Consider the following 421,840-nt stretch of genomic DNA (forward strand, 5'->3'; position numbering starts at 1 on the left):
TGCGAAGCCTTTTTGGGGTCCGGCATGTCACAAGCTCTTATTTCTAAACGAAAACGACCAGCAGGTTAGCTGCTGGTCGATAGATCGTCAACATTTACCTATAGTGGCTTGCCAAAAGGCGTCCTTTCTTTATCCGGGCTTACCCAGTGATCACCCCGCCTTGGCAAGGTTCCTCAGCACGTATTGCAGCACGCCGCCATTTTCGATGTATTCGATCTCAGGCGCGGTATCGATCCGGCATTTCAGATTGATGGTTTTCTCGGTGCCGTCGCCGTAGACGATTGTGCAGGGCACCTCTTGCAGGGGTTCGACCGCGTCCAATCCTTCAATCGAAACCGTCTCGTCCCCCTTCAGGCCCAGCGTTTTGCGGGAGTCACCGCCGGTGAATTCGAACGGGATCACGCCCATTCCGACAAGGTTTGAACGGTGAATGCGCTCAAAGCTTTCGGCAATCACTGCTTTGACGCCCAGCAATGCCGTCCCTTTGGCGGCCCAATCCCGCGAAGAGCCCGCGCCGTATTGTTCACCGCCAAAGACGACCAGAGGGGTGCCTTGTTCCTGATAAGCCATCGACGCCTCGTAGACCGAGGTTTGCTGCCCATCGGGACCTTTGGTGTAGCCGCCTTCAACACCATCCAACATCTCGTTCTTGACGCGGATGTTGGCGAAGGTTCCGCGCATCATGATCTCGTGGTTACCGCGGCGCGACCCGTAAGAATTGAACTCGCGCGGCTGAACCTGACGGTCGATCAGATACTTTCCGGCTGGCGTCGTCGTCGCAAACGACCCAGCAGGTGAGATATGGTCGGTGGTGATCATGTCACCCAGGATCAGCAGAACCTTGGCCCCTTCGATATTCGAGATGGTGCCCGGTTCAGCCCCCATGCCTTGGAAATAGGGTGGGTTCTGAATGTAGGTCGACGCGGGTGGCCAGTCATAGGTTTCCTGCTGGGGAACCTCAACGCTTTGCCACTTTTCGTCACCCTTGAAGACGTCGGCATATTTCGACTGGAACGCTTCGCGCGTCACCGTCTGTTCAACCAGTTCGGCAATCTCCTGGGTCGAAGGCCAGATATCCTTCATGAAGACATCATTGCCATCCTTATCCTGACCAATCGGTTCCGACGTCAGATCAATGTCCAGTGTCCCAGCCAGCGCATAGACCACAACAAGCGGGGGCGACGCGAGGTAGTTGGCACGCACATCGGGTGAAATACGGCCCTCGAAGTTGCGGTTGCCCGACAGAACCGAAGTGGCGACCAGATCGCCCTCGGCAATGGCTTCCGAGATCTCTTTCTGGATCGGACCCGAGTTACCGATACAGGTGGTACAGCCGTAACCAACAAGGTTGAACCCGATCTTGTCCAGATCTTCCTGAAGACCTGCGGCCTCCAGATAGGCGGACACGACCTGCGACCCCGGCGCCAGTGAGGTTTTAACCCATGGCTTGCGGTCCAATCCCAAGGCCGCCGCCTTGCGTGCCACAAGCCCTGCGCCGATCATCACATAGGGGTTTGAGGTGTTGGTACAGGAGGTGATCGAAGCGATCACCACCTTGCCCGATTCCATGCCATAGTTTTCACCTTTGACCTCGACCTGTTTGCCCATCGGACGTTTGAAAGTCTCGGCCATCTCTTTGGTGAACGCGGCCTTCGCATCCGTCAACGCCACATAGTCCTGAGGGCGTTTCGGACCCGAGATCGCGGGGACAATGGTGCCCATATCCAGCGAGAGTGTGTCGGTATAGATCGGTGCGTAATCCGCGCCGCGCCAGAACCCGTTTTCCTTGGCATAGGCTTCGACCAGCGCAATGCGATCCTCGTCGCGACCGGTATTACGCATGTAGCGCAGCGTTTCGCCGTCGATTGGGAAAAAGCCGCAGGTTGCGCCATATTCCGGGGCCATGTTCGCAATGGTCGCTCGGTCGGCCAGTGGCAGACGATCCAGACCCTCGCCGTAGAACTCGACGAATTTGCCTACCACGCCTTTCTCGCGCAGCATTTCGACCACTTTCAGCACCAGATCAGTGCCGGTTGTACCTTCGACCATCTCACCGGTCAGTTCAAAACCCACAACCTCGGGGATCAGCATCGAGATCGGCTGACCCAGCATCGCAGCCTCGGCCTCGATCCCGCCGACGCCCCAACCCAGAACGGCCATGCCGTTGACCATGGTGGTGTGGCTGTCGGTGCCAACCAGTGTGTCAGGGTAGGCGATTTCGCTGCCGTCCTGATCGGTGTCGGTCCAGACGGTCTGGGCCAGATATTCCAGGTTCACCTGATGGCAGATGCCGGTTCCGGGGGGCACAACGCGGAAGTTGTTAAAGGCGTTCTGGCCCCATTTCAGGAACTGGTACCGCTCCATGTTGCGCTCATACTCGCGGTCCACGTTCATCTGGAACGCGCGCGGGTTGCCGAACTCGTCAATCATGACCGAGTGGTCGATGACCAGATCAACCGGGTTCAGCGGGTTGATCTTTTGCGCGTCACCGCCCAGCCCCTTGATGCCATCGCGCATCGCGGCCAGATCAACCACCGCCGGAACGCCGGTGAAATCCTGCATCAGCACGCGGGCCGGGCGATAGGCGATCTCACGCGGGTTCTGACCGCCATTCGCGCCCCATTCGGCAAAGGCCTTGATGTCGTCGACGGATACGGAAAACCCGTCATCCTCGAACCGCAGCATATTCTCAAGAACCACTTTCAGCGCGGCTGGCAATTTGGAAAAGTCACCCAGGCCGGCATCCTGTGCCGCGGGGATGGAATAATAGGAGATGGACTTGCCATTCACGTTCAGGCTGCGACGTGTCTTGGCGGTATCCTGTCCGACTTTGATGGGCATAATTTTGGCCTCCCTCTCAAATGACTTGGATTTTGGGACTCGCTGATGGTTATCTGCATCACCGCAGCGTGTGGTTCAAGGTTCAAGGTGCTCAATACACTGCTTTTTGTATACCATTGCACACATTTTTCTGCGCACTTGTGTCCAAACTCTCAAGAAACCTTGATTGGAGGTTGAGCGGCGATCCGTTTAAACCGATTGGGCATCGTACAAAACCTTGAGATCCACATGTCCAGACTCGCTCATTTAACTGCGTTCGTTTCCCTGCTTTTGGCGTCTTCAGCCGCCGCCGAAAGTGATCCGGTCGTGGTAGAGTTGTTTACGTCTCAGGGGTGTTCGTCCTGTCCGCCTGCGGATCGGATCATGCATGACTTGGCTAAGCGAGACGATGTTATCGGCCTTGCCTTGCACGTGGACTACTGGGATTACATCGGTTGGAAAGACGAATATGCCAACCCTGGCCATACGACGCGGCAGCGCGCCTATGCTCGTGGTGGCGGTCGGACGATGATCTATACGCCGCAGATGGTGGTCAATGGTCAGCAGGACGTTGTTGGCGCGCAATCTCTTGAATTGGACAGATTGATCGAGGCGCATTTGAAGGCACCACCCGAGGCATCTGTTACGGCAAAATATGCAGGGGATCAGGTGACAATCGACGTGACCCCGGTTGATGTGCCAGAAGACGCGCTGTTTGACGTGCGGGTCGTCCAATATTCGCCGATGCGTCACGCGTCGATACGGCGCGGTGAGTTGGCAGGGCATGAGCTGGACTATGCAAACGTGGTTGAAAGCTGGCAGATCGCCGGGCAGTGGAACGGCGACGCCCCGCAGGAGTTTTCCGTCTCATTGGGGTCCGACCTGCCAGCCGTTGTTCTTGTTCAGAAGGTAGGGCACGGCCCCATCATTGCCGCTGCACGGGTCGAATGATCAGGGCATGTCCTGCGGTTGAACCCCAAGCCCGTTCCATGGCTTCCAGCGACGGTGAATCCAGAACCACTGTCCCATGTGCTGTCTGACCACCGATTCCAAATCGTCATTTGTGTATTGAGTCATCGTCTTGGCATCGGAGTGTGGCACCGGATCGTGCAGCACGATTTCAAAATCCAATCCGTTCTCTTGCCGCACGGCGTAACACGGGATCATGACCGCCTTGTACTTCATCGCAAGTTCCGCGTTCAGAACCGACGTGACTGCGGGTTTGCCAAAGAACATCAGCTCTTCACCGCCATGAGCATGCAGATCGGAAACGATCGCGATGATCTCACCCTTCTTCAGCGAGCGCACCATTTCGACCATGCCGCGGCGCCCTTGTTCGAACATCGGAGCGCCGGTCTTGTAGAAGGCATCCACATACATGTCGTTGAAATAGGGGTTCGCCATACGGCGATACAGGCAACCGATCGACTTTCCGCTGCGTGCCTGCAGCGCGACGCGGGCCGCCAGATAGTGCCCGAAATGCGCCGTGATCATCATGATCGGCTTTCCCTCGTCAATGGCTGCATCAAATGCCTTGACCCCGGGGCCCGAGATTTTTGCAGTGCGCTGACGCTCAGTAAATCCTTCGGGCGAAAAGTGTTCCATGATTGCCCGGCCCGCATTGTCGGGAACTGCACTGCAAATACGCGCGACTTCAGCCTCGGAAAGCTCGGGGCAGGTCAGGTTCAGGTTGTTGCGCACCCGCTTGGAAAAACCCACAACCGGAGCAAGGCCGCGCACGATGGCTCCCATCGTGGCAATGCGCCGTTCATAAGGCAAAAGCCGCATCGCTCCCACGACGCCCTTGAGAAACAGGCCGGTCAGGTAGTATTTGCCAAGCTCAAAGCGGCTGAGTTCAGACTTTTCAACGGGCATCAGGGGATCTCGGCGACTATTTGAAATTGCCGGGTCAGACATACAAGCCGGAACCCGTAACCACAAGCATTCTGCGCAGAGCCCGTGGTTAGCGTAGCGACGTCGACCTATTCCTCATTCTCCTCCTCGATCAACGTGATGGCGCCGTCATCCACCAGAGCCCGAATGGAGCCGACTATCTGGGTCATGGCTTCTTCGGCCTCGGCCTGTTTGACGTTGCCCCGTTCGCCCATTTCTTCCCTCAGGTTTTCAGCCATGCGCGACGACATGTTGGACAACAAGAAATCGACAGCAGTCCTGTCCCCGTCGGTTTCCGCGCCTGCAAGAGCTGTGACCAATATGGGCTGATCCACACCTCTTAAGACAGCGGGTACGTCACGCGGTATCAGGCGGGCGGGGATATGCGCGAAGGTAAAGATCGACTGTCTTACGATACTGGCAAAGTCCGAATCCTCTTCGTCCAGTGCGACAAGCAAACCGTCTCGCATTGCGGCGGCAGATTGGTTCAGGATGGCCCCGACGCGTTCCCCCGGTCCGTCAGAGAAGGCCGTGGCGGGGCGCTGATCTAGCTGTGCCGCAAGGGACCAGCCGATCTGTTCAACGGCCTCGGGGGTGACATTGGCGGTTTTCGAAACGGCGTAGGTAATGCGGCGTGCGACGGGGCCGGGAAGATGCCCCAGAAGCTGCGCGGCCCTTGCGGTTTCAAGTTTTGACAGCATGACTGCAGCGATTTCGGTGCTTTCGGCTTGCATCATCTCGGCCAACTCCTCGGGCGGGATCTGGCGCATACGTTCCCATGGATCGCCAACCTGACGCACACCCGCGACCTTGCGCAGGCGCGCTGCCGTTGTCGGTGCAATTTTCCCGTTCACCGCGTCCAGCGCCCCCGCAAGCCCATGCGGAAAAGACAGGCCAACGCTCTCCAATGCCTCGGCAAACTCCTGTGCGACGGCATCAAGCGTCACGCGATCCACCAGACCCATCTGGCCAAGTTGGTGAGTCAGCGTCTCCTGCAACTCATCCGGAAGTTCCTCAAGCGGAATATCGGCGCCCTCGTTCAGCAAAAGGCGCACGACGACCGCGGCCTTTTGCCTGTTGCTGAGCCTGCGTGGAACCACACGTGGCGCTTCATTATCTTGTTCGGACAACGGGGTGCTTGAGCCCGATGCCACCTGTACCAAAGTATTTGCGTCCTGCATCTGCCTGCGGTGCCATTCTTCTGTTCCGCAGGCAGGTTAGCGAGAGTCGGGTAAAGAAAGACTAAAGCTCAGTAGCTATATGTCAGACCCGTGCGGATCGCTTCGCGCAGCGACGCCTCGGCCCAGGTTCCTTCGCCACCGCGCGCCTTGATTTCACGCCACTGCTCGATCGCGAGGTCGGTTTTACCTTCCGAAACAAAGCCCTGCGCCATGTAGGAACGGGCCAGCAGGTTGTCGGGGTTCGCCTGAATCGCGTTGGTGTAGAACACGTTTGCAAGCTCCAACTCGCCCATTTTGCGGTAGGTGAAGCCCCAGTATGTCATGACGCGATCATCGTCCTGATCCATGACCTGCAGGATGCTTTGCGCATTTTCCAACTGCCCGTCATATGCCAGTTCGCGGACGGCTTCATAAAGCTCGTCCTGAGTGAAGTTTGTTTTATCCGGCTTGACGCAGCGACCGCGTTCTTTGTCGTAGACACGTCCGAACAGGCATTTCTTGGTGGTGTTCGTCGGTTTGGGCGGGCTTGCGCTATCCCCGCCTGCGGCATGCAGTGCCGGCGCGAATGCAAATGCCTGAAGGACAATAGCTGAAGCGAATACGATGCGCATTTTCCTACTCCGTTATCTGGGCTGCTCTGACCAAGCTAGCGCGTTCTCACGAAAAGCTAACAGCCGATCGCTCGCTTTTATTCACAAGTCGTTTTGAATGACGGAAATGTTACAAATCCGGGGCCTTAGTTTCATGGGCCTCAGGTAGTCGGGTAGGCTGGATGACTCTCGCCTTCTTTTTGCACCGCGCTATTGCTTTCGGCTTGGATCCTGTGTTGACGAAGCTGGTTAGGTTTCATTGGGGATGGGCGCAAGCGGTTGAATTGGCGAGGTTGGGTTCTGTAAACTGCGTTCCAATCATGGGAACCTCCCGCTCCAATAGAAGCACTAGGAATTCCTGCAAAAACAGCATACTAGCTACAATCGTTGTTTACTGATAATGGGGTGTGAGCCCAGAACGTGAGGGTGTTTTCAATTGGTGTTGTCGAGATCTCGTGCACTCAGGAACTTTCCCGCCTGCCAAATTTAACTACGGGCTAAAAAAGTAGCTTGAGATTTTCAACCATTAAGCCCTTGTAACTGATGAATTGACAACTTTTGAAGTTTCCACAAGCATCAGTCTTTGAACCCGCGGAAGTCGCTATGAACACAAAAAAGAATATGCCCGGTTTTGATCAGGAGCCGGCCAGTTCACTGCTCGATCCGGGGCGTGACTCGGGGTTGTCGTTGCTTCGACCAGCGCCAATATTTTGGCAGAAAGTGCCAGGCGGCAAGATTGATGCGCTCAGCATATCTGACCATCCTGAGATAAAATCTCGTTGGGAAAAAGAGCTGAGGTTCATCAAAAACAGGCATTTGTTTCATGACAGAGTGGAATTTGCGTCGGCTCCAGCGATGGTCGAGAATCTGCTCGTAAAGGGAAATTGCTTGCAGGTTTCTGGAAAATGGTTCCTAGGCGGCCCATCTGCGGAGCGCCTCATTATCAAGTACAGGCGTGCATGGCAGCGAAAAAACACTGCAGATAATTCACCCGGTCGCAACCAATGGTCGAAGCAGATGACCAGATTCATCAATGAATGCAGGGCCGGCGCTGCGCCGATACCCCACCATGACGTCGGTACTGCAGGATTGGACTTTGTGGTTGAAGCAAAGAACTTGCAAAATTACTTCCATTTCACAAAGGAAGTTCTGAACACATTAACAATGATTGAAGAAATACCAGACTTCGACGGGCGAATAGTTATCGTTTTTGAGAAAAACGAACCCGCTCCGTTCGTTATGGGTTTCATTGAGGCACTCTTTCCGGAATTATCTGACCGCGTGGTTTTCAGAAAGGCTCCTTTTCGTGCCGACCGTGCATTGATAACCTGGTATGGAGACTATGCATTTCTTCAACGGCATGAGGATGCTGAAGAAATGTGGGGAAGCTCTCATATATTCACAAAAAAGTATGATGCATCTGTATATAAGGTACTTCGACGAAACGGTTATTCTCGGGCTTTGCGAAAGCTGAGAGAAAGGGCCTATTCAAAGATACAGTCCCATGGGTCTGATCATCTGCCCAAAAGGGTCTGGATTAGCCGCAGAGCGGGAAAGAGCCACGATCGGACCGTTGCTGCAGAGCCTGAAATAGTAAACGCCTTGCGTGCCAGAGAATTTGAAGTCGTGTATTTTGAAGACTTGAATCCAATCAATCAAATTCGCTTAATATCGCATGCCGAAATTGTTGTAGGGTTTCACGGTGCAGGCCTTACCAATATGCTTTATGCCAAACCCGGTGCACATATTATTGAAATAGGGACACTTCAAAGTGTTTTACAACGTCAAAGCGATTTCGTCGCTTTTTCACATTGTTCGCAAGCTAACTACACGACGCTTGTGGCTGACTTCGATCATGCCGGGCAAGAGTTAATCCCACCATTGAGGGGCAACGGCTTGTACCCGGTACGTATTTCCAAATCTGGAATTTCGAAATTCCTGGGGCATATCGATACCCTGATCGCTAAGTAGAAGCCCACAAATTGAGCCAAAAAATCAGCAGATAGAACATGAAATGCTGATTGAGTTGACTTGTGAACTGGCGCGAAAAATCAAGTGTTTTCTAATTTTCTACGCGCGTCCTCAATTGATGCCGTATAACCGAGACGAGCCTCAAGTTCGACATCAATGTTTGTCAAAATGAAATTCATGTCATTGGGGCCAATATCTTCCAATCGTACTCTATTTTTTTTGGTTCCAGTTGGGCCAACCTTTCCGGGTATTATCAATTCATCTGAAACCGGAACCCGAAAAACCTCCGAAATAGCTTTTATTGTTTCAAGCGGGTTGTCTTTGACCGCTTCATAGTTGACAACCAGCGCATTACAATCTCGTTCTAGAAAACCCAAGAAAGCGGTGTTCTTTAGCGCCCTGAGTTCTAAAGGATTCTTAATTGGTTTGCCGCTTATCGGGTGCCGCTCTGCTTGATTGGTGCCTCCTGGCTCTTTTGGCATACCGCCATAGCCCCATTTTCGATGACCGAACCATTTCGGTGTGTATTTCCCCTTCCATTCACTTCTTAAGAAATCAGAAAAGCTCAGGTGTTTGTGTGAATCCACAAATGGGCGATTGTGAAGACTTTCAAGCCAGGAAAACGGTTCCCGAACAACGACGATAATAAGGGCAGATTCAAGAATGCATGGCATCGAAGGAAACCCATGCTTCCACCCATAGTTTGTGACAGGGCTTATTTGAAAGTTGTCTGCAAAAAGGCGATCTACAAAATTGGTGCCGCTGCGACGTTCACCAAAAACTTGAAAATGATCTATTGGTTTTCGGCCGGGTTTTTTCCAATCCAGGATTGGGGGTTTGAAAGAAGTAGAGGTCAAAAATACTTGTTCCATTCGATGTTCGTCTCAACAGAGTGTCCCCGTTTCGGTTCAGGCCCAATCGAGTATTTTCTTGCCGGATTCGTTTGGCTGGTGAGCCAACAGTAACTTCGTAACGCTCGGCTATTTGGAAAATCACTTTCCAACCAGCACAAGACAATGTTTACTTCTGGACCAACAGGTGAACGATCTATCTCACTGCATCTGCCTTAGCTCAACTTGGGTCCCAATCCCAGAGACTTCTTCAGCAATCGAATAATGGCTGTGAGCAAGGGGCCTAGTCTTGGTGCTCGGTAAGCTGACTACGGCAGCGAACGAAACGCGGGAACACATATTTGATGTCGGCTTAGGCCCCTCAGAATTGGTAGGATCAAGGTTAAATCAAGTGAGATTTCTGCCTCACATTTTTAGGTTGAGGTTCCGTTCCAGCAAATCTTGGTGATTTGTTGCCTATGAGAATTGTATCCTGGGAATTCGCCGAGGTTTTGCGACGCAAGTCACATTCAACATGTCGGAAGGACAAAGCCCCAGAACCCTCATGGGGACAGTGCTCGCGTCGCTCACAAGTAGGAAAGTTTTTCTTAGCTGTTCACAATTTTTACGCAGCTTTGGCTTTCGGTGTCCCAATAGGTTCCGGGCGCGCAGGATTGGGTTTGCTTTGAGTGGCCGCTGCAGGCCAGGGCAACCGAAGCTGTGCAGGAAAGTGCAAGTGCGCAAAGAAGGGTGCGGATCATCTTTGGGTCTCCTGTTCGGAAATACCCAAGCATCATACCCGAAAATGCCAGTTCTGGCAAAAAACGGCCCGGAGCTCGCCTTGAGGTCCGGGCCGTGTGAAATGTTGAAAAGGGTCTATTTATTCCCCAAAGACACGGGCGAAGATCGTGTCGACATGCTTGGTGTGATAGCCGAGGTCGAATTTCTCTTCGATCTCATCGGTGCTTAGCGCGGCGGTTACGTCAGCATCCCCAAGAAGTTCGGTTTTGAAATCCTTGCCTTCTTCCCAGACTTTCATCGCGTTGCGCTGCACCAAGCGATACGCGTCTTCGCGGCTGACTCCGGCTTGGGTCAGGGCAAGCAGCACGCGCTGGCTCATGACCAGTCCGCGGAACTTGTTCATGTTGGCCAGCATGTTTTCCGGGTAAACGACCAGTTTGTCGACCACGCTGGTCAGGCGTGACAGGGCGAAGTCCAGCGTTACGGTGGCATCAGGACCGATGTTGCGCTCGACCGAGCTGTGCGAGATATCGCGCTCGTGCCAGAGGGCCACGTTCTCCATCGCAGGGACAACGGCCATACGCACCAGACGGGCCAGACCGGTCAGGTTCTCGGTCAGGACCGGATTGCGCTTGTGCGGCATGGCGGACGAGCCCTTTTGACCTTTCGAGAAAAACTCTTCGGCCTCCAGCACCTCGGTCCGTTGCATGTGGCGGACTTCGATGGCGATGTTTTCAATGCTGCTGGCGATGACACCCAGCGTTGCAAAGAAGGCCGCGTGGCGGTCGCGGGGGATGACCTGCGTGCTGATCGGTTCAGGAACCAGCCCCAGTTGATCGCAGACATGTTCTTCGACGCTCGGGTCAATATTGGCGAATGTGCCAACCGCACCGCTGATCGCGCCGGTGGCGATTTCGGCACGCGCGTCGCGCATGCGGGACAGGTTGCGGTCCATCTCGGCATAGAAACGTGCAAAGGTCAGGCCCATGGTGGTGGGTTCGGCGTGGATGCCGTGGCTGCGGCCGATGCGAACGGTTTCCTTGTGTTCGTAGGCGCGGCGCTTGAGGGCGGCCAGCAGACCTTCGAGATCGGCGATCAGAATATCTGCCGCGCGGGTGAGCTGTACGTTGAAGCAGGTGTCCAGCACATCCGAAGACGTCATGCCCTGGTGCACGAAACGGGCTTCTTCGCTGCCAACATGCTCGGCCAGATGGGTCAGGAAGGCGATGACGTCGTGTTTGGTGACGGCCTCGATCTCGTCAATGCGGGCCACGTCGAATTCCACGTCTTTGGCCTTCCACACGGCGTCGGCGTTTTCGCGCGGGATCACGCCCAGATCGGCCATGGCTTCGCAAGCATGGGCTTCGATCTCGTACCAGATGCGGAACTTGGTCTCGGGCGACCAGATGGAGACCATCTCGGGGCGGGAATAACGTGGAATCATTGGCAGCGGCACCTTTTTGTGATTTGGCAGAGGGGCGATGCGGCGCGGTTTAAACCCACCCGCGCAAGGGAACAAGGCACGAGTGCTGGTATGAGACGGTTTGCCCTGATTTTGGCCCTTTGGCCCTGTGTTTTGGCGGCGGAAGAGTTCCGTGCGCTGACCGGGGATGAGATTCTGGACGCTTTGACCGGCCAAAAGCTGGGTTATGGAAACGGCATCTGGCAGACTTTCGACGCATCTGGGGTGACAAACTACTTTTCAGGCGGCCCAAGCGCGGGGCGCTGGGCTGTGCGGGGGGACCAGTACTGCTCGGTCTGGCCCCCGTCAGAGCTTTGGGCCTGTTACGATGTGCATCGGTCAGGGCAGATCATCCGGTTTGTCGACAGCAATGGCGGCCGAACAGATGGAACGTACGCGGAATGACCATGCCGCAAAGCCTGTCGGATTTTGAGGGCCGCTGGAGCCTGACCCGCGTCATACGCGATGCAAGGGCAGGGCAGGTCGTGCACGCCGACGGAACAGTGATCCTGAGCCGGTCAAACGAGGGGCTGATCTATGACGAAGACGTTACATTACGCCTTCCGGGACAGCCCGAGATGAAGGGAACACGTCGCTATCTTTGGCGGGATGGCGGGGACGGGATTGCGGTGCATTTCGACGACGGCCGCTATTTTCATGGGCTGAAGTTGGGTAAGGCGTTGGCGTCGGATCACCATGACTGTCCGCCTGACAGCTATGATGCCAAATACGATTTTTCGAACTGGCCTAACTGGAAGGTGCGGTGGATCGTGTCCGGACCCCGGAAATCCTATGAAATGGACACAGAATATATGCTGCGGTAGCGTAATCATCTTGCAGAAACGACTATGACAGGGCATTGCTGTCGCAGAATATCGGTCCGAATTGGGAGAAGTGAAGATGAATGCAAATGTTCTGGCCAACGCGATTGGTCCGCGCGAGGGGACAGCGCTGCGTGTCAAGCAGGTTGTTCTGGTTGCGCTGGGCATCGTTGCCCTGGCTGTCGCCGCGAAAATCAAAGTACCGATGTGGCCCGTGCCGATCACGATGGGTACTTTTGCTGTTCTGACAATCGGCACCGCCTATGGCGCCCGTCTGGGTCTGGTGACGATGCTGGGTTACCTGCTGGTCGGTGCACTGGGCTTTGACGTTTTCGCCGGGTCTTCGGCTGAAAAATTCGGCCTGACCTACATGATGGGCGGCACCGGGGGCTATCTGGTGGGTTACCTGATGGCGACTGTCCTGCTGGGCGCTCTGGCTGCGCGCGGCTGGGACCGTTCGGTTGGCAAGCTGGCGCTGGCGCTGGTTCTGGCCAACGTCCTGATCTATGTCCCCGGCCTGCTGTGGCTGGGTCAGCTTTACGGCTGGGACAAGCCGATCCTCGAGTGGGGTCTGACACCGTTCCTGGTGGGTGACGCGATCAAGCTGGCTCTGGCCGCCCTGTTGATCCCCGGCCTGTGGAAACTGGTGGGCGACGCCCGCGCCTGATCTAGGGCAAATTCACATTGTATGAACCCGCGCCGGGACGAACCCGGCGCGGGTTTTTTGTTGCATTCCGAGACTGGACAAGATGTACCGCCACGGTTCAGGGTGAACTATCTGAAACAAAAGGTTTTCGAGACATGAATTTTCGATTTGCTGCCGTATTACCCATGTGCGCGGCATTGCTGTTGAGTGGTGCTCCGGCTGTGGCGGATACTCCGATCACTTATACGGATCAGGGGCGTGCCCTGTTCAGCTTTGCGGTGCCTGATTTCTGGGCCGTCCGCACCGGTGGACCGCGAGAGATTGAGGACACCGAACTGGGCGATCCGCGCGCCGTTGCGCGTGTGATTGGCGTGCGTCCGGTGACGGATGACGGCGCGTGGATGGGGTTTGTCTCGCCTGCGGGTGTCGCTTCGATTGACGGGGGGCTGCGCTATCTGCAGGACGTCGACAAGTTTCTTGTGAAAGACCCTGAGGTTTCCGACTCCGTTTCTACGCGGATCGGTGGTTTGCCTGCCCGTGTGATCCGGGGAACAGGCACGCGCGAAGGGCGCGGCGTGAACTTTACGGCCACCGTGATTGACCTGCCGCGCGACCGCGTCGCGGTGGTCATCGCGGTGCTGCGTGATGGTGCAGACCCAGCCTATGTCGACGATCTGAACGCCGTTTTCGCGTCGTTCCGGTCCGCACAGTAGGGAGGCTCAGATGAACCGCAAATTGTTGAAACGGTCAATTCTGGCGCTGGGTCTTGGCGCTGCAAGCTTTACACTGTCGGCCTGCGATGGCGTGACGGTCGGGGTTGGGTATGGGTACGACCCGTTCTACGACTCGATGCTGTGGAACGATTATTACCATGACGTGGATGTCGACATTGATGTGGACCGACCGAACCGGCCGCGTCCGCCCGAAGGGAAACCGCCAACGCGACCCAAACCGCCGGTCGGGAAACCGCCCGCGCGCCCCAGGCCGCCTGTCGCCAAACCACCGGCGCGTCCACGCCCACCGGTTGCGCGGCCACCCGCAGCACGACCGCCAATTCACCGCCCGGCACCAAGGCGTTGAGGTTGTCAGGCCAGCAGTTCGGTCGTGATCTGAGCTGATCCTTCAAGTGTCCTGTGTACAGGGCACTTGTCGGCGATCTCTAACAGGCGTGCGCGCTGGGTTTGATCGAGCGGGCCTTCCAGACGGATTTTCCGTCGGAACAGGTCGACTTTGCCGTCACTGACCAACCCCGCGTCCTGCGCGTGAACTTTGTCGTGGCAGACATCGACGGTGATGCCCGTCAATGGCCAGCCCTTGCGCCGTGCATACATGCGGATCGTCATCGAGGTACAGGCACCCAGCCCCGACGACACAAAACCATAAGGCGACATGCCCTGATCAGTGCCCCCGTACGAGGCGGGTTCATCCGCTATGGCGTGATGCCGGGGGCCGGACTGGATGTCCTGCAGGAACCCTGCGGAATCGGCCTCGGTCACGCGCACGACGCCTTCGGGCGCACCCGGCGGAGGGGCAGGAGGACACAGTGGAACATAGCGTGTAACCCACGCCGCGATAACGTCGGCGGCGTACTCGGCATCCGACGCGCGCGTGATCAGATGATCCGCATCATCCAGCGTTACAAAGCTTTTGGGATGTTTGGCTGCCAAAAAAATCGTGCTGGCGTTGTCCACACTGACCGTTTCATCCAACGGGGCGTGCAAAACCAAAAGCGCGGCTTTCAGATTGGCAATGGCAGGTGTCAAAGCGGATTCCGAGATGTCGTCCACGAAGGCTTTGCCGATGCGGAAAGGGCGCCCGCCCAGCGTGACCTCGGCAGAGCCTTGCTGCTGAATCTCGGGCAAGGCATTTTCGAAGTGGTGTGATACGTGCCCCGGATCAGCCGGAGCGCCCAAGGTCGCGATGGCTTTGACGGTGGGAATACCCGCACGTGCGCGCAATACGGCTGCGCCCCCCAGCGAATGACCAATTAGCAAAGAGGGAGCCATGTTGCGCCCGGCCAGATACTGAGCCGCGGCGATCAGGTCCTCGACATTCGACGTGAAGGTGGTGTTTGCGAACTCGCCTTCAGAATGGCCCAGGCCGGTAAAGTCAAAACGCAGGACGGCAATACCCATCCCCGCCAAACGCGCGGCAATCCGGCGTGCGGCAGGAATATCCTTGGAGCAGGTAAAGCAATGCGCGAACAGGGCTGTCGCCAGAACGGGTCCGTCAGGCAGGTCAAGGCGCGCCGCCAGCTGATTGCCGCCGTGACCGGCGAATGAGATGCGTTCCGTAGGCATGGCGGCTCCTTACACTTCTTGATGCCGCCAATACTGTGATCATCAACAGGGCTGCTCAACCCCTATGTGGGAGGCGTCACGTGAAGGTGAGCCGAGAATAGCGGTTCAGGGAAGGCAGATGCAGAGCAGTAAATCTTATCATCAATAAATGTGATGCTATCGCTAATAAATATTCGTTTTTAAAATTCATCCCGCGCCCTCATCTTTGGGATGTCATCAATTCGCAGCCAAGGAGGTTCTCATGGCGCATATCATCACAGCACCCCGCGGATTCGCCCCGCGCCCTGACATTCTGATCGCGATTGTCCTGACTGGGATTATCAGTTTTGCCGCCGGACAGTATACGTCGCACCCTTCGGCAGTCCCGTCAGTCGGCGCGGAAATCGAAGACTGGCACGGCAATGTGCGACGTTCAAATTGGCCGGACTAAGAGGTCAGCTTTGACCCATCAGCATCGGATCGAACGGGTAGGTGGTGAGGTTTTCGTACCCATCCTCGGTAATCAGAACCTGATCTTCGAGTTTGATTGAAAAGTCACCACCGACCTCTCCGACCGCGGCTTCGACGCAAAGCACCATGCCGGGTTCCAGTGGGTAATCATAGGCACCTGCCACCGCCTTGTCTGGGTAAGCGACCAGCGGCCATTCATCACACAGTCCGACCCCGTGCATCAGACAGCCATATTTTTGCGCCTGAAACTTGTCATCCAGTCTGTGGCAATTGGCGGTCAGGTCGGGGATCATCACGCCGGGTTTCAGCATCTCCATATTGTTCATGATGTGCTCATGTGCGTGCTGCATGGCATAGACCATATCGGCCCGAGGTTTCTTGTCCCCGACCCACCATGTCCGCGAGATGTCGATGCAGATACCGTAAGATCCGATCAGGTCGGTATCAAAGGCGATGATCTCATTTTTCTGCGTGATCCGAGGTCCGCATTCCTGAAACCACGGGTTGGTGCGTTGCCCCGAGGCCAGCAGGCGGGTTTCAATCCATTCACCGCCACGTCGGATGTTTTCCGCGTGCAGAACGGCCCAGATGTCATCTTCGGACGTCTTTCCATCGCCCACATTGGCGCGGGCGAATTTCTCCATCTCGGCGACAGCGGTTTCGCAGGCGTGGCTGGCACAGCGCATGGCCAGTATTTCATCCGGGCCTTTGACCGCGCGGGTTTTCTCGGTGACCTCTTCGCCTTCCATGATCTCGAACCCTTGCGCCTCAAGCGCGCGCAGGCCATGCAGCATGATTTTGTCGACTGCCAGCCGCTTGTTGCCGCCGCCATGCTCCTCGATCAAAACCCGCACTTCGTTTGAAAATACGTCGGCCGCGATATCAACCTTGTCACCCCGGTCGAAGTAAAACAGATCGGCACCGGATCGTTGTTCGCGCACCAGCGGGTTGAACGTCGAAAGGAACGGGGAATTCTTGTAGTCCCAGATCACCATGTAGCCATCGGCGCACAGCAGAACCGCGCGGAACGGGTTATGGGTGTTCCAAAGCTGCATGTTCGTGCTGTCGGTTGCGTAACGTATGTTGAGCGGGTCAAACATCAGCACCCCGCCATACCCCCGGTCCACGATTGCCTGGGTCAGTCGTTTCCACCGAAACTCTCGCATCCGGCTCAGGTTGGGCAGGCTCAGGCCCGCAGCCTCCCATTCGGCGAAGGCCAGTTGCGTGGGCCCGATCTCGATCCGATCCAGTTCGTTCGGGGTGCCGTCCCCAAGGGTGGCCCCCTTGGTCGGGTCGATCTTGCGGTTGTCCCGGTAGTGTTCGTTCATGGTGGGCCTCCCTGCCTGTTCGTAGACCGTGGAGAATCAATTCGGTCTCGTCTGGAAAAAATGCGACGACCGGTTCGTCGCTTTTTGACCGACAAGGAAAACTTCTGGTGATAGGTGAATCGCATGACGATCATACTGCAAAACTCGATCCCCTATGACCCACTGACCCCGCGCCCTTTGCCGGGTATCCAGCCAACGTCGCTGGACAATTGGTTGCACCGGGATGACGCCTTTGCTGCGCAGATGCAGCACCGTGATGCTCTGCTACGGGAAAGACGCGCGGATATTCTGGCGCTGGATACATCCGCCGAACCCGCCGCGCAGGAGGTTTTGGACCTCGTGCTGCAACATGCCTATCCGGGGTGTTTCGATCTCGTCATCCGCCCGGACGGACAGAAGGTGTCGGTCGACCGTGAAAATCCGATGGATACTTTGTGTCGACTGGTTCAAGAGGACATCTGCATCCTGCAAAAGCACGGGGACGAGCATGTCCTGACCGGCGCAGTTTTGTGTTTTCCCGCCAGTTGGAGCTTGTCCGAGAAGTTCATGCGCCCGCTGATCGACATCCACGTGCCGGTGGCGAGCTACGACGAGAACATAGCGCGCCGTGTCCAGCGTTTGTTCGATGGGATTCAGCCTGACCGCCCGCTCTGGCGGTTCAATGCCTTGTGGTATGAGGATGCCGAACTGCACCAACCCCGGAGTGAGAACGCGCGGCGTGAAATCAAAAAGCCCGGCAACGCCCGGTATTTGCGCAGCGAACGGCAGACCTTGTTGCGGCTACCAAAGACCCGGGCGGTGGTGTTTTCCATCCATACCTACGTTCTGGAAGCAAGCAGCCTGCCGAAAATGGAAAACCCCGCCTGATGGCGGGGCCTCCTAGGAGGGTCTTTGGAGTGTGAACTACATGCCCAAGGCGCTGGCAACGCCAGCAAACGCACCGCTTGTGCTGAGAGCGGATATTGCGACCGTATAGGCAAGTACCTGCGTATTCAGGCGAAAGTCTTCGCCCTTGATCAGGTTCACAGCGGCCATGGAAGCCGCAATCGGGACCGACACGCTTGCCACGGCACCCGTAAGCCCCCAGCTGGTAAGCCGGAGGATATCACTGGGTTGGTCGTGGTCGAGGGGGGGCGTGTCGTCCCGATCTGATGACTGCTCGGTGGTTTCTGTCCGAAAAGCGATGCTGAGCAACTGCTCATCCGACAGCTGGATCGGCCGGGCTGCTGGTTTCAGCGCCGTTTTTTGTGGCTCGTCCAGGTCTTCTTCATTAGTTTTCAGCCCCGCAAACGGGCCGGAAACTGCCTCGAAAATCTGTTTTCTATTCCGCTTTTTCGCGGGTGGCAGAGTGTCAAAGGCACTCAGGAACTGTTCGATTGTCAGCACGGTATTGGGCGTGAGCCATTCAACGCGCTGTGTCGCGCAAATGTCGACCATGCGGTACAGGATCACAACCAGCATAAGCTCGGAGATTTCACTGTCGTCCAACAGGGCGGATACCGGGCTGATCGTGATTGTAAGCCGGTTTTCAGGCAGCGTTACAACGGGCCGTTCAATGGTTTTCAGACCTGCTGCACGATCCATGCGTTCAAAACGGTCTTCTGTCTGAACGACCTGCGTGTCCAGGGTCAGGCGCACGAGGTATTGGCTGGAGACGATGCTGGCCTCGGTTGTATCGCGAACTGTCTTGCGTTCGACCAGATGACCGTAGTCTTCCAGCGTGGCTGCGACGATTGCTGCGAACCGCTCGATCGCGCCGTCGGTCTTACCGTTGAATTGCAGACCGCCATGGTAGCTGTGCTTCGGTGTCACTGCTTTTTCCTTTGTCGCATCCCGTCGTGCAAACAAATTTACCAAGCGATATTGGGCAGATTTGGGCGAAAATGGAAAAAAATCAGAAAACGCAAAGATTGATTACGCTCTGGAAACCTAGGCATTTTAGGGGCCGTTTAATGTATGTGGCGGCAATGTGGCAGAATTGAGGAGGTCTGGCCCGAAATTGTGACGCGCTCAGCCGTCGATTCGGGCGGCCATGATTGCAATTGATTGCTGGTACACAGTGGCCGCGTTCCACTGCTGAATGACGGCAAAATTCGGCTGTCCGGGCTGATAGCCCCGACCAGGTTTCCAACCCTTTTTGCGCAAAAAATTGGCGGTGGAAGCCAATGCATCAGTCATATTGTAGAAATCGACCTTGCCATCGCCTGTGGCGTCGACCCCATATGTCAGGGCGTTACCGGGTAGGAACTGTGTGTGCCCCAATTCGCCATGTTTCGCCCCCTGGGTCGCTGTCGTAATGCTGCCTTGATCGACCAGTTTAAGCGCACCGATGGCATGAGGGACAAAGAATTCGGATCGGCGACAATCATAGGCAAGCGTCGTTATTGCTGACACAACCTGACTATCCCCCATAAAGTTCCCAAAGCCGGTTTCCATGCCGTGAATGGCGATCAGGACCCCCGCAGGTACCCCGTACTGGCGCTCAAGGGCTGCATAGAACTGCGGGTTGCGGGCCTTGCGTTTGCGCCCTTGTGCGACGATTGTATTTGCGCCGCGCACCTGCATGAATTTGTCCAACGAGTATTTGAAACTTTTCTGGTTGCGGTCGGCGGCAATGGTGCGCGTCGCGTAAGTTGTCTGGGATAGGGCTTGCAGACCCCGCTTTTTCACCCCGGCGCGCTTGGCTTGTCGGGCAAAGTCGGATTTCCATGCCTCAAACCCTGCGCTGGTATTCCCGCAGGGCGCGGCCGCGCCAATCGTTGGTAGTGACAAGGCAAGGATGAAGGCTAATCGAAGCACGGTCAAAATCCGGTCGGCTGAAATGCTGTGTCCAAGCCTAAGCCGTATTCCCAGATGCGCAAAGTGGTTTAATACAGGTCCAGTTCGCCTGTTCCTTTCAGGCTTTCAAACCACTCTTCCGGCGTTTTGTTGATTTTCGCGTGTTTGACCATCATCGCGTTCATGTTTGGCAGGCCAGACGAGTCAGGCCATGAATCCGGCTGCCAGATGCCTGACCGGATGACGCATTTTGGACAGTGGGCAAAAACGGTTTGAACCTGAACCAGCAGGGCGAGTTTGGGCGGGTGATCTTGCATCGCCATTGTCTGTAGCAGCTCAGGGTCCGCGCATATGCGGGCCGTACCGCGAACGCGCAGAGTTTCCATCTTGCCGGGAACAAAGAAGATCAGGCTGACGCGGGGGTCTTTCAGGATGTTGTGAAAGGTATCCACGCGTTTGTTGCCAGGCCGGTCGGGTATTGCGATCAAGCTGTCCGAAAGCACGTGAACAAAGCCCGCGGGATCACCACGTGGCGAGACATCCAGATATCCGTCGGGATTGGCAGAAGCGATCACACAGAAGGAAGACATGGCGATAAAGTCACGACACATCTGATCCAGCGCGGGCAGCTCTTTGGCGATGATCTGAGGCAGGGGAGCGCCGGTTATCCGCTCCAACTCTTCGGTAGTGGTCACGAAGTCCGAAAATTCAGTGTCCATGTGATCTCCTCCTGTTTTGTCAGTCTGGAAGATCGCCCCAAATGAAACAAGGGCGCCCGAATGGACGCCCTTGCAGATGTAAACCCAGAACCGGATTAGCAGCTATAGTACATGCCGTATTCAACCGGGTGGGGTGTGTGCTCGTAGGTTTCGACCTCTTCCATCTTCAGTGCGATGTAGCCGTCGATCTGGTCTTTGGTGAACACGTCGCCCTGCAGCAGGAAGTCGTGATCCGATGCCAGCGCTTCCAGAGCTTCACGCAGTGAGCCGCAAACGGTCGGGATATCGGCCAGTTCTTCGGCAGGCAGGTCGTAGAGGTTCTTGTCCATGGCTTCGCCAGGGTCGATCTTGTTCTTGATGCCGTCCAGACCAGCCATCAGCAGAGCGGCAAACGCCAGGTAAGGGTTCGCGGCCGGATCGGGGAAGCGAGCCTCGACGCGCTTGGCTTTCGGGCTTTCGGTCCACGGAATACGGACACAACCCGAACGGTTACGAGCCGAATAAGCGCGCAGAACGGGGGCTTCAAAGCCCGGGATCAGACGCTTGTAGCTGTTGGTCGACGGGTTGGTGAAGGCGTTCAGGGTCTTGGCGTGCTTCAGAACGCCGCCGATGAAGTACAGGGCTTCGTCGGACAGGTCAGCGTATTTGTCGCCAGCGAACAGCGGCTTGCCGTCTTTCCAGATCGACATGTTCACGTGCATGCCGGTGCCGTTGTCACCTGCGATGGGCTTCGGCATGAAGGTGGCCGATTTGCCGTAGGCGTGTGCCACGTTGTGGATGACGTATTTGTACTTCTGCAGTTCGTCGGCCTGCTTGGTCAGGCTGTCAAAGATCAGGCCCAGCTCGTGCTGACAGGACGCAACCTCGTGGTGGTGCTTGTCCACTTTCATGCCCAGACGCTTCATGGTCGACAGCATTTCCGAACGCAGGTCCTGCGCTTCGTCGATCGGGTTGACCGGGAAGTAGCCGCCCTTGACGCCCGGACGATGGCCCATGTTGCCCATCTCGTACTCGGTGTCGGTGTTCCACGATGCGTCGGTTGCATCAACTTCGTAGGATACCTTGTTGATGCTGTTCGAGAAACGGACGTCGTCGAACAGGAAGAATTCAGCTTCGGGGCCCATGTAGGCCACATCGCCGATACCCGATGCTTTCAGGTAGGCTTCGGCTTTCTGTGCGGTGCCGCGCGGGTCACGTTCATAGGCTTCGCCGGTGTCGGGCTCGACAACCGAGCAGTGCACGCAGATGGTCTTTTCCGCGTAGAACGGATCGACATAGGCGCTTTCGGTGTCGACGACCAGCTTCATGTCGGATGCTTCGATCGACTTCCAGCCCGCGATGGACGAACCGTCGAACATGAAACCTTCTTCCAGGAAGTCTTCGTCAACCTGATCGGCCATCAGGGTCACGTGCTGCAGCTTGCCGCGCGGGTCGGTAAAGCGAACATCGACGTATTCGGCGCCTTCGTCTTTGATCAGCTGAAGAACTGCGTCCTTGCTCATACTCTCTATTCCTCTGATTTGAGTGCGTTCGATTACAGTGCTTCCGAGCCGGTCTCACCGGTCCGGATGCGAATGGCTTGTTCAACGGGCGAGACAAAGATCTTGCCGTCGCCGATCTTGTCGGTCTTAGCGGCCGAGACGATGGCGTCGATGGCAGCATCGACCTGATCGTCATCCAAAACGACTTCGACCTTCACTTTGGGCAGAAAGTCGACCACGTATTCCGCACCGCGATACAGTTCGGTGTGGCCTTTCTGACGACCAAACCCTTTCACCTCGATCACGCTGAGGCCCTGGACGCCGACGTCCTGCAATGCCTCTTTCACCTCATCGAGTTTGAACGGTTTGATGATCGCTTCGATCTTCTTCATCCCGAGCTCCCTTTAACTCTTGTCAGGATGGCACTGACCACGTCTAAGATCGGTCGGCAATCCGATTGCGTAAATGCCCGTCATCGGGTGAAGAGAAAATAGAGGGCCGGTTAAATTTTGGTCGACTTGCACAAAAAATAATCAAAAGTGAATCGACAGAGGGATTGAGATGACGGAATTGCTGACCGCCGCGCAAATGCGAGCCATCGAACAGGCGGCGATCGGGTCTGGTGAGGTGACCGGGCTGGAGTTGATGGAACGGGCCGGGCAGGGTGTCGTTGATGCGATTTTCGAAGAGTGGCCGGAGTTGCGCAAGCGAGGGGCCAGCCCCTCGCGCTCCCCGGGATATTTGGGGCCAGATGAAGGGGATCCGCTACGCGCTGTTGTGTTGTGTGGGCCAGGGAATAACGGCGGCGACGGGTTCGTCGTGGCGCGGCTGTTGCATGGGTTAGGGTGGCAGGTTGAGGTGTTCCTGTATGGGGATGTCGAGAAGCTGCCGCCGGATGCACGGGTGAATTATGAGCGGTGGGTGGAGATCGGGACCGTCAATGTTCGAAAGATTGATCCACCGCCCTTGGTGGATGAGTATCTGCCTTTCCCGGATCATTTGGACCTGATTGTCGATAGTTTGTTTGGAACCGGATTGACCCGTCCTTTTGGGGGTGCGTTCAGCCTTTTGGCTCAAGAGGCGGTGAAAACTCTGCTAATGGAGAAAGGTGTTCGGGTTGTGTCCGTAGATACACCTAGTGGGTTGTGCGCAGACAGCGGTCGGGCGATAGGCTCCGCAATTTCGGCTGATTTGACCGTTTCATTTCATTCCAGAAAGATTGGCCATCTAATCGCGGATGGTCCCCGATATTGTGGAAAGACTGTTGTGGCTGGCATTGGGCTGCCGTCACTGGAAGAGTCTGATTCAGCGGTCGGCAGTGCTTTGGTTAAGCTCCATGATCAGGAAAAACTGGTTCGGGTGCTGTGTACGGAAGCAGATCAAAGCAACTTGCCCCAGTATCTCTCCAAAAAGCTATGCGATCACAAATACACCCACGGCCACGCACTTATCCTCTCAGGCGGTGCGGCGAAAACCGGCGCGGCGCGGCTCGCGGCGCGGGGGGCTTTGCGGATTGGGGCGGGGTTGGTGACACTGGGTGTTCCTTCGGCCGCGCAGATGGAAGTGGCGGCGCAGGTGACGGCCATCATGCTACGGCGTGTCGAAGGGGGCGAGGGGCTTGCCGATGTGTTGTCGGATAACCGGCTGAATGCGCTGTGCTTAGGTCCCGGGTTGGGAGTGGAACGGGCGCAAGAGCTTGTCCCGGCTGCTCTGAGCGCCAATCGCGCGACTGTGCTGGACGCGGATGCACTGACGGCGTTTGCAGATGATCCTTCTGCTTTGTTTAGCCGCCTGCATGAAAATTGCGTTTTGACCCCGCATGGGGGCGAGTTCGCGCGTTTGTTCCCCGATATTTCCGAGAAACTGGAGGCTACCCCGACCACGGGCCCGGCTTATTCCAAGGTGGACGCCACCCGTGAGGCCGCTGAGAGAGCTGGATGTGTCGTCTTGTTCAAAGGGCCGGATACAGTCATCGCTGCTCCGAATGGGCGATGCTCGATCAATGCGGCATTCTATGAACGTGCGGCACCCTGGCTGGCGACAGCAGGGTCAGGGGACGTTCTGGCGGGGTTCATAACCGGGCTTTTGGCGCGAGGATTTGACCCGATGCAGGCGGCGGAATCTGCCGCCTGGCTGCATGTTGAATGCGCAGTGTCCTTTGGTCCTGGGCTGATTGCAGAGGATTTGCCAGAACAATTGCCTTGTGTTTTTAAAGAAATGAATATGTGATTGTATCGGCGGTAATTGGCCGAGCGTGATCTGTCTCGGCGGCTATTGGCCCATCAAAGTCGTGCGGACCAGCAGCGAATGTTTGCAACACGTGTGGCTGGGCTGCACTCTTGATGCATTGGAGAGGAGTAAATGAAACACCTTTTGAAAATTTGAACAGTATAAATATTACAGGCATTTAGTTGTTGTGGTTGCGCTTGGCATACGCGACTTGATCTGGATGGCTGGATGCTTGTGAAAAAATGGGGATTGGTGCGCGATTGGGCAGTGCCGGAAACCGGAATTTTTTCATGGTGAGTGAAATGACCCAGAGAATTGTGCTTAGTTCAGTGGCAACTGTTTTGGCAGCGGCGGCAGCAGCGCCTGCTGCAGCAGAGCTAAAATATGAAAACAACAGTGGTGGATATGTCGAGTTATACGGGCAATTCCATCCGGTGATTGTCTCCGTTGACGATGGCGAGGAAACCGAAACGCGCCTGCTTGACAACGATCTGTCAAACAGCCGCGTCGGGCTGCGTCTGATGCAACCCTATGGCAGCAACGAGTTTACGTTCTGGTTCGAAACTGGCCTCGGCCTGCCCAGCACAGGGTCGGCCAACCAGAATGGAACCAACAACGATGGTTGGTCACGGGAAGATCTGCGTCATGTGGATTTTGCACTGCGGGGAAGCTATGGAAAATTCTCGGCCGGGCAAGGTAGCATGGCGTCGGACGGGGCTGCTGAAGTTGACCTGTCTTATGTCGGTACGGCGCTCTATTCGTTCACAAACGATGAAAACGGAGCGTTTTTCTACAGACAGCCTGACGGTTTGCTGAGTGCGATCACGGTTGGCGATTCCGCCAGCAACTTTGACGGTGGTCGCAGGGGAAGAATTCGCTATGACACCCCGGATTTCAATGGGTTCTCGGCCGCGATTGCCTATGGCCAGAATATCCTGTCCGACAGCGACGATGATGACTATTACGATATCGCGGTTTCATACGGGAACACGTTTGCCAACGGGGTGGAGTTCGCCGCCAGCATCGCTTATGCGGTGCGTGATTTCGATGACAGTTCGGGGGAGCGGAAGGACACGATCGGGTCGGCCTCTGTTCTTTTGCCGAGCGGGTTCAGTTTTACGGCAGCGCTGGGTACGCGTGATGACACGGCCGCAGGTGCCAGTGACCCTGATTACTGGTATGCCAAGGTTGCCTATGAGGACGACTGGGTTTCGTGGGGGCAGACAGGGATCGGCATCGACTATTTCGATGGCTCTGATTTTAGCAACGAAGGGTCCAGCACCAAATCCTGGGGGATCGCGGTCGTTCAGCGGATCGACAGCATCAACACCGATGCCTACCTGAAATACCGCAGCCACGATTTCGATGGCACAGTGGATTTTGACAAGAACGAAGCCTGGGCCCTGGGTGCGCGTTGGCGCTTCTGATCTGCTGCGAAACGGCTTGAAACGTCCCGACGGATTTCGGGGCGTTTTTTTGTCCGTTTCGGTGGCAAAACAAGGCTGATCCGGGCTTTGCCTCTTGCACGCGGGCCACAGGACAAATAGAAGGCGTCAAATTTGCCCGGCGCGCCGTTTTGCGCGCCCCGAATCCTATGGGGACTACCATAATGCAGGTTACCGAGACGCTGAACGAAGGTCTGAAACGCGGCTATAACATCGTCGTTTCCGCAGCTGAGCTGGATGAAAAGGTCAACGAAAAGCTGACCGAAGCGCAGCCGGAAGTCGAAATGAAAGGCTTCCGTAAAGGCAAGGTGCCGATGGCGCTGCTGAAAAAGCAGTTCGGTCAGCGTCTGCTGGGTGAAGCGATGCAGGAAAGCATCGACGGTGCGATGAACAAGCACTTTGAAGACAGCGGTGAGCGTCCCGCGCTGCAGCCCGAGGTCAAGATGACCAATGAGGACTGGAAAGAAGGCGACGACGTCCATGTCGAGATGTCCTATGAAGCGCTGCCCGCGATCCCCGAAGTTGACCTGAAATCGGTTGAACTGGAAAAGCTGGTCGTCAAAGCCGACGACGCGGCCATCGAAGAGGCACTGAACAACCTGGCTGAAACCGCGCAGGATTTCAAAGCGCGCCGCAAAGGGTCGAAAGCCAAAGATGGCGATCAGGTTGTGATCGACTTTGTCGGCAAAGTGGACGGCGAAGAATTCGAAGGTGGCTCGGCCGAAGATTACCCGCTGGTTCTGGGCTCGAACAGCTTCATCCCCGGCTTTGAAGAGCAGCTGGTTGGTGTGAAGGCCGAGGAAGAAAAAGACGTCAACGTCACCTTCCCCGAAGAATACGGCGCCGAGCATCTGGCAGGCAAAGAGGCTGTCTTCACCTGCACTGTAAAAGAAGTGAAAGAACCGGTCGCAGCCGAAGTGAACGACGAGCTTGCCACCAAGTTCGGTGCCGAAGATCTGGAGGCCTTGAAGGGTCAAATCGCCGAGCGTCTGGAAGCTGAATATGCCGGTGCATCGCGCGCGGTGATGAAGCGCGCGCTGCTGGATGTGCTGGACGAGAAGGTTTCGTTTGACCTGCCGCCGTCGCTGGTGGAAGCCGAAGCCAAACAGATCGCGCATCAACTGTGGCACGAAGAAAACCCAGAAGTTGAAGGCCACGATCACGGCGAGATCGAGCCCACCGACGAGCACAACAAACTGGCCGAGCGCCGCGTGCGTCTGGGTCTGCTGCTGGCAGAACTGGGTCAGAAGGCCGAGGTTGAGGTCACCGACGCAGAAATGACTCAGGCGATCATGAACCAGGCACGTCAGTACCCGGGTCAGGAACGTCAGTTCTTTGAATTCGTGCAGCAGAACGCTCAGATGCAGCAGCAACTGCGCGCGCCGATCTTTGAAGACAAAGTCATCGACTATATCGTCGAACTGGCTCAGGTGGCTGACAAAGAAGTCAGCAAAGACGACCTGCAAAAAGCCGTGGAAGCACTGGAAGAGGAATAATCCTCTTCCGCCCGATATTGCATTGGGCAAAAAAATCGGAGCCGCCTGCAAAAAGACGGCTCCGACAGTGTGGCTTTAGTGGAATGAGGTAAGGGGGTTAGGCCTCATAAGCTAAAGCACGGGGGGTATTCAGCAGAGCGATCTTCTGCTCTGGCGTGAAACTATCCGACAGCGCCTCGATCAATTGCAGAACAGATTCGACTTCTGCCTTGGTCGTGGCCGCATTCATTTGTTCCACAAAGTATTTCTCTAATTGACTCAGCGGTTTGTGGTCGTAGTTCGCCGGCTTTTTCGGTTTGATTTTGGTTCCGGCGAACAGGTCGAGCGCGGCTTCGTCGCTTAGAAAGACATCATGATTGATGCCTGCATATTCCCGAATTCCTGAAATTCGCTCTTCGGAACAATCCATCAGTGCCGCCATAGCGACCACCTTGCCCATCGGTTTGGCGGTGCCGACATAGTCGTATGGTGCATTGCCGGACCGTTGCAGAACCCGGTTCATGACCGGGTCAATCACCGCGATGGAATCCAGAACCCCGGCCGCCATCGCGTACTCGAATGAGCCGATCATGACCTCGCTGGTGACATATGAAACGGTGTTCTTGCCGCGGCCCTGCGAGAGCCGTCTGGTGTCGACACAAAACCGCGTAGCCTCCCAGACCCGCGCGCTGCGGATCGGAGGTTCGCCATCCAAAATCGAATGAAACACATCGGACAGCATGTGCGGCCCGGTGGTCTGCAACAGCCGCATGCAGCCAACGACGTCCCCATCGTCGTTGATGCTGACAACATGTGCAGGGTGCAAATCGTCGAACTGATCGCGCTCGCGCCCGTTTGTGATATTTACATCCCAGCCCAATCGCTCGCCGAAGACACGCGCGCGCAATTGGTACATTTCATCAAGGACATCTCTAAATTTGTGTTGGTTGATACCATCAATTACGATGATCATATCCATCCCCCTACAGTCTGGTTACCGTAGAGGTAAAGTTAACCATGTTCGAAGCTTACGCTATTGGGGGTATCCCGTAGGGTTTTAAGTTTCTTGTTAACCGGGAGCTATCAGGCCGAGACCAATTGCGCGCCCAATTGCCTGCGGAGTCGTCAAAGCCCCCAGCTTTTCCCGACCAGACCGCATATGGACTTCGACGGTGCGGTGCGAGATTGACAGAATGTCGCCTATGTCCTGCTGGGATTTACCTTCCGCGACCCATTGCAGGATCTCTTTTTCCCGCGTCGACAGGGCGGGCAGGTACAGGGCTTTGGCCAACAGTCCGGATTGCATGACCGTGTCATGGGCTTGTACCGCTGCCAGTTGCAGGTCGCCCATGACGTGTCTTTTCAGCTTTTCCCATTCTTCGTCCGAGCAGTCGCGCGTGACGTTCAAGAGCCCACATTCGCCGTAAGGCCCCCGCACGGGCACGGTTAACCCACGGGACGTAATCCCGAAATCATGGGCGTCGCGAAATACGGCGTGGAATTTTTCGTCGTGGTTAAACCGGCCCCAATCCACGGGCGCGATGCTAAGGACGGACTGGTACAGAGTGGGGTCGAAATGGTGAAAGCCCTGGGTTCCGTAGTGGATCTTCCATTCGTCAGGATAGTTCGCGTAGCCCTGCACATCCCCTTTGACGGGATTGAATGTGGCATAGGACGCGTAGTCAAAGCCAAGTTCCTGGCAGACGGCAGTTATTATGTCGGCGGCCGACTTCTCCTCGTGGTCGATCGCGGCCAAGTCTATTAGTTTCACTTGTCCAACCTTTGTGGCGGCAATTCTTTCCCCAAAGAATAGCCATATCTGTCCATACTAAATCATACGTTGTGTTACCAATGCCATGAAGGGCAAGTAATTTGTGAAGTTCAAGCAGGTGTATTGCAGGGAAACAGCCACAGAGATAGGCCAAAACCCGCATATTGTCGGCGGTTTTTCGCTTTTTTGTCTTTGTTTGGTGCGATGCGGCTATTCTGGCCTCAGGCCGGTTTCGACAAGCATTCCGCGTGCTTTCGCCTCAGGGTAATATCCTTTGGCATACAAAAAGATTGCGCGCTGCTGGTCGCCGTCAGACAAAAGCCAGGCACCTCTCAGGTATTTTCCCGCAAATTCCAGATTGGTATCCGCGTCGAGTAAGCCCTTGGGATTGCCGGTATAGCCCATTGATCTTGCAGTCGCAGGCAGGATTTGGAGCAAACCATAATAAGGTCGATTTACCGCCCATGGGCGGTGAGTGCTTTCCCGGATCGCCAGTTTGTGGACAAGCTCGCGCGGCAGTTCATAGTGATCGGCCCACTTGTTGATCGACGCACGAAGCTCAGGGGTTTCGTTGGGATAGAGCGGGGGATCGAACTGGGCGCGGGTTGGCGTTTCGGGGGCACCGCAAGCAGCAAGGGGAGCGGCAAGCAGCATGGCCAGAACACCGCGGCGTAGGAGGGGTGTCATATAATGTCTCCGGTCATTCTGGGCGCGATGATAGGAATCAATCGTCGGACTGCAAGCATAGGTGAAGAATCTGGCCGAATTTTGCCCGTAGGACGTGCAGACAAAAAAGGCCGCACATTCCGTGCGGCCTTTTTATGGGTTAGACCACCAAATCAGGCTTTGGTTTCGTCTTCTTCCTCAGCCGGAGCTTCTTCGGTCACCAGCTCGTCGTCTTCGGACGCGGCGGACCCGATATCGTCGAACAGCTCGGCGATTTCGAACTCTGCAGCGGCTTCTTCTTCAGCGGCCAGCTCTTGGATCGACTTGCCCGACGCCTGCAACTCGGCTTCTTCTTCCGAACGGGCGACGTTCATCTTGATCTCAACTTCGACCTCGGGGTGCAGTTTGATTGCAACCGCGTGAAGACCCAGTTCCTTGATCGGAGCGACCAGGGCGACCTGTTTCTTGTCGACGGTGAAGCCAGCTTCGGTCGCGGCGTCTGCGGCGTCACGCGGGGTGACCGAGCCGTACAGAGCGCCAGCATCCGATGCCGAGCGAATCACGATGAACTGCTGACCGTCCAGCTTTTCAGCCAGTGCTTCAGCTTCTTTCTTGGTTTCCAGGTTGCGTGCCTCAAGCTGTGCTTTCTGGGCTTCGAACGACGCGATGTTGGCGTCCGATGCGCTCAGCGCTTTGCCTTGGGGCAGCAGGAAGTTGCGGGCAAAGCCGGGCTTGACGTCAACGACGTCGCCCATCTGACCCAGTTTCGCAACGCGTTCCAGCAGGATAACTTGCATGTCAGTCTCTCCTTACTTCACGGCGTAGGGCAGCAGGGCGAGGAAGCGGGCGCGCTTGATAGCACGAGCCAGTTCACGCTGCTTTTTTGCCGAAACAGCAGTAATGCGCGAAGGAACGATCTTGCCGCGCTCAGAGATGTAGCGCTGCAGCAGACGGGTGTCTTTGTAGTCGATCTTCGGCGCGTTCTCACCCGAGAACGGGCAGACCTTGCGGCGGCGGAAAAATGGTTTTGCGGCCATGGTTTATGTCCTTTCGTCAGGCGTTAGATCAGCGGCGCTCGCGGCGGCCTTCGCGCTCGTCGCGCTTCTGCATCTGGACCGAGGGGCCCTCGGCATGCTCGTCGACCTTGATGGTCAGAACGCGCATGACATCGTCGTGCAGCTGCATCAGGCGCTCCATCTCGTCTTTCGCAGCCACGGGCGCGTCAGTCTTGAGGAAGGCGTAATGGCCCTTGCGGTTTTTGTTGATCTTGTAAGCCATCGTCTTGACGCCCCAGTACTCGCTGTCGACGACGCTGCCGCCGTTGTCAGCCAGAACGGTGCCGAAATGTTCGACAAGGCTTTCTGCCTGCGCGTTGGACAGATCCTGACGCGCGATCACTACATGCTCATACAGTGGCATGTGCACTCCTGTTTATATCAAGGCGCACTTCAAAGGCGGGGCCATTCAACCCTCCGCGACCCTGCCACGAGAGGCTGCGCGATTCATACGATTAGCGAAGGATGGCCCCGTATACACGTTTATGGCCGGGGGGCAAGTCCCGTCACATATGCCATGGTGAAGTCCTGCTATTTCCTTTGGGTTGCCCAATTCCTGACGCTTTTCAAATCGAAATTGAATGTCATACCGGGACAAAAACCGGACACACCGGACCCAAGTCGGCAACCTGAGAACAGGGTGAGAAAAATGACCGCGATTAATACGAATACGTTTGAACAGTCCGCGAATACCGCGACTTTTGAAAAATCAGTTCCAGTCCTGATCACTTTCGCCCCCAACTGGAAGGTGCGGATGGTCTTGGCCCGCGTTGTTGGCGCCTTTCTGATTGTGATGTCCTTCTCGATGTGGCTGGCGCCGGGATCGGTGATGGCTGCCGAAGTATGGCCCATCAAGCTGGCTGCTTCACTGGCGTTCTTGATCGTAGGTGTTAGCCTGCTGACTATTCAGGTTCTGGATGCACGCCCCGATGCTTATTTCGACCCGATCCGCCGCGAGGTTCGGGTGCTGCAAAAGAATGAAAACGGTCGCCCACAGACCGTACTGCGCCGCAGCTATGACACGCTGGGTGGTGCCAAATTTTCAGACGATCAGGTTGAGTTGTTCGACGTCGATGGCAGCCTGCTGATGAAGTTGCCGCTGCAGTCGGCGGATGTCAGCCGAGCGCTCAAGGGTCAACTGAGCGGAAGTGTAACAATTTTCGCCTGATTTCTATTCTGTTCAAATAGGAACAGATGTTGTGAGAGAATAGGACTTGTGTGCCGCCCTTGGGCGGCACATTTTCGTTATCGAGCAACCCAACAGGTTTGCATCCACAACATTTCGGAGATTGTCATGAAATCCACACTTCTTGCTGCTGCTCTGGCCGTATCAGCGACTTCGGCGTTTGCAAGCGCCGAAAAATACGTTCTGGACCCCAGCCACAGCCAGGTCATCTTCAGCTACAACCACCTTGGTTTTTCGACCACCTACGGAATGTTCTCGGGTTTCGAGGGCGAGATCATGTTTGATCAGGAAAATCCGGCAGCTTCGACCGTTTCGGTTTCGATGCCCGTGATCGAGATGTTTACCGGCTGGAAGCCGCGCGAAGATCACTTCATGACCGAGGATTTCTTTGGCGCAGCCGAAGGTGATCTGGTGACATTCACCTCAACCGGCATCGAGGTCACAGGTGAAAATACCGCGAACATCACGGGTGACCTGACCATGAATGGCGTGACCAAGTCGGTTGTTCTGGACGCCAAACTCAATCAGGTTGGCGAACACCCGATGGCTGGCAAGCCTTGGGCGGGTTTCGATGCGACAACGACGCTTGTGCGCAGCGAATTCGACCTCGGTCAGTTTGCCCCCTTCGTTGGTGATGAGGTTGAGGTCCGCATTTCAGTCGAGGCTCAGAAAGCCGACTAAGGCAACTTCAGGTATCAAGTGCGAAACCGCCGGAGCTTATGGCTCCGGCGGTTTTTTTATTCGCCGCGCGTTGCAGTCAGGTCTACCGAAACAACAACCGCAAAACCCAAGGAGTCTTCGGTGGGTTGAGATGTGCCGACGCCGAAATCCATGCGGTTCAGTTCTAATTGCCCGGAGACGGTCACGGTCGCGCTATCCTCCTGAAGGTTCAGCGTGAACGGTAGAACGACATCCAGTGATTTGTCGCGGATCGTCAGGGGCCCTCGTGCCTCATACCCGGTTTCGGTTTTGTACAGGTCCGCTTTGAAGCTGGCCGTTGGAAATTGTGCGCTGTCGAAGAAATCCGCGCCCATGGCCTGACCGCTGACGGTGCCAAGGCTGAGTGAAGGGATGGCAATGGTTACCTCGGCTGACCCGGCCAGCCCGGGTTGCGCCGGGTCATTAAATGCGATGGCTGCGGTCCATTCCTCAAATTGACCGGTCACGGGGCTGCCCAATTGAGTGATCGTAATGGCCAGAGTACCCTCTTGAACTTGCCAGTCGGATTGCACTTCGGCCAGTTCGGTAGTGTCCGCGCCGGCGTCGGAATGATGGTCGAATGCACCGATGCTCCATCCACCGATCAGAACTGCGCCCCAGACCGCAAGTGCCGCAATAGCCGGAACTGACGAGTGATGTTGCGCAGGTGGTTCAGGTGCCTGTGCGTTGCCCGGCAGCATTCGCCGAAGGGTGCTGTCCTTGTCGACGACATGGTGCTTGAGCGCCCCGGCAATGTGCAGAACCAGAGATCCGGCAAGGGTCCAGACAAACAACCAGTGCAGGCTGGCTGTGAACTCTGCCAGATGCGCGGACTTTGGAACAAACGGCAGGTTTTGTCCGAATGGCCACAGGATCGGCGCAAAACCTTCAGCCGCTGCGTGATGCACCCAACCGGTCAAAGGAACAAGAACCAAAGACCCGTAGAGCAGCCAGTGAACGGTTTCAGCAGCGAAGGCTTCGGGTTTGTTATCGGCGTTCAAGAGGCCGGGCTTGGTTTGTGAGACAGCCCAAAGGATACGGGCCAGCGCGACGAAGAAAACGGTGATGCCCACAGTCTTGTGCAGTGAAAACAAACGAGCGGCTCGCGCGATGTCATCCTCGGTGGTTGGTATCGTCGGATCATAAATAGCGTGGGCTATGTCGTTTGCGATCCAGCCCAACGGCAGAGCGGTCAAAATCAACAGGGCGGTCAGCCAATGAAAGGTCTTGGTTACGCTGCCATAGCTGGAGAAGGTATTCGTCGCGGACATCTGGTGCTCCGGAGATAGGATCGCTGCGATCAACCTATCGCCATACAGTCAGGACACAATAGCGGGCCGCGCACAGCTATGGTGCCAAGGCGCAGACCCAAGGCAGTGCTTGTGCCGCGCGGTCACACGGTTTACACCCCGCCGCAACCTAACGTCATCCAAGAGGTTGCAATGACACGCGCATTTGTTTTCCCCGGGCAGGGCGCCCAGACCATCGGAATGGGCAAGGCTCTGGCCGAGGCGTATCCCACCGCGCAGGCGGTATTCGACGAGGTCGATGAAGCATTGGGCGAAAAGCTGAGCAGCCTGATCTGGGAAGGCGATATCGCTGAACTGACACTGACCCAGAACGCGCAGCCCGCATTGATGGCGACGTCGATGGCAGCGATGCGCGCGTTGGAGGCTGAGGGCGTTTCCGTCACGGATGCTGCATTTGTGGCAGGCCATTCGTTGGGTGAGTATTCAGCATTGGCTGCGTCTGGCGCGTTGTCAGTTTCGGATACAGCGCGCCTGTTGCGCACCCGGGGGCAAGCGATGCAAAGCGCTGTTCCAGTGGGCGAGGGCGCAATGGCCGCGATCCTTGGGCTGGATTTGGATGCGGTACGCGCTGTGGCGGACGAAGCCGCGCAGGGTGAGGTTTGTCAGGCCGCAAACGACAACGATCCGACTCAGGTTGTGGTTTCGGGCGCGAAAGCCGCTGTTGAACGCGCGGCCGAGATTGCCAAGGAAAAGGGCGCCAAGCGCGCAGTCATGCTGCCTGTCAGCGCGCCTTTCCACTGTGCGCTGATGCAGCCTGCGGCGGATGTGATGGATGAAGCTCTGGCCGGTGTTGAAATCAAGGCACCTGCCGTGCCGTTGATCGCGAATGTGCGCGCCGAGGCCATTAGCGACCCGGATCTGATCCGGCAGTTGCTGGTGGAACAGGTCACGGGATCAGTTCGTTGGCGCGAAAGCGTTCAGTACATGGCCGCGCAGGGCGTGACCGAAACGTGGGAAATCGGGGCAGGCAAAGCCTTGTCTGGGATGATCCGCAAAATCGACCGCGCGATCGCGGGTAAAGCTGTTGGCACGCCGGATGACGTGCAGAATGTGACGCAGGCCGAATCGTAAGACACAGCGCATCGGTGGATGCGTATGAAAAGGATAATCGAATGTTTGATTTGACAGGTAAGAACGCACTGATCACCGGTGCCTCGGGCGGGATCGGCGGTGAGATCGCGCGCGTTTTGCATGCTGCAGGCGCGACAGTTGCGTTGTCGGGTACGCGGGTTGAGCCGCTGGAAGCCCTTGCTGGTGAACTGGGCGAGCGCGCCCATGTGCTGCCCTGCAATCTAAGCGACCCCGAGGCTGTCGCAGCCCTGCCGAAGCAAGCGGCTGAGGCAATGGGGTCGGTCGATATTCTGGTCAACAACGCCGGTATTACCCGCGACAACCTGTTCATGCGTATGTCGGACGAGGAATGGCAGAGCGTCATCGACGTCAACATGACCTCGACCGCGAAGCTGTGCAAAGGCGTGTTGCGTGGCATGATGAAGGCGCGTTGGGGCCGGATCATCAACATCTCGTCGGTTGTTGGTGCCACGGGCAACCCCGGTCAGGCGAACTATGCCGCATCCAAGGCGGGGATGGTTGGTATGACCAAATCACTGGCCTATGAGGTCGCCAGCCGGGGGATTACAGCGAATGCTGTGGCGCCAGGATTCATCACGACCGCGATGACCGACAAGCTGACGGATGACCAGAAGGCGGGAATTCTTGGACAGGTTCCCGCAGGTCGCATGGGGGATGCCTCGGAAATTGCGGCGGCGGTTCTGTATCTTGCCAGCCCCGAAGCTGGATATGTTACCGGAACCACCTTGCATGTTAACGGCGGTATGGCCATGTTGTGAGCGCGGATCGGGGCAGGTGCGAAAGCGTTTGCCTCGGGCGTTGTCTGTGCTATAGGCGGCGCATAAATGCAGGGGTCGGCCAAACGGTCGGCCTTCTACTTTCCCGGTAATCGGGGACCTTAACCGCCCGGATCGGGCAAATCAAAGCCAGCCTGAGCGGGCAAGGGCAGAACCGGGCACTACGCCCTGAAACGGAATGAGGAATAGACATGAGCGACGTCGCAGATCGCGTTAAAAAGATCGTTGTTGAGCACCTGGGTGTCGAAGAAGACAAAGTAGCGGAAAACGCTTCTTTCATCGACGATCTGGGCGCAGACAGCCTGGACACTGTTGAACTGGTCATGGCCTTCGAAGAAGAGTTCGGCATCGAAATCCCCGATGACGCAGCCGAGACCATCCAGACCTTTGGCGACGCCGTCAAGTTCATCTCTGAAGCGTCCTAAGACCTTCGAATTCAGTCAAAAGCGGCGCTTCCGGGCAACGGAGGCGCCGTTTTTTTGTGCCCGAGCGGAATTCTTGCTTGCCAGCCGCGACGTTCCTCCGCCACCATTTGAGTGAGGCAAAAATATCTGAGCGGGCAGGGCATGATACGATCCACCCCGATGATCAACACGGCACGCCTGACGCTCTGCGGCATGCGGCCCGAGGATTTTAATCGGTTCGCCGAGATTTGGCGGAACCCGTGTGTCGTGCGGCATATCGGTGGTACACCCCGATCGCGCGGCGAAGCGTGGGATTCGTTTCTCAGAAACGCGGGTCACTGGCAAATGGCCGGATTTGGTCAGTGGGCGGTCATCCAGCAATCGAATCGTCAGATGATTGGGCAAGCGGGCTTTTTCTATGGAAATCGCGCGTTGGGCGAAGACTTTGACAGTTTTCCCGAGGCTGGGTGGGTTCTGGCACCCGAAGCGCAGGGTCGGGGTCTGGGCTTGGAGGCGGCGCAGGCCGCACATGATTGGTTCGACCGAATTATGCCGGGGCCATTGGTTGCATTGGTGAATTCATCAAATTCGGCTTCTCAGAAACTGGCGGAAAAGCTGGGATACGTGTTGATGAGAGAAGGTGAGTTCCAAGGTTCACCTGTCCATCTGTTGCGCCGAAACGGACCTCCTACGCGCCACTGAATCGCAAAGGTCGATGCCGCAAACTGTCTGTAGTTTGCCGAAACTGGTAGAACCCGACCGCAATTCTCTGTTTATGATATTCTGGACTTCCAGAATGATTGGGCGGAGGAGTAAGCTCATGAGGATTTACCCCACGATGGAACTGCAGGACGGCCGGTGTGTCACGCTGGACAAAGGCCGTTTGGACGAGGCCATGATTTGGCACGTGAATCCCGCAGAAACGGCGCATAGCTGGGCCTCTGCCGGCGCAGAATGGATGCACCTGACGGATTTCGACGCAATTGAAGGGCGCGACACGAACTCGGAACTGGTCGAGGAAATTATCCGTTCGGCAGAGATTCCCGTGCAACTGGCAGGTGGCATGCGGACCCGCGAGCAAGTTGAATACTGGATCGACAAAGGCGCCGGGCGGATCGTGATCGGTACCTTGGCCGCCTGGGATCCTAACCTGGTCAAAGAACTTGCCAAGCTGCATCCGGACCAGATCGTTTTGGCCGTGGATGTCTGGCAGGGTCAGGTTATGACGGAAGGCTGGCGCAGCCAAAGTGCCTTTACCCCTGACGCATTTATTGAGGCTTTCGCCGACACGCCTTTCGCCGCCATTCTCGTGACCGATATCGACAGCGATATGGAAGACGTTGAGGCGCAGCTGGGTTTGATCTCGGGTCTGGCCGAAAAGTCTCGTACGCCTATCATCGCAAGCGGCGTTGTGCGCACGGCGGATGATATTTCACGTTTGGCCTATATCCCGAATATCTCGGGTGCGCTGGTCGGTCGGGCGTTGTTCCGCAAGACAATTGATTTGTCAGAAGCCCTGAGTGTCGCAAGCGCGGCTCACGAGCCAGTGGCTGAGTTTCAGTAAGACAAGTCCGAACGCTCTGTCCGCCTCCTCATCTATTTTGAGGGGGCGGATTTTATTTTAGGCTTGGGGGTCCACTTTCGGCATGTCTTTGCCTTTCGCAGCGTCAGGTGTTCAACGCAGAATTTGCTGTTGCTCTTGCCCCCGCACCCCGGCACGGGGTATGAGCGTTTCTTAAACACGAAGCAGGCAAGAGGCACTTCATGCGCAGAGTCGTTGTAACCGGTCTGGGATTGGTCACTCCGTTGGCCAGTGGGGTCGAGGAAACCTGGTCGCGGCTGTTGGATGGAGAATCCGGCGCGGGACCAATCACGCTGTTCGATGCCGAGGCAAGCGGGGTCACCACGACCTACGCCTGCGAAGTCCCCCGTGGGGATGGATCGGACGGGACGTTCAACCCCGATGAATGGATGTCGCCGAAAGAGCAACGCAAGGTTGAGGATTTCATCCTGTATTCGATCGCGGCTGCTGAAATGGCTTGCAAGGACGCGGGTTGGCTTCCCGAGGATGAAGAGGCGCGCTTGCGCACCGGTGTCCTGATCGGTTCGGGAATTGGTGGTCTGGGGTCCATTGCGGAAACGGCGAACCTGATCCGCGACAAGGGACCGCGCAGGGTATCCCCATTCTTTATTCCCGGGGCGTTGATCAACCTGGCGTCTGGGCAGGTTTCCATCCGCCACGGCTTCAAAGGGCCGAACCACTCGGTCGTTACCGCGTGTTCGACAGGGGCCCACGCCATCGGTGACGCAAGCCGGATTATCCGTGCAGGAGACGCCGATGTCATGGTCGCAGGTGGCGGTGAAGGCTGCATTTGCGAGATCGGCATCGCGGGGTTCAACGCCTGTAAAGCGCTGTCCACCAAATATGCGGACAACCCCAAGGCTGCCAGCCGTCCTTATGATGTTGATCGGGATGGTTTTGTTATGGGTGAAGGGTCCGGTATTGTCATTCTTGAAGAGTATGAACACGCCAAGGCACGCGGTGCCAAAATCTATGCCGAGGTGCTGGGATACGGCATGTCCGGCGACGCCTACCATATCACCGCACCGAGCGAGGATGGTGACGGGGCTGAACGCTCGATGAAAGCCGCGCTGCGCAGCGCGGGGCTGGAGCCGAAGGACCTGGATTATATCAATGCGCATGGCACATCGACCATGGCGGATACAATCGAGCTGGGCGCGGTTGAGCGGTTGCTGGGTGAACACGCCGCAAATGCGACCATGTCCTCGACCAAATCCGCTACGGGCCACCTGCTTGGCGCTGCTGGCGCGATCGAGGCGATCTTTTCTATCCTGGCAATTCGGGATCAGGTGGCTCCGCCGACGATCAATCTGGACAATCCAGCCGTGGAAACGCCCATTGACTTGGCTCCGAACGCCAAGCGTGAGCGTGAGATCAATGTGGCGCTGTCCAACTCGTTTGGGTTTGGTGGCACGAATGCCAGCGTGATCTTCGGAAAGGTCAGCTAAATGTGGCGCGCACTGGCGTCTAATATGCTGACCATTCTGGTGGTCGGCTTGTTCTTGTCGGGCGGCCTCATCCTGTGGGGGCAATCGCGTTACAAAAACGAAGGTCCACTGGAAACCGCGATCTGCCTACAGGTGGAGCGCGGGTCCAACATGACCGAAGTCAGCCAGAAACTGGAGGATCAGGGCGCGATCAGCAGCGCGATGATCTTCCGGATGGCGGCAGATTACACGGACAAAGCTCCGCAGTTGAAAGCAGGCAGTTTCCTGGTGCGCGAAGGCGCGTCGATGGAGCAGATCATCGACGAAATCACGCGCAGCGGCGCGAGCACTTGCGGATCCGAGATTGAATACCGCATTGGTGTGACGCGCATCCAAACTCGGGTGCGTGAGTTGAATCCTGCAACGCTCGACTTTGATGAGATTGCATCGTTCGATGTCACCGAAGAGGAAGCGCCCGCTGCCTATACCGAGAAACGCAACGACGCTGATACGCGCTATCGCGTTTCGGTGGCCGAAGGCGTTACCGCGTGGCAGGTCGTCGAAGGGCTGAAACAGATTGATGCCCTGACCGGCGAAGTGACTGAAATTCCTGCCGAGGGGATGTTGGCACCCGACAGTTATGACGTGGTACGTGGCGCTGACAGGAACGCCATTCTTCAGGGGATGCAGGACAGGCAGCAGTTGCGCGTCAATGCGGTTTGGGAAAACCGGCAGGATGATCTGCCGATCAGCAGCCCGGAAGAAATGCTCATCCTTGCCTCGATCATCGAAAAGGAAACGGGCGTTCCGCATGAGCGCGGACAGGTGGCCAGTGTTTTCGTGAACCGGCTTGAGCGCGGTATGAAGCTGCAGACTGACCCGACCGTCATCTATGGCGTAACGAAAGGTCAGGGAACTTTGGGACGCGGCCTGCGTCGGAGTGAGCTTCGTCGTGCAACACCTTGGAACACTTATGTTATTGATGGGTTGCCACCGACCCCGATCGCGAATCCAGGTCTTGCCAGCCTAGAGGCTGCGGTCGCCCCGGAAGACACGAATTATGTGTTCTTTGTTGCGGACGGAACAGGCGGGCATGCGTTTGCGGAGACGCTGGACGAGCATAACCGCAATGTCGCCAAATGGCGTGAGATAGAAGCCGAGCGCCAAAGCTCAGGAAACTAAAAAAGGTGCCGCGTGTTGCGGCACCTTTTTTCATTCATGCGGCTGGTTTTCTTTTCTGCCGCCGACGCTGGTTTGATCCAGGCTTGGCGGAAGCGTTAGCTGCCTGAGGTTTTGGTCCACGACGACGGAACCCGCCACGCTTGCGCGGCTTTTTGGGCTCTGCAAATTCCGGCATTGTGCCGCTGGCGACAGGGATTTCGATCTTCATTACCTTTTGAATCTGCTTTAGCTGATCCAACTCATCCGGTGCGCAGAATGCGATTGCTTCACCCTCGCGACCTGCGCGGGCAGTGCGGCCGATCCGGTGCACATAGTTGTCGGGCACCTCAGGAAGGTCGTAATTGATTACGTATGCCACGCCGGGAATGTCGATACCGCGCGCGGCGACATCGGTTGCCACAAGCACGTTGATTTCACCCGCGCGAAACGCCTTGATTGCGCGGTCACGCTGACCCTGACTTTTGTTGCCGTGAATGGAGGCCGCGTTAAAGCCGTCAGCGACGAGGTCTTTCATCAATCGTTCTGCGCCGTGCTTTGTGCGCGCAAAAACCAGTGTCAGCGCGTCGGCATCTTCGGACAGAAGTTCGCGCAGCTTGGCGGGCTTTTCTGCCCGGCTCAGGAAGTGGATCGACTGCGTGATCTTGTCAGCGGCCTTCCCGGGAGGGGAGACCTGAATGCGCTGCGGGTTCGTCAGATAGGTCTGGCTGATTTCTTCCATCTGCTTGGGCATAGTGGCGGAAAACAGCATGGTTTGACGCGGCGTGCCAAGCTCGGGCGCAATGCGGCGCAGCGCGTGAATGAACCCCATGTCCAGCATCTGGTCCGCTTCGTCCAGCACCAGATGACGGACCGAGCTGAGATCAACCGCGCCGCGCTCCATCAGGTCGATCAGACGACCGGGGGTCGCGACGAGGATATCGGTTCCGCGTGCAAGGAAAGAAATCTGCTTGCCGATGGACTGACCGCCCACAACGGTTGCGACGCGGATTTTAGTTTTCTTCGTCAGATTTCGCAGGCTTTCGGCGATCTGATTGACCAGTTCGCGCGTCGGCGCAAGGATCAGCGCCTTGGCGGTCTTGGGGGCAGGTTTACCGGGTTGAGCCAACAGGTGGTCGATAAGAGGAAGCCCAAAGGCCAGAGTTTTGCCGGTGCCGGTTTGCGCCAGCCCCATAATATCCTGACCCTGCAGCGCCATCGGAATAGCCTGGTTCTGGATCGGAGTGGGTTGGGTAAAGTTTGCGCGCTTCAGCGCGTCATTCAGAGCCGGAGCAAGGCCCAGCATGTCAAAGTCGAACAAGTAATCATCCTTTTCAATCCGCGACCTCATATCGGCCACGAACAAGTACATCGACACGTGCGGAATGCACGAGCCTACAGGGTTTCGCGAAGCCTCGGGACGCACAGGCGAGCCCTGTGCCGTCCGGCCATCGCAACAAGAACCCTGCGTGAAGGGGAACTGGAGAGGGTTGGGCGCTGTGAGGTCGAATATGACCATCCATGCTCACGCGGCAGCGCTGTGTTTTGGGGCACATGCGTGTTTGGCGAGGGAATGTCAAGTTTTCCGCTGTGTAATTGGTAAGTTTCCCAAACGGTGTGTTTGATATTGAAGATATGGAAAGTTGCGATCCAGAGGTGGAAGGTCTTGAGAAATAGTTGATCTACAGGTCGGTCCCTGTTGCGTTGGTGTTGCGTAAGTATTTGACTTTGCGAGCTTATTATCCTAGTCTCTGTGTCATGCTAGAAGAGGTGGGTAACGGCCCTGGGGAAGCCCGGTGGCCGTTTTTCGCTTCTCTCGTGCGGAGAAAACTCACGCATGAGGTCACAGGCACACATGACTTTGATTACCCCGGAAGAGCGGATTTCCCAGACGGCTGACTTGTTGCAGTCGCTTGAGCGATCCATTCGCGAACTGCGCCAAGCAGCGGAAGAACTGCGCAGGCAGATCGGTGCCGGGGAGGATGCAGACTTTGCCGGAGCAGGCAAGCAACTGGGTCAGTTAGAGGGGCTGATCCGAAGTTGCCAGAAAGTGGAGATAAGCTTTGTCGAACAACATCACAGACAAGCCGGAATTGCCCAAGGGGGATACGCGCTCGACCTTGAGCGCGCTCGATTTGAGGTTGGGTGCAGGCTGGCTCGCCTCCGCCGATGCTGCGGTGAGGGACAGATTTCTGAGTGAGATCGGGGAGGGGGGGCTGTGCGCCCTCCCTTTCCTGTTTGAGTTCTGGGCGCTACCGCATCAACTGCCGCCCGAGGGCGATTGGCGGTCTTGGGTGATTATGGGCGGGCGCGGTGCGGGTAAAACGCGCGCCGGGTCCGAATGGGTGCGGTCGATGGTTGAGGGGTCTAAACCGCTGGACAAGGGCGAAGCCAGCCGGGTGGCGCTGGTGGGTGAGACTTTTGATCAGGTACGCGACGTGATGATCTTTGGCGACAGCGGCATATTGCAATGCTCGCCCCCGGATCGTCGGCCGGTCTGGAAGGCGTCGGAACGCAAGCTGATCTGGCCCAACGGAGCCGAGGCGCAGGCGTTTTCAGCGCATGATCCCGAGGGGCTGCGTGGCCCGCAATTCGATGCGGCCTGGGTGGATGAACTGGCCAAGTGGAAAAAGGCGGCTGAGACCTGGGATATGTTGCAATTTGCGTTGCGTTTGGGGGAACGTCCGCGCGTTTGCGTGACGACCACGCCGCGCAATGTGAAGGTTTTGAAGGATCTGCTGGCCTCGCCGTCCACCGTCCAGACTCACGCGCCGACCGAGGCGAACCGGGCTAATCTGGCGGACTCGTTTTTGGCCGAGGTCCGTGCGCGCTATGCAGGTACGCGGCTGGGACGGCAGGAGTTGGACGGGGTGCTGCTGTCGGATGCCGAGGGCGCGCTGTGGACCGGTTCGATGCTGGAGGCGGCGCACTGTGCGCAAGTTCCCGCGTTGGATCGGATCGTGGTGGCGTTGGACCCGGCGGTGACGGCTGGTTCCAGCGCGGATGCTTGCGGGATCGTGGTTGTGGGCGCGCAGGTGCAGGGGCCGCCCGAGGAGTGGCGCGCCTATGTGCTGGCCGACCGCACGGTACAGGGCGTTGGTCCGGCGGGTTGGGCGCAGGCGGCGATCGACGCGATGGACGAGTTTGGAGCGGAACGACTGGTGGCTGAAGTCAATCAGGGCGGGCAACTGGTGGAGGAGGTCGTGCGGCAGGTGGACGCTCTGGCCCCGTTCCGCGCGGTGAGAGCGTCGCGCGGCAAGGTCGCGCGGGCCGAGCCTGTGGCGGCGTTGTACGAACAGGGGCGGGTGAGCCATGTGGCCGGGCTGGACACGCTGGAGGAGCAGATGTGCCAGATGACCGCGCGCGGGTTCGAAGGGCAGGGCTCGCCCGACCGGGTCGACGCGTTGGTCTGGGCGCTGCATGAGTTGGTTGTGGGGCCTGCGGGGGGGTATCGGCGGCCTAGGGTGCGGAGTTTATAATTTTCTGAAGAATAGGTTCTTGACAGTTTTTTTCGTTATGTCTCAGATATTGTGGAATAAATTTTTTAGTAGGTGAGAATTGTGACTGACAAGTATTCTGATCTTTCTTTGGCAGGACTACCAATCGGGACCGAAGTTGTTGGTGATGAAGCGTTAATTGAGCTTTTCAAAAAAGAAAGAGATCCAGATTTATGGCATCTTTGTTTGACCCAAATGAACCCCGATACCAATGTGACAATTTCACCGGCAATGTGGATGATTTCACAGCCGGAACTTGATAGAGCAACAGCGATGGTAATGCTGGATGTATTTGGTTGGAATACCGAGCGCGACGGGGAACGAGTGTATCCAGTCTATTCCGGCGATGGCAAATACAGATACGCCTCCTGGTCTGACGGGCCGGAAAGAGAGCATGAGGCATTCAACAAGGTAATTGACCGCCTCAGGAAAGATGACTTTTCGCGCGCGGAATTACTTGCTCCAAAGTATTTTGTCAGAGATGAAGCCGACGCAAGAGATTTTGAGCCCAAAATACTTTTGGCGGGGCAACCAGGGAGAGAACTCAAAACCCCGTGGAAACTCTTAGATGAAACTGGAGTGGTGTTTGATCCTCATGACACCGTCATAACGCCATATTGGATGTAAAAATGGGAATAAATGAGCATAAATATGTAAAGCGTTGAAATAAATAAATTTATTGACTTTTTTCTGCCTGCGATCGTGCGTCGTTTCTATGCTTTGTGAAGTGTCTCGTTGCCCCGCGGGAGACTAGGAGTGACGAAATTGCTTTCGTGCGCTTTTTGATATTTCCTTGGGGTATGCCCAAAAGTATTGAGGTGTTGATTTATTTCAAATTATTGGCACGATGCGTCGGAAGATAATGGCTTCGCGTCACCTCCCAAACTCGTTTGAATACAGTGTTTTTAGTAAGTAAACTGCCAAAAATAGTAGTGTTAGCTGCAATAGCGTTGATCATGCCGGCATTCATGATTTTCGTTGGAGTCCCTTACGGGCACAGCGTGATCTATAATTTCGCGTGGTTCACCCAATATTCTCAACAGTTTGACCAAGGAACTTGGTTGCCCAGGTACCTACCTGAAATGTGGGGTGGGCTTGGAGGGTACGACTTCTTTTTTTACGCGCCACTACCATTTTGGCCCATCTCTGTCGCCACTTCTGTGATTTGTTCAGAGTGCGCTTTGGACACCCAAATTGCGGTTGGTATGGCGTTCATACTAGTTTTGAGTTCGCTCACCTTTTTTGTTTTTGCGAGATATTTTTTCGGAAAATGGCCTTCGGCTGTAGGAGCGGTGGCCTACTCGCTATTGCCCTATCACCTGTTGGGAGACTGGTTCATTAGGCAAGCTGTTGGAGAATTCACGGCCTTTTTGTTTATCCCAATAGTTGCACTTGGCGTAGAGAAACTCAGACGAAATGAGGGATATGGTTGGGTTCTGGCCCTAGGTGTAGCCGGAACCTCGCTTAGCCATTTACCGACCGCTGTGTTGGCCGTTCCTGTCTTTGGAGCAATTGTTCTACTGATATCTTTCTCGAGAGCCGCAACAGTAACCTCAACGAGAAAATTTCTGACGAAAGTAATTTTTTGGTCAGCATTGGGACTGTTCCTTTCGTGCTTCTATTGGCTGCCATCGATAGTGCTGTTGGATTCGGTTTCATCTGAGATTTTATTCAAACCGTATTTCAGCCCCGAAAATTGGCTTTTTGGCTGGGGAAGAGACACCCCAAGTGAGCAAGACACCAAATACGTTGTTTTCGTATTTTTCTTTTATTTGCCCTTGGTCCTTGCTTCACATGCCATAACGCGGGGCGTTCTGCGAATCTGGACCTTTGCGCCTGTCATATTGGTTTTGGCACTCAATATGTCGCTGGCCGAAGTGTTTTGGCAGATTGAATTATTTTCGAAAGTTCAGTTCCCATGGCGTTTGCTCGTGTTTTCGGACCTCGCGGTTGCTCTGAGCGTTTCTGCCATTGCTGCTCACTTTTCTCAAAACACAAAGGCACATCTTGGTGCTTTGATAGCCATGGTTGCGTTGAACTTGGTTCTTTTGTTGGCACTAAAGAACGCAAATAATCAAAACTCGATAGGTCTGGATACTGAGGCGGAACTGGTTTCTTGGAGCGGAGCCCGAGAATATTTAAGCCCTGAGCTGCGTTCGGCGTTTGAAAGACGGTTGGAAGTAGACGGTCTGGAGTTGATAGACTTTGACGTTTTTGCTCAAGAAGTAGCGGTCTTTGCGCAAGAGGTGGAAGCCGTAGAGAACGGGCCACTGGAAATTGTCGGGTCTTCGAGACATCTGCGCGTTAGGCCGAGGCAGAATGATGACAGAGTAGTATTGCCTATCCAATACTGGAGTTTTTGGAGGGCCGTGACTGACAACGGCATTGCTCTTGAAATTGAGCCTAATCCGGAATTTGGAACGCTGGACATTTTGGCAGCGGAAAATGGTTTCGATGATGGAGAGATATTTGTCTATCTTCCTCTCCATATCAGTGAAAAGGTCGGATATTGCGTTTCGGCTATTTCGTTCATCTTTCTGTTAGTTATAAGCTTTTATGGTCGTGCGCGGCGGTTTAATAAGATCAACCAATCGGGCTAACTGATACAAGTTCTTCAACCAAGTTAACTTTTGCACTGTTGCCCAACCCCCGTACGCCCCATTCCCGAGGCTTAAACTTCTTTCCGTCATAACTCCTTTCAACAAGCCGGACATAGCGGCGAAAGAAAGGAGCACAGATGGTATTCGATTTCTTGCGTCGTGGAGCGTCCGGGGAGGCGCCCGAGACAAAGGCGAGCGCGGCGGGGCCTGTGGTGGCGTGGCAGACGGGCGGGCGCGTGGCGTGGAGCCCTCGGGACGCAGTGTCTCTGACCCGCACAGGGTTTTCGGGGAACCCGGTCGGGTTTCGCTCGGTCAAGCTGATTGCTGAGGCGGCGGCGGCGTTGCCTTTGGTGTTACAGGATCAGGCGCAGCGGTTTGATACCCATCCGATCCTGTCGCTGATGCGCCGTCCGAATGCAGCACAGGGGCGGGCGGAGTTGATGGAGGCTCTGTTCGGGCAGTTGTTGCTGTCGGGCAATGCCTATGTCGAGGCCGTGCAGGCAGAAGAAGGCTTGCCGCTTGAGCTGCACGTCCTGCGCTCGGACCGGATGAGCGTGGTGCCGGGCGCAGATGGCTGGCCCAAGGCTTATGATTACACAGCGGGCGGCAAGACACACCGGTTCCAGGCGGATGTGATCTGCCATATCAAGTCTTTCCACCCGCAGGACGACCACTATGGATTCTCGCCCATGCAGGCGGCGGCGATGGCAATTGATGTGCATAACAGCGCGTCTCGCTGGTCAAAATCGCTGCTCGACAACGCGGCGCGGCCCTCGGGGGCGCTGGTTTGGAAGGGGGATGGTCACGGCGTCATGGCCGAGGATCAGTTTCGGCGACTGTCCGACGAGATCGAGCAGAACTATCGCGGGGCGCGCAATGCAGGCCGTCCGATGGTTCTGGAAGGGGGGCTGGATTGGAAGCCGATGGGGTTCTCTCCATCCGATATGGAGTTTCAAAAGACCAAGGAAGCCGCCGCCCGCGAGATCGCGCTGGCCTTTGGGGTCCCGCCGATGTTGCTGGGGATCCAGGGCGACGCGACTTATTCGAACTACCAGGAGGCTAACAGAGCGTTTTATCGCCTGACCGTGCTGCCTCTGGTGACGCGGGTGGCGGCGGCGGTGTCGGAATGGTTGGTGGGCTATTCCGGCGAGGATCTGGTGTTGAAGCCCGATCTGGATCAGGTGCCTGCACTCTCGGCAGAGCGCGACGCGCAATGGGCGCGGGTCAACGGGGCCGATTTCCTGACGGATGCCGAAAAGCGCGCCTTGCTGGGGCTGCCGGAGCGTGCGGATGGCTGAGCGGTATCCTCCGTTCGAGTGCGCGCCGGGCCTGCGCCTGGCCGCGCATGAGAGGGTGGCCGAGATCCAGCACGCGCATCTGTGCCGCAGGCTGGATCAGATCGAAGAGATGATGGAACGGCTGGAGAAACGGTTGTGGCTGACGGTCTATGGCGTCGCGGCAGTGATCCTGGCGCAGGTGTTTCAGTCCTTCCTTGCGGCAACGCCGTGAAATCAGAAGCTTACGAGGAGGTGTCCATGAATTTGGAACACAAATTCGCACGGTTCGGAGACGGGCTTTCGGTAACGGATGATGCGGTGATCGAGGGTTATGCCAGCCTGTTCGGTCAGGTGGATCAGGGCAGTGACGTGGTGCAACGCGGGGCGTATCGTGGCTCGCTTGCAGGGCTGGCGAAAGCGGGTCAGCGGGTCAAGATGTTGTGGCAGCATGATCTGGCGCAGCCTATCGGCGTCTGGGATGAGGTGCGCGAGGATGACCGGGGCCTGTGGGTCAAAGGACGTCTGCTGGAAGCTACGCAAAAGGGCCGTGAGGCGGCCGAGCTGATCCGGGCCGGGGCGATGGATGGCCTGTCGATTGGCTATCGCACCAAGCGGGCCGTGAAGAATGACAAGGGCCAGCGGGTCCTGACCGAACTGGAGCTGTGGGAGGTGTCTTTGGTGACATTCCCGATGCTGCCCAGTGCGCGGGTGGCGGCAAAGGGCGTGGACCCTGAGGCCGAGAACACCTGGCGCAGTATTGCCGAGGTGTTCCGTGACGCCCGGCAGGAGCTGGCGCGGACCTAGCGCGCCTCAACCCCCAATAAGGAAGTGCTGATGAGCAAGACCGAAACCCCGGCCTTGACCGGAGAGGGTGCGCCCCTGGTTCAGGAGGTGAAGCAGGCGATGGCTGGCTTCGTCAATGAATTCAAGGGCCTCAAGGCCGAAGTGAAAACCCAACTGCAACAGACAGAAGAGCGACTGACCATGCTGGATCGTAAATCAACCATCGCGGCGCGCCCGCACCTTGCGGCCTCGATTGAGGACGGCGCACCGCATCAAAAGGCGTTCGACGCTTATGTGCGTTCGGGCGAGGATGACGGCCTGCGCGGGCTTGAGATGGAATCGAAATCCTTGTCCAGCGCCGTGAACAGCGATGGTGGCTATCTGGTTGATCCGCAGACCGCCGAGATCATCAAGTCGGTGCTGAAATCTACTGCCTCGATCCGCTCGATTGCGTCGGTGGTGAATGTCGAGGCGAACTCGTTCGACGTGCTGATCGACCATACCGATGTGGGCGCGGGTTGGGCCGATGAGAATGCCGCTGCGAGTGAGACGGCGACTCCGTCGATCGACCGCATCTCGATCCCGCTGCACGAGTTGAGCGCGCTCCCCAAAGCCTCGCAACGTCTGCTGGATGACAGCGCCTTTGACGTCGAGGGCTGGCTGGCAGGCCGTATCGCCGACAAGTTCGCCCGCGCAGAGGCCTCGGCCTTTATCAACGGGGATGGGGCGGACAAGCCAAAGGGTATCCTGAACCACGCAAAGGTCGACAATGATGTCTGGGACTGGGGTAATCTGGGGTATGTACCCACCGGTATTGACGGTGGTGTCGACGCGGACTCGATCGTGGACGTGGTTTATGCGCTGGGCGCGCAGTACCGGGTCAACGGCACCTTCGTGATGAATTCGAAAACTGCAGGTCTGATCCGCAAGCTGAAGGACAGCGATGGCCGATTCCTGTGGTCGGACGGTCTGGCCGCGGGTGAGCCCGCGCGTCTGATGGGTTATCCGGTGCTGATCGCCGAGGACATGCCGGATGCGGGCACCGACAGTTTCTCGATCGCTTTTGGTGATTTTCAGGCGGGTTACACCATTGCCGAGCGTCCTGACCTGCGCGTGTTGCGCGACCCGTTCAGCGCCAAGCCGCATGTCCTGTTCTATGCGACCAAACGCGTCGGCGGCGACGTGAGCGATTTTGCCGCGATCAAGCTGGTGAAATTCGGCACCGCTTAAGGCGGGCTGAATCCTCGGTGGGCCATTGGTCCTCCGGGGCGGCGGGCGCGGGCCGGGGTGAGATCCTCTGCGTTGTCTAGCTGCTCCCCTCCGTCCGAGCAACGTGGGGCGGCGCGTGCCCGTTAATTCCTGAAGTTACGGCCCCGGAGGGGTCCGAGATTGCGGAGTGAATGGATGATGTTGATCGAAGAAACCGCCATCGCGGATGCGGCGCTGCCGGTGGATCAGTTCAAGGCTCATCTGCGGCTGGGAACGGGTTTCACCGAAGACAGCGTGCAGGATGACGTGTTGAAAGGTTTTCTGCGTGCGGCGATTGCGGCGATTGAGGCGCGCACTGGCAAGGTGCTGATCGCGCGCGGCTTTTCGTGGGAGTTGAGCGGCTGGCGCGATGCGGCGGGCGAGGTGTTGCCGGTGGCCCCGGTCACGGCGATCAGTGCGGTGACCGTGACTGACGCGGCTGGCACCGACAGCGTTGTGGACAGTGGCCGGTATCGTCTGGCCCAAGACAGCCAGCGTCCGCGTCTGCGCTCGGCGGGTGCAACCCTGCCGACCATTCCCGCGGGCGGGTCGGTTAAGATTGCCTTTACCGCTGGGATGGTTGCGGATTGGGGCGCGTTGCCCGCTGATCTGGGGCAGGCGGTGCTGCTGCTGGCCGCGCATTACTACGAATACCGCGATGAGACGGCGCTGGGCGCGGGTTGTATGCCCTTTGGCGTCACCAGCCTGATCCAACGCTACCGGGTCGTGAGGTTTGGTGCCGGGGTAGCGCAATGAAGACGCCCCGATTGAACAGAAAACTGGTGCTTGAAGCACCGGTGCGCAGCGCGGATGGAGCCGGTGGTTATGCCGAGACCTGGGCCGCCGTGGGAACGGTTTGGGCCGAAGTAACTGCGCGCAGCGGGACCGAGCGGTCTGTCGCAGGCGTCCCGGTTTCGCGCGTTGGCTATCGCATCGTGGTGCGCGGCGCGCCCAAAGGCTCGTCGATGCGTCCAAGCCCGGATCAGCGGTTCGTGGAAGGCACGCGCCGGTTTGTGATCCGCGCGGTGGCCGAGCGCGACCCGCGTGGCCAGTACCTGACCTGTTTTGCGGATGAAGAGGTGGCGGCATGAGTTACGGCGTTTCAGCCGCGTTGCAGGCGGCGGTGTTTCAACAACTGTCGGGCGATGCGCAGGTCAGCACGCTGTCAGGCGGCGCGATTTATGACGCGGTTCCGGCGGGCGCGGTGCCTCAGACCTATGTCACGCTGGGTCCGGAAGAGGTGCGTGATGCCTCTGACCGTTCGGGCGCCGGGGCTTTGCATCGGTTCACCGTGTCGGTGGTGTCCGAGGCCGCGGGTTTTGGCGCGGCCAAGACGCTGGCGGGTGCAGTGTGTGATGCGTTGGAAGGTGCTGCACCAACCTTGGATCGGGGCCGCCTTGTAGGGTTGTGGTTCGAACGCGCCAGCGCCCGACGCACCGGAACCGGCGGCGCGATCCGCCAGATCGACCTGAGATTCCGCGCCCGCGTGGAAGACGACTAAGCAATCAACGGAGAGAGCATATGGCTGCCCAGAACGGAAAAGACCTGTTGGTCAAAGTGGATATGAACGGCTCGGGCCAGTTCGAGACCATCGCGGGCCTGCGCGCCACGCGGGTCAGTTTCAACGCCGAAAGTGTGGATGTCACCAGCCTTGAAAGCCAGGGCGGGTGGCGCGAGCTGCTGTCGGGGGCGGGGGTTAAATCGGCCTCGATCTCGGGCTCGGGCGTGTTCAAGGACGCGGGCACTGATGAGCGCGCGCGTCAGTTGTTCTTTGACGGCGAGACGCCGAGTTTCCAGGTAATCATCCCCGATTTTGGCATTGTTGAAGGCGCGTTTCAGGTGACGGGCATCGAATATGCGGGCTCGCACAACGGTGAGGCCACCTATGAGATGAGCCTGGCCAGTGCCGGTGCCCTGACCTTTACAGCGCTGTAATCCAATGGCCAATCCGTGGACGGGTGAGGTGGCTTTGACCATCGACGGGCAGCCTCGGGCGCTCAAGCTGACGCTGGGCGCTTTGGCGGAACTGGAACAGGAGCTTGGCACCGGAACATTGGTGGAACTGGTTCAGCGGTTCGAAGGCGGGGCCTATTCCAGCGGCGATGTGCTGGCGCTGATCGTGGCCGGGCTGCGCGGCGGCGGGGCAGATGTGACGCGGGCCGACATGCTGCGCGCTGAGATCGAGGGCGGCCCCATGGCGGGCGCGCGTGCAGCGGCTGAACTGTTGGCCCGCGCCTTCATGGTACCAGATCGGTGAGCGGGTTCGACTGGCCCACCCTGATGCGGGCTGGGATGACCGGCCTGCGTCTGACGCCGGACCAGTTCTGGCGTCTGACCCCGGCCGAGCTGCGGCTGATGCTGGGGCAGGGCGTGGGAATGCCCGCGATGAACCGGGCGGGGCTGGACGCGTTGCTGGCGGCCTACCCGGACAAGGAACAAGGAGAGCGTGATGACGACGGATCGTGACGGGTTGGACGACCTGCAGGAACGGGGCGAGGCGCTGGGCGATGCGCTAGGGGATGCTGCGTCAATGGCGGCGGCGTTTGACGGTCAGATGAAACGCATCAGCGCCGCGTTTGAAGAGACCGGCAAGGACGTCGCGACGTTGGAGCGTGGCATGTCCAGTGGTCTGCGCAAGGCATTTGACGGCGTCGTTCTGGACGGGATGAACCTGTCGGATGCGCTGGATGTGCTGAAAAACTCGATGATCCGCACGGCGTATTCGGCGGCGATCAAGCCGGTGACGGATCACTTTGGCGGTCTCATTGCAGGTGGGATCGGGAGCTTTGTGCAAGGTATCCTGCCCTTCGCTGACGGCGGCAGTTTCAGTCAGGGCCGCGTGATGCCTTTCGCCAATGGCGGGGTGATCAGCGGGCCGACCACGTTTCCTATGCGTGGCGCTACAGGGCTGATGGGTGAGGCTGGCCCCGAAGCGATCATGCCATTGGCACGTGGTCCGGATGGAAAGCTGGGCGTTCGCTCATCCGGCGGCGCGCGCGCCGTCAATGTGGTGATGAACATCACGACGCCGGATGTGCAGGGGTTCCGCCGCAGTCAAAGCCAGATCGCCGCACAGATGAGCCGCGCTTTGGGACGCGGCAATCGCAACAGATAAAGGGAGCAGGTCATGAATTTCCACGAGGTGAGATTTCCCGCCAGCCTGAGTTTCGGCTCGGTCGGTGGCCCCGAACGACGCACGGATATCGTGACGCTGGCGAACGGGTTCGAGGAGCGCAACACCCCTTGGGCGCATTCGCGCCGCAGATACGATGCCGGATTGGGTATGCGATCGCTGGACGATATCGAGACGCTGATTTCATTTTTCGAGGCGCGGCAGGGGCAGATGTTCGGGTTCCGGTGGAAAGATTGGTCCGACTTCAAATCGGGGGCTGCGACCGCCGAAGTGGACAAGGGCGATCAGATCATCGCGCGAGGCGATGGCCTTCAGACCGAGTTTCAGTTGGTGAAAACTTACGTTTCAGGCGGCTTTCAATACGCACGGCCTATCGTGAAGCCAGTTTTGGGAACGGTGAAGCTGGGCTTGGAACAGGATGAGGTTCGCGAAGGTGTGGACTTTGAGGTCGATCTGGTTCGGGGTAAGGTTATGTTTGCGGATCCTCCACCTGAAGGTGTTGAAATTACGGCAGGTTTTGAGTTCGACGTCCCGGTTCGGTTCGATACAGACAAAATCCAAACAAGCGTTGCAAGTTTTCAGGCAGGTGACGTCCCTAATGTGCCCGTTGTCGAGGTGCGCGTCTGATGGCCGGGAATAAGGATGCGCTACAGGCTCACTTAAAGACTGGATTGACAACCACTTGCCGTTGCTGGGCGATCAAACGCCTTGACGGACAGGAGTTTGGTTTCACCGATCACGACATGGAGCTGAGCTTTGACGGCCTGACGTTCAAGGCCAGTACGGGCTTGACCGCAACTGCGATTGAACAGGCGACCGGGCTTTCTATAGACAACTCCGAAGCGATGGGGGCCTTGTCGGATACGTCCGTCACCGAAGCAGATATCGAGGCGGGTCGGTTTGACGGGGCCGAGGTGCGCGCCTGGCTTGTAAACTGGGCGGACCCTGAACAAAGGGTCCTCCAGTTTCGCGGCTCGGTTGGGGAACTGCGTAGGGCTGGCGGTGCATTCCATGCCGAATTGCGCGGATTGACTGACTTGCTAAATCGACCCTTGGGGCGGGTTTACCAGAAGCCCTGCACGGCAGTGTTGGGAGACAAGTCCTGCAAATTCAATACCGCTACCTCTGGGTTTTCCGCAGAAACCACGGTCACCGAATTGACGGCTGGCAGCATCATGAGGCTGCAAGGGGCGACATCACCGGACAGTGGCTAGTTCGAGCGTGGACGGATGGATGTGATCACGGGGTCAGCCTCGGGTCTGTGGGCGTCCATCAAACAAGATGACCTTATCGTAGGCGGGCGCACCATTACGTTGTGGTCCGGACTGAGCGGTGGGTTGGAAGTTGGGGATCGGGTCCGTCTGACGGCTGGCTGTGACAAGCGGATGGAAACCTGTCGAAAGAAATTCAACAACCTTCTGAACTTTCAGGGGTTTCCCGATTTGCCGAAGGAAGATTGGGTGTTGGCGGTTCCCAAGAAAGGACATCCAAACACCGGGGGAAGCAGGCGATGAGTGGGTCCAAGCAGGATATCGTAAAGGAAACCCGAGCCTGGCTGGGTACACCCTATAGGCACCAGGCATCGGTAAAGGGTGTGGGCGCAGATTGCCTTGGCCTGCTACGGGGGGTCTGGCGCGCGCTTTTGGGCGAGGAACCTGAAAGCGTACCGTCCTACAGTATGGATTGGTCAGAACCTCAGGGTGAAGAGCGCTTATGGGCGGCTGCTCGTCGGCATCTTGTGCCTAAAGGCACTTGCGAGATGGAGGCGGGCGACATCCTTCTGTTTCGTATGCGGGAAGGTCGGGTCGCGAAACACATCGGAATTGTCAGCACGGTTGGAAGCGCACCGCGTTTTATTCATGCGTATTCCGGACACGGCGTTGTTGAGAACACTCTGAGCGCCCCGTGGCGCCGCCGAGTGGTCGCTTGTTTCAGCATTCCCTTGGAGGATCTTTGAATGGCTACGATTGTTCTTTCCGCAGCGGGTGCGGCCATTGGTGGTGCGATCGGTGGAACGGTCGCGGGTCTATCGACTGCAATTGTCGGGCGCGCGATCGGTGCGACGTTGGGGAACGTCATTGACCAACGCCTGATGAGTCAATCCGTGATGGGCAGCGGCAGTGAGGTTGTCGAAACAGGCCGGCTCGACCGGTTTCGCCTGACCGAAACGGGTGAAGGTGCTCCGGTTGCGACCATCTTCGGTCGCATGCGGGTTGGTGGGCAGGTCATATGGGCCTCGGACTTTCTGGAAACCCGCAGCACCAGCACGCAAACGCAATCCGGTGGCGGTGGTAAGGGCGCACCTAGAACGCCTGATGTCACGACGACGACCCATAGCTACAGCTATTCAGTTTCTCTTGCGATTGCGGTGGGCGCGGGTCTGATCGCTGATGTCCCACGCATTTGGGCCGACGGAGAGGAGGTTGAGCGCGCAGGGCTCAACATGCGTATCTACCACGGTTCGGACGACCAGCTTCCTGACCCACTTATCGAAGCCATCGAGGGCGCGGGTTCGGTTCCAGCGTATCGAGGCACGGCATATGTGGTGATCGAAGATCTGCAGTTGGCTCCATTCGGAAACCGTGTTCCACAGTTTTCCTTCGAAGTCGTCCGACCGGATCAACCAGACTTGCCGGAAACCCAAAACGCCTTGTCCACTATTGTCCGCGGCGTTGCGATGATGCCGGGGACCGGCGAATATGCATTGGCCAGCACACAGGTGAATTACACCAAGGGTCGGGGGCAAAGCTGGGCTGCGAATGTGAACTCGGCCTCGGGTGAGCCCGATCTTGTGACGTCAATCAAGGCGTTGAATGCAGAGTTGCCCGCTTGCGATGCGGCGTCTTTAGTCGTGTCTTGGTTCGGAAATGACCTGCGCTGCGGTCAGTGTCAGATTCAGCCCAAGGTTCTGCACAAGGATATCGAGGGTAAGAACATGGCCTGGCGCGTGGCAGGGATGACACGTCAGACCGCGCAGGTTGTGAAACACGATCAGGAGCGTCCGGTTTATGGTGCAACCCCGGCCGATGACTCCGTCCTTCAGGCGATCCGACACCTGAAAATCACCGGCAAACGGGTGATGTTCTATCCCTTTATTCTTATGGATCAATTGGCCGGGAACGGTCTGCCTGATCCCTGGTCCGATGCCCCTGATCAGCCTCACTTGCCTTGGCGCGGGCGAATTACCTTGAGTTCCGCACCGGGCCGCCAAGGTTCCCCGGATGGCTCTGTAGCCGCAGATATGGAAGTGGCAGAGTTTTTTGGGGAAGCTCGCGCCGATGATTTTGCCATAGGTGATGCGGGCGTCGAATATACCGGTCCGCAGGAGTGGGGCCTGTTCCGGTTCATCCTGCATTACGCGGCCCTGTGCAAAGCTGCGGGGGGCGTGGATTCTTTCTGTATCGCGTCGGAAATGAGGTCGCTCACGCAGATCAGAGGGTCCGCCGGGTTCCCTGCTGTGGATCAGATGCGTGTATTGGCTAGCGAAGTCCGCAAGATACTCGGGGCTGAGACCAAGATCGGCTATGCTGCGGATTGGAGTGAGTATTTCGGATACCAGCCTGCCGATGGCAGCGGAGACCGGTACTTTCATCTGGATCCGCTTTGGGCCGACGACAACATAGATTTTGTTGGCATCGACAATTACATGCCGCTGTCCGATTGGCGGGATGGTGAGAGCCATGTTGATGCTCAAAACGGGGCATCAGCGATCTATGACATCGACTATCTGCGCGGCAATATTGAAGGCGGGGAAGGGTATGACTGGTACTATGCCTCGCCAGAGGAAGCCGAGGCACAGATACGTGCTCCGATTGAGGACGCGGAACACAATGAGCCGTGGGTCTGGCGCTATAAAGACCTGCGCAATTGGTGGGCGCAACCGCATCACGAACGAATTGGGGGCGTGCGACAGCCGGATCGAACTGCATGGGTTCCGGGGTCGAAACCCATCTGGTTCACGGAACTTGGGTGTGCTGCTGTCGACAAGGGGACAAATCAGCCGAACAAGTTCTTGGATCCCAAATCTTCTGAATCCAGTTTGCCGAAATACTCCAACGGCTTGCGGGACGACTTTATACAGGTTCGGTATCTGGAGGCGGTTTTGGGCTATTGGTCTGACCCGCAGATCAACCCTGTTTCAGACATTTACGGCGGTCGGATGATTGATATGTCCAACGCTTATGTCTGGGCATGGGATGCCCGGCCGTTCCCAGCCTTCCCCAACCTGCGCAGTCAGTGGAGTGACGGCGAGAATTACTCTCGCGGTCACTGGCTGAACGGGCGGTCGGGCGCGCGGACGTTGGCGTCAGTTGTAACCGAAATCTGCCACGGGGCTGGAGTGACTGACATAGATACGTCTGGCCTTTACGGGATCGTTCGAGGGTATGTGATCGAGCAGGTCTCGGACGCGCGGTCGGCGTTGCAACCTCTGATGCTGCGGTACGGGTTCGACACGGTTGAGCGTGATGGCATTCTTCTGTTCCAATTGCGTGACGGCCGGTCACCGATCCATATTGATCCGGAAAAGCTTGCGATCAGTTCGGATATCGAAGGTTCAATCGAATATCGACGTGAAGCAGAAGCCGAGATGACAGGCCGCGTCCGCCTGCGTTTTGTCCAGTCAGACGCGGACCACGACATCGTCGCCGAGGAAGCCGTACCTCCAGACGCGCGCACTCACGCCGTGTCGATAAACGAGATGCCCTTGTCAATGACGCGCGCCGAAGGTCGCCAGACGGCCGAGCGGTGGCTGAGCGAGGCAAGAATATCCCGAGAAACGACGCGCTTCGCCCTCCCTCCGTCGATGTCTCATGTCGGGGCGGGGGATGTCGTCAGCTTGAAGGGAAGCGACGAGGGCGCGCGATACCGCATCGACCGGTTGGAGCAGGCCGAGTTGCAAATCGCTGATGCCGTCCGGGTTGAGCCCGGTATATATACGACCACGGACTTGCCGGACGACGCAATCGCCGAGAACCCTTTTGTGGCTCCGGTTCCTGTGTATACTGTGTTCCTTGATCTGCCATTGATGAGCGGGTCCGAGGCACCGCATGCGCCATATTTGGCAGTGACAGCAAACCCGTGGCCCGGAGGCGCCGCCGTCTATTCCGCGCCATCGGACGAAGATTATGTGCTGGAACAAGTCGTATCTGGTCAGGCAGTGATTGGCCTGACAGAAAGCCCGCTGATGCGGTCAAGCGCCGGAGTTTGGGACGAAGGCGCCCCGCTAAATGTTCAACTCATTGATGGCGTTTTGGAATCCCGCCCACGCTTGGCGCTGCTGAGTGGCGCCAACCTTGCGGCGATCGGGGACGGAACGCCCGACAATTGGGAATTGTTCCAGTTTGCCGACGCAGGCCTTCAAAGCCAGGGAGCCTACGCGTTGTCCGGGCGGCTTCGTGGCCAGTTCGGGACTGACGCGCACATGCCAGAGGTGTGGCCTGAGGGTTCGGTGTTTGTGTTACTGGACTCACGTGTCGTTCAAACCGGATTGCTTCGGTCAGAGCGCAGGCTTGCGAAACACTATAGAATTGGTCCGGCAACGCGTGGGTATGATGACCCGTCGTTTGTTCACCAAGTCGAGGCATTCAATGGCAATGGTTTGCGCCCCTACGCCCCGGTGCATCTGCGTGTGCGTAAATCGGCAGCAGGCGACACGCTTTCGTGGGTGCGTCGAACGCGAATTGACGGAGACGACTGGACCGGAATCGAAGTCCCGTTGGGTGAAGAGGCTGAATCCTATCTGATACAGATTCGGGCCGGAGGGTCCTTGGTACGTGAGGAGTTCGTTCAAAACCCCAAATGGACATATACGTCGGCTGCGAAGCTTGCGGACGGTGTGGCCGAACCTTACGCGGTTCAGGTGGCCCAGCTATCGGCCAGCTATGGCCCCGGTCTGTCGGCTTCTATCGCGGTAGGTTAGATGGCAGAGTAAGGCTGACCCTCCAAAGAGATGTTTCCACTGCGGCGCATGTTTTGTGACATGCGCTGCCCGATGAATGAGATAACCACCGCGCCTAAATGGTACATGATGCAAAGATCACCAGAGGGTTGGTCGTCAGAACTGGCGAAACCACCCCTGATATGGAAGAGCTGGGTCGAATTCCTCAATGCCTTCGTGGTTGAAGGCGGCGGAGAAACCTTAAAGGATGTATATTATTTCTAATTATTACAATGCATTATAGGAGATTCGATCAGATGCAGTGTCACCCAGATGCGCAACTAACGCATTTGGTGGCTGCATAATCCAAGTTCAGTCGACCAACAGGAATCTCTTCACCGCAGTCCTCGCAGAAACCGTATTCTCCTTCGTCGATCCTGACCAAAGCCGCGCTTAACCTGTTCATTTCGATGTCCCGATTGGCTTGCTGTGCCTTTGCCATTGCCTGGTTTTGCAACGCGTCCATCCTGCTAAGGCGTCCCACCGCCTGCTGGTCCAATTCTACGATCGCCTGTGCCTTCTTTCCTGTCTCCGAGGCATCGGTAAGTTCGGCTATACGGCTGCGTATTCTCGCCTCGAATTCCGCCATCAAAGATGCATTCATTTTTGTTATCCTGCTGATCACGGGTTTGCGTTTGGCGTTTTTGCCACTAAATGGCATTCTAGGCGCAGCAAAGGATCAAAAGCCATGTTGGAAACGCGCAGTCACGTGACCCCCGTCGACCCTGTTTGGGATCGCATCACGACCGAAGCTCAATTAGCCGTTGAGAATGAGCCGTTGATGGGCGGGTTGGTGCACGCCTGTATTCTGCACCACCGCAGTCTCGACAGGGCATTGTCCTACCGGGTTTCGGCCAAGCTGTGCTCGAACGAAATGTCCATGATGGTCCTGCGCGAGATCGTGGACGAAGCCTATGCGGATGACCACTCGCTGATCGAGGCAGCCCGTGCCGACTTGATGGCGGTTTACGAGCGTGATCCGGCCTGTCATCGCCTGCTGCAACCGATCCTTTACTTCAAGGGCTATCAGGCAATGCAAGCCTATCGTGTGGCGCATTGGCTCTGGCAAAAGAAACGCTACGATCTGGCATATTTCTTCCAGATGCGTTCATCCGAGATTTTCGGGATTGATATCCATCCGGCCGCAAAAATCGGCAAAGGGATCATGATCGACCATGCGCATTCCATCGTAATCGGTGAAACCGCTATTGTGGGGGACAATGTGTCGATGTTGCATTCCGTCACGCTTGGCGGGACCGGCAAAGAAGAAGAACAGCGCCATCCGAAAATTGGTGACGGCGTTCTGATCGGCGCGGGTGCCAAGGTGCTCGGCAATATCGAAGTCGGCCACTGCAGCCGGATCGCTGCCGGTTCGGTTGTCTTGCAGGCTGTGCCCGCGTGCAAAACCGTTGCGGGCATTCCAGCAAAGATTGTCGGCGAAGCGGGTTGCGATCAGCCAGCGATCTCGATGGATCACATGCTGGGCAAGGATCAGTAAGGCACCCTCAGTTCGAGCGGTTGTTCTTTTCGTTCAACCGCTTGAGCCGCTTTTCTTCCCGGCGTTTCTTTCGCTCTTCAATCCGCTTGTTGCGCTCGGCTTCCCATTTGGCAACCGCGCTTGTTGAGTTGAATTTCGAGTTTTCACCGGGATAGCTGTTGGGCTTGGCATAGGCATCGGCAGGTGCGATCGCAGCCAGCATCAATAAAACCAAGCCAGTCCGAGTAATTCGCGTGAAGGTCATGGGGCACCTTTGACTCCGTGTCCGATCTGCAATCAACTTGATGCCCCGCGCGGTTCCAAACAACGGTTGACCGGATCACGTTCGCTCACTTCCCGTCTAGACATGAAAAAGCCGCGCCGGAAGGTCCAGACGCGGCTGTTTCGGATTTTTGGGTGTCAGGCCAGCATGACCATGGGGTTCTCGAGGTTCTCGACAATGGCTTGCAGCAGTTCCGCGCCGAGTGCCCCGTCGATCACGCGGTGATCTACGGACATGGTGACGGACATCACTGTTGCGACGGTCAGCTCTCCGTCATCGCCAACAACTGGTTTTTTGACGCCAGTCCCCACGGCCAGAATACCGGCGTGCGGTGGGTTCACGATGGCGTCGAAATTGTCGATGCCAAACATGCCCAGATTCGAGATTGCAAATGTCCCGCCCTGATATTCATGCGGGGCCAGTTTTCGTTCACGCGCGCGACCTGCAAGGTCTTTCATCTCGGTCGACAGCGCAGACAGCGACTTGGTGTCGGCATCTTGCAGAACCGGGGTGAACAGGCCGCCCTCGATGGCGACCGCGACGGCCACGTCCGACGGCTTAAGTTGCAGAACCCGGTCGCCCGCCCAAACCGCGTTACAGGCGGGAACTTGTTGCAGCGCATTGGCGACGGCCTTGATGATGAAATCATTGACGCTGAGTTTGACGCCGCGCCCTTCCAGTTGCTTGTTCAACTGGCTACGGAACTTGAGCAGCGCATCCAGTTTGATATCGCGACGCAGATAGAAATGCGGGATTGTCTGCTTGGCCTCGGACAGACGCGCGGCAATGGTTTTGCGCATCCCGTCGAGCTTGATTTCCTCATACGCGCGGCCCTCGTACATTTTGGCCACGGCATCTGCCGATGGGCCAGCCGGAGCCGTCGCCGCCGCTGCGGGAGCTGCCGCTGCAGGCGTCGGAGCGGGCGCGGCGGCGGTGGCACCCTCGACATCCGCCTTGACGATGCGTCCATGGGGGCCGGAACCGGTGATCTGCGCTAGATCGAGACCTTTCTGCGCTGCGATGCGCCGGGCCAAAGGCGAAGCAAAGATACGTCCGCCATCGGATTTGACCGGAGCAGCCGGAGCCGGGGCAGGCGCCTCGGATGCCGCTGGCGCGGCAGCCTCGTTACCTGCGGCGGCCGGGGCCGCCTCGGGCGCTTTGGCAGGCGCAGACGCGATATCATCCGCGCTTTCGCCTTCTTCCAACAGAACCGCAATGGCGGTGTTGACCTTGACCCCCTCAGAGCCTTCCGGGATCAGGATCTTGCCGATGGTGCCTTCGTCAACGGCCTCGAACTCCATCGTGGCCTTGTCGGTTTCAATTTCTGCCAGCAGGTCGCCGGAGGAGACGGTGTCGCCCTCTTTGACCAGCCATTTGGCAAGGGTGCCTTCCTCCATGGTCGGCGACAGGGCGGGCATCAGAATTTCTGTAGGCATCTGTGTCGCTCCTTACCGGTAGGTCACTTGTTTGACGGCGGCGATCACCTCATCCGTGGTGATCAAGGCCAGCTTTTCGAGGTTGGCGGCGTAAGGCATCGGAACATCCTTGCCGGTGCAGTTGATGACCGGCGCGTCGAGGTAATCGAACGCCTCTTGCATCACGACCGAACTGATATAGCTGCCGACCGAGCCTTGCGGCCAACCTTCTTCGACAGTCACCAGACGGTTGGTCTTCATCACCGAGTTGATGATCGCGCCGGTGTCCATCGGGCGGATGGTGCGCAGGTCGATGACCTCGGCGCTGATGCCGTCCTCGGCCAGCTTGTCAGCGGCTTCCAGTGCGTATTGCATCCCGATGCCAAAGCTGACGATGGTCACGTCCGAGCCTTCGCGCCAGATGCGGGCCTTGCCCAGCGGGATGGTCAGGTCATCCACCTGCGGTACGTCGAAGGACCGGCCGTAGAGGATCTCGTTTTCAAGGAAGACCACCGGGTTGGGATCACGGATCGCCGATTTCAGCAGACCTTTGGCGTCGGCTGCCGAATAGGGCATCACAACCTTCAGGCCGGGGATCTGCATGTACCACGCGGCATAGTCCTGCGAGTGCTGCGCGGCGACGCGGGCAGCAGCACCGTTGGGACCACGGAACACAATCGGACAGCCCATCTGACCGCCGGACATATAGAGCGTCTTGGCGGCGGAGTTGATGATCTGGTCAATCGCCTGCATCGCGAAGTTGAAGGTCATGAATTCGACGATGGGTTTCAGACCACCGAAGGCAGAGCCCACGGCGATACCGGCAAAACCATGCTCGGTGATGGGCGTATCAATGACGCGCTTGGAACCGAATTCGTCCAGCAGACCTTGGCTGATCTTATAGGCCCCCTGATATTCGGCGACCTCCTCACCCATCAGATAGACGTCTTCGTCACCGCGCATTTCCTCGGCCATTGCATCGCGCAGGGCTTCGCGGACCGTTTCGGATTTCATCTGAGCGTCGGCAGGCCAGTCCGGTGACAGATCAACCACAGGCGCGGCAGGGGCCGGAGCGGGGACCTCAACCACTGCAGGGGCGGCCTCGGACACCGCTGCGGCTGCAGGCGCAGCCGCGGGCAGGGCGGAGGCGTCTTCGCCCTCTTCGACAAGGATCGCGATAGGGGTGTTCACCTTGACGCCTTCGGTGCCCTCGGCAATCAGGATCTTGCCAACGATGCCTTCATCGACAGCCTCAAATTCCATCGTCGCCTTGTCGGTTTCAATCTCGGCCATGATATCGCCCGAGGATACGGTGTCGCCTTCCTTGACCAGCCACTTGGCCAGCGTGCCCTCTTCCATCGTGGGCGAAAGGGCGGGCATGAGAATTTCGGTTGCCATGTCTCAGTTTCCTTCCGGGGCCGGGGTGATCATCCCGACGATGTTACCTTGTCCATCTTCCACATAGGCGCAGCGGCCTATGCCGGGATAATCAGTTGGAGGTAGCGCTTCGGCACCACCATTATCCAATGCCCACGCATAGCGTTCGTCGCAATCGCTGACCTCAAAGGTCATGGTGCCGCCGCGCACGGGGCTACCGGCCGCAGGCGCTTCACCATGGCGCAGCATCAGGCCACCGGTCAGCCCCGGGCTGTCGCCGATCTGGTCGCCACTGATCAGGTGATAGCCAACGTCTTCGCCGCCGGGCATTGGTGTAAACGCCCAGTCAAATAGTCCCGCATAGAACGCTTTGGCCTGCTCTACGTTGGTGGCGTGAATTTCGAAATGCGGCATCTGTTAGGCCTCGGCGTAGATATCTGTCCAGAGCTCTTCCACGGAAGGCTCGGGGCTTTCTTTCGAGAATTCGGCGGCCTGATTGACGATCTCTTTGATCTCTTTGTCGATCGCCTTCAGGTCATCCTCGGTCGCGTGTTTGCCGGTCAGCAGCAGTTCACGGACATGTTCGATCGGGTCGCTTTGTTCGCGAACCTTCTGAACCTCTTCGCGGGTGCGGTACTTGGCCGGGTCCGACATCGAGTGGCCGCGATAGCGGTAGGTTTTGATCTCGAGGATGTATGGCCCCTTACCAGCGCGACAGTGGGCGACGGCTTTTTCACCGGCCTCTTTGACGGCCAGCACGTCCATGCCGTTGACGATTTCTCCGGGGATGCCGAAAGCCTCGCCCCGGTGATAGATATCCTTGGTCGAGGTCGAGCGCGCCTGGGCGGTCCCCATGGCGTATTGGTTGTTTTCGATTACGAACACCACCGGCAAACTCCACAGCGCGGCCATGTTGAACGTCTCATAGACCTGACCCTGGTTGGCCGCACCATCCCCGAAATACGTGAAGGTGACGCGACCGTTCTCTTTGTACTTGTCGGCAAAGGCCAGACCCGCGCCCAACGGAACCTGCGCGCCTACGATGCCGTGTCCACCATAGAAGTGCTTCTCTTTCGAGAACATGTGCATCGAACCGCCTTTGCCCTTGGACAGGCCGCCGATACGTCCGGTCAGTTCGGCCATCACGCCGCCCGGGTCCATACCGCAGGCCAGCATGTGGCCGTGATCGCGATACGAAGTAATCCGCTTGTCACCGTCCTCGGCTGCGGCCTCAAGGCCCACAACAACAGCTTCCTGTCCAATATACAGGTGACAGAACCCACCGATGAGGCCCATGCCATAAAGCTGTCCGGCCTTTTCCTCGAATCGGCGGATCAGCAGCATCTCTCGGTAATAGGTGGTCAGTTCTTCCGACGAAACATTTGGTTTCTTTGTGGTTTTTCGCGCAGCCATAGTGGCGATCTCCCCCTCTCGGCAAGATAGTTTAGCGTTAAACTATCTCATAAAGCATTTGCTGCTTTCTGGCGAGGGTAAATGTGACGCAGAGTAATTTATCGGCTGATCGCAGGCTTGAACGAAGATTTTCAGTCGCCGGTCAGCGCATATAGTTCTCAAAATTCTGGATATAGTCGTCCAAGTTTTCCGACAGCATTTTGCGATATTCAGTTACAAAATACTCAATCGTTTCTTCCTTCAAGTCCTTCATGTCGGCCCCGTTTTCGAAACCGCAGGCGCTGACCCAAGAGTTGTACCGTGCCGTTGCATAAAGAAGCGAGGCGCTGATTTTTCCGCGTGTTGTCTGATCCAGAAACGTGTTGGCCAGGTTAATAACTGCGTCAGCTCTGTCGAAAAACTGATCGTCGAGGGTATTGCTCATATTCAAATTCCTTTTGGGTTCGATCTGAAAAGCCGCATGAGAATGGAAGGCTTCGAACTATGAACTAGGTAGATGCCCGCGCCGCTTGCTCAACGGATGACAATCTCATCCGAGCGGATCATTCCAAGGACAGAGCGCGCTTGCTGATCCAGTAAATCCAGATCCAGATACGTATCTGACAGGCGGCGGGTCAGATTCTCCATCTCGGCGATTTCAGCCTCGAGCTTATCGAGGTCGCGCGACAGAGCGTCCCGCTCCGCTGCAATCTCGACCCGCCGGAACAGGCCATAGTCACCCTGCACGGCGGCAAAGGTGAAATATACACCCAGCATAAACGCCACCATAAAGAATGCGACTGCGCCCAAACCGGGCCGATTGGAACGGGACACTCTGTTTACCGCCGTATGAAGTCTGCCTCAATAACGGGTCCTTTTTGGACCTCTGAAAGCACTATGTCACAGGTGATTCGGGTTGTGAATCCCCTGATTCGACAAAATCGCGTGGGCGGGTGGTTTTATTGCTCGAGCGCGGCAACGCCGGGCAGGGTTTTGCCTTCCATCCACTCGAGGAACGCGCCGCCTGCGGTCGAGATGTACGAGAAATCCTTGGCCGCACCCGACGCATTCAAAGCCGCGACCGTGTCACCCCCACCTGCGACCGAAACCAACTGCCCGGACCGTGTCAGTGCCGCCGCTTTCAGCGCAGCCGCGTTGGTTGCGGTGTCGAAGGGTTCGATCTCGAACGCGCCCAGAGGTCCGTTCCAGATCAGGGTCTGGCTTTGTCCGAAGATGTCTGAAATCGCCGCCACGCTGTCGGGGCCTGCGTCAAGGATCATGCCATCGTTGGTGCATTGATCAGCGGGCAGGACCTGATGGGCGGCGCCTGCTTCGAACTTTTCGGCTACGACGATGTCGGTGGGCAGCACGATGGTGCAGCCCGAGGTTTCGGCCTTGGCCATGATCTCGGCCGCGGTATCCTTCATCGCTGTTTCCGCCAGCGACTTACCCACGTTCAGGCACTTGGCGACCAGAAACGTGTTGGCCATGCCGCCACCGATAACCAGATAATCCACCTTGTCGATCAGATTGCCCAACAGCTCCAGCTTGGTCGAGACCTTGGCCCCGCCCACAACGGCCGTTACAGGGCGTTTAGGCGCGCCCAGAGCGCCCTCCAGCGCCTCAAGCTCGGCCTGCATCAGGCGGCCCGCACAGGCAGGCAGCAGACGGGCGATGGCCTCGGTCGAGCTATGGGCGCGGTGTGCAGCCGAGAATGCGTCGTTGCAATAGACTTCGCCCAGCTTGGCCATGCCTGCGGCCAGGTCGGGGTCGTTCTTGGTCTCGGCTGCGTGGAAACGGGTGTTTTCAAGCAGTAGCACTTGTCCGGGCTGCAACTGTTCGGCGGCAAGTTCCGCCTCGGTGCCCACACAATCGGCTGCGAACAGAACGGTTGCGTCAAAAGCGGCTTCGAGCGTCGGGATCAATTGTTTCAGCGACAGGTTCTCGCGCCGCTCACCACCCGGCCTGCCGAAATGCGCCAGCAGGATCGGTTTGCCGCCAGCGGCCAGAATATCGCGCACGGTGGGCACGATGCGCTGAATACGGGTGGCATCGGTCACAACGCCGTCAACAACAGGCACGTTGATATCCACGCGCACCAGCACGCGCTTGCCGTTCAGCTCCATATCGTCCAGCGTTTTCCAGCCCATCGTTCCATCCTTGCCGTTAAATACGATTTAGGCGGTTCTTTTCCTGCATTTTGCCCTCAGGTCAATGCGTCACTTGGCATTCATGCGCCCGCGTCATAGGTATTTGCGCAAGACAAACGACAGGAGGGCCTCATGGCCGAGATCAAGGATCCCGAAAACACCATCATCATCGAACTCAAAGGCGGCAATGTCGTTATCGAGTTGTTGCCCGACGTGGCCCCCCAGCACTCGGCCCGGATGAAAGAACTGGCCCGTGGTGGCGAATATGACAACGTGGCTTTCCACCGTGTGATCGACGGTTTCATGGCGCAGACCGGCGACGTGCAGCACGGCGACATGGAAGACGGGTTCAACATCCGCATGGCGGGCACAGGTGGCTCGTCGCTGCCGAATGTTCCGGCAGAATTCTCGAAACTGCCGCACGACCGGGGTACCTTGGGTGCCGCACGCTCGCAGAACCCGGACTCGGCCAACTCGCAGTTCTTCATTAACTTCAAAGACAACCACTTCCTGAACGGCCAATACACCGTCTACGGTCGTGTCATCGACGGGATGGAACATGTGGACGCCATCGTCCGGGGTGAGCCGCCCATGAACCCGGACCGTATGATCAGCGTCAAGGTGGCCGCCGATGTATAAGCTGGCAGCCGCATTTGCTTTGCTGGCCAGCCCCGCGTTGGCCACGGGCTTGCAGATCGAGATCGAGGGAGAAGGGGCCAATGGCACCGTGACCGTTGATCTGTTTGACGATCTGGCCCCGAAACATGTCGAACAGATCAGCACCCTTGCCGCCGAAGGCAAGTATGACGGTGTGGTCTTTCACCGCGTGATCGACGGCTTCATGGCACAGACCGGAGATGTGGAGCACGGGCGTCTGGGCAGCGATCTGCGTCGTGCGGGCACCGGTGGGTCGGATCGGCCTGACCTGCCTGCCGAATTCTCGGACTTTAACTATGACCGCGGTGTCGTAGGCATGGCGCGGGCGCAAGACCCCAACAGCGCCAATTCGCAGTTCTTTATCATGTTCGCGCCCGGCCCGTTTCTTAACGGTCAGTATACCGTTGTTGGTCAGGTGACAGACGGGATGGACGTTGTCGACGCGATCAAACGCGGCGATGGCCCCAACGGGGCCGTCATCGGACAGCCCGATGTAATGAAAAAGGTTACCGTAACCGAGTAACAAGAAAGGCCCCGGCGCAGATCGCACCGGGGCCTTTTGATTGACAGGGCTCAGTCGTCGCCCATGGCTTTCCAAATCACGGCCCCAATCGCGCCGCCGATCAGCGGGGCGACCCAAAACAGCCAGAGTTGTGACAGGGCTGGACCGTCGGCAAACAGCGCAACACCGGTTGAGCGTGCCGGGTTTACGGATGTATTCGTCACCGGGATCGAAATCAGATGGATCAGCGTCAGGCCCAACCCGATTGCGATCGGGCCGAAACCTGCCGGAGCACCTTCGGATGTGGCGCCCAGAATGATTACAATGAAAAACGCCGTCAGTACGATCTCGATGATCAGGGCGGACATCATCGAATACCCTTCGGGGGATGCCTCGCCATAGCCGTTGCTGGCAAAGCTGCCGACCCCAGTGAATTCAGGTGCACCGCTTACGATCAGGTACAGGACGACCGCTGCCGCAATTGCACCGATCACCTGGGCGATCCAATAGGGAATAAGGTCTTTTGCGGGGAACCTTCCACCGATCATCAGGCCAAGGCTGACGGCTGGATTGAAATGCCCGCCCGATATATGGCCGACTGCGTATGCCATTGTCAGAACGGTTAAGCCAAAAGCGAAGGATACACCCAGCCAGCCGATGCCGACATCGGCGACGCCTGCCGCTAAGACGGCGCTGCCGCAGCCGCCCAGTACCAGCCAGAACGTGCCAAAGAATTCGGCCATGAGTTTTGATGACATGAAAAGCCCTCCCAAAAACAATGGGTTCAGTGTAATTCAAAAAACCAATTTTGTGAAATTCTTGTGGAGCCCGGTTCCGCGGGTGCAAGCTAGTCCCAGGTTGCGGGGTCCAGCCGGAACAGCTTGGCCAACTGCTCATAGATGCCGGGGGCCTCGGATTTCAAGGCACGGGGCCGCTCGAAAAAGACCTCGACCGATACCGCAAAGAACTCTTCGTGCCCGACGGCACCATAAGGATCAATGACCGTGTGCTGACCCTTTTCCACGGACCGAACATGGGCGTCGTAAGCCGTCAGAAACGCGCGCTCCCACTCGGCGAAGGTCTGCCCTTCGCTGAGGATCGGCACACCGTTGGTTCCACCTGACAGATCGTCGATCTGATGCGCGAATTCATGCAGGACCACGTTTTGCCCATCGTGATCGTCCAGCGCGCCTTGCCTGCTGTGAGTCCACGAGAGAATGACCGGCCCACGGTCCCAGCTTTCCCCGGTGCGGATGATTTCCTTCTCGCTGATCACGTAACCGTCCTGCCTGCGTTGCCGGGACTTGAAGGCGCTGGGGTAGATCAGGATCGTGGTGAGGTGATCGTACCAGAGCGCGCTGTTGATGATGAGAAGACATGCCTGCGCTGCGATGGCCAGGCGCATTTCCTCCGTGACCTCAAGACCATCACAGCCAAAGAACCGGACCTGATCCAGAAACAGGTTCACCTTACCGTCGAGACCCGCGCGCAGGTCAGGGGGCAAGCGCCGCACCAGGGGAACCTGAGCTTCGATTATGGCGCGCTGTTCCGGGGTGAGAGGGGTGGACAACAGCGCCTTACGTGCCTGTGATCTGGCCCAATGGCGATAGGTGAAAAAGCCCACGACAATAAGAACTAAGGCAAAGAAAATCCACATTTCGCAAGCTTATACAGGCGGGTTGCGTCATGGAACCGGAAAGTTAAACAGGGCCAAAGCCAAAAAGAAACGCCGCAGGTTTCCCTGCGGCGGTGAATCGTCATTCCGGGTAAGGGCAGGTGTTACTGCTTGACCTCTGCCGCCGGGTTTGCGCCGCCCTTGGCACTGCGGCCGGGGTTCAGGGGGTCGTCCTGACGCTGGACCGAACCTTCGAAATGCGCGCCGCTTTCGATCGCGATGGTCTTGTGGATGATGTCGCCTTCGACACGTGCGGTCGAGGTCAGGCGTACTTTCAGACCACGCACACGGCCCACAATGCGGCCGTTGATCACCACGTCATCTGCGGTGACTTCGCCCTTGATGGTCGCGGTTTCACCGATCGTCAGCAGATGCGCGCGGATGTCGCCTTCGACAGTTCCTTCCACCTGGATATCGCCCGAGGTTTTCAGGTTGCCGGTGATGTGCAGATCCGAAGACAGAACCGACGCCGGAGGCTTGGGCTTGGGCGCGGTGCTCGCCTTGTTTTCCGACGGTGCAGGGGCAGCCGGTGTTGCTGGTGCGGCGGGTTTTGCCGCTTCTGGTGCATTCGAACCGGGCTCGTTGATTTTGCTCTTAGAAAACATTTCTCGCAGCCTTGATGTAAGTCATTGGGTTAACAGGTTTTCCGTTCACACGTACCTCATAGTGCAGATGCGTGCCGGTCGACCGTCCGGTGCTACCCATATCAGCAATATGATCCCCGCGCGAGACCCTTTGACCAACCTTTACCCTGATCTTGGTATTATGGGCGTAAAGTGTCTCAATTCCGAAGGCGTGCTTGATTTTTACCAGCCGTCCAAATCCGGATTGCCAGCCTGCATGGGTGACCACTCCGTCGGCGGTCGCAAAAATATCCGTTCCGTGCGCACCTGCAAAATCGGCACCATTATGCATGCGGCGACCGCCGGTCTTGGGGTCTCGGCGTGTCCCGTAGCCACTGGTAAAGCGGACAACCGCGTTCACCGGGCTTGCAAACGGCGCTTTTTCGGCAGCGATGCGATAGAGGTTCAGCTGATCCATCTGCTGCAGCAGGGTATTCGCGCGGATTTCGTCGGGGGTCAGTTCCTCACCGCGCGTGCTGAAGGATATGGGGGTAAGGGGGCCACCCATGCCACTGTACCCGCGCCGTACTTCTTCGATGATACGGTCGGTGGGCATACCTGCCTTGCGGAACATCTTGTCGAGCGGTTCGACAGAGATGACCATAGCCTCTTCCAGCTGACGGAAAATTTCGTCGCTGCGTTCTTGCATCAGCTGGATTTCCAGTTCCAGCTCGTCGCGCTGGTCCAGCGCATCCTTGGCATCGGCAGCGATCTGATCACGCTCCATCGCGGTCCTGACCAATGCCTCGGTCATGAAGTTCATCTGGGCGGGGCTGGTGGCGTATGCCATCTGCACCTCGCCCGAACCGGCCTCTTGGTTCAGTTTGGCCAGTTCTGTGCGGGCGTCTTCGCGCTGCTTCATTGTCGCGCGCAGGGTGGTCTGAATGACCTCAATGCCCGTTTCCAATTCGCGGCGGCGGTTTTCCGATGCCAGCAGCTCGGACTGCATGGCGGAAATCTGTTCAAGCGCTGCGTTGAACCGGTCCTGAGCCATCAATGCTTCTTGCGCGCGTATATCGCGTTCGGCCGACAGAACATTCAGCCGTTCCTGATAGGTGGCCTGATCTCGCTTCGCCTGTTCGCGGAAATTGCCCGATCCGATGCTGTCCATCAGCAGGATCGCAGTCGCAACAGCGGTCCAGCCAACGATCACCGCAACGCCTGCAACGGCGGCGACCTGCGTTTCCGAGCTGAGCCGGATGAACCGTGTGTCATTGTCGGATTTCAGAAAAACCCTGCGTTCCGGAAAATGCCGTTCGAGCAGTGAGTGTAGTTTTATTGCCAGACGTGTTCGCACGCGTCTTCCCTCTTCATCCCCAAGATCGGGATCGGTCGTGAGTGATAGCCGTCCCTTGGGCGAAGTGCATAGAGGGCGCTCAGGTTTTGGGCAAGTTTGTTAACCAGTTTACCCAACAAAGTAGGTTTTTCCCGCCAATTCTCGGCGGGAAATTGCCGATAACGTCAACTTGAGCACGTTTAATGGTCGTGTCCGGGCTGAGGCAGGTCTTCGGTCAAAGGCCAGTAGAAATCCGGCGGCAGTCCTGCTTCGGCGCGTTTTTCCTCGTTGAAAGGCGGTTTCAGGACGCCGTGGAAATACCGCCGGACCAATTCGTGGAACACATCCTTTGGGTCGGCATTCTCACGCCCACACAGGAAATGGAACCACTTTGAGCCATAGGCCACGTGCCCGACTTCCTCGGCATAGATCACCTCGAGAGCGGCGATGGCCTTCTCAGCCTTGGCCTTGCGGAAGATGTCAATCATACCGGGGGTTACGTCCAGCCCGCGTGCCTCCAGCACCATCGGAACCACAGCCAGCCGCCCCATCAGATCCTCGGCCGTATCTTCGGCGGCGCGCCACATTCCCGCATGGGCGGGTAGGGCGCCGTAATAGCTGCCCATCTCCTCAAGGCAGTCGCACACCATCTCGAAATGGCGCGATTCTTCTTCTGCGCATTTCACCCAATCGTCGTAGAAACCGATTGGCATAGGCACGTGGCCGAACCGGGCGATGATGTCCCAGTGCAGGTCGACCGCGTTCAATTCGATATGCGCAACGGCGTGCAACAGAGCGATCCGCCCGGCCTCGGTCCCTGGTCGGCGTTTGGGAACGTCGCGGGGCGACAGCAATTCAGGCTTATCAGGCCGTGACGGGTAGAGCGGTGGGGTCGCTGCCCCGACCTTAATCTCAGGCGCATCACCCGCACGCGACGCAAACCACTCGGCGGCATAGCGCTTGGAAAGGGCGGTTTTCGCGCGCCCTTCCGCAGTGGTCAGAACTTCGGTCGCCATCTGGGTCAGCGTTTTCGACACAGGGTTTCTCCGCTTTTGCGTTCGCGCGGGTCTTAGACTGGATGGCGGTCGCAGGAAAGAGGGTCAGAGCGCGCGCGCAGCCTCAAGTACCTCATCCACGTGACCGGGAACTTTGACCTTGCGCCAGACGCGGGCGATCTTGCCGTCGGCGTCGATCAGAAAGGTCGAGCGTTCGATCCCCATCGACTTGCGCCCATACATGTTCTTTTCCACCCAGACGCCGTAGTCCTCGCAAACGGTTGACCCCTCGTCGGACAGCAAGGGGGTGGTCAGGTTGTGTTTGGCCACAAACTTGTCGTGCTTGGCAATGGTGTCCCGCGAAATGCCGAAAACTTGAGCGCCCGCCTCGGCAAAGGCTTGAAGTTGTTCCGAGAAACCGATGGATTCCTTGGTGCAGCCCGGCGTATCATCGCGGGGATAGAAGAAAAGAACGACGGCACCGCCTCGCAGGTTTGACAACGTGACCTCGCCACCGCCGTCGCGGGGTAACGTGAAATCAGGGGCGATGTCTGTAACGTCGGGCATTGGAAACTCCGTTAAAGGTTTTTAAGTGCTGCCCGTCATCATAGGGCGGCACGAGCGGGTTGAAAGGCGTGGATAGAAAATTGGTGCAGCACGAAGACAAAAGTGCAGACCCGCCGGGCAAGCCCCGGCGCGGTCGGTCGCGTCGTCGTACTGCCCTTCGCTGGACGTTGTGGTTCGCACTTTCCCTTGCGGCGATGGCTTTTGCGGGGTGGTTCTTTCTGATCGGTCAGCAACTGCACGCCCCGAATTGGATGCGGGTTCAGGCTGAAAAGCGGCTTGATCAAACGCTGGGCGGGCTGAAAATCCGCTTCGGCGATGCCACCTTTTTTGTGAATGAGCAGTGGCGCCCCCGGCTTCGCCTGACGGATGTGACCATTAGTGACGCCGCCGGACAGCAGATCGCCCAAGTGTCGGACTTGCGCACGCGTCTGTCGATGCGGGGGCTGTTGCGGGGGCAAATCCGGCCTAGACGCATAATCCTGCAAGATGCACAGATCGCGCTGACGCGCGGCGAGGATGGTGCGCTGTCGCTGACGGTCGGTACGGGTAGCTCGCCCGTGCAACAGGCACCTACATTGGCCGAACTGATCGAAGAATCCGACGATGTGTTCCTTTCTCCGATCCTGTCGGGCCTCAGATCGGTCGAGTTGCAATCCCTGACGCTGGACTACCAGGATTTGCGGATGGGTCGGGCCTGGGTGTTCGACGGTGGGCATATCTCGATCACGCGCAGCGGGGACGAAATGCGCCTTGCCACCGGGTTTTCGGTTTTGACCGGCCGGGACTATGCCAGCTCGATCGAGGCCAATTATTCCAGCGTTTTAGGTACGCCCGAGGCCAGTTTCGGCATTTCCATCACCGATCTGCCTGCCGAGGATATCGCGGGGCAAAGCCTTGCGCTGGCGTGGTTGCAAGAACTGGACGCCCCGATTTCCGGTGCCCTTCGCGGCAGCGTTGATGGTCAGGCTGCGTTGGGTCCTTTGTTTGCCACACTGAATATTGCCGCAGGTGTCATCCAACCGACACCTGAAACACGCCCCATTCGATTTGATTCTGCGCGCACCTACTTCACTTATGATCCCAGCGCTCAGGTGCTGGATTTCAACGAAGCGTCGATCGTTTCCGATCTGGGGGCGGTTCAGGCCAGCGGTAAGGCGTATCTGGAAGGGATAGAGAACGGGACGCTGGAAAGCCTGACGGCACAGCTGGACCTGAACAATATTGATATCTATCCCGGCGGCCTTTTCCCCGAGTCACTTGAATCCGCACGGGCAAATCTTGATTTCCAATTGAAACTAGCCCCGTTCGAGGTGCGATTGGGGCAACTGACACTTGTGGACGCGGACCATATTCTGCGCGCTTCGGGTAATCTGATCGGCCGCCCGGAGGGATGGGTGGCGGCTCTGGATGCGCATCTGAACACCATGACCGCCGACCGATTGCTGAACTATTGGCCCGAAATTTTGGCCCCAAAGCCAAGGCTCTGGGTCTCTGAAAACCTGTTTGAAGGCCAATTTCAGGACGTCGAGTTTGCGTTGCGGCTGCAACCGCAAAGCAAGCCGGACATTTACTTGGGGTTCGGGTTCGAAAACGCCAAAATCCGGTACGCAAAGACGTTACCCCCCATTCAGGACGCTCAGGGTCGGGTCAGTCTGCTTGATGACCGGTTTACCGCTTCGGCGGAAAGCGGGGTAGTGATTGCCGATGCTGGCGGGGCGGTTGATGCGTCGGGGACGTCGTTCATCATTCCCGACACAACGATCAAGGGTCAGTCACCGGCCATTGCCCGGATAGAGGCGCGTGGTTCCGCGACGGCAGCCCTGTCGCTGCTTGACCGCGAACCGCTTGAGTTGCTGACAAAAGCCAACCTGCCTGTCGATTTGGCTCAGGGCGAGGTCATCTTGTCAGGCACGCTGGCCCTGCCGATGAAGAAGGGTCTGAAATTCGATGACACCGAGTTCCACTTCACCGGTGAAATCGACAACGTGGCAAGCGAGCGGTTGGTGCCGGGTTTCTCGGTCAGTTCAGACCGCCTGAATGTGAAGGGCGATCAGAATTCGGTTGAAATCGGCGGGTATGGTCTGTTTGGCGATGTTCCTATTGACGCAACATGGCGCCAGCCAATCGGTGGTTCAGGCCCACAGCGCAGTGAGCTGACCGGTGAGATCGAACTGTCGCCCCGTCTGATGACCGAGCTGAAAGCCGGATTGCCGCGGGGTATGCTGACAGGTCAGGGAACCGCAGAGGTTTCCGTCGGCATCGGGGCAGGTGACCCAATAAAGCTGACCGCGACCTCTGATCTGGTCGGTGTCACCCTTGCGATCCCCGAACTTGGCTGGCGCAAGGGCAGCCAGACTGCCGGAACATTGAACGTCGACGCCACGCTGGGCGATCAGTTGCGTGTGGACGAGCTTAAGCTGGATGCGGCGGGTTTGCGCACAACGGCTTCGATCTCGTTTCGTGAAGGGGGTGACTTTGACAAGGTTCAGTTCAGCTCTTTCGATATGGGCAATTGGCTGGCCGTCCCTGCCGAGCTGGTGAACCGTGGATCGTCCGTGCCGGATATCCGCGTGCTGGGCGGGGTCATGAATTTGGGCGGTGCCACTTTCGGCGAAGGCAGCAGCGGTGGCGGAGGTGGCGGGCGCGGGCCTGCGCTGGACGTTGTGCTGGATCGCTTGCAGGTCACGGAATCGGTGGCGCTGACGGGGTTCAGTGGATCATTCCAGACGTCGGGCGGCATCACCGGGGCGTTCACTGCCGGCGTGAACGGAGGCGCGTCGGTTCGCGGGCAGGTCACCCCGCGCGGCGGGCGCAGCGCCGTGGAACTGAAGTCATCCGACGCCGGTGAAGTGCTGCGTTCGGCAGGGGTCATCACTCAGGCACGTGGCGGCTCGCTCGACATGAGCCTCGAGCCCGTCGGCGCACCGGGAAACTATGACGTTAACCTCAAGATCGTGAATACGCGGATCACGGATGCCCCTGCGATGGCTGCCTTGCTGAACGCGATCAGCCTTGTTGGTCTGCTGGATGAAATGGCGGGGCAGGGCATCTTTTTCTCGACCATCGAAAGCCGGATGCGCATTACACCGACCGAGGTCAAAGTCCTCAGCGGCAGTGCGGTTGGCCCGTCCATGGGGCTGTCTTTCGACGGGACGATAGATACCGTCGCGGGGATGCTGAATTTGCGAGGTGCGATTTCGCCGATCTATCTTGTCAATGCGATCGGCAGCGTTTTCACCAAAAAGGGTGAGGGTGTGATTGGCTTCAACTATAATCTGACAGGCCCCCTGACCTCACCCAAAGTGTCCGTGAACCCCTTGTCGGGTCTTGCGCCGTTGTTCTTGCGGAACCTCTTGCGTGCCCCGGCGCCCACAGTGACCGACGGCCCGAATTCCCTGCCTGTAAAGCCTGATGAGCCCAAAAAGACCTTTGGCTCCCCTCCGAAGGATCATTGATCTGGGCTGTTGCTGAATCCGGTCGGGCCTTGTATGGCGCGCGCATGAAACTCAGCGACTTTGATTTCCACCTGCCCGAGGACCTGATTGCCACGCGCCCAGTAACGCCGCGGTCGTCGGCGCGGTTGCTTGTGGCCGATGGCGACGCGATCTCGGACGCGCATGTGTTTGATTTGCCCGATTGGTTGCAGCCCGGAGATCGCCTTGTTCTCAACGATACGCGTGTCATCCCGGCGCGCCTGAACGGTCGGCGGCACCGCGACAGCGCGCAGGGACCCGTTTCAGCGGCGATCGAGGCAACCCTGCTGGACCCGCAAGCGGACGGAACCTGGGCCGCGCTGATCAAACCGCTGAAGAAGGTAAAACTGCGCGAAGAGATCGGGTTCTCGGACCAACTCAGCGCCACGCTGGAGCGGGTAGAAGACGGGCAAGCGTTCCTGCGGTTCAACCTGACCGGTGAGGACTTTGACGCCGCGCTGGAACATGCCGGTGCGATGCCCTTGCCGCCCTATATCGCGGCCAAGCGTCCAGCGGACGATCAGGACAAGACAGATTACCAGACGATCTGGGCCCGCAACTCGGGTGCGGTGGCTGCACCAACCGCGTCGCTGCATTTCGACGAGGCGCTTATGCGCGCGTTGCACGAGCGCGGTGTGCAAATCACACACGTCACGCTGCATGTTGGCGCCGGGACCTTTCTGCCGGTGAAGGTCGAAGACGTGACGACGCATAAAATGCACGCCGAATGGGGCAGGGTCAGCGCGCACGCTGCCAGCGAAATCCAAGAGACCAAGGCCGCTGGCGGACGGGTCATACCAGTTGGAACCACAGCACTGCGCCTGATCGAAAGCGCCGCGCGCTCGGGCCGGATCGAACCGTGGGAGGGTGAGACAGACATATTCATCTATCCCGGCTTCCAGTTCCACGTCACCGACGCGCTGATGACCAACTTTCACCTGCCGAAATCCACGCTTCTTATGTTGGTATCAGCCTTGATGGGACAAGGACGCATGAGCGATGTCTATGCTCATGCAATTGAACAGAAATATCGGTTCTTTTCATACGGGGATGCGTCGCTTTTGATGCCCTGACCGCCGTCTTGTCGGGATCGCGATACGGTTATGTCGTAGACAAGCATGCCCCGAGCCGTTTTTCATACCAAAACGAATCCATAATTCAGACCGATTATTCGTGGAGGTCCCAATGATCCAGGTCCTGTCCAGCGCATGGGCGCTTCTTCTTGGCGTGGGCCTGCTTATGGTCGGCAACGGTTTGCAAGGCACGATCCTTGGTGTTCGCGGCGAGATCGAGGGGTTCTCGACCCTTGAGATGTCGTTTGTGATGTCGGCGTATTTCGTGGGTTTCCTCGGCGGATCGCGTCTGGCGCCCGAGATGATCCGACGTGTGGGTCATGTGCGCGTGTTTGCGGCGCTGGCCTCGTTCATTTCGGCCGTGATGATCATGTACCCGATGCTGACAGCACCTGTGGCGTGGATTCTGGGCCGTGTTGTGATCGGGTTTTGCTTTTCCGGCGTGTACGTGACGGCCGAAAGCTGGCTGAACAATGCCGCCAGCAACGAAAACAGGGGGCAGGCGCTGTCGCTGTATATGATCGTCCAGATGACTGGGATCATTACGGCACAGGGCTTGATGCTGGTCGGAGACCCCGAAGGGTACGAGACCTTCGTGATCGCGTCTATTCTGGTTTCTATTTCCTTTGCGCCGATCTTGCTGTCAATTTCACCTACACCGGCCTTTGACACGACCAAGCCGATGACCCTACGCGAATTGATGGGCAAGTCACCGCTTGGCTGTGTCGGCATGTTCCTGTTGGGCGGCGTTTTCTCGGCTCAGTTCGGCATGGCGTCGGTATATGGTGCGCGGGCCGGGCTGACGCTGGTCGAAATCTCGACCTTCATCGCCGCGTTTTATGTCGGGGCCGTGGTCTTGCAGTACCCACTCGGCTGGTTTTCCGACCGCATGGATCGCCGGTTTCTGATCATGCTCGTGGCCATCGCCGGGGCCGGAGGGTCGATTTCCGGCATGCTTTTCGGAACGGCGTTCCCAATTTTGCTGATCTCAGCTTTCGTGATCGGCGGGATGTCAAACCCGCTCTATTCCTTGCTGATTGCACATGCCAATGACTTTCTCGAACACGAGGACATGGCCGCCGCATCCGGCGGGCTTGTCTTTATCAACGGGTTGGGGGCGATTGCCGGTCCGTTGATCACCGGTTGGCTGATGGGCGACGCGGTGTTTGGCCCGCAAGGGTTTTTCCTGTTCATCGCGATGTTGCTGGTCGTGACCGCAGGGTATGCCATGTACCGCATGACACAACGCGCGGCGGTCCCGGTCGACGAAACAGGAACGATGTCGCCGCTGTATCCCACAGCGTCACCCGTTGCGTTCGAAGTTGCACAGGAAGTGGCCATCGAAGCGGCCGAGGCCGAGCAAGATACGCAAGATGTTGCCTAGGACACGGATTTATGTCGCAAGTGTTGCAATATGTTACTGTAACAGATCTGTAAAACAGCCTTTAATGACGTTACGTCCCTGGGGGAGGCGAACAGACGGAGTTTAGGGCAATGGCAGGGCCTGAAGACGTACTGAGTTATTGGTTGGATGAAGTCGGTCCCAAGGGTTGGTATTTGCAGGACGAGGCGCTGGACGCCGAGATCCGCGAAAAATTCCTACCCATGTGGGAGGCAGCAAATGAGGGCAGGTTTTCCCTTTGGCTGACCTATCCCAGTGGTGCACTTGCGTACATCATTCTGATGGATCAATTTCCACGCAACATGTTCAGAGGCAGCGGTAAGGCCTTTGCGTCTGACCGTGCTGCTTTGTCAGCAGCCAAATGCGCTGTGGACAAGGGGTGGGACCTGAAGATCGACGAACCCGCAAGGCAGTTCTTCTACCTTCCGCTGATGCACTCGGAAAACCTGTGCGATCAGGAGCGGTGTGTGCGGCTGATGTGTCAGAATATCAGCGAGGATTCGAGTAATCTTTTGCATGCGCGTGCGCATCGTGAGGTTATTCGGCAATTCGGGCGGTTCCCGTACCGCAACGAAGCGCTTTCGCGCCCAATGACCGAGCCTGAAGCTGCGTATGTCGATATGGGCGGCTACGGAACGACGGTCCGAGAGTTGCAGGCCGCCGGTTAAGACGCAGGCACACATCCGCGAATGGCAATGATCCGGTCGGCGATTGCGTCGGCCGAGGTCTGTATGGCCGTATTGATCAATTCGTCAGGCGATTCAGTTAAGTCCGAAATGCGGGCTTGTTTCGCCTGCAGCCCTTTTTCCAGATTGTCGAGATTTGCCAAAGCGGTTGAGATTTTCTGCGCCGTCGCGCTATCCGCAACTGTTTGCCCAAGTTGAATCGAGGACAGGTCGCTGCGCAAGGCCGTTAACTCACCCCGAACCCCTTGGAGCTCCTGTTTCAGAGGCGCAACAATCTGGATGTTCTCAGCGAAGGTTGTGGTGATGCCCTCGACCGTCGAGGCCAGCTTCCACCCCAGAAACAGACACAACGCGAACAGGATAAGTGTGGCGTTCAGCAATGCAAGCAACAGATCTTTAAGGGTTCTGGCCATGACAAGCCTCTTGAATTTCTTGGGTTAAACAAGTGCCATCAACAGTTGGCCCCTATCTTCTAGCCATAGAAGGCCATGGGGTATAGGCTCAAAACAGCGCATTTGGTGCCACTTGACCCTGCGTCGCTTTTGTCGCGGGAGCGATGTGTTGATGCGCTAAAAAAATTAGTTTAATGGTAAACTAATTTCTGAATCGACCTGCGCCGAGAGGGAAACATGGCTGCACAATCTTTTGATCTGATCGTAATTGGCGCCGGTCCCGGCGGGTATGTCGCTGCCATTCGCGCGGCCCAGTTGGGTTTGAAAACCGCTGTGGTCGAACGTGAACATCTTGGGGGCATCTGTTTGAACTGGGGGTGCATCCCGACCAAGGCGCTGCTGCGGTCGTCAGAGGTTTTTCACCTGATGGAACGGGCCAAGGAGTTCGGCCTGAAGGCGGACAAGATCGGCTATGATTTGGACGCTGTTGTCAAACGCTCTCGCGGGGTTGCGGCGCAGTTGTCTGGCGGCATTGGCCATCTTCTGAAGAAAAACAAGGTGACCGTGGTGATGGGCGAGGCGACCATCCCCGCCAAGGGTAAGGTGTCGGTCAAGACCGATAAGGGAACCGAGGAGTTGACGGCCAAGAATATCGTTCTCGCTACAGGCGCGCGTGCCCGTGAATTGCCGGGGCTTGAGGCGGATGGTGATCTGGTCTGGACCTACAAGCACGCATTGCAGCCGCCGCGCATGCCCAAGAAGCTGCTTGTGATCGGGTCAGGTGCAATCGGTATCGAATTCGCCAGCTTCTACAATACGTTGGGTGCCGACACGACGGTAGTCGAGGTGATGGACCGCGTTTTGCCCGTTGAAGATGCCGAAATCAGTGCCTTTGCCAAAAAAGCCTTTACCAAGCAAGGCATGACCATCATGGAAAAGGCAATGGTCAAGCAACTGGACCGCGCCAAGGGAAGGGTGACCGCGCATATCGAGGTCAAGGGAAAGGTGGAAAAGCATGACTTTGACACCGTAATCTCTGCGGTCGGGATCGTCGGAAACGTCGAGGGGCTGGGCCTCGAAACCTTAGGCGTCAAGATCGACCGGACGCACGTGGTGACGGATGAATATTGCCGGACCGGGGTCGAAGGTCTTTACGCAATTGGGGATATCGCGGGTGCGCCTTGGCTGGCGCACAAAGCCAGCCACGAAGGGGTCATGGTTGCCGACCTGATCGCGGGCAAGCATGCGCATCCGGTCAAACCGGAAAGCATCGCAGGCTGCACCTACTGCCAGCCGCAGGTTGCGTCGGTGGGGTATTCCGAAGCGAAAGCAAAAGAGCTTGGGTATGACATCAAAGTTGGCCGCTTCCCCTTCATCGGCAACGGCAAGGCGATTGCACTCGGCGAACCCGAAGGGCTGATCAAGACTGTCTTTGACGCCAAGACCGGAGAGCTTTTGGGCGCGCATATGATCGGTGCCGAAGTGACGGAATTGATCCAAGGATACGTTGTCGGGCGACAGTTGGAGACAACCGAAGAAGACCTGATGAACACCGTTTTCCCACATCCGACACTGTCGGAAATGATGCATGAAAGCGTACTGGACGCTTACGGCAGGGTTATCCACATGTGATGTTCGGCGTATGGGGGCTCTGCCCCCGCCGCCCGTGCCGGGCGACTCCCCTGGGATATTTTTAGCCAGATGAAGCGGGGGATCCGTACTTCATCTGGCCCCAAATATCCCGGAGCGCGAGGCAGAGCCTCGCAAAAAGTCTATTTTGTCAGAGCGTCTAGAATGCGCGCCCACGAGCGGATGCCCTTGTGGAAGCTTTTAACGTCGTATTTCTCATTGGGGGAATGGATCGCGTCGTCGTCGTTGGCAAATCCAACCAGCATCGAGTCCAGCCCGAGTTCGGTGTTGAAATAGCCGACGACCGGGATTGAGCCTCCCATCCCTGTGAAGACGGCCTCGCGGCCCCATTCATCGGACAAGGCGCCCCGCGCGGCTTCGAATTCGGGGCGGTCGAGGTTCATGACAGAAGCGGGCGAGCCTTCCAGGTCGTTATCCCATTCGATCTTTGCATCTGTCGACAGGCGCTGCTCGACATGTTTCCGGATTTTGTCGCGCAAGTCATCCGGATCCATGTCGCCGACTAGACGGCAGGTGATCTTGCAGTGGGCCTGCGATGGGATGACCGTTTTTGATCCGGCCCCATTGTAGCCACCCCAAAGCCCGTTTACTTCAAGCGTTGGGCGGGCCCATTGTTGTTCAAGCGCAGAATATCCGTTTTCGCCATGTGGCTGCGTGTATCCAACTGAGTTGAGGTATTCGGCCTCGTCAAATCCGCAGCCTTTCCATTGGCGCAGCTGTTCGGCTGGAACGTCGTGGACGCCTTCGTAAAAACCGTCAACGGCCACGCGGCCGGTTTCGTCATCATAAAAGGACGCAACAATTTTTGACAATTCGCGAAGCGGGTTCAGGCCGGGGCCACCATAGTGACCCGAATGCAGGTCAATCCGGGGTCCGGTGATTGTGAATTCATCTTTGAGCATTCCGCGCAGTTGAGATGCGATGGAGGGGACGCCCCGCGACACCATTGACGTGTCGCAGACCAAGGCCAGATCCGCTTTTAGCTCGGCCGCATTTTCGCGCAGGAACGGGACCAGCGAGGGCGAGCCGGATTCTTCTTCGCCCTCAAAAAAGAAAGTGATGCGGCAGGGCAGGGTGCCGTGAACGGCTTTCCAGGCGCGGCAGGCTTCGACGAAGGTCATCAATTGGCCTTTGTCATCGGAGGAGCCGCGGCCCCGGATAACCGGGCCATTCTCGGTCTCTTCAATCGCCGGATCGAACGGGTCTCGAGTCCACAGGTTCAGGGGGTCGACGGGCTGCACGTCATAGTGACCGTAGAACAGAACATGCGGTGCGCCGTTGTCCTCACCGATATGCCCTACGACCATGGGGTGTCCGGTGGTCTCTCGCTTTTCTGCTGAAATTCCGATGGACTGCAGGTCCGCGACCAGCCAGTCGGCCGCTTGGCTGACTTGTGCATCATAGGCCGGATCGGTTGAAATCGAAGGAATGCGGAGCAATTCCATCAGGCGGTCGATTGAGATTTGAAGATCGGCGTCGATACGGTTCAGAACGGCGTCCAGCGACATGGGGGGCTCCTGCCATGATGAATTTGGCGGAACCCTATCAGTGCGGTCAGCGCCGTCCAGTGTGCTTTTCGGGATCATAGAGCAGGATTGCGACAAAAGTAGGTGGTTTTTCTGTGTGACCTGCGTCGTTTCCTCGCGTCTGTTTGCCGTAACTTTACTTGTGGAGTGGCATGCAAAAAGATATTTGATGCAAATCAAATAAGCATTCTCTTAGCGCGTTATATGTTTTGGGCTAAAATGAGTGCATTGGTGCAATTTCGGTTTCATCCGAAAACGGTGCCATAAAGGACGTTCGGCCAGTGTGAACAAGGTCGGGCAAGTAAGGAGAAACCGGTGGACTATACTGCTCAGCTCGATTCTGCGATCGCAAGGCTACATGACGAAGGACGCTACCGGACCTTCATTGATATTGAGCGACGCAACGGTCACTTCCCCCATGCTGTTCGGACGCGCCCAGACGGGTCACAGCAGGACATCACCGTATGGTGTGGCAATGACTATCTTGGCATGGGGCAGCACCCGGTCGTTCTGAACGCGATGCACGAAGCTGTTGACGCCGCCGGTGCCGGTTCGGGCGGTACGCGCAATATCTCGGGGACAACCGTTTATCACAAGCAGCTTGAGGCCGAGCTTGCCGATCTGCACGGCAAAGAAGCGGCGCTTCTGTTCACCAGCGCCTACATTGCCAATGACGCGACGCTGAGCACGCTGCCGAAACTGTTTCCGGGGCTGATCATTTATTCTGACGCATTGAACCACGCCTCGATGATCGAAGGTGTGCGTCGTAATGGGGGCGCCAAGCGCATTTTCCGCCACAACGACGTTGCTCACCTGCGCGAACTGCTTGAGGCGGACGATCCCAAGGCCCCCAAGTTGATCGCGTTTGAATCCGTCTATTCGATGGATGGGGATTTTGGTCCGATCGAAGAAATCTGCGACTTGGCCGATGAATTCGGCGCGTTGACCTATATTGATGAAGTCCACGCTGTCGGTATGTACGGCCCGCGTGGGGGCGGCGTGACCGAGCGTGATCGTTTGGCGCATCGTATCGACATCATCAACGGCACATTGGCCAAGGCTTATGGCGTCATGGGTGGCTATATCGCCGCGAGCGAAAAGATGTGTGACGCCGTGCGCTCTTATGCGCCGGGCTTCATTTTCACGACTTCTTTGCCGCCTGCCGTCGCAGCAGGCGCGGCAGCGTCGGTCGCGTTTCTGAAGCGCGCGCCAGAGTTGCGCGAACAGCATCAGACGCAGGCAAAGATCCTCAAGTTGCGGCTCAAGGGAATGGGGCTGCCTTTGATCGACCACGGCAGTCACATCGTGCCTGTGATCGTTGGCAACCCGGTCCACACCAAAATTCTGAGTGACCGGTTGCTGGATGACCACGGAATTTACGTTCAGCCAATCAACTTTCCGACGGTTCCGCGCGGAACCGAGCGTTTGCGATTCACCCCATCTCCGGTGCATGGACCCGACGAAATGAACCGTTTGGTGCATGCGATGGACGAACTTTGGTCACATTGTGCGCTAAATCGCGCCGAACTTGCCGGTTAACCTCACGCCAAAGTGTGCAACTTGTTTGTCGCGTGTTAAGCTTAAGATAACAAAATCAGTGTTCGAATCATTTAGGCGATGATTCGGCGCTAGCGCAAAACACGCGTAGGCAGAATGGGGCAGCAGGGATGATTGGGCGCAGATCTCAGCGCGAATCCGACGACGACATTGACGTCCGGCCAAAAGGCTATGACGACTATGAGGTGCGACTTGGTGATATGATGCGCGGCGAACGCGCCACCATGGGCAAATCTCTTCTGGATGTTCAGCGGGAATTGCGGATCAAAGCCAATTACATCGCTGCCATAGAAGACTCTGATCCAGATGCCTTCGACACACCCGGCTTCATCGCCGGGTATGTGCGTTCTTATGCCCGGTATCTGGGCATGAACCCTGATGAGACTTTCGCGGCCTTCTGCAAGGAAAGCGGGTTTGAGGTCGCTCATGGCATGTCCGCCGAGGCGTCGGTTGTCCGTAAGCCCGTGGGCGGTTTGCCATCTCGGGGTCCGATGGGCCGTGACCCGTTCATTTCACCGAATACGCCGTATATTCCCGGCAAGGAATCCCTGGTCAGCCAAATTGAGCCCCGCGCGATTGGCTCGTCCGCGGTACTGTTGGCTTTGATCTGCGGCATTGGTTATGGCGGCTGGGCTGTTCTGAACAAAATTCAGCAGGTGCAGGTCAGCCCGGTTGAACAGGCCCCTGTTGTTCTATCTGATCTTGATCCGCTTGATGTTGCCCGCGCTGACAGGGCAGAGGAAGAGGTCGCGACCATTCAAACCCCCAGCGCCGAGGCATTGGATCGTTTGTACCGGCCTCAGGCGCTGGATGTTCCGGTTCTTGTTGCGCGGGACGCGCCGATTTCCACGCTTGATCCGCGGTCGGTTGGAACATTCCTTCCGCCAGAGCCGCCAAAGATCGAAGTGGCCGAAGTGCACACTGTCGAACGCCCGGTATTGCCGCAAGTGGTTGAGCAACTGGACACAACACTCAAAATCGTAGCCGTCGACCCGGCGTGGATGCGGGTGACAGCCGCGGATGGCAGTATCATTTTCGAAGGTACGCTTGGCACGGTCGAGCAGGGCAGTACATTCGAAGTTCCGCTGACCGAAGAACCGCCGTTGTTGCGCGCGGGGGCGTCCGGCTCGGTCTACTTCTCGATGAACGGCGAACATTTTGGCCCGGTTGGAAATCCCGGAACGGTCGCTAAAGGCGTGGTTCTTTCCAAGGATGCCGTGGCCGAGCGCTATGATGTTGCCGATCTTGAGGCCGAACAGAACAGCGCGCTCAAACAGCTCGTTGCTGAATTACAGGCGCAAGAGTCGCAAGAACCGGCTGAGTGATCTTGCCATTGCGGTGCCCCGACAGGCGGACTATCTAAAGACGCAACTCAGGCTGCCTTGGACCCGACCCCATGTCCCTCAATCACGTTCGCCCGTGGCGAAACATCTATCGCCGCAAGTCACGCCAGATCATGGTTGGCAATGTTCCGGTTGGGGGCGACGCGCCCATCGCCGTACAGACGATGACGAACACCTTGACGACGGATGTTGCGGCGACCGTGGCGCAGGTTCAGGTGGCAGCCGAGGCGGGGGCGGATATCGTGCGGGTCTCTGTTCCCGACGAGGCCTCGTCCAAAGCCCTGAAGGAAATCGTGCGCGAAAGCCCGGTTCCGATCGTGGCCGATATCCATTTCCACTATAAACGCGGCATCGAGGCGGCTGAGGCCGGTGCCGCCTGCCTGCGGATCAATCCTGGCAATATTGGTGATGAGAAACGCGTGCAGGAGGTCATCAAGGCCGCCCGAGACCACAATTGCTCGATCCGTATCGGGGTCAACGCAGGGTCGCTAGAGAAGCACCTGCTTGAGAAATATGGTGAGCCGTGCCCTGAGGCGATGGTCGAAAGCGGGCTCGAACATATCCGCATTCTGGAAGACAACGACTTTCACAACTTCAAGATCAGCGTAAAGGCCAGCGACGTGTTCCTGTCGGCTGCGGCCTATCAGGGTATTGCCGAGGCCACAGATGCCCCCATCCATCTGGGCATCACCGAGGCGGGAGGGCTGGTCAGCGGCACCATCAAATCCGCCATTGGGCTGGGGAACCTGCTGTGGATGGGGATTGGCGATACAATCCGTGTCAGCCTGTCCGCCGACCCGGTCGAAGAGGTGAAGGTGGGCTATGAGATCCTGAAATCTCTGGGCCTGCGCCATCGCGGTGTGAACATCATCTCATGCCCGTCCTGTGCGCGTCAGGGGTTCGACGTGATCAAGACGGTTGAAGCGCTGGAGCAGCGGTTGGAACACATCAAGACGCCCATGAGCCTGTCGATCATCGGCTGCGTCGTGAACGGCCCCGGTGAGGCGCTGATGACCGACGTTGGTTTTACCGGCGGCGGTGCGGGGTCCGGCATGGTCTATCTTGCGGGCAAGGCCAGCCACAAGATGTCCAACGATCAGATGATCGACCACATCGTCGAGCAGGTCGAGAAGAAAGCGGCTGAGCTGGACGCAGCAGCAGAGGCGGCGGAATAGCGCAAGCACACGGCTCTGGGCAGGGATGGGTTCTCGACAGGGTGAAGAGGTCTGTGTTGACAGGCCGCGCTGTTCTGGGGCCAAGTCGGGCCTATGAAGGCTTTACTCGTCCTTGTTTTACTGATGTGGACCGCCCCCTTTGGCGCGGCGCGCGCGTGTGAATTGGCCTTGGCCTTTGCGTTGGATGTGTCGGGCAGCGTCGATGAGAGCGAACATCAGTTGCAACGCGATGGCGTCGCCGCCGCCTTGCTTGACCCTGACGTTGTGGCGGCGATTTCTGCCCAACCCGGTGGTGTGGCCTTGATGGTGTATGAGTGGTCAGACTCGCGCCAACAGACGCAGATTTCGGCCTGGCGTCTGGTCCGAGGGCTAAACGAATTGAAAGCGATCGCCGCCGAGGTGCTGGCGGCCCCTCGAAGTGCAACGGGTGGAACCGGCATCGGTCCGGCGGTGGCGTTCGGGGCGTTGATGTTTGACTATGGGCCGGATTGCCGTCGGCGGGTCATTGATGTGTCGGGGGACGGCAAACACAATAACGGCTATCGTCCCCATGTCGCGCGCGAGATGCAGGTGATGCAGGGTGTCACCGTGAACGCGCTGGTGATCGAGGGGGCCGAGCCCGAAGTGCTGGCCTATTACGTCGACCACGTCATTTCAGGGCAGGGCCCATTTGTGGAAATTGCCGCGGGTTACGAGGATTATGCCGCAGCCCTTCGGCGCAAATTGCTGCGTGAAATTCCGATGGCTGTAGCAGATCGATAAGGCATAGGGCGGCGCACAGATGCGCACCGCCACGGTTCAAATTCAGCCCTGTTCGGCCCGCACTGCGTCTGCGATTTGCAGCATCTGGTCAGCCGTCAGGTATCCGCGCAGCATCTCGGTTCCCAGAACAAAAGAAGGCGTGCCGGAAATCTGCATGCGTCGCGCCAATTCGCGCGTTTGGTTGATCTCAGCAGTCACCTGTTCGCTGTTCATTGCTTCGATGATTGCGTCGCTGTCCAGTCCCAACCCGTCCGAGACTCGGCGCAGGGTCAGTTCGGACGGTTCGCCGCCAAACTCCAGAAGCGCGTCGTGAACCTGTTTATAGGCGTCGTCGCCAGCCACATGTTTGGTGGCAACTGCAAAACGCGAAGACAAGACCGAGGCATCGCCCAGAATTGGAAATTCTTTGATAACCAAGCGGATATTGCCGTCTTCTGACAACAGTTCGGCCACTTCGGGAACGGCCCGACGACAATAGCCACAGCGATAGTCCATGAACTCGACCAGCGTGATATCTCCGTCCGGGTTGCCGCCAACCCAGCTATATCCATCATTGAACAACTCGTCGGCGTTGGCGCTCACCAATTCCTTGTCGGCTTGGGCTTCGGCCAGGGCATTGCGTTGTTCAAGGATATTGATGGCCTCGATGATCACTTCCGGGTTTTCCAGAAGATACTCGCGAACCTGTTCTCCGAACCTTTGCTTTTCAGCCTCGGTCATAGCGTTCAGGTCCAAAGCCTGAGCGGGGCCTGTGATCAACGAAAGCCCCAGCAGGGCCGGCGCAGCGTGTCTGAGGATCATTTTCGTTTCCTTTTTGTTTTCTTAGCTTGTTCCGAGGCAATCAGCACATCCTGTGCACGTTGCCAACCAGGAGAGCCCTCGGGCAATTGCCCGACAGCCCGTCTTGCGTGAATACCTGCATCTGCCAGCCGACCTTGCAAGGCATATCTTTCGGCGGTCACGGCCGAGGCCATGCCATTGTTGCCGACTTTGGCATAGGCAACACCCAAATCCTGCATGAGCCGGACGTTCCGGTAGTCGCGGTTTCTTGCCTTTTCAAGGGTTTGTAAGGCGTTCTTTGTTTGGCCTTGTGCCAGGAGCGCCCGACCATAACCAGCAAGGATCAACGCGTTATTGGGGGCCAGATCCACGGCCTTGCCATATGCCGTAACGGCGTCCTGTACCTTGCGGTTTTCCAACAATATTTGGCCTTTGAGTTCGTAGTAGAACGGATCGTCGGGCCGAATATCCAGCGCTTGGTTGATTGCAGCTCTGGCGTTCGCCAGATCGCGGTTCTGGTGATAGGCCGCTGCCTCTCGCATCAGGCGGATGTCCCGCGCGCTTTCCTCTTTTGCCCGCCGCATGGTCCAGGTCGGAGAGCGGAGAAAGGCCGACAGTTTACCCTTTGTGCGCGCAAACCAGTAGTCAGCGCTTTGGTTGGGTTGCGCTTTATCTCCAAATTCTTCCATGAAAGCTTCGGCGGCTCGTAGGCGCTCACGGCTGGTGGGGTGCGAGCGCATGTAAGGGTCTTGGTTGATCGTACTCAGCAGTTCCTGTCCCGCAAATTTCTGGTGCAGCGCCACCATGCCGCCGGGCGAGATCCCCGCCCATCTAAGGTAGCTGGCCGCACTGCGATCAGCCGAGGATTCTTCGGCACGGGTATGTGCCAGAAAACTACGCAGGGCCGAGCCTGACGTGCCCGCCGCGATGCCTGCAGCAGCCTCACCACCACCGGCAGCGGCCACAACAAGGGCAAGTGCAGTTCCCAACTGAGCGTTTCTTTGCGCGGCCTTCAGATTCTCCACTCGCCGTGCCAGATGGCCATTGGCGATATGCGCAGCTTCGTGCGCGATCACTGCCTGCAGCATTTCCGGGCTTTCGACCGTCAGGATCAGGCCGTAATTTAAATAGATCGCGTTATAGTCGATGACGAAGGCGTTGAATGTGCTGTCATTCACCACCAGAATCTGCACGCGATTGGTGTTCAGCCCCGCGGCGCGCAGGACCGGAAATGCCAGTTCGCGCAGCCCGTATTCGATATCGGGGTCACGGATCAGGCTTTGCGCAGCAGACTGAACGGCGCTTGCGAGCCATGTCACTGCGATCAGCAACAGGGCCGGGATTGACGCCAGCCTGGATACGCGTTCAAAAGCCATGGCTGCAACATGGGAGATGGGCATGAGAAACTCAACCCGGTCCGGGGTCGATCCCTTTATCGTGATGGACGTTATGGAGGCCGCGCGCCGCGCTGAAGAGGCCGGACGCACCATCATTCACATGGAGGTTGGCCAACCCGGAACCGGTGCACCTCAAGGGGCGACGGACGCTCTGGCAAAGGCCATGAAAGAAGGGCCATTGGGGTATACGGTTGCTCTGGGCCTTCCGGCTTTGCGGCAGCGGATCGCGCGGATGTATGGCGAGTGGTACGGTGTCGACCTGAACCCCGAGCGCGTGGTGATCACTCCGGGGTCGTCTGGCGGGTTCTTGCTGGCGTTCACGGCGCTTTTCGACAGCGGGGATCGGGTCGGGATCGGTGCGCCCGGCTATCCGTCCTACCGGCAGATTCTGAAAGCGCTGGGGCTGGTGCCGGTTGATCTGCCGACCGCACTGGAAAACCGGCTTCAGCCTGTGCCGTCGGATTTCTTGGGGCTTGATCTGCAGGGGCTTATGGTTGCGTCTCCGGCCAATCCAACGGGGACAATGCTGGATCATGCGGCGATGCAGGCATTGATCGGGGCCGCGCACGAGCAGGGCGCTTCGTTTATCAGTGACGAGATTTACCATGGGCTGGAATATGAGGCCAAAGCCGTCACCGCGCTTGAGCTGACGGATGAGTGTTATGTAATCAATTCCTTCTCGAAATATTTTTCGATGACGGGTTGGCGCGTGGGCTGGATGGTTGTGCCCGAAGATCAGGTGCGCGTTGTCGAGAGGATTGCCCAGAACATGTTCATCTGCGCGCCGCATGCCAGTCAGGTTGCGGCCTTGGCCGCGATGGAGTGCGAGGATGAGTTGCAGGCAAACCTTGATGTCTACCGGGCCAACCGTGCGCTGATGCTGGAGGGGTTGCCCAAGGCAGGGTTTACCAACATCGCGCCGCCGGATGGTGCCTTTTATGTCTATGCTGACGTGTCCGACCTGACGGATGACAGCCGCAGCTTTGCGGCGGAAATCCTTGAAAAGGCGGGTGTTGCAGTCACTCCGGGCCTCGATTTCGATCCCGTGCGGGGCCATACGACATTGCGGTTTTCTTACGCCAGATCAACGGCGGACATAGAAGAAGGCCTGTTGCGCCTGCAGCGCTTTATGTCTGAGCGCTCCGTTTCGACGGGCTGAGCGCGGGGCGTTCACAAACGGGCGTTGTTCGGCTAAGCTGGGCGTCAAACGATCTCGGGAAAACTTGAGGCCATGAGCAGGATTCTATTCGCCATTGCGCTGATCTGGGCGCTGAACGGTGCTGCAGTCGCGCACGAGTTCAGTGCGCTTGCGCGTGTGCTGCCCGATGACAGCCACGTCACTGATGATGGCCGCGCCGGAGTGCGGGTGCAGCTTGGTCTCAGTCAGGGTGTGCCATACCGGGTTTTTACCCTGCGCGATCCTTATCGAATGGTTCTGGATTTCCAAGAGGTGGACTGGACCGGTCTGGATCGCGACAGCTTTTTGCAGACCGACCGCGTCAGTGGGGTTCAGTATGGGGCCTATGTCCCCGGATGGTCGCGTATGGTTTTGGAGCTTGGCGCGCCTTTGGCTGTCGATACCTCGGATCTGCGTGTTGATCCGGTAACGGGTAAGGCGAAGTTGAGCTTGGCTTTGAAAGGGACTGATTTTGAATCATTTTCTGCCAGTGCAGGTGCGCCGCGTCAGCCGGGGTGGGACCTGCCGGAAGCATCGGTAACCCCTCCGGCGCGGGATGAGGATGGAACCCGTCTGCTGCGCGTGATGCTGGATCCGGGGCATGGCGGGATCGACCCCGGAGCCGAGGTTGATGGTCTGAACGAAAAGACCCTTATGCTGACCTTTGCGCGTGAGCTGCGCGAAATGCTGTTGCGTGCTGGGGGATATGATGTGGTCTTGACCCGCGTGGACGACCAGTTCGTGTCGCTGGAACGTCGTATCACGCTGGCGCATCGGGCCGGTGCTGACGTCTTTATCTCGTTGCACGCTGATATTCTGTCCGAGGGGCGGGCGCACGGTGCCGCTGTCTATACATTGTCCGAGGACGCGTCGGATGTGGCCAGTCTCAGACTGGCTGAACGTCATGATCGGGGTGATCTGATTTCGGGAATTGATCTGAGCGGTTCCGACGATCAGGTGGCGGACGTTTTGTTGGACATGGCGCGCCGGGAAACCAAGCCGCGCACCGACGCGCTTGCGCATGCTCTGGCTGATGGGATGACACAACAGGGTGGGCCGATGAACAACCGCCCGATCCGAACAGCCTCGTTTTCTGTGCTTAAGGCCGCAGACATCCCGTCCGTTCTGATCGAGCTTGGGTTTCTGTCCAGCCCCAGAGACCTTGAGAACATACGAAACCCTGAATGGCGTACCGGTATGGCGCGCGGCATTCGCGACGGGCTGGAACGCTGGCGTCGGGATGATCTGGTCAGACGGTCGCTTATTGGGCAGTGACCCTGCGGCGCAAAACGGCTAATATTGGCCATCGTGTTTTGACCCCGGGCAGGGGCATCACTATATAGGCGGCACCGCGAGCAAAAGGCAGTAACGTGATCCGTTTCATTCTATCCATTTTCGGGGCGATCTTCAGCCTCGTGACCTTGGGCATTTTCATGGCCGCGCTGGTGATTGGTGCGGTCTTCTGGATGTATGGGCGCGATCTGCCCAGCCATGAATCGCTGGCGCAATACAAGCCGCCGACGATCAGCCGGATTTATTCCGGCGAGGGTCAGTTGATCGACGAGTTCGCGCAGGAACGCCGCCTGTTCACGCCGTCCGAGGAAATCCCTGATCTGGTGAAGCAGGCGTTTATCTCGGCCGAGGACAAAAACTTCTACACCCATCAGGGCTATGACCCGCGCGGTATCATTGCGGCGGGTGTCGAAGCGGTCAAATCCAAGGGCGAGAATGTGCGCGGGGCCTCCACGATCACCCAGCAGGTGATGAAGAACTTCTTGTTGTCCGGCGACCGCCGCGCCGAGCGCAAGATCAAGGAAATCATCCTCGCCACGCGGCTTGAGGATACGCTGGACAAAGAACAGATCCTTGAGCTCTATATGAATGAAATCTTTCTGGGGCAGAACTCATACGGCGTGACCGCGGCGGCCCAGACCTATTTCAACAAGACGTTGCAGGAGCTTGCCCCGCATGAGGCGGCAACCCTTGCCGCCATGCCCAAGGCGCCGTCCGATTTCCACCCGGTGCGCGAGAAAGACCGCCTGTTGGCCCGCCGCAACTATGTTCTGCGTGAGATGAATCAGAACGGGTATATTGATCAGGCGACCTATGAGGCAGAAACCAACATGCCCCTGCGCTCGGTCCAGAACGGGGATTTCGAAAGCTTCCGCACCGCTCTGCCACCGCGCGACTATTTCACCGACGAAATCCGCCGCCAACTGAGCGAAGATTTCGGCGAGGGAGAGTTCTTCACCGGGGGCTTTACCGTCCGCGCCTCGGTCGACGAAGAGATGCAGGTCGAGGCGGCCCGAGCTTTACGCGTCGCCTTGCAGAAATACGACCGTTCCCGCGGCAAGTGGCGGGGCACGGGTGAGGTAATTCCCGAAGAAAAACTGGCTGACGAGAGCCAGTGGCGCGAGGCGCTGGCCATTATGGAAATCCCGCGTGACGTGGTTCTGCCAACGCAATGGTATCCCGCCGTCGTTTTGAATGTCGCCGATCAGTCGCTGACTGTGGGTGTCGAGGACGGTCCGGCAGACGGCACCGTCCCACGCTCGGACATTCAATGGATGCAGGGCAACTTTCAGGACAATTTCAAGCGCGGTGATGTCATTCTGGTCATGGCCGGGGAAGAGGGCCAATGGTCCGCCCGACAGGTGCCCGAAGTACAGGGCGGTTTCGTCGCGATGGACGTAAACTCGGGCCGTGTTCTGGCAATGCAGGGCGGGTTCTCGTATCAGGACTCGGTCTTCAACCGCGCGACGCAGGCGCAACGTCAGCCGGGGTCAAGCTTCAAGCCCTTCGTCTACGCAGCAGCGCTCGACAGCGGCTACAGCCCGGCAACGATCGTTGTGGATGCCCCGATTGAGGTGAACACGCCGCAAGGTTTGTGGCGGCCCAAGAACTCGTCAAACAAGTTCTATGGCCCAACGCCGTTGCGCACCGGGATTGAACAGTCGCGGAACCTGATGACCATTCGTCTGGCGCAAGAGGTCACGATGCCGGTGGTCGCAGGTTATGCCGAACGCTTTGGCGTTTATGACCGGATGGGTGCGTTCCTTGCCAACTCGCTGGGGTCCGAGGAAACGACGCTTTACAAGATGGTCGCAGCCTATGCGATGTTCGCCAACGGAGGTGAACGGGTTGAGCCGACGCTGGTTGACCGGATTCAGGACCGCTTCGGCAAGACGATCTACCGCCATGACGACCGGCAATGTCTGGATTGCAACTCGAGTTGGCTGGAACCGGACGAATCGCCCACGATTGAGACCAACCGCAGCCAGGTCATGGACGCGATAACGGCCTATCAGTTGACCTCGATGATGAAGGGCGTTGTCGATCGTGGTACTGCGTCGAGCCATGTCAACCTTCCGGTGCCGACGGCTGGCAAGACCGGCACGACAAATGAATCCAAGGACGCATGGTTCATTGGCTTCACATCAAACATCGTCGCTGGTTGTTACATTGGATATGACCGTCCGCGCCCGATGGGGCGTGGGGCGTATGGTGGCACGATGTGCGGCCCGGTGTTCCAGAGCTTTATGGAAAAAGCCGTTGAAAAATATGGTGGAGGTCCGTTCGAGGTGCCTCCGGGCGGCCATTTCATCAAGATCGACCGCTTCAGTGGTGCGCGCCTGCCTGCGGATGCAACCGGTGAATACGTGGTGGCCGAGTATTTCCGCGACGGCGTAGATGGCTTTATCGACCGCGTTTATGACGGCGGCTTTGCGATGGGCTCTGACCTACCGTTGTTTGAAGAGGTCCACAGCTCGGGCCGTCAGGTGACCACGTCGACGGGCAACACGGTCACGGTCGGGCCAAATGCCAGCCAGGGCGAGTTGCAAGGCGGCGGGCTTTATTGACGACGCGCAGTATTCGGGTCTGCGCCGTCTTGTGGTGGCGCGGACCTGTTGATATCACGCAAACCTGATTGAGTAAGTTGGGACGTAACCATGCGCGCGGAAACCCAGAATATCGTGGCGGAAATCGAAAAGTCTCTGGAGCTGCTGGCGCAGCGCATGGACTATGAAACCGCGCCGCACCGGTTGGAGGAATTCAACGCGCGCGTTGAGGATCCCAACCTCTGGGACAGCCCGGAAAACGCGCAGAAACTGATGCGCGAGCGTCAGATGCTTGTTGATGCGATCGAGACATATGAGTCGATCAAGACGGATTTGAGCGACAATATCGAACTGATCGAATTGGGCGAGATGGAAGACGACAACGAAGTTGTTCAGGACGCCGAGTCCGCGATCAAGTCCTTGCAGGCCAAAGCCGCCAAGAAAGAGCTTGAGGCGCTGTTGGATGGCGAGGCGGATAGCAACGATACCTTCCTCGAGATCAACTCAGGCGCGGGCGGCACCGAAAGCTGCGACTGGGCGTCGATGCTGGCGCGGATGTATGTGCGTTGGGCCGAGAAGAAAGGGTACACGGTCGAGTTGCAGTCCGAGACCGCCGGAGAAGAGGCAGGGATCAAATCCGCCGCTTACAAGATTTCCGGCCACAATGCTTACGGCTGGCTGAAGTCGGAAAGCGGCGTGCATCGGTTGGTGCGGATTTCGCCCTATGACTCGGCGGCCAAGCGGCATACCTCGTTCAGTTCGGTCTGGGTTTACCCGGTGGTCGATGACAATATCGAGATCGAGGTGAATCCGTCGGATATTCGGATTGATACCTATCGGTCCTCGGGCGCAGGTGGTCAGCACGTGAACACTACGGATTCCGCTGTGCGGATTACGCACATCCCGACCGGCATCGTCGTGACCAGTTCCGAAAAATCGCAGCACCAGAACCGCGATATTGCGATGAAAGCCTTGAAGTCGCGCTTGTACCAGCAAGAACTGGACCGGCGGAATGCCGATATCAACGCGGCGCATGAGGCCAAGGGTGACGCAGGTTGGGGCAATCAGATCCGGTCTTACGTGCTGCAGCCCTATCAGATGGTCAAGGATCTGCGAACCAACCACGAAACGTCGGACACCAAAGGTGTGTTGGACGGGGATCTGGACGGGTTCATGGCGGCGACGCTGGCGTTGAACGTGGCGGGCAAAAGCCGGTCCGAAGCGCAGGGCGACTAAGCTGGGAAGGGGGCTCCGCCCCCGCCGCGGCAAGCCGCGACTCCCCCGGGATATTTTGGGCCAGATGAAGAGGATCCCCAAATTGCGGGTGGCCGGGAAAGATACATCTAAACAGTGGGTTTTATTGACGGGGCACCGTCGTTAGGCTGATCACCACAGAGTGATGAGAATGCCAAAGAGCCCCGAATGGACTTAAGACAAATCAGCGCCTCTGCATTGTTGGCAGAGATATCCGGTCGGCGAGTCTCAGCGGCCGCTGTCATGCGCGCAACCCTGGACAGGATTGCAGAGGTTAACGGAGCTTTGAATGCAATCGTTGCCCTGCGCGACGAAGATGATCTAATGGCTGAGGCGCAAGCCTTGGATGACGGGCCGATCAAAGGGCCGCTGCATGGGCTGCCCGTTGCCGTCAAAGACCTTGTGAATGTGGCGGGTATGCCGTCGTCGCAGGGGTCGCCCTTGTTCAAGGATCATGTGCCGGACGAGGATGATCTGATTGCAGCACGGATGCGGAATGCCGGGGCGATATTGATCGGTAAGACCAACACGCCGGAATTTGGGCTTGGGTCGCATACGTTTAACCCCGTCTACGGAGCCACACGGAACCCCTATGACCTAGAGCGGTCCTGCGGTGGGTCGTCTGGTGGCGCTGCCGTTGCGTTGGCCACCGGGATGGTCGCGTTGGCGGATGGGTCGGACATGATGGGCAGCCTGCGCAACCCTGCTGCGTGGAACAATGTCTATGGATTTCGTCCGTCGTGGGGGCGTGTCCCGTCGCAGCCCGTTGGGGATGGATTTCTGCATCAACTGTCGACATTGGGGCCAATGGCCCGAAGCCCCGAGGATCTTGGGCTTTTTCTGGATGTGATTTCTGGCCCCGACGCGCGGCAGCCTCTGAGTGCGCCGTTCCAAGCCGTATCGCCTGTTACACCGGCCGACCTGAATGGGGTGCGCATCGGCTGGCTGGGGGATTGGGGCGGCGCATTTCCTTTTGAGGAGGGAATTTTCGATCTCTGTGAGGATGCGCTGAAGGTTTTCTCGGGCTTGGGTGCCACCGTCGAAGCCGTTGATGCGCCATTTGAGGCCGAGAGGATGTGGGACAGTTGGGCAACCCTGAGATCATGGAGTGTGGCGGCAAGCCTCGCCCCGCTGACCGAGCACAGGTCGATGCTGAAGGATACCGCCCAGTGGGAGCTTGATCGCGGGTTGGCTTTGACTGCGATGCAGGTACATCGGGCCAGCCTTGCCCGGTCGGAGTGGTTCCGTCGCGCGGTTGAAGTGTTTGACAGTTTTGATGTTCTGGCCCTGCCATCAGCGCAGGTTTGGCCTTTTGATCTGGATACGCCGTACCCGACGGAAATAGCAGGGAAAAGGATGGATACGTACCATCGGTGGATGCAAGTTGTTGTGCCTGTCAGCCTGATCGGGCTTCCCTGTCTGTCCGTTCCGGCAGGGTTTGGACCCGAGGGGGTCCCGATGGGTATGCAGCTTTTTGGGCCTCGCGGTGCGGATGCTCGCGTTTTGTCGATCGGGGCTGCGTATCACGATGCTACGAAATGGCCGCAGAAGCGGCCAGCCTGACGCATTCAGGCAAAGGGAGGAGAGACTGAGGATGGAGAAGCCTTTTGGCGTTCCGAAGATGGGGCACGTCACGGCGGATATGCTGCGCGAGGCCATGCGCCGGGCTTGGGCGGATTTTCGTCGCGCGCCGATGTTCGGCTTGCTGTTTGCCGGGTTTTACGTCGTAGCGGGTTGGGCAATGGCTTGGGTCACGATCCAGACACAGACATCGTACTGGCTTGTGCTGGCTGCGATCGGGTTTCCTTTGCTCGGGCCCTTCGCCGCCGTTGGATTGTATGAGGTGTCGCACCGGCTGGAGCAGGGTGAGCCGCTGGAGTTCGGTGCCATTATCGGTGTTGTCGTCCAACAAGGGCGGCGTCAACTGCCCTCCATCTGTGCGATCATCGTGGTGATGTTTCTGTTTTGGTTCTTTTTGGGACATATGATCTTTGCCCTGTTCATGGGATTATCCACCATGACGAACGTCTCAACTTCGCTTGAAGTGTTTCTGACCCCCAACGGACTGACGATGTTGGCAGTGGGAACGGTGGTCGGGGCGGTTTTCGCGACCGTGCTGTACATGATCACTGTGCTGTCGATTCCGATGCTTTTGGATCGGGAACTGGACTTCGTGACAGCGATGATCGCCAGTTACAGCTATGTCAGCGCCAACTTGCCGGTCATGCTGGGGTGGGGCGTGTTCGTGGCTGTTCTGACGTTTGTGGCAATGATCCCGTGGTTTTTGGGTCTGCTTGTGGTGTTGCCACTGCTCGGTCACGCCAGTTGGCACCTCTATCGCCTTATTACTCAGGCAGAAACGGTTGAGCCCGCCTAAATTCCCGGATCAGGCCATTATCTTTTCGGTCGTTCGTTCTGCGCGTCGGGCGGCTCTTGCCGCGGAAAGCGCCGCTTTCGGCTTGGGACCAAGATAGCGCAGGGCAAGACGACGCATTGTGGTGGCATTTGCGGTGGTTTTGGACAGGCAAATCGCCACGCCCCGCCATTGATCCGATTGCTCGTCGTTGCCGCGTTTCACAAGGTAAATGCGACTGTTCTGCGAGGCGCGGCTGGACATGAGGATATAGATCTGATGGCCCGCGCATGCGGCAATTCCCTGAACCTCGCGCAGGTTGGAGGAAACATCATCTCCTGCGGGTGGTTCATAGCTGCGGATTAGGGTGCATTGCGGCAACCTGCGGGCGTGCAGAACCCGGTGCCGGGTTGCATGGGGGTCGTCCAGCCCGGTCTCAGAAACGAAATAGAAACCCGCTGGAAGCAGGCTTTCCGTAAGCGTGCCCGGGCCGGATCCAAGAAAATCCGTCAGCGCCGAAGCCGCCGGGTGGACCGGGGGTAAGTCGATCTCGTCAATGGGGCGTAGAAGGATGCGCGCGTCGACCTCGAAGAAATTGCAGATTCGGTCCAGAACATCCGGGCGTGGAAAGCTCTCACCGCCGAGATACCTGTTGAATTGCGTCCGGTTAATTCCGAGCTGCCGGCAGAGCTCGGAAACCGAAGGGTATTGCCTTGCCAATCGCCGTAGATTTGCGCCGAACATCTTGCGCAGTTCCATCGGGCTGCGAGTGTTATTCGTCATTGGTGTCCCAGGTTCTTATCGTGACTTTTCAGGGTAACAAACCACGCTCGGCCCGACGAACGGAATTGCGCGCTCAATCATACTGACGACCCTAGCGGACGCATCCCAACGTCCCGCTACACCCCGAGGCTAACGTGCAAAAGCATAAACGCAATAGGATTTATTTCGTTTTGTTTGATCTTTATGGCGATTTTCCGCAGAGGTCAGAAAAACGTATTCCCGCAACCGTGTTAGGTGCGGTTTTGGGGAATGGGGACCCCGCCCGCGGGTCAAGCCACGAGCGGGGTGGGCAGTGTCAGTCTCCGCGCAGCAGGGCTGCGACGCCGGTTCGGGCCACTTCGACCGAACCCAGAGGGCGCATCAGATCAGCGAAAGCGTCAATCTTGTCCGGCGCGCCGGTAATTTCAAAGATGAACGAGTTCAGGGTGCTGTCGACGACGTTGGCGCGGAAAATATCAGCCAACCGCAGGGCTTCGACCCGTTTGTCGCCTTCACCGACAACCTTGATGATGGCCAATTCCCGCTCGACCGAGGGGCCTTCGACGGTCAGGTCGTGAACGTCGTGCACGGTCACGATCCGACCCAGTTGCGCCTTGATCTGTTCGATTACCTGCGGTGTGCCGGTTGTGACGATGGTAATGCGGCTGAGATGGCCGGTATGATCGACCTCGGCCACGGTCAGGCTTTCGATGTTATAGCCGCGACCCGAGAACAGTCCGATCACACGCGCCAGAACACCGGGCTCATTCTCGACCAGAACTGCAATCGTATGCCGTTCCTGTACGTCCGAGAAGGTGGGCCGTAGGTTATAGGCCGAATGGCGGGTGGCGCCTTTTTTGATATGTAGGGCAGACATTTACGTCCCTTTCATCATCCTGCGATAGCCGGGCACCGCAGCGCCCGACAGTATTCGACGAATTTTGTTAAACCAGAACCGAACCTTTGGAGTCGATCACGCCCTGCGTCTCGGCCTCACCCAGCAGCATCTCGTTATGGGCCTTGCCCGACGGGATCATGGGGAAGCAGTTCTCGTGCTTTTCGACCAGACAGTCAAAGATGACAGGGCCGTCATAGTTGATCATCTCCATGATCGCGTCGTCCAGATCGGCCGGGTCGGAACACAGAATACCCTTGGCCCCGAAGGCCTCGGCCAGCTTGACGAAATCAGGCAGGGCCTCGGACCACGAATGCGAGTACCGCTCACCATGCAGCAGCTCCTGCCACTGACGCACCATGCCCAGACGTTCGTTGTTCAGGATGAACTGTTTGACCGGCAGGCGGTATTGAACGGCGGTGCCCATCTCCTGCATGTTCATCAGCCATGACGCCTCACCCGCCACGTTAATCACCAGTGCGTCGGGATGCGCCATCTGCACACCGATCGAAGCCGGAGTGCCGTAGCCCATCGTGCCCAACCCGCCCGAAGTCATCCAGCGGTTGGGGTCTTCGAAACCGAGGTATTGCGCGGCCCACATCTGATGCTGGCCAACCTCGGTCGTGATATAGCGGTCGTGGTTTTTGGTCAGCTCTTCAAGACGTTGCAGCGCGTATTGCGGTTTGATCGTCTTTTCGCTGTTGGTGTAGGCCAGACAGTTGACCTTGCGCCAGTCCGCGATCTGCGCTTGCCACTGCTTAACTGCGGCTGCGTCTGTCTTACGACCGCGTGCTTTCCAGACCTTGAGGATATCCTCAAGCACATGCGCCACGTCGCCCACAATCGGGATATCGACGCGGATCACCTTGTTGATGGACGAGGGGTCAATGTCGATATGCGCCTTTTTCGAGTTCGGCGAGAACGCATCAATCCGCCCCGTGATCCGGTCATCGAAACGTGCTCCGATGTTGATCATCAGATCGCAATCATGCATCGCAAGGTTGGCCTCATAAAGACCATGCATCCCCAGCATACCCAACCAGTTCTCGCCCGAAGCCGGGTAAGCGCCCAGACCCATCAGGGTCGAGGTGATCGGAAACCCAGTCGCGTCCACCAGTTCGCGCAGCAATTGGCTGGCCGCAGGGCCCGAGTTGATCACGCCGCCGCCGGTGTAGAAGACCGGTTTCTTGGCCGTCTCGATTGCGGCGACCAGTTCGGTGATCTCTTCCAGATCGCCTTTCAGGACGGGTTGGTAATGCGAGGTTGACGGTTTCGGGCTGGTATAGTCGCCCGATGCAAACTGCACGTCCTTCGGGATGTCGATCAGCACCGGACCGGGACGGCCCGAGGTGGCGACATGGAAGGCCTCGTGCATGGTCTCGGCCAGCGAATCTGTGTCTTTCACCAGCCAGTTATGCTTGGTGCAGGGGCGGGTGATGCCAACGGTATCGGCCTCCTGAAAGGCGTCCGAGCCGATCATGAAGGTCGGGACCTGACCGGTCAGAACCACGATCGGGATCGAATCCAGCAATGCGTCGGTCAGGCCGGTCACCGCGTTGGTGGCACCGGGGCCGGATGTCACAAGCGCAACGCCGGGCTTGCCGGTCGAGCGCGCATAGCCTTCGGCGGCGTGTACGGCCCCCTGTTCGTGACGCACCAGAATGTGGCGAATGTCGTTTTGCAGAAAAATCTCATCATAGATCGGTAGCACGGCGCCGCCGGGGTATCCGAATACCGTGTCCACGCCCTGATCCTTGAGGGCCTGAACCACCATCTTTGCGCCGGTCATCTCACGTGTCATCTGCTTTGCTCCGTTCGCGACATGTGTCTTGCGTTTTGCCAAAAAAAAGCCCCCGAGATTTTCGGAGGCGCATGGGTTCGATTATGGTTTACCGTTACCGGCCCATGCGCGTGTTTCCTACGATTACGACTAGCGCTTTCATCGCCAGAGGCTCCTTTTTTGCGTGCAGGGACATTATGGGCGGTAAAAGGGGGCGTCAACAGGCAATCGTACCAATTTTGTATCTTGAGTGGTGAATTTTGCGACATTTTATTGCGCAGATTGACGCATGATCGGAAGATTCGGGAAATCTCGCTGTTGTCTGCGGGTTGATCTCGAAATCGAGAGTGTCGGAAAGCGTCGCGGCAATGTCCCAAACAAGCATGATCAGGCGGTTGGGCTGAGTCACGTTGAGCTTGTCTTAGCAGGCAGAGGAGGCGGGACATGCTGCAGGATCTTGTGGATCTGGGACGGTATCCGATCGATTGCCCGGGCTCGCGGGCCTATGATCAGTTGATCAGCGACCTGAGGCGCGAGCTGGATCAGGATGGATGCGCCGTTCTGCCGGGTTTTGTGCACGCCGAAGGGGTGGCGCACCTGCTGCAAGAGGCCCAGACCACAGCCCCAAAAGCACATCGCTCGTTCAATCGGACCAATGCCTATTTTACGAAGGATGATCCTGGGTTGGCGGCGGATCATCCTATCCGGCGGTTTTATGATCGGTCCAACGCCTTTGTACCGGCCGACAATTTCAAGACATCCGGACCATTGCGCCGGATCTACGAATTCGAGGGCTTTCTGCCTTTCATCCGCGCGGCTTTGGATGAGCCCGAAGACCGGTTCTTTCGCTATGATGATCCGCTGGCGGACGTCATTATCAATGTCGTTGAGGAAGGGCAGGGCTTTCCATGGCATTTCGACACCAACAACTACACAGTGACATTGGCCATCCAAAACGGGGAGGAAGGCGGCGCGTTCGAGTATGTGCCCAACCTGCGTAGTTCTTCGGAAGAGAATTTTGACACCGTGGCTTCGGTGTTGGACGGGAACAGGGCACGGGTGCGCAAGCTGGAGTTGCAACCCGGCGATCTGCAGATCTTCAAGGGGCGCTATGCCCTACACCGCGTTGCACCTGTGAAAGGATCGCGCAGCCGCTATGTGGGGATTTTCTCATTTGTCGAGGCCGAAGGCATGTGCGGTGGGGTCGAGCGGACCCGGCAATTATATGGTCGCGTCCTGCCACATCACATTGAAAAGGAAGGGGTGAGGCGGGACACTTTGCTCGACTGACGCCCTCAATGGAGCGGAAGACCCTCCCGCCCATTGTCGACGCGCCTTTGGCGCATCTCCGCTGGTTGGGCGTGGCAGCGCTGCGCGCTGCGGGATCAAAAGCCGGGACTGGTGCCTTGTAGGACGCCGTGTTCCAGCGCGTAGCGTGTCAGGCCTGCCGTTGATGAAATGCCCAGTTTGCGTTTGATGTTCTTGCGGTGCGTCTCGACGGTTCGAACAGAGATATCCAGCGCCTGAGCGACTTCTTTGTTCGACTTTCCTTGCGCGAGTTCCAGCAGGATCGTTTGTTCGCGCCCTGTCAGCGCCTCACGGGTGCTTTCGCCCTTGGGCTGCAATGAACCGCTGGCGCCCGTACACAGATATTGTTCACCGCGCATCACGGCGTCGATGGCTTGCTTGATCTCTTCGGTCTGGACATCCTTGAGGACATAGCCCTTGGCCCCGTGGCTCAGCGCGGTTGAGATATATTCCGGGCTGTCATGCATCGACAGGATCAGGATGCGAGTTTGGGGCAGACGTTCGAGGATGATCTCGGTCGCGCTCAACCCGCCTAGTCCCGGCATGTTCAGGTCCATCAGGATGACGTCGGGGGCCAGATCTTTTGCCTTATCAACCGCCTCCTGCCCGCTGCTGAGTGTTCCAACGACCTGAATTTCGTCATAGCTTTCAAGGATCGACTGAATCCCTTCGGCGACCATCGGGTGATCGTCTACAATAAGGACCCGGATCGTTTGGTCGCTCATGCACCGGCCTTTCGGTTCGGGGTTGCGTCTTCCTGCGGTGGCAACAGGTGGCTCAGGGGCAGGCTGACCTCGATCACCGTACCGCTGCGTGGGCCGCGTGATGACAGAATACGCAAGGAGCCGTCAAGCTGTTCGATACGCTCCTGCATGTTCCGCAATCCGATCCCGGCGCTTGCCTGTCCGGGGTCGCTACGCAGACCACGACCGTTGTCTGTAATGCGCATTGTCGCGCCTTTCTTATGGCCGCGCAAATCAATTGTGACGCGCGTTGCCCCCGAATGGCGCTCAATATTGGTGAGGGCTTCCTGGGCAATACGATACAGCGCGATCTTGCTGTCCTGATCCAGACGGTTGCGGAAGACGACGGTCGAAAACTCGGTCTCGATCCCTGTGCGTTCGCGGAAATCGTCGGTTAGCGCCTTGAGCGCCGGGCCAAGCCCCAGATCGTCCAAAACACCCGGACGCAGGTCGCGGCTGATGCGGCGGACCTCGGTGATGGCCGTGCCAAGGTGGTCGATCCCCTTCTCCAACGGATCACGCGCGCCTGCGTCATCACCCCGAGACAGGCGACGGCGGGCATTGTCCAAGGCATAGCGCACCCCGACCAGAATCTGGCTGATCCCGTCATGCAGTTCACGCGCCACGCGACCGCGTTCTTCCTCCTGCGCGTCAAACACGCGTTGGGTCAGTTCTTTCAGTTTGGCGTCGGCCAGCCTGCGTTCGCGGAAGTTCAGCAACATGCCCGAGGCAAAGACGATCAACACAGCAGCCAAAACGATGCCGCCGATATACATAAAGGTTCGCTGAACACGCGCCTCAACCTCGGCGCGGGCATTGGCGACGGTGGCAACGATATCGTCGATGAAAACACCGGTCCCCACGGCCCATCGCCAATCTTGCAGGCCGACGACATAGGCGATCATCTGCGCCTCTTCCCCGGTTGAGGGTTTTTGCCACATGAAACTGTGCCAGCCAGCCCCCTGACGGGCGAGGCGAATGAATTCATCAACAACAGGCGTGCCGTCGCTGTCAGTCAGACCTTCCCAGTTGCGGTTGATGAACTGGGTTTGGCGCGGGCTGACCAGATTGTTGCCGTCATAGTCGTAGACGAAAAAGAACCCGTCCTTGCCGTAGATCATCGCTGACAGGATTTGCGTCACAAGATTCTGCGCCACCTTGTCGTCAGTTGATGCGCGGCCATAGATATAGGCGAACCCGTTGCGGGCCTGGGTCACATAGTTGCGCAGCTCTTCCTTCTTGGCCTCGATCAGCCTGCGTTCTAATGCCTGAATCTCGCGCTCGGCCGTTGCGCGGGATTCGTAAGTCACGAACAAGGCAATCGCAGCGACGGCCACGACCAAGGGAATCGCCGCGACAAGCGACAATTTCTGGCCATAGGTCAGCGAAATCAGATTTCGGAATCCCCTCATGGTCGAATCGATACGCAAGCCTGCGGGAAATTGCAAAATTTTTGGACTTTTGATCGTTCTTCCCGGCCATAGGTCAGAAAAATGTGGTGTTTGGCGTCAAATTCACGACCCAAGCCGCCAAAAAACCGCTCTTCCTACGTAGTAGTAGGTATTCACATTCAATTCGCGGTCATTAGGCTGGCGCTCACTGACAACGACTGCCCCCGGCATCGGCTGGGGTATTGAATATGTAGGGGAGGAACACTCATATGGATCGTCGTTCATTTCTGAAAACATCTGCTCTGGGCGGCTCGGCAGCTGCGGCCACCACGCTGGCGGCTCCGGCTTACGCGCAGGGCAAGCGCACCCTGACCATGGTGACCTCGTGGGGTCGTGGTCTGGCAGGTGTTTTCGACAGCGCACAGCGTTGCGCCGACAGCATCACTGCAATGTCGGACGGCAACCTGACCGTTGAAATCAAAGCAGCCGGTGAACTGGTTGGCGCGTTCGAAGTTTTCGACGCGGTCTCGTCGGGTCAGGCCGACATGTACCACGCGGCGGACTACTACTTTGTGGGTCAGCATCCGGGCTATGCCTTCTTTACCGCTGTTCCGTTCGGCATGACCGCGCAGGAACTGGTGAACTGGTATTACCACGACGGCGGCATGGAAGCTCATGACGAGCTGGGTCAGATCTTTGGCCTGAAGTCGTTCCTGGCCGGTAACACCGGTGCGCAGGCAGGCGGCTGGTTCTCGAAAGAGATCAACAGCCCCGAAGACTTTAACGGCCTGAAGTTCCGCATGCCGGGTCTGGGCGGTAAAGCTCTGGGTAAACTGGGCGCGTCTGTTCAGAACATCCCGGGTTCGGAAGTGTATCAGGCACTGTCGTCCGGCGCGATCGACGGGACCGAGTGGATCGGACCGTGGGCCGACGAAAAGGCCGGTTTCCAGGAAATCACCAAGACCTACTACACCGCGGGCTTCCACGAGCCGGGCGCAGGTCTGTCGCTGGCGACCAACCGCGACGTGTTCGAGGAACTGACACCCGCACAGCAGAAGATCATCGAGATCGCTGCCGCTGAAGCGCACCAGTGGAACCTGGCGCAATTCCTGGCCAACAACGGTGCGGCCCTGCAGCGTCTGCAGTCGGGCGGCGTGAAGGTCATGGAATTCCCGGACAGCGTTTGGGATGCCTTCGGCACTGCCAGCCAGGAAGTTCTGGACGAAAACATGGGCGATGAGCTGTTCAAGAAAATCCACGACAGCGCAATGGCTTCGATGGCGTCCTCGTCGGCATGGCTGAACCTGTCGTCGGGTGCCTACACCGCTCAGCGCGACCGCGTTCGCGGCTAATCGCCAGACCTGAACTCAATTGGTTTCCCCGCCCAGCGCGGGGAAGCCTTTCCCGTTGCACATGCAGGGCTCGGACAAGCCAACAATAAGCTGCGGTGCAACTGACGCGACCTGGGGACAACATGCAGGACGAAAACGGTATCTCGTTCTTCGGCGCCCTGTGGAATGGACTGGTTTGGTTCATTCAGAACATTGCCGAAGCCTTCTATAATTTCGGATACGCCATCACGCATCCGCAGCTCTGGCTGAACTGGTCGGACAAAGAAGCCATCATGCGCTTTGTCTATTATGGCGGTTCGGTCGAGTTCTTCTTTGTAATCTTCACCATCTTTCTGGTTCTGACGGCCGTCGGCCTGTACTACCGGAATTTCATGTGGGGCATGGTGCGCGGGCTTGAAGGGTTCGCCAACACAACCGGGCGCTTTTTTGCATGGGCGGGTCTGCTGATGGTCATCCAGCAGATCGTCATCGTCTTTATGCAGCGGGTGTTTGCACGGCCCGATATGGCCTTCGGTTTCGGCATCCCGATCCAGATGGATATCAGTTGGTATGCCGAAGAACTGAAGCTTTATAACGCAATGGTCGTGTGCCTGTGCTGCACCTATACCTTCGTGCAGGGCGGACATGTTCGGGTTGACTTGATCTATGCAGGTATCAGCCATCGGGCCAAGCGTGTCGTCGACATGCTGGGTGCGTTGCTCTTCATGATGCCGATGGCGGTGCTGACATGGATGTACGGCTGGTACTTCATGTGGCGGCACCTGATCGTGCCAAAGCCTTCGGCCAGTGACACGCTGGACAAGCTGGTTCTGAAATCCCGCGCCCTGCGTTGGAATGTGGAAACCATCGGTTTCAGCCCGAATGGGTTCAACGCCTACTTCCTGTTCAAGATCCTTCTGGTGGCCTTCGCGGGCATGGTGTTCCTGCACGCCATCGCGTTCCTGTACCGGTCGTATCTGGAATATGTGGAAGGGCCAGACAGCGTTGGAAAATACCTCGACAAGGACAGCCTTGGAGAGGGTGAAGAAGCCTACGAAGGCGCACATTAGGGACGGGGACCCAGACTATGTTATTCGGACTTGATGGCGTCGAGATAGGCCTCATTATCGTGTTCTTCTGCCTTTTCGGAGGCATTCTGTCCGGCTTTCCGGTGGCTTTTGCCATCGGTGGGGCGGGGATCATCTCATTCGGGATCATTGCGGCGCTGGACAGTGCCGGGTTGCTGATACATCAGGCGATTGATACCGGCTCACAAGCCTATCGGGATGTGGTGAATTCTGGGATCAAGCCAGATGTTATATCGGTGTTCCGATACCCGGACTTACCGCGCATAGCTGAACCAGTCTTTGCATCGGGTTGGGAAACGGCCCTTGACCGCAACGTCTCATTCATCGTGAACCGGATGAACGAGCGCGTTCTGGCAGGGCAGTCGATCGAGACTCTGCTGGCCGTGCTGATGTTCGTCCTGATGGGCATCACGCTTGAACGCTCGAAGATTGCAAACGACCTGCTGACGACGATGGCGCGCGTGTTCGGACCGCTGCCGGGTGGTCTGGCCGTGTCGATTGTTGTGGTGGGAGCGTTTCTTGCGGCCTCGACCGGGATCGTGGGGGCCACCGTGGTGACCATGGGCCTGCTGGCCTTGCCGACGATGTTGCGGAACAACTATTCGCCCGAACTGGCGACAGGTGTGATCGCGGCCTCGGGTACGTTGGGGCAGATCATCCCACCCTCGATCGTGATCGTTCTATTGGGGACGCTTGCGGGGGATTTGTATTCGACCGCGCAGGAAACCCGTGCGGTTGAAGCGGGCTGTACCGACGCGCTGACCTATCTGGGTGAGCCTGCGGTGGTTTCGGTCGGCACATTGTTCCAGGCGGCGCTGCTGCCGGGGATCATGCTGGCCTTGCTCTATGCGCTCTATGCGTTTGGATATGCGTTGCTGAACCCCGAAAAGGCTCCGGCCGTCGAAATGTCGGGCGGCAGTGGCGAGGTGATTACCCGCGCGGAAGGTCTGACCTGGTTGCTGGGTGCGCCGGTTGCCCTGATCGTGGGCGCGGTAATGCTGAGTAGTGCCGGTGTCATCGGCACCCAGAACGTCAGCGTTTCCGCATTCTCTGACATTGGCGAGGGCGCCTCGCTGCGCACGAATGTGTCGGCTGAATGCAAAGCCTCGATGATCGACCTGCATGGTCAGTCCGCCTGGGATCAGGCCGTGGCCGAGCAGGAATCCATCGACGCTGCAGGTGGAACCAGCGAAGCCACACGGTTGACCGAAGAGGAACTGGCCGCCGCACAGGAAGCTAAGATCGCAGCGGCTGCCCCGATTGGAACCGGTGTCGCCGTGATGGTTGTTCTGCTGGGTCTGACACTGGTCATGGGACGTGGCATTGCACCCTCTCGGCCCACGCAACCCCTGATCGTCGGAGCCATCGGTCTGTTGCTGATGTTGCTGGTAGATGTGCTTCTGATCGCGCCGACGACCTCGTCCGGGGCAACTTTCCTGCTGCTGGCAGCGCCGTTTGCGCTGGCTATGTATGGCTGTAAGGAGGCCGCGGCGCGGTGTGCGACCAATGATCTGATCCGCGTGGTGTTCCCGCCGCTGGTTCTGATCATCGCGGTTCTCGGCTCGATCCTGGGTGGCGTGACGAACCCGACTCCGGCGGCTGCGCTGGGGGCCGGTGGTGCGATCATGCTGGCGGCCTACCGCAAACTGCAGGATCAGGGACGGTCCGGCAAGGTGATCATCTGGTCGACATTTGCCGTGATCATCGCCCTGCTGATGGGGGTCAACTTTGACCTGCGCATCAATCAGGGCGGCGTGACGGTGGAAACCTGGATCGCCTTCATCATCGCCTACGGCGCTTACCTGTTCGCCCTGTTCGGTCTGATCTATGGGTGCTGGGTCCTGTTTACCAGCGGCGTTCTGACGCCGGTGGTCCGGGAAACCGCCAAGGTGACCTCGATGGTGTTCACCATCCTGATCGGCTCGCAATTGTTGAACCTTGTGGTGATCTCGTTTGGTGGGGAACATTACATCCAGCAATTCCTCAAGAGTTTTGACAACGAGTTCACGGTCTTCCTGATCGTGATGCTGGTCCTGTTCATCCTTGGGTTCGTGCTGGACTTCCTCGAGATCATCTACATCGTGATCCCAATCGTCGGCCCGGTGATCTATGGCGGGTCATTTGATCCCAAGTGGGTCACGATCATGGTCGCGGTGAACCTGCAGACCTCGTTCCTGACGCCACCGTTCGGGTTTGCCTTGTTCTATCTGAGGGGGGTTGCGCCGAAGGAGGTCACGACGGGTCATATCTATCGCGGGATCATTCCCTTCGTGCTGATCCAGGTGGTCGGAATCGCGATCCTGTGGTTCTTCCCGTCGATTGTGACAATCGTTCCGGATCTGATCCCGAACTGACCTTTGGGTGTCATGCGGTGAAAGTGAAAAGGGGGCCTGTTGGCCCCCTTTGCTTTGGTGTTTTGGGAAGGGGCCAGCCCCTTCTTGGCCTGCGGCCAATTCATCCCCGGGATATTTTTCGCCAGATGAAGGGGCGGATCAGGTGAACTGAATGAGGTCCCAGCGGTTTCCGAAGGGATCGCGCCAGACTACGACGGTTCCGTAGGGTTCGTGTCGGGGGGCTTCTTCGAAGTGAACACCTACGGCCGTCATATCGGCGTGGTCGCGATCAAAGTCATCGGTTTCCAGAAAGAAGCCTACGCGCCCGCCGGTCTGGTTGCCGATTGCTGCGGATTGGTCGGGGCCGTCTGCGCGGGCGAGCAGCAGCGACCCCTGTTTTGATCCCGGTGGGGCGATGCGCACCCATCGCTTTCCTGCGCCCAGATCAACGTCCTGTAATACGGTGAACTTCAGCGTTTGCGAGTAGAATGCGATGGCTGTGTCATAATCCGGGACCACCAGCGTCACCGCGTGAAGACTTTGGCGCATGTTGCCTCAGCCCTTGGTCGGGTGGCGGTCTGGCAGTTGGATGTTGGCCACCTGCTCGGCAATGGGGGCGGTGGACAGGGGGTGATGGCGGGAGTCCGACAATTCGGACGGATTGCCGACACCAACCCATTCGCCCTGAACGTAGGCTTCGAGCCCCGAGAAGCGGGCTTTGTATCCCATTTTCGGGCTGCCGGGCACCCAATACCCGAGATAGACATAAGGCAGGCCCGCTTCGCGCGCGATGTCGATGTGATCGAGGATCATGTAAGTCCCCAACGAGTTTTGCGGTTGCGACGGGTCGTAGAAGGAATAGACCATGCTGAGCCCGTCATCCAAGACATCCGTCAGGCTTACGGCGATCAGGTCACCGGTGGCCGGGTCCGCGTATTCCACGACCCGGCTGCGGATCGGAGTTTCCTCGATCATCGCGGCGAATTCGAAGACATCCATATCGGCCATGCCACCATCGGCGTGGCGGGTGTCCAGATACTGGCGGAACAGCTCGTATTGCTCATCCGTTGCCCAAGGCGAATTCGCCTTGCGCTGCAGGTGGGCGTTACGCTTGATTGAGCGTCTCTGGCTTTTGCTGATGCGAAATTCGGACACGTTTATCCGGGCGGACAAACAGGCCGCGCAATCGGCGCAGGATGGGCGGTAGAGTACGTTCTGGGACCGGCGGAACCCTTGTTGCGACAGCGAATTGTTAAGCTGATCTGCGCCTTCGCCTTGCAGGGCAGTGAACAGCTTACGCTCCATCCTGCCCTCAAGATAAGGGCAGGGTTGTGGGGCCGTCACATAGAATTGTGGCGCTATCGGCAGCGTGTGTCGCATGAATGTTCCAGGTTTCCTGAGACGGATGATAACAACCGATCCCGGTACCGCCAAGTGATTCAAGCAGTTGGATAATTTTTACGCGCGCTGGTTGATCATGACCGTTCCAAGGAACGCGTCCGTCAATCCCTGGCATCGCGCGCTGGTCAGCATCATGATGATGGAAATGATCTGTAGAACAGGAAAAGCCATGCTGACGAAATAGCCCGCAGTGTGGGCTACGGCCTTGCCGGTGTCCATGCGGGCACCGAAGGAATCGCGCAGTTCTATGCCCATGAAGCGCATGCCCAACGTGGCCGAGCCATTTGCGATGGTCACAACGCGATAGACAAAGCTGACGACCGCGTAGATCAGGGCAAGAATAAACAGGCCCATGCCCAGGGTCAGAAAGATCGCGACCGTACAGAGCAGCGAGATAAAGGCGATGTCAAACAGCCACGCGACAAAGCGTTTGATCGCCACGGACTGATAGAACTCCGGTTGGCGGTCAGGGTCAGGCAGGTGGGTCATGTGGGGAGTTCCGAGTTGTTGTGTGGGTTTACCCTGTCCCGATCAGGCGGGGCAGGGCAAGGCTGGATCAGGCGTTTTCGCCGTTTTCGGGCTGATCGCTGTTTTCGCGGGCGCGTTCATCCATGAACTGATCGAACTCGGCCTTGTCCTTGGCTTCGCGCAGGCGGCGCAGGAACGCTTCGAAATCCTGTTGTTCGCGTTCCAGACGGGCCAGGGTGTCGGCCTTGTACGCGTCAAAGGCGCTGTTGCCCGAAGGTTTCATGGCGCTCATGTGGCTGTGCCAGGTTTTGCGGCGGCTGCAGGACTTGCTGAACATGCGTTTGCTCCAGATCATATAGGCCAGAAGAGCCAGGCCCACGGGCCAGAAGAAGATGAATCCAAGGACCATTGCGGCGATCCAGGCCCCTTTTCCCTTGTCATCAAGCCAGGCTTCGGCGCGGTAGAGCCATCCCGGATTTTCAGGGACGGCGTGGTCGGACAGTGCGGTCATTTGGGGTCTCCGGGTTAATGTAAATTGCGTTCACATCATCTAGATGGGGGGTGTGCGGCAGGTTGCAAGGGGTGAATGTGAAAAAGATTTACATTTGAGGTAATCGCTACATGACCAAGCTTCAGGCGGTGCACAGTTTCCACTTGCGCAAGACATTGAAATCACGCCATCTCTTAATTGGGGCTTGAACCCCCGTTTGTTGTCGTTCCGCCGGAGGGTTAATGTCAGAACCACTCGCCATCCAACGCATGCCGCGACCTTTCGATCCGTCGCTAGGGGAGGAAGCGCGTGCGCTTGTCCCCGATGTTGCGCCCGAAGCTGGTGAACTTATCGCCGGGGCCGCAGGGTCGAGCCCCTATCTGAAGGGCCTTGTCTCGCAAGAAAGGGATTGGCTTGCGCAGGCTCTGGTCCAGCCCGATCAGGCTTTGGCAGAGGTGATGCAGGACGCACGCGGCCTGCCTGCCGACCAGTTGAAGCCCGGGTTGCGGCAGGCCAAGCGGCGAATGGCGCTTCTGACCGCGCTGGCTGATCTGGTCGGTGCGTGGCCGTTGGAGAAAGTTACGGCGGCCCTGACGGATTTTGGTGCGCTTGCGGCAGATATTGCGGCCAAGGCGGAAATTGCCGCGCTGATCCGACGCGGCAAACTGCCGGGTATGACCGAGGATGACGTCGAAACCGCTGCCGGGATGTTCATTCTGGCCATGGGAAAGATGGGCGCACACGAGCTGAACTATAGCTCGGATATCGACCTGATCGTTCTGTTTGATGAAACCCGGTTTGATCCGGATGATTTCTATGATGCGCGCCACGGAATGGTCCGGGCCACGCGGAATTTCTGTGCAACGCTGAGCGACAAGACGGCTGATGGTTATGTCTTTCGCACAGATCTGCGCCTGCGTCCTGATCCGGGGGTGACGCCAGTGTGCATGGCGGCTGAGGCGGCAGAACGGTATTATGAAAGCCTTGGCCGCACGTGGGAGCGCGCAGCCTATATCAAGGCGCGGCCCTGCGCAGGTGATATCGAAGCAGGTCAGCGTTTTCTGGACACGCTGCGCCCCTTTGTCTGGCGGCGGCATCTGGATTTTGCGGCCATTCAGGACGCCCATGACATGCGCCTGCGCATTCGTGAGAACAAAGGCACCGGCGGTGCCCTGACCATACCCGGCCATGACATGAAGCTGGGGCAGGGTGGGATTCGTGAGATCGAGTTCTTCACTCAGACCCGCCAGTTGATCGCCGGAGGGCGCGACCCTGACCTGCGGGTTCGCGGAACGGTGCCCGGCTTGGCAGCTTTGGCCGATAAGGGCTGGGTTCCGCAGGATGTGGCGGACAAGCTGACCGATCACTATCGCGCCCATCGCGAAGTCGAGCATCGGATTCAGATGATCCACGACGCGCAAACCCACAAGGTGCCTCAGTCGCCCGACGGGATCGAACGTGTCGCCTGCCTGATGGGGATCGACAGCGCCGAGCTGACATCGGACCTGACCCGCCGTATGACCGAAGTGCACGAGCTGACCGAAGGGTTCTTTGCGCCCGGTTCGTCAACGCCGAAACCTGCCGGAGAGGTCGGGTTTGACCAAAGCGTTCTGGCCCGTTGGCCCACCTATCCGGCCTTGCGGTCACAACGGGGCGCGCGCATTTTCGAACGGCTCAAGCCCGAACTTCTTTCACGTCTGTCGAAAACCGCGAAGCCGGATGAGGCGCTGTTGGCGTTGGACGGGTTTCTGTCCGGTTTGCCTGCGGGTGTGCAGCTCTTTTCACTGTTCGAAGCTAACCCTCACCTGATTGACCTGCTGATCGACATTGTCGGAACCTCACATGCGCTGGCGGCGCACCTGTCGCGCAATTCCTCGGTGTTTGATGCGGTGATTGGGGGCAGCTTCTTTGATGACTGGCCGGGACGACCCGCTTTGCAGTCTGATCTGGAGCAGGCGCTGGCGCAGGAAAGCGACTATGAAAGCCAGTTGGACCTCGCGCGGCGCTGGTGCAAAGAGTGGCACTTTCGGGTCGGCGTACATCACCTGCGTGGATTGATCGACGGGGCACAGGCCGGACGTCAATATGCGGAACTGGCCGGGGCTGTGATCGCCGCGATCCTGCCATGCGTGGAAGACCAGTTCGCCCGGAAACACGGACCTGCACCCGGACGCGGGGCTGCCGTGCTGGGTATGGGGTCGCTTGGCGCGGGCAGGATCAACTCGCAATCCGATCTGGATATCATCGTGATCTACGATCCGCTGGATCAGGACATGTCTGACGGCCCGCGGCCTCTGGCGACCCGGACCTATTACGCGCGGTTCACGCAGGCCCTGATCACAGCGCTGTCTGCGCCCATGTCTCAGGGCAGGTTGTACGAGGTCGACATGCGCCTGCGCCCTTCGGGTAATCAGGGTCCCGTGGCGACAAGTTGGGCCAGTTTCACCAATTATCAGCAAAACGAAGCTTGGGTCTGGGAACATTTGGCCTTGACCCGTGCCCGGGTCGTGGCCGGTGATCCGGGACTGGCCGAAGATATCGAGGCGTTCCGTGCGGAACTCCTGTCTCGTCCCCGAGACCATGCGCAGGTTTTGAACGAGGTGGCAGAAATGCGCACCCGTTTGGCTGCTGCGAAATCCCCGTCTGGTATTTGGGACGCCAAGAACGGGGCAGGGCGCATGATGGATATTGAACTGATGGCCGAAACTGGCGCGTTATTGTCCGGTGAGACCAAACACGATGTTCACGCGGGGCTGGACGGTGCGGTCGCTGCCGGGCTTTTGGATGTCGCGCAGGCGCAAACGCTCAAAGAGTGCTACGATCTATGCTGGTCCGTGCAATGTGCGGCGCGGCTGCTGTCCGGTAAGGTGATCGACGCGGATAAAATCGGTCAGGGCGGGTCTGATTTCCTGTGCCGGGCGACGGGGTTCGATCAAGTCGATGAGCTACAGGCCGCGTTGCAGCAGAAGTATTCAAGCGCGGCCGAGATCATCGGCAGCGTGATCAAGGAGGATGGCAATGGCGCGCAGTGACGACCCGAACGATCACAAAGGTCTTATCCGCGAAGCCTATCGCATCGAGGGCATCACCTTGCAGGAATGCCGCACCATATTTCTGGACTGGGCTCTCAGCCTGCCTGAGGACCGGAACCAGGCACAGGCGCTGACCGACTTGCATGCCACCTATTCCGCGCAAGAGGCGGATCATCCGATGACGCAGGTTCTGGCCGACGGCTTGCAGGCCGCCCAAACGCCCAAAAGACGCGGCGGATGGCGCTCGCGCTCGCGCTAGGGCTTTTCCCTGCGGACAATCGGCACTAAGAGGGCGCCATGACCCAAACCGCCGATCGTCCCCGAATTCGCCTCAAACCCAAAGCCAACGCACGCGGGCTGCGCCATGGCTTTCCCTGGGTCTATGCAAATGACATCGTAATCGACCGCCGGACGCGCAAGATCGAGGCTGGCGCCCTTGCGGTTCTCGAAGACGACAAGCGTTCGCCCATTGCGCTGGTTGCGGTGAACCCGAACTCCAAGATCATGTGCCGCGTTCTGGACCGCGATCTGGAGGCCACGTTGGATTCCGATTGGTTCGAGACCCGACTGCGCCGCGCGCTTGAGATGCGTGAACGGCTGTTTGATGCGCCATATTACCGCCTGATCCATGCCGAAGCGGACGGTTTTCCCGGCGTGATCATCGACCGTTTCGGTGACGCCTGCGTTATCCAGCCAAATGCGGCTTGGGCTGAAAAACACCTCGAGACTCTGACCGATACTCTGGTCTCTGTGACGGGCGTTTCGGTCGTTTTGAAAAATGCTTCGGGTCGGACGCGCGGTCTGGAGGGGCTGGATGATGTCAACCTCACATTGCGCGGCGCGGTCCCCGAAGCCCCGCTGCCGGTTCCAATGAATGGCGCGACCTACATGGCCGACCTGACCGGTGGGCAGAAGACCGGTCTTTTCTACGACCAGCGTCCCAACCACGCGTTTGCCGCCCGTTTGGTCCAGCCTGATGCGCAGGTTTTGGACGTCTTCAGCCACGTTGGTGGGTTTGGTCTTGCGATGCTGGCCGGGGGTGCGGGTCGCGCGCTGTCCGTCGATGGCTCTGCCGCTGCGCTGGAGCTGGCCGCTAAGGGTGCGCAGGCGTCGGGATTTGACGGCAAGTTCGAGACCCGGCAAGGCGATGCCTTCGATGTTCTGACACAACTGGGGCAGGAGGGTGCCCAATTCGACGTCGTTATCTGTGATCCGCCAGCTTTTGCGCCGTCAAAACAGGCATTGGATGCAGGGTTGCGCGCGTATGAGCGTGTGGCACGACTGGCTGCGCCGCTGGTGAAGGTGGGCGGCTATCTTGGCCTCTGTTCCTGCTCGCACGCGGCCGATCTTGGTCGGTTCCGCGACGCATCCTCTCGCGGAATTGGTCGGGCAGGGCGGCAGGCGCAGCTTATCCATACCGGGTTTGCCGGACCCGATCACCCGCAACTGCCACAACTGGCCGAAAGCGGATACCTCAAAGCCGTGTTCTATCGTCTGTGAAGGCCGTTCTCGATACCTGCGTCATCTACCCGACGGTGATGCGAGAGATGCTGCTGGGTGCGGCCAAACTTGGTCATTTTACACCGGTCTGGTCTGCGCGCATCCTAGAAGAATGGGCGCGCGCGGCCCGTAAACTCGGCCTCGAAGGTGAGGCGCAAGCCCGCGCTGAAATCGCTTTGACACAGGCAAGCTGGCCAAAAGCTGAACACCCGGAGAACCCAGGGTTAGCGCAGCGACTTTGGCTGCCCGATCCGGCAGATATTCACGTTCTGGCAACGGCTGTGTCCTCGTCTGCGGATGTCATTGTTACCGTGAATGCCAAGGATTTCCCAAGGAACATCCTTTCGGAAGAGGGGCTTGAACGCCGCGATCCCGACGCGCTGCTGCATGGGTTCTGGTCGGAAAACCCGGTCAACATGGCCGAACTCGCCGACGGGGTTCTGGCCGAAGCCAACCGTCTGTCGGGCGACCAATGGAACCTCCGCGCGTTGATGAAAAAAGCCCGGCTATCGCGTCTGGGCAAAGCGCTCACAAGCTAGGGCAAGATCCAGCTTATCCACCCGCGCCCCAACGCTGTTCAAGCACCTCCAGCGCCGCAATACGCTCATCGGTTTTGGGATGGCTCATCAGCCAGGCCGGGGTCACACCTGCGCGTTGTTGCGTGAGATCTTCGAGTTTGTGAAACAGGGACTTTTGCGGCCCGATCCCGATCCCGGCCTTGGTCAACAGTGCAGCGGCATATTCATCGGCCTCATATTCATCCCCGCGCGACAAACGTGAGGCCAAAAGATGGGTGAGCATGTTTGCAATCCACGCACCAATGAATGGGATGAAACGGTTCAGCAACATCATCAACGCCGCCCGAAGCGCATTCTGGCCCGAGAAATCAATCATCCGCCGCCGGGCATGGCCTAAGGCAACATGGCCAAGTTCATGCGCGATCACGCTGGCCATTTCTTCGGCCGAAACCTCACCATTGCTGAATTTACGGTAGAACCCGCGCGTTATGAAAATTCGCCCATCCGGTGCGGCAAGCCCGTTCACCGGGTCAATCTCGTAGATATAGACCGGCACGCGGTCGATCCCCAGCGCCGCTGCAAGCCGATCCGTCATGCGTTTGAGCGCGGGATCGGCCAGTTCGGTTGACTTGGCGTCCAGTTCCCGGTGGGTGCGCCAGACGGAAATTCGATACATGACAACGGCATAGGCGATTGCCAGCAATATTGGGGTCAGGCGAAGCATAGTTCAGATATGGGCCGCGCGCGTGGACGAGACAAGCCACAAGTTTCCGTCTTGCCGGTCTGAGACCAACGCCGTGGGTCCGATCAGTCGACGGGCGAAGGCAGCTCTAGATTCTCATGCAGGTCGGAAAGAGTGTCTTTGGTTAGCACTTCGCCCTTGGCCGCTTGGAAAAACGCGTATTCGGCCTCTTTCTGGGCGACCAATGTATCGACCCGCAGGTCTTTGACATCTGCACGCAGGTTGTCGCGAATTTCTTCATATGCCTCTGCTTCAAGCAACTCTCGCTCCAGAGTATCCAGCTTGTCGTCATATTCCGGATCGTCGAGGTCAAGATCGGCAATGTCGTCCGCAATCTCGTCACTGGTGCGACCGCCATAGTTTTCGTTCAACGCCCGCAAGTTGCGCCGGGTTTCGTATAGCTCGGCGCGCAGTTCGTAATACTCGGACGCTTCAAGCTGGTAGGACGCAATCTTGCCGACGTTACTGTTGGGTGCCGCGTTCTGGAACGCAGGGGCCGCCGCGTTCGAGGCGTTCAGGTTACGCAACTTGTCCGACCCGTAGGGGGCCGTGATCGCGGCGACAAGCGGATCGCGTTTGTAACGGTTCCGGCCCTTTTTGTTCGGGTATTCGACGTCGTCGTAGCGCAGAGTATAAGCGGCCTCTTTTGCGAAATACGCGTGGTCGTCGGAATAGCGGTGATACTCAGGGTCATAGGGCACGGGCTGAATCGTCACGTCGTCCTGATGGCGATCTTTTGGTTGCGGAAGATCAAGATTGTCATGAAACTCACCCAACGCGCTGCGGGTCAGAGTGCGGCCCTTTGATGCTTCGAAAAAGGCGGATTCTGCGTCGGCCAACGCATCCTTGGTGTCGTATGACAGGTCTTTGACATCCTGCCGAAGGTCGTCGCGGGTTTCCTCGTACACTTCAGCTTCGCGCAGTTCGGTCTCCAACTCATCCAGTTGCTCATCGTAGTCCGGGTCATTTGGATCAAGCCCGGCGATGTCATCGGCAATCTCATAGCTCGAACGGCCATCATATCCTTCGTTGAGGTCGCGCAGATCACGGCGCGCCTCGTATAGGTCGGCGCGCAGATCGTAATACTCGGTTGCTTCCGCCTGATAGGTCGCGATCTTTCCGACATTGCTGTTCGGAGATGCGTTTCGGAACGCAGGCGCCGCTGCGTTCGAGGCGTTCAGGTTGCGTAGCTTGTCCGAGCCATCGGGGTCGGTGATAGCCGCAACAAGAGGATCGCGCTTATGCCGTTTCCGCCGTTTTTGATCCTCATCACCCTGATGCCAGCTATAAGCCCCTGTAGATCGGGCCACCGGGCGCGGGGACTGTTCGATCGGGTCAATCGAGGCTTGGCGATATGACTTTTTGACCGGTTTCGAACCACGATTCGACCGAGAGCTTGAGCGATTGCCAAACAGCTCTTCCACGTCCCGTTTGAACTCGCGTCCGAATTCTGAAAACGAAACCTTTTGCGTGGTTCCGGTCTTGCCCTTACTTTTAGCCTTGTTGGAGCCGTTTTGCTTTTTGAACAAATTCTGAAAGGAATTGTTCTTCCGGGCTTTGTTTCCGCTTTTCCCGTATTCGCTTGTCTTGCTGTTTTTATTGCCTTTTCCAGCCTTTCCCTTTCCGCCGCCCTTGCCACGGCCTTTACCTGCGCCTTTTGCCTTGTCGCTTTTGGCAAATGCAGAATCTGGGGCAAGTGCAAATGTGGCAACCGCACCGGATGTCAGGATAAGAGAAGCTGATGTAACAATGGTCGTAAGAAATGCGCGAAAACGAAATCTGGTCATTTTAGCCCCCCAGCCTTAACCAATTCACAATATAGCATGGATTAAGGAATCCCGGCGGGATTTAGAGGGGTTGTTTCTTTAGGGGCTACAAAGGTCGGATATTTGAAAGAAAATGGCTCATTGTTTCCAAATTAGAAACAATAGTTCAAGACGATCAAAGCCCAAAAGAGCTATCGTGTCAGTTCCTTCATTCCCTGTTCCAGTCCGGCCAGCGTCATCGGCACCATTCGGTCTTCGAATATCTCACGGATCATGTTGATCGAGTGGGTGTATTCCCAATATTTCTCGGGCACCGGGTTGATCCAAAGATGCGATGACCACTGTTCGCGGGCCCGTTGCAGCCAGACTTGACCAGGTTCCTGGTTCCAATGCTCGCTCGCGCCACCGGGATAGGCGATCTCGTAAGGGCTCATGGAGGCATCCCCGACAAAGATGCACTTGTAGTCCGGCCCATAGGTCCGCAGTACCTCGTGGGTCGGGGTCTGCTGGTCCCAACGACGGACGTTGTCTCGCCAGACGCCTTCATACAGGCAGTTGTGGAAGTAGTAGTATTCCAGATGCTTGAACTCGGTCCGCGCAGCCGAGAACAGCTCTTCAACCACCTTGATGTGCGGGTCCATTGAACCGCCCACGTCCAGAAACAGCAGCACTTCGACCGCGTTATGACGTTCGGGGCGAGTTTTGACGTCCAGATAGCCGTGTTCGGCGGTGGCGCGGATGGTGCCGTCCAGATCCAGTTCATCGGCCGCACCCTCGCGCGCCCAGCGGCGCAGGCGTTTCAGGGCGACCTTGATGTTGCGCGTGCCCAGTTCGACCGTGTCGTCCAGGTTCTTGAATTCGCGCTTGTCCCAGACCTTGACCGCACGCTGGTGGCGGCTTTCCTTCTGACCGATCCGCACGCCCTCGGGGTTATAGCCATAGGCCCCGAACGGAGACGTCCCGGCGGTGCCGATCCACTTGTTGCCCCCCTGATGGCGGCCTTCCTGATCCTTGAGCCGCTCGCGCAGCTTTTCCATCAGCTTGTCAAAGCCGCCAAGGGCTTCGATCTCGGCCTTTTCTTCGTCTGACAGGTGCTTTTCGGCCATCTTCGCCAACCATTCGGTCGGGATGTCGACGGCTTCCAGAACCTGATCAAAGCTGATTTCTTCCAGCCCTTTGAAACTTGCGGCAAAAGCCTGGTCGAACTTGTCGATGTTGCGTTCGTCCTTCACCATCGACACGCGGGCAAGATAATAGAACGCTTCGACGTCATAGGTCGCGAGGCCCTTTTTCATACCCTCCAGAAAGGTCAGGTATTCGCGGAGTGAAACGGGAATACCGGCTTTGCGAAGGTTTTCGAAGAAGGGCAGGAACATGGATCAGGCTACCAGACGAACAAGGATGAGGGAAAGTACAAGGCCGACAAGGGCAAAGGCAATGCCGTAACCTGCTGCATATTGAGCGATATCTGCCGGGCTGCCATTGCGCTTGCGCGCCGTCAAAGCCCCCAGGATAGCCCCAAGGATCGCCATGCCCAGAACCACTATCATGCGTTACCCGCCTTTGTTGTTTGCAGGGGCTTCGGCAACGTCTTGCACAAGCGACCTGACCACGATTTCCGAGCCGAAGCCGTAGCGCGCCCACCCCAGACTGTCCAGCCTGACGGAACGTGCTTGCTCAAGCCGTCCGGTCTGACTGAGCGCTTCGGACTTCAACAGCAACAACGTGGCCAGTTGTGATGCATTCTCGGCCCGCGCCATCACGTCAATGGCCTTGTTCAATTCGGGCAGAACTTCAGACCCCTTGCCCTGCGCCAGCGCGTAAGAGGCCGTTTGGGTCGTCACATACGCGCGGTGAACCTCGGTGCCCGGGGTAGCGCGGAGAAATTGCAGGGCGACGTCATAGTGCAGCAATGCCTGCTGCGGATCGTCGAACTGTACCATGCGCCCCATCAGGTAATAAGGAAAGGCGCGGCGGTGGTCCGTCCATCCCTGTTCCTGACCAATCAGGGCAGCCTTTTGCGCGGCGCGAAAGCGTTTGCGCGATCCCGGTCCCGGACCGACGGACTTTTGAATGGCGTTGACCCATTCGCGCGGGGTTTCGGTGATGGGTTGCGGTTGGAAGGAGTCCCCACGCGGGTTCAGCCGCGACAGGATACCGGGGATGGCGGCCTCGGCCTGTTCGCGCGTCATGCCACTTTGCAGTTCGGGGGCATACGTCGCGCGCAGGATCAGCATGTCGAAGCCGGTCAGAACGGTGTGGATGTTGTCGTCGTTGAAGACGGAATCCGGCAGGTGATACAGGTCGTTCAACGGCCCCAGCGCCTGCGCGATCTCTTCATGCAGGCAATCCCGTTTTTCCTGCGGGCTGACGTCGTAAGGTATGAAAATCCCTATCCGTTCCCGGTTGCGCAGAGCGGTCCAACTGCTTTTCCTTTTGCGACGATCGCGGCTGTATTCTTCAAAGCTGGACGAATTGGGAACAACGAAACAGGCCGCGTTCGGCAGAATATCGTGGATTTGGTCCTGACTGACGGCCTCAACCGTGATGTTGGCCTGACCCTCTGAAATCTGGCGGATGTCAATCCTGGCCTCGCGTTGCAGACGGGTCAGAAGTCGGGTCAGGTCGCGCTGCATGGATGGGGTCGGTGTCCCCGTCAAACGCACCGTTACCGGTTCCTCAAACCGCGTGAAAACCGGCAGTGGGGTGCCGCTTTCCAACGCGAAATGCAAAGCGATGAAATCCGACGCGATATTGATATTCGACCGCGCCGGAGGGGTAGGGTACGACGCCGTGAACGCCTTGACCGGCGGCAGGATATCTTCGACTGCCTTCACGCGGGTTGGCGGCTCGGGCGGAGGGACCGCCGCGCATCCGGTCAGGGCCAGCCCGAAAAGGAGTGCCGCCCATCGCATCATGGGCGTTGATACCGGATAAAGGGCGTTTCCTTGCCGATACGGTCATACAGCTTGCGCGCTGTATGGTTGAACTCCTGAGTCAGCCAGTAAACGGACGGGGCGCCCTGCCTGTCGGCCTCGTCGTAAACGGCCTGTATCAGGGCCCGTCCTACACCTGTCCCGCGCGCCTCTGGCCGGGCAAAGAGGTCCTGCAGATAACATACGCTTTCCACTTTCCATGCATGGCGGTGGAAAAGGTAATGGGTCAGACCAATCAACTGCCCGTCTTTTTCAGCGAGGAAACAGGAAAAATCGTGTGGATCATCCGCCAGCAGGCGCGCAAAGGTGCTGTCATATGTCTCGGCCGGGACGGTTGTTTCATAGAATGCCAGATAGTCGTGCCACATCTCTTGCCATTCGGGGCGATCATCGGGCCGCAATGCGCGAATTGTAAGAGTATCAGGCAAGTAACATGTCCCATTCATAACGTGAGCAAGCGCCCGGACAGACCCGGACGCCTCTGCGCTGATGCTGACACCCGGCCCTCTATAAGGCAAGCGTCGATCGGCGGAACGTCACATCTCTTAGCGTTTGCTGCGAGCCATGAACGCCAGACGTTCGAACAGATGCACGTCCTGCTCATTTTTCAGCAGCGCGCCGTGCAGCTTGGGCAGGGCGTTGGCACCGTCACGCTTAAGGTCCTCGGCCGTCAGATCCTCGGCCAGAAGCAGCTTGAGCCAGTCCAACACCTCAGAGGTCGACGGCTTTTTCTTCAGCCCCTGCGTATCGCGGATTTCGTAGAACTGGGTCAGGGCGGTGGTCAGCAGACCGTCTTTGATACCGGGATGGTGCACTTCGACGATACGGCGCATCGTGGTTTCATCGGGGAACCGGATGTAGTGGAAGAAACAACGACGCAGGAACGCATCAGGCAGTTCCTTTTCGTTGTTCGAGGTGATGATCACGATGGGGCGGTTCTTGGCCTTGATCGTCTCGCCGGTCTCGTAGACGTGGAATTCCATCTTGTCGAGTTCCTGCAGCAGGTCGTTGGGAAACTCGATATCGGCCTTGTCGATTTCATCAATCAGCAGCACGACCTTTTCGTCGGCCTCGAACGCCTGCCACAGCTTGCCCTTGCGGATATAGTTCGACACGTCGTGAACCCGCTCGTCCCCCAACTGGCTGTCGCGCAGACGGCTGACCGCATCGTATTCGTAAAGACCCTGCTGGGCGCGGGTGGTCGATTTGACGTTCCATTCGATCATCTTCAGGCCCAGGGCCCCGGCGACCTGTTTGGCCAATTCGGTCTTGCCAGTACCCGGCTCGCCCTTGACCAGAAGCGGACGTTCCAGTGTGACCGCAGCGTTAACGGCGATTGTCAAATCGTCTGTGGCAACATATTCGGCTGTGCCTTGAAAGCGTGCGGTCATTGTGTCCTCATAATATGTCGCGCTGTCTGTGCCTTTGGGGTTACAGAGGGGTGGAGAATTTTACAACCCGCGTCGCTGCGTCGTCTGAAATGGAATTGACCAGCAACTCCAAGGGCTTTGAATGATTCGAGCGCTAACACAACCTGCGGCATTTTGGGGATTGCCCAGAAATCGCCTGCTATTTTTCACAGAAAAACAAGGTTTTGTTATTAGTTGTCTCATATTTAGACGCTTTATTATCGCACAACACGGGCGCGTCGTTTGCATAGTGACAATCCCCGCGCCGTCAGATAAACGCTCCGCAGAAGGGAATGCCTCATGTCTGGTGAAGAGAGAGCACTCGGCGTTGCAGGCCACACCGAGGGAGCAAAAATGAAGCAGGAAGTATTTCTGCCCGAAGATTATCGTCCAGCCGAAGACGAACCATTTATGAACGACAAGCAGCTTGAGTATTTTCGCCGTAAGCTGCTGGACTGGAAGAACGAACTTTTGGCAGGCAGCCGCGACACCATCGAAGGGCTGCAGGACAACACCCGTAACATCCCCGACGTTGCCGACCGCGCAAGCGAGGAAACCGACCGGGCGCTGGAACTGCGCACACGGGACCGCCAGCGCAAGCTGGTCGCCAAGATCGACTCGGCCCTGCGCCGGATTGACGAGGGCGAGTATGGGTATTGCGAGATGACCGGCGATCCAATTTCGCTGAAACGTCTGGATGCGCGCCCGATTGCGACCATGACGCTGGAAGCACAGGAACGTCACGAGCGCCGCGAGAAAGTCCACCGCGACGATTGATCGCTGAGGAATAGAGAAATCTCTGACGCCGGGGCCTGTCGCTCCGGCGTTTTTGCGTTAAGCGTATGGCATGAATATTGACGGTCTGAATTTTGTCGTGATCGGCGGCGGCATAGGTGGCTTGGCCAGCGCGGTGGCGCTGCGGCAGCGCGGGGCAAATGTCACCGTGCTTGAGCAGGCGCCTGCGTTGACAGAGGTCGGTGCGGGGCTTCAGATCAGCGCCAATGGTGTGGCCGTTCTGTGCGCCCTGGGCCTCGAGAACAAAACCTTGGACTTGGGGCAAGTGTCGCATGGCACAACACTGAGAGACTACCGAAATGGCCGCGTGATCAGTCACCTTCCGGGTCCGGCATCCGGCCCAACTTACTATTTTCACCGCGCCGATCTATTGGACATTCTGCACAGCGAAGCCCTGCGCGTTGGCGTGCGGATTCGATTGGGCGCTCGGGTTTCAAGCGTATCAAAGCACCCCGCCGACGCCGAGGTCGTTCTGGATGATGGAGAGCGCCTGCGAAGCGATTGTGCCATCGCAAGTGATGGAGGGCGCAGTATTCTCCGCCCAATCCTGAACGGGGTCGAAACACCGCAATTCACTGGTCAGGTCGCGTGGCGCGCCACCATCCCCTGGTCGCATCGAGAGGACGCTCCGCGCGCGTCTTTGACGATGGGGCCGGGGCGTCACGTGGTGACCTATCCATTGCGGGATCAGTCCCTGACGAACATCGTTGCCATCGAAGAGCGATCAGACTGGCAGCAGGAAGGATGGCGACTGCAGGGCGACCCTGAAGACTTGCGTGCCCGGTTTTCGGATTTCGGTGGTGGCGTGAGGGACATATTGGAAAAGGTGACAGAGACTCATCTCTGGGCCTTGTTCCTGCGCCCGGTTGCGGAAAACTGGCAAAACGGACGTCTGGCGCTTTTGGGGGATGCCGCGCATCCAACGCTGCCGTTCATGGCACAGGGGGCGTGTCTGGCGTTAGAGGACGCCTGGATACTGGCCCGGTCTTTCGACGAACAATCCGGCGTGTCGCAGGCGATGCTTGCCTATCAAACGGGCCGTCGTGCAAGGGCGCGCAAAGTCGTTGCCGCGGCCGGTTCCAACGCGCGAAACTTTCACTTGCGTGGACCGATGCGGTTGGCCGCGCAAATGGCGTTGAAGGCCATAGGCCCCAAACTGGCCGGCAAATATGAGTGGATCTACAGCTACGACCCGACGGACTAACCCCTCAGAGGTCGAGTTCTACCCAAACCGGAACGTGGTCAGAGGGTTTCTCATGCCCGCGAATTTCCGAGTCTATTCGGCAGTCTCGCATCAGATCGGCAGCTTGGGGTGTCAGCAGAAAATGGTCAATGCGTATTCCGTCATTCCGGTTCCACGCGCCCGCCTGGTAATCCCAAAATGAATAATGCCCCGGGCCTTGAGTTCTTGCACGGAAAGCCTCGGTAAAGCCAAGGTTCAGGATTTTTCGAAATGCTTCGCGGCTTTCGGGGCGAAACAGGGCATCTTCACGCCACGCATCGGGGCGTGTTGCATCTTCAGCTTGCGGAATAATATTGTAATCACCTGCCATCAACGCGGGCTCTTCGCCGGCAATCAGCTCTTGCGCCCGGTGGTAGAGGCGGTCCATCCAAGCCAGCTTGTAATCATATTTTGGCCCCGGTGCGGGGTTGCCATTCGGCAGATACAGTCCGCAGATACGTAACGCTTTCTTTCCGATGATCGTGGCCTCGATCCAACGCGCCTGCTCATCGGTTTCATCACCGGGCAAGCCGCGCGTCACATCTTCCAGAGGAAATTTCGATAGGATCGCAACGCCGTTAAAACTTTTCTGGCCGTGGGTTTCGACGTTGTAGCCGCGCTCCTCGAACAACTCGCGCGGGAAATTTTCGTCTACAGACTTGATCTCCTGCAGCAATACGACGTCTGGCTGCGCCTCGTCCAACCACCGTGGAAGAGCTTCGGCCCGCGCTTTGATGCCGTTGATGTTAAACGTGGCGATTTTCATACGCGATCCTCCGAAGCCTGTCGCAACCTATCGCGCAGAATGAACCCGGCGGCAAGATGGCGGGCGAGGGAAGCGAGGCTCTGCCTCGCGCTCCGGGATATTTTTGGCCAGATGAAGAAACGGATCGTTAACCAATATCGGCGATCAATGCCGTGCGGTACAGGCGGGGACGCCGATGACCGCGCCAGGTGAAGCTCTCCGGCGGTAGGGTCGGAGAGCGGATCCCTGCTTCATCTGGCTGAAAATATCCTGGGGGTGTGGGGGCAAAGCCCCCACCTGATGTTACATGGAAAACGAAGTCCCACAGCCGCATGAGGACGTCGCGTTGGGGTTTTCGATCACGAACCGAGCACCAATCAATTCCTGCGTAAAATCGATGACCGCGTTTTCCAGAAAGGGAAGCGAAACGGAATCCACGATGACCTTTTGACCTTTGCCCTCGAGGATCAAATCGTCGTCCTTGGGTTCATCCAGTGCGATTTCGTATTGGAACCCGGAACAGCCGCCACCTTCCACGGCGACGCGCAAAGCTTGCCCTTGATCGGCAGCGCCGATTTCGGCCAGGCGCTCGAAGGCGCGTTCTGTGACTGTCGGGGGCAGGTTCATGCCGCACTCCAAAGGTTTATTTCTGTTTCACTCTACCATATAGAAAACGCAATGGCAGGCGACAAGGACAAGACCTTTGGAAAGAGCGGGTTTTGCATCTGACCCAGCGCGCGCACGAGGGCGTCTGGTGGCGGAAGAAGAGAGCAGTTTCCGGTCATGCTTTCAGCGGGATCGAGATAGGATCATTCATGCCAGCGCGTTTCGACGGCTTAAACATAAAACGCAGGTTTTTGTTGAGCATGAAGGGGATAGCTATCGCACGCGTTTGACGCACTCCATTGAGGTGGCGCAGGTGGCAAGGACCATTTCAGGCGCTTTGGGCTTGAATCCCGAACTTACCGAAGCCGTGGCTTTGGCCCATGATCTGGGGCATACCCCTTTTGGTCACACGGGCGAGGACGCATTGCACGCCATCATGCAGCCATATGGCGGGTTTGATCACAATGCGCAGGCCATTCGCATCGTGACCAAGCTGGAACGGCACTATGCCGAATTTGATGGCTGCAATCTGACGTGGGAAACGCTGGAAGGGATTGCCAAGCATAACGGCCCGGTCGGGGGTGCGTTGCCCTGGGCGCTGGCCGAGTGTAACGGCGTGTTTGATCTGGAACTGCACACCCATGCCAGCGCCGAGGCTCAGGTGGCCGCGCTGTCGGACGACATTGCCTATAACAATCATGACCTGTTGGATGGTTTGCGAGCAGACCTGTTTTCCGATCAGGAAATACAGCTCCTGCCGATCGTGGGTGCGTGTTATGCCGAGGTGGATCGCAAATACCCGGCCCTCGACCCTTATCGGCGCAGGCATGAGGCGCTGCGGCGTGTGTTCGGGGTGATGGTCTCGGATGTCATCGACACCTCAGCGCGGCTGATTGCTGATTCCGGTGCGCAGTCGGTGGAAGAAATCCGCGATTTGGGTCGCCCGGTTGTCCAGTTCTCGGATGGGCTATGGGCGCAGTTGAAGGAAATCCGAGCGTTTCTGTTTACCCGAATGTACCGCGCGCCCTCGGTGATGGAGGTGCGCGCCGAAGTCAGCCGGATTGTAGAAGAACTGTTCCCGATCTACATGAACGACCCCAAGCAGATGCCCAAACGATGGCATGCAGATATCGAGGCTGCGGGTGATGAGACCGCTCTGGCGCGGATCGTGTCAGATTACATTGCCGGAATGACGGACCGGTTTGCTATTCAGGACCACGCCCGATTGACTGGTAATCCTATACCTGTCGGTCACTCGACCCCAATGTAAGCCAAGGCCCAGACCTGTTGGCCGGCTTGTTCGTCGGCAATGTCTTCGTTCTCTGTTGGGGGGAATACGATCATGGTGGGGCCGTACCCTCCGACGCCCATCGGCGCGCCGTCGGCATGGGTGGCCAGAATGGGTTGGTACGTCGCAATGCTGTCCCACGGGATTTCCGCCTGATAGCCGTCCATCGCCATTGGGCGTGCGGTGTTGCCCTCGGCCCCAGCCATTGCCATGACGTCCGACAAAAGGGGACCACGGAATGTATAGTCGCGCTGATGTTCGGGCGAGCCGTAGAGGATGGTGATCTCGACCTGAGGAAGGCTGTCCAGCAGGGCGGCGTCAAAGCCTGCCGCTCCGTCATGGGTTACCTCAAGAAACCCAAGAAGGCCGCCGTCATTTTCGCCCCGCGCAGGCAAGTTGGTTTCGCTTACTGCGCCGCCTAGTGTCACCAGCACGTGGCCTTGCGGTGCGGGCATTTCGGCCAGGGCGGGCAGGGCGGTGGACAGAAGCAGGCTCAGGGGCAGAGCAAGGCGCATGAAGGGTCTCCGATTAGGCTTTCCGCGCCGACTGTAGCGGGGATTGCGCCCAAACCAAGGTCAAACTTTAGGCATGCATTGACCTTAGCGCGCTGCGTGGTAAACCGCCGGACAAGCAAAAGGACATCCGAAATGAACCTGTTTTCCGAGATCCGCGCCCTTGTATTGGACGCGCTGGCGCAGATGCAGTCCGAAGGTGCTCTGCCCGAGGGGTTGAGCTTTGACAACGTGGCGGTCGAGCCGCCGCGCGATGCCGCGCATGGCGATATGGCGACCAATGCGGCGATGGTGCTGGCAAAGCCCGCCAAGATGAAGCCGCGCGACATTGCCGATGTGCTGGCGGGGAAGTTGGCCGAGGACGACCGGATCACCAGCGCCGAGGTTGCCGGGCCGGGCTTTCTGAACCTGCGGCTGGCTCCGTCTGTATGGCAGGGTGTTCTGGCGGCTGTACTAGAAAAGGGTACGGATTTTGGCCGCTCGACCATGGGGGCGGGGCAGAAGGTGAACGTGGAATATGTCTCGGCCAACCCCACAGGCCCGCTGCATGTGGGCCATACGCGGGGTGCGGTGTTTGGCGATGCGCTGGCAAGCCTGCTGGCCTATTCCGGCCATGATGTGACGCGCGAATATTACATTAACGATGGTGGCGCGCAGGTGGATGTGCTGGCGCGTTCGGCCTTTGAGCGGTATCGCGAGGCCAATGGTCTGAGCCCTGAGATTGCCGAAGGTCTGTATCCCGGCGACTACCTGATTCCGATCGGTGAAGCGCTGAAAGAGAAATATGGTGACAGCCTGATCGACAAGCCTGAAAGCGAGTGGCTGGAAGACCTGCGCAACTTTGCCACCGACGCGATGATGGACCTGATCCGCGCAGACCTGAAGGCGCTGGGCGTTGAGATGGATGTGTTCTTTTCCGAGAAGTCCCTTTACGGCACGGGTCGGATTGAGGCTGCGTTGCAATCGCTGACCGACAAGGGCCTGATCTATGAAGGCGTGCTGGAGCCGCCAAAGGGTAAAAAGCCCGAGGATTGGGAGCCGCGCGAGCAGACCCTGTTCAAATCGACCGAGCATGGCGATGACGTCGACCGCCCGGTCAAGAAATCGGACGGCTCGTGGACCTATTTTGCGCCGGATATCGCCTATCACTATGACAAGGTGACCCGTGGCTTTGACGCGCTGATCGACGTGTTTGGCGCCGACCATGGCGGCTATGTCAAACGGATGAAGGCGGCTGTGTCGGCGCTGTCCGATGGCAAAGTGCCGCTGGATATCAAGCTGACCCAGTTGGTGAAGCTGTGGAAGAACGGCGAACCGTTCAAGATGTCCAAACGGGCAGGGAACTTTGTCACCCTGCGCGATGTGGTCGATCAGGTTGGCCCCGACGTGACCCGTTTCGTGATGCTGACCCGCAAGAACGACGCGCCGCTGGATTTCGATTTCGACAAGGTGCTTGAGCAGAGCCGCGAGAACCCCGTGTTCTACGTCCAATACGCCCATGCCCGCGTCATGAGCGTTCTGCGCCGCGCGGCTGAGGCCGGGATTGATGCCGATGACGCCACCCTCGCAGGGGCTGATCTGGGCAAGATTGATCATGCTTCGGAGCTGACTGTTGCCAAGAAACTGGCCGAATGGCCACGTCTGGTCGAAATCGCCGCGCGGACCAATGAACCGCACCGAGTTGCCTTCTATCTGTATGAATTGGCAGGGGATTTCCACGCTTTGTGGAACAAGGGTAACGACGAAACCCAGCTTCGGTTCATTCAGGATGGCGATGTTGACACAAGTCAGTCAAAAATCGCACTGGCCCGGTCCGTTTCTGTTGTGATTTCAGCAGGCTTGGGTATTCTTGGCGTTACCCCGGCGCAGGAGATGCGGTAACAAATATCGCCCGAACCGCCGGTACGAGGTAGGCAAGAAATGACCCGCGCGCCTTATTTATTGGCGCGAAACGGGCAGTGAGGCGGACATGGCGAATTACGATTACTCGGGGCATATGCGCCCCGAGCAGATGCATTACACGAATCAACCGCATCCTCAGGATGGGTCTGAATACTCCGATGACATGCTGGAATATGATGTGGCGCCACGTGCACTGGGGCTGGGACGTATTGTAAACACGCTGGGCGCAGTCGCGTCGCTGGCTTTGGTCGCTGGCATCGGCGTTTGGGGTTACAAGCTTGTCATGCGGGACGTGAGCGGTGTGCCAGTTGTGAGGGCGCTGGAAGGTCCGATGCGGATTCAGCCGGAAAATCCCGGTGGAACGCCCGCGGATCATCAAGGTTTGGCTGTGAATGCGGTTGCCGCCGTTGGTACGGCTGCACCGCCTGCGGATCGACTGATCCTTGCGCCGCGTCCGGTATCGCTTGCGGATGAAGACACGCCAGTCGAAGCGCTGCAGCCCACCAAAGCCGTGCATCTGGTTGAGGAAGAGATTTCCGATCAGGAAGCTGCTCAAATGCGCCAGAGCGCGGTGGATGCGCTGGTTGCAGAACTGGCGGATGGAAATACCGCAGCCGATGCCCCGGCCGAGCAGGGCGTGCAACTGGCGTCGCTGGTCACGCCGGAAGAAGAGCCTGCGATTGATCCTGCTGATCTGGCGGCACAGCTACCTGACCCGGAACTGGCGGCATTGCCCGGCGTCCGGCGTTCCCTGCGCCCGATTACGCGTCCGGCACGCACGACTCCGGCGGGGATTACACCGAACAGCTCGACCGAGAACGCAATCAACGCGGCCGTCAAAGCCGCCGTTGGTCTGGATGTGGACCCCGATGCCTTGTCAAAGGGAACACGCCTTGCCCAGCTTGGCGCATATGAAAGTTCCGATGTGGCCCGCGCCGAATGGGATCGCCTGAACGGTCGGTTTGGTGAGTATATGGATGGAAAACAGCGCGTTATCCAGAAAACCTCAAGTGGTGGCCGCACGTTCTATCGGCTGCGTGTGATGGGATTTGATGACCTGAGCGACTCGCGTCAGTTCTGTGCGGCACTGCAGGCGCAAGGCGCGGATTGCATCCCGGTTGCTGCCCGTTGACGTTTGGCGCTGCGATCTCTGATGCCGAGGGCTTGCGCTTGTCGGAAGAAGAAAAAAGCCTGTTCCGTGAAATGAACCCGTTTGGGTTCATTTTGTTTGCCCGCAATATCGACACGGCAAATCAGGTGCGTGCCCTCTGCGATGATTTCCGCGAGGCGGTGGGCCGCAACTGCCTCATTACCATTGATCAGGAAGGCGGCCGCGTGCAGCGCCTGCGAAGCCCGATTGCGCGTGAATGGATGCCACCGCTGGATCACACCACACGGTCAGGCGAACAGGCCGAGCGTGCGATGTATCTGCGGTATCGGCTGATCGCGCAGGAACTGTTTGAGCTTGGGATCGACAGCAACTGCGCCCCCATGGTCGATCTGGCGCGCGAGGATACGCATCCTTTCCTGCAAAACCGGTGCTATGGTTCCGACCCGGATCAGGTTTCCAGAATTGGGCGCGCCGTTGCCAAAGGGCATCTTGATGGTGGCGTGCTTCCCGTGATCAAGCACATGCCCGGCCATGGGCTTTCAACCATGGACAGCCATCATGATCTGCCCCACGTGGATTTGCCGTTGGAGGCGCTGGATCGTGACGACTTTGCCCCGTTTCGGGCTTTGAACGACCTGCCGATGGGTATGACCGCTCATTTGGTCTATGATCGGATTGATCCCCAGCCAGCGACGATTTCGTCCGTGATGATCCAGTTGATCCGCGACCGAATTGGCTTTGACGGGCTGATCATGACCGATGACATCTCGATGAAGGCCCTGAGCGGCGCGCCTGAGGACATCGCGCGTCAGGCGCTTAGGGCTGGGTGCGACGTCGTTCTGCATTGCAACGGATCGTTCGACGCCCGAGCACGCGTGCTGGAGGCCGCCGGAGACATGACCGACCGGGCACAATCCCGCGCGGAAAAGGCGCTGGCGATGCGGCAGAAGCCGGCGGAACTTGACATCCCTGCGGCTGAGGCTGAACTATCTGCCCTAATGGGCGGGCAGGTGTATGAACGATAACCTTTTCAGCGAAGACCCGGTCTCGGTCGCGGATCGCCTTGCGGCCGAAGCCCTGATCGTTGATGTCGACGGGTTTGAAGGCCCGTTGGATGTTTTGCTGACCCTGTCGCGAACGCAAAAGGTTGATCTTCGAAAGATCTCGGTTTTGGCCTTGGCGCAGCAATATCTGGCCTTTGTCGAAAAGGCGCGTGCGCTGCGGATTGAGTTGGCGGCGGACTATCTGGTCATGGCCGCCTGGCTCGCCTTTCTGAAATCCCGCCTGTTGCTGCCACCTGACCCGGATGACGAAGGACCGTCGGGTGAAGAATTGGCCGCGCATCTGGCATTCCAACTGGAACGCCTGCAAGCGATGCGCGACGCCGCTGCCCGCCTTATGGCGCGCGACCAACTGGGGCGCGATTTCTTCAAACGCGGGCAGGGAGAGGATATCACGCGTATCCGCACCGTGACCTACTCGGCCACGCTGTTGGATCTGATGCAGGGTTATGCGCGCATCCGTACTCGGGATGAGTTTCGCCCCTTTGTCATGGACCGCGACGCCGTCTTTACCATGGAGCAGGCGCTGGAGCGGATGCGCCCCCTGATCGGCTTTGCCGGGACTTGGACGGATATGGAAACCTACCTGCCCGATGGCTGGGACGCGGATCCAGTGCGCCGACGCTCGGCCACGGCTGCCACGTTTGCGGCCTCGCTTGAGTTGGTGAAAGAAGGACATATGGAGATCAAGCAAAGCGAGACTTTTGCTCCGATCCATCTGCGTAAGAGGACCGAAACACGTGACTGACGCCCCTGAAGACGAAGGCACCGGCACCTTGTTCGAGGCCCCTCCGCTGGCCGAGCAGGAGCGGATGGTCGAGGCTGTGCTGTTCGCCAGCGCCGAACCTGTGACGATTGCCGATCTTGAGGCTCGGATGCCCCATGGCAGCGATGCAGCGCAAGCTGTTGAATTACTGCACAAAAGATACGAGGGGCGCGGCGTCCGAGTGGTCCGTGTGGGCGAGGCCTGGGCAATCCGCACTGCCCCCGATTTGGGTTTCCTGATGCAAAAGGAGACGGTCGAGACACGAAAGCTCAGCCGTGCCGCGATCGAGACGCTGGCGATTGTCGCGTATCACCAACCCTGTACAAGGGCCGAGATCGAGGAAATCCGCGGTGTCTCTGTGTCGCGCGGCACCATTGATCAGTTGCTTGAGATGGAGTGGATCAGGTTGGGCCGCCGCCGCATGACACCCGGGCGACCGGTGACATTTGTCGTGACACCGCAATTTTTGGATCACTTTGGCCTTGAGAATGCGCGCGATCTGCCGGGTCTCAAGGAATTGCGCGCCGCTGGTCTTCTGGAAAATCGCCCACCACCGGGTGCGATGCCCTTGGGGGAAGGGCAGGACGATGACGAAGACGAAGATCAGACCGAGCTGTTCGAGGAAGAGTGATCGCGCGCCCCTTTGTTTGCGGCGTCAAACGCTTATGTTCGGACCCAGAAGATGGAGTTGAGCAATGAATGCCAATCGACTGATCGACATGATTGTGCGTCAGGTGATGCGCCGCCTTGTCAGTAAGGGCGTGGACAAAGGCTTTGACATGGCGGGTCGTATGGGGCGCCAACCCGGAGAACAGCCAAGGACCAAAGGTGACCCATCGGCTGATCGTCACATTCAAAAGAACGCCAATCGGCAGAAGCAGAATATGAAGCAAGCGCAGCGCATGACGCGTCAGATGCGCCGTTTCATGAAATTCTAGCTGACCGCTTTGAAATGCTTGGACAGTTTCAAGCCTTGGCCCTGATAATTTGAGGCGATACCCGCGCCATAAAGCTGTGTGGGCATCTCGGCCATTTTCTCATAAACCAGCCGCCCGACGACCTGCCCGTGTTCCAACACGAAGGGGGCTTCGTGGCAGCGCACTTCCAGAACACCGCGTGAACCAGCACCACCAGCGGCGGCATGGCCGAAACCGGGGTCGAAGAAACCCGCATAGTGCACGCGGAATTCACCGACCATAGCCAGATAAGGTGCCATTTCCGCGGCATACATGGGCGGGATATGCACCGCTTCACGGCTAACCAGAATGTAGAATGCACCGGGATCAAGGATGATGCGGCCATCGGTGGTGCGCACCTCCTCCCAGTATTCCTGCGGGTCGTATTCGCCAATCCGGTCGAGGTCGATCACGCCGGTATGCGGTTTGGCGCGATAGCCGACCAGATCGGTGTCTGGCAGTTGCAGATCGACCGAAAAGCCCAACCCGTCCTGAATAACGGCAGGCCCATCGACAAGGGGCGAGTCGTTGTGCAGCGCAGTCAGTTCCGCGTCGCTCAACACGGCTTGCCCCTCGCGGAATCGAATCTGGTTCAACCGCATTCCCGGCCGCACAAGGACCGAGAAGGAGCGGGGGCAGATTTCGGCGTACAAGGGTCCAGTATACCCGGCGGGCACCCGGTCAAATTCAGTCCCGCCATCGGTGATGGTGCGGGTCAACAGGTCCAACCGCCCGGTTGAGCTTTTGGCATTGGCAACTGCGGTGACGCTGTCGGGCAGGGCTAGTGATTCCATCAACGGAACCAGATAAACGCAGCCCTTTTCCAAAACCGCGCCGTCGCTGATATCAATCCGGTGCATCTCGAACTCGGCCAGACGGTCGGCGACCGAGCGCCCTTCACCGGCAAGGAAAGACGCGCGCACGCGGTAAGCCACTGTTCCCAGACGCAGGTCCAGACTGGCTGGCTGTACCTGCGGGTCGATGATCGCTGGCTCGGCGGTAATCTCACCACGCGCAATCATGCCTTCGATCTGCTGGTTTGGGCATACACCTGTCATTCCGATCCCCCCTGATGCCAGAGCGGGATCTGGCCTGTCTGCCATAAACGTCGGTGTGATTTGGTCGGGCTAGCAGGACTCGAACCTGCGACCTTCCGTCCCCCAGACGGACGCGCTACCAGGCTGCGCCATAGCCCGACGTTGGGGTGTTCATAAAGACTTTCCCGGCGGGGGCAAGAGGAAATCATCGCCTTTTTTCTTATCCCGCCGATCGGTTTTCAATTCGATCCAGCACGGCTCGCAGCTCTTTGGCGACCGGTGCGATTTGGCGCAACAGACTGTCGTCGAAATCTGTTCTGTTCCATGCCTGAGTCGCAATGCCCCCCATCAACGGTGCTTCGTCCAGATATTCTGGTTCGGATTGCGGAGGGGTGTCGTTTTGTGGTGTTGCAGCGGCCGGAGCCGGTTCAGGCTGCGCAGGTTCAGGCGGCTTGGCGGCCTCCAGATCCAACGTAATCTGCTCTTGGGTAGGGGCTGGCTTGGTCGCGAAAGGAACAACAACGCTGCTGTCGGCGACCGGATCAGGCTGTGCGGCTTCGTCCAAACCTTGTGACAGCGAAGCGACATGCGCGACGCCTTGTTCACGAAGGATGCGCTGAACGCCTTTGATGGTAATGCCATCTTCATGCAGCAGTTTCTTGATGCCACCAAGCAGCCGCATGTCATTCGGACGATAGTAGCGACGCCCGCCCGCACGCTTCACCGGCTTCACCTGGCTGAAACGGCTTTCCCAGAATCGCAGCACATGAGCCTGAACGCCCAGCCAATCCGCAACTTCACTGATTGTGCGAAATGCGTCGGGGGACTTGCTCATGACCCTGCTGTCCTGATCTTACTTACGGTTTCCTGCGGCGACGCGATCCTTCATCAGGTGCGACGGGCGGAAGGTCAGCACGCGGCGCGGCTGAATGGGAACTTCTTCACCGGTTTTGGGGTTGCGACCGATACGAGCGGTTTTGTCGCGCACACTGAACGTGCCGAAAGACGAAATCTTGACCTGCTCACCACGCACAAGCGCATCGGACATATGGTTTAGAACGCTTTCAACCAGTTGCGCGCTTTCGTTGCGTGAAAGACCGACTTCTCGAAAGACGGCCTCGCTCAGATCCATTCGCGTCAGTGTTTTGTCGCCCATGCCTATTCCCCTGTTGATGGTAAAGCATAGGGTCAGGGCAAATTCACTGTCAATATCAATGAATTGCAGCCGTGTGTGTAAGCCGTTTTGCGCCTGTTACCACCGCAAGAGGACTGATCCCCAGGCCAATCCACCCCCGATTGCCTCGGTCACAAGCAAATCGCCCGGCTTGAACTGGCCGCGCTGCTTGGCCACAGACATGGCAAGCGGAATCGATGCGGCCGACGTGTTCCCGTGGTCTTGAAGGGTCACAACGACATGATCCATCGGTACACCCAGCTTCTTGGCGGTGCCCTGAATGATACGGATATTGGCCTGATGCGGCACGATCCAGTCCACGTCCTCGTGCCCTAAACCGACTTTTTTCAAGCTATTTTCGGCAGTTGACGTCAAACGCTCAACAGCCTGACGGAACAGTTGGTTCCCCTTCATACGCAGAAAACCGGTAGTTTGCGTTGAAACACCGCCATCGACATACAGCAGGTCCTTGTAGCGCCCGTCCGAGTTCAAGTCGGTGGCCAGAATGCCCCGGTCATCCGGGGTTCCGTTGCCTTCCTGACGCTCGAGGACAAGCGCACCAGCGCCATCGCCGAACAACACACAGGTCGACCGGTCTGTCCAATCCATGATGCGCGAAAATGTCTCGGCCCCGATGACCAGTACGCGTTTCACCTGATCCGACAGAATCAGGGCATTGGCATTGCTCAGGGCATAGACGAACCCGGCGCATACGGCCTGAACGTCAAAAGCAAACCCTTTGGTCATCCCCAGCCGCGACTGCACCATGGTGGCCGCGGACGGGAAGGTCAGATCCGCCGTCGACGTCGCCAGCACGATGGCATCAATGTCGTCCGCCGTCAGACCGGCATCTGCCAGCGCAGCTTCGGCGGCCTTGGTCGCCATATCCGACGTCGTTTCATCTTCTGCGGCAAAATGGCGCCGTTCGATACCCGAGCGGGTTCTGATCCACTCATCCGTCGTATCGAGCGTCTTTTCAAACTCGGAATTCGGAACGATGCGCTCTGGCAAATAATGTCCGACACCAACTACAACTGAACGGCCTGCCATCCTGAGGTACTGCCTTTTTTGTTATTCGCCCGCTTTCGGCGGTGCGTGCGCGGCATCTTGTGCAAGCTCGGCTGTGGATGCAACCCGTGCCGCCAATTTTTCAGCGAAGCCTGATTGGGCCAAGGTAAAGGCCAGTTTTACCGCCGCTGATACCCCTGTCGCATCAGCGCCGCCATGTGACTTGACCACCGTCCCGTTCAGACCGAGGAAAACCCCGCCATTCACACGGCGCGGGTCGATACGCTTTTTCAGTCGGTTCAGCGAAGTGATCGCAAGAACAGAGGCAAGACGGGATAACGGAGAGTATTTGAACGCTTCGCGCAGCAGGTCACCGATCAGGCTTGCCGTGCCCTCTCCGGTTTTGATGGCGACGTTGCCGGTAAACCCATCGGTTACAACAACATCCGCCTTATCTCCGGGGATGTCACTGCCTTCGACAAAACCCACAAAGTCAAAGCTGGCCTGATCCGCAAAATCCGCGATCATCGAATGCGCTTCTTTCAATTCAGCGCGGCCTTTGTGCTCTTCCGTTCCGACGTTGAGCAACCCGATGCGGGGGCGCTCAAGCGCCATACCGTTGCGAGCGTAAGACGCTCCCATCAACGCGTATTGGAGAAGGTCTTTGGCGTCGGCGCGCACATCTGCGCCGACATCCAGCATCACGTTAAAGCCCTGCGGGTTGCGCGAAGGCCACAGAATCGCAATTGCCGGACGGTTCACGCCCGGCAGTTTGCGAAGCCGCATCATCGACAGCGCCATCAGTGCACCGGTATTGCCGCATGACACGGCACCATGTGCCTCGTCCTGGCGGACCGATTCCAGCGTCGACCACATCGAGGTCTGCTTGCCGTTGCGGACAACCTGGCTGGGCTTGTCCTCCATCGTGACCACGTCGGGGCAATCACGAAAAACGACGCGCCCGTTCAGGACACGCCGTTTGGCGACAAGTTTGCGCAGTGTGGCCTCGGGCCCGTGCAGGATAAAGGCGATGTCGGGGTTCTTGTTTGCTGATTTCGCAATGCCTGCCACAACCGTGGCAGGCCCCGAATCTCCGCCCATTGCGTCAACCGAAATGGTAATCCGTCCGGCGTGCTTGGGCTTATCTGTCATGCCTTGGCCTGCACTAAGAAAGGCTTAGGCCGCGTCTTCGTCCAGGTCGATTTCGTCGGCCTGAGCGACGACTTCACGGTCATCATAGTGGCCGCAGGACGCGCAGACGTGGTGCGGGCGCTTCAGCTCACCACAGTTCGGGCACTCGTTCGGGTTTGCAGCAACCAGAGCGTCATGTGCGCGGCGGTTGTTGCGGCGCGACTTGGAAACTTTGTTCTGTTGGACAGCCATGGTCTCAACCTTTGTCTACTAAGGGCCAACAGATTCGCTGTGGGCCGGGTTTCATTCTTTGTTTTTCTCGTGGTTTGACGCGCGTTTAGGGGACGAGCCCCGCAATGTCCAACCCAAATTCCGATGAGCGCGCGAAAATACTGCGATTCTCGACATGTTCAAGCGATTTTTCTGAGCGCCTGCTATGACAGGAAATCTGACCCGTGTCACTCGTCTTTTTTCATCGCATCGCGCAAACTGGCAAGCCCGGCAAAGGGTTTGACGTCTTCGTCGGTCATCGCCTGATTGCCCGGTTCCGTATAGTCGGCCTGTTCCAGTTCGGCACCGTCCTTGCGCGGGTATTGCGGCAGGGCCAGCGACAGCGCCTCGATCATGACCTGCGCCGGGTCAATCTCTGGCCCCAGAGGTTCGGATTCGTCGCCTTCGGGTATCTCGAACTCTTCTTCGTCCGGGTCGGACCAATCTGCCAGAAACATGCGCGATACAGGTATGTCGATCCTTGTTGTGACCGGTTCCAATGTCACGACACACGGCTGAATGACCGTGGCCCCCAATTTGCCGGTCAAGCACCAGTCTCGCTTGCCCTGCGCGCGCAGTTCGCCGACGAAGCTGAGTTTGCGCAATCCGAGCAGACCCAGATCCTCTTTGATCACGTCCAGCCACCCGGCATCCGGGCGCAGATCAAAGGTGGTTGGCGAGTTCTGGGGCAGGTCTGCGACCCGCAGAGACGTCTGGTTGCTCATTCGTGACCCTTTCCTGTGTTGAACCGGGGCTGCGGTTTGATGTAATCGGATAGGGTCCGCAAGGGGCCAAGGCAAGAGGGTGTGAATGTTGAAGGTTGTGAACAGGTTGAAACCAGCGTCCAAAGCGCTTGTATTTGGGGCGTGTTTGGTTGTCGCTGGTGCGTGTACGCCTGTTTTCGAGAATCACGGGTATGTCCCCACACCTGAAGAGCTGGCCGAGATCAAAGTCGGCGTAGACACCCGAGACAGCGTGGTCGAGGCCGTCGGCGCGCCAACGTCATCCGGTGTGGTGCGGGATTCCGGTTATTACTATGTGCGCTCCAAAGTCCGTCATTACGGGCCCAAGCGCCCCGAAGTCGTCGAACGTCAACTGGTCGCGATCAGCTTTGATCAGCGCGGCGTCGTCCGCAACATCGAGCGCTACGGGCTTGAGGACGGAGTTGTGGTTCAGTTGGATCGCCGCGTGACCGATTCCAGTATCGAGGGCAGGGGCTTCCTGCGTCAGCTTCTTGGCAACATCGGCAACTTCAACCCTGCGAACATTCCCGGCGCGACCAATTAATTTGAAGCCAGTTCTTGTCGCAGTCACACGATGGTCACACATAGTGTGATAGTCACGCGGCAAGATGAAACGGGTCTGCAACCGCGGAGGTGCGACCATGGCACTATTGCTTGGCAAGGGCCGGTACCGCGCGCGTCTGGCGCAAACACCGCAGGATATTGCGGCGGCGCAGGCATTGCGGACGCTGGCCTTTGAAACGGAACAGGTGGATCAGGACGGTTTCGATCCGCTCTGCGCACATATTCTGGTCGAGGATACACGCGCTGGCGGGCAACTGGTCTGCTGCTTTCGAATGCTGACGATGGATCAGGGGTCCGAGATCGGGCGCAGCTATTCCGCCCAGTTCTATGACCTCTCGGCGCTTGAAGGGTTCACCGGACGTATGGTCGAGATGGGGCGATTCTGCATTCACCCTGACTGGACTGATCCTGACATCCTGCGGGTCGCATGGGGGGCAATGACCGCCTATGTAGATGAAAACAATGTGGAAATGCTGTTCGGCTGCTCTTCGTTCGCCGGGACGGAAACGTCCGAGTATCTGGACGCGTTTGCCATGCTGAAACATCGCCATCTGGCCCCAAAGCGTTGGTTGCCACGTGTGAAAGCGCCCGATGTGTTCCGTTTTGCCGCGCGGCTGCGGCGTCGGCCCGATGCGAAGAAGGCCATGCTGCGGATGCCGCCGTTGCTGCGTACCTATCTGATGATGGGCGGCTGGGTCAGCGACCACGCTGTCGTTGATCGCCACATGAATACGCTCCACGTCTTTACCGGGCTTGAGATCGGCGCGATCCCCCCGGCCCGAAAGCGGCTGTTGCGCGCGGTTGTCGGGTAATCGCCGTTGACGCCTTGGCCCTACCGGTTTAGCTGGCGGATATGGCGAGAATTCCTTTGTTGCAGATGGCCGGTATTTCCCTGACCTTTGGGGGCGACCCGGTGTTTTCGGGGCTGGATCTGGTGGTTCAGCCGGGCGACCGTGTCGCTCTTGTCGGGCGGAACGGGTCCGGCAAATCGACACTTATGAAAGTCATGGCGGGGCTGGTCGAGGCCGACCACGGCGACATCGTTATTCCTCCGGGTAAATCTGTGGGCTATATGGAGCAGGACCCGGGGATGGAGGGGTATGCCACGCTGGGTGATTATGCCTCCAGCGGGTTGGAACCCGGAGAGCTTTACAAGGTCGAACGCGCGGGTGAGGGTTTGAAATTTGACCCTTCGCGCGCGGTTGAGACCGCCTCGGGCGGTGAACGCCGTCGTGCGGCGCTGGCCAAGCTGATGGCCGAAGCGCCCGACCTGATGCTGCTGGATGAGCCGACCAACCATCTGGATATCGAAGCGATTGCATGGCTGGAACGAGAGTTGGGGGCGACTCGCGCGGCTTATGTCCTGATCTCGCACGACCGCGCGTTTCTGCGCGCACTTACCCGCGCGACCCTGTGGATCGACCGTGGGGTCGTTCGGCGGCAAGAACAGGGCTTTGAAGCGTTCGAGGCGTGGCGCGACAAAATCTGGGAAGAGGAAGATCAGCAGCGTCACAAGCTGAACCGTCTGATCAAGTCCGAGGCAAAATGGGCCGTCGAAGGCATCAGTGCCCGACGTAAGCGCAATCAGGGCCGGGTGCGCGCGTTGCAGGCGCTGCGGGCCGAGAAAGCAGCACAGATCAAACGTCAGGGCTCGGCTGCGATGACTTTGGAAGCCGGACCCAAGTCTGGCAGAAAAGTGATCGAGGCCAAGGGGCTGGCCAAGTCTTTTGGGGCGCAGCAGATCGTTCGGAACTTTGATCTTCTGGTGCAACGCGGGGACAGAGTGGCATTTGTCGGGCCCAACGGTGTGGGAAAGACGACCCTGCTGAAAATGCTGCTGGGGCAGGAACAACCGGACGAAGGCTCTGTGTCGCTGGGAACCAACCTCGAGATTGCCGTTTTTGATCAGACCCGCGCGCAGTTGGACCCGGAAATGACCCTCTGGGACAGTCTGACCGGTGACCCAGAGATGCGCGTTTCCGGGAAGGCCGATCAGGTGATGGTCGGCGGTCAACCCAAGCATGTTGTCGGCTACCTCAAGGAGTTCCTTTTCGATGAACGGCAGGCAAGGGCCGCCGTCAAGTCCCTGTCAGGCGGAGAAAGAGCACGGTTACTGTTGGCCAAGCTGATGGCCAAGACGTCCAATCTGCTGGTGCTGGATGAACCGACCAACGATCTGGACGTGGAAACGCTGGACCTGCTGCAAGAACTGCTGGACGATTATGACGGGACGGTGCTGCTGGTCAGCCACGACCGTGATTTTCTGGACCGCGTCGCCACAACCACCATCGCGATGGAGGGCAATGGCCGCGCCACAGTCTACGCGGGCGGGTGGTCCGACTACATTGCGCAGCGCGGCGACGTTTTCGAAAAGAAGGCCGAAAAAACAAAGCCTCCAAAGCCCAAGGCGAAGCAGGAAGCTCAGCCCAAATCTGGCCTGTCTTTTTCCGAGAAGCACCGTCTGGAAAAGCTGCCAGCCGAAATGGAACGGCTTGAGGCCGAGATCGGTAAGCTCGAAGAGCTCATGTCCGATCCCGACCTGTTCACCCGTGAGCCGATCAAGTTCCAGAAAGCGACCGAGGCGCTGGTCGAGCGGCAGGAGAAGCTGGCAGCGGCCGAGGAAGAATGGCTGATGCTGGAAGAAAAGGCCGAGGGCGCGTGAACGTCACCTCATCCGGAGCGCGCCGTCGATCCGGATAACTTCACCGTTCAGATAGCCCATCTCGACGATGAACCCTGCCAACCGCCCAAATTCGCGCGGGTCGCCAAGGCGCGCGGGGTTCGGGACATCCGCCGCCAGTTGCTGTTGCACTTCTTCCGGTAGGCCAGCAAGCATGGGCGTCATGAAAATCCCCGGAGCAATGGCCATCACGCGGATACCGGTTGAGGCCAAATCACGGGCCATCGGCAGCGTCATACCCACAATGCCGCCCTTGGATGCGGCATAGGCGGTTTGGCCTTTCTGACCATCAAACGCCGCAATCGATGCCGTGTTGATGATCACACCTCGTGCGCCATCCGACTCGGGTACGTTCTTGGCCATCTGTTCGGCCGCAAGGCGCGAAACATTGAAAGTTCCCACCAGGTTGATGTCGATTGTGCGCTGAAATGGACTCAGGGGATGAGGGCCCTCTTTCCCAACCGTTTTGATACCCACGGCGATGCCAGCGCAATTCACCGCAGCGGTGATCCGACCCATCTTGTCCACGCCATAAGCAATCGCAGCGGCGACCGATGCCTCATCTGTCACATCCGTCTCGACAAAATGCCCGCCGATCTCGGCCGCAACCTCATTTCCGCGCTCGGCGTCACGATCCAGAATTGTGACCTGCGCTCCGTTTTCGGCAAAATACCGAGCGGTCGCCTCGCCAAGCCCGGATGCGCCACCTGTGACTATGGCGGCGGTTGAGGGTAGTTGCATTTCGGTAACCTCTCCTTAATTTCGACACATTGTGACCACATTTGATTGGTGGCGCAGGTACATATTGTATATCCATGCGCCATAACCGTCACAACTGGTGTTCTGGTCGAGTGTGGTGAGTGGTGGCGAGCCCTTTGTTAACGCATTTTCAGCATGTGCTTAACCGCGCTTCATCTGCGGCTTCCACTTTGTAATCGAAAATCCTGAAGGACTTGGGTTTTTAGGGCGCAAGGAGATTAATGATGCGGATAAGACTGAAATCAAGCGTTTCAGCCTTGGTGGTATCCCCGTTTGTCGGGGTGTTGATGGCAACAACTGCGCAGGCTTCGACAGAGATTTGCAATGCAAGAACGGCACGGATCGCGGCCAATGCGGGTGACTATCAGGCCCTGTGTGATTGTACGCAAGTGACGCCAAGTTTTATTGAGCGTCTGCAGCGGCGGTCAGATTTTGAAACGACATTGGCGGTCACCAGCGAGCAGTGCCCAGCTTTGGCCGCATTATTGACAGATTTCACAACGGCGTCGATCGGGGCAACATCCAACTCAAGTGAAAACCCGAACGAAGATCAAGGGAACCAAGCGGGATCTGGTCCGGGTGGAAATAACGGCGGCGGCGACGGCGGGAATAACGGTGGCGGCGACGGCGGAAATAACGGCGGCGGTGACGGCGGAGACAACGGTGGCGGCGACGGCGGAGATAACGGTGGCGGTGACGGCGGAGATAACGGCGGCGGCGACGGCGGAGATAACGGCGGCGGTGACGGCGGAGACAACGGTGGCGGCGACGGAGGAGATAACGGTGGCGGCGACGGCGGAGACAACGGTGGCGGCGACGGCGGAGACAACGGCGGCGGCGACGGCGGAGATAACGGCGGCGGTGACGGCGGAGACAACGGCGGCGGCGACGGCGGAGATAACGGCGGCGGCAACGGTGGAAACAACGGCGGTCCCGGCAATGGTAACGGCAATGGCGGCAATCCCGGTAACGGTGGTGGCAACACCGGTGGCTCGGGCCCCGGAACCGGTAATGGCGGCAGCAACAACGGCCAAGGCGGTGGAAACGGCAATGGCGGCAGCAACGGTGGTCCCGGTAATGGCAACGGGAACAGCGGGAACTCTGGTAACGGCGGTGGTAATACCGGTGGCTCGGGTCCCGGAACCGGTAATGGCGGCAGCAACAACGGCCAAGGCGGTGGAAACGGCAATGGCGGTAGCAACGGCGGAAGACGTTGACGCCACAAAGCCTATTACTTCAAAGAACTACGGCCACCCAAAGGGGTGGCCGTTTTCTTGTGTTGCCCAGAAGTTCAACCGAGCGTTCAGCCCAATTGAACCAGCGCGTGGCGCTTTTTCCCTGCGCTCAGCTTGATCGGTGAGGACAGCGCGCCCGCGTCGATCATCAACCCCGCGTCAGTCAGCGGAGCGTCATCGAGCTTGGCGCCATTCTCGGCAATCAGGCGCTTGGCCTCTTTGCCGGACTTGGCCAGACCGGATTTGACGATCAACTGAACGATCGAGGCTGGCAATTCATCCGCGCCGACGGTCAGGGTCGGAAGGTCGTCGCCCACGCCGCCTTTTTCGAACACTTCGCGCGCTGTGGATTCCGCTGTCGCGGCGGCCTCAGCCCCATGCAGCAGAGTGGTGACCTCGTTGGCGAGACGGATTTTGGCCTCGTTGATCTCGGACCCTTGCAGCGCGGCCAGGCGGTCGCATTCATCGACGGGCAGTTCGGTGAAGATCTTCAGAAAACGGCCTACGTCGGCGTCGGTGGTATTGCGCCAGAATTGCCAGAACTCATAGGCGCTCAGCATATCGCCATTCAGCCAGACCGCACCGCCTTGCGATTTGCCCATCTTGCGGCCATCGCTGGTGGTCAGCAGCGGCGTGGTCAGGCCATAGATTTCCTGATCCAACACGCGGCGCGTCAGGTCGATCCCGTTGACGATATTGCCCCACTGGTCACTGCCACCCATCTGCAAGACACAGCCATAGCGGCGGTTCAGTTCAAGGAAGTCATAGGCCTGCAGGATCATGTAGTTGAATTCGAGAAAGCTCAGCGATTGCTCGCGGTCCAGCCGTGACTTTACCGATTCAAACGACAGCATCCGGTTGACCGAGAAATGCCGCCCGATATCGCGCAGGAAATCGAGGTAGTTCAGGCTGTCCAGCCACTCGGCATTGTTCAGCATCAGCGCGCCGGTGTCGCTGTCATCATAAGACAGGTACTTGGCAAAGACCTTCTGCATCCCGGCGATATTGGCGTCGATCTGTTCCGGGCCCAGCAGGGGGCGTTCATCCGAGCGGAACGAGGGGTCGCCCACCTTGGTGGTGCCGCCGCCCATCAGGGTGATCGGCTTGTGCCCGGTCTTTTGCAGCCAGCGCAGGACCATGATGTTCATCAGGTGACCGACATGCAGCGACTGCGCTGTAGCGTCATACCCGATATAGGCTGTTTGCACCCCACTGATCAGCGCGTCGTCAAGGCCCTGATAATCGGTGCAGTCGGCGAGAAAGCCGCGCTCGATCATCGTGGCGATGAAATCCGATTTGGGGTGGTAGGTCATATCCGTGCCCTTTGGGTTTGTGTTGCGGAGCAGTGTATAGGCGGTGGGGGTGGCAAGGAAAAGGCACCTTTTGCAGGAAAAGCGTGCGGTGCGTCCGATGTGGCTTGCGTTGTGTTCGCGTTACCGTGCAGGTTGTGGCCAACGCGCTGATCCAACGGGCGCGAAAGACGCAAGAGGTAAGGCATGAGCCGGGTTATTGGCAAATCGGACACGGTCACAGCATTGGGCGCGATGTCGGGCACGTCTCTGGATGGTGTGGATGCCGCCGTGGTCGAAACGGACGGGGTGCGCATTCTGGGGTTCGGTCCCAGCGGTTATCGTGCCTATTCCGAGGAAGAACGCGCCACCCTCAGGGCCGCGCTGGGTCACTGGCACGGTCCGGAAGTCGATGCAGCCGCCGAGTTGGTCACGATTGCCCATGCCGAAGCACTGTCCGAATTCGACGAGATTGACCTGATCGGCTTTCACGGCCAGACGCTTGCGCATGAACCAAGTGGGCGGGGCACGTTGCAGGTGGGCGACGGCGACGGTTTGACCCAAGCGCTGGGTGTTCCCGTCGTGTGGGATTTCCGCAGTGACGACGTGGCGATGGGGGGTGAAGGCGCACCGCTCGCGCCGTTCTTTCACTTCGCCTGTGCCAAATGGATCGGGGCGACGGAACCTCTGTGTTTTCTGAACCTCGGCGGGGTGGGGAACCTGACTTACGTAGACCCCGGTTTTGACGGCCCCGAGGCACCCGGCGCTCTGCTGGCCTTTGATACTGGCCCGGCCAATGCACCTGTCGACGACCTGATGCAGGCGCGGCTGGGTCTGCCGATGGATCGCGATGGCGCAGTTGCACGTGGTGGGACGGTCGAGACCGGCGCGCTGGAACTGTTCCTGGCCGAGCCGTTTTTTACCAAGATGCCGCCCAAATCTTTGGACCGAAACGATTTCTCGGAAATGATCGGGTTGGTGAAAGAGCTTTCAGACGCCGACGCCGTGGCGACTCTGACAGCGATGTGCGCAACGGGCGTCGTGCAGGGGATGGAGCATTGCCCCAAACGGCCCACGCGCGTGCTTGTCACCGGAGGTGGCCGCCGCAATCCCGTTCTGATGGAGATGCTGCGCGTGTCGATGGATTGCCCGGTAGAGCCGGTCGAGGCCGTGGGGCTGGACGGAGACATGCTGGAAGCGCAGGCATTTGCCTATCTTGCCGTGCGCGTAGCCAAGGGGTTGCCAACCTCGTGCCCGGGAACAACCGGGGTCAGCGCGCTTGTGGGTGGCGGGGTAATCAGCGCTCCAACGCGTGCACGTAGTCTGCCGTAAACTCAGCATACCCGTCCGAGGTGGTTTGCAGGTGGGCTTTCGTCCACCCATGCAGCGCGGGTAGCTGGTGAAAGGGCACGTTTGGAAACGCATGATGTTCCGCGTGAAAGGGCATGTTCCACGCCAAAAACTGGATCATGCGGTTGGTGAAGGTGGTGCGTGAATTCTCGAGCATATTGGCGACCGGTGGGCAGAGGCCGTGTTCTGCCAAAAGATACAGGCGTAGAAATGGTTGGCCCATTAGGACCGGAAGCAGCCATAGCCAGAACAGGATCGGTGTGAAGATCAGGCTGATGCCAGCAAGCGTATAGAGGCCCAGCAATATAGCTGCCTCAATCCGTATGGCGCGATGCTGTCGCTGGGGTAAGTAGGGCGCGTCGATCTTTCCGGTCGCGTTGCGAAAGAGAACAAGCGCCATGCCTTTCCAGTACGGCCAGCCGCTGAGATAGATTACCAGATCGTGCCAGCGTTCCGGTCTGGGTTTGCCGTCCAATTCAGGGTCTTTGTCCGGGTCATTGGTCCATTTGTGGTGGGCCAGATGAAAGTACCGAAACCACGTAAAGGGCAGGGCGATAGGAACCGAAACAAGATGACCAACCGCGTCGTTCAGCCAGCCAGTGCGAAAGGGCGTCTTATGGGTGCATTCGTGGCTGAGCGTGAACAGGAACACCAGCAGCAGTCCCTGAGGCAGCAGCAGAAGCGGCCAGAGCGGAACCTGATAAGCAATGCCTGAACTGGTTGCCAGCAGCAGCAGGGCATAGAGGGAAAGGTGCCGCAAGCCTGCGATGTTCGAGCGTTCTTGCAGGCGGTCTTTCTCGGCCGCCGGAATCGAGGCTATGAGGGCGCGGTGGTCCATTCTTCAACCGCGGGGGATGTCAAAGCCGGGGTCGGCCAGTTCAAAGCCGTCGAACTCAAACCCCGGCGACACGGTACAACTGACCAAGGTGTAAGCCCCGGTGGACCGGGCGGCTTGCCAATGGCCTTTTGGCACAATCAGTTGGGGCGCGCCTTGGGAAAGGTCCGGGGTCAGCGTATGATCTACGGCAGGCCCGGTGTCTGTATCGCTGATGGACAGGATAAGCGGTGCACCGGCGTGGAACAGCCAGATTTCGGTCGCGTCGACACGGTGCCAGTGGCTGCGTTCACCCTCTGCCAGCAGGAAATAGATGCAGGTGCCTGTGGCGCGGCCTTCGGTATCCGCGCGCCAGGTTTCGCGAAACCAGCCGCCTTCGGGGTGGCGTTGCAGTTTCAGGTGGTCGATGATGTCTTGTGCGGTCATTTGTGCCTCATGGTTGGGGATGATTATGCACGGGTTTGCGTGATCCGCTATGGTATTCGGCCGGATCAGGAATATGTTTGCCGCATGACCCTGATGATCCCGTTCGACAACACCTATGCCCAGCTTCCCAACAGCTTTTACGCGCGACAGGCTCCGATCCCCGTGCGTGCGCCGCAACTGATCGCGTTCAACGAAGACCTTGCACGTGTTTTGCGTGTCACTCCGGGCGATGTGCATGAAATGGCCGAGGCGTTTGCCGGAAACACGCTGCCTGAAGGGTCCGAGCCGATCGCGCAGCTTTATTCGGGGCATCAGTTCGGCAACTACAACCCGCAACTAGGCGATGGCCGCGCCGTTCTGTTGGGTGAGACCGTCGGGATCGACAGGGTACGCCGGGACATACAGCTCAAAGGGTCGGGGCCAACGCCGTTTTCCCGTCAGGGCGACGGACGGGCGTGGCTGGGGCCGGTCCTGCGGGAATATGTTGTGTCCGAGGCGATGCATGCGCTGGGCATTCCAACGACACGGGCGCTGGCCGCGGTTGAAACCGGAGAGGTCGTCCTGCGCGAAGGACCGATGCCCGGCGCTGTGCTTACAAGGGTTGCGCAAAGCCATCTGCGCGTGGGGACGTTTCAGGTCTTTGCGTCGCGCGGCCAGTTCGACAGCCTGCGCCAACTGACGGGCTACGCCATTCAGCGGCACTACCCTCAGGCCGAGGGTCCGATGGGTCTGTTGCGCGCCGTGGTCCAGAAACAATCCGAGCTGATCGCCGCATGGATGAGCGTGGGCTTCATTCACGGCGTTATGAACACCGACAACAGCTCGATCGCGGGCGAGACCATAGATTACGGACCCTGCGCCTTTATGGACAGCTACCACCCGAACACGGTCTACAGCTCGATCGACCGAATGGGCCGCTACGCCTATTCCAATCAGCCCGAGATTGCCGTCTGGAATGCCGCGCAGCTTGCAACCGCCCTGATCCAACAGGTCGAGGATAAGCAGGCCGCAGTAGAAGAGGCGACCGAGGTTGTTCACGCCATGCCGGATCTGCTGCAAGAGAACTGGCAAGCGCGCTTTCGGTCCAAATTGGGACTGTCGACCTCGGAAGAAGGGGATGAGGGACTGATAACCGATCTATTGGTGCGTATGGCCCAAAATCAGGCCGACTTCACCAATACGTTCCGCGCGCTGGGCAGCGATACGGCCCGCGAGCAATTTACGGACCCGGATGCTTTTGACACTTGGGCTGAGGGCTGGAGGGCACGGTTGCAGCGGGAAGAAGACCCATTCCCAGTCATGGCCGCAGCAAACCCCGCCTTCATTCCGCGCAACCATCGGGTTGAGCAAATGATCCAAGCCGCTGTTCAGGGTGACTATGGCCCGTTCCACCGCCTGAACCGGGTTCTTTCGCAGCCGTATGAGGATCAACCCGATGAGGCCGACCTCAAGCGCCCGCCAACTCAGAGCGAAGTGGTGCACGCGACGTTCTGCGGGACGTGAGCGTACGTGGCTATTTGCGCACGATTTCCAAGACTGCCGCGCTGACGATCAGGACGGCACCCAGCAGTTCGCGCAAGCCAAAGGGTTCGCCCGACAAAGCAGCGGCCGAGGCGATGCCGACGACAACCTCGCTCATCAACAGGATGCCGACCCGTGCAGGAGACAGCTTGGTCGCGGGCCAGATCGTCATATAGACCATGGGCAGCGTGTATAGGGCAGACAGAAGGGAAAGCTGAAGGATCCAAAGATAGTCGCCTTGGGCGAGGGCGGGCAGAACCGGGCCGTGAATGAGCGCGAGGCTGAAGAAAGACAGGATCAGTGCGCCCAGAACAAAGGCAAACACCTGCCCGGAAACGGAAATACTGCTGGCCCGATACAGCCCGAGTGTCCCTAGCGCCCAGCAGATACCCGACGCCAGCGCCAGCCAGTCTCCTGCGTTTTGGGGCCATGGCACGAAGCCGTCGCCGCCTAACACAACGAACAGCCCTCCGATCCCGCAGACCAGTCCGGCAAAGCGTCCCCAACTCAGCCGCTCGCCCAGGAAAAACAGTCCAAGCATCGTGCCCCAGATCGGCGTCAGATAGAACAGAAGGATCGAGCGGACGACGTCCGTGTAGACAAGGCTGAGGGAATACAGGCTGAACGCTGCCCCGGTGAACATCCCGCTAAGGGCAAGGTTGCGCCATTGCGAGGCCAGCGTCAGGCGCTCTCGCCAAACCAGAGGGATCAGAACAAGAAGGGCCGAGCTGTACATCGCGATGCCTGGCCACGGGCCCGTCAAGCCAAGGTCATAGAAGAACCGGACCGGAATCCAATACAGCCCCCACATCATACCGCCGATGACAAGGATGATGCTGGCGCGGGTGGTCTTGTCCGTTTGAACAGGGTTCGAAACCATGAGCTTCCTCGGAATTCGGCCGGCAGTACCGGCCTAGCGTCGGGATAGAATGAACGCAGTCTGGGGATCAAGTGGAACATGCATGGCGATCCACTTCGGGTTTAGGAGCGCGGAAATCTTGGGCTATCGAACGCGGCTGCCTTCAAAATTCTGTATCAGCGCATCATTCGGGCGCCGAGGGGTTGCACCTGACAACCATCGTGGCACTCTTGGTCCAAATGTTTGATCGGGTCCAAATGCAAACTCATTCAACCCTGCGCATTGCGAGCTACAATATCCAGAAATGCGTCGGGCTTGATTTTCGCCGCCAGCCGCAGCGCATCCTGCAGGTGATCGAAAGCATGGAAGCCGATATCGTGGTGTTGCAGGAGGCCGACAAACGTCTGCCTCCACGACCGGCGGCCTTGCCACATTTCATGCTGGATGAAGCGGGTTGGCAGATCGTCGATCTGGGTGGCGCGGGCAGTCTGGGTTGGCACGGCAATGCTGTCATCTGGCGTGGAGACACAATTCAGGAACGTGAGAAAGGCCACCACGACCTGCCGGGGCTGGAGCCCAGGGGCGCGGTGCGGGTCGAGTTTGACACGCAGATCGGCCCATTGCGGGTGATGGGGATGCATCTGGGCCTGTTGCCTGCGTCCAGACGTCAGCAGATCACTCATCTGCGGCGGTTCGACGATGATCTCGACCAGATGCCGACAGTCTGGGCAGGCGATTTCAACGAATGGTCGCGGCAGCCGGTGTTGGATCATCTGGCGCCTGACATGCGCTTTCTGCCCCCGGTTCCAAGCTTTCCAGCCGCGCAGCCTCTGGGCGCGTTGGACAGGATCGCGCTGGGCGACGGGTTAGAGGCCATCCTGCATGGTGTTCACGACGCGCGGCCCGCGCATATTGCTTCGGATCATTTGCCGATATGGGCTGATCTTCGGCGCGCCGCGTAGAAAGAAAATCCCCTGTGGCGCCAGCCGCGCAGACGTATTAAGACAGAGAACCGAATAAGCCCCGAGGGTCACTCATGTCCGATACGATCATCGCCCGTTGTGAGGCCAAGGGCCTGCGCATGACAGGTCAGCGCCGTACCATTGCGCATGTGTTGCAGCAAAGCGAGGATCACCCGGACGTCGAAGAGCTGTATGCGCGTGCATCAGAGGTGGATTCGGGGATATCGATAGCCACCGTGTACCGCACTGTGAAATTGTTCGAAGAGGCGGGAATCCTTGAGCGTCTGGAATTTGGCGATGGCCGCGCGCGTTACGAAGATGCCGAGCGGGATCATCATGACCACCTCATCGACATGCAGTCGGGCAAGGTCATCGAATTCGTAGACCCCGAGATCGAGGCGCTGCAGGAAAAAATCGCAGCCAAGCTGGGGTACAAGCTGAAAGGGCACCGGCTGGAACTGTATGGCGTTCCGCTGGAACAGGACTGACCCATCACAAAATGCGATTGGTCGTCGCACACGATTTCATGAAACACGTCGCAATATCGCTTGCTGCGTTTTGAATGTTGCGGTTTCCCTGACCTGACGGCTTGGAGCTTGTCAGCCTCATTCTTTGGAAACGCGCATGAACAACGTACACGGCATTTTGCTGATCATAGGGTCAATGGCGGCCTTTTCGCTTGAGGACATGTTCATCAATGCCTTTCGGCAAACTACAACCTAAGTGAGTTGTATTTCTGTTTTGGGGCTAGTTGCGGTCAGTATCGTTGCAGTTGATTTTTGGGCCGTGCGAGTCACGTCAAATCCGTCAGAGACGTTAAGTGGTTAGTGCTTTTGAGCGCTGCTAGCTGCTTTTCGAGTTCCACGATCCTGTTTCGAGCTTGCTGTAATCGGCGTTTGTGAAAGTCCCGCGTCAACGTCGTCGTGGCTTTGGGATCAATTGCTGAGAACTTCACTTCGTCCGGTATATTTTGACCGTCTCTGATGTAGACGAAAGCGTTTTGCCGGAACCAAAAGAAGGCATTTTTTCGCGCGGCTATTCGAGGGCGGATCAAATCAAAGCAACTATACCCTTGCGCCGCAAATAGTTCGGCCCAGTAGCGTTGCCAACGTAAGTTTATGTGCCCGCTACCACCTTGTCCTGGTACTGCCGCCGAAAATGCGACCACGTCGCCCAACGCGCACAATTCCCTCACAAAATCTTCACTTCTTGACGGCTCTAGATGTTCGGCTACCTCAAAGGACGCGACCAAATCAAAGCGATCATTGGAAGTTAGCGGTGTGTTCAGGTCGTGAAACCGATATTGCTCCGGTGGAATTTCCGTATTGAGGTCTTTAACCCACTCATTGTCTACGCCGGTTACGTGCGCGCCTCGTTCTGACATTGCCGAAAGAAAGAAACCAAGTCCGCACCCAACGTCCAATACACGTTTGGGCTCAAAGACCGGAAAAAGAATGTCCGCTAGATACTGTCCGTTTCTTAGTCGACGCGTCCTGCCTTTATCATGGCCTCCAAACATCTTGCGATGGGCGATCCTGGTCTTGTCCGCCTCTTTTCGCGAAACGCTATCTGGGTCCAGACGCATAAAAAACTCCCTTGGAAGAACAGGCGATTTGATAATTGCGGCAGAAAAAGACATTCCGCAACTACAGAAAATTGGGGTCCCAAAGTTCCTTCGGTCTTTGTGCTTCGAATGCCTTAACCGATCTGGATTGTCAGAGAAAGGACCATTGCTTGGCGCGCGATTTGGCGGTTGCCGCCTGACGGATCGTCGCACGTTAGCCCAAACAATTGGCTGTTAGCCCTAAAGGGACGTAAATAGCCGTGTTAGCGATAACATGCCCGGTTTACTTTTGACCCTGTGATGCTATGAGGCATGCAACTGAATGCAGCCACAGGGATCGGCCTCATGAGCACAATCATCGACATCCACGCACGCGAAATTCTGGACAGCCGGGGCAACCCGACGGTTGAGGTGGACGTGATTTTGGAAGACGGCACGATGGGCCGCGCGGCGGTGCCGTCGGGTGCGTCGACCGGAGCTTACGAAGCGGTTGAAAAGCGCGATGGTGACAAGGCGCGGTATATGGGGAAAGGCGTGCTCGAGGCCGTCGCCGCAGTCAATGGTGAGATCGCCGAAGAACTGGTTGGCTTTGACGCCACCGAACAGGTCGCCATCGACCAGGCGATGATCGAGCTGGACGGGACCGAAAACAAGGGCCGTCTGGGGGCAAACGCCATTCTGGGCGTTTCGCTGGCCACCGCAAAGGCTGCGGCCGATTTCACGACCCAGCCGCTCTATCGCTATGTTGGCGGTACGTCGGCCCGCGTTCTGCCGGTGCCGATGATGAACATCATCAATGGCGGCGAACATGCCGACAACCCGATCGACATTCAGGAATTCATGATCATGCCGACCTCGGCCAGCAATATCCGCGAGGCGGTGCGCATGGGGTCCGAGGTGTTCCACACGCTGAAACGGGAACTCTCCGCAGCGGGTCTGGCCACCGGCGTCGGCGATGAGGGCGGTTTTGCACCCAACATTGCATCCACACGCGAAGCGCTGGATTTCATCCTGCAATCCATTGAAAAGGCAGGCTACAAGCCGGGTGAGGAAATCCACCTTGCCCTGGATTGCGCCGCCACCGAGTACTACAGGGATGGCAAATACGTTCTGTCGGGCGAGAACATCTCGCTGACCTCCGAGGAAAACGCCGAGTATCTGGCGGCGCTGGTCAAGGACTATCCGATCATCTCGATCGAAGACGGCATGTCCGAGGATGACTGGGACGGGTGGAAAGCCCTGACCGATGCCATCGGCAACGAGGTGCAGCTGGTGGGTGACGACCTGTTCGTGACCAATCCCGAACGTCTGGCCGAAGGGATCGATCGTGGCTGTGCGAACTCGATGCTGGTCAAGGTGAACCAGATCGGGTCCCTGACCGAGACCCTGCGCGCCGTCGATATGGCGCACCGTGCGCGCTATACCAACGTGATGTCGCACCGCTCGGGCGAGACCGAGGACGCGACCATTGCGGATCTGGCTGTTGCCACCAATTGCGGTCAGATCAAGACCGGTTCGTTGGCGCGGTCAGACCGGTTGGCCAAGTATAACCAACTGATCCGCATCGAAGAATCCCTGGGTGAGGTTGCCGAATACGCCGGGACTTCGATCCTGAAGCGCTGAATGCTAGGCTGATCCTCGTATCATTTGCCGAGGATCAGGTTTTGCTTTCGATTATAGAACCCAAGACGCCGGACCAGTTTGATGCGGTTCGGCGTTTGTGTTGGGAATACCGCGAATTCCTGCTGACGTTGGACGAAAAATCTCAGCGCATTGTGCGGACGTTCTATCCGCGAGAGAAATACGCCCGATTGATGGACGCCATTGAGGTCGAGCACGCATCGCCCACAGGGGGCGTCCGGTTGGCATTGAAGGATGATCAGCCTATCGGATGCGGGATGTTCCATACGATTGAACCCGGTGTGGCGGAAATTAAGCGCGTGTTCGTAAATGAGAACGCTCGGGGGACCGGCGCAGGATATGCGATCATGAACGAACTGATCGAAGCCTGCCGCCTGCAGGGGGTCCGTTTTATTCGGATGGATACAGGAAAACCGCTTGAGGCCGCGACACGTCTTTATCTGTCGATGGGGTTTGAATTGCGCGACGCCTATTCGGAAATGCCCGAAGTTGCGGACGGCCATCTTCTGTTTTTTGAAATCGATTTACGGGGGTAGGGGCGTCTTGGGGCAAAAAACTACAATTTTTTTGATGATCTTTCCTATTGTAATTACGGAATAAATTGAAGAAACCGCAATTTAAGTAAACATTATTATACTTATGTGTGAACTTTTCCCTATTGGGAGAGCCGGATCGTCCCGTACCCTGACTGTATTACAGAAAGGAGAACACCATGACTGGTTCAAAATTCCTTCTCGTAGCGTCGGTAGTCGGCACTGTATTCTTGGCGGCCTGTTCAGCACCTGGCACATATCCGATTACCGGAGATCAGGTTTCAGCAAGTGACCCGGTACGAAATATGGAATCGCCCACTTACATCTATCGTGGTGAGGCCCGCTAAGGCCTGCGCATGACATCACGGGCGGAGACGTCCGTGATTGGTCTGAATTCAGAGCTTCTTGCTCATCAGCATATATCGATCGCGCGGTTTGAACCCGGTGCGCAGATACAGTTTCTGAGCTGCCTCGTTTGTGCGGTCGACTTCAAGATGCAGGGCGGTCAGTCCGGCTCCGGCCAAGGCTTTTGGCAAGTCCAGCAGGACTTCGGAGGCAATTCCGCGGCCACGGACGGCGGGGCGGATGTAAATCTCGTCCACAAAGCCATCCATGCCGCCAAATTCGACGGACCAGCCGAATGTCAGGATGATGTATCCCAGCGGTGCCCGTCCGGGTCCGATCAGGTAGACACATCCGTGGGGGATGCCCTCTAACAGCGGCGCCAGAGCGTTGCGGGTCTGATCCGCATCCTGAGCGATGCCTTCCTCTGTGTGGAATGCAGTGACCAGGCCCATCAAGCGGTCCAGATCTTCGGGGCGGGCAAGCCGCAGGGCAGCGCTCATAGTCGGGCCAGCCGTTCGGTCAGCAGGGCAAAGAATCCGTCCGCGTCTACATCCCCTATGAAAGTCGCGTTGGGCTTGCGATCGGTGACGTGCCACCAGTCGGCGACCGTCATTCCCATGGTGAGTTCCGATTGGGTCTCAATCTCGACATTCACGAAGCGGCCTGAAAACAATTCGGGTTTGATCAAGTAGGCGGTGACGCACGGATCATGCAACGGTGCGCCTTGGCTGCCGTATTTTTCCTTGTCAAAGCGTTCGAAGAAATCCGTCATTTCAGCCACGGCGACACCGACCTTGGTTCCCAACGCGCGGAAGGCATCGTTGCGGGGTTTCGTGACCAGCGCCTTATGCGTGACATCCAACGGCATGACCACGATAGGGCGACCGGATTTGAACACGGTATCAGCGGCTTCGGGATCGACATGAATGTTGAATTCTGCGGTGGGGGTAATGTTGCCAACCTCGAAATACGCGCCGCCCATCAGCACGATTTCCTGCACCCGATCCACGATATCAGGCGCTTTGGTGAAGGCGGTCGCGATGTTTGTCAGCGGCCCCAGCGGGCATAACGTGACCGTGCCGGGTTCATGCGCGCGCAGGGTGTCGATGATGAAATCAACCGCATGTCCTTCGGTCAGTTGCATCTGAGGATCAGGCAGGTCCGGACCGTCCAGACCGGTTTTCCCGTGCACATGTTCCGCCGTGACCAGCGCCCGTTTCAACGGGCGGTCGCACCCGGCGTAAACCGGCACCTCGGTATGTCCGGCCAGTTCGCAGACAATGCGGGCATTCTTGGACGTCAGGTCCAGCGGCACGTTCCCTGCGACGGCTGTGATGCCTAGAACCTCGATCTCTTCGGGGCTGGCCAGCGCCAGCAGGATGGCGACGGCGTCGTCCTGACCGGGGTCAGTGTCGATGATGATTTTACGAGGGGGCATGGGCGTCTCCGGGGGTCGTGAAGGTCGGACACTCGCAAGTGTCCCGGCACTTGTCCAGCCGTTTTAGGTGTCCGCCGCCGCATCCACCGGCGGGAGTTTGCCATTGGCGCGGTGTTCCTCGGTTTTCACCTCGTCCCACAGGGCGTCCATCTCGGCCAGATCGCTTTGTGACGGCGTTTTGCCACGCGCCGCAAGACGGGATTCGACCTGTTCAAAGCGGCGGGTGAACTTGGCGTTGGTGCGGCGCAGGGCGGCTTCGGGTTCGATCCCAAGGTGGCGGCCCAGATTGACGATGACAAATAGCAGATCGCCGAATTCATCCTCTAGCGCATCGGCGTCCATACTGTCGCGCGCCTCTTCCAACTCGGCGGCCTCTTCGGTGATCTTGGCCAGCACGTGGCTGGCATAAGGCCAATCGAACCCCACACGCGCCGCGCGCTTTTGCAGCTTATGCGCGCGTAACAGGGCAGGCAGGTTGGCCGCCACACCGTCCAGCGCGCCTTTCTGTTCTTTACCAGCGCGTTCCGCCGCCTTGATGGTTTCCCAATCCAGCGTTTGCTGCTCGGCAGATTTGTCGCGGGATTCGTCACCGAATACGTGGGGATGACGCGCAACCATCTTGTCCGACATGGTGCGGACCACGTCCTGAAAGGTGAAATGCCCGGCTTCCTCGGCCATCTGCGCGTGAAAGACGGATTGGAACAACAGGTCGCCCAACTCGCCTTTCAGCTCATCATATGCCTCACGCTCGATGGCGTCGGCGACCTCATAGGCTTCTTCGATAGTGTAGGGGGCGATGGTGGCGAAATCCTGTTCGATATCCCAAGGGCAGCCGGTTTGCGGGTCGCGTAGACGGCGCATGATTTCCAGCAGGCGTTCGATCCCTGCGTCGCTATCGTGGATCAGAGGATTTTCGGCCATTGCGAACCCTTTCGTTCCGGTGTCAGATGCATCCATTCCGCAGTCAGGATCAGGAGTCCACCCCAGATGCCCGTCGTCAACCGAATTGCCGATTACGCCGCCGACATGACCACGTGGCGTCAGCACCTGCATTCAATCCCTGAGTTGGAGTTTGAGTGTCATGAAACCGCAGCTTTTGTTGCTGACAGGTTGCGCGAGTTTGGTGTGGACGAACTGCATGAAGGAATTGCCAAAACCGGGATTGTCGCGATCATCAACGGGCAGGGCGAGGGGCCGACAATCGGCTTGCGTGCGGACATGGATGCGTTACCGATCCCCGAGGAAACCGGGGCCGACTATGCCTCGACCAAGCCGGGCAATATGCATGCCTGTGGCCATGACGGGCATACCACGATGCTGTTGGGAGCGGCCCGCTATCTGGCTGAGACGCGCAATTTCCGCGGCCGCGTGGCCCTGATCTTTCAACCCGCCGAGGAGGAAGGCGGCGGAGCAGGTGTCATGGTCGAAGAAGGGCTTATGGACCGGTTCGATATCTCTCAGGTCTATGCCCTGCACAACGCGCCCGGTGTCCCTGAGGGGTCGTTTCAGACGACGCCCGGCCCGATCATGGCGGCTGTCGACACGTTTGAAATTCACATCCAGGGTCTTGGCGGCCACGGGGCCATGCCGCACGAAACACGCGACCCGGTGATGGCGGCCTGCGGAATTGCGCAGGCCATTCAGACGATTGTCAGCCGCAACAACTATGCGCTGGACGATCTTGTTGTCTCGGTTACTCAGATCCACACCGGAACGGTCAACAACGTGATCCCGGACACCGCCTATATCAACGGTACAGTCCGCACCTTCGATACGTCCGTCCAGAAGATGGTGATAGAGCGGATGGAGCAGATCGTGCAGGGGCAGGCGCAGTCCTACGGGGTTGAGGCCCGGCTGGATTATGAGATCAATTACCCCGCAACCATCAATGACGCTGACAAAACCGGGTTTGCAGCCGAGGTCGCGCGGGACGTGGCAGGCGACGAGCGGGTGGTCACGAACATTGGCGCGATGATGGGGGCCGAGGATTTTTCGTATATGCTGAATGCGCGTCCGGGGGCCTATCTGTTTCTGGGGCAGGGCGACAGCGCCGGGCTGCATCATCCGAAATACAATTTCAACGACGAGATCGCGCCGGTTGGGGCATCCTTCTTCGCGCGGATCGTTGAAAAGGCGCAGCCGCTGGGCTGATGGGGGAATAAATGGCACTGGAAGATGCAAAAAACCAGGTGGACGAGGCGTTCACCAACCTTGACCTCAAGGGGTTGTCATACGAAAATACATTCGGCGGTGCGACGTCCTTTCTGCGGCGGCTTTATACCAAAGATCTGAAGGGCGTTGATATCGCGGTCACAGGCGTGCCCTTCGATCAGGCAGTGACCAACCGCCCCGGAACCCGGCTGGGCCCGCGCGCAATCCGCGAGGCCAGTGCTTTGCAGTCGCCGGATGCGCCCTATGGCTGGCCTTTTGATGCGCTGAGTGAGCTGGCGATCGTGGATTATGGCGACATGGCCTACGATTACGCCAATATCCCGGCCTTTCCGGATACTCTGACCGATCATATCAGGACAATTCTGGCGGCGGATGTGGCCTCGGTGACATTGGGCGGGGATCACTATATCAGCTTTCCGATTCTGAAGGCTTATGCCGAGAAATACGGGCCCATGTCTCTGCTGCAATTTGATGCCCATACGGACACGTGGGCCGATGATGACATGTCCCGCGTGGATCACGGCACGATGTTCTATAAGGCAGTGAAATCGGGCATCGTCGACCCAAAGCGATCGGTGCAGGTCGGCATTCGCACCACCAACGAGGACACACTGGGCGTCAACATCATCGACGCGCGCGAGGTTTATGAATCCGGCCCCGCTGCTGTCGCGCAAAAGATCAAAGGCATTCTGGGTGACAGTCCCGTCTACCTGAGCTTTGATATCGACGGTCTGGATCCCGCCTTTGCGCCGGGCACCGGTACACCCGTCTGGGGCGGGCTGAGTTCCATTCAAGCGCAGATCATCCTGCGCGATATTGCCGGGATCAACATCAAGGGCGGGGACGTGGTCGAAGTATCTCCGCCCTTTGATACTTCCGGCGCCACGGCGATAGCAGGCGCGCATGTGGCGACGCAGATTATTTGTCTGTTGGGGTGGAACAAGCTGAAGGCTTAACCTTTGGTTAGCCATCTTTCCGGTATCACGTTAACCAAAAGACCGAACGGGAGAGATACGGGCATGACAGAATTCAACCAGCCCCTCAGCGGCAATGATCTGGCGCGGTTTTCCGGGCCGAATACGTTCATGCGGCTGCCGCAGGTGGATACGTTGGACGGGTTGGATGTCGCCGTTTTGGGTATTCCGATGGATATCGGCACCTCGTGGCGGTCGGGTACGCGGTTTGGGCCCAAGCAGATACGTGCCGAAAGCGCGATGATCCGGCCCTATAACATGGCCACATTCGCGGCTCCGTTCGACAGCCTGCAGATTGCCGATATCGGCGATCTGGCGATCAACACATTTTCGCTGGCCGAAAGCCTGAAGATCATCAAGGAAAGCTATGATGCGATACTGGCGCAGGATGTGACGCCTGTGGCGATGGGGGGCGATCACTCGATCACCCTGCCGATTTTGCGGGCAATTGCGGCCAAACACGGGCCGGTGGCGCTGGTTCATGTGGATGCCCATGCCGACGTGAATAATGAGATGTTTGGCGAGCGTGAGACCCACGGCACCGTCTTCCGACGCGCCTACGAAGAAGGGCTGATTGTTCCCGACAAGACCTTCCAGATCGGCATTCGCGGTTCGGGCTATGCTTCGACGGATTTCACCGAGGCTAAGGATTGGGGGTTTCGGCAGTTTCCGGTGTGGGAGCTGTGGCAGCAGAACCTGACGGAAGTTGGCTCTCAGATACGCAAGACGATTGGCGATCATCCCACTTATGTCACCTACGACATCGACAGTCTCGATCCGTCTTTTGCGCCGGGAACGGGTACGCCTGAAATAGCGGGGCTGACCACGCCACAGGCCTTGCAACTGATCCACGCGCTCAGCGGTCTATCCGTCGTGGGGTGCGATTTGGTTGAGGTCTCACCGCCTTATGACCCGTCGGGCAACACGGCGCTGACGGCGGCCAACCTGTTGTTCGAACTTCTGTGTATCCTGCCCGGTGTGACGTCGCGGTAAGAGGCTGCCTCGGCGCTTGTCCATGCCAGTATTCCGAATAAGCTTGCCGAAAAAATAGGTTCGGGATGAAGAAAATGCTCATTTTCCTTGTGGTTGCGGCGGTCGTAGCACTGGGCGCGTATATCCGTCTGGCTCCGTCCGATCCCACGCGATGGCATGTAATGCCCACCGGTCAAGCGGATCGCGATATGAAAGGTGGCGTAGTCCGTGTGCTGGAAACCGGCCCTGACGGGCTGGCACGTTTGGATACGATTGCACGTAACACAGCGCGTACAACGGTTCTGGCGGGTTCCGTGAACGAAGGGATGGTCACCTATGTTACCCGCACCAAAGTGATCGGTTTTCCCGATTACACTACGGTCCAGCAGGACGGCGACACGCTGCGCATCCACGCGCGCCTGCGTTTTGGGCGCTCAGATTTTGGGGTAAACCGTCACCGTGTTGATGGGTGGTTGGCTGCGCTCAAGCCCTGAGGATAGGCACCCTTCCTGCACTTCGCGCCACATCGGGACGTTCAAAGACATCTGGCACTGGGCCATGAACATGCGGCCATCAACCTGCAGGCAGATCATTTCACCCAGTTCGATGCGCGTGCCGGATGTATCGGTGCAATAGCAGTCGCGTACCTTGCCGTCCGGACCGACATAATCGGCCATTACAGGCGTGGAAAACAGCGTCATAGCAAGTGCAAACCATCTCATGCGCCGCAGCTTAGCATACGGTCGGCCCTTGACCAAAGCCCCGGATTGATAGACACCCCCGGGATGATCCCCGAAGAACGTCTAGAACAGATAACTCAGCGATTCCAATACCTCGAAGCGGCGATGTCAGACGGCGCAGCGGGCGGGGACATTGCGGCTCTGGCCAAGGAATATTCCGACCTCAAACCGGTGGTCGAACAGATCATGGCCTGGCGGCAGCTGGTGGCGGATCTGGCCGAAGCGCAGGCGATGCTGGCGGACCCCGATATGAAGGAGCTGGCCGAGGAGGAAATCCCCGACCTGCGAACCCGTATCCCCGCGGCAGAACATGCGCTCCAGTTGGCTTTGCTGCCCCGTGACGCGGCCGATGCGCGCCCTGCCATGCTGGAAATCCGCCCCGGAACCGGAGGGGATGAGGCCGCATTGTTCGCCGCAGATCTGCTGCGCATGTATCAACGCTATGCCGAGGCGCATGGCTGGCGCTTTGAGATCATCGAAGAGCAAGCCTCGGACCTTGGCGGCATCAAGGAAGTTGTGGCGCATATCAAGGGCGACAACGTCTTTGCCCGGTTAAAGTACGAATCCGGCGTGCACAGGGTTCAGCGCGTGCCCGAAACGGAAAGCGGTGGGCGGATTCACACGTCGGCGGCAACCGTGGCGGTGTTGCCCGAGGCCGAGGATGTGGACATCCAGATTGATGCGAATGACATTCGGATCGACACAATGCGCAGTTCGGGCGCGGGTGGCCAGCACGTGAACACGACGGATTCGGCCGTGCGCATCACCCATCTTCCGACCGGTCTTGTGGTGACAAGTTCTGAAAAGTCCCAGCATCGCAATCGTGAGATCGCGATGCAGGTTCTGAAGACACGCCTCTATGATCTGGAGCGTCAGAGGATCGACAGTGAACGATCCGCCGACCGAGCCAGCCAAGTGGGGTCCGGTGACCGGTCCGAGCGGATCAGGACGTATAATTTCCCACAGGGCCGTATGACCGATCACCGTATCAACCTGACTTTGTACAAGCTGGATCAGGTCATGCAGGGCGATCTGGACGAGGTCATAGACGCGCTGACGGCAGATGACCAAGCCCGCCTGCTGGCTGAGATGGCGCAATGATTGCTGCGTTGACAGCGGCGCAGGCGATGGTCGCTGCAACGGCGCGGCTACGGGCGGCCGGGGTTGCTGATCCGGCGCGTGACGCCCGTGTGCTGCTGGCCCACGCTGCGCGAATCGAAGCCAGCCGCGTCACATTAATCGCCCCCGAGGAGCTTTCGCCTGAGATCGCCGAACGGTATGATCAATTGATTTCCTTGCGGGCCATTCGAGTGCCGGTGTCCCACCTGCTGGGGGAAAGAGAATTTTATGGCCGCCGCTTTCGGGTCAGCCGTGATGTGCTCGACCCTCGGCCAGAAACCGAGACTCTGATCGAAGCGGCGTTGAGCGAACCTTTCGACCATGTTCTGGACCTTGGGGTCGGGTCAGGGTGCATCCTGATAACCCTTTTGGCGGAAAGAACCAGCGCGACAGGGGTGGGCGTAGACCTGAGCGAGGCCGCCTGTTTGCAGGCCAGCGCAAATGCGGTTCAGCATCAGGTTCAAGATCGTGTCGAGATTGCCAAATCTGATTGGTTTGAGAGCATTAATGGTGGTTTTGACCTTATTGTTTCCAATCCCCCGTATATTTCCCTGCCCGAAATGACGGAATTGTCCCCCGAAGTGCGCGAACACGAACCGCGCATGGCCCTGACGGATGAAGGCGACGGTCTGGGCGCCTACCGCCGTATTGCCGCCGAGGTTCCGGATTTTCTGATACCTGGTGGGCGTTTACTGGTCGAAATTGGGCCGACGCAGGGCAAGAGCGTCTCGGCGCTGTTTGATGCAGCTGGTTTGGTCGACACGCAGATAATTCCCGATTTGGACGGCCGCGATCGGGTCGTATTTGCCAGAATGCCGCAGTGAAGCCGTGCACTGAGGCTGAAATACGCCGATTGATGTAAAAAAGCTGCGAAATTTAGTACAAACCCCTTGTCTGCGCGCGCCGGACATGTTTACTCATGATTAGTCAGCGAGGTTGACGCCGTTACAGCGCGCCCCTGACGCCAAGCCCAAAAAGTCGACATCGCGTCACAGCAATAGCCTTCGAGCAGTGCAAGTCGCGAGGTGATCGACATCGAATGACAAGGCTGACGAAAGTAGATGAGATCTTCCAAATCCCGCTCGCGGGCCAAGAATAACCGCAATCGTCCTTCTGGAGGCAACGTAGTAAACCGGGTTTTCGACAGCTCGGGCCCAGAGGGTAAAGTGCGTGGCACGCCCCAGCAGATCATTGACAAGTACAACCAGCTTGCCCGTGACGCGCAGCTGTCCAATGACCGCGTGGCTGCCGAAAACTTTCAACAGCATGCCGAGCATTACCTGCGCCTGCTGAGTGAAGCGCAACGCGAAATGGAAGCGCGCCGGGAAGAGCAGGAGCGGCAGAACCGCGAACGTCAGGCCGAACGTGACCGTGAACGCGCCGAGCGTCAGGAACGCGAAGCCGCGCGCCAGTCCGATCCGGCAGAAGCGCCACAGCCTGACGTGATGGATTTCACGCCCGAGGCTGCCGCGCCTGAATCGGGGTTGGTAGAGACCCCGGAAAGCAAGGGTGCTGAAGGCGAGTCCGCCGAGAAGAAGGAAAAACCGCCGCGCCGTCCGCGGACACGCAAGCCAAAACCTGCACCGGCAGAAGAGGCATCGTCGGATAAAGGTGATGCGCCCGAGGCTGCCGAGTAATCAAAGGCACACGAGAAAAAATAAAGCCCCGAGGTTCTGCCCGGGGCTTTTTTGTTTCAACCTTTGTCGACTTCACGCGACAACGCGCAGAAGGCTTCCAGTGGTACCTGTTCAGCCCGTTCGGTTGGTTGGATGCCGGCAGCCAATAGCCTGTCTTCGATATTTGGCGCGACGCCCTTCAGCGAGGCGCGCAGCATTTTGCGACGTTGATTGAACGCTGCGGCCACAACACGGGAGAGTGTGGCGGGATTGGCAGGATAGCGCGGTTCGGGCAGGGCGGTCAGATGAACCACGGCGCTTGAAACCTTGGGCGGAGGTGTGAATGCTCCGGGCGGCAGAGACATGGCAATACGGGCCTCGGCGCGCCACTGCGCAAGGATGGCAAGACGGCCGTAGGTTTTGCTGCCGGGCTGCGCCACGATCCGTTCAGCGACCTCACGCTGAAACATCAGGGTCAGGCTTTGCCAGAACGGGGGCCATTCAGGGGGTGTCAGCCACCGCACAAGAAGCTCAGTTCCGACGTTATAGGGCAGGTTGGCCGCAACCCGGATTGGCGGCGTTAGATGAGCCATCGGGTCAATCTCGAGCGCGTCACCGTTGATGACCTCCAAACGGCCGGGATATGCGGCGGCGATGTCGTTCAGGGCGGCAATGCAGCGGGTGTCTTTCTCGACCGCGACCACTTTTCGGGCGCCCTCGGACAGCAATCCACGGGTCAGACCACCGGGACCGGGCCCGATTTCCAGCACATCACATTCTGACAGGTCTCCGGCCTGACGCGCAATCTTGGCCGTCAGGTTAAGGTCCAGCAGGAAGTTCTGGCCCAGCGACTTTCGCGCCGAAAGCTGGTGGGTTGCGATGACCTCGCGCAGGGGTGGAAGATTGTCGATAGCGCTCATACTCAGATTACCGTGGCGCAGGAGGGATGGGGTGCACCATAGATTTTTTGCCTCCGGCGGGGATATTTTCAGCCAGGTGAAGGATCAAGTGCTTTTTGCCATGCGGTGGGCGAGTTTCAAGGCCTCGATCAGGCTGGACGGATTGGCGATGCCTTGACCTGCGATATCGAGCGCTGTGCCGTGGTCAGGCGATGTCCGTATGAAAGGCAGGCCGAGCGTCACGTTTACACCTCGGTCGAAGTCCAGTGTCTTGATCGGGATAAGTGCCTGATCATGATACATTGCTATGGCCGCGTCATAACGTGCCCGTGCAGCGGCATGAAACATCGTGTCTGCGGGGTGCGGACCGCTGACAGTGTAGCTTTCTGAAGGCAGTTCAGAGATCAACGGGCCGATCCAGTCCAACTCCTCAAGCCCCATTTTGCCACCTTCGCCCGCGTGCGGGTTGAGCCCGGCAATGGCGATGCGGGGGCAGGCGATTCCGAATTGGGTTCGCAACCCTTGGGCCGTGATTTCAATCGTGTCGCGCAGCAGGTCTGGCGTGAGTTCGGACGGAACGCGGGACAGGGGAATATGGATCGTGGCTGGCACCACGCGCAACTTGTCACTGGCCAGCATCATGACCACGCGTTTGCGTCCGGCCAGGGCCGCGAGAAATTCGGTATGGCCGGGATAGGCGAACCCGGCCCCGTCAATCAGTGCTTTCTTGTGAATCGGCGCGGTGCAGAGCGCTGACGCCGCGCCTGACTGTACGAGTGAGACGCCACGCTTAATCGCATCTATGACGCCGGGTGCATCTGCGGCTGAGGGCGTGCCGGGGCGATTGGGTTCGGGGAAGTCCAGTTGCAGAACAGGCATTGCCGACGCGCTGACACGAAGGGCCTGTGCGGGGTCGCTGATCTGCTGCACAGGCGTTCCCTGAGGAAGATGCGCTGCGTCCCCGATATAGAAAAACGGGTATGCATCTCGTAGCTCTGCCCATGCTTTGGCCGCGATCTCTGGGCCGATACCGGCAGGGTCGCCGCAGCTGAGCGCGATCGGGGCGGTCATTGCTCGATGATCGTTGCGTCCGCGCGGAGCTGTTCAAGCAGGCTTTCCGAGAAGGCCTGTAGCCGTTGCTGCGTCAGCGCATTGGCCACGTCCACGCGCGAGGTTTCCTCGCCACGGTCAAGCGTCCGGGTGCACAACATCAGAAACCGGAGGGTCTGGCCATTATTGGCGGTCAGATTCGTGGAAACCTCATTAAGATCAAGCTTGGCCAGTTCCAGCGCGACGTCCCGTGGAATTTCCGAGGGGCTGGCCTCGATCCGTTGCAGAACTTCAGCCGGTTGGTCTTGTGCGATCCCGTAAAGGTCATCGCATGTGTCGATCTCTTCCCGCAACTTGGCGGCGCGGGCCAGAGTTTCAGCGCTGCGACCACCGGGAAGGTTGTAGATGGCATAGTCGATTTTGGAATAACGCGGCGCGCCCGACGCGACCTCGCGCAGGCCACGCATCTGGAACAGGGCAATGGCGTTCGGCAGGTTGATGGGCTGCGTTATGTCCCCATTCTTGAGGCCAAGGATAACCGGCTGCAAGGCGGGGGGCAGGTCGGTCAGGTTCAGCCATTCCAAACGGCCACCATTGTCCCGTGTGCCCGCGGCGGAATATTGGGTGGCTGCCGCTGAAAAGGCGTCAAACCCTTCCAATTGCGCGATTTCTTCGGCCAACAACTCGGCTTGGGCGATGGTCTGCTGATTGACCGGAATGATGATCTCGGACATCAATACCTGCAATCCACCACCACCGGCCTGTCCCAGCGCCCGGTTGATTTCGTCCTCGGACGGGCGGGCCTGCGACAGAAAACGGGCGCTGACATAGTCGCGCCACGAAAGCTGGTCTGCGACAAAATCCCGGACAGTTTCCGGGGAAACGCCGGCGTCGGCCAGAAGTTGCAGAAATTGATCCGTCGACAAGCGTCCGCGCGCAGCGAACTCGTCAATGCCAACCTGCACGTCTTCTGGGCTGACTTCGATTCCCGCCTCGCGCATGGCTTGCTTGCGCAGGCGGTCGTCGATCAGAGCGTCGCGAACCTCGTCCTCGGACGCTCCGGGGGCGCCCAGAGCCAAAAGGAATTGCAGGCGCTGGTCCAATTCATACCAGGTGACGATATCCTGATTAACCTTAATTGCTGGCGAGAACGGGCTTTGCGCCTGTGCTTCCATAGGTGCAAGACACAACACTACGGCGGCCAGTGCCTGAGCCACAGACGTTAGCCAACCGGAACGAACGAAACTGGAGAAACGTGAAATCAACTGCATCTTCTCTTGAACTGTTGGCCGCCACCTTCAACGGAGTATCCTGTCAGGGCTACGGTAAATCCGAATTCTGTCGAAGGCTCAATACTCGAAGACGAGGTAAATCGTCTACTCACGATCATATTTGCCTGTACACATTCGTTTTGGTAGGTCACGCCCAACCCATAACGGATCGGTTCGGACTCGGCGAGGTCATAGCGGGCGAATGCGCGAGTCAGCCAGTTTTGGTCAATACGGTAACGACCGTTGACGCGAACTTCCGAGATCTCATCCTCTGCGTTTTCGGCAGGATCGGGTTCCTGCCAGACATAGCTGCCCGATACGCTGGTTGATTTTTGCCTCCAGGCCGCACGTAATTCGGCCTTGGCGAAACTGAAGTCACCGTTGAGCAATCCGCGCCCAGCCAGTGACCAGCCATTGGCTGTTCGCAACTGGCCTGCGATCAACAGGTCTGACGCCGTTCCCTGCAAGCCCGAGGTTACGTTGAATTCGGGATCGGCATCCGCGCGAAAGACCTGACCAACCGTTGCCAGTGCACGCCACCCCTTTGCCCCGTAGCGGGCCCAGTTGACCCCGACCACCCCGGTTGCGCCGTCTTCACGCCGGTCCGGTGCCGGAAAGCGCGAGAGGGACAACAGGTTGCCCTGGTCGAATTCCTGAAACGTACTTTCGTCGATCGGCACGTCATTGGTCGAAACATGGGTCCACCCGATTTGGGCGATCGGCTCAAGGACTTGGGTCGCGCCCGACTTTTCCTGCCGTGACATCGGGTAGCGCAGCGTAAGCGCCGCACGTGGGGTGGTGCGGGTCACTTGACTGGGGAACCCGCTGTCATGACGAATGTTGAACGTATCAACAGATGCGCCCAACCTGGCGTCCGCGCGCAGGCCCGTGGTGAAAATCCAACTGCGCATCCATTCGGCATCGAAAGTTGCGCGCGCCACATCGCGGCCCACGATATCTTCGTCGCTGGTCCGTTCATGCGCGTGTGCGATAAAACCCAGTCGAACTTCGCCGCCTACCGCCGTCGGAAAGTGGCGTTTCTGATAGTACAGATCGAACACGCGCGACGGGATTTCATCCTGATCTTCGCTGTCGCGCAAAGTCTTGTAATGGATGAAGCTGGTGCGGAACGCCGTATTCCGTTTTATCCGTTCCAGCGCAACCTCGCTGCGCAACCGGTCGAAATCGGGCAGGCCGTAGTCGGCCAAATACGCGTCGTCAGACGTGGTCTTCAGGTCGAATGTGAACCGGTAACCGTCCTGAAGGTTGAATGCGCCATCCGCAAAAAGGTACCCGCGCTGATCGTCTGGTTGCAGGTCGTCTTTGGTATAGGCGCCCCAGATGCGGATACGTCCTCGTTTGAACGCCTGCCGATACCGGAACCCTAGTGTTTTGGTCTTGGACGAGACGTAGGGGGTCAACGTCAGGTCTTTATGGTCGCCTATTTTGAAGAAATACGGCACTTGCAGGCCAGTTCCCAGTTGCGACGTGGTTCTGACCGAAGGGACAAGAAAGCCTGTCGCCCGGTCAAGCGTAGGATCGGGAAGGCGCAGGTAGGGGAAGTAGAATACCGGAACGTCCAGAATCCGGAATTGCGCGCCTTCAAAGTATAGCTGCCGTTCCAGTTGGTCATGGGTGACTTTGCGCGCACGGATCTGCCATATCGGAGGCTTCCCGTTCGCACAGACGTGACAGGACGTGGCCGAGACCTTGCTGAATTGCGTATAGCGTCCGGCCGCGCGCGTGGCCTGAACCGACGCAATCTGGACTTGCTGCTCGAACACCATTCGGGCCCCGATGAGCAGGCCGTTTTGGATGCCGCTGTCCAATTCCGCCGAATCCGCCAGCAGCGTCGTTGCGCCACCCTGATCAAGGCGAACCGGTCCCTCAAGCAGAAGTTCACCGCTGTCCCGGTCATAGGTAATCCGCTGCGCCGTAACTTTGACGTCGTCCTGAAACGCTTCGACATTGCCTTCGGCGACAAGCACTCGTTCCGGAGTGATGAATATCCGATCCGCAACCAGAAGGGCTGGTTCTTCCTCTTGCGGCGTGGTTTGTCCCGGGCCACCGGAGGGCTGATTTTGAGCGCCCGCGCCCAGAGGTATGGCCAACGCCAGAGCGCCGGACAAAAACAGGCAGGAAAGTAACCGCATCAGCCGTCCTCCGCGTGCAGCAAAAGGCCGAGAGACAGAAGGATGGCAGCAAAGGGCGGAGCCCACGCCGCGACAAAGATAGGCAATTGTCCGTTTTCCCCTAGAATTTGGGCAAAGTTGCGCACGAAATAGATGCCAAAACCCAACAGCACCGCAGACAGAACCGCGATCCCGGTTCCGCCAAAGCGGACGTGGCGCATGGTGAAAGCCGCTCCAATCAGGACCATAGATACCAAGAAGATCGGGCGCGCGAGCTGCACTTGCAGCCAGACTTCGTATTGCTTCGTGGAAAACCCGGCTTCGCTGAGGTCACGAATAAGCTGTGGCAGGTCGTAGACCGAAACGGCCCCTTGCCGCCCCAGCGTGTCCAAAATGCGCTCGCGGGTCAGCGATGTGGGGATTTCAAGCGTCGAATGCTCGACCGCGCTGGTTTCCGGGTTTATGTCCTGATCCAAGGACCAGACTTTGGCGTTGGACAAAGTCCAGTTGCCCTCGTCGAGGACAGCGCTGTCGGCGGCAATCTGCTGGGTCGGCGTACCGTCCTGCGAAAATGCGATGATCGTCACTTCGTTCAGTTTCAGTGCGCCGCCGTTTGATGTGCCCCGCGCGTGAATCACGGATTGGCCGTTTTGCGAGCCCTGCCGCAGCCACATACCTTCGCTGCTGATCGAAAAGGCTGACCCGCCGTTGTTTCGATACGAGTCGGACAGTCTTGTGTATTCCTCGGACGTGGCGGCTGAGATTGGGTTCAGCAGGGCGACGGCAACTGCCCCGATCGCCAGTGCCAAGACAGCAGGTGCCAGCAACGCACGAATACCTGACCGGCCGATGGCGCGGGTCACGACCAATTCAGAACTGCGCGCAAGGCCGACGAAAAGCGCGATTGTCGAAAGAATCACCAGCAACGGCAGCATTTCACTGATGGCCGCCGGGGTATTCAGCAGCGTCAGGTGCAGAAGCTGGCCAAATGACAGGTCAACCTCGTCAAAGCGCCGAACCTGTTCAATCAGGTCGATCAGAATCAACAATGTCAGGAAGATGCCACCGATGACCAGAAAGCTCTGGATGAACCGGCGGGCAAAATAACGGTCGAGGATCACGGGCAAAACCCCGCAGGGCTTGGGTACAAAATGGGCGCTACCGGGCGCAGGCAGGAATCAATAAAGCATGCGCCACGAAGCGATGGCTTATGCCTGCCCTGTCTTGCCACTGTAGTCTCCCCCGATCCTGCCGGAATTTTTTCCGGACTGTACTGCAATTGCCAGTCGGGGAAAACTGCTATCTGGTCAATAGCGCCAGTGCGGGCTAGGTCTTGGGGAGCAGATTTTCAGGAGTTCGCAATGAGCAGTCTTATCCCGGTCCAGTTTCAGGCTTTTGACGTTGATGCAATGACGCAGGCGGAAGGTCGTGTTGTCATCATCATAACGCCGGACGGCAAGATGAGCCCCGCGGTTCGCCGTGCGAACCGTCTGACCCGCGGCACTGTGGCGCGTCTGGTTGAAAGTGACCGGTTTGAAAAGGTGAAGGCAGGCGATGTGGTGTCGCTTGCATGGCCAACCGGCATGGCGGCCGAAGCGCTGGACATTCTGGTTCTGCCACGCCGTCCGGACGCAGCCGAGGCGCGTAAGGCTGGTGCAATGCTGGCGAAGCTGGCCGACAATCGGGATATTCTTGTGATGGCCGGTAATCAGGTCCGGTCCGAAGACCTGGCTCTTGGAATCGCGCTGCGCAGTTATGATTTCGACGCGCACAAGTCGAAAGAGTCTGAGCGCACCGCCACTGTCACGATCAGCCACCAAAAGCCGGATGAGGTTGAGGCTGCGTTTAACCCGCTCTACGCCGTGGCGGACGGGGTGCGGATGACGCGTGATCTGACCAATGAACCGGCCAACGTCCTGACCACGACCGAATTTGCCGACCGTCTGGCCGAGATGAAGAACCTTGGCCTTGAGGTGGAGGTTTTGGAAGAAGACAAGCTGGCAGAGCTGGGAATGCGCACGCTGCTGAGCGTGGGGCAGGGCTCGGTCAGCCCGTCCAAGGTTGTGGTGATGCAGTGGAATGGCGGTGAAAAAGGTGATGCGCCGTTGGCTCTGGTCGGTAAGGGTGTCGTGTTCGACACGGGCGGCATTTCGCTGAAGCCTGCGGGTGGCATGGAAGACATGACCATGGACATGGGCGGCGCAGGCGTTGTCGCAGGCACCATGCGCGCGCTGGCCAAACGCAAGGCCAAGGCCAATGTGGTCGGGCTAGTTGGACTGGTCGAGAACATGCCCTCGGGCAATGCCACGCGCCCCGGCGATGTGGTCAAGTCGATGAAGGGTGACACGGTCGAGATCATCAACACCGATGCCGAAGGCCGTTTGGTCTTGTGCGACGTGATGTGGTACGCGCAGGAACGGTTCAGCCCCGTAGGGATGGTCGATCTGGCGACTCTGACGGGCGCGATCATCATCGGGTTGGGCCATGAAAATGCGGGCGTATTTTCGAACAACGACACGTTCTGCAATGCGTTCCTCAAAGCGGCAGGGGCCGAGGATGAAGGCGCGTGGCGGATGCCTTTGGGCAAGGCCTATGATGAGCAGCTCAAATCACGCATCGCCGATATGAAGAACGTGGGCGGACGGCCTGCCGGGTCGATCACGGCGGCGCAGTTTCTACAGCGTTTCGTGAAAGAGGAAACCCCGTGGATTCACCTTGATATCGCTGGGGTCGCCTCGGTCGCGGCTGAAACATCCTATGCGCCGAAAGGGGCAACCGGGTGGGGCGTGCGCGCGCTGAGCCGCTTTGTTCAGGACAATTTCGAGTAACTCCGTGGGTGACGTCTATTTCTACCACCTGACCCGCCAGCCGCTGGAACATACTTTGCCGGTTCTCCTGGACCGCGCGCGGCAGGCCGGGTGGAAGATTGCCGTGCGGGGCACTGATCCCGCGCGGATGGACTGGCTGGACGAAAGGTTGTGGCTGGGGCCGGAGGAGGGGTTCTTGCCGCATGGACGGGCAGGTGGCCCGCATGACGCGAAGCAGCCCATTTTGTTGACGACCGAGATGCAGGCGGCCAACGAGCCGTCCTGCGTGATGGCCGTCGACGGCGCGCCTGTCGAGCCGGAGGAGGTGAATGCTCTGGAACGTGTGTGCGTCTTGTTTGATGGAAATGACGCACAGGCGGTTCAGCATGCCCGGGGGCAATGGAAGGCGTTGACGGGTGCCGGATGCGCGGCCAAGTACTGGTCCGAGGAGTCGGGCCGGTGGGAGATGAAGGCCGAGGCATAACGCCTTTTCGTCAATGATATTTTCAGGAGATTGAAAGATGGAAATGAAGCCCTTGGGCCGCACGGGTATCATGGTCTCGGACCTGTGTCTGGGAACGATGACCTTTGGCACGCAGACCACCGAAGCCGACGCGCATACACAGATCGACATGGCGCTGGAGGCCGGCATCAACTTTGTCGATGCGGCTGAGATGTATCCGGTCAACCCCGTCTCGAAAGAGACCGTGGGGCGTACCGAAGAGATATTGGGTAACTGGAACGCCGCAAACCCTTCGCGGCGCTCTGATTATGTACTGGCGACCAAGCATTCCGGGGCGGGGTTCGCGCATGCGCGGGATGGTGCGCCCATTTCAGGCCAGACAATCCCTGAGGCGATCGAAGGCTCGCTGCGTCGCCTGCAAACGGACTGTATCGACCTGTATCAATTTCACTGGCCCAACCGGGGCAGCTATATGTTCCGTCAGAACTGGACCTATGCGCCATCGGGTCACAACACAAACGAGGTGCTGGACAATATGCGGGACTGCCTTGCGGCGTTGCAGGCGCAGGTCGACAAGGGCAACATCCGCGCCTTTGGCCTGTCGAACGAAAGCGCATGGGGCACCGCGCAGTGGCTGCGCCTGGCCGAGGACGGAGCAGGTCCACGTGTTGCTTCGGTGCAGAACGAATACTCGTTGATGTGCCGGCATTTCGATACGGATATGGCCGAACTGAGCGTGCATGAAGATGTGGGTTTGATGGCCTTTTCGCCTTTGGCTGCCGGGTTCCTGACCGGCAAGTATCAGGGGGGCGTGGTGCCCGAAGGGTCGCGCATGTCGCTGGTTCCAGAAATGGGCGGGCGTCATCGATCCCGTGCGTTTGATGCGGTCGGCGCTTATCTTGAGGTTGCCGCGCGCCATGGATTAGACCCGGTGCATATGGCCCTGGCCTGGTGTCAGACACGTCCATTCATGATGTCGGCGATCTTTGGCGCAACAACGGTTGAGCAGCTTGCCCACATTCTGGGTGGCAAAGACCTGCAGCTATCCGACGAGGTGTTGGCGGACATTACCGAGGCGCATCGCGCGCATCCGATGCCGTTCTAGGGGGCGCTGCCCCCGCCGCGCGTGCCGCGCGACTCCCCCGGGATTTTTTTGCCAGATGAAGGGGGATCCGGTCAGTGATGGGTGGGGTGCGTGCGGTCTTGTCGCAGATCTCGGGCCGAGAGGCCGTGGGCGGTGCGGAAGGCGCGGGCGAAGCTGGATTGTGAGCCGAAGCCCGTGGCCAGTGCCACATCCATCAGAGACATGTCGGTGTCGGTGACCAGACGGCGCGCCTCGGCCAGGCGCAGTTGCAGATAGTGGTCTTGCGGCGTGGTGTTCAGGCGCAGGCGGAACTGCTGTTGCAGCGTGCGGGGGCTGGTGCCGAGGGTTTCGGCGATGTCGGAAAGCGGCAAGGGTTCGTCCAGTGACGATTCCATCAGGGTGTTGGCCTTGGCTGTCAGTGCCGTGTGTCGGTGCGGTGCACCGATGCGACTTTGGGGTTTTGTCGGGGCAGGGGCACCATCGTAGAGGAACAGGCCGGACACCCGTGCGGCAAAGCCTGCGCCGTGCCGGGCGGCGATAATATGCAGCATCATCTCAACGGCCGGAATTGCCCCGCCGGATGTCAGGCGATTGCCCGAGACCGTGAAACGGTCAGGGCGCACGTCAACCTCGGGGAACCGGTTGGCGAAGTTGTCCAGATCTTCCCAATGTGTGGTGGCGGCATGTCCGTCCAGAAGGCCCGCTTCGGCCAGCAGCCAGGGCCCGCCGTCAATGCCAGCCATGGTTGCGCCGCCGCTGGCAATGCGGCGCAAACCGGCCAGCAGGCTGGGTGTCGCGTGGCGCGCCAGTTGGAACCCGGCAACCACGATCATCAGGTCGCAGCCTTGCAGACGGGCCAAAGGAATTCCGGGAACGGTCAGGGCGCTGGTCAGCAGGGCTGGTTCCGCCGTAGCGGTTACATAATCCCAGTCAAACGCGGGTCGATCAGCCAGTCGGTTGGCCGCGCGCATCGGATCAACGGCCGAGGCGAAGCTGAGCGTGTTGCATTCGTCCAGCACCAAAACCGCCGTATTCAGGGCGCGATGTTCGGGCTGCAGTATGTTTTTTGCGGATTTCATCAAGTCTGATTCGCATTCTGGCAAGTGTTTCCACAAGGCTGCGTCAGACTCGGGTTCGAAAGCAAATCGGAATCCGGGGAGAAGTCTGGGGAAAACCTAGGGCGAAACCGGGTATAACTTGGGGAAAACGTCATGCCTCTGGAAATGAACCGCGAAGTCTTCATCACCTGTGCCATAACCGGATCGGGTGGAACGCAGGATCGCAGCCCGCATGTGCCACGCTCACCGCAGCAGATTGCAGACAGCGCGATCGCAGCGGCCAAGGCCGGGGCCGCCGTCGTCCATTGCCATGTGCGCGACCCCGAGACCGGAGTGCCCAGCCGTCGTCTGGACCTGTATCGCGAGGTTACGGACCGCATTCGCGACGCCGATGTGGACGTTGTGTTGAACCTCACTGCCGGGATGGGCGGGGACATCGTGTTTGGCGGGGTGGAAAGCCCGTTTCCGGTAGTCGAAGGCACCGACATGGTCGGCGCGTCCGAGCGTGTGGCGCATATCGCTGAGTGTCTGCCCGAGATCTGCACCTTGGATTGCGGCACCATGAACTTTGCCGAGGCCGACTATGTGATGACCAACACCCCCGGCGCGCTGCGGGCGATGGGTCAGATGATGACCGATATGGGTGTGAAGCCCGAGATCGAGGCCTTTGACACCGGTCATCTTTGGTTCGCCAAGCAGTTGGTGAAAGAAGGAGTGCTGGAGCCCAACGCTTTGGTTCAATTGTGCATGGGTGTGCCGTGGGGTGCGCCGGATGATCTGAACACCTTTATGGCGATGGTGAACAATGTGCCGGACGACTGGACTTTCAGCGCGTTCTCTCTGGGTCGGAACCAGATGGCTTATGTGGCGGCTACTGTGCTGGCGGGCGGCAACGTGCGCGTGGGTCTAGAGGATAACCTGTGGCTGGATAAAGGCGTGCTGGCCGAGAATTGGCAGTTAGTGGAGCGTGCCGGGACGATCATCGAGAACATGGGGGCGCGGGTGATTGGGCCTGCTGAGGTGCGTGAGAAGCTTGGCTTGGTCAAACGCGCGCCGGTGGCGAAGTAGGGGAGGATTGGGGGCCAGCCCCGTCGCCATCTGGACTTGTACCAGTGGCGCCACAGATGGCGACCCCCGGGATATTTTTAGCCAGATGAAGAGGCGGATCGACGTGAAAACAGCGGCAATCATTGGTGGTGGCGTGATCGGCGGCGGGTGGGCTGCACGGTTTCTGCTGAACGGTTGGGACGTGCGGGTCTTTGATCCGGACCCGGAGGCTGAGCGCAAGATTGGTGAAGTTCTGGACAATGCGCGGCGCGCGTTGCCGGGGTTGAGCGATGTGCCACTGCCACCCGAGGGCGCGCTGACGTTCCATGCGGATTTGTCTGAGGCCGTTCGCGGGGCGCAATGGATACAGGAAAGCGTGCCAGAGCGGTTGGACCTGAAGGTGAAGGTTTACAGGGGCTTGCAGGAGGCATGTGATCCAGATGCGATCATCGGGTCGTCGACAAGCGGGTTCATGCCGTCGGAATTGCAGGAGGGGGCTTTGCGTCCGGAACAGATCGTGGTGACGCATCCGTTCAACCCGGTTTACCTTCTTCCTTTGATCGAATTGGTTCCGACCGACAGGAACCCAGCCGAAATGGTGGGGCGCGCGCAAGACCTGTTGAAATCCGTGGGGTTCTTCCCTCTGCACGTCAGGAAAGAGATCGACGCTCATATCGCGGACCGCTTTCTTGAGGCCGTCTGGCGCGAGGCGCTTTGGCTGGTCAAGGACGGCATCGCCACCACCGAAGAAATCGACGAGGCCATCCGCATGGGCTTTGGCATCCGTTGGGCGCAGATGGGCCTGTTCGAGACTTACCGCGTGGCAGGCGGCGAGGCCGGGATGCGGCATTTTATGGCGCAGTTCGGGCCTGCGTTGAAATGGCCCTGGACCAAGCTGATGGATGTGCCCGAGTTCACTGATGAGTTGGTCGATATGATCGCCGATCAGTCGGATGCGCAGTCAGGCGAGCACTCGATCCGCGAGTTGGAGCGAATCCGAGACAATAACCTGGTGGGGATGATGCGGGCGCTCAAGGCGCAGGATTGGGGTGCGGGTGCGGTCCTGAACCAGCATGATTCCGTGTTGAAGCCCGGCGCCTTGCCAACGATCGACCAAGCCGATCTGAGCCAACCGATCCTGACCGTTGCGCGTGCGGTGCCGCTGGACTGGACGGATTATAACGGCCATATGAACGAGGCGCGGTATCTGGAAGCCTTCGCCGCCGCCACGGATCGATTCATGGAGATCATGGGCTGCGACGCGGAGTATATAGCCTCGGGTGGCAGCTATTTCACCGCCGAGAACCACATCCGCTATATCGACGAAGTGCATGCAGGCGCGAAGATCGAGGTGCGCACGCAGTTGTTGTTGGGGCAGGGCAAGAAACTGCATGTTTTCCACAGCATGTATGAGGGCGACAAGCTGCTGGCCACGGGCGAGAGCTTCCTGCTGCATGTCAGCCTAGAAACCCGCCGCCCCAGCGCCCCGTCAGCCGAGATTGAGGCTGCGATGGCGCGGATTACCGAAGCTCAGGCGGCCTTGCCATATCCCGAAGGCGCGGGTGCCGCGATCCGCAAGCCGTCATGAGCGGACGTGTCCTGATCACGGCTGGCGCTTCGGGCGTTGGTCGGGCCATGGCCGAGGCGTTTGATGCGGCGGGTGCGCAGGTCTGGGTGGCCGATCTGGACCCAGAGGCCCTGTCGCATTGCCCCTCACACTGGAGAAAGTCTGAAATCAACGTCGCAGACGAAACGGCTGTTGCAGAGATATTCTCGCGGATCGAAGCCGAATGGGGCGGGCTGGATACGCTATGCGCCAATGCAGGTGTTGCAGGGCCGACTGCGTCGATCGAGGATGTGGCGGTTGAGGATTGGCGGGCATGCCTGTCGGTAAATCTGGAAGGTGCGTTTTTGTGTGCGAAATACGCCGCGCCGATCATGAAGCGTCAAAACAGCGGGGCGGTGGTGATTACATCCTCGACTGCCGGGCAATACGGATACCCCAATCGCGCGCCCTATGCGGCGGCGAAATGGGGGGTGATCGGTTTGGCCAAGACGCTCGCGATGGAGCTTGGGTCGTTTGGCGTGCGGTGCAACACCATCTGCCCCGGCGCCGTGGAAGGCCCACGTATGGAAGGCGTGTTGGAACGCGAAGCGGCGGCCAAGGGCATGACCCGCGACCAAGTGTATGACGGCTATGCGTCCGGCACTTCGATGGGGCGATTTGTGGAAGGGCAGGACATAGCGAATATGGCCGTGTTTCTCGCCTCGGATGCGGCACGGCTGGTGTCGGGGCAGGTGATCGCCGTGGACGGCCATACCGTCAACCCCGACCCAAAACTCTGACTATCCCTGATTTGGCCCGCGAATTTGGCGGATGGTCTGACGAACGGCCTGCCAGTCCTGCGCTTGCTGCATGTTTCCGGCGGCCTCGCATTCGCGCATTTTCAGCGCGGCTTCCGCCTCGGCGCGGTCACCATGTGCCGAGTAAAGGGCGCGTGCGTATTGTGCGGTTTGTAGTGCGTCCATTCCAGTGGTCCTCCGTCTGTGATCGGAATGCCCGTAAGTTCGCGCCAATCGACGATAGCACAGGTTAGCCTCTAACGCATCTTTTCGCGTAACGACTTCAGGTGGCTTGGAAAATCCCGTGCGGACACGTCGGCCTCGCGGATCAGGGTGTCGAAGTGGCGCGTGAAGGTTTCGATACGATCGCGGTCTCGGAACGCCATATAGTGGCTTCCGGCATAAAACACACAGAGCAGCGGGCCGAATATCGTGACCGGTGCTGAATAAAGCCGTTTTGCATCAAACAGATAGATGCGCATTCGGGGATAAAGTTGCTCGCACAAGGCAAGCAGGTGGTCGATCTGATCTCGACGCGTTTGAAGATCCAGCCCGTGATAATAACCGGACGCGTTCGCAAAGCTGTCGATTTCAAACAGCGGCATGGCCACTTCGTAATCCGATTGTGCCCGGCGCATCCAGGTCAGGCGGTCTTCTGACGCGCCGATTGCCTGATCTGCCGTTCTGCCCAGATGTGGTGCATATTCCCATTCCAGCACTGCGCGGGTTTTCAGCATGTCAGGCAAAGTCGCTGGAACATAACGGATTTTGTAGCCCGCGGCCTCTTTATGCCATTCAAATATCCGCTCATCCACGAGGGCGCGCGGTGCTTCTGTCATGGTGAGCGAGCTTGCCAGCAACTCTGCCGCGCTTTCAGGGCGGTCAGACAGGCTCAGCAACCAATCTGCCGACACGCCCAGGGCCGAAGCGCAACTGCCGACCACATGCGCGTTAGGTAGCCGTGCGCCGTCGTCCGTCAAGAGCTGCGATACGGTCGAGCGGTCCACGCCAATGTTGCGCGCCAATGCGCTCTGGCTGATGTGCCTTTCTTCCATCGCGCGGGCCAAGCGCTGTCGGAACTGTGCCGCGCGGTCTCGTTTGTCGATTTTATCCTTCATGTGTTTGAAAATATCACAGATGATGAATTTTGTTAATCATATTCAGAATTTCCAACCTGATGCGCTGTCCGTAATTCTTAAGACATAACAAGACTATGGGTGACGGAATGGAAACACGACGAAGATCAGTCGTGAAGGCGGTGCTGTGGAATGCAATGGGTTTGATCGTGATGACCCTTGTTGGGTTGGTCGCGACCGGGTCTGCTGCAATCGGCGGGACATTGGCGATTGTGAACACGGCTATCGGCCTGACCTTATACGTAATTTACGAACGCGTATGGGCGGGGATCACGTGGGGTCGCAATGTCTGAGCGTGAGGGGCCCGAATGGATCACCTTCGCGCTGATTCTGGCATGTTACGCAGCTTGGCTGGGGGTGATTTTCTACGCGCCTGTATGGGTGGCAATCCCGGCGATGGGGCTTGTCGCGGCCATGCATTCCTCGCTGACGCATGAAGCGTTGCACGGGCATCCTTTCCGGCAAAACTGGTTGAACGAGGCTTTGATGGCCCTGCCTTTGACGCTGTTCATTCCGTATCAGCGTTTTCGGGATCTGCACCTAGCTCACCACCGGGATGCAACCTTGACCGATCCGTATGACGATCCGGAATCGAATTACCTTGATCCGAAAGTCTGGGGTCGTCTGCACGGTTGGCAACGGTTGCTGCTGTCCGCGAACAACACTCTGTTGGGGCGTATGGTTCTGGGTCCGGCGATTGGGCAATATGTCTTCACACGGGATGAACTGCGTGCCGCCCTTCGGGGCGACCGGAATGTCCTGCGGGCGTGGGGTTTGCATCTGGTCGGAGTCGCTGTGGTTCTCTGGGTCGTTGCGCAGTCCGGCATGCCGATTTGGGCCTATGTCCTGTCTGCCTATATCGGGTTGGGTCTGGTGAAGATCCGAACCTTTCTGGAACACAGGGCGCACGAAGATGCAGGGGCCAGAACCGTCATTGTCGAAGACCGAGGGCCGCTGGCGTTTCTGTTCCTGAACAACAACCTGCACGTGGTTCATCACATGAACCCGAGCGCGCCATGGTATAGGCTGCCGTCGTTGTACCGCGAGGGGAAAGACCGCTATCTGGCCAGAAACAGCGCCTATGTGTATCGGTCGTATGCCGAGATTTTCCGCGCGTTCTTTATGCGCGCGAAGGACCCGGTTGCGCATCCGCTCTGGCCAAGGGATTGATTTAAGGCCACAAGGGTCGGCATGAGCCTTTGGATTCCTGTCACTCTTGCTGCCGCGTCTTTTCAAACCGTTCGCTTCATGCTGCAAAAATCGCTGAGCAGTGTGAAGCTGACGGCGGCTGGCGCGACATTTGCGCGGTTCGCGTATTCAATGCCTTTGGCGGTCCTTGGGTTGGTCGTGGCCGTGATGCTGACCGGATATGGCCTGCCGCAGCTGACAGCCAAATTCTGGCTGTTCGCCGTGATTGGCGGAACAACTCAGATTCTGGCGACGATCTGTGTGGTCGCTTTGTTCAAGCAGCGCAATTTTGCCGTTGGGATCACCTTCAAGAAAACCGAAGTCATCCAGACCGCCATCGTAGGATTTCTGGTCCTTGGCGATCAGGTGTCGGCGGGGGCGTTTGCGGCGATCATTCTGGGGCTGACAGCGGTTCTGTTGCTGTCGAAAAACCCCGGCGGGGATGGCGCGTGGTGGAAACACTTGACCAATCGCGCCTCGCGGCTGGGGTTAGGGTCGGGTGTTCTGTTCGCGTTTTCCTCGGTTAGTTACCGTGGGGCTTCGTTGGAGCTGGGCGATATCGACGCGTGGTTCCGGGCGCTGGTGACACTGGCCGTTGTGGTCTCGTTCCAGTTTCTCAGCATGGGGCTTTGGCTGCTCTGGCGGGACCGGGCCGAATTACGGGCCGTGTGGGACACGCGTCAGACCGGAGTATTTGTGGGCCTTACCAGCCTGAGCGGGTCATTCTGCTGGTTTCTGGCTTTCACGTTGCAGAACGCGGCATATGTCAAAGCGCTGGGGCAGGTCGAGTTGATCCTGAGCCTTTTCGCCTCGCTGTTGTTTTTCCGCGAGACCATCGCCCGGCGCGAGATCGCCGGGATGACATTGTTGGGGGCGTCGATACTGGTGCTGGTGCTGTCGATTTAACCGGCGCGACGCTCATCAAAGCTGAGCGCGATAAAGCTGGGCAGATGATCACCCATGCCCACAACTGCCGAGCCACCACCGTCGCGACGATTGCGGCCTTTGGGCTCTTTGTCCATTTTTCGGTCGCTCTTTTTGCTGTCGCTCTTCTTCTCTTCCGACGGCTTGGCTTTTTTCTCTTGCTTGGGCGCGTCGGATTTCGGCTCGTCCTTGACCGGATTGTCGATCCGGGGGATGTCCTTCTGGATCAGCTTTTCGATCGCATCCAGCGCCTTTTCATCGCGACCCGAGCAGATCGTGATCGCCTTGCCCTCACGACCGGCACGACCTGTCCGGCCGATCCGGTGCACGTAGTCCTCGGCATGGCCGGGCACGTCAAAATTGAATACGTGACTAACTGACGGGATATCCAATCCGCGCGCGGCCACGTCCGAAGCCACCAGCAGGCGCAGTGACCCATCACGGAATCCGTCAAGCGTTTTCATGCGCTGCGACTGGTCCAGGTCACCATGGATGGCGGCGGCGTTATAGCCGTATTTCTTCAGAGATTTCGCGCAGATATCCACATCCGTCTTGCGGTTGCAGAAGATGATCGCGTTCGTACATTTGTCGCCTTCGGCGTCGATCAGAGCGCGCAGGACCTTGCGTTTGTTACTGGCCTCACGGTCGCGGCGACCGCCTTTGAACATGACGACACCCTGTTCGATAGTCTCAGATGCCGTCGCTTGGCGGGCAACCTCGATCCGGGCCGGGGCCGACAGGAACGTGTCGGTAATGCGTTCAATCTCGGACGCCATCGTCGCCGAGAAGAACAGAGTCTGACGGGTGAATGGCGTCAGTGAGAAGATGCGTTCGATATCGGGGATGAACCCCATGTCCAGCATCCGGTCGGCCTCATCCACCACCATGATCTGCACGCCAGTCAGCAGCAGCTTACCGCGCTCGAAATGATCCAGCAGACGGCCCGGCGTGGCGATCAGAACGTCGACGCCCCGGTCGATCAGCGCCTCTTGTTCTTTGAAGCTGACGCCGCCGATCAACAGTGCTTTGGTCAGTTTCAGGTGCTTGGTGTAGGTGTCGAAATTCTCGGCCACCTGCGCGGCCAATTCCCGTGTCGGGCACAGCACCAGCGAACGCGGCATCCGCGCCCGTGCGCGGCCACGGGCCAGCAGGGTGATCATCGGCAGGGTAAAACTTGCGGTCTTGCCGGTGCCGGTCTGGGCGATACCCAGAACGTCCTTACCCTCAAGCGCAGGGGGAATCGCACCTTCCTGGATCGGGGTGGGGGTTTCGTATCCGGCTTCCTCAATGGCTTTGAGGACCTTCGGGTTCAGGTTCAGTTCGTTAAACTTTGTCATGTATGTCCGTTTTTGCGGACACTTACCTTGGCCCGCACGTCAAAGGAGTGCCGGGTCCGGGTGACCATACGCAGCAGCGCGCATTTCGGCTTGGGCGGGGACATAACAAAATCGTTGATCAGCGTCAAATGAAGACGAATTAACGTCACGGCGGACCGGGATAGTCTGGATTTCGTGCAACAATTCAGGCGCTTCCGGGGAAGTGTTTCGCAAGCTTTTCGTCCAGATTTAACGGGCGATGGCGGATCAGCCCTTGTTGTTCCAAACGCGCATAAACCTCGGGGTCGGTGCCGCTGATTTCATCGTAAAAGGCGCTCAGCGCGGCGTCTCCGCCCTCGGCCATAATCCAGGTCAGCAATTCGTTCATATTCAACCCGCCCTGTTCACGCGGCACATTCGGAGACATGCCGGACCTGTATGATCCGCGCTGCATCCGAAATTGGACATGAGACCGAAAGTGATCCCAGTCAGGCGCGTGGCGATGGCACAGGTCGGTGCCGGGCAACTCGGTTTTTACCGGGCGCAACTCGCCGTTCTGGAACAGGTTGTGAATGCGGAAATTGACCCGGGGCAGGCCGGTACGCACGAAAAGTTTGCCCTGAACGTGGCTCAGGAACCCACCCAGGACAAAAGCGCCGTAATTGGGATAAAGCATCTGCATGATCCCGTCGCGGCCCTGACCGGTTGGAACATAAGCTTTGTACTTGTCCTGCGTGCCCCCGACAGGTTCGATCGGTCGGACGCGCACCGCTGGGACGTCATCCGGGATCTCTGCCAACTGCTCGGCGATCGGGGTCTGGGGCCACAGGAATTCGTCCAGATCAATATGGGCCAGCCAGTCAACTTGTGCCTTTCGATAGGTAAAGCTGGCATTTGCGGTTTGTCGGACCTGATGCGTGTCGGGCCTTTCACGTTGCCTGTAGGCCCAGAACCTAGCGTCGCAGATGCGAACCTCGACCTTCGGATGGTGAAGTAGTGCGTTGAAAGCATCCGGGCAGGGCTCGTCCAGATACAGATAGATTTGATCGGCCCCCAGATCGAGGTGATAGGCCACAAATCGCAAAATGTCCTTCGCCGGTCCCCGGACGGTCGAGGCGACGCCCCAGGTCGTCATTGCCGCGCCCTTTGCCGCGCCGCGCGCATCTCTCGCATCAGTTTTAGGCGCCGGAATACAGTACCGGGGTCTGCGTTAAGCCTGTTCAGAAGATGATCGGCAAGCGGCGCAATGGTTGGGTCGGTCAAAGCTTTGGACCAGATCGGCGCGATTAGGTTGATATCCAGACCGCCGCTCTCCAGCGAGAAACCTTCCATCCCCATCGGCAAGGGGGCATTGACTTTCCGGCGCAGGCGAAAGGCGTCCGGCGGCGGGTGACCTGAAAAGAGGCGTTCAAATTCGTACAGTTTGACCAGACCGAACAACATGCGCAGGGCTTGCCCGACCTCACGCTGAGTTTGGGTCCTGCCGTGATCTGCGAATGTTTGCACAGAGGACACCAGCCACCGCAGGTCCAATATCTGCAACAGATGCGCCGATTGCTCGGCCCAGAGGCGCTGAAACAAGGTTGGGCATTGTGCCGGGAAATTTCGCTTGCGCAGGTTTGCGATCACCTGAGCGTTCAGGAATGCCAGTTCGGTTGAGCCTACGAATTCCTCCGCGATCCGTGCCCGTTTGCGGGCCCAAGACGTATTGTGCGCCGCCGGACCCAGCCGGGTCGCGTCCTCTGCAACGATTTGCACCGTCAAAGGTTCCAGAGCAACATCCGCAGGCGGCAGCGTTTCGGGGCCAAAGTCGAACGGGGCGCGGCGGCCCTCAAAACGGTCCAGCATACCCGCCAGACCGTCGGGATAGGTCAGGTCACCCTCGCTCATGCCCATAAGATTGCAGCGGAGTGTTTGCCATCAAACCATCATTTCCTTGGTTGCCGTCAGGTTCAGCGCGGGATAGTCCCGCACCACCCGGTCGATATCCCATTGCAGGCGCGTCAGATAAACGATGTCACCGTCATGGTCATGCGCGATGTGTTGCTTGTTGGCGTTGACGAATTTCTCAACCTCGGCCTTGTCGCCGCTGACCCAGCGAGCCGAGGTGAACTGAGACGCCTCAAACCTCACCGGCAGGCCATATTCCATCTCAATCCGGCTGGCGAGCACTTCGAATTGCAGCGCGCCGACAACGCCCACGATAAAGCCAGAACCGATCGAGGGTTTGAACACTTTGGCCGCGCCTTCCTCGGCAAACTGCATCAGGGCCTTTTCCAGATGCTTGGCCTTCATTGGATCACCCGGACGGACGGTTTGCAGCAGTTCCGGCGCGAAGGACGGGATGCCGGTCACGCGCAGCGCCTCACCTTCGGTCAGCGTGTCGCCGATGCGCAGCTGGCCATGGTTGGGGATGCCGATGATGTCGCCCGCCCACGCTTCCTCGGCCAGCTCCCGGTCGGAGGCTAGAAACAGCACGGGGTTCGAGATCGCCATGGGTTTTTTGGATCGCACATGGGTCAGCTTCATGCCGCGCTTGAAATGCCCCGAGGCCATCCGCACAAACGCCACCCGGTCGCGGTGCTTGGGGTCCATATTGGCCTGCACCTTGAAAACAAATCCGGCGACCTTCTTTTCATCCGGCGCGATCTGACGCGGTTCGGCCGATTGCACCTGCGGCTGCGGGCCGTAAGCGCCGATACCCTCCATCAGTTCTTTGACGCCAAACGAGTTGATGGCTGATCCGAACCATATCGGGGTCATGTGCCCCTCTAGCACCGCCTGCGGGTCGAGCGCGGGCAGCAATTCGCGCGCCATCTCAACCTCTTCCAGCAGTTTCTCAAGCAGGTGCTCGGGAACATGTTCGGCCAGTTTGGGGTCGTCCAGACCGTCGATCTGAATGCTCTCGGCCACTTTGTTACGGTCGGCGCGGTCCATCAGTTCCAGCCGGTCGCGCAGCATATCGTAGCAGCCGATGAAATCGCGCCCCACGCCAATCGGCCACGCGGCAGGCGTGACGTCGATGGCCAGCATTTCCTGAATCTCGTCGATGATCTCGAACGTATCGCGGCTTTCGCGGTCCATCTTGTTACAGAAGGTCAGGATCGGCAGATCGCGCAGGCGGCAGACCTCGAACAGTTTCTGCGTCTGGCTTTCCACACCTTTTGCGCCGTCGATCACCATGACGGCAGCGTCCACGGCGGTCAGCGTACGATAGGTATCTTCCGAGAAATCGCTGTGGCCGGGTGTGTCCACCAGATTGAACCGGAAATTGTCGTAATCAAACGACATCGCCGAGGCGGAAACCGAAATACCACGATCCTTTTCCATCTGCATGAAGTCCGAGCGCGTGCGCCGCGCCTCACCCTTGGCGCGCACCTGACCGGCCATCTGGATCGCGCCGCCATAAAGCAGGAACTTTTCCGTCAGCGTCGTCTTGCCCGCGTCGGGGTGCGAGATGATCGCAAAGGTCCGGCGACGGGCGATCTCGGGCGGAAGGGAGGGTTGGTTCGAGGTATCAAGCATAATCGCGCGTATAGGCGGGTAATCCTGCCGAGGCAAGACAAAGGGGGTGGTTCGAATCGTACAGTTATGGCAATAAGAACATATAGTGAACAAATAGTGGAGTGGATCAATGAATTTGAAAGAGATTGCCGACGAGTTGGTTGCTGGCTGCCGTGAGGACCGCGCAAAGGAAAATCTGGAAAAGCTCTATGCCGAGGACGCCGTCTCGGTCGAGGCGCAGGATTTCATGGATATGGGGCGCGAAACCCAAGGCCGGGATGCGATCCGTGGCAAGCACGAATGGTGGGAAGGCGCGCACGAGGTCTCGGGCGCTTCAGTCAGTGATCCCTTTCCGCATGGCGAGGATCGTTTTGCCGTGATTTTTTCAGTGCAGGGCAAGGTGAAAGAAACCGGTGAAACCTTTGATATGCAAGAGGTTGGCGTCTATCACGTGGCGAACGGAAAAATTGTTCGGGAAGAGTTCTTTTACTGATTTTGCTTGATTTCTGGTCTTCCTTGTCTGGCCGGTGCTAGACATGCGGATAACAACAGATGGGGAGGGTCAGATGGATCTGGGTATCAAAGGAAAACGCGCGCTGGTCTGTGCCAGCAGCAAGGGATTGGGCTTGGGCTGTGCCGAAGCTTTGGCGGCGGCGGGCGTCGATCTGGTGATGAACGCGCGCGGGTCTGAGGCGTTGGAGTTTGAAGCCGCGCGGTTGCGCTCGGACCATGGCGTGGACGTTCAGACGGTGGCGTGCGATGTCACTTCGCCTGACGGTCAGGAGCAGGTCATTAATGCCGCACAGGGTATTGATATCCTTGTGACAAACGCGGGTGGTCCCCCTCCGGGCATGTGGTCTGATTGGGAGCGTGAGGATTTCATCAAAGCGCTGGACGCCAACATGCTGACACCGATTGCGTTCATGAAAGCCTTGCTGCCGGGGATGATGGACAAGGGCTGGGGGCGTGTGGTCAATATCACCTCGCAATCCGTGCGTTCACCGATTGCGGTGCTGGGTCTATCGAATGCGGCGCGGACCGGGCTGACGGGCTATGTGGCCGGAACCTCGCGTCAAGTGGCCCCGCACGGAGTGACGATCAACAACCTGCTGCCGGGTATTCACGCCACCGACCGCGCGGATTCGCTGGATGGGGCGGTCTCACTACAGAAAAACATCTCGATCGAGGACGCGCGGGCCGAACGCGCGGCGACCATTCCGGCCAGACGCTATGGCACTCGTCAGGAATTCGGAGCTGCTTGCGCGTTCCTGTGTTCACAACATGCGGGCTTTATCGTGGGGCAGAACATCCTGCTGGACGGTGGATCGACCAATCTGACGATGTGAGGCATGGCGCAGAATTTCTCTCTGAAAGATCAGTTGTTTAATGCGGAAAAGTCACGCTATCTGGCGGGGCTTTTTGCTGCGGCGGACGCTGACTTCGATGCGAAAGCGTTCGAGGCGCAGGTTATGTCCCGCCTGCCTGAACTTGAGTTGAAGGAGCGTATGGCGTGGATTGCCACGTGCCTGCAACAGGCCGTTCCCGGTGATCTGCCGCAAATCGCGCCGACGTTGTTGGAGGCCTTGCCACCCCCGTTAGACCCGACCAAGACAGATGATGACTTCGGGGACTTCATCTTTGCGCCTTTGGGCGATTGGGTTGTGGACGTAGGGTTGGACCATCCCGATCTGGCGCTGGACGTGATCGAAGAGCTGACGCAGAGGTTTTCAATGGAATGGGCCATTCGCCCATTCCTGAACCGCCATCCTGACAAGGTCATGGCGCGCATGGAAGTTTGGTGCGATCACGACAGCTATCACGTACGGAGACTGGTTAGCGAAGGAACACGGCCGAGGCTTCCTTGGGGGCAGGCGATTGGGCTGGACCTGTCTGATCCGCTGCTATTGCTTGATCGCTTGCATGCGGACAAGACCCGTTACGTGACACGTTCGGTTGCCAACCATCTGAATGATATCACAAAAAAAGAACCGGAGCTGGTTCTGAGCCGTTTGCAGCGCTGGTCGCGGGACGTGCAGCAGGATGCCGTGGAATTGCGGTGGATGACAACGCATACTTTGCGCGGCCTGGTCAAGTCTGGCCACCCTGAGGCCATGAAGATGCTGGGTTTCGACCCCGAGGCCGTGATTTCGACAAACGTCTCTGTTCTCGGCGAGGCAAGGATCGGCGGGGCGCTGGAGTTTGAGGTGGTTTTGAATGGTGACGGAGGCCAGCCAGTGCTGGTGGATTATATCGTTCATTTCCAACGACCTGGTGGAAGAACCTCAGCCAAGGTGCACAAGCTCAAACAATCGGTATTACGCGAAGGAGTGTTGCGTCTGACCAAGAGACACAAGCTCAAGGGTGATGCGACAACCTTCAAGCTGGTTCCCGGTGCGCACCGGTTGGAGATTCAGGTAAATGGCCGCGTGCGCGCAGGCGTCGATTTTGACCTGCTGGGCTGAGGCGGGAAACTCACAGTTCTGTTAGAAGTCGGAGGCTTGGATTGCACCTGAGACCGCTCTGAACTAGCTGAAGTCAAACGCGAAGCAAAGGGAAGCTCAGGATGAAGCATGAGTCGGTGCAAAACTACTATGGCGAAGTCTTGCAAGGCAGTTCGGACCTGCAGACCAACGCATGTTGCACACCTGATGACATGCCGGATCACGTAAAGAAAATTCTTTCGCAAATTCATGACGATGTGCTGACACGTTACTATGGATGCGGGTTGATTGCGCCGCTTGATCTTGAGGGGATGAGCATCCTCGATCTGGGCTGCGGGGCTGGGCGCGACGTCTACGCTCTGTCCGCGATGGTCGGCGAAAAAGGCCGCGTGGTTGGTGTGGACATGACGCCCGAGCAACTGGACGTTGCTCGCGCGCATCAGGAATTCCACGCGCAGGCGTTCGGCCATGGCGCGTCGAATGTTGAATTCCACCACGGATATATCGAAAATCTGGACGAACTGGATCTTGAGCCCGGCTCGTTCGACATCATCGTTTCGAACTGCGTGATCAATCTGGCCACGGACAAAGAGGCGGTTTTACGCGGGGCGCACCGTTTGCTGAAAGAAGGCGGCGAGATGTATTTCTCGGACGTCTACGCCGACCGACGCGTGCCCCAAGCCATGGCCGAGGACGAGGTTTTGTATGGCGAATGCCTGTCTGGGGCGCTGTATTGGAATGATTTCCTGTCGATTTCGCGCAAGGCTGGCTTTGGCGATCCGCGCCGGGTGACCCACCGGCCGCTGACCATTGAAAACCCGGTTCTGGAGGAGCGCGTTGCGCCGTTGAAGTTCCTGTCGGCAACGTATCGTCTGTTCAAGCTGCCGAGGCTGGAGCCAGCCTGTGAGGATTACGGGCAGGCGGTGATTTACAAGGGGACCATCCCTCACGCTCCGCATCTGTTTGAGCTGGACGACCACCATGCGATTGAAACCGGCAAGGTCTTTCCGGTGTGCGGCAATACGTGGATGATGTTGAAAAACACGCGATTTGCCCGGCATTTCGACTTTATCGGCGATTTCTCGACCCATTACGGCATTTTCGAAGGGTGTGGCGGCGAAAGCCCGTTTGAAGCCGCCGGGGAAGCTCCGTCAGGTGGGTGTTGCTGATCCCTTGCGCCTGAGGGACGGGGTTGCTATCCCCGCCCAAGTCCGATGGAATTGATCGGGAAAGGCAACGGGGTCCATCGGTGACAATAGACGCAACTCCTCCACGTCTGGAAATTCGCAATCTGGTCGCGCGTTACGAGGGGCGGGTTGTTGTTGATGACGTTTCACTGACGGTGCAGGCCGGGCAGGTGACCTGTCTGCTGGGGCCGTCGGGTTGCGGAAAGTCGACGACGCTGCGGATGATCGCCGGGGTCGACATGCAGGAATCCGGTGAGATTTACGTCGACGGCAAACTGATCTGCGACACCGTGTTTCGCGTGCCTCCGGAACGGCGCGAGATCGGGTTGATGTTTCAGGATTTTGCCCTGTTCCCCCATCTCAGCGTGGCGGATAACGTCGCTTTTGGTCTGAAAGGACGCAGGGACGAAAAACGCGCCCGTGTCGAAGAACTGCTGCGCAAAGTCGACATGATGCGGTTCATCGACAGTTTTCCGCATCACCTGTCAGGGGGTGAGCAGCAGAGGGTTGCACTGGCTCGTGCTTTGGCTCCGCGCCCGCGTATCATGTTGATGGACGAACCGTTCTCGGGGCTGGACAATCGGCTGCGTGATGGCATCCGGGATGAAACGCTTGCGATCCTCAAGCAGGAAGATGCGGCCGTGGTTCTGGTGACCCATGAACCCGAAGAGGCCATGCGCATGGCCGACGAAATTGCATTGATGCGGCGGGGCAAGATCGTTCAGCAGGGTGCACCCTACAACGTCTATACGCGTCCGGCTGATAAGGCAGCCGTGGCCTTTTTCAGCGATCTCAATGTTTTAAGGTCGCAAGTGAATGGGGCGTTGGCGGACACACCGTTTGGTCAGTTCCTGGCACCGGGCTTTGCCGATGGCACGAATGTCGAGATCGTTTTTCGCCCTCAGCACGTTCGGCTGGACTTTGATCGCAACGGTAAAGGGCCGCTTCCGACGGCGACGGATGGTGTCGCGGCCCGAGGCGTGGTCGAGCGTTCGCGGTTTCTGGGGAACGAAAGCCTTGTTGAGTTTCGCATGGATCACGACGGCTCGATCCTGAAAGCGACGGTGCCCAACGTCTTTGTGCCCCAGCCGGGACGCGTTATGTGGCTGACGGTGCGCCGGGACCGGTGTTTCGTTTTCCCCGAGTGAGCCTGTAACCACAGATTAGGGCCAAGTGGTGCGCGAAAGCCGCAGATTGCGTGTGCGGGTCGCTTGCCGCCGCGCAGGGGCGGGTCTATCAAGGAAAAAAACGCAGGGACGGATGGGGCATATGCGTATTCTTCTGACCAACGATGATGGAATCAACGCTCCGGGGCTGATCGCGCTCGAGGCGATCGCCGCAGAACTTGCAGGCCCAGATGGTGAGGTTTGGGTCGTAGCACCAGCGTTCGAACAATCCGGCGTTGGCCACTGCATCAGCTATACGCACCCGATGATGATGGCTCAGTTGGGTGAACGTCGGTTTGCGGCCGAAGGGTCACCCGCCGATTGCGTGTTGGCCGGTCTGCACGACGTAATGAAGGATGCACCGCCGGACCTGGTGTTGTCGGGTGTGAACCGTGGCAATAACTCTGCCGAAAACACGCTTTACTCAGGCACCGTGGGCGGGGCGATGGAAGCCGCCTTGCAAGGTATCCCCGCGATCGCGTTGTCGCAGTATTTTGGCCCACGTAACCTTGGGCTGGACGATCCCTTCGAGACAGCGACCCGGTACGGCGCTGACCTCGTGCGGAAAATTCTGGATGCTACCCCGGCGGATCAGGGTGATTACCGTTTGTTTTATAACGTGAATTTCCCTCCGGTTCCTGCGGATGAAGTGCTGGGCACTCGGATCGCACCGCAAGGGTTCCGCCGGGATACACATTTCTCGGTCGAACCGCACAGCTCTCCGTCGGGGCGGCGATTCTTGTGGATCAAGGGGGGCTATCAGCACAATCCAACCGCGCCCGGAACGGACGCAGCCGTAAACCTGGCCGGGTATATTTCGGTTACGCCGATGCGAGCGGATCTGACGGCACATGACACGCTTGAGGCATTGAAGTCGATCGAATGAGCGGACCAAGCGCAGAAACCATCATGCAATTTCTGTTCGCCTTGCGCTCGCGCGGGGTGACGGACGCACGCGTTCTGGCCGCAATGGAGCAGATTGATCGCGGAAAGTTTGTCAAAGGTCTGTTTTCTGAGCGCGCCTACGAAGACACGCCGTTGCCGATTGCCTGTGGGCAAACAATAAGCCAGCCGTCGGTCGTTGGGCTGATGACGCAGGCGCTGGACGTGCGGCCGCGCGATACCGTTTTGGAGATCGGCACGGGGTCCGGATATCAGGCTGCCGTCCTGTCCAAGCTGGCGCGCCGGGTTTATACAGTCGAGCGCCACAAGCGGCTGGTCCGTGAAACCGGAGAGCTGTTCCGTGACATGGGGCTGACCAATGTGACAGCGATGCTGTCGGATGGATCCTTTGGTCTGCCGGAGCAGGCACCGTTCGACCGCATCATTGTGACGGCGGCGGCGGAGGACCCTCCCGGGCCGCTCTTGGCGCAGCTCAAAATCGGCGGTATCATGGTTTTACCGGTGGGGCAGTCGGATGCGGTTCAGACGTTGATCCGTGTGCGGCGAACCGAGACCGGCCTGGACTATGATGAATTGTTGCCCGTTCGTTTCGTACCCCTGCTAGAGGGGCTGGGAAAAGAAGGGGCGTAAAGGAATACTTTGCAGATGCACCGGAACCCCGGCCAACAGGGGCAGGTGATGAGGACAGCAAAATGAGAGCAGTTTCCAAGTCAGCGATACGACGCTGCGCAACCGGAGCCGCAGCTCTGGCATTTTTGGCGGGGTGTGAAGGTCCGCTCGATTATGATCTGCGCGGGCAGGTCGGCGGGTTTTCGACAACCGACGCCGCGCAATCCGCGACGACAAGCCGACCGGCACCGGATGCACGCGGCGTGATCACCTATCCGACTTATCAGGTGGCCATAGCGCGCCGTGGTGACACGGTGAGGGACGTGGCCGCGCGGGTCGGGTTGCCTGAGGGCGAACTTGCCACTTTTAACGGCCTCAAGCCGACCGACGCCCTGCGTGATGGCGAGGTTGTTGCCCTGCCGCGGGCAGTTGGTGCCGCAAGCACAGTGGATATCGCCACGATCGCCGGAACAGCGATTGATGACGCGCCGACGGATGGGTCCGTACAAACGTCGACGCTGGAGCCTGCGCAACCTGCCGCAGCACCTGCTCCGGCCCCAGCGCCTGCGGGACCGGAACCGATCCGGCACAAGGTGAAACGGGGCGAAACAGCCTTTACGATCTCACGGCTTTATGACGTTCCGGTGGACGCCCTTGCCGATTGGAATGGTTTGGATTCAGACTTTACTGTGCGTGAAGGGCAGTTCCTGCTGATCCCGATCAAAAGCCAGCCAGCGCCGCAACAGACAAGCCAACCGGCAACCAATGTGACGCAGCCGGGGCAGGGGTCGCCGACGCCCACTCCGCCAAGCGCGACGCAACCTTTGCCGGAAGAAGTGATTGCGCCAGCAAAACCTGCGCCTGATGTTACGGCTGAAGCCCCAACCAACCAGAGCAACTCCTTGTTGGGTCTGCCCGTCACGGGGACGATTATCCGTACCTATAACAAGGGAAAGAACGAGGGCATTGATATCGCGGCGGCACCGGGAACTGCGGTGAAAGCCGCCGAAGCCGGTACGGTGGCCGCGATCACCGCAGACGCTGATCAGGTGCCGATCATCGTTGTGAAGCACAAGAACGACTTGCTAACCGTTTATGCCAATGTCGAAAACATCGCGGTGAAAAAGGGCGATCGCGTGCGCCGGGGCGAAAAGATTGCTGCATTGCGCGGCGGCGACAATGCTTATGTCCATTTCGAGGTTCGGAAAGGATTCGAGGCCGTCGATCCGGAACCCTACTTGAACTAAAGGGAATGGCCCTGATCGGGCCATACCTCCGGTGGGGATATTTTTAGCCAGATGAAGCGCGGATCACGCTTCGGGGTCGAAGTCGCTTAGTCTTTTGCCGGGCTCGTCGGCAAAGATTTCTGGCAAGGGGTGCACGGATTCGATCAGGTCTACGCGGAAGACACGGAAGCCTGCGCGCAATTCGCACCATGCCGTCAGGGTCCAGACGCGGCCCCAGTATTCCATATGCAGGGGGCGGATCGTGCGTTCTGTCAACACGCCGTCGATGCGGCGGTAGGACAGGAGGAGCTTTTGGCGCGACTTGATGGCGGATCGGATTGGCGCCATATGCGCCAGCCCGCGCGCGGCATCGGCAAAGGGATAAACGGCGAATTTCCAGGCGTCGGCCTCGGCCACGACCTGTGTCGGTAGCACCGCGTCGATCTTGTCGGCGAGAGTTTCGGCGGCGGCTTTCAGATCCGGGTCGGCGGCTGCGGCCACGATCGCCATGCCGAGGTTCAGCGCCTCAAGCTCGGCTGGGGTCAGGTTCAGGGGGGGCAGGGTGATTTGTTCGCGCACCATGTAGCCTACGCCGCGCTCCCCCTCGACCGGGACGCCCGAGGCGACGAGAGTATCCATGTCGCGGTAGATCGTGCGAACCGACACCTCAAGCCGGTCCGCAATGTCCTGCGCGCGGTGCAGTTTACCGTCGCGCAGAATCTGGATGATGTCGAACAGGCGGTCAGTGCGGCGCATGACACACCGTTTCGACCGCGATCAGGCGGTCATGTTCCATAGCACATTCTCATGGCGCATCTGGATGCTTTCCGGATTGATCGCAGCCATCAGATCCGCGCAAAAGTCCTGCTGCGGGAATTGCGCGGCGGCGTCTTTGGCCGCTTTCATATCCGTCCAGACCACATAGTCGGTCCAGCGGCCATCTTCGCCCTGGCTTAAGTGTCGATGGGTGAAGCCGGGAGCAGACCGGACAAAGCCTTCGGAGGCCTGGCTGAGTTTTACAAACTCTTCCGGCGTGGTGCCATTGGCGAGGCTGAAGGTGACGATTTCTGCAACATGGGTCATTTGAGTCTCCGTTGACCAGGTTTCGATGGTCTGTACCTAGCTGCTATCAACTGACATAAACCTGTCAGTTGAGAATTGCGAGTCTCAAAAAAACGCGTATGGCGATCAAATTTACTGCCCAAATAGCAAGGCCTCACTTTTGCAATCGGGGATCCGGGCGTAGACACGAGCTCAGATCACATTCCCGGCGCGATGCGTCGATGTACAAGGAGATATGACATGCTCAACAATATCGGTCTTCCCGGTCTTCTACTGATCGCTGTCGTGGTGCTGGTTCTGTTTGGCCGCGGCAAGATCAGCTCACTCATGGGTGAAGTGGGCAAGGGTATCACTTCGTTCAAAAAGGGCGTCAAAGAAGGCGCGGACGAGTTGGAGCAGGACGCGTCCGAACTGGCCAAGGACGTCACGCCCGAGACAGACAAAGACAAGGCATAAGACCAGATGTTTGATCTGGGCTGGACCGAGCTTCTGGTCATTGGCGTCGTGGCCCTGATCGTTGTGGGGCCAAAGGACCTGCCTGTGCTGTTCCGCAATGTCGGCCGCTGGGTCGGCAAAGCACGTGGTATGGCGCGTGAATTCAGCAGCGCGATGAACGAGGCCGCGGATCAGGCCGGTGTCAATGAAATCAAAAAGGGGCTGAACGCGGCGACCAATCCGGTTGGCACGGCCATGGACGGTGTGAAAGAAGCCGCGCAGGAAATGGCCAAGAGCATGGATCCGACCAAGTTCGACCCCGACAGCGAAACCGGCAAACTGGCCGCTGAACGGGCTGAGCAAGCGAAAAAGATTCAAGCCTCGACCGCGCGTGCTGCTGCTGAACGCAAGGCCAAGGAAGCCGCTGAAGCTTTGGCTAAAGCGGAAGAAGCCGAAGCCGCGCTGAATACCGAAAGCAAGACATGACCAAGACCGACGAGATCGAGGACAGCTCGGCCCCATTGATCGAGCATCTGGCGGAACTGCGCACGCGGCTTATTCACTGCGTCGTGGCGTTTCTGATCGGGATGATCATCTGTTTTACGGTGGCCACGCCGCTTTTTAACTTTCTGACGCGCCCGTTATGTGACGTTCTTGCTGAACGCGGGCAGGATTGCGGGCTGATCTTCATCTCGCCGCAGGAAGGGTTCTTTGTGGCCATCAAGGTCTCGCTCTTGGGCGGGTTCATTCTGGCGTTCCCCTATATCGGGATGCAGATGTGGCGGTTCGTGGCTCCGGGATTGTATAAATCGGAAAAGAACGCGTTCCTGCCGTTCATGCTGGCCTCGCCCTTCATGTTCCTTCTGGGTGCCAGTTTTGCCTTTTATGTGGTCACACCGCTGGCCTATGACTTCTTCTTGGGCTTCCAGCAGTTCGGGGCCGAAGGGGAGGCCGTGACCGAAGGGGCAACCGCCGCCCCGCTGAGCGTGGTCTTCCAGGGCTCGGCGCAGGAATATCTGAACCTGACGATCAAGTTCATCGTGGCCTTTGGTCTGTGCTTCCAACTACCGGTTCTGTTGACCTTGATGGGTAAGGCAGGGCTGGTGACGGCCGAAGGTCTGGGATCGGTCCGCAAATACGCCGTGGTTGCCATTCTGGTGCTGGCGGCGCTGGTGACACCGCCGGACGTGATCACGCAGGTCATCTTGTTTGTGGTGGTCTACGGGCTTTACGAGATATCAATCTTTCTTGTCGCCCGCGTCGAGAAAAAGCGCGAAGAGCAACTGCGCGCCGATGGCTACTACGATGACGAAGAAGAAGAGGCGGATGCTGAGATCATTCGCGAAGAAGACGGTAAATAACCGCTCTTTGAACTGAAAATAAGGCGCGCTACCGGGTGGCGCGCCTTTTTCTTTTCTGGACCTTGTTGCGCAAGCCGGAACATGGTTTGAAACCGCGACGACAAGACCGGAGGCCCCGATGGACGACCAAGCCCTGAACCGCATCGCTAACGCTCTGGAGCGGATGGCCCCCGCACCCCTAGCTGCGCCGGATTTCAGCGCAGCTCCGGCTTTTGTCTGGCACGTTGAACCCGACCGGCTTGAGCCGGTGACCAAGGTCAACCGGGTTGATCTGGACCTGCTTGTTGGGATCAACCGGTCCCGCGACACGCTACTGGACAACACCCGGCGCTTTGCGGCGGGTTTCAAAGCCAACAACGCACTTCTGTGGGGCGCGCGGGGGATGGGGAAGTCCAGCCTCGTCAAGGCCGTCCACGGTACCTTGCAATCCGACCACCCCAACCTGAAATTGGTGGAACTCCAGCGCGAGGATATGGGCTCGGTCGCGCGCCTGTTGAACCATCTGCGGGCCGCGCCACACCGGTTTATCCTGTTCTGCGACGATCTCTCGTTTAGCCACGATGACCAGCACTACAAATCGCTCAAGGCGGTGCTGGATGGCGGCATCGAAGGCCGCCCGGAAAATGTGGTGTTCTACGCCACTTCAAACCGCCGCCACTTGATGCCGCGGGACATGATTGAAAACGAACGCTCCAGCGCCATCAACCCGTCCGAGGCGGTCGAGGAAAAGGTCTCACTGTCGGATCGCTTCGGGCTGTGGCTGGGGTTCCACCCCTGTGATCAGGACGAATACCTTGCGATGATCGACCGCTATTGCGCCGCCTATGGCGTCACTGTCGACGCCGAAACCCTGCGCGCCGAGGCGATCGAATGGCAAGCCACGCGCGGCGCGCGCTCGGGCCGGGTCGCGTGGCAGTTCTTTGTCGATCTGGCCGGGCGCACCGGTACCCATATAGGCTGATCCGCCTGCTTCATCTGGCCAAAAATATCCCTGCCAGAGGCATGGCCCGCAAGGGCCATTCCCTTACAACAGCGCCAATATCCGCGCGGCTTCGTCTGCTGTGGGTGTCAGTGCGTCGCGATCCTCTCCGGGATGGAACCTGGCGCGAACGGCTGTTGGCATGGGCGCGGGCTCAACGATGGAAACGCGCGGTCCGGTGCGTTCGGTTTCGGCTGCCCAACTGCGCGCCAGCGCGATCTGTGCCGCTTTGGTCGCACCATAAATGCCATAGAATTTCTGACCTGCCTTTGGGTCATCGAAAAACACGGCATGCCCCGTTTCACCCAGCAAAGGCGCCACATATGGGATCAGAACGGAGGTTGCCGTTGCGTTGATGCTTGCGGCCTTCGTCCACTCTTTGGGATCGACAAAATGAACTGGCGTCAATGCTGAGGTGTGGATAGCGGTGTGTATCCACAAATCTACCTTGCCCCAGCGGTCATGGATGCTGCGGCACAGGGTGGCCATCGCGTTTGGATCGGCAATATCCATCGGGGCCAGCGTCGCTGATCCGCCTTTGGCCTGAATGCGGTCGTCCAGCTCCTCCAACCCGCCGGTTGTGCGGGCGACGGCAACGATGTGATACTCGGGCGCCAGCGCCTCGGCCAAGGCCGCTCCCAAGCCGCGCGATGCCCCGGTGATAAGGGCGATTTTGGTCTGATCGGTCATGGATGCGGTTTGGACCCCTGCGCGCAAAGCGTCAAGACAGGATTAGCTGCCGGGGATGGCGATCCGCTTGGTTTGGCCGCTTTGTCGCAGCATTACACCCTCGTCGTCTATGGCGACGACGGTGCCCGAGGCGATGCGGCTGCCGGGCTTGACCTCTTTCACGCGGCCCGATGACAAGCGCATCAACGCCCGCATGTCCGCTTTAGAGCCAAAAATCCCCAGCAGGGAAACAGAGTTCTTTTTCAACGCGCCCTTCTGCGTGGCAGCGCTTTTGACGGTGGCGTTTGACATGAATTGCGGCCGGGATGCATGACCCCAACCCCTTGTGTTGAGTGGTTGGTGACACGGGGGCTATCAAACGCGCGACCGGAACAAAAGATGTGGTTGGCAGACCGTTCCGTCACAATATTTGACGACCCGGCGAACCCATTGCGAACGCGCTTCCTTCGCCAGAGGGTTGTGCGCGGAAATCGACCAATCCGTCTGCGGAAAGACATAAAAAATGGCCCGATCGCCTATGCAATGCGGGCCATTTTCAAAACTGATTCGCGATGTAGCTCTTAGCCAGAGGCCAGCTTTGCCGCGTTCCAAGACCCGCCGGGCACCTGCATGTCCTCGCGCTTTTTGCTGACCCGAGTGCTGTTTTCCAGCGTGTCCAAATAGTCTTCGCTGACGCTGCCGGTGATGTATTTCCCGTCAAAGCACGAACAGTCAAAGGCTTCGATCTCGGGGTTGCCTTCCTTGGCCGCCCAAATCAGGTCGTCGAGATGCTGATAGAACAGGGCGTCTGCACCCAATTCCTGCCGAATTTCCTCGATCTCTTTCCCGTTTGCGATCAACTCATGCTTGGTGGGCATGTCGATGCCATAGACGTTGGGGTATTTCACCGGAGGCGAGGCGCTGGCGATATAGACCTTCTTCGCACCGGCCTCACGGCACATCTGGACGATCTTCTTGATCGTATTGCCACGCACGATCGAGTCGTCGATAAGCAGCACGTTATGCCCATCGAATTCCAGCGGAACCGCATTCAGCTTGCGGCGCACTGATTTCTGGCGTTCTTCCTGACCGGGCATGATGAAGGTACGCCCGACATACCGGTTCTTCACCAAACCTTCGCGGTACGGAATGCCAGTGATCTTGGCAGCCTCAAGTGCGACGGGGCGGGCGCTGTCGGGAACCGGGATGATCCGGTCAATCTCGAGCCCTGAATCCTGAATCTGTTTGGCCAGAGTCTGCCCCATGCGCATCTGGGTTTTGTAGACGGATACGCCGTCCAGCAGCGAATCCGGACGCGCAAGGTAAACGTATTCAAAGATACATGGCGTCAGCTTGCCTTCGACGGCCTGGAATTCGTGTTTATTGCCGTCAAGGTCGATCAGGATCGCTTCACCCGGACGCAGGTCACGCAATTTGCTGAAGCCGTTGATCCCAAAAGCTACATCTTCTGAGGCAAAAGCATAGTCATCCCCATTGCCGCCGGTCTCACGGACCGCAACGGACAGGGGGCGGATGCCATGCGGGTCACGAAACGCCAACATGCCGACACCCGCGATCAGGCAAATGACGGAATACGCGCCCTGAACACGCTCCATCGTCATCTTCACGCCGGCAAAGATGTTGCGGATCGGATCGGCATTGCCGTTGACCTTGATCGCATCGGCCACTTTGTCGGCCAATACATTCAGCAAAATTTCGGAATCCGATGTCGTGCGCAGGTGGCGGCTGTACTTGCCTGTTACCTTTTCGCGCTGCTGCGCCGTGTTTGTGATGTTGCCGTTGTGAACCAGATAGATGCCATAGGGGGCGTTCACGAAGAATGGCTGCGCCTCGGACGCGCTGAGCGACCCGGCCGTGGGATAGCGCACATGGCCAATGCCGACCTTGCCCAACAGCGTTTCCGCATCCTTGGCGTTGAACACGTCCTTGACCAAGCCATTGGCCTTTTTCTCGCGGAAGAACTCTCCGGTATATGTGACGATCCCCGAGGCGTCCTGACCCCGGTGCTGCAACATCAGCAGCCCGTCATAGATTTCCGCAAACACATCATGCGTTCTGCTTGCGATCCCCAAAATCCCACACATGTACGGGCTCCAATTTCTATGACGTTTTGACGTGCGACGCGGTTTGGAACGGGCGCATGGGGGCATCTATGCTTTGTGCTGCCCGTCTAAATTTGGGGGCAGACGCGCCTGCGTCACGAAGGGTTGGCGCGAAGATAGACAGATACAGCAAGATCGGTGGCTCCGATTCCATGTCAGTTCGGCTCTCACATAATGCCTTACGGTGCCGGTGTCATCAAAGGATCACAATTGCGATTTGACGCAGGTGGATTTTGCCACAATGCGCATAAAAAGGTGACATGCGGTGCGGCTTGTGCTGTCAATTCAGCAAGAATGATTGTCTGATAAAGAAAATTTTCGAGCAGGAATTTGAAACATGTGGCAGCACAAACAAGGTCAAAAGAAGGATGAGCCGTCCAAGCGTCGGTGCCATCGCTGCCGCGGAATGGGACGTGCCCCGTGCCCAATCTGTAATGGGGCGGGTGAGGTCGTCAAAAGCCGCGATGTTTTTGGAAAACCCATCTACAGCAACTGTACCGGCTGTTTCGGTCTGAAAAACATCCGCTGCACCGTGTGTGCGGGCGAAGGCTTCACCTGAGATTTGACCCTTCGGTCAAAGAAAAGCCCGGTCTGAGCCGGGCTTTCTTGTTATTCAGTTGTTGCTGGTGCCGTTGACTCTTCGGTCGGGGTCGTGCCTTCGACGGGTGCTGACCCTTCCGTGCAGCTTGCGACCAGCTCTTCATATTGCTGGGTGACCCAACCCAAGGCAGCCTCGGGGTTTTGCTCTTCGATCTTGTCACCGAATTGTTCGAACACCTTGGCCGAACGGCTTTCATCCACGATGGTATAGGATTGCCCGGTCATGACCGTGTCGTAGACGAAGAACGCGATGGCAACCAACAAGATGCCGCGCGCGATGCCGAAAAAGAACCCAAGCGCCTGATCCAGACCCCCCAACGCCGAGCGTTGTACGACCGAGGAAAACAGGGGCGCGAAAATGCTGACAACGATCAAGGCGACCGCAAAAACCGCTGCAAAACCGGTTATGACCGACAATTCGCAACTGTCGCGCAGGAAATCACCGACGACGGGAATCTCTTTGATCAGTGGCACGGCTTGGGGTGCGAAAATGAAGGCAAGAACAGCGGCCGCGACCCAACCCGCAATCGCCAAAATCTCTCTCAAAAGGCCGCGGGAATAGGCCAAAAGGCCCGACACCACGACGATCAGGGCAACCACCCCGTCAATAATTGTAAAACCTTCCATGGCCCTCGCCTGTATTTTTTTCAGCCTCTCAAGGCGTTACCTTAACCTGCTCCGAAGGTTTCGCCAACAAACCCCACCAAATCAGAGGGTCGGGTGAGTGTCAGACCTGCCACAGTACCCGTTTTGCCACCTGCCGGAGCTATGGCTGATGTGAAACCAAGTTTCTGGGCTTCTTTCAACCTATTTTCGGTTTGAGGGGCCGGTCTAAGTGCCCCGGATAACGAGATTTCTCCGAAGACGACTGTGTCTGCAGGCAGGGCAGAGTCCTCGCGCGCACTGAGCAATGCGGCGGCAACTGCAAGGTCGGCTGCGGGTTCGCTGACTTTCAGGCCACCGGCCACGTTGAGGTAAACGTCAAGCCCGGTGAAGGGCACACCGCACCGTGCCTCAAGCACTGCCAGGATCATGGCCAGTCGCCCACTGTCCCAACCCACGACCGTGCGGCGCGGCTGAGAATGTGGGGAAGGTGCGACAAGTGCCTGTAATTCAACCAAAACAGGACGCGTGCCTTCGATCCCCGCAAACACTGCCGAACCGGGGCTGGGCGTGCCACGTTCGGACAGGAACAGGGCTGAGGGGTTCGTGACCTGAGCCAGACCTTTGCCTGTCATCTCGAAAACGCCGATCTCGTCGGCAGGGCCAAAACGGTTTTTGACCGCGCGCAGGATACGGAACTGATGACCGCGTTCGCCCTCAAAATACAGCACTGTATCGACCATATGCTCGACGACCCGCGGACCTGCGATCTGGCCCTCTTTCGTCACATGGCCGACCATGATGATCGAAATACCGTGTCGTTTCGCAAACGTGGTCAATTCATGCGCTGCGGCCCTTACTTGTGACACCGAACCGGGGGCGCTGTCGACATTGTCGGCCCACATGGTCTGAATCGAGTCGATAATGGCAAGGCCGGGCTTTTCAGCCTCGAGCGTGGTCAGGATGTTGCGCAGGTTGGTTTCTGCCGCCAGTTGTACCGGCGCGTCTTCAAGCCCCAAACGGCGTGCGCGCATCCGCACTTGTGCGCTGGCTTCTTCGCCGGACACGTAGATGGTCTTCACTCCGGCGCGCGAAAAACGGGCAGCAGCCTGAAGCAGCAGAGTGGACTTGCCGATACCGGGGTCACCGCCCACTAGCAAGGCTGAGGCCGGAACAAGGCCACCACCCAGAACACGGTCCAGTTCTTCGACCCCGCACAGCGTGCGGGGCGGGGGTGTTTCCTCGGTCGACAGGTCCGTGAGTGCGATGGGCTGGCCACGTTTGCCGCCAAGGGATTTTTTTGCAGGGCCAGCCGAAAGGGGGACATCCTGCGCAATCGTGTTCCATTCGCCGCAACTGTCGCACCGCCCCGACCAGCGGGAATGGGTGGCACCACAGGCCGAACAGGAAAAAGAAGTCGTCTTCGCCATGCCGCCCTTGGTGCCCGAGGACGGTCGGTTCTTCAAGCCCTGATGGGCTTTCCTCTCCGACGGGGGCGGGCTGCGTCCTCAGACCCGCTGGGTCATCGTCCGCAGCAGGCGCTGACGCGCCTATTCCGCCGCGCGAGGTGGTGACATTGCAATAACGCTGGATTCCGAAGCTTCGCGATCTTCTGGCGGCGTCCGCAATTGGGCTGACAGCTCTGGCAGAAGCTCGAACAACTCATCGCGCAGTCGAGCGAGCTGAGACTTGGCGATGGATTCCTCGATCTCGATATCACGTGTCCACTGACGCAGTTCCTGCTGGATGGTCTGGGCGTCGCCGATCCGCTGCTGGAATTGCTCAATCTCTTCCTGACGCTGCTGCAGGAACATGCGCGCGCGGGAAACCTTGGCGTCGCCGTAGGTTTCAGCCAGTTCGTGACTGATCTGGCTCATTTGGGCGGCCAGCTCCAGGATTTCTGGCTCCAGCGATTGCAAGTCGGGATGGTGGCGTAGAAACGCCATCCGTTCCTTGACCGCATCGAATTCCGAGGACAGCAGAAAGGTATCCCCACGGTCAGCCGCGTGTGCCAACTGGTACGCGTAAGAGATGTCCTGCATGTTCAGCGAAAACTTCCGATGGGCGTTTTCCAGCGCCATCATGCGGGCATTTGCCGGCAAATAGAACGCCAGCATGAGAATCAGTGCGGTCAGTCCAATCTGTATGAACATACCCGCATCAACATAAGTCCCCGTCCCGAAAGCGGCTTGCATGGACAACCATGGCAGCACGCCGAACGCAGAGAGTATAGTCGTTGAAACAGAGAATAGCGCCGCGGCGCAAATCAGCAAAAAAGTAAGTCTTAAAAACGCATTCTGAAATTGCAAAGTCATATTATGGAGGGCGGTCATGACAGACGAACTCCTTCTCAAACCGGTACAAACCAGGCCAGAGCGGGACACAACTAACACACGCAGATTGATCCGCTGCGGACCTGAAACTACTAATTGTTGCTGCTCGAAATATTAAGATGATACCCAGATGAGGGTTTTCAATCAATTAGTTCTGAGGTTTTCGTGAATTGGATGTCATTTCCGTAATGTATCCCAACGCGATCGAGGCCAGAATGCAGGCTGTAAACAGGTACAATCCCCATGCGGTTTCGATAGTGGCGTAGGAGATGCCCTTGGCCAGCGTTATGTACAGCGCGATCAGAAAGATGTCAGCCATCGCCAGTTTCCCCATGATATTGAGCGCGGGTTGAACGCGGGCGTCCAGCAGGTCCCACTGCACCAGAGCCGTTCCAATTGTCTTGATAAAAGGCGCGAAGAGGGCAAAGACGGTGACGATCAGCGCCAGGAAGATATCGGATTTCCACAGGGATTGCAGGCCGGTGATGACGCTGATTTCCGACAGGCCGAAAATGGGCAGCAGACCGGCGCGCATCAGTGGGGCAAACCATGCGATGGGGTAGAGGATCAGCAGCGAGAGGGTGGCAATCTTTAGGATTCAATTTTCTCCAGATTTATCTTCAATTTGCCTTGGTGGGGCCGGAAGACCAAGAGGTTCGTCTGTCTCACCTTCTGCGATGGTGAAGATCTTCTTGAAGAGGTCGACCACGGGGTTAAGATTTCTTGCGGTTTGCCCGGCTACGGCGGTTACTTCTGTTACTCCGGCCAACATCACGTCAAGGTCGCTAATCTTTTTGTTTATCTCAGATTGTAGTTTTCAAGCCGATTCAAAAGTCTGCGTTTGTGCTTTTCTTCGAAAGCGTCTGAAGAGCGTATTTTTTGCCGAGCTTCATTTATGTGCTCTTCGATTTCTTCTACTTGTTCCTTTGACAACCGGACCAGATGGTTCTCATGCTCGATCGCAACGCTAGTTGCCCCTTTCCGAAGCCTAAAACTTAGTTCCATTCTTTGGATTTGGTTCAAAACCACATTGCAGGCTCTTTCCAAATCCTCAGCGTAAGAGGGGTCCACAGTTTGGACCGGTTGCCCACATAACTTGCCCAGTTGAACAATCTGTCTGTAATACTCGAATAGGTCTCCAGCGATCGATTGTGCGTACTCGTATCCGTTTGAGGGTGACAAGTCGCCTCCGTTAAGCGTTTTGACCTCTTCGATGGCATTCTCTAGTTGCTCAAACGGATCCATTTTTTCTCCTTAATATCATCGCACCGACTCAATCGGCCCCTCGGCACTCCCACTAATAAACTGCTCCACGTAAGGATCGCCGGACGCATCCATCTGCCCAACCGGACCAGTCCACTGGATGACGCCTCCGTGCAGCATGGCGACGTTGTCGGCGATCGCGCGGACGGAACTCATGTCGTGGGTGATGGTCATGGCGGTGGCGCCCATCTCGGTCACGATTTCGCGGATCAGGTCGTTGATGACGCCGGACATGATCGGGTCCAGCCCGGTGGTGGGCTCGTCAAAGAAAATGATCTCGGGCTCGGCGGCGATCGCGCGGGCAAGGCCCACACGTTTCTGCATCCCGCCCGACAGTTCAGACGGGAACCGGTCGGCCACGTCGGATTTCAGACCAACCCGGCGCAGTTTCTCAATCGCAATCTCGCGCGCATATTCCGGGGGGCGTTTTAACGGGCCACGCAGCAGGCGAAAGGCCACGTTTTGCCAGACGGGGAGCGAGTCGAACAAGGCCGCACCTTGAAACAGCATCCCGAACCGCGCCAGAAACGCATCCCGGTCGCCTTTGGTGGCGTCTTTGCCGTCAACATAGATCATGCCGCTGTCGGGTTTGATCAGGCCAAGAATGCATTTCAGCGCAACGGACTTGCCGGTGCCGGACCCGCCGATGATGACCATCGAGGTGCCCTTGGGAATATCAAGGCTCGTGCCGCGCAGAACCTGATTGGAGCCAAAGGCCTTGTGTACATTTTCCATCCTGATCATACCGAGAAGAACACCCCTGTCAGAATGAAGTTTGCGGCCAGAATCATGATTGCAGCAGATTCGACCGAGGATTTGGTCGCCCGACCGACGCCTTGTGCGCCGCGTCCCGAATTCATGCCGTAGTAGCAGCCCATGATCGCCGCGATCAGGCCAAAAGCCGCCCCTTTGACCAGCGACGAGACAATGTCGCGTGTTTCAAGGAAATTGATCGTGTTCTGCAGATAGGTCGCGGCGTTGAAGCCCAGATTCTCGGTCGCGACGACGTACCCTCCGGCGATGCCGATGATATCCCCGATGCCCACCAGCAGGGGCACGGTTATCAACGCGGCCAGAACGCGGGGTGCGGTCAGGTATTTCATCGGGTGGGTCGACAGTGTCACCAATGCGTCGATCTGTTCGGTCACCTTCATGGTGGCAATCTCAGCCGCGATGGACGAGGTCACGCGGGCGGCGATCATCAGACCGACCAAAACCGGGCCAAGCTCGCGCACCATGCCAATGGCAACGATCTGGGGCACCACGGCCTCGGCGTTGAAGCGCGCGCCGCCTGCATAGATTTGCAGCGCCAGCGCACCGCCGGTGAAGATGGCGGTCAGCCCGACAACGGGCAGAGACAGCCACCCGATATTCATCAGTGCTACGGCAAATTCGCGCGGGTAATAAGGTGGCCGGAATATGTGCGAGATCGCATCCGCAGCAAACAAAGCCACCTTGCCGAAGGTCGCAAGCAGAGTCAGCACTGCGCGACCAAGACCGCCCAGCAAGTCCAGCGCGCTCATTCCACGTAGCCCCGGGAATATCGCGCGCCCAGCGATGTGAGAATTTCATATCCGATGGTGCCGGCAGCCTCGGCCAGATCATCGACGGTCTGGTGACCATTCAGGATGCGCAAACGCTCGGGGTCTTTGGGCAAATCGGTGACATCGACAGTAATCAGGTCCATCGAAATACGTCCTACGACGGGGCAGGGCTGACCACCAGAAAAGGCGTCGATGCCGCCGCCGATTGCCCTGTGCAGCCCATCTGCATAGCCTGCGGCGACGGTTGCAATGCGCGACGGGCGCCGGGCCGTCCAACTGTTGCCATAGCCAACCGTTTCACCAACGGCCAGTTGGCGGACCTGAATGACCGGCAAATCTACGGTCACCACGGGTTTCGCGTCAGCGAAGGGCAACCCGCCGTAGAGACCGATACCCGGACGGCAAAAGTCGAAGTGGAATTCAGGACCAAGCAGCGTTCCCCCAGTGGCCGCCAGCGAGCGCGGCGCGGAGATTCCATCGGTCATCTCGCGGAAGGTGCGCAATTGCTGCTGGTTCATGGGATGGTCAGGCTCGTCCGAGCACGCAAGATGCGACATGACAACAAGCGGTTTCAGCGGCTCGATCCTGGGGCGCAGTTCCGCCCAGTCCGCCGGTTCAAGCCCCAGACGGTTCATGCCGCTGTCCAGTTGAACACCGAACGCCTGATCGGGCAAGGCTGCGACGTGGCGCTGGAACTGTTCGGGCGAGTTGATCAAGGGTGTCAGGTCATGGTCGCGCAACAGGTCGGTGTCGCCTTCCATATGGCCCGAGAACACGCCGATCATTGGAACGGGTCCGACGGCCTGCCGGACAGCGGCCCCTTCTTCCGCTGCCGCCACAAAGAACTTGCGCACGCCTTCCTCGGCCAGCGTTGCCGAAACGGGCTCGGCCCCAAGGCCATAAGCGTCGGCCTTGACCACGGCGCCGGTCTCGACATTGGTTTTCGCGTCGAGCGCCTGCCAGTTGCTGGCCAGCGCATGAAGGTTGATCGTCAAACGTGCGGTACTCATGGCTCTGTTCATGACATTGGATCGCGGCAGGTCAAGGGGGTACGCGCCGATTATTGCCTTGATTGAACGGAAGGTGGGCGGCATGCGGCCTGTATTTTGAAACGGGCGCGCCAATTTGCCGGTTTGGTTTTCATTTTTATGGGTGCGCTATTGTGTTTAACCTGTGATCAACAGCGGTCTGCCCGGGAGAATCGTTCACTTGGGTCGCGGCCACGAGAAAAAGGGCGAACATGATGGAATTCACGTCGGGATACGCAGATTTCGAGGCGCAGATACCATCGTTTTACGGGGATGTTTTTACCGCCTCCGAAGGAATAGCCGAAGGTCAGGCGCTGACGTCATTGGTTCAGGATTTGATGGCGACATCCGATGAAGACGATCTGCGCTGCTATTTGGCGAGCGATGGGGAAGCGCTTTTGGGGTGTATCCTCTTTTCACGCCTGTTTTACGATGAAGACCCGCGCAACGTCGTTTTGATGTCGCCGGTCGCTGTAAAAACGGACCGCCAGAAAGCGGGGATCGGGCAGAGGCTAATCCGTTTCGCGCTGGACGATCTGAAGGGGCAAGGCGTCGATTTTGCGATAACTTACGGTGATCCTGCTTATTATGGAAAGACAGGTTTCAAACCGATGGATCAGGATTTCGCCCGTCCGCCCCAGAAGCTGAGCCAACCGCACGGATGGATCGGTCAGTCGCTGGCCGGGGGCGATACGGCCCCTCTCTCGGGCCCGTCGCGCTGCGTGCCCGCGTTCGACAGGCCTGAGTTGTGGTAGGTCAGTAGCCCTCGATCTGGCCGTCCTGCTGCCAGGGTTTGACCAGATTGCCAAAACGGGTGAACTGCGCCTCAAACGACAGTTCGACGGTGCCGATGGGACCATGTCGCTGCTTGCCGACAATGACTTCGGCCTTGCCGTGCAGACGCTCCATCGCCTGTTTCCACTCTTCCATCTTTTCTAGCTCGTGATCGCCGGGCTTTTCGCGTTCTTTGTAGTATTCCTCGCGGAACACAAACATCACCACGTCGGCGTCCTGCTCGATCGAGCCCGATTCCCGCAGGTCTGACAGTTGCGGGCGCTTATCGTCGCGGCTTTCGACCTGACGCGAGAGCTGAGACAGCGCGATGACCGGGATGTTCAGTTCCTTGGCGATGGCCTTCATGCCCATCGAAATCTCGGCAATTTCGTTGACGCGGTTGTCGGACATACCCCGGCAGAGCTGCAAATAGTCGATGACCAACAAGTCCAGCCCATGGGTCCGTTTCAACCGCCGCGCGCGCGCCGCAAGTTGCGAGATCGGCAGGGCAGGGGTGTCGTCGATGAACAGAGGACAGGCTTCCAACTCTTTCGCGGCGTCCACGAAACGTCGGAATTCGGATTCCGTCATGTCGCCCTGACGGATTTTGTGGCTGGAGATTTCCGAGGCTTCGGCCAGAACCCGTCCCGCCAACTGCTCGGCGCTCATTTCGAGAGAGAAGAACCCGACCACGCCGCCGTCCACAGCGCCTTCGGACCCGTCCGATTTGGTGCCGCGCTTATACGCCTTGGCGACGTTGAACGCGACGTTGGTCGCGAGCGAGGTTTTCCCCATCGACGGCCGCCCCGCCAGAATGATCAGGTCCGACGGATGCAGACCCCCAAGCTGTTTGTCCAAATCGGCCAGACCGGTGGAAATCCCCGCCATGCCACCGCCGCGCTGGTACGCTTCGTTGGTGACGTTGACGGCTTCTGTGACCGCCTTGAGGAAGGATTGAAATCCCTGTTCGGTCTGGCCCTGCTCGGATAACTGATAAAGCTGTTGCTCGGCCTCGACGATCTGTTCTTTGGGTTCGCTTGAAACATCAACCCGCGCCGCCTTGTCCGAGATGTCACGACCCAGCCGGATCAACTCGCGCCGGATAGCGAGGTCATAGATCATCTGGGCATAGTCATGCACTGCGAACGCACTGATCGAAGCCCCGGCCAATTTGACCAGATAGGCGGGGCCGCCCAACTCCTTCAGGCCCTCATCCTCGGCCATGAAGGATTTCAGCGTCACAGGCGAGGCCAGCGCGTTCTTGGCGATACGATTGGCCGCCACCTCGTAGATGCGGGCATGGACCGGGTCATAGAAATGTTCGGCCCCGATGATCGAAGCCACCCGGTCATACAGGTCATTATTCGTCAGGATCGCGCCCAGAAGCTGCTGCTCGGCCTCGATGGAGTGCGGCATGGTTTCGGCGTTCTGAATCTGCGCCGCCGCCTGCTCGATACTGCTAATCTCGTTCATTTTGTCCCCGCTGCCCGTGCGACGGTTCTAATCAATCCGGCACCCGTTGGGCCATCTGTAAATCTCTGAAGATAAGTCGCGTATAACTCGACTTCAGCTTGGGATAAGTTTGGACAACTTTGCCAAAGAACACCGCGCGGCGCAACATTTAGTGCAGCGCCATTGCAGCAACACTAGATGCGAGCGCTTAGGGGGCGATTCTATGTTGAGTTACCCCCAGCTTATGCACAGGCTCTTTACGAGGATTTATTGGCTTCCTGCCAGCCGCGTGGGTCATTCAGGAAAGCCTCGACCCCATCAAGTGTTTCTGCATCAAAGGCGTTCTGCGCCTTTGCCTCGGCCAGAACATCCCACCAGGTGCATAGATGGTGCAGTTGGACACCATGGTCGCCCAGCGTCTTCTCGGTCTCCGAGAAAATTCCATAGTAGAAGATCACCGCCGTATGGCCGCAGGTCGCGCCGGTGTCGCGGATCGCGTCGACAAAGGACAGTTTCGAGCCACCATCGGTGGTCAGGTCCTCGACCAGCAGAACGCGCTCACCCTCGGACATTGCGCCCTCGATCCGGGCATTGCGGCCATAGCCCTTGGGCTTTTTGCGCACATAGGTCATTGGCAGCGCCATCCGCTCCGCGACCATTGCGGCGAAGGGGATGCCTGCGGTCTCACCACCTGCGATATTGTCGAACGCCTCGAACCCTGCGTCGCGCATGACGGTGACCGTCAGGAAATCCATCAGGGTTGAGCGGATACGCGGGTATGAGATCAGCTTGCGGCAGTCGATATAGGTCGGGCTGGGCAGGCCCGAGGCCAGCGTGAACGGCTCGCGCGCGTTAAAGTGGACGGCCTTGATCTCCAGCAGCATCCGCGCGGTCAGGCGGGCGATTTCGGTGCTGTCGGGGTAGGAGCTGGGGATCATGATGCAAACCTCTGGGCTGAAAACACGTTGCGGGCTGATAACGCGCCCCACGCCCCAGAGTCGAGAGGGCGGGCAAAAGAAAAGCGGACCCCGCAAAAGCGAGGCCCGCCATGGTCCAAAACGGACCCGAGCGCCAAGGTGGGCTTAGCTGCTCATGTCATAGGCCCGCTCGCCATGTACCGACAGGTCGAGGCCATTTGTTTCGGTCTCGGCGTCTACGCGAAGCGGGGTGATCAGCGCAACCAGTTTGATCAGGACAAAGGTGACAACTGCCGTAAAGACACCCACGATGACCAGACCGCCCAGTTGTGCGGTCCATGCACCAAGGCCGAACACGGCGATCATGATGGTGCCAAAGATGCCGCCGACGCCGTGCACGGCAAAGACATCCAGCGTGTCGTCGATTTTCAGAATGTTGCGGATGACGTTGACGGCTTCCTGACACAGCACACCTGCGACGGCACCGATGATCAGCGCCTGCACCGGATCGACATAGCCCGAAGCCGGGGTGATCGAGGCCAGACCCGCAATCGTACCGGTCACAAGACCGACCATCGAGGCTTTGCCGTACTTGATCCGCTCGTACAGCGCCCATGTCAGCGAGGCTGTTGCAGCCGAGATATGCGTCACGGTCATCGCCATCGCAGCACCGCCGTCAGCGGCCAGTTGTGACCCGCCGTTGAAGCCGAACCAGCCGACCCACAGCATCGCGGCCCCGATCATGACAAATCCGGGGTTGTGCGGGGGGGTGGTGCGATTCAGACGAGGGCCAAGCACCACAGCAATGATCAGCGCAGCCAGACCCGCAGTTTCATGCACCACGATGCCACCTGCAAAGTCGCGCACACCGACCTCACCCAGAATTCCGCCATCGGTCAGGATGCCGCCGCCCCAGATCCAGTGAACCACGGGTGCATAGCACAACAGCATCCACAGGCCCGAGAAGGTCAGTACGAAGCCAAAGCCCACGCGCTCCACATAGGCACCGACGATCAGCGCGGGCGTGATGATGGCGAAGGTCATCTGGAACGCAAAAAAGAGGATCTCCGGCAGGGTTCCCGACAGGCTGTCGGCGTCGACGCCGTTCAGAAAGGCTTTGCCCAGACCGCCCCAAAGCCCTGATCCGCCGTCTCCGAACGCGATCGAGTATCCGGCGACGAGCCAAAGAATGCTCATCAGGCATGCGATGCTGAAACAGTGCATGAAGACACTCAGCACGTTGCGGGCGCGCACGAGGCCACCATAGAACAGGGCGAGGCCCGGAAGTGTCATGAAAAGGACCAGTGCGGTTGCAACTATGATCCAGGCGGTATCGGCTCCATTCATCAGCCGCTCTCCTCTTCAGCTAGCGTGCCGGGGCTTGAAGCGGAGGTCGGGCGGGGAAAAAAGAGGCAATGGTCGAAAAACCGCCTATTTAGGGGGCTTTTTGTGAAGTGATGATTAAAGATGCTTCAACTAAGGGCGCATGCCCTTTTTTTGTGCAATCATGAAAAGGGCGTTCGACAGCAGGTTCAGCGCGTGATCGCGTGCCGCAAAACGAACCTTGTCACGGCCAAGTGCGCCGAACTCGATGGTTTCGACATGCGTGGGCACTCCGTCGACTGCCAGGCCGAAGCAAACGCGCCCTTCGGGTTTGAACTCGGACCCACCGGGGCCAGCGATGCCGGTGATCGACACGGCGAGTTGCGCTTGTGAATGACGCAGCGCACCTTCGGCCATCTCGCAGGCGACCGGTTCCGAGACTGCGCCATAGGCTTCCAACGTCTCGTGCTGAACGCCCAACACCTGTTGCTTGGCGGTATTCGTGTAAGTGACGAAGCCGCGGTCCACCACGGCAGAACTGCCCGGGACATCAGTCAGAGCAGCGGCCACCATACCTCCGGTGCAGCTTTCGGCGGTGGCGATCATCACCCCTTGCGCCTTGGCGCGGTCCAGCAGGTCAGCCACATTCATAGCCCCAGAACCCCATGCGCAAGCCCGGCCAGCAGCAGCACGCCAATGGCGGCAAAGACCCCGGCGATCACATCGTCCAGCATCACGCCCATCGCATCCCCTTTGCGGTCTGCCCAGCCCACTGGACCGGGTTTGGTGATGTCGAACAGTCGAAACAGCACGAACCCGGCAATCCAGCCGGGCCAAAGCGCCGTGATGTCGATCCCATGCGCCCAGGATGGATAGGAAACCGCCCAAAGTGCGATGAACTGCCCGGCAACTTCGTCGATGACAATCTCGGACGGGTCGTGGTCGTCCTGTCCCTGTGTCATGACGCGGGTTGCCCAGAGGCCGCCGAAGAAGGCTGCAATCGTGGCGATCACCAGCAGGGGGAACCCGCCAAGCGTATGCAGGACCCACGCCAAGGGCAGGGCGGCAAGCGACCCCCACGTGCCCGGCGCGGGGCGCAGATAGCCTACGCCGCAGACCGTTCCGACCAGACGCGCAACAGTCATGATTTCACCAGACAAGCAGTGGCAAGCGAGGCGATCCCCTCGCTTCGTCCTGTAAAGCCCAGCCGTTCCGACGTGGTCGCCTTGACCGAGACCTGATCGGCGCGCAGGCCCATGATCCGTGCCATTTCCGCGCGCATCACCTCGGCATGCGGGCCAATCTTTGGGTATTCGCAGACCAATGTGCAATCCACATTCGAAATCGCGTAGCCCATCGTCGCGGACAGCTCGACTGCATGACGCAGGAAAATCTCGCTGGCCGCGCCCTTCCATTGCGGGTCCGACGGTGGAAAGTGCTGGCCAATGTCGCCCCGCGCCAGCGCGCCATAGATCGCATCGGTAACGGCGTGCATTCCGACATCTGCATCCGAGTGCCCCTGAAGGCCGCGATCATGCGGCACTTTCACGCCACACAGGATCACGTGATCCCCGTCACCAAACCGATGCACGTCATATCCGTTGCCCAGTCTTACATCCATATCCATTCCCAATATGCGTTCCGCCCGGGCAAAATCCTCGGGTCGTGTTATTTTCATGTTGTCCGCATCACCCGGAACAATCGCCACGTCCAAACCCGCCGCGCGCGCGACCTCGACATCATCTGCTGCACCTCCGGGATGGGTCATATGTGCTGAGACGATCGCGTCATAGTGAAAGCCTTGAGGTGTCTGCGCGGCGAACAGCCCGGTGCGGTCCTGTGTTCCCGTAACAACGCGCCCATCTCCGGTCCATAAGGCATCTGTGACGGCGAGCCCCGGAGCGGCAGCAGGGGATGTTTCCAGTTCTGACAGCACACTTTGGATTAGCCCGGTGGTCACGCAGGGGCGCGCCACATCGTGGATCAGAACGTGTTTGATTTCCAAATCAGCCAGCGCGTCCAATCCGTTGCGCACCGACGCTGCCCTGTCTGCCCCACCTGCGGTGAGGATCAGGTTCGTTCCTTCAAATTCGCTCCAGACGGATTGATCGTCCTCAGACAGAACCAGAACAATGTGGTCGACCTGACCTTGAAAGCGGTCAATCGTCCAATCCGCGACGCGACGCCCTGCAAGTGGCCGCCACTGTTTTGGAATATCCCTTCCAGCGCGCGTTCCGCGTCCTGCGGCGACGATGATGGCGGCGGTGGTCATGGGGCGGTCACTCCGGTGATTTGAGCGCAATGTTTAGGGTGCGGTGAATGCAGAGGCAATCACCCGCGTAACCATGCCTAAAAAATAGGCACGTGATGATTTTCCGGGCTTTTGACCCCCCGTTTTGTTGTTCATATACGCTCAATTCGATATCAAAGCCGCAACTGCCCAAGGATTAAGCACGTTGACTCTGCAACTCGCTGACAAAGACCTGAACCCGCCAGTCATACTGGCTCCGATGGCCGGAATCACCGACCGTCCGTTTCGCGATCTGGTGATGCGCTTTGGCGCTGGTATGGTGGTCAGTGAAATGGTCGCCAGTCAGGAGATGGTGCAGGCCAAGCCCGGCGTGCGGGAGCGGGCAGAGCTTTCAGCCGATGTGGAAAACACCGCCGTTCAACTTGCAGGGCGCGAGGCTCATTGGATGGCCGAAGCTGCGCGGCAGGTCGCGGATCGGGGTGCGCGCGTCATCGACATAAACATGGGGTGCCCGGCCAAGAAGGTGACGAACGGCTATTCCGGGTCGGCACTGTTAAAGACCCCGGATCACGCGCTGACGTTGATCGAGGCGGTTGTGAATGCCGTCGATGTGCCGGTCACGCTGAAGACGCGCCTTGGCTGGGACGATAGCCTGTTGAATGCCCCGGACGTTGCGCGGCGTGCGCAGGACGCGGGTATCCGTATGGTCACGATACACGGACGCACCCGATGTCAGTTCTACAAGGGGCGTGCGGATTGGGCCGCGATTCGGGCCGTGAAAGAGGCTGTCTCGATCCCGGTCATTGCCAATGGCGATATCGTGGACGCAACCTCGGCGCGGACTGCATTGGAACAATCGGGTGCAGATGGGGTCATGGTCGGGCGGGGTGCTCAGGGTAAGCCATGGCTGTTGGCGCAGATATGTAGCGACCTGTATGGGGCCAAGGCTCCGGTCGTTCCCACCGGAGATGATCTGGTTGAGATGGTGCAGGGGCACTATCAGTCCATGCTCGAATTCTACGGTGCAGATCTTGGCCTGCGGGTCGCTCGGAAACACCTTGGGTGGTACATGGATGAGGCAGGCACCCCGACGGGTTTGCGGCGCGCTGTTCTGACGTCGCGGGACACGGCCGAGGTTCTGCATCTGCTGCGTGACGCGCTTATCGGTGATGCGGAGGCTGCGGCATGAACTCGGATCAGAGCATTTGGGCCTCACTGCCGGTTCCAGCGTTCATTATTGACGCCGAGGACCACATCACCGATGTGAATTCGGCCGGAGAGGGGTTTTTGAACGCCTCCCGCAAATCTGTGATCGGTAACCCTGTCTGGGATCAGATCGCTGTCGATGCTCCGCTGGAAGAGGCGTTTTTGCGCGCCCGTCAGCAGAGCACCCCATTGTTCGTGAACGATGTCGATGTAGGGTCCGGCAGTCGCGCGCCGCTGCAATGTGCGCTGCAGATTGCGCCTTTGGTTGGACACACAGGGTCGATGATCATGATCATCTCGCCGCGCGAGCTGGCCGGGCGGATGACACGCGGCAACACCGTTAAGTCTGCGGCGCAGTCTGCCATCGGCATGGCCGAGATGCTGGCGCATGAGATCAAGAATCCGCTGGCCGGCATAACGGGTGCCGCGCAGTTGCTGAGCATGAATATCCCGCAGCAGGACCTTGAGTTGACGGACCTCATCGTCGCTGAAAGCCGCCGGATCGTGAAGCTGTTGGAGCAGGTGGAACAGTTCGGCAACCTATCGCAGCCGGACTTCAAACCGGTCAATATTCACGATGTTCTGGACCGGGCTCGGCGTTCGGCGCTGCTGGGGTTCGGGGCGCATATGAATATCATCGAGGATTACGACCCCTCACTGCCGTTGGCCTATGGCGACCCGGATCAGTTTCTGCAAGTGGTTCTGAACTTGTTGAAGAATGCCTCGGAAGCGGCTGATCCCAAAGGGGGAACGATCCGGCTTCGCACCTATTTCGAACATTCTTTCCGCCTGCGCCGCAGCGATGGATCGGGGCACTCGCTACCCTTGCAGATCGAGATCATAGATGACGGTCCGGGTCTGCCCGACAAGATACGCAGCGACATTTTCGACCCTTTCGTGTCAGGCAAGGAAAACGGCACCGGCCTTGGGCTGGCGCTGGTGAGCAAGATCATCTCGGACCATGACGGCTGGATTTCCGCCGACTCGGTGCCGGGTCGCACGGTGTTCCGCATCTCGCTGAGGCGGGCACCAAAAGACGCAACATAGAACACAGCCGACAAGAGCTGAAAACAAGGAGAGCACCCGATGGATGGAACAGTATTGGTCGCAGATGACGATCGCACAATCCGCACGGTCCTGACACAGGCCCTGACACGGGCCGGGTGCAAGGTGCACGCGACGTCCTCGCTGACGACGCTGATGCGCTGGGTCGGTGAAGGTAAGGGTGACGTTGTGATCTCGGACGTGGTCATGCCGGACGGGAACGGGCTGGAGATGCTGCCGAAGATCGCCCAGGACCGCCCCGGTCTGCCGGTGATCGTCATTTCTGCGCAGAACACCATCATGACGGCGATTCAGGCGGCGGAAGCGGATGCATATGATTACCTACCCAAACCGTTCGATCTGCCGGACCTGATGAAGCGCACGGCACGGGCGCTGGAACAGAAACAGCGGGTTCAGACCGAGGTTTCCGAACCAACAGATGACCGTCCAGAAGAGCTGCCTCTGGTCGGCAGGACACCGGTCATGCAGGCGCTTTACCGTCTGGTTGCGCGGGTGATGAACACGGATTTGTCGGTGATGATCTCGGGCGAGAGCGGTACGGGCAAGTCATTGATAGCGCGCGCTATTCATGATTTCTCGGACCGCCGGACGTTGCCATTTGTCACCGCAACGGCTGCTGACCTGCGCGATCTGGAAGGTCCGGCCCGTGTCATGGCGCGTGTGCGCGGCGGCACGCTGCTGATTGATGAGATCGCGGATATCGAGGACGAGTTGCAGGCCCGGATTGTGAGGATGATGGACACGCCGGGCGACCATGTGCCGCGGTTCATGGCCACCAGCCAGTCGGACCTGACCGAAGCGATGGAGAGCGGCCGCGTTCGGCAGGACCTGTATTACCGGTTGTGCGGCGCCACGATCCACGTTCCGGCCCTGCGCGAGCGGGTGGATGACATCACGCTTTTGGCCGATCATTTCCTGGCACGAGAAGAGCGCGAGCATGGCGCAAAACGCTGGCTCAGCCCCGAGGCGGTGGAACTGGTGCGCCGGTACTCTTGGCCGGGCAACGTGAGACAGCTTGAGAATGCGATCCGCCGTCTGAGCTTGACCAGCCGTGCTGACGAGATTTCGAAAGCCGAGGTCGAAATGGTCCTGGGCAGCCAGCCCGAGGCTGAACCGGTTCTGGGGGATGGTGAGCGTGAAAAACTGTCGGCTTCTGTTGCGCGTCACTTGCGTCGTTACTTTGACCTGCACGGCAATTTATTGCCACCTCCGGGCCTCTATCAACGTATCCTGCGCGAGGTTGAGGCACCTTTGATTGAACTGGCACTGGACGCAACTGGCGGAAATCAGGCGAAATGTGCCGATCTGCTCGGCATTAATCGGAACACGCTTCGTAAAAAGATCACGGACCTCGATATTCAGGTGACACGACGCCGCAAACTGATGTAATATAGCCACACAAAGCGTGGCATCCGGGCCCATGTCCGGCAACGACCACGAAATATGGCGGTAAGCCGCGCAAGCGGCACATCAGGGTGAGGGCAGACGGTGGCAACCCGGGCACAGAGCGGGCTGATCCTATCGATCAATCGGTGGAGAAAATCCCGAAAGCTGCGCAATTTTAGCACCTTGGGCCTGGTATTGCTGGGCCCTGCGCTTGCGTTGGCCACGTATCTTGTCATTGGTCCATTCGATCTGGGAACAACGGCGCCGACGCTGCGCCTGATTTTGCTGGCTGATCTGGTTTATGTTCTGGTCGTCGCCGCGCTGGTCCTGAGCCAACTCGGAAGCCTGATCGCCGCGCGAAGGGCAAAGTCTGCGGGCTCTCGCCTTCATTTGCGTTTGATTGGCGCTTTCACGCTTTTGGCTCTGGTGCCGACGGTCACGGTCGCGATTTTCGCGGGGCTGACGGTGAATATCGGGCTTGAGGGCTGGTTTTCGGACCGCGTCCGCGAAGTTGTTGGCTCGTCTTTGACTGCGGCCGAAGCTTATGAGCAGGAACACCGCGAGGGTTTGACGCAAGACGCCACTGTTCTGGCGCGGTTCCTGGATACGGCCCGGGCACGGGATTACTACATCTCGGACGCCGAACTGCGGGCTGTTCTGGCGCAGGGTCAGTCGCAGATTCAACGGGGTCTGCGCGAGGCTTATGTCATCGACGGCAGTGGCGAGATCAAATCCCGGGGCGATCGTTCGTACCTGTTTAATTACGAAGCCCCCACGCCTGAGCAGATGATCGAAGCAACCGACACCGGTTTGCTGATCATTGCCGATTGGCAGAACAGCGAGTTTCGGGCCTTGGTGCCCCTTCAGGCTTATTTGGACCGCTATCTTTACGTCAGTCGCGAGGTGGACGGGCAACTGCTTACCCTGCTGGACGATACGAAAGAAACAGTTCAGTTCTATCAGCAACTTGAAAGCGAACGGGGCAGGGTGCTGTTCGAGTTTGGCCTGCTGTATCTGGGCTTTGCGGTGATCCTGATTTTGGCAGCCGTATCGTTGGGCATGTGGTTTGCCGAGCGACTGTCACGCCCCGTCGGACGATTGACCACGGCGGCGCAACGGGTTGGGGCAGGTGATCTGAGTGTGCAGGTCATCGAAGAGGCCAGCGACGACGAAATCGCCATGCTGGGCCGCTACTTCAACCAGATGACCCGACAACTGAAAGGTCAGCGCGACACTCTGCTTGAAAACACGCGCCAGATCGAGCGCCGTCGGCGGCTGTTCGATTCGGTCCTCAGCTCTGTAACGTCCGGCGTTGTGGGGGTGGATTCAGAAGGCTGCGTGACGTTTGTGAACCGGTCGGCAGAACGTCTGCTGGACTGGTCCCGCGGCGAAGAGCATCTGGCCATCGGCATTGCCGTGCCAGAGTTCCTTCCGTTGTTTGAAAGCCTCAAGGAAAGCGGTCAGGAAGCTGTTCAGGGCGAGGTCAAGGTGACCCGAAAGGGCCGGTTGGAGAACCTTCTGGTGCGTATGGCCATCCGGCGGGGCGAGGATGGCGGGCTGGAAGGTTACGTTGTGGCCTTTGATGACGTAACCGATCTGGTCAGTGCGCAGCGTATGGCCGCCTGGGGTGATGTGGCCCGGCGCATCGCGCATGAGATCAAGAACCCACTGACCCCCATTCAACTGAGCGCCGAGCGGATCAAGCGCAAATTCTCTCGCAAGCTGGATGAAGAGGATTGCGACAGCCTTGAATCCATGACGGACGTGATTGTGCGTCAGACCAACGATCTAAGGCGGATTGTGGACGAGTTCTCAAAGTTCGCGCGTATGCCTGAACCTGACCGGCACGAAGAGAATGTCGTCGATCTGGTGCGCGAGTCGGTGTTGCTCCAGCAATCCGGTCAGCCCGACGTTCAGATTGATGCAACGCTTCCGAACCATCCGGTCGTGGCGGATCTGGACGCGACGATGTTGAACCAAGCTTTAACCAACCTGATAAAGAATGCCGGGGAAGCGATTGAAACCTTGAAGAAAAAAGGTGCCCCGGAAAATCTCAAACCACAGATAAAAGTGGATGTATCCTGTGATGATGCAGGGACAATCATCACGATTGCAGATAACGGAATAGGGTTGCCCGAAGATCGGGCGCGGCTGTTTGAGCCTTATGTAACCACACGTGACGAGGGAACCGGTTTAGGTTTGCCTATCGTCAAAAAGATCATCGAAGAACATGGCGGTGCGCTGACGTTGGAAGACGCACCGGTATTTGACGGACAGGACCATTTTGGCGCGATGGCCGTAATCCGTTTGCCGGGGGGCAAATTTACCCAGACGGCTGCGCCACATAAGCAGGCAAATCATATAAACAAACTGAAAGCAGGCCAAAGATGAGCGACATTCTGATCGTAGATGACGAACGCGATATTCGCGAACTGGTGTCCGACATTCTGGAGGACGAAGGCTATTCAACCCGGCTGGCTGGCAACTCGGACGAGTGCATGGCAGCAATCAATTCGGAACCGCCGGGGCTCTTGATACTGGACATTTGGCTGAAGGACAGCCGCATGGACGGGATTGACATTCTCAAGGCTGTGAAACGCGACAATCCGGATGTTCCGGTGGTGATCATCTCGGGTCACGGGAACATTGAAATCGCCGTGGCTGCCATCAAACAGGGGGCTTATGACTTTATCGAAAAGCCCTTTAACATTGATCAGTTGATGGTGGTGATCCGCCGCGCGATGGAAACCTCGCGCCTGCGCCGCGAGAATGCATCGCTCAAGCGCAAAGAGGTCACGAATTCGGACATGATCGGCAAGTCCGCCGCGTTCCGTTCGATGCAGAGCCAACTGGATAAGGTCACCAAATCGAATGGCCGTGTGATGTTGAGCGGCCCCGCCGGGTCCGGCAAGGAAATCGCGGCCCGTTATATTCACGCCCATTCCAACCGGGCGAATGCGCCTTTCGTGACCGTGAATTGCGCGGGTATCGAGCCTGAGCGGGTCGAAGAGGTTCTGTTTGGTCGCGAATCCTCGGAACGCGGTGTCGAATCCGGGCTATTGGAAGAAGCCCATGGGGGCGTCGTCTATTTCGACGAGGTCGCGGATATGCCGCTTGGAACGCAATCCAAGATTTTGCGCGTATTGGTTGATCAGCAATTCCAGCGTGTGGGCGGGTCCGACAAGGTTCGGGTTGATCTGCGGGTGATCTCGTCGACGAACAAGGATCTGGACGCAGAGATTGAAGCAGAACGGTTCCGCGAGGAACTGTATCATCGGTTGAACGTCGTGCCGATTGATGTGCCCTCGCTTGAGGATCGGCGCGAGGACATCCCCGTTCTGGCGCAGCACTTCATTGAAATGTGTAACGAATCTCAGGGCTTGCCAGTGCGCGAGATATCAGAGGAAGCCGTCGCCCTGCTGCAGACGATGACCTGGCCGGGCAATGTGCGCCAGTTGAAGAACCTGATCGAACGAGTGTTGATCCTGGGTGACGGCACTGGCCCCATCGAAGCCAAGGAGCTGCCTGCCGAAGATGAAAAGGCGGATGATTCCGGCCGTGTTGTCCTGTCAGGCGCATTGGCCACGCTGCCCCTGCGTGAAGCGCGGGAAGCGTTCGAGCGTGAATACCTGCTGACGCAGATCAACCGGTTCGGTGGCAATATCAGCCGCACCGCCAGCTTCGTCGGGATGGAGCGCAGCGCGCTGCACCGCAAGCTGAAATCGCTGGGTGTAGTGACATCGAACAAATCGGGCGCACGTGTTGCGCAACTGGATGAACCGGAGCCGGCAGAATAAGCTGCCGGCGACTTATCCCGGAAGTCCGGGCGTTATGATCTGAAACGCGCCATTGTCGAATTTGACAAAGCATGACTCGGTGCTCAGCGGCGGGAGTTGTGTCGTCGGCTGCGCAGGAACCCGAGATTTCACATTTTGCCTGCACGGTGGCAGGCTGACGGGTCGATAGCCCTTTTTAGCCATGCACTGGGCTTCGACCGTATTCCGCAGGCCTTGGTTCACATCCACGGTGTAGACTTGCCCCGGTTGCCACCATCCAGCCGATCGGTAGCATCTTCCGTTTCCGTGGCAATAGGTTCGACCGGGCCAATACGTTGGCGGGGATTGCCGCACTTGATTGGCGACCGGCACGTCGTTGACTGCCTGCACCCGGCACGCGGTCGTTTCCGTTTGCATGCGCGATACGCTTTCACCCTCGCGATAATACATGGAAAGAGGGCCGCAGGACGCGACCGTCATCACAGGAATAAGCAAACGAAGCACTGATTTCATAGGGTTATCTTGCCTTGAATGAACAGGTATGACAATTCAATTGACCGCTATCAGGGCATCTGTCATTCAAAGATTTCAGGCAGAAGGGCCAAAAACATGAAGGTCATCATATGCGGTGCCGGTCAGGTTGGCTGGCAGATTGCACGGCACCTGTCGGGCGAATTGAATGATGTAACGGTTGTGGACAACAACCCGGACCTCGTGCGCCGGGCGACAGAAACACTGGATGTTCAGGGGATCGCGGGGTTCGCCAGCTACCCTGACGTGCTGGAACGTGCAGGCGCGCGCGACGCTGAGATGATCATTGCCGCCACCCATTCGGACGAGGTGAACATGGTCACCTGCCAGATGGCGCATTCGGTCTTCTCGATTCAGCGAAAAATCGCGCGTCTGCGGTCAAAGTCCTATCTTGAGGCGATCCACTCGGACCTCTATCGCCGGGATCACCTGCCAATCGACGTGGTGATCAGCCCGGAACGAGAGGTTGCAGCCGCAGCCATGCGGCGTCTGTCTGCCCCGTCAGCTTTTGATACTGAAATGTTCATGGACGGTCAGGCGCAGCTATTGGGAATTCGCATCGACGAGGATTGCCCGATCGTAAACACTCCGTTGCGGCAATTGACCGATCTGTTTTCGACGCTCAGTTCCGTTGTTGTTGGGGTTCGGCGCGAGGGGACGTTGTTTGCGCCTGATTCCGAAGATCAGCTTTTTGTCGGTGACGAATGTTATGTCTTTGCCAATGTCAAAGACGTGGACCGCACGATGGAGGTGTTCGGAAAGGCGCAAAAGAAACAGGATCGTGTCGTCATCGTCGGCGGCGGGAATGTCGGGCTTGAGGTCGCCCGCACGCTTGAAGAACGCGAAAGCCGCGTCCGTGCCAAAATCATTGAACGGGATCGCAATTGCGCCGAACTCGCGGCTGAGGCGCTGGAGCGCACGATTGTTCTGAATGGCGACGGGCTGGATGCGGCGTTGCTGCGCGAGGCCGGGATTGAGCGTGCAGACGCGATGCTGGCCGTCACCGACGACGACCGTGCCAATATGCTGGCCGCCGTGCGCGCCAAGGCCGAAGGCTGTGCATTGGCGATTGCGCTGATCAATGACCCCAGCATGGTCGCCTTGATGGGGCCTTTGGGAATTGATGCCTATATCAACCCGCGTGCGACCACGGTGAGCTCGATCCTGCGTCACATCCGCCATGGGCGTGTGCGGCAGGTCTATTCCATCGGCGATGCCGAGGCCGAAGTGATCGAGGCCGAGGTTCTTTCCACCTCGCCCATGGCGGGGCAGCGTCTGCGCGATATCGACTTTCCAGAAGGTGTCCTTGTAGGTGCCGTCCGCAAAGGCGAAGAACTGTTTCGGCCAACTGGCAGCCTGCGGATCGAGGAAAAAGACGTGGTCGCCATCTTTGCCATGGCCAAGGACGTGCCCGAGGTCGAACGGTTGCTACAGGTCTCGATTGATTTCTTCTGATGGAGCGGACGCGGGCACACAGGATCGGGCTGGTGCGGCGATTGCCGCTGTTCCTGCTCATCTGGGGCATCGCTGCTTTGTCGATGTGGGTCCCGGCGATCTATGCATTGGCGCTGGATGACCACGACACGTCTCGGTCCTTCTTCTATTCGGGATTGTTGGGGCTGTTTGTCGTGGCAAGCATTGCCCTTGCGTCATCGAACCGGGTTCCGCGACGGGGAACCTTGGGGCAGTTGGCCGTGCTGTTGGCCTGTTTCACTGTTTTACCGCTCTTTCTGGCGATCCCGCTGCATGATGCCTTGGGGAATACCACGTTCCTGAATGCGTATTTCGACATGGTCAGCGCATTGACGACGACCGGCGCGGATATTTTCCCCGATCCGGACCGATTGACCGCCCCTTTGCATCTATGGCGGGCGCAAGTGGGATGGATGGGTGGCCTGCTGATGTGGATTTCTGCCGCAGCTATTCTGGCGCCTTTGTCACTGGGTGGGTTCGAAGTAACGGCCCGAGGGCAGCCGGGGCGACCCGTTTCCGGCGTGGCGCAGAGTGAAAAGGTCGATCCGCGCGGCCGGTTGATCCGTGTCGCGCGTGCTCTGACACCAGTCTATGCCGGTCTGACAGCGGTGATCTGGTTGCTTCTGCTGATCGCGGGCGAGCAGGGTTTGACCGCGATCTGCCACGCCATGTCCACGATGGCCACGTCGGGTATTTCGCCAGTGGGGGGGCTTGAAGGCGCACAGGCTGGCATTACCGGTGAGGCGATTTTGTTTCTATTTCTCTTCTTCGCCCTGTCGCGCCTGACATTTTCGACCGATACGGCCATGACCGGGTATTCTCGGCTGGACCAGGATCCCGAATTCAGGATCGGCCTGATGATTGTCCTTTCGGTCGCCGCATTGTTGTTCATTCGTGTGTGGGCGGGTGTGAATGAAATTGGCAAAACGATGGAGCCGTTGCAGGCGCTGAGCGTTCTTTGGGGTATGACCTTCACGGCCCTGTCCTTTCTCACCACTGCGGGGTTCGAAAGCGCCAATTGGAACGACGCGCAGCAACTGTCCGGTTTGGGCACGCCCGGCCTGATCCTGATGGGGTTGGCGCTGATTGGCGGGGGCGTTGCGACAACGGCAGGTGGCGTCAAGCTGTTGCGTGTGTTTGCCCTGTATCTCAACGGCGCGCGCGAGATTGATCGGCTGATCTACCCCTCCTCGGTCAGCGGGGTGGGTGGCGGCAACAGGCGTATCCAAAGCGACGGGGCCTTCATCGCGTGGATCTTTTTGATGATGTTTGCGCTGACCGCTGCGGCGTTCAACTTGCTGCTGGCTGCAACCGGGGCAGGGTTTGAACAGGCAATGGTTTTGACCGTTGCCGCGCTCAGCACGACCGGGCCGTTGATTGAACTGGCCACGGATGTTCCGCTGCGGCTGGTGGATTTGTCTGAAGGTGCCAAGCTGACAATGTGCGCCGCAATGGTCATTGGTCGGCTTGAAACCCTGGCGATTGTTGCGCTGATAACGCCAACACTTTGGCGGGGCTAAGAATCCACACCCGCAGAATGTCTTATTTTTCATCTGGAAACTCGGTTAACGACACTCCATACTCTGCCGGAGGGAGCGCGTTGGTCCGCAGCGCGTAGCAAGAACAATGGCGAGATTATAAAAATATGGCTTCGGACAGACAGAATCTGCAGGACGCGTTCCTGAACAATGTACGGAAAGCAAAGGTCCCGGTCACAATTTTCCTGATCAACGGTGTAAAATTGCAGGGTGTGATTACCTGGTTCGATAACTTCTGCGTGTTGCTGCGCCGCGACGGACAGTCGCAGTTGGTCTACAAACACGCGATTTCGACCATCATGCCGTCGCAACCGATCAGCCTGTATGAGGGCGAAGACGCCTCTTGATGGAACACGATAGGACGCGCACCCGCGCTTGGGTGCTGCATCCGGAAATCAAGTCAGATGAACAGCGCCGTGTCCCAGAACCGGCGCTGGAAGAGGCGGTGGCACTGGCTGCCGCTTTGCCCGATCTGGACGTGATCGGGTCGGAAATCGTGCGCCTGCAACGCGCCCAGCCCGGTTTGCTGTTCGGCAGCGGCAAGATTGAGGAACTGGCAGAGCGGTTGCACGAAAACAAAATCGAACTGGTTCTGATTGACGGGCCGGTTACCCCTGTTCAGCAGCGCAACCTTGAAAAAGCCTGGAAGGTCAAAATCCTTGATCGGACGGGTCTGATCCTCGAGATTTTCAGCGATCGTGCGCGGACCCGCGAGGGTGTTCTACAGGTCGAGATGGCCGCGCTCAGCTATCAGCGGACGCGCCTTGTTCGGGCGTGGACCCACCTTGAACGGCAGCGAGGCGGGCTTGGATTTGTCGGCGGACCCGGTGAAACCCAGATCGAAGCCGACCGGCGCGCTATTGACGAACAGCTTGTGCGCTTGCGGCGGCAATTGCAGAAGGTGGTCAAGACACGGACTCTGCACCGGGCCGCACGCGCTAAGGTGCCATATCCCATCGTTGCGCTGGTGGGCTACACGAACGCAGGTAAGTCGACGCTGTTCAACCGTTTGACCGGGGCCGAGGTGATGGCCAAGGATATGCTGTTCGCCACGCTCGACCCGACCATGCGCCGGGTAGAACTGCCTGACGGCCCCGAGGTGATCCTGTCGGATACGGTGGGGTTCATCTCGAACCTGCCGACCGAGCTGGTCGCGGCCTTCCGTGCTACGCTGGAAGAGGTTCTGGGGGCGGACATCATTGTCCACGTCCGCGACATCAGCCACGACGAAAGTGATGAGCAAGCTCGGGATGTCGAAACGATCCTTGGCTCGCTTGGGGTTGATGACGAACGTCCGCGACTTGAGGTCTGGAACAAGATCGACCTGCTGACCGACGAGGATCGCGAAGCTGCCATCGCGCGCACCGATCGCGATCCTGCGATCTTTGCGATATCTGCGGTGACGGGTGAAGGGATTGAGCCGCTATTGGCCGATATTGCGGTCAAACTGCAGGGCGTCCGGCATGAGACCACATTAAAATTGGGATTTGCCGAGGGCGACAAACGGGCGTGGCTATTCCGTCAGGATGTTGTCCAGTCGGAGAAACAGGAAGATGACGGGTTCGAAATCACGGTCCTGTGGACCGACAAACAGGCCGCGCAATTTTCCGCTCTCTAAGGGTCAGGCCCCGTCGATCTGTCGTTGATAGTCTTCGGCGTCGAACCAGCCGAGAGAGGACTTAACCTTGTGATCCTCAGCCAACTCCCACTCTTCCCAGCCTCGGGTGATGACATGATTGCGGGTTTGGGCGTGGTGCCCTTCTAAGGTCCAGACGAAGATAGCGTGGGTTCCGGCCCATCTCAGCATATCGCATCGAACTTCAAGGTCGACAAATTCGTCAAAGAACCCGCGCGCCATATCCGCGATTGCTGAGCGCCCGACAAATGGATCACCGCGATTGATGACGATTTTCCCGTCCGGCGCAAAAAAGCTGGCGACCGCTTCAGGATCGCCCGAGCTCCACGCGATTGCGTAATCCCGCGCGAGGTTGTTCAACGTATCCCGAATACTGGCCATGAATACCCCCCGGTTCCAATCAATGACCACTGGGATCGTAAGCCAAAACAAGGGGCTGCGTCCACGCAGCAGTGAAAAAGGGGCAAGGTCTTGCCGAAAGGACGAAATCAGCGCGGGATCAAATTCGTTACGCCCACAGCCGCTGCACGGGCCAGATCAAGATCCAGCGACATTGGAATATACTCCCCACGCCGCCAGAGTTGCGCCTGATCGTCATAGTAGCGCGACAGGAAATGGCCCGATTGACCGGTGGCCGTGATGAAGACCGAGCTGTCGGGGTCCGCGAAATCATAGACGCCCCGATAGCCTGCGCCGTGCACGTTCTGGAACGGGTCCGGCCCTTCGCCCGAAGTGCGTCCGCGCAGCAGGGTGTTGTCGCCGCCGCTGGTGGATTGGCGGATATTGACGAAGAACCGTAGAACCGGAACCGAGCCCAGAACCGGGTGATCATGGGTGGCCTGATGCGCGTCGCCCCAGCGCAGGGATTCCAGCGACCCGCCATATTTCTCGGAAATCCAGATCAGCGCGTCGTCCAGCGCCAGCCGCGCCATGTCTGTGCAGGTCTCGACAGGTGCGCTCTGACGCACGTCACACCATACGGCCGCGCCGTCGATATCGCGGTAGACACGTTCGATGAACAGGGGTTCGACATGTTTGTATTCAGCAGCCAGCGGGCCAAGATCATCCGAGATCAGGCGGATTTGCAGCGCCCGCAGCCACGCGGCATAGATCAGCGGTTCGGGCAGGTGTTCGTTCATTTCGCCATTCCACTCGGCCAGCAAACCCAGTGCGATCTGGCGCTGACGCTCGGGCGTGCCTTCGGGGGCCGATGCTCCGGTGAACCACAGGTCCGCGCCGATCAAGGGCAGCAGCGAGCGGGCGGTAAAGCTGACGGTGTCCAGTTGCGCCTCGATAAAACTGTCGCGTGTGTGAACCTCGCGCGATTGCATAAGGCGTTCCCAGCGGTGAATGCGCTGCGTGTCTCCCCATTCATATGAAACATGCTCGGGGAAGGGGCGGTCTATGATCTTGTTGTTCGTATTGCCCAATATGCCGCCCGCCGGGGCCACAAATTCGGGGTTGTCCGCATAGGGCAGGCGACCCTGCCAGCGGTTTTCGGTCAGCCATCCGGGGGTGGGGATGCGCCCACGGCTTTGGTTGCGCAGGTCGCGCTTGGGCATGGCCCCGATCAGCTTCATACCGATCGTGTCCTTGTCCACCAGTGACAGGTTCTGAGATGGGGCGATGAACAGTTCGGCTGCGTCGATCGCTTGCGGCACGGTATCGGAATTCATCAAGGCCATCGACGCCGTCATCGACGTGTCCCGCGCGCTCAAAGCGGTCCAGGACAGCGATGCGACGTGCCCTTGGGGTGTGATGCTTCCCAGATCGTAGTGACTGCCGGGCAGAACGGGGCCATTTTCCGTCCATCGCAGGGTCAGAGTGATAGGCGCCTCATCCTTGATCTCGATGATTGACGGACGAGTGCGGAATGTTTTGTACCCGTTGGGGGTCAGGTATTCTTCGGGATTGTCGGGGTTGAGCTGTTCAATATGAACGTCCTGATCATCCAGATAGGACGAGGTTAGTCCCCATCCCAGCCGATCGCTGCGCCCCGCCATGACCGAGGGGATGCCCGGAATCGTCGCGCCGATGACGCCGCCTTTTTCCAGTTCCAGCCGGGCCAGATACCAAACTCCGGGGGCGGTGAACCCCAGATGCGGATCGTTTGCCAGCAGCGTCCCGCCAATGGCCGATCGTGAAGGTGCAGCGGTCCAGGCGTTTGACGCCCCGGCCAGCCCCCGTTTCGGGAATGGCGAGAGCGGACTGCCGGGCATCGGTGATCCGGCGGCATAGCGGGGCAAGCCCGGAAACAAGGCGGCATATTCGGGTAAGGCCGCGATTCCGGCACCCGGAACATCGGGCAGGATATCCGCCAGCCGCGCCGGGTTGTTCAGCAACAGCGAAGTGCGCGCCCTCAGCACCTCATCCTCAAGATGGCCCGACAACTGAAGGTTCATCAGTTTAATCACAGCGATGCTGTCACCGGGTTGCCAGGGCGAAACCGGCGCGTTGAACAGGAACATCTCGGGCGCGCCGCGTCCAAGCGCCATTTCATTGATTTCGCCCAGCCGCGCGTTGACCCCGGCAGCATAGGCGCGCAGCGCGGCCATGGTGTAGTCGTCCTGCACATCGACCGAGCGATGGGCAAGGCCGTAAAGGTCAAGCCGACGCAGCAATTTGTCGATTGAAACCGTGCGCGCGCCGAACACTTCGGACAGACGCCCCTGCGCGGTGCGTCGCAGGACGGTCATCTGCCAAAGCCGGTCCTGCGCATGTGCATACCCAAGCCCGAAAAAGACATCCGGGTCAGTCTCCCCCAGAATATGCGGCACATTGGCTGTATCGCGGACGATTTCCACGGGCGCCGTCAGCCCGCGCACCTCGACGGTCTGATTGTATTCGGGCAGGGATTGGCTGGCTAGAAAGTAGACCAAAATGACAGCGGCCAGAGTAAGAAGGACGAGACCCGTGGCGACGCGCACCAGCCAACGAAATACTAATCCCATCTGAGGCTCATTTTCTGATCTAACTCCGTTTGGCGTCAGAGTAGTGGAAGCCCATCCCAACCGAAAGAGGAACGCCCGCAGAATGTGCATCTTTGCGCAACGTCGCAAAGAAAAACCCCTGCCACAGAGATGTCTCCAGGGCAGGGGTCAAGCACTGAGGGGGTTAGTGCTGACTTACGGAATGATCCGCGTGTATTTTGTGCCTTCGACTGTCGCGCCGATCTTCAGGCCCGCCTGACCGAAGACGGCTGCCAAAACCGGAGAGCGCAACGTCGTCGTGTCTGTCGAGAGCGAGTCGCCCTGATCGCTGACCACGTAGCCGATATCAGCGCCAGCCGTCCAACCGCTGGAGCGACGGAAATCATTCAATGCGTCCTGTGTCATGAAGAACAGCACGTGGGCGTATTGCTGTGCGCCGACCTGCAATCCAGCGGTGCCTTTCACGGCTGAATAGTAGTCGACCGTCGCGCCATTGATCCGCAATGCGCCGCGGCCGTAACCGCCGCCAAAGACGAACCCGGCCTCGGTGATCAAGGGCATGACGAGCATACCGTTGGCTTTTTCCGCGATCTCTACCGTATTCGGATAGCGCGAGTACATTTCGGTCAGCGTGGCGTCGACGCGCGCGTCGATGGTGGCCGCGTTCGAATTGCCGACACCATTGCCGCAAGCGGCGGTAAGGGTCAGCCCGGCCATGCCAAAGGCAAAGCCACGACGACTTAGTCGAATGGGATTGGAACTGCTCATGTTTTTTCTCTGTATGACTGCCTGATTTGTCGGGTGTTCCCGATCTTATGGGCAAGGATACGCCTATTGAGTCCACGTGTCACGGGAAAGCTGCATCACCCCCGTTCACAATAGGCGAATTATCGCGACAGTCTGAGGTCTTAGCCCTGAAGATGTCGGGCGACCTCTGGGGCAAAGTAGGTCAGGATGCCGTCACATCCCGCGCGCTTGAACGCGAGAAGGCTTTCCAGCATGACCTTTTCCCCATCCACCCAACCGTTCTGTGCCGCCGCCTGGATCATCGCGTATTCACCGGACACCTGATAGGCGTAGGTCGGTGCGCCGAATGTGTCTTTGACGCGTCGGCAGATATCCAGATAGGGCATGCCTGGCTTGATCATGACCATGTCGGCACCTTCCGTCAGATCACGTTCGATCAGGCGCAGGGCCTCGTTCGAATTGGCCGGGTCCATCTGGTACGTCTTCTTGTCGCCGGTCAACGCACCAGACGCCCCAACCGCATCACGGAACGGGCCATAGAAGGCGCTGGCGTATTTGGCAGCGTAGCTCAGGATCATCACATTCTGGTGGCCAGCGGATTCCAGCGCGCGGCGCATTTCTCCGATCCGGCCATCCATCATGTCAGACGGTCCGATGATATCAGCGCCCGCGTCAGCCTGCGCGAGCGTCATCTTCACCAGCGCCTCGACCGTCTGATCGTTCACAATCTCGCCATCGACGACATACCCGTCGTGGCCGTTGATGTTGTAGGGGTCCAAGGCCGCATCCGTCATGACCGCAATATCCGGAGCCGCGGACTTGATGGCGCGAATGGCACGGTTGGACAGGTTGTCAGGGTTCCACGCCTCGGCACAGTCTTCGGTTTTCAGGCTGGGATTGGTGTAGGGAAAGATGCAGATCGCTGGGATTCCAAGCGCTTGGGCTTCAACTGCGGCCTTTGAAATCAGATCGACAGACCGCCGCACAACGCCGGGCATGGAGGGCACCGGCTCTTCAATCCCTTCGCCGTCGCGCACAAATACCGGCCAGATCAGATCATCCGTGGTCAGGGTGTTTTCGCGGACAAGGTCCCGAATTGCCTGAGATTGCCGCACCCTGCGGAAACGAGCCATGGGAAAAGGGGCGATGGTCGGTTTCATGTCGCGCTCTCCTTGAATATTCCCGCATTGGGTGGCATGAATTCCGCGTAGTCTCAAGGGTAACGATGGACGCGCCTGTGCGAAGAGGGCCCCTAAGGACAGTGAACAAAGGGCTGACGCTTGGATTTATACTCTTCGATCTTCGAACTCATCGACATGCGCAGCTTTTCCAACCTCTGGTATTGGATCGCGCTGGCTGTTCTGTGGTCCACGGCCAGCCACTGGGCCATGGGTGTGCCTTATGATCTGGTTGTTCGCGCGCGCCGTGTCGGTGGACAGGCTGAAAAAGACCTGCTGGATATCGTCAGGATCAACAAGAACCGGCTTTTGTACATTGTGGACGTGTCCGGGCTTATCCTTCTGGCCTTGACCTGCTTTTTCTTCACAGGGTTGGCGACACTTGGGTTTTTCTATGGGGTCGAATTCGCTCAGGCGGTCTTTCTGCTTTTGTTTCCGCTGTGTGTGGTGATGTTGATCAACATCTCGGCCGCACGCAAATTGCAGCGGACCGAACCGGGAATGACCGTCGTGTCCAAGATTCTCACACGATGCAGGATCTATACGCAGATCGTCGGGATGATTTCGATCTTGATCACATCGCTCTGGGGTATGTATCAGAACTTTTCGATCGGCGTTCTGGGATAGAGAATTCGGAAAGGCAAGGCGATGACGGCTCCGAACCACGTGACGGTTGGCGGCGCCCCCGAAGGGTTTGACGCACAGCTTGTTCTGAACGAAATGACCCGGAACGGCGGTCCGGTCTGTCATGTCGCGCGGGATGACAAGCGGATGGAAGCGATGCGTGCCGCGCTTGCTTTCTTTGCGCCTGACGTTCCGGTGTTTGTGTTTCCCGGCTGGGACTGTTTGCCATACGACCGGGTGTCGCCGAATGCGGATATCGCGGCGGCGCGGGTTGCGACACTGGCGGCTCTGGTCCACCAGATGCCCGAGCGTTTTGTGCTGCTGACCACCTTAAACGCAGCAACACAGCGCGTTCCGGCGCGGGAAGTTCTGAAACAGGCCGCCTTTACCGCACGGGTAAATCATCGTGTCGACGAACAGGCCCTGCGTGCGTTTCTGGTACGAATGGGTTTCACCCAAAGCCCCACCGTGATGGAGCCCGGAGATTATGCGGTTCGCGGCGGTATCATCGACATTTTCCCACCCGGTGAGTCCGGTCCCGTGCGCCTCGACCTGTTCGGAGACGTTCTGGACGGCGCGCGACGCTTTGATCCGGTTTCGCAGCGCACCACTGAGAAGCTGGATGTGGTGGAACTGGCCCCGGTGTCCGAGGTTATTCTGGACGAGGCCGCCATTACCCGGTTCCGCCAGAACTACCGCATCGAGTTCGGCGCGGCCGGGACGGATGATCCTTTGTACGAAGCCGTCAGTGCCGGGCGCAAACATCAAGGTGTCGAACATTGGTTACCGTTCTTTCACGAAAGGCTGGAGACCCTTTTCGACTATCTGCCGGGGGCCACGATCTCGCTGGATGATCAGGTGACGCCTGTACGTCTTGCGCGGTGGGATACGATTGCCGATCAATATGAAACCCGGCGTTTGGCACTGGAAAACCGATCCCGCATGGACACGGTCTATAAGCCGACCCCGCCCGGATTGCTGTATCTGGACGATACCGCGTGGGAGCAAGCGGTCGGTGACCGTCGGGTGCTGCAATTCAGCCCTTTGCCACAGGCCAGCGGACCGGGTGTAATCGACGCAGGCGGGCGGATCGGGCGCAACTTTGCGCCCGAGCGTCAGCAGGAAAGCATCAGCCTGTTTGGGGCGCTGGCCGCACATATCACCGACAAGATGGCGAAAGGCCCGGTGCTGATCGCCTCTTACTCCGAGGGCGCGCGCGAACGCCTGACCGGGTTGATCGAAGACGAAGGTCTGGCCGAGGCGATCCCCGTCACCGACGGCACTCGCGTCGGCAAACGCGGCCTGCATCTGGCTGTCTGGGCGCTGGAGCATGGGTTCGAGACCCCCGACCTGACGGTGATTGCCGAACAGGACGTGCTGGGTGATCGCCTGATCCGTCAGCCCAAGAAACGCCGCAAGGCTGAGAACTTCCTGACCGAAACCCAATCTCTGACCCCCGGTGATCTGGTGGTTCATGTGGATCACGGCATCGGCCGTTATGTGGGGATGGAGGTCGTCACTGCCGCCGGTGCCGCACATGAGTGCCTGCTGCTGGAATATGCCGAGCAGTCGAAATTGTACCTGCCGGTTGAAAACATCGAACTACTCTCCAAATACGGCCATGACGAGGGGCTTTTGGATCGTCTGGGTGGCGGCGCGTGGCAGGCCAAGAAAGCCAAGCTGAAAGAGCGCATCCGCGAGATGGCGGACAAGCTGATCCGCATCGCAGCCGAACGCGCGCTGCGCAAAGCGCCGGTGATGGACCCTCCGCCCCACGCGTGGGAGGAGTTCAGCGCCCGTTTCCCTTATCAGGAGACCGACGACCAACTGCGTGCGATTTCCGAGGTGATGGAGGACATGCATTCCGGCGCGCCGATGGATCGCCTGATCTGCGGCGATGTGGGCTTTGGCAAGACCGAAGTTGCAATGCGCGCCGCTTTTGTCGCCGCCATGTCAGGTGTGCAAGTGGCGGTGATCGCGCCGACCACTCTGCTGGCCCGTCAACACGCCGCCAGCTTCAAGGAACGCTTCCGAGGCTTCCCGCTGGAAGTGCGTCAACTGTCGCGCTTTGTCTCCGCAAAAGACGCTCAGCAAACTCGCGACGGGTTGGCGCGGGGTACGGTTGATATTGTGATCGGCACCCACGCGCTGTTGGCCAAGGGCATCCGTTTCAACAATCTGGGCCTGCTGATCATCGACGAGGAACAGCATTTCGGTGTGGGTCACAAAGAGCGTCTGAAACAGTTGCGCAGCGATATCCACGTCCTGACCCTGACCGCCACGCCAATCCCGCGCACGCTGCAACTGTCCCTGACCGGTGTACGAGACCTGTCGATCATCGGCACGCCACCCATCGACCGTCTGGCGATCCGCACCTATGTCAGCGAGTTTGACGCGGTCACGATCCGCGAGGCGCTGCTACGGGAACATTATCGTGGTGGACAAAGCTTCTACGTGGTTCCGCGCATCTCGGACCTGCCCGAGATTGAGGAATTCCTGAAAGAGCAACTGCCGGAACTGACCTATGTGGTGGCACATGGGCAGATGGCGGCGGGTGAGCTTGATGACCGTATGAACGCTTTTTATGACGGCAAATATGACGTGCTGCTGGCGACAACGATTGTGGAAAGCGGGCTGGATATTCCAACCGCGAATACGATGGTCGTACATCGCGCCGATATGTTCGGCCTTGCGCAGCTCTATCAGATAAGGGGTCGGGTGGGGCGCTCGAAGACCCGCGCTTATGCCTATCTGACCACCAAACCGCGCCAGAGACTGACCGCCACGGCCGAAAAACGCCTGCGCGTGTTGGGGTCGTTGGATACACTGGGCGCCGGGTTTACGCTGGCCAGCCAGGACCTCGACATTCGGGGCGCGGGCAATCTGCTGGGCGAAGAACAATCTGGCCAGATGCGCGATGTGGGATATGAGCTGTACCAGTCGATGCTGGAAGAAGCGATAGCCAAGATCAAAGCTGGTGAGATGGAGGGGCTTTCCGATGCCGATGACCAATGGGCCCCGCAGATCAATCTGGGTGTGCCGGTTCTGATCCCCGAGGATTACGTGCCCGATCTGGATGTCCGTCTGGGCCTGTATCGCCGTCTCTCGTCGCTCTCGACCAAGGTCGAACTGGAAGGTTTTGCAGCGGAATTGATCGACCGCTTCGGCAAACTGCCGAAAGAGGTTAACACCCTGATGCTGGTCGTCCGGATCAAAGCAATGTGCAAACGCGCCGGTATTGCGAAGCTGGACGGAGGGCCCAAGGGCGCGACGATCCAGTTCCACAATGACAAATTCGCGTCACCTCAGGGCTTGGTCGAATTCATCCAGAACCAGCGTGGACTGGCCAAGGTCAAAGACAACAAGATCGTCGTGCGGCGCGATTGGAAGAAAGATAGCGACAAGATCAAAGGCGCTTTCGCCATTGCGCGGGATCTGGCGGAAAAGGTGATGGCCGAGAAAAAGGCCAAAACCTAGAGTGCATTAATCACCTGCCACAAAAGTGCATAACTGCCACTGACCGGTCTCTGACTTGGCGAACGCGGCGCGATACCCGACCATCGGCCACAGAAACTGGCCGTGCATGTAGCCCTGTCCGCCATCGGTCAGCAAAACCTGCTGGTAATCGCCCAACTCGGAGTAGTTGCGGACGATGACGACTTCGTAGCTGATCAGATCCAGAATGGGTGCGCCCCGGTTTGGAGACTGGCGCAGAGTCACGTCCGACGCATTGACGAAATAAGCCATATAGGGGTCCAGCGAGGCGGGCAGGGTGATCTGCCACTGATGCGGCATCCAGAACTCACCGTCTTCGTCGAAATAGCCGGGTTGAGACAGGGTGTTTTCAAGATCGGACCAATAGGTCTCGCCTCGTTGTTCAGGCAAGGTGGCCGGATCGGGGGTCAGAAGCTCTTGGAACTCCTCGGGGCCGCCATCCCCGCCGTGGCTGAGGTAAATGTCAGGACAGGCCGCAGCTATGACCGCGTCAGTGGCACGCGCTTTGACGCTGGCCAGCAATTCGGTTCGAAATGCCAAAAGACTTGGGTCTTGGTCAGCCTCATCCACAGGGGGAAAACTCTGTCGATCCGCCAGTGCCGGGCCGCAGGCAACGGCTGCAGCCAGTAGAAAGGGTTTCATTCAGCGGCCCTCATCGCCGCCTGCGCGCAAAAGCAGGAGGCGGCGACGGCCCGGTCAGCGCGGGCAAGCGCCAGGTCCAGCCTTTGGCTGATTTGCTTGATCTCGTCGGTCTCGCCGCGCGCTTTCAGGCAATCGTACAACCCCTTGAGGCTCCAGACATTGTCGGGATGGATCGAGGCGCGGCTGAGCGTGCCGCCCAATCCCAAATCCTCGCGATAGACAGCTTCGGCTTCGGCGGTGTGGCCCTGTTCGAACAACAGGGCACCCAATGCGTGACGGGTCGGCTGCATCCAGCCCCACGGCTCATCATAAGGCAGGTTGTCGTCCAACTCGACCGAGCGTCGCAGATGGGCATAGGCGGCATCGTAATTTTCTTTGCGGTATTCGATCTCGCCCCGCAGCATTTCCCGCGCGACGTCCAGCAGGTCAATAACACGGTTGTTGTGCAGCAGCCGCGTTTCGGGAACACGGGCATTGGCCGCAAGAAAAAGCTGTTCCTCGGCCTCGGCTTCGGCCACCTGTCCGGTCGCCGCAAAAGCGATGGCGCGGGCATAGTAGATTGTTGCGGTCAGGGTAAGGAACAGGTCGGTGTCCTTGGGTGGTTCAAGCGCCTTGGCCTCCTCCCAGCGGCCAAAGCGGATCAGGATGTGCGGACCCATGGACATGTAGCTTTCGAAGTAATCCGCCATTGGCGGGCTTTCGATGCGCAGCATTTCCTCGGGCGTGGTGTCCCACATGCCCTGATTGGCACGCAGGGCTGGTTCGATTTGACCCAGAAACAGCGCGCCATAAATTACAAAGTGATAATCGTGCTGGCGATAACCTGTGTACACGTTGAACGCGCCTTCGCGTTCGTAATACTTCAGATCTGCCTCGATCGCCTTTTCGTTCCAGTGCACGACGTTCTGGTAGTGGCCGCACAGAACGTCGATATGGGTGGGCATGTGCACCAGGTGGCCCGCATCCGGCACCAGTGTGCGTAGAACGTCCCCCGCTTTCAATGCCTTCTCGGGGGTTGGCGACATTTCCATCAGGTGCACATAAAGATGCAGAAGACCGGGATGAGACATAGCTGCCGGATCATCCGCCATGGCGTCTTCCAGCACCTGCTGGGCTTCAAGCGTCGCAGCACCCTCGGCTGGTTTCCCTGTTTTCAGGTCCCACATCTGCCAGGGTGTGAGGTTCAACAGCGCTTCGACATAGATGGTGCGCAGGTCCAGATGATCGGGCAGCTTGGCAAAGGCTGCGCGCATGGCGTCCGCGAAATCGTGGTCCCATTGGTGCATTTCGCCCGTTGGCTCGGCTTGCGGATATCGGGCAGGCAGCGCGCGGATCAGCGCCTGCTCGACCGGGGTGCAGCCGTCGGCCAAAGCAAGCGCTTGTTGGGTCGCGTCATAGGCCAGCGTCAACGCTTTTTTCTTCCCGCGTTCATCCAGCAGGTTCCACGGCAGGTTGTAGTTCGGGCCAGCGGCATACGCGACACCCCAGTGCGCCATTGCGCAGTCCGGGTCAGCTTCGACCGCGCGCTGGAAACAGGCGACGGCCTCATCGTGATTATAGCCGTAGGTCCAGACCAACCCACGGTCAAACCAAAGCTGCGCCTCGGCCGAGTTGGTCGTGACCGTGCAGGTGTGTGATCCCAGATCGTAATAGTCGCTCATTGAAAATCTCCACTCGGGTTGAGCGGAGGTTAACCTGATTCACCGGGGCTGCACAGGTCAGGCCAGCAATCTGTTTTCGATCCGACCCATATGCAGCATGAGGCCGAATCCCAGTGTGCTCATCGTCAGTATCCCGGCGGCCAAAGGCGCGATTGAGCCGTCAAACAACAGGCCAATCGGTGCGGCAATCGCCGCAGCTAGAACCGTTGAGATCGCCCCGATGACCGAGGCGGCCATGCCCGCGATATGACCCATCGGTTCCATCGCGATGGCGTTCAGGTTGCCCATGGTCATTCCCGCCATGAAGAATACCGCAGTCTGCCAGCTTACGAATACGGCGAATGACAGGGCGGGTGACAGCTCCATGCTGTTCAGAACAATGACTGAGGTCGTGAAAACGATCTGCGCGCCCAAAACCCAAGTCACAATCCGGCGCATTCCCAGACGGATGACAAGGGCTGCGTTTAGCAGGCTGGCAGAGCCGGACATCAGCGCCACGAAGCCGAACCAGAACGGAAAGCTTTCGGCGCTGTCATGGATGATGTCATAGATCGGCTGCACCATGGTCAGCATGGTGAACAGCATCCCAAGGCACAGGGTCTGCACCATAATCGAAACCCGCACGGTAGGATGTGCAAACATCTGGCGCGCCGCGTCCAGCATCAGCGGTAAACGCAAAGGACGCCGGTTTTCAGCCGCCAGCGATTCCGGCAGGCGCAGCCCCATCCAGACGATTGTGATCAGCGAGAACAGTATGAATGACGCGAAAATTCCGCGCCATCCGGTCAGCGCGATAATTCCAGCGCCCATCATTGGCGCGATGGCCGGAACCAGCGTAAAGATCATCATCGCAATCGAGACGATGCGGGCCATTTCGCGGCCGGAATACAGGTCTCGGATAATGGCCATCGCGACCACACGCGGGGCAGAGCAGCCGATACCCTGGAAAATTCGCGCGATAAGCAACATCTCGAGCGAGGAACTGGACCACGCCACCGCCGCCGACAGGATATACAACGCAGAGCCCACATAGATGACTGGCTTACGTCCGAATGCATCAGACAGTGGACCAGTAAAGAATGTCCCGATGCCCATCCCCAGAACGAATGAGGTCAGGATCAATTGAGCTTTGTTGATGTCATCCGGGCTGAGTTGCGCACCGATTTCCGGCAAGGCGGGCAGCATGGAATCGATTGAGAACGCGATTGTTGCGAACATCATCGCGACAAGTGCGACGAACTCTCCTCGTGACATGCGACCGGCCATAGTGCCCTCCTGACCCGGTCGCGCTATCACGGCAGATCAGGTGGCACCAGAGATCAATTGTGCACAGGGGGGTGTGCTAATTTGCAGGGGAAGCCTCAAGCTGAGACATGATTTCACCGATCACACGCTCCCACATTTCAGGAGGTTGAGCGCCGGGAACGGCGTGCTGGTTGGCCACGATGAAGGTCGGGACCGAGTTCACTCCCATCTGGCGCGAATGCGTGTCGCGGTCGCTGATATCCTGACGATCGGCATCTGATTTCAGCAATTTCAGAACGACCGCAGCGTCCATTCCGATGCTATCGGCGATATCAGCCAGCACTTCGTGGTCTCCGATGTCGCGGGTCTGAACGAAATAGGCGTCGAACAGGGCGTCAACTGCTGCGTTTTGCTTTCCCTCAATCCCGGCCCAATGGATCAGGCGGTGGGCGTCCAGCGTGTTGGGCGTGCGCTTCATCCCCTCAAAATTGATCTTGAGACCGGCATTTCCGGCGTGTTCAACAACGGGAGCATAGGCGCGGACTGCACCGTCCTTGCCGCCAAACTTGCGTTCCAGATACTCGCGCCGGTCCATGCCTGCGTCAGGCATGTCGGGGTTCAGTTGGAAAGGGTGCCATTCGATGACAAAGGGATGATCCGGGATTGCGGCCAGCGCCTTGTCCAGATGGGTCTTGCCGATATAGCACCACGGGCAGATCGGGTCGGACATGATGTCAAGCTTGACGGTCTGGGTCATTCGGTGGTCGCCTTGAAATAGGCCGGAAGCGCCCGGCGCAGGAGTTTGCCATTGCCGCCGGTCGGCAGCTCGGGCAGGTGGATAAAGGCCCGCGGCTGTTTGTAGCGCGCCAGATTAGCTTCCACATAGGTGCGCAGCGCATCTTCGTCCAGCTTTTCCGGGCCTGTATAGAAGGCAGCTATCAGGAATGTGTCCTGTTTCACCTCGACGGCGGCGGCTCCTGCCTGCGTGATGCCGGGGTATTGTGACAACACGGCCTCAACCTCGACCGGGGACACGCGATACCCGCCTGCGTTCATCATATCGTCGTCACGGCCCAGATAAGTTATCTGCCCGTCTACGGCCATCGCCCCCTGATCGCCGGTCAGAAACCAATCACCCTGCATCCGCGCCTGCGCTTCGTCTGGGGCATTCAGATAGGTCAGCATCAGGCCGGGGTCCGAGCGGTGGATGGCGATCGTGCCTTCGGTTCCCTGCGGGACCGGACCGTCCGGCCCGAGGATGGCCACGCGGCGACCGGGCTGCGGTTGGCCCAACGCCTCACCCCGCGCCGGGTGTTCGGGGCTGGATGAGATGAAGGTCGAGCATTCGGACATGCCATAGGCCTCGAACAGTTCGGTCCCGGTGGCGCGTTGCCATTGAGTATGAAGCGTGGGCGACAGTTTCTCACCTGCGCAGAGCCCATGCCGTAGATGCGGTAGGGTTAACTTATCGGTCGTTCCGATGATTTTTCGAAAGACGCCCGGTGCGGCCGCGAAAATAGTGGCTTGGTGGTCGCGCAAAAGAGCGGGCAGCGCGGACAGATCGGTTCCGGGTTCAGGGATCAGCGCAGTGGCGCCGATGGTCCACGGATCCATCAACCCCGTGCCCAAGGTGTATGTCCAGTTGAACGCTCCTGCGTGGCACAGGCGGTCGTCTTCGCGTAGACCATACCATCCATCCACCATCATCTGCCGGGCCCAAATCGCGCGATGCGCATGTGCGACAGCCCGGGGTTTCCCAGAGGTTCCCGAGGTATAGACGACGTACGCCATCCTTTCGGGATCGCCCATCTGGAACGCGGCGGGGGACAGGTCCCGCATGGCGGTGAGGTCGGTCAAGGTGATCTGTGCAGGGTGGTTGGCGCAGGCCACAGTCGGGTCACGCAGAACGGCTGCTGGCTTTAGGTCTTGGATGATCTTTGCGGTTTCGGGTTCAGTCAATTGGGACGAGGTCGGCACCGGTACGATCCCCACCGATATCGCACCCAGATAGGCGATGGGGAAATCGACGGTGTTTCCCAGCCTCATCAACGCGATGTCTCCGGGTTCCAAACCGGATTGCAGTAACCCCGTGCCGGTGCCAAGAATGGCACGTTTCAACTGCGCGTATGACCAGTGTTGCGCATCTGCCGGACCGATGACGGACAGGGCGATCTTTTCGGCCAGACGATCGGCTTGACGCAACACATGCGCCGCCAGATTGAACGGGGCTGGGCAGGCCAAAGGAGGGCCCTGATCGAAAACAGAAAGCATATCGACTGGCTAACGTGACGTCTGTTGCGTTGCAAGCAGGTCGGCCTGGCCCTATAGAATTGCGCATGAGCACGCACGAACAGACATCCCTGATCCGATTGGCCCGCGACTCGGGCGAACCCACGGAAGTTGAGCCGCTGGACCTTGGCGCACGTGTGCGCGAGCTGCGCAAGGCACGCAAATGGACGTTGGAGCAAGCGGCAACTCAGGCGGGGTTGGCGCGTTCGACACTCAGCAAAATCGAAAACGGTCAGATGTCTCCGACCTATGACGCGCTGAAAAAACTGGCGACCGGGCTTGAGATTTCAGTGCCCCAGCTATTCACCCCGCCACAACGGGAACAGGTGATTGGCCGCATGGCCGTCACCCGGATGGGAGAGGGCGCGGCCCATCCCACGGCGACTTACGAGCACGAGTTGTTGGCCGAAACGCTGACGAAAAAGCAGATGCTGCCTTATCGGGCGCGTGTGCGGGCGCGGTCGATGGAAGAATTCGAGGGCTGGGTCCGCCACGACGGGGAAGAGTTTCTTTATGTGCTTACCGGTGTCGTGCGTCTGTACACCGAGTTCTACGAACCCGTGGAAATGCGCCGCGGCGACAGTGCCTATTACGATGGCAGCATGGGACACAACGTGGTGTCAGTCAGCGACGAAGACGCGACGATCCTTTGGGTGACTTCACTTACTTAATGCGCGGCTGAACTCTCGGTTCAGACCTTCCGTGAACAGAAAGTCCTCAAGCTCTTCATGGGCTTCGTTCACTGTCAAGTGGTGACGTTCCGCAAGGTAAGCCTCAAACCCTTTGCGATCCTTGCTGAACAGCGGTTTGTCCTTGTCGCGCAGGTTTGGAAAGCGCCGTTTGGCGCGCGAATACATTGCGTCCCAGTCTTGCGTCAGGTCATTCCAGTTCAACATCTGCAAGCTTTCCGGTTTCCAGGTTTCAAAGCTGCTCGGCCATAAATAGGGTACGAAGGGGCGTAGGTCGCCAGCGCATGACAAAATGTCGCACCCATTTTCGGTCTGTTGCAGGGAACAAAATGCCCGTTGCAGGCAAACCGTAACGGGCATACGGACCCAAGTTAGGAGTGAGTGGAGGCTGGTCCGCAAAACACGCGCGCTACGAAGCAGAAAAAAGCTATGTTCCGAAATTCAAAGCAATAATCAGGTCACGCAAAACGCTATAATGACCAAAGGCTACAACGCATGGATGTATTCCGTAAAGTCCTTTGTGTGAACTTTTTGAACATTAACTCAAATTAGTATGTGCGCCAACCTGTGGTGGTAGGTACAGCCGACACCGCTAGATGTTGGGGCTATCGGTTTGTGTGCCGATTTTCGCCGAAAAGCTGACTGCTTTGGATTTTGGCCCGTGTTCGGGTTTGGCGTGTTCGTTTGCGTTACTCCTCGAACCACCAAACCTGCGGCATATACTCGGGCCCGTCCCCATAGATTGGCAAGGTTTCGGGCTGCTTCAGCTCTTTGGCATGTGCGATCCGACCGACGTCGAAGTTCCAGATCGGAATTACGTACCGACCGGCCGTCAACACGCGGTCCAACGCGCGGGTGGCGGCAACGAAGTCTTCGTGGCTTTCTGATGCAAGCATGGCGTCGATCAACCCGTCCACAGCGGGTGAGGCCACGCCCATCAGGTTGCGAGTGCCGGGTGTATCGGCATTTTCGCTGCCCCAGTACAGGCGCTGCTCGTTGCCTGGCGACAATGAAAGCGCGCGCCGAAAAAAGGTCATGTCAAAATCCAGATCCGAGGTGCGCCCCGTGAACTGCGCGTTGTCGACCTGTTCAGTTGATACTTGAATCCCCAAACGCTCCAACGCGCGGCTATAGATTTCGATGGCGGTCTCACCCTCGCTGTCACCCTGTTGCAGCAACACGTTCAGCGTGAATGCCTCTCCATTTGCGTTGCGAAGAACGCCGTCCTGAATGGTCCAGCCTGCGTCGGACAGCAGCTTGGTCGCTTTCCGGATATTCGACCGGTTGCGGGCCGAGCCGTCACCTTCCGGCAGGACGTATCCCTCAAGCGTTCCGGGCGGCAGGTCTGCGGCGTAAGGCTGAAGCAGTTCTTCCACACGGCCAGTTGCCGTGCCCGGCTGCATGGCGAGATCGGAGCCCGAGAAATAGGACGTGATCCTGGGCTGCGCCCCGCCGGTGATCGTGTCGTTGATAAATTCGAAATTGAACGCCAGCGTCAGGGCTTCGCGAACGCGCCAGTCGTCGAACGGCGCTTTGCGGGTGTTCATGACATAGCCTGTCATCCCCGATGGCTTGCCGTGCGGGATTTCGGTTTTTACCACATCGCCACGCTGAACGGCCGGGAAGTTATACTGCGTTTCCCACTTGTCCGCGTTGAACTCGCGTACGGCAGTCAGTTCACCGGCTTTGAACGCCTCGAACAGAACGGTCCCGTCGCCGTAGAACTCGATCCGCATCTCATCAAGGTTCATCGTGCCGCGACGGAAGGGCACATCGCTTCCCCAGTAATCGGGGTTGCGCCGCAGGTTTACGTATCGCCCCGGCTCGTAACCGTCGATCACATACGGGCCGGTGCCGATGGGAATATCGTGCAGGGCGGCATTGGCAAAATCCTTACCGTCCCACTGTGCCTTTTGCAGGATTGGGCGCAGACCGGCGATCAAAGCAAGCTCGCGATCGGGTTCGTTAAAGGTGATCCGCACAGTCCGGGGGCCGGTCGCTTCGATGCTGTCGATCTTGCCCCAGAGACCGCGATACCGCAGATGCCCTTCGGTTCCCAGGATCTCATATGACCAGATGACGTCATCAACGGTGACGGGGCTTCCATCGGAAAACTGCGCGCCTTCGCGCAGCGTGAATTCGACCCAAGACCGGTCTGGAGCCGTCTCAACTGATTCGGCTAACAGGCCGTAAAGTGTGAAAGGTTCGTCCCAAGAACGCCCCATCAGGCTTTCATGCGTCCAAAACCGCAACTGCCAGGGGGACGTCCCTTTTTGCACAAACGGGTTCAAACTGTTATAGCCGCCCGTATTTCCGAAAACGACTTTCCCGCCTTTGGGCGCGTCGGGGTTTGCGTAAGGTAGAGACACAAAATCCGGTGGTAGGGCGGGCTCTCCGTACATAGCTATGCCATGCGCCGATTCTGCACTGGCGATTGCGGCCCCCAAAAGGAAAGTGATTCCCGTGATCACTGGGCGCGCGGGTCGTAGAAAATCGGGGCTCATTTTGGAAACAATCCTGCTCTGGCCTTATTTTGTTGGGATTCATCGTACCGATGATTTTTCTTCTTTTCAAACTTTTAGCTTGGACGGAAGCGTGGAATTGCTTATAAAGGGTGCACTGCTCGATAGGTTTCTTGCCTGTATGAAACCTGCCTCAATAACTTAACGCCCGCTTCGTGCGGGCGTTTTTTTTGGTCGAGTTTTTGTCAATCAGGTCCGCAGGGTCATTCTTCGTTTTCTTTGCACGTGCAGCATGGCACTGTGTCGCTGACACGGATTCTGAGGGAGAGCGGCCATGAGCCTGAAGGGAAAAACGGCAGTCATAACGGGGTCGAATTCTGGGATCGGGCTGGGGGTTGCCCGCGAATTGGCCAAGGCCGGTGCAGATGTGGTTCTGAACTCCTTTACCGACCTTGACGAGGATCATGCACTTGCTGCGGAAATCTCTCAGGAGACCGGCACCAACGCGCGCTACATCAAGGCGGATATGTCCAAGGGAGACGAGTGTCGCGCCCTGATCGAACAGGCTGGGGCCTGCGACATACTTGTGAACAATGCGGGTATTCAGCACGTCTCGCCGATTGATCTGTTTCCTGTCGACAAGTGGGATGCAATCATTGCGATCAACATGAACTCGGCCTTTCACACGACTGCGGCTGCGCTGCCGATGATGCGCAAGGCGGGATGGGGGCGCGTGGTCAATATCGCGTCGGCGCATGGCTTGACTGCCTCTCCCTACAAGGCGGCTTATATCGCAGCCAAGCACGGGGTTGTGGGGATGACCAAGACCGTTGCGCTTGAGACTGCGCAGGAACCGATCACCTGCAACGCAATTTGTCCGGGCTATGTGCTGACGCCATTGGTGGACGCTCAGATTCCGAACACGATGAAGGAATACAACATGAGCCGCGAGGACGTCGTGAAGAACGTCCTGCTGGAACGTCAGCCGTCGAAAGAATTTGCGACGGTCGAGCAACTGGGGGGCACCACGGTGTTCCTGTGCTCGGACGCAGCGGCGCAGATCACGGGGACGACGATTTCCGTGGATGGCGGCTGGACCGCTTTGTGAGATTTCGTGGGGGCGCTGCCCCCACACCCCCGAAGTATTTTTGAACAGAAGAAGAAGGGGTGGGATCGTGAAGAGGATCAATCTGGCTTTGCAGGGCGGCGGCGCGCATGGGGCGTTTACCTGGGGCGTGTTGGATCGGTTCCTGGATGAAGAAGATATCGAGGTTGCGGCGATCACCGGAACCTCGGCTGGGGCGTTGAACGGGGCGGCGTTCAAGTCTGGTATGGTGCGCGACGGGCGCGACGGGGCGCGCGAAAACCTGAACGGTTTGTGGTCCCGGATGGGCGCAGTTGGCGACATGCGGCTCGCCAATTGGATGCAGTCGTTGGAACCGGCGCAGATCGCACAGGCGATGGAATATTCGCTGCCGTTTTCCGTTGGCGAAACCTGGTCAAGATTGGTTTCGCCCTATGCTTATGGCCCTTTCTACCGCAATCCGCTTGAGCCGGTAGTTGACCATTTCAATTTCGACGAGATTTGCGCGGATGAAGGGCCACAACTTTTTGTCTGCGCCACCTGTGTGCGCAGTGGAAAGATACGGGTTTTTACGGGGCAGGAGGTTTCGACGGATGCTATTCTGGCCTCGGCCTGTTTGCCGAACCTATTTCAGGCGGTCGAGATTTTCGATCCGAAATCCGGCCGGACCGAGGCTTATTGGGACGGTGGATATACCGGCAATCCGGCGCTTTTTCCTTTGTTTAATGGTGATCTGCCAGACGATGTGGTCATTGTGAATATCAATCCGCTGGAACGGGACGAGGTTCCGCGAACCCCTCAGCAGATTCAGAACCGTATCAATGAGATCAGTTTCAATTCGTCCCTGTTTCGGGAGCTGCGCGCGATCAGTTTTGTTCAGCGGCTGTTGGCGGACGGTAAACTGACGGCTGGTGAGATGAGCCGCGTTCTGGTCCACATGATAGCGGATGACGCGTTGATGAATGATCTGTCTGTGGCGACCAAGACGGTCCCGAACCCGGTGATTTTGCACAAGCTCAAGGATGCAGGGCGCAGGGCCGCAGATCGGTTTCTATCGAACCACAAAGACGATCTTGGCGCGCGCAGCACGGTCAATCTGCCCGAGATGTTTGGCTGATCACTCGGGCGGCTGCGTCGGGTCTTTTTCGTTGGGGTAAACAAGCCCTGCCGAAATCACCAGTTTTGCGGCGTCTTCGATCGTCATATCCAGCAGGATCACGTCTTCTTCCGGGAAGAACAGCAAAAATCCCGAGGTCGGGTTGGGCGTGGTCGGGACAAAAACACTCAGCAAATTGCCGCTGGTTTCGGCGCGATCGCTGACTTCCCCTCGGGCGGTGGTCGAGACAAATCCGATGGCCCAAATTCCACGGCGCGGATACTGGATCAGGCAGGCTTTCTCGAAAGAGCGTTCGGTCTGGGCGAAGACGGTCTCGGATATCTGTTTGATCCCGGAATAGACCGAGCGAACGACCGGCATCCTGTTGACCAGGCTTTCGGCGAAGTGGATCAAAGAGCGGCCCAAAATACCTTTGGCGATCCACCCGACGATCACGGTGAAGATCAGGAAGATGACCACACCGACCCCGCGCAGGTTTATTCCAACGTATTCAGAGGGTTGGAACTTCTGCGGGATCAGGGGAAGGACCGCGCTGTCGATCCAGCCGACGACGGACCAGATCAACCAGATCGTCAACCAGACCGGCGCAATGACGACGATGCCGGTCAGAAATGACGCACGCAGCCGGGAAAACAATCCCGGTCGGCGGTTGGGTTCTTCGTCGAAGGGTGTGTTCATTGCGGTCCTGAGTAGTTTGCCGATTTAGTTAAGCAGTCCGGGGCCTTGGTACAATAGGCTTATGTCACTCTGGCAGTGCAGAAAGCTGTTGCGCAATTTGCGCCGCCAGTTTTGCGTTATTTCTGACCAAAGCGATGTTTGCGGTCAGCGAACGTCCCTCGCTTTGTTCATAGATGCGTTGCAGCAGATAGGGCGTGACGCCTTTGCCAGTGATACGATGCGCGTCGGCGTCTGCCTGGGCAGAGGCGATGATCGGGGCCAGTTCCTCGGCCGGGATTTGGTCGGCGACGGGAATGGGGTTGGCGACCAGTTGGCCGCCGGGCAGGTTTAGCGCGCGGCGTGTGGCATGGGCCTTGGCGATGTCTTCGGCGCGATCCATGCGCAAAGGCGCGGCGTAGGGAGATTGCGCCGACCAGAAAGCGGGGAATTCGTCCTGCCCATAGGCGATGACGGGTACGCCCAGCGTTTCCAACACTTCCAGCGTTTTGGCCAGATCAAGGATCGCCTTCGCCCCGGCTGCCACCACTGTCACGCGGGTTTGGGCGAGCTCATGCAGGTCTGCAGAGATATCGAACGAGGTTTCAGCCCCCTGATGCACGCCGCCGATCCCGCCGGTGGCAAACACCTCAATCCCGGCATGATGCGCGGCAATCATGGTGGCGGCGACGGTGGTGGCCCCTGTACCGCCAGTGGCGATGCAGGCCGCCATATCTGCGCGCGAGATTTTGGCGACGCCCTGCGCCTGACCCAAAGCTTTCAACTGGTCGGCTTCAAGCCCCACATGCAGCCTGCCTTTGATCACCGCCATGGTCGCAGGCACCGCGCCGGCGTCGCGGATATCCTGTTCGACCTGCGCGGCGACCTCGATATTCTGGGGGTAGGGCATCCCGTGGGTGATGATGGTGCTTTCCAGCGCAACGATGGGCTGGCCTGCGTCTTTGGCGGCGCGGACCTCGGCCGAGTATTGGATGTCGATCACAGTGGGGTTTCTCCTGAAACGTAAGTGGCTGCGGCGTGCAAGGCGCGGGTCAGGGCCGCGTCGGGGGCGGCGCCTGCGGATTCGGACGCAATATGGGCCGCCATGAACGTGTCGCCCGCGCCGGTCACGCGTGTGACCAAAACGGAGGGGGGTGTTTGGGTCAGTATCTCGTCTGCGGTGCCGATGGTGGCCGAGTTGCCGCCATCCGTGACCAGCACCCGCAGCGCGCCGCGATCCAGTAGACCCTTGGCGGCGGATTCGGAATCGGTGAACTCGCGCTGGCACAGAATGCCCGCCTCTTCGAGGTTCACATAGAGTGTCGCGCGGGCGTGTTTGAGGAAGGGCAGCAAGCGCTCGGCTTTTCCGGGTGAGGCCGGGGCCACGCGCAGATCAGCCTTGGCAAAGGCCGGGCTTTGGGCGATTTCCTCCAACAGCGCCAGCGTCAGGTTGCCGTCAAGCGCGATTGGTCCTTCGAACGGCGTGTTCTCATAACCCAAAGGCCCATGCAACAAAGGACGCAGGATTTTAGCCCCCGCAGCCTCAAGCGAATGGGCGTCGGCGATGGCAGCGATCAGCCCGTTCGCGCCTTCTACGGCCATGTAGCGGTCGGTCGGCAAATCCTGCGAGCGATAGATGTGATCCGTCACCATTCCCAATCGAGAGCAGGAATTGACCAGCTCATCCCCTTCGGGGTCGCGGCCAATGGCGGTTAGCAGGGTTGGCGTCATGCCGAACCGCACCAGCGTCATGGCAATATTCATGGCCACGCCGCCCGGCAGACGGGTGATCCGCCCCGGCACGTCTGATCCCTGCCGCATCGCGCTGGCCGAGCGTCCGATCACGTCCCACAGGACCGAGCCGATGCACAGGATGTCGCTGTTCTGAGTCATGCCCGTGTCATGCCGCAGCGTCAAAGCAGGTGCAAGGGTTAACGCTCACATCGCGTCAGTGAGCGTTTTCAGCGCGGCAACCGGATCGTCCTGCGACCAGATTTCATCACCGATGCCAAAGAAATCGGTATGAGGGGCGAGCTCGCGGATCAGATCGGGGGTCAGGCCGCCTTCGGCGACGACTGGAACCTCGATCATCTCGGACCACCACTGGAACAGGTCTTTTTCAGCGATGGTGCCATCGCCCAAAGTTGATGTACCCACCGGGCCGAAAGCCACGTAATCCGCGCCGTTTTCACCGGCGGTCATACCGTCATGGCTGGAGGCCGAACAAAAGCTGCCGACAATGGCGTCCGTACCCAGCTCTTTACGTGTTGCGCGAACCGAGCGCGCGCCGTCATCCAGATGCACCCCGTCCAGCCCAAGCCGTTGCGCCAGAAGAACGTGGTTCGAGATCACGATGGCCACGTCGCGCGCATGGGCGACCTCGCGGCAGGCATCGGCTGCGCGGGCGATTGTATCTTCGTCGTTTCCGGCCAGAGCCAAGCGAATACAGGCGATATCGGTGCTGTCCAGCACGCGACCCAGCAGTTCAGGGAAGGTGCTGAGCGCGATGGTCGGAGGCGTAATCAGGTAAATCTGCGGCTGCTCGGGGGTGTCCATGGCGCGTCCTTCGGATTCCAGTTCTCGGCGCGGTTTAGCGGATTGAGCGGGGGAAGCAAACTTTTATGCCTCCGGCGGAAGTATTTGGGAACAGAAGAAGCAGGGGCGGCTTGCCCTAATCAGGCCGGGGGATTAGAGCAGGCGGAACTTTCGGAGTAAGCCATGCCTAGCGATCAGCCCCAGCCTTCATTTGTGCTCGTGCGCCCTCAGATGGGGGAAAACATCGGTGCCGCCGCCCGCGCGATGTGGAATTTCGGGCTGGACCGGATGCGCATCGTGGCTCCGCGCGACGGTTGGCCGAACCCCAAGGCGGTGGCCATGTCCAGCGGGGCGGGGCGGCTGCTGGATGAGGCGCAGCTGTTTGACGATCTGGCAGGGGCATTGGCTGACAGTACCTTTGTCTTTGCCACGACTGCACGGCAACGGGGCCTGACCAAGCCGGTCTACAGCCCCGAGCGCGCGATGCAGATTGCCGCTGAAATGATTGCTGCAGGTGAGAAAGTGGCGGTGCTGTTCGGCCCTGAACGCGCCGGGCTTGAGAATGAGGATATCGCCAAGTCAAACGCCATTATCTCGGTTCCGGTAAACCCGGAATATGCTTCGCTGAACCTCGGGCAATGCGTGTTGCTGACTGCTTATGAGTGGATGCGCCAAAGCGCCGATGTGGTGCATGAGGCCACGGATCTGGGCAAAGGCGATTGGGCCACGGGGATCGAGGTCGAAAAGCTGGTCGAACATTATGAGGATCGGCTGGAAGAGGCGGGGTTCTTCTACCCGCCCGAAAAGGCCGAAGGGATGAAGACCAACCTGCGCAACCTGTGGTCGCGGATGCGGATGACGCGGGCGGATGTGCAGATGTTGCACGGGATCATGCGGCAGATGGTCCGCTGGAAGGACAAGGGCTGAGGCTGGACCTATCCTCCGCTTCACCCTAGCGTGCGACGAAACAAGGACATGAGGACAGCATGAGCGGCAAGCGCAGCATCTTCGAAGAGGTCTCGGGCGACCAGAAACAAGAGGCGGTTCAGCCTGGCATGATCGACCGGGGCCGAGGCGGTGCGCGCAAGGCGATCCGCGTCTGGCTGATGATCCTGTTCGCGCTGGTTGTGATCATGATCGCCGTGGGCGGCCTGACGCGCCTGACGGATAGCGGCTTGTCGATCACCGAGTGGCGTCCGATCACCGGTGCCATCCCGCCGATGACTGAGGCCGACTGGCTGTCCGAGTTCGACAAATACCAACAGATCGACCAGTGGCGCATCCAGAACCAGTGGATGGAACTGGATGATTTCAAATTCATCTATTGGTGGGAATGGGGCCACCGTCAGTTGGGCCGCGTGATTGGCCTGATCTGGGCGATCGGGTTCTTTGGGTTCCTGGTGGCGCGGAAGATCCCAACCGGTTGGACCGGCAAGCTGCTGATCCCCGGTGCTTTGGGGGGCGTGCAGGGGGCTGTTGGCTGGTGGATGGTCGCCTCGGGCGTGACGCAGGGCGAGGGGATGACCGCCGTTGCCAGCTATCGATTGGCCGTGCATCTGGGGCTGGCTTTTGTGATCCTCGGGTTCCTCGCGTGGTACATCTTTGAGTTGGGCCGGGAAGAGCGCGATCTGATGCAGGCCCGGCGTGCGAAAGAGGTGAAGCTGTTCTCGTTGTCGACTGGCCTAATGCACTTTGCGTTCCTGCAAATCCTGATTGGCGCTTTGGTCGCGGGAATTGACGCGGGTCGGTCCTATACCGACTGGCCTCTGATCGGTGGGCAGCTTCTGCCACCGGACGCAATGATGCTGGAACCGATGTGGCGGAACTTCTTCGAAAGCCCCGGTCTGGTGCAGTTCATTCACCGTTGCGCAGGTTACCTGCTGCTGATCTTCGGTGTCATCGTCTGGCGGCGGGGCGGCACCAGTGCGCATCCGCAAACCCGGTTCGCCTTTAACGCAGCCTTCGCCGCGCTGTTGTTGCAAGTGGTGATCGGTATCGCGACCGTGGTCTACGCCGCGCCGTGGCAGATCGCGATTTTCCATCAGTTCATGGCCGTTGTCGTTTGGACTCTGATCCTGCGCGCCCGATTCCTGACCGCTTACCCAATCGCAACCTCAATCCGCGGAGCGTGACATGACCGCTTTTGACGACCTGATGGCTTTTCAACGCGAAACCTCGGCTCTGGGGCAGATTGCCGGGCGGCTGGGCTGGGATCAGGAAACGGTGATGCCGCGCGGGGCCGCCCCGCAGCGGGCTGAGGAAATGGCTGCGATCGAAGCTGTCCTACACGCGCGCAGGTCTGACCCACGCGTGGCTGAGTGGCTGGAACAGGCCGCGCCGCAGGATGAGGTTGGCAAGGCGCAGCTCCGCGAAATCCGTCGATCCTATGAACGCACGGTCAAGGTGCCTGCTGATCTGGCCAAGGCCATCGCCCGCGTGAATTCGTCGGCGCAGGGCACATGGGCGCAGGCACGTGCGGATGAGGATGTGGCGGCCTTTTTGCCCGTGCTGCAAGAGGTCGTCGCCCTGAAACGCGAAGAGGGTGCGGCGCTGGCCCAAGGCGGTGACGTCTATGACGTCATGGTCGAAGACTATGAGCCCTACACCACAGGCACCCAGATTGCCGAGATATTCGACCAGATGCGCCCGCGTCTGGTGGCCCTGCGCGCCGCTGTTCTGGACCGCCCGGCGCCACAGGCTCTGACTGGTACGTTCGATGAACTAACCCAAATGCGCCTGTCGCAGAAACTGGCGACGACCTTTGGCTACGACCTGAACACGGGGCGCGTGGATAAGGCGGTGCATCCCTTCAGCTCGGGCAGCGGGCTGGACGTGCGCATCACCACCCGCACAAGCGAGACCGACCCGTTCAACTGTTTCTACTCGACCATTCACGAGGTCGGCCATGCCGCTTATGAACAAGGCATCGACCACGCCTATGCTCTGACGCCTCTGGGCAGTGGCGTGTCGATGGGCGTGCATGAAAGCCAAAGCCGGATTTATGAGAACCAACTGGGCCGATCCCGCGCCTTTACCGGCTGGCTGTTCGATCAGATGACAGCGGCCTTTGGCGATTTCGGGATCAGCGACGCCGACGCATTCTATGCCACCGTCAACGGCGTTCATAACGGTTACATCCGGACCGAGGCGGATGAGGTGCAATATAACCTCCACATCATGCTGCGCTTTGATCTGGAGCGCGCTCTGATGGCTGGGGACTTGCAGGTCAGCGATCTGGAGGCCGCGTGGAATGACCGTTTCAAGGCCGATTTCGGTTATGCGGTTGATCAGCCCTCGAACGGGTGTCTGCAGGATGTGCATTGGTCGGTGGGGCTGTTTGGCTATTTCCCGACCTATTCATTGGGCAATGTCTATGCCGGGTGTCTGTATCAGGCCCTGCGCGCGGCGCTGCCCGATCTGGATGCGCAACTGGCGCAGGGCGATACGTCCGGCGCAACCGGCTGGCTGCGCGAAAATCTGCAACGCTTCGGCGGGCTGTACGCCCCGCGCGACATCATCACGCGTGCCAGCGGTGTGGAACCGGGGCCGGAGCCTCTGCTGGCCTATCTTGAGGCCAAGTTTGGTGGGCTTTACGCCCTGTAACTCTCACGTTTCAGTGTTCGGGCATGGGAATTCCAGCCCCAACCGTTAAGGTGCCCCGAATACGGTCTGGGAGGGGCGCATGTCGTTCAGGAACACGCTGAAAACCCGCGCTGCATCTGTTCTGACCAGCGCGGGGCTGCAAACTGCGCAGCGGTTTACGACGGAAACACGTCGAAGGCTCGGCAGCAGGCCGCATGTTGTTCAGTATTTCCACGATGTAAGTGATCCGTATTGCCACCTGAGCCTACAGCTTTTGCAGCGGTTTCAGGCTAAATACAGGCTGGGGATCGAGGTGCATCTTATCTCTCGCCCGGCTTCTGATATCCTTCCGGTTCCAGAGGCTTATGCGCAGAACGCATGGGCAGATACAGAGCGATGGGCCCGGCGTCTGGGGCTGGATGCGCCTGAGAGTTCGGAGCCGTCCCAAACTGCTCTTGCGCAGGCCGAACGCCGGTTGGCTGCAGAACTGAGCCAGCAGAATATTCCCGAGACAGCCCGGCAAATTAGTGGTGCCTTGTGGTCGGGCCGAGATATCCCAGAGGGGCCGCAATCGGACGCGTCCGAACATCTGTTACGCGGGGACCGGGCGCTTGCTGCTGCCGGACATTACCTGGGCGGCACCTTCGCTTATGGTGGCGAGTGCTATTGGGGACCCGACCGGCTTGGATATCTGGAAACCCGGCTCGAAGCGCTTGGGCTTGGGCAGGCGAACCCGCCGATCGTGCCGGACTATTCCCACCCGACACCGGACGCAACGGGGCAGGAAGTGGAATTCTTTTTCTCGTTCCGCAGCCCTTATTCCTATCTGGCCTTTGACCGCATCCGCGACTTGGCTGCGCGTACAAATGCGCGGCTGGTTCTGCGCCCTGTCTTGCCGATGCTGATGCGGGGGTTGCCGGTGCCCAAAACGAAATCCTCGTATATCCTGCGCGATTGCGCGCGCGAGGCCCGGCGTCTGGGCATTCCGTTTGGTCGCATCAGTGATCCGCTTGGGGCAGGGGTGGAGCGTGGTTATGCGCTGTTGGATTACGCGGAGTCCGAAGGGCGGTTGCCCGAATATTGCTCGGCCTTCATGACGGCCGTCTGGTCGCGGGGCATAGATGCCAGCACAGATGCGGGGTTGGCGAAAATTGCTGCTGCGGCCGGGATTGATTGGCATAAAGCCAAACCGCAGATCGGTAATTCAGCCTGGCGCGAACGGGTCGAAGGCAATCAGGCGCGCCTGCAACAGATCGGTTTGTGGGGCGTGCCCAGCTTTCATCTGAACGGCCATAGTATTTGGGGTCAGGACAGGCTTTGGGTGCTGGAGGACTTGATGCGTGAGCATAGTCAATAAGACCCTCTGATACAGCAAGATAACAGGTGAGAAAAAGAAAACCCCGCAGGCTAGGCCGCGGGGTCTCGTAGATTGCTTTGAGGCTGGTTTATTCCGCCTCATCCTCATCGCCCTGATCGGCGATCCAGGCGACGCTGACGACTTCTTCACCCTTGCCGGTGTTAAAGACCTTCACTCCGCCCGCGCTGCGTGAACGGAATGAGATGCCGTCAACCGGAACACGGATCGACTGGCCTTTGGAGGTCGCCAGCATGATCTGATCGTCGATCTCAACCGGGAAGGTGGCGACGATGGCCCCACCTTTCATGGCGCCAACCCCCTGACCGCCACGTCCGCTGACACGGTAGTCGTGGGACGAGGTCAAATTTCCGGCGCCCGAACGGTTGATGGTTACCAACAGATCATTGGCCGTCAGCATCTCTTGATAACGATCTTCAGACAGGGCGCCTTCGACCTGCGTGCTATCGGTGTCCTCTGTGTTCTCGTCCTCCGCACTCTCGCCGCCCAATTCCGTGCGGAAGCGCTTAATAAAGGCGCTGCGCTCCCATGGTTCGGCATCAAAGTGACGGATAACCGACATTGAGACGACTTGATCCCCCGCATTGACCAGCTTGATGCCGCGCACACCGGTCGACTCGCGCGAGTTAAAGACGCGCACATCGGTGGTGCGGAAGCGGATCGCGCGGCCCGAATTGGTGACCAGCATCACGTCTTCGTCCTCGGAGCAGATGCGGGCATTCACCAGTTCCACACCTTCGGGCAGTTTCATCGCAATCTTACCGTTGCGGCGCACATTGGTGAAATCTGACAAACGGTTCCGCCGCACGTCGCCCGCGCTGGTGGCGAAAACGATTTGCAGGTTTTCCCATTCTTCATCGGGCACATCGACAGGCATGATCGCGGCAATGGAGACGCCCGTGGGGATCGGCAGGATGTTGACGATGGCCTTGCCCTTCCCAGTTCGGCTGGATTGCGGCAGACGCCAGGTCTTGAGCTTGTAGACCATCCCTTCGGTGGTGAAGAACAGCAATTGGGTATGGGTGTTGGCCACAAAGAGGTTTGTGACGACATCCTCTTCCTTGGTCTGCATCCCTGACAAGCCCTTGCCGCCGCGTTTCTGCGCGCGGAAATCGGCCAGCGGGGTACGTTTGATATAGCCGCCCGAGGTGACGGTCACGACCATGTCTTCCCGCTCGATCAGGTCTTCGTCTTCCATGTCACCAGACCAGTCGACGATCTCGGTGCGGCGGGGCACGGCGAATTGCTCGCGCACTTCGCGCAGCTCATCGCCGATGATCGACATGATGCGTTCGCGCGAGGACAGGATATCAAGGTATTCCTTGATCTTGGCGGCCAGTTGCTCCAGCTCGTCCGTGACCTCTTTGACGCCCAGTTGGGTCAGACGTTGCAGGCGCAACTCGAGGATCGCACGGGCCTGAACTTCGGTCAGGTTATAGGTGCCATCGTCGTTCATCTTGGATAAGGGATCGTCGATCAGGCGCAGATAGCCTTCGATCTCGGCCGCTGGCCAGCGGCGCGTCATCAGCTTTTCGCGCGCCTCGGCAGCGTCGGCCGAGGATCGGATGGTCGCAACCACTTCGTCCACGTTCGAGACGGCCACGGCCAGACCACACAGGATATGGCTGCGTTCCCGCGCTTTGCGCAGGTCATAGGCGGTGCGGCGGGCGACAACGTCTTCGCGGAAATCAATGAACGAGGTCAAGAAGCGGCGCAGAGTCAGTTGTTCAGGCCGACCGCCATTCAGGGCCAGCATGTTGCAGCCAAAGGATGTCTGCATCGGTGAGAAGCGATAAAGCTGGTTCAGCACCACCTCGGGCGTCGCATCGCGCTTTAGCTCAACGACAATACGCACACCGTTGCGGTCAGATTCGTCTTGCACATGAGCGACGCCTTCGATGCGTTTTTCACGCACCGCCTCGGCGATCTTTTCAATCATCGAGGCTTTGTTCACCTGATAGGGGATCTCATCCACAACAATCGCATAGCGGTCGCGGCGGATTTCTTCCACGCGCGTTTTCGCGCGAATGATGACGCTGCCGCGACCCTCAAGATAAGCCTTGCGCGCACCGGACCGGCCCAGCATGACCCCGCCGGTCGGGAAATCGGGGCCGGGGACGTATTCGATCAACTGCTCGGAGGTCAGATCCGGGTCGTCAATCAGCGCCAGCGTAGCGTCGACGACCTCGCCCAGATTGTGCGGAGGGATATTCGTCGCCATACCCACGGCAATACCGCCGGCGCCATTGACCAGCATGTTTGGGAAACGGGCGGGCAGGACGGTTGGTTCCCGGTCCTTGCCGTCATAGTTGTCCTGAAAATCGACCGTCTCTTTTTCGATATCGGCCAGCAGGGACGCGGCAGGTTTGTCCATCCGCACTTCGGTATAACGCATGGCCGCCGGGTTATCGCCGTCCATCGAGCCAAAGTTGCCCTGACCATCCAGCAGCGGCAGCGACATCGAGAAATCCTGTGCCATCCGCACCAGTGCGTCATAGATCGCGCTGTCACCGTGCGGGTGGTATTTACCCATGACATCGCCCACCGGACGCGCCGACTTGCGATACGCCTTGTCATGCGTGTTCCCGGTTTCGTGCATAGCGTAGAGAATCCGCCGATGAACCGGTTTCAAGCCATCGCGCAGATCAGGGATCGCGCGGGACACGATGACCGACATGGCATAGTCCAGATAGGACGTGCGCATCTCGGATTCGATGGACACCGTCGGGCCGTCGTAAACGGGACGCTCAGGCGGGGTTTCATCCATGTTTTCTGGGGTTTCTGGCGTATCGCTCACGTAAACTGCCCGATCTTTGGCTTGGGTCTATATCTTGTGGGTGCATCTTATCAGACCCGGCACATAAGGTGCAAGCAAGCTGAGCATTTCCGGCAAAAAACCACAGTAACACTAGAGTAACATATTGTTATTCAATAGTTTGGGGGTTTCCATGTTACCCTGAAGAGACCTTGCAAGAAATTGGAGGTCTGCATGGAGCAAAGCGAAACCGAATTAATGCTCAAGGGATATGGGCTGACGACGGCGGAATTTTTCTATCACATGCCCGATTATATCCACGTTCTGAATACGTTCATCTGGCAGGATTACGATCTTGCCCCGGACCACCCGAAACTGTTTGATTTCATCGAATTCTGGCAGCGCGAGATTGACGGACCGCTGCATTCGGTGAGGTACACACACCGGAAAATGATTGCACCCGGAGAATGGCGCAACATGGTCGGTGAATTCAGGATAAACTGAACAGGCATTCTCAACGCGGTTTTATCGAGTAGAGTGGCAAACAAACCGTTTGCCATATGGAAAGCCGCAATGTCTCGAATTCTGTATCTCGCTTTTGCCGTCACTCTGCTTGCAGGTCCCGCCGCTGCCGAAGGCGTTCTGGATAAAATCAAGAAGGGTGCGGAAAACACCGCAAACGCCATTGGGCGTGGGGCCGAGTCGGTTGGCAACACGGTTGAAAAGGGGGTGAGCGCCGTGGATGACACGATCGACTCCACTGCCGATCTGATGTCGAACGAAGCCACCCCGGAAGAGACGCGCGCGAAACTGGATGTCATGGCAAGCGAGGTTCTGACCCAACTTATGGCCGAGAACCCCGAGGCTCAGGCGCTTTACGATATCAGCGCGGGATACGCGGTTTTTGATTCCAGAAAGGTGACGGTATTCCCGGTGTCCGCCGGATACGGGCGCGGTGTAGCCGTGTCAAAAGAGACCGGACAGCACACCTATATGAACATGGGGACCGGAGGCGTCGGGGCCGCGATAGGGATTGGCGGGTTCGAGACCAAGTTCGTTATCCTGTTTGAAACGCAGGCGGATTTGGACAAGTTCATTGACTATGGATACGATGCCACGGCCCAATCGGACGCCATGTACGGCGAACAACGCACTGACGAGACACTCCGGTTTACCGATGGTCGGTCTTTCTTTGTCCTCAGCAAGAAAGGGTGGCGCGTTTCGGCAGGCGCGTCCGGAACCAAATACTGGAAATCGCCCGAGTTGAACTGATCAGCCCGAACAGCTTGCGCCGCCCAATACGCAGAACTTGGCGCAGTGCGGGTGGTTCAGGTGCACATCGGCCTCGGCTTCGGCCAATGTCTCACCCATCTCGAATTCCGGTTCGTAGGCCAGCAGGGTGCAGGCAAGCACGGCGGGTTTGTCAGCGCCCTTGCGTTTCACGACCATCCGCGCGTTTGAACACATGACCGCCTCGGGTGATTTGTCCAGAATACCCCAGCAAGCGGTTGTGATTTCGGGAACTTCGACCGTTTCGTCCATTTCCGGGAACAAGACGGTCTGCGCAGGGTTTTGCGCGTTGATGTCAAAATCGTGCGCCTCAAAAAATCTTGCGTACCCTGCGCGGCTGTCGGCGTCGGTATCACCCCATACCGAACGTCCGGCCACGGCCATTTGAAAACCGTTGTCGCGCAGCCATTTCATGCCTTCAACGGTCTTGTCAAAACTGCCCTTTCCCCGCTCTTCGTCGTGCAGGTCAGGGCGAAAGTGATCGACAGAAATGCGCATGGTCAGCTTGTCGCCAAAGTCTCGTTGCAGGTCCAGCAACCCCTCGCGCATCTTGGGACGCATCATAGGCTGCATCGCGTTGGTGAGGATCAGCACCTCGAACCCACGTTCAAGCGCGGCGCGCGTCATCTCGATCATTTGGGGATTCATGAACGGCTCACCGCCGGTGAAACCTATTTCACGCACCGGCCACGCGCGTTCTTCGATCTGATCCAGATATCCGCGCACCTCGTCTGCGGTTATGTAAACCAGCGCGTTGTTGGTTGGGCTGCTTGCGATATAGCAGTTGACGCACTCGATATTACACAGGGTGCCGGTATTGAACCAAAGCGTCTGAGGGTTCTTCAACGCCACGGATGCGCGGGTTTGCCCGTCTGCTGTCACCAATTTGTTCTGAAACTTGCCGATATTGGCGCTTTGAGGGGCGTTGTCTTTCATTCCGGTTTCCGGTTCTTTGAACTCGTGTGAAAGACTTAGCGCTTTGGCCTGTGTTCGTTAAGTGGGCAGAACCGACCTGACAGAGTTGTGATGATGCGGATTGCTGTGAAATTGGTTGCGCTAACATTGGACATGACCTTTGGGGCAAGGTAAGGAAAACACATGGTTTCTCGTGTCATACCCGTCGACCCTTTTGATCTGGTCATTTTTGGCGGAACCGGTGATCTGGCGCAGCGCAAGATCCTTCCGGCGCTGTTCCGTCGCTTTTGCGCCGGTCAATGGGCAGATGGCGTGCAGATTATCGGTGCTGCCAGAACCAGGCATGACAGCGACGCCTTTCGCCAAGTTGTGGCCGAATCGCTGAAAACGCATGCCCCGGTCCAGTGCAAGGATGCAGCGGCGCTGTCGGCATTCCTGCAACGCGTCGATTACGTGGCACTTGACGGCGCTTCCGAGGAAGGGTGGTCCACGTTGGCCGCCAAGCTTCAGCCCGACAGGGTGCGTGCCTTTTACTTTTCCGTTGGGCCGAGATTGTTTGGTCCGCTGGCGGAGCGAATACAGTCTCATGATCTTGCGACCGAACAGACGCGAATTGTCGTGGAAAAACCGTTTGGCCACGACTTGGATAGCGCGAAGGTGCTGAACGCGACCTTGGCGGCACATTTCAGAGAAAAACAGATCTACCGGATCGACCATTATCTGGGGAAAGAGACTGTTCAGAACCTGATGGCCGTGCGGTTTGGAAACATGTTGTTCGAACCGCTCTGGAACAGCCAATACGTAGATCACATTCAGATCACGGTGGCCGAATCTGTCGGTATTGCCGGGCGGGAGGAGTATTATGAGCGCGCCGGTGCGATGCGCGACATGATGCAGAACCATCTGATGCAGCTTTTGTGCCTGATTGCGATGGAGCCGCCGGCGAAATTCGACCCGGACGCCGTGCGAGACGAAAAGCTTAAGGTTATCCGCGCCTTGGACCCGGTCGAGCCGCATCACATCGTGCGTGGCCAGTTTGAAGGGGGCGGGCCCAGCTATCGTCAGATCGTGGGCAATCCGCGATCAACCACGGAAAGCTATGTCGCGTTGAGGGCGCATGTCAGCAACTGGCGATGGGCCGGTACGCCGTTTTATTTGCGGACGGGTAAACGGTTGGTGGCGCGCTCCTCGGTTATCAATGTTATGTTCAAGGATGCGCCACACTCGATCTTCGGTGAACAGGCTGGCCGCCACGCGAATGTCTTGTCGATCCGCCTCCAGCCGAACGAAGGGATCACCCTGAAGGTTACGATCAAAGAGCCTGGGCAGGGGGGCATGCGGCTGGTCGACGTGCCCCTGGACATGAGCTTTGCCGAAGCGTTGGGGTCGGAAAGCCAGGAGCCGCCAGACGCCTATGAGCGGCTGGTGATGGATGTGATCCGCGGCAATCAGACCCTGTTCATGCGCGGGGACGAAGTCGAAGCTGCATGGGCATGGACCGACCCCATCATCGCGGGGTGGCAGGCGCGTGGGGACGTGCCGAAACCTTATGAAAGTGGCAGTACCGGCCCGGGCGACGCCGAACTGCTGATGAAACGGGATGGTCGCCGGTGGCAAGGGATAAACCCATGAATATACAGGAATACGCCGACAGGGACATGCTGGCCATCGACGTCGCCAACGTCTTGGCCGGGGATTTGGAAGCCGCGTTGCTGCATCATGACATGATTTCCTTGGCGGTTCCGGGCGGCACCACTCCGGGGCCGATATTTGACGGGTTGTGTGCCGCCGATCTGGAATGGGACAGGGTGCGCGTACTGCCGACGGATGAGCGGTGCGTGCCGGGCAGCAGTGAGCGTTCAAACGAAAAACTGATCCGCGAGCGTCTGCTGACAAATCGCGCCTCTGCCGCCCAATACGTTCCACTGTATCTGGAGGGCAAAGACCCCGAAACGGTGCTGCCGGAAATCGAAAGCCTGATCACTCCGGTCCTTCCCCTGTCGGTTCTTGTTCTGGGGATGGGAGAGGACATGCACACCGCATCGCTGTTTCCTGGAATGCAGGGTTTGGAAGCTGCCCTTGATAGCCATGCGCCGCCGCTGGCCATCGCGCGGACCGAAGTCCAGCCGGAGGCGCGCATTACTTTGACAGCACCGATTCTGGACGGCGCTTTGTCCAAACATCTGGTCATCTTCGGGTCAGCAAAGCGCGAGGCGTTAGACCGTGCGCGTCGCTTACATCCGGATGAGGCGCCGATTGCGGCGGTACTCAGCGGCATGACGGTTCACTGGGCGGAGTGACGATTATGAAACTGGATAACCTCAGAACTCTGGCAGCCGACGCGCAGGATCGCGCGATTTTGGACCTGTTCGAACAATCGCCAGACAGGGCGCAGAGTTTTTCAGCCTCGACCGGGGATTTGCTGTTCGACTACTCGAAGACCCAGATAGATACCCCGATCCGAGATGCCCTGATCCATTTGTGCGACGAGGCAGGTTTGGCCGACCGTCGCGACGCGATGTTCAGCGGCGCAAAGATCAACGAAACCGAAGGTCGCGCGGTGCTGCATACGGCCCTTCGCAATCTGGACGGCGGCCCGGTTGAAGTTGATGGTCTGGATGTCATGCCTGACGTATTGGACACGCTTCAGCGCATGCGGGTCTTTGCCGAAGAAGTCCGTGGCGGTGCAGTCGCGGGGGCAGGGGGCAGCTTTACCGATGTGGTGAATATCGGAATCGGCGGGTCTGATCTGGGTCCGGTTATGGCCACTCATGCTTTGTCCCCGTATCACGATGGGCCACGGTTGCATTACGTGTCGAACGTGGACGGGGCGCATATCGCTGACACGTTAAGGCAGTTGGATCCGACGCGGACGCTGGTCATTGTCGCCTCGAAAACCTTCACGACTATTGAAACTATGACCAACGCACGCACGGCGCGGGCGTGGATGACCGATGGCGGGGGCGACCCTGCGGCCCAATTCGCGGCGGTGTCCAGCGCGTTGGACAAAACGCAAGCCTTTGGCATTCCAGAAGACAGGGTATTCGGCTTTGCGGACTGGGTCGGAGGCCGATATTCGGTTTGGGGTCCAGTTGGTTTGCCCGTGATGATCGCGGTAGGATCGAATGCTTTTGACGCCTTTTTACGGGGCGGTCAGGCGATGGACGTGCATTTCCGCGCCGCTGACTGGACGGAAAACATGCCTGTCATGCTGGCGCTTGTCGGTGTCTGGCATCGGCAAGTGCTTGGCCACGCCAGCCGAGCGGTTCTGCCCTATGATCAGCGACTGTTGCGGCTGGCCGCATATTTTCAGCAGCTCGAGATGGAGTCGAACGGAAAATCTGTGGCGATGGATGGCACGGCATTGGCGGTTCCATCCGGGCCGGTTGTCTGGGGCGAGCCCGGGACCAACGGGCAGCACGCGTTCTATCAGTTGATCCACCAAGGCACGGACGTGATCCCCTGCGAGTTCATGGTTGCAGCCGAAGGGCATGAGCCAGAACTCTCGCATCACCACCGCCTGTTATTGGCAAATTGCCTGGCGCAGTCAGAGGCGCTGATGCGGGGGCGTTCGCTTTCAGAGGCGCGGCAACGCATGGCCGCGAAAGGGCTGGACGGGGCCGAGCTGGAACGTCAGGCCCGCCACCGCGTCTTTTCCGGAAACCGGCCGTCCACCACGTTGATATATCCAAAACTCACACCATTCGTTCTGGGGCAGATAATCGCCCTGTATGAACATCGTGTATTTGTCGAAGGTGTGTTGTTTGGGATTAACTCGTTTGACCAATGGGGTGTGGAGCTGGGCAAAGAGCTGGCGACATCTTTGGGTCCGATCGTGGACGGTGAGGACTCGGCTTCGCAAAAGGATGGTTCAACCGCCGCGTTGGTGGCGTATGTGCTGCGACATCGGGGCTGACGAAAAAACTTCTTTGTGCCGTAGCGGAATGCTGCATTCTTTTATTGTCAGTAAATTAAATGATTGGCAGGGTTCCTCCCGAACAGATGGCCTGCTGGCAGATGTCGGAGGGCGGAACAAATGCGCCGTCGCAAAGAAACGGTGCAAATAAAGGGAGGATGTCCATGCTGGGACAAATGATGACGCAGCCGCTGCTGATCTCGTCACTGATTCAACACGCGGATCGCTATCACGGTCAGACAGAGATTATATCGGTTGAGACCGACGGGTCCGTGACCGAAAGCTCTTGGTCACAGGTTTCGGTGAACGCGCGAAAGCTGGCGTCAGCCCTGACCAAACTGGGCCTCGAGCCGCAAGCGCGTATCGGGACACTGGCGTGGAACAACCGGAGGCATCTGGAAATATACTATGGAACCTCCGGTGCGGGCTTTGTGTGTCACACGATCAACCCCAGACTGTTCCCTGAACAGCTCTCTTACATCATCAACCACGCGAAAGACCGGGTTCTGTTCTTTGACGCGACCTTTATTCCGCTGGTCGCGGCAATCAAAGAGCATCTGACCGAAGTCCAGCATTTCGTTTTGATGGGGCCAAGGAACGATGACGCGATCGCGCAGGTTCCTGGTGTTCAGTTCTATGATGAGCTGATCGAAACAGGTGATGAAGGGTTCCAATGGCCCAGCTTTGACGAAAACACCGCGTCAAGCCTGTGCTACACATCCGGCACAACGGGAAACCCGAAGGGCGTGCTGTATTCTCACCGCTCGACCGTGCTGCACAGTTTCGGGTCGAACACACGGGATGTCATCGGATATTCCGCCATGGATGTTGTGATGCCGGTGGTGCCGATGTTCCATGTGAATGCATGGGGGTCGCCCTATGCCTGTGCGATGTCCGGTTCACGCATGGTTCTGCCCGGGCCGGATTTGCATGGCGAGGCGTTGGTGAACCTGATCGACACCTACGGCGTTACACTGGCGATGGGCGTTCCGACGATCTGGCAGGGTTTGCTGGCCTTTGCCGAAAAGTCGGGCAGCAAGCTGGCCAGTCTGGACCGAACCGTTATTGGCGGCGCGGCATGCCCCCCCTCGATGATCGAGACGTTTCGTGACACATATGGCGTCGACACTGTTCACGCCTGGGGCATGAGCGAGATGAGTCCCTTGGGCACTGCAAACCAACCTATGGCGAAACACGCAGACCTGCCGATTGAACAGCAGCACAAGCTGCGCGAAAGTCAGGGCCGCCCATGTTATGGCGTCGATCTGAAAATCGTTGATGATGACGGCAATGAACTGCCCCGAGATGGTGAGACTCAGGGCGATTTGCTGGTTCGCGGGTATTGGGTGCTGGACAGCTACTTCGAGCTGCAGGATCAGAACCTATTACAGGATGGCTGGTTCGCCACTGGTGACGTGGCGACTTTGGATGCTGATGGTTACATGACGATCCGCGACCGATCCAAGGATATCATCAAATCGGGCGGCGAATGGATCAGTTCCGTCGAACTGGAAAATATCGCCGTTGCCCATCCCAAGCTCGCGACGGCCGCAGTGATTGGCGTTCCGCATCCCAAGTGGGACGAGCGTCCACTATTGGTTGCGGTAAAGGCCGAAGGGCAGGATCCCTCGGAGGACGAACTGTTGTCTTTCTTCGACGGCAAAATCGCCAAATGGCAGATTCCCGACAAGGTCGTCTTTGTGGATGCGCTACCGCTGAACGCCACGGGCAAAGTGCTCAAGCGTAATCTACGGGCGGATTTTTCGGATGCCCTTGCGGGCTAAGTCCATGAAATAAGGGGAAATGGCTCCGGCGGTAGGGATCGAACCTACGACCAATTGATTAACAGTCAACTGCTCTACCGCTGAGCTACGCCGGAACGGTCCGCGCCGTATATCAATACGAATCTGCGGCGTCCAGAGGGGTGCGCGAAGTTTTTTTGACGAGGGTTGCCGTCCGCACAATGCGGAATTTCGCCAAACACAGTCTTCGAAATCTGAAGGGGATTTTGGCTCCGGCGGTAGGGATCGAACCTACGACCAATTGATTAACAGTCAACTGCTCTACCGCTGAGCTACGCCGGAACTGAGGGCCGTATAGCAATCCCGTTTTTGGCCGTCCAGACAAGATCGTCATATGACCAGAAAAAAGTTCTTTCGTTAGTTCTGCCTTTCAAAAACGGCATTTACAGATAGTTGACCTTTTGGGGAAGCCTTTGATTTACCGTGTAAATCGACCAAGTGTGCAAAAACATTACGCTCTGCCGCAGGCAAAAGGGCTGCGGGCGTTTCCGTGTATATCCTTTCGGCCAGATCGCGAGCTGTACCTGGCTTTTCCTCAAGCGCGGTCAGAATCTGCGCTTCGCGTGCAAGCCGGTGATTGATCAGCCAGTCCAGCCGCTCGGCGGGATTGTGAATCGGGGCGCCGTGACCGGCGTGAAAACGGCTCCAGTCCCTTTCACGTAGACGATAGCAGGCGTTCATGAAATCCGTCAGGTCGCCATCCGGTGGCGACACAAGAGAACTGGCCCACCCCATGACGTGATCTGCAGTAAAACAGACATCTGACCAACCCAGTGCGATATGGTTGCCCAGATGACCGGGGGTGTGAATGACTTCAAGTTGCCAGCCGTCGCCTTGGATAACTTCACCGTCTGAGACCTCGATATCCGGGCGGAAATCGGTGTCGATGCCTTCGCCGCCCCCCGCAAGGCCCTGTTTCGCCAACGCGGACATCACTTCACTACGGCCAGATTCGGGGCCGCCAAAGGCCAAAATCGGGGCGCCTATGCGGGCGGCCAAAGGCGCGGCGAGCGGGGAATGATCCAGATGCGTGTGGGTCACGATAATATGGCTGATCCGTTGACCGGGCTGCAAAGCATCCAGAATCGCCTGAAGGTGACCCTCATTCAGCGGGCCGGGATCAATTACGGCGCAGTCCTTTTCACCCAATAGATATGTGTTGGTGCCCCTATAGGTCATTGGCGATGGGTTGGGGGCCAGAATACGCCTCAGGCCCGTCTGCAACTCGACAGCGATACCGGGACGTGGGTTGAAATCGTCGGGAGCCTGCATTCTGCACTCTTTCTCTTGTCGGATCAGCCCGTTAGGTTTAGCGCATGTCCAGTCGATGGCTCAAATCCTATATGCCGCGCAGTCTTTATGCGCGCGCGGTTCTGATCCTGGTTCTTCCGGTGATCGTTCTTTTGTTGGTTGTGGGGGTCGCGTTTATTCAGAAACACCTTGAGGATGTGACCGCGCAAATGACCAGCGCGGCTGCACGTGAGGTCGATCTGATTACAGATACGATGGCTGACGCCGAAACGCAGCATCAGGCCATTGCTGCGATTCGTCAGGATATTGCCTCGCTGGAAATGAAGGCCCGGTTTTTAGGGATCAATGAAGGGCCCGATATTGGTTACCGCAGGTGGTATGATTTCATCGCGCCGCAGGTTGAGGCCGATTTGCACGAGAATCTGCTTAACCTTGTTGCCGTCGCATTGCCGACCGGTGATCAGGCGCGACTGTATATGCGAACCCATCTGGGACTGCTTGAGCTGACACTGGACCGTCGGCGCCTGTCCCCAACCGCGCCGCATCAGTTGATCGTGACCATGGTTTTCTTCGCGATAATCATGACTTCGATTTCTTTTTTGTACATGCGCAACCAGCTTCGGCCGATCACGCGTCTGGCGAATGCAGCACAGGCGTTTGGCCGGGGCAGGGTGGTGCCGTATTCGCCCGGAGGCGCGATTGAAGTCCGCGCCGCGGGCAGTGCGTTTTTGGACATGCGCGCGCGTATCGAGCGTCAGATGGAACAGCGCACCTTGATGCTGTCGGGGGTCAGTCACGATCTCAGAACCCCTTTGACGCGGCTGAAACTGGGCCTGTCCATGCTGCCCGAAGATGAGGCCGCACCGCTGCAACAGGACGTGGATGAAATGCAGCTGCTGTTGGACGCATTTCTGGATTTTTCGCGCGGGGCCGCAGAAGGTCCGCCGGAAACCGTTCAGCCCGAGGTTTTGCTGCGCCAGATTGTCGAGGATGCGCGCCGTGCAGGTCACGAGGCCAGCCTTGTCTCGGTCGAGGGTGAAGGTACGGCCTTGCTGCGCCCCACGGCCATCCGTCGGGCTGTGGAGAACTTAATTGGCAATGCTGTTCGATACGGTAACAAGGCCGAAGTCAGCCTGTCGATGACGCCAAAAATGATCCGCCTGCGGGTCGAGGATGACGGTCCGGGGATTCCACAGCACCAGCGCTCTGAGGCCGTCAAGCCGTTTTCGCGCCTTGATCCCGCGCGTAACCAGAATCAGGGCAGCGGGGTGGGTCTTGGCCTTGCGATCGTCTCGGACATCGCGCGGGCGCATGGTGGGGTATTGCGATTGGGCAAAAGCGAAAGACTGGGCGGGCTGTGCGCCGATATTATTATCGGTCGATGACACGGGGCGTTTGGGCCGCTCTGGAACTAGGTTTTCTGAGAATTACTTAAATGTGCTATGATGACCCGGTAGGAAGGACAGAGAACGTTTGTGCTTTTGTTGGCCGCCTGTCGGGGATTCAGGTCAAAGTTCCGGTCGCGCGTGTTTAGTGATGGGAAATTGCGTTGATCGAAAATCGAATTTCCTGATTTGCGCGCCTTGGTAAATAGTGAGGTTAAAATTTTGAATAAGCTGCTTATTTTTATTGGCGTCGTACTTGCAGGCGTGATTTATTTCGGGTGGTTCGAACCCTGTAACGAATTCTACACGGCCTGTCAGTATGTGGGATTGCGTTGAAGCGGTTTTGGTAGGCCCGGAGGGACTCGAACCCCCAACCAAAGCGTTATGAGCGCTCTGCTCTAACCAATTGAGCTACAGGCCCGCCTAAGCGCCTTGCGTACCACGGTGAACAGCCGCGTCAAGCCTGACCGTTGCAACATGTCCAACAATCGACTAACCCGCGCGTGAACCATTCATAAGGGGTTGGCCATGACAGCGGGCAAGAACGGAATCACCTATGCCGATGCAGGCGTTGACATTGATGCGGGGAACGCTCTGGTCGACCGGATCAAGCCTGCGGCCAAGCGGACGAACCGCTCGGGCGTGATGAGCGGTCTGGGCGGTTTTGGCGCGCTGTTCGACCTCAAGGACGCGGGTTATACCGACCCGATTCTGGTGGGCGCAACCGATGGTGTTGGCACCAAGCTGCGTATCGCGATTGATACCGGTGTTGTTGATGGTGTGGGCATTGATCTGGTCGCCATGTGCGTGAACGATCTGATCTGTCAGGGCGCTGAACCTCTGTTCTTTCTGGATTATTTCGCAACCGGCAAGCTGGACACAGATACCGCCGCGCGGATCATCGAAGGTATTGCCGAGGGCTGCGTGCAGTCCAATTGCGCGCTGATCGGCGGTGAGACGGCAGAAATGCCCGGTATGTACCCCGAAGGTGATTTCGATTTGGCCGGATTCTCGGTCGGCGCGATGGAGCGTGGCGCACATCTGCCAGCAGACGTTCAGCAAGGCGATGTTCTGCTGGGGCTGGCCTCGAACGGGGTGCATTCCAACGGCTATTCTCTGGTGCGCAAACTGGTTGAAATCTCGGGCCTCGGTTGGGACGCAGTTTCGCCCTTTGGTGGCGGCTCATTGGGCGAGGCGCTGCTGACGCCCACGCGTCTGTATGTCAAACCGGCGCTTCAGGCGATCCGGGCAGGTGGCGTTCATGCGCTGGCGCATATCACCGGCGGTGGCCTGACGGAAAATTTGCCACGCGTGCTGCCTGATGATCTTGGCGCGCAAATTGACTTGGGCGCGTGGGACCTGCCACCGGTGTTCCGCTGGATGGCAGAGATCGGCGGTATAGCCGAGGCAGAAATGCTCAAGACCTTCAACTGCGGCATTGGCATGATCGTCGTCTGCGACGCCGCGCGCGCGGATGAGCTGACCACGTTGTTGGCCGACGCCGGAGAGACAGTCGCCCGGATCGGCACCGTCACTGACGTGCCGGGTGTGTCTTACTCGGGCAAACTGCTGTGAGCCACAAGCGTGTCGCCATCTTAATCTCGGGGGGGGGCTCCAATATGGTGTCGCTGGTCGACAGCATGACCGGCGATCACCCCGCACGACCCTGTCTGGTTCTGTCCAATGACGCGCAGGCAGGCGGTTTGGTAAAAGCCGCCGATCGCGGCATCGCGACGGCTGCGGTTGATCACCGACCGTATAGGGGAGACCGCGCCGCGTTCGAGGCCGAGTTGCTGAAGCCGTTGGAGCAAGCCCAGCCAGATATCGTTTGCCTTGCCGGTTTCATGCGGGTTTTGACGGCGGATTTCGTGTCGCGTTTCCAAGGGCGGATGCTGAATATCCACCCATCACTGTTGCCTAAATACAAGGGTTTGAACACGCATGCCCGCGCGATCGAGGCTGGCGATGCCGAACACGGTTGCTCGGTGCATGAGGTCACGGCCGCGCTGGATGACGGCCCGATCCTGGGTCAGGCCCGTTTGAATATTGAACCAGGCGAGACGCCCGAGGCCTTGGCCGCGCGTGTCTTGGTTCTGGAGCACAAGCTTTATCCGGCTGTGCTTAGACGTTATGCGGGCGCAGATCGCACCCCGGTGTTGCTGCCTTGAACATCTCAGGGTGATTTACACTTGCCTGCTATTCGGCCTATGGTCTGCACTACGGCTCGGTATGTCAAAAAACTGACGGGCAGTCACAAAGAACAAGAGCAAGAATAGCACCACGAATGAAAACCCTGACAACGACGCAAGAGCTGGCCGAGTTCTGCACGGCGGCTGCGGATCATGACTATGTCACCGTGGATACCGAGTTTCTGCGCGAACGGACCTATTATTCCAAACTCTGCCTGCTGCAACTTGCGGTTCCTTCCTCTGACGAAGGTAGTGCGGTTCTCGTTGATCCTTTGTCGGACGGGCTGTCGCTGGACCCGCTATATGAGCTTTTTGCCAATGAAAATGTGGTCAAGGTGTTCCACGCGGCCCGGCAGGACCTTGAGATTTTCTGGGTAGAGGCCGGTGTGTTCCCCAAGCCGTTGTTTGACACGCAAGTGGCGGCGATGGTGTGCGGATTTGGCGAGCAGGTTGGATATGAAACGCTGGTGCGCAAGATTTGCAAACAAGGTCTGGACAAGACATCGCGCTTTACCGACTGGTCGCGCCGCCCCCTGTCGGAGGCGCAAAAGACCTATGCCTTGGCCGACGTGACGCACCTGCGGCAAATCTATGAACATTTGGCCGCCGAGTTGGAGAAATCCCAGCGTAGCCATTGGGTCGCCGAAGAGTTGCGGACGCTGACCCTGCCGGACACCTATGATATTCGTCCTGAAGACGCCTGGAAGCGGGTAAAGACGCGGACGAATTCTGCAAAGTTTCTGGCTGTTGTGCGCGAATTGGCCCGCTTCCGCGAGGCTTATGCGCAGGAAAACAACGTACCGCGCAGCCGTGTGTTCAAGGATGATGCGCTGATCGAACTCGCGTCGACCAAGCCGAAGTCACCGTCGGATCTGGGGGGATCGCGGTTGTTGCTGCGCGAAGCACGCAAAGGGGCGATCGCCGAAGGTATTTTGAACGCCGTCAAACAGGGCGTCAGTTGTCCGCCGGACCAAATGCCGCGCGTGGACAACAGCCGAGACAAGCTCAAGGTCAATCCCGCGCTGGCGGACCTTTTGCGCGTGTTGCTGAAGTCAAAAACCGAAAGCTCGGGCGTTGCTGCAAAGCTTATCGCAACCAGTTCCGAGCTGGATCAGATTGCCGCCGGTGAGCGTGACGTGCCCGCCATGTCAGGCTGGCGGTTCGAGGTGTTCGGTGAAGACGCCCTCAAACTGTGTGAGGGTAAGATCGCTTTGGCCGCCAAGGGGCAATCGGTGCAGGTCGTCACGCTCTAGCGACCGTTACCGGCGGCGAGATTCCAGCGCGTTTTGCTGACCGACGACCCGAACCAGACGGGTGTTTTGCAGGTCATCCAGACTGATATTGACGGCGTCCGACACTGCTCGTGACCGCTCTGTCCCCTGATTGGTGGCATAGCTGGGATAGCTAACCCGGAACGTGAACTCCAAAACCCCGTTCTTTTGGTTTTCTTCGTTTTCGACCCGGACAAGCTGCGCCCCGTAAGCGCCTTGGCGCGCAGCCGTGCCCCTGACATAAATGATGGCCCCCGAGGGCGTGGGGTTAATCCGCAACTCATCAACCTTGGCGATCGGCACGCTGTTGTCCACGGGATCAGGTCTTGAGAACAGGCCGGACCCTTCGCGTTCCGGCGGCACCAGGACATTGGGGTCATAGGCTGCCTCGGCCGGTGGCGGGGTCGACGTGCTGGACCCAAACCAGTTGGACGGGTTGGCCCGAGAGTCGCTCCAGTTGTTGCAGGCAGACAGGGTCAGTGCGGCGACCATAAGGAGTGACAGTGATTTTTGCATGGACCCAGCTCAGAGCATTAAATTCCGCAATGGGTTATCGCAATTTGCAGGCTTTGAAAACCCATGGCAGGGCTGGACAGACGCGGGCGCGCGGCATAGTTCACTTGTATAGTCGCAACAAAAGGATCGCTGCGAAATGGCAACGCCTGCCTTTGAAGAAATCGTTGAGGATTTCGAGTTTCTGGAGGACTGGGAAGACCGGTACCGCCATGTCATTGATCAGGGCAAGGCGATGGAGCCGTTGGATGACGCGCTCAAGGTGCCTGCCACAAAGGTGAATGGCTGTGCCAGCCAGGTCTGGCTGCATCCGATTATTGAAGGCGGTGTATTTCGCTTTGACGGCGACAGCGATGCGTTGATCGTGCGTGGCCTGATTGCAGTGCTGCGGTCGCTTTACAACGGCTTGCCGGTCGCCGAGGTGCCGCAGGTCGATGCGGGCGGAGAATTGGCGCGGCTGGGTCTGAACGATCACCTGTCCGCCCAGCGTTCAAACGGGCTGCGCGCCATGATCGAACGCATTCGCGACGTGGCTCAGGAAAACGCTTGACCCGTTAGTCAGAAGGGCTGCGATTGGCCCAATCTGAGAGCGTGGTTTCAAGGTCTCCATACCCGGTAAAACGACGCTCGAACGCCAGCCCCATCCGGTCGGCGCAGTCGCGGGCGCGTTCGGTCAGAACCGGATCGTCCGTCTGCGCCTGATACACCAGTTTCGTGTAGTTCCCGAAATACATGTCCCTGAGCTCGGGGTGACGATCCAAGCCCAGCGGTTTCCACACAAAGGCATCAAATTGACGGGCCAGAAAGTCTGTCAGATAGAACGCTGTGGTTTCGTCTTCGCCGCGCGCGTCGAAGGCCTGATTGCCTTCAAAAAACGAATAGCAGTGGGGGCCCTGGACCATCTCGACGCCCATGTCAGCACAGGCTTTTTGCAACAGTCCCCCTGTGCCACAATCGGCATAGACAACATAGATTTGGTCAAAATCGTCACGATGCTTGGCGACGGCGTCTTCAACGGCTTGCGTGATCCGCTCGGGGTGAACGTGCAATATCGCTGGAAGACAGGTCAGAGACATGTGATCCCAGCCGTTGCGATTTTTCAGGTCCAGAATTTCACGCGCCAGCGCACCACAGGCCAACAGCAGAATTCCGCCCTTGCGCCCGGTTTCAGAATAACCTTGCGACGTCAGGCTTGCGTCATCTGGCGTGCTGTTGTGCTGCATGGCTTCATTCCAACTGCGATTGCATCATCAAAGGACGAATGCGGAGGGAAGACAAGCCTGCTTACGACATGCCGCGTCAGGCGACCGACGCCTGCGTTTCGAAATACTGCAACGAAGGACGGGCCGGGGGGCCGTATGCGGTAACCCCTTGATCTGCCAGCGTTGGGAATAGCGTCAGTATCTCGGTCCTTGCAGCATCAGCCAGGCTGTTCCAAGCCTGAATGCCTGGGTGAAAACTTTCGCTCACGCACCCTTCGGCCCAGACCAGTTCATGTTGGTCAAACATTAGGTGGTAGTAGGTCACAAAGCCCCCCGGACGCATCACGATGTCTTTGCCGTTCACCAACTGCTTTGCAGGGGCCAGTGCTTCGGAAAACCCGGTGTTCAGTTCGACCTGCCAATTGTCGATCAGCATTCTGTGTTGCTGAGACACCAGCAAATCCCGGCTGTTTCCAAATGCTCCTGCTTTGAAAAGAACAGGTGCGAAGGCTCCGGTGGCACGAACGGTTCGGCGTCCGACCCAGCGCAGCGTCTGCAATCCGTGATCCAGCGTTCTGATCTTGTCACCGATCCGAAGGTGTTCGACCGCAACAGCGCCTCTATCAGTTTCAATCAGTGTACCGGTGGTAAAACACGTGGCAATGTCCCACTCCTGACGATCAGAATTCAGGCCGTTGGTTGTATCCGTATTGATACTGTTTAAGGTCAGGGATCGGATGGCCTGATCCTCCAACGCGGCCTGATCCGCATTGGCTGAGAACTCGGGGACCAGATAGGTATTTCCAAAAGCGTCCTGCGCCACCACAGCGGTGATGTCAGCGGTTGTTCCGTCGACATAAGTGATAGTGGCGTTGTATGCGACCGCCGCATCGAAAATCGTCAGGTTGCCATCAATTGAAAACAGATCGAAATCTGCATTCGCGTTGTTTTCATATGTGCTGCCGGGATTTCCTGCGGCGCTCCAGACAACGGCATCTTCAAATAAGGGATCGCCTTCGCCACCGAAGGTCTGGCCAACAAGCGCACCTGCGTTTTCAGCCGTGTTGTTGCCCTCAGTCGGGTCGATAATCGAAAGGTTCCCGAGGAAGATCGCGTTGAATGTCGTAGGCATAAGTTACCCTGTGAAACCGGTTACCTAACGTGCCTAAAACGCAAGGCACACAATTACAAAATCAAACTGTGGAAAAATATAAATAATTGCAAGACGTTCAACGAAAAAAGGCTGCCCCGGATAGGGCAGCCTTGTTCAAGTTTGCGTCATCGCCCTCAGCCAGCGAGCTGATTGTGCTTGCGCGAAACGAAGTCCTTGGCCATTTCCACCGCCACAGCCGCGTCACGGCAATAGCCGTCGGCACCGATCGCTTTGCCGAACTCTTCGTTCAGCGGTGCGCCACCGACCAGAACGATGTACTCTTCGCGCAGGCCTTGCTCGACCATGGTGTCGATCACGACTTTCATGTAGGGCATGGTCGTGGTCAGCAGGGCGGACATGCCCAGGATGTCCGGCTTTTCCGACTCCAGCGCTTCGAGGTAGTTTTCGACCGGGTTGTTAATGCCGATATCGACAACCTCGAAACCTGCGCCTTCCATCATCATCGACACAAGGTTCTTGCCGATGTCGTGGATGTCGCCTTTCACGGTGCCGATGACCATCTTGCCAACGCGCGGCGCGCCGGTTTCTGCCAGCAGGGGTTTCAGGATAGACATCCCGCCCTTCATGGCGTTCGCCGCCAGAAGAACTTCGGGAACGAACAGGATGCCGTCGCGGAAGTCATGGCCAACGATGGTCATGCCACCGACCAGGGCTTTGGTCAGGATGTCATAGGGGGTCCATCCGCGTTCCAGCAGGATGTTCACACCTTCTTCGATTTCTTCTTTCAGGCCGTCATAAAGATCGTCGAACATCTGTTCGACCAGTTCGTCGTCATTAAGTTCGGACAGGACGATGTCTTCTTCATCGGACATGGGGCGTTTCCCTGAGCTGAGCGGGCATTACGCCCGTGGTGGCATTTTTTCCGTTTTGGCCATTTCGCCGCAGTTCGACTGTGACGATTGCGACCTTGGCGGTTCCGGGACCGACCTATACGTCAAAATATTGATCAACTCGACGTCATTTTCTGCATGAACATCCTGCATTTCGTTCAGAAATGGCGCCGCAGCCCAGGTCGTTTTCAGTGTGCGCAATTTCCGACACTACCGCCGAAAGGCTTGTTGGACACGTAGAACGGACCTATGTTGAGGTGAGAACAAAAGGGAAACAAAATGGTTTCACACAACATCAAGGCCCGCGGGACTCTGTCAAACTCCGCAGGCCGGTTTGAGCGGTATGAGACCGAAACCTTTGACGATGGATGGGACGCGGATGACGATCTTCCTGTCCTTCGGACCGAGGTCCGCGAAGAGGTTGCGCGCAGCGTCATAACCTATAACCGGTCGCCGGACCTGCCGTTTGACCGCTCCATCAATCCTTACCGGGGGTGTGAGCATGGGTGCGTCTATTGCTTTGCGCGCCCAAGCCACGCTTATCTGGGCCTGTCGCCGGGATTGGATTTTGAAACCCGTTTGGTCGCCCGGCCCAACGCAGCCATGGTCCTTGGTAAAGAACTTTCAGCGCGTGGCTACAAGGTTGCGCCGATCGCATTGGGAACAAATACCGATCCATATCAACCCATTGAGCGGGACCTTTCGATCACTAGATCCTGTCTGACAGTTCTACAGGAGTTTCGACATCCCATCGGGATTGTGACCAAGGGCACTCTGATCGAGCGGGATTTGGACATTCTGTCAGAAATGGCGCAGGACGGATTGGTACGTGTCGGGATTTCCTTGACCACCTTGGACGCTGACCTATCCCGCAGGATGGAGCCGCGCGCGCCGTCGCCCCAGCGTCGTCTGGCCGTTATTCGCAGGCTGACTGGGGCAGGGGTGCCGGTGCGGGTCATGACATCGCCCCTCATCCCCGGACTGACGGATCACGAGTTGGAGGCCCTGCTGAAAGCTGGGCGGGATGCAGGTGCAGACGCCGCAAGCTGGATCATGCTGAGGTTACCACGCGAAGTATCGGGCTTGTGGCAGGATTGGTTGCAACAACACGAACCGGCCCGCGCCGAAAAGATCATGTCAAAGCTGCGCGAGATGCACGGCGGGCGGGATTATGATCCGCGTTGGGGTCACCGGATGCGCGGCGAAGGTGAGTATGCCGGGATAGTCGCCAAAAGATTTTCTTTGGCGGTCAAACGGTTGGGCCTTGCGACGCGAACACCGTCCCTGCGATGTGATTTGTTTTCCAAACCCGCGCGGGCCGGAGATCAACTCAGCCTGTTCTAAAAGAAAACCGCCCCGGAGTTCTGGTCCGGGGCGGTTTGTTTTCGTCTGGCAAATCAGCGGTTTTCGATATCCACGTAGTCGCGGTTGGTTTCGCCCAGATATAACTGACGTGGACGGCCGATCTTGTTCTGAGGGTCCGCAATCATCTCTTTCCACTGGCTGACCCAGCCAACGGTGCGCGACAGGGCAAAGATCGGGGTGAACATCGAGGTCGGGAAACCCATCGCCTCGAGAATGATGCCCGAGTAGAAATCCACGTTCGGGAACAGTTTCTTTTCGGCGAAATAGGGATCTTCCAAAGCCTGTTTTTCCAGCGCTTTGGCGACCTGCAACTTCGGGTTGTCCTCAATGCCCAGCAAGTCCAGCACTTCGTCCGCCGACTGTTTCATGACCTTCGCGCGGGGATCGAAGTTCTTGTAGACCCGGTGCCCAAAGCCCATCAGACGGAACGGATCTTCCTTGTCCTTCGCGCGGGCGATATATTCCGGAATTCGATGGACCGAGCCGATTTCTTCCAGCATTTCCAGACATGCCTGGTTCGCGCCACCATGGGCCGGACCCCAAAGACAGGCAATGCCAGCCGCGATACAGGCGAACGGGTTCGCGCCCGAAGAAGAAGCCAGACGTACGGTCGAGGTCGAGGCGTTCTGTTCGTGATCCGCGTGCAGGGTGAAAATGCGGTCCATGGCGCGGCTGAGGATCGGGTTGACCTCATACTCTTCCGCCGGAACGCTGAAACACATGCGCAGGAAGTTCGACGCATAGTCCAGATCGTTGCGCGGATACACGAAGGGCTGACCGGTGTGGTACTTGAACGCCCATGCCGCAATCGTCGGCATCTTGGCGATCAGGCGGTGGGATGCGACCTCGCGCTGATGCGGATCCGAGATATCGGTCGAGTCGTGATAGAAGGCAGACATCGCACCAACCACGCCAACCATGATCGCCATCGGGTGCGCGTCGCGGCGGAAGCCACGATAGAAATACTGCATCTGCTCGTGCAGCATGGTGTGGCGGGTGATCGTGGTCTCGAACTTCTCGAGAACGGGTGCTGTCGGAAGCTCTCCGTACAGCAGCAGGTAGCAGACCTCGAGGAAGTGAGATTTGCCAGCCAACTGGTCGATCGGATACCCGCGGTGCAGCAACTCGCCCTTTTCACCGTCAATATAGGTGATAGTGCTGTCGCAGCTCGCGGTAGACGTGAAACCGGGGTCATACGTGAACACACCCGCCTGCCCATACAGTTTACGGATGTCGATTACGTCAGGACCGGCGGTCGGCGAATGAACCGGCAACTCGTACGTTTCACCATGGACTGTCAGAGTGGCTGATTTGTTGCTGTCGGTCATAGTGTCCCTTCCTCATTCATGCGCAAGTCGGATCGCTGTCCGAGCTTACGGGCAACGGATGCGCGCAGACGCGCAGTCCGGGTGTTAGCGGAGCAGCGTTACCCAAATGTGAAGCTTTGGTTTAACTCGCTGCGTCAGAAAGCCGTGCCAGAGTTTCTTCTCGCCCCAACACAAGCATCATGTCAAAAACCGAAGGTGTCACAGCCCGACCCGCCAAGGCTGCCCGCAAGGGGCCAGCCAGCTTGCCGAACTTTAGCCCATTCGCTTCCGCAAAGGAATTCAGGGCATCCTCCAGTTCGTTCCGCGACCAGCTAACATTTTGCAACTGCGGCGTCAATTCATTCAGTATACCATCGGATACAGACGCGAGGGCTTTTTCGGCTTTCTCATCTGGCTGAATGGGACGGGACGCCAGCACAAACTGCGCTTTTTCAAGGAGTTCAGGAAAGGTTCGGGCCCGATCCTTGAGGCAATACATCGCACGCTGCAGATCACTGGATTGTGTGCTAGTGAGAGCAGGCAATCCAGCCGCAGCAAGATAGGCCTCGATCTCTTGCCGCATCGCAGCATCATCTGCAACGGCTATGTGTTGGCCGCACAGGTTCTCGAGCTTTTTCAGATCGAAACGGGCTGGGCTTTTGCCGATTCCGTCAAGATCAAACCATTCTTTGGCCTGGTCGTCGGTAAAGAACTCATCGTCCCCATGGCTCCAACCCAGCCGCGCGAGGTAATTGCGCATCCCGGCAGCGGGGTAACCCATGGCCTGATATTCCTGCGCACCCAATGCGCCGTGGCGTTTGGACAGCTTCTTGCCGTCAGGTCCGTGGATTAGGGGGATGTGGGCCCAGACCGGTACGTCCCATCCCATCGCCTCGTAAATCATCATCTGACGCGCCGCGTTGTTCAGGTGGTCGTCGCCCCGGATCACATGGGTGACACCCATATCGTGATCGTCCACCACCACGGCTAGCATATAGACCGGCGTCCCATCCGAACGCAGCAGGATCATGTCGTCCAACTGATCGTTGCGGATGGTCACGTCGCCCTGAACCTGATCGCGGATCACGGTTGCACCATCTTGCGGGGCCTTGATGCGGATCACGAACGGCGCGTCCGGGTGGGTTGCAGGATCAGCGTCGCGCCATGGGCTGCGGAACAGGGTCGATGTGCCCTCGGCGCGGGCCTGTTCACGGAACGCGGCAATCTCTTCCTGGGTCGAGAAGCACTTATATGCCTTACCCTCGGCCAGCAATTGATGGGCAATCTCGGCGTGGCGGGCAGCACCTTCGAACTGGCTGATCACGTCGCCATCATGATCCAGCCCCAACCACGCCATGCCTTGCAGAATGGCGGCGGTCGCCTCGGGGGTCGAGCGTTCTCGGTCGGTGTCTTCGATCCGCAACAGAAACTTGCCACCACGTCCGCGGGCATAAAGCCAGTTGAACAGCGCAGTACGCGCGCCGCCGATGTGCAAAAAGCCGGTGGGGGAAGGGGCGAAACGGGTGACGACCTGATCGGACATTGTGTGGATTAACCTTTTGGTAACCGTGTCGGGCATAGTTTGGCGCCTGTCTAACGAGCCGGAGGGACGGGGGCAACCATGCGTGTTCTGGCACGGGTCGAGACCGCATTGCTGAACCAGACGGGGCACTTGTTCCAGTGGTCTCCGGTGTGCCTAGCCCTGGGTATAGGGCTGTACTTCACGCTCAGATTTGAACCGGAATGGCAGGTTTACGGGGCCCTCTTGGGTATCGTTGCCGTGATGCTATGGATCGTCCTTAGATCGCGATCGGTCTGGGTTTCCCTGGCGATTGGAAGTGCGCTTGTTGCGGTTGGGTTCATTTTTGCCGGTGCTCGCGCCCATTCAGTGGCCGAACCGGTTCTTGGTTGGCGCTACTATGGCCCGATCGAAGGGCGGGTGGTCGCGATTGATCGGTCCGCTTCAGACGCATTGCGGCTGACCCTTGATCAGGTGCGGTTGAGGGACATGCCAGAGGCCGTGCGCCCCCAGCGCGTTCGCCTTTCACTGCACGGCACGGATGTATCGGTGTCGCTGGGGCAAAGGATCATGACCACGGGCCACCTGTCCCCTCCGCAAGGCCCGGTTGAGCCGGGTGGCTTCGATTTTCGCCGTCACGCGTGGTTTCAGGGGCTTGGGGCTATTGGATATACTCGCGTTCCTGTTCTTAGGGCATCCGCTCCGGACGAATCTGGCCTGCGTATCACCGCGTGGCGCATGGCGATTTCCGACCATGTACGATCAAAATTACCGGGTGAAGTCGGTGGGTTCGCGGCTGCAGTAACCACCGGCGACCGCAGTGGAATGGGGCAGGAGGCGCTGACAACCCTGCGCACGTCCAACCTTGCGCATCTGCTTGCGATTTCCGGCTTGCACATGGGTCTGTTGACCGGATTTGTGTTTCTAGCCTGCAGGATCGCACTGTCTGCGTTACCCGTGGTTGCCCTCAGATGGCCGGTCCGCAAGTTGGCGGCGGTATGCGCATTGGTTGCGGCTGTCGTCTATCTGATGCTGTCTGGCGGAAACGTGGCGACCGAGCGTGCTTTCATCATGGCAAGTGTCATGTTGGTCGCCGTACTGATCGACCGCCGCGCGATTTCCCTGCGCGCGGTTGCGGTTGCGGCCATAATTGTCCTGTGTTTGCGGCCCGAAACCCTGCTGAGTCCGGGTTTTCAGATGTCATTTGCTGCGACAACAGCATTGGTCGCCGTATTTGGTGAGCTGCGCGATTACGGCCCTTTGCCGGGTTCCAAATGGCTTAAACCCGTAATAGGGCTGTTTTTGTCCTCCGCCATCGCTGGGGTGGCGACGGCCCCCATCGGGGCTGCTCATTTCAACAGTTTGTCGCACTACGGATTGCTGGCCAACATGCTGTCCGTTCCCGTGATGGGAACCGTCGTGGTGCCCGCGGCGGTGGTTGCTGCACTGCTTGCCCCGTTTGGTCTTGAGGGTGTGGCGTTGGGCGTAATGGGTATTGGGCTTGAGTGGATCCTGACAGTGTCCGACTGGGTGTCAGGATTGGATGGCGCGCAAAGCCACGTGGTCAGCCCGCCTTATTGTGTCCTGCCCATGTTTGCGCTTGGCGCTTTGTGGCTGGCGCTTTGGCAAGGGTCTGCGCGGTGGTTCGGTGGTTTGACGGCTCTGATTGCGTTCCTGTTTTGGGGGCAGGGAGATCGGCCCGAAATACTCATCGCTGAATCCGGAGGTCTTGTTGGTGTCATGACTGACAAGGGGCGGGCGGTGAGCAAAAGGAAAGGAAGCAGTTTTGTCGCCACCGTCTGGCTGGAAAACGACGGGGATGGCGTGGATCAGAGCCAATCGGCGGATCGCTGGCCTGGGGGTTCAGACTTGGTTCAACGTCATTTGTGGCGTGACAAAGAACTGATCCATATTACTGGCAAACGCGCCGCGCGCGTATTTGAAGAATGCGCGGACCATCAAGTCATCATTTCCGCGGTTGCTGTGGACCTGTCGGGCACTTGCCAGATCTTTGACCCTCAACGTCTTTCGAAAACCGGAAGCCTTGCGCTTCACGGAAATACATTCCGAACCAGCAGAGATGAGATTGGGAACAGGTTGTGGTCCCCATTTGAGGATAAGGACCACACGTTCGATCAATAGGTGCGGATCAAGCCAACCAGCCGGCCTTGGACCTTGACCTTTTCTTCGGGCAGGACGCGGGTTTCATAGGCGGGGTTGGCGGCCTCCAGAGCGATTGCGTGACCACGGCGGAAAAACCGTTTCAACGTCGCCTCCTGATCCTCAACAAGGGCCACAACGATATCACCGTTATCCGCGACAGAGGTTTCCTTGATTACAACGACGTCGCCATCATTGATGCCAGCGTCGATCATCGAGTCGCCGCGCACCTCCAACGCATAATGTTCGCCTTTGCCGGACACCATGCTACCGGGGACCGCAACGCGATGCGACACGTGGCTGATCGCCTCGATCGGCACACCAGCGGCGATGCGACCCATCACGGGCAGTTCCATGGCGTCTACCGTGACCGGTTCAAAATTCGCAGGCCTCGGGCCTTGCGGTTTGTCGCCCTCAATCACACGGGGTTTGAAAGCAACCGTTGGCTCCCCGCCAAGACTTTCCGGTAGCTTCACGATTTCAATAGCGCGGGCGCGATGCGCCAATCGGCGAATAAACCCGCGTTCTTCAAGCGCGGTAATCAGTCGATGGATACCCGACTTGGACCTCAGGTCCAACGCGGCCTTCATCTCGTCAAAACTGGGGGGAACACCATCCGCCTGCACGCGTTTGTGGATGAATTCCAACAAATCCAACTGCTTCTTGGTCAGCATTGCTCACACCTCGTCGGTCATGCGTTTTATTTTGTTCTACGCATGTTCACGTTTTGTGTCAATGGATTTGCGCGCCGGTCAGATCGGCAGGTACCTGACCATCTCTCCAACGGTGCGGGCCGGATCATTGGGGTCGCGAACCAATAATGCGTTTGCATGGGCCAATACACTCAGCAGGGAACTGTCCTGATCCTCGCAGGCCCGAATGCCGGTTTCGTCCAGAACGGCGCGCATGTAATGCTCGCGCGGGCCGTTTTCCGTCAAGGGCGCTGTTAGTGAAGCGCGACGGAAGGACGGAACGGCCTGTTCAATCCCCAACATGCGGTAGACCATGGGAACCAGGAACAAATACCCGCAAACCATTGCACTCACGGGGTTTCCCGGAAGCCCAACCATCGGTATGTCCCCCATTCGGCCAGCCATCAGAGGTTTACCGGGTCGCATTCGGATTTTGTAAAAAGACCTTTCCATGCCCAATCCGGTCGAGGCTTCGGAGACCAGATCGTAATCCCCAACCGATGCCCCGCCTATAGTGACAACAAGGTCCGCCCCCCGTGCGAGTTCAAAAGCGGCTTCCAGCGATGAAATGGTATCGCGCGCAATCGGGAGGATTCTGACATCCGCTCCAGCTTTTTCGAGTAACGCTTTGAGGCCAAACGTATTTGACGCGATGATCTGATCCGGCCCTGGAACCTCACCCGGCATCACCAATTCATCTCCGGTCGAGATTAGCGCGACCGATGGTTTGCATGTGACCGGAGCAACAGCGACGTTCATGGCGGCCATCAGCGCAAGATCTTCGGGTCGTAAACGACAGGGCGACGTGATCTTGGTGCCAGCTTTAAAATCCACACCTGAGGGTCGGATATTATCCTTGGGGCCGGGACTGTCCGTGATCGTTAGAAGATCTTCACGTCGTTCCGTATCTTCCTGAATTACAACGAAATCAGCACCTTCCGGAATTTGGGCACCGGTAAAGATGCGCACGGCTTGTCCGGCACCGACTTGGCCCTCGTACCGGCGTCCGGCCGCGGATTCGCCAACGATTTTGAACATCGCGTGCGGTTCCACCTCGGCCGATTTGACAGCGTACCCATCCATGGATGAGGCCGCGAAAGGCGGTTGATCCCGCGTCGCCACCACGTCTTCGGCCAAGACCCGTCCAGCGGCTTGCGCGAGCGGGATCGTTTCGATGGGCATTTGTGACACCAAATCGAAAAGCAGAGAGCGCGCGTCTTCAACCGTGATCATGACGCCTCGTAACGTCCTGATTTACCGCCGTCTTTCAGGATGACACGAATACCGCCAATCTCCATCGCTTTGTCCACGGCTTTGGTCATGTCGTACACCGTCAGCGCCGCAGTGGAGACTGCAGTGAGAGCCTCCATCTCCACTCCGGTTTGTCCGGATGTTTTGACGGTGGCCTCAATCTGGACGCCGGGTAGATCGGGATCCAATGTCAGTTCGACAGCTACCTTCGTAACGGGCAACGGGTGGCACAACGGAATCAGGTCCGGCGTTTTCTTTGCCCCCATAATCCCGGCCAGGCGCGCGACCCCAAGCACATCACCCTTCTTCGCGCGACCTTCGGAAATCAAATCAAAGGTTTCCTGGGCCATCTTGATGTGCCCTGCGGCAACAGCGACGCGGTCCGTCACGGCCTTGTCCGAGACATCAACCATATGGGCCTGACCCTGGGCATCAAAATGCGTCAAAGGCATCACATCACTCCGGGTATCAGCGGATTCGCCAACAGGGTGCGCGTCGCAAGCGCAACGTCGTCCTGACGCATCAGGCTTTCACCAATCAGGAAACTGCGCGCGCCATAGCGTGCGATATCCGCGAGGTCCTCAGAGGTGCTGAGGCCGCTTTCACACACGATTGTCCGATCCGCCGGCACCAGCTTGGACAGGCGTCTTGTCGTGTCAAGAGTGGTCTCGAACGTCTTGAGATTGCGGTTATTTATTCCAATTAGTGGGCTTTTCAGCTTGGTCGCGCGTTCCAACTCGGCTTCATCATGGACCTCGATCAACACGTCCATGTCCCAGTCGAAAGCTGTCTGCTCAAGCTCGGCGGCTTGGTCGTCCTCGACCGAAGCCATGATAATCAGGATACAGTCGGCGCCCAAAGCACGGGCTTCGACGACCTGATACGGATCATACATGAAGTCCTTGCGCAGCGCGGGCAATGAACAGGCCTCGCGCGCTTGGGACAGGTATTCTTTGGCGCCCTGAAAACTGGGCGTGTCTGTCAGAACGGACAGGCAAGCTGCGCCACCTTCCTCATAAGCTTGCGCAAGAAGGGGGGGATTAAAATCTGCGCGGATCAATCCCTTGGACGGGCTGGCTTTCTTGACTTCTGCGATCAGTCCATAGCCCTGACGTGCGGCGGTTTGGAGTGCTTTTGCAAATCCGCGAACTTCAGAGGCAGACTTGGCCTCACTCTCTAGTGTTTCCAGCGACTTATGCGACTTATCTGATGCAACTTCTTCGAGTTTATATGCCTTGATCTTGTCCAGTACCGTCTCGGTCATGCGGCCTCCTGAGTGATGCGGGCCAGTACCGCGATTTTGTCTTTGGCGCGGCCGCTGTCGATGCTTTCGGCTGCTTTGGCAACGCCTTCTTTCAAGTCTCCGGCAGCATCCGCCACAACCAGCGCAGCGGCGGCGTTCAGCAATACCGCGTCACGATAGGCTGACGGCGCACCGTCCAGTAGGGCGCGGAAGGCGACGGCGTTTTCTTCGGGGGTGCCCCCGATGATTTCCTCGAAAGGATGAACCGGCAGTCCGGCATCTTCGGGATGAAGCTCAACTTCCTTGATCACGCCGTCTTCGACGGACGCAACCCAGCTCACGCCGGTTATGGTCAGTTCATCGGTTCCGTCAGAGCCATGGACCAGCCAGGCGTGCTCGGACCCGAGCAGACCAAGGGTTTCGGCCATTGGGCGGATCAGTTCACGGCTAAATGCTCCGGTCAGTTGTCGTTTGACCCCGGCAGGATTGGTCAACGGTCCGAGAATGTTGAAAATCGTCCGGGTGCCCAGTTCTTGGCGGGTGGGCATGACATGCGCAATGGCGGGATGATGCATCGGGGCCATCATGAACCCGATACCGGCCTCTTCCAGAGCCTTTTCAACGGTTTGTGACCCGACCATCACGTTGATTCCCAGCTGTCCCAGCGCATCAGCCGCGCCAGATTTTGAGCTGAGGTTGCGGTTGCCGTGCTTGGCGACCGTGACACCGGCGCCTGCGACGACAAACGCAGTTGCGGTCGATATGTTCAGCGTCCCCTTGCCGTCGCCACCGGTACCAACGATATCCATCGCGCCTACCGGGGCTTTGACGGCGTTGCATTTGGCACGCATCACGGCAGCGGCTGCCGCATATTCATCCACCGTTTCACCACGCGTGCGCATGGCCATAAGCAACCCACCGATCTGGCTGGGGGTAGCTGCACCGTCAAACAAGATGCCAAAAGCCTGTTCTGCTTCGGCACGGGTCAAGGGCCGGTCGGCCGCGGTGCCGATCAACGGTTTAAGAGCGTCGCTCATGCGGGGACTTTCATTTCGGACAGGAAGTTCTTGAGCAGGGCATGGCCATGTTCGGAGGCAATGGATTCAGGATGGAACTGCACCCCGTGGATCGGCAGCGATTTGTGTTGCAGGCCCATAATGGTGCCGTCTTCCAACTCGGCGGTGATCTCAAGGCAATCGGGCAACGTGTCCCGGTCCACGATCAGGGAATGATAGCGTGTTGCTTCAAAGGGTGAGGGCAGTCCTGCGAACAGGCCTTTGCCCGTGTGATGCATGGTGCCCATCTTGCCATGTACGATTTCGTGGCATCGGGTGACCTTACCGCCAAAGGCTTGACCTATGGTTTGGTGCCCCAGGCAAACCCCCAGCAATGGCGTCCCGGTTTCGGCCGCCGCCTCTGTCAGGGCCAGGCATATTCCGGCCTGATCCGGGTCGCACGGGCCGGGACTGAGAAGGATACCGGCCGGATTCATGGCCATCGCTTCCTGCACATCCAGTGCGTCGTTACGGCGGATGACCATTTCAGCGCCAAGTTCGCCTAAATAATGGACGAGGTTGTAGGTGAACGAGTCATAGTTGTCGATGAGCAGCAGCATTTGGGCACTTGTCTCGGATTGGGCATTTCGGGCTGGCGATGCAGCCCCGAGCCGCGATATAATGTTTGCACATACATGCTCAGGCTTGCGGGGCAGCGTCAAGAGGACATCCCATTCTTGACGAACCGGCAGGTGAGTGCTGCGCAAGATGGCACACTGGCGGTCGAAGCAGGAATTAGACGAGAGGCAATTGTTATGGGCGGATTTGTGGGTGGAATGATCGCAGGCGCGGTCGTTGTGTTACTGCTTGGCGCAGTTTTGTCCCTGAATACACCTTTGACCAGAAAACCGATTGTTGCCGAGGACGCTCCGGAACCGGCGCCGGTGGAATCAGTTTCAAACGACTCGGACGTGGAAGAAAGCGTTTCCGATGCCGGGCTTGTCAAAATTCCACCGCAAGACGCTGAACCGGCCGAGGAACAAGCGGATACACTGGCAGGATTGGATGAGGCGGAAACCGCCACAGACACGCAGCCACAGGTCAACGATACGGCAACTCAGGTTGAACAGGCGACTCAGCCGACAGAAGCGCAGGATGTGACCGTGTCGACCGAAGCACCGATTGCGCCTCAGGCACCTGCGCCGTTGCCCGAGACGCCGTTGGAAGAAACGGGACCGGAGGTGGCTGAACAGTCGCCTGTGCCCTCTGCTCCTGAGGTGGAAGAAGTTGAAGTGGAGGAGGCGCCACAGGACCCGGTCGATGAAGTCGCGGATGCCGAAACGCTGGATCAGGTCGAGACCTTTACTCAGGATAACCCGATCGCTGTTGAAGGGGATGAAGAGGTTGCTCCGCCCGAACTGCCGCGGATTGCGTCAGTCCCCCAGATCGGAGGCGAGCAGCCCGGTGAAAACTCGATTTCGGTCGGCAAGCGTATCGTACCCTTGACCGAGCGTGATGACGCACCGATTGCTGAAACGGCTGCCGGCACCGTTGCGACGACGGGAAAACCGATTGAAGATTATTCGGCCGAGTTTGAAAACCCTGATGCAAAACCCTTGATGTCGATCATTCTGATCGACGACGAAGGCGCGTTCGGTGCCGAGGCGCTGCAGGATTTCCCTTACCCGATTAGTTTTGCCATCAGCCCCACTGATCCGGATGCTGCCGAAAAGATGGCCAGGCACCGCGCGGCCGGGTTCGAGGTTCTGGCCATGGCCGACTTGCCCAAGGCGGCGAGCGCACAGGATGCCGAGGTCTCATTGTCCGTGTGGCTGGATATGCTTCCTGAAACAGTAGGTATTCTCGAAGGTGTTGAGACCGGAATTCAGGGTAACAGAAAACTGGCAGATCAGGTCGCCGCAATTGCAGGTGGCACGGGGCGCGGATTGATTACGCAGGATAACGGTCTGAACACGGTGCAGAAACTGGCCGCGCGTAACGGTATTCCGTCGGGTGTGATCTTTCGTGACATAGACGGTGCCCGTCAGGACCCCAAAATCATGCGGCGCTTTCTGGATCAGGCTGCGTTTCGTGCCGGTCAGGAGGGAACTGTCGTCATGCTTGGCAGGTTGCGGCCCGACACGATCTCAGCCCTGCTGTTGTGGGGGCTGGAAGATCGCGGTGGCCGCGTCGCGATGGCACCGATTTCGGCAGTCATGAAGCAAGAAGTTCAATAAGACTGGTGAGAGGCCAATCCCGGATTGGCCTCTCGCTTAGCTGTTTCCGCTGCCAGTAAATCGCGCAGCATCTGCGGCTGCGCGCCTAATCGCGTTGGACTTGTGGACGGTCTCCATGAATTCTGCCTCGGGGTTGCTGTCGTAAACCACACCCCCGCCTGCCTGAATGTACAGTTTGTGGTCCTTCACGATCGCCGTTCTCAGCGCGATACACATATCCATGTCGCCGCCTGCGCTGAAATACCCTACGCCGCCGCCGTAAATTCCGCGCTTTTCAGGCTCTAGTTCGTCGATGATTTCCATCGCCCGCACTTTGGGCGCGCCCGAGACCGTGCCCGCCGGCATTCCGGCAAAGAACGCGTCCAATGCGTCCTTATCGTCAGCCAGCTCACCGACGACATTGGATACGATGTGCATGACGTGGCTATAGCGTTCGATGATGAATTCTTCTGTCGGACGCACCGTTCCGATTTTTGCGACCCGACCGGTGTCGTTACGGCCCAGATCCAGCAGCATCAGATGTTCGGCCAGCTCTTTCTTGTCGGCCAGCAGATCCACCTCGTTGGCCTTGTCCTCTTCGGGGGTTGCTCCGCGTGGTCGGGTCCCGGCGATCGGACGGATCGTGACCTCATCCCCAAACACCCGCACAAGAATCTCGGGGCTGGCACCGACAACCTGAAAACCGCCGAAGTTGAAATAGAACATGAACGGCGACGGGTTTGTTCGTCGCAGGGAGCGGTAGAGCGCAAAAGGCGGCTGCGGGAAGTCCTGCGTCCAGCGTTGCGCGGGAACGACCTGAAAGATATCGCCAGCCCGGATATATTCCTTGGCCTTTTCAACGGCTTCCATGTAGCCGGACTTGGTAAAGTTGGATACCGGCGCGGCGACCTCGGACGCATCCCCCAAATCGCGCGTCTCGGCAGGCATGGCGCGTTCAAGATCGCGCACCGCATCCATGACACGTTCTGCCGCCTGCGCGTAGGCAGCTTTTGCGGATTGTCCTTCGCTGACCCAGGCTGGCGACACGACGGTCACCTCGCCCTTCACGCCATCAAGCACTGCGACGACCGATGGTCGCAGCATGACCGCATCCGGCAGGCCAAGCGGGTCTGGGTTCACGTCCGGCAGATATTCGACCAGACGAACCATGTCGTATCCCAGATACCCGAATAATCCGGCGGCAGCCTGCGGCAGATCTTCGGGCAGCGCGATCCGGCTTTCGGCCAGCAGCGCCCGCAAGTTGTCCATTGGGTTGCCGTCTTGCGGGGTAAACGCCTCGGGGTCGAACCGGGCCGAGCGGTTCAGGGCCGAGGTTTCGCCTTGGCACCGCCAGATCAGGTCAGGTTTCATACCGATGATCGAGTACCTTCCACGGACTTCGCCGCCAGTCACCGATTCCAGCATAAATGCATCTTTTTGCGCACCGGTCAGCTTGAGCATCAGCGACACCGGAGTGTCCAGATCAGCGGCCAGACGCGTGTAAACGACCTGATTTTCACCCGCCTCATAAGCGCGTGCGAAACTGTCGAAATCTGGGGTAAGGGCCATCTTTGGTCTCTTTAATAGCTCGCTTGCACGGCGTTCAGGGCACGCTGATCCACGACGGGGCGGGCACGCACCTGCGCGTCGCGGACATATGCATCGAAAATGTTCTGTGCCAGAGCTTGGTTCAACTGCGCGGCCAATGCTTCTTGCGCCTGACGCAGCTCGTCGGTCTCATCCGGCGGCAACAACTCATCCAGACGCACGATCAGGGCGGTTCCAGCGCCGGGAACAACGCGCAGCTCACCGGGCTCCATCTCGAACACCTGCGTCATGAAGTCGGCTGGCACGTCATCAAGAAAGGCCGTGCGGGTGAGGGCATTTTCCACCCGGAAGGGCAGGCCTGTGGCCGTGAAATCACCGTCTTCTTTCAGTTTCTCCAGAACCACATTCGCCTGTTCCTCAAGGGCTTTGCCGGTTTCGGCCAGGGTCCAAGCCGCCGCCACGCGTTCGCGGGCTGTATCCAGTGGTTCAGGTCGGCGGGGCAGAACGTCGTTCATTCGCATCGCAAAGATCGAGCCGTCTTCCAGAAAGGCAACCTCGGGGAAGTCACCTTCCTGAACTGCTTCGGCGGCGGAACGAAAGCCCTCATAGGCCGTGACACCGTCTTCGCTCTGGCGTGTCCAGTCGATCTGTCCCAATTCCATCTCGGTTTCGGCAACAAGTTCTTCCAAGGTGGCACCACCGGCCAGCAAGTCATTGATGTCCTCGGACTGTGCCTCGATCTGACGGCGCGCGCGGTCTGCGGCCAGTTCTTCGCGCAGGATCGGGGCTGCGTCCTCAAAAGAGGTGTTGTTTTCCGCAAGCGAGCCATTGATCCGGAACAAGGCAGGGCCGAAAACCGACGGCAATGGACCGACAACGGTATCCAGTTCTGCCGCGAAAACGGCGTCGGCGGCATCCTGCAGATCTTCGCGGGTCACGTCGCCAAGGTCGACGTCGCTGAGTTCAAGCTCGCGATCACGTACGAGTTGCTCAAAGGAGGTTCCACCGACCTCAAGCTGCGCCATTGCATCTTTGGCCTCTTCCTCGGACGGGAAGGGAAGGCGTTCGACCAGACGGCGCTCGGGTTGCAGGAACTCAGCCGAGCGCTGGTCATACATGCGGCGAACCGAATCCTCGTCAACCTCAACACTGTCCAGCAACATGTCAGGCGACAGGATGGCATAGGTTAGCTGCTTGGTGCGGGGCAGGGTGAACTGGTCGGAATTCTCATCATAATACGCCTGCACCTGCGCGTCCGTCGGGTCGGGGACCGGCGTCGTCAGGGCATCTGGGGCCAGCGTTGCGACGGTAAAGCTGCGCCGCGCGCCGATGAAGTCTGTCAGGACATCGGTCAGGGTCTGCGGCATCTCAACACCGCCCATGATCGCGCCTTGCACGATGGTACGGGCCGATTCCTTGCGCAGGTCGGTCTCGAACTCAGTGTCAGTCATGCCAACCTGTTCAAGCTGGAACTGATAGGCTTCGCGGTCGAATGTGCCGTTGACGCCCTGAAAGGCAGGGATGGCCAGAATTTCCTTTTGCAGGTTCTCATCACCGATCGAAATGCCAAGCAAGCCAACTTCGTTGTCAATCGCAGCCAAAGCGGTCAGGCGGGACAGGGCAAGCTGATCCAAGCCGAACTCAATCGCCTGAGACATTTGCAGCGGTTGGCCGGTCTGACTTTCGACGGCGCGAATTTCGCGCTGAAGCTCACGCACATACTCGTTGACCGAGATATCCTCGTCGCCCACCTGCGCCACTGTCCGAACCGTTCCGGTCAGGCTGGTTGCCCCAAAACCGGCCAGACCCAGCATCAGAAGGCCCATCAATATCCAGACAAAGGTCTTCGAAAGGTTTTTCATGCCTGCGGCCATTTTGCCCTCTTTGTGCTTTTTGGCAGGTTACTGCCCCGTCGGTTGCGGCCCTGAATACGACGCGCACCGCCGGGGGGCAAGCTCAGAAGGAAAGGGCTTGCAACCGATCGAACAATTGACCCAGCCCGACGCGATCCAGATTGGCGAATGCAATGCGCACTTGCCGTTTCCCGGCCGGGTCATCCTTGGGCATGAACATGGTGCCGGGCAGCAGCAGGACACCGGCCTCGGGCACCAGACGGCGGGCCAGTTCGTCTGACGGAATGTCGAACGGATGCTCGAAATATGCGAAATAGGCCCCAAGCCCAAGCAGACGCCAGCCCTTATCGGACAGCACGGGCAACATCTCTTGAATGGCCACGCGCCGGTCGAGAATTTCTTCTCTTTCACAGGCAAGCCATTCAGGAAGGTTTTGCATGCCCCAAAGTGCTGCGAATTGACCGATCTGTCCGGGGCAGATTGCAACGGTATCCAAAAACTTTTCGATCTCGGACAACAGCGCGACATCGGTGGCGATTGCGCCAACGCGGTGGCCGGTCAGCCGATAAGCTTTCGAGAAGGAATAGAGGTGAACCAGAGTTTTTTCCCACCCCGGCTGCTGGAACAGGTCGTGCGGCGGCCCGCTGCGGCTGTCAAAGTCACGGTAGGTTTCGTCCACAATCAACCGGATGCCCGCGTCGCGACACAACGCGTAGAACGCCAGAACCATATCGGCGGGGTATTCGACGCCACCCGGATTGTTGGGGGTAACCAGCGCAATTGCTCGGGTCTTGTCCGTCAACAGCGCTCGGGCTGCATCAGGATCGGGTAGAAGGTCATCGCCGGTCGGCAAGTCGACCGCACGTACGCCAGCCATGTCCAGCCACATTTTGTGGTTGAAATACCATGGGGTTGGCAGGATCACCTCATCGCTTTGATCCGTGATCGCGGAGATCACGGCCGAGAAAGCCTGATTGCACCCCGAGGTTATGGCGACCTGATCCGGATGAACCTTGGCATCATAATGTGCGCTGATCTGGGTCGCCAGTTCGCTGCGAAGGTCAGGATTGCCGAGCACGGGCCCATATAAATGCGCCGCATCCTCGGAAATCGCAAACTCCGCCATGGCCTGCCGCAAAGCCAGTGGTGGGGGATCAACAGGGGCTGCCTGACTGACGTTGATCAGCGGGCGATCCTCTGGGAAGTCCACGCCTTCCAGCCAACGCCGCGCCTCCATCACCGGCGGTGCGAAGGTAGAGGCGGTGCGTGTCCGGGACATATGTATTCTCTGACCGTTGGAAAACTTGGTGTTGCGGCTGTCAGCGTCAGTCGGTTCCGCGATAGGGCTCGACATATTGCAGGGCCATGTCCCAGGGGAAGAAGATCCAGGTGTCCTGGCTGACCTCGGTGATGAAGGTATCCACCATCGGCCGCCCCTTGGGTTTGGCGTAGACGGTCGCGAAATGAGCGTTTGGATACATCGCGCGCACCAGCTCAAGAGTTTTGCCGCTATCGACCAGATCGTCGATGATCAGAACGCCGGTTCCGTCGCCCATCAATCCCGCATCCGGCGCCTTGAGAACCTCGGCCTCGCCCTGTTCCTGATGGTGATAGGACCGCACACTGATGGTATCAACGGTTCGAATGTCCAGCTCGCGGCTGACAATCATCGCAGGGGCCATGCCGCCACGCGTGATGGCAACAACAGCGCGCCATGCACCGTCATCCGGGCCTTGCCCATCCAAACGCCACGCCAACGCTCGGGAATCGCGATGGATTTGATCCCAACTGATGTGAAAACCCTTTTCGTGGGGCAGACGGTCCTTGGCGCTCATGCTGTTAACCCTTTTCAACGTCTGGCGCGTCGACAGCTTTCATGCCGACGATGTGATAGCCCGAATCCACGTGCAGGTTTTCACCTGTCACGCCGCTGCTCAGGTCTGACAACAGGTAAAGGGCCGACTTGCCGACATCGTCGATTGTCACGTTGCGGCGCAGGGGCGAGTTATACTCGTTCCATTTCATGATATAGCGGAAGTCGCCAATACCGCTGGCGGCCAGTGTCTTGATGGGACCGGCCGAGATCGCATTGACCCGGATGCCGTCCTTGCCGAGGTCTTCTGCCAGATATTTAACAGATGCTTCCAAAGCAGCTTTTGCAACGCCCATGACGTTGTAATGCGGCATAACCTGTTCGGCACCGTAATATGTCAGCGTAACGGCGCTGCCGCCCTCAGACATCATCTTCTCGGCGCGCTGCATGACGGCGGTGAAGGAATAGACCGACACATCCATCGTCAGCTTGAAATTCGCGCGCGACGTGTCGACATAGCGACCGCGCAGTTCGTTCTTGTCCGAAAATCCGATGGCGTGAACGATGAAGTCCAGCTTGCCCCATTTTTCGGAAAGCGCCGTAAACAGGCCGTCGATCGACTCTTCATCGCTGACGTCGCAGGGCAGGACGATTTCGCTGCCCAATTGCGCCGCCAAAGGGTCGACGCGTTTTTTCAGCGCATCCCCCTGATAAGAAAAAGCCAGCTCTGCTCCGGCTTCTGACAATGCACGGGCGATTCCCCAAGCGATTGATTTATCATTGGCCAGTCCCATGATGAGGCCGCGCTTTCCGGCCATCAACTGATTTGACATGTTCGGTTCTCCGCCTGTCTTCGCGTCATGTTGGGATGGTTTATGCCATTGGATGCGCTGCATCAAGGCCGCGCGCTCTTGCCCGTGGCGGGTTCTCGCCCTAGGGTGGATGGCAAGAGTTTCCAGGGGATGGAAATGAGCGAACGAGATGGCATTTTCGCCGGCACCGATCCGTTTGTTATTGCGGCGCGGTGGTTGGACGAGGCCCGGGACAGTGAACCGAACGATCCGAACGCGATTGCCTTGGCAACCGTGGATGCTTCTGGTTTGCCAAATGTCCGTATGGTTCTGCTGAAAGAGATCGAGCAGAACGCATTTGTTTTCTATACGAACTATGAAAGCACCAAAGCTGCCGAGCTTGAGAGCGCTGGCAAGGCCGCATTTGTGATGCATTGGAAATCTTTGCGGCGTCAAATCCGAGTTCGTGGTACAATAACACGCGAAAGTGGGCCGCAGGCAGACGAATACTATGCGTCCCGCTCTCTTAAAAGCCGTTTGGGGGCCTGGGCATCGAAGCAGTCGCAGCCTCTGAACAGTCGCGCGGCTTTGATGGCCGAGGTTGCCAAGGTAACGGCGAAACTGGGGCCGAATCCGCCGCGCCCTCCGTTCTGGGGTGGCTACAGGCTGGAACCGGTCGAGATCGAGTTTTGGGCGGACGGAGCGTTTCGACTGCATGATCGGTTCAGATGGCAACGCGATCATTCGGGCTCGCCCTGGCAAATTCAAAGGCTGAATCCATGACGTTCGCGTATCGTGAAATGCAAAACCCAGAGAATAAAGGATTTTTTCGGCTTGAATTTGTGGGCCATTCCCATACACATCGAACCCTTAACGAAGTGCTAAAACTCGCGATGGAAACACTGTGCCAGAAGACCTGAACAGCATGTACCGCGTCCGTGGACACGTAAAATGGTTCGACCCCGCCAAGGGGTACGGATTCGTTGTGTCTGATGAAGGCGGTCCTGATATTCTGTTGCATGTAAATGTTTTGCGTAATTTCGGCCAAAGCTCGGTAGCTGACGGCGCGGGAATCGAGATCATGACGCACCGCACCGATCGTGGTGTTCAGGCGGTTGAAGTGATCAGTGTCGACCCGCCTGCGCGCACCGACTCGATGATGCTTGCTGATTTTGCGGAACTCGATCCGGTGGTCATCGCGCAAGCTCCATTGGAAGCTGCGCGCGTAAAGTGGTTCGACAAGGGCAAGGGTTTTGGCTTTGCGAACGTCTTTGGACGTGACGAAGATGTATTCCTTCACATCGAGGTTCTGCGTCGATCCGGCCTGGCTGATCTTCAGCCCGGAGAGGCGTTGGCGATGCGTGTGATTGATGGCAAGCGCGGGCGCATGGCGGCCCAGGTGCTGGCCTGGGAAGCGGCGTTGGACGATTAAGTCGGACCATGCTCAGGTTTCTCTCGGTTCTTGCTTTCCTCTCTCTGCTGTGGACCGATCATGCCTTCGCCGCTTGCCGTGTGGATCGCGTTAACCTGAAGAATGACAGGATGCAGGCGGGATTCGACATCGAACTCGCCATTACGCCGCAAGAGCGGTCCCGCGGATTGATGTTTCGGGAATCACTGCCGCCCCGGTCGGGCATGCTTTTTGTTTTCGATCCCCCGCAACCGGTTGTGTTCTGGATGAAGAACACGCTGATTCCCCTCGATATCATTTTCATCGACCGGACAGGTGTAATCACGCGCATTCATCAGGGCGCAGTTCCCGGCGATTTGACCCCGATTGAAGGTGGTGATTCCGTGTTTGCGGTACTGGAAATCAATGCCGGGCTGTCCACGCGGTATTCGATCACACCGGGAACCGTGGTGCAGCACGAAATTTTTGCACGCGGTCCTGCAATTTGGCCCTGTTAGGGCTTTTCAAATCAGAAAGGCATCGTTAGGAAGACGCACGGTCCGGGGCGTGGCGCAGTCTGGTAGCGCACCTGTTTTGGGTACAGGGGGTCGTAGGTTCGAATCCTGCCGCCCCGACCACTTCTTCTTACACCGCTGGTGATCCACCCATAGCTTGGTAAAGCGCGGACAGCGCCTTATCCAGCGTCTCGCTTTCTACCGGGACCTGAACGGCAGGCCCGGTGCGCTGCGGTACATCAAAATACAAATCGGCATCGACCCGATATCCGGCCGTGTTCTTGGTCGACGTCAGCCGCATGACGCTTTTGGGAAGATCCTGAGGGTAACCGTCATAGTTGAGAATCAGGTAAGCCGTCGTATCCGGCGGCAGCAGTTCGGTACATTCGAAAACCCGATTCCCAACCCTCTGAAACTGTTCTCCGGGACCGTCGCATCCAATTTCAAAGGTTTCAAACAGGCGTTCGGGATAGGTTTTGAATTGCGCACTGCGCGACGGAGGGGGCACATCTTGTGGTGTGCAGGCCACGATCAGGCCTATCAGGGGAATTATACCAAGCCATCTCATCAGATTGTCTGCCCACTTTTTAGCCTGCCAAAATTTTCGACCGAATTTTTTGTCATGACAGTCTATGCACCGATTCTTTCCCGACACGGCCATCATAGCGCGGGATTATAAAATGCCGATAACTATGCGAGGCAACACAGTTAATTGCTTCGGCCAAACAAGGGCATAAAGACCGAGAGCAGTGGATGAAGCTGTGGAGGAATCGGCCGCCAGAGTTTGAGTCCGCCCGAATGCGAACCGGTCAACAGTAAAGATTCCAAAAATGACGGAAAATGACGTTGACGATCTATGGCTGAATACGCCAGATTGTATGGGCCGAAGGTGGTGCCACTAAATCTGGTAGAAAATCCAGAGATGGTACAGGGCGAGGGTCGAAAAGCACATCTATACTAACGTGCAACCGTTTGGACGGGTTGCGCTGTCATAGGCAGCGAACGGTCTTTTGCGCCCAAATTTCTGGCGCGGTCGAAGGTCCAGAGTTTCGGACCGGAAGCCAAAGAAAAAGTTGATTGAATCTAGGGCGGCGGACATGAAGATTGACAGAAAATTCACTACATCAGGGCAGGATGCATATGCGGACCTGGGCTTTGTGTCTGCAACGTCCGAGATTCGGAACCCCGATGGCACGATTGTCTTCCGTCTGGATGATATTGAAGTTCCGGCCAGTTGGAGCCAAGTCGCAAGCGACGTCATCGCGCAGAAGTATTTCCGCAAAGCTGGCGTTCCGTCCAAGCTGAAAAAGGTCAAAGAGAAAGACGTTCCCGAATTCCTGTGGCGCTCGGTCCCCGCCGATGGCGCGGAATTCGACGGTGAGACGTCTTCCAAGCAGGTCTTTGACCGTCTGGCAGGCGCATGGGCGTATTGGGGCTGGAAAGGCGGCTATTTCTCGACCGAGGAAGACGCGCGCGCCTACTTTGACGAGATGCGCTATATGCTGGCGACCCAGCGCGCCGCGCCAAACTCGCCGCAGTGGTTCAACACCGGTCTGCACTGGGCCTATGGGATCGACGGTCCGGCGCAGGGGCACCACTATGTCGATTACAAAACCGGCAAGTTGACCAAGTCGAAATCTGCCTATGAACATCCGCAGCCGCATGCGTGCTTCATCCAGTCGGTCGATGATGATCTGGTGAACGAAGGCGGCATCATGGATCTTTGGGTGCGCGAGGCGCGCCTGTTCAAATACGGCTCGGGCACCGGGACCAACTTCAGCCATCTGCGTGCAGAAGGCGAAGCGCTGTCAGGTGGCGGCAAGTCCTCGGGTCTTATGGGCTTTCTCAAGATCGGCGACCGCGCCGCTGGCGCGATCAAATCAGGCGGGACAACCCGTCGAGCAGCAAAGATGGTGATCGTCGATGCAGATCACCCGGACATCGAGCAATTCATCGAATGGAAGGTGATCGAAGAGCAGAAGGTGGCCTCGATCGTTGCCGGATCGAAGATGCACGAGAAGATGCTGAACGGCATTTTCGAGGCCATCCGCTCTTGGGACGGTGCGCAGGATGATGCGTATGACCCCAATAAGAATGACAGCCTGAAGAAAGCGGTTCGCGAGGCCAAAAAGGTCGCGATCCCCGAGACTTATATCAAGCGCGTGCTGGATTACGCCAAACAGGGCCACGACAGCATCGAATTCCCGACCTATGATACGGATTGGGATTCGGAAGCTTACAGCTCGGTCTCGGGCCAGAACTCGAACAATTCGATCCGCGTGACCAACACGTTCCTGACCGCAGTTGAAAAAGACGCCGATTGGGAACTGATCAACCGGACCGATGGCAAGGTCGCCAAGACCGTAAAGGCGCGCGATCTGTGGGAAAAGGTTGGCCATGCAGCATGGGCCTGCGCCGATCCGGGCATTCAGTTCCACGACACCGTCAACGAGTGGCACACCTGCCCCGAAGACGGTGAGATTCGCGGCTCGAACCCGTGCTCGGAATACATGTTCCTCGATGACACGGCCTGTAACTTAGCGTCGATGAACCTGCTGACCTTCCTCAAGGATGGTGAGTTTCAGGCAGCGGATTACATGCACGCCTCGCGCCTGTGGACCCTGACGCTGGAAATCTCGGTGACGATGGCGCAGTTCCCGTCGAAGGAAATCGCCCAACTGTCCTATGACTTCCGCACGCTGGGTCTGGGCTATGCCAATATCGGCGGCCTGCTGATGAATATGGGCTACAGCTATGACTCGGATGAGGGGCGGGCGATCTGTGGCGCGCTGACCGCGATCATGACCGGTGTGGCCTATGCGACTTCGGCCGAGATTGCAGGTGAACTGGGACCGTTCAAGGGGTACGAACGGAACGCGGATCACATGTTGCGCGTCATCCGCAACCACCGTCGCGCGTCGCAGGGCGTCACGACCGGTTATGAGAAACTGGCCGTGAAGCCTGTGCCTCTGGATCACGGCAACTGCCCCGACAAGCGTCTGGTTGATCTGGCCATGTCCGCTTGGGATGAGGCGCTGAGCCTGGGCGAAAAGAACGGCTACCGCAACGCGCAAGCCACCGTGATCGCACCGACCGGAACCATCGGTCTGGTGATGGACTGTGACACTACGGGGATTGAGCCGGACTTTGCGCTGGTCAAGTTCAAGAAGCTTGCGGGCGGCGGTTACTTCAAGATCATCAACCGCTCTGTGCCGTCGGCGCTGGAGAAGCTGGGCTATTCCTCGTCTCAGATCGAAGAGATCGTGGGCTATGCGGTTGGTCATGGCACCATTGGTAACGCGCCGGGGATTAACCACACCTCGCTGACCGGTCACGGGTTTGGGCCGAATGAACTGGCCAAGGTGGACGCCGCGCTGGAAAGTGCGTTCGACATCCGGTTCGTCTTCAACCAGTGGACATTGGGTGAGGATTTCTGCATCGGCGTGTTGGGCATCCCGGCGACCAAGCTGAATGACCCGACCTTTGACCTGCTGCGCCATCTTGGGTTCACCAAGGCCGATATTGATGCAGCCAATGACCACGTCTGCGGAACCATGACACTGGAAGGCGCGCCGCACCTGAAAGAGGAACACTATTCCATCTTCGATTGCGCCAACCCATGCGGCAAGAAAGGCAAGCGTTTCCTTGGGGTTGATAGCCACATCACCATGATGGCCGCCGCTCAGAGTTTTATCTCGGGTGCGATTTCGAAAACGATCAACATGCCGAATGACGCGACCATCGAGGATTGCCAGAAAGCTTACGAACTGTCGTGGTCGCTGGGTGTGAAGGCCAACGCGCTCTATCGCGACGGCTCGAAACTGTCGCAACCGCTGGCGGCTGCGCTGGTCGAGGATGACGACGAGGCGGCCGAAGTTCTGGAAACCGGCTCGCCACAAGAAAAAGCCACCGTGTTGGCCGAAAAGGTCATCGAAAAAGTGGTCGTCAAGGAAGTCATCCGCAGCCACCGTGAAAAGCTGCCGCATCGCCGCAAAGGGTATACCCAGAAGGCGATCGTAGGCGGGCACAAGGTTTACCTGCGCACCGGTGAGTTCGAAGACGGACAGTTGGGTGAAATCTTCATCGACATGCACAAGGAAGGCGCGGGCTTCCGGGCGATGATGAACAACTTTGCCATCGCCGTATCGGTCGGCCTGCAATATGGTGTACCGCTGGAGGAGTTCGTCGACGCCTTTACCTTCACCAAGTTCGAACCGGCTGGGATGGTGCAGGGCAACGACTCGATCAAGAATGCGACGTCGATCCTTGATTACATCTTCCGCGAGCTGGCCGTCAGCTATCTGGACCGCACCGATCTGGCCCATGTGAAGCCCGAAGGCGCAACCTTTGACGATCTTGGGCGCGGTGAGGAAGAAGGCGTCTCGAACGTCTCGGAGATCAGTGAAACTGCGGCATCCAAGTCACTGGAAGTGCTGAAGCAAATCAGCTCGACCGGGTATCTGCGTAAGCGGCTGCCGCAGGATCTGGCGGTGTTCAACCCTCAGGCGGATCTGACCGGAATGGCTGAATCTGCCGCGGCGTATGAAGCCCCGGTTGCGGAAACCGCCGTCGCAACCAGCATGGACGCCCGGACCAAAGCCAAGATGCAAGGCTATGAGGGCGATCCTTGTGGCGAGTGCGGAAATTACACGCTGGTGCGCAACGGCACCTGCATGAAATGCAACACCTGCGGGGCAACAAGCGGGTGTAGCTAAAGCAAACGCCCCGGCAATGGGGTGTAGGGACCGCGATCTTCCCCCCGGATATCCGGTCCCGACGAATACGGAGCAAGGCACTGAGACTTACCTAAGCTGCCTTTCTCCACTCGGTCGACATGCCCGTGTCGACCGGGAACAGGGTGGGGCGGAATATTGCTCTTTCCCACTCTTTCACGGGACGGGTGCGCTCGTCCCATGCGCAGTCCAGGCCGCAGGCAAAAAAACACCGGGCGGTCAACGACATGAGCCTGGAAAGCGAAACTAAAGGGGGCCTCGGCCCCCTTTTTTTTAACCGGTTACGCGGGAAGGTGGATGTTGAACCCTGCGCGGATCTGGGCGTCAAGCAGTGGATCGAACCGTGCTGGTGACGGCATGGACAGGATTTCTTCTTTCCGCGCGGTTGCCTTGTCGATCAGGTCTGGCTTGCCCAGTTCGGCCCATTCTTTGGGGGAGGTCCGGTCGCCGAAGGTTGGATAGACATAGTCCGCCTGCATTCGGCTTAGCGTTGCGTCGGTTCCCAGATAGTGGCCGGGCCCGCCCATGCAAACCTCGGCAATCTGATCCAGTGCCAGCGTCTCCTCGTTTACTTCAATCCCACGGATGCAGCGCTGCGCCTGCCCGATAAGATCGTCGCCCAAGATCAGGCTTTCAAAGCAGAATCCCAGAAGGGATGCGTGCATCCCGGCTGCTTCGTACACCATATTAACCCCGGACAAACCGGCCATGACATTCGAGCACATTTGCTCCCATCCCGCCTGCATGTCAGGCAGTTTCGAATCCGACGCCCCGGCTGCGGCTCCGCCGGGAAGGTCATAGAATTGGTGCATTTGGGCGCAGCCAGCGGTCAGAAGGGCCTGCTCACCCGACCCGATAGACATGGCCCCGGTGCGCAGGTCCAAACCAAATGGCCAAGTGCCAAAAACGGCTGGCGCACCCGGGCTTACGGCGTTTACGTAAACCAATCCTGCAAGACATTCCGCCGTTGCTTGCGTGATCGCCCCTGCGATGGTTGAGGGCGCGGTCGCTCCGGCCATCCCTGCGGAAAGAAGAAGAACGGGCATGCCTGCCTTGATGCATTCTTCCATCACTTCACAACTTTCGGTGGCGAACTTCATCGGCGGCACCACAAAGCAGTTCGAGTTTGAGACGAACGGGCGTTCGCGCCATTTGTCCTCTCCACCTGCAATCATGTGCAGCATTTCCATCGCCGGCGCGACATGACTGGGTTCGGTGAAAGATGTGCCGATGTGTTTGAATGTTCCCGAGCAACTTGCGTAGATCGTGTTCAGGTCCATTTCCAGATTGTCAACAATGTCACGACACACCATAGGCCGTTGTACAAAATGGATATTATCCAGTTGTTGGCAAATCCGCGCGGCATCGTGCAGGTCCTGCACGGTCGAGTCACGATATTCGCGCCCGTGCACGTCCACCATGCTGACCGCAGCCCCGGCTGTACCGTAGTGAACCCGCGTGCCCGAGAGTTCCAGATCGGTATTCCCGTCACGACTGCACAGGGTAACGGATCGGTTGGCATTGGCGATGGTGTCTTCAACCAGTGCCCGGGGAAACCGTATGCGGCCATCATCGCCCAATGTGCACCCGGCACCGACCAGATAGTCAATTCCGCTTTGCGGGGCGTCTGCCAATCCAATCGTTTCAAGCGCAGTCAGCGCTGCCTCGTGGATTTGTTCGATCTGAGTTGGGGTCAACGGCTTGTATGTTCCGCCCTCAAGCCCCGGTCGTATGGGGCGCAAATGATCTGGAAGGGCTGAGGCACGGGCGGCACGGCGCGCGGCACGTCCGCCACTGCGCGAGGTATTGCGGGATTGATCGTTCATGTTGAAGTTCCGGTAGGTGAGACGTGAAAGGGGTGAGTGCGTTCACACCCCGGCCGGGCGCCCCCGGGCCGCGCGTCCACGATCCGCGCCTATCGTGCGGCTGACCAGACAGATCTTCCAAACGTCACTTTGCATGCAGGTCCTCACCTTATGCCCATCAGTCTTTCAATACAGGTCGCGACATTCTGTCCTGTTTGCGACTTCGGGGTCCAAAAGCGAAATGGATGCGCGGGGCGGGTCACAGATGTGAAAGAGTTTAATAAATTCTACCGAAACGCGGGAAATCTGTTATACTTCTGTCACTTATTTAAGAGCGGTTCGTGATCTCAATTGATTGTTAACGATTGCGACCCAATTTTGTGAGAAAGTGGACTGAGTACTCGAATTCCTTGTTGGAAGGTTTTTGGTGAAAGTTGTGATACCCCGTTCGGCCCTGATCGCTATTTTGATCATGACGTGTGCTGCTCCGGCAGCCGCCGAGGATTGGAGTGGGGCTTATGCCGGGTTCAGCTTTGGATATGCCGACGCAGATGGCCCCAACGGTTCTAGCGGCAGCGACCTGAGTTTTGGTCCTCATGTCGGGTACGATCATGACTTTGGAAACTTCGTACTTGGGGGCGAGTTGGAATATAACCGCTTGTCTCTGAATCTGGGGCAGGGTGAGGGCAGTCTGGACAGTATGACGCGCCTGAAACTGCGGGGGGGATACGATTTCGGGTCCGCTCTGGGGTATGTCGTGGTTGGTGCCGCGCGCGTGGATTCGACTGTCGACAATGACACCGCTGCGGTTTACGGCATCGGTGTCGCCTATCCGATTGGTGAGAATTTTGTCATCAGTGGCGAAGCGCTGCGCCAGAATTTCGACGATGTGACCCGGTCCGAAGGCGGCCTTGATTCCAACGTGTTCAACTTGAGGACGACGTTTCGGTTCTGAACGCGGCTATTCTGCTGCGCGGCGGTCGGCCAATTGGCTCGCGAAATCGCAAATGGTCTGAAGTGCCGACGCGAAGCGGTCATCGTCGATCGTCATGGCGACGCGAACGTGCCCTGCGGCAGCCATGCCAAAACTCTCTCCCGGCATGACGGCGATCGCATGGGTGTCAAGCAGCGCATTGGCGAATCCTTCACCGGTTTGACCCGTGGCGCGGATATCCAGCATCAGGTACATAGCACCCTGCGCTGGCACCAGACCAACCGTGTTTTGCGCCGCGAGAATTTCGACCGCCTTGGCGCGCCGCCTGCGAAATGGTGCGGCGATCTCCTCTTCCAATTCAACGCCAGCCGTCAATGCAAAGCTGGCTGCATCCTGAATGAAGCCGGGAACGCCATAGGTCGTATGGGTGGCCAGATTGATCAGATGCGAGATGACGTCCTCGGGTCCGATAACCCAGCCGCAGCGGGATCCCGTCATCGCATGAGACTTGGACATCGAACCGATCACCAAGGTCCGTTCGACCATGTCAGGCAGGGTTCGTGGAGAGATATGGTCGCCTTCCCAAACCTGAGTGTCATAGACCTCATCCGAGATCAGCCACAGGTCGCGCCTGCGGCAAACCTCGGCGATTTCCTCAAGCGTCTGCCGGGAATACGTTACCCCGGTCGGGTTGTTGGGCGTATTGATCAGCAATGAGACTGCGCCTTCGGCGGCGGCGTCGATCCGCTCTGCGCGGGGCTGAAAGGCGTCTTCGGCGGCGGTTTGCACGGGCCGGGCAATTGCGCCTGCACCGCGAATGGTGCCGGGATAGGTCGCGTAGTATGGATCTAGAAACAGTCCGACGTCACCCGGATTGCAGACCGCGACGTGGGTGGCAAACAGCGCGGCTTGGCCCCCGGTTGTGATCAGGACGTTGTGGCGCGTTGTGGGCACGCCGGTGCGCGCCTGAACCCGGGCGGCGACGGTATCGCGCAACAAATCTGTGCCGGGGACCATCGCGTATCCAGTGTGGCCTTGTCGGGCAGACAGATCCATCGCCTGCAGGATTGACGGATCGGTGCGTATGTCATGCTCACCGATGGTCAGCTCGGTGATGGCGTGGCCTTCGCTGATCATCCGGCGCGCGCGATAGAACACGTCCCAACCGTCGCTGCCGCCCTGGGTCAGATGAGTGATACGCTGCGACAGTTCCATGGCATGCTCCGGCAGTGGTCTTTTCGGCTGACAGGGCCAGAGGATGTTTCATTTGTCAATCGAATACCGGCCGGAACAGGGGGACTTGGCGAGAGGGGCGTCGCATGATAATCAGGGTGTCATGAACCCGATGACCTGCATCATTATTTGCTGCATTTCCTGCTGATTATTCAAGCGGGCCGGTTTCTTTCGTTTTCATCCCTGAGACAAGTTGCTATGCCCGCGCCAACGCGACACAGCTCATGCTGTTCTGAGGAGCCGACCGATGACGACAATCAAACTGCACAATACACGGACGCGGACGAAAGAGGATTTTGTTCCGATCAGCGCCGACAATGTGCGGATGTATGTCTGTGGTCCCACGGTCTATGACCGCGCCCATCTGGGCAACGCGCGGCCGGTGGTGGTGTTTGACGTGCTTTTTCGGTTGTTACGCCATGTCTATGGCGCGGATCACGTGACCTACGTGCGCAATTTCACTGACGTCGATGACAAGATCAACGCGACTGCCTTGGCGCGTCAGAAAGCCGGTGCGCCGGGCTCGTTGGAGCAACTGGTACAGGAACGCTCGGATGAGACGATCGGCTGGTATCTGCACGATATGGGTGCTTTGGGAGCGTTGGAGCCGAACCAGATGCCGCGCGCGACCGCCTATATTCCGCAGATGATCGCGATGATCGAAGGGTTGATCGCCAAGGGCCATGCCTATGCCGCCGAGGGGCATGTACTGTTCGCCGTGGACAGTTGGAAAGAGCGTTACGGCGCGCTGTCGGGCCGTTCGGTTGACGATATGATTGCGGGCGCGCGGGTTGAGGTTGCGCCTTATAAGAAGAACCCCATGGATTTTGTTCTTTGGAAACCCTCCAGCGATGAGCTTCCCGGCTGGGACAGCCCGTGGGGACGCGGGCGTCCGGGGTGGCACATTGAATGCTCTGCCATGAGTTATGAGCTGCTGGGTGAGAGTTTTGACATTCACGGCGGCGGCAATGACTTGATGTTCCCGCACCATGAGAATGAGATCGCGCAAAGCTGCTGCGCCCATCCCGAAGGCGAGTTCGCGCGGGTCTGGCTGCACAATGAAATGTTGCAGGTCGAGGGTAAGAAGATGTCCAAATCGCTGGGCAATTTCTTTACCGTCCATGATCTGCTGGATCAGGGCGTTCCGGGTGAGGTGATCCGGTTTGTGTTCCTGCAGACGCATTACCGCAAACCGATGGACTGGACCGAGAAAAAGGCGCGCGAGGCAGAAGCGACGCTGCGCAAGTGGCGGGCGCTGACGGCGGGCATCGAGCCCGCCCCCAGCGCGGCCCCCTCGGTGATCGCGGCGCTGAGTGATGACCTGAACACGGCGGGGGCTTTGACGGAACTCCACCGTTTGGCTTCGGATGGGGACGCCGCCGGACTGTTGGCGAGTGCGCAGGTTTTAGGGCTGTTGGAGCCTGAAATGGGCGCGTGGGCGGATACTGAATCGGTAGATCTGTCCGGTCATGCAACGCGTCTGGCCGAAGCACGCGTCGAGGCGATGCAAAACAAGGACTTCTCGGAGGTGGACCGGCTGAAGGCGGCCTTTGTCGCGGCAGGGCTGGAAGTGCGGATGAGCAAGGACGGCGTGGAGTTGGTGCCGGGGGCCGGGTTTGATGCGGCCAAGCTGGAGGGTGAGTGATGTCAAAGGAGCGCCTCTACCTTTACGACACCACCCTGCGCGACGGGCAGCAGACGCAGGGGGTTCAGTTTTCGACCTCTGAAAAAGTACAGATCGCCAAGGCTCTGGACGAGTTGGGCGTGGATTATATCGAGGGCGGCTGGCCCGGTGCGAACCCCACCGACAGCGCGTTTTTTGAGGTTGCGCCGCAGACCTCGGCCCGGTTGACGGCGTTTGGAATGACCAAAAGGTCGGGCCGGTCGGCTGAAAATGACGATGTTCTGGCGGCCGTCATGAATGCGGGGACGCAAGCCGTCTGTCTGGTGGGCAAGTCGCATGACTACCACGTGACCCACGCGCTGGGGACCACGCTGGAGGAGAATGTCGAGAACGTCCGCGCCTCAGTCGCGCATATCGTGGCGCAGGGGCGCGAGGCGCTGTTCGATGCCGAGCATTTCTTTGATGGCTACAAGGACAATCCCGCCTACGCGGTTCAGGTCTGTCGGGCCGCGCTGGACGCAGGCGCGCGTTGGGTCGTGCTGTGTGACACGAATGGCGGCGCGCTGCCAGCCGAGGTCTCCCGCATTGTGGCCGAGGTGATCGAAGCAGGGCTGCCGGGCGATCGTCTGGGTATCCATACGCACAACGACACCGAAAACGCGGTGGCCTGTTCGCTGGCCGCTATCGACGCAGGCGCGCGGCAGATACAAGGCACGCTGAACGGGCTGGGCGAGCGGTGTGGCAATGCGAACCTGACCGCTTTGATCCCGACCTTGTTGCTGAAAGAACCCTATGCCGCGCAGTTTGACATCGGAGTCACCACGCAGGCTTTGGCGGGTCTGACGCGGGTCAGCCGGATGCTGGACGATATCCTGAACCGGGTGCCCAGCAAGCAATCGGCCTATGTAGGGGCCTCGGCCTTTGCGCATAAGGCGGGGCTGCACGCCAGTGCGATCCTCAAGGACCCATCGACCTATGAACATGTAGAACCGGGCGCGGTGGGCAATGCGCGGATCATCCCGATGTCAAATCAGGCGGGGCAGTCTAACCTGCGCAAACGTCTGACCGAGGCGGGGTTGTCGGTCGAAAAAGCGGACCCGGCGCTGGGACGTATCCTCGACCGGATCAAGCAGCGCGAGGCCGAGGGTTATTCCTATGACACCGCGCAGGCGAGTTTCGAACTGTTGGCGCGCGATGAGCTTGGGCAGTTGCCGGAATTCTTCGAGGTCAAGCGCTACAAGGTCACCGTCGAGCGGCGCAAGAACAAGTACAACAAGATGGTCAGCCTGTCCGAGGCTGTGGTCGTGGTGAAGGTGGACGGCGAAAAGAAGCTGTCGGTTAGCGAGTCTCTGGATGAGGATGGCAGCGATCGCGGCCCGGTGAACGCGCTGGCCAAGGCGCTGGCGAAGGATCTGGGGCAATATTCGCAGGTGCTGGCGGATATGCGGCTGGTGGATTTCAAGGTGCGTATCACGCAAGGCGGGACTGAGGCTGTGACACGGGTCATCATCGACAGCGAAGACGGGCAGGGGCGGCGCTGGTCCACCGTGGGGGTCAGCGCGAACATAGTTGATGCCTCGTTCGAGGCGCTGCTGGACGCGATCCAGTGGAAGCTGGTGCGCGATAGCGGATCGCAGGCGGCGGTGGCCGAGTGAGCGCTGCTTTCGACGATGACGTAAAGGCCTGCGCCGCTCTGGTGCATCGCGCCGATCCGGATCGGTTCATGGCGGCGATGGCGGCCCCGGTCGCGGCGCGGGCGGTCTTATTTCCGATCTATGCGTTGAATGTCGAGGTTGCGCGTGCGCCTTGGGTCACGCAAGAGCCCATGATCGCCGAGATGCGCCTACAATGGTGGCGTGACGCGTTGCAGGAAATCGCCGAGGGCCAAGCGGTGCGCAGACATGAGGTCGTGACGCCTTTGTCCCGCATTCTGTCGCCGCATTTGGCGGCCCAACTGGATGAGTATGTGGCCGTAAGGCGTTGGGATATTTACCGTGATCCATTTGAGGATCAGGCGCATTTCGAGTCCTATTTCAACCACAGCGCCGGAACTTTGATGGTTGCGTCTGCGCAAGCCTTGGGCGCGGCAGACGAACTGGTTCTGCGCGACTTTGGATATGCCGTAGGCGTCGCCAACTGGCTGCGGGCGATCCCCGAGCTAGAGGCGCGTGGGCGCATTCCTGTGTTGGATGGAACACCGGACGGGGTTCGGCATTTGGCGAAATCGGCACTGGAGCGACTTCACGCTGCCCGCGCCCAGCGGTCTGCCGTTTCGAACGAGGCGCGCCCGGCATTGTACGCGGGTTGGCAGGCAGAATGGATGTTGCGGCAGGCGGAGGCTCGGCCAGACCGCGTTGCTGCGGGCGCGTTGGCGCAAGGTGAAGTCCGACGTCGGTTGTCGCTGATGTGGAACGTCGCCCGAGGGCGCTGGTAACTGTCAGACCGTTTCCGGTTCACTGGGGCGCAGGACCAGCCACAGCAGCGCACCGCCGGCCAAAGTCAGCAGCGGAACCATGGCGAGGTTCACGGCAGTCCAGCCCTCAACCGGGGAGCCACCCGAGCAGTTCATCAACCCACCCGAGGACAAAGAGGCCAACGTCACGCCGCCGAACACCAGCAGGTCGTTGAGACCCTGCATCCGACCGCGTTCATTCACATCGTGTGAGGCGGCCAGCATCGTGGTTGCTCCGATAAAGCCGAAATTCCAGCCGACACCCAGCAGGATCAGGGCGATGAAGAAGTTTTCAAGTTCAACACCTTGCAACGCCACGAGCCCCGCACCGCCCAAAATGGCGAGGCCAAGGGCAACGATCTTTTCAACCCCGAAACGTGCGATCAACTGGCCTGTGAAAAAGCTGGGGATATACATGGCCAGCACGTGGCCGGTCACCACATCCGCCGCATCATTTGCCGAGTATCCGCATCCGACTACGGCCAGCGGGGTCGAGGTCATGACAAGGTTCATCAGCGCGTAGGACACCATGGCGCAGATAACGGCCACGGCGATGCGCGGCGTCTTTAGCATCTCGAGCCGGGTTCGACCTTTGGCCGTGTCTTTCTCGGCTGTAGTAGGGGACGGGGTTTCCAGAAAGAAGAACAGACCCGACCCGAGTATGTTTAAGACGATTACGGCCAGATACGTGCCGAGAAAAGGGATGACATATGCCGTCGAGGTGAGCTTGACGATCTGAGGTCCAATGATTGCTGCGGCCAGACCACCGGCCATCACATACGAAATCGCCTTGGGACGAAATGCATCCGATGCCGTGTCTGCGGCAGCAAAGCGATAGAACCCGTGCGCACTCATGTAGATACCGGTCAGAAGGCTTCCCAACAGGAAGATCGGGAATGAGCCCAGATACAACCCGTATGCACCAACCAAACCGCCTAACGCGCCTGCGGTTGCGCCCACCAAAAATCCAATGCGCCGTCCCCAGCGTTGCATGATGGCGGAAATTGGCGTGGCCGCCAGCATCGAGCCCAGCACGATGAGAGAAATCGGAAGTGTTGCCAAACACGCATTGGTGGCCAAAGACTGTCCCGCCAACCCACCGACGATAAAGATTATCGGTAACTGTGCGCCCAGCATGGCTTGCGCCGCGACCAGTACAGCGACGTTGCGCTTGGCCAAGCTATCATTTGGGGAAGAGGCGGTCATTGTCATGCGTCTATGCGTATCTGCGAAAAGCATGGCGTACAAGCGGGTTGCATATGCGGCAAAGCAGCCTAACGTGCTCGTGATTACACTGCCCCGGAGCGCGCATGTCCGTCGGACGTATCATCGAAACCAATGACTGTGTAAGCGAAGGGGCCGTCTGGTTGGCGGACACGTGCCCTCGGATGGCTTATGCGATGGATCAGGTCGGGCCGCTGCCTCTGCGCCGAAGGCCCGATGGGTTCGCGCAACTGTTAAGTGCGATCGTCAGCCAGCAAGTCAGCGTCGCCTCGGCCAATGCGATCTGGACGCGGTTGAAGGACGCTAAACTGACCGGCCCGCGCAAGATCATGTGGGCCACCGATGACGATCTGCGCGCCGTTGGCTTGAGCCGCCAGAAAATCCGCTATGCCCGCGCGCTGGCCGAGGCACGTATTGATTACAAGGCATTACGCGACAAACCTGATGCAGAAGTCGTCACCACTCTGACCGAGGTTCCGGGCATTGGCGTCTGGACGGCCGAGATCTATGCCATGTTCTCGCTGGGCCGGGCAGATGTCATCGCACCGGGTGATCTGGCCCTGCAAGAGGCCGCGCGTATCCTCTATGACCTGCCCAAACGCCCGACCGACAAGGAATTGCGACAGATGGCCGAGGCATGGTCGCCCTGGCGGTCGGTTGCGGCGCGGGTGCTGTGGGCCTATTACCGGGTGGCAAAGGAACGAGAAGGGATCAGATGACTCGAGTATTGAATGCGCTCCGAAAAGAGCCGGTTTCGGGCGATACGCGCTCGGTCGTGGTGTTTGTGCATGGCTATGGGGCCAATGGCGCAGACCTGCTGGGGATCGCGGATGTTCTGGGCGAACACCTGCCGGACACGCTGTTTGTGGCGCCTGATGCACCGGAACAAATTCCGGGAATGCCAAATGGTTATCAGTGGTTTCCGATCCCGTGGATCGACGGATCGTCCGAGGAAGAGGCGCAGCGCGGTATGGCGATGGCCGTTGAGGATTTCAACGCATTCCTCGATGCGCTGATGGTGGACGAGGACGTTCTGCCCGAACAGGTGGTTCTGTTTGGATTTTCGCAAGGCACGATGATGAGCCTGTATGTCGCCCCCCGCCGCGAAGACCCGGTGGCCGGCATCGTAGCCTTCTCGGGCCGGTTGCTGGAGCCGGACCTGCTGCCCGATGAAACCGTCAGTCGAATGCCGATCCTGCTGGTGCATGGTGACGCCGACGACGTGGTTCCGCCGCAATCGCTGCCCGAGGCGGCCGAGGCGTTGCAAGCTGCCGATTTCAAAGAGGTCTATGCTCATGTCATGAAAGGCACCGGTCACGGTATCGCGCCGGACGGCCTTAGTGTCGCACTGGCCTTCATGCGCGATAAGCTGAGCCTCTGACCCCATGATCGCGGTCCGTCCAATGATGCGAGAGGACGTGGCAGTTGCCTGCCATATCCTCAACCAGATCATAGAGATCGGCGGCACGACCGCGCATGAAATCCCGTATTCCGAGGTTTTGTTCGCGCAAAGCTACCTGGATGGGCTGGACAAGATCTGTTGCCATGTCGCGCTTGATGAAAAGGGCGAAGTCGCCGGGTTTCAATGGCTGGGCACGCACGATGCCTTGCCGGATAGGTGCGCCGACATCGCCACATTCACGCGCCGAGAGCCGCCGCTGAAGGGCGCGGGGCGTGCTTTGTTTGCCGAGACGTCGAAGCACGCCGTGGCATTGGGCTTGCAGGCAATCAATGCGACGATACGGGCCGATAACCGGCAAGGGTTAAGCTATTACGAAAAGATGGGGTTTCAGGATTATTCAGTCGCTTATGGTGTGCCCCTCAGGGACGGCATTCTGGTTGATCGAATTTCCAAACGGTTTGAATTGAGAAAGGGCTAAGAATGCTGGTTGTCACAGGAACGGTAGAAGTTGCGCCGGAAGGCATTGAACATGCTGCGAAAGCGGCTTTGGAAATGGTTGCAGAAACAGTCAAGGAAGCAGGCTGTATCACCTATGAGTTCAGTCAGGTTTTGGGCCACACCAACCGGTTCCGTGTGTATGAGGAATGGGAAAGCCAAGTTGCGCTCGAGGCGCATTTCGCCGCTCCGCATATGGCCACCTTCCGGGCGGCGTTGGGCGAAGCAGGGGTGACGTCCAGCGATATCTGCCGCATCGTTGGGGGCGAAAAGCAGCCTCTTCGCTGAACCTAACCCCAAAGGTGAGGCTCGGCGAATTCCACCGAGTTTCCAGCCGGGTCGCGCACATAGAGTGAGTGCGCGCCATTCGGCCAGTCGAACTCGGCCTCGATGGGCACGTTCCAGTCCAGCAGATGTTTGCGCATCACCTGTATCTGCGCCCGTTGCATGGACAGGCAGACATGTCCGGGCCCGCGTGCACCATGAGGTGGAACAGGTAGGTCTGGGTTCATAGGAGGTTTCTCGGTTTCATCCGCGTTGAAAATCAGCAAAACCGATGCGCCCAGGCGGTAGAAAACGTGGCGGTCGGTGACGCGTTGGATTTTCTCCAGCCCCAGAATTTCGCCATAGAACCGTTCTGCCGAATCCAGATCATCGACGTAAAGAGCGGCCTCCAGAACACCTTGTGCGGTTGGTATATCTGGTGTGACTTTCATGGCGTAAGCCTATCACAAAACGCGGTTTTTGTCACCGGCGCGGGCGGCGGTCCCGTTTGCGCTTGGGCGCGGCATTGATCGCGGGTGCAGGCAGGCTGTCCCATTGGCCCGGTTCCAGTCCCTCAAGCGTCCAATCCCCGATGCGTGCGCGGATCAGTCGAAGGGTCGGATGGCCAACCGCCGCGGTCATCCGACGGACCTGCCGGTTCTTGCCCTCGCGCAGGGTCAGTTCAATCCAGCAATCAGGCACGGTCTGTCGCACCCGTATCGGAGGGGTGCGCGACCACAGCCCGACGGGTTCATCCATCAGACGTGCCTTGGCAGGGCGGGTCACGCCGTCTTTCAGTTCGACCCCGTCCCTCAGCGCCTTCAGCGCGGCCGTATCGGGCAGACCTTCCACCTGAACCCAATAGGTTTTGGGCATCTTGTGCTGTGGGTCGGATATCTGCGCCTGCAACCGGCCATTGTCGGTCAGCAGCATCAACCCTTCACTATCGCGATCCAATCGTCCGGCGGGATAAACACCGGGCAGATCAATGAAGTCCGACAAGGTGCGGCGCGGCAAATCCGCATTGGCGCGATCGGTGAATTGCGGCAACACGTCGAACGGTTTGTTGAAGCGGATGAACCAGGACATAAGTCACGCCATAGCCCGAGCAACACAGGCAACGCAACCTGTGGATAACTGTCACGTGCCTGTTACTTAGGCATCTTACCCAATACCCGAGATATTGTGGAAACTCAGGGCTTGTCAGAGTTTTAACACGATATATAGTTGAGTTAAGGCCGGGGCGGGTGTTCCCCGCTCTGATGTCAAAACGGGCAGAGCAGAGCGAGGAGCGATTCTGATATGGATGGAGACTTCAGAACCGAATTTGTCAGGGAACCCGGTGCGCTAAAGCATCATCCGGCATTGGTTTTGAACGCCGATTACCGCCCCTTGTCCTATTATCCACTGTCTTTGTGGCCCTGGCAGGAAGCGATCAAGGCGGCCTGGCTGGACAGGGTGGACATCGTCGCCGAATATGACGAGGTCGTGCGAAGCCCCAGTACCGAGATCCGAATACCCTCGGTCGTTGTCCTCAAAGATTATGTAAAACCCAGAAAGCGCGTGGCCTTCACGCGCTTTAATTTATTCTTGAGGGATGAGTTCCGGTGCCAATACTGTGGCGGACGCGGAGACCTGACGTTTGACCATGTCGTCCCCCGAGCGGCAGGGGGCGTGACGAGCTGGCAGAATGTCGTGGCGGCGTGCAGCCCCTGCAATTTGAAGAAGGGGTCAAAATCATTGCGTCAGGCTGGGATGGCATTGCGCAAGCCCCCGCGTCAACCGGACGCCGAGGCGCTACGCAATATCGGCCGGAAATTTCCGCCAAACCATCTTCATGATAGTTGGATTGATTTTCTGTATTGGGATGCAGAACTGGACGAATTCTAACGGCTGGCGCGCCACGCTGCGAGCCAGATCATAACCAGCGCTGCCGAGATAGCCGCATTCCAACCGGCCATGGACAGGCCCAGAAACTCCCACGGGATATCGTCGCAACGTACCAAGGGCGCCGACATGATCTGGTCCATCAGCTCTTGTGTGGACAAACCTCCGATGTCTCCTGAACTGCAGCTTGACGGGCCCTCCCACCATTTCTGCTCGACACCTGCGTGAAACACACCAATGGCGGCGGTTGTCATCGCAGCAAGTGCGCCCAACACCGGAAGCAACGTATTTCGGGGCAGAGCCAGCGCCATTGCGCCGATCAAAACGGCCGCCCCGTGCGGGTATCTCTGCCAGATGCACATCTTGCAGGGTGGCAGGCCGCCCAAGTACTGAAACCCCCAGGCACCAAGCAAAAGCGCTGCGGACCCTCCGGCCGCAATGAGGACATACAGGTTTCGACGCGTCATAAGTATTTCACCGCAAGAAAGCCGCCAAACAGAAGGATGATAAACAGCGTGAACATGAGGCCAAGGCGCTTTTCGATAAAGGCGCGAATGGGTTCTCCAAACCCCCACAGCAGGCCTGCCACCACGAAAAAGCGCAGGGCGCGGGCCAGAATCGATGTCGCGATGAACGTGCCCAAGGGCATGCCGGTCCATCCGGACATGATCGTAATGACCTTGTAAGGAAACGGCGTCACTCCTGCGCCCAGAACGGCCCAGAACCCGAAGTCGTTGAAACGCGTGTTGAATTCCTCCATCGCGTGCGCCTTGCCCATGGATTCAAGAATGGGCTGGCCAATACTTTCATAGAAAAACGCACCAATGGCATAACCCAGCAATCCGCCCAATACCGAGGCGACCAAGGCAACGGTCGCGATCAGCCACGCGCGCGATGGGCGGGCAATGATCATCGGGATCATCAGGACGTCGGGGGGAATCGGAAAAAACGAACTTTCGATAAAGGCAACCACGGCCAGGGCCCACAGCGCATGCGGATGTTCGGCCAGACGAATGGTCCAGTCATAAAGCGATCGCAACATTAGGTGCTAAAATCCTGTTGATATGATGTTTAAGCCAAACCATGGGCCAGATGCATCGTCAACCTGCCGAACGAAAACAATCTGGCGCTGGGGTGTTTTTTGCCTCTGGACCTTCCGGTTCATGGGCGATAATCCAGTGATCGTGGCCCAAGTGGCGGAATGGTAGACGCAGGGGATTCAAAATCCCCCGCCTTCACGGGCGTGAGAGTTCGAGTCTCTCCTTGGGCACCACAATTCCCGTTTCGAAGTATTGAGAAATTGTCGGGCAAAGCGGCTGCCCTTGTTCTTGGCTCTGCTGGTCAATCAATGCGTTGTTCTGAGGCGCGTGGCAAGGAAGCGTTCTTGAAGCCGCGATGGTCAAGGTGTCTGCCTATTCCTATCGCAAAGGCCCAGATTGCAGCATGCCACGGGCCACTTCCGCCAATGCGTTTGGTGACGCCCGTCCAGTCGGTCGTCTTCTCGGTGATTTTGCGTGCGCTACGCACGACGATATAGTCTCCATTCAAGATCAAATGCCGGATAGCGGATTTTCGCGTCAGGATGCAGCATTCTCAACGGCTTAACAGGTATTTTACTACCAAGAACGTGCTCCAGCAACGACGCGGCATGTCCGGCGGAAATAAATTTCTTTGGTCTGCCACTATCTAACACCGAAAAGGAATGTCGGCGCATCAGTGCATCAAGCCCGGACCGGGAAAACCAATGCAGGACACTTGGCGGCGAATACTCGTGCCAATGTTTATCCAGTAACCGTGCCATCCAACTGTCCAGACGCCAATATTCTATCACGCAAATACCGCCTGGCCGCGTCAATTCGGCAACCGATTTCATGGCCTCGGGCAGGTCGTGAAAGTGACCGATGACCTGTATCAAACTGACGGCGTCAAAGGGTTGCAGGCCCTTGCAGTCCTCAAGGCTTCCGTGCAGAGCGTTTAAACCCAGCGTGTCCCGCGCGTGAGAAACCATGGTCTGATTGGGATCCAGGCCCGTCGTTGCCCAGCCTACATCTTCCATCCCGGCTTGAAGAAAACCCGCGGCACTGCCAACTTCGAGAAGTCGACCAGCGTTCGAATGGTGGGACAGGAGTTTTCCGTACCGACGGCCTTGATCCCGGAGCAATTGCGCTTCGCTTAGGTAATCGGAATAGCCCGCACCACCGCCAAAAAAATAGCTATCGTCATAAACAGAAGCGACATGATCTTGGTCAAACATGCCTGCAACCGAACGATTTCCGCAGGCCGCGCATTGCATAATCGAGTATCCGTTTTTTGCGAACGCAAATTTGGTTCTATTTTCGCAGGCCGGGCAAATTGAGCTGTGGCCTGTTTTTAATTTACCTGCATGTTTCACTCGGCAATTCCCGCCGCAATTGTTCAAATAGGTGTCCAATATGTCGCAAATTTTCGTATGATCGTCAAAATTAAAGGCGTGCGAATTGGGTGATCATCAATTCAACAGACGTCAAATTACAGTTATTTTTTGGCGTGCTGGAAGTTGTTTCAATGAAAGATCAACGGGACGGACATCGGAATAAAAAGATCAACAATACAACCAAAAAACAAAGATAGTTTCGCGTTTAAAAGCGTGGATTTTGGCGTTGTGCCTCCAAATTTTCTTCTGCTAAAGCGCCAAAAAGATTGAGGATAAAAGGGGGTTTTTAGGCCGGGTGAAACGAATCGGTTGACAATTCCGCATCCCATAACGGACTTTGAATGTGGGGGCAGGCAACTTTTGCGAGTAAAAAATCTCGCGACTATTCATAGCAGAGCGGTACGGAAAGTATTGTGACTTGGGCGGTATTTCGCGCCCGGGGTAATGATGAATAGTGGGGTGTTTAGTTTTGTTTGACTTTGGATTTTTGCGCGCTCGAACGGGCACAAATATTGACGCCGTATAAGCGTTATGGGGAACACTCTCTCAGAAAACAGTTCTGACCTAAGGGCGTTTCGCAAAACGCCTTTGAGTAGGCGCGTGGGCAGACAATCACGTCGTGCGACGTTGAAAGTCATGTTGGTTTTTGGAACTCGTCCGGAATTAATCAAAATGCTGCCTATCATTCGCGAAGCAGAGGAGCGTGACGACGTTGAACTGATCACAGTGATGACGTCGCAACACACAGACCTTGTGCGATCTCTGGCCACGGAATGGGCAATCCCCGTCGACTACGACCTCGAAGTCATGAAGCATGCTCAGTCGTTGAATGATGTGATTTCTCGGGTTGTTGGCAGAATTGATGGCGTTCTGGAAAAAGAGAAGCCGGATGTGGTTCTTGTTCAGGGCGACACCTCAAGCGCGTTCGGCAGTGCTTTGGCGGCATGGCAACGGCAGATACCCGTTGGTCATGTCGAAGCAGGATTGCGGACTGCCAGTATAGATTCTCCGTTCCCGGAGGAGGCAAACCGAAGGCTGATTTCCCGCATAGCCAGCTTTCATTTCGCACCAACCCTAAGCAACAAAAAAGCGCTGTTGGCTGAGAAAGTGCCGTCCCAAGGCGTTTTCCTGACCGGCAATACGGTGGTGGACTCGATCAGGCACGTCATGGGGCAAAGACGCCCCTCCAAGCCGGTCGCGTCGTTGATATCCAGCCTCAAGGGGCGTCGACTCATAGTGTTGACGACGCATAGAAGAGAAAGCTTTGGCTCTGTTATGTGCGACCGCCTCAGGGTTTTGCGTCGCTACGTCGAAGAGAGACCGGACATCAGCCTTGTCTTTCCGGTCCACCCCAATCCGCAGGTCAAAAATGTAGCTAAATCCGAGTTGTCCGGATCAGATCAGATTCACCTGTTAGATCCGCTGGCTTATCCGGATTTCCTACACGTGCTGGCAGCATCGTGGGTAATTCTGTCGGATTCAGGCGGCATTCAGGAAGAGGCACCGAGCCTTGGGAAGCCATTGCTGATCTTGCGTGATGAGACCGAGCGCTCGGAAGCCGTGAGTTGCGGGGTCGCGCGGCTTGTTGGTCAATCGGCGCAACGTCTGCAAGAAGAACTGCTGGAGCTCGATTGCCCGTCAAATTGGGCGACGAAGGTCGGAGAGGTTGAAAACCCATTTGGCCGGGGAAACAGCGCTGCGCGGATATTGGATATCCTCCAGAGAAAGCATGCGTTGACGCGTGCCGTCGACTTGGCAGCGGCAGGGTCGATGCAATGACGCGCATTTCCGATCCCACCCAAGCGGCCAACCCGAGTGTTCAAAGCGGGGCAGATCCTGTCCTTGATCACCAATCCTTGACGGTGGTTGCGCCGTGTTTCAACGAGGAAGAAGGGCTGCACTATCTGGCGGAGAAACTTGCCAAACTGCAGAAGAGCCTGGGATCGCAGGTGGTGCTGTCTATCGTTTTGGTCGACGACGGAAGCACTGACAACACATGGGATGTCATGCACGACCTGTTCGGGCATGAGCCGAATGTCACCTGTCTTCGCCACAAGAAAAACCTAGGGATCATGGCGGCCACAGCAACCGGCATAGCCGCCTCGACGGACGAGGCAGTAGCGGTCATCGACAGTGATTGCTCTTATGATCCTGCGCTTATTTCCAAGATGCTGCCCTTGTTGAAAGAAGACACGTCGATCGTAACCGCATCGCCTTACCACCCGCAGGGGCAGGTTGAAGGTGTACCGGAGTGGCGTTTGTTCCTGTCCAAAGGTGCCTCTTGGGGCTATCGGCAGTTGCTTCGGAACAACCTTGCAACCTACACCTCTTGTTTTCGCCTGTACCGGAAAAGTTCGGTTGTTTCTTTACCCCGCAGGCATGACGGGTTTTCCGGAGTGGCCGAGGTCCTGGCGCTGCTTGACTGTCGCGGGTGGCGCATCGACGAGGTGCCGGCTGTTTTGACGACGCGCAAATACGGGCAGTCTAAGCTGAAGCTGATGCGGGTGGTTCGCGACCATCTGTCTTTGATGTCCAGTATCGCAGTCGGAAAGATTTTTTTTAACCGTATCCCCCCGCAGGAAGTTTCTGCGGGTCCTCAAGTTCGTGGAGAAAGAGATTAATGACGAGTACATCTGTTCCCGAGTTTCCTTCAGATCAGGATGCAAGCGGTCGCCAGCTGGGTGACGAAGAAATTGCGGCCCTGACGTCCGCAATTCGCTCTGGCACGCTTACGTCGACCAAAGGTCACTTTGTAAAAGAGTTTCAGTCCAAATTCGCCCAATCCATCGGGGCCGTGTTCGGGTATGCCTGCAGTTCAGGGACGGGTGCGATCCATGCCGCGGTTTCTGCCATCGATCCAAATCCCGGCGATGAGATCATCACGTCGGCGATCACCGATATGGGTGCGATAACCCCGATCCTGTACCAGACGGCCATACCTGTATTCGCGGATGTGGATCCGATCACGGGAAACCTGACGGCGGAAACGATTGAACGTGCAATCAGCGATCGGACGAAAGCCATTATCGTCACGCACCTCTTTGGATATCCCGCTGACATGCCGGCGATATGCGCCGTCGCCCGTCAGCATGGGATTCCAGTGATTGAAGATTGCGCACAAGCGTATGGTGCAACGATAGATGGCCGTCATGTCGGGACTTTTGGCGACATCGGCTGCTTCAGTCTTCAGCAAGGTAAACACATCACGACCGGCGAAGGTGGAGTAGTCACGTCCAATGATGAAGGGCTTGCCCGGCGTATGCGACTGTTTATCGACAAGGCATGGGGTTACGGAGATCCAAAGCCGGATCACTATTTTGTCGCGCTGAACGGGCGAATGACAGAACTGCAAGGCGCGGTGGCGCTGGCTCAGTTTGCCAAGCTTGGGCACAGTGTGCACCAGAGAAAAGCGATGGCCCAAAAGCTGACGGACGCGATTTCTGGTCTGCCTATGCTGGTGGCGCCTTACTCGGATGATCAAACCGTTCACAGCTATTGGAAATACCCGCTGATCGTTCAACCCGAAATTGGCGGCCCCGTTCGTGTAGCCGAGGCCTTGCGCGGGTTTGGTATCAACTCAGCACCGCGATATATCCAGAAGCCTGCATTTGAGTGCGCGGTGATCCGCGACCAACAAACATTTGGCGACAGCGGCTTTCCTTTCAATCTGGCCCGGCCCGAAGCAGTTGATTATGCGCCAGAGCGTTTTGAGGGAACCTATTCCTTCCTGAACGATGTCCTCGTTCTGCCGTGGAATGAGCGTTATACCGACGAGCACGTCGATTATCTGGCACAACAGATCGCCGCTGTCTGCTCTGACGTTCCGCGTCTGGATGTGGCGGAGTAAAGCAGATGGTACGATTTGGTATTGTTGGGGCTGGCGCGATTGCAAAAGCATATGCCGAGGCACTGGAGCAGGCCCAAGGCGTTTGCCTGACAGCCGTGGCAGACACGGTGTTCGATGCAGCAAAATTGATGGCCGATGGTCACGGTGCTGCTGCGTTTGCGTCGCATCGGGAATTGGCGTTGTCCGGGCTGTGTGACGCGGTGATCGTGTCGACACCGCCCGCAACCCACGAAGCCGTTGTCTTGGATCTGATTGAGGCGGGTTTACCCGTGCTCTGCGAAAAACCTTTTGCGATCAACGGTGTAAGTGCGCGCAGAATGGCGTCTGCGGCTGGTGAGAAAGGCGTTCTGATCTCGATGGCGTCAAAGTTCCGCTATGTAGATGACGTCCAGATCGCGCGGGAAATGGTGGCTTCAGGAGAGATTGGTGAACTCAAGCTGATCGAGAACGTCTTTACGGGCGTGGTGGACATGACTGACCGGTGGAACGCACAGCCTGAAATATCCGGCGGTGGCGTTTTAGTGGATAACGGCACCCATTGCGTGGATATCGTGCGTTTCTTCACGGGCGGCATTGTCGCCGCCTCAGCCATGGTGGGTCCAAGTCTTCAGGACATCAGCGTTGAAGACCACGTCTTTATGTCGCTCAGGACGGCAAACGGGGCGCTGGCCCAGGTCGAAACGTCTTGGAGCATCCACAAGGACAACTCGGACTACTTGGCGCTGTATGGCGATGAAGGCGTCATTGAGGTTGGTTGGAAATCCTCTCGTATTCGGCGTCCTTTGACCGGACAATGGGAAACCTTTGGCACCGGTTACGGTAAAGTGCAGGCGTTCTCAAATCAGGTTCTGGACTTTGCGGCCGGAGTACGCGGTGAGCCGACCAAAAGCCTTGCAACCGGGCGGGACATACTGGCGTCAGTGGACGTGATTTCTGCCGGTTATACGTCGATTGCGGAAGGCGGCAGATGGGTTGATGTTGACGGCGTTGCCACCATCGACAGGGTCATGCCCAAGAGTGTGGTGTCGTGACACCCAGGATTCACCCAACGGCGATCGTCGAGAAAGGCGTGGAAATCGGCGCCGGTACGTCTGTATGGGACAATGTTCATCTGCGTGGCCCCAGTAAGATCGGCAGCAACTGCATTATTGGGGGCAAAAGCTATATCGCGTACGGGGTCGAAATCGGCGATTTCGTCAAAATAAACTCGTTTGTCTACATTCCGAATGCCGTCAAGGTCGGGAATGGCGTGATGATTTCGGCGGGGACCATCTTTACCAACGACATTACTCCGCGAGCCACGGACCCTGATCTCACAGAGCTTTTGGATTCAGGTCCGCAGGATAGCACGCTTCCGACCTCTGTCGGGGACGGGGCCACGATTGGAGCGGGCAGTAAAATCTCGGGCGGGATTTCGATTGGTGAATTCGCAATGATCGGAATGGGGTCGGTTGTCACCAAAGACGTCGGCGCATTCCATCTGGTATTTGGCAACCAGGCCAGACTGAAAGGGGCCGTTTGCAAATGCGGCCAAGTGTTGGTTCGTGGCAGCCTTGAGGGGCAGGGAAGGGCGACCTGCCCAAACTGCGGTCGGCAATACAGTTATCAAGACGGGGTTGTCTCGTCCGAGTTGGAAAGCGTGTCATGAGTGGTGGGCAAGCGGATACTTGGGCGGTCCTTGGCGGAGGGCTTTTGGGTCAGGCGCTGGCGCTTCGGTTGCAGAGAGCCGGCAAGCGGGTGACCTTGATCGAAGCTGCGCCAGAGTTGGGCGGCCTGGCAATGGCTCAGCAAGTCGGCGGTATCACCTACGACAAGTTCTATCATGTGATTTTGCCGTTTGATAAGCGAACCCTCGCTCTGCTCGACGATATCGGGTTGGGGGGCGAGGTTGAATGGAGGTCCACGCGGACGGGTTTCTTCAGTGAGGGGCGGCTGATGCCGCTGAACGGGGCCCTCGACTATCTGTGCCTCAGATCAATCGGTTTGGTGACCAAGCTGCGTGTTGCGTATCTTTTGATGGCGGCCGGGCGGATCAGCGATGGGGAACCTCTTGAACGGGTCAGCGTTCAGGATTGGCTAACGCGCTGGTGTGGAAAAACAGGATATGAAAAGCTCTGGCGGCCACTTCTGAGGGCAAAGCTGGGTGATAACGCATCAAAGGCATCGGCGGCGTTTATTTGGTCAAGCATACGCCGTTTGTATCTTGCGCGGCAGGGTGTTCAAAAAGTCGAACAGCTTGGGTTTGTGAAGAACGGGGGCTATGCCCGTATCCTGAACGCATTACGAGATGAGTTGGTCGCAAGAGGAATTGAGATTCAAACGAACACCCCTGTAAGCCGGGTTTATTCAACGACCGCGGGGGTTTGCGTCGAAACCCCGTCCGGCAGGCAGGTGTATGAAAATGTTGTCTCGACACTTCCGACAAAAGCAAATCTGGCAGTGTGTGAGGAGCTAGGTGTCAAGGAAAAGGCCCGTCTCGATGGGGTCGTGTATCAAGGCATAATCTGCGCGTACGTTGTGCTTGATCGACCGCTGGCTGGCTATTACCTGACCTACCTGACAGACGAAGCGTTGCCGTTCACAGGCATCATTGAAATGTCTGCTTTGACCGGAACCGGCGCGTTTGACGGTAAAACCTTGGTCTATTTACCGCGCTATGTCACGCAGGATGATCCGTATTGGACCCAAAGCGATGAAAAGATCGCCCTGCAATTTATAGATGCCCTGAGGAAGGTGCACCCGGACGTCGCAAGCACCGATGTTCTGGACATAAAAATATCCAGAGTACGCGAGGTGATGGCCGTGCCGACCATTGGGTACCGCGAGAACGCTCCGCAAACGGTGACTACGGTGCCTGGGCTTTACTTCGTGAACTCTGCGCAGATCATCGACGGGACATTGAATGTCGATGCGACTCTGGGCGTCTTGGACGAGGCTATGCCGCAACTTGATCTGGATCGTACGACCACCGAGGCGAGGCCGGCCGCATGACAAAGAAGCTCGCAAGCCTGTCTCTCGATCTCGATAACCTGTGGTCCTACATGAAGACCCATGGTGATCCGGGATGGCAGGACTTTCCCGGATATTTAGACGTCGTCGTCCCACGGTTTCTGGACATGCTTGAGGAACTTTCCATAAGCATGACGGTTTTCGTTGTCGGGCAAGATGCCGTGATCAAGGAAAACAAGCCGATCCTGAAATCCATCGCGGACGCAGGCCACGAGATCGCCAATCACTCATTCAACCATGAGCCTTGGTTGCACCTTTATTCCCCAGAAGAGATCAGCAAGGAAATTGAACGCGCGGAAGAAGCCATTCACTCTGCGACAGGCGTAACACCCAAGGGGTTCCGGGGCCCGGGTTACAGTTTGTCAGAAACCGTTTTGGACGTGTTGCGGCAGCGTGGATATGACTACGATTGCTCGACATTTCCCACGATCGTCGGACCCTTGGCGCGGGCGTACTATTTTGCCAAGTCGCGTTTGTCATCAGATCAAAAGGAAAGGCGAAAAGTTCTTTTTGGCGGTGTGAAAGATTGTTTTCGGCCCCTAAACCCCTATGCGTGGGATCTGAACGGAGAGCGAATGGTCGAAATCCCGGTTTCGACAATGCCGTTCACTCGCATACCGATCCACTACAGCTATTTGCACTGGATCGCAGGTGCGTCGGAAGGTCTGGCCTCGGCCTATTACGCATCTGCGTTGCGAGTTTGCGATGGAGCTGGCGTGGCCCCTTCGCTTTTATTGCATCCGCTGGATTTCATGGGGGGAGATGACGTGCAGCAGTTGGCGTTTTTCCCGGGAATGAACCAATCATCCGCCGAAAAGCTTGGCCGCATGAAGGGTTTCTTGTCCAAACTGAGCGAGAAGTATGATGTCACGACAATGGCCGGGCACGCAAAGACGCTGAATATCCCAGAGCTGCCTCTGCGAAAGCCGGATTTCGCCGTCGAAGACGTTGATGCCGTCGATTTCGCCCAAGAAACCAGCGCCACCCGATGATTGTTGCTCGGCATATCCGGTCATTTCAGGCGTTGCTGAGAGTCTGCGTGTTTTGCATTCTCACTGTTGCCTACTTGGTGACTGCACCTGAGTATCACACGACGGCAATCGACTCGTACTATTTTGCCGAAATTATCTCGCAACATGACCTGTTCGAAGCACCGGTCCGGCTGTTGTTGTGGCTGTCTTCGATGCAGGTGCTTTACCGGATAGTCTCGGTTTTCCAGGCTGAGCCAGATCCCTTTGTAATTCTGAGTATAGCCAACGCGATATTTGCATCTCTTTCGGTCATCTTGCTTGAACGGTTGTTATCGCGGCAATTCGCGGTCGCGTCACCGGCGTCTTGGCTGACTGCCGCTACTTTTGGGGTCAGTTACGGCACATGGCGATATGCAACCGAGCTTGAGGTTTATCCTTCTGCAATGTTGTTCACGATCGTTCTGCTTACCTTGGCTTTTTCGACCGCGGGAATGAATCCATCTGCGCGATCAAGACGGATCTGGGTTACAGCGATTGCCGGCGCAGTAGCTTCGTTTTTCTATCAGCCTTTGGGCATCGTGGCAGGTATAGCAATCCCGGTATTTTTTCTGTCCCGGCGGGTCTTAAAAGACCTTTTTCAATACTGTGCAATCTACGGTCTGTTTTTGGCAGCTGGGTTTCTGAGCTTGGCCCGTACCGGGGGCTCCAGCGATCCTTTGCACACAATTCTGGACACGGACGGCAAAGTTGTCGTGCTGCCCGACATGGTAAGTCTTTCTGCCTCGGTTGTGGCGTTCTTTCAAAACCTGCTATCGGCAAACTGGATGTTTGCGTTCTCACCCACTCGGAATGTCATCGAGAGCAAGTTTGCGGACCACTTCATGCATGAACTGGTCGCCACGGACCCGGCCTATTGGGGATACCGCCTATTCTATCTTACGATTCCAGCAGCATTGGTTTTGTTGCTGCTTGCGGTCATTCGCGCCCATAAATCGGGGGAAAGACGCCCGCTGACCAGCCCTGAACTAAGTGCCATTTCTCTTTTAACCGTGCAGGCGCTAATGGTACTGGGCTTGCATCCCGAAGGGTTCGAAGCATGGCTGCCAACGCTTGTGCCTGTGTTCTTGCTGTTGGGAAGTCGTATTTCCGGGCCTTTGGAACGGTCTGGGCATGTATCGGTGCTTGTCTTGATTGTCGCGGTCTTTGCGGTTCACAACTGGTTTGCCGGTGTCGGGGTGTTTGCCAACGCAAAACGGGATTACAATCGCATACTGGCCGAACCTGCCATTACACGCCTTGGCGAGAACGACCTGGTTATCATTGGCGCGGATTGGCCGTTATTTAAGTATCTGAACTATGTAGGTGCGGCCGATACGATTTTTTCCAAGGATACGCCAACCGAAGTCATTCTCAGTCGGCTGGAGGGCACTATCGAAAATGGTCATCAGGTCATGATCTACCCTGATGTTATTGCGCCCTCTGCGTTGGCTCTGAAACAAGCCGGACATCTTACAGAAGTTTACTCGAAGATGCCCAGGCAAGCGATTGCAAACGGTGAGAAGATTGAGTTCGGTGATCTTGGCTATGCGTTGCTTTTGAAGAAAGAATAGAAAACGAAACAGCCCGGCCCGTCACCCGTTGGTTAAAAGTCCAACGCCAATAATAACGAAAGCTATACCGAGTGCTGCTTTCAACCCGATGGCCTCACCGAAAAATATCATCCCGACGCTAGAAATTCCGACAATCGAGAGGCTTGTCGCTAGCGTGTATGCAGTACGTAGGGGAAGGCCGCGCAAAGCATAAAGATAACTGAATAGAAGCATAACGCCCAATGTCAGCCCAAGCCAGAGCATGGGATGCAATACGGCGGACAGTATGGACGACCATGAGCGAGATATCTCGGTTTCAACAGTAAATTTCTTGAAAGCGAAATTCGCGCCAATATTCCCGCAAATCGCAAGCAACAAAGCCAACCAATAACTCATCCGCCAAAGCTCCGAAAATAAACTAAGTCTTCAAGTGCTAGTCCGGAAGCGGTCTCAGGTCTAATGAAAAGTCAGGCGCGTGCGACCTGTGCCACGTGCTGCCGTTCAGACCATTGGTGTCACCAAACACGGATACGTTGACTTGGGCCTTTGAAGCGCTCACTGTTTGGGAAAAGAAGTAAAAGGTACATCCAGCAGTGTTTGTTGATCTGTTCAAAGACGGAGTTATTCAGAACTTCATGGCACCGTTGTTGCCATCGACAAGCCTGTTCTATCTCTATGTTGTTTCAGCGTTTATCATCTCGGCCGTGGTGTTTTTCTTCTTTGAAAGAAGAGAGAGTGACAACCGACCTGATGAGATCGAAAAGGGTCTGTTTGGGTATATTTTTGACCGAAAAGTCTGGCTTCACCCGTCGTCAAAGCAGGATTATTATTTCTTTATCGTAAACACTTTCATCTATTCCGGGATCATTGCCCACTTTATGATCTCGGGGCATATCGTGTTCAACGCGTTCGGCAACGTCTTTGATTCAGTGCTCGGACCACGGCAGGAGGCTTTGTTCTCCTTGTCCGTTTTCACATCACTGGCATATACCTTGGTGGCGGTTCTGGCGATTGATTTTGCGATTTTCCTGACCCACTACGTGCAACATAAATTTGCTCCGTTGTGGCATTTTCATTCAGTTCACCACTCAGCCGAGGTGCTGAATATCGTGACTGTCTATCGTCAGCACCCGGTCGACCTGTTCCTTACCGGTACGTTCATGGTGGTTCTGACCGAGGTCGCTTTTGCGTTTTATGCCTACCTGACGATGTCCGAACCCGCGCAACTTACGATTGGCGGGCTGAATATTGTGCTCTTTGGGTTTTATCTGTTGGGGTACAACCTGCGGCATTCGCATATCTGGCTAAGCTATCCGCGCTGGCTGTCTTATGTTTTTATCAGTCCGGCGCAGCACCAAACCCATCACTCGATTGATGAAAAGCACTTTGACAAGAATTTTGGCTTTATCTTTGCGATTTGGGATTGGTTGTTCGGTACGCTTTACGTTCCGAAAGGGTATGAAAAGCTGGAATTTGGCATTTCGCGCGCCGAACCGAACCCGTTTGGGTCGGTTATCGAACTGTACCTGAAGCCGTTTCAACTGGCGTGGAAAGAAATCACGGGCTCAAAGCTGTTCCGCCGCTTTGCCATGGGGTTCGGCGTAGCAGCCGTTTTGTGCGCCGTGTTCAGCGTCGCCTTCTGAAACGAGCCAAGCGGGTCAGCAGTCACGGATCAGGGCGCTGGCAGAGCCAAACCAGAAAGCCAATATAGGCGAACACGCTGAGGTTCAGCACCGTATCAATCAGTCCACCCGTCATGCGTTTTCCTCCTTGGTGAGGGATTTGAACAGGCAAACCACCAGAACCGGAACGATGAACACAAAGGCGATGGCGGAGAGTGCGATGATCGAGCGCACAAGGCCGATATCGCCGACCAAAATCATTGCCAGCCCAAGGGTCCCCAGAATTCCGCCCCAAATCGTGCGAATGCGGGGCGAGGGGTTTTCATCCCCTCCGGTGCCAATCATCGCGAGGGTAAAGCCTGCGCTGACTACGCTTGTCACGACGAACAGGAATGCGGCCAGAACTGTGGCTGTGCGGGTAATGCCGTCCAGCGGGAACTTTTCAAGCAATGCAAAGGTGGTCGCGTCAAGGTTTTCAGAGTTTACCGCAGACAGCGCGCCGTCCTGCCGGAGCGTGTCAAAGAACCCCAGCCCTCCGAAAATTCCGAACCATAGTATGGAAAACAGGGTGGGTGTGACGATGACACCGATCAGAAATTCCCGGATCGTTCGCCCGCGTGAGATACGGGCGATGAAAATACCTACAAATGGGGACCAGGCGAGCCACCAGATCATGTAGTTCAGTGTCCAGCTATGAAACCAGTCGACGATGGTTTCCTCAAAGAACCCGGCCGTTGAAAACCCGGCGGGCAGAACGCCAAAAAGATAGCGGCCAAACCCCGATACGATGTCGTCCATCAGAAATGAGGTCGGGCCGAAGATCAAAAGATAGACCATCATCCCCACGGCGATCAGCATCGCGGCATTCGACAAGAGCGCCATGCCGACGCCAAGGTCCTTGCGCAGGGGAATGATGAAGGCAATGCACAGGGCGCCAAATACCGGAATGGTAAGGGTGTCCGGCTGCGCGACGCCCAGCAGACCGGCCACTCCGGTTTGAATTTGAAACACCCCCATCGCCATTGACCCTGCCAGTCCAACCGCGATGGCGACGATGGAGAGTAAATCGAAAAGCCAGCCTAACGCTTTGACCCAACGGGCCTCTCCCAATGCGGCGCGCAAAGGTGCACTCAGCAGCAAGGCGCGCCCTTTTCGATAGGCGAAGTAGGCAATGACCAACGCCACGATTCCGTAGATCGCCCAGGCATGGAAGCCCCAGTTCAGGTAGGTCACGAACATGGCATAGCTGGCGGCTTCGGCGTCGTTATGAAAGTTTCGCAAAAGCTCAAAGTGTGTCAGGGGTTCCGCTGTTCCGTAAAACAGCAGGCCGACCCCCATCCCGGCTGCAAACAGCATCGCGATCCAGACGGGGGTCGAGAATTCGGGTTCGGATGTGTCGGTTCCCAAGCGGATATCGCCAAAGCGCGAAAAGGCGAGATAGATAGCGACAAACAGCAGGCCGCTGACTTCGAGCATGATAAACCAGCCACGGCTGTTGAATTGCGTTGCAACTGCCGCAGACGCAAGGCGCCCCAATCCTTGCGGATCGGCAATGCCCCATGCCGCGATAGCCGCGCTGAGAGCCAGCGCAATAATCAAAAGCGGGCTGGGGGATTTCCTGTCCACGGTCCGGAGCCTTTCTGCGCGGTTTTCACCATCTTAGTCCAATTGTGCGCAAGTCTGAAAGGATTGGAATGCGTTGCACGCTTTGCGGCCATGTAATGGGAACCGGATGCGCATAACTTCGTATAGCTGCAATTTGCCCGGTTTGGCCCGATTTCCCTTATCCGGGGGGAAAGTTCTGAAAATTCTCTCACATTTGCTGCTCGGGGCGGTTGAGTGTGGCGCGGGGGTTGACAAGCAGAGTGTCTGAATGAAACGTCAAATAAGTTGGGAGATTTTGGAAATTCAGATGCTTGACCCTGTTGCAAGACAGGGTGGCTTGTCGTACCGGCAAGGTCCCAGATGGGGGACCGCTGAAAAGTCTCTCATCCATAATAAGAGTTTGGGAGTTCTCAAAAATGAAAAACAGCAGCAAGCTTAGCCTTGGCGCATTTGTGACCGCGGCACTCATGGCTCCGGCCGCTTACGCCGAGGAGTTCATCACCATCGGCACCGGTGGCGTGACCGGTGTTTATTATCCGACGGGCGGTGCGATCTGCCGTCTGGTCAACAAAGGCCGCAAGGAACACGGCGTGCGCTGCTCGGTCGAATCGACCGGTGGTTCGGTCTACAACATCAACACCATCCGCGAAGGCGAGCTGGAGTTCGGTGTTGCCCAGTCCGACTGGCAGTTCCACGCGTATAACGGCACCTCGAAATTCGAAGAGGCCGGTCCTTTCGAAAGCCTGCGCGCGGTGTTCTCGGTCCACCCCGAGCCGTTCACCGTTGTGGCCCGTGCCGACTCCGGCATCGCCAGCTTTGAAGACCTCAAGGGCAAGCGCGTGAATATCGGCAACCCCGGTTCCGGTCAGCGCGGCACCATGGACGTCGTTCTGGAAGCGATGGGCTGGAGCCTTGACGACTTTGAACTGGCGTCCGAGCTGAAAGCGGCTGAACAGTCGGCGGCTCTGTGCGACAACCAGATCGACGCGATGATCTACACCGTTGGTCACCCGTCGGGTTCGATCCAGGAAGCGACCACAGCCTGTGATTCCGTTTTGGTCAACGTGACCGGCGACGCGATCGACGGTCTGATCGACGGCAACTCGTACTACCGCACCGCGACCATTCCGGGCGGCATGTATCGTGGGTCGGATGGCGACACCACCACCTTCGGCGTGGGCGCAACCTTTGTGACGTCGGCCGACGTGTCGGATGACGCGGTTTATGCGGTTGTCAGCTCAGTCTTCGAAAACTTCGACGACTTCAAAAAGCTGCACCCGGCATTTGCCAACCTCAAGCCCGAGGAAATGATCGCAGACGGCCTGTCGGCACCTCTGCATCCGGGTGCCGAGAAGTACTACAAAGAAAAAGGCTGGATTCAGTAAGCCAGACCTGACGCGGGGTGCCTTCGGGCGCCCCGCAACCCAAGCCCGGCACGACCGGGCAGTATATAAGGCCAAAAGGCCGCCTGACGGGGAGACATCTTGATGAGTTCCGACACCCAATCCAACCGACCGCTATCCGAAGAAGAGCTACAGGACCTTGTCGCCTCGTCCGATGCGGGCGGGCGTAATCCGGTCGGTAATGTCGGAATTTTTCTGGCTGTTGTCGCGGCACTGTGGTCCGTGTTTCAGGTTGTTCTGGCCTCACCCGTTTCGAATGTGGTGCTGCCGGGCAGCGTGGTAAACAACTCGCGCCAGATCCATCTGGCTTTCGCTATGTTTCTGGCGTTCGCAGCCTATCCTGCGCTCAAGTCCAGCCCTCGGGATTATATCCCCGTGCAGGATTGGATCATGGGCGCGCTTGGCGCATTCGTCGCTTTGTATGGGTATTTCTTCTACGACAAGATCGTAAATGCAGGCGGTTTGGCCGATGACACCGATAAATGGATCGCGCTGGGTGGTCTGCTGCTGCTGTTTGAGGCTGCGCGTCGTGCGCTTGGCCCCGCGATGGCGATCATCGCAACCATATTCCTGGCCTATGTCTTCTTCGGCTCCTCGGAATGGGTGCCCGAAGTTATCCGCTGGAAAGGGGCCAGCCTCAAGAAAGCTATGAGCCATATGTGGATCACGTCCGAGGGCGTGTTCGGCATTGCCTTAGGCGTGTCCACCAAATTCGTGTTCCTGTTCGTTCTGTTCGGTGCGCTTTTGGATAAGGCGGGGGCGGGGAATTATTTTATCAAGATGGCCTTTGGTGCATTGGGCCACCTGCGTGGTGGTCCGGCTAAAGCCGCCGTTGTGGGTTCGGCAGCGACCGGCCTGATCTCGGGCTCGTCGATTGCGAACGTGGTGACCACCGGCACATTCACCATTCCGCTGATGAAGCGGGTGGGCTTTTCCAGTGAACAGGCGGGCTCGGTCGAGGTTGCCTCCTCCGTGAACGGTCAGATCATGCCGCCCGTTATGGGCGCTGCCGCCTTCCTGATGGTGGAATATGTGGGCATTTCCTATGTCGAGGTGATCACCCACGCTTTCCTGCCCGCCGCGATTTCCTACATCGCACTGGTCTATATCGTCCACCTTGAGGCCGTGAAGCGGAACATGCCCACGCTGGGTGACCGCGATGTGCATCTGGCGCGGACGGTTGTGGGCATGCTGTCCTTCTTCCTTGTCTTTGCCGGTCTTTGCTATGGCTCGCAGTTCCCGGTCGAGGCCGTGACAAGCTGGGCACCGTCCTCGGCGGGTTTGATCCTGAGCCTTATTGTCTGCGCGGTCTATGTGGCGCTGCTGTATCTTGCCGCGCAGGTGCCGGACCTTGAGCCCGACGATCCGAATGCCAAGGAAGTTACGCTGCCGGTGATCGCGGATATCTACAAAGCCGGTCTGCATTACCTGCTGCCGATCATCGTGTTGGTTTATTTCCTGATGATCGAACAGAAATCGCCCGGGTTGTCGGCGTTCTGGGCGACGACGCTGTTGTTTGTGATCCTGCTGACGCAGAAGCCCCTCAAGGCGCTGTTCCGGGGGCAAAGCAATCTTTATGACACGTTCATCGACGGAGTTGCTGACCTGTGGCAGGGCCTGATCGACGGTGCGCGCAACATGATCGGGATCGCCCTGGCCACGGCCACGGCGGGTGTGATCGTGGGCACCGTGACCCTGACCGGCGTGGGGCAGGTTATGGCCGATCTGGTCGAGTTCCTGTCGGGCGGCAACCTGATCCTGATGCTGGTGATGGTCGGTCTGCTGAGCCTGATCCTTGGCATGGGCCTGCCAACCACGGCGAACTATATCGTGGTCAGCTCTCTGATGGCCGGGGTTGTCGTTGAGCTGGGCGCGCAAAGCGGGCTGATCGTTCCGCTGATCGCGGTCCACCTGTTCGTGTTCTACTTCGGCATCATGGCGGATGTGACCCCGCCGGTGGGACTGGCCAGTTTTGCCGCCGCCGCTGTGTCTGGTGGCGATGCGATCAAAACCGGTTTCACCGCGTTCTTCTACAGCCTGCGCACCGTGGCGCTGCCGTTTGTGTTCATCTTCAACACTGACTTGCTGTTGATCGACGTGACGTGGGTTGAGGGGATAATCGTCGCCATATTTGCGACCATCGCGATCCTTGTCTTCACTGCGGGAACGATGGGGTATTTCCTGACACACAGCCGCATCTATGAAAGCATAGCCCTGATCGCTGTGGCCTTTGCCTTGTTCAGGCCGGATTACTTCATGGACCGCATCGCGCCGCCGTATACTTCGGTCGAACCTGCGGCATTTGTGGAAACCATCGGGCAGACACCGCCCGGAACCGAAGTGCGCATCGTCGTCAGCGGCCCGGATTTCGACACGCTTGAGATGACCGACACGACCGTTGTCGTCTCGGTCGGCAGCGAAGAGGGCGGCGCGGCAAGGGTCGACGCCATGGGCTTGCTTCTTCTGGAAGAAGACGGGTTAGTCAAACTGGAGGAGCCGCTGTTTGGCACGCCCGTGGCGGATGAGCTGGATATGTTCGACTATTATGGCGACGACGCGGTGCGCCTGACTTCGGTCAGCCTGCCGTCCAGCCAGCCGCCCAAGCAACTGATCTACATTCCCGCTATGATCCTTCTGGGTCTGATCGCATTCCTGCAACGCGGCCGAGCCGCCAGACAAGAGGTGCCCGCATGACGAACTCGGTGCTTTGTGCCGTCGACATCAGCAACGGCGAATTGGATACCAATGTCTTGAACAAAGCCGCGGCTCTGGCGGATCAGGAGAATGCGCAACTGGATGTGGTGACGGTGCTTCCGGATTTCGGAGAAAGCTGGGTTTCAGGGTTTTTCCAGCCAGATTTTCACGACAAGGCGATGGAAGAAGCGCATTCCAAACTGGTCGAGATGTGCGTCGCAGCGGTCGGCAAAGAGCGGAACGAGAAAATCCGCCATGTTGTCGCGACGGGTACGGCCTATCAGGAAATACTGAAAACAGCCGAGAGCGCAGGCAGCGATTTGATCGTGATCGGGGCGCATAAACCGGACCTGAAGGATTATTTGCTTGGGCCGAACGCCGCGCGGGTTGTGCGGCATTCGACGGTCTCGGTCTACGTCGTGCGCTAGGGGTCAGTATCCCGTCATCTCAAGGTATCCACGCCCCGCGTGGCTGCCCGAGATTGATACCGGGCCTTCCCAATACTCGAACCTTGTCGCCATCCAAGCCTTGGGCGTCAGCGCGGACACTTCGACATCAAGGTTCTGCTCAGGCAGCATTACGCGCCAACGGGTCGGGATCGTGCGGCCAGCGACCGAGGACGTTTCAAGCGGGCTGAATGTGACGGAACCGTCGGGCAGGGCGGTTGCCTCGCCATCCGCCGAGATCAGGGTCGCTGCGGTAAAGTCACTGCGTTCCCCGCGCAGACGAAACGCCATCAGTTTATTGCCGTCATCGAAGCTCAGCGAGAACCAGTCCCACCCGCTTTGATCGGCTGCCAGCGGTTGCGATGACCATTCGCGATCCAGCCAGCCTTGCCCGGTGACCGCGATATCGCGATCCGGCAGGTGCAACGTGCCCTCGACCGCGAAGAATGGCTGTGAGTAATAGTAGCTGGCCTGCCCATCCGCCGATTTGACCGAATAGCCTTGGTCGCCGTGAAACACCAATGGACCCTGCGCCTGCAGGGTCAAGTCATATCCGAAATTGCCGCCATTGGCGGAAAGGGACAGATTGTTCATGTCAGGCCCGCGCATGTGCCACTCGTCGATCCAAGCCTCGAACGGTTGCGCGGTGACGCCAGCCTGCCCGATGCCGCCGCGTGACAATCTTTCGGCAAAGTAGTGTTGATCTGGGGTCGTTATGGCCGCGTGCCCCATCCACAATTGCGGGCTTTGCCAGCCCTCGGTTTCTTGGGGTTTGAGGGCAGACCGAAACAACGTCCATTGAATGCCGTAAGGCCGCCCGTCTTCTCCGGTCAGATTTGCCGTCAGGTACCACCACTCTATGCGAAAGGACGGATGTGGGCCGTGATCTTCCGGAAACTGGAATTGGTATCCCGGCTGCGGAATGTCGAACCCTTCAGCCGATCCCCCCAAACCTGCATATCCTTGGGCGCGTGCGAAGGAGGGAAGCATTAGAACAAGGATCAATAGCCACGATTTAACGCTCATTGGCAAACACCCTTAACAAATCAGCCGGAGGCAGGCGCAGAAGGCGCAAGGCGGGCAAAGCCGCCGCAACCAAAGCCGCCAGTAAGGTCAGAAGGAACAATCGAACCCAATCTGCGGGAAACAGGTACATCGGCAGGCGCCAGCCAAAGGCCTCGACATTGATGATAGCCAAGAGGGTCCAGGCCAGAACCAAGCCAAGGGGTAGTGCAATAATCGCAGTCATCGCCGCCAGCAACACACTGCGCAGCAGTTCAAACCGCGCAAGTCTGGCGCGGGTCAGGCCCAAGGCCCAAACGGGAGCAATCTGGGGCAGGCGTTGGGTCCACAGGGTCAGCAAGCTGGTCAGAATGGCGAACCCGGCAACGCCCAGCGTCAGTACGTTCAAAGCCGAAGTGACCACAAAGGTTTTCTCAAACACGGCCAAGGATTGTGCTTTCATTGCGGCCTGCTGGACCACGGCCTGCCGGGGCAGTTCAAATCTGTCGCGCAAATCTTGGGCAAGTTGCGTTGCCCTGTCGGGTGACACGCGTATTCCGAAACGCCGTGTCTCAGCCCCCGGCGCGATTTGATCCAGCCGCGTCATCGAGACAATGGCTTGCCCCGTGGGATTGCCGTAATCGGAGTACACGCCAGCAACCGGCAATGTGTAGTCGCCGTTGAATGTAAGAACGTCTCCCGGCCACAGGTCTTGTCGGCGGGCAAGTTGTTCATTGATCAGCACCGCTTCGCCCGCATTCACACGATCCCAGACATCCGCGCCCGAAGCGATCAGTGGCCAATGTTGGCGGTAGGTCTGATCGTCGACGATCCCGTACAGAAAAAGCGGCCCGCTGGGATGCGCCAGTTCCACGCTGCGAATTGGCAGAATGGCGTCAACTTGCGGAGTCAACCAATCTGAGATTGCGCGCCCCTGTTGATCGTCCTTTGCCGTCAGGTACACCTCAGACGTCAGGCGTTGATCCAGCCAGCCGGTAAAGGTCAGGCGAAAGCTGGAAACCATTGTTCCAACTCCGATATTGGCTGCGAGCGCAAGTAAAAGCGCCATCAACGCTAGGGATAGGCCCGGCAGCTGCGCGCGCATATCTGACCAGATCCACTGGGCAATTGGATCTTGGGCAAAGCGTTGAAAACCCGAAATCACTAACGAGAGCACAGACGGCAAAAGCAGCGCCGTACCCAGCAGCAAGCCAGCAACCAGTGTAAATCCGGCGACCAAACCACCAATGGTGAGTTGCACAAAGGCGCCGACAAAAATTACCGACAAGCCCAAGAGTGGCGTGGCAAAACCGTTGAAAGCGGCTGCCCGCCACGCTTGTACTCCGGCACCGGACAGCAGAGGCATACGGGACAAACGGATTAGCGCGTGGCCACTGGCCAGCAGCGTTCCGCCCAGAGCCATCGCCAATCCAGCCAATGCCCATTTCGGCTGCAACGCAATTTCACCGCTCACCGGGGCGCCATACAACCCGCGCAGTGTCGCGGCGACATCGGGCAAGAGGGCACCTGCCAGAAAATACCCAAGTGCCAACCCCGCCAACCCGCCGATCAGCGCCAGCAAAGACAGTTCCAGAAGGATCACCCAGACCAGTCGCCGCATGGAAACGCCCAGCGCGCGCAGAGTTCGGATCATCCCGCGACGCTGGGCAAAGGCCAGCCCGACCGTTCCATGCACGATAAACAGGCCAACCGCGAATGACAGCAGCCCAAAGGCCGACAGGTTCAGGTGGAAACTGTCGGTCAGTTGTGCCGTGTCCAGTTGCGATGCCGCTTCGACCCGCTCCAGCTCTGGTGCTACCGTGGTGATTGCAGAAAGCGCCCGTGGTTGGCCGGGCAGAATGATCAGTCTTGAGATTTGACCATTCCTGTCCAGCAATACCTCGGCCACACCGATATCTGTCAGGATCAGATCAGGGGGAAGGTCCGGGCTTGTCAGAACGGGCGGCAGTTCGGATTGGCTGCTCAGAATCCGCGCCAATTCGGGGGAGGCCAGCAACCGACCGGGAGCTGTCAAAATGTCAGCAGGGTCCGGTGGGGTGGCGCTTTGCTCAATACGCGTCACAGCAGGCAGCGCTGGGTAGGCGACCATTTCAACGCCCATGACGCGGACACTGCGCCCCGCGATACGCGTTGTACCTTCCAAGACGGCCGCGACCTGCCATCCGGCGCGCCTCAATGACACATACTGGTCGATCGTGATGGGGCCGGTCGGATTTCTCAGCTCATCGTGCTGTCCCAACGCAAGCTGATCGTTGGCGCGCTGGTAGCTTGCCCGTGCTTCGGCGTTGATGGCCTGTACCGCTGACCAGAGGCCAGTTGCCAGCGCGATCCCGATCAACAGGGTAGCAAGTTGCAGGCGGTGCCGTCGCCAGTGAGACAGCAGCGCCTGAATGAGTGCAGCAGTCATGCGATATACCCGCCGGACAGATGCGCCTGACGATCCAGCCGTGCGGCAATATCCTGTGAATGAGTGACCAGCAGCAGCGCCGCCCCGGTCTCGGCAACAAGGGACAGCATAAGGTCCAGAACGGTCGCACTGGCGGTTTCATCCAGATTGCCGGTCGGTTCATCCGCGAGCAACAGTTGAGGTTGCGCAGCCATGGCGCGCCCGATCGCTACCCGCTGCTGTTGGCCGCCTGACAGGTTCTCTGGGTAGCGTTCCATCAAGTCTGACAGCCCCAGCCTGTCCGCAAGATGCGTTGACCATGTTTGGTCCAGCCTTCCAGCAAGACGCGCGTGAAAGGACAGGTTCTGCGCGACGGTCAAAGACGGTATCAGGTTGAATTGCTGAAACACCAAGGACACGCTCTGCCGTCGCAATGCGGCGCGACCGGGATCATCCAGCCCGGACAGGTCCATTCCGTCCAACGTGATCTCTCCGCCATCGAAGCTGTCCAGCGCTGCGGCAAGGTTCAGCAGCGTGCTTTTCCCGCTGCCGCTTTCGCCGGTGAGCGCAAGCGTTTGCCCCTTGTCCAGTTCAAGTGAGATGCCGCGCAGGACGGGGCGTCCTCCGGGATAGGATTTCTGAACATCGTCTATTTTCAACAGCATGAGCAAGCCTCGGGTCGTATTTGCCACAATGTGGAACCCACCCGGGCAGAGTCCAGTCCGGACATGGATTCGTTTCCATTCGTCGCAGTGCCCGAGGCGGGGTTGTGAGCCCTTGCTTAAACGGTCATTCTGACGCTGCTTTCACTGACCTAGACAAGAGATACTGAATTATGACCTTAGCGCAGCAGATTCTTTGGGGCAGTGTCTATCTAGGTATTTGTTTCTTGATTGAGCTTGTTCTTCTGACCTGGTGCACGCAGACGATCCGCGGCATGGCGCTGAAACTGGAGAAAAGTAAGCGTTTTTTCACGATCGCCGCACCGATTTGTATTGCCTTGGTGTTCATTGTCGCCATCCACACGTTTCAGGTTTGGCTCTGGGCGATCGTCTGGGTTGCCGGAGAGACCCTGCCGGATTGGAACTCAGCGCTTTATTTTTCTTTGGTGACCTTCACGACCCTCGGCTATGGCGACATCGTACTGGGTGAGGACCTGCGCATTTTCGGTGCATTTGCATCCGTTACAGGCTTGCTGGCCTTTGGGTTGTCGACAGCCTTTATGGTTGCCCTGATGACTCAGGTCTTCAAAGAGGAATTGATGTCCTAAAGGATCGGGGCAAACAGCCGCGCCAATGGTGAGCCAAAGCGGATAAAGGCAGGTTGCTCTGGCAATTTGAGCTCTAGCTCGTAGCAGTCTTGGAAGTCTGCCTTTAGCATATTGTCCACAGCCTGCGCCGCACGTTCGTCGAAGAACAGGGCCATCGCCTCAAAGTTCAACCGGAAAGAACGGTTATCCAGGTTTGTCGTCCCCACAGCGGCAAGGGTGTCGTCCACGACAAATGCCTTTTGGTGCATGAACCCGTTGGTATAGCGAAAGACACGCGCACCGCATTCACGAATCTCGTCAAAATAAGCAAAGGCGGCCAGCCAGGGTAGGCGGTGATCTATCACGTCGGGCACCAGTATTCGTACATCGACGCCGCGCAATGCGGCATGTTGCAGTGCCGTCATGATGTCGATGTCAGGCACGAAATAGGGGGACGCGATCCAGATCCTTTCTTTTGCCGCAGCGATGGCGGCAAAGAACATCATTGCTCCGGTCTCGGTGTCGTCGCCGGGACCTGTGGCAACCAGAAGCGCGTTCATGTCCTGCTCGGCCTCGGTTCCGGCCCAGTCCAGTTGATCAATCAGATCCTCTTCATGCGCCCAGTGCCAGTCTTCGCAGAAGATAAGCTGCAACTGTCGAACGATATGGCCGAACATCTTGATATGAGTGTCCCGCCAATGGCCGAAATGCGGGTCCTGTCCCAAATACTCGACGCCCACGTTATGACCGCCGATAAAGCCGGTTTCGCCGTCAATGATCACCGTTTTTCTGTGGTTGCGGTAATTGAGCTGAAAGCGGTGTTGCGGACCGCGCCGGTCGCGTGGATTGGCGATCTCAACCCCCGCAGCGCGCAGGGTGTCCAGATAGGCGGTGGGCAGGCCATAGCTGCCAACCGCATCAGTCATGAACCGAACGCTTACACCGCGTTCAGCCGCCGCGATCAGCTTGGCCTGTAGTTGCTGACCCAACGCATCATCGCGCACGATGTAGAACTGGATCAGGACATATGTCTTTGCGGCGTCTATCGCCTCAAAGATAGAATCGAACGTGGCCTGACCGTCGATCAGCAACTCGGCCCCGTTCCCACGAGATACGGGCAAATGCGCCAGCGCCTCAAACGGCTTTGGGTTCACCTGCATCGTTTCGGGATCGGGTTTTGAAAAATCGGCGAATGTCTTGATGCCTTCGACCACAGTCTCGCTTTGCTTGCGCGCAATGCGGTAGCCGCGAAACCGGTGATGACCCAGAAACAGATAGAGCGGTACACCAAACACCGGAGCGGAGATCAGCAAGACCACCCAGCCAACTGCGCCCTGCGGTGTGCGCGCCGTTTGTGCCGCCCGGATCGCAAAGACGATGGCGGTCACGTAAAGGAAAAAGACAAACGCGGAAACAAGCAGTGTCCACATGGGGTTATCAGTCTCTGTTCTACCTAGTTTGCCCCAGTGTAGACGCGTTTCCAATCCTTCGCCATATCGACGATGACCCAACCCATGTCCGGGCCTTTGTCCAGCCCGTCCACAAGCTTTCCAATCGGGCTTTCACGATCATAGGCCCATTCGCGCTCGGAATCTGTGTGATGGATCAACACCCCAAGACGAGGGCCGTCGCCCACGGTCGTCCATTCCAACATCGCGAAATCGCCATCCGAATTGCCAGCCGCCAAAATGGGGCGACGGCCAATAGTGCGTTCGATATTGATCGGTTTTCCCTCTTTGTCGTCGACGAACGCAATTCCGGGAGACTTCACAATAGTGGGCGTGCCGTCGATGGATTCGAAAGTGGCGTCAGCATATGTGCCAAGCACTTGCTCGGGCGGAATGCCATAGGCGTCCTCGGCAAAAACGCGCATGAAGTGCAGGCCACCGCCGGACACGATATAGGTGCTAAAGCCTTCGTCGCGCAGGTATCGCAGCAACTCCACCATCGGCTGATAGGTCATTTGGTCATATGGAAGACCCGTTTCAGGATGGCGCGCGGATTGCAGCCAGTCAGCGACGGACTCTTGGAAATCATCGACGCTGGCACCCGCGTGTGAGGCGTTGATTACCTCGATCAAAGCCTCATGCCCGCCTCCAGCGATGGTTTGGACGTCGCCTTTGGCCGCAGCCTCCAGAATGGGGGTGTTCAGGATGGACAGATCTGTTTTTGCAAGTTCTTCAAGCCGATCCATGGCAAAGATCAACTGAAAATAGACCGGCTGCTCGGCCCAGAGTGTTCCGTCATTGTCGAACACTGCGATCCGCTCGTCCGGTGTCACGTAATCCGCATGGTTTGGATCTGTTACCGTACTGACGAACTCGACGATCCGGGACTTGGACTCTCCTTCATCCCAGCTGGGCAACGGGTCCGCGGCCAGGGCCGTCGCTGTTATCGAAAAGAACGCGGTAAAAAGAGCAGCCTTCATAAGAAATTCCTTAACCTCAAATAACATCTGAAAAGGGCCGCCATGTGCGTGACGGCCCCTTGTTTGTTGTCGTCTGGCCTTAGTTGTTTGTCGGCGTGGCCAGTTTCTCCATCACCTGTTCCAGATTGAAGCTGGCGGCTTTCTGGCGAGGCGGGAACTCCTGGAAGGTTTCGAGGAAGGTTCCGACATACTGCTGCGCAGGCACCAGGAAATACGCGCGTTCCAGCAACCAGTCATAGTAGGTGTTGGATGTGCGATAGGCGCGTTCATACGGATCGCGGCGCAGGTTGACGATCAGCGGAATGCGCAGTTCGGTCCACGGCTCAATCCACGCACGCAGCGTTGCCCAGGCTTTCTGCTCAAGGAAGATCAGTTTCCAATCCTCAAAGCGCAGCGCCGTCAGGTCGCCATCGTCCGAGAAATAAAAGATTTCCTTGCGCGGGCTTTCTGTGGCCTCTCCGGTCAGCAGGGGCAGGATGTTGTAGCCATCCAGATGCACCTTGTAGTCGCGGCCCATGCCAGAGGAACTGTATCCTGTCTTCAGCTTGTCCTTGATCTCGGGGTCACCGGCAACGGCCAGATAGGTCGGCAGCCAGTCCATATGGTGGACGATTTCGTTAGTTACAGAACCGGCTTCGATCTTGCCGGGCCAACGCACCATGGACGGCACACGCCAGCCACCTTCCCAGTTGGTGTTCTTCTCACCCCAGAAGGGGGTCGCAGCCGCATCAGGCCACGTGTTCATATGGGGGCCGTTGTCGGTTGAGTAGTGAACGATGGTATTGTCGGCGATGCCAAGCTCATCCAGCAGATCCAACAACTGACCCACATGCATGTCATGTTCGATCATGCCGGCGGTGTATTCGTCAGCCACTCCGCCGACGATTTCGTTGGCCTGAGCGCGCATCTCGTCCTTGACGTGGGTGCGGAAGTGCATGCGCGTGCCGTTCCACCAGACATAGAAAGGTTGACCCTGCTCATGCGCACGCTTGATGAAGTCGATCGCTGCGGCAACGGTTTCGTCATCCACTGTTTCCATACGCTTTTTGGTCAACGGACCGGTGTCTTCGATTGTACCGTCGGCCTTTGACTTGATCACCCCGCGCGGGCCATAGGCTTCGCGGAAGGTGCGTCCATCGGCAAGCACCGTGTCACCCGGATAATCTTCGTTTTCGGGCTCCTCCTCGGCATTCAGGTGGTAGAGGTTTCCGAAAAACTCATCAAAACCGTGGTTTGTCGGAAGGTGCTCATCTTTGTCACCCAGGTGGTTCTTGCCGAATTGACCGGTGACATAGCCGTGATCCTTCAGCAGACCAGCGATAGTCGGATCTTCGACCTGCATGCCAAGATCGGCACCCGGCAAACCCACCTTGGACAGCCCGGTCCGAAACACGGACTGACCCATGATGTAGGAGGACCGACCAGCGGTACAGGATTGTTCGCCGTAGTAATCGGTAAAGATCATTCCCTCTTTCGCGACGCGGTCGATATTCGGCGTATGATAACCCATCAGACCCATCGTATAGGCCGAGATGTTGGATTGCCCGACGTCGTCGCCCCAGATCACCAGAATATTGGGCTTTTGGTCTTGCGCCCACGCGGGAAGTGCCAGTGCGACTGCGACAGTGGCCACAGCGAATCTGCGTAAGCCCCTGCGCCAAGTGTCTGCCATTGAACGTGGTGGTGACATGGTTTTCTCCCGATTTTATGGGCCCCGAACGGCCCCGTTATGTAACTTAAAGCTGGCGCGCTATCTTATTCAAAATGCGGCCTGAAAGATGGTTCGATAGTGAACTACGAAAATGCGTGGTAGAAGGAATCGAACGGGTTTAGCATAGGCGATGATCTGTGCTAAAAACTTATCATTTGATGAGTTTGGAATATTCTAATGTTCGACAAATCCAATAATCTTAAGACCTTGCGGAAGGACGGATGGTTCAGCAACCGTTCGGCCGCGTTTCAACGCGATTTGTTGGAGTGTGGGATCGCAAAGTTCTTTGAAGCGAGCGAGGCACTGTATCATCATGGTGATACGGTCAACGGCATCTTCGCAGTCCTCGAAGGGGGGGTACAGATAACTGTCCCCGCTGATGACGGGCAGGAGTTCGTCATTCACCGCGAAGGTGCAGGGTTCTGGGTCGGCGATCTGGCTTTGTTCGCCGATTCCTCAAGACTGGTCAGCGTCGTCGCGACGCAGACAACCCGCGCCTTGTTCTTTCCAAACGCGCGCGTTGCGAAACTTGTTCAGAAGAACCCTGAATATGTCAGGGATTTCTATGCACTCAGCCATGAAAACATGCAGACCGCACTGCGCATTGTGGCGAATCTGGTGGTGACTGGAACCGAACGACGGCTAGCTTTGCGCTTGCTGCATCTGGATGAGGGCACGTCGAAATCGGACGGTTGGATTGAGGTGTCGCAAGAGGAACTGGCCGAGATGATCGCGGTGTCACAACCGACACTTCACCGCAGTTTGCACCGTTTGGCCGATCTCGGTCTGGTTGAGGTGGGTTATGGCCGCGTGCTGCTGAAAGACCGCCGCGCCCTCATCGCAAATTGCCAGAATTGAGCGTCATGGGTTGAGCGGCGGCAAAGAAACGGCCTTTTTCCCTTGCGGTTTGAGCAGACTATCGAGAGCATCCGTCGCCGCAGACCAGTCCGGCGCGTGCCGAGCGGCGTCAGACCCGTAGCGTGTCGCGCCAATCAGCGCCAACTGCGTCTCAAGGCTTTGTGCGTCAAGAGGGACTTCCATACGGTCTTTCCAAAGGTCCAAGGCGGAATACGCACCCGACAAGTCTCGGTTCTTCAGGGCTGACCTTAATTGGGTGAGCGCATATTCCGATGACGCGCGGTAAGCGCGTTTGCGTTCCTTCAAATGCGTCCGAATGGGCGGTGCAGCCCATCGCCAGCCGATCCATCCCAACAGCAATATCAGAGCGACCCATAGTCCGAGTTCAACGATCTCGCGCGCGTCTTTCGGAGGTGCTTTCGGTGCCGTTAACTCCAAGTCAACGGCAGGGATCTCAACAGTTTCAACTTGTTCAGTCGTCAGGTTAAACCAGCTCACCGAAACGGCGGGAAGTTGCGTCTGTCCACCTGCCTGAGCCAGATAGACAACCTCGTCGATGCGCTGACCCGACAATATTCCGCGATCCTCAGTCTCGGTGAACCGCGGTTCTTTTGGATAGGCGCGCAGGAATTCATCCTGATTTTCCGGAATCAAAGGGGGGATTAAGATCGGAGTTGTCCCGGTAATCGTGGCGGTGAGCCGCCGTGTAATCGCGCCCCCGGCCTGAATGTCGGTCTCGCCGTCCAGCGTTTGTTCAATGGTAAATCCAGACGCCAGAATAAGCGGGTTCAGATCTTTCGCCCCTTGTGGGATCACAGCATCAAAGGAAATTGAGGGCAGCGGGACCGAGGCTTCAATCGGTGCGTTGTTATCCGGATCGGCGTAAGTCACTGTAATGTCCATTTGGTCCAACTGAATTGTCCCCGATTGCAGCGGATACAGGCGATAGCTGCGTTGAACGCCAGACCATGTTTCGCCTTGAACAGTCTCGCTCACCGGACCAGATGCGCGTTCGGGCAGGCGCACCAAAAGGTTTTCCTGTTCCAATGAGGGAAAGACCGGAGGGGCCGGCATAAAGGTTGGAACCAGAACCTTGACGCGCAAGATGGTGGGCTGCCCGACAATCACGTCGCCCTCTGCAATGTCCACCGTAACACGTGGGACAGTGTCTGTTGTGGTCTGCGACCAGACCAGCGTTGGTAGAATCAAGAGAGTGAGGAACAGAAGGTATCTCATTGCGATTGTACCTGATTTTCCAACAGGAATCGGTTTCTCAAAAAGTCCTGCATGTTGGTGTCAATTGCGCTGATCCACTGGTCCGCTGACATCGGCTGCGCCGTTTCGGTCTGGGCTTGCACCGTAGTATCCTGACCGCGCGCGTCTTCGTTGTCGAATACCGTATCATCCGCTCCGATCCCGGCTTCTTCGCCGGTATCCGATTGCTCTCGGGTAGTTTCCACAAAGTCCAATATGGCCTTGGAGACCTCAAGGTTGTGCTGGGCTTCGGGCCAGTCCGGGCGGCGTTCCAACGCGGTTTCAAATGCCGCAATCGCTGGGCGGTATTCTCGGTTTCGAATGCGTGCCATGCCTTCTGCAAAAGCGGCCTCAGGCGTGTTTAAGGACGAAAAGACCTCGGAAGCCTCAGGGTATCGACCTGCTTTGAGCATTGCGTATCCTTGGTGGTACGGGTCCTGAAACAAATCGGCCGCTTCAGAAAAGCGTTTCTGGTTCATCGCGATCTGGCCTTGTTGATCAGGAGTCAGGAACCAGTCTTTCCAACCTTCGGCCCGCGCAGGTCCGGAAGGATGCGCAATGATCAGCAGCAAGATCGCCCACCGAATGACCCAACCCCGTCTGAACCACAAAAGCGAGAGCAGCGCGGCGGGCCAAGCCAAAATCCACCCCTGATCCTGCCAATCCAACTGATCGTCCTCATCCAGAGCGTTCACATATGAACTGTGGATACTTCTACTTAGCCGCGCAATATCTTGATCCCCATTGGAAAACGGGACCACAGTCGCAGAAGAAAGGGCGTCCAATTGAACGAGCCTTTCGCCTTCTGGCAGCATCGTCAGAAACAGAAGATCGGACTCTGCGCCATTCATTGCCTGAACCTGAGAGGGGTCAATATCGTCCAGAACAAACAATATAGCCCCCGGAGTTTCCGCATCCGCGAGTATGCCCTGAGCCAGCGCAAGCGCATCAGCCGCCGCGTCACCTTTCAGCGGCATAACGGCGGGGGTTAGTCCTTCCAGCAGCGGGCGAAGGATGTTGGCGTCTTCGGTCAGGGGAGCAACGCGATGCGGACTGCCTGCATAAGCGATCAAGGCGGTCCTTGCCCCCGAGCGCACGTTGATCAGATCTGTGATCTTGTATTTCGCACGCTCAAGCCGCGATGGGGCAAGATCGGTGCCTTCCATGCTTTCGGTAACTTTCAGCGCAATAACAAGGGGCGCAGTATCTGCAATCAATGGATTTGGCGCGCGTGACCATGTCGGTCCGGCAGCAGCCAGTGTGACCAGCACCGCAATGACTGTGATTACGTCGATGGGATTTAGTCTGGTATTGCTTGTGTCGCCAACTTCAAGAGCCTTGGCCAAGTGCGGGGCTATACCGGCAGGAGTTTCAGCGGACTGTTCAGTCCGTGGGCGGATCAGCCACCAAACTACGATAACTGGTATCAACAACAACAGCCAAGCTGCTCGGATAAAATGAAAATCTGCAAGCGCCTCGATCATTGGACACTCCGTCGGCGGCGCGCGAAATGTAATCCGGTTGAGCTGAGGAGTATCAAAGCTAGGGCGGCCAGAAGCGGTATATGGGTCAGACTTTCGCGAGGGCGATAGCTTTGAGTTTCTACAAGTCTTGGATTCTGGGCGTCGATCTGCTGATACGTCTGCGTCAGAGCGGCCTCATCATCCGCGAAGAAATATTGCCCGCCCGTCGTTTCTGCGATGTCTTGAAGGGCCTGCAAATCAACACGGTCTTCACCTGTTGCGTTCGGGTCGCCAACTCCGATCGTGTAAATGACCACGTTTTTGTCGGCAGCGATTGCCGATGCGTTTACGGGTGTCATACGGCTTGATGTATCTGCCCCGTCGCTGAGGACGATCATCAGACGTTGATCAACCTCGCCGGAGTCAAACAGTCGAATGCCCAGCCCGATCGCGTCGCCAAGTGCTGTGTTTGGCCCTGCCATTCCAACCTCAGTTTGGTCGAGGAACCCGTTCAAACTATTCAAATCTTCGGTGAAAGGCGCCTGCACAAACGCGCGTGTCCCGAAGATGATCAGGGCCATCCGGTCCCCCTGACGTTCGGCAATGAAATCACGCAGAACGTCTTTGACCGCTGCGAGGCGCTGTTTGGGCATGCCTTCTGCGGACGTGAAGTCCCGCTGGTCCATCGACCCGGAGATGTCGAGGGCCAGAACCACATCTCTGGCCGATTTTTCCACGACGGTCGGGTCGGCAAGCCGTTCCGGGCGCGCCAGTGCTGTAACCAACAAAATCCAGACCAGCGTCGCAATCACGGATTGCAGCCAAGTTCGGCTTAGAACGCTTGACCCGGATTTCAGTTCAGCACCGGTTGCGGCCGCTACGTGACGGAAAAACGGTATGCGCGTGGCTTTCGCCTTTTCCCGATGTGGTGGGGCGAACCAATACACAATCAAAGGCAATGGCAGCAGAACAAAGACCCAAGGCGTGGCGAAGGTGTACGTCATGCCACTTTGTCCCTTTTGTGGAGCTTGATCCAATTCCGGACCAGATCACGGACATCGGTGTCTTGAGCAATTTCCCGATACGGCGCGGTCAACAGGGTTTTGCCTGCGGAACCTGTAAACTCTTTCTTATCATATGACTGATTGAGAAAATTCAACCAATCTTGCCCCTGAAGGCTGGCAACTGTCGCACGCGGGTAAGCGGCCAGAGCTGTCCGCCGTAAAATCTCGGCCGCCTTCGCTGCGTCGGTGCCAGCCCTATCCAGCTCTGCCAAGGCCGAGCGGCGATAGGCATTAGCTGACCAGTGTCGGTGGAGCCGATAGATGCAATAGGTCAAGGCCGCCACCAGAACCATTGCCAGAACCGCCCAGCCCCATGTTTGCGGGGTCATCGCGATTGGATCAGGGGCCGGAGCGGGCTCTAGCATATCCAGCAGTTCAACCAGCGATTTTCCCGAAACATCAACCGCCATCATCGCCCTCCGGGATGGCCGAACAGCTTCAGCAATTGGTCCAGGGCAGGTTCCGAGGTGGTCAGAGGCACAATTGGGAACCCATAGCGACGTGACCACAGGTTCAACTGCAAAAGCCTGTCGTCCATCGCTGATCTGATGCGGTCGGACAGATCGGGGGTCGAGCTGTCGATTTCGATCTGGCTGTCACCGTCCGACACCGTCAGTTTAAGCCCCGATGGTAAACTGCGTGAACTCGGGTCGAAAACATTGAACAAGATTAGATCATTTGACCGCGCTAACCTGCTGAAAAGGCGTTCAGTTTGAGTATTGAGCCCGTCAAAGTCGGAGAACACGCAGACCAATGCGTTCGTGTGTGCGAGCCGCGCGGCCTGTTTCAGAACGTCGTTCAGTGTCACAGTTGGGACAGGTCGCAGTGATGCGTTCAGTGTGCAATTCAGCGTTCCAACAGATGAGAGGAACCGTGTCAGCGCGGCAGGACGCCGTTGCGGGTGATGCTCGGCCAACTCGGTATCTCCGAAAACAATCCCGCCAACACGGTCGCCTTGTCCAAGAACCCGGTGTGCTGCTATGGCCGCGGCTTCTGCCGCGATCACGGACTTCATATAGACCTCGGTTCCGTAGAACATGGATACCCTTTGGTCGACGAGCAAAAGCGCGGGGCGATCCCGTTCTTCCGTATACACCCTGACATGAGGGGTGCCGGTGCGGGCCGTGACCTTCCAGTCGATTGTCCGAATATCGTCCCCCGGCAGATATGTGCGCAATTCTTCGAAATTCAGCCCGCGTCCGCGCAAACGAGACGCGTGCCGCCCATTGAGGATTGAGCGTGCCGGTTGCCGGGGCAAAAGGCTGATCAACCGCGATTTCGGACCCAACCGAAGCAAATCGTCGGCCGTCACATGGATGCGCGGGTCAGTGGGATATGTGGCTGACTGTGCCAAGGTTGGCTCTTACGGCAACGCCACAAGGCGGAGGATTTCCGCGATGACGTCATCGGCTGACTTGGCGCTTCCCTGCGCTTCGAAGCTGAGGGAGATTCGGTGGCGGAAGACGTCATGGGCAATGGCGCGAATATCGGCGGGGTCGACATAGTCGCGCCCGTTCATCCAGGCATGCGCGCGTCCGCATTTATCCAACGCCAGAGACGCGCGGGGACTGGCCCCGATCTCAATCCAGTTAGCAAGCTCTTCGCTCAGGTTTTCCGGCGTTCGGGTGGCCTGCACAAGATCTGCCATGTACCTGTCCATCGCGTCCGAGACATGGATCTGGCCGATTTCCGAACGCGCTGTAAAAACGGCGTCCTGTGGGATCGGGGCAGGGCGTTCCCCTGAGGTTTCACGGCCTGCTGCGATTTCCTCGTTCCGGACCAGGCGAATGACTTCGACCTCGTCTTCGACCGGTGGATAGGTGATCTGAACATGCATCAGAAAACGATCCATTTGCGCTTCTGGCAGGGGGTATGTGCCTTCTTGCTCAATGGGGTTCTGCGTCGCCATTACGATGAACAACGGGTCCATTTTGTGCGTTGTGCCTGACACGGTGACTTGGCGTTCTTCCATCGCCTCCAGCAGCGCGGCCTGTACCTTGGCCGGGGCCCTGTTGATTTCGTCCGCCAAAACGATGTTGGCAAAGATCGGGCCGGGATCGAAGCGAAAGGTGCTGCCGGTATCGGTTTGCTGAAACACCTCGGTTCCGGTCACGTCTGATGGCAGAAGGTCGGGTGTGAACTGGATTCGGCTGAAACTGGCGTCCATGTTGCGCGCCATTGCTTTGACAGCGCGGGTCTTGGCGAGGCCGGGCAAACCTTCGATCAACAGGTTGCCATTTGCCAGTAGGCCGATGATCAGACGGTCAATGACCTCGGTCTGCCCAATGATGGACTGTCCCATTCGGGCCTTGAGGTCGCTTATTTGTTCATGTGCATTCATTATGGTGATCCAATTGCAACCAATGGGCAAACACAGGCTGGCCGGTTTCCAAATAATCCGGGCAGTCAGAAATATTTCGTAATGACCGCAGGTTAGCAGCCCTTAGGCAACCAATCCACTAGGAAATCCGGCTTGCAAGCCGCCTCACATCCGCCAACAGGTCAGACCTGATTTCGCCGTGATTTGGACGGTCACGCAACGTCGTGAACCAGTGGTCCGGTGGTTGTTTGCCAGCGGCCCGGTTCCACGACAAAGCGCCGAGGACGGATTGCGCATCGGCGTTTAATTCCTGAGGAATATCAAGGCCGTTGAGCGTCGCCCACACGCCGGTCCACAGCCGTGCGACCGACCATGGGTTATACCCGCCTCCGCCCAGAACAAGAAAACGGGGCGCCATCTCTCGAAGGTGCGCGACGGTGCGACAATGGGCGTTGTTGGACAGAGACAGCCGGGACAGCGGGTCTTCGGCCACGGCATCCGCACCACATTGAAGGACAATCGCCTGTGGGCGGAAGGCGGCGGTGGCGGGCAAGATTATCTGATCGAGTATCGCGTAGAACTCACTATCGTTCAGTCCGCGCGCGACCGGCAGGTTGAACGCAGCGCCCCCAGCCGTGTCCGCAAGCGCGCCGGTAAAGGGCCAACGCCGCTTCTCATGGATCGAGATCATTCTGACCTTGGAAGATCCGCGAAATGCCGCCTCGACCCCGTCACTATGATGCGCGTCGATATCCACATAAACGATACGCTCGAGCCCGGCGTTCAGAAAGGTCAGGATCGAAAGCACGGGGTCGTTCAGATAACAGAACCCGTTTGCGCGGTCAGGCAGGCCGTGATGCGTCCCTCCGGCCGGGTTGTAAACGATCCCGCCGTCCCGCAGCAGCTCTGCCGCCAGCATCGAGCCCCCGGCCGCTGTTGCTGGCCTGCGATACATCTCGGCGAAAACTGGATTTGAATGGGTGCCAAGGCCATACCTCTCGCGCGTTTCATCAGAAACCGTCTGGGTCTTTTCCGCTTTTTGAAGCGCGGCGATATAGTCAGGCGTGTGAAAGATCTGAAGAGCGTTGGGCTTGGCCCGGGGGCTGACGCGGTAAGCCTCGGGGGGAAGCCATCCTTGGGCCCGGCAAAGATCAATAACCGTTGAAACGCGCGGGATCGCAAGCGGGTGTTTCGAACCGTATGTCGAGTTTCGATAGATCTCTGATCCGATGAACAGCGGGCGCATCGCTTAGGTGGCGGGTGTAGGTCGTTGATCTTCGCCCAATCGCCCGTCCAGTGACATGAGGATGGCGATCGGACGCAACGCGGGGATGTGGCTGAAGACGATAAGGATGCAGACCGTCAGCGGAACGCTCAGGAAGGCGCCGATCATGCCCCAGACGGTTGTCCAGAAGGTCAGGGCGAGAATGACCAGAAATGTCGACATGTTCAACGACCGCCCCAGCATGGCAGGGTCCAGAAAATTGCCGATCAGGAACTGTACCGTCCCACATCCAAAAACGATGATCAGGAACGGCCCGATGCTGTCGAACTGAACAAGCGCGATCATCGCAGGAAAAATCACCGCGATGATCGAACCGATTGACGGGATGAAATTCAGCGCAAAGGTAAGCACAGCCCATGTTTCGGCGTATTCAAGACCCAGCAGTTTGAAGACCGAATAGCTGATCCCGGCGGTGATCAGGCTGATGAATGTCTTAACCCCGACGTAACGCTGCAGGCTGTAGGAGATCGCGTCCAGTACCGTCGCAAACTCGGCCCCGGTTTTGGGGTTTCCTGCCGCCAGCTGTATCTTCTTTCGAAAGGCCAGCCGTTCGGCCATCAGGAAAGCCACATATAGGCTGATCAGGAAGAAATGGTTCAGCAATGAGGTTGCGCTGCCCAGCAGAACGCGCGCGACATAAGACATGTCGATGCTGATCAGGTTGTCCCTGATAAACGTGGTTACGTCGTTGCCAACCAGCCCGGTAATCCGGTTCACCGCCCCATCGAACTGGTTTTCATAGGTGCTGATGGATCGCGCGAACTGGGTCGCCTGACTGCCCAGAATATACATGATCACAAACAAGCCCGCCAAAACGACCGTAACCCCTGCGACATTGGCCAGCCAGACGGGGGCGTGGGTGACGGAAATGACCCGGTCGCTTAGCGCGATGATCAGCACGTTGATCAGCAAGGCCATCGTCAACGGGATTATAAAAGCAGACCCGGCATACAGGCCCAGAACGGTCAGCGTGGCGACTATGGCCGTATCGCGGACAACGGACAGTTTCAGCCGGGGCGTCGTATATGTATCGTTTTGGTCCAAAGGCATCGGTTTTTCCGCCGCTGAGCTGAGGTTGCCGCTAACTGGTTATCCTGTCCTGATCCTGCACAGCCGCGCGGGATTATGCAATGCACCCAGATATTTGTGCGGGTTAATTTGTCTTCATATTGGTTTTGATGGTTCTGTGATCCAATGAGCCGGGGTAGGCTTTCAGCATGAGCGCGAACGTGATTCCCCTTTTTGGCCGACCTCTTCAGGCGCTGTGGCTGGCGCTTGGTCGCTTTGGTGCCAAGAACGGGCTGGTCATGAGCAGCCATGTCGCCATGTCCCTTATGCTCGCCTTGTTTCCGTTCGTTTTGTTTACCGTTGCCTTGGCCGGTTCCTTGTCTCAGGATTATGTCACCAACGAACTGATTGAGTTGATCTTCGGGGCCTGGCCGCAAGATGTGGCCGACCCGATTGTGGCCGAGCTGCGGGCCGTGCTGGAAGAATCCGGTTCAGGCGTCATAACCATCGGGGGTTTGCTGGCCGTGTTCTTCGCCTCCAACGGTGTTGTTGCCGTTCGTGCTGCAATGAACCAAGCGTATCATGATCACGATAGCTGGCCGTTTTGGAAAACCCGGCTGTTCTGTCTGGCGTTGGTGATCATCGGTGGTGCCATGATTCTGGCGATTGCTGCGGTCGAAGTAGTCTTGCCCGTCTACACGAAGCTCGTGTCAGAAAAGACTGACGTAAACGTGTCAGAGTGGTTGTCCGTGGATCGGCTACGGTGGACATTCACGGTTGCAGTACCCGCCGGAACGGTGATCCTGGCGCATCTTCTTTTGCCGACGCGTCGACATTCCGTGATGCAGATTTTGCCCGGTGTGGTTCTTACGCTGGCGCTTTGGGCTGCCGGGGGATGGGGGTTCTCGATCTATATTGGTCAGTTTGCATCTTACAGCACGACTTATGCGGGGTTGGCCGGGGCAATAGCGGCTTTGATCTTCCTGTATCTATGCGCGGCGATCCTGATACTGGGCGCTGAGTTTAACGGAGCTTTGATGGACCTTCAGAACTCGGGGAAAAGGACCGCGGATTGAGACATTTTCATTTCGGTTTTTTAATGCTTTATCCTGCGTTCGCTTGGGCACAGGTTCCGTCTTATGTCGGCTCGGATCAATGTGTTGAGTGTCATCAGGCCGAAGCCGACGCATGGGCCAAATCTCATCACGCATTGGCGTGGACCGAAACAGATGCCGGTCATGTTGTCGCTGACTTTGACGGCACCAGATTTGAGCATGACGGCATGTCCGTCGAGTTTTCCAGCGACGATACTCTGCGTGCTCGGGTCACCGAGAAAGATGGTGTAACGACCGAGTATGATGTGCATTCAGTGGTCGGTATCGCGCCATTGCAGCAATATCTGTTTGCAACCGAACCGGGCCGTTTTCAGAGCTTTGACGTCGTTTGGGATACCGAGCGGAAGCGTTGGTTTCATCTTTATCCCGATCAGGACCTGCCGCCGGATGACGGGTTGCATTGGACCGGCCCTTACAAGAACTGGAATGCCCGCTGCGCGGAATGTCATGCGACCGGGTTCGAAAAGAACTATGACGCTCAGACCCGCAGTTACTCGTCAACGCAGTCAGAAATCGGCGTCGGGTGTGAGGCGTGCCATGGTCCGGGGTCTGCCCATATCGACTGGACTAAAGGTCAGAGTGTTGGCGGCGACCTGACAGAACACGGGTTCACCATGGATTGGGGCAGTGGTCAGACCGAGGCTGAAATCCAGCAATGTGCCGGATGCCATTCGCGTCGCGAAGCACATGGTGACGGCAACCCCTTGCCGGGAACACCCTACCACGATGCCTATAACCTCGCGGTGTTGAGGTCGGGATTGTACCACCCAGACGGGCAGATACTGGACGAAGTTTATGTCTTTGGTTCGTTCCTGCAGTCCAAAATGTACGCGCAAGGCGTAGGGTGCATGGATTGCCACGAACCCCACAGCGCAACATTGCGGGCCGAGGGGAACGGGGTATGTACGCAATGTCATTCTCCTGCAGGGAACAGCCGCTTTCCGACTTTGAAGGCAAAAGAGTATGACGCGCCAGATCATCATCACCATCCTGATGGCAGCGACGGTGCCCAGTGTAAGTCATGCCACATGATCGAACGTGTCTATATGGGGGGCGACGGTCGACGCGATCACAGTTTCCGCGTCCCGCGTCCCGACTTGGGGCTGGGCGAAGATGCCTGCACTGATTGCCACGAGGATCAGGATCAACAATGGGCGGCGAAACGGATTGAAACATGGTTCCCACAGTCGGACCACCGTGGCGCGCATTATGGCACGTCGTTTCAGCAGGCGATAACGGGCCACGCGGACGGACCCGCTGCATTGCTGGAAATCGCCACCGATCACGGGCAGGCAGGTATCGTTCGCGCGACGGCGGCGTATTTGCTACAGGATTTTGGCTCGGACGAAATTGCGACGCAGACGGCGCCCTTGCTGACGGATGACGATCCGATTGTCCGCGCCAATGCAGCGCCGCTGCAACGACACGCGGCCATCTCGGACCGGGTTCAGAGATTGGAACCGTTGCTGTCGGACCGACGCCGCAATGTTCGGATTGCGGCTGCGAAAGAGTTCCTGACCATTCCTCCGCAGGTATTGACCCGCGAACAAGGGGAGCGGGCCGGGCAGGGCATGTCCGAGTGGCAAGGCGCGATTGCCAACCGCCTGGATTTTCCCGAAACGCACATGGTGCTGGGTGGCATGGCTTTGACGCTTCGCAATCCAAAAGCGGCCGAACGTGCCTTTGCCGAAGTCATTAACCTTGACCCGCAGCGTGCAGAAGCATGGCCGATTTTGGTTCAACTCGTTCAACTGAACCGAGGGGTTGAGGCTGCGCGGGGCGTTGTTGCCGAGGGGTTGGCACGGGTTCCGAACCATCCCGAGCTGTTGCAATTGCAGGCTCAGATCGGACGCTGAATTGGCATTGTAATACCCGCTTTCAGCCATGTTCACGGCAAATTCTCAAGGTATCCAAACCGGAAAGAGTGAAGGCTTTCTCTGGTAAAGGGTTTGAAATGTTTGGAAAACCGGTTCGGATATCGCAACTACAACGGCCGCTATCAATGTCGCAGCGCATTGAAGACCTGCGCACCCGCAAGCCGCAATACCTCAATCACGGGGAGGCCCTGCTGCTCCGGGGCATCGCGGCAGCTTCTCTGCGCGAGCAGGTTCTGACCGAAGAGCGGGTTTCGCTCGAGGATTAAGAGTTTCCTCGAAAACCTGTGGCTACAACAAATTTTTCAGAACTGTCTGATCGGGATGCAGGTGGCTTTACGTTGGCGACCTTAGTGAATTTCTGCTTCAGCAGCTTTTGCAGATCGCCCTCGGCCCCGCCTGCCAAGACCTTGGCCACGAAGGTTCCGCCTTCTTCCAGCACGTCAAACGCGAAATAAGCGGCTGTCTCACACAGCGCCATGATCCGCAAATGGTCGGTCTGCTTGTGCCCCGATGAGGCGGCGGCCATGTCCGACATCACCACATCCGCCTTGCCGCCCAGCCAGTCTTTGACCTTCTGGTCGGCGTCGTCCTCCATGAAATCCAGTACATGGGCTGTCGCACCCGCGACAGGTTCGACCTCTTGCAGGTCCACGCCCAGAACCGTGCCGATCCGCTTGCCGCTTTTTTCGCCCAGCGCATTCACCCGTTTGACGGCGACCTGCAACCAGCCGCCGGGGGCGCAGCCCAGATCAACGACCCGAGCGCCGGGGACCAGAAAGCGGAACTTGTCGTCCAGTTCCAATATCTTATAAGCCGCGCGCCCGCGATACCCTTCGGCAGTTGCACGCTTTACATACGGGTCATTCAGCTGCCGTTCCAGCCAGCGGGTCGAGCTAAGCTTGCGCCCGCGCGCCGTCTTGACTTTGACCTTGAGGTCACGCTGTCCACGGCCCGAGTTGTTTTTGCCAGTCGGTGTCTTCGCCATCAGAACGGTCCGTCTTCCAATACGCCGTCCGCGCTCATCTGTGCATATAGCAGACCTTCGCGCAGCCCCCGGTCCGCCACGGAAAGGCGGTCGGTGGGCCAGCAGCGTAAGAGGGCCTGCAAAATGGCCGAGCCGGACATGATCAGGGCCTGCCGGTCATCGCCAATGCGCGGGTCCCGGCGTCGACCCTGAGGGCCGAGTTCTAGATAACCCCGTATCACTTTGTCAATCTGATCGCTGGTCATGCGCAGACCGTCCACTTTTGTCCGGTCATATCGCTTGAGCCCGAGGTGCGAGGCCGCGACGGTTGTCACCGTGCCGCTGGTTCCGACAATCTGAAACCCTTCACGCGCCTGTTCATCCTTGTAGGGGGCGAAATCGGCAAGGTTTTCTTCGAAAAACCAGCTCATCAGGGCAAAGCGGGCCGAGTCGTCCTCAACATCGTTGAACTGATCGCGCAGGGTCGCGACACCCAGCGGGACACTGATCCAATCTACCACCTTGGCCGCCGGAAACGGGCTTTCTACAGGGTGAAACCCGTTATGTAACCGCATGATCGCCGCAGGCCGGTCGCGACGGGGAATGGAGGAAATGTCGATCCACACCAGCTCGGTCGAGCCGCCGCCGATGTCCACGACCAGCAATTGCTCGGTCTTGGTCGAAACCAGCGGCGCGCACGAGATCACGGCGAGCCGCGCTTCTTCCTCGGGCTGGATGATCTCAAGCGTCAGACCGGTTTCGCGTTTCACCTGCCGGATGAATTCACGCGAGTTTTTTGCGCGCCGACAGGCTTCGGTCGCGACCAGCCGCATCCGCTTGACTTTGTTGCGTTTCAGCTTTTGCTGGCAGATGCGCAATGCCTGAATGGTGCGCGCCATGGATGACCGGGACAAACGCCCGGTGCGCTCTAGACCCGCGCCCAACTGCACGGATTTCGAGAAACTGTCGACCACATGAAACCCGCTGCCCTTGGGCTGGGCTATCAACATGCGGCAGCTATTTGTCCCCAGATCCAGCGCCGCATATAACGCATCTGGATCGGGTCTTGCCGGCGCGGGGCTTTCGACCGCCTTCGGGAACGCGCCCGCACCTTTGGGACGCCTGGGCGCCATCGTAACGCCCTCCGATTTTCGAGTTACCCCGACCATAGGTCGCGCGCCTGCGTCGTGCAAGACGCTCATTAAGGTGATGAGAATTTTGATGTGAGGGTTTGCTCAAGACTTCGTTACAAGGCCGGTATCCCATCGTAGGCAAAAAGGTCGCTTGAACTCTGCCTTGTGTCGAAAATCGACCGACCTGAGCCCATATAGAAGTTTAGAACCGGTCCATCTGGTTAGGAGGAATCAAACGCGATGCCTGACGTCACCATCGTTTTTTGGCGCGATATCCCTGCTCAAGTCATCGTCGGCAAAGGCCGTCGGGGGGCAAAGCGGCAGTTGGAAGAACGGTTCGAGCAAGCCATCGACCGCGCAGCCATGAAGGTGAATGCCAAGGACAGCGATGCCTACCTAGCCGAATGGCGCAAGGCAGAACCTTTTGCGGTTGAGGGCGACCCGTCTGAGATCGCCGAAGCCGAAGCCACGCGTTTGGAAGCGGAATATGATCAGGACCGCATCAAGGCGCTGATCGCAAATGACGGTTGGGCATGAGCCCGAAATCTATATGGGAGGCCGCGATGGCTTTGCTGAACTTCAAAAAACGTGATGCCGCCGAAAACGGCCCTGTAAACCCGACCGTCGAAGCCTTTTTGCAGGGCTATTCGATCGAGGTGATGCCGCGCACCGCCGAAAAGGTCGAGGATTTCCGCGCGCTGCTGCCCGAAGGCACCCGCGTCTACATCGCCCATATCGAGGGCACGCCCATCGAAGACATGGTCAAGACCGCCAAGCGCATCGCCGCCGAAGGCTATCCGGTTATGCCGCACTTCCCCGCGCGGATCATCAAGGATGCGGCGACACTGGAAAACTGGATTTCCATGTATCAGGGCGAAGCGGGCGTTGAACAGGCGCTGCTGCTGGCCGGTGGTGTTGCCAAGCCGCATGGCGATTTCGACAGCTCGATGCAGCTGCTGGAAACGGGTCTGTTTGACAAGGCGGGCTTTAAGCGCCTGCACGTGGCCGGTCACCCCGAAGGCAACAAGGATATCGACCCCGACGGCTCGACCAAGAATGTCGATGATGCGCTGCGCTGGAAACAGAAGTTCAACGAAACCACCGACGCGGAAATGGCGCTGGCCACGCAGTTTGCGTTTGACGCCAAGCCGATCATCGAATGGGCAGACGGTCTGAAGGCTGCGGGCATCGACCTGCCGATCCATTTCGGTATTGCAGGCCCGGCCAAGCTGCAGACGCTGATCAAATTCGCCATCGCTTGCGGCGTTGGCCCCTCGCTGAAGGTTCTGCAGAAACGCGCGATGGACGTGTCCAAGCTGCTGCTGCCTTATGAGCCGACCGATGTTGTCACCGAACTGGCCAACCACAAGGCCGCGAACCCGGATTTCAACATCACCAACGTACATTTCTTCCCGCTTGGCGGCATCAAGACCAACGCTAACTGGGCTATCAACAACGGCGGCGCCTCGGCAAAGCCTGCAAACTCCTAAGGATCGGACATGACCCGTACAGTCGTCGAATCAAAAACAAAAACCGCCGTCCTGGGCTTTGATGAACCGTTCTGCGTGATCGGTGAGCGGATCAACCCCACCGGCCGCAAGAAACTGGCCGCCGAACTGGAAGCGGGCGATTTTTCGACCGTTGAGAAAGACGCCATCGCGCAGGTTGCGGCAGGCGCGACCGTTCTGGATATCAACGCGGGCGTTGTCTACAACTCGAACCCCAACCCGAACGAGACCGAGCCGCCGCTGATGACCAAGATCGTCGAGCTGGTGCAGGGTCTGGTCGATGTGCCGCTGTGTATCGACAGCTCGGTTCCCGGTGCTCTGGAAGCCGGACTTGAGGCGGCCGAAGGCCGTCCGCTGCTGAACTCGGTCACAGGCGAAGAAGAGCGTCTGGAACTGGTTCTGCCGCTGGTCAAGAAATACAACGTGCCGGTTGTGGCGATCTCGAACGATGACACCGGGATTTCCGAAGACCCCGATGTGCGGTTCGACGTGGCCAAGAAGATCGTGGAACGTGCCGCCGATTTCGGCATCCCCGCGCATGACATCGTGGTGGACCCGCTGGTGATGCCCATCGGCGCGATGGCAACCGCTGGTCAGCAGGTGTTCGCTCTGGTCCGCCGCCTGCGCGAAGAGCTGGGTGTAAACACCACCTGTGGTGCGTCCAACATCTCGTTCGGTCTGCCGAACCGTCACGGCATCAACAACGCGTTCCTGCCGATGGCGATGGGTGCTGGCATGACCTCGGCGATCATGAACCCGGTCGCGCTGCCCGTTGGTCCGAAGAAACTGGCCGAGAAGAAGGCCGAGGTTGAAGCCAAAGGCATCATCCTGCCCGCGGATATGGATGATGAGACCTTCTGCCAACTGTTCGGGCTGGGCTCGACCCAGCCGCGTGCCGGCAAGGAAATGGAGGCGATCCGCGCCGCTAACCTGCTGACCAACAACGACCCGCATGGCGGGGCGTGGATCAAGTTCAACAAGTCGCCTGAAGAAGCCGGTGCAGCCGGTGCCGCAGGCGGGCGTCGCGGCGGTGGCCGTCGTCGCCGCGCGTGATCCGCATCACATTTTGACCGAAGGCCGGGCCAAATGCCCGGCCTTTTTCGTTTTGACACCGATCAATGCCGGTTGTGGCCCTTATTGCGACACTGCCCGTGAGTTTTTCCGGATCAGGGCATTGAGATGACCAAACACATTCCCCCGAAACTGGCTGACGCTGATCTTTCGCTGCGGCTGGGCAAGAAAGAGTATTTCGAAGAGCTGGTCGCGTTGCAGGCGCAGCTGGCGCTGATCCAGCAGGCGTTTTTGTTTCACGGAACCAAGGGCGTGCTGGTGTTCGAAGGATGGGACGCGGCGGGCAAGGGGGGAACGATCCGGCGCATCAGTCAGGCGCTGGATCCGCGCAGTTTCAAGGTCTGGCCTATCGGGGCTCCGCGCAACTATTATCTGAACCGTCACTATCTGCTGCGCTTCTGGGAAAGGTTGCCGCCCGAGGGCGCGATCTCGGCCTTTGATCGTAGCTGGTATGGGCGCGTCGTAGTGGAACGGCTGGAGAAGTTCACCCCAGAACACCGCTGGCGCGCCGCTTATGGTGAGATCAACGATTTCGAACGGATGCTGGTCGATGACGGCACCCGGATCGTCAAACTGTTCTTTCACATCTCACCAGAAGAACAGATGGCGCGGTTTACCGAACGATTGCGCAACCCGCTGAAGCGCTGGAAACTGACCTATGAGGATTTCCGCAACCGCGAACGCTGGGCCGAAGCCGAGGTCGCGGTGGATGAGATGCTGGCCCGCACTTCGACCGAGATTGCACCCTGGCACGTTATCCCTGCCAACAACAAGAAATACGCTCGGATCAAGGCGATGCGTGCCATTGTCGAAGCGTTTTCCAAGGACATTGACCTAAGTCCGCAACATCTGGATCAGCGAACCCTTGATGCCGCGTGCGAAGTGTTGGACGTTGAACAATCGCTGATCGACAGCTTGCGCGCCCGGACAGAATAATCGTCCGATGCCGTGTTGAAACGCGCTTGAAGCTGGTCCCGAGCCAATGCTATTCAATCCCACGCGGCGGGTATGATGTAATGGTAGCCTGTCAGCTTCCCAAGCTGAACGCGCGGGTTCGATTCCCGCTACCCGCTCCAGTTATTCGGGCCTGCGAGCCTGAAACAGGTTAATCAGCGCAGGTACGTTGACCGTATCTCCTGCCTGATAGGGCTGGAATTCACCTGCTACCGTGTCCCGAATGGCAGCGACGTCTTCGGGGCCGCCATCGAAATGGGCGATCACCCGAGCCGCTGGCCCTACGCGTGTGCAGAGTGCCGCGCAATCCTCTAGCGTGCCATGTACGGGTAAGGTCAAGTCAACTGCGTCGACCTTGATGTCCGTCAGCCCGGCGTCTGCCAGCAAACCTGTGACCCGATCCTGATCGTGAAAGGCCAAGGGGCCGGGCGCGTTGCGATCCACCTTTGGTGGGGTCCCGAGGCGTGCGGTGGCTGCAATGTGCGGGATATAGAACCAGGGGTTGCCAAAAAGCGGCCCCCAGGCGGCGAAGGTCATTTGTCCACCCGGCTTCAGGGCGCGGGCCATGTTTGCAAAAGCAGCAACCGTATCATCGAAGAACATCACGCCAAAGCGCGAGATCATGGCATCCCGATCGCCTTCGTCAAATGGGTGGGTCTGCGCGTCGGCGAATTGAAAGCCGACATTGGAATGCCCGGCAGCCCGGGCGCGTTCAGCCGCCCGATCCAGAAAAGGCTGTGAGAAATCAGCGGCCAGAACGTGCCCCTCGGGGCCTACGACCTGAGCGACCTGAACCGTGCTTGCCCCGGTGCCGCAGCCGATGTCCAACACGCGATGGCCCGGTTGAAGGGCGGCGCGCTCCAGCACCAAATCCAAAACCGGAGCCAACAGCGTGTCCATCTGGCTTTCATAGGTCAACCATTTCGCGCCCGACGGCGAATTCGCCCAGAATTCAGCCTGTACTTCATTTGCTGTTGCCATGTCGCCTCCGATCTATGCGGGGACTATGACCTGCGGCGGCGGCGACGGCCAGATTTTTCCTCATCCCCGCCACCTGTATTGAACGAGGGTGAGGGCAGCGTAACGACCTGTGCCAGTTCCGGGAACGGGTCGGTTTTGTGCGGGATCGCGTTGGCGGCGACGAAATGGTCCTGAAACTTGGGCTCAATGGCGGTCTCGACCTTGGTGATCTCGCGCACGACGCGCTCGATTTCCTTGCGCGAGCCGATGTTGCACAGCGCAATCCGCGCGCCGGTTCCGGCGGCGTTGCCCGCGCTTGAGACCTTGTCCAGTGGTGCATCCGGGATCATCCCCAGAACCATCGCATGTTTGGTCGAGATATGCGCGCCAAACGCCCCGGCCAGAACCACGCGGTCAACGGTGTCGACCTCCATCTCATCCATCAGTAGGCGCGCGCCGGCATAGAGCGCCGATTTTGCCAATTGGATGGCGCGGATGTCGCCTTGGGTTACGGTGATGCGCGGGCCGCCTTCGGTGCTGGCATCGTGGATCAGATAGGCGTGCGTGCGGCCTTCGGGGATGCAGCGCGCGGTGCCGGTTTGTTCAGCCGAGCCAATCAGACCGCTTTCATCCAGCAGGCCAGCGATGCGCATCTCTGCCACAGCTTCGATAATGCCCGAACCGCAAATGCCGGTGATCCCGGTGGTGGCGATATCCTGATCGAACCCGTCCTCATCCGACCATTTGTCCGACCCGATGATGCGGAAGCGGGGTTCCTTGGTTGCAGGGTCAATTTCGATGCGCTCAATCGCGCCGGGGGCGGCGCGTTGGCCGGAACTGATCTGCGCGCCTTCAAACGCGGGGCCTGTGGGCGAGGAACAGGCCAGCACGCGGGTTGTGTTGCCCAGCAGGATTTCGGCATTTGTGCCGACATCGACGATCAGCACGAGGTCTTCCGACTTGCCAGGTTCCTCGGACAAGGCAACGGCGGCACAGTCGGCCCCCACATGGCCCGCGATGCAGGGCAGAATATAGACCTGCGCGCGGGGGTTCATCTTGGTCAGGTCCATCTCACGCGCGGGCAGGGACATGCTTTCCGAAGTGGCCAGAGCGAAGGGGGCCTGCCCCAGCTCAACCGGGTCCAGACCCAGCAGCAGGTGGTGCATGACCGGGTTGCAGACGAACACCGTCTCCACGATCAGGCTGGCGTCAATCCCGGCTTCATCCGCGATTGAGGTAGTCAGGTCGTTGATCGCCTCGCGTACGGCGCGGGTCATCTCGGCGTCGCCGCCGGGGTTCATCATGGCGTAGGACACGCGGCTCATCAGGTCTTCACCAAAGCGGATTTGTGGGTTCATCAGGCCCGACGAGGCCTTGACCTCACCGGTTTCCAGATCGGTCAGGTGGGCGGCGACGGTGGTCGATCCAAGGTCGATGGCCAGACCGTACAGCCCTTGTTCATGCAGGCCGGGCCAGATTTCGACCACTTTGGCGACCTTGTCCTTGTGGCCTTTGTGGACGGCCACAGTGACCTCCCACTTGCCCTTGCGCAGCACCGGTTGCAGCTTGGCCATCAGCGACAAATCGGCGGTGATGGCGTCAATCTTCCACTGCTCGCGCAGGGCGCGTTCCAGCCGCTCCAGATCGCCGGTGGGCGAGTGCATGTCGGGTTCCTCGACCACCACGAAATACAGCCGTGTCGCCGGGTCCATGGTGATGGCGCGGGCTGCCGCCGCCTTGCGCACGACTTGCCGGTGGACCTGAGATTCGGGTGGCACGTCAATCACCACGTCACCCTGAACGGTCGCTTGACATCCCAGACGGCGGCCCGGTTTCAGCCCGCGCTTGTCGTCATAGCGTTGCTCGACCGCGTTCCATTCGCTCAGCGCGTCCTCGGATACTGTCACGCCGTGCTTGGGAAACTCACCATAGCTGGGGGTAATCTGGCATTTCGAGCAAATCCCGCGCCCACCGCAGACCGAATCCAGATCGACACCCAATTGCCGGGCGGCGGTCAGGACCGGAGTGCCAACGGGGAAATGTCCGCGTTTGCCCGAGGGGGTAAAGACGACAAGGGGGTCGGTGGTCATATCTGGCCTGCCTTTTGTATTCGCGCGTATGCCGCGCAAGATATGGGTTTGTGCGCAAAGGGAAAGGCCATTCAGCGGCACGTTTTGCCCGTCTTGCGTCGTTTTTTGCCGCGGCATTGCCCCGCAGGGCAAAACTAGTTTAGGTCAGGGGCTTTTCCTTAGCTTAAATCCATGCAATAGGGTCGCCGTCAAACGGGGTTTTGCATGGGGTTAGCAGATGCAGATTCGTGAGGCACTCACCTTTGACGATGTTCTATTGGTTCCGGCGGCGTCGTCGGTCCTTCCTGCGACAGCAGATACGAGCACGCGCGTGACGCGGGAAATCACCATGAACATCCCGTTGCTGAGCTCGGCGATGGACACGGTAACCGAAGCGCGCATGGCGATTGCGATGGCGCAGGCCGGTGGGATCGGGGTTATCCATAAGAACCTGACCACGGAAGAACAGGCGCGCGAAGTGCGCCGGGTCAAGCGGTTCGAATCCGGTATCGTTTATAACCCCGTGACCCTGCGCGCGGATCAGACGCTGGCTGATGCCAAGGCCTTGGTCGAACGCTACAACTTTACCGGTTTCCCTGTGGTAGATGAGGCAGGTCGCGTGGTCGGCATTGTTACCAACCGCGATATGCGTTTTGCAACGTCCGACGACCAGCCGATCAAGGCCATGATGACCACGGACAATCTGGCGATGCTGCAAGAACCAGCCGATCTGGAAGAAGCCAAAAGCCTGATGAAGGCGCGCCGGATCGAGAAACTGCTGGTCGTTGACGGCGAAGGCAAACTGACCGGCCTGTTGACCCTCAAAGACACCGAACAAGCGGTGCTGAACCCGACGGCGTGCAAAGACCGTCTGGGCCGCCTGCGGGTTGCGGCGGCGACTTCGGTGGGCGATGCGGGGTTTGAGCGGTCCGAGCAATTGGTGGATTCCGGCGTAGACATTATTGTTGTCGATACGGCGCACGGCCATTCCCAAGGCGTCTTGGATGCTGTGAAGCGGGTCAAAACCCTATCGAACGAGGTTCAGATCATCGCCGGTAACGTGGCCACAGGCGAGGCGACCAAAGCGCTGATCGACGCAGGTGCCGATGCGATCAAAGTGGGGATCGGGCCGGGCTCGATCTGCACCACGCGGATGGTGGCCGGCGTGGGCGTGCCGCAGCTCACGGCGATCATGGATTGCGCGGCGGCGGCCGGGGACGTGCCGGTAATCGCTGACGGCGGCATCAAGTTTTCGGGCGATTTTGCCAAGGCGATTGCGGCGGGGGCCTCCTGCGCGATGGTCGGTTCGATGATCGCGGGCACGGATGAAAGCCCGGGTGAGGTGATCCTGTATCAGGGCCGCTCGTTCAAATCCTATCGCGGGATGGGTAGCTTGGGCGCGATGGCGCGCGGCTCGGCCGATCGCTATTTCCAGAAGGACGCGGCCAATGACAAGCTGGTGCCCGAAGGGATCGAGGGGCAGGTGCCCTACAAAGGGTCGGCCAGCGCGGTGGTGCATCAGTTGGTCGGCGGTCTGCGCGCCGCGATGGGTTATACGGGCTGTGCATCCGTCGATGAGATGCGACGCAATTGCAACTTTGTCAAAATCACCGGTGCCGGGCTGAAGGAAAGCCATGTGCATGACGTTCAGATCACGCGTGAGAGCCCGAACTACCGTGTGATGTAATCTCTCGAATTGTGCAATGCGGCGCCTGACAGGGCGCCGTTTTGTGTTTCTACAGCGCAAGGGACAGCCCGATGACACCAGCAGCCCGCGTTCAGGCCTCCATCGAGATTCTGGACGAGATTCTTGGCGGTGCGCCGGTTGAAAAAGCTCTTACCGGATGGGCGCGCCGCAGCCGATTTGCAGGGTCCAAAGATCGTGCGGCCATACGCGATCATGTTTTTGGTGCTTTACGCTGTAAACGGTCCTTTGCATCGCTTGGAGGCGCGGAAACCGGGCGTGGGCTGATGATTGGCGCATCACGCGCAGCACAGGATGACCTCGTCGCGCTTTTTACCGGCGAGCGACATGCGCCGACCGCTGTGCTGGAGACAGAGGCCGGGCGGGACTTTGCAACTGATGCAGAGCGGTATGATATTCCCGATTGGTTATGGCCCATTTTCACCGAGTCTTTAGGAGAACAGTCCGTTCCGGTCGCAGAAGCGCTGCAAAATCGCGCCCCGATCCATCTCCGCGTCAACCTGATCAAAGCCGATCGGTCCGACGCACTTGCAGCGCTGGAACAAGAGGGGATCGTTGCGCGTCCGCACCCAACCAGTGACACAGCACTTGAAGTTGTCGAAGGGGCCCGCAAGATCGCACAAAGCCGCGCATATTCCGAAGGGCATGTCGAGCTTCAGGATGCGGCAAGCCAAGCCGTCGTGTCCGCATTGGACCTGCAGCCCGGTTTGCGCGTTCTTGATTATTGCGCTGGCGGCGGAGGCAAGGCGCTGGCCCTGGCCGCGCATCGCGGTGTCGACGTTTTTGCACATGATGTGAATACGGGCCGGATGCGCGACCTGCCAGCCCGCGCGGAACGCGCAGGCGCCAAGATTACAACGGTGTCCACGCAAGACGTTCACGCTCTTGGTCCGTTTGATATCGTGCTTGTGGATGCGCCCTGTTCCGGTAGTGGTTCATGGCGGCGTGCGCCTGCCGGGAAATGGGCACTCACCTCGCAACGTCTAAGTGACTTGACCGAATTGCAGTATGAAATTCTGGAGACGACCTCGTCGCTGGTCGGTCAGGATGGAACATTGGCTTACGCGACCTGTTCAATGCTGACGCCAGAAAATGATTACGTCGTTGACAAGTTTACGGCGCACCATTCGGAGTGGAATGCGGTATTTCGTAAGACGTGGTTGCCGACTCAGGGGGCCGACGGATTCTATTCCGCACATCTGAAGCGGTAATTTTGACGCACTAAACAACTTGGGGTAGAATGTGGCGAGAAAATTAATAGGGTGTTAATCAATTTGGTCTGATCTTCAAAAAGTCCTTTGATCCGAGTTATTAATGCCTGAAACCGCATCTTTTTTCTCTGAACAGCCTCTCCGGAAATCCTCCGCAAACGCGCGCCTTGCCTCTTTGGTCGTGCTGGGGGCAGTTCTTAGCCTTTCGCCCTTTGCAAAAGACCTTCCGCAAGCTGTGGCGACTGGATTGCTGGTCGCAGGCGTTTCATTTTTGGCGGCCGCATTTCTGGTCGTACTCAGGGGGCAACTTGCAGAGCAATCCCTGCGGCAGGCCATCAAGATCATGGCTTCTTTCGCAGAACAGGACATGTTTCCCTGCGTGGTTGCGGATTCCGAAGGTTATGTGCGCCACGCGAATTCTCGGGCTTCGGCCCGGTTCCACGCGTTTCCAGGGGTCAGACTGGACAGTTCGCTCAAGTCAGTGTTTGCCAACCCGTCTGCGGTTTTGCTTCGTCTGCAAGCTTTGGCGGAAATTCATGGAAAGGCACGCGAAGACGTCGTCACCGTGGGATCAACGGTACCGGTCTCGGTTTTTGGTGTCGGGCATGGCCTATATTGCTGGCGGTTCAAAATGGACGAGCAGGGACAGTGGGACGATGCCGAAGTTCCTGTCCTGACGCAGGGAAGAAATGGCACGCTCCTGCGCGTCAACGGTGCCGCCGAAAGCCTGCTGGGGTACAGGCCCGAGACAATCCAGCAAGTCTTTGCGACGGAATTCCCAACGCCCGGAGAAATCGTTCGGGCCGAAGCTGCTGATACTGCGATCCCTGTGACAGTTTGCGAACTTTCGCGCTCGGGATCGGTCAGGGATACACTTGTTCTTCCGGTGAACATGTCGGTCGACCCGGCGCCTGAAGCGCCGTTTGACGATTTGCCAGTCCCCCTTATGTGCCTTTCCCTTGATGGGCAGATAAAGGAAGTCAACCGACTGGCGGTCAAACTGGTCGGGGATATCTGCCCAGGTGAAACGAATGTGGCGGAGATCATGCAGGGGTTGGGTTATCCGATCCACGAGTGGCTGACACGCTCTGCGGCCGATGATGCAGTACCGCGCTCAGAATTTCTCAGACTAAGCAGGAAGGACAAGGAAGTTTTTGTTCAGGTCACTCTGAGCAAGGTCGTCAACAGGGGTGAAGTTTGCCTGATCGCCGTGTTGAACGACGCGACCGAACTCAAGACACTGGAAGCTCAATTTGTGCAGGGGCAAAAGATGCAGGCCGTGGGGCAACTAGCGGGCGGCGTTGCGCATGATTTTAACAATCTGCTTACAGCGATCTCTGGGCATTGCGACCTGTTGCTGCTCAGGCATGATCAGAATGATCCCAACTACGGAGATCTGGTTCAGATCAATCAGAATGCCAACCGCGCGGCCGCGCTGGTAAGTCAGTTGCTGGCATTTTCGCGCAAACAAACCCTTCAGCCCGAAGTGCTGGACCTGCGGGACACAATTTCTGACCTCATCCATCTGTTGAATCGACTGGTCGGAGAGAAGATCCGCCTGATCCTCAGCCATGATCCGGTTCTCAAACCTGTGCGTGCGGATAAGCGCCAGTTGGAACAGGTTCTCATGAACCTGGTCGTCAATGCGCGAGATGCTATGCCAGAAGGGGGGGACGTGCGCATTGAAACAGAGGTCGTCCGTCTGACGGAACCGCTGCGCCGGGACCGCGCGACGGTTCAACCCGGCGAGTATGTCACCGTAAAGGTCATTGATAGTGGCATCGGGATCGCCTCGGATAAGCTGCAAAAAGTGTTTGAGCCTTTCTACACGACCAAGCGCACCGGCGAAGGCACCGGGCTGGGCTTGTCGACTGTGTACGGGATCGTAAAGCAGACCGGGGGTTTCATTTTTGTGGACAGTCTGGTTGGACGCGGAACAGAGTTCACGGTGTTCCTCCCTGTCTCTGGCCCGCCGGAAAGGGCTAAGGTCGAAGAAGCCGCCTTGCCTGATGCTCAGTCCGCGCGCCCGGGTGAGGGCGTAGTTCTCTTGGTCGAAGATGAAGCACCTGTCCGGGCCTTCGCCAACCGTGCCCTGAGGTTGAAAGGGTATACGGTGCTTGAGGCGGATTGCGCCGAAGAAGCTCTGCGGCTGCTCGAAGACAGTTCATTGAATGTGGATGTCTTTGTCACCGATGTTGTTATGCCCGGCATGGACGGCCCGACCTGGGTTCGTAAAGCAATGAATGATCGTCCCGACGTCAGGGTGATTTTCATGTCAGGCTATACCGAAGGTGCATTTGGAAATTCAGATCCGGAAATCGCCAACTCGACCTTCCTGCCCAAACCTTTTTCGCTGAACCAACTCACCGAAGCGGTGTTTCAACAGATCAACTGAAACGGTCAGAGCGCGGCGTCATGGCACGCGAATTCGGCCGCATGTAACTGACGAAATGTCTTTTCGGTCTCCGCGCTCAGTCTCAAATCGCGTTTTGGCGAGACGTTCTCTTGGGTCAAAGATATTTCAGTGTCCAGGCGGTTTTGCAGAAAATCCAGTATTTTGTCCTGATTTTCGTATTTGAAAACGTGACTTGCGCCAACACCGTTGTTCCGTGTGAGAAAGAACTGGCTCTGACTGCCGACATCCGCGAAGTCCGGGCGAGGGGTCTGCATGTAAGCTTGAACAAAGTCATCGAAGCTCAGGTCGTGCGTGGAATGCGGGTGACCAACACGTTCGTCACGGCCACGAAACTTGTACCAACTGCCAAGCCAGTCGATCGGTTCACGGACGACGGCCATGATTTCCATCTCGGTATCGTACATTTTCCGAAAGATGTTCTGAAAAAAACGATCATAGCGTCGGACCGGCGCATGTTTCAGGTCCGGGGGGCCGGTGACCACAAAATCAGCACGATCCTGCAAGGCCTTGTGATAGGCGGTGGTGCCGGTCTTGGGAACAGCCAGAAACGCGAGGCGTTCTTTATAGAAAACAAGCAATTATCAGGTCCTTGGCCAAATAACTTTCGGGGGCAGAGTGTCGTAAACGACTCTTTAACACAATTGCTGAACAGTAATTTCTGTAAGTTTTTATTGAAATGTTCTCTTTTTGGTCCCATAAGGAACAAGAGGCGAACAAAGCAGCGATTGCCGCCCGTTCAAGGGTGTGACAAAAGGGAAGGCGACAGGACAATGGCGGATCTTCTGACGATGAGCGACAAGAAAAACGCAGACAAGCAAAAGGCGCTCGACAGCGCGCTGGCCCAGATTGAACGGCAGTTCGGCAAGGGCTCGATCATGAAGCTGGGCGAGGATGCCAAGCAGGATATCGACGCAAGCTCGACCGGCTCGCTGGGTCTGGATATCGCGTTGGGGATCGGCGGCTTGCCGATGGGTCGGATTGTTGAGATTTACGGGCCAGAAAGCTCGGGCAAGACGACGCTGACGCTGCATTGTATTGCAGAACAGCAGAAACGTGGCGGTGTCTGCGCGTTTGTCGATGCGGAGCATGCGCTGGACCCGCAATACGCCCGCAAGCTGGGTGTTGATCTGGACGAACTGCTGATCTCGCAGCCCGATACCGGCGAACAGGCGTTGGAGATTACCGATACGCTGGTGCGGTCGGGTGCGGTGAACATGGTCGTGGTCGACTCGGTGGCGGCGCTGACGCCGAAATCCGAACTGGAAGGCGATATGGGCGACAGCAATGTCGGCGTACAGGCGCGACTGATGAGCCAGGCGATGCGTAAGCTGACCGGCTCGATCAGTCGCAGCAACTGCATGGTGATCTTCATCAACCAGATCAGGATGAAAATCGGCGTGATGTTTGGCAGCCCGGAAACCACCACAGGGGGCAACGCGCTGAAATTCTACAGCTCGGTCCGTCTGGATATCCGCCGTATCGGTGCGATCAAGGACCGGGACGAAGTGGTCGGCAACCAGACCCGCGTTAAGGTCGTCAAGAACAAGGTGGCGCCGCCCTTCAAGCAGGTGGAATTCGACATCATGTATGGCGAAGGCATCAGCAAAATGGGCGAACTGCTGGATCTGGGGGTCAAGGCTGGCGTGGTTGAGAAATCGGGGTCGTGGTTCAGCTATGGCGATGAGCGGATCGGGCAGGGACGTGAGAATGCCAAGCAATACCTGCGAGACAACAGCCGGGTCGCGCTTGAGATCGAGGATAAAACCCGGGCCGCGCACGGGCTGGATTTTGATATGCCCCCCGGCGCGGCCGAGGATGACGATATCCTCGAAGCCTGATCCGATCCTTATATCTGACAGATGGGCGGTCCTTCGGGGCCGCCTTGTTTCGTTTGGGCCTCCTATCCTGTGGACTATCCCATGGGACGGGGATAAACCCATCTGGAACAAGATGATTGCGCGCTGAGAGAGCCTTATGCCCACGCTGAACGATATCCGATCGACCTTTCTGAACTACTTTGCCAAACAAGGGCACGAAGTGGTGGCGTCCAGCCCTTTGGTGCCCCGCAATGACCCGACGCTGATGTTCGTGAATTCGGGCATGGTGCAGTTCAAGAACCTGTTTACCGGCGTTGAAACCCGCGACTATCAGCGCGCGACAACGGCGCAGAAATGTGTGCGTGCGGGTGGCAAGCATAACGATCTGGACAATGTGGGTTACACCGCGCGCCACCATACATTCTTTGAGATGCTGGGGAATTTCTCGTTTGGGGATTACTTCAAGCATGACGCCATCCCCTTCGCGTGGGAACTGATCACCAAGGAATTCGGCATCGACAAGAACCGCCTGCTGACCACGGTATATCATACCGATGATGAGGCGTTTGAGATCTGGAAGAAGGTCGGCGTGCCCGAGGACCGGATCATCCGCATCGCGACAAGTGACAATTTCTGGCAGATGGGCCCGACAGGGCCGTGTGGTCCGTGCACCGAGATTTTCTATGATCATGGCGATCACATCTGGGGTGGCCCTCCGGGTTCGGCCGAGGAAGACGGCGACCGGTTCATCGAAATCTGGAACATCGTTTTCATGCAGAACGAGCAGTTCGAGGACGGCTCGATGGTGGAGCTGGACATGCAGTCCATCGACACCGGCATGGGACTGGAGCGGATCGGCGCGCTGCTGCAGGGCAGCCATGACAACTATGACACCGACCTGTTCAAAACGCTGATCGAGGCATCGGCCGATGCCACCGGCGTTGATCCTTATGGTGATCAGAACGTGCATCACCGCGTGATTGCGGACCATCTGCGCTCGACCTCGTTCCTGATTGCGGATGGTGTGATGCCCAGCAATGACGGCCGCGGCTATGTTCTACGCAGGATCATGCGCCGTGCCATGCGCCATGCGCATCTGCTGGGCGCGAAAGACCCGGTGATGCATCGCCTTGTGCCCTCGCTGGTGCAACTGATGGGCGCGCAATATACAGAACTGGGGCAGGCGCAGGCGCTGATCGAAGAAACACTGCTGCTGGAGGAAACCCGGTTCAAGCAGACCCTCGATCGTGGCCTGAAGCTGCTGGATGATGAGGTTGCGGGACTGCCCGAGGGTGAGGCTCTGCCCGGTGATGCGGCGTTCAAGCTCTATGACACCTACGGCTTCCCGCTGGACCTGACGCAGGATGCGCTGCGTGAAAAGGGCCGGACCGTGGATACCGACGGGTTTGATGCAGCCATGGCCGAACAAAAGGCCAAGGCGCGTGCGGCGTGGGCCGGTTCGGGTGAAGCGGCGGATCAAGCCGTTTGGTTTGACGTGCTGGACATCGCCGGGGCCACGGATTTCCTTGGCTATGACACCGAAAAGGCCGAAGGGCAGGTGGCGGCTCTGGTCGTGGATGGGGCGCTGGTTGACTCCATCGAACAGGGCGGCACCGGTTGGGTCATCGTGAACCAAACCCCGTTCTATGGTGAGGCCGGTGGTCAGGTTGGCGATACCGGCGAAATCCGGCGGCTTGAGAATATGCAGGACGTGGCCAAGGTCGAAGACACCCGCAAATTTGCCGAAGGCAAAGTCTATGCGCATAGGGTGACGGTCAGCCAGGGCACACTGTCCAAAGGTGACGGCGTTGAGCTTGAGGTTGACCACACCCGCCGCAGCGCAATCAGGGCCAACCACTCGGCCACGCACCTGTTGCACGAGGCGCTGCGCGAAACGCTGGGCGATCACGTGGCGCAGCGGGGTTCGTTGAACGCGGCGGATCGGCTGCGGTTCGATTTCAGCCACTCCAAAGCACTGAGCGCCGAGGAACTGCAAAAGGTTGAACGTGAAGTGAACGCGTTCATCCGCCAGAACTCCTCGGTCGAGACGCGGATAATGACGCCCGACGACGCGCGCGGTCTGGGCGCGCAGGCGCTGTTTGGTGAAAAATACGGCGACGAGGTGCGGGTCGTGTCGATGGGCAAAGCGCCCACCGGCAAGGGTCAGGATGGCGAGACGTGGTCGATCGAGCTGTGTGGTGGCACCCATGTGCGTCAGACCGGGGATATCGGTACGTTCGTCGTGCTGGGTGACAGCGCCAGCAGCGCTGGTGTGCGTCGGATTGAGGCCCTGACCGGGGATGAGGCGTTCCGCCACCTGTCGGCACAGGATCAGCGGTTAGGCCAGATTGCGTCCGAGTTGAAGGCGCAGCCCGATGATGTGGTGGGCCGCGTGAAGTCGCTGTTGGATGAACGCAAGGCCTTGCAGAACGAGGTCGCGCAGTTGCGCCGTGATTTGGCGATGGCTGGTGGCTCGGGGCAGGGTGGTGCCGAGGCTCGGGACGTGAACGGCGTGCCGTTCCTTGCGCAAGCCCTGACGGGTGTGTCCGGCAAGGACCTTCCCGCCCTGATCGACGAACACAAAAGCCGTCTGGGTTCGGGCGCTGTACTGCTGATCGCGGATGCAGGCGGCAAGGCGGCAGTTGCGGCCGGTGTGACGCAGGACCTGATCGAAAAGGTTTCTGCGGTCGATCTGGTCCGTGCCGCTGTCGCCGAACTGGGCGGCAAGGGCGGCGGTGGCCGTCCTGATATGGCGCAAGGCGGCGGCAAGGACGCTTCGAATTCTGATGCGGCGATCAAAGCCGCAGAAAATGTACTGGGAGGATAAAATGGCAGCCCTTTGGATCGCGCATGTGACGGTGACCGACGCCGAAGCCTACGGAAAATATGCTGAGTTAGCTGGTCCTGCGATCGCTAAGCATGGCGGAGAATTTATCGCGCGCGCAGCGCGGTATGTGCAGCTTGAAGGTAAAGAACGGCCGCGCAACGTGGTGGCCCGCTTTCCCTCCGTAGATGCCGCGGTCGACTGCTACAATTCGCCCGAGTATCAAGAGGCCCTGGACCACGCGCGCGGCGCAAGTGAACGGGAACTGGTGGTCGTGGAAATCACCGAGTAGAATCAGGTTTTATGGCCGCCGGACTAAAAGCTGTCCGGCGGCCTTTTTTTTGCGCGGATTTCAGCCAATACGCCTAGTCCCAATTGTGGCCGTCTTCAGCCTCATTGGAATGTTTAAATAATATATTATTCACAATGGCTTGCAGCGTTTACTTGACGGCTGCCTGCGCCGTGTGCGCCATAATTGTGGCTGACTGAGCGCAATTCTTGCCCCAAATGGTCAAATTGAGTCACGAAATTCCGCCTCTTTTCCTTCGCACGGTCACGTCAGATTGCGCAGGCGGTTCCGTTTACCGATAGTTTCCGAACTGGGGATACGGTCCGGTTTGTCTGCAATCGCTTGTAGACATAAGGATCGAGGGACAGGCATGAATTCTGTTGGCATCGAAAGCAGAGCAGCTGTTAAAAGGTCGGCCTTGTCGCTAGGGCGGGCCGTGGGAATATCCGCTTTGGCATGCGCCGCCATGTTTGGTGGCTCGAATGTGCAGGCAAGTGAGGGAAGTTTCATCCGTGCGGTGGCAGCGTCGCCCCCGCCGTCGGGCGCACGTCAGTTGTGCAGGCAATATTCATGGGCGTGTTCAAGCAAGTCGTCCCTTGCACTGTCGACCCAGCAGGAATTGCAGATCGTCCACCGGGTCAACCGCCAAGTCAACGCAACAACCCGAGAAGTCACGGACCAGTCGCAGTACAGAACGGTCGAGCGGTGGGCATTGCCCACAACGCGCGGCGGCGATTGCGAGGATTTTGCTTTGCTCAAGAAGCGGGATTTGATCCGAGCGGGTATTGATCCAAGCAAACTTTTGATCGCGACCGTATTGGATACACGGCGACGCGCGCATGCGGTTTTGGTGTATCGCTCTGCGGGCGGAGACTTGATTCTGGACAATCTGACCAACCGCATTAAGCCTTGGTCTTCAACGCGTTATCTATTCCTCAGAATGCAAGACCCTAAACAACCGAGCAATTGGGTTGGTGTATACAGAAGAAGCTAAATCCAACCTCGAACTCGAATTGGATTGAAGTGAATCGAAAGTAATAAGGGCGGCACCAAGGCCGCCCTTTTTATTTCATATCGTGGCAGGAAGCTCCGGCCAGACTGTTATTGCGTCAGTCGAAAACACCACCGCGGCCCGGCCCGCGTGAGTTGCCCCCGCCGCCGTTGCCATTGCTCCCGCCTTGGCCGTTCCCGCCGAAAATATCGACGTTGTTGTTTCCGCCTTGGCCGCGACCGTTGTTGTTGCTTCCGTTATTACTTCCACCATTTCCACCACCGCCGGTGCCGCCGGGGTTATCGGTGCCATTTGGATTGTTGGTTTGGCCGCCGGGGTTGGTGCCGTCGTCATGGCCAGAGCGGTTGGTGCCGCCATTTCCGGATCCAGTGTCGTCACCGCCGTCATCACCGCCGCCGTTGTCGCCGCCGTTTCCGTCGCCGTTGTCGTCACCGCCGCCGTTGTCGCCGCCGTTTCCGTCGCCGTTGTCGTCACCGCCGCCGTTGTCGCCGCCGTTTCCGTCACCGTTGTCGTCACCGCCGCCGTTGTCGCCGCCGTTTCCGTCACCGTTGTCGTCACCGCCGTTGTTGTCGCCGCCGTTTCCGTCGCCGTTGTCGTCACCGCCGTTGTTGTCGTCGCCGTTTCCGTTGCCGTCATCGCCGCCGTTGTCGCCGCCGTCGCCGTTTCCGTTGCCGTTATCGCCGCCGTTTCCGTTGCCGTTATCGCCGCCGTCATCGTTGCCGTTGCCGCCGCCGTTGCCGTCATCGCCGCCGTCGTCGTTGTTGTCGCCGCCAGGATTGCCGCCACCAGGCGCGCCGCCCGTCGGTGAAACACCTGATCCACCACCAGAACCGCCGCCACCCGAATTGTTGGAAGCAGTTTGAACATTCGGATCATTCGCGTCCCCGTCGCCGGAACGCTGCGAGGAGCCAAGGGCAGCCGTCGGGATGTCGGTCAGAATTGACGCGAATGCGGGGCAGGCTTCTAAGGTGCGCGCAAGAATGTCTTCAAAATCTGGCCTGCGTTGAATGTAACGCAGCATTCTGGCGTCGACGGCCTGGCAACTACAAAGTGTTTCGGTTGAAACAGACTGCCGTGCGGTTTTCACCGTGCACATTTCATTGGCTTGAGCGGCTCCGGCAGAAACAAAGGGAAATGTTGCTGATACAAAGACCACAGATAACAAACGGGATTTTACGCGCATAGCGTCACTCCTTCGAACTCTTTAACACGTCACTACTTGACACAGTGATGCCACAGTTTGACCACAAATACATCCATCCTTCGCCATATTTTCAAGAAGTGCGGGTAAAACAAAAGTTAAAAAGAATCTCCTTTAAGTAGAAAGTCGTTTCTAAACAAAGAAAAAGCCCACTGGGTGGGTGGGCTTCCAGTGTATGATTGTCCCTAAACGGGGATCAAAAATACAACACTGTTATCATTGTTTTTCGGATGTGAAGTAATTCACTGAAAACCTTAGGCAGATTTGGCCATTCGTTTACGTTCATGTGGATCAAGATATCGCTTGCGCAACCTGATTGCGTTTGGCGTAACCTCGACCAGTTCATCATCGTCGATATAGGCAATCGCCTCTTCCAGCGAGAATTGAATGTGCGGTGTCAGTCGTACCGCGTCGTCAGAGCCGCTGGCGCGCACGTTGGTCAGCTTTTTGCCCTTCAGCGGGTTCACTTCCAGATCGTTGTCACGGGAATGCTCACCAATGACCATGCCTTGATAGACATCAGTTTGCGGGGCCACGAACATGCGACCACGCTCTTCGAGGTTCCAAAGGGCATAGGCCACCGCCTGACCATTCTCCATCGAGATCAGAACGCCTGCACGACGACCCGGAATTGGCCCTTTATGCGCGGCCCAACCGTGGAAGACGCGGTTCAGAACGCCTGTTCCGCGTGTATCGGTCAGGAATTCGCCGTGATAGCCAATCAGACCCCGCGACGGCACATGCGCGATGATGCGGGTTTTACCAGCACCTGCGGGGCGCATTTCAGCCAACTCACCCTTACGCGCGCCGGTGATTTTTTCGATCACTGCGCCCGAGAATTCGTCGTCGACGTCAATGGTGACCTCTTCGATGGGTTCCATGCGCTGGCCGTCTTCCTCGCGGAACAGAACCTGCGGGCGCGAGATGCTGAGTTCGAACCCTTCGCGGCGCATGTTTTCGATCAGAACGCCCATCTGCAATTCGCCACGGCCTGCGACCTCAAAGGCTTCACCGCCGGGGGTGTCGGTGATGCGGATGGCGACGTTCGATTCGGCCTCTTTCATCAGGCGGTCACGGATGACGCGGGACTGGACCTTTTTGCCGTCGCGACCGGCCAGAGGCGAGTCGTTGATGCCGAAGGTCACGGTGATGGTCGGCGGGTCGATAGGCTGTGCGGGCAGGGCCTCTTCGACCTGCGGGGAAACCAGCGAATCCGCCACGGTCGCTTTGCTCATGCCTGCGATGGTGACGATATCACCGGCTTCGGCCACGTCGATGGGCTGTTGCGCCAAGCCACGGAACGCGAGGATTTTCGAGGCCCGGAAGTTTTCGACTAACGTACCGTCGCGCGACAATGCCTTGAGGCTGTCGCCCGCTTTCAATGTGCCGCTTTCCACGCGACCGGTCAGAATACGGCCGATGAATGGGTCGCTGCCCAGTGTGGTGGCCAGCATACGGAAGGGCTCGTCTTTCTTATCTGCCTGTTTGGGCGCGGGGACGTGATCGACAATCAGGTCGAACAGGGCGGTCAGGTCCTTACGCGGACCGTCCAGCTCCATATCTGCCCAACCGGACCGACCAGACGCATACATAGCAGGGAAATCCAACTGGTCGTCGTCAGCTCCGAGGTTGGCGAACAGATCGAAACACTCGTCCAGCGCGCGGTCAGGCTCGGCGTCGGGCTTGTCGACCTTGTTCAAAACAACGATGGGGCGCAGGCCCAGTGCCAATGCCTTGGAGGTCACGAACTTGGTCTGCGGCATCGGGCCTTCGGCGGCGTCAACCAGCAGGACAACACCGTCCACCATGCTGAGAATCCGCTCGACCTCGCCCCCGAAGTCGGCGTGGCCGGGGGTGTCGACGATGTTGATCCGCGTGCCTTTCCACTCGACCGAAGTCGCTTTGGCAAGGATGGTGATCCCGCGCTCGCGTTCAAGATCGTTGCTGTCCATGGCGCGTTCGGCGACGGCCTGATTTTCCCGGAACGCGCCGGATTGTTTGAGCAGCTCATCCACCAGGGTCGTCTTGCCGTGGTCCACGTGAGCGATGATTGCGATATTGCGCAGGTCCATGAGGTCAGCCTTTGAACGGGAAGTTGCCGCGCGCATAACCCGGTTTGACCAAATAGACCAGCCCTAACCGGCGGTCAGTGGCCTGCGGTCTTGGAAAACAGGTGTATGATCAGGATTCCGGCCAGGATCATGGTCAGGCCAAGAACGGCGGGCCAGTCCAGTCTTTGCCCAAAGACGATGAACCCGATGATCGCGATCAGAAAGATGCCAAGGCCGGACCAGATCGCATAGACGATTCCAACGGGCATATATTTCAGCGTCAGACCCAGCAGATAGAAGGCGATGCCGTAAGACACAACGACAAGCACTGATGGCCAGAATCGGCTGAATTGCTGGCTGGCTTGCAGGGATGTTGTTCCGACGGTTTCAGCAATAACAGCCAGAAGAAGGATCAAATAGGCTTTGGGCACGGCAGGTCTCGATTTGATTGAACCAAGATTTGTTGAGCACGGTTTTTCAGATCACTGCAAGACATTTCTGGAAGGCCACGTGCTTCGACCGGTAGATCGTTACATGCGTCGTCAAAGGTCCGGATTACCTTACTGTTTAGACACGCAAAATTATGGCATCTGGACCGGGTTGAGCGGTATTTTTTTGCGAGTAATTTTATGACGAAATTTGCAATTTCCGTCATTGCTGTATCGGCTTTGATTGTGACGCTGGGGTGGCTGACTGACGGGGGGTCCGTCGATGATAGTGTGGCCAAAAATGTTGAACGGTTAGGTGGTACTCAGGTCTAAGCGTCCGCCGGTTGCGGGAAAAGGGGTGGCATAGCCCCTTTTCTCATTACTCGACCGGGGTCTCGGAAAAATACGTCTCCAATTGAGGTCGCAGCCATGACCACAGTTTTGGGGCGCCCCGGGAAATAGGTTTGCCAACACGCGTTTCGATTTGGGTAAAGGTCACGTTATAGTCCACCCATGAGCCGCCACCGGTCTCCAGATTTCCAATTGGTGTCTGAAACCGGTCAATTGCCTTGGCAAAGCGCGCATCAGGCGTCTCAGCGGCTTCGAATTCCTGCCAAAGCGCATAATACATCTGGTTCTGGTCCGTGGGCAGCAATCCGAACAACCGGATCGCCGCAGCCTGTTCCTCGGCTTCTTGTGCGGCATGGTCTACCTGGCCGTGAATCGGGTGATCTCCGGCATCTATTTCGACGATGTCATGCAGCAGAAGCATTTTGAGGACGCGGTGGATTGACACATTCGGGTCGGCATACTCGGACAACACCCACGCAAACAGCATGATATGCCATGAGTGCTCGGCAGAGTTTTCGAACCGCGCGCCGGACAACAGTCGAGACGCCCGAGACACGGATTTAAGTTGGTCAGATTCGGCCAGGAAAGGAAGACGTCTTGCAAACGGCGTGTCTTGGCCCCCCGTGTTTTCCAGCATTGCACGGGCAAGCCGGAACGCATCGGGGAAGTCTGTTTCCAGATACGCCGCACGTCCGCCGTTCAGGTTATCGCGGACGACGTCGATATGGTCTGGGCGCGGATCAGGCGCGCACAGCACCTGAAACATAGGTTGGCACCGATCCAGGATCTTGGCGAACCGGGCGTCTGCGGATGTGTCCGCCTCGAACTCCTGCCATAGCGACAGGAACGCCTGCGATTGATCGTCGGGGAGCATCCCGAACAACTCAGCCGCTGCCGCCTGTTCCGCCCGTTCAACGGCCTGCCAGTCCGTCTCAAGGTGGATCGGATGATCGCCGACTATGATCTCGACCAGATCATGAAGCAGGAGCATGCGAATGACGCGGTCGATATCGACGTCATCACCGGCCAAAGGCTGCATGACCAAAGCCCAAAGAGCCAGTTGCCAGCTATGTTCGGCCGCATTTTCGGGTCGGGACTGATCCAACACTGCGTTGGCGCGATCTACCGATTTCAGTTTGTCCGCGCGTTTTAGAAACTCAACTTGCGCGGACAGCCTCTCAGTCATTGTTTTTCAATCGCTTTTATTTTCTTGCGGTGTTCCGACAAGCGTTTGATGACGAATTGGCGCGCTTTGCGTTCTGCCAGCCGCACCCGGACTTCTGTCAAGAACGCTTCTTCCAATGTCTGAGAGGACGCCCCCAACAACTCACCGACTTCGACAAAGAAACGGTCATCGCCGGTTTCGTCCATGACTTTCAACGTGTCCTCGGCCAGTTTCGCCGCAAGGGAGTTGAGAGAGTCTGACATCAGCGCGTGGTCTCGGTCAGTCGGCGTTTCACATAATCACTGACATCGGTGATCAGGGTGTCCATGTGGCGATCCTGGAAAAAGTGGTCGGCGCCCTCAACCTCATTATGGGTGATGGTGATGCCTTTTTGCTCGTGCAGCTTATTGACCAGCGTTGTCGTATCCGCAGGTGGTGCGACGCGGTCTGCCGAACCGTTGATGATCAGGCCGGACGAGGGGCAGGGGGCCAGGAACGAAAAGTCATACATATTGGCCGGGGGGGATACGCTGATGAAGCCGGTGATTTCGGGGCGGCGCATCAGCAGTTGCATGCCGATCCACGCACCGAACGAGAACCCGGCCACCCAGCAGTGTTTCGAGTTGTTGTTCATCGACTGCAGGTAATCCAGCGCCGAAGCTGCATCGCTCAGCTCGCCGACGCCCTGATCGTATTCGCCCTGACTGCGGCCCACGCCACGGAAATTGAACCGCAGAACGGTGAAGCCCATGTTGTAGAACGCATAGTGAAGATTATAGACCACCTTGTTGTTCATGGTCCCGCCGAATTGGGGATGCGGGTGCAGCACGATGGCGATCGGTGCGTCTTTTTCCTTTTGCGGGTGGTAACGGCCTTCCAAGCGGCCTTCTGGTCCGGGAAAAATCACCTCGGGCATGTGTGCGTCGGTCCTGTCTTTTTCTTCTGGGTGCCTGTCTATACTTGACTGTTATCGTCAGGCACCTTAGAACGGTTCTAATTGTAATGCTGCGCGCATTGGCGCTGTCAGTCGGAGATACGCACTGGCAGCGGCGGCGTCAATGTTTTCGCGCGTTGTCAGCCAAGAGGGAAAGAAAATGAAGCTGTCGACCAAAGGTCGTTATGCGATGGTCGCCTTGGCTGATATCGCACTTCAACCGTCCGACGGGCTGGTGACTCTGGGTGAAATCTCGGAAAGACAGGACATTTCCTTGGCTTACCTCGAGCAATTGTTCGTCAAGCTGCGTCGCGCTGATCTGGTATCCTCGGTCAGGGGACCGGGCGGAGGTTATCGGCTGGCCCGACCCGCTTCGGAAATCCGGGTTGTCGAAGTTCTGGCGGCGGTCGATGAGACGGTGGACGCGCTGCAAAAAGGCGCAGGCGCTTCGGGCGGATCGTCTGGCAGCCGTGCGCAATCCTTGACCAACAGGCTGTGGGAAGGCCTGAGCGCGCATGTTTATGTCTTTCTGCATCAAACCCGTCTTTCCGACGTCATCAAGAACGATCTGGCCCCTTGCCCGGCGGTTCCAAGCCTGTTTGCGGTCGTGGACGATTGAAATGATCAACTGCGTTTCCGGGACAGTCAGTCGAAACGATGAGCCCAAAAAGGTGCATCCATGAGTCGCGTTTATCTGGATCATAACGCGACGGCCCCTCTGCGACCTGAAGCACGCGAAGCGATGCTGGCCGCGATGGATGTATGCGGAAACCCATCTTCAGTCCATGCGGAAGGGCGCGCAGCCAAGGCGCTGATTGAAAAGGCACGCGCCCAGATCGCGTCGGCGTTTGGTGCGGATGGCGCAGATATCGTTTTTACGTCGGGGTCGACCGAGGGCGCGGCACTTGCTTTGGAAGGGCGTGGTTTGCACGGGGCCGGGATTGAGCATGATGCGGTCCGGGCCTGGATAAACGAAGACCTGACGGTTTCCGATGCAGGCTTAGTTGAAGTGCCTGAGCCGCAAAATTCGACCTTGCAACTGGCAAATTCTGAGACGGGGATCATACAGTCCTTGCCTGCGGGTCTGGCGGTGACGGATGCAACGCAGGCGTTTGGAAAACTGCCGGTGGCGTTCAACTGGCTGGACGTTCAAATGGCGTTGATCTCGGCCCATAAACTGGGCGGCCCCAAAGGTGTTGGCGCAGTTGTGATGAAGCGCGGAACCGATCTGGCCGCTCGGATAAAAGGCGGCGGGCAGGAAATGGGGCGGCGATCCGGCACCGAAAATGTCATTGGAATAGCGGGGTTCGGGGCAGCGGCTGAGGCAGCGGCGCGGGATCTGGCCAATGGGGTTTGGGCGCAGGTAGAAGAATTTAGAAATATTCTAGAAAAGGCTCTTGAGGCTGGTTCTGAATCTACTATTTTTGTCGGGAAAGGTCAGGATCGCCTGCCGAACACGCTGTGTTTTGCCACCCCGGGCTGGAAAGGCGAGACACAGGTCATGCAGATGGACTTATCAGGTTTTGCGGTCAGCGCTGGCTCGGCCTGCTCCAGCGGCAAGGTACGGGCAAGCGCGGTTTTGACCGCAATGGGTTTTGATGAGGGGCTGGCATCCGGCGCTGTGCGGGTGTCGCTTGGACCTCAGACAACAGAAGACGATGTGTTGCGTTTCGCGGAAACGTGGCTGGAAAAAGAGAAAAAGCATCGCGCGCGCGCCGCGTGATCTGACGGAGGGTAACTTATGGCCGCTTTGGACCAGACCCAGGTAAAAGAGGGTGTCGATCAGGAAACCGTTGATGCGGTACGCGAGGTCGGAACCTACAAATACGGTTGGGATACCGATATCGAGATGGAATACGCGCCCAAGGGCGTGAACCCGGATATCGTCCGTCTGATCTCGGAAAAGAACGAAGAGCCCGAGTGGATGACCGAATGGCGTCTGGCCGCGTTCGAGCGCTGGACCCAGATTGAAGAGCCGAACTGGGCGATGGTCAACTATCCCAAGATCGACTTTCAGGACCAGTATTACTATGCCCGGCCCAAGTCGATGGAAGAAAAGCCCAAGTCGCTGGACGAGGTCGATCCCAAGCTGTTGGCCACTTATGAAAAGCTGGGCATTCCGCTGAAAGAACAGATGATCCTGGCAGGTGTCGAGGGGGCCGAAGATGCGCCCGCCGAGGGCCGCAAGGTCGCAGTGGACGCCGTATTTGACTCGGTCTCTGTTGGCACGACGTTTCAAGCCGAATTGAAGAAGGCCGGTGTGATCTTCTGCTCAATTTCCGAGGCGATCCGCGAACATCCCGAGCTGGTCAAGAAATACCTTGGGTCGGTGGTTCCGGTCTCGGACAACTTCTATGCCACGCTGAACTCGGCCGTTTTCTCGGATGGGTCGTTCGTCTACATCCCGCCGGGTGTGCGCTGCCCGATGGAACTGAGCACCTATTTCCGCATCAACGCGGAAAACACTGGCCAATTCGAACGCACACTGATCATCGCCGATAAGGGCTCATACGTGTCTTACCTTGAGGGTTGCACAGCGCCGCAGCGCGATACCGCGCAGCTGCATGCTGCTGTGGTTGAGATCATCATCGAGGAAGATGCCGAGGTGAAATACTCGACCGTTCAGAACTGGTTCCCCGGCGATGAGAACGGCAAGGGCGGTATCTATAACTTCGTGACCAAACGCGCCGATTGCCGGGGGGATCGCTCCAAGGTGATGTGGACGCAGGTCGAAACCGGCTCGGCCGTGACATGGAAATACCCGTCCTGCATCCTGCGCGGCGAGGAAAGCCAGGGTGAGTTCTATTCGATCGCGATCACGAACAACTATCAACAGGCCGATACCGGCACCAAGATGGTTCACCTTGGCAAGAACACCAAGTCGCGGATCGTGTCCAAGGGCATCAGCGCGGGTAAAGCGCAGAATACCTATCGTGGGCTCGTCTCGATGCATCCCAAGGCCAAGAACAGCCGCAACTACACCCAGTGTGACAGCCTGCTGATTGGCGACAAATGCGGGGCACATACCGTGCCGTATATCGAGGTCAAGAATAACTCGAGCCGTGTTGAGCATGAGGCGACGACGTCGAAGGTGGATGACGATCAGCTATTCTACTGCCGTCAGCGCGGCATGGACGAGGAAGAAGCCGTGGCGCTGGTCGTCAACGGGTTCTGTAAGGACGTCCTGCAGGCGTTGCCGATGGAGTTTGCCATGGAAGCGCAGCAGCTTGTTGCGATCAGCCTCGAAGGGTCTGTTGGGTAGTCCCGAACTCTCTCATTAGAATTCAGAACATATCGGGGCCGGGTGGTCCCTTGCGATACGCTAAAGGGTCAAAAAATGCTGGAAATCAAAAACCTGCACGTGAAACTCGAGGAAGAAGAAAAGCAAATCCTCAAAGGCGTCGACCTGACCGTCGAAGCAGGAAAAGTGCACGCGATCATGGGGCCGAACGGCTCGGGCAAGTCGACGCTCAGCTATGTGCTGTCGGGCCGCGACGGGTACGAAGTTACCGATGGGTCGGCGACTCTGGACGGTGAGGACTTGCTGGAGATGGAACCGGAAGAACGCGCCGCAGCCGGTGTCTTCTTGGCCTTCCAATATCCGGTTGAAATTCCGGGCGTGGGCAACATGACCTTCCTGCGCACCGCCGTGAACGCGCAGCGCAAGGCGCGCGGCGAGGATGAGCTGTCGGCGGCCGACTTCCTGAAGGTCGTGCGTGAAAAGGCGAAATCGCTGAAGATCGACGCCGATATGCTGAAACGTCCGGTCAATGTCGGCTTCTCGGGCGGTGAGAAAAAGCGTAACGAGATCCTTCAGATGGCGATGCTTGAGCCCAAGATGTGCATCCTTGATGAAACGGATTCCGGTCTTGATGTCGATGCGATGAAACTGGTCGCAGAAGGCGTGAACGCGCTGCGGGATGAGGGGCGCGGCTTTCTCGTGATCACGCACTACCAGCGTCTGCTGGACCATATCAAACCGGATGTCGTTCACATCATGGCGGATGGCAAGATCGTCAAAACCGGCGGTCCCGATCTGGCGCTTGAAGTTGAAAACAACGGTTACGCCGACATTCTGGCCGAGGTGAACTGATGGCGCTGCCCGAAGTGAAACAAACCGCAACCGAAGCGCGGTTGGCCAATCTGGTTATGCCCGACGCAGGTTGCACGCGTGCCGCACGCGAAGACGCGTTGGCGCGGGTATTGGAAATGGGTCTGCCTGGTCGCCGTGATGAATATTGGAAATACACACGGCCCGATACGCTGGTCTCGGCCGCGGCTCCGGTTGCCGCCTTGTTCCACCCCGATGAGGCGATGCTGTTCAGCGAGTTTGATCGTCTGAAAATTGTGTTTGTGGACGGTGTGTTCAGCCCTGAAGAGTCGGATGATCTAGAGTTGGAAGGCGTCACGATTGATCGGATCGAAGATATCTGCTGCAAGGACATCCACTGGGCAAAAGAGCTGTATGGTGTTCTGGAAGCACGAGGCCAAACTCCGGTTCAACGCCCGCTTGCTGCGTTGAATACGGCATTTGCGGCAGACGGTATCGCGATCCACGTGACTGGGAAGCCCTCGAAACCGATCAGCTTCATTTATCGGCACGCGTCGGAAACCTCGGATGCGATGCTGCATCATGTCATTCGCGTGGAATCCGGGGCCGAAGTGACCATTCTTGAGAACGGGCCAGCCGCGTCGCGTTTCAACAAATGCATGGAAATCGACATCGCCGATGCGGGTGTTTTACACCATGTGCGCGCGCAGGGTCGCGATCATGAGCGCCGGGCGGCCACTCATATGTTCACCCGCTTGGGTAAGGATTCGGTCTACAAATCCTTTACGCTGACCGTGAACGGAGTGCTGACACGCAATGAGCAAGTGGTCGAACTGACCGGCGATGACGCCGTAGCGCATGTGGCGGGCGCTTGTGTTGGCGATGGGGATTTCCACCACGACGACACGGTGTTTGTCACCCATGACGCGGTGAACTGCGAAAGCCGTCAGGTGTTCAAGAAGGTTCTGCGCAACGGTGCCACCGGCGTTTTCCAGGGCAAGATCCTTGTGAAAGAGGGCGCGCAGAAAACCGACGGGTATCAGATCAGCCAATCGTTGTTGTTGGATGATGATAGCCAGTTTCTCGCCAAGCCAGAGCTTGAGATCTATGCCGATGACGTCGCCTGTTCGCATGGTTCGACTTCGGGCGCGATCGACGAAACGGCCCTGTTCTACCTGCGCTCGCGCGGTGTTCCGGCCAAGGACGCGACCAACATGCTGACGCTGGCGTTTCTGGCCGAGGCGGTGGACGAGATCGAGGACAAAGCATTGGCTGAAGCGATCGTGAGCCGGCTGGAAGGCTGGTTGTCGCGGCATAGCTGATGCCGGTCACCTCCGATATTGTGGCCACGTATCGAGGGCCGGGCCGTGTCGTGCGCCGGCTTCTCGAACTGGGGCAGCGTGAAGATCGCGCGTTGGTCTTTGTCATGGCGTTTTGCGTCGTGGCCTTCATTGCGCAACTGCCCAGCTTGTCCCGGCGCGCGCATCTGGAAGGGCTCGAGCTGAATATGCTCATGGGCGGTGCGCTTTTGGGCACGGTGATTATCCTGCCTCTCTTTTTCTATTTGCTGGCATTCATATCCTATGGCGCAGCGCGTTTGGTTGGCGGTAAGGGGTCTGCCTATGGCGCGCGGGTCGCATTGTTCTGGGCGCTCTTGTCGTCGACGCCATTAGTCTTATTGAATGGCCTCGTCGCAGGCTTCATCGGGCCGGGGCCGACGCTTTCGGTCGTCGGCCTGATATGGGTTGCGGTCTTTCTGTGGTTTTGGATGTCTGGTTTGCGGCAAGCACAAAGGTTTTCGGAATGATTACTGCCTCGCTCAGCCAACTTGCGGTTCTTACCGCAACCAATCCGGCCGAGGCCGCCCGGCGCCTGCTGGCATTGCGTCCCGGGCGCGAGGTTTTGTGGCTGGCCTTTTTCCTGGCGGTTGTGCTGAACGGTCTTGTTCAGGTTGGAATCGACCAGCTTATCGTGGTTCCGCAGGGGCAGGGCGTGTTGGAACCTGAACCGGTGCTGTTGAACCTTGTGCGCTCCGCTGGTGCCATGCTGCTGAGCATCGCGGCCTTCCTGTTCATCGGAAAGCTCATGGGCGGCACGGCTTCGTTTGAAGACATCATGATTCTGTCCGTTTGGCTGCAGTTTCTTCAAATTGTCGCGCTATCGGTGACACTTCTGGTGTCTCTGGTCGTGCCCTTCTTCATGGTCATGTTGATGCTGGCGACGGCGATACTAAGCCTTTACGTCACACTGCATTTCCTGAACGAAGCGCATAAGTTTGGCTCACTCCTCAAATCATTTGGGGTCATTGTGTTGTCAGCTCTGGTCGCTTTGCCCTTTGTCCTCGTGCTGACACCCAGCGGTCCGGTGTAGGAAAGAAAATACCATGTATGATGTGCAGAAAATCCGCTCTGATTTTCCGATCCTGTCCCGTGAGGTGAACGGAAAGCCGTTAACCTATCTGGACAATGGGGCATCGGCGCAGAAACCTCAGGTCGTGATTGATGCGGTGACGCGGGCTTACGCCGAAGAATATTCCAATGTTCATCGCGGTTTGCATTACCTGTCTAATCTGGCGACCGAAAAATACGAATCCGTTCGCGGCACCATCGCGCGGTTCCTTGGCGCGCGTGATGAAAACGAAATCGTTCTGAATTCAGGCACGACCGAGGGAATTAACCTCGTTGCCTATGGCTGGGCGATGCCGCGTCTTGAGGCAGGAGATGAAATCGTCCTGAGTGTCATGGAGCACCACGCCAACATCGTTCCCTGGCACTTCCTGCGCGAGCGGCAGGGCGTTGTCCTGAAATGGGTCGACATTGATCCGGACGGCGGGCTGGACCCGCAGGCGGTGATTGATGCGATTGGCCCCAAGACCAAGCTGGTTGCCGTAACGCAGTGTTCAAATGTTCTTGGAACTGTCGTCGATGTAAAGGCAATCACCGAAGGTGCCCGCGCCAAAGGGGTTCCGGTGCTGGTGGACGGAAGCCAGGGCGCCGTGCACATGCCGGTGGACGTGCAGGATATTGGCTGCGATTTCTATGCGATTACCGGGCATAAGTTGTATGGCCCGTCCGGGTCCGGCGCGATCTACATCAAGTCCGAACGCATGGCCGAGATGCGCCCCTTTATCGGCGGTGGCGACATGATCAAAGAGGTCAGTAAGGATCAGGTGATCTATAACGATCCACCCATGAAGTTCGAGGCCGGTACTCCGGGTATTGTTCAGACCATCGGGCTGGGCGTTGCGCTGGACTACATGATGGATCTGGGCATGGAGAATATTGCCGCGCATGAGGCGGGTCTTCGCGACTATGCGTTCAAGAAACTGGCTGGCCTGAATTGGCTACAGGTTCAGGGTATCCGGCCGGACAAGGCTGCGATCTTTAGTTTCACGCTGGATGGGGCAGGGCATGCGCATGACGTTTCGACCATTCTCGACAAGAAGGGTGTCGCGGTTCGTGCTGGACATCATTGCGCCGGGCCACTGATGGATTTCTTTGGCGTAACGGCAACTTGCCGCGCAAGCTTTGGTCTGTACAACACGACGGATGAAGTCGACACGTTGGTCGACGCACTGGAACTGGCGCATGATTTGTTCGCGTAAATGCGGGCAATTTGGGGGCGATTTGCAGTTGCACCCGGATCGGATCAAGGTTAGCTAACGACCAAGGCACCTGTAGCTCAGCTGGATAGAGCGCTGCCCTCCGAAGGCAGAGGCCAGAGGTTCGAATCCTCTCAGGTGCGCCATTTTCATCTTATGTGTTGATGTCTGAGCGGGTCGCAACACCGTGTTTCTTGGCCTTGTTCGGGCCGAAATACAGATCAGACCTGCTACAAAAACAAAAAGCGCCCGAAGGCGCTCTGTGTTTCGAAGGGGTCGATTGCTGTTACCCGCCCCAGCTACGGATTTCACCGCAATCCATGTGGACGAAATTTGAGCGGGAATATTTGCCAACGCCACCGGCGCGGCAGGACATTGCGGCCTTGGCCATTTGCGAAACCGAACGCGATGACAAGCGCAGGTCAGCCGCCTGACCTTTCATGTGCAAAGAATTCTTGGCAACGCGACGCGACCTGGACCGCAACATCGCGTTCGTCTGCGGCGAGCGGTAACCCGACAGCAGCATATAAGGTTCGTCAACATCCAGAAGATTGTGAGAGGCGGCCATAATGTCGATGGTACGCAGGTCCATGGACTTCACCTGATCGGTCCGCCAATCGCGCATGAAGTGGTTCACTTCCTTGACGGCATCCTTGATGTACTTGCCGTCCACCCAATAGATCATGTCGATCCGTTCACCGGTGCGACCCGAATACATGCGGATACGGCGAATGTCGCCACCGCCGCGGAGAAACCCTGCTGCATTGGAATAAGTCGGTGCCGCGACAACTGCCGTAGCTGCAAATGCGCCCAATAGGGCACGCCGGGTCAAGCCCGAAGTACTGCTCGTAGTCATTATAGTTTCGTCCCGTACTGTTCCTGCCTGCACACGATGTTACGTGCGCGTTCTTAATTTTTTCCCATCCCAGATGCGGAATTTATGGCACAGTCGCGAAACTCCGCCAAGAAGTCTTTCATATTCATCTTTTCAAGGGGGAATTTTCGGCAGTTTTTTGCGCAGATGATGCAATTCGGTATAGTCTTTAAGCAGATGGGTCATGTCGGGACCGTGACGATGCAAACGCGCATCACGGTCAAAAAGAAGACTTGAAGTGATGCATTTGTGAATGGACAAGCGGTCTGGCCGACAACCATATTTGTTCGACGCGAACTGAAAAAGCGTCCAAGTTATTGAATAATCAGGGTCATCCCATGCGAGCATTCTTTCGTGCGCCATCTGGTCTTGTTTTCGCAGCCTGCTTTGCGGCGTCTGCGGCGTTGGCGAATACCGAATCCAAACCTGCGACCGCCTTTCAGATGGCCGTTGCCGAATTTCTTCCCTCTGGCTCTGGCATGTCCGAGTTTTATCGCTCCAACGGGTTTTCCCCGGTTTGGGTTGGCGATACGCCCGCACATCAAGCGCGCAGGTCTGGTCTGATCCGGGCCCTGTCCAGCGTTGGTATGCATGGGCTGCCGGAAGGCGCTTACGACGTGCAGGGGCTTCTGACCCAGATGCAGGACGCGAAAACCCAGCGCGATCTTGGCGCGGTCGAAATGTCGTTGAGCCGTGCTTTCGTCGCTTATGCCAACGACATGTATTCGGGTGCGTTAAAGCCGTCGACGATCGACGACGGGCTGGTGCGTAAGGTTGAACGCCGGACCGCCGCCGAGCATCTGCAAGGCCTGTTGGACCACGACGCCGCCTATTTTGATCTGCTTACACCGCAAAACGCGCAGTATCGCGCGCTGATGAAGCAAAAGATCGCGCTTGAAAACCTTATTGAGCAAGGCGGCTGGGGGGCAGGTGTTCCCTCGGACAAGCTGGAATATGGCGATACAGGGCCGAATGTAATTAAGCTGCGTAATCGCCTGATTGCCATGGGTTATTTGAAATCCACGGCAAGCCCGAAATTCGATGACGCGTTGCTGGACGCGGTAAAAAGGTTTCAGACGGATCATGGTCTTGCTGCGGATGGCGTTGCCGGTCAGGGAACAATCTCAGAACTGAACCGGACTGCGTCTGACCGCCTGAAGTCCGTATATGTGGCGCTGGAGCGTGAACGCTGGTTGCCGAAAGAGCGGGGTGAGCGGCATATTCTGGTCAATCAGGCGGATTTTTCCGCGAAGATCGTTGATGACGGGCTGGTCTCATTCGAAACCCGGACGGTGATCGGCAAAAACACGCATGATCGACGCAGCCCCGAGTTTTCGGACGAAATGGAGCACATGGTCATCAACCCCAGTTGGTACGTGCCGCGTTCGATTATCACCAAGGAATATCTGCCTCAGCTACAATCGAATCCAAATGCCGTCGGGCACATCCAGATCACTGACCGTAGTGGTCGGCAGGTGAACCGAGGGGCCGTCGACTTTACCCAGTTCGACGCCCGCAACTTCCCGTTTGCCATGCGCCAGCCGCCCAGCCAAAGCAATGCTTTGGGGTTGGTGAAGTTCATGTTCCCCAATCAATACAACATCTATCTGCATGATACGCCTCAGAAATCTCTGTTCGCGCGTGAGGTACGGGCATTCTCGCACGGATGTATTCGTCTGGCCCAACCATTCGAATTTGCCTATGCGTTGCTGGCCAAACAGGAAGAAGATCCCAAGGCGTTTTTCCACCGCATTCTTTCCACCGGAAGAGAGACCACGGTCCCGTTGGAGCAACATGTGCCGGTTCATCTAATCTATCGCACCGCCTATATCGGGCCGAAGGGTGAGGTGCAGTATCGGAGGGACGTCTATGATCGCGACCGGAAAGTCTGGGAAGCGTTGCAGAAAGCAGGGGTAGCCCTGCCGGACGTTCAGGGGTAATCACCGGGTTAAGTCCTAGTTCCGGGAATCCCGACATGCAGTATACAGTTCTACAAATCGCCGAAGCCCTGGGTGCTGAATATCAGGGCGATGGTGAGCTGGCTATTGAGCACGCAGCCGAACCCGGTGACGCGGGGCCTTTGGATTTGGCGATGGCGATGTCTCCCAAATATGCCGAGGCTCTCAGTACGGGGTCTGCGCAGGTGGCGGTTCTTTGGGAAGGGGCCGATTGGCAGGCGTTGGGGCTGAAGGCCGCAATTTTCGTTGCTCGTCCCAGAATGGCCATGGCCGGGATTACCTCGATGCTTGATCCGGGGCAGGGTGTTGCGCCCGGCATTCACCCCTCAGCCGTGGTTGATCCTACAGCGGAACTGGCCGAGGACGTTTCGATTGCTCCCTTGGCGGTGATCGGCGCGCGCGCAAAGATCGGCAAAGGGGCCGTGATCGGCGCGCATTGTGTGATCGGTATGGATGCCGTCTTGGGCGAAAACGCGGTTCTGCGCGAAATGGTCAGCATCGGTGCCCGGGCCCAAATCGGCCATCGTTTCATTGCGCAGCCGGGTGCGCGGATTGGCGGCGACGGGTTCAGCTTTGTGACCCCCGAAGTGTCCGGTGTTGAAAACGTGCGCAAAACGATGGGCGACCAAGGCGATGCGCGGGCGCAAAGCTGGTTGCGTATCCATTCGCTTGGCGCGGTTGAAATCGGGGACGATGTCGAGGTCGGTGCAAATTGCACGGTCGATAATGGCACGATCCGAAACACGTATATCGGTGATGGCTCGAAATTGGATAACCTCGTGCATGTCGGCCACAACACGCGTGTTGGCAAAGATTGCCTTCTGTGCGGACAAACAGGTGTGTCGGGTTCGGTCGAGATCGGAAATAACGTGGTTTTGGGCGGTCAAACCGGCGTCGTCGACAATATTTTTATCGGCAATGGTGTGATCGCAGGCGGTGGTACAAAAATCCTGTCCAATGTCCCGGCTGGGCGTGTGATCATGGGGTATCCGGGCGTCAAAATGGAAACGCATACGGACATGTACAAAGCCCAGCGTCGCCTTCCGCGCATGGCGCGTGACGTAGAGGCGCTCAAAAAGGCTGTTTTCAAACAGGCTCCGAGCGATTAAATCACCCTCAACGGGATTATCAGAGGTTCGACATGAGCATCACCGACCGCGTCATCGCCATCATCGCTGAGCAGGCTGTGTTGGAACCTTCGGATGTGACGCCCGAAAGTACGCTCGAGGATCTTGGAATCGACAGCCTTGGGCTGGTGGAAAGCATTTTCGCCATCGAGGAAGAGTTCGATATCACGGTCCCGTTCAATGCCAACGAACCCACGGCAAGTGACTTTGACATCTCGAATGTGGCTGCGATCATTGCAGGGATCGAAAAACTTGTGTCGGAAAAGGTCTGACACAAGATCATGAAACGCGTTGTCATTACCGGGGCCGGAACGATCAACTCGCTGGGCCATTCCGTACCCGCCACACTCGAAGCAATGCGTGAAGGCCGCTGCGGGATTTCCGAGCTGGAATTCCGCGACGTTGAGAGGCTGGCCATAAAGATCGGTGGTCAGGTGCGGGGGTTCGAGGCCGAAGGCCGGTTCAACCGGCAGCAAATGACTCTGTACGATCGGTTCACGCAGTTCACGCTGACGGCCGCTAAGGAAGCAATCGAACAATCCGGTATTGAGTTTCACGGTGATCTCGCCGCACGGTCTGGTGTCGTGCTGGGCACGGCCGGAGGGGGCGTTTCGACCTGGGACGACAACTATCGCTCTGTCTACGAGGATGGAAAGAACCGGGTTCACCCGTTCGTCGTGCCCAAGCTGATGAATAATGCCGCCGCCAGCCATGTGTCGATGGAGCATAACCTCAAGGGGCCGAGCTTTACTGTTTCAACGGCCTGTGCCTCTTCGAACCACGCAATGGCGCTGGCGTTTCAGATGGTGCGCAGTGGCGCTGCGCCGACAATGCTGACCGGTGGGTCGGAATCCATGCTGTGCTTTGGCGGTGTCAAAGCGTGGGAGGGGTTGCGCGTCATGTCCAAGGACGCTTGCCGCCCATTCAGTGCGAACCGGAATGGAATGGTTCAGGGCGAAGGCGCTGGTGTTTTTGTGTTCGAGGAATATGAACACGCGCGCGCCCGTGGCGCAGATATATTGTGCGAAGTCGTCGGGTTCGCGATGTCGTCGGATGCATCGGATATCGTGATGCCCAGCAAACAGGGTGCTGCGCGGGCCATGTCGGGCGCGTTGGCCGATGCGGGGCTGAACGCGGATCAGGTCGGCTATATCAACGCGCATGGCACCGGGACGGCGGCAAACGACAAAACCGAATGCGCTGCGGTTGCCGATGTCTTTGGACCGCATGCGGACGAGCTGATGATCTCGTCTACAAAGTCGATGCACGGACACCTGATTGGTGGAACCGGAGCAGTGGAGCTCCTGGCCTGTATCATGGCTTTGCGTGACGGGGTGATCGCGCCGACCATCGGTTACGAAGAGCCTGATCCCGAATGCGCCTTGGACGTGGTACCAAACGACGCGCGCGACGCCAAAGTAAAAGTGGCGCTTAGCAATGCGTTTGCGTTCGGCGGCCTGAATGCGGTCTTGGCGCTGAAACAGGTCTAAGCCCTGAGCGAATAAGAAAGGCGACTGTTTCGCCAGCCGCCTTTACCAGTCGTTCTTAGTTTTGCTGTGCGGTCAGGCTGTCAAACCCCGACGTGAATCCCGCAAGCGACATGTCCATGGACAGAACCTGATCCGGGAAACGGGCCGGCACCAGCGACAGAACTGCTTTGCTGCCTGCTTTCATTGCGTCGACATCGGCTTGGCTCAACCCCAGTTGGGCAACGCAGCCGACGGGAACGCAGTGGTGATAATTATAAAGTTTGCGCGGCGCACCGTCGATAGACAGGGCCAACTGCGCCTGAAGCAGAGTCTCAAGGGGAACAATCACACTGGCCCATGCAACGGCCGCACCGCCAGCGGGCAGTTTGCCAATGGTGACTTCGGCGATGGGTTCACCCTGCTGACCGTTCAGAATCTGGACCAGAGCACAGGGATCATTGCCTTCCTCAGCTTTGATGCAGGACACCTCCCAATCGCCTGATTTTTCCTTGATGAACTGTTCACCGACACGTGGCCCGGACTGACCAAGATCAAGGCCGCTGTCTGCCTGTGCCGGTTGCGATTCGCCGGATTGGGTTTCCTGGGCTGCAACCGCGCCGGACAGAAGCACAGCGCCAACAATGTTGAGTGAGAGAAGTTTCTTGAGCATGAACGCCTCGGCAGATTGGTTAAGCTTTTTGCCCGGTCTAACATCCTTGCAGCAGGGTGTCAGGCATTAAGCTTTCAAAATGAAGGGATGTGATCGGAATCTTGCCGGTTTGTCGCGCTTTTGCGGGGCTATTTCCAACGAAGAAGGGAGCCGGTGGAGCGGCTCCCTTCGATAGAATTTTCTCCCCGTCGGACTGGCCGACTTAGTTATGCGCAGACGTTACGAGAGGGGAGCGCATCGGTCAACTGCAAACCTGAAAATTTAATGACATAGGCGGCATTCTTAAAAAAAGCCGCGCTCGAAAGCGCGGCCAGTCGACAGGGAGGAAGATTGTTGCCTCGCATCTCTCACCGCGAAGACAACGAATAGACTATCGCAGTTAAATGTTAAATTTGTATGCTGGCCCCAGATCGGTGGATATTGGGACCCTAATCATATGGAAAATGGCGTTTTTTTAGGTGGCGCGGGTGATGACTATGGTCAGCCTCAATCGTTGACGTTGAAATACGCCAATCGGCATGGGCTGATCGCCGGTGCGACGGGAACCGGCAAAACGGTGACCTTGCAAATTCTTGCCGAGGGGTTCTCGCAGGCCGGTGTTCCGGTGTTTTTGTCGGACGTAAAGGGCGATCTGTCGGGCTTGGCCAAGGCGGGCAGTGAGGCGCATAAACTGCATAAACCTTTTCACGAGCGCGCCGAGAGAATTGGTTTCACCGACTATTCTTACGCGGCGTGTCCTGTGGCCTTCTGGGATTTGTTCGGAAAACAAGGGCACCCGGTCCGCACAACCGTGACAGAGATGGGGCCGCTTCTTTTGTCCCGTCTGATGGACTTGAGCGAGGCGCAGGAAGGGATTCTGAACATCGCCTTTCGCGTGGCGGACGAAGAGGGGATGCCGCTGCTGGACCTCAAGGATTTGCAATCGCTGCTGGTCTGGATCGGTGAAAACCGTACGCAGTTGTCTTTGCGCTTTGGCAATGTCTCAACGGCGTCGATAGGTGCCATTCAGCGGCGTCTGCTGGTTCTTGAAAATCAGGGGGGGACCAATCTGTTTGGTGAGCCTGCTTTGGAACTTGCCGATCTGATGCGTGTCGACGAAAACGGACAGGGTGTCGTGAACATTCTTGCCTCTGACAAGCTGATGGGCGCTCCGCGTCTTTATGCGACGTTCCTTTTGTGGCTGCTCAGTGAGCTGTTTGAGGAACTGCCAGAGGTCGGCGATCCGGATAAGCCAAAGCTGGTGTTCTTCTTTGACGAGGCCCACCTGCTGTTTGAGGACGCCCCCAAGGTTCTTGTGGACAAGGTCGAACAGGTCGCGCGCCTGATCCGTTCGAAGGGGGTAGGCGTTTATTTCATTTCGCAGAACCCTGCAGATATCCCAGAAGATATCCTGGGCCAGTTGGGAAACCGGATTCAGCACGCGTTACGTGCTTTTACGGCGCGGGACAGGAAAAACCTGCGCCTAGCAGCCGATACATATCGCGAGAACCCGGCGTTTGATACCGAGGCTGCGATACGCGAAGTCGGCGTGGGCGAGGCCGTAACCTCGATGCTGCAGAAAAAAGGTGTGCCGGGTATTGTCGAACGGACGTTGATCAGGCCACCGGGTTCACAGCTCGGCCCGGTTACAGCGACCGAGCGTCAGGCGGTGATGGATGCGTCTCCGATGAAGGCCAAGTATGACACCCTGCAAGATCGTGAGTCCGCCTACGAGATTTTGAAATCCCGTGCCGAGGCTGCTGCCCAAGCCGCAGCCGAAGCCGAGGAGCAGGAAGAAACCCAATCCGTCGCCGAACGTGAGTTTGCGACCGCGCGCCGCTATTCCGGCAGCCGGGTCGGGCGGTCTTCGTCCCGTGTCACTCGCAAAAAGGATACGTTTGCAACGGCCATGAGTGAGGCTGTCATCAAAGAGCTGAAAGGCACTACCGGGCGCAGAATTGTTCGCGGAATACTCGGTGGGCTGTTCAAAAATAAATAACGGTCGCGCGCTGGACCCGACAGGCCCAGCGCGCAGCTAATCCGCTTAGTTCAGGCGACTCTGGCCTTCCTGCTTACAGTAGGCGTCCGCCTCTGGTACCGACATCTTGTCAGCCGGGAAATCAATGGCGCGATCCCAGATAACACGATCCGGGCGGTAGAGCTGGCAGGTGACTTCACCCTTGGGGGTTTGAACTTTCACCGGTGTGCTTTCCAGGTCTTCGGGGGACGGAATACATCCCGACAAACCTACAACGAGCGGCAGCAAAAGAACTGTTTTGGTGATCAAGGTTTTCATGTGAACTCTTTTCATACTCATCAGGCTGTCCGCCTAATTCAGGGTGAGTGGAAAACCGGCCTGAACTATTGCGGTCATCTATCCTGTAAACAAGCGATGGCGTGAAATCAACAAACCGCGCCAGACACTTGGCGCGGTTTGAATCTTGACCTTGGGTCAGTCTACTTCTCTGGAATCAGTCCTCGCGGGCTGAACCGCAGCACGATCAGCAGGATCAGCCCCATGGTGAACAAACGCATATGAGCGGCGCTTTCAATCAGGTGTGACTTGAGCGCGCTACCATCCGGCATTCCGGCTGTAATCAGGTTCATCATCCACAAGCCAATCGGTTCGACCTGTACCCACAGGAACCAGATCAGGAATGCGCCCAACACTGCACCGAAATTGTTGCCGGACCCGCCGACAATCACCATGACCCAGACAAGGAATGTAAATCGCAGCGGATTGTAGGTGCCCGGCGTCAACTGGCCGTCAAGCGTGGTCATCATTGCGCCAGCAATACCGCAGATGGCCGAGCCCAGTACGAAGATCTGCAAGTGGCGCCGGGTGACGTCCTTGCCCATTGCTTCGGCTGCGACTTCGTTGTCACGAATGGCGCGCATCATCCGACCCCATGGGCTTTTCAACGCCATCTGCGCCATCCAGAGCAAGGCCAGAAGAACAATGGTAAACAGCAGTGAATAGCCCAATTTGACCGAAAGGGTCGAGGCCGTAACCGGATCAAGCCCCAGCCATTCCGCACGGGCGATAAAACCGGGATCGGCCTGCAACTCGACCTCATAGCCCACCACCGGGGAGGGACGCGGGATGCCGTAGACGTTTTTGACGCCACGGGCCAGCCAGTCCTCGTTTTTCATGATGGCGATGATGATCTCGGCAATGCCAAGCGTCGCAATCGCCAGATAGTCCGAGCGCAGGCCCAGCGCGGTTTTCCCGATCAGCCAAGCGGCACCGGCGGCCAGCAGACCGCCCGCAGGCCATGCCAGCAGAACCGGCAGGTTCAAACCGCCGATATTGCCTGCGACTGCGGGGTCAATCGCCTCGACTGCGGCGATGCTGGAATCGAACACCGCGCGATAGATAAAGAACCCGGCGATGAGAATACCGATGATAGACAGGGTTTGCATTCGTCCCTTTGGCATTCGCGTGGCGACAAGCACGGCTGCGACTACTGTCGCGGCCCCCAAAAGCAGGGCCAACAGAATGCCGTATCCCCCGGCCGACCATGCGCCCGGCGTGGGCGGGGTCGAGATCAGCACCACGGCCAGCCCGCCCAGCGCGACAAATCCCATGACGCCCACGTTGAACAGGCCCGCAAAACCCCATTGCAGGTTCACCCCGATGGCCATGATCGCCGAGATCAGACCCATGTTCAGGATCAGAATGGCCGAGTTCCAGCTTTGCGTGAATCCCGTCAGCAGGATCAGAGACCCAACGGCAATGAAAAGCAGCGTGTTTTTGACGGACTCGGTCATACCGCTTTCCCCTTGAACAGGCCCGTGGGCTTAAACAGAAGCACGATCAGCAGGATCACGAAACTGACGGCGAATTTGTAATCTGTGGACAGGAACTGGACGAGGCCCGACGGCTCCAGACCTTCGGGTGCCAGATAGGTCAGCACCTTTTTCCACGCATAGGTGATGGTCACTTCGGAAAAGGCGATGATGAAACCGCCTGCAATGGCCCCTAGTGGATTGCCCAATCCACCCACGATGGCCGAAGCAAAGATCGGTAGCAGAAGCTGGAAATAGACGAAGGGCTTGAAGCTTTTGTCCAGCCCATAGAGCACACCCGCCGTGGTCGCCAGCGCTGCGACGATGATCCATGTGATCATCACCACGCGCTCGGGGTTGATGCCGGACAGCAGTGCCAGATCCTCGTTATCCGAATAAGCCCGCATCGACTTACCAGTGCGGGTCTTATTCAGGAACCAGAACAGCAGCGCCACAGCGACAACGGCCACGATCACCGTGATGCCCTGAGAGGTTTTGATCGCCAGCCCCTCGCGCAGGCCGGTCATCGCCTTGAAGTCACGCGCCGAGACGATGAACCGTTCTCCGTCTGAGAAGCGTTGATCATCCGGTCCGATGATAAAGCGCACGATGCCGTTCATGATGAACATCACGCCCATCGACACGATCACCAGAATGACCGGCTTGGCCTTTTGTTCGCGATAGAACCTGTAGACCAGCCGATCCGTGACCAGCACCAGAACAATACAGCCCAGAATGGCAAAGGGCAGGGCGAGCAGGGCGGTCGGCAGCGGCCCGAAACTAACCCCGGCTGCCTGCAGGCCCCACGTGACCAGAACAGCGATCATCGCACCAAAGGCCATCGTGTCGCCATGGGCAAAGTTCGAGAACCGCAGGATGCCATAGATCAGCGTCACCCCCAAAGCGCCCAACGCCAACTGGCTGCCATAGGCGATTGCGGGAACAAGAACGAAGTTGGAAAGCGCCACGAGCGCGTTGAGGAAGTCCATTATTTGCTTTCACACCCCTGAAACTCTACGAGAAATTCGGAGAGGCTTGAATTTGTAAAGTGTCTTTCAATCCACTCGTAACCGCGCGGAACGTAGGCTAGATGCAACACGCCGCTTTCTATGGATTCCTCATTGCCGCCTCGAAAGTCCACGGCATGGTCATTCGGCAATGAAGCTGAAAAGTCATAGTCTGGTTTTCCGTGAAAACCATCGTCAAGAAGTTCGATCCTTGTATAGTAACCATCGTCTTTTGGCGCGTGTCCTACATAGACGGCTTGTTCGCCGTTTAATACGACCAGCAGGAACCGAAGATCGCGTGATTTGTTTTTGCAAGGCCCGTCCACCTTGCAGACGGATACTGTTCGGCATTCCAGAGTTACAGCATAGTCAATGGCTTCCTCGAACGCAGCAACCGGTCCGGTCAAGAGTGTTGTCAACATTATGGCGCAGATTGACCGCATCCTCACCCCCCCAAGAAACTCTTGCGCACTTCAGGATCGGCCAGCAGTTCCTTGCCCGTGCCGGTATAGGCGTTCCGCCCCTGAACCAGCACATATCCCTTGTCCGCGATCTCCAACGCCTGACGCGCATTCTGTTCGACCATCAGGATCGGCAATCCGGTGCGGGACACCTCGATGATCCGGTCGAACAGCTCATCCATCACGATGGGCGAAACGCCAGCGGTGGGTTCGTCCAGCATCAGCACCTTGGGCTGAGTCATCAGCGCGCGGCCCACGGCGACCTGTTGGCGTTGACCGCCCGATAGCTCTCCGGCCGCCTGGTTGCGCTTGTCGCGCAGGATGGGGAAGAGGTCATAGACCTGCTCCATCGTTCCCGAAATATCGTCGCGGCGGATGAAAGCGCCCATCTCAAGGTTTTCTTCCACCGTCATCGAGGTGAAGATGTTCGAGGTCTGCGGCACAAAGCCCATCCCCTTGATCACCCGATCCTGCGGCGACAGTTTGGTGATGTCTTCGCCGTCCAGTCGAACAGCTCCGGCGCGGACGTCCAACATTCCGAACACGGCCTTCATCGCAGTGGACTTGCCTGCACCGTTGGGGCCGACGATCACCGCAATCTCACCCTTGTCGACCGCGATGGTGCAGTCGTGCAGGATATCCGGCCCTTTGCCGTAACCCCCGGTCATGGTGTCACCGATCAGGAAGGGGCCGCCCTCGACCTTATGCGTCTCACCGCTTTTGGGGTGGGCGGGGGTCATGGTGCCGACACCATGCGTGTTGGTAATCGAGGCGTCCTTGTTGCCCTTGTCGTCGTGATAAGGATTATCGCTCGCGCCAGCGGTCATGTTTGGGCCTCCAGCTTGTCTTTGTTTTTCAGGCCGGTGCCCAGATAGGCCTCGATCACGTGCTCATTGGCCTTGATCTCGTCCAGAGTGCCTTCCGCCAATACCTTGCCTTCGGCCATACAGATGACCGGGTCGCAGATTTTGCCGATGAAATCCATGTCATGCTCGATGACCACGAAGGTATAGCCGCGTTCCTTGTTCAGACGCAGGATCGTGTCGGCAATGGTCATCAGAAGGGTACGATTCACGCCCGCGCCGACCTCGTCCAGAAAGACGATCTTGGCGTCGACCATCATGGTGCGGCCAAGCTCCAGCAGCTTCTTCTGCCCGCCCGAGACCTGACCGGCCTTGTGATCGGCCAGATGTTCGATGGTCAGGAATTCCAGCACCTCATCGGCCTTGGCTTTCAGTGCGCGTTCCTCATCAGCGATGCGCTTGCGGCCGAACCATGTGTTCCACAGCGATTCACCGGATTGAGCGCCGGGCACCATCATCAGGTTTTCGCGGCACGACATCGAGGAAAACTCATGCGCGATCTGGAAGGTGCGCAGCAGGCCCTTATGAAACAACTCATGCGGGGGCAGGCCGGTGATGTCCTCACCATCCATATGAACCTTGCCGCTGGTCGGCGGCAGGACACCTGCGATCACGTTGAACAGAGTGGTTTTTCCGGCCCCGTTCGGCCCGATCAGGCCGGTGATCGAGCCCTTTTGGATTTCCAGCGATGCCCCGTCCACCGCATGAAACCCGCCGAAATGCTTGTGCACGTCTTCGACGACGATCATCTTTTCCCCTAGCCGCCGTTTTCGGCGCTCTTATCACATCCCCGTTTGCCGGGGTGCGGCCTTTTTTCATTGAAACAGCCCGGACACAAGGCCCGGGCTGCTTGTTTTTATGACTATTTGAGTCCGATCAACGGAAGTTGACGGTCTTGTTTTCGCCGTCGGTGACTTCGATCTCACGATACGAACCCGCGCTTTCACCGGGGCCGATCAGTTCAACACCCGATGCGCCGACATAGTCGATGTCCTGACCAGCGGCCAGCAGTTCCAGACCCTTGGCCAGCTCACCAGGATAGATCTTTTCACCCGGGGCGTTGGAGACGTCCATGATTTTGGCGCCATAGTCCGCAGGGTTGGTGGACCCGGCGGCCTGCATTGCCAGCATGAACAGCGCAGCGGCGTCATAGCTTTCAGGCGAATAGGGCGACGAGCCGTCGAAACCCTTAGCTTCGGCCATGGCAAAGTACTTTTCGGCACCTTCACCACCCGAACCGGCGATCTGACCGAACGAGCCGTTCAGGTCGGGGCCGACGTTATTGGGCAGCGAGTCACCGATCATGCCACCGGGCAGACCGAACGTGTCGAACGCACCGCTGTCCAGTGCCGACTGGATGATGCCCAGACCGCCCTGATCCAGATAACCGGCGACTACCAGAATGTCGCCACCGGCCGAGGCCAGCGCGCCCACTTCGGCCGAGTAGTCAGCCTTGCCGTCTTCATGCGCGGCCACGATGGTGACTTCGCCACCCGATGCCTCGAACGAGGACTGGATCGCGTCAGCCAGACCCTTGCCATAGTCGTTGTTGGTGTAGGTCAGCGCGATCGAGCTGATGCCACGGTCATTCAGGATGTCGGCCATCACCTGACCTTCACGCGCGTCCGACGGGGCGGTGCGGAAGAACAGGCCGTTGTCTTCCATGGTCGACAGGCCGGGCGAGGTTGCCGATGGCGAGATCATGACCATGCCGTTCGGGATGGCGACGTTTTGCAGGATCGCACCGGTCACGCCCGAGCAGTCGCCGCCGATGATGCCAGCGACACCGTCTGCGATCATGCGCTCGCCGTTCGAGGTGGCCAGACCGTTGTCGATGCAGCCAGTGTCAGCGCGCGATGCGGACACGGACGAACCGTCCAGCAGTTTTCCGGATTCGGTGACCTCGGCCATTGCCAGTTCAGCGCCCGATCCCATGGCTGGTGCCAGCGATTCAATCGGACCGGTAAAGCCAAAAAGGACGCCCAGCGTCACGTCTTCGGCCATTGCCGCACCGGATAGCAGAGCGGTTGCTGCAGTTGCTGTAAGCAGCTTTTTCATATGGTTACTCCCTATTGTGAACGTATTCGTTCTGGGCACGACCCTAGGCAAGCTGTTCGGAAAAGAAAAGTCCTAACGCAAACGTGTTTTTGCGGCCCATAATCCTATTTGTTTTGTTGCGGTTGTCGCAGTGCCCCCAAAGTGGAGAATCCCATGCTCAGAGCGTTCGCGGTTTTGCTCTTTTCGTTTGGTCCGTTGGTGGCCGAAGCGGATGTATTGAAAACGTCAGCCGGTCCTGTGCAGGTAAGTGCGGTTGTCGATGGGTTGGGTACGCCATGGGCCGTTGGGATTCTGCCAGACGGTAGTTTTCTGGTGACCGAGCGCGACGGGCAACTTTTGTATGTCGCCGATGGGAACGCGCGCCGGGTACGCGGCGTACCAGATGTGGCGGCCAAAGGGCAGGGCGGTTTGCTGGATGTGACCGTCGCGCGGGATTTTGCCCAGAGTCGGGAGATATTTCTGACCTATTCAAAACCTCGAAAAGATGGTGCGGGAACCGCCTTGGCGGTGGCGCGTCTGTCAGAGAACGGAAAACGCCTCACAAACCTACGCATGATTTTTGAAGCCATACCCGGCGGATCAGGGGGTCGGCATTTTGGGTCTCGGGTCGTCGAAGCCAGTGACGGAACCTTGTTTATCACGATCGGTGATCGCGGTGACCGGCCTCAGGCTCAGGACAGGTCGAACCACATTGGTACAGTCGTTCGGATCAATCGCGATGGGTCGGTGCCGTCCGACAACCCATTTGTCGGGCAACCGGATATCAGGCCAGAGATTTGGTCATATGGGCACAGAAACCCTCAGGGCGCGGGTCTTGATGCGCAAGGGCGTCTGTGGACGTCGGAACATGGTGCGCGGGGCGGGGATGAAGTGAACCTGGTTCTGCCGGGCCGCAACTTCGGCTGGCCTGTGATTTCATACGGAAAGCACTATTCCGGTAAATCAATCGGCGAAGGCACCGCGAAATCAGGGATGGAGCAGCCGCAGTTTTACTGGGACCCATCCATCGCACCTTCAGGGTTGATGGTCTATTCGGGAAAACTCTGGCCCGAGTGGGAAGGTGACATCTTTGTAGGTTCGCTCAAGTTCAACTATATCGCCCGGCTTGAAGGATCGCCCCTAAAGGAAGTTGAACAGATCAAAGGAGCCGAGACCGAGCGCGTCCGGGACATTGTCGAGGCGCCCGATGGTTCCATCTGGTTTATTTCCGTCGGAGAAGGAGCGGTTTATCGGATGTCACCCGAGGGTTAAACCGACAAGCGACCACCTTGCGCGCCACGCTCTCTGTAAGGCGTTGTATTGTAATGCGCGCGGTAGCATTTCGAGAAATGCGAGGGGCTGGCAAAGCCACAGGCCAAGGCCACGTTGATCACGCTCATATCCGTTTGCATCAGCAGGTTACGCGCTTTGTGCAGGCGCAGTTCCATATAATACCGTTTCGGCGACCGGCTGAGATAGCGGCGGAACAGGCGTTCCAACTGTCGCGTCGACATGCCCACATCCTTGGCCAGGATCGAGGGCGAGATCGGTTCCTCGATGTTTTTTTCCATCATCAGGATGACTTGGCTCAGCTTGGGATGGCGCACGCCGATACGGGTGGGGGTCGACAGGCGCTGCGTGTCCTGATCCGTGCGGATCGAGGAATAGATCATCTGGTCAGCGACCGCATTGGCAAGGTCTTCGCCGTAGTCGTCCGCGATGATTTTCAGCATCAGATCAATAGATGACGTCCCGCCCGCCGTGGTCATCCGGTTTCCGTCAATCTGGAATACGGATTTCGTCAATTCGACCTCATCAAATTCCTCGATAAAGCTGTCCGAGTTTTCCCAATGGATCGTCGCGCGCTTGCCATCCAGCAACCCGGCCTTGGCCAACGTATAGGCCGCTGTGCACAGACCGCCGATTTTCAGGCCACGCCGGGCTTCGCGCCGCACCCAATTCAAGACCTTCTTGGTGGTGGCCGCCTGTACGTCGACGCCGCCGCATATCATGACAACGGCATCGCGCTGCAGTTCGCTCAGATCAGTGTCCAGCTTGAACTCGGTCCCGGCCGAGCATTTGACGGTCTCACCGCCTTCGCCCGCAAAGGTCCACGTATAAAGCTCTTTATCCGCCATGCGGTTGGCAATACGCAGGCTATCCAGCGCCGAGGCAAACGACAGCAACGAGAATTTGTCCAGCAGGACAAATACGAAATTCTTAGGGTTGGCCGCAGTGTCTTCCACCGTGACAACTTGGCGTTGCTCTTGCATGGCGAGGTGTCCTTGATTCGGCGCCTGATGACGTTGCGTCGGCGACAGATTTGACAGCTACCATGATCAAAGCTTGTTTCCCGCGTCAAGAGGCACAAATCGCATATGGTCACTCTTCAAAGCATTTTGTATAGAGACGACCTGAATACTTCAGCGGAGATCAAAGCTATGACCGAGTGGCAAAAATCGAACTGGCGCAACAAGCCCCGGGTTCAGATGCCAGATTATACCGACGCGGCCGCGCTGTCCAAGGTCGAGGCCCAGCTTTCGCAGTATCCCCCGCTGGTTTTTGCCGGGGAAGCGCGCCGTTTGAAACAGCTTTTGGGAGCTGCCGGACGCGGCGAGGCGTTCCTGCTGCAAGGCGGCGATTGTGCTGAAAGCTTTGAACAATTCAGCGCCGACGCAATTCGCGACACGTTCAAGGTGATGCTGCAAATGGCGATGGTGCTGACATATGGCGCCAAAGTTCCCGTGGTCAAAGTTGGCCGGATGGCCGGACAATTTGCCAAGCCTCGCAGCGCCCCGACCGAGGTTGTCGATGGTGTGGAGCTGCCAAGCTATCGCGGTGACATCATCAACGAACTGGCGTTCACGCCCGAGGCACGTATCCCGAATCCGGGCAAAATGTTGCAGGCCTATACGCAGGCTGCGGCGACGCTGAACCTTCTGCGTGCTTTCTCGACCGGTGGTTTCGCCGATATGAGCATGGTGCATTCGTGGACTTTGGGCTTCACGGATGAACAGGACGTTCAGAAATACTCTGAAATCGCCGACCGGATTCAGGACACGATCGACTTTATGCACGCGGCTGGGATCACTGCCGACACCACGCATGAGTTCTCGACCGTGGAATTCTACACCAGTCACGAAAGCCTGCTGCTGGAATACGAAGAGGCGCTGACGCGTCTGGATTCGACCTCGGGCAACTGGCTGGCCGGGTCTGGCCATATGATCTGGATCGGCGACCGCACCCGTCAGCCCGACGGTGCGCATGTCGAATTCTGCCGCGGAGTGTTGAACCCGATTGGTCTGAAATGCGGTCCGACGACGACGGCGGAGGACCTGAAGGTTCTGATGTCCAAACTGAACCCCGAAAACGAAGAGGGTCGCCTGACCCTGATCGCGCGGTTCGGAGCGGGTAAGGCCGGTGAGCATCTGCCGCGTCTGGTCAAGGCCGTAAAGGAAGAGGGTGCCAAGGTGACATGGGTCTGCGATCCGATGCACGGCAACACCATCAAATCGGCAACCGGCTACAAGACGCGTCCGTTTGATTCAGTCCTGCGCGAAGTTCGCGACTTCTTTGGCGTGCACCAGGCCGAGGGTACCATCCCCGGTGGTGTCCATTTCGAGATGACCGGTCTGGACGTGACCGAATGCACAGGCGGCGTGCGCGCCGTGAGCGAAGAGGATCTGTCTGATCGCTACCACACGGCCTGCGACCCGCGTCTGAACGCGACTCAATCCCTTGAATTGGCTTTCCTCGTGGCCGAGGAACTGACCAACCTGAGGCGAGACCGTAGCAAACGGGCGGTGAGCTAAACACATTGAAAAAGCGGGCCAAGGCCCGCTTTTTTATTCATCTCGCGACACGACCAAACGCAGGTGAGGCTTAGGGCGCTCGAACTCCCTTTGCCCCTCGGCAAACCCTGCTGACACCGGTTCAATGGTCGTTCGCGGCGATTGAACGGATGCCACTGCGCGTACCGTCTGACCAAGCACATCGAACCGCCTTGGCGTAGCGCCGATCGCGCCATTACTGGAAAGAACGCCCAACACGCGGCTGATGTCCCCCAGATCGCTTTTTAGGGGGAGCAGGATCATGCGTGCATGCAAATGGGCGCGCCCCGGTTTTCCGGCGCCCTCAAGTTCAAACTCTGCAATCGCAGGCCCCGCAAAAACCTGTTCAAGAGTTTCCGTTACCGGTGATCGCGCGGGTGGTTCGAAAAACGCGGTCAAAGGCATGCCCCGCACCTCCATACCCGCAAGCCTGTTCAAATGACTGCCCGCGAGACGAAACCGGGCAAGACCGGGCGCGATACGTTCGAGGATAAAGGTGTATTCCAGAATGTTCTCAAGCCCACGCGGTTCAATCTGCGATCGCATTGGAACTTCGCTGCCCGATAACAGGGCACTCCAGTAAGCTTCTGCCTGGCGAATAGGAGAAAATATGCGGCCACTGTCAAAGCGATCCATCGCGATGATCTTTCCAAAGCTAGACCCGGACCCGTTTCCGAAAATGGTTTTCATTTCATAGCCCTAACGCCAATTGGCCATCATTTTCCTAAAATGCCAGATATCGGGGGCATTTTTTGAATGACCAGTTCTGACAGGGGCCAAACTGACATGAGTGGAGCCAATCTTGGAGGAATTCTTTAATGAATGGTTAACTTAAGGGTGCGGAACCGAAACTCAGCAAACTCTTGCCCTGCGTGCTGTGATGGCATTAGGTGCGGTCAAGCATTCTGAGACGCGCAGCGATGAAAGGGCGGGCATGATCAGATCCATGACTGGATTTGCCTCGGGCAAGGGGGCGTATGGACCGCATAGCTGGACGTGGGAGCTGCGCAGCGTCAATGGCAAGGGGCTGGACATGCGCGTGCGTGTCCCGGAATGGCTGACCGGGTTAGAGGTCGCATTGCGCGGGCAGATGTCCAAGGCGCTGAGCCGGGGAAACGTCACGCTGTCCCTGCGGCTTAACCGCGATGAAACTGTGCCTGACCTTGTTTTGAACGATGCCGCAATGGGGGCTGTGCTGGAGGCTTTGGCAAAAACGCAGCAGATGGCAGAAGCGCGGGATGTCGTGCTTGCCCCATCGCGTGCATCTGACCTTATCGCGTTAAAGGGCATGCTGGATGCAGGCAGCGACGTGGACGATCCAGCGCCGTTGGTCGAACATCTAAGCGCAGAATTCCCCGCTCTCTTGGCCGAATTTATCGCGATGCGCGAAACCGAAGGTCAGGCGCTTGCGAACATAATGAACGGTCAGCTGGATCTGGTGGCGAAATTGACGGAACAGGCCGCGGAACTGGCGGAACAGCGCAAGGACAAGGTCGCGGATTCTCTGCGAGAGAACCTGTCCCGCGTCATGGACAACGCGCAGGGTGTCGATCCGGACCGTGTTGCGCAAGAACTGGCCCTAATTGCGGTCAAAGCTGACATCACGGAAGAAATTGATCGCCTGAAAGCGCATGTCTTAGCTGCGCGGGACTTGCTGGTACAGGACGTTGCCGTGGGCCGAAAGCTTGATTTTCTGATGCAGGAGTTCAACCGAGAGGCCAATACCCTTTGCTCCAAGGCGCAAAGTGCCGATCTGACTTCGGTAGGGCTTGAGTTGAAGGCCGTAATAGATCAGATGCGCGAGCAAGTTCAGAACGTGGAATAACGACAGGAGCGCCAAATGGCGGATCGACGCGGCCTACTTATCATTCTGTCCTCGCCATCCGGTGCAGGCAAATCCACATTGGCCAAGCGGCTGATGCAGTGGGATACCGATCTGGAGTTTTCGGTCTCGGCCACCACCCGCGCCCCGCGCCCGGGCGAAGAACACGGACGTGAGTATTTCTTTCTGACAGAGGATGCGTTCAAACAGCAGGTCGCAGAAGGCCAGATGTTGGAACACGCGCATGTTTTCGGTAACTTCTACGGCTCACCCGCCGGGCCGGTCCGCGACTCGATCAACAGCGGTAAAGACGTTTTGTTCGACGTGGATTGGCAAGGTGAAGTTCAAATCCGCAACTCGGACCTCGGCAAACACGCGCTTTCGATCTTTATCCTGCCACCGTCGATCCCTGAACTGCGCCGTCGTCTGGAAAGTCGAGGGCAGGACAGCGCCGATGTGATCGCCAAGCGGATGCTCAAAAGCTGGGATGAGATCAGTCATTGGGGGTATTATGATTACGTTCTGGTCAATGACGATCTCGACTCGACAGAAGAAAAACTGAAGACCATCGTCAGCGCCGAACGCATGCGCCGCATTCAGCAACCGAGCCTTCAAAACCACGTTCGCGCGCTCCAAAACGAATTCGAGGGCCTGTCATGACCATTTACGCTCTTGGTGAGCATTCACCGCAAATTCACGATGACACATGGGTTGCACCGGATGCCAACCTGATCGGAAAAGTGGTGATGGAGCAGGGCGCCTCGGTCTGGTTCGGCTGCACCCTTCGCGCCGACCACGAGGAAATCCGCGTCGGCGAGGGCAGCAATGTGCAGGAAAACTGCGTCATGCATGTCGATCCCGGCTTTCCGCTGTCCATCGGCCAGAATTGCACCATTGGCCACAAGGTCATGTTGCATGGTTGTACGATTGGCGAGAACTCTTTGATCGGAATGGGGGCGATCGTCCTGAATGGGGCGAAGATCGGCAAGAACTGCCTGATCGGGGCAGGGGCTTTGATTACAGAGGGCAAAGAGATCCCGGATAACTCATTGGTGATGGGATCGCCGGGTAAGGTCGTGCGCCAGTTGGATGATGCGGCCACACAGCGACTGACCCTTAGCGCCCTGCATTATCAGATCAACATGCGTAAGTTCCGGGACACCATGAAGGCGGTCTGATCACCGTCACGGGATTGATTCCATGTCAAACGACCAGCTTTCCGAATTTGTCTCGGCCGTTCCAATGCCGGCTTTAATGGTTGATCAGACGGAACGCATTATAGCCGCGAACACGGATGCCAAAACCTTGCTTGGCGCGGGGATCGAGGGCCGGCATTTCGCAACGATTCTGAGACAGCCTCAGGTCATCGAAGCCATGGAGCAGAGCCTTCGGACAAAAGGCCCGGCGAAAACGCGCCATCTGGCAAATGACGGGGCGCAGGACACAACCTTCGAAGTGCAGTGCCGATATATGAAGGGTGTCGGAGCTGTTTCTGGCGGTGCGGTGCTGGCCATCTTTCAGGACGTCACCCATCTGGAGCAAGCCGGTCAAATGCGCCGGGACTTCGTTGCCAATGTCAGTCACGAGCTGCGAACTCCGCTGACTGCCTTGATGGGATTCATTGAAACGCTGCGGGGACCCGCCCGTGACGATGCCGTCGCGCGCGAGCGATTTCTTCAGATCATGACCGACGAAGCCAACCGCATGAACAGGCTTGTCGGCGACTTGCTGTCGCTGAACCGAGTTGAAAGCGAAGAGCGTGTCCGTCCGAAAGAGCAACTGGAGTTGACGGGACTGTTGCAGTCGATTCTGAACTCGGTACGCCCGCTGGCCGAGGACGCGGGTGTCCAACTGACCCTTTCGGCTTGTCAGGGGCCTGTTACGTTAACTGGTGACAGCGACCAGTTGCGTCAGGTTTTCACCAACCTGATCGAAAACGGTATCAAATACGGCGGCAGCGGCGGAGTGGTCGAGGTGCGCATCACGTCCTCGGAACGGGATACGGCGATGCGTGGCCCTGCTGTGCGGGTACAGGTTATCGACAAAGGGCCGGGAATCGATGCGACACATCTGCCGCGTTTGACTGAGCGATTCTATCGCGCCGACAGTCATAGATCGCGCGAACTGGGCGGAACCGGGTTGGGCTTGGCAATTGTGAAACATATCGTAAACCGCCACCGGGGTCGCCTGCGCGTGGAAAGTGACCTTGGAAAAGGTTCTGTGTTTACAGTTATTTTGCCGCGATAATTCGGTTTCCTATCTGTTCGGGTCCGAACAGTTTTTAATTTCTAACTCACGTTATTTCCGTTACGACACCTTCAAACAAAGTAACTTGTCATAAAAGCGTTACAAACCTGTCACAAAAGACTTACGCACGGCTCTTAGGGGTGCCGCAGGATCATCATGGGGGTGATCAAATTCTATCCTTTCAGGGAGACTGAAATGTCCTTTGTAAAACTGTCGGCTTCGGCTCTTGCCATCTCTGCAATCTCGGCCACTGCTGCCGCTGCTCGTGATCAGGTTCAGGTAGCCGGTTCCTCGACCGTTCTGCCTTATGCTTCGATCGTTGCTGAAGCCTTCGGTGAAAACTTTGACTTCCCGACACCGGTTGTTGAATCGGGCGGTTCGTCCGCTGGCCTCAAGCGCTTCTGTGAAGGTGTTGGCGAAAACACCATCGACGTTGCCAACGCATCGCGGGCTATCCGCGAAAAAGAAATCAAAGCCTGTGCCGAAAACGGTGTAACTGACATCATCGAAGTTCAGATCGGCTATGACGGCATCGTGTTCGCATCCGACATCAACGGCAACTCGTTCGAGTTCACCCCGGAAGACTGGTACAAAGCCCTGTCCGCTCAGATCGTCGTGGACGGCCAGCTGGTCGACAACCCGAACAAAACCTGGGCCGACGTGAACCCCGCGTTCCCGGCACAGCCGATTGCGGCCTTCATCCCCGGCACCAAGCACGGCACCCGTGAAGTGTTCGAAGACAAGGTGATCCTGGCCGGGTGCGAGCATCTGGGCGATTTCGACGTCTACAAAGCCGCCGCAGAAGGCGACAGCGATAAGGCCAAGAAGAAAGCGGCCGAGAAAGCCTGTATCGCTCTGCGCACCGACGGCGTGTCGGTCGACATCGACGGCGACTACACCGAAACTCTGGCCCGCATCGACAGCAACAAGGACGGCATCGGCGTATTTGGTCTGGCCTTCTACGAGAACAACACCGACAAGCTGCAAGTTGCGACCATGTCCGGTATCGTTCCTTCGACCGAGTCGATCGCTTCGGGTGAGTATCCGGTTTCGCGTCCGCTGTTCTTCTATGTGAAGAAAGCCCACATCGGCGTGATCCCAGGCCTGAAAGAATACGCTGAGTTCTTCGTCGCAGACGAGATCGCAGGTCCCGACGGCCCGCTGGCCGAGTACGGTCTGGTCTCGGATCCTGAACTGGCGAAAGTACAGGAAACCGTTGCGAACGAAACCGTTCTGGGCGGCGGTTCCTAATCAATCTTGTGAACGGAACCGGGGCGTATTATTCGCGCCCCGGTTCTTTTTGACTCCTCCCCTTGCGATACCATCGGAGCTCTCATGGCATTATCCTGGCTGCTGCTTATCCTGCTTGCGCTGGCAGTGATCGGTTTCTTCACGGGCCGTTCCCGTGCCTTGGCAAGCGCAGGAGGAGACGCGCGCGAATTGCATTCGTTACCGTCCTATTATGGCTACAATGTCGCCCTGACAGCTTTGGTCCCGGCATTGGGCGTTCTGATTGTCTGGCTTCTGGTTCAGCCGATGATCGTGAACAGCACGGTTTCCGGCCTCATTCCCGAGCAGTCTATCCCTGAGGGTTCAGATCGCGGCCTAATCATGAGCGAAGTGCGCCGCGTGGCTGTTGGGCTGGAAGGGGCAGTCGCCGCAGGAGCAATGACCGAAGCGCAAGCGCAGGACGCGAATTCGGATATTGAACAGCTGACGACAACATTGAAAGACGCCGGACAAGTTCTGACGCAAGAGATTTCTCAGCCGATCCTGATCGCGGCGCAAAAGTACCGCAATATGACATCGACCGGGACGGTTACGATGCAGGTCATCGTGCTGGCCGTTGCGCTGCTGGGCGCGGCCTTTGCCTATATCCGCACGCACAAAGAATTCCGCGCCCGCAACGTGGTGGAGCAGGGCGTTCTGGCGCTGTTGCTGTTGGCCGCGTCCATCGCGATCCTGACCACCGTGGGCATCGTTCTGTCGATGTTCTTTGAGACGCTGAACTTCTTCCAGCTACATTCGTGGAAGGATTTCTTCTTTGGCAGCACATGGGCGCCCAACTTCCGAGGTGGTTCCGAGCTGTCGATCCTGCCGTTACTTTGGGGCACGCTTTATATCTCGGTGATCGCGTTGTTGGTGGCAGTGCCGATTGGCCTGTTCGCGGCGATTTACCTGTCGGAATACGCATCCGGTGCGACCCGCTCGATTGCCAAGCCTCTGCTGGAAATCCTCGCCGGTATCCCGACCATCGTTTACGGTCTGTTTGCCCTGCTGACAGTCGGCCCCGCGCTGGTGTCGATGTTTGGTGAGGGCGGCATGTTGGGCGTGGGCTGGATGGCCAGTTCCAACGCCGTGCTGACAGCGGGTCTGGTGATGGGTATCATGCTGATCCCGTTCGTGTCCTCGCTGTCCGATGACATTATCAACGCGGTGCCGCAGTCGATGCGCGATGGCTCTCTGGGGCTGGGTGCCACCAAATCCGAGACCGTGCGTCAGGTGGTTCTGCCTGCAGCGCTGCCGGGGATCGTGGGTGCGATCCTACTGGCCGCCAGCCGCGCCATTGGTGAGACGATGATCGTGGTGATGGCCGCCGGTGCAATCGCCAAATTCTCGGGCAACCCGTTCGAGGCGATGACCACCATCACAACCCGGATCGTCAGCCAGTTGACCGGCGATACCGACTTTGCCAGCCCTGAAACGCTGGTGGCTTTTGCGCTGGGTCTGACCCTGTTCATCATCACGCTGGGGCTTAATATCTTCGCCCTTTATATCGTACGCAAATACCGGGAGCAGTACGAATGACCGATATTTCCCAAACCCCAGGCGCTGCTCCTGCTGCGAAGCCCAAAGGTGGCTCACTGTTCGAGAAAGACGCGCGCACCAAACGCCGTAACGCGGCCGAGGGACGGTTCAAACTGTACGGGATTGCCGCTATCGGTATCGGCCTGCTGATGCTGATCGTGCTGGTCACGAATATCGTGACTGCGGGGACCGGCGCGTTTCAGCAGACGTTTCTTGAGCTGAATGTCGAACTAAAGGCCGACAAGCTGGACAAGAAGGGCAACCGCAATATCGAAGACATCAAAAAGGTCTCGACCTTCGGATACGCCCCGCTGATCGCCTCGGCACTTGAGACGGAAGTGCAAGAGCTGGGTATCCAAACCGACCTGAAGCCCAAAGAGATGGGCAAGATCCTGTCCAAAGCGGCTCAGGCCGAGCTGCGGAACTATGTCATCAAGAACCCCGACGAGATCGGAAATACCGTTAGCTTCCGCTTTTTGGTCAACAGCCGCGTCGATGGCTACATGAAAGGCCGCGTGACCCGCGAGTCCATCGCCAATGACAAAAGCATCACGGTCGCTCAACTGGATTTCGTGGATCAACTGCGGGATGCGGGCGTACTGTACAAGGCGTTTAACCCCGATTTCATCTTCGGGGCGGACGCGTCCGACCAACGGCCCGAGGCTGCGGGGATCGGCGTGTCGATGCTGGGATCGTTGTTCATGATGTTCGTGGTGCTGGCTTTGGCGCTGCCGATTGGCGTGGCCGCCTCGATCTATCTTGAGGAATTCGCGCCGCAGAACCGGCTGACGGATATCATCGAGGTGAATATCTCGAACCTGGCTGCTGTACCGTCGATTGTGTTCGGTATTCTGGGTTTGGCCGTGTTCATCAACTATATGCATCTGTCGACTTCGGCCCCGCTGGTGGGTGGTCTGGTGCTGACGCTGATGACACTGCCGACGATCATCATCTCGACCCGCGCGTCGCTCAAGGCGGTTCCGCCGTCGATCCGGGATGCCGCGCTTGGGGTAGGGGCCTCGAAAATGCAGGCCGTGTTCCACCACGTTCTGCCGCTGGCCGCGCCGGGCATTCTGACCGGAACAATCATTGGTCTGGCACAGGCGCTTGGCGAAACCGCGCCGCTGCTGCTGATCGGAATGGTGGGCTTTATCGCCTCGAACCCGCCGGATGGGATTGTGGCGGGTTTCCTGTCGCCGAACTCGGCTATGCCGGCGCAGATCTATGAATGGTCCAAACGCGCTGACCCTGCTTTTTACGAACGTGCTTGGGGGGGCATCATCATACTGTTGATCTTCCTCGTGACAATGAACACCATCGCGGTACTCCTGCGCCGCCGCTTTGAACGCCGCTGGTAAGGGGCTTATTATGAACGACATGACACGAGTGGAGAGAGCCGTGGACTCCAAAGCTATCAAGATCGCCGCGAACAAGGTTCAGGTCTATTACGGCGACACTCACGCCATCAAGGACGTGAATGTTGAGATCGAAGAAAAGACCGTGACCGCATTCATCGGCCCGTCGGGTTGCGGCAAGTCCACCTTTTTGCGCTGCCTGAACCGGATGAATGACACGATCGACATCTGCCGGGTCGAGGGCGACATCCTGCTGGACGGCGAGGATATCTACGACAAGCGCGTCGACCCAGTTCAGTTGCGCGCCAAGGTGGGCATGGTGTTCCAAAAGCCGAACCCGTTTCCCAAGTCGATCTATGACAACGTGGCTTACGGTCCGCGTATCCACGGTCTGGCCAAGAACAAAGCGGAACTGGATGAGATCGTTGAGAAATCCCTGCGTCGCGGTGCGATCTGGGATGAGGTCAAGGATCGTCTGGACGCCCCCGGCACCGGTCTTTCCGGTGGTCAGCAGCAGCGCCTGTGCATCGCGCGCGCCATTGCAACCGCGCCTGAGGTTTTGCTGATGGACGAGCCATGCTCGGCCCTGGACCCGATTGCTACCGCGCAGGTCGAAGAGCTGATTGATGAGCTGCGCTCGCGCTATTCGGTGGTGATCGTGACCCACTCGATGCAGCAAGCAGCGCGGGTTAGCCAAAAAACAGCATTTTTCCACCTTGGGAACCTCGTCGAATTTGGCGAGACAGGCCAGATCTTCACCAACCCCGAAGATCCCCGCACCGAAAGCTACATCACCGGCCGGATCGGTTGAGGACAGGGATTTGACTATGAGCGAACAACATATTGCATCCGTTTTCGACCGCGATCTCGAGGCGATACAGGCCCATATCATGAAGATGGGCGGTCTGGTCGAGGCTGCCATCATGGGCGCGGCCCGATCGCTGGAATCGCGCGATGAGGAACTGGCCCAGCAGGTCCGCGCCGGTGACAAAGCGATCGACGCGCTGGAAGAGTTGATCGACGAAGAAACCGCCCGCCTGATCGCGCTGCGTGCGCCCACGGCCAGCGATCTGCGTCTGGTTCTGTCAGTTCTGAAGGTTTCGGGCAATCTGGAACGCATCGGGGACTATGCCAAAAACATCGCCAAGCGGACCACGGTTCTGGTCAATGCGGGCGAGATCAACGGCAGTGCCGCCGCCCTGCGCCGCATGGCGCGCGAGGTGGAACATATGCTGCGGGATGCCTTGGACGCCTATATCCAACGGGACGCGGAATTGGCGACCGATGTCATCAACCGCGACGAAGAAGTCGACCAGATGTATAACGGCCTGTTCCGCGAGTTCCTGACCTTTATGGCCGAAGACCCGCGCAACATCTCGTCCTGTATGCACTTGCATTTCATCGCCAAGAATATTGAACGGATGGGCGACCATGTCACCGCCATCGCCGAACAGGTTGTCTATCTGGTGACCGGCGAACGCCCGGCCGAGGCGCGCCCCAAGGCCGATATCACCTCGCACACCCCTCAGGAGATCTGACCGATGTCTGCGGACCAACCGACCGTTCTTGTTGTCGAGGATGAATTGGCCCAACGCGAAGTGCTGGCCTATAACCTTGAAGCTGAAGGTTTCCGTGTTTCCAAAGCCGCCAGTGGTGACGAAGCCATGCTGTTGGTCGATGAGGACAATCCGGACATCATTGTTCTGGATTGGATGATGCCCAATCTCAGCGGGATCGAAGTGTGCCGCAGGCTGAAATCCCGCCCTGATACGCGCTCTATTCCGATCATTATGCTATCGGCCCGCACGGAAGAGGTCGACAAGGTGCGCGGTCTGGAAACCGGCGCAGATGATTACGTGGTCAAGCCCTATTCGGTTGTTGAACTGATGGCGCGGGTGCGCACTCAGTTGCGCCGGGTCCGTCCGGCCACGGTTGGCATCCGGCTGGAGTTTGACGACATCATTCTGGATTCCGAAACACATAAGGTCAGCCGTGACAGTAAACCTCTGAAGCTAGGCCCGACAGAATTCCGGCTTCTGAGCACGTTCATGGAAAAGCCGGGCCGTGTCTGGAGCCGTGAACAGTTGTTAGACCGGGTCTGGGGCCGCGATATCTATGTCGATACCCGCACCGTAGACGTGCATATAGGTCGACTGCGCAAAGCGTTGACGCAGCATGGCGGCGAAGATCCCGTTCGCACAGTGCGTGGAGCAGGCTACGCTCTGGGGTAAAATAAAGGGTAGGGGGCATTCTCATTCAACTATGAGAAAAACTCATGCCAAGTTGCGAATCTCTTACTGTCATTTGAGGGACCGTCAGGTTAGGTTGCGCCCAAGAAATTGGACCGGAGATAGACCATGAACGCCCCTGACACGAAGCCCACCTTGCGCGCCAAAGATGCACCGGACTTGGGGCAGTTCGCCTGGGACGATCCGTTCCGCCTGTCTGATCAGTTGACGGAAGACGAGCGGATGATTTCCGCCAGTGCGCGGGCTTATGCGCAGGAAAAACTTCAACCGCGAGTCACCGACGCCTTTCAGAACGAAGAAACCGACCCGGAAATCTTTCGGGAAATGGGTGAAATGGGCCTGTTGGGGACGACGATCCCTGAGGAATACGGCGGTTTGGGCGGCGGCTATGTTTCCTACGGTTTGGTCGCCCGTGAGGTAGAGCGTGTGGATTCGGGTTATCGCTCGATGATGTCGGTGCAAAGCTCATTGGTGATGTACCCGATCTATGCTTACGGCAGCGAAGACCAACGTCGAAAGTACTTGCCCAAACTTGCCAGCGGTGAGTGGATTGGGTGTTTCGGCCTGACTGAACCGGACGCGGGCTCGGACCCGGCCGGTATGAAGACCCGTGCCGAAAAGATTGATGGCGGTTACCGTCTGACCGGCAGCAAAATGTGGATCTCGAACTCTCCGATTGCGGATGTTTTCGTGATCTGGGCCAAGTCCGATGCGCATGACGATAAAATTCGCGGGTTCGTTCTGGATAAAGGTCTCAAGGGGCTGAGCGCGCCGAAAATCCAAAACAAGATGAGCTTGCGCGCGTCAATCACCGGCGAGATCGTTTTGGACGGTGTCGAAGTGGGCGAGGACGCTCTGTTACCGCATGTGCAAGGCTTGAAAGGTCCGTTTGGGTGTCTGAATCGTGCGCGCTACGGTATTAGTTGGGGCGCAATGGGGGCGGCCGAGGCTTGCTGGCACGGCGCGCGTCAGTATGGTTTGGACCGAAAGCAATTCGATAAACCTTTAGCCCAAACCCAGTTGTTTCAGCGCAAGCTGGCCGACATGCAGACCGAGATTGCGCTGGGACTTCAAGGCAGCCTGCGCGTCGGTCGGTTGATGGATCAGGCCGAAGCAGCGCCCGAGATGATCTCGATCGTCAAGCGCAATAATTGCGGCAAGGCGCTGGAGATCGCACGCATGGCCCGTGACATGCATGGCGGCAACGGTATTTCGCTGGAATTTCAGGTGATCCGCCACATGGTCAATCTTGAGACGGTTAATACCTATGAAGGAACGCATGACGTGCATGCCTTGATCCTTGGACGCGCGCAAACCGGATTGCAGGCGTTTTACTAAGGGAAACCTTTCTGGGGTTTTGGAATCGCAGGATGAAAGTCCTGCGATTTTTCTTTGGGGGCGTTTGTGACGAATGCAGTCACCGCCATATGTGTTGCAACCAAGTAGAAATGTCACTGGGTCTGCAAAGTAGAAATGTCCCAGTTGCCGCGGAACGGTAGTGCAGCCTGACAGGGTGGAGACCTCAAACATCGGAGCCCTGG

Annotated in this window: 401 protein-coding genes, 8 tRNA genes and 1 pseudogene; 217 read left to right on the top strand and 193 right to left on the bottom strand. The window is 58.1% G+C overall.

The genetic code is table 11. The annotated features are described in order from the left end of the window. Positions 1 to 150 precede the first annotated feature (150 nt). Complete coding sequence (gene acnA, locus ACR0MS_RS04535) at positions 151 to 2,841, bottom strand: aconitate hydratase AcnA (RefSeq protein ID WP_480569786.1); 2,691 nt, start codon at positions 2,839 to 2,841, stop codon at positions 151 to 153. A gap of 228 nt (positions 2,842 to 3,069) precedes the next feature. Between acnA and ACR0MS_RS04540 the strand changes: the two genes are divergently transcribed. Beyond that, a complete protein-coding gene (locus tag ACR0MS_RS04540) occupies positions 3,070 to 3,771 on the top strand; it encodes a DUF1223 domain-containing protein (RefSeq protein WP_480569789.1) in 702 nt (233 codons plus the stop codon). On the opposite strand, the gene ACR0MS_RS04545 is transcribed toward ACR0MS_RS04540, so the two are convergent. From ACR0MS_RS04545 to ACR0MS_RS04555, 3 genes are all read right to left on the bottom strand, one after another. Next, on the bottom strand, positions 3,772 to 4,695 hold the full coding sequence (locus ACR0MS_RS04545; RefSeq protein ID WP_480569792.1) for a lysophospholipid acyltransferase family protein: 924 nt from the start codon (positions 4,693 to 4,695) through the stop codon (positions 3,772 to 3,774). Positions 4,696 to 4,802: 107 nt separating this feature from the next. Next, complete coding sequence (locus tag ACR0MS_RS04550; protein ID WP_480569795.1) at positions 4,803 to 5,894, bottom strand: flagellar motor switch protein FliG; 1,092 nt, start codon at positions 5,892 to 5,894, stop codon at positions 4,803 to 4,805. 68 nt (positions 5,895 to 5,962) lie between these two features. Next, positions 5,963 to 6,505 (bottom strand): tetratricopeptide repeat protein, encoded by a 543-nt coding sequence (locus ACR0MS_RS04555; RefSeq protein WP_480569798.1) that lies wholly within the window; start codon positions 6,503 to 6,505, stop codon positions 5,963 to 5,965. A 582-nt stretch (positions 6,506 to 7,087) separates the two neighbouring features. Between ACR0MS_RS04555 and ACR0MS_RS04560 the strand changes: the two genes are divergently transcribed. Then, on the top strand, positions 7,088 to 8,455 hold the full coding sequence (locus tag ACR0MS_RS04560) for a glycosyltransferase family 61 protein (protein WP_480569801.1): 1,368 nt from the start codon (positions 7,088 to 7,090) through the stop codon (positions 8,453 to 8,455). 80 nt (positions 8,456 to 8,535) lie between these two features. Here the strand turns inward: ACR0MS_RS04560 and ACR0MS_RS04565 are convergent, their stop codons facing one another. Together ACR0MS_RS04565 and purB are read right to left on the bottom strand one after the other, a co-directional pair. Beyond that, the gene (locus tag ACR0MS_RS04565; RefSeq protein WP_480569804.1) at positions 8,536 to 9,327 is read right to left on the bottom strand and encodes a hypothetical protein; all 792 of its coding nucleotides are present in this window, start codon (positions 9,325 to 9,327) and stop codon (positions 8,536 to 8,538) included. Positions 9,328 to 10,165: 838 nt separating this feature from the next. Next, complete coding sequence (gene purB / locus ACR0MS_RS04570; protein ID WP_480569807.1) at positions 10,166 to 11,470, bottom strand: adenylosuccinate lyase; 1,305 nt, start codon at positions 11,468 to 11,470, stop codon at positions 10,166 to 10,168. 90 nt (positions 11,471 to 11,560) lie between these two features. Here purB and ACR0MS_RS04575 point away from each other — a divergent pair, with 90 nt between their 5' ends. The 5 genes from ACR0MS_RS04575 to ACR0MS_RS04595 all read left to right on the top strand — a co-directional run bounded on the left by ACR0MS_RS04575 (position 11,561) and on the right by ACR0MS_RS04595 (position 14,035). After that, the gene (locus ACR0MS_RS04575; protein ID WP_480569809.1) at positions 11,561 to 11,893 is read left to right on the top strand and encodes a hypothetical protein; all 333 of its coding nucleotides are present in this window, start codon (positions 11,561 to 11,563) and stop codon (positions 11,891 to 11,893) included. Further along, positions 11,890 to 12,312, top strand: coding sequence for a DUF6314 family protein (locus tag ACR0MS_RS04580; RefSeq protein WP_480569812.1), 423 nt, complete (start codon positions 11,890 to 11,892; stop codon positions 12,310 to 12,312). The genes ACR0MS_RS04575 and ACR0MS_RS04580 overlap by 4 nt, the downstream gene beginning before the upstream one ends. A 76-nt stretch (positions 12,313 to 12,388) precedes the next feature. Next, positions 12,389 to 12,976 carry a biotin transporter BioY gene (locus ACR0MS_RS04585; protein ID WP_480569815.1) on the top strand — a complete coding sequence of 196 codons (588 nt, stop codon included), beginning with the start codon at positions 12,389 to 12,391 and terminating at the stop codon, positions 12,974 to 12,976. A gap of 134 nt (positions 12,977 to 13,110) precedes the next feature. Next, complete coding sequence (locus ACR0MS_RS04590; protein WP_480569818.1) at positions 13,111 to 13,668, top strand: hypothetical protein; 558 nt, start codon at positions 13,111 to 13,113, stop codon at positions 13,666 to 13,668. 10 nt (positions 13,669 to 13,678) lie between these two features. Beyond that, complete coding sequence (locus tag ACR0MS_RS04595; protein ID WP_480569821.1) at positions 13,679 to 14,035, top strand: hypothetical protein; 357 nt, start codon at positions 13,679 to 13,681, stop codon at positions 14,033 to 14,035. A 5-nt stretch (positions 14,036 to 14,040) separates the two neighbouring features. Here ACR0MS_RS04595 and ACR0MS_RS04600 read toward each other — a convergent pair whose 3' ends face one another. Next, a complete protein-coding gene (locus tag ACR0MS_RS04600) occupies positions 14,041 to 15,255 on the bottom strand; it encodes a bifunctional alpha/beta hydrolase/OsmC family protein (RefSeq protein ID WP_480569824.1) in 1,215 nt (404 codons plus the stop codon). Positions 15,256 to 15,496: 241 nt separating this feature from the next. On the opposite strand from ACR0MS_RS04600, the gene ACR0MS_RS04605 reads away from it, so the two are divergent. Then, complete coding sequence (locus ACR0MS_RS04605; protein WP_480569827.1) at positions 15,497 to 15,685, top strand: hypothetical protein; 189 nt, start codon at positions 15,497 to 15,499, stop codon at positions 15,683 to 15,685. Positions 15,686 to 15,689: 4 nt separating this feature from the next. Here the strand turns inward: ACR0MS_RS04605 and dddP are convergent, their stop codons facing one another. Continuing rightward, positions 15,690 to 17,033 (bottom strand): dimethylsulfonioproprionate lyase DddP, encoded by a 1,344-nt coding sequence (gene dddP, locus ACR0MS_RS04610; protein ID WP_480569830.1) that lies wholly within the window; start codon positions 17,031 to 17,033, stop codon positions 15,690 to 15,692. A 123-nt stretch (positions 17,034 to 17,156) separates the two neighbouring features. On the opposite strand from dddP, the gene ACR0MS_RS04615 reads away from it, so the two are divergent. Next, positions 17,157 to 17,900: a heme-dependent oxidative N-demethylase family protein gene (locus ACR0MS_RS04615; RefSeq protein ID WP_480569833.1), complete on the top strand. Its 744-nt coding sequence runs from the start codon at positions 17,157 to 17,159 to the stop codon at positions 17,898 to 17,900. 36 nt (positions 17,901 to 17,936) lie between these two features. Here ACR0MS_RS04615 and ACR0MS_RS04620 read toward each other — a convergent pair whose 3' ends face one another. The 5 genes from ACR0MS_RS04620 to ACR0MS_RS04640 form a co-directional block, all read right to left on the bottom strand. Continuing rightward, positions 17,937 to 18,845 carry a hypothetical protein gene (locus ACR0MS_RS04620; RefSeq protein WP_480569836.1) on the bottom strand — a complete coding sequence of 303 codons (909 nt, stop codon included), beginning with the start codon at positions 18,843 to 18,845 and terminating at the stop codon, positions 17,937 to 17,939. Positions 18,846 to 19,043: 198 nt separating this feature from the next. Next, positions 19,044 to 19,832, bottom strand: a complete 789-nt coding sequence (locus ACR0MS_RS04625) for a lytic murein transglycosylase (RefSeq protein ID WP_480569839.1) — start codon at positions 19,830 to 19,832, stop codon at positions 19,044 to 19,046. Positions 19,833 to 19,900: 68 nt separating this feature from the next. Next, positions 19,901 to 20,530 (bottom strand): MSMEG_1061 family FMN-dependent PPOX-type flavoprotein, encoded by a 630-nt coding sequence (locus ACR0MS_RS04630; protein ID WP_480569842.1) that lies wholly within the window; start codon positions 20,528 to 20,530, stop codon positions 19,901 to 19,903. Positions 20,531 to 20,625: 95 nt separating this feature from the next. Then, on the bottom strand, positions 20,626 to 22,032 hold the full coding sequence (gene glnA / locus ACR0MS_RS04635) for a type I glutamate--ammonia ligase (RefSeq protein ID WP_475208957.1): 1,407 nt from the start codon (positions 22,030 to 22,032) through the stop codon (positions 20,626 to 20,628). 32 nt (positions 22,033 to 22,064) lie between these two features. Beyond that, the gene (locus ACR0MS_RS04640; protein WP_170354532.1) at positions 22,065 to 22,403 is read right to left on the bottom strand and encodes a P-II family nitrogen regulator; all 339 of its coding nucleotides are present in this window, start codon (positions 22,401 to 22,403) and stop codon (positions 22,065 to 22,067) included. A gap of 169 nt (positions 22,404 to 22,572) precedes the next feature. On the opposite strand from ACR0MS_RS04640, the gene ACR0MS_RS04645 reads away from it, so the two are divergent. From ACR0MS_RS04645 to tig, 3 genes are all read left to right on the top strand, one after another. Then, complete coding sequence (locus ACR0MS_RS04645; RefSeq protein ID WP_480569846.1) at positions 22,573 to 24,240, top strand: NAD(P)H-hydrate dehydratase; 1,668 nt, start codon at positions 22,573 to 22,575, stop codon at positions 24,238 to 24,240. 302 nt (positions 24,241 to 24,542) lie between these two features. Then, positions 24,543 to 25,667, top strand: coding sequence for a porin (locus ACR0MS_RS04650; RefSeq protein WP_480569849.1), 1,125 nt, complete (start codon positions 24,543 to 24,545; stop codon positions 25,665 to 25,667). A 182-nt stretch (positions 25,668 to 25,849) separates the two neighbouring features. Next, positions 25,850 to 27,181, top strand: a complete 1,332-nt coding sequence (gene tig / locus ACR0MS_RS04655; protein WP_480569853.1) for a trigger factor — start codon at positions 25,850 to 25,852, stop codon at positions 27,179 to 27,181. 97 nt (positions 27,182 to 27,278) lie between these two features. On the opposite strand, the gene ACR0MS_RS04660 is transcribed toward tig, so the two are convergent. The 6 genes from ACR0MS_RS04660 to rpsF form a co-directional block, all read right to left on the bottom strand. Then, the gene (locus ACR0MS_RS04660) at positions 27,279 to 28,133 is read right to left on the bottom strand and encodes an acyl-homoserine-lactone synthase (RefSeq protein ID WP_480569856.1); all 855 of its coding nucleotides are present in this window, start codon (positions 28,131 to 28,133) and stop codon (positions 27,279 to 27,281) included. 96 nt (positions 28,134 to 28,229) lie between these two features. Next, a complete protein-coding gene (locus tag ACR0MS_RS04665) occupies positions 28,230 to 28,931 on the bottom strand; it encodes a helix-turn-helix transcriptional regulator (protein WP_480569859.1) in 702 nt (233 codons plus the stop codon). A 210-nt stretch (positions 28,932 to 29,141) separates the two neighbouring features. Continuing rightward, positions 29,142 to 29,618 (bottom strand): transglycosylase SLT domain-containing protein, encoded by a 477-nt coding sequence (locus ACR0MS_RS04670; protein ID WP_480569863.1) that lies wholly within the window; start codon positions 29,616 to 29,618, stop codon positions 29,142 to 29,144. Positions 29,619 to 29,770: 152 nt separating this feature from the next. Further along, a complete protein-coding gene (rplI, locus tag ACR0MS_RS04675; RefSeq protein ID WP_480569867.1) occupies positions 29,771 to 30,394 on the bottom strand; it encodes a 50S ribosomal protein L9 in 624 nt (207 codons plus the stop codon). Positions 30,395 to 30,406: 12 nt separating this feature from the next. Next, positions 30,407 to 30,634 (bottom strand): 30S ribosomal protein S18, encoded by a 228-nt coding sequence (gene rpsR, locus ACR0MS_RS04680; RefSeq protein ID WP_005608650.1) that lies wholly within the window; start codon positions 30,632 to 30,634, stop codon positions 30,407 to 30,409. A gap of 28 nt (positions 30,635 to 30,662) precedes the next feature. After that, positions 30,663 to 31,016 carry a 30S ribosomal protein S6 gene (gene rpsF / locus ACR0MS_RS04685; RefSeq protein WP_171122168.1) on the bottom strand — a complete coding sequence of 118 codons (354 nt, stop codon included), beginning with the start codon at positions 31,014 to 31,016 and terminating at the stop codon, positions 30,663 to 30,665. A 285-nt stretch (positions 31,017 to 31,301) separates the two neighbouring features. Here rpsF and ACR0MS_RS04690 point away from each other — a divergent pair, with 285 nt between their 5' ends. Together ACR0MS_RS04690 and ACR0MS_RS04695 are read left to right on the top strand one after the other, a co-directional pair. Then, positions 31,302 to 31,820, top strand: a complete 519-nt coding sequence (locus ACR0MS_RS04690; RefSeq protein ID WP_480569869.1) for a hypothetical protein — start codon at positions 31,302 to 31,304, stop codon at positions 31,818 to 31,820. Between the two features lie 126 nt (positions 31,821 to 31,946). Continuing rightward, positions 31,947 to 32,519 (top strand): YceI family protein, encoded by a 573-nt coding sequence (locus ACR0MS_RS04695; RefSeq protein ID WP_480569872.1) that lies wholly within the window; start codon positions 31,947 to 31,949, stop codon positions 32,517 to 32,519. Between the two features lie 56 nt (positions 32,520 to 32,575). On the opposite strand, the gene ACR0MS_RS04700 is transcribed toward ACR0MS_RS04695, so the two are convergent. Then, entirely contained in the window at positions 32,576 to 33,808 is a 1,233-nt protein-coding gene (locus ACR0MS_RS04700; RefSeq protein ID WP_480569875.1) for a cytochrome b/b6 domain-containing protein, read from the bottom strand. A gap of 171 nt (positions 33,809 to 33,979) precedes the next feature. On the opposite strand from ACR0MS_RS04700, the gene fabD reads away from it, so the two are divergent. From fabD to mltG, 7 genes are all read left to right on the top strand, one after another. Then, positions 33,980 to 34,918 (top strand): ACP S-malonyltransferase, encoded by a 939-nt coding sequence (gene fabD, locus ACR0MS_RS04705; RefSeq protein WP_480569878.1) that lies wholly within the window; start codon positions 33,980 to 33,982, stop codon positions 34,916 to 34,918. Between the two features lie 41 nt (positions 34,919 to 34,959). After that, positions 34,960 to 35,697, top strand: a complete 738-nt coding sequence (gene fabG / locus ACR0MS_RS04710; protein WP_480569881.1) for a 3-oxoacyl-[acyl-carrier-protein] reductase — start codon at positions 34,960 to 34,962, stop codon at positions 35,695 to 35,697. 209 nt (positions 35,698 to 35,906) lie between these two features. After that, positions 35,907 to 36,140: an acyl carrier protein gene (locus ACR0MS_RS04715; RefSeq protein WP_008756330.1), complete on the top strand. Its 234-nt coding sequence runs from the start codon at positions 35,907 to 35,909 to the stop codon at positions 36,138 to 36,140. A 141-nt stretch (positions 36,141 to 36,281) separates the two neighbouring features. Further along, positions 36,282 to 36,821 carry a GNAT family N-acetyltransferase gene (locus ACR0MS_RS04720; protein WP_480569884.1) on the top strand — a complete coding sequence of 180 codons (540 nt, stop codon included), beginning with the start codon at positions 36,282 to 36,284 and terminating at the stop codon, positions 36,819 to 36,821. Between the two features lie 118 nt (positions 36,822 to 36,939). Next, on the top strand, positions 36,940 to 37,683 hold the full coding sequence (locus ACR0MS_RS04725; protein WP_480569887.1) for a 1-(5-phosphoribosyl)-5-[(5-phosphoribosylamino)methylideneamino]imidazole-4-carboxamide isomerase: 744 nt from the start codon (positions 36,940 to 36,942) through the stop codon (positions 37,681 to 37,683). 200 nt (positions 37,684 to 37,883) lie between these two features. Further along, positions 37,884 to 39,149, top strand: a complete 1,266-nt coding sequence (gene fabF, locus ACR0MS_RS04730; protein ID WP_480569890.1) for a beta-ketoacyl-ACP synthase II — start codon at positions 37,884 to 37,886, stop codon at positions 39,147 to 39,149. After that, positions 39,150 to 40,310, top strand: a complete 1,161-nt coding sequence (gene mltG / locus ACR0MS_RS04735) for an endolytic transglycosylase MltG (RefSeq protein ID WP_480569893.1) — start codon at positions 39,150 to 39,152, stop codon at positions 40,308 to 40,310. It abuts the gene before it with no gap. A gap of 34 nt (positions 40,311 to 40,344) precedes the next feature. Here mltG and ACR0MS_RS04740 read toward each other — a convergent pair whose 3' ends face one another. Then, positions 40,345 to 41,607 (bottom strand): DEAD/DEAH box helicase, encoded by a 1,263-nt coding sequence (locus ACR0MS_RS04740; protein WP_480569896.1) that lies wholly within the window; start codon positions 41,605 to 41,607, stop codon positions 40,345 to 40,347. A 534-nt stretch (positions 41,608 to 42,141) separates the two neighbouring features. Here ACR0MS_RS04740 and ACR0MS_RS04745 point away from each other — a divergent pair. The 19 genes and pseudogenes from ACR0MS_RS04745 (at position 42,142) to ACR0MS_RS04835 (ending at position 58,744) form a co-directional block, all read left to right on the top strand. Then, the gene (locus tag ACR0MS_RS04745; RefSeq protein WP_480569899.1) at positions 42,142 to 42,486 is read left to right on the top strand and encodes a hypothetical protein; all 345 of its coding nucleotides are present in this window, start codon (positions 42,142 to 42,144) and stop codon (positions 42,484 to 42,486) included. Beyond that, positions 42,464 to 43,765 (top strand): DNA-packaging protein, encoded by a 1,302-nt coding sequence (locus ACR0MS_RS04750; protein ID WP_480569902.1) that lies wholly within the window; start codon positions 42,464 to 42,466, stop codon positions 43,763 to 43,765. The genes ACR0MS_RS04745 and ACR0MS_RS04750 overlap by 23 nt, the downstream gene beginning before the upstream one ends. An 81-nt stretch (positions 43,766 to 43,846) precedes the next feature. After that, the gene (locus tag ACR0MS_RS04755; protein WP_480569905.1) at positions 43,847 to 44,410 is read left to right on the top strand and encodes a hypothetical protein; all 564 of its coding nucleotides are present in this window, start codon (positions 43,847 to 43,849) and stop codon (positions 44,408 to 44,410) included. A gap of 554 nt (positions 44,411 to 44,964) precedes the next feature. Beyond that, positions 44,965 to 46,383 (top strand): hypothetical protein, encoded by a 1,419-nt coding sequence (locus tag ACR0MS_RS04760; protein ID WP_480569907.1) that lies wholly within the window; start codon positions 44,965 to 44,967, stop codon positions 46,381 to 46,383. Positions 46,384 to 46,520: 137 nt separating this feature from the next. Continuing rightward, positions 46,521 to 47,681, top strand: coding sequence for a phage portal protein (locus tag ACR0MS_RS04765; RefSeq protein ID WP_480569910.1), 1,161 nt, complete (start codon positions 46,521 to 46,523; stop codon positions 47,679 to 47,681). Further along, positions 47,674 to 47,892, top strand: a complete 219-nt coding sequence (locus ACR0MS_RS04770; protein WP_480569912.1) for a GTA head formation protein, RCAP_rcc01685 family — start codon at positions 47,674 to 47,676, stop codon at positions 47,890 to 47,892. Before ACR0MS_RS04765 ends, ACR0MS_RS04770 begins: the two co-directional genes overlap by 8 nt. Before the next feature lie 26 nt (positions 47,893 to 47,918). Further along, on the top strand, positions 47,919 to 48,464 hold the full coding sequence (locus ACR0MS_RS04775; protein ID WP_480569915.1) for an HK97 family phage prohead protease: 546 nt from the start codon (positions 47,919 to 47,921) through the stop codon (positions 48,462 to 48,464). A gap of 30 nt (positions 48,465 to 48,494) precedes the next feature. Then, positions 48,495 to 49,673 (top strand): phage major capsid protein, encoded by a 1,179-nt coding sequence (locus ACR0MS_RS04780; protein WP_480569918.1) that lies wholly within the window; start codon positions 48,495 to 48,497, stop codon positions 49,671 to 49,673. Between the two features lie 174 nt (positions 49,674 to 49,847). Next, complete coding sequence (locus tag ACR0MS_RS04785) at positions 49,848 to 50,447, top strand: head-tail connector protein (RefSeq protein WP_480569921.1); 600 nt, start codon at positions 49,848 to 49,850, stop codon at positions 50,445 to 50,447. Beyond that, entirely contained in the window at positions 50,444 to 50,782 is a 339-nt protein-coding gene (locus ACR0MS_RS04790) for a head-tail adaptor protein (protein WP_480569924.1), read from the top strand. Before ACR0MS_RS04785 ends, ACR0MS_RS04790 begins: the two co-directional genes overlap by 4 nt. Continuing rightward, a complete protein-coding gene (locus tag ACR0MS_RS04795; RefSeq protein WP_480569927.1) occupies positions 50,779 to 51,192 on the top strand; it encodes a DUF3168 domain-containing protein in 414 nt (137 codons plus the stop codon). The genes ACR0MS_RS04790 and ACR0MS_RS04795 overlap by 4 nt, the downstream gene beginning before the upstream one ends. Before the next feature lie 20 nt (positions 51,193 to 51,212). Next, positions 51,213 to 51,626 carry a phage major tail protein, TP901-1 family gene (locus ACR0MS_RS04800; protein ID WP_480569929.1) on the top strand — a complete coding sequence of 138 codons (414 nt, stop codon included), beginning with the start codon at positions 51,213 to 51,215 and terminating at the stop codon, positions 51,624 to 51,626. A 4-nt stretch (positions 51,627 to 51,630) separates the two neighbouring features. Next, complete coding sequence (locus ACR0MS_RS04805; RefSeq protein WP_480569932.1) at positions 51,631 to 51,948, top strand: gene transfer agent family protein; 318 nt, start codon at positions 51,631 to 51,633, stop codon at positions 51,946 to 51,948. Then, the gene (locus tag ACR0MS_RS04810; protein WP_480569935.1) at positions 51,945 to 52,157 is read left to right on the top strand and encodes a rcc01693 family protein; all 213 of its coding nucleotides are present in this window, start codon (positions 51,945 to 51,947) and stop codon (positions 52,155 to 52,157) included. Before ACR0MS_RS04805 ends, ACR0MS_RS04810 begins: the two co-directional genes overlap by 4 nt. Further along, positions 52,141 to 52,806, top strand: a complete 666-nt coding sequence (locus ACR0MS_RS04815; protein WP_480569938.1) for a phage tail tape measure protein — start codon at positions 52,141 to 52,143, stop codon at positions 52,804 to 52,806. Before ACR0MS_RS04810 ends, ACR0MS_RS04815 begins: the two co-directional genes overlap by 17 nt. 12 nt (positions 52,807 to 52,818) lie before the next feature. Next, a complete protein-coding gene (locus tag ACR0MS_RS04820; RefSeq protein ID WP_480569941.1) occupies positions 52,819 to 53,451 on the top strand; it encodes a phage distal tail protein, Rcc01695 family in 633 nt (210 codons plus the stop codon). Continuing rightward, positions 53,451 to 54,338 (top strand): annotated as a pseudogene (locus ACR0MS_RS04825) (DUF2163 domain-containing protein). The gene ACR0MS_RS04820 and the pseudogene ACR0MS_RS04825 overlap by 1 nt, the downstream one beginning before the upstream one ends. Beyond that, positions 54,335 to 54,781: an NlpC/P60 family protein gene (locus ACR0MS_RS04830; protein ID WP_480569944.1), complete on the top strand. Its 447-nt coding sequence runs from the start codon at positions 54,335 to 54,337 to the stop codon at positions 54,779 to 54,781. The pseudogene ACR0MS_RS04825 and the gene ACR0MS_RS04830 overlap by 4 nt, the downstream one beginning before the upstream one ends. Continuing rightward, positions 54,782 to 58,744: a baseplate multidomain protein megatron gene (locus ACR0MS_RS04835; protein ID WP_480569947.1), complete on the top strand. Its 3,963-nt coding sequence runs from the start codon at positions 54,782 to 54,784 to the stop codon at positions 58,742 to 58,744. 283 nt (positions 58,745 to 59,027) lie between these two features. Here the strand turns inward: ACR0MS_RS04835 and ACR0MS_RS04840 are convergent, their stop codons facing one another. Then, complete coding sequence (locus ACR0MS_RS04840) at positions 59,028 to 59,366, bottom strand: TraR/DksA family transcriptional regulator (RefSeq protein ID WP_480569950.1); 339 nt, start codon at positions 59,364 to 59,366, stop codon at positions 59,028 to 59,030. A gap of 84 nt (positions 59,367 to 59,450) precedes the next feature. Between ACR0MS_RS04840 and cysE the strand changes: the two genes are divergently transcribed. Further along, a complete protein-coding gene (gene cysE, locus ACR0MS_RS04845; protein WP_480569953.1) occupies positions 59,451 to 60,260 on the top strand; it encodes a serine O-acetyltransferase in 810 nt (269 codons plus the stop codon). Positions 60,261 to 60,267: 7 nt separating this feature from the next. Here cysE and ACR0MS_RS04850 read toward each other — a convergent pair whose 3' ends face one another. The 8 genes from ACR0MS_RS04850 to ACR0MS_RS04885 all read right to left on the bottom strand — a co-directional run bounded on the left by ACR0MS_RS04850 (position 60,268) and on the right by ACR0MS_RS04885 (position 66,856). Beyond that, positions 60,268 to 60,504, bottom strand: coding sequence for a hypothetical protein (locus ACR0MS_RS04850; RefSeq protein WP_480569956.1), 237 nt, complete (start codon positions 60,502 to 60,504; stop codon positions 60,268 to 60,270). A 155-nt stretch (positions 60,505 to 60,659) separates the two neighbouring features. Then, on the bottom strand, positions 60,660 to 61,958 hold the full coding sequence (locus tag ACR0MS_RS04855) for a pyruvate dehydrogenase complex dihydrolipoamide acetyltransferase (protein ID WP_480569959.1): 1,299 nt from the start codon (positions 61,956 to 61,958) through the stop codon (positions 60,660 to 60,662). Between the two features lie 12 nt (positions 61,959 to 61,970). Next, positions 61,971 to 63,335 (bottom strand): pyruvate dehydrogenase complex E1 component subunit beta, encoded by a 1,365-nt coding sequence (locus tag ACR0MS_RS04860; protein WP_480569963.1) that lies wholly within the window; start codon positions 63,333 to 63,335, stop codon positions 61,971 to 61,973. Positions 63,336 to 63,338: 3 nt separating this feature from the next. Then, entirely contained in the window at positions 63,339 to 63,728 is a 390-nt protein-coding gene (locus tag ACR0MS_RS04865) for a VOC family protein (RefSeq protein ID WP_480569966.1), read from the bottom strand. Between the two features lie 3 nt (positions 63,729 to 63,731). Continuing rightward, positions 63,732 to 64,727: a pyruvate dehydrogenase (acetyl-transferring) E1 component subunit alpha gene (pdhA, locus tag ACR0MS_RS04870; protein WP_480569969.1), complete on the bottom strand. Its 996-nt coding sequence runs from the start codon at positions 64,725 to 64,727 to the stop codon at positions 63,732 to 63,734. A gap of 142 nt (positions 64,728 to 64,869) precedes the next feature. Next, a complete protein-coding gene (locus tag ACR0MS_RS04875; protein ID WP_480569972.1) occupies positions 64,870 to 65,151 on the bottom strand; it encodes a DUF3144 domain-containing protein in 282 nt (93 codons plus the stop codon). Between the two features lie 89 nt (positions 65,152 to 65,240). Beyond that, entirely contained in the window at positions 65,241 to 65,540 is a 300-nt protein-coding gene (locus ACR0MS_RS04880; protein WP_480569975.1) for an FtsB family cell division protein, read from the bottom strand. Positions 65,541 to 65,665: 125 nt separating this feature from the next. Then, positions 65,666 to 66,856, bottom strand: coding sequence for a phosphoglycerate kinase (locus tag ACR0MS_RS04885; RefSeq protein WP_480569978.1), 1,191 nt, complete (start codon positions 66,854 to 66,856; stop codon positions 65,666 to 65,668). Positions 66,857 to 66,988: 132 nt separating this feature from the next. On the opposite strand from ACR0MS_RS04885, the gene ACR0MS_RS04890 reads away from it, so the two are divergent. Together ACR0MS_RS04890 and ACR0MS_RS04895 are read left to right on the top strand one after the other, a co-directional pair. Further along, on the top strand, positions 66,989 to 67,495 hold the full coding sequence (locus ACR0MS_RS04890) for a peptidylprolyl isomerase (protein WP_170354506.1): 507 nt from the start codon (positions 66,989 to 66,991) through the stop codon (positions 67,493 to 67,495). Continuing rightward, complete coding sequence (locus ACR0MS_RS04895) at positions 67,488 to 68,036, top strand: peptidylprolyl isomerase (protein WP_480569981.1); 549 nt, start codon at positions 67,488 to 67,490, stop codon at positions 68,034 to 68,036. The genes ACR0MS_RS04890 and ACR0MS_RS04895 overlap by 8 nt, the downstream gene beginning before the upstream one ends. A gap of 50 nt (positions 68,037 to 68,086) precedes the next feature. On the opposite strand, the gene aqpZ is transcribed toward ACR0MS_RS04895, so the two are convergent. From aqpZ to ACR0MS_RS04925, 6 genes are all read right to left on the bottom strand, one after another. Beyond that, positions 68,087 to 68,773, bottom strand: a complete 687-nt coding sequence (gene aqpZ, locus ACR0MS_RS04900) for an aquaporin Z (protein WP_480569984.1) — start codon at positions 68,771 to 68,773, stop codon at positions 68,087 to 68,089. Positions 68,774 to 68,862: 89 nt separating this feature from the next. Then, a complete protein-coding gene (locus ACR0MS_RS04905) occupies positions 68,863 to 69,672 on the bottom strand; it encodes a M90 family metallopeptidase (protein ID WP_480569989.1) in 810 nt (269 codons plus the stop codon). 122 nt (positions 69,673 to 69,794) lie between these two features. Beyond that, the gene (locus ACR0MS_RS04910; RefSeq protein WP_171122193.1) at positions 69,795 to 70,295 is read right to left on the bottom strand and encodes a bactofilin family protein; all 501 of its coding nucleotides are present in this window, start codon (positions 70,293 to 70,295) and stop codon (positions 69,795 to 69,797) included. After that, positions 70,285 to 71,610 carry a DUF5930 domain-containing protein gene (locus ACR0MS_RS04915; protein WP_480569992.1) on the bottom strand — a complete coding sequence of 442 codons (1,326 nt, stop codon included), beginning with the start codon at positions 71,608 to 71,610 and terminating at the stop codon, positions 70,285 to 70,287. Before ACR0MS_RS04915 ends, ACR0MS_RS04910 begins: the two co-directional genes overlap by 11 nt. A 179-nt stretch (positions 71,611 to 71,789) precedes the next feature. After that, positions 71,790 to 72,626: a ferritin-like domain-containing protein gene (locus tag ACR0MS_RS04920; protein WP_480569995.1), complete on the bottom strand. Its 837-nt coding sequence runs from the start codon at positions 72,624 to 72,626 to the stop codon at positions 71,790 to 71,792. Between the two features lie 63 nt (positions 72,627 to 72,689). Next, complete coding sequence (locus ACR0MS_RS04925; RefSeq protein ID WP_480569998.1) at positions 72,690 to 73,151, bottom strand: peroxiredoxin; 462 nt, start codon at positions 73,149 to 73,151, stop codon at positions 72,690 to 72,692. A 68-nt stretch (positions 73,152 to 73,219) separates the two neighbouring features. Between ACR0MS_RS04925 and ACR0MS_RS04930 the strand changes: the two genes are divergently transcribed. From ACR0MS_RS04930 to ACR0MS_RS04945, 4 genes are all read left to right on the top strand, one after another. After that, on the top strand, positions 73,220 to 76,606 hold the full coding sequence (locus ACR0MS_RS04930) for a YhdP family protein (RefSeq protein ID WP_480570001.1): 3,387 nt from the start codon (positions 73,220 to 73,222) through the stop codon (positions 76,604 to 76,606). A 44-nt stretch (positions 76,607 to 76,650) separates the two neighbouring features. Then, positions 76,651 to 77,697 carry a tRNA preQ1(34) S-adenosylmethionine ribosyltransferase-isomerase QueA gene (queA, locus tag ACR0MS_RS04935; protein ID WP_480570004.1) on the top strand — a complete coding sequence of 349 codons (1,047 nt, stop codon included), beginning with the start codon at positions 76,651 to 76,653 and terminating at the stop codon, positions 77,695 to 77,697. Positions 77,698 to 77,809: 112 nt separating this feature from the next. Next, positions 77,810 to 79,081 carry an MFS transporter gene (locus tag ACR0MS_RS04940; RefSeq protein ID WP_480570006.1) on the top strand — a complete coding sequence of 424 codons (1,272 nt, stop codon included), beginning with the start codon at positions 77,810 to 77,812 and terminating at the stop codon, positions 79,079 to 79,081. 110 nt (positions 79,082 to 79,191) lie between these two features. After that, on the top strand, positions 79,192 to 79,767 hold the full coding sequence (locus ACR0MS_RS04945) for a DUF924 family protein (protein ID WP_480570009.1): 576 nt from the start codon (positions 79,192 to 79,194) through the stop codon (positions 79,765 to 79,767). On the opposite strand, the gene ACR0MS_RS04950 is transcribed toward ACR0MS_RS04945, so the two are convergent. After that, the gene (locus tag ACR0MS_RS04950) at positions 79,764 to 80,198 is read right to left on the bottom strand and encodes a hypothetical protein (RefSeq protein ID WP_480570012.1); all 435 of its coding nucleotides are present in this window, start codon (positions 80,196 to 80,198) and stop codon (positions 79,764 to 79,766) included. The two genes, ACR0MS_RS04945 and ACR0MS_RS04950, sit on opposite strands and share 4 nt — an antisense overlap. Positions 80,199 to 80,414: 216 nt before the next feature. On the opposite strand from ACR0MS_RS04950, the gene lpdA reads away from it, so the two are divergent. After that, positions 80,415 to 81,809 (top strand): dihydrolipoyl dehydrogenase, encoded by a 1,395-nt coding sequence (gene lpdA, locus ACR0MS_RS04955; protein WP_480570015.1) that lies wholly within the window; start codon positions 80,415 to 80,417, stop codon positions 81,807 to 81,809. Between the two features lie 140 nt (positions 81,810 to 81,949). Here lpdA and ACR0MS_RS04960 read toward each other — a convergent pair whose 3' ends face one another. Then, the gene (locus ACR0MS_RS04960) at positions 81,950 to 83,335 is read right to left on the bottom strand and encodes a dipeptidase (protein ID WP_480570018.1); all 1,386 of its coding nucleotides are present in this window, start codon (positions 83,333 to 83,335) and stop codon (positions 81,950 to 81,952) included. Between the two features lie 333 nt (positions 83,336 to 83,668). Here ACR0MS_RS04960 and hemA point away from each other — a divergent pair, with 333 nt between their 5' ends. The 4 genes from hemA to ACR0MS_RS04980 all read left to right on the top strand — a co-directional run bounded on the left by hemA (position 83,669) and on the right by ACR0MS_RS04980 (position 88,190). Continuing rightward, positions 83,669 to 84,892: a 5-aminolevulinate synthase gene (gene hemA / locus ACR0MS_RS04965; RefSeq protein ID WP_480570021.1), complete on the top strand. Its 1,224-nt coding sequence runs from the start codon at positions 83,669 to 83,671 to the stop codon at positions 84,890 to 84,892. 128 nt (positions 84,893 to 85,020) lie between these two features. Continuing rightward, positions 85,021 to 86,235, top strand: coding sequence for a helix-turn-helix domain-containing protein (locus ACR0MS_RS04970; RefSeq protein WP_480570024.1), 1,215 nt, complete (start codon positions 85,021 to 85,023; stop codon positions 86,233 to 86,235). A gap of 71 nt (positions 86,236 to 86,306) precedes the next feature. Beyond that, positions 86,307 to 87,428 carry a flavodoxin-dependent (E)-4-hydroxy-3-methylbut-2-enyl-diphosphate synthase gene (ispG, locus tag ACR0MS_RS04975; protein ID WP_480570027.1) on the top strand — a complete coding sequence of 374 codons (1,122 nt, stop codon included), beginning with the start codon at positions 86,307 to 86,309 and terminating at the stop codon, positions 87,426 to 87,428. 93 nt (positions 87,429 to 87,521) lie between these two features. Next, on the top strand, positions 87,522 to 88,190 hold the full coding sequence (locus tag ACR0MS_RS04980; RefSeq protein WP_480570030.1) for a DUF1194 domain-containing protein: 669 nt from the start codon (positions 87,522 to 87,524) through the stop codon (positions 88,188 to 88,190). A 42-nt stretch (positions 88,191 to 88,232) separates the two neighbouring features. Here ACR0MS_RS04980 and ACR0MS_RS04985 read toward each other — a convergent pair whose 3' ends face one another. Together ACR0MS_RS04985 and ACR0MS_RS04990 are read right to left on the bottom strand one after the other, a co-directional pair. Further along, complete coding sequence (locus tag ACR0MS_RS04985) at positions 88,233 to 88,991, bottom strand: DsbA family protein (protein WP_480570033.1); 759 nt, start codon at positions 88,989 to 88,991, stop codon at positions 88,233 to 88,235. Further along, positions 88,988 to 90,370, bottom strand: a complete 1,383-nt coding sequence (locus ACR0MS_RS04990; protein WP_480570036.1) for a M48 family metalloprotease — start codon at positions 90,368 to 90,370, stop codon at positions 88,988 to 88,990. Before ACR0MS_RS04990 ends, ACR0MS_RS04985 begins: the two co-directional genes overlap by 4 nt. Here ACR0MS_RS04990 and ACR0MS_RS04995 point away from each other — a divergent pair. The 6 genes from ACR0MS_RS04995 (at position 90,369) to ACR0MS_RS05020 (ending at position 99,014) form a co-directional block, all read left to right on the top strand. After that, positions 90,369 to 91,526, top strand: coding sequence for a pyridoxal phosphate-dependent aminotransferase (locus ACR0MS_RS04995; protein WP_480570039.1), 1,158 nt, complete (start codon positions 90,369 to 90,371; stop codon positions 91,524 to 91,526). The two genes, ACR0MS_RS04990 and ACR0MS_RS04995, sit on opposite strands and share 2 nt — an antisense overlap. A 72-nt stretch (positions 91,527 to 91,598) precedes the next feature. Then, complete coding sequence (locus ACR0MS_RS05000; RefSeq protein ID WP_480570042.1) at positions 91,599 to 92,819, top strand: N-acetylmuramoyl-L-alanine amidase; 1,221 nt, start codon at positions 91,599 to 91,601, stop codon at positions 92,817 to 92,819. Between the two features lie 95 nt (positions 92,820 to 92,914). Beyond that, complete coding sequence (locus ACR0MS_RS05005; RefSeq protein ID WP_480570045.1) at positions 92,915 to 95,404, top strand: penicillin-binding protein 1A; 2,490 nt, start codon at positions 92,915 to 92,917, stop codon at positions 95,402 to 95,404. Positions 95,405 to 95,494: 90 nt separating this feature from the next. After that, positions 95,495 to 96,619, top strand: a complete 1,125-nt coding sequence (gene prfB, locus ACR0MS_RS05010; protein ID WP_480570049.1) for a peptide chain release factor 2 — start codon at positions 95,495 to 95,497, stop codon at positions 96,617 to 96,619. A 186-nt stretch (positions 96,620 to 96,805) separates the two neighbouring features. Next, positions 96,806 to 98,200, top strand: a complete 1,395-nt coding sequence (locus ACR0MS_RS05015) for an amidase (protein WP_480570052.1) — start codon at positions 96,806 to 96,808, stop codon at positions 98,198 to 98,200. Between the two features lie 31 nt (positions 98,201 to 98,231). After that, positions 98,232 to 99,014, top strand: coding sequence for a DUF2189 domain-containing protein (locus tag ACR0MS_RS05020; RefSeq protein ID WP_480570055.1), 783 nt, complete (start codon positions 98,232 to 98,234; stop codon positions 99,012 to 99,014). Between the two features lie 9 nt (positions 99,015 to 99,023). On the opposite strand, the gene ACR0MS_RS05025 is transcribed toward ACR0MS_RS05020, so the two are convergent. The 3 genes from ACR0MS_RS05025 to ACR0MS_RS05035 form a co-directional block, all read right to left on the bottom strand. Further along, positions 99,024 to 99,773, bottom strand: coding sequence for a helix-turn-helix domain-containing protein (locus tag ACR0MS_RS05025; RefSeq protein WP_480570058.1), 750 nt, complete (start codon positions 99,771 to 99,773; stop codon positions 99,024 to 99,026). A 295-nt stretch (positions 99,774 to 100,068) separates the two neighbouring features. Beyond that, positions 100,069 to 100,629 (bottom strand): acetolactate synthase small subunit, encoded by a 561-nt coding sequence (gene ilvN / locus ACR0MS_RS05030; protein WP_480570061.1) that lies wholly within the window; start codon positions 100,627 to 100,629, stop codon positions 100,069 to 100,071. A gap of 67 nt (positions 100,630 to 100,696) precedes the next feature. Next, entirely contained in the window at positions 100,697 to 102,448 is a 1,752-nt protein-coding gene (locus ACR0MS_RS05035; RefSeq protein ID WP_480570064.1) for an acetolactate synthase 3 large subunit, read from the bottom strand. A 423-nt stretch (positions 102,449 to 102,871) separates the two neighbouring features. Here ACR0MS_RS05035 and ACR0MS_RS05040 point away from each other — a divergent pair, with 423 nt between their 5' ends. After that, positions 102,872 to 103,717, top strand: coding sequence for a HalD/BesD family halogenase (locus ACR0MS_RS05040; RefSeq protein WP_480570067.1), 846 nt, complete (start codon positions 102,872 to 102,874; stop codon positions 103,715 to 103,717). Between the two features lie 95 nt (positions 103,718 to 103,812). Here the strand turns inward: ACR0MS_RS05040 and ACR0MS_RS05045 are convergent, their stop codons facing one another. Both ACR0MS_RS05045 and ACR0MS_RS05050 read right to left on the bottom strand, forming a co-directional pair. Further along, complete coding sequence (locus ACR0MS_RS05045) at positions 103,813 to 104,460, bottom strand: response regulator transcription factor (RefSeq protein ID WP_480570070.1); 648 nt, start codon at positions 104,458 to 104,460, stop codon at positions 103,813 to 103,815. After that, a complete protein-coding gene (locus ACR0MS_RS05050) occupies positions 104,457 to 105,890 on the bottom strand; it encodes a cache domain-containing protein (protein ID WP_480570073.1) in 1,434 nt (477 codons plus the stop codon). Before ACR0MS_RS05050 ends, ACR0MS_RS05045 begins: the two co-directional genes overlap by 4 nt. A 248-nt stretch (positions 105,891 to 106,138) precedes the next feature. Here ACR0MS_RS05050 and ACR0MS_RS05055 point away from each other — a divergent pair, with 248 nt between their 5' ends. The 3 genes from ACR0MS_RS05055 (at position 106,139) to ACR0MS_RS05065 (ending at position 110,642) form a co-directional block, all read left to right on the top strand. After that, entirely contained in the window at positions 106,139 to 107,221 is a 1,083-nt protein-coding gene (locus ACR0MS_RS05055; protein WP_480570076.1) for a TRAP transporter substrate-binding protein, read from the top strand. A 122-nt stretch (positions 107,222 to 107,343) separates the two neighbouring features. Further along, complete coding sequence (locus tag ACR0MS_RS05060) at positions 107,344 to 108,270, top strand: TRAP transporter small permease subunit (protein ID WP_480570078.1); 927 nt, start codon at positions 107,344 to 107,346, stop codon at positions 108,268 to 108,270. Positions 108,271 to 108,287: 17 nt separating this feature from the next. After that, positions 108,288 to 110,642, top strand: a complete 2,355-nt coding sequence (locus tag ACR0MS_RS05065; protein ID WP_480570081.1) for a TRAP transporter large permease subunit — start codon at positions 108,288 to 108,290, stop codon at positions 110,640 to 110,642. Between the two features lie 138 nt (positions 110,643 to 110,780). Here ACR0MS_RS05065 and ACR0MS_RS05070 read toward each other — a convergent pair whose 3' ends face one another. From ACR0MS_RS05070 to ACR0MS_RS05085, 4 genes are all read right to left on the bottom strand, one after another. Then, complete coding sequence (locus tag ACR0MS_RS05070; protein ID WP_480570084.1) at positions 110,781 to 111,170, bottom strand: VOC family protein; 390 nt, start codon at positions 111,168 to 111,170, stop codon at positions 110,781 to 110,783. Positions 111,171 to 111,176: 6 nt separating this feature from the next. Then, the gene (locus tag ACR0MS_RS05075) at positions 111,177 to 112,001 is read right to left on the bottom strand and encodes an arginyltransferase (RefSeq protein ID WP_480570087.1); all 825 of its coding nucleotides are present in this window, start codon (positions 111,999 to 112,001) and stop codon (positions 111,177 to 111,179) included. A 78-nt stretch (positions 112,002 to 112,079) separates the two neighbouring features. Continuing rightward, on the bottom strand, positions 112,080 to 112,511 hold the full coding sequence (locus tag ACR0MS_RS05080; RefSeq protein ID WP_480570090.1) for an RDD family protein: 432 nt from the start codon (positions 112,509 to 112,511) through the stop codon (positions 112,080 to 112,082). Positions 112,512 to 112,578: 67 nt separating this feature from the next. Continuing rightward, the gene (locus ACR0MS_RS05085; protein ID WP_480570092.1) at positions 112,579 to 113,001 is read right to left on the bottom strand and encodes a DUF2852 domain-containing protein; all 423 of its coding nucleotides are present in this window, start codon (positions 112,999 to 113,001) and stop codon (positions 112,579 to 112,581) included. A 221-nt stretch (positions 113,002 to 113,222) separates the two neighbouring features. Here ACR0MS_RS05085 and ACR0MS_RS05090 point away from each other — a divergent pair, with 221 nt between their 5' ends. From ACR0MS_RS05090 to ACR0MS_RS05105, 4 genes are read left to right on the top strand one after another with little or no spacing between them, the layout of a single operon-like run. Further along, entirely contained in the window at positions 113,223 to 116,012 is a 2,790-nt protein-coding gene (locus ACR0MS_RS05090) for a [protein-PII] uridylyltransferase family protein (protein ID WP_480570095.1), read from the top strand. Then, positions 115,999 to 116,271 carry a hypothetical protein gene (locus tag ACR0MS_RS05095; RefSeq protein WP_480570098.1) on the top strand — a complete coding sequence of 91 codons (273 nt, stop codon included), beginning with the start codon at positions 115,999 to 116,001 and terminating at the stop codon, positions 116,269 to 116,271. Before ACR0MS_RS05090 ends, ACR0MS_RS05095 begins: the two co-directional genes overlap by 14 nt. Before the next feature lie 38 nt (positions 116,272 to 116,309). Beyond that, a complete protein-coding gene (locus ACR0MS_RS05100; RefSeq protein WP_480570101.1) occupies positions 116,310 to 117,512 on the top strand; it encodes an RSP_2647 family RNA methyltransferase in 1,203 nt (400 codons plus the stop codon). Further along, a complete protein-coding gene (locus ACR0MS_RS05105) occupies positions 117,509 to 118,051 on the top strand; it encodes an RSP_2648 family PIN domain-containing protein (protein ID WP_480570104.1) in 543 nt (180 codons plus the stop codon). The genes ACR0MS_RS05100 and ACR0MS_RS05105 overlap by 4 nt, the downstream gene beginning before the upstream one ends. Positions 118,052 to 118,064: 13 nt before the next feature. On the opposite strand, the gene ACR0MS_RS05110 is transcribed toward ACR0MS_RS05105, so the two are convergent. The 7 genes from ACR0MS_RS05110 to ACR0MS_RS05140 all read right to left on the bottom strand — a co-directional run bounded on the left by ACR0MS_RS05110 (position 118,065) and on the right by ACR0MS_RS05140 (position 124,865). Next, entirely contained in the window at positions 118,065 to 118,754 is a 690-nt protein-coding gene (locus ACR0MS_RS05110) for a M48 family metallopeptidase (protein ID WP_170382814.1), read from the bottom strand. A gap of 83 nt (positions 118,755 to 118,837) precedes the next feature. Then, entirely contained in the window at positions 118,838 to 120,559 is a 1,722-nt protein-coding gene (locus tag ACR0MS_RS05115) for a hypothetical protein (protein ID WP_480570107.1), read from the bottom strand. A 170-nt stretch (positions 120,560 to 120,729) separates the two neighbouring features. After that, a complete protein-coding gene (locus ACR0MS_RS05120) occupies positions 120,730 to 121,914 on the bottom strand; it encodes a vWA domain-containing protein (protein ID WP_480570110.1) in 1,185 nt (394 codons plus the stop codon). Positions 121,915 to 121,917: 3 nt separating this feature from the next. Beyond that, positions 121,918 to 122,088: a hypothetical protein gene (locus ACR0MS_RS05125; RefSeq protein ID WP_480570113.1), complete on the bottom strand. Its 171-nt coding sequence runs from the start codon at positions 122,086 to 122,088 to the stop codon at positions 121,918 to 121,920. Positions 122,089 to 122,091: 3 nt separating this feature from the next. After that, positions 122,092 to 123,456 (bottom strand): DUF2927 domain-containing protein, encoded by a 1,365-nt coding sequence (locus ACR0MS_RS05130; protein ID WP_480570116.1) that lies wholly within the window; start codon positions 123,454 to 123,456, stop codon positions 122,092 to 122,094. Next, positions 123,453 to 123,902, bottom strand: a complete 450-nt coding sequence (locus tag ACR0MS_RS05135) for an N-acetyltransferase family protein (protein ID WP_480570119.1) — start codon at positions 123,900 to 123,902, stop codon at positions 123,453 to 123,455. Before ACR0MS_RS05135 ends, ACR0MS_RS05130 begins: the two co-directional genes overlap by 4 nt. 117 nt (positions 123,903 to 124,019) lie before the next feature. Continuing rightward, positions 124,020 to 124,865, bottom strand: coding sequence for an AAA family ATPase (locus ACR0MS_RS05140; protein ID WP_170382826.1), 846 nt, complete (start codon positions 124,863 to 124,865; stop codon positions 124,020 to 124,022). Between the two features lie 372 nt (positions 124,866 to 125,237). Here ACR0MS_RS05140 and dksA point away from each other — a divergent pair, with 372 nt between their 5' ends. After that, positions 125,238 to 125,660 (top strand): RNA polymerase-binding protein DksA, encoded by a 423-nt coding sequence (gene dksA / locus ACR0MS_RS05145; RefSeq protein ID WP_170382828.1) that lies wholly within the window; start codon positions 125,238 to 125,240, stop codon positions 125,658 to 125,660. Positions 125,661 to 125,730: 70 nt separating this feature from the next. After that, a complete protein-coding gene (locus ACR0MS_RS05150; protein ID WP_480570122.1) occupies positions 125,731 to 126,882 on the top strand; it encodes an FAD-dependent monooxygenase in 1,152 nt (383 codons plus the stop codon). A gap of 4 nt (positions 126,883 to 126,886) precedes the next feature. Here ACR0MS_RS05150 and xth read toward each other — a convergent pair whose 3' ends face one another. Together xth and ACR0MS_RS05160 are read right to left on the bottom strand one after the other, a co-directional pair. Beyond that, on the bottom strand, positions 126,887 to 127,666 hold the full coding sequence (gene xth, locus ACR0MS_RS05155; RefSeq protein WP_480570125.1) for an exodeoxyribonuclease III: 780 nt from the start codon (positions 127,664 to 127,666) through the stop codon (positions 126,887 to 126,889). A 282-nt stretch (positions 127,667 to 127,948) separates the two neighbouring features. Continuing rightward, positions 127,949 to 128,272, bottom strand: coding sequence for a HesB/IscA family protein (locus ACR0MS_RS05160; protein WP_170382834.1), 324 nt, complete (start codon positions 128,270 to 128,272; stop codon positions 127,949 to 127,951). 76 nt (positions 128,273 to 128,348) lie between these two features. Between ACR0MS_RS05160 and ACR0MS_RS05165 the strand changes: the two genes are divergently transcribed. Next, positions 128,349 to 129,521 (top strand): deoxyguanosinetriphosphate triphosphohydrolase, encoded by a 1,173-nt coding sequence (locus ACR0MS_RS05165; protein ID WP_480570128.1) that lies wholly within the window; start codon positions 128,349 to 128,351, stop codon positions 129,519 to 129,521. Here the strand turns inward: ACR0MS_RS05165 and ACR0MS_RS05170 are convergent. Then, positions 129,503 to 130,054 carry a putative pterin-binding protein gene (locus ACR0MS_RS05170; protein WP_480570131.1) on the bottom strand — a complete coding sequence of 184 codons (552 nt, stop codon included), beginning with the start codon at positions 130,052 to 130,054 and terminating at the stop codon, positions 129,503 to 129,505. The two genes, ACR0MS_RS05165 and ACR0MS_RS05170, sit on opposite strands and share 19 nt — an antisense overlap. A gap of 132 nt (positions 130,055 to 130,186) precedes the next feature. Between ACR0MS_RS05170 and argS the strand changes: the two genes are divergently transcribed. The 6 genes from argS (at position 130,187) to ACR0MS_RS05200 (ending at position 135,829) form a co-directional block, all read left to right on the top strand. Beyond that, the gene (gene argS / locus ACR0MS_RS05175; protein WP_480570134.1) at positions 130,187 to 131,932 is read left to right on the top strand and encodes an arginine--tRNA ligase; all 1,746 of its coding nucleotides are present in this window, start codon (positions 130,187 to 130,189) and stop codon (positions 131,930 to 131,932) included. Positions 131,933 to 132,020: 88 nt separating this feature from the next. After that, on the top strand, positions 132,021 to 133,085 hold the full coding sequence (locus ACR0MS_RS05180; protein ID WP_480570137.1) for an SPOR domain-containing protein: 1,065 nt from the start codon (positions 132,021 to 132,023) through the stop codon (positions 133,083 to 133,085). Next, positions 133,082 to 134,089 (top strand): beta-N-acetylhexosaminidase, encoded by a 1,008-nt coding sequence (gene nagZ / locus ACR0MS_RS05185; protein ID WP_480570139.1) that lies wholly within the window; start codon positions 133,082 to 133,084, stop codon positions 134,087 to 134,089. Before ACR0MS_RS05180 ends, nagZ begins: the two co-directional genes overlap by 4 nt. Beyond that, positions 134,079 to 134,873, top strand: coding sequence for a segregation and condensation protein A (locus ACR0MS_RS05190; RefSeq protein ID WP_171126585.1), 795 nt, complete (start codon positions 134,079 to 134,081; stop codon positions 134,871 to 134,873). The genes nagZ and ACR0MS_RS05190 overlap by 11 nt, the downstream gene beginning before the upstream one ends. After that, complete coding sequence (scpB, locus tag ACR0MS_RS05195) at positions 134,866 to 135,522, top strand: SMC-Scp complex subunit ScpB (protein ID WP_480570142.1); 657 nt, start codon at positions 134,866 to 134,868, stop codon at positions 135,520 to 135,522. Before ACR0MS_RS05190 ends, scpB begins: the two co-directional genes overlap by 8 nt. A gap of 64 nt (positions 135,523 to 135,586) precedes the next feature. Continuing rightward, the gene (locus ACR0MS_RS05200; protein ID WP_480570145.1) at positions 135,587 to 135,829 is read left to right on the top strand and encodes a hypothetical protein; all 243 of its coding nucleotides are present in this window, start codon (positions 135,587 to 135,589) and stop codon (positions 135,827 to 135,829) included. On the opposite strand, the gene ACR0MS_RS05205 is transcribed toward ACR0MS_RS05200, so the two are convergent. The 8 genes from ACR0MS_RS05205 to ACR0MS_RS05240 all read right to left on the bottom strand — a co-directional run bounded on the left by ACR0MS_RS05205 (position 135,826) and on the right by ACR0MS_RS05240 (position 141,192). Continuing rightward, positions 135,826 to 136,905: a 2'-deoxycytidine 5'-triphosphate deaminase gene (locus ACR0MS_RS05205; protein WP_480570148.1), complete on the bottom strand. Its 1,080-nt coding sequence runs from the start codon at positions 136,903 to 136,905 to the stop codon at positions 135,826 to 135,828. The genes ACR0MS_RS05200 and ACR0MS_RS05205 overlap by 4 nt on opposite strands. Positions 136,906 to 136,966: 61 nt before the next feature. Continuing rightward, positions 136,967 to 137,043: transfer RNA gene (locus ACR0MS_RS05210), tRNA-Pro, on the bottom strand. Positions 137,044 to 137,104: 61 nt separating this feature from the next. Beyond that, the gene (locus tag ACR0MS_RS05215; RefSeq protein ID WP_480570151.1) at positions 137,105 to 137,719 is read right to left on the bottom strand and encodes a MerR family transcriptional regulator; all 615 of its coding nucleotides are present in this window, start codon (positions 137,717 to 137,719) and stop codon (positions 137,105 to 137,107) included. An 18-nt stretch (positions 137,720 to 137,737) separates the two neighbouring features. After that, positions 137,738 to 138,040 carry an integration host factor subunit alpha gene (ihfA, locus tag ACR0MS_RS05220; protein WP_008755922.1) on the bottom strand — a complete coding sequence of 101 codons (303 nt, stop codon included), beginning with the start codon at positions 138,038 to 138,040 and terminating at the stop codon, positions 137,738 to 137,740. 96 nt (positions 138,041 to 138,136) lie between these two features. Further along, positions 138,137 to 139,108: a beta-ketoacyl-ACP synthase III gene (locus tag ACR0MS_RS05225; RefSeq protein ID WP_480570154.1), complete on the bottom strand. Its 972-nt coding sequence runs from the start codon at positions 139,106 to 139,108 to the stop codon at positions 138,137 to 138,139. A gap of 21 nt (positions 139,109 to 139,129) precedes the next feature. Continuing rightward, a complete protein-coding gene (gene plsX, locus ACR0MS_RS05230) occupies positions 139,130 to 140,218 on the bottom strand; it encodes a phosphate acyltransferase PlsX (protein ID WP_480570157.1) in 1,089 nt (362 codons plus the stop codon). A gap of 24 nt (positions 140,219 to 140,242) precedes the next feature. Continuing rightward, the gene (rpmF, locus tag ACR0MS_RS05235) at positions 140,243 to 140,449 is read right to left on the bottom strand and encodes a 50S ribosomal protein L32 (RefSeq protein ID WP_008756996.1); all 207 of its coding nucleotides are present in this window, start codon (positions 140,447 to 140,449) and stop codon (positions 140,243 to 140,245) included. Positions 140,450 to 140,655: 206 nt separating this feature from the next. Next, entirely contained in the window at positions 140,656 to 141,192 is a 537-nt protein-coding gene (locus ACR0MS_RS05240; protein WP_480570160.1) for a YceD family protein, read from the bottom strand. Positions 141,193 to 141,277: 85 nt separating this feature from the next. On the opposite strand from ACR0MS_RS05240, the gene ACR0MS_RS05245 reads away from it, so the two are divergent. The 3 genes from ACR0MS_RS05245 to ACR0MS_RS05255 all read left to right on the top strand — a co-directional run bounded on the left by ACR0MS_RS05245 (position 141,278) and on the right by ACR0MS_RS05255 (position 144,436). Then, a complete protein-coding gene (locus ACR0MS_RS05245) occupies positions 141,278 to 141,754 on the top strand; it encodes an outer membrane protein assembly factor BamE (RefSeq protein WP_171122288.1) in 477 nt (158 codons plus the stop codon). A gap of 97 nt (positions 141,755 to 141,851) precedes the next feature. Continuing rightward, on the top strand, positions 141,852 to 142,586 hold the full coding sequence (locus ACR0MS_RS05250; protein WP_480570163.1) for a GNAT family N-acetyltransferase: 735 nt from the start codon (positions 141,852 to 141,854) through the stop codon (positions 142,584 to 142,586). 41 nt (positions 142,587 to 142,627) lie between these two features. Then, positions 142,628 to 144,436 carry an ABC-F family ATP-binding cassette domain-containing protein gene (locus ACR0MS_RS05255; RefSeq protein ID WP_480570165.1) on the top strand — a complete coding sequence of 603 codons (1,809 nt, stop codon included), beginning with the start codon at positions 142,628 to 142,630 and terminating at the stop codon, positions 144,434 to 144,436. 3 nt (positions 144,437 to 144,439) lie between these two features. Here ACR0MS_RS05255 and ACR0MS_RS05260 read toward each other — a convergent pair whose 3' ends face one another. Further along, positions 144,440 to 145,195 carry a 3-hydroxyacyl-CoA dehydrogenase gene (locus tag ACR0MS_RS05260; RefSeq protein WP_480570168.1) on the bottom strand — a complete coding sequence of 252 codons (756 nt, stop codon included), beginning with the start codon at positions 145,193 to 145,195 and terminating at the stop codon, positions 144,440 to 144,442. Between the two features lie 242 nt (positions 145,196 to 145,437). Here ACR0MS_RS05260 and ACR0MS_RS05265 point away from each other — a divergent pair, with 242 nt between their 5' ends. Continuing rightward, complete coding sequence (locus ACR0MS_RS05265) at positions 145,438 to 146,430, top strand: hypothetical protein (protein WP_480570171.1); 993 nt, start codon at positions 145,438 to 145,440, stop codon at positions 146,428 to 146,430. A gap of 86 nt (positions 146,431 to 146,516) precedes the next feature. Here ACR0MS_RS05265 and tyrS read toward each other — a convergent pair whose 3' ends face one another. Continuing rightward, a complete protein-coding gene (gene tyrS, locus ACR0MS_RS05270) occupies positions 146,517 to 147,761 on the bottom strand; it encodes a tyrosine--tRNA ligase (protein WP_480570173.1) in 1,245 nt (414 codons plus the stop codon). A gap of 183 nt (positions 147,762 to 147,944) precedes the next feature. On the opposite strand from tyrS, the gene ACR0MS_RS05275 reads away from it, so the two are divergent. Then, a complete protein-coding gene (locus ACR0MS_RS05275; RefSeq protein WP_480570176.1) occupies positions 147,945 to 149,069 on the top strand; it encodes an anhydro-N-acetylmuramic acid kinase in 1,125 nt (374 codons plus the stop codon). On the opposite strand, the gene ACR0MS_RS05280 is transcribed toward ACR0MS_RS05275, so the two are convergent. Both ACR0MS_RS05280 and ACR0MS_RS05285 read right to left on the bottom strand, forming a co-directional pair. Next, positions 149,035 to 149,925 (bottom strand): fatty acid desaturase, encoded by an 891-nt coding sequence (locus ACR0MS_RS05280; RefSeq protein ID WP_480570179.1) that lies wholly within the window; start codon positions 149,923 to 149,925, stop codon positions 149,035 to 149,037. The two genes, ACR0MS_RS05275 and ACR0MS_RS05280, sit on opposite strands and share 35 nt — an antisense overlap. Positions 149,926 to 149,928: 3 nt before the next feature. Continuing rightward, entirely contained in the window at positions 149,929 to 150,348 is a 420-nt protein-coding gene (locus ACR0MS_RS05285) for a cupin domain-containing protein (protein ID WP_480570183.1), read from the bottom strand. A gap of 84 nt (positions 150,349 to 150,432) precedes the next feature. Here ACR0MS_RS05285 and ACR0MS_RS05290 point away from each other — a divergent pair, with 84 nt between their 5' ends. Next, positions 150,433 to 151,851, top strand: a complete 1,419-nt coding sequence (locus ACR0MS_RS05290; RefSeq protein WP_480570870.1) for a protein adenylyltransferase SelO — start codon at positions 150,433 to 150,435, stop codon at positions 151,849 to 151,851. A gap of 10 nt (positions 151,852 to 151,861) precedes the next feature. Here the strand turns inward: ACR0MS_RS05290 and ACR0MS_RS05295 are convergent, their stop codons facing one another. Next, positions 151,862 to 152,749, bottom strand: coding sequence for a DMT family transporter (locus ACR0MS_RS05295; protein ID WP_480570187.1), 888 nt, complete (start codon positions 152,747 to 152,749; stop codon positions 151,862 to 151,864). Between the two features lie 236 nt (positions 152,750 to 152,985). On the opposite strand from ACR0MS_RS05295, the gene ACR0MS_RS05300 reads away from it, so the two are divergent. Both ACR0MS_RS05300 and ACR0MS_RS05305 read left to right on the top strand, forming a co-directional pair. After that, the gene (locus ACR0MS_RS05300) at positions 152,986 to 153,690 is read left to right on the top strand and encodes an endonuclease/exonuclease/phosphatase family protein (protein ID WP_480570190.1); all 705 of its coding nucleotides are present in this window, start codon (positions 152,986 to 152,988) and stop codon (positions 153,688 to 153,690) included. Positions 153,691 to 153,764: 74 nt separating this feature from the next. Further along, positions 153,765 to 154,178: a Fur family transcriptional regulator gene (locus tag ACR0MS_RS05305; RefSeq protein ID WP_170413633.1), complete on the top strand. Its 414-nt coding sequence runs from the start codon at positions 153,765 to 153,767 to the stop codon at positions 154,176 to 154,178. Between the two features lie 305 nt (positions 154,179 to 154,483). On the opposite strand, the gene ACR0MS_RS05310 is transcribed toward ACR0MS_RS05305, so the two are convergent. Then, entirely contained in the window at positions 154,484 to 155,329 is an 846-nt protein-coding gene (locus tag ACR0MS_RS05310) for a class I SAM-dependent methyltransferase (protein WP_480570194.1), read from the bottom strand. 270 nt (positions 155,330 to 155,599) lie between these two features. Between ACR0MS_RS05310 and eno the strand changes: the two genes are divergently transcribed. Then, positions 155,600 to 156,877, top strand: coding sequence for a phosphopyruvate hydratase (gene eno / locus ACR0MS_RS05315; RefSeq protein WP_480570197.1), 1,278 nt, complete (start codon positions 155,600 to 155,602; stop codon positions 156,875 to 156,877). 41 nt (positions 156,878 to 156,918) lie between these two features. Further along, complete coding sequence (locus ACR0MS_RS05320; protein WP_480570200.1) at positions 156,919 to 157,431, top strand: GNAT family N-acetyltransferase; 513 nt, start codon at positions 156,919 to 156,921, stop codon at positions 157,429 to 157,431. A 392-nt stretch (positions 157,432 to 157,823) separates the two neighbouring features. On the opposite strand, the gene ACR0MS_RS05325 is transcribed toward ACR0MS_RS05320, so the two are convergent. The 3 genes from ACR0MS_RS05325 to mazG all read right to left on the bottom strand — a co-directional run bounded on the left by ACR0MS_RS05325 (position 157,824) and on the right by mazG (position 160,132). Further along, positions 157,824 to 158,273 carry a GNAT family N-acetyltransferase gene (locus ACR0MS_RS05325; RefSeq protein ID WP_480570204.1) on the bottom strand — a complete coding sequence of 150 codons (450 nt, stop codon included), beginning with the start codon at positions 158,271 to 158,273 and terminating at the stop codon, positions 157,824 to 157,826. Next, positions 158,270 to 159,211 (bottom strand): nucleoside hydrolase, encoded by a 942-nt coding sequence (locus ACR0MS_RS05330; RefSeq protein ID WP_480570207.1) that lies wholly within the window; start codon positions 159,209 to 159,211, stop codon positions 158,270 to 158,272. Before ACR0MS_RS05330 ends, ACR0MS_RS05325 begins: the two co-directional genes overlap by 4 nt. A gap of 63 nt (positions 159,212 to 159,274) precedes the next feature. Further along, positions 159,275 to 160,132, bottom strand: a complete 858-nt coding sequence (gene mazG / locus ACR0MS_RS05335; RefSeq protein WP_480570873.1) for a nucleoside triphosphate pyrophosphohydrolase — start codon at positions 160,130 to 160,132, stop codon at positions 159,275 to 159,277. 66 nt (positions 160,133 to 160,198) lie between these two features. On the opposite strand from mazG, the gene ACR0MS_RS05340 reads away from it, so the two are divergent. From ACR0MS_RS05340 to ACR0MS_RS05355, 4 genes are all read left to right on the top strand, one after another. Continuing rightward, complete coding sequence (locus tag ACR0MS_RS05340) at positions 160,199 to 161,362, top strand: M20 aminoacylase family protein (RefSeq protein ID WP_480570210.1); 1,164 nt, start codon at positions 160,199 to 160,201, stop codon at positions 161,360 to 161,362. A gap of 11 nt (positions 161,363 to 161,373) precedes the next feature. Further along, positions 161,374 to 162,339: an agmatinase gene (speB, locus tag ACR0MS_RS05345; protein WP_480570213.1), complete on the top strand. Its 966-nt coding sequence runs from the start codon at positions 161,374 to 161,376 to the stop codon at positions 162,337 to 162,339. Positions 162,340 to 162,402: 63 nt separating this feature from the next. Next, positions 162,403 to 163,350, top strand: a complete 948-nt coding sequence (gene speB / locus ACR0MS_RS05350; RefSeq protein ID WP_480570216.1) for an agmatinase — start codon at positions 162,403 to 162,405, stop codon at positions 163,348 to 163,350. A 65-nt stretch (positions 163,351 to 163,415) separates the two neighbouring features. Continuing rightward, positions 163,416 to 163,823, top strand: a complete 408-nt coding sequence (locus ACR0MS_RS05355) for a DUF1499 domain-containing protein (protein WP_480570219.1) — start codon at positions 163,416 to 163,418, stop codon at positions 163,821 to 163,823. Here the strand turns inward: ACR0MS_RS05355 and ACR0MS_RS05360 are convergent. Then, positions 163,764 to 164,051, bottom strand: coding sequence for a hypothetical protein (locus tag ACR0MS_RS05360; RefSeq protein WP_480570222.1), 288 nt, complete (start codon positions 164,049 to 164,051; stop codon positions 163,764 to 163,766). The genes ACR0MS_RS05355 and ACR0MS_RS05360 overlap by 60 nt on opposite strands. A 63-nt stretch (positions 164,052 to 164,114) precedes the next feature. Here ACR0MS_RS05360 and prfA point away from each other — a divergent pair, with 63 nt between their 5' ends. From prfA to ACR0MS_RS05375, 3 genes are all read left to right on the top strand, one after another. Next, a complete protein-coding gene (gene prfA, locus ACR0MS_RS05365) occupies positions 164,115 to 165,170 on the top strand; it encodes a peptide chain release factor 1 (RefSeq protein WP_480570876.1) in 1,056 nt (351 codons plus the stop codon). Further along, positions 165,167 to 166,012, top strand: coding sequence for a peptide chain release factor N(5)-glutamine methyltransferase (gene prmC / locus ACR0MS_RS05370; protein WP_480570225.1), 846 nt, complete (start codon positions 165,167 to 165,169; stop codon positions 166,010 to 166,012). Before prfA ends, prmC begins: the two co-directional genes overlap by 4 nt. Before the next feature lie 237 nt (positions 166,013 to 166,249). After that, positions 166,250 to 166,825: a DUF4167 domain-containing protein gene (locus tag ACR0MS_RS05375; protein WP_480570229.1), complete on the top strand. Its 576-nt coding sequence runs from the start codon at positions 166,250 to 166,252 to the stop codon at positions 166,823 to 166,825. A 56-nt stretch (positions 166,826 to 166,881) separates the two neighbouring features. Here the strand turns inward: ACR0MS_RS05375 and rsmA are convergent, their stop codons facing one another. The 5 genes from rsmA to lptG form a co-directional block, all read right to left on the bottom strand. Beyond that, positions 166,882 to 167,724 carry a 16S rRNA (adenine(1518)-N(6)/adenine(1519)-N(6))-dimethyltransferase RsmA gene (rsmA, locus tag ACR0MS_RS05380; RefSeq protein ID WP_480570232.1) on the bottom strand — a complete coding sequence of 281 codons (843 nt, stop codon included), beginning with the start codon at positions 167,722 to 167,724 and terminating at the stop codon, positions 166,882 to 166,884. Positions 167,725 to 167,808: 84 nt separating this feature from the next. Continuing rightward, on the bottom strand, positions 167,809 to 168,774 hold the full coding sequence (gene pdxA / locus ACR0MS_RS05385; protein WP_480570235.1) for a 4-hydroxythreonine-4-phosphate dehydrogenase PdxA: 966 nt from the start codon (positions 168,772 to 168,774) through the stop codon (positions 167,809 to 167,811). Continuing rightward, positions 168,771 to 170,024 (bottom strand): peptidylprolyl isomerase, encoded by a 1,254-nt coding sequence (locus ACR0MS_RS05390; RefSeq protein WP_480570238.1) that lies wholly within the window; start codon positions 170,022 to 170,024, stop codon positions 168,771 to 168,773. The genes pdxA and ACR0MS_RS05390 overlap by 4 nt, the downstream gene beginning before the upstream one ends. Next, a complete protein-coding gene (locus ACR0MS_RS05395; protein WP_480570241.1) occupies positions 170,015 to 172,177 on the bottom strand; it encodes an LPS-assembly protein LptD in 2,163 nt (720 codons plus the stop codon). The genes ACR0MS_RS05390 and ACR0MS_RS05395 overlap by 10 nt, the downstream gene beginning before the upstream one ends. Continuing rightward, entirely contained in the window at positions 172,177 to 173,277 is a 1,101-nt protein-coding gene (gene lptG / locus ACR0MS_RS05400; RefSeq protein WP_480570243.1) for an LPS export ABC transporter permease LptG, read from the bottom strand. Before lptG ends, ACR0MS_RS05395 begins: the two co-directional genes overlap by 1 nt. A gap of 240 nt (positions 173,278 to 173,517) precedes the next feature. Here lptG and ACR0MS_RS05405 point away from each other — a divergent pair, with 240 nt between their 5' ends. Genes ACR0MS_RS05405 through ACR0MS_RS05415 form a run of 3 tightly spaced genes read left to right on the top strand, consistent with a single transcriptional unit; the run spans position 173,518 to position 176,531 of the window. Continuing rightward, positions 173,518 to 174,984 carry a leucyl aminopeptidase gene (locus ACR0MS_RS05405; protein WP_480570247.1) on the top strand — a complete coding sequence of 489 codons (1,467 nt, stop codon included), beginning with the start codon at positions 173,518 to 173,520 and terminating at the stop codon, positions 174,982 to 174,984. A 4-nt stretch (positions 174,985 to 174,988) separates the two neighbouring features. Next, entirely contained in the window at positions 174,989 to 175,447 is a 459-nt protein-coding gene (locus tag ACR0MS_RS05410; protein ID WP_480570250.1) for a DNA polymerase III subunit chi, read from the top strand. A 37-nt stretch (positions 175,448 to 175,484) separates the two neighbouring features. Beyond that, positions 175,485 to 176,531, top strand: coding sequence for an aldo/keto reductase (locus ACR0MS_RS05415; protein ID WP_480570253.1), 1,047 nt, complete (start codon positions 175,485 to 175,487; stop codon positions 176,529 to 176,531). 71 nt (positions 176,532 to 176,602) lie between these two features. Here the strand turns inward: ACR0MS_RS05415 and ACR0MS_RS05420 are convergent, their stop codons facing one another. Then, the gene (locus ACR0MS_RS05420; protein ID WP_480570256.1) at positions 176,603 to 177,589 is read right to left on the bottom strand and encodes a GlxA family transcriptional regulator; all 987 of its coding nucleotides are present in this window, start codon (positions 177,587 to 177,589) and stop codon (positions 176,603 to 176,605) included. A gap of 132 nt (positions 177,590 to 177,721) precedes the next feature. On the opposite strand from ACR0MS_RS05420, the gene bcoG reads away from it, so the two are divergent. The 3 genes from bcoG (at position 177,722) to ACR0MS_RS05435 (ending at position 180,961) form a co-directional block, all read left to right on the top strand. Then, positions 177,722 to 178,636: a 3-dehydrocarnitine:acetyl-CoA trimethylamine transferase BcoG gene (gene bcoG, locus ACR0MS_RS05425; RefSeq protein WP_480570259.1), complete on the top strand. Its 915-nt coding sequence runs from the start codon at positions 177,722 to 177,724 to the stop codon at positions 178,634 to 178,636. 85 nt (positions 178,637 to 178,721) lie between these two features. Further along, the gene (locus ACR0MS_RS05430) at positions 178,722 to 180,203 is read left to right on the top strand and encodes a carnitine 3-dehydrogenase (RefSeq protein ID WP_480570262.1); all 1,482 of its coding nucleotides are present in this window, start codon (positions 178,722 to 178,724) and stop codon (positions 180,201 to 180,203) included. Beyond that, positions 180,200 to 180,961, top strand: coding sequence for an SDR family oxidoreductase (locus ACR0MS_RS05435; RefSeq protein ID WP_480570265.1), 762 nt, complete (start codon positions 180,200 to 180,202; stop codon positions 180,959 to 180,961). Before ACR0MS_RS05430 ends, ACR0MS_RS05435 begins: the two co-directional genes overlap by 4 nt. On the opposite strand, the gene ACR0MS_RS05440 is transcribed toward ACR0MS_RS05435, so the two are convergent. Next, positions 180,962 to 181,144, bottom strand: a complete 183-nt coding sequence (locus ACR0MS_RS05440; RefSeq protein ID WP_170382941.1) for a hypothetical protein — start codon at positions 181,142 to 181,144, stop codon at positions 180,962 to 180,964. A gap of 71 nt (positions 181,145 to 181,215) precedes the next feature. Beyond that, positions 181,216 to 182,076, bottom strand: coding sequence for a helix-turn-helix domain-containing protein (locus tag ACR0MS_RS05445; protein WP_480570268.1), 861 nt, complete (start codon positions 182,074 to 182,076; stop codon positions 181,216 to 181,218). A 107-nt stretch (positions 182,077 to 182,183) separates the two neighbouring features. On the opposite strand from ACR0MS_RS05445, the gene ACR0MS_RS05450 reads away from it, so the two are divergent. From ACR0MS_RS05450 to ACR0MS_RS05460, 3 genes are read left to right on the top strand one after another with little or no spacing between them, the layout of a single operon-like run. Beyond that, the gene (locus ACR0MS_RS05450) at positions 182,184 to 182,387 is read left to right on the top strand and encodes a DUF2061 domain-containing protein (protein WP_171121639.1); all 204 of its coding nucleotides are present in this window, start codon (positions 182,184 to 182,186) and stop codon (positions 182,385 to 182,387) included. Further along, on the top strand, positions 182,380 to 183,264 hold the full coding sequence (locus ACR0MS_RS05455; protein WP_480570271.1) for a fatty acid desaturase: 885 nt from the start codon (positions 182,380 to 182,382) through the stop codon (positions 183,262 to 183,264). The genes ACR0MS_RS05450 and ACR0MS_RS05455 overlap by 8 nt, the downstream gene beginning before the upstream one ends. A 21-nt stretch (positions 183,265 to 183,285) precedes the next feature. Next, positions 183,286 to 184,188: an EamA/RhaT family transporter gene (locus tag ACR0MS_RS05460; RefSeq protein WP_480570274.1), complete on the top strand. Its 903-nt coding sequence runs from the start codon at positions 183,286 to 183,288 to the stop codon at positions 184,186 to 184,188. Here ACR0MS_RS05460 and ACR0MS_RS05465 read toward each other — a convergent pair. The 4 genes from ACR0MS_RS05465 to ACR0MS_RS05480 all read right to left on the bottom strand — a co-directional run bounded on the left by ACR0MS_RS05465 (position 184,185) and on the right by ACR0MS_RS05480 (position 189,047). Beyond that, positions 184,185 to 185,543 (bottom strand): DEAD/DEAH box helicase, encoded by a 1,359-nt coding sequence (locus ACR0MS_RS05465; protein WP_480570278.1) that lies wholly within the window; start codon positions 185,541 to 185,543, stop codon positions 184,185 to 184,187. The genes ACR0MS_RS05460 and ACR0MS_RS05465 overlap by 4 nt on opposite strands. Positions 185,544 to 185,727: 184 nt before the next feature. Further along, positions 185,728 to 186,657 (bottom strand): glycosyltransferase family 2 protein, encoded by a 930-nt coding sequence (locus tag ACR0MS_RS05470; RefSeq protein ID WP_480570281.1) that lies wholly within the window; start codon positions 186,655 to 186,657, stop codon positions 185,728 to 185,730. Then, on the bottom strand, positions 186,654 to 187,412 hold the full coding sequence (locus ACR0MS_RS05475) for a hypothetical protein (protein WP_480570284.1): 759 nt from the start codon (positions 187,410 to 187,412) through the stop codon (positions 186,654 to 186,656). Before ACR0MS_RS05475 ends, ACR0MS_RS05470 begins: the two co-directional genes overlap by 4 nt. 30 nt (positions 187,413 to 187,442) lie before the next feature. Further along, positions 187,443 to 189,047 carry a peptide chain release factor 3 gene (locus ACR0MS_RS05480; protein ID WP_480570287.1) on the bottom strand — a complete coding sequence of 535 codons (1,605 nt, stop codon included), beginning with the start codon at positions 189,045 to 189,047 and terminating at the stop codon, positions 187,443 to 187,445. A 109-nt stretch (positions 189,048 to 189,156) separates the two neighbouring features. Between ACR0MS_RS05480 and ACR0MS_RS05485 the strand changes: the two genes are divergently transcribed. The 8 genes from ACR0MS_RS05485 to ACR0MS_RS05520 all read left to right on the top strand — a co-directional run bounded on the left by ACR0MS_RS05485 (position 189,157) and on the right by ACR0MS_RS05520 (position 196,579). Further along, positions 189,157 to 189,519 carry a SnoaL-like domain-containing protein gene (locus ACR0MS_RS05485; RefSeq protein ID WP_480570290.1) on the top strand — a complete coding sequence of 121 codons (363 nt, stop codon included), beginning with the start codon at positions 189,157 to 189,159 and terminating at the stop codon, positions 189,517 to 189,519. 73 nt (positions 189,520 to 189,592) lie between these two features. Next, positions 189,593 to 190,372 carry an SDR family oxidoreductase gene (locus tag ACR0MS_RS05490; protein WP_480570879.1) on the top strand — a complete coding sequence of 260 codons (780 nt, stop codon included), beginning with the start codon at positions 189,593 to 189,595 and terminating at the stop codon, positions 190,370 to 190,372. Positions 190,373 to 190,375: 3 nt separating this feature from the next. Further along, on the top strand, positions 190,376 to 191,488 hold the full coding sequence (locus ACR0MS_RS05495) for a hypothetical protein (RefSeq protein ID WP_480570293.1): 1,113 nt from the start codon (positions 190,376 to 190,378) through the stop codon (positions 191,486 to 191,488). A gap of 101 nt (positions 191,489 to 191,589) precedes the next feature. Beyond that, positions 191,590 to 192,636, top strand: a complete 1,047-nt coding sequence (locus tag ACR0MS_RS05500) for a methyltransferase domain-containing protein (protein ID WP_480570296.1) — start codon at positions 191,590 to 191,592, stop codon at positions 192,634 to 192,636. Positions 192,637 to 192,716: 80 nt separating this feature from the next. Further along, complete coding sequence (locus ACR0MS_RS05505) at positions 192,717 to 193,802, top strand: ABC transporter ATP-binding protein (RefSeq protein ID WP_480570299.1); 1,086 nt, start codon at positions 192,717 to 192,719, stop codon at positions 193,800 to 193,802. A 121-nt stretch (positions 193,803 to 193,923) separates the two neighbouring features. Next, on the top strand, positions 193,924 to 194,706 hold the full coding sequence (gene surE / locus ACR0MS_RS05510) for a 5'/3'-nucleotidase SurE (RefSeq protein WP_480570302.1): 783 nt from the start codon (positions 193,924 to 193,926) through the stop codon (positions 194,704 to 194,706). Beyond that, entirely contained in the window at positions 194,703 to 195,353 is a 651-nt protein-coding gene (locus ACR0MS_RS05515) for a protein-L-isoaspartate(D-aspartate) O-methyltransferase (protein ID WP_180886974.1), read from the top strand. The genes surE and ACR0MS_RS05515 overlap by 4 nt, the downstream gene beginning before the upstream one ends. Positions 195,354 to 195,415: 62 nt before the next feature. Continuing rightward, positions 195,416 to 196,579, top strand: a complete 1,164-nt coding sequence (locus ACR0MS_RS05520) for a peptidoglycan DD-metalloendopeptidase family protein (protein WP_480570305.1) — start codon at positions 195,416 to 195,418, stop codon at positions 196,577 to 196,579. 63 nt (positions 196,580 to 196,642) lie between these two features. Here the strand turns inward: ACR0MS_RS05520 and ACR0MS_RS05525 are convergent, their stop codons facing one another. Further along, on the bottom strand, positions 196,643 to 197,314 hold the full coding sequence (locus ACR0MS_RS05525; protein ID WP_480570308.1) for a helix-turn-helix transcriptional regulator: 672 nt from the start codon (positions 197,312 to 197,314) through the stop codon (positions 196,643 to 196,645). Between the two features lie 21 nt (positions 197,315 to 197,335). Beyond that, positions 197,336 to 197,641, bottom strand: coding sequence for a hypothetical protein (locus tag ACR0MS_RS05530; RefSeq protein WP_480570311.1), 306 nt, complete (start codon positions 197,639 to 197,641; stop codon positions 197,336 to 197,338). Between the two features lie 219 nt (positions 197,642 to 197,860). On the opposite strand from ACR0MS_RS05530, the gene ACR0MS_RS05535 reads away from it, so the two are divergent. From ACR0MS_RS05535 to ACR0MS_RS05550, 4 genes are all read left to right on the top strand, one after another. Next, positions 197,861 to 198,076, top strand: a complete 216-nt coding sequence (locus tag ACR0MS_RS05535; protein ID WP_039531114.1) for a twin-arginine translocase TatA/TatE family subunit — start codon at positions 197,861 to 197,863, stop codon at positions 198,074 to 198,076. 6 nt (positions 198,077 to 198,082) lie between these two features. Then, positions 198,083 to 198,541, top strand: coding sequence for a Sec-independent protein translocase protein TatB (gene tatB, locus ACR0MS_RS05540; RefSeq protein WP_480570314.1), 459 nt, complete (start codon positions 198,083 to 198,085; stop codon positions 198,539 to 198,541). Beyond that, positions 198,538 to 199,416: a twin-arginine translocase subunit TatC gene (gene tatC / locus ACR0MS_RS05545; protein WP_480570317.1), complete on the top strand. Its 879-nt coding sequence runs from the start codon at positions 198,538 to 198,540 to the stop codon at positions 199,414 to 199,416. Before tatB ends, tatC begins: the two co-directional genes overlap by 4 nt. Before the next feature lie 118 nt (positions 199,417 to 199,534). Next, complete coding sequence (locus ACR0MS_RS05550) at positions 199,535 to 200,377, top strand: ATP-binding protein (RefSeq protein ID WP_480570319.1); 843 nt, start codon at positions 199,535 to 199,537, stop codon at positions 200,375 to 200,377. Between the two features lie 63 nt (positions 200,378 to 200,440). On the opposite strand, the gene ACR0MS_RS05555 is transcribed toward ACR0MS_RS05550, so the two are convergent. From ACR0MS_RS05555 to alr, 11 genes are all read right to left on the bottom strand, one after another. Further along, complete coding sequence (locus ACR0MS_RS05555; RefSeq protein ID WP_480570322.1) at positions 200,441 to 201,085, bottom strand: SDR family NAD(P)-dependent oxidoreductase; 645 nt, start codon at positions 201,083 to 201,085, stop codon at positions 200,441 to 200,443. 42 nt (positions 201,086 to 201,127) lie between these two features. Beyond that, positions 201,128 to 201,376, bottom strand: a complete 249-nt coding sequence (locus tag ACR0MS_RS05560) for a hypothetical protein (protein ID WP_480570325.1) — start codon at positions 201,374 to 201,376, stop codon at positions 201,128 to 201,130. A gap of 269 nt (positions 201,377 to 201,645) precedes the next feature. Further along, entirely contained in the window at positions 201,646 to 203,169 is a 1,524-nt protein-coding gene (purF, locus tag ACR0MS_RS05565) for an amidophosphoribosyltransferase (RefSeq protein WP_480570328.1), read from the bottom strand. A 627-nt stretch (positions 203,170 to 203,796) separates the two neighbouring features. Continuing rightward, positions 203,797 to 204,414, bottom strand: a complete 618-nt coding sequence (locus tag ACR0MS_RS05570) for a CvpA family protein (protein ID WP_480570331.1) — start codon at positions 204,412 to 204,414, stop codon at positions 203,797 to 203,799. Between the two features lie 41 nt (positions 204,415 to 204,455). Beyond that, entirely contained in the window at positions 204,456 to 205,820 is a 1,365-nt protein-coding gene (gene radA / locus ACR0MS_RS05575; protein WP_480570882.1) for a DNA repair protein RadA, read from the bottom strand. Between the two features lie 120 nt (positions 205,821 to 205,940). After that, a complete protein-coding gene (locus ACR0MS_RS05580) occupies positions 205,941 to 206,543 on the bottom strand; it encodes a DNA repair protein (RefSeq protein ID WP_480570334.1) in 603 nt (200 codons plus the stop codon). Positions 206,544 to 206,871: 328 nt separating this feature from the next. After that, positions 206,872 to 207,321, bottom strand: a complete 450-nt coding sequence (locus ACR0MS_RS05585) for a paraquat-inducible protein A (RefSeq protein ID WP_480570885.1) — start codon at positions 207,319 to 207,321, stop codon at positions 206,872 to 206,874. 200 nt (positions 207,322 to 207,521) lie between these two features. Beyond that, entirely contained in the window at positions 207,522 to 207,968 is a 447-nt protein-coding gene (locus tag ACR0MS_RS05590) for a hypothetical protein (protein WP_480570337.1), read from the bottom strand. 15 nt (positions 207,969 to 207,983) lie between these two features. Continuing rightward, a complete protein-coding gene (locus ACR0MS_RS05595; RefSeq protein WP_480570340.1) occupies positions 207,984 to 208,730 on the bottom strand; it encodes an ABC transporter ATP-binding protein in 747 nt (248 codons plus the stop codon). Further along, positions 208,727 to 209,509, bottom strand: coding sequence for an MlaE family ABC transporter permease (locus tag ACR0MS_RS05600; RefSeq protein WP_480570343.1), 783 nt, complete (start codon positions 209,507 to 209,509; stop codon positions 208,727 to 208,729). The genes ACR0MS_RS05595 and ACR0MS_RS05600 overlap by 4 nt, the downstream gene beginning before the upstream one ends. Then, entirely contained in the window at positions 209,506 to 210,540 is a 1,035-nt protein-coding gene (alr, locus tag ACR0MS_RS05605; RefSeq protein WP_480570346.1) for an alanine racemase, read from the bottom strand. The genes ACR0MS_RS05600 and alr overlap by 4 nt, the downstream gene beginning before the upstream one ends. 230 nt (positions 210,541 to 210,770) lie before the next feature. On the opposite strand from alr, the gene ACR0MS_RS05610 reads away from it, so the two are divergent. Then, positions 210,771 to 211,313: a GNAT family N-acetyltransferase gene (locus tag ACR0MS_RS05610; protein ID WP_480570349.1), complete on the top strand. Its 543-nt coding sequence runs from the start codon at positions 210,771 to 210,773 to the stop codon at positions 211,311 to 211,313. Between the two features lies 1 nt (position 211,314). Here ACR0MS_RS05610 and ACR0MS_RS05615 read toward each other — a convergent pair whose 3' ends face one another. From ACR0MS_RS05615 to ACR0MS_RS05640, 6 genes are all read right to left on the bottom strand, one after another. Further along, a complete protein-coding gene (locus tag ACR0MS_RS05615) occupies positions 211,315 to 212,805 on the bottom strand; it encodes a replicative DNA helicase (protein WP_170383012.1) in 1,491 nt (496 codons plus the stop codon). A gap of 236 nt (positions 212,806 to 213,041) precedes the next feature. Next, positions 213,042 to 213,722, bottom strand: a complete 681-nt coding sequence (locus ACR0MS_RS05620; protein WP_480570352.1) for an orotate phosphoribosyltransferase — start codon at positions 213,720 to 213,722, stop codon at positions 213,042 to 213,044. Positions 213,723 to 213,866: 144 nt separating this feature from the next. Next, on the bottom strand, positions 213,867 to 215,048 hold the full coding sequence (locus ACR0MS_RS05625; protein WP_480570355.1) for an ammonium transporter: 1,182 nt from the start codon (positions 215,046 to 215,048) through the stop codon (positions 213,867 to 213,869). A gap of 129 nt (positions 215,049 to 215,177) precedes the next feature. After that, positions 215,178 to 215,675, bottom strand: a complete 498-nt coding sequence (locus tag ACR0MS_RS05630) for a CinA family protein (protein ID WP_480570358.1) — start codon at positions 215,673 to 215,675, stop codon at positions 215,178 to 215,180. Further along, positions 215,672 to 216,169, bottom strand: a complete 498-nt coding sequence (locus tag ACR0MS_RS05635; protein WP_480570361.1) for a phosphatidylglycerophosphatase A family protein — start codon at positions 216,167 to 216,169, stop codon at positions 215,672 to 215,674. The genes ACR0MS_RS05630 and ACR0MS_RS05635 overlap by 4 nt, the downstream gene beginning before the upstream one ends. Then, positions 216,166 to 217,296, bottom strand: a complete 1,131-nt coding sequence (locus ACR0MS_RS05640; RefSeq protein WP_480570363.1) for a bifunctional 2-C-methyl-D-erythritol 4-phosphate cytidylyltransferase/2-C-methyl-D-erythritol 2,4-cyclodiphosphate synthase — start codon at positions 217,294 to 217,296, stop codon at positions 216,166 to 216,168. The genes ACR0MS_RS05635 and ACR0MS_RS05640 overlap by 4 nt, the downstream gene beginning before the upstream one ends. A gap of 184 nt (positions 217,297 to 217,480) precedes the next feature. Here ACR0MS_RS05640 and dusB point away from each other — a divergent pair, with 184 nt between their 5' ends. The 9 genes from dusB (at position 217,481) to hflX (ending at position 229,868) form a co-directional block, all read left to right on the top strand. Next, positions 217,481 to 218,464 carry a tRNA dihydrouridine synthase DusB gene (gene dusB, locus ACR0MS_RS05645; protein WP_480570366.1) on the top strand — a complete coding sequence of 328 codons (984 nt, stop codon included), beginning with the start codon at positions 217,481 to 217,483 and terminating at the stop codon, positions 218,462 to 218,464. Continuing rightward, on the top strand, positions 218,461 to 219,528 hold the full coding sequence (locus tag ACR0MS_RS05650; protein WP_480570369.1) for a two-component system sensor histidine kinase NtrB: 1,068 nt from the start codon (positions 218,461 to 218,463) through the stop codon (positions 219,526 to 219,528). The genes dusB and ACR0MS_RS05650 overlap by 4 nt, the downstream gene beginning before the upstream one ends. A gap of 39 nt (positions 219,529 to 219,567) precedes the next feature. Beyond that, complete coding sequence (locus ACR0MS_RS05655) at positions 219,568 to 220,935, top strand: response regulator (protein ID WP_480570372.1); 1,368 nt, start codon at positions 219,568 to 219,570, stop codon at positions 220,933 to 220,935. A 99-nt stretch (positions 220,936 to 221,034) separates the two neighbouring features. Next, positions 221,035 to 223,323 carry a sensor histidine kinase NtrY-like gene (locus ACR0MS_RS05660; RefSeq protein ID WP_480570375.1) on the top strand — a complete coding sequence of 763 codons (2,289 nt, stop codon included), beginning with the start codon at positions 221,035 to 221,037 and terminating at the stop codon, positions 223,321 to 223,323. Beyond that, a complete protein-coding gene (gene ntrX / locus ACR0MS_RS05665; protein WP_480570378.1) occupies positions 223,320 to 224,729 on the top strand; it encodes a nitrogen assimilation response regulator NtrX in 1,410 nt (469 codons plus the stop codon). Before ACR0MS_RS05660 ends, ntrX begins: the two co-directional genes overlap by 4 nt. Before the next feature lie 588 nt (positions 224,730 to 225,317). Next, positions 225,318 to 226,694, top strand: coding sequence for a Trk system potassium transporter TrkA (gene trkA / locus ACR0MS_RS05670; RefSeq protein ID WP_480570381.1), 1,377 nt, complete (start codon positions 225,318 to 225,320; stop codon positions 226,692 to 226,694). Then, the gene (locus ACR0MS_RS05675; protein ID WP_480570384.1) at positions 226,694 to 228,232 is read left to right on the top strand and encodes a TrkH family potassium uptake protein; all 1,539 of its coding nucleotides are present in this window, start codon (positions 226,694 to 226,696) and stop codon (positions 228,230 to 228,232) included. The genes trkA and ACR0MS_RS05675 overlap by 1 nt, the downstream gene beginning before the upstream one ends. A 125-nt stretch (positions 228,233 to 228,357) precedes the next feature. After that, entirely contained in the window at positions 228,358 to 228,597 is a 240-nt protein-coding gene (gene hfq / locus ACR0MS_RS05680; protein ID WP_010440340.1) for an RNA chaperone Hfq, read from the top strand. Further along, positions 228,597 to 229,868, top strand: coding sequence for a GTPase HflX (gene hflX / locus ACR0MS_RS05685; protein ID WP_480570388.1), 1,272 nt, complete (start codon positions 228,597 to 228,599; stop codon positions 229,866 to 229,868). The genes hfq and hflX overlap by 1 nt, the downstream gene beginning before the upstream one ends. Positions 229,869 to 229,871: 3 nt before the next feature. Here hflX and ACR0MS_RS05690 read toward each other — a convergent pair whose 3' ends face one another. The 4 genes from ACR0MS_RS05690 to hemB all read right to left on the bottom strand — a co-directional run bounded on the left by ACR0MS_RS05690 (position 229,872) and on the right by hemB (position 234,723). Further along, positions 229,872 to 230,267, bottom strand: a complete 396-nt coding sequence (locus ACR0MS_RS05690; RefSeq protein WP_480570391.1) for a nuclear transport factor 2 family protein — start codon at positions 230,265 to 230,267, stop codon at positions 229,872 to 229,874. Between the two features lie 107 nt (positions 230,268 to 230,374). Continuing rightward, the gene (locus tag ACR0MS_RS05695; RefSeq protein WP_480570394.1) at positions 230,375 to 232,837 is read right to left on the bottom strand and encodes a penicillin acylase family protein; all 2,463 of its coding nucleotides are present in this window, start codon (positions 232,835 to 232,837) and stop codon (positions 230,375 to 230,377) included. A gap of 174 nt (positions 232,838 to 233,011) precedes the next feature. Continuing rightward, a complete protein-coding gene (locus tag ACR0MS_RS05700) occupies positions 233,012 to 233,584 on the bottom strand; it encodes a lipid-binding SYLF domain-containing protein (protein WP_480570397.1) in 573 nt (190 codons plus the stop codon). A gap of 140 nt (positions 233,585 to 233,724) precedes the next feature. Beyond that, the gene (gene hemB, locus ACR0MS_RS05705) at positions 233,725 to 234,723 is read right to left on the bottom strand and encodes a porphobilinogen synthase (RefSeq protein ID WP_480570400.1); all 999 of its coding nucleotides are present in this window, start codon (positions 234,721 to 234,723) and stop codon (positions 233,725 to 233,727) included. A gap of 120 nt (positions 234,724 to 234,843) precedes the next feature. Between hemB and ACR0MS_RS05710 the strand changes: the two genes are divergently transcribed. Together ACR0MS_RS05710 and mfd are read left to right on the top strand one after the other, a co-directional pair. Then, entirely contained in the window at positions 234,844 to 235,368 is a 525-nt protein-coding gene (locus tag ACR0MS_RS05710; protein ID WP_480570403.1) for a component of SufBCD complex, read from the top strand. A 21-nt stretch (positions 235,369 to 235,389) separates the two neighbouring features. Then, the gene (gene mfd / locus ACR0MS_RS05715) at positions 235,390 to 238,842 is read left to right on the top strand and encodes a transcription-repair coupling factor (RefSeq protein ID WP_480570406.1); all 3,453 of its coding nucleotides are present in this window, start codon (positions 235,390 to 235,392) and stop codon (positions 238,840 to 238,842) included. A 6-nt stretch (positions 238,843 to 238,848) separates the two neighbouring features. Here the strand turns inward: mfd and ACR0MS_RS05720 are convergent, their stop codons facing one another. The 5 genes from ACR0MS_RS05720 to ACR0MS_RS05740 form a co-directional block, all read right to left on the bottom strand. Beyond that, on the bottom strand, positions 238,849 to 239,502 hold the full coding sequence (locus tag ACR0MS_RS05720) for an SH3 domain-containing protein (RefSeq protein WP_480570409.1): 654 nt from the start codon (positions 239,500 to 239,502) through the stop codon (positions 238,849 to 238,851). Continuing rightward, positions 239,499 to 241,163, bottom strand: a complete 1,665-nt coding sequence (locus ACR0MS_RS05725; RefSeq protein WP_480570412.1) for a tetratricopeptide repeat protein — start codon at positions 241,161 to 241,163, stop codon at positions 239,499 to 239,501. Before ACR0MS_RS05725 ends, ACR0MS_RS05720 begins: the two co-directional genes overlap by 4 nt. A 57-nt stretch (positions 241,164 to 241,220) precedes the next feature. Then, complete coding sequence (locus tag ACR0MS_RS05730) at positions 241,221 to 242,429, bottom strand: multidrug effflux MFS transporter (protein WP_480570415.1); 1,209 nt, start codon at positions 242,427 to 242,429, stop codon at positions 241,221 to 241,223. 76 nt (positions 242,430 to 242,505) lie between these two features. Beyond that, positions 242,506 to 243,165 (bottom strand): DsbA family oxidoreductase, encoded by a 660-nt coding sequence (locus ACR0MS_RS05735; RefSeq protein WP_480570418.1) that lies wholly within the window; start codon positions 243,163 to 243,165, stop codon positions 242,506 to 242,508. Then, the gene (locus tag ACR0MS_RS05740; protein WP_480570420.1) at positions 243,162 to 244,679 is read right to left on the bottom strand and encodes a class I adenylate-forming enzyme family protein; all 1,518 of its coding nucleotides are present in this window, start codon (positions 244,677 to 244,679) and stop codon (positions 243,162 to 243,164) included. The genes ACR0MS_RS05735 and ACR0MS_RS05740 overlap by 4 nt, the downstream gene beginning before the upstream one ends. A gap of 65 nt (positions 244,680 to 244,744) precedes the next feature. Here ACR0MS_RS05740 and ACR0MS_RS05745 point away from each other — a divergent pair, with 65 nt between their 5' ends. Further along, entirely contained in the window at positions 244,745 to 245,368 is a 624-nt protein-coding gene (locus tag ACR0MS_RS05745) for a helix-turn-helix domain-containing protein (protein WP_480570423.1), read from the top strand. Here the strand turns inward: ACR0MS_RS05745 and ACR0MS_RS05750 are convergent. Continuing rightward, positions 245,357 to 245,593, bottom strand: coding sequence for a hypothetical protein (locus tag ACR0MS_RS05750; protein WP_480570426.1), 237 nt, complete (start codon positions 245,591 to 245,593; stop codon positions 245,357 to 245,359). The two genes, ACR0MS_RS05745 and ACR0MS_RS05750, sit on opposite strands and share 12 nt — an antisense overlap. Positions 245,594 to 246,075: 482 nt before the next feature. Then, the gene (locus ACR0MS_RS05755; protein ID WP_480570429.1) at positions 246,076 to 247,890 is read right to left on the bottom strand and encodes an extracellular solute-binding protein; all 1,815 of its coding nucleotides are present in this window, start codon (positions 247,888 to 247,890) and stop codon (positions 246,076 to 246,078) included. 292 nt (positions 247,891 to 248,182) lie between these two features. Between ACR0MS_RS05755 and ACR0MS_RS05760 the strand changes: the two genes are divergently transcribed. Both ACR0MS_RS05760 and ACR0MS_RS05765 read left to right on the top strand, forming a co-directional pair. Continuing rightward, the gene (locus ACR0MS_RS05760; protein ID WP_480570432.1) at positions 248,183 to 248,956 is read left to right on the top strand and encodes a 3-hydroxybutyrate dehydrogenase; all 774 of its coding nucleotides are present in this window, start codon (positions 248,183 to 248,185) and stop codon (positions 248,954 to 248,956) included. A 64-nt stretch (positions 248,957 to 249,020) separates the two neighbouring features. Further along, positions 249,021 to 250,049, top strand: coding sequence for a patatin-like phospholipase family protein (locus ACR0MS_RS05765; protein WP_480570888.1), 1,029 nt, complete (start codon positions 249,021 to 249,023; stop codon positions 250,047 to 250,049). Here ACR0MS_RS05765 and ACR0MS_RS05770 read toward each other — a convergent pair whose 3' ends face one another. The 4 genes from ACR0MS_RS05770 to ACR0MS_RS05785 all read right to left on the bottom strand — a co-directional run bounded on the left by ACR0MS_RS05770 (position 250,050) and on the right by ACR0MS_RS05785 (position 253,259). After that, on the bottom strand, positions 250,050 to 250,727 hold the full coding sequence (locus ACR0MS_RS05770; protein ID WP_480570435.1) for a DUF502 domain-containing protein: 678 nt from the start codon (positions 250,725 to 250,727) through the stop codon (positions 250,050 to 250,052). A gap of 64 nt (positions 250,728 to 250,791) precedes the next feature. Further along, positions 250,792 to 251,706 (bottom strand): pseudouridine-5'-phosphate glycosidase, encoded by a 915-nt coding sequence (locus ACR0MS_RS05775; RefSeq protein WP_480570438.1) that lies wholly within the window; start codon positions 251,704 to 251,706, stop codon positions 250,792 to 250,794. Then, the gene (locus tag ACR0MS_RS05780; RefSeq protein WP_480570441.1) at positions 251,703 to 252,596 is read right to left on the bottom strand and encodes a PfkB family carbohydrate kinase; all 894 of its coding nucleotides are present in this window, start codon (positions 252,594 to 252,596) and stop codon (positions 251,703 to 251,705) included. The genes ACR0MS_RS05775 and ACR0MS_RS05780 overlap by 4 nt, the downstream gene beginning before the upstream one ends. A 45-nt stretch (positions 252,597 to 252,641) precedes the next feature. Then, a complete protein-coding gene (locus ACR0MS_RS05785; RefSeq protein ID WP_480570444.1) occupies positions 252,642 to 253,259 on the bottom strand; it encodes a thiamine phosphate synthase in 618 nt (205 codons plus the stop codon). A 162-nt stretch (positions 253,260 to 253,421) separates the two neighbouring features. Here ACR0MS_RS05785 and ACR0MS_RS05790 point away from each other — a divergent pair, with 162 nt between their 5' ends. The 4 genes from ACR0MS_RS05790 to ACR0MS_RS05805 all read left to right on the top strand — a co-directional run bounded on the left by ACR0MS_RS05790 (position 253,422) and on the right by ACR0MS_RS05805 (position 258,177). Continuing rightward, on the top strand, positions 253,422 to 254,165 hold the full coding sequence (locus ACR0MS_RS05790; protein ID WP_480570447.1) for an RNA methyltransferase: 744 nt from the start codon (positions 253,422 to 253,424) through the stop codon (positions 254,163 to 254,165). A 59-nt stretch (positions 254,166 to 254,224) separates the two neighbouring features. Further along, positions 254,225 to 255,370 carry a heme A synthase gene (ctaA, locus tag ACR0MS_RS05795; RefSeq protein ID WP_480570450.1) on the top strand — a complete coding sequence of 382 codons (1,146 nt, stop codon included), beginning with the start codon at positions 254,225 to 254,227 and terminating at the stop codon, positions 255,368 to 255,370. Position 255,371: 1 nt separating this feature from the next. Then, positions 255,372 to 256,841 (top strand): carboxypeptidase M32, encoded by a 1,470-nt coding sequence (locus ACR0MS_RS05800; RefSeq protein ID WP_480570453.1) that lies wholly within the window; start codon positions 255,372 to 255,374, stop codon positions 256,839 to 256,841. 79 nt (positions 256,842 to 256,920) lie between these two features. After that, positions 256,921 to 258,177, top strand: a complete 1,257-nt coding sequence (locus ACR0MS_RS05805; RefSeq protein WP_480570456.1) for a DsbA family protein — start codon at positions 256,921 to 256,923, stop codon at positions 258,175 to 258,177. 88 nt (positions 258,178 to 258,265) lie between these two features. Here the strand turns inward: ACR0MS_RS05805 and gyrA are convergent, their stop codons facing one another. Further along, on the bottom strand, positions 258,266 to 260,992 hold the full coding sequence (gyrA, locus tag ACR0MS_RS05810) for a DNA gyrase subunit A (protein ID WP_480570459.1): 2,727 nt from the start codon (positions 260,990 to 260,992) through the stop codon (positions 258,266 to 258,268). Positions 260,993 to 261,184: 192 nt separating this feature from the next. Between gyrA and ACR0MS_RS05815 the strand changes: the two genes are divergently transcribed. Next, entirely contained in the window at positions 261,185 to 261,454 is a 270-nt protein-coding gene (locus ACR0MS_RS05815) for an usg protein (protein WP_480570462.1), read from the top strand. 69 nt (positions 261,455 to 261,523) lie between these two features. After that, entirely contained in the window at positions 261,524 to 262,222 is a 699-nt protein-coding gene (locus ACR0MS_RS05820; RefSeq protein WP_480570465.1) for a lipid-binding SYLF domain-containing protein, read from the top strand. Here the strand turns inward: ACR0MS_RS05820 and ACR0MS_RS05825 are convergent, their stop codons facing one another. Beyond that, complete coding sequence (locus ACR0MS_RS05825) at positions 262,223 to 263,176, bottom strand: radical SAM protein (protein ID WP_480570468.1); 954 nt, start codon at positions 263,174 to 263,176, stop codon at positions 262,223 to 262,225. 162 nt (positions 263,177 to 263,338) lie between these two features. On the opposite strand from ACR0MS_RS05825, the gene zwf reads away from it, so the two are divergent. From zwf to ACR0MS_RS05845, 4 genes are all read left to right on the top strand, one after another. Next, positions 263,339 to 264,787 (top strand): glucose-6-phosphate dehydrogenase, encoded by a 1,449-nt coding sequence (gene zwf / locus ACR0MS_RS05830; protein WP_480570471.1) that lies wholly within the window; start codon positions 263,339 to 263,341, stop codon positions 264,785 to 264,787. Continuing rightward, positions 264,784 to 265,455, top strand: coding sequence for a 6-phosphogluconolactonase (gene pgl, locus ACR0MS_RS05835; protein WP_480570474.1), 672 nt, complete (start codon positions 264,784 to 264,786; stop codon positions 265,453 to 265,455). The genes zwf and pgl overlap by 4 nt, the downstream gene beginning before the upstream one ends. A gap of 5 nt (positions 265,456 to 265,460) precedes the next feature. Next, positions 265,461 to 267,071 carry a glucose-6-phosphate isomerase gene (gene pgi / locus ACR0MS_RS05840; protein WP_480570478.1) on the top strand — a complete coding sequence of 537 codons (1,611 nt, stop codon included), beginning with the start codon at positions 265,461 to 265,463 and terminating at the stop codon, positions 267,069 to 267,071. Positions 267,072 to 267,235: 164 nt separating this feature from the next. Continuing rightward, the gene (locus ACR0MS_RS05845) at positions 267,236 to 268,855 is read left to right on the top strand and encodes a long-chain-fatty-acid--CoA ligase (RefSeq protein WP_480570481.1); all 1,620 of its coding nucleotides are present in this window, start codon (positions 267,236 to 267,238) and stop codon (positions 268,853 to 268,855) included. A 20-nt stretch (positions 268,856 to 268,875) separates the two neighbouring features. Here the strand turns inward: ACR0MS_RS05845 and ACR0MS_RS05850 are convergent. The 3 genes from ACR0MS_RS05850 to ACR0MS_RS05860 form a co-directional block, all read right to left on the bottom strand. Further along, positions 268,876 to 268,950: transfer RNA gene (locus ACR0MS_RS05850), tRNA-Asn, on the bottom strand. 130 nt (positions 268,951 to 269,080) lie between these two features. Continuing rightward, a tRNA-Asn gene (locus ACR0MS_RS05855) sits at positions 269,081 to 269,155 on the bottom strand. Positions 269,156 to 269,230: 75 nt separating this feature from the next. Further along, on the bottom strand, positions 269,231 to 270,145 hold the full coding sequence (locus ACR0MS_RS05860; protein WP_480570484.1) for an MBL fold metallo-hydrolase: 915 nt from the start codon (positions 270,143 to 270,145) through the stop codon (positions 269,231 to 269,233). A 44-nt stretch (positions 270,146 to 270,189) separates the two neighbouring features. Here ACR0MS_RS05860 and ACR0MS_RS05865 point away from each other — a divergent pair, with 44 nt between their 5' ends. Further along, positions 270,190 to 271,509: an ATP-binding protein gene (locus ACR0MS_RS05865; RefSeq protein WP_480570488.1), complete on the top strand. Its 1,320-nt coding sequence runs from the start codon at positions 270,190 to 270,192 to the stop codon at positions 271,507 to 271,509. Between the two features lie 344 nt (positions 271,510 to 271,853). Here ACR0MS_RS05865 and ACR0MS_RS05870 read toward each other — a convergent pair. Then, positions 271,854 to 271,930, bottom strand: a tRNA-Ile gene (locus ACR0MS_RS05870). 107 nt (positions 271,931 to 272,037) lie between these two features. Here ACR0MS_RS05870 and purM point away from each other — a divergent pair. The 3 genes from purM to rnd all read left to right on the top strand — a co-directional run bounded on the left by purM (position 272,038) and on the right by rnd (position 274,951). Beyond that, a complete protein-coding gene (purM, locus tag ACR0MS_RS05875) occupies positions 272,038 to 273,084 on the top strand; it encodes a phosphoribosylformylglycinamidine cyclo-ligase (RefSeq protein ID WP_480570491.1) in 1,047 nt (348 codons plus the stop codon). Continuing rightward, the gene (purN, locus tag ACR0MS_RS05880) at positions 273,081 to 273,677 is read left to right on the top strand and encodes a phosphoribosylglycinamide formyltransferase (protein ID WP_480570493.1); all 597 of its coding nucleotides are present in this window, start codon (positions 273,081 to 273,083) and stop codon (positions 273,675 to 273,677) included. Before purM ends, purN begins: the two co-directional genes overlap by 4 nt. A gap of 116 nt (positions 273,678 to 273,793) precedes the next feature. Then, positions 273,794 to 274,951 carry a ribonuclease D gene (rnd, locus tag ACR0MS_RS05885; protein ID WP_480570497.1) on the top strand — a complete coding sequence of 386 codons (1,158 nt, stop codon included), beginning with the start codon at positions 273,794 to 273,796 and terminating at the stop codon, positions 274,949 to 274,951. Between the two features lie 6 nt (positions 274,952 to 274,957). Here the strand turns inward: rnd and ACR0MS_RS05890 are convergent, their stop codons facing one another. Continuing rightward, positions 274,958 to 275,485, bottom strand: a complete 528-nt coding sequence (locus ACR0MS_RS05890; protein ID WP_480570500.1) for a hypothetical protein — start codon at positions 275,483 to 275,485, stop codon at positions 274,958 to 274,960. A 136-nt stretch (positions 275,486 to 275,621) separates the two neighbouring features. Between ACR0MS_RS05890 and ACR0MS_RS05895 the strand changes: the two genes are divergently transcribed. Then, entirely contained in the window at positions 275,622 to 276,032 is a 411-nt protein-coding gene (locus ACR0MS_RS05895) for a SufE family protein (RefSeq protein ID WP_480570503.1), read from the top strand. Positions 276,033 to 276,036: 4 nt separating this feature from the next. On the opposite strand, the gene ACR0MS_RS05900 is transcribed toward ACR0MS_RS05895, so the two are convergent. The 3 genes from ACR0MS_RS05900 to ACR0MS_RS05910 all read right to left on the bottom strand — a co-directional run bounded on the left by ACR0MS_RS05900 (position 276,037) and on the right by ACR0MS_RS05910 (position 278,670). Beyond that, the gene (locus ACR0MS_RS05900) at positions 276,037 to 276,705 is read right to left on the bottom strand and encodes a DUF1638 domain-containing protein (protein WP_480570506.1); all 669 of its coding nucleotides are present in this window, start codon (positions 276,703 to 276,705) and stop codon (positions 276,037 to 276,039) included. A gap of 76 nt (positions 276,706 to 276,781) precedes the next feature. Then, positions 276,782 to 277,816: a Hint domain-containing protein gene (locus tag ACR0MS_RS05905; RefSeq protein ID WP_480570509.1), complete on the bottom strand. Its 1,035-nt coding sequence runs from the start codon at positions 277,814 to 277,816 to the stop codon at positions 276,782 to 276,784. A gap of 155 nt (positions 277,817 to 277,971) precedes the next feature. Then, positions 277,972 to 278,670, bottom strand: coding sequence for a corrinoid protein (locus ACR0MS_RS05910; protein ID WP_480570512.1), 699 nt, complete (start codon positions 278,668 to 278,670; stop codon positions 277,972 to 277,974). A gap of 297 nt (positions 278,671 to 278,967) precedes the next feature. Here ACR0MS_RS05910 and ACR0MS_RS05915 point away from each other — a divergent pair, with 297 nt between their 5' ends. Next, positions 278,968 to 280,032: a PA0069 family radical SAM protein gene (locus ACR0MS_RS05915; RefSeq protein WP_480570515.1), complete on the top strand. Its 1,065-nt coding sequence runs from the start codon at positions 278,968 to 278,970 to the stop codon at positions 280,030 to 280,032. A gap of 53 nt (positions 280,033 to 280,085) precedes the next feature. On the opposite strand, the gene gltA is transcribed toward ACR0MS_RS05915, so the two are convergent. Beyond that, complete coding sequence (gene gltA, locus ACR0MS_RS05920) at positions 280,086 to 281,381, bottom strand: citrate synthase (protein WP_480570518.1); 1,296 nt, start codon at positions 281,379 to 281,381, stop codon at positions 280,086 to 280,088. 121 nt (positions 281,382 to 281,502) lie between these two features. Further along, positions 281,503 to 282,903 (bottom strand): glutamate--tRNA ligase, encoded by a 1,401-nt coding sequence (gene gltX, locus ACR0MS_RS05925; protein ID WP_480570890.1) that lies wholly within the window; start codon positions 282,901 to 282,903, stop codon positions 281,503 to 281,505. A gap of 78 nt (positions 282,904 to 282,981) precedes the next feature. Here gltX and ACR0MS_RS05930 point away from each other — a divergent pair, with 78 nt between their 5' ends. Beyond that, complete coding sequence (locus tag ACR0MS_RS05930; protein ID WP_480570521.1) at positions 282,982 to 285,021, top strand: ComEC/Rec2 family competence protein; 2,040 nt, start codon at positions 282,982 to 282,984, stop codon at positions 285,019 to 285,021. On the opposite strand, the gene lexA is transcribed toward ACR0MS_RS05930, so the two are convergent. The 6 genes from lexA to ACR0MS_RS05960 form a co-directional block, all read right to left on the bottom strand. Next, positions 285,015 to 285,713: a transcriptional repressor LexA gene (gene lexA / locus ACR0MS_RS05935; protein WP_480570524.1), complete on the bottom strand. Its 699-nt coding sequence runs from the start codon at positions 285,711 to 285,713 to the stop codon at positions 285,015 to 285,017. The genes ACR0MS_RS05930 and lexA overlap by 7 nt on opposite strands. Positions 285,714 to 285,791: 78 nt before the next feature. Continuing rightward, complete coding sequence (locus ACR0MS_RS05940) at positions 285,792 to 286,964, bottom strand: molybdopterin molybdotransferase MoeA (protein WP_480570527.1); 1,173 nt, start codon at positions 286,962 to 286,964, stop codon at positions 285,792 to 285,794. Continuing rightward, positions 286,961 to 287,434, bottom strand: coding sequence for a cyclic pyranopterin monophosphate synthase MoaC (moaC, locus tag ACR0MS_RS05945; RefSeq protein ID WP_480570530.1), 474 nt, complete (start codon positions 287,432 to 287,434; stop codon positions 286,961 to 286,963). The genes ACR0MS_RS05940 and moaC overlap by 4 nt, the downstream gene beginning before the upstream one ends. Then, on the bottom strand, positions 287,434 to 288,246 hold the full coding sequence (gene trpC, locus ACR0MS_RS05950; protein WP_480570533.1) for an indole-3-glycerol phosphate synthase TrpC: 813 nt from the start codon (positions 288,244 to 288,246) through the stop codon (positions 287,434 to 287,436). The genes moaC and trpC overlap by 1 nt, the downstream gene beginning before the upstream one ends. Then, positions 288,243 to 289,262: an anthranilate phosphoribosyltransferase gene (gene trpD / locus ACR0MS_RS05955; RefSeq protein WP_480570536.1), complete on the bottom strand. Its 1,020-nt coding sequence runs from the start codon at positions 289,260 to 289,262 to the stop codon at positions 288,243 to 288,245. Before trpD ends, trpC begins: the two co-directional genes overlap by 4 nt. Then, entirely contained in the window at positions 289,259 to 289,840 is a 582-nt protein-coding gene (locus tag ACR0MS_RS05960) for an anthranilate synthase component II (RefSeq protein ID WP_480570538.1), read from the bottom strand. Before ACR0MS_RS05960 ends, trpD begins: the two co-directional genes overlap by 4 nt. A gap of 132 nt (positions 289,841 to 289,972) precedes the next feature. Here ACR0MS_RS05960 and ACR0MS_RS05965 point away from each other — a divergent pair, with 132 nt between their 5' ends. Then, positions 289,973 to 291,457 carry a divergent polysaccharide deacetylase family protein gene (locus ACR0MS_RS05965; RefSeq protein WP_480570541.1) on the top strand — a complete coding sequence of 495 codons (1,485 nt, stop codon included), beginning with the start codon at positions 289,973 to 289,975 and terminating at the stop codon, positions 291,455 to 291,457. A gap of 36 nt (positions 291,458 to 291,493) precedes the next feature. Here the strand turns inward: ACR0MS_RS05965 and trpE are convergent, their stop codons facing one another. The 5 genes from trpE to fabI form a co-directional block, all read right to left on the bottom strand. Next, complete coding sequence (gene trpE, locus ACR0MS_RS05970; protein ID WP_480570544.1) at positions 291,494 to 293,005, bottom strand: anthranilate synthase component I; 1,512 nt, start codon at positions 293,003 to 293,005, stop codon at positions 291,494 to 291,496. Positions 293,006 to 293,016: 11 nt separating this feature from the next. Next, entirely contained in the window at positions 293,017 to 294,858 is a 1,842-nt protein-coding gene (locus ACR0MS_RS05975) for a peptidyl-prolyl cis-trans isomerase (protein WP_480570547.1), read from the bottom strand. Between the two features lie 82 nt (positions 294,859 to 294,940). Continuing rightward, positions 294,941 to 296,116: an aminotransferase gene (locus ACR0MS_RS05980; protein ID WP_480570550.1), complete on the bottom strand. Its 1,176-nt coding sequence runs from the start codon at positions 296,114 to 296,116 to the stop codon at positions 294,941 to 294,943. A 46-nt stretch (positions 296,117 to 296,162) separates the two neighbouring features. Further along, positions 296,163 to 296,672, bottom strand: a complete 510-nt coding sequence (gene gpt, locus ACR0MS_RS05985; RefSeq protein WP_480570553.1) for a xanthine phosphoribosyltransferase — start codon at positions 296,670 to 296,672, stop codon at positions 296,163 to 296,165. 4 nt (positions 296,673 to 296,676) lie between these two features. Beyond that, positions 296,677 to 297,483 carry an enoyl-ACP reductase FabI gene (gene fabI / locus ACR0MS_RS05990; RefSeq protein WP_480570556.1) on the bottom strand — a complete coding sequence of 269 codons (807 nt, stop codon included), beginning with the start codon at positions 297,481 to 297,483 and terminating at the stop codon, positions 296,677 to 296,679. A 135-nt stretch (positions 297,484 to 297,618) separates the two neighbouring features. Between fabI and pdxH the strand changes: the two genes are divergently transcribed. The 4 genes from pdxH (at position 297,619) to ACR0MS_RS06010 (ending at position 299,469) form a co-directional block, all read left to right on the top strand. Beyond that, positions 297,619 to 298,224, top strand: a complete 606-nt coding sequence (gene pdxH, locus ACR0MS_RS05995; protein ID WP_480570559.1) for a pyridoxamine 5'-phosphate oxidase — start codon at positions 297,619 to 297,621, stop codon at positions 298,222 to 298,224. A gap of 121 nt (positions 298,225 to 298,345) precedes the next feature. Further along, positions 298,346 to 298,873 (top strand): cold-shock protein, encoded by a 528-nt coding sequence (locus ACR0MS_RS06000; RefSeq protein WP_480570562.1) that lies wholly within the window; start codon positions 298,346 to 298,348, stop codon positions 298,871 to 298,873. Positions 298,874 to 298,881: 8 nt separating this feature from the next. Continuing rightward, a complete protein-coding gene (locus tag ACR0MS_RS06005) occupies positions 298,882 to 299,349 on the top strand; it encodes a DUF192 domain-containing protein (protein ID WP_480570565.1) in 468 nt (155 codons plus the stop codon). Between the two features lie 43 nt (positions 299,350 to 299,392). Further along, positions 299,393 to 299,469, top strand: a tRNA-Pro gene (locus tag ACR0MS_RS06010). A gap of 7 nt (positions 299,470 to 299,476) precedes the next feature. Here the strand turns inward: ACR0MS_RS06010 and ACR0MS_RS06015 are convergent. After that, positions 299,477 to 299,914 carry a hypothetical protein gene (locus tag ACR0MS_RS06015; RefSeq protein ID WP_480570567.1) on the bottom strand — a complete coding sequence of 146 codons (438 nt, stop codon included), beginning with the start codon at positions 299,912 to 299,914 and terminating at the stop codon, positions 299,477 to 299,479. Between the two features lie 529 nt (positions 299,915 to 300,443). On the opposite strand from ACR0MS_RS06015, the gene ACR0MS_RS06020 reads away from it, so the two are divergent. Then, positions 300,444 to 304,061: a vitamin B12-dependent ribonucleotide reductase gene (locus ACR0MS_RS06020; RefSeq protein WP_480570570.1), complete on the top strand. Its 3,618-nt coding sequence runs from the start codon at positions 300,444 to 300,446 to the stop codon at positions 304,059 to 304,061. Positions 304,062 to 304,360: 299 nt separating this feature from the next. Here the strand turns inward: ACR0MS_RS06020 and ACR0MS_RS06025 are convergent, their stop codons facing one another. Beyond that, on the bottom strand, positions 304,361 to 305,905 hold the full coding sequence (locus tag ACR0MS_RS06025) for a trimethylamine methyltransferase family protein (RefSeq protein WP_480570573.1): 1,545 nt from the start codon (positions 305,903 to 305,905) through the stop codon (positions 304,361 to 304,363). Between the two features lie 406 nt (positions 305,906 to 306,311). On the opposite strand from ACR0MS_RS06025, the gene ACR0MS_RS06030 reads away from it, so the two are divergent. After that, positions 306,312 to 306,839, top strand: coding sequence for an outer membrane protein (locus ACR0MS_RS06030; RefSeq protein WP_480570576.1), 528 nt, complete (start codon positions 306,312 to 306,314; stop codon positions 306,837 to 306,839). Positions 306,840 to 306,845: 6 nt separating this feature from the next. Here ACR0MS_RS06030 and ACR0MS_RS06035 read toward each other — a convergent pair whose 3' ends face one another. Then, positions 306,846 to 308,033 carry a pyridoxal phosphate-dependent aminotransferase gene (locus ACR0MS_RS06035; protein WP_480570579.1) on the bottom strand — a complete coding sequence of 396 codons (1,188 nt, stop codon included), beginning with the start codon at positions 308,031 to 308,033 and terminating at the stop codon, positions 306,846 to 306,848. A 265-nt stretch (positions 308,034 to 308,298) separates the two neighbouring features. Between ACR0MS_RS06035 and cysS the strand changes: the two genes are divergently transcribed. The 3 genes from cysS to ACR0MS_RS06050 are packed head-to-tail and all read left to right on the top strand — an operon-like array spanning position 308,299 to position 312,109. Beyond that, the gene (cysS, locus tag ACR0MS_RS06040) at positions 308,299 to 309,696 is read left to right on the top strand and encodes a cysteine--tRNA ligase (RefSeq protein ID WP_480570581.1); all 1,398 of its coding nucleotides are present in this window, start codon (positions 308,299 to 308,301) and stop codon (positions 309,694 to 309,696) included. Continuing rightward, the gene (gene cimA, locus ACR0MS_RS06045; RefSeq protein WP_480570583.1) at positions 309,696 to 311,330 is read left to right on the top strand and encodes a citramalate synthase; all 1,635 of its coding nucleotides are present in this window, start codon (positions 309,696 to 309,698) and stop codon (positions 311,328 to 311,330) included. Before cysS ends, cimA begins: the two co-directional genes overlap by 1 nt. Further along, positions 311,327 to 312,109 carry a squalene/phytoene synthase family protein gene (locus ACR0MS_RS06050; RefSeq protein ID WP_480570586.1) on the top strand — a complete coding sequence of 261 codons (783 nt, stop codon included), beginning with the start codon at positions 311,327 to 311,329 and terminating at the stop codon, positions 312,107 to 312,109. Before cimA ends, ACR0MS_RS06050 begins: the two co-directional genes overlap by 4 nt. Positions 312,110 to 312,112: 3 nt before the next feature. Here ACR0MS_RS06050 and ACR0MS_RS06055 read toward each other — a convergent pair whose 3' ends face one another. Beyond that, entirely contained in the window at positions 312,113 to 313,339 is a 1,227-nt protein-coding gene (locus ACR0MS_RS06055) for an MFS transporter (RefSeq protein ID WP_480570589.1), read from the bottom strand. Between the two features lie 98 nt (positions 313,340 to 313,437). Here ACR0MS_RS06055 and ACR0MS_RS06060 point away from each other — a divergent pair, with 98 nt between their 5' ends. From ACR0MS_RS06060 to ACR0MS_RS06075, 4 genes are read left to right on the top strand one after another with little or no spacing between them, the layout of a single operon-like run. Then, entirely contained in the window at positions 313,438 to 314,070 is a 633-nt protein-coding gene (locus ACR0MS_RS06060; RefSeq protein ID WP_480570592.1) for a DNA-3-methyladenine glycosylase family protein, read from the top strand. Then, positions 314,067 to 314,732 carry an alpha/beta hydrolase gene (locus ACR0MS_RS06065; RefSeq protein WP_480570595.1) on the top strand — a complete coding sequence of 222 codons (666 nt, stop codon included), beginning with the start codon at positions 314,067 to 314,069 and terminating at the stop codon, positions 314,730 to 314,732. The genes ACR0MS_RS06060 and ACR0MS_RS06065 overlap by 4 nt, the downstream gene beginning before the upstream one ends. 4 nt (positions 314,733 to 314,736) lie before the next feature. Further along, positions 314,737 to 315,231, top strand: a complete 495-nt coding sequence (locus ACR0MS_RS06070; RefSeq protein WP_480578888.1) for an N-acetyltransferase family protein — start codon at positions 314,737 to 314,739, stop codon at positions 315,229 to 315,231. A 2-nt stretch (positions 315,232 to 315,233) separates the two neighbouring features. After that, the gene (locus ACR0MS_RS06075) at positions 315,234 to 315,536 is read left to right on the top strand and encodes a putative quinol monooxygenase (protein WP_480570601.1); all 303 of its coding nucleotides are present in this window, start codon (positions 315,234 to 315,236) and stop codon (positions 315,534 to 315,536) included. Positions 315,537 to 315,538: 2 nt separating this feature from the next. Here ACR0MS_RS06075 and ACR0MS_RS06080 read toward each other — a convergent pair whose 3' ends face one another. Together ACR0MS_RS06080 and ACR0MS_RS06085 are read right to left on the bottom strand one after the other, a co-directional pair. Beyond that, the gene (locus ACR0MS_RS06080) at positions 315,539 to 315,964 is read right to left on the bottom strand and encodes a VOC family protein (protein WP_480570604.1); all 426 of its coding nucleotides are present in this window, start codon (positions 315,962 to 315,964) and stop codon (positions 315,539 to 315,541) included. A 31-nt stretch (positions 315,965 to 315,995) separates the two neighbouring features. Further along, positions 315,996 to 316,601 carry a pseudouridine synthase gene (locus ACR0MS_RS06085; protein ID WP_480570607.1) on the bottom strand — a complete coding sequence of 202 codons (606 nt, stop codon included), beginning with the start codon at positions 316,599 to 316,601 and terminating at the stop codon, positions 315,996 to 315,998. Positions 316,602 to 316,814: 213 nt separating this feature from the next. Between ACR0MS_RS06085 and ACR0MS_RS06090 the strand changes: the two genes are divergently transcribed. Then, positions 316,815 to 317,402: an HNH endonuclease gene (locus ACR0MS_RS06090; protein ID WP_480570610.1), complete on the top strand. Its 588-nt coding sequence runs from the start codon at positions 316,815 to 316,817 to the stop codon at positions 317,400 to 317,402. Here the strand turns inward: ACR0MS_RS06090 and ACR0MS_RS06095 are convergent. Both ACR0MS_RS06095 and ACR0MS_RS06100 read right to left on the bottom strand, forming a co-directional pair. After that, positions 317,399 to 317,866, bottom strand: a complete 468-nt coding sequence (locus ACR0MS_RS06095; RefSeq protein ID WP_480570612.1) for a disulfide bond formation protein B — start codon at positions 317,864 to 317,866, stop codon at positions 317,399 to 317,401. The two genes, ACR0MS_RS06090 and ACR0MS_RS06095, sit on opposite strands and share 4 nt — an antisense overlap. Then, positions 317,863 to 318,441 (bottom strand): YqaA family protein, encoded by a 579-nt coding sequence (locus ACR0MS_RS06100; RefSeq protein WP_480570615.1) that lies wholly within the window; start codon positions 318,439 to 318,441, stop codon positions 317,863 to 317,865. The genes ACR0MS_RS06095 and ACR0MS_RS06100 overlap by 4 nt, the downstream gene beginning before the upstream one ends. A gap of 145 nt (positions 318,442 to 318,586) precedes the next feature. Here ACR0MS_RS06100 and ACR0MS_RS06105 point away from each other — a divergent pair. Next, positions 318,587 to 318,672: transfer RNA gene (locus tag ACR0MS_RS06105), tRNA-Leu, on the top strand. A 246-nt stretch (positions 318,673 to 318,918) separates the two neighbouring features. On the opposite strand, the gene ACR0MS_RS06110 is transcribed toward ACR0MS_RS06105, so the two are convergent. Next, complete coding sequence (locus ACR0MS_RS06110) at positions 318,919 to 319,791, bottom strand: class I SAM-dependent methyltransferase (RefSeq protein ID WP_480570617.1); 873 nt, start codon at positions 319,789 to 319,791, stop codon at positions 318,919 to 318,921. Positions 319,792 to 320,448: 657 nt separating this feature from the next. On the opposite strand from ACR0MS_RS06110, the gene wecB reads away from it, so the two are divergent. The 8 genes from wecB (at position 320,449) to ACR0MS_RS06150 (ending at position 329,249) form a co-directional block, all read left to right on the top strand. Further along, positions 320,449 to 321,591 (top strand): non-hydrolyzing UDP-N-acetylglucosamine 2-epimerase, encoded by a 1,143-nt coding sequence (gene wecB / locus ACR0MS_RS06115; protein WP_480570893.1) that lies wholly within the window; start codon positions 320,449 to 320,451, stop codon positions 321,589 to 321,591. Beyond that, positions 321,588 to 322,433, top strand: coding sequence for a glycosyltransferase family 2 protein (locus ACR0MS_RS06120; protein WP_480570620.1), 846 nt, complete (start codon positions 321,588 to 321,590; stop codon positions 322,431 to 322,433). Before wecB ends, ACR0MS_RS06120 begins: the two co-directional genes overlap by 4 nt. After that, positions 322,433 to 323,659, top strand: coding sequence for a DegT/DnrJ/EryC1/StrS family aminotransferase (locus ACR0MS_RS06125; RefSeq protein WP_480570622.1), 1,227 nt, complete (start codon positions 322,433 to 322,435; stop codon positions 323,657 to 323,659). The genes ACR0MS_RS06120 and ACR0MS_RS06125 overlap by 1 nt, the downstream gene beginning before the upstream one ends. A 5-nt stretch (positions 323,660 to 323,664) precedes the next feature. After that, positions 323,665 to 324,690: a Gfo/Idh/MocA family protein gene (locus ACR0MS_RS06130; protein ID WP_480570624.1), complete on the top strand. Its 1,026-nt coding sequence runs from the start codon at positions 323,665 to 323,667 to the stop codon at positions 324,688 to 324,690. Then, positions 324,687 to 325,307 (top strand): acyltransferase, encoded by a 621-nt coding sequence (locus ACR0MS_RS06135; protein ID WP_480570626.1) that lies wholly within the window; start codon positions 324,687 to 324,689, stop codon positions 325,305 to 325,307. The genes ACR0MS_RS06130 and ACR0MS_RS06135 overlap by 4 nt, the downstream gene beginning before the upstream one ends. Further along, complete coding sequence (locus ACR0MS_RS06140) at positions 325,304 to 326,650, top strand: FAD-dependent oxidoreductase (protein ID WP_480570628.1); 1,347 nt, start codon at positions 325,304 to 325,306, stop codon at positions 326,648 to 326,650. The genes ACR0MS_RS06135 and ACR0MS_RS06140 overlap by 4 nt, the downstream gene beginning before the upstream one ends. Next, positions 326,647 to 327,660 carry a polysaccharide deacetylase family protein gene (locus ACR0MS_RS06145; protein WP_480570630.1) on the top strand — a complete coding sequence of 338 codons (1,014 nt, stop codon included), beginning with the start codon at positions 326,647 to 326,649 and terminating at the stop codon, positions 327,658 to 327,660. Before ACR0MS_RS06140 ends, ACR0MS_RS06145 begins: the two co-directional genes overlap by 4 nt. Before the next feature lie 191 nt (positions 327,661 to 327,851). After that, positions 327,852 to 329,249 (top strand): hypothetical protein, encoded by a 1,398-nt coding sequence (locus ACR0MS_RS06150; RefSeq protein ID WP_480570633.1) that lies wholly within the window; start codon positions 327,852 to 327,854, stop codon positions 329,247 to 329,249. A gap of 21 nt (positions 329,250 to 329,270) precedes the next feature. Here the strand turns inward: ACR0MS_RS06150 and ACR0MS_RS06155 are convergent, their stop codons facing one another. Continuing rightward, the gene (locus ACR0MS_RS06155) at positions 329,271 to 329,624 is read right to left on the bottom strand and encodes a DMT family transporter (RefSeq protein WP_480570636.1); all 354 of its coding nucleotides are present in this window, start codon (positions 329,622 to 329,624) and stop codon (positions 329,271 to 329,273) included. 197 nt (positions 329,625 to 329,821) lie between these two features. On the opposite strand from ACR0MS_RS06155, the gene ACR0MS_RS06160 reads away from it, so the two are divergent. Next, complete coding sequence (locus ACR0MS_RS06160) at positions 329,822 to 330,871, top strand: sterol desaturase family protein (protein ID WP_480570639.1); 1,050 nt, start codon at positions 329,822 to 329,824, stop codon at positions 330,869 to 330,871. Between the two features lie 111 nt (positions 330,872 to 330,982). On the opposite strand, the gene ACR0MS_RS06165 is transcribed toward ACR0MS_RS06160, so the two are convergent. After that, a complete protein-coding gene (locus ACR0MS_RS06165; RefSeq protein WP_480570641.1) occupies positions 330,983 to 332,476 on the bottom strand; it encodes a BCCT family transporter in 1,494 nt (497 codons plus the stop codon). Positions 332,477 to 332,871: 395 nt separating this feature from the next. Between ACR0MS_RS06165 and ACR0MS_RS06170 the strand changes: the two genes are divergently transcribed. The 3 genes from ACR0MS_RS06170 to ACR0MS_RS06180 all read left to right on the top strand — a co-directional run bounded on the left by ACR0MS_RS06170 (position 332,872) and on the right by ACR0MS_RS06180 (position 336,980). Continuing rightward, on the top strand, positions 332,872 to 333,840 hold the full coding sequence (locus ACR0MS_RS06170; protein WP_480570644.1) for a TAXI family TRAP transporter solute-binding subunit: 969 nt from the start codon (positions 332,872 to 332,874) through the stop codon (positions 333,838 to 333,840). A gap of 102 nt (positions 333,841 to 333,942) precedes the next feature. Beyond that, on the top strand, positions 333,943 to 336,552 hold the full coding sequence (locus ACR0MS_RS06175; protein WP_480570647.1) for a TRAP transporter permease: 2,610 nt from the start codon (positions 333,943 to 333,945) through the stop codon (positions 336,550 to 336,552). Beyond that, the gene (locus ACR0MS_RS06180; protein WP_170551314.1) at positions 336,549 to 336,980 is read left to right on the top strand and encodes a universal stress protein; all 432 of its coding nucleotides are present in this window, start codon (positions 336,549 to 336,551) and stop codon (positions 336,978 to 336,980) included. The genes ACR0MS_RS06175 and ACR0MS_RS06180 overlap by 4 nt, the downstream gene beginning before the upstream one ends. A gap of 3 nt (positions 336,981 to 336,983) precedes the next feature. Here the strand turns inward: ACR0MS_RS06180 and ACR0MS_RS06185 are convergent, their stop codons facing one another. From ACR0MS_RS06185 to ACR0MS_RS06195, 3 genes are read right to left on the bottom strand one after another with little or no spacing between them, the layout of a single operon-like run. Beyond that, complete coding sequence (locus ACR0MS_RS06185) at positions 336,984 to 338,024, bottom strand: lipocalin-like domain-containing protein (RefSeq protein WP_480570650.1); 1,041 nt, start codon at positions 338,022 to 338,024, stop codon at positions 336,984 to 336,986. Continuing rightward, positions 338,014 to 340,428: an ABC transporter permease gene (locus ACR0MS_RS06190; protein WP_480570653.1), complete on the bottom strand. Its 2,415-nt coding sequence runs from the start codon at positions 340,426 to 340,428 to the stop codon at positions 338,014 to 338,016. The genes ACR0MS_RS06185 and ACR0MS_RS06190 overlap by 11 nt, the downstream gene beginning before the upstream one ends. After that, positions 340,425 to 341,072, bottom strand: a complete 648-nt coding sequence (locus ACR0MS_RS06195) for an ABC transporter ATP-binding protein (RefSeq protein WP_480570656.1) — start codon at positions 341,070 to 341,072, stop codon at positions 340,425 to 340,427. The genes ACR0MS_RS06190 and ACR0MS_RS06195 overlap by 4 nt, the downstream gene beginning before the upstream one ends. Before the next feature lie 170 nt (positions 341,073 to 341,242). Between ACR0MS_RS06195 and ACR0MS_RS06200 the strand changes: the two genes are divergently transcribed. Next, complete coding sequence (locus ACR0MS_RS06200) at positions 341,243 to 341,677, top strand: ion channel (RefSeq protein WP_480570659.1); 435 nt, start codon at positions 341,243 to 341,245, stop codon at positions 341,675 to 341,677. On the opposite strand, the gene cls is transcribed toward ACR0MS_RS06200, so the two are convergent. The 3 genes from cls to ACR0MS_RS06215 form a co-directional block, all read right to left on the bottom strand. Then, entirely contained in the window at positions 341,674 to 343,086 is a 1,413-nt protein-coding gene (gene cls, locus ACR0MS_RS06205; RefSeq protein WP_480570662.1) for a cardiolipin synthase, read from the bottom strand. The genes ACR0MS_RS06200 and cls overlap by 4 nt on opposite strands. Positions 343,087 to 343,109: 23 nt before the next feature. Beyond that, entirely contained in the window at positions 343,110 to 344,084 is a 975-nt protein-coding gene (locus tag ACR0MS_RS06210) for an HAD family hydrolase (protein ID WP_480570665.1), read from the bottom strand. Between the two features lie 79 nt (positions 344,085 to 344,163). Further along, complete coding sequence (locus tag ACR0MS_RS06215; RefSeq protein WP_480570668.1) at positions 344,164 to 345,774, bottom strand: arylsulfatase; 1,611 nt, start codon at positions 345,772 to 345,774, stop codon at positions 344,164 to 344,166. A 198-nt stretch (positions 345,775 to 345,972) separates the two neighbouring features. On the opposite strand from ACR0MS_RS06215, the gene ACR0MS_RS06220 reads away from it, so the two are divergent. Next, positions 345,973 to 346,653 (top strand): Crp/Fnr family transcriptional regulator, encoded by a 681-nt coding sequence (locus ACR0MS_RS06220; protein ID WP_480570671.1) that lies wholly within the window; start codon positions 345,973 to 345,975, stop codon positions 346,651 to 346,653. 3 nt (positions 346,654 to 346,656) lie between these two features. Here the strand turns inward: ACR0MS_RS06220 and ACR0MS_RS06225 are convergent, their stop codons facing one another. The 8 genes from ACR0MS_RS06225 to ACR0MS_RS06260 all read right to left on the bottom strand — a co-directional run bounded on the left by ACR0MS_RS06225 (position 346,657) and on the right by ACR0MS_RS06260 (position 355,089). Beyond that, complete coding sequence (locus ACR0MS_RS06225; protein ID WP_480570674.1) at positions 346,657 to 347,889, bottom strand: hypothetical protein; 1,233 nt, start codon at positions 347,887 to 347,889, stop codon at positions 346,657 to 346,659. Next, positions 347,886 to 349,391, bottom strand: a complete 1,506-nt coding sequence (locus tag ACR0MS_RS06230) for a VWA domain-containing protein (RefSeq protein ID WP_480570677.1) — start codon at positions 349,389 to 349,391, stop codon at positions 347,886 to 347,888. Before ACR0MS_RS06230 ends, ACR0MS_RS06225 begins: the two co-directional genes overlap by 4 nt. Continuing rightward, on the bottom strand, positions 349,388 to 350,374 hold the full coding sequence (locus ACR0MS_RS06235) for a vWA domain-containing protein (RefSeq protein WP_480570680.1): 987 nt from the start codon (positions 350,372 to 350,374) through the stop codon (positions 349,388 to 349,390). Before ACR0MS_RS06235 ends, ACR0MS_RS06230 begins: the two co-directional genes overlap by 4 nt. Next, entirely contained in the window at positions 350,371 to 350,844 is a 474-nt protein-coding gene (locus ACR0MS_RS06240; protein WP_480570683.1) for a DUF4381 domain-containing protein, read from the bottom strand. Before ACR0MS_RS06240 ends, ACR0MS_RS06235 begins: the two co-directional genes overlap by 4 nt. Further along, a complete protein-coding gene (locus tag ACR0MS_RS06245; RefSeq protein ID WP_480570686.1) occupies positions 350,844 to 351,788 on the bottom strand; it encodes a DUF58 domain-containing protein in 945 nt (314 codons plus the stop codon). Before ACR0MS_RS06245 ends, ACR0MS_RS06240 begins: the two co-directional genes overlap by 1 nt. Positions 351,789 to 351,797: 9 nt before the next feature. Continuing rightward, positions 351,798 to 352,775 (bottom strand): AAA family ATPase, encoded by a 978-nt coding sequence (locus ACR0MS_RS06250; protein ID WP_480570689.1) that lies wholly within the window; start codon positions 352,773 to 352,775, stop codon positions 351,798 to 351,800. Positions 352,776 to 352,893: 118 nt separating this feature from the next. Continuing rightward, complete coding sequence (locus ACR0MS_RS06255; protein WP_480570692.1) at positions 352,894 to 354,000, bottom strand: acetoin utilization protein AcuC; 1,107 nt, start codon at positions 353,998 to 354,000, stop codon at positions 352,894 to 352,896. Between the two features lie 3 nt (positions 354,001 to 354,003). Then, positions 354,004 to 355,089 carry an AI-2E family transporter gene (locus tag ACR0MS_RS06260; protein WP_480570695.1) on the bottom strand — a complete coding sequence of 362 codons (1,086 nt, stop codon included), beginning with the start codon at positions 355,087 to 355,089 and terminating at the stop codon, positions 354,004 to 354,006. Positions 355,090 to 355,256: 167 nt separating this feature from the next. Here ACR0MS_RS06260 and ACR0MS_RS06265 point away from each other — a divergent pair, with 167 nt between their 5' ends. The 3 genes from ACR0MS_RS06265 to ACR0MS_RS06275 all read left to right on the top strand — a co-directional run bounded on the left by ACR0MS_RS06265 (position 355,257) and on the right by ACR0MS_RS06275 (position 358,305). Beyond that, positions 355,257 to 356,123: a YihY/virulence factor BrkB family protein gene (locus ACR0MS_RS06265; protein WP_480570698.1), complete on the top strand. Its 867-nt coding sequence runs from the start codon at positions 355,257 to 355,259 to the stop codon at positions 356,121 to 356,123. A 23-nt stretch (positions 356,124 to 356,146) separates the two neighbouring features. Further along, positions 356,147 to 358,018, top strand: coding sequence for a multiheme c-type cytochrome (locus ACR0MS_RS06270; RefSeq protein ID WP_480570701.1), 1,872 nt, complete (start codon positions 356,147 to 356,149; stop codon positions 358,016 to 358,018). A gap of 146 nt (positions 358,019 to 358,164) precedes the next feature. Continuing rightward, a complete protein-coding gene (locus ACR0MS_RS06275) occupies positions 358,165 to 358,305 on the top strand; it encodes a hypothetical protein (protein ID WP_480570704.1) in 141 nt (46 codons plus the stop codon). On the opposite strand, the gene ACR0MS_RS06280 is transcribed toward ACR0MS_RS06275, so the two are convergent. Both ACR0MS_RS06280 and ACR0MS_RS06285 read right to left on the bottom strand, forming a co-directional pair. Then, a complete protein-coding gene (locus ACR0MS_RS06280; protein WP_480570707.1) occupies positions 358,302 to 359,024 on the bottom strand; it encodes an RlmE family RNA methyltransferase in 723 nt (240 codons plus the stop codon). The two genes, ACR0MS_RS06275 and ACR0MS_RS06280, sit on opposite strands and share 4 nt — an antisense overlap. Beyond that, on the bottom strand, positions 359,024 to 360,136 hold the full coding sequence (locus ACR0MS_RS06285) for a Ppx/GppA phosphatase family protein (protein ID WP_480570710.1): 1,113 nt from the start codon (positions 360,134 to 360,136) through the stop codon (positions 359,024 to 359,026). The genes ACR0MS_RS06280 and ACR0MS_RS06285 overlap by 1 nt, the downstream gene beginning before the upstream one ends. Positions 360,137 to 360,376: 240 nt before the next feature. Between ACR0MS_RS06285 and ACR0MS_RS06290 the strand changes: the two genes are divergently transcribed. The 5 genes from ACR0MS_RS06290 (at position 360,377) to ACR0MS_RS06310 (ending at position 363,791) form a co-directional block, all read left to right on the top strand. Next, positions 360,377 to 360,673 carry a virulence factor gene (locus tag ACR0MS_RS06290; RefSeq protein ID WP_480570713.1) on the top strand — a complete coding sequence of 99 codons (297 nt, stop codon included), beginning with the start codon at positions 360,377 to 360,379 and terminating at the stop codon, positions 360,671 to 360,673. A 26-nt stretch (positions 360,674 to 360,699) separates the two neighbouring features. Further along, positions 360,700 to 361,626 (top strand): methylenetetrahydrofolate reductase, encoded by a 927-nt coding sequence (locus ACR0MS_RS06295; protein ID WP_480570897.1) that lies wholly within the window; start codon positions 360,700 to 360,702, stop codon positions 361,624 to 361,626. Positions 361,627 to 361,635: 9 nt separating this feature from the next. Then, positions 361,636 to 362,697 (top strand): methyltetrahydrofolate cobalamin methyltransferase, encoded by a 1,062-nt coding sequence (locus tag ACR0MS_RS06300; RefSeq protein ID WP_480570717.1) that lies wholly within the window; start codon positions 361,636 to 361,638, stop codon positions 362,695 to 362,697. Positions 362,698 to 362,823: 126 nt separating this feature from the next. Next, entirely contained in the window at positions 362,824 to 363,651 is an 828-nt protein-coding gene (locus ACR0MS_RS06305; RefSeq protein WP_480570720.1) for a polyphosphate kinase 2 family protein, read from the top strand. 66 nt (positions 363,652 to 363,717) lie between these two features. Then, positions 363,718 to 363,791, top strand: a tRNA-Gly gene (locus tag ACR0MS_RS06310). A gap of 1 nt (position 363,792) precedes the next feature. Here ACR0MS_RS06310 and ACR0MS_RS06315 read toward each other — a convergent pair. Continuing rightward, a complete protein-coding gene (locus ACR0MS_RS06315; RefSeq protein ID WP_480570723.1) occupies positions 363,793 to 364,650 on the bottom strand; it encodes a class I SAM-dependent methyltransferase in 858 nt (285 codons plus the stop codon). A 23-nt stretch (positions 364,651 to 364,673) separates the two neighbouring features. Continuing rightward, on the bottom strand, positions 364,674 to 366,719 hold the full coding sequence (locus ACR0MS_RS06320) for an ASKHA domain-containing protein (protein ID WP_480570726.1): 2,046 nt from the start codon (positions 366,717 to 366,719) through the stop codon (positions 364,674 to 364,676). A 217-nt stretch (positions 366,720 to 366,936) separates the two neighbouring features. Between ACR0MS_RS06320 and guaB the strand changes: the two genes are divergently transcribed. The 3 genes from guaB to ACR0MS_RS06335 all read left to right on the top strand — a co-directional run bounded on the left by guaB (position 366,937) and on the right by ACR0MS_RS06335 (position 372,009). Continuing rightward, a complete protein-coding gene (gene guaB / locus ACR0MS_RS06325) occupies positions 366,937 to 368,385 on the top strand; it encodes an IMP dehydrogenase (RefSeq protein WP_480570729.1) in 1,449 nt (482 codons plus the stop codon). 71 nt (positions 368,386 to 368,456) lie between these two features. Continuing rightward, a complete protein-coding gene (locus tag ACR0MS_RS06330; protein WP_480570732.1) occupies positions 368,457 to 369,614 on the top strand; it encodes an RsmB/NOP family class I SAM-dependent RNA methyltransferase in 1,158 nt (385 codons plus the stop codon). A 103-nt stretch (positions 369,615 to 369,717) separates the two neighbouring features. Beyond that, positions 369,718 to 372,009, top strand: a complete 2,292-nt coding sequence (locus ACR0MS_RS06335; RefSeq protein ID WP_480570735.1) for an ATP-binding protein — start codon at positions 369,718 to 369,720, stop codon at positions 372,007 to 372,009. A gap of 5 nt (positions 372,010 to 372,014) precedes the next feature. Here the strand turns inward: ACR0MS_RS06335 and ACR0MS_RS06340 are convergent, their stop codons facing one another. Then, positions 372,015 to 372,608, bottom strand: a complete 594-nt coding sequence (locus tag ACR0MS_RS06340) for a gamma-glutamyl kinase (protein ID WP_480570738.1) — start codon at positions 372,606 to 372,608, stop codon at positions 372,015 to 372,017. A 192-nt stretch (positions 372,609 to 372,800) separates the two neighbouring features. Between ACR0MS_RS06340 and recA the strand changes: the two genes are divergently transcribed. From recA to ACR0MS_RS06360, 4 genes are all read left to right on the top strand, one after another. Further along, a complete protein-coding gene (recA, locus tag ACR0MS_RS06345; RefSeq protein ID WP_480570741.1) occupies positions 372,801 to 373,868 on the top strand; it encodes a recombinase RecA in 1,068 nt (355 codons plus the stop codon). A 136-nt stretch (positions 373,869 to 374,004) separates the two neighbouring features. Beyond that, entirely contained in the window at positions 374,005 to 376,674 is a 2,670-nt protein-coding gene (gene alaS, locus ACR0MS_RS06350) for an alanine--tRNA ligase (protein WP_480570744.1), read from the top strand. A 1-nt stretch (position 376,675) separates the two neighbouring features. Continuing rightward, positions 376,676 to 376,963 carry a DUF1330 domain-containing protein gene (locus tag ACR0MS_RS06355; RefSeq protein ID WP_480570747.1) on the top strand — a complete coding sequence of 96 codons (288 nt, stop codon included), beginning with the start codon at positions 376,676 to 376,678 and terminating at the stop codon, positions 376,961 to 376,963. Positions 376,964 to 377,330: 367 nt separating this feature from the next. Next, complete coding sequence (locus ACR0MS_RS06360; RefSeq protein ID WP_480570750.1) at positions 377,331 to 377,954, top strand: transglutaminase-like cysteine peptidase; 624 nt, start codon at positions 377,331 to 377,333, stop codon at positions 377,952 to 377,954. Positions 377,955 to 378,069: 115 nt separating this feature from the next. Here ACR0MS_RS06360 and ACR0MS_RS06365 read toward each other — a convergent pair whose 3' ends face one another. The 6 genes from ACR0MS_RS06365 to ACR0MS_RS06390 all read right to left on the bottom strand — a co-directional run bounded on the left by ACR0MS_RS06365 (position 378,070) and on the right by ACR0MS_RS06390 (position 384,084). Further along, a complete protein-coding gene (locus tag ACR0MS_RS06365; RefSeq protein ID WP_480570753.1) occupies positions 378,070 to 378,993 on the bottom strand; it encodes a hypothetical protein in 924 nt (307 codons plus the stop codon). A 434-nt stretch (positions 378,994 to 379,427) separates the two neighbouring features. Continuing rightward, positions 379,428 to 381,245 carry a translational GTPase TypA gene (gene typA / locus ACR0MS_RS06370; RefSeq protein WP_480570756.1) on the bottom strand — a complete coding sequence of 606 codons (1,818 nt, stop codon included), beginning with the start codon at positions 381,243 to 381,245 and terminating at the stop codon, positions 379,428 to 379,430. 74 nt (positions 381,246 to 381,319) lie between these two features. Next, the gene (locus ACR0MS_RS06375) at positions 381,320 to 381,655 is read right to left on the bottom strand and encodes a DMT family transporter (protein WP_480570759.1); all 336 of its coding nucleotides are present in this window, start codon (positions 381,653 to 381,655) and stop codon (positions 381,320 to 381,322) included. A gap of 376 nt (positions 381,656 to 382,031) precedes the next feature. Continuing rightward, positions 382,032 to 383,189 carry an HD domain-containing protein gene (locus tag ACR0MS_RS06380; RefSeq protein WP_480570762.1) on the bottom strand — a complete coding sequence of 386 codons (1,158 nt, stop codon included), beginning with the start codon at positions 383,187 to 383,189 and terminating at the stop codon, positions 382,032 to 382,034. Further along, positions 383,186 to 383,431: a hypothetical protein gene (locus tag ACR0MS_RS06385; RefSeq protein ID WP_480570765.1), complete on the bottom strand. Its 246-nt coding sequence runs from the start codon at positions 383,429 to 383,431 to the stop codon at positions 383,186 to 383,188. Before ACR0MS_RS06385 ends, ACR0MS_RS06380 begins: the two co-directional genes overlap by 4 nt. Next, positions 383,431 to 384,084, bottom strand: a complete 654-nt coding sequence (locus ACR0MS_RS06390) for an alpha/beta hydrolase (protein ID WP_480570768.1) — start codon at positions 384,082 to 384,084, stop codon at positions 383,431 to 383,433. Before ACR0MS_RS06390 ends, ACR0MS_RS06385 begins: the two co-directional genes overlap by 1 nt. Positions 384,085 to 384,262: 178 nt before the next feature. Between ACR0MS_RS06390 and iscR the strand changes: the two genes are divergently transcribed. The 9 genes from iscR to ACR0MS_RS06435 all read left to right on the top strand — a co-directional run bounded on the left by iscR (position 384,263) and on the right by ACR0MS_RS06435 (position 391,900). Beyond that, on the top strand, positions 384,263 to 384,721 hold the full coding sequence (gene iscR / locus ACR0MS_RS06395) for a Fe-S cluster assembly transcriptional regulator IscR (RefSeq protein WP_480570772.1): 459 nt from the start codon (positions 384,263 to 384,265) through the stop codon (positions 384,719 to 384,721). A 60-nt stretch (positions 384,722 to 384,781) separates the two neighbouring features. After that, complete coding sequence (locus ACR0MS_RS06400; RefSeq protein WP_480570775.1) at positions 384,782 to 385,825, top strand: cysteine desulfurase family protein; 1,044 nt, start codon at positions 384,782 to 384,784, stop codon at positions 385,823 to 385,825. Between the two features lie 18 nt (positions 385,826 to 385,843). After that, positions 385,844 to 387,364 carry a Fe-S cluster assembly protein SufB gene (gene sufB, locus ACR0MS_RS06405; protein WP_170413089.1) on the top strand — a complete coding sequence of 507 codons (1,521 nt, stop codon included), beginning with the start codon at positions 385,844 to 385,846 and terminating at the stop codon, positions 387,362 to 387,364. Between the two features lie 75 nt (positions 387,365 to 387,439). Continuing rightward, positions 387,440 to 388,195: a Fe-S cluster assembly ATPase SufC gene (gene sufC / locus ACR0MS_RS06410; RefSeq protein ID WP_480570778.1), complete on the top strand. Its 756-nt coding sequence runs from the start codon at positions 387,440 to 387,442 to the stop codon at positions 388,193 to 388,195. Further along, positions 388,195 to 389,475, top strand: a complete 1,281-nt coding sequence (sufD, locus tag ACR0MS_RS06415; RefSeq protein WP_480570781.1) for a Fe-S cluster assembly protein SufD — start codon at positions 388,195 to 388,197, stop codon at positions 389,473 to 389,475. Before sufC ends, sufD begins: the two co-directional genes overlap by 1 nt. Beyond that, on the top strand, positions 389,475 to 389,960 hold the full coding sequence (locus tag ACR0MS_RS06420) for a YIP1 family protein (protein ID WP_480570783.1): 486 nt from the start codon (positions 389,475 to 389,477) through the stop codon (positions 389,958 to 389,960). The genes sufD and ACR0MS_RS06420 overlap by 1 nt, the downstream gene beginning before the upstream one ends. Further along, positions 389,957 to 390,523: a Yip1 family protein gene (locus ACR0MS_RS06425; protein WP_480570786.1), complete on the top strand. Its 567-nt coding sequence runs from the start codon at positions 389,957 to 389,959 to the stop codon at positions 390,521 to 390,523. The genes ACR0MS_RS06420 and ACR0MS_RS06425 overlap by 4 nt, the downstream gene beginning before the upstream one ends. 13 nt (positions 390,524 to 390,536) lie before the next feature. Beyond that, positions 390,537 to 391,757 (top strand): cysteine desulfurase, encoded by a 1,221-nt coding sequence (locus tag ACR0MS_RS06430; protein WP_480570789.1) that lies wholly within the window; start codon positions 390,537 to 390,539, stop codon positions 391,755 to 391,757. Between the two features lie 66 nt (positions 391,758 to 391,823). Continuing rightward, positions 391,824 to 391,900 (top strand) — tRNA-Arg (locus ACR0MS_RS06435). Positions 391,901 to 392,040: 140 nt separating this feature from the next. Here ACR0MS_RS06435 and mepK read toward each other — a convergent pair. After that, positions 392,041 to 392,610, bottom strand: a complete 570-nt coding sequence (gene mepK, locus ACR0MS_RS06440; protein ID WP_480570792.1) for a peptidoglycan L,D-endopeptidase MepK — start codon at positions 392,608 to 392,610, stop codon at positions 392,041 to 392,043. 356 nt (positions 392,611 to 392,966) lie between these two features. On the opposite strand from mepK, the gene ACR0MS_RS06445 reads away from it, so the two are divergent. From ACR0MS_RS06445 to ACR0MS_RS06460, 4 genes are read left to right on the top strand one after another with little or no spacing between them, the layout of a single operon-like run. Continuing rightward, positions 392,967 to 394,568, top strand: coding sequence for a L,D-transpeptidase family protein (locus tag ACR0MS_RS06445; RefSeq protein ID WP_480570795.1), 1,602 nt, complete (start codon positions 392,967 to 392,969; stop codon positions 394,566 to 394,568). Between the two features lie 35 nt (positions 394,569 to 394,603). Continuing rightward, a complete protein-coding gene (lpxD, locus tag ACR0MS_RS06450) occupies positions 394,604 to 395,695 on the top strand; it encodes a UDP-3-O-(3-hydroxymyristoyl)glucosamine N-acyltransferase (RefSeq protein WP_480570798.1) in 1,092 nt (363 codons plus the stop codon). A 32-nt stretch (positions 395,696 to 395,727) separates the two neighbouring features. Beyond that, complete coding sequence (locus ACR0MS_RS06455; protein ID WP_170741578.1) at positions 395,728 to 395,985, top strand: acyl carrier protein; 258 nt, start codon at positions 395,728 to 395,730, stop codon at positions 395,983 to 395,985. Positions 395,986 to 395,994: 9 nt separating this feature from the next. Beyond that, entirely contained in the window at positions 395,995 to 397,203 is a 1,209-nt protein-coding gene (locus tag ACR0MS_RS06460) for a beta-ketoacyl-[acyl-carrier-protein] synthase family protein (protein WP_480570801.1), read from the top strand. Between the two features lie 55 nt (positions 397,204 to 397,258). Here ACR0MS_RS06460 and ACR0MS_RS06465 read toward each other — a convergent pair whose 3' ends face one another. After that, the gene (locus tag ACR0MS_RS06465) at positions 397,259 to 397,852 is read right to left on the bottom strand and encodes an invasion associated locus B family protein (RefSeq protein WP_480570804.1); all 594 of its coding nucleotides are present in this window, start codon (positions 397,850 to 397,852) and stop codon (positions 397,259 to 397,261) included. Positions 397,853 to 398,288: 436 nt separating this feature from the next. On the opposite strand from ACR0MS_RS06465, the gene ACR0MS_RS06470 reads away from it, so the two are divergent. Beyond that, positions 398,289 to 399,830: a helicase HerA-like domain-containing protein gene (locus ACR0MS_RS06470; RefSeq protein WP_480570807.1), complete on the top strand. Its 1,542-nt coding sequence runs from the start codon at positions 398,289 to 398,291 to the stop codon at positions 399,828 to 399,830. Positions 399,831 to 399,875: 45 nt separating this feature from the next. Here ACR0MS_RS06470 and ACR0MS_RS06475 read toward each other — a convergent pair whose 3' ends face one another. The 7 genes from ACR0MS_RS06475 to ACR0MS_RS06505 all read right to left on the bottom strand — a co-directional run bounded on the left by ACR0MS_RS06475 (position 399,876) and on the right by ACR0MS_RS06505 (position 406,009). Next, on the bottom strand, positions 399,876 to 400,127 hold the full coding sequence (locus tag ACR0MS_RS06475) for a hypothetical protein (protein WP_480570809.1): 252 nt from the start codon (positions 400,125 to 400,127) through the stop codon (positions 399,876 to 399,878). A gap of 161 nt (positions 400,128 to 400,288) precedes the next feature. Continuing rightward, positions 400,289 to 401,602, bottom strand: coding sequence for a branched-chain amino acid ABC transporter permease (locus tag ACR0MS_RS06480; RefSeq protein ID WP_480570812.1), 1,314 nt, complete (start codon positions 401,600 to 401,602; stop codon positions 400,289 to 400,291). Beyond that, positions 401,599 to 402,609, bottom strand: a complete 1,011-nt coding sequence (locus ACR0MS_RS06485; protein ID WP_480570815.1) for a branched-chain amino acid ABC transporter permease — start codon at positions 402,607 to 402,609, stop codon at positions 401,599 to 401,601. The genes ACR0MS_RS06480 and ACR0MS_RS06485 overlap by 4 nt, the downstream gene beginning before the upstream one ends. After that, positions 402,609 to 403,034, bottom strand: coding sequence for a hypothetical protein (locus ACR0MS_RS06490; RefSeq protein ID WP_480570818.1), 426 nt, complete (start codon positions 403,032 to 403,034; stop codon positions 402,609 to 402,611). Before ACR0MS_RS06490 ends, ACR0MS_RS06485 begins: the two co-directional genes overlap by 1 nt. Before the next feature lie 38 nt (positions 403,035 to 403,072). Beyond that, positions 403,073 to 403,915 carry an ABC transporter ATP-binding protein gene (locus tag ACR0MS_RS06495; RefSeq protein ID WP_480570821.1) on the bottom strand — a complete coding sequence of 281 codons (843 nt, stop codon included), beginning with the start codon at positions 403,913 to 403,915 and terminating at the stop codon, positions 403,073 to 403,075. Then, positions 403,912 to 404,700 (bottom strand): ABC transporter ATP-binding protein, encoded by a 789-nt coding sequence (locus ACR0MS_RS06500; RefSeq protein WP_170769769.1) that lies wholly within the window; start codon positions 404,698 to 404,700, stop codon positions 403,912 to 403,914. The genes ACR0MS_RS06495 and ACR0MS_RS06500 overlap by 4 nt, the downstream gene beginning before the upstream one ends. Before the next feature lie 127 nt (positions 404,701 to 404,827). After that, positions 404,828 to 406,009 (bottom strand): ABC transporter substrate-binding protein, encoded by a 1,182-nt coding sequence (locus tag ACR0MS_RS06505; protein ID WP_480570824.1) that lies wholly within the window; start codon positions 406,007 to 406,009, stop codon positions 404,828 to 404,830. A gap of 153 nt (positions 406,010 to 406,162) precedes the next feature. Between ACR0MS_RS06505 and ACR0MS_RS06510 the strand changes: the two genes are divergently transcribed. Further along, the gene (locus tag ACR0MS_RS06510; protein WP_480570827.1) at positions 406,163 to 407,260 is read left to right on the top strand and encodes a PQQ-dependent sugar dehydrogenase; all 1,098 of its coding nucleotides are present in this window, start codon (positions 406,163 to 406,165) and stop codon (positions 407,258 to 407,260) included. Here ACR0MS_RS06510 and ACR0MS_RS06515 read toward each other — a convergent pair. Continuing rightward, a complete protein-coding gene (locus tag ACR0MS_RS06515) occupies positions 407,257 to 408,261 on the bottom strand; it encodes a GlxA family transcriptional regulator (protein ID WP_480570830.1) in 1,005 nt (334 codons plus the stop codon). The two genes, ACR0MS_RS06510 and ACR0MS_RS06515, sit on opposite strands and share 4 nt — an antisense overlap. A gap of 168 nt (positions 408,262 to 408,429) precedes the next feature. Between ACR0MS_RS06515 and ACR0MS_RS06520 the strand changes: the two genes are divergently transcribed. Next, complete coding sequence (locus ACR0MS_RS06520) at positions 408,430 to 409,800, top strand: class II 3-deoxy-7-phosphoheptulonate synthase (protein WP_480570833.1); 1,371 nt, start codon at positions 408,430 to 408,432, stop codon at positions 409,798 to 409,800. Positions 409,801 to 409,833: 33 nt separating this feature from the next. Here the strand turns inward: ACR0MS_RS06520 and ACR0MS_RS06525 are convergent, their stop codons facing one another. Continuing rightward, positions 409,834 to 410,508, bottom strand: a complete 675-nt coding sequence (locus ACR0MS_RS06525) for a PAS domain-containing protein (protein ID WP_480570836.1) — start codon at positions 410,506 to 410,508, stop codon at positions 409,834 to 409,836. Between the two features lie 256 nt (positions 410,509 to 410,764). Here ACR0MS_RS06525 and ACR0MS_RS06530 point away from each other — a divergent pair, with 256 nt between their 5' ends. The 11 genes from ACR0MS_RS06530 (at position 410,765) to ACR0MS_RS06580 (ending at position 421,637) form a co-directional block, all read left to right on the top strand. Then, on the top strand, positions 410,765 to 411,643 hold the full coding sequence (locus ACR0MS_RS06530) for a YicC/YloC family endoribonuclease (protein ID WP_480570839.1): 879 nt from the start codon (positions 410,765 to 410,767) through the stop codon (positions 411,641 to 411,643). 15 nt (positions 411,644 to 411,658) lie between these two features. Then, positions 411,659 to 412,300: a guanylate kinase gene (gmk, locus tag ACR0MS_RS06535; protein WP_480570842.1), complete on the top strand. Its 642-nt coding sequence runs from the start codon at positions 411,659 to 411,661 to the stop codon at positions 412,298 to 412,300. Beyond that, positions 412,297 to 412,818, top strand: a complete 522-nt coding sequence (locus ACR0MS_RS06540) for a gamma carbonic anhydrase family protein (protein WP_480570845.1) — start codon at positions 412,297 to 412,299, stop codon at positions 412,816 to 412,818. The genes gmk and ACR0MS_RS06540 overlap by 4 nt, the downstream gene beginning before the upstream one ends. 22 nt (positions 412,819 to 412,840) lie before the next feature. Next, positions 412,841 to 413,887 carry an ATP-binding protein gene (locus ACR0MS_RS06545; protein ID WP_480570849.1) on the top strand — a complete coding sequence of 349 codons (1,047 nt, stop codon included), beginning with the start codon at positions 412,841 to 412,843 and terminating at the stop codon, positions 413,885 to 413,887. A 195-nt stretch (positions 413,888 to 414,082) separates the two neighbouring features. Next, a complete protein-coding gene (locus tag ACR0MS_RS06550; protein ID WP_480570852.1) occupies positions 414,083 to 415,138 on the top strand; it encodes a substrate-binding domain-containing protein in 1,056 nt (351 codons plus the stop codon). Positions 415,139 to 415,222: 84 nt separating this feature from the next. Beyond that, complete coding sequence (gene pstC / locus ACR0MS_RS06555; RefSeq protein WP_480570855.1) at positions 415,223 to 416,695, top strand: phosphate ABC transporter permease subunit PstC; 1,473 nt, start codon at positions 415,223 to 415,225, stop codon at positions 416,693 to 416,695. Continuing rightward, positions 416,692 to 418,053, top strand: coding sequence for a phosphate ABC transporter permease PstA (gene pstA, locus ACR0MS_RS06560; RefSeq protein ID WP_480570858.1), 1,362 nt, complete (start codon positions 416,692 to 416,694; stop codon positions 418,051 to 418,053). The genes pstC and pstA overlap by 4 nt, the downstream gene beginning before the upstream one ends. Positions 418,054 to 418,063: 10 nt before the next feature. Continuing rightward, on the top strand, positions 418,064 to 418,861 hold the full coding sequence (gene pstB / locus ACR0MS_RS06565) for a phosphate ABC transporter ATP-binding protein PstB (RefSeq protein WP_171121437.1): 798 nt from the start codon (positions 418,064 to 418,066) through the stop codon (positions 418,859 to 418,861). Positions 418,862 to 418,877: 16 nt separating this feature from the next. Then, positions 418,878 to 419,588 (top strand): phosphate signaling complex protein PhoU, encoded by a 711-nt coding sequence (gene phoU / locus ACR0MS_RS06570; RefSeq protein ID WP_480570861.1) that lies wholly within the window; start codon positions 418,878 to 418,880, stop codon positions 419,586 to 419,588. A 3-nt stretch (positions 419,589 to 419,591) separates the two neighbouring features. After that, positions 419,592 to 420,281, top strand: a complete 690-nt coding sequence (gene phoB, locus ACR0MS_RS06575; RefSeq protein ID WP_480570864.1) for a phosphate regulon transcriptional regulator PhoB — start codon at positions 419,592 to 419,594, stop codon at positions 420,279 to 420,281. A gap of 126 nt (positions 420,282 to 420,407) precedes the next feature. After that, positions 420,408 to 421,637, top strand: coding sequence for an acyl-CoA dehydrogenase (locus ACR0MS_RS06580; RefSeq protein ID WP_480570867.1), 1,230 nt, complete (start codon positions 420,408 to 420,410; stop codon positions 421,635 to 421,637). Positions 421,638 to 421,840 lie beyond the last annotated feature (203 nt).

It is taken from the genome of Ruegeria sp. CJ2, from assembly GCF_056536745.1.

What these genes read in the sequence shown, in the direction of transcription:
- ACR0MS_RS04790 (WP_480569924.1), top strand. Translation starts at nt 50,444, where the DNA reads ATGAAGACGCCCCGATTGAACAGAAAACTGGTGCTTGAAGCACCGGTG.
- ACR0MS_RS05405 (WP_480570247.1), top strand. Translation starts at nt 173,518, where the DNA reads ATGAGCAGTCTTATCCCGGTCCAGTTTCAGGCTTTTGACGTTGATGCA.
- ACR0MS_RS05435 (WP_480570265.1), top strand. Translation starts at nt 180,200, where the DNA reads ATGAGCGGACGTGTCCTGATCACGGCTGGCGCTTCGGGCGTTGGTCGG.
- ACR0MS_RS04585 (WP_480569815.1), top strand. Translation starts at nt 12,389, where the DNA reads ATGAATGCAAATGTTCTGGCCAACGCGATTGGTCCGCGCGAGGGGACA.
- ACR0MS_RS05755 (WP_480570429.1), bottom strand. Translation starts at nt 247,890, where the DNA reads ATGAGCCCCGATTTTCTACGACCCGCGCGCCCAGTGATCACGGGAATC.
- mltG (WP_480569893.1), top strand. Translation starts at nt 39,150, where the DNA reads ATGTGGCGCGCACTGGCGTCTAATATGCTGACCATTCTGGTGGTCGGC.
- trpD (WP_480570536.1), bottom strand. Translation starts at nt 289,262, where the DNA reads ATGAGCGACGCTCTTAAACCGTTGATCGGCACCGCGGCCGACCGGCCC.
- lpxD (WP_480570798.1), top strand. Translation starts at nt 394,604, where the DNA reads ATGCAGTATACAGTTCTACAAATCGCCGAAGCCCTGGGTGCTGAATAT.
- ACR0MS_RS05140 (WP_170382826.1), bottom strand. Translation starts at nt 124,865, where the DNA reads ATGACCGCACGCTTTCAAGGCACAGCCGAATATGTTGCCACAGACGAT.
- ACR0MS_RS05280 (WP_480570179.1), bottom strand. Translation starts at nt 149,925, where the DNA reads ATGGACCACCGCGCCCTCATAGCCTCGATTCCGGCGGCCGAGAAAGAC.
- sufD (WP_480570781.1), top strand. Translation starts at nt 388,195, where the DNA reads ATGGCGCTGCCCGAAGTGAAACAAACCGCAACCGAAGCGCGGTTGGCC.
- ACR0MS_RS05475 (WP_480570284.1), bottom strand. Translation starts at nt 187,412, where the DNA reads ATGAGCGAGGGTGACCTGACCTATCCCGACGGTCTGGCGGGTATGCTG.
- ACR0MS_RS06335 (WP_480570735.1), top strand. Translation starts at nt 369,718, where the DNA reads ATGCCTGAAACCGCATCTTTTTTCTCTGAACAGCCTCTCCGGAAATCC.
- ACR0MS_RS06295 (WP_480570897.1), top strand. Translation starts at nt 360,700, where the DNA reads ATGGCTTTGCTGAACTTCAAAAAACGTGATGCCGCCGAAAACGGCCCT.
- ACR0MS_RS05300 (WP_480570190.1), top strand. Translation starts at nt 152,986, where the DNA reads ATGCAAACTCATTCAACCCTGCGCATTGCGAGCTACAATATCCAGAAA.
- dddP (WP_480569830.1), bottom strand. Translation starts at nt 17,033, where the DNA reads ATGAACGAACACTACCGGGACAACCGCAAGATCGACCCGACCAAGGGG.
- ACR0MS_RS06300 (WP_480570717.1), top strand. Translation starts at nt 361,636, where the DNA reads ATGACCCGTACAGTCGTCGAATCAAAAACAAAAACCGCCGTCCTGGGC.
- purM (WP_480570491.1), top strand. Translation starts at nt 272,038, where the DNA reads ATGACAGCGGGCAAGAACGGAATCACCTATGCCGATGCAGGCGTTGAC.
- ACR0MS_RS05760 (WP_480570432.1), top strand. Translation starts at nt 248,183, where the DNA reads ATGAGCCTGAAGGGAAAAACGGCAGTCATAACGGGGTCGAATTCTGGG.
- lpdA (WP_480570015.1), top strand. Translation starts at nt 80,415, where the DNA reads ATGGCTGCACAATCTTTTGATCTGATCGTAATTGGCGCCGGTCCCGGC.
- ACR0MS_RS05675 (WP_480570384.1), top strand. Translation starts at nt 226,694, where the DNA reads ATGGAGCGGACGCGGGCACACAGGATCGGGCTGGTGCGGCGATTGCCG.
- ACR0MS_RS04690 (WP_480569869.1), top strand. Translation starts at nt 31,302, where the DNA reads ATGACCGCGATTAATACGAATACGTTTGAACAGTCCGCGAATACCGCG.
- ACR0MS_RS05960 (WP_480570538.1), bottom strand. Translation starts at nt 289,840, where the DNA reads ATGCTGCTGCTCATCGACAACTATGACTCGTTCACCTACAACCTCGTC.
- prfB (WP_480570049.1), top strand. Translation starts at nt 95,495, where the DNA reads ATGCGCGCGGAAACCCAGAATATCGTGGCGGAAATCGAAAAGTCTCTG.
- ACR0MS_RS05845 (WP_480570481.1), top strand. Translation starts at nt 267,236, where the DNA reads ATGCTGGGACAAATGATGACGCAGCCGCTGCTGATCTCGTCACTGATT.
- ACR0MS_RS04950 (WP_480570012.1), bottom strand. Translation starts at nt 80,198, where the DNA reads ATGGCCAGAACCCTTAAAGATCTGTTGCTTGCATTGCTGAACGCCACA.
- ACR0MS_RS06240 (WP_480570683.1), bottom strand. Translation starts at nt 350,844, where the DNA reads ATGGCGGTTGATGTTTCGGGAAAATCGCTGGTTGAACTGCTGGATATG.
- ACR0MS_RS05445 (WP_480570268.1), bottom strand. Translation starts at nt 182,076, where the DNA reads ATGAAGGATAAAATCGACAAACGAGACCGCGCGGCACAGTTCCGACAG.
- pstB (WP_171121437.1), top strand. Translation starts at nt 418,064, where the DNA reads ATGAACGACATGACACGAGTGGAGAGAGCCGTGGACTCCAAAGCTATC.
- ACR0MS_RS06005 (WP_480570565.1), top strand. Translation starts at nt 298,882, where the DNA reads ATGCTCAGGTTTCTCTCGGTTCTTGCTTTCCTCTCTCTGCTGTGGACC.
- ACR0MS_RS05630 (WP_480570358.1), bottom strand. Translation starts at nt 215,675, where the DNA reads ATGAATGTGGCTGACCTGCTGGACCGCGCCAAGGCGCAAGGGGTGATG.
- ACR0MS_RS05245 (WP_171122288.1), top strand. Translation starts at nt 141,278, where the DNA reads ATGTTGAAGGTTGTGAACAGGTTGAAACCAGCGTCCAAAGCGCTTGTA.
- ACR0MS_RS06505 (WP_480570824.1), bottom strand. Translation starts at nt 406,009, where the DNA reads ATGAAAAAGCTGCTTACAGCAACTGCAGCAACCGCTCTGCTATCCGGT.
- ACR0MS_RS05485 (WP_480570290.1), top strand. Translation starts at nt 189,157, where the DNA reads ATGAATTTGAAAGAGATTGCCGACGAGTTGGTTGCTGGCTGCCGTGAG.
- ACR0MS_RS05460 (WP_480570274.1), top strand. Translation starts at nt 183,286, where the DNA reads ATGAGCCTTTGGATTCCTGTCACTCTTGCTGCCGCGTCTTTTCAAACC.
- ACR0MS_RS06520 (WP_480570833.1), top strand. Translation starts at nt 408,430, where the DNA reads ATGACCGAGTGGCAAAAATCGAACTGGCGCAACAAGCCCCGGGTTCAG.
- mazG (WP_480570873.1), bottom strand. Translation starts at nt 160,132, where the DNA reads ATGGCCGAAAATCCTCTGATCCACGATAGCGACGCAGGGATCGAACGC.
- ACR0MS_RS06150 (WP_480570633.1), top strand. Translation starts at nt 327,852, where the DNA reads ATGCAGGTGCTTTACCGGATAGTCTCGGTTTTCCAGGCTGAGCCAGAT.
- ACR0MS_RS06510 (WP_480570827.1), top strand. Translation starts at nt 406,163, where the DNA reads ATGCTCAGAGCGTTCGCGGTTTTGCTCTTTTCGTTTGGTCCGTTGGTG.
- ACR0MS_RS06530 (WP_480570839.1), top strand. Translation starts at nt 410,765, where the DNA reads ATGACTGGATTTGCCTCGGGCAAGGGGGCGTATGGACCGCATAGCTGG.
- ACR0MS_RS05865 (WP_480570488.1), top strand. Translation starts at nt 270,190, where the DNA reads ATGTCCAGTCGATGGCTCAAATCCTATATGCCGCGCAGTCTTTATGCG.
- ACR0MS_RS05745 (WP_480570423.1), top strand. Translation starts at nt 244,745, where the DNA reads ATGAGCACGCACGAACAGACATCCCTGATCCGATTGGCCCGCGACTCG.
- ntrX (WP_480570378.1), top strand. Translation starts at nt 223,320, where the DNA reads ATGAGCGACATTCTGATCGTAGATGACGAACGCGATATTCGCGAACTG.
- ACR0MS_RS04600 (WP_480569824.1), bottom strand. Translation starts at nt 15,255, where the DNA reads ATGCCTACGGAACGCATCTCATTCGCCGGTCACGGCGGCAATCAGCTG.
- ACR0MS_RS05075 (WP_480570087.1), bottom strand. Translation starts at nt 112,001, where the DNA reads ATGCGACACACGCTGCCGATAGCGCCACAATTCTATGTGACGGCCCCA.
- ACR0MS_RS04550 (WP_480569795.1), bottom strand. Translation starts at nt 5,894, where the DNA reads ATGCAGGACGCAAATACTTTGGTACAGGTGGCATCGGGCTCAAGCACC.
- sufB (WP_170413089.1), top strand. Translation starts at nt 385,844, where the DNA reads ATGGCCGCTTTGGACCAGACCCAGGTAAAAGAGGGTGTCGATCAGGAA.
- ACR0MS_RS06085 (WP_480570607.1), bottom strand. Translation starts at nt 316,601, where the DNA reads ATGTCCTGGTTCATCCGCTTCAACAAACCGTTCGACGTGTTGCCGCAA.
- recA (WP_480570741.1), top strand. Translation starts at nt 372,801, where the DNA reads ATGGCGGATCTTCTGACGATGAGCGACAAGAAAAACGCAGACAAGCAA.
- ACR0MS_RS06125 (WP_480570622.1), top strand. Translation starts at nt 322,433, where the DNA reads ATGACGAGTACATCTGTTCCCGAGTTTCCTTCAGATCAGGATGCAAGC.
- tyrS (WP_480570173.1), bottom strand. Translation starts at nt 147,761, where the DNA reads ATGACCTACCACCCCAAATCGGATTTCATCGCCACGATGATCGAGCGC.
- ACR0MS_RS05635 (WP_480570361.1), bottom strand. Translation starts at nt 216,169, where the DNA reads ATGACTGTTGCGCGTCTGGTCGGAACGGTCTGCGGCGTAGGCTATCTG.
- ACR0MS_RS04695 (WP_480569872.1), top strand. Translation starts at nt 31,947, where the DNA reads ATGAAATCCACACTTCTTGCTGCTGCTCTGGCCGTATCAGCGACTTCG.
- ACR0MS_RS05495 (WP_480570293.1), top strand. Translation starts at nt 190,376, where the DNA reads ATGGCGCAGAATTTCTCTCTGAAAGATCAGTTGTTTAATGCGGAAAAG.
- ACR0MS_RS04640 (WP_170354532.1), bottom strand. Translation starts at nt 22,403, where the DNA reads ATGAAGAAGATCGAAGCGATCATCAAACCGTTCAAACTCGATGAGGTG.
- ACR0MS_RS06465 (WP_480570804.1), bottom strand. Translation starts at nt 397,852, where the DNA reads ATGCTCAAGAAACTTCTCTCACTCAACATTGTTGGCGCTGTGCTTCTG.
- ACR0MS_RS05570 (WP_480570331.1), bottom strand. Translation starts at nt 204,414, where the DNA reads ATGGAAGGTTTTACAATTATTGACGGGGTGGTTGCCCTGATCGTCGTG.
- ACR0MS_RS05120 (WP_480570110.1), bottom strand. Translation starts at nt 121,914, where the DNA reads ATGTTCCTGCCCTTCTTCGAAAACCTTCGCAAAGCCGGTATTCCCGTT.
- ACR0MS_RS06020 (WP_480570570.1), top strand. Translation starts at nt 300,444, where the DNA reads ATGAAGATTGACAGAAAATTCACTACATCAGGGCAGGATGCATATGCG.
- ACR0MS_RS05690 (WP_480570391.1), bottom strand. Translation starts at nt 230,267, where the DNA reads ATGGCCAGTATTCGGGATACGTTGAACAACCTCGCGCGGGATTACGCA.
- ACR0MS_RS04700 (WP_480569875.1), bottom strand. Translation starts at nt 33,808, where the DNA reads ATGTCCGCGACGAATACCTTCTCCAGCTATGGCAGCGTAACCAAGACC.
- trkA (WP_480570381.1), top strand. Translation starts at nt 225,318, where the DNA reads ATGAAGGTCATCATATGCGGTGCCGGTCAGGTTGGCTGGCAGATTGCA.
- ACR0MS_RS04805 (WP_480569932.1), top strand. Translation starts at nt 51,631, where the DNA reads ATGGCCAATCCGTGGACGGGTGAGGTGGCTTTGACCATCGACGGGCAG.
- ACR0MS_RS06120 (WP_480570620.1), top strand. Translation starts at nt 321,588, where the DNA reads ATGACGCGCATTTCCGATCCCACCCAAGCGGCCAACCCGAGTGTTCAA.
- zwf (WP_480570471.1), top strand. Translation starts at nt 263,339, where the DNA reads ATGGTTTCTCGTGTCATACCCGTCGACCCTTTTGATCTGGTCATTTTT.
- ACR0MS_RS04555 (WP_480569798.1), bottom strand. Translation starts at nt 6,505, where the DNA reads ATGCGCATCGTATTCGCTTCAGCTATTGTCCTTCAGGCATTTGCATTC.
- ACR0MS_RS06075 (WP_480570601.1), top strand. Translation starts at nt 315,234, where the DNA reads ATGCTGGTTGTCACAGGAACGGTAGAAGTTGCGCCGGAAGGCATTGAA.
- ACR0MS_RS06445 (WP_480570795.1), top strand. Translation starts at nt 392,967, where the DNA reads ATGCGAGCATTCTTTCGTGCGCCATCTGGTCTTGTTTTCGCAGCCTGC.
- ACR0MS_RS04925 (WP_480569998.1), bottom strand. Translation starts at nt 73,151, where the DNA reads ATGCCCGACGTTACAGACATCGCCCCTGATTTCACGTTACCCCGCGAC.
- ACR0MS_RS05080 (WP_480570090.1), bottom strand. Translation starts at nt 112,511, where the DNA reads ATGACCCACCTGCCTGACCCTGACCGCCAACCGGAGTTCTATCAGTCC.
- ACR0MS_RS06185 (WP_480570650.1), bottom strand. Translation starts at nt 338,024, where the DNA reads ATGAGCGTTAAATCGTGGCTATTGATCCTTGTTCTAATGCTTCCCTCC.
- ACR0MS_RS06215 (WP_480570668.1), bottom strand. Translation starts at nt 345,774, where the DNA reads ATGTCACCACCACGTTCAATGGCAGACACTTGGCGCAGGGGCTTACGC.
- pdxA (WP_480570235.1), bottom strand. Translation starts at nt 168,774, where the DNA reads ATGACCGCCCCGATCGCGCTCAGCTGCGGCGACCCTGCCGGTATCGGC.
- ACR0MS_RS05015 (WP_480570052.1), top strand. Translation starts at nt 96,806, where the DNA reads ATGGACTTAAGACAAATCAGCGCCTCTGCATTGTTGGCAGAGATATCC.
- pstC (WP_480570855.1), top strand. Translation starts at nt 415,223, where the DNA reads ATGGCATTATCCTGGCTGCTGCTTATCCTGCTTGCGCTGGCAGTGATC.
- ACR0MS_RS04830 (WP_480569944.1), top strand. Translation starts at nt 54,335, where the DNA reads ATGAGTGGGTCCAAGCAGGATATCGTAAAGGAAACCCGAGCCTGGCTG.
- ACR0MS_RS04890 (WP_170354506.1), top strand. Translation starts at nt 66,989, where the DNA reads ATGGCCGAGATCAAGGATCCCGAAAACACCATCATCATCGAACTCAAA.
- ACR0MS_RS05275 (WP_480570176.1), top strand. Translation starts at nt 147,945, where the DNA reads ATGAGCCGGGTTATTGGCAAATCGGACACGGTCACAGCATTGGGCGCG.
- pgl (WP_480570474.1), top strand. Translation starts at nt 264,784, where the DNA reads ATGAATATACAGGAATACGCCGACAGGGACATGCTGGCCATCGACGTC.
- ACR0MS_RS05560 (WP_480570325.1), bottom strand. Translation starts at nt 201,376, where the DNA reads ATGTCAAACGCCACCGTCAAAAGCGCTGCCACGCAGAAGGGCGCGTTG.
- ACR0MS_RS06275 (WP_480570704.1), top strand. Translation starts at nt 358,165, where the DNA reads ATGTCGCAGCGCATTGAAGACCTGCGCACCCGCAAGCCGCAATACCTC.
- ACR0MS_RS04800 (WP_480569929.1), top strand. Translation starts at nt 51,213, where the DNA reads ATGGCTGCCCAGAACGGAAAAGACCTGTTGGTCAAAGTGGATATGAAC.
- ACR0MS_RS05610 (WP_480570349.1), top strand. Translation starts at nt 210,771, where the DNA reads ATGATGGAATTCACGTCGGGATACGCAGATTTCGAGGCGCAGATACCA.
- ACR0MS_RS05640 (WP_480570363.1), bottom strand. Translation starts at nt 217,296, where the DNA reads ATGACCACCGCCGCCATCATCGTCGCCGCAGGACGCGGAACGCGCGCT.
- ACR0MS_RS05700 (WP_480570397.1), bottom strand. Translation starts at nt 233,584, where the DNA reads ATGAGCAGTTCCAATCCCATTCGACTAAGTCGTCGTGGCTTTGCCTTT.
- ACR0MS_RS06200 (WP_480570659.1), top strand. Translation starts at nt 341,243, where the DNA reads ATGACCTTAGCGCAGCAGATTCTTTGGGGCAGTGTCTATCTAGGTATT.
- ACR0MS_RS05285 (WP_480570183.1), bottom strand. Translation starts at nt 150,348, where the DNA reads ATGACCGCACAAGACATCATCGACCACCTGAAACTGCAACGCCACCCC.
- ACR0MS_RS05070 (WP_480570084.1), bottom strand. Translation starts at nt 111,170, where the DNA reads ATGCGCCAAAGTCTTCACGCGGTGACGCTGGTGGTCCCGGATTATGAC.
- ACR0MS_RS06365 (WP_480570753.1), bottom strand. Translation starts at nt 378,993, where the DNA reads ATGCTGCGTTACATTCAACGCAGGCCAGATTTTGAAGACATTCTTGCG.
- wecB (WP_480570893.1), top strand. Translation starts at nt 320,449, where the DNA reads ATGTTGGTTTTTGGAACTCGTCCGGAATTAATCAAAATGCTGCCTATC.
- ACR0MS_RS05115 (WP_480570107.1), bottom strand. Translation starts at nt 120,559, where the DNA reads ATGACCAGATTTCGTTTTCGCGCATTTCTTACGACCATTGTTACATCA.
- ACR0MS_RS05770 (WP_480570435.1), bottom strand. Translation starts at nt 250,727, where the DNA reads ATGAACACACCCTTCGACGAAGAACCCAACCGCCGACCGGGATTGTTT.
- ACR0MS_RS05780 (WP_480570441.1), bottom strand. Translation starts at nt 252,596, where the DNA reads ATGACTCAGAACAGCGACATCCTGTGCATCGGCTCGGTCCTGTGGGAC.
- acnA (WP_480569786.1), bottom strand. Translation starts at nt 2,841, where the DNA reads ATGCCCATCAAAGTCGGACAGGATACCGCCAAGACACGTCGCAGCCTG.
- ACR0MS_RS05730 (WP_480570415.1), bottom strand. Translation starts at nt 242,429, where the DNA reads ATGGCCGGTCGCATGTCACGAGGAGAGTTCGTCGCACTTGTCGCGATG.
- ACR0MS_RS05085 (WP_480570092.1), bottom strand. Translation starts at nt 113,001, where the DNA reads ATGACCGCACTGTCCGACCACGCCGTCCCTGAAAATCCGGGATGGCTC.
- ACR0MS_RS05910 (WP_480570512.1), bottom strand. Translation starts at nt 278,670, where the DNA reads ATGTCCGATGAAGAAGACATCGTCCTGTCCGAACTTAATGACGACGAA.
- ACR0MS_RS04540 (WP_480569789.1), top strand. Translation starts at nt 3,070, where the DNA reads ATGTCCAGACTCGCTCATTTAACTGCGTTCGTTTCCCTGCTTTTGGCG.
- typA (WP_480570756.1), bottom strand. Translation starts at nt 381,245, where the DNA reads ATGGACCTGCGCAATATCGCAATCATCGCTCACGTGGACCACGGCAAG.
- ACR0MS_RS04910 (WP_171122193.1), bottom strand. Translation starts at nt 70,295, where the DNA reads ATGTTTTCTAAGAGCAAAATCAACGAGCCCGGTTCGAATGCACCAGAA.
- ACR0MS_RS05190 (WP_171126585.1), top strand. Translation starts at nt 134,079, where the DNA reads ATGAACGATAACCTTTTCAGCGAAGACCCGGTCTCGGTCGCGGATCGC.
- ACR0MS_RS05735 (WP_480570418.1), bottom strand. Translation starts at nt 243,165, where the DNA reads ATGACCCAGACCGTCAAGCTTGACATCATGTCCGACCCGATCTGCCCG.
- eno (WP_480570197.1), top strand. Translation starts at nt 155,600, where the DNA reads ATGAGCACAATCATCGACATCCACGCACGCGAAATTCTGGACAGCCGG.
- ACR0MS_RS06355 (WP_480570747.1), top strand. Translation starts at nt 376,676, where the DNA reads ATGGCAGCCCTTTGGATCGCGCATGTGACGGTGACCGACGCCGAAGCC.
- ACR0MS_RS05815 (WP_480570462.1), top strand. Translation starts at nt 261,185, where the DNA reads ATGGAGCAAAGCGAAACCGAATTAATGCTCAAGGGATATGGGCTGACG.
- ACR0MS_RS05895 (WP_480570503.1), top strand. Translation starts at nt 275,622, where the DNA reads ATGGCAACGCCTGCCTTTGAAGAAATCGTTGAGGATTTCGAGTTTCTG.
- ACR0MS_RS06210 (WP_480570665.1), bottom strand. Translation starts at nt 344,084, where the DNA reads ATGAAGGCTGCTCTTTTTACCGCGTTCTTTTCGATAACAGCGACGGCC.
- ACR0MS_RS04775 (WP_480569915.1), top strand. Translation starts at nt 47,919, where the DNA reads ATGAATTTGGAACACAAATTCGCACGGTTCGGAGACGGGCTTTCGGTA.
- ACR0MS_RS06305 (WP_480570720.1), top strand. Translation starts at nt 362,824, where the DNA reads ATGACCAAACACATTCCCCCGAAACTGGCTGACGCTGATCTTTCGCTG.
- prfA (WP_480570876.1), top strand. Translation starts at nt 164,115, where the DNA reads ATGATCCCCGAAGAACGTCTAGAACAGATAACTCAGCGATTCCAATAC.
- ACR0MS_RS05205 (WP_480570148.1), bottom strand. Translation starts at nt 136,905, where the DNA reads ATGACAGGTGTATGCCCAAACCAGCAGATCGAAGGCATGATTGCGCGT.
- tatB (WP_480570314.1), top strand. Translation starts at nt 198,083, where the DNA reads ATGTTTGATCTGGGCTGGACCGAGCTTCTGGTCATTGGCGTCGTGGCC.
- ACR0MS_RS04990 (WP_480570036.1), bottom strand. Translation starts at nt 90,370, where the DNA reads ATGCCCATCTCCCATGTTGCAGCCATGGCTTTTGAACGCGTATCCAGG.
- ACR0MS_RS06360 (WP_480570750.1), top strand. Translation starts at nt 377,331, where the DNA reads ATGAATTCTGTTGGCATCGAAAGCAGAGCAGCTGTTAAAAGGTCGGCC.
- ACR0MS_RS05375 (WP_480570229.1), top strand. Translation starts at nt 166,250, where the DNA reads ATGAGATCTTCCAAATCCCGCTCGCGGGCCAAGAATAACCGCAATCGT.
- purF (WP_480570328.1), bottom strand. Translation starts at nt 203,169, where the DNA reads ATGTGTGGGATTTTGGGGATCGCAAGCAGAACGCATGATGTGTTTGCG.
- ACR0MS_RS04895 (WP_480569981.1), top strand. Translation starts at nt 67,488, where the DNA reads ATGTATAAGCTGGCAGCCGCATTTGCTTTGCTGGCCAGCCCCGCGTTG.
- pstA (WP_480570858.1), top strand. Translation starts at nt 416,692, where the DNA reads ATGACCGATATTTCCCAAACCCCAGGCGCTGCTCCTGCTGCGAAGCCC.
- fabD (WP_480569878.1), top strand. Translation starts at nt 33,980, where the DNA reads ATGACACGCGCATTTGTTTTCCCCGGGCAGGGCGCCCAGACCATCGGA.
- ACR0MS_RS05360 (WP_480570222.1), bottom strand. Translation starts at nt 164,051, where the DNA reads ATGAGATGGTTTGCACTTGCTATGACGCTGTTTTCCACGCCTGTAATG.
- rnd (WP_480570497.1), top strand. Translation starts at nt 273,794, where the DNA reads ATGAAAACCCTGACAACGACGCAAGAGCTGGCCGAGTTCTGCACGGCG.
- aqpZ (WP_480569984.1), bottom strand. Translation starts at nt 68,773, where the DNA reads ATGTCATCAAAACTCATGGCCGAATTCTTTGGCACGTTCTGGCTGGTA.
- ACR0MS_RS05040 (WP_480570067.1), top strand. Translation starts at nt 102,872, where the DNA reads ATGCTGCAGGATCTTGTGGATCTGGGACGGTATCCGATCGATTGCCCG.
- ACR0MS_RS06385 (WP_480570765.1), bottom strand. Translation starts at nt 383,431, where the DNA reads ATGTCAGACTCTCTCAACTCCCTTGCGGCGAAACTGGCCGAGGACACG.
- hemB (WP_480570400.1), bottom strand. Translation starts at nt 234,723, where the DNA reads ATGAAACCGACCATCGCCCCTTTTCCCATGGCTCGTTTCCGCAGGGTG.
- ACR0MS_RS04820 (WP_480569941.1), top strand. Translation starts at nt 52,819, where the DNA reads ATGAATTTCCACGAGGTGAGATTTCCCGCCAGCCTGAGTTTCGGCTCG.
- ACR0MS_RS06070 (WP_480578888.1), top strand. Translation starts at nt 314,737, where the DNA reads ATGATCGCGGTCCGTCCAATGATGCGAGAGGACGTGGCAGTTGCCTGC.
- fabG (WP_480569881.1), top strand. Translation starts at nt 34,960, where the DNA reads ATGTTTGATTTGACAGGTAAGAACGCACTGATCACCGGTGCCTCGGGC.
- ACR0MS_RS05620 (WP_480570352.1), bottom strand. Translation starts at nt 213,722, where the DNA reads ATGATCCCCAGCTCCTACCCCGACAGCACCGAAATCGCCCGCCTGACC.
- ACR0MS_RS06260 (WP_480570695.1), bottom strand. Translation starts at nt 355,089, where the DNA reads ATGCCTTTGGACCAAAACGATACATATACGACGCCCCGGCTGAAACTG.
- ACR0MS_RS06390 (WP_480570768.1), bottom strand. Translation starts at nt 384,084, where the DNA reads ATGCCCGAGGTGATTTTTCCCGGACCAGAAGGCCGCTTGGAAGGCCGT.
- ACR0MS_RS04660 (WP_480569856.1), bottom strand. Translation starts at nt 28,133, where the DNA reads ATGATCATCGTAATTGATGGTATCAACCAACACAAATTTAGAGATGTC.
- ACR0MS_RS05325 (WP_480570204.1), bottom strand. Translation starts at nt 158,273, where the DNA reads ATGAGCGCTGCCCTGCGGCTTGCCCGCCCCGAAGATCTGGACCGCTTG.
- ACR0MS_RS06500 (WP_170769769.1), bottom strand. Translation starts at nt 404,700, where the DNA reads ATGATCGTCGTCGAAGACGTGCACAAGCATTTCGGCGGGTTTCATGCG.
- cysE (WP_480569953.1), top strand. Translation starts at nt 59,451, where the DNA reads ATGTTGGAAACGCGCAGTCACGTGACCCCCGTCGACCCTGTTTGGGAT.
- ACR0MS_RS05820 (WP_480570465.1), top strand. Translation starts at nt 261,524, where the DNA reads ATGTCTCGAATTCTGTATCTCGCTTTTGCCGTCACTCTGCTTGCAGGT.
- ACR0MS_RS05215 (WP_480570151.1), bottom strand. Translation starts at nt 137,719, where the DNA reads ATGAGCAAGTCCCCCGACGCATTTCGCACAATCAGTGAAGTTGCGGAT.
- ACR0MS_RS05515 (WP_180886974.1), top strand. Translation starts at nt 194,703, where the DNA reads ATGAGCGGACCAAGCGCAGAAACCATCATGCAATTTCTGTTCGCCTTG.
- ACR0MS_RS05530 (WP_480570311.1), bottom strand. Translation starts at nt 197,641, where the DNA reads ATGACCCATGTTGCAGAAATCGTCACCTTCAGCCTCGCCAATGGCACC.
- ACR0MS_RS04605 (WP_480569827.1), top strand. Translation starts at nt 15,497, where the DNA reads ATGGCGCATATCATCACAGCACCCCGCGGATTCGCCCCGCGCCCTGAC.
- ACR0MS_RS06470 (WP_480570807.1), top strand. Translation starts at nt 398,289, where the DNA reads ATGGAAAATGGCGTTTTTTTAGGTGGCGCGGGTGATGACTATGGTCAG.
- ACR0MS_RS06550 (WP_480570852.1), top strand. Translation starts at nt 414,083, where the DNA reads ATGTCCTTTGTAAAACTGTCGGCTTCGGCTCTTGCCATCTCTGCAATC.
- ACR0MS_RS05390 (WP_480570238.1), bottom strand. Translation starts at nt 170,024, where the DNA reads ATGCAGTTGATTTCACGTTTCTCCAGTTTCGTTCGTTCCGGTTGGCTA.
- ispG (WP_480570027.1), top strand. Translation starts at nt 86,307, where the DNA reads ATGTCCCTCAATCACGTTCGCCCGTGGCGAAACATCTATCGCCGCAAG.
- ACR0MS_RS04795 (WP_480569927.1), top strand. Translation starts at nt 50,779, where the DNA reads ATGAGTTACGGCGTTTCAGCCGCGTTGCAGGCGGCGGTGTTTCAACAA.
- ACR0MS_RS05100 (WP_480570101.1), top strand. Translation starts at nt 116,310, where the DNA reads ATGACCCAAACCGCCGATCGTCCCCGAATTCGCCTCAAACCCAAAGCC.
- ACR0MS_RS05060 (WP_480570078.1), top strand. Translation starts at nt 107,344, where the DNA reads ATGCAGGACGAAAACGGTATCTCGTTCTTCGGCGCCCTGTGGAATGGA.
- ACR0MS_RS04770 (WP_480569912.1), top strand. Translation starts at nt 47,674, where the DNA reads ATGGCTGAGCGGTATCCTCCGTTCGAGTGCGCGCCGGGCCTGCGCCTG.
- ACR0MS_RS05465 (WP_480570278.1), bottom strand. Translation starts at nt 185,543, where the DNA reads ATGACAAAGTTTAACGAACTGAACCTGAACCCGAAGGTCCTCAAAGCC.
- ACR0MS_RS05650 (WP_480570369.1), top strand. Translation starts at nt 218,461, where the DNA reads ATGAACTCGGATCAGAGCATTTGGGCCTCACTGCCGGTTCCAGCGTTC.
- ACR0MS_RS05045 (WP_480570070.1), bottom strand. Translation starts at nt 104,460, where the DNA reads ATGAGCGACCAAACGATCCGGGTCCTTATTGTAGACGATCACCCGATG.
- ACR0MS_RS05160 (WP_170382834.1), bottom strand. Translation starts at nt 128,272, where the DNA reads ATGAACCTGCCCCCGACAGTCACAGAACGCGCCTTCGAGCGCCTGGCC.
- ACR0MS_RS04840 (WP_480569950.1), bottom strand. Translation starts at nt 59,366, where the DNA reads ATGAATGCATCTTTGATGGCGGAATTCGAGGCGAGAATACGCAGCCGT.
- ACR0MS_RS05785 (WP_480570444.1), bottom strand. Translation starts at nt 253,259, where the DNA reads ATGGACACCCCCGAGCAGCCGCAGATTTACCTGATTACGCCTCCGACC.
- ACR0MS_RS05490 (WP_480570879.1), top strand. Translation starts at nt 189,593, where the DNA reads ATGGATCTGGGTATCAAAGGAAAACGCGCGCTGGTCTGTGCCAGCAGC.
- ACR0MS_RS06525 (WP_480570836.1), bottom strand. Translation starts at nt 410,508, where the DNA reads ATGAAAACCATTTTCGGAAACGGGTCCGGGTCTAGCTTTGGAAAGATC.
- dksA (WP_170382828.1), top strand. Translation starts at nt 125,238, where the DNA reads ATGAAGCAGGAAGTATTTCTGCCCGAAGATTATCGTCCAGCCGAAGAC.
- ACR0MS_RS05915 (WP_480570515.1), top strand. Translation starts at nt 278,968, where the DNA reads ATGGTTTCACACAACATCAAGGCCCGCGGGACTCTGTCAAACTCCGCA.
- ACR0MS_RS06035 (WP_480570579.1), bottom strand. Translation starts at nt 308,033, where the DNA reads ATGGAACTGTCGCAGCGTATCACTCATCTGACCCAGGGCGGCAGCGAC.
- ACR0MS_RS06480 (WP_480570812.1), bottom strand. Translation starts at nt 401,602, where the DNA reads ATGACCGAGTCCGTCAAAAACACGCTGCTTTTCATTGCCGTTGGGTCT.
- speB (WP_480570216.1), top strand. Translation starts at nt 162,403, where the DNA reads ATGACAGAATTCAACCAGCCCCTCAGCGGCAATGATCTGGCGCGGTTT.
- ACR0MS_RS05290 (WP_480570870.1), top strand. Translation starts at nt 150,433, where the DNA reads ATGACCCTGATGATCCCGTTCGACAACACCTATGCCCAGCTTCCCAAC.
- mfd (WP_480570406.1), top strand. Translation starts at nt 235,390, where the DNA reads ATGACGGCTCCGAACCACGTGACGGTTGGCGGCGCCCCCGAAGGGTTT.
- ACR0MS_RS04595 (WP_480569821.1), top strand. Translation starts at nt 13,679, where the DNA reads ATGAACCGCAAATTGTTGAAACGGTCAATTCTGGCGCTGGGTCTTGGC.
- ACR0MS_RS06025 (WP_480570573.1), bottom strand. Translation starts at nt 305,905, where the DNA reads ATGAACGATCAATCCCGCAATACCTCGCGCAGTGGCGGACGTGCCGCG.
- ACR0MS_RS06400 (WP_480570775.1), top strand. Translation starts at nt 384,782, where the DNA reads ATGAGTCGCGTTTATCTGGATCATAACGCGACGGCCCCTCTGCGACCT.
- ACR0MS_RS06175 (WP_480570647.1), top strand. Translation starts at nt 333,943, where the DNA reads ATGAGTTCCGACACCCAATCCAACCGACCGCTATCCGAAGAAGAGCTA.
- queA (WP_480570004.1), top strand. Translation starts at nt 76,651, where the DNA reads ATGAAACTCAGCGACTTTGATTTCCACCTGCCCGAGGACCTGATTGCC.
- cimA (WP_480570583.1), top strand. Translation starts at nt 309,696, where the DNA reads ATGTCAAAGGAGCGCCTCTACCTTTACGACACCACCCTGCGCGACGGG.
- ACR0MS_RS05905 (WP_480570509.1), bottom strand. Translation starts at nt 277,816, where the DNA reads ATGCCTACGACATTCAACGCGATCTTCCTCGGGAACCTTTCGATTATC.
- ACR0MS_RS05225 (WP_480570154.1), bottom strand. Translation starts at nt 139,108, where the DNA reads ATGGCAGGCCGTTCAGTTGTAGTTGGTGTCGGACATTATTTGCCAGAG.
- ACR0MS_RS05750 (WP_480570426.1), bottom strand. Translation starts at nt 245,593, where the DNA reads ATGTTGAACTGGAATGACCTGACGCAAGACTGGGACGCAATGTATTCG.
- cls (WP_480570662.1), bottom strand. Translation starts at nt 343,086, where the DNA reads ATGTGGACACTGCTTGTTTCCGCGTTTGTCTTTTTCCTTTACGTGACC.
- ACR0MS_RS06145 (WP_480570630.1), top strand. Translation starts at nt 326,647, where the DNA reads ATGACAAAGAAGCTCGCAAGCCTGTCTCTCGATCTCGATAACCTGTGG.
- ACR0MS_RS05200 (WP_480570145.1), top strand. Translation starts at nt 135,587, where the DNA reads ATGAATGCCAATCGACTGATCGACATGATTGTGCGTCAGGTGATGCGC.
- ACR0MS_RS06515 (WP_480570830.1), bottom strand. Translation starts at nt 408,261, where the DNA reads ATGCAAGAGCAACGCCAAGTTGTCACGGTGGAAGACACTGCGGCCAAC.
- ACR0MS_RS06220 (WP_480570671.1), top strand. Translation starts at nt 345,973, where the DNA reads ATGTTCGACAAATCCAATAATCTTAAGACCTTGCGGAAGGACGGATGG.
- mepK (WP_480570792.1), bottom strand. Translation starts at nt 392,610, where the DNA reads ATGACTACGAGCAGTACTTCGGGCTTGACCCGGCGTGCCCTATTGGGC.
- ACR0MS_RS05355 (WP_480570219.1), top strand. Translation starts at nt 163,416, where the DNA reads ATGAAGAAAATGCTCATTTTCCTTGTGGTTGCGGCGGTCGTAGCACTG.
- ACR0MS_RS06580 (WP_480570867.1), top strand. Translation starts at nt 420,408, where the DNA reads ATGAACGCCCCTGACACGAAGCCCACCTTGCGCGCCAAAGATGCACCG.
- tatC (WP_480570317.1), top strand. Translation starts at nt 198,538, where the DNA reads ATGACCAAGACCGACGAGATCGAGGACAGCTCGGCCCCATTGATCGAG.
- ACR0MS_RS05980 (WP_480570550.1), bottom strand. Translation starts at nt 296,116, where the DNA reads ATGTCCCGGACACGCACCGCCTCTACCTTCGCACCGCCGGTGATGGAG.
- ACR0MS_RS05695 (WP_480570394.1), bottom strand. Translation starts at nt 232,837, where the DNA reads ATGGGATTAGTATTTCGTTGGCTGGTGCGCGTCGCCACGGGTCTCGTC.
- ACR0MS_RS05340 (WP_480570210.1), top strand. Translation starts at nt 160,199, where the DNA reads ATGCCCGTCGTCAACCGAATTGCCGATTACGCCGCCGACATGACCACG.
- ACR0MS_RS04720 (WP_480569884.1), top strand. Translation starts at nt 36,282, where the DNA reads ATGATACGATCCACCCCGATGATCAACACGGCACGCCTGACGCTCTGC.
- ACR0MS_RS06475 (WP_480570809.1), bottom strand. Translation starts at nt 400,127, where the DNA reads ATGAAAACCTTGATCACCAAAACAGTTCTTTTGCTGCCGCTCGTTGTA.
- ACR0MS_RS05740 (WP_480570420.1), bottom strand. Translation starts at nt 244,679, where the DNA reads ATGCTTTCTGTTTTCGATCAGGGCCCTCCTTTGGCCTGCCCAGCCCCG.
- ACR0MS_RS06095 (WP_480570612.1), bottom strand. Translation starts at nt 317,866, where the DNA reads ATGACGCGTCGAAACCTGTATGTCCTCATTGCGGCCGGAGGGTCCGCA.
- ACR0MS_RS05535 (WP_039531114.1), top strand. Translation starts at nt 197,861, where the DNA reads ATGCTCAACAATATCGGTCTTCCCGGTCTTCTACTGATCGCTGTCGTG.
- ACR0MS_RS04850 (WP_480569956.1), bottom strand. Translation starts at nt 60,504, where the DNA reads ATGACCTTCACGCGAATTACTCGGACTGGCTTGGTTTTATTGATGCTG.
- ACR0MS_RS06330 (WP_480570732.1), top strand. Translation starts at nt 368,457, where the DNA reads ATGACACCAGCAGCCCGCGTTCAGGCCTCCATCGAGATTCTGGACGAG.
- tig (WP_480569853.1), top strand. Translation starts at nt 25,850, where the DNA reads ATGCAGGTTACCGAGACGCTGAACGAAGGTCTGAAACGCGGCTATAAC.
- prmC (WP_480570225.1), top strand. Translation starts at nt 165,167, where the DNA reads ATGATTGCTGCGTTGACAGCGGCGCAGGCGATGGTCGCTGCAACGGCG.
- ACR0MS_RS05975 (WP_480570547.1), bottom strand. Translation starts at nt 294,858, where the DNA reads ATGGCCGCAGGCATGAAAAACCTTTCGAAGACCTTTGTCTGGATATTG.
- ACR0MS_RS04835 (WP_480569947.1), top strand. Translation starts at nt 54,782, where the DNA reads ATGGCTACGATTGTTCTTTCCGCAGCGGGTGCGGCCATTGGTGGTGCG.
- bcoG (WP_480570259.1), top strand. Translation starts at nt 177,722, where the DNA reads ATGCCTCTGGAAATGAACCGCGAAGTCTTCATCACCTGTGCCATAACC.
- gpt (WP_480570553.1), bottom strand. Translation starts at nt 296,672, where the DNA reads ATGAGCGCCAAGGACCGTCTGCCCCACGAAAAGGGTTTTCACATCAGT.
- ACR0MS_RS06080 (WP_480570604.1), bottom strand. Translation starts at nt 315,964, where the DNA reads ATGAAAGTCACACCAGATATACCAACCGCACAAGGTGTTCTGGAGGCC.
- hfq (WP_010440340.1), top strand. Translation starts at nt 228,358, where the DNA reads ATGGCTTCGGACAGACAGAATCTGCAGGACGCGTTCCTGAACAATGTA.
- ACR0MS_RS05110 (WP_170382814.1), bottom strand. Translation starts at nt 118,754, where the DNA reads ATGCTTCGCCTGACCCCAATATTGCTGGCAATCGCCTATGCCGTTGTC.
- ACR0MS_RS05430 (WP_480570262.1), top strand. Translation starts at nt 178,722, where the DNA reads ATGAAGAGGCGGATCGACGTGAAAACAGCGGCAATCATTGGTGGTGGC.
- ctaA (WP_480570450.1), top strand. Translation starts at nt 254,225, where the DNA reads ATGAGCGGCAAGCGCAGCATCTTCGAAGAGGTCTCGGGCGACCAGAAA.
- ACR0MS_RS05790 (WP_480570447.1), top strand. Translation starts at nt 253,422, where the DNA reads ATGCCTAGCGATCAGCCCCAGCCTTCATTTGTGCTCGTGCGCCCTCAG.
- ACR0MS_RS06060 (WP_480570592.1), top strand. Translation starts at nt 313,438, where the DNA reads ATGTCCGTCGGACGTATCATCGAAACCAATGACTGTGTAAGCGAAGGG.
- ACR0MS_RS04715 (WP_008756330.1), top strand. Translation starts at nt 35,907, where the DNA reads ATGAGCGACGTCGCAGATCGCGTTAAAAAGATCGTTGTTGAGCACCTG.
- ACR0MS_RS04985 (WP_480570033.1), bottom strand. Translation starts at nt 88,991, where the DNA reads ATGATCCTCAGACACGCTGCGCCGGCCCTGCTGGGGCTTTCGTTGATC.
- ACR0MS_RS05520 (WP_480570305.1), top strand. Translation starts at nt 195,416, where the DNA reads ATGAGAGCAGTTTCCAAGTCAGCGATACGACGCTGCGCAACCGGAGCC.
- ACR0MS_RS06100 (WP_480570615.1), bottom strand. Translation starts at nt 318,441, where the DNA reads ATGTTGCGATCGCTTTATGACTGGACCATTCGTCTGGCCGAACATCCG.
- ACR0MS_RS05170 (WP_480570131.1), bottom strand. Translation starts at nt 130,054, where the DNA reads ATGCGCCTTGCTCTGCCCCTGAGCCTGCTTCTGTCCACCGCCCTGCCC.
- gltA (WP_480570518.1), bottom strand. Translation starts at nt 281,381, where the DNA reads ATGACCGACAGCAACAAATCAGCCACTCTGACAGTCCATGGTGAAACG.
- ihfA (WP_008755922.1), bottom strand. Translation starts at nt 138,040, where the DNA reads ATGGGCGACAAAACACTGACGCGAATGGATCTGAGCGAGGCCGTCTTT.
- ACR0MS_RS06255 (WP_480570692.1), bottom strand. Translation starts at nt 354,000, where the DNA reads ATGCGCCCGCTGTTCATCGGATCAGAGATCTATCGAAACTCGACATAC.
- ACR0MS_RS05025 (WP_480570058.1), bottom strand. Translation starts at nt 99,773, where the DNA reads ATGACGAATAACACTCGCAGCCCGATGGAACTGCGCAAGATGTTCGGC.
- ACR0MS_RS04565 (WP_480569804.1), bottom strand. Translation starts at nt 9,327, where the DNA reads ATGGAACAAGTATTTTTGACCTCTACTTCTTTCAAACCCCCAATCCTG.
- ACR0MS_RS06540 (WP_480570845.1), top strand. Translation starts at nt 412,297, where the DNA reads ATGACCATTTACGCTCTTGGTGAGCATTCACCGCAAATTCACGATGAC.
- ACR0MS_RS04885 (WP_480569978.1), bottom strand. Translation starts at nt 66,856, where the DNA reads ATGGGCTGGAAAACGCTGGACGATATGGAGCTGAACGGCAAGCGCGTG.
- phoB (WP_480570864.1), top strand. Translation starts at nt 419,592, where the DNA reads ATGTCTGCGGACCAACCGACCGTTCTTGTTGTCGAGGATGAATTGGCC.
- guaB (WP_480570729.1), top strand. Translation starts at nt 366,937, where the DNA reads ATGCAGATTCGTGAGGCACTCACCTTTGACGATGTTCTATTGGTTCCG.
- pdxH (WP_480570559.1), top strand. Translation starts at nt 297,619, where the DNA reads ATGAGCGAACGAGATGGCATTTTCGCCGGCACCGATCCGTTTGTTATT.
- rplI (WP_480569867.1), bottom strand. Translation starts at nt 30,394, where the DNA reads ATGCAAGTTATCCTGCTGGAACGCGTTGCGAAACTGGGTCAGATGGGC.
- ACR0MS_RS05130 (WP_480570116.1), bottom strand. Translation starts at nt 123,456, where the DNA reads ATGATGCGATGGGCGGCACTCCTTTTCGGGCTGGCCCTGACCGGATGC.
- xth (WP_480570125.1), bottom strand. Translation starts at nt 127,666, where the DNA reads ATGAAAATCGCCACGTTTAACATCAACGGCATCAAAGCGCGGGCCGAA.
- ACR0MS_RS06380 (WP_480570762.1), bottom strand. Translation starts at nt 383,189, where the DNA reads ATGACTGAGAGGCTGTCCGCGCAAGTTGAGTTTCTAAAACGCGCGGAC.
- trpE (WP_480570544.1), bottom strand. Translation starts at nt 293,005, where the DNA reads ATGGCCCTTACCCCAGATTTCGACAGTTTCGCACGCGCTTATGAGGCG.
- speB (WP_480570213.1), top strand. Translation starts at nt 161,374, where the DNA reads ATGGCACTGGAAGATGCAAAAAACCAGGTGGACGAGGCGTTCACCAAC.
- ACR0MS_RS04590 (WP_480569818.1), top strand. Translation starts at nt 13,111, where the DNA reads ATGAATTTTCGATTTGCTGCCGTATTACCCATGTGCGCGGCATTGCTG.
- ACR0MS_RS06545 (WP_480570849.1), top strand. Translation starts at nt 412,841, where the DNA reads ATGTCAAACGACCAGCTTTCCGAATTTGTCTCGGCCGTTCCAATGCCG.
- alaS (WP_480570744.1), top strand. Translation starts at nt 374,005, where the DNA reads ATGCCCACGCTGAACGATATCCGATCGACCTTTCTGAACTACTTTGCC.
- ACR0MS_RS05860 (WP_480570484.1), bottom strand. Translation starts at nt 270,145, where the DNA reads ATGCAGGCTCCCGACGATTTCAACCCACGTCCCGGTATCGCTGTCGAG.
- ACR0MS_RS04905 (WP_480569989.1), bottom strand. Translation starts at nt 69,672, where the DNA reads ATGTGGATTTTCTTTGCCTTAGTTCTTATTGTCGTGGGCTTTTTCACC.
- alr (WP_480570346.1), bottom strand. Translation starts at nt 210,540, where the DNA reads ATGAGTACCGCACGTTTGACGATCAACCTTCATGCGCTGGCCAGCAAC.
- ACR0MS_RS05500 (WP_480570296.1), top strand. Translation starts at nt 191,590, where the DNA reads ATGAAGCATGAGTCGGTGCAAAACTACTATGGCGAAGTCTTGCAAGGC.
- ACR0MS_RS06495 (WP_480570821.1), bottom strand. Translation starts at nt 403,915, where the DNA reads ATGACCGCTGGCGCGAGCGATAATCCTTATCACGACGACAAGGGCAAC.
- ACR0MS_RS05900 (WP_480570506.1), bottom strand. Translation starts at nt 276,705, where the DNA reads ATGCAGCACAACAGCACGCCAGATGACGCAAGCCTGACGTCGCAAGGT.
- trpC (WP_480570533.1), bottom strand. Translation starts at nt 288,246, where the DNA reads ATGACCGAGACGGTACTGGACAAGATCAAGGCATATAAACTCGAAGAA.
- iscR (WP_480570772.1), top strand. Translation starts at nt 384,263, where the DNA reads ATGAAGCTGTCGACCAAAGGTCGTTATGCGATGGTCGCCTTGGCTGAT.
- fabI (WP_480570556.1), bottom strand. Translation starts at nt 297,483, where the DNA reads ATGTCAAATCAGTTGATGGCCGGAAAGCGCGGCCTCATCATGGGACTG.
- ACR0MS_RS04645 (WP_480569846.1), top strand. Translation starts at nt 22,573, where the DNA reads ATGACGGAATTGCTGACCGCCGCGCAAATGCGAGCCATCGAACAGGCG.
- ACR0MS_RS06285 (WP_480570710.1), bottom strand. Translation starts at nt 360,136, where the DNA reads ATGGCGCCCAGGCGTCCCAAAGGTGCGGGCGCGTTCCCGAAGGCGGTC.
- ACR0MS_RS05240 (WP_480570160.1), bottom strand. Translation starts at nt 141,192, where the DNA reads ATGAGCAACCAGACGTCTCTGCGGGTCGCAGACCTGCCCCAGAACTCG.
- ACR0MS_RS05420 (WP_480570256.1), bottom strand. Translation starts at nt 177,589, where the DNA reads ATGAAATCCGCAAAAAACATACTGCAGCCCGAACATCGCGCCCTGAAT.
- ACR0MS_RS06190 (WP_480570653.1), bottom strand. Translation starts at nt 340,428, where the DNA reads ATGACTGCTGCACTCATTCAGGCGCTGCTGTCTCACTGGCGACGGCAC.
- ACR0MS_RS04765 (WP_480569910.1), top strand. Translation starts at nt 46,521, where the DNA reads ATGGTATTCGATTTCTTGCGTCGTGGAGCGTCCGGGGAGGCGCCCGAG.
- ACR0MS_RS05250 (WP_480570163.1), top strand. Translation starts at nt 141,852, where the DNA reads ATGGCACTATTGCTTGGCAAGGGCCGGTACCGCGCGCGTCTGGCGCAA.
- ACR0MS_RS04995 (WP_480570039.1), top strand. Translation starts at nt 90,369, where the DNA reads ATGAGAAACTCAACCCGGTCCGGGGTCGATCCCTTTATCGTGATGGAC.
- ACR0MS_RS04560 (WP_480569801.1), top strand. Translation starts at nt 7,088, where the DNA reads ATGAACACAAAAAAGAATATGCCCGGTTTTGATCAGGAGCCGGCCAGT.
- ACR0MS_RS04970 (WP_480570024.1), top strand. Translation starts at nt 85,021, where the DNA reads ATGATTGGGCGCAGATCTCAGCGCGAATCCGACGACGACATTGACGTC.
- ACR0MS_RS05000 (WP_480570042.1), top strand. Translation starts at nt 91,599, where the DNA reads ATGAGCAGGATTCTATTCGCCATTGCGCTGATCTGGGCGCTGAACGGT.
- ACR0MS_RS05655 (WP_480570372.1), top strand. Translation starts at nt 219,568, where the DNA reads ATGGATGGAACAGTATTGGTCGCAGATGACGATCGCACAATCCGCACG.
- ACR0MS_RS05930 (WP_480570521.1), top strand. Translation starts at nt 282,982, where the DNA reads ATGCGTGTTCTGGCACGGGTCGAGACCGCATTGCTGAACCAGACGGGG.
- ACR0MS_RS04545 (WP_480569792.1), bottom strand. Translation starts at nt 4,695, where the DNA reads ATGCCCGTTGAAAAGTCTGAACTCAGCCGCTTTGAGCTTGGCAAATAC.
- ACR0MS_RS05450 (WP_171121639.1), top strand. Translation starts at nt 182,184, where the DNA reads ATGGAAACACGACGAAGATCAGTCGTGAAGGCGGTGCTGTGGAATGCA.
- ACR0MS_RS04855 (WP_480569959.1), bottom strand. Translation starts at nt 61,958, where the DNA reads ATGCCTACAGAAATTCTGATGCCCGCCCTGTCGCCGACCATGGAGGAA.
- ACR0MS_RS05600 (WP_480570343.1), bottom strand. Translation starts at nt 209,509, where the DNA reads ATGAGCGCGCTGGACTTGCTGGGCGGTCTTGGTCGCGCAGTGCTGACT.
- ACR0MS_RS05890 (WP_480570500.1), bottom strand. Translation starts at nt 275,485, where the DNA reads ATGCAAAAATCACTGTCACTCCTTATGGTCGCCGCACTGACCCTGTCT.
- ACR0MS_RS06235 (WP_480570680.1), bottom strand. Translation starts at nt 350,374, where the DNA reads ATGACGTACACCTTCGCCACGCCTTGGGTCTTTGTTCTGCTGCCATTG.
- ACR0MS_RS05800 (WP_480570453.1), top strand. Translation starts at nt 255,372, where the DNA reads ATGACCGCTTTTGACGACCTGATGGCTTTTCAACGCGAAACCTCGGCT.
- ACR0MS_RS05125 (WP_480570113.1), bottom strand. Translation starts at nt 122,088, where the DNA reads ATGATAGTGGTTCTGGGCATGGCGATCCTTGGGGCTATCCTGGGGGCT.
- ACR0MS_RS05095 (WP_480570098.1), top strand. Translation starts at nt 115,999, where the DNA reads ATGGCGCGCAGTGACGACCCGAACGATCACAAAGGTCTTATCCGCGAA.
- ACR0MS_RS05940 (WP_480570527.1), bottom strand. Translation starts at nt 286,964, where the DNA reads ATGATCACGGTTGAAGACGCGCGCTCTCTGCTTTTCGATTTGGTGTCA.
- ACR0MS_RS05555 (WP_480570322.1), bottom strand. Translation starts at nt 201,085, where the DNA reads ATGACCGATCAGACCAAAATCGCCCTTATCACCGGGGCATCGCGCGGC.
- ACR0MS_RS06290 (WP_480570713.1), top strand. Translation starts at nt 360,377, where the DNA reads ATGCCTGACGTCACCATCGTTTTTTGGCGCGATATCCCTGCTCAAGTC.
- ACR0MS_RS06425 (WP_480570786.1), top strand. Translation starts at nt 389,957, where the DNA reads ATGATTACTGCCTCGCTCAGCCAACTTGCGGTTCTTACCGCAACCAAT.
- radA (WP_480570882.1), bottom strand. Translation starts at nt 205,820, where the DNA reads ATGGCGAAGACGACTTCTTTTTCCTGTTCGGCCTGTGGTGCCACCCAT.
- rpsF (WP_171122168.1), bottom strand. Translation starts at nt 31,016, where the DNA reads ATGCCACTGTATGAGCATGTAGTGATCGCGCGTCAGGATCTGTCCAAC.
- ACR0MS_RS06230 (WP_480570677.1), bottom strand. Translation starts at nt 349,391, where the DNA reads ATGATCGAGGCGCTTGCAGATTTTCATTTTATCCGAGCAGCTTGGCTG.
- ACR0MS_RS05260 (WP_480570168.1), bottom strand. Translation starts at nt 145,195, where the DNA reads ATGCAACTACCCTCAACCGCCGCCATAGTCACAGGTGGCGCATCCGGG.
- ACR0MS_RS04745 (WP_480569899.1), top strand. Translation starts at nt 42,142, where the DNA reads ATGACTTTGATTACCCCGGAAGAGCGGATTTCCCAGACGGCTGACTTG.
- ACR0MS_RS04615 (WP_480569833.1), top strand. Translation starts at nt 17,157, where the DNA reads ATGACGATCATACTGCAAAACTCGATCCCCTATGACCCACTGACCCCG.
- ACR0MS_RS06090 (WP_480570610.1), top strand. Translation starts at nt 316,815, where the DNA reads ATGGATGGAGACTTCAGAACCGAATTTGTCAGGGAACCCGGTGCGCTA.
- ACR0MS_RS06015 (WP_480570567.1), bottom strand. Translation starts at nt 299,914, where the DNA reads ATGAGATGGCTTGGTATAATTCCCCTGATAGGCCTGATCGTGGCCTGC.
- ACR0MS_RS05295 (WP_480570187.1), bottom strand. Translation starts at nt 152,749, where the DNA reads ATGGTTTCGAACCCTGTTCAAACGGACAAGACCACCCGCGCCAGCATC.
- ACR0MS_RS04865 (WP_480569966.1), bottom strand. Translation starts at nt 63,728, where the DNA reads ATGCCGCATTTCGAAATTCACGCCACCAACGTAGAGCAGGCCAAAGCG.
- gltX (WP_480570890.1), bottom strand. Translation starts at nt 282,903, where the DNA reads ATGTCCGATCAGGTCGTCACCCGTTTCGCCCCTTCCCCCACCGGCTTT.
- ACR0MS_RS05720 (WP_480570409.1), bottom strand. Translation starts at nt 239,502, where the DNA reads ATGAAACCCTTTCTACTGGCTGCAGCCGTTGCCTGCGGCCCGGCACTG.
- ACR0MS_RS05305 (WP_170413633.1), top strand. Translation starts at nt 153,765, where the DNA reads ATGTCCGATACGATCATCGCCCGTTGTGAGGCCAAGGGCCTGCGCATG.
- ACR0MS_RS05310 (WP_480570194.1), bottom strand. Translation starts at nt 155,329, where the DNA reads ATGTCTTTTTCTGCCGCAATTATCAAATCGCCTGTTCTTCCAAGGGAG.
- moaC (WP_480570530.1), bottom strand. Translation starts at nt 287,434, where the DNA reads ATGCCTTTGACGCATTTTGATGCCCAGGGTCAGGCCCATATGGTTGAT.
- ACR0MS_RS05805 (WP_480570456.1), top strand. Translation starts at nt 256,921, where the DNA reads ATGTCGTTCAGGAACACGCTGAAAACCCGCGCTGCATCTGTTCTGACC.
- ACR0MS_RS06195 (WP_480570656.1), bottom strand. Translation starts at nt 341,072, where the DNA reads ATGCTGTTGAAAATAGACGATGTTCAGAAATCCTATCCCGGAGGACGC.
- ACR0MS_RS05265 (WP_480570171.1), top strand. Translation starts at nt 145,438, where the DNA reads ATGCGGATAAGACTGAAATCAAGCGTTTCAGCCTTGGTGGTATCCCCG.
- ACR0MS_RS05550 (WP_480570319.1), top strand. Translation starts at nt 199,535, where the DNA reads ATGGACGACCAAGCCCTGAACCGCATCGCTAACGCTCTGGAGCGGATG.
- ACR0MS_RS06180 (WP_170551314.1), top strand. Translation starts at nt 336,549, where the DNA reads ATGACGAACTCGGTGCTTTGTGCCGTCGACATCAGCAACGGCGAATTG.
- glnA (WP_475208957.1), bottom strand. Translation starts at nt 22,032, where the DNA reads ATGAGCAAGGACGCAGTTCTTCAGCTGATCAAAGACGAAGGCGCCGAA.
- ACR0MS_RS04650 (WP_480569849.1), top strand. Translation starts at nt 24,543, where the DNA reads ATGACCCAGAGAATTGTGCTTAGTTCAGTGGCAACTGTTTTGGCAGCG.
- ACR0MS_RS05020 (WP_480570055.1), top strand. Translation starts at nt 98,232, where the DNA reads ATGGAGAAGCCTTTTGGCGTTCCGAAGATGGGGCACGTCACGGCGGAT.
- ACR0MS_RS04780 (WP_480569918.1), top strand. Translation starts at nt 48,495, where the DNA reads ATGAGCAAGACCGAAACCCCGGCCTTGACCGGAGAGGGTGCGCCCCTG.
- plsX (WP_480570157.1), bottom strand. Translation starts at nt 140,218, where the DNA reads ATGACAGATAAGCCCAAGCACGCCGGACGGATTACCATTTCGGTTGAC.
- hflX (WP_480570388.1), top strand. Translation starts at nt 228,597, where the DNA reads ATGGAACACGATAGGACGCGCACCCGCGCTTGGGTGCTGCATCCGGAA.
- ACR0MS_RS05150 (WP_480570122.1), top strand. Translation starts at nt 125,731, where the DNA reads ATGAATATTGACGGTCTGAATTTTGTCGTGATCGGCGGCGGCATAGGT.
- purB (WP_480569807.1), bottom strand. Translation starts at nt 11,470, where the DNA reads ATGATTCCACGTTATTCCCGCCCCGAGATGGTCTCCATCTGGTCGCCC.
- rpmF (WP_008756996.1), bottom strand. Translation starts at nt 140,449, where the DNA reads ATGGCTGTCCAACAGAACAAAGTTTCCAAGTCGCGCCGCAACAACCGC.
- ACR0MS_RS05480 (WP_480570287.1), bottom strand. Translation starts at nt 189,047, where the DNA reads ATGCTTGATACCTCGAACCAACCCTCCCTTCCGCCCGAGATCGCCCGT.
- ACR0MS_RS05050 (WP_480570073.1), bottom strand. Translation starts at nt 105,890, where the DNA reads ATGAGGGGATTCCGAAATCTGATTTCGCTGACCTATGGCCAGAAATTG.
- sufC (WP_480570778.1), top strand. Translation starts at nt 387,440, where the DNA reads ATGCTGGAAATCAAAAACCTGCACGTGAAACTCGAGGAAGAAGAAAAG.
- ACR0MS_RS06140 (WP_480570628.1), top strand. Translation starts at nt 325,304, where the DNA reads ATGAGTGGTGGGCAAGCGGATACTTGGGCGGTCCTTGGCGGAGGGCTT.
- rsmA (WP_480570232.1), bottom strand. Translation starts at nt 167,724, where the DNA reads ATGAGCGCTATCGACAATCTTCCACCCCTGCGCGAGGTCATCGCAACC.
- ACR0MS_RS04575 (WP_480569809.1), top strand. Translation starts at nt 11,561, where the DNA reads ATGAGACGGTTTGCCCTGATTTTGGCCCTTTGGCCCTGTGTTTTGGCG.
- ACR0MS_RS06430 (WP_480570789.1), top strand. Translation starts at nt 390,537, where the DNA reads ATGTATGATGTGCAGAAAATCCGCTCTGATTTTCCGATCCTGTCCCGT.
- pgi (WP_480570478.1), top strand. Translation starts at nt 265,461, where the DNA reads ATGAAACTGGATAACCTCAGAACTCTGGCAGCCGACGCGCAGGATCGC.
- ACR0MS_RS05615 (WP_170383012.1), bottom strand. Translation starts at nt 212,805, where the DNA reads ATGAACGAGATTAGCAGTATCGAGCAGGCGGCGGCGCAGATTCAGAAC.
- ACR0MS_RS05090 (WP_480570095.1), top strand. Translation starts at nt 113,223, where the DNA reads ATGTCAGAACCACTCGCCATCCAACGCATGCCGCGACCTTTCGATCCG.
- ACR0MS_RS05055 (WP_480570076.1), top strand. Translation starts at nt 106,139, where the DNA reads ATGGATCGTCGTTCATTTCTGAAAACATCTGCTCTGGGCGGCTCGGCA.
- ACR0MS_RS05470 (WP_480570281.1), bottom strand. Translation starts at nt 186,657, where the DNA reads ATGACGACCTGGGGCGTCGCCTCGACCGTCCGGGGACCGGCGAAGGAC.
- ACR0MS_RS04945 (WP_480570009.1), top strand. Translation starts at nt 79,192, where the DNA reads ATGGCAGGGCCTGAAGACGTACTGAGTTATTGGTTGGATGAAGTCGGT.
- ACR0MS_RS05035 (WP_480570064.1), bottom strand. Translation starts at nt 102,448, where the DNA reads ATGACACGTGAGATGACCGGCGCAAAGATGGTGGTTCAGGCCCTCAAG.
- ACR0MS_RS06155 (WP_480570636.1), bottom strand. Translation starts at nt 329,624, where the DNA reads ATGAGTTATTGGTTGGCTTTGTTGCTTGCGATTTGCGGGAATATTGGC.
- ACR0MS_RS06250 (WP_480570689.1), bottom strand. Translation starts at nt 352,775, where the DNA reads ATGAATGCACATGAACAAATAAGCGACCTCAAGGCCCGAATGGGACAG.
- ACR0MS_RS04725 (WP_480569887.1), top strand. Translation starts at nt 36,940, where the DNA reads ATGAGGATTTACCCCACGATGGAACTGCAGGACGGCCGGTGTGTCACG.
- ACR0MS_RS04860 (WP_480569963.1), bottom strand. Translation starts at nt 63,335, where the DNA reads ATGGCAACCGAAATTCTCATGCCCGCCCTTTCGCCCACGATGGAAGAG.
- ACR0MS_RS05415 (WP_480570253.1), top strand. Translation starts at nt 175,485, where the DNA reads ATGGAAATGAAGCCCTTGGGCCGCACGGGTATCATGGTCTCGGACCTG.
- ACR0MS_RS05825 (WP_480570468.1), bottom strand. Translation starts at nt 263,176, where the DNA reads ATGAAAGACAACGCCCCTCAAAGCGCCAATATCGGCAAGTTTCAGAAC.
- ACR0MS_RS05440 (WP_170382941.1), bottom strand. Translation starts at nt 181,144, where the DNA reads ATGGACGCACTACAAACCGCACAATACGCACGCGCCCTTTACTCGGCA.
- ACR0MS_RS04875 (WP_480569972.1), bottom strand. Translation starts at nt 65,151, where the DNA reads ATGAGCAATACCCTCGACGATCAGTTTTTCGACAGAGCTGACGCAGTT.
- ACR0MS_RS06065 (WP_480570595.1), top strand. Translation starts at nt 314,067, where the DNA reads ATGACTCGAGTATTGAATGCGCTCCGAAAAGAGCCGGTTTCGGGCGAT.
- ACR0MS_RS04960 (WP_480570018.1), bottom strand. Translation starts at nt 83,335, where the DNA reads ATGTCGCTGGACGCCGTTCTGAACCGTATCGACGCCGATCTTCAAATC.
- surE (WP_480570302.1), top strand. Translation starts at nt 193,924, where the DNA reads ATGCGTATTCTTCTGACCAACGATGATGGAATCAACGCTCCGGGGCTG.
- ACR0MS_RS06270 (WP_480570701.1), top strand. Translation starts at nt 356,147, where the DNA reads ATGCTTTATCCTGCGTTCGCTTGGGCACAGGTTCCGTCTTATGTCGGC.
- ACR0MS_RS06315 (WP_480570723.1), bottom strand. Translation starts at nt 364,650, where the DNA reads ATGGCAACAGCAAATGAAGTACAGGCTGAATTCTGGGCGAATTCGCCG.
- ACR0MS_RS05725 (WP_480570412.1), bottom strand. Translation starts at nt 241,163, where the DNA reads ATGAGCGACTATTACGATCTGGGATCACACACCTGCACGGTCACGACC.
- ACR0MS_RS05255 (WP_480570165.1), top strand. Translation starts at nt 142,628, where the DNA reads ATGGCGAGAATTCCTTTGTTGCAGATGGCCGGTATTTCCCTGACCTTT.
- ACR0MS_RS06225 (WP_480570674.1), bottom strand. Translation starts at nt 347,889, where the DNA reads ATGAGATACCTTCTGTTCCTCACTCTCTTGATTCTACCAACGCTGGTC.
- ACR0MS_RS05625 (WP_480570355.1), bottom strand. Translation starts at nt 215,048, where the DNA reads ATGAATGGAGCCGATACCGCCTGGATCATAGTTGCAACCGCACTGGTC.
- ilvN (WP_480570061.1), bottom strand. Translation starts at nt 100,629, where the DNA reads ATGTCTGCCCTACATATCAAAAAAGGCGCCACCCGCCATTCGGCCTAT.
- ACR0MS_RS05590 (WP_480570337.1), bottom strand. Translation starts at nt 207,968, where the DNA reads ATGGATCCGTTTGAGCAACTAGAGAATGCCATCGAAGAGGTCAAAACG.
- gmk (WP_480570842.1), top strand. Translation starts at nt 411,659, where the DNA reads ATGGCGGATCGACGCGGCCTACTTATCATTCTGTCCTCGCCATCCGGT.
- ACR0MS_RS05065 (WP_480570081.1), top strand. Translation starts at nt 108,288, where the DNA reads ATGTTATTCGGACTTGATGGCGTCGAGATAGGCCTCATTATCGTGTTC.
- ACR0MS_RS05180 (WP_480570137.1), top strand. Translation starts at nt 132,021, where the DNA reads ATGGCGAATTACGATTACTCGGGGCATATGCGCCCCGAGCAGATGCAT.
- ACR0MS_RS05395 (WP_480570241.1), bottom strand. Translation starts at nt 172,177, where the DNA reads ATGCGGTTACTTTCCTGCCTGTTTTTGTCCGGCGCTCTGGCGTTGGCC.
- ACR0MS_RS04940 (WP_480570006.1), top strand. Translation starts at nt 77,810, where the DNA reads ATGATCCAGGTCCTGTCCAGCGCATGGGCGCTTCTTCTTGGCGTGGGC.
- ACR0MS_RS06420 (WP_480570783.1), top strand. Translation starts at nt 389,475, where the DNA reads ATGCCGGTCACCTCCGATATTGTGGCCACGTATCGAGGGCCGGGCCGT.
- ACR0MS_RS05330 (WP_480570207.1), bottom strand. Translation starts at nt 159,211, where the DNA reads ATGCCCCCTCGTAAAATCATCATCGACACTGACCCCGGTCAGGACGAC.
- cysS (WP_480570581.1), top strand. Translation starts at nt 308,299, where the DNA reads ATGACGACAATCAAACTGCACAATACACGGACGCGGACGAAAGAGGAT.
- ACR0MS_RS06320 (WP_480570726.1), bottom strand. Translation starts at nt 366,719, where the DNA reads ATGACCACCGACCCCCTTGTCGTCTTTACCCCCTCGGGCAAACGCGGA.
- phoU (WP_480570861.1), top strand. Translation starts at nt 418,878, where the DNA reads ATGAGCGAACAACATATTGCATCCGTTTTCGACCGCGATCTCGAGGCG.
- fabF (WP_480569890.1), top strand. Translation starts at nt 37,884, where the DNA reads ATGCGCAGAGTCGTTGTAACCGGTCTGGGATTGGTCACTCCGTTGGCC.
- ACR0MS_RS05580 (WP_480570334.1), bottom strand. Translation starts at nt 206,543, where the DNA reads ATGTTCATACAGATTGGACTGACCGCACTGATTCTCATGCTGGCGTTC.
- ACR0MS_RS06265 (WP_480570698.1), top strand. Translation starts at nt 355,257, where the DNA reads ATGAGCGCGAACGTGATTCCCCTTTTTGGCCGACCTCTTCAGGCGCTG.
- rpsR (WP_005608650.1), bottom strand. Translation starts at nt 30,634, where the DNA reads ATGGCCGCAAAACCATTTTTCCGCCGCCGCAAGGTCTGCCCGTTCTCG.
- argS (WP_480570134.1), top strand. Translation starts at nt 130,187, where the DNA reads ATGAACCTGTTTTCCGAGATCCGCGCCCTTGTATTGGACGCGCTGGCG.
- ACR0MS_RS06130 (WP_480570624.1), top strand. Translation starts at nt 323,665, where the DNA reads ATGGTACGATTTGGTATTGTTGGGGCTGGCGCGATTGCAAAAGCATAT.
- ACR0MS_RS04670 (WP_480569863.1), bottom strand. Translation starts at nt 29,618, where the DNA reads ATGACACCCCTCCTACGCCGCGGTGTTCTGGCCATGCTGCTTGCCGCT.
- ACR0MS_RS04785 (WP_480569921.1), top strand. Translation starts at nt 49,848, where the DNA reads ATGATGTTGATCGAAGAAACCGCCATCGCGGATGCGGCGCTGCCGGTG.
- ACR0MS_RS05525 (WP_480570308.1), bottom strand. Translation starts at nt 197,314, where the DNA reads ATGCGCCGCACTGACCGCCTGTTCGACATCATCCAGATTCTGCGCGAC.
- ACR0MS_RS05455 (WP_480570271.1), top strand. Translation starts at nt 182,380, where the DNA reads ATGTCTGAGCGTGAGGGGCCCGAATGGATCACCTTCGCGCTGATTCTG.
- ACR0MS_RS04815 (WP_480569938.1), top strand. Translation starts at nt 52,141, where the DNA reads ATGACGACGGATCGTGACGGGTTGGACGACCTGCAGGAACGGGGCGAG.
- lexA (WP_480570524.1), bottom strand. Translation starts at nt 285,713, where the DNA reads ATGCTGACCAAGAAGCAGTTGGATTTGTTGGAATTCATCCACAAACGC.
- ACR0MS_RS04980 (WP_480570030.1), top strand. Translation starts at nt 87,522, where the DNA reads ATGAAGGCTTTACTCGTCCTTGTTTTACTGATGTGGACCGCCCCCTTT.
- ACR0MS_RS04630 (WP_480569842.1), bottom strand. Translation starts at nt 20,530, where the DNA reads ATGGACACTGAATTTTCGGACTTCGTGACCACTACCGAAGAGTTGGAG.
- ACR0MS_RS06455 (WP_170741578.1), top strand. Translation starts at nt 395,728, where the DNA reads ATGAGCATCACCGACCGCGTCATCGCCATCATCGCTGAGCAGGCTGTG.
- ACR0MS_RS06460 (WP_480570801.1), top strand. Translation starts at nt 395,995, where the DNA reads ATGAAACGCGTTGTCATTACCGGGGCCGGAACGATCAACTCGCTGGGC.
- ACR0MS_RS06170 (WP_480570644.1), top strand. Translation starts at nt 332,872, where the DNA reads ATGAAAAACAGCAGCAAGCTTAGCCTTGGCGCATTTGTGACCGCGGCA.
- ACR0MS_RS06280 (WP_480570707.1), bottom strand. Translation starts at nt 359,024, where the DNA reads ATGGCGAAGACACCGACTGGCAAAAACAACTCGGGCCGTGGACAGCGT.
- ACR0MS_RS06055 (WP_480570589.1), bottom strand. Translation starts at nt 313,339, where the DNA reads ATGACAATGACCGCCTCTTCCCCAAATGATAGCTTGGCCAAGCGCAAC.
- ACR0MS_RS05595 (WP_480570340.1), bottom strand. Translation starts at nt 208,730, where the DNA reads ATGATCAGGATGGAAAATGTACACAAGGCCTTTGGCTCCAATCAGGTT.
- ACR0MS_RS04580 (WP_480569812.1), top strand. Translation starts at nt 11,890, where the DNA reads ATGACCATGCCGCAAAGCCTGTCGGATTTTGAGGGCCGCTGGAGCCTG.
- pdhA (WP_480569969.1), bottom strand. Translation starts at nt 64,727, where the DNA reads ATGGCTGCGCGAAAAACCACAAAGAAACCAAATGTTTCGTCGGAAGAA.
- ACR0MS_RS06485 (WP_480570815.1), bottom strand. Translation starts at nt 402,609, where the DNA reads ATGGACTTCCTCAACGCGCTCGTGGCGCTTTCCAACTTCGTTCTTGTT.